The sequence below is a fragment of the Pseudomonas mohnii genome (assembly GCF_900105115.1).
Classification (GTDB): domain Bacteria; phylum Pseudomonadota; class Gammaproteobacteria; order Pseudomonadales; family Pseudomonadaceae; genus Aquipseudomonas; species Aquipseudomonas mohnii.
Genome location: NZ_FNRV01000001.1, coordinates 3,726,063 through 4,184,918, shown reverse-complemented (window position 1 = coordinate 4,184,918; position 458,856 = coordinate 3,726,063). Strand labels below are relative to the sequence as shown.

At 59.9% G+C, this 458,856-nt stretch carries 420 protein-coding genes, 7 tRNA genes, 3 rRNA genes, 4 pseudogenes and 1 riboswitch (2 of these 435 running past the window's edge); of the genes and pseudogenes, 196 read left to right on the top strand and 238 right to left on the bottom strand.

The window, feature by feature from the left end; translation table 11 throughout:
* The 3 genes from BLV61_RS19430 to BLV61_RS19420 all read left to right on the top strand — a co-directional run.
* Window positions 1–961: the 3' portion of a polyprenyl synthetase family protein gene (locus BLV61_RS19430; RefSeq protein ID WP_047533460.1), read on the top strand. 8 nt of this gene lie to the left of the window's left edge; the window shows 961 of its 969 coding nt (coding positions 9–969); its start codon lies off the left edge, out of view; the stop codon is at window positions 959–961.
* A 205-nt stretch (window positions 962–1,166) separates the two neighbouring features.
* Entirely contained in the window at window positions 1,167–1,508 is a 342-nt protein-coding gene (locus tag BLV61_RS19425; RefSeq protein WP_047533463.1) for a zinc ribbon domain-containing protein YjdM, read from the top strand.
* Window positions 1,509–1,708: 200 nt separating this feature from the next.
* Entirely contained in the window at window positions 1,709–1,966 is a 258-nt protein-coding gene (locus BLV61_RS19420) for a PA4570 family protein (RefSeq protein WP_047533465.1), read from the top strand.
* Between the two features lie 132 nt (window positions 1,967–2,098).
* Here BLV61_RS19420 and bamJ read toward each other — a convergent pair whose 3' ends face one another.
* From bamJ to BLV61_RS19405, 3 genes are all read right to left on the bottom strand, one after another.
* Complete coding sequence (gene bamJ / locus BLV61_RS19415) at window positions 2,099–2,716, bottom strand: BamJ family beta-barrel-assembly machinery protein (RefSeq protein WP_047533466.1); 618 nt, start codon at window positions 2,714–2,716, stop codon at window positions 2,099–2,101.
* A 120-nt stretch (window positions 2,717–2,836) separates the two neighbouring features.
* Window positions 2,837–3,145 (bottom strand): DUF6482 family protein, encoded by a 309-nt coding sequence (locus tag BLV61_RS19410; protein ID WP_090466964.1) that lies wholly within the window; start codon window positions 3,143–3,145, stop codon window positions 2,837–2,839.
* Window positions 3,146–3,294: 149 nt separating this feature from the next.
* On the bottom strand, window positions 3,295–3,783 hold the full coding sequence (locus BLV61_RS19405) for a TIGR00645 family protein (RefSeq protein WP_047533470.1): 489 nt from the start codon (window positions 3,781–3,783) through the stop codon (window positions 3,295–3,297).
* 169 nt (window positions 3,784–3,952) lie between these two features.
* On the opposite strand from BLV61_RS19405, the gene BLV61_RS19400 reads away from it, so the two are divergent.
* The gene (locus BLV61_RS19400; protein WP_090466962.1) at window positions 3,953–5,782 is read left to right on the top strand and encodes a hypothetical protein; all 1,830 of its coding nucleotides are present in this window, start codon (window positions 3,953–3,955) and stop codon (window positions 5,780–5,782) included.
* Window positions 5,783–5,785: 3 nt separating this feature from the next.
* On the opposite strand, the gene BLV61_RS19395 is transcribed toward BLV61_RS19400, so the two are convergent.
* Window positions 5,786–6,127 carry a PA4575 family protein gene (locus tag BLV61_RS19395; protein ID WP_047533476.1) on the bottom strand — a complete coding sequence of 114 codons (342 nt, stop codon included), beginning with the start codon at window positions 6,125–6,127 and terminating at the stop codon, window positions 5,786–5,788.
* Between the two features lie 319 nt (window positions 6,128–6,446).
* Window positions 6,447–8,885 carry a Lon protease family protein gene (locus BLV61_RS19390; RefSeq protein ID WP_090466960.1) on the bottom strand — a complete coding sequence of 813 codons (2,439 nt, stop codon included), beginning with the start codon at window positions 8,883–8,885 and terminating at the stop codon, window positions 6,447–6,449.
* Window positions 8,886–9,163: 278 nt separating this feature from the next.
* Here BLV61_RS19390 and BLV61_RS19385 point away from each other — a divergent pair, with 278 nt between their 5' ends.
* The 3 genes from BLV61_RS19385 (at window position 9,164) to BLV61_RS19375 (ending at window position 12,231) form a co-directional block, all read left to right on the top strand.
* A complete protein-coding gene (locus tag BLV61_RS19385; protein WP_047533482.1) occupies window positions 9,164–9,652 on the top strand; it encodes a DUF3015 domain-containing protein in 489 nt (162 codons plus the stop codon).
* A gap of 96 nt (window positions 9,653–9,748) precedes the next feature.
* Complete coding sequence (locus BLV61_RS19380; protein ID WP_090466958.1) at window positions 9,749–11,602, top strand: Lnb N-terminal periplasmic domain-containing protein; 1,854 nt, start codon at window positions 9,749–9,751, stop codon at window positions 11,600–11,602.
* A 134-nt stretch (window positions 11,603–11,736) separates the two neighbouring features.
* The gene (locus BLV61_RS19375; RefSeq protein ID WP_047533488.1) at window positions 11,737–12,231 is read left to right on the top strand and encodes a GreA/GreB family elongation factor; all 495 of its coding nucleotides are present in this window, start codon (window positions 11,737–11,739) and stop codon (window positions 12,229–12,231) included.
* Here BLV61_RS19375 and gdhA read toward each other — a convergent pair.
* Both gdhA and ettA read right to left on the bottom strand, forming a co-directional pair.
* Window positions 12,228–13,565 (bottom strand): NADP-specific glutamate dehydrogenase, encoded by a 1,338-nt coding sequence (gdhA, locus tag BLV61_RS19370; protein WP_047533496.1) that lies wholly within the window; start codon window positions 13,563–13,565, stop codon window positions 12,228–12,230. The two genes, BLV61_RS19375 and gdhA, sit on opposite strands and share 4 nt — an antisense overlap.
* Window positions 13,566–13,941: 376 nt before the next feature.
* Window positions 13,942–15,606 carry an energy-dependent translational throttle protein EttA gene (gene ettA / locus BLV61_RS19365; RefSeq protein WP_020798667.1) on the bottom strand — a complete coding sequence of 555 codons (1,665 nt, stop codon included), beginning with the start codon at window positions 15,604–15,606 and terminating at the stop codon, window positions 13,942–13,944.
* A gap of 281 nt (window positions 15,607–15,887) precedes the next feature.
* Between ettA and BLV61_RS19360 the strand changes: the two genes are divergently transcribed.
* The 6 genes and pseudogenes from BLV61_RS19360 to BLV61_RS19335 all read left to right on the top strand — a co-directional run bounded on the left by BLV61_RS19360 (window position 15,888) and on the right by BLV61_RS19335 (window position 25,112).
* Window positions 15,888–19,736: a sensor domain-containing protein gene (locus tag BLV61_RS19360; protein WP_047533502.1), complete on the top strand. Its 3,849-nt coding sequence runs from the start codon at window positions 15,888–15,890 to the stop codon at window positions 19,734–19,736.
* 184 nt (window positions 19,737–19,920) lie between these two features.
* A complete protein-coding gene (gene glyA, locus BLV61_RS19355) occupies window positions 19,921–21,174 on the top strand; it encodes a serine hydroxymethyltransferase (RefSeq protein WP_047533504.1) in 1,254 nt (417 codons plus the stop codon).
* A 234-nt stretch (window positions 21,175–21,408) separates the two neighbouring features.
* Complete coding sequence (locus BLV61_RS19350) at window positions 21,409–21,972, top strand: hypothetical protein (protein WP_090466956.1); 564 nt, start codon at window positions 21,409–21,411, stop codon at window positions 21,970–21,972.
* Window positions 21,973–22,294: 322 nt separating this feature from the next.
* Window positions 22,295–23,678, top strand: a pseudogene (locus BLV61_RS19345) (C4-dicarboxylate transporter DctA).
* The gene (locus BLV61_RS19340) at window positions 23,675–24,379 is read left to right on the top strand and encodes a FadR/GntR family transcriptional regulator (RefSeq protein WP_047533511.1); all 705 of its coding nucleotides are present in this window, start codon (window positions 23,675–23,677) and stop codon (window positions 24,377–24,379) included. Before BLV61_RS19345 ends, BLV61_RS19340 begins: the two are co-directional and overlap by 4 nt.
* A gap of 25 nt (window positions 24,380–24,404) precedes the next feature.
* Window positions 24,405–25,112 (top strand): GntR family transcriptional regulator, encoded by a 708-nt coding sequence (locus BLV61_RS19335; RefSeq protein WP_090466954.1) that lies wholly within the window; start codon window positions 24,405–24,407, stop codon window positions 25,110–25,112.
* Window positions 25,113–25,203: 91 nt separating this feature from the next.
* Here BLV61_RS19335 and yjiA read toward each other — a convergent pair.
* The 3 genes and pseudogenes from yjiA to BLV61_RS19320 all read right to left on the bottom strand — a co-directional run bounded on the left by yjiA (window position 25,204) and on the right by BLV61_RS19320 (window position 28,615).
* A pseudogene (gene yjiA / locus BLV61_RS19330) lies at window positions 25,204–26,174 on the bottom strand (GTPase).
* A 162-nt stretch (window positions 26,175–26,336) separates the two neighbouring features.
* Window positions 26,337–26,534 (bottom strand): YbdD/YjiX family protein, encoded by a 198-nt coding sequence (locus BLV61_RS19325; RefSeq protein ID WP_007937254.1) that lies wholly within the window; start codon window positions 26,532–26,534, stop codon window positions 26,337–26,339.
* Window positions 26,535–26,548: 14 nt separating this feature from the next.
* Complete coding sequence (locus BLV61_RS19320) at window positions 26,549–28,615, bottom strand: carbon starvation CstA family protein (protein ID WP_047533519.1); 2,067 nt, start codon at window positions 28,613–28,615, stop codon at window positions 26,549–26,551.
* 156 nt (window positions 28,616–28,771) lie between these two features.
* Here BLV61_RS19320 and BLV61_RS19315 point away from each other — a divergent pair, with 156 nt between their 5' ends.
* On the top strand, window positions 28,772–29,140 hold the full coding sequence (locus tag BLV61_RS19315; protein WP_047533521.1) for a PilZ domain-containing protein: 369 nt from the start codon (window positions 28,772–28,774) through the stop codon (window positions 29,138–29,140).
* Between the two features lie 43 nt (window positions 29,141–29,183).
* Here BLV61_RS19315 and radA read toward each other — a convergent pair whose 3' ends face one another.
* Entirely contained in the window at window positions 29,184–30,551 is a 1,368-nt protein-coding gene (gene radA, locus BLV61_RS19310) for a DNA repair protein RadA (RefSeq protein ID WP_007937264.1), read from the bottom strand.
* Window positions 30,552–31,147: 596 nt separating this feature from the next.
* On the opposite strand from radA, the gene mscL reads away from it, so the two are divergent.
* The gene (gene mscL / locus BLV61_RS19305; protein WP_047533523.1) at window positions 31,148–31,561 is read left to right on the top strand and encodes a large-conductance mechanosensitive channel protein MscL; all 414 of its coding nucleotides are present in this window, start codon (window positions 31,148–31,150) and stop codon (window positions 31,559–31,561) included.
* Window positions 31,562–31,605: 44 nt separating this feature from the next.
* Here the strand turns inward: mscL and BLV61_RS19300 are convergent, their stop codons facing one another.
* Window positions 31,606–32,382: a ferredoxin--NADP reductase gene (locus tag BLV61_RS19300; RefSeq protein ID WP_047533526.1), complete on the bottom strand. Its 777-nt coding sequence runs from the start codon at window positions 32,380–32,382 to the stop codon at window positions 31,606–31,608.
* A gap of 317 nt (window positions 32,383–32,699) precedes the next feature.
* Here BLV61_RS19300 and BLV61_RS19295 point away from each other — a divergent pair, with 317 nt between their 5' ends.
* A complete protein-coding gene (locus BLV61_RS19295; protein ID WP_047533528.1) occupies window positions 32,700–33,431 on the top strand; it encodes a helix-turn-helix transcriptional regulator in 732 nt (243 codons plus the stop codon).
* Between the two features lie 163 nt (window positions 33,432–33,594).
* On the top strand, window positions 33,595–34,719 hold the full coding sequence (locus BLV61_RS19290) for a methyltransferase (protein WP_090466952.1): 1,125 nt from the start codon (window positions 33,595–33,597) through the stop codon (window positions 34,717–34,719).
* 75 nt (window positions 34,720–34,794) lie between these two features.
* On the opposite strand, the gene BLV61_RS19285 is transcribed toward BLV61_RS19290, so the two are convergent.
* The 3 genes from BLV61_RS19285 to BLV61_RS19275 all read right to left on the bottom strand — a co-directional run bounded on the left by BLV61_RS19285 (window position 34,795) and on the right by BLV61_RS19275 (window position 37,496).
* Window positions 34,795–34,962, bottom strand: coding sequence for a DUF2474 domain-containing protein (locus BLV61_RS19285; protein ID WP_081997949.1), 168 nt, complete (start codon window positions 34,960–34,962; stop codon window positions 34,795–34,797).
* An 86-nt stretch (window positions 34,963–35,048) separates the two neighbouring features.
* Window positions 35,049–36,056, bottom strand: a complete 1,008-nt coding sequence (gene cydB / locus BLV61_RS19280) for a cytochrome d ubiquinol oxidase subunit II (RefSeq protein WP_047533534.1) — start codon at window positions 36,054–36,056, stop codon at window positions 35,049–35,051.
* A 3-nt stretch (window positions 36,057–36,059) separates the two neighbouring features.
* Window positions 36,060–37,496: a cytochrome ubiquinol oxidase subunit I gene (locus BLV61_RS19275; protein ID WP_090466950.1), complete on the bottom strand. Its 1,437-nt coding sequence runs from the start codon at window positions 37,494–37,496 to the stop codon at window positions 36,060–36,062.
* A gap of 359 nt (window positions 37,497–37,855) precedes the next feature.
* Between BLV61_RS19275 and BLV61_RS19270 the strand changes: the two genes are divergently transcribed.
* Window positions 37,856–39,094, top strand: a complete 1,239-nt coding sequence (locus BLV61_RS19270) for an MFS transporter (RefSeq protein ID WP_047533540.1) — start codon at window positions 37,856–37,858, stop codon at window positions 39,092–39,094.
* Window positions 39,095–39,096: 2 nt separating this feature from the next.
* On the opposite strand, the gene BLV61_RS19265 is transcribed toward BLV61_RS19270, so the two are convergent.
* Both BLV61_RS19265 and BLV61_RS19260 read right to left on the bottom strand, forming a co-directional pair.
* Window positions 39,097–39,648, bottom strand: a complete 552-nt coding sequence (locus tag BLV61_RS19265; RefSeq protein WP_090466948.1) for a DJ-1 family glyoxalase III — start codon at window positions 39,646–39,648, stop codon at window positions 39,097–39,099.
* A 66-nt stretch (window positions 39,649–39,714) separates the two neighbouring features.
* Window positions 39,715–40,131, bottom strand: a complete 417-nt coding sequence (locus BLV61_RS19260) for a DUF4879 domain-containing protein (RefSeq protein WP_090469928.1) — start codon at window positions 40,129–40,131, stop codon at window positions 39,715–39,717.
* Between the two features lie 249 nt (window positions 40,132–40,380).
* On the opposite strand from BLV61_RS19260, the gene BLV61_RS19255 reads away from it, so the two are divergent.
* Together BLV61_RS19255 and trmA are read left to right on the top strand one after the other, a co-directional pair.
* A complete protein-coding gene (locus tag BLV61_RS19255; protein WP_047533548.1) occupies window positions 40,381–41,676 on the top strand; it encodes an NCS2 family permease in 1,296 nt (431 codons plus the stop codon).
* Window positions 41,673–42,752: a tRNA (uridine(54)-C5)-methyltransferase TrmA gene (gene trmA / locus BLV61_RS19250; RefSeq protein ID WP_090466946.1), complete on the top strand. Its 1,080-nt coding sequence runs from the start codon at window positions 41,673–41,675 to the stop codon at window positions 42,750–42,752. Before BLV61_RS19255 ends, trmA begins: the two co-directional genes overlap by 4 nt.
* Before the next feature lie 51 nt (window positions 42,753–42,803).
* Here the strand turns inward: trmA and BLV61_RS19245 are convergent, their stop codons facing one another.
* The 3 genes from BLV61_RS19245 to BLV61_RS19235 all read right to left on the bottom strand — a co-directional run bounded on the left by BLV61_RS19245 (window position 42,804) and on the right by BLV61_RS19235 (window position 44,093).
* Window positions 42,804–43,250, bottom strand: a complete 447-nt coding sequence (locus BLV61_RS19245; RefSeq protein WP_047533553.1) for a DUF2442 domain-containing protein — start codon at window positions 43,248–43,250, stop codon at window positions 42,804–42,806.
* Window positions 43,247–43,675, bottom strand: coding sequence for a hypothetical protein (locus tag BLV61_RS19240; protein ID WP_047533556.1), 429 nt, complete (start codon window positions 43,673–43,675; stop codon window positions 43,247–43,249). The genes BLV61_RS19245 and BLV61_RS19240 overlap by 4 nt, the downstream gene beginning before the upstream one ends.
* 211 nt (window positions 43,676–43,886) lie before the next feature.
* Entirely contained in the window at window positions 43,887–44,093 is a 207-nt protein-coding gene (locus tag BLV61_RS19235) for a tautomerase family protein (RefSeq protein WP_047533558.1), read from the bottom strand.
* A 119-nt stretch (window positions 44,094–44,212) separates the two neighbouring features.
* Here BLV61_RS19235 and BLV61_RS19230 point away from each other — a divergent pair, with 119 nt between their 5' ends.
* The 3 genes from BLV61_RS19230 (at window position 44,213) to BLV61_RS19220 (ending at window position 46,563) form a co-directional block, all read left to right on the top strand.
* Window positions 44,213–45,124, top strand: coding sequence for a LysR family transcriptional regulator (locus BLV61_RS19230; protein ID WP_047533561.1), 912 nt, complete (start codon window positions 44,213–44,215; stop codon window positions 45,122–45,124).
* Window positions 45,125–45,262: 138 nt separating this feature from the next.
* Window positions 45,263–45,703 carry a type II 3-dehydroquinate dehydratase gene (gene aroQ / locus BLV61_RS19225; RefSeq protein ID WP_090466945.1) on the top strand — a complete coding sequence of 147 codons (441 nt, stop codon included), beginning with the start codon at window positions 45,263–45,265 and terminating at the stop codon, window positions 45,701–45,703.
* A gap of 5 nt (window positions 45,704–45,708) precedes the next feature.
* Entirely contained in the window at window positions 45,709–46,563 is an 855-nt protein-coding gene (locus tag BLV61_RS19220; protein ID WP_047539079.1) for a shikimate dehydrogenase, read from the top strand.
* Between the two features lie 36 nt (window positions 46,564–46,599).
* On the opposite strand, the gene BLV61_RS19215 is transcribed toward BLV61_RS19220, so the two are convergent.
* Window positions 46,600–47,277: a TetR/AcrR family transcriptional regulator gene (locus tag BLV61_RS19215; RefSeq protein ID WP_047533565.1), complete on the bottom strand. Its 678-nt coding sequence runs from the start codon at window positions 47,275–47,277 to the stop codon at window positions 46,600–46,602.
* Window positions 47,278–47,379: 102 nt separating this feature from the next.
* Window positions 47,380–49,281: a 3-dehydroshikimate dehydratase QuiC gene (gene quiC, locus BLV61_RS19210; protein ID WP_090466944.1), complete on the bottom strand. Its 1,902-nt coding sequence runs from the start codon at window positions 49,279–49,281 to the stop codon at window positions 47,380–47,382.
* 549 nt (window positions 49,282–49,830) lie between these two features.
* On the opposite strand from quiC, the gene BLV61_RS19205 reads away from it, so the two are divergent.
* The 3 genes and pseudogenes from BLV61_RS19205 (at window position 49,831) to BLV61_RS32280 (ending at window position 52,889) form a co-directional block, all read left to right on the top strand.
* A complete protein-coding gene (locus BLV61_RS19205) occupies window positions 49,831–51,168 on the top strand; it encodes an MFS transporter (RefSeq protein ID WP_047533572.1) in 1,338 nt (445 codons plus the stop codon).
* Between the two features lie 98 nt (window positions 51,169–51,266).
* A pseudogene (locus BLV61_RS32285) lies at window positions 51,267–52,034 on the top strand (MCP four helix bundle domain-containing protein); the annotation flags it as partial.
* Window positions 52,026–52,889: a methyl-accepting chemotaxis protein gene (locus BLV61_RS32280; protein WP_482822326.1), complete on the top strand. Its 864-nt coding sequence runs from the start codon at window positions 52,026–52,028 to the stop codon at window positions 52,887–52,889. The pseudogene BLV61_RS32285 and the gene BLV61_RS32280, both read left to right, overlap by 9 nt.
* Before the next feature lie 6 nt (window positions 52,890–52,895).
* On the opposite strand, the gene BLV61_RS19195 is transcribed toward BLV61_RS32280, so the two are convergent.
* From BLV61_RS19195 to BLV61_RS19180, 4 genes are all read right to left on the bottom strand, one after another.
* Window positions 52,896–53,774 (bottom strand): DMT family transporter, encoded by an 879-nt coding sequence (locus BLV61_RS19195; protein WP_047533578.1) that lies wholly within the window; start codon window positions 53,772–53,774, stop codon window positions 52,896–52,898.
* 116 nt (window positions 53,775–53,890) lie between these two features.
* Window positions 53,891–54,706, bottom strand: a complete 816-nt coding sequence (locus tag BLV61_RS19190) for a sugar phosphate isomerase/epimerase family protein (protein WP_047533581.1) — start codon at window positions 54,704–54,706, stop codon at window positions 53,891–53,893.
* 2 nt (window positions 54,707–54,708) lie between these two features.
* Entirely contained in the window at window positions 54,709–55,764 is a 1,056-nt protein-coding gene (locus BLV61_RS19185; protein ID WP_047533583.1) for a Gfo/Idh/MocA family protein, read from the bottom strand.
* A gap of 239 nt (window positions 55,765–56,003) precedes the next feature.
* Entirely contained in the window at window positions 56,004–56,780 is a 777-nt protein-coding gene (locus BLV61_RS19180; protein WP_047533586.1) for an IclR family transcriptional regulator, read from the bottom strand.
* A 175-nt stretch (window positions 56,781–56,955) separates the two neighbouring features.
* Here BLV61_RS19180 and BLV61_RS19175 point away from each other — a divergent pair, with 175 nt between their 5' ends.
* The 4 genes from BLV61_RS19175 to BLV61_RS19160 all read left to right on the top strand — a co-directional run bounded on the left by BLV61_RS19175 (window position 56,956) and on the right by BLV61_RS19160 (window position 61,613).
* Entirely contained in the window at window positions 56,956–58,704 is a 1,749-nt protein-coding gene (locus BLV61_RS19175) for an FAD-dependent oxidoreductase (RefSeq protein ID WP_090466942.1), read from the top strand.
* A complete protein-coding gene (locus tag BLV61_RS19170; protein WP_090466941.1) occupies window positions 58,688–59,521 on the top strand; it encodes an aldo/keto reductase in 834 nt (277 codons plus the stop codon). Before BLV61_RS19175 ends, BLV61_RS19170 begins: the two co-directional genes overlap by 17 nt.
* Window positions 59,522–59,765: 244 nt before the next feature.
* Complete coding sequence (gene ypfJ / locus BLV61_RS19165) at window positions 59,766–60,653, top strand: KPN_02809 family neutral zinc metallopeptidase (protein WP_090466940.1); 888 nt, start codon at window positions 59,766–59,768, stop codon at window positions 60,651–60,653.
* Window positions 60,654–61,613 (top strand): alpha/beta fold hydrolase, encoded by a 960-nt coding sequence (locus BLV61_RS19160; protein WP_090466937.1) that lies wholly within the window; start codon window positions 60,654–60,656, stop codon window positions 61,611–61,613.
* 128 nt (window positions 61,614–61,741) lie between these two features.
* Here the strand turns inward: BLV61_RS19160 and BLV61_RS19155 are convergent, their stop codons facing one another.
* The 3 genes from BLV61_RS19155 to BLV61_RS19145 all read right to left on the bottom strand — a co-directional run bounded on the left by BLV61_RS19155 (window position 61,742) and on the right by BLV61_RS19145 (window position 63,875).
* Window positions 61,742–62,335, bottom strand: a complete 594-nt coding sequence (locus BLV61_RS19155; RefSeq protein ID WP_047539082.1) for an HAD family hydrolase — start codon at window positions 62,333–62,335, stop codon at window positions 61,742–61,744.
* Complete coding sequence (tesB, locus tag BLV61_RS19150; protein WP_047533601.1) at window positions 62,332–63,201, bottom strand: acyl-CoA thioesterase II; 870 nt, start codon at window positions 63,199–63,201, stop codon at window positions 62,332–62,334. The genes BLV61_RS19155 and tesB overlap by 4 nt, the downstream gene beginning before the upstream one ends.
* Window positions 63,202–63,305: 104 nt before the next feature.
* On the bottom strand, window positions 63,306–63,875 hold the full coding sequence (locus tag BLV61_RS19145) for a GNAT family N-acetyltransferase (protein WP_090466933.1): 570 nt from the start codon (window positions 63,873–63,875) through the stop codon (window positions 63,306–63,308).
* A gap of 75 nt (window positions 63,876–63,950) precedes the next feature.
* Here BLV61_RS19145 and BLV61_RS19140 point away from each other — a divergent pair, with 75 nt between their 5' ends.
* Together BLV61_RS19140 and BLV61_RS19135 are read left to right on the top strand one after the other, a co-directional pair.
* Window positions 63,951–64,871: a histone deacetylase family protein gene (locus tag BLV61_RS19140; RefSeq protein WP_047533607.1), complete on the top strand. Its 921-nt coding sequence runs from the start codon at window positions 63,951–63,953 to the stop codon at window positions 64,869–64,871.
* A gap of 290 nt (window positions 64,872–65,161) precedes the next feature.
* Window positions 65,162–66,403 carry a TIGR03862 family flavoprotein gene (locus BLV61_RS19135; protein WP_090469925.1) on the top strand — a complete coding sequence of 414 codons (1,242 nt, stop codon included), beginning with the start codon at window positions 65,162–65,164 and terminating at the stop codon, window positions 66,401–66,403.
* Between the two features lie 116 nt (window positions 66,404–66,519).
* On the opposite strand, the gene rhlE1 is transcribed toward BLV61_RS19135, so the two are convergent.
* Both rhlE1 and yedA read right to left on the bottom strand, forming a co-directional pair.
* Window positions 66,520–67,857 carry an RNA helicase RhlE1 gene (rhlE1, locus tag BLV61_RS19130; protein WP_090466929.1) on the bottom strand — a complete coding sequence of 446 codons (1,338 nt, stop codon included), beginning with the start codon at window positions 67,855–67,857 and terminating at the stop codon, window positions 66,520–66,522.
* Between the two features lie 78 nt (window positions 67,858–67,935).
* The gene (gene yedA / locus BLV61_RS19125; protein WP_047533616.1) at window positions 67,936–68,865 is read right to left on the bottom strand and encodes a drug/metabolite exporter YedA; all 930 of its coding nucleotides are present in this window, start codon (window positions 68,863–68,865) and stop codon (window positions 67,936–67,938) included.
* A gap of 164 nt (window positions 68,866–69,029) precedes the next feature.
* On the opposite strand from yedA, the gene BLV61_RS19120 reads away from it, so the two are divergent.
* The gene (locus BLV61_RS19120; protein WP_047533619.1) at window positions 69,030–69,482 is read left to right on the top strand and encodes an Lrp/AsnC family transcriptional regulator; all 453 of its coding nucleotides are present in this window, start codon (window positions 69,030–69,032) and stop codon (window positions 69,480–69,482) included.
* A 47-nt stretch (window positions 69,483–69,529) separates the two neighbouring features.
* On the opposite strand, the gene BLV61_RS19115 is transcribed toward BLV61_RS19120, so the two are convergent.
* The 3 genes from BLV61_RS19115 to BLV61_RS19105 all read right to left on the bottom strand — a co-directional run bounded on the left by BLV61_RS19115 (window position 69,530) and on the right by BLV61_RS19105 (window position 71,643).
* On the bottom strand, window positions 69,530–70,141 hold the full coding sequence (locus BLV61_RS19115) for a 3'-5' exonuclease (protein WP_090466927.1): 612 nt from the start codon (window positions 70,139–70,141) through the stop codon (window positions 69,530–69,532).
* 22 nt (window positions 70,142–70,163) lie between these two features.
* A complete protein-coding gene (locus BLV61_RS19110) occupies window positions 70,164–70,643 on the bottom strand; it encodes an NYN domain-containing protein (RefSeq protein WP_047533625.1) in 480 nt (159 codons plus the stop codon).
* 214 nt (window positions 70,644–70,857) lie between these two features.
* Entirely contained in the window at window positions 70,858–71,643 is a 786-nt protein-coding gene (locus BLV61_RS19105) for a DUF2076 domain-containing protein (protein ID WP_090466925.1), read from the bottom strand.
* A gap of 178 nt (window positions 71,644–71,821) precedes the next feature.
* On the opposite strand from BLV61_RS19105, the gene BLV61_RS19100 reads away from it, so the two are divergent.
* Window positions 71,822–72,496: a YciC family protein gene (locus BLV61_RS19100; RefSeq protein WP_047533630.1), complete on the top strand. Its 675-nt coding sequence runs from the start codon at window positions 71,822–71,824 to the stop codon at window positions 72,494–72,496.
* Window positions 72,497–72,573: 77 nt separating this feature from the next.
* On the top strand, window positions 72,574–73,653 hold the full coding sequence (locus BLV61_RS19095) for an endonuclease/exonuclease/phosphatase family protein (protein ID WP_090466923.1): 1,080 nt from the start codon (window positions 72,574–72,576) through the stop codon (window positions 73,651–73,653).
* Window positions 73,654–73,715: 62 nt separating this feature from the next.
* Here the strand turns inward: BLV61_RS19095 and BLV61_RS19090 are convergent, their stop codons facing one another.
* From BLV61_RS19090 to BLV61_RS19070, 5 genes are all read right to left on the bottom strand, one after another.
* Entirely contained in the window at window positions 73,716–74,552 is an 837-nt protein-coding gene (locus BLV61_RS19090; protein ID WP_047533636.1) for an ABC transporter ATP-binding protein, read from the bottom strand.
* On the bottom strand, window positions 74,540–75,343 hold the full coding sequence (locus BLV61_RS19085) for an ABC transporter permease (RefSeq protein WP_047533639.1): 804 nt from the start codon (window positions 75,341–75,343) through the stop codon (window positions 74,540–74,542). The genes BLV61_RS19090 and BLV61_RS19085 overlap by 13 nt, the downstream gene beginning before the upstream one ends.
* A 9-nt stretch (window positions 75,344–75,352) precedes the next feature.
* The gene (locus tag BLV61_RS19080; RefSeq protein ID WP_047533642.1) at window positions 75,353–76,339 is read right to left on the bottom strand and encodes an ABC transporter substrate-binding protein; all 987 of its coding nucleotides are present in this window, start codon (window positions 76,337–76,339) and stop codon (window positions 75,353–75,355) included.
* Window positions 76,340–76,731: 392 nt separating this feature from the next.
* On the bottom strand, window positions 76,732–78,102 hold the full coding sequence (locus BLV61_RS19075) for an aspartate aminotransferase family protein (RefSeq protein WP_090466921.1): 1,371 nt from the start codon (window positions 78,100–78,102) through the stop codon (window positions 76,732–76,734).
* A gap of 21 nt (window positions 78,103–78,123) precedes the next feature.
* Window positions 78,124–79,614, bottom strand: a complete 1,491-nt coding sequence (locus tag BLV61_RS19070; RefSeq protein ID WP_047539085.1) for an aldehyde dehydrogenase — start codon at window positions 79,612–79,614, stop codon at window positions 78,124–78,126.
* 225 nt (window positions 79,615–79,839) lie between these two features.
* Between BLV61_RS19070 and BLV61_RS19065 the strand changes: the two genes are divergently transcribed.
* A complete protein-coding gene (locus tag BLV61_RS19065) occupies window positions 79,840–80,769 on the top strand; it encodes a LysR substrate-binding domain-containing protein (RefSeq protein ID WP_047533647.1) in 930 nt (309 codons plus the stop codon).
* Window positions 80,770–80,953: 184 nt separating this feature from the next.
* Here the strand turns inward: BLV61_RS19065 and hrpB are convergent, their stop codons facing one another.
* Entirely contained in the window at window positions 80,954–83,470 is a 2,517-nt protein-coding gene (gene hrpB / locus BLV61_RS19060) for an ATP-dependent helicase HrpB (RefSeq protein ID WP_090466918.1), read from the bottom strand.
* A gap of 109 nt (window positions 83,471–83,579) precedes the next feature.
* Here hrpB and BLV61_RS19055 point away from each other — a divergent pair, with 109 nt between their 5' ends.
* Both BLV61_RS19055 and BLV61_RS19050 read left to right on the top strand, forming a co-directional pair.
* Complete coding sequence (locus BLV61_RS19055; RefSeq protein WP_047533652.1) at window positions 83,580–83,999, top strand: hypothetical protein; 420 nt, start codon at window positions 83,580–83,582, stop codon at window positions 83,997–83,999.
* Window positions 84,000–84,028: 29 nt separating this feature from the next.
* Entirely contained in the window at window positions 84,029–84,922 is an 894-nt protein-coding gene (locus BLV61_RS19050) for a cation diffusion facilitator family transporter (protein ID WP_047533655.1), read from the top strand.
* Window positions 84,923–84,981: 59 nt separating this feature from the next.
* Here BLV61_RS19050 and BLV61_RS19045 read toward each other — a convergent pair whose 3' ends face one another.
* Window positions 84,982–86,016: a DUF6515 family protein gene (locus BLV61_RS19045; RefSeq protein WP_090466917.1), complete on the bottom strand. Its 1,035-nt coding sequence runs from the start codon at window positions 86,014–86,016 to the stop codon at window positions 84,982–84,984.
* Window positions 86,017–86,483: 467 nt separating this feature from the next.
* On the opposite strand from BLV61_RS19045, the gene BLV61_RS19040 reads away from it, so the two are divergent.
* Window positions 86,484–86,963 carry an Lrp/AsnC family transcriptional regulator gene (locus BLV61_RS19040; RefSeq protein ID WP_007937367.1) on the top strand — a complete coding sequence of 160 codons (480 nt, stop codon included), beginning with the start codon at window positions 86,484–86,486 and terminating at the stop codon, window positions 86,961–86,963.
* A gap of 199 nt (window positions 86,964–87,162) precedes the next feature.
* Complete coding sequence (locus BLV61_RS19035; protein ID WP_007937369.1) at window positions 87,163–87,372, top strand: DUF2788 domain-containing protein; 210 nt, start codon at window positions 87,163–87,165, stop codon at window positions 87,370–87,372.
* On the opposite strand, the gene BLV61_RS19030 is transcribed toward BLV61_RS19035, so the two are convergent.
* The 4 genes from BLV61_RS19030 to BLV61_RS19015 all read right to left on the bottom strand — a co-directional run bounded on the left by BLV61_RS19030 (window position 87,367) and on the right by BLV61_RS19015 (window position 93,893).
* Window positions 87,367–88,002, bottom strand: a complete 636-nt coding sequence (locus BLV61_RS19030) for a pseudouridine synthase (protein WP_047533669.1) — start codon at window positions 88,000–88,002, stop codon at window positions 87,367–87,369. The two genes, BLV61_RS19035 and BLV61_RS19030, sit on opposite strands and share 6 nt — an antisense overlap.
* Before the next feature lie 106 nt (window positions 88,003–88,108).
* The gene (amn, locus tag BLV61_RS19025) at window positions 88,109–89,608 is read right to left on the bottom strand and encodes an AMP nucleosidase (protein ID WP_177329334.1); all 1,500 of its coding nucleotides are present in this window, start codon (window positions 89,606–89,608) and stop codon (window positions 88,109–88,111) included.
* 176 nt (window positions 89,609–89,784) lie between these two features.
* The gene (locus BLV61_RS19020; protein WP_090466915.1) at window positions 89,785–91,434 is read right to left on the bottom strand and encodes an acyl-CoA dehydrogenase family protein; all 1,650 of its coding nucleotides are present in this window, start codon (window positions 91,432–91,434) and stop codon (window positions 89,785–89,787) included.
* A gap of 98 nt (window positions 91,435–91,532) precedes the next feature.
* The gene (locus BLV61_RS19015; protein ID WP_090466912.1) at window positions 91,533–93,893 is read right to left on the bottom strand and encodes a hybrid sensor histidine kinase/response regulator; all 2,361 of its coding nucleotides are present in this window, start codon (window positions 93,891–93,893) and stop codon (window positions 91,533–91,535) included.
* Between the two features lie 406 nt (window positions 93,894–94,299).
* Here BLV61_RS19015 and BLV61_RS19010 point away from each other — a divergent pair, with 406 nt between their 5' ends.
* The 4 genes from BLV61_RS19010 (at window position 94,300) to BLV61_RS18995 (ending at window position 97,818) form a co-directional block, all read left to right on the top strand.
* Entirely contained in the window at window positions 94,300–95,097 is a 798-nt protein-coding gene (locus BLV61_RS19010) for a hydroxymethylpyrimidine/phosphomethylpyrimidine kinase (protein WP_034148145.1), read from the top strand.
* An 18-nt stretch (window positions 95,098–95,115) separates the two neighbouring features.
* Window positions 95,116–95,739 (top strand): thiamine phosphate synthase, encoded by a 624-nt coding sequence (thiE, locus tag BLV61_RS19005; RefSeq protein ID WP_047533680.1) that lies wholly within the window; start codon window positions 95,116–95,118, stop codon window positions 95,737–95,739.
* Window positions 95,740–95,754: 15 nt separating this feature from the next.
* Window positions 95,755–97,038: a glutamate-1-semialdehyde 2,1-aminomutase gene (gene hemL / locus BLV61_RS19000; protein ID WP_047533682.1), complete on the top strand. Its 1,284-nt coding sequence runs from the start codon at window positions 95,755–95,757 to the stop codon at window positions 97,036–97,038.
* Window positions 97,039–97,263: 225 nt separating this feature from the next.
* Entirely contained in the window at window positions 97,264–97,818 is a 555-nt protein-coding gene (locus BLV61_RS18995; protein WP_090466909.1) for a tetratricopeptide repeat protein, read from the top strand.
* Between the two features lie 141 nt (window positions 97,819–97,959).
* On the opposite strand, the gene BLV61_RS18990 is transcribed toward BLV61_RS18995, so the two are convergent.
* Entirely contained in the window at window positions 97,960–98,289 is a 330-nt protein-coding gene (locus tag BLV61_RS18990; protein WP_003185742.1) for a DUF1820 family protein, read from the bottom strand.
* A 135-nt stretch (window positions 98,290–98,424) separates the two neighbouring features.
* On the opposite strand from BLV61_RS18990, the gene miaB reads away from it, so the two are divergent.
* The 5 genes from miaB to lnt all read left to right on the top strand — a co-directional run bounded on the left by miaB (window position 98,425) and on the right by lnt (window position 103,843).
* Entirely contained in the window at window positions 98,425–99,753 is a 1,329-nt protein-coding gene (gene miaB, locus BLV61_RS18985) for a tRNA (N6-isopentenyl adenosine(37)-C2)-methylthiotransferase MiaB (RefSeq protein ID WP_047533693.1), read from the top strand.
* A 213-nt stretch (window positions 99,754–99,966) separates the two neighbouring features.
* Window positions 99,967–100,971, top strand: coding sequence for a PhoH family protein (locus tag BLV61_RS18980; protein ID WP_047533695.1), 1,005 nt, complete (start codon window positions 99,967–99,969; stop codon window positions 100,969–100,971).
* Window positions 100,964–101,458 carry an rRNA maturation RNase YbeY gene (gene ybeY / locus BLV61_RS18975; RefSeq protein ID WP_047533696.1) on the top strand — a complete coding sequence of 165 codons (495 nt, stop codon included), beginning with the start codon at window positions 100,964–100,966 and terminating at the stop codon, window positions 101,456–101,458. Before BLV61_RS18980 ends, ybeY begins: the two co-directional genes overlap by 8 nt.
* 5 nt (window positions 101,459–101,463) lie before the next feature.
* On the top strand, window positions 101,464–102,303 hold the full coding sequence (locus tag BLV61_RS18970; RefSeq protein ID WP_046028710.1) for an HlyC/CorC family transporter: 840 nt from the start codon (window positions 101,464–101,466) through the stop codon (window positions 102,301–102,303).
* Window positions 102,304–102,319: 16 nt separating this feature from the next.
* Window positions 102,320–103,843, top strand: a complete 1,524-nt coding sequence (gene lnt, locus BLV61_RS18965; protein WP_047533698.1) for an apolipoprotein N-acyltransferase — start codon at window positions 102,320–102,322, stop codon at window positions 103,841–103,843.
* Window positions 103,844–103,919: 76 nt separating this feature from the next.
* Here the strand turns inward: lnt and BLV61_RS18960 are convergent, their stop codons facing one another.
* Window positions 103,920–104,681: a YdcF family protein gene (locus tag BLV61_RS18960; protein WP_090466907.1), complete on the bottom strand. Its 762-nt coding sequence runs from the start codon at window positions 104,679–104,681 to the stop codon at window positions 103,920–103,922.
* A gap of 105 nt (window positions 104,682–104,786) precedes the next feature.
* Window positions 104,787–105,107, bottom strand: coding sequence for a hypothetical protein (locus BLV61_RS18955; protein WP_047533701.1), 321 nt, complete (start codon window positions 105,105–105,107; stop codon window positions 104,787–104,789).
* Window positions 105,108–105,387: 280 nt separating this feature from the next.
* On the opposite strand from BLV61_RS18955, the gene leuS reads away from it, so the two are divergent.
* The 5 genes from leuS (at window position 105,388) to BLV61_RS18930 (ending at window position 111,511) form a co-directional block, all read left to right on the top strand.
* Window positions 105,388–107,994, top strand: coding sequence for a leucine--tRNA ligase (gene leuS / locus BLV61_RS18950; RefSeq protein WP_090466904.1), 2,607 nt, complete (start codon window positions 105,388–105,390; stop codon window positions 107,992–107,994).
* Between the two features lie 88 nt (window positions 107,995–108,082).
* Window positions 108,083–108,688, top strand: a complete 606-nt coding sequence (locus BLV61_RS18945; protein WP_090466903.1) for an LPS-assembly lipoprotein LptE — start codon at window positions 108,083–108,085, stop codon at window positions 108,686–108,688.
* A 39-nt stretch (window positions 108,689–108,727) separates the two neighbouring features.
* Window positions 108,728–109,765, top strand: coding sequence for a DNA polymerase III subunit delta (holA, locus tag BLV61_RS18940; protein WP_047533705.1), 1,038 nt, complete (start codon window positions 108,728–108,730; stop codon window positions 109,763–109,765).
* Window positions 109,766–109,961: 196 nt separating this feature from the next.
* Window positions 109,962–110,126, top strand: coding sequence for an alternative ribosome rescue factor ArfA (gene arfA, locus BLV61_RS18935; protein WP_047533707.1), 165 nt, complete (start codon window positions 109,962–109,964; stop codon window positions 110,124–110,126).
* Between the two features lie 62 nt (window positions 110,127–110,188).
* Window positions 110,189–111,511, top strand: coding sequence for a lytic murein transglycosylase (locus BLV61_RS18930; RefSeq protein WP_090466902.1), 1,323 nt, complete (start codon window positions 110,189–110,191; stop codon window positions 111,509–111,511).
* A 111-nt stretch (window positions 111,512–111,622) separates the two neighbouring features.
* Here BLV61_RS18930 and BLV61_RS18925 read toward each other — a convergent pair whose 3' ends face one another.
* From BLV61_RS18925 to BLV61_RS18865, 13 genes are all read right to left on the bottom strand, one after another.
* Window positions 111,623–112,573: a S66 peptidase family protein gene (locus BLV61_RS18925; protein WP_047533711.1), complete on the bottom strand. Its 951-nt coding sequence runs from the start codon at window positions 112,571–112,573 to the stop codon at window positions 111,623–111,625.
* A gap of 169 nt (window positions 112,574–112,742) precedes the next feature.
* Entirely contained in the window at window positions 112,743–113,765 is a 1,023-nt protein-coding gene (gene lipA, locus BLV61_RS18920) for a lipoyl synthase (protein ID WP_047533713.1), read from the bottom strand.
* 1 nt (window position 113,766) lies between these two features.
* Window positions 113,767–114,414: a lipoyl(octanoyl) transferase LipB gene (gene lipB, locus BLV61_RS18915; RefSeq protein ID WP_047533716.1), complete on the bottom strand. Its 648-nt coding sequence runs from the start codon at window positions 114,412–114,414 to the stop codon at window positions 113,767–113,769.
* Complete coding sequence (locus BLV61_RS18910; RefSeq protein WP_047533719.1) at window positions 114,414–114,689, bottom strand: DUF493 domain-containing protein; 276 nt, start codon at window positions 114,687–114,689, stop codon at window positions 114,414–114,416. The genes lipB and BLV61_RS18910 overlap by 1 nt, the downstream gene beginning before the upstream one ends.
* An 87-nt stretch (window positions 114,690–114,776) precedes the next feature.
* A complete protein-coding gene (locus BLV61_RS18905; RefSeq protein WP_047533722.1) occupies window positions 114,777–115,934 on the bottom strand; it encodes a D-alanyl-D-alanine carboxypeptidase family protein in 1,158 nt (385 codons plus the stop codon).
* 259 nt (window positions 115,935–116,193) lie between these two features.
* Window positions 116,194–117,201 carry a septal ring lytic transglycosylase RlpA family protein gene (locus tag BLV61_RS18900; RefSeq protein WP_047533725.1) on the bottom strand — a complete coding sequence of 336 codons (1,008 nt, stop codon included), beginning with the start codon at window positions 117,199–117,201 and terminating at the stop codon, window positions 116,194–116,196.
* Window positions 117,201–118,211: a lytic murein transglycosylase B gene (mltB, locus tag BLV61_RS18895; protein WP_090466901.1), complete on the bottom strand. Its 1,011-nt coding sequence runs from the start codon at window positions 118,209–118,211 to the stop codon at window positions 117,201–117,203. Before mltB ends, BLV61_RS18900 begins: the two co-directional genes overlap by 1 nt.
* A 17-nt stretch (window positions 118,212–118,228) precedes the next feature.
* Window positions 118,229–119,332 (bottom strand): rod shape-determining protein RodA, encoded by a 1,104-nt coding sequence (gene rodA / locus BLV61_RS18890; protein WP_090327560.1) that lies wholly within the window; start codon window positions 119,330–119,332, stop codon window positions 118,229–118,231.
* A gap of 31 nt (window positions 119,333–119,363) precedes the next feature.
* A complete protein-coding gene (gene mrdA / locus BLV61_RS18885) occupies window positions 119,364–121,259 on the bottom strand; it encodes a penicillin-binding protein 2 (protein ID WP_047533735.1) in 1,896 nt (631 codons plus the stop codon).
* Between the two features lie 10 nt (window positions 121,260–121,269).
* Complete coding sequence (gene rlmH / locus BLV61_RS18880) at window positions 121,270–121,737, bottom strand: 23S rRNA (pseudouridine(1915)-N(3))-methyltransferase RlmH (protein WP_007937439.1); 468 nt, start codon at window positions 121,735–121,737, stop codon at window positions 121,270–121,272.
* Between the two features lie 9 nt (window positions 121,738–121,746).
* Window positions 121,747–122,241, bottom strand: coding sequence for a ribosome silencing factor (gene rsfS / locus BLV61_RS18875; protein WP_047533738.1), 495 nt, complete (start codon window positions 122,239–122,241; stop codon window positions 121,747–121,749).
* Between the two features lie 73 nt (window positions 122,242–122,314).
* On the bottom strand, window positions 122,315–123,004 hold the full coding sequence (gene nadD / locus BLV61_RS18870) for a nicotinate-nucleotide adenylyltransferase (protein WP_161793943.1): 690 nt from the start codon (window positions 123,002–123,004) through the stop codon (window positions 122,315–122,317).
* Window position 123,005: 1 nt separating this feature from the next.
* The gene (locus tag BLV61_RS18865; protein ID WP_047533743.1) at window positions 123,006–124,277 is read right to left on the bottom strand and encodes a glutamate-5-semialdehyde dehydrogenase; all 1,272 of its coding nucleotides are present in this window, start codon (window positions 124,275–124,277) and stop codon (window positions 123,006–123,008) included.
* Window positions 124,278–124,466: 189 nt separating this feature from the next.
* On the opposite strand from BLV61_RS18865, the gene BLV61_RS18860 reads away from it, so the two are divergent.
* On the top strand, window positions 124,467–125,165 hold the full coding sequence (locus BLV61_RS18860) for a DNA-3-methyladenine glycosylase (RefSeq protein WP_090466900.1): 699 nt from the start codon (window positions 124,467–124,469) through the stop codon (window positions 125,163–125,165).
* A 195-nt stretch (window positions 125,166–125,360) separates the two neighbouring features.
* A complete protein-coding gene (locus BLV61_RS18855) occupies window positions 125,361–126,677 on the top strand; it encodes a bifunctional DedA family/phosphatase PAP2 family protein (protein ID WP_090466898.1) in 1,317 nt (438 codons plus the stop codon).
* 61 nt (window positions 126,678–126,738) lie between these two features.
* On the opposite strand, the gene BLV61_RS31330 is transcribed toward BLV61_RS18855, so the two are convergent.
* From BLV61_RS31330 to BLV61_RS18840, 4 genes are all read right to left on the bottom strand, one after another.
* Window positions 126,739–126,900, bottom strand: coding sequence for a hypothetical protein (locus BLV61_RS31330; protein WP_158249377.1), 162 nt, complete (start codon window positions 126,898–126,900; stop codon window positions 126,739–126,741).
* Between the two features lie 117 nt (window positions 126,901–127,017).
* Entirely contained in the window at window positions 127,018–127,608 is a 591-nt protein-coding gene (locus BLV61_RS18850; RefSeq protein WP_047533753.1) for an LON peptidase substrate-binding domain-containing protein, read from the bottom strand.
* Between the two features lie 11 nt (window positions 127,609–127,619).
* Window positions 127,620–128,336 carry an LrgB family protein gene (locus BLV61_RS18845; protein ID WP_047533755.1) on the bottom strand — a complete coding sequence of 239 codons (717 nt, stop codon included), beginning with the start codon at window positions 128,334–128,336 and terminating at the stop codon, window positions 127,620–127,622.
* The gene (locus tag BLV61_RS18840) at window positions 128,333–128,698 is read right to left on the bottom strand and encodes a CidA/LrgA family protein (protein WP_047533756.1); all 366 of its coding nucleotides are present in this window, start codon (window positions 128,696–128,698) and stop codon (window positions 128,333–128,335) included. The genes BLV61_RS18845 and BLV61_RS18840 overlap by 4 nt, the downstream gene beginning before the upstream one ends.
* 194 nt (window positions 128,699–128,892) lie before the next feature.
* On the opposite strand from BLV61_RS18840, the gene BLV61_RS18835 reads away from it, so the two are divergent.
* The 3 genes from BLV61_RS18835 (at window position 128,893) to BLV61_RS18825 (ending at window position 131,848) form a co-directional block, all read left to right on the top strand.
* On the top strand, window positions 128,893–129,348 hold the full coding sequence (locus BLV61_RS18835; protein WP_047533758.1) for a MaoC family dehydratase: 456 nt from the start codon (window positions 128,893–128,895) through the stop codon (window positions 129,346–129,348).
* Between the two features lie 113 nt (window positions 129,349–129,461).
* Window positions 129,462–131,180, top strand: coding sequence for a C13 family peptidase (locus BLV61_RS18830; protein WP_047533764.1), 1,719 nt, complete (start codon window positions 129,462–129,464; stop codon window positions 131,178–131,180).
* Window positions 131,181–131,206: 26 nt separating this feature from the next.
* Window positions 131,207–131,848: an oxidoreductase gene (locus tag BLV61_RS18825; protein WP_047533767.1), complete on the top strand. Its 642-nt coding sequence runs from the start codon at window positions 131,207–131,209 to the stop codon at window positions 131,846–131,848.
* Window positions 131,849–131,917: 69 nt separating this feature from the next.
* Here BLV61_RS18825 and BLV61_RS18820 read toward each other — a convergent pair whose 3' ends face one another.
* The 4 genes from BLV61_RS18820 to BLV61_RS18805 all read right to left on the bottom strand — a co-directional run bounded on the left by BLV61_RS18820 (window position 131,918) and on the right by BLV61_RS18805 (window position 136,215).
* Window positions 131,918–132,202 carry a YceK/YidQ family lipoprotein gene (locus BLV61_RS18820; protein ID WP_047533769.1) on the bottom strand — a complete coding sequence of 95 codons (285 nt, stop codon included), beginning with the start codon at window positions 132,200–132,202 and terminating at the stop codon, window positions 131,918–131,920.
* Window positions 132,195–132,827, bottom strand: coding sequence for a flavin prenyltransferase UbiX (gene ubiX, locus BLV61_RS18815; RefSeq protein WP_090466896.1), 633 nt, complete (start codon window positions 132,825–132,827; stop codon window positions 132,195–132,197). Before ubiX ends, BLV61_RS18820 begins: the two co-directional genes overlap by 8 nt.
* A complete protein-coding gene (gene mpl, locus BLV61_RS18810; RefSeq protein ID WP_090466893.1) occupies window positions 132,824–134,173 on the bottom strand; it encodes a UDP-N-acetylmuramate:L-alanyl-gamma-D-glutamyl-meso-diaminopimelate ligase in 1,350 nt (449 codons plus the stop codon). The genes ubiX and mpl overlap by 4 nt, the downstream gene beginning before the upstream one ends.
* 128 nt (window positions 134,174–134,301) lie before the next feature.
* Entirely contained in the window at window positions 134,302–136,215 is a 1,914-nt protein-coding gene (locus BLV61_RS18805) for a sigma-54-dependent Fis family transcriptional regulator (protein ID WP_090466891.1), read from the bottom strand.
* A 299-nt stretch (window positions 136,216–136,514) separates the two neighbouring features.
* Between BLV61_RS18805 and exaC the strand changes: the two genes are divergently transcribed.
* The 12 genes from exaC to BLV61_RS18750 all read left to right on the top strand — a co-directional run bounded on the left by exaC (window position 136,515) and on the right by BLV61_RS18750 (window position 148,384).
* Window positions 136,515–138,035: an acetaldehyde dehydrogenase ExaC gene (exaC, locus tag BLV61_RS18800; protein WP_047533778.1), complete on the top strand. Its 1,521-nt coding sequence runs from the start codon at window positions 136,515–136,517 to the stop codon at window positions 138,033–138,035.
* 194 nt (window positions 138,036–138,229) lie between these two features.
* Window positions 138,230–139,600 carry an ethanolamine permease gene (gene eat / locus BLV61_RS18795; RefSeq protein ID WP_090466889.1) on the top strand — a complete coding sequence of 457 codons (1,371 nt, stop codon included), beginning with the start codon at window positions 138,230–138,232 and terminating at the stop codon, window positions 139,598–139,600.
* 135 nt (window positions 139,601–139,735) lie between these two features.
* Window positions 139,736–141,130, top strand: a complete 1,395-nt coding sequence (locus BLV61_RS18790) for an ethanolamine ammonia-lyase subunit EutB (RefSeq protein WP_090466887.1) — start codon at window positions 139,736–139,738, stop codon at window positions 141,128–141,130.
* 8 nt (window positions 141,131–141,138) lie between these two features.
* Window positions 141,139–141,963 (top strand): ethanolamine ammonia-lyase subunit EutC, encoded by an 825-nt coding sequence (gene eutC / locus BLV61_RS18785; protein WP_090466886.1) that lies wholly within the window; start codon window positions 141,139–141,141, stop codon window positions 141,961–141,963.
* Window positions 141,964–142,079: 116 nt separating this feature from the next.
* The gene (locus BLV61_RS18780; RefSeq protein ID WP_047533786.1) at window positions 142,080–142,541 is read left to right on the top strand and encodes a GNAT family N-acetyltransferase; all 462 of its coding nucleotides are present in this window, start codon (window positions 142,080–142,082) and stop codon (window positions 142,539–142,541) included.
* Window positions 142,542–142,811: 270 nt separating this feature from the next.
* On the top strand, window positions 142,812–143,468 hold the full coding sequence (locus BLV61_RS18775) for a DedA family protein (RefSeq protein WP_090466883.1): 657 nt from the start codon (window positions 142,812–142,814) through the stop codon (window positions 143,466–143,468).
* A gap of 6 nt (window positions 143,469–143,474) precedes the next feature.
* Window positions 143,475–144,287: a M90 family metallopeptidase gene (locus BLV61_RS18770; RefSeq protein WP_090466881.1), complete on the top strand. Its 813-nt coding sequence runs from the start codon at window positions 143,475–143,477 to the stop codon at window positions 144,285–144,287.
* Between the two features lie 111 nt (window positions 144,288–144,398).
* Complete coding sequence (gene ppa / locus BLV61_RS18765; protein ID WP_003228599.1) at window positions 144,399–144,926, top strand: inorganic diphosphatase; 528 nt, start codon at window positions 144,399–144,401, stop codon at window positions 144,924–144,926.
* Window positions 144,927–145,141: 215 nt separating this feature from the next.
* Window positions 145,142–145,888: a S24 family peptidase gene (locus BLV61_RS18760; RefSeq protein WP_090466878.1), complete on the top strand. Its 747-nt coding sequence runs from the start codon at window positions 145,142–145,144 to the stop codon at window positions 145,886–145,888.
* Between the two features lie 555 nt (window positions 145,889–146,443).
* The gene (locus tag BLV61_RS31645; protein WP_341865089.1) at window positions 146,444–146,551 is read left to right on the top strand and encodes an Arm DNA-binding domain-containing protein; all 108 of its coding nucleotides are present in this window, start codon (window positions 146,444–146,446) and stop codon (window positions 146,549–146,551) included.
* A gap of 20 nt (window positions 146,552–146,571) precedes the next feature.
* A complete protein-coding gene (locus tag BLV61_RS18755; protein WP_047533794.1) occupies window positions 146,572–147,048 on the top strand; it encodes a GNAT family N-acetyltransferase in 477 nt (158 codons plus the stop codon).
* A 160-nt stretch (window positions 147,049–147,208) separates the two neighbouring features.
* Entirely contained in the window at window positions 147,209–148,384 is a 1,176-nt protein-coding gene (locus BLV61_RS18750; protein ID WP_090466876.1) for a GGDEF domain-containing protein, read from the top strand.
* Here BLV61_RS18750 and BLV61_RS18745 read toward each other — a convergent pair.
* Genes BLV61_RS18745 through BLV61_RS18720 form a run of 6 tightly spaced genes read right to left on the bottom strand, consistent with a single transcriptional unit; the run spans window position 148,371 to window position 158,538 of the window.
* Window positions 148,371–149,183, bottom strand: a complete 813-nt coding sequence (locus BLV61_RS18745) for a YfaP family protein (protein ID WP_047533798.1) — start codon at window positions 149,181–149,183, stop codon at window positions 148,371–148,373. The genes BLV61_RS18750 and BLV61_RS18745 overlap by 14 nt on opposite strands.
* Window positions 149,184–149,186: 3 nt before the next feature.
* Entirely contained in the window at window positions 149,187–150,806 is a 1,620-nt protein-coding gene (locus BLV61_RS18740) for a DUF2300 domain-containing protein (RefSeq protein WP_090466874.1), read from the bottom strand.
* 1 nt (window position 150,807) lies between these two features.
* The gene (locus tag BLV61_RS18735; RefSeq protein WP_090466872.1) at window positions 150,808–155,367 is read right to left on the bottom strand and encodes an alpha-2-macroglobulin family protein; all 4,560 of its coding nucleotides are present in this window, start codon (window positions 155,365–155,367) and stop codon (window positions 150,808–150,810) included.
* A complete protein-coding gene (locus BLV61_RS18730) occupies window positions 155,364–156,014 on the bottom strand; it encodes a DUF1175 domain-containing protein (protein ID WP_090466870.1) in 651 nt (216 codons plus the stop codon). The genes BLV61_RS18735 and BLV61_RS18730 overlap by 4 nt, the downstream gene beginning before the upstream one ends.
* Complete coding sequence (locus BLV61_RS18725) at window positions 155,999–157,711, bottom strand: DUF2138 domain-containing protein (protein WP_090466867.1); 1,713 nt, start codon at window positions 157,709–157,711, stop codon at window positions 155,999–156,001. The genes BLV61_RS18730 and BLV61_RS18725 overlap by 16 nt, the downstream gene beginning before the upstream one ends.
* 35 nt (window positions 157,712–157,746) lie before the next feature.
* The gene (locus tag BLV61_RS18720) at window positions 157,747–158,538 is read right to left on the bottom strand and encodes a YfaP family protein (protein WP_047533809.1); all 792 of its coding nucleotides are present in this window, start codon (window positions 158,536–158,538) and stop codon (window positions 157,747–157,749) included.
* Between the two features lie 504 nt (window positions 158,539–159,042).
* On the opposite strand from BLV61_RS18720, the gene BLV61_RS18715 reads away from it, so the two are divergent.
* From BLV61_RS18715 to BLV61_RS18700, 4 genes are all read left to right on the top strand, one after another.
* Window positions 159,043–159,285 (top strand): exodeoxyribonuclease VII small subunit, encoded by a 243-nt coding sequence (locus BLV61_RS18715; RefSeq protein ID WP_007894317.1) that lies wholly within the window; start codon window positions 159,043–159,045, stop codon window positions 159,283–159,285.
* Window positions 159,282–160,169, top strand: coding sequence for a (2E,6E)-farnesyl diphosphate synthase (gene ispA, locus BLV61_RS18710; protein WP_047533844.1), 888 nt, complete (start codon window positions 159,282–159,284; stop codon window positions 160,167–160,169). The genes BLV61_RS18715 and ispA overlap by 4 nt, the downstream gene beginning before the upstream one ends.
* 91 nt (window positions 160,170–160,260) lie before the next feature.
* Complete coding sequence (dxs, locus tag BLV61_RS18705; protein ID WP_090466865.1) at window positions 160,261–162,159, top strand: 1-deoxy-D-xylulose-5-phosphate synthase; 1,899 nt, start codon at window positions 160,261–160,263, stop codon at window positions 162,157–162,159.
* A gap of 156 nt (window positions 162,160–162,315) precedes the next feature.
* Window positions 162,316–164,199 carry a TonB-dependent receptor domain-containing protein gene (locus tag BLV61_RS18700; RefSeq protein WP_090466863.1) on the top strand — a complete coding sequence of 628 codons (1,884 nt, stop codon included), beginning with the start codon at window positions 162,316–162,318 and terminating at the stop codon, window positions 164,197–164,199.
* Between the two features lie 28 nt (window positions 164,200–164,227).
* On the opposite strand, the gene BLV61_RS18695 is transcribed toward BLV61_RS18700, so the two are convergent.
* From BLV61_RS18695 to nrdR, 12 genes are all read right to left on the bottom strand, one after another.
* The gene (locus tag BLV61_RS18695) at window positions 164,228–165,028 is read right to left on the bottom strand and encodes a cobalamin-binding protein (RefSeq protein ID WP_090466861.1); all 801 of its coding nucleotides are present in this window, start codon (window positions 165,026–165,028) and stop codon (window positions 164,228–164,230) included.
* Window positions 165,028–165,447 carry an MFS transporter gene (locus BLV61_RS18690; RefSeq protein ID WP_090466858.1) on the bottom strand — a complete coding sequence of 140 codons (420 nt, stop codon included), beginning with the start codon at window positions 165,445–165,447 and terminating at the stop codon, window positions 165,028–165,030. Before BLV61_RS18690 ends, BLV61_RS18695 begins: the two co-directional genes overlap by 1 nt.
* A complete protein-coding gene (gene ribA / locus BLV61_RS18685; protein ID WP_047533858.1) occupies window positions 165,444–166,061 on the bottom strand; it encodes a GTP cyclohydrolase II in 618 nt (205 codons plus the stop codon). Before ribA ends, BLV61_RS18690 begins: the two co-directional genes overlap by 4 nt.
* A 150-nt stretch (window positions 166,062–166,211) precedes the next feature.
* Window positions 166,212–166,949 (bottom strand): substrate-binding periplasmic protein, encoded by a 738-nt coding sequence (locus tag BLV61_RS18680; RefSeq protein WP_090466856.1) that lies wholly within the window; start codon window positions 166,947–166,949, stop codon window positions 166,212–166,214.
* Between the two features lie 43 nt (window positions 166,950–166,992).
* The gene (locus BLV61_RS18675; protein ID WP_047533863.1) at window positions 166,993–167,496 is read right to left on the bottom strand and encodes a phosphatidylglycerophosphatase A family protein; all 504 of its coding nucleotides are present in this window, start codon (window positions 167,494–167,496) and stop codon (window positions 166,993–166,995) included.
* The gene (thiL, locus tag BLV61_RS18670; protein ID WP_090466853.1) at window positions 167,493–168,458 is read right to left on the bottom strand and encodes a thiamine-phosphate kinase; all 966 of its coding nucleotides are present in this window, start codon (window positions 168,456–168,458) and stop codon (window positions 167,493–167,495) included. Before thiL ends, BLV61_RS18675 begins: the two co-directional genes overlap by 4 nt.
* A gap of 23 nt (window positions 168,459–168,481) precedes the next feature.
* Window positions 168,482–168,982, bottom strand: a complete 501-nt coding sequence (gene nusB / locus BLV61_RS18665; protein WP_090466851.1) for a transcription antitermination factor NusB — start codon at window positions 168,980–168,982, stop codon at window positions 168,482–168,484.
* A complete protein-coding gene (gene ribH / locus BLV61_RS18660; protein WP_090466848.1) occupies window positions 168,979–169,455 on the bottom strand; it encodes a 6,7-dimethyl-8-ribityllumazine synthase in 477 nt (158 codons plus the stop codon). The genes nusB and ribH overlap by 4 nt, the downstream gene beginning before the upstream one ends.
* Window positions 169,456–169,546: 91 nt before the next feature.
* Window positions 169,547–170,638, bottom strand: a complete 1,092-nt coding sequence (ribBA, locus tag BLV61_RS18655; protein WP_047533876.1) for a bifunctional 3,4-dihydroxy-2-butanone-4-phosphate synthase/GTP cyclohydrolase II — start codon at window positions 170,636–170,638, stop codon at window positions 169,547–169,549.
* A 16-nt stretch (window positions 170,639–170,654) separates the two neighbouring features.
* Window positions 170,655–171,320, bottom strand: a complete 666-nt coding sequence (locus BLV61_RS18650; RefSeq protein WP_008059524.1) for a riboflavin synthase — start codon at window positions 171,318–171,320, stop codon at window positions 170,655–170,657.
* Between the two features lie 47 nt (window positions 171,321–171,367).
* Window positions 171,368–172,501, bottom strand: a complete 1,134-nt coding sequence (ribD, locus tag BLV61_RS18645; protein WP_090466846.1) for a bifunctional diaminohydroxyphosphoribosylaminopyrimidine deaminase/5-amino-6-(5-phosphoribosylamino)uracil reductase RibD — start codon at window positions 172,499–172,501, stop codon at window positions 171,368–171,370.
* Window positions 172,498–172,962, bottom strand: coding sequence for a transcriptional regulator NrdR (gene nrdR, locus BLV61_RS18640; RefSeq protein WP_003228656.1), 465 nt, complete (start codon window positions 172,960–172,962; stop codon window positions 172,498–172,500). The genes ribD and nrdR overlap by 4 nt, the downstream gene beginning before the upstream one ends.
* Window positions 172,963–173,089: 127 nt before the next feature.
* Here nrdR and BLV61_RS18635 point away from each other — a divergent pair, with 127 nt between their 5' ends.
* From BLV61_RS18635 to trxA, 3 genes are read left to right on the top strand one after another with little or no spacing between them, the layout of a single operon-like run.
* A complete protein-coding gene (locus BLV61_RS18635; RefSeq protein WP_047533882.1) occupies window positions 173,090–173,554 on the top strand; it encodes a YbaY family lipoprotein in 465 nt (154 codons plus the stop codon).
* The gene (locus BLV61_RS18630) at window positions 173,551–174,207 is read left to right on the top strand and encodes a class I SAM-dependent methyltransferase (RefSeq protein WP_090466844.1); all 657 of its coding nucleotides are present in this window, start codon (window positions 173,551–173,553) and stop codon (window positions 174,205–174,207) included. The genes BLV61_RS18635 and BLV61_RS18630 overlap by 4 nt, the downstream gene beginning before the upstream one ends.
* A gap of 54 nt (window positions 174,208–174,261) precedes the next feature.
* Window positions 174,262–175,134: a thioredoxin gene (trxA, locus tag BLV61_RS18625; RefSeq protein WP_090466841.1), complete on the top strand. Its 873-nt coding sequence runs from the start codon at window positions 174,262–174,264 to the stop codon at window positions 175,132–175,134.
* 104 nt (window positions 175,135–175,238) lie between these two features.
* On the opposite strand, the gene BLV61_RS18620 is transcribed toward trxA, so the two are convergent.
* On the bottom strand, window positions 175,239–175,577 hold the full coding sequence (locus BLV61_RS18620; protein WP_047533888.1) for a hypothetical protein: 339 nt from the start codon (window positions 175,575–175,577) through the stop codon (window positions 175,239–175,241).
* 136 nt (window positions 175,578–175,713) lie between these two features.
* On the opposite strand from BLV61_RS18620, the gene BLV61_RS18615 reads away from it, so the two are divergent.
* From BLV61_RS18615 to BLV61_RS18595, 5 genes are all read left to right on the top strand, one after another.
* A complete protein-coding gene (locus BLV61_RS18615; protein WP_090466839.1) occupies window positions 175,714–176,298 on the top strand; it encodes a DUF2796 domain-containing protein in 585 nt (194 codons plus the stop codon).
* A gap of 129 nt (window positions 176,299–176,427) precedes the next feature.
* Window positions 176,428–177,138, top strand: coding sequence for an ABC transporter ATP-binding protein (locus BLV61_RS18610; protein ID WP_090466837.1), 711 nt, complete (start codon window positions 176,428–176,430; stop codon window positions 177,136–177,138).
* A gap of 1 nt (window position 177,139) precedes the next feature.
* Window positions 177,140–178,405, top strand: a complete 1,266-nt coding sequence (locus BLV61_RS18605; RefSeq protein WP_047533894.1) for an ABC transporter permease — start codon at window positions 177,140–177,142, stop codon at window positions 178,403–178,405.
* An 11-nt stretch (window positions 178,406–178,416) separates the two neighbouring features.
* The gene (locus BLV61_RS18600) at window positions 178,417–178,935 is read left to right on the top strand and encodes a DUF3299 domain-containing protein (RefSeq protein WP_090466835.1); all 519 of its coding nucleotides are present in this window, start codon (window positions 178,417–178,419) and stop codon (window positions 178,933–178,935) included.
* 221 nt (window positions 178,936–179,156) lie between these two features.
* Window positions 179,157–179,855: an OmpW/AlkL family protein gene (locus BLV61_RS18595; RefSeq protein WP_047533897.1), complete on the top strand. Its 699-nt coding sequence runs from the start codon at window positions 179,157–179,159 to the stop codon at window positions 179,853–179,855.
* Window positions 179,856–179,995: 140 nt separating this feature from the next.
* On the opposite strand, the gene BLV61_RS18590 is transcribed toward BLV61_RS18595, so the two are convergent.
* Together BLV61_RS18590 and BLV61_RS18585 are read right to left on the bottom strand one after the other, a co-directional pair.
* Window positions 179,996–180,925, bottom strand: coding sequence for an NAD-dependent epimerase/dehydratase family protein (locus BLV61_RS18590; RefSeq protein WP_090466833.1), 930 nt, complete (start codon window positions 180,923–180,925; stop codon window positions 179,996–179,998).
* On the bottom strand, window positions 180,918–181,802 hold the full coding sequence (locus BLV61_RS18585; RefSeq protein WP_090466829.1) for a sugar nucleotide-binding protein: 885 nt from the start codon (window positions 181,800–181,802) through the stop codon (window positions 180,918–180,920). The genes BLV61_RS18590 and BLV61_RS18585 overlap by 8 nt, the downstream gene beginning before the upstream one ends.
* Before the next feature lie 237 nt (window positions 181,803–182,039).
* On the opposite strand from BLV61_RS18585, the gene BLV61_RS18580 reads away from it, so the two are divergent.
* Window positions 182,040–186,344 (top strand): Lhr family helicase, encoded by a 4,305-nt coding sequence (locus tag BLV61_RS18580; protein WP_090466827.1) that lies wholly within the window; start codon window positions 182,040–182,042, stop codon window positions 186,342–186,344.
* Between the two features lie 183 nt (window positions 186,345–186,527).
* On the top strand, window positions 186,528–187,730 hold the full coding sequence (locus tag BLV61_RS18575; RefSeq protein WP_047533906.1) for an MFS transporter: 1,203 nt from the start codon (window positions 186,528–186,530) through the stop codon (window positions 187,728–187,730).
* 1,001 nt (window positions 187,731–188,731) lie between these two features.
* Here BLV61_RS18575 and BLV61_RS18570 read toward each other — a convergent pair.
* Window positions 188,732–188,950, bottom strand: a complete 219-nt coding sequence (locus BLV61_RS18570; RefSeq protein WP_090466824.1) for a hypothetical protein — start codon at window positions 188,948–188,950, stop codon at window positions 188,732–188,734.
* Between BLV61_RS18570 and BLV61_RS18565 the strand changes: the two are divergent.
* From BLV61_RS18565 to BLV61_RS18550, 4 genes and pseudogenes are all read left to right on the top strand, one after another.
* A pseudogene (locus BLV61_RS18565) lies at window positions 188,949–189,140 on the top strand (DUF72 domain-containing protein); the annotation flags it as partial. The gene BLV61_RS18570 and the pseudogene BLV61_RS18565 overlap by 2 nt on opposite strands.
* Before the next feature lie 20 nt (window positions 189,141–189,160).
* Window positions 189,161–189,958 carry an endonuclease/exonuclease/phosphatase family protein gene (locus BLV61_RS18560; RefSeq protein ID WP_090466822.1) on the top strand — a complete coding sequence of 266 codons (798 nt, stop codon included), beginning with the start codon at window positions 189,161–189,163 and terminating at the stop codon, window positions 189,956–189,958.
* Window positions 189,955–191,238: a cardiolipin synthase ClsB gene (gene clsB / locus BLV61_RS18555; protein ID WP_090466820.1), complete on the top strand. Its 1,284-nt coding sequence runs from the start codon at window positions 189,955–189,957 to the stop codon at window positions 191,236–191,238. Before BLV61_RS18560 ends, clsB begins: the two co-directional genes overlap by 4 nt.
* Window positions 191,235–192,221, top strand: coding sequence for a lysylphosphatidylglycerol synthase domain-containing protein (locus tag BLV61_RS18550; protein WP_047533916.1), 987 nt, complete (start codon window positions 191,235–191,237; stop codon window positions 192,219–192,221). Before clsB ends, BLV61_RS18550 begins: the two co-directional genes overlap by 4 nt.
* Window positions 192,222–192,358: 137 nt before the next feature.
* On the opposite strand, the gene BLV61_RS18545 is transcribed toward BLV61_RS18550, so the two are convergent.
* The 3 genes from BLV61_RS18545 to BLV61_RS18535 all read right to left on the bottom strand — a co-directional run bounded on the left by BLV61_RS18545 (window position 192,359) and on the right by BLV61_RS18535 (window position 195,505).
* Entirely contained in the window at window positions 192,359–193,117 is a 759-nt protein-coding gene (locus BLV61_RS18545; protein WP_047533918.1) for an alpha/beta hydrolase family protein, read from the bottom strand.
* Window positions 193,107–194,216 carry a DUF3182 family protein gene (locus BLV61_RS18540; protein WP_090466818.1) on the bottom strand — a complete coding sequence of 370 codons (1,110 nt, stop codon included), beginning with the start codon at window positions 194,214–194,216 and terminating at the stop codon, window positions 193,107–193,109. The genes BLV61_RS18545 and BLV61_RS18540 overlap by 11 nt, the downstream gene beginning before the upstream one ends.
* 296 nt (window positions 194,217–194,512) lie before the next feature.
* The gene (locus tag BLV61_RS18535; RefSeq protein WP_090466816.1) at window positions 194,513–195,505 is read right to left on the bottom strand and encodes a GlxA family transcriptional regulator; all 993 of its coding nucleotides are present in this window, start codon (window positions 195,503–195,505) and stop codon (window positions 194,513–194,515) included.
* A 102-nt stretch (window positions 195,506–195,607) separates the two neighbouring features.
* Here BLV61_RS18535 and BLV61_RS18530 point away from each other — a divergent pair, with 102 nt between their 5' ends.
* Window positions 195,608–196,165: a cysteine hydrolase family protein gene (locus BLV61_RS18530; protein WP_090466814.1), complete on the top strand. Its 558-nt coding sequence runs from the start codon at window positions 195,608–195,610 to the stop codon at window positions 196,163–196,165.
* A gap of 109 nt (window positions 196,166–196,274) precedes the next feature.
* Here the strand turns inward: BLV61_RS18530 and BLV61_RS18525 are convergent, their stop codons facing one another.
* Both BLV61_RS18525 and BLV61_RS18520 read right to left on the bottom strand, forming a co-directional pair.
* On the bottom strand, window positions 196,275–196,790 hold the full coding sequence (locus BLV61_RS18525) for a single-stranded DNA-binding protein (protein WP_007970128.1): 516 nt from the start codon (window positions 196,788–196,790) through the stop codon (window positions 196,275–196,277).
* 9 nt (window positions 196,791–196,799) lie between these two features.
* Window positions 196,800–198,197, bottom strand: coding sequence for an MFS transporter (locus BLV61_RS18520; RefSeq protein ID WP_090466811.1), 1,398 nt, complete (start codon window positions 198,195–198,197; stop codon window positions 196,800–196,802).
* A 191-nt stretch (window positions 198,198–198,388) separates the two neighbouring features.
* Here BLV61_RS18520 and uvrA point away from each other — a divergent pair, with 191 nt between their 5' ends.
* Complete coding sequence (gene uvrA / locus BLV61_RS18515; protein WP_047533932.1) at window positions 198,389–201,223, top strand: excinuclease ABC subunit UvrA; 2,835 nt, start codon at window positions 198,389–198,391, stop codon at window positions 201,221–201,223.
* Between the two features lie 65 nt (window positions 201,224–201,288).
* Here the strand turns inward: uvrA and bfr are convergent, their stop codons facing one another.
* The 55 genes from bfr to tyrS all read right to left on the bottom strand — a co-directional run bounded on the left by bfr (window position 201,289) and on the right by tyrS (window position 243,752).
* Complete coding sequence (gene bfr / locus BLV61_RS18510; protein WP_090466809.1) at window positions 201,289–201,753, bottom strand: bacterioferritin; 465 nt, start codon at window positions 201,751–201,753, stop codon at window positions 201,289–201,291.
* 149 nt (window positions 201,754–201,902) lie between these two features.
* Window positions 201,903–203,357, bottom strand: coding sequence for a catalase (locus BLV61_RS18505; RefSeq protein WP_090466806.1), 1,455 nt, complete (start codon window positions 203,355–203,357; stop codon window positions 201,903–201,905).
* A 236-nt stretch (window positions 203,358–203,593) separates the two neighbouring features.
* Entirely contained in the window at window positions 203,594–203,980 is a 387-nt protein-coding gene (gene rplQ / locus BLV61_RS18500; RefSeq protein WP_007924175.1) for a 50S ribosomal protein L17, read from the bottom strand.
* A 42-nt stretch (window positions 203,981–204,022) separates the two neighbouring features.
* A complete protein-coding gene (locus tag BLV61_RS18495) occupies window positions 204,023–205,024 on the bottom strand; it encodes a DNA-directed RNA polymerase subunit alpha (protein WP_007924176.1) in 1,002 nt (333 codons plus the stop codon).
* A 22-nt stretch (window positions 205,025–205,046) separates the two neighbouring features.
* The gene (gene rpsD, locus BLV61_RS18490; RefSeq protein WP_003176404.1) at window positions 205,047–205,667 is read right to left on the bottom strand and encodes a 30S ribosomal protein S4; all 621 of its coding nucleotides are present in this window, start codon (window positions 205,665–205,667) and stop codon (window positions 205,047–205,049) included.
* 18 nt (window positions 205,668–205,685) lie between these two features.
* On the bottom strand, window positions 205,686–206,075 hold the full coding sequence (rpsK, locus tag BLV61_RS18485) for a 30S ribosomal protein S11 (RefSeq protein ID WP_002555466.1): 390 nt from the start codon (window positions 206,073–206,075) through the stop codon (window positions 205,686–205,688).
* A 30-nt stretch (window positions 206,076–206,105) separates the two neighbouring features.
* A complete protein-coding gene (rpsM, locus tag BLV61_RS18480) occupies window positions 206,106–206,462 on the bottom strand; it encodes a 30S ribosomal protein S13 (RefSeq protein ID WP_008374135.1) in 357 nt (118 codons plus the stop codon).
* Between the two features lie 130 nt (window positions 206,463–206,592).
* The gene (gene rpmJ, locus BLV61_RS18475; protein WP_002555468.1) at window positions 206,593–206,709 is read right to left on the bottom strand and encodes a 50S ribosomal protein L36; all 117 of its coding nucleotides are present in this window, start codon (window positions 206,707–206,709) and stop codon (window positions 206,593–206,595) included.
* Between the two features lie 27 nt (window positions 206,710–206,736).
* The gene (gene secY, locus BLV61_RS18470) at window positions 206,737–208,065 is read right to left on the bottom strand and encodes a preprotein translocase subunit SecY (protein WP_003228718.1); all 1,329 of its coding nucleotides are present in this window, start codon (window positions 208,063–208,065) and stop codon (window positions 206,737–206,739) included.
* Entirely contained in the window at window positions 208,066–208,503 is a 438-nt protein-coding gene (gene rplO / locus BLV61_RS18465; protein ID WP_003228720.1) for a 50S ribosomal protein L15, read from the bottom strand. It lies immediately after the preceding gene.
* Window positions 208,504–208,506: 3 nt separating this feature from the next.
* Entirely contained in the window at window positions 208,507–208,683 is a 177-nt protein-coding gene (rpmD, locus tag BLV61_RS18460) for a 50S ribosomal protein L30 (RefSeq protein ID WP_003176408.1), read from the bottom strand.
* Window positions 208,684–208,685: 2 nt separating this feature from the next.
* Window positions 208,686–209,186, bottom strand: coding sequence for a 30S ribosomal protein S5 (gene rpsE, locus BLV61_RS18455; RefSeq protein WP_003186035.1), 501 nt, complete (start codon window positions 209,184–209,186; stop codon window positions 208,686–208,688).
* 3 nt (window positions 209,187–209,189) lie between these two features.
* The gene (rplR, locus tag BLV61_RS18450; protein WP_003186037.1) at window positions 209,190–209,540 is read right to left on the bottom strand and encodes a 50S ribosomal protein L18; all 351 of its coding nucleotides are present in this window, start codon (window positions 209,538–209,540) and stop codon (window positions 209,190–209,192) included.
* A 10-nt stretch (window positions 209,541–209,550) separates the two neighbouring features.
* Window positions 209,551–210,084, bottom strand: coding sequence for a 50S ribosomal protein L6 (rplF, locus tag BLV61_RS18445; RefSeq protein WP_003176412.1), 534 nt, complete (start codon window positions 210,082–210,084; stop codon window positions 209,551–209,553).
* 12 nt (window positions 210,085–210,096) lie between these two features.
* Window positions 210,097–210,489, bottom strand: a complete 393-nt coding sequence (gene rpsH / locus BLV61_RS18440) for a 30S ribosomal protein S8 (protein ID WP_008065722.1) — start codon at window positions 210,487–210,489, stop codon at window positions 210,097–210,099.
* A gap of 209 nt (window positions 210,490–210,698) precedes the next feature.
* Window positions 210,699–211,004: a 30S ribosomal protein S14 gene (gene rpsN / locus BLV61_RS18435; protein WP_003176414.1), complete on the bottom strand. Its 306-nt coding sequence runs from the start codon at window positions 211,002–211,004 to the stop codon at window positions 210,699–210,701.
* A gap of 13 nt (window positions 211,005–211,017) precedes the next feature.
* Window positions 211,018–211,557: a 50S ribosomal protein L5 gene (gene rplE, locus BLV61_RS18430; RefSeq protein ID WP_003210069.1), complete on the bottom strand. Its 540-nt coding sequence runs from the start codon at window positions 211,555–211,557 to the stop codon at window positions 211,018–211,020.
* Window positions 211,558–211,577: 20 nt separating this feature from the next.
* Window positions 211,578–211,892 (bottom strand): 50S ribosomal protein L24, encoded by a 315-nt coding sequence (gene rplX / locus BLV61_RS18425; RefSeq protein WP_003186046.1) that lies wholly within the window; start codon window positions 211,890–211,892, stop codon window positions 211,578–211,580.
* An 11-nt stretch (window positions 211,893–211,903) separates the two neighbouring features.
* On the bottom strand, window positions 211,904–212,272 hold the full coding sequence (gene rplN, locus BLV61_RS18420) for a 50S ribosomal protein L14 (RefSeq protein ID WP_002555479.1): 369 nt from the start codon (window positions 212,270–212,272) through the stop codon (window positions 211,904–211,906).
* A gap of 23 nt (window positions 212,273–212,295) precedes the next feature.
* Window positions 212,296–212,562, bottom strand: coding sequence for a 30S ribosomal protein S17 (gene rpsQ, locus BLV61_RS18415; RefSeq protein ID WP_003176419.1), 267 nt, complete (start codon window positions 212,560–212,562; stop codon window positions 212,296–212,298).
* Window positions 212,563–212,564: 2 nt separating this feature from the next.
* Window positions 212,565–212,756 (bottom strand): 50S ribosomal protein L29, encoded by a 192-nt coding sequence (gene rpmC, locus BLV61_RS18410; RefSeq protein ID WP_002555481.1) that lies wholly within the window; start codon window positions 212,754–212,756, stop codon window positions 212,565–212,567.
* Window positions 212,756–213,169: a 50S ribosomal protein L16 gene (rplP, locus tag BLV61_RS18405; protein ID WP_025215754.1), complete on the bottom strand. Its 414-nt coding sequence runs from the start codon at window positions 213,167–213,169 to the stop codon at window positions 212,756–212,758. The genes rpmC and rplP overlap by 1 nt, the downstream gene beginning before the upstream one ends.
* A gap of 12 nt (window positions 213,170–213,181) precedes the next feature.
* Window positions 213,182–213,868, bottom strand: a complete 687-nt coding sequence (gene rpsC / locus BLV61_RS18400; protein ID WP_003176422.1) for a 30S ribosomal protein S3 — start codon at window positions 213,866–213,868, stop codon at window positions 213,182–213,184.
* A 13-nt stretch (window positions 213,869–213,881) separates the two neighbouring features.
* A complete protein-coding gene (gene rplV, locus BLV61_RS18395) occupies window positions 213,882–214,214 on the bottom strand; it encodes a 50S ribosomal protein L22 (RefSeq protein ID WP_003103908.1) in 333 nt (110 codons plus the stop codon).
* An 11-nt stretch (window positions 214,215–214,225) separates the two neighbouring features.
* Complete coding sequence (gene rpsS / locus BLV61_RS18390; RefSeq protein ID WP_002555486.1) at window positions 214,226–214,501, bottom strand: 30S ribosomal protein S19; 276 nt, start codon at window positions 214,499–214,501, stop codon at window positions 214,226–214,228.
* A gap of 16 nt (window positions 214,502–214,517) precedes the next feature.
* On the bottom strand, window positions 214,518–215,342 hold the full coding sequence (gene rplB, locus BLV61_RS18385; RefSeq protein WP_003186055.1) for a 50S ribosomal protein L2: 825 nt from the start codon (window positions 215,340–215,342) through the stop codon (window positions 214,518–214,520).
* Between the two features lie 14 nt (window positions 215,343–215,356).
* On the bottom strand, window positions 215,357–215,656 hold the full coding sequence (rplW, locus tag BLV61_RS18380) for a 50S ribosomal protein L23 (protein ID WP_002555488.1): 300 nt from the start codon (window positions 215,654–215,656) through the stop codon (window positions 215,357–215,359).
* On the bottom strand, window positions 215,653–216,255 hold the full coding sequence (gene rplD, locus BLV61_RS18375; RefSeq protein ID WP_007924200.1) for a 50S ribosomal protein L4: 603 nt from the start codon (window positions 216,253–216,255) through the stop codon (window positions 215,653–215,655). The genes rplW and rplD overlap by 4 nt, the downstream gene beginning before the upstream one ends.
* Before the next feature lie 12 nt (window positions 216,256–216,267).
* The gene (rplC, locus tag BLV61_RS18370; protein ID WP_003186059.1) at window positions 216,268–216,903 is read right to left on the bottom strand and encodes a 50S ribosomal protein L3; all 636 of its coding nucleotides are present in this window, start codon (window positions 216,901–216,903) and stop codon (window positions 216,268–216,270) included.
* An 80-nt stretch (window positions 216,904–216,983) separates the two neighbouring features.
* On the bottom strand, window positions 216,984–217,295 hold the full coding sequence (gene rpsJ, locus BLV61_RS18365; protein ID WP_003186070.1) for a 30S ribosomal protein S10: 312 nt from the start codon (window positions 217,293–217,295) through the stop codon (window positions 216,984–216,986).
* 157 nt (window positions 217,296–217,452) lie between these two features.
* A complete protein-coding gene (gene tuf / locus BLV61_RS18360) occupies window positions 217,453–218,646 on the bottom strand; it encodes an elongation factor Tu (RefSeq protein ID WP_047534034.1) in 1,194 nt (397 codons plus the stop codon).
* Between the two features lie 30 nt (window positions 218,647–218,676).
* On the bottom strand, window positions 218,677–220,782 hold the full coding sequence (gene fusA / locus BLV61_RS18355) for an elongation factor G (RefSeq protein WP_090466804.1): 2,106 nt from the start codon (window positions 220,780–220,782) through the stop codon (window positions 218,677–218,679).
* 30 nt (window positions 220,783–220,812) lie between these two features.
* A complete protein-coding gene (rpsG, locus tag BLV61_RS18350; protein ID WP_002555493.1) occupies window positions 220,813–221,283 on the bottom strand; it encodes a 30S ribosomal protein S7 in 471 nt (156 codons plus the stop codon).
* Between the two features lie 117 nt (window positions 221,284–221,400).
* The gene (gene rpsL, locus BLV61_RS18345) at window positions 221,401–221,772 is read right to left on the bottom strand and encodes a 30S ribosomal protein S12 (RefSeq protein WP_002555494.1); all 372 of its coding nucleotides are present in this window, start codon (window positions 221,770–221,772) and stop codon (window positions 221,401–221,403) included.
* 216 nt (window positions 221,773–221,988) lie between these two features.
* Window positions 221,989–226,188 carry a DNA-directed RNA polymerase subunit beta' gene (gene rpoC, locus BLV61_RS18340; RefSeq protein WP_047534044.1) on the bottom strand — a complete coding sequence of 1,400 codons (4,200 nt, stop codon included), beginning with the start codon at window positions 226,186–226,188 and terminating at the stop codon, window positions 221,989–221,991.
* A 64-nt stretch (window positions 226,189–226,252) separates the two neighbouring features.
* Window positions 226,253–230,326, bottom strand: a complete 4,074-nt coding sequence (gene rpoB, locus BLV61_RS18335) for a DNA-directed RNA polymerase subunit beta (RefSeq protein ID WP_047534046.1) — start codon at window positions 230,324–230,326, stop codon at window positions 226,253–226,255.
* Between the two features lie 220 nt (window positions 230,327–230,546).
* The gene (rplL, locus tag BLV61_RS18330) at window positions 230,547–230,912 is read right to left on the bottom strand and encodes a 50S ribosomal protein L7/L12 (protein ID WP_007933723.1); all 366 of its coding nucleotides are present in this window, start codon (window positions 230,910–230,912) and stop codon (window positions 230,547–230,549) included.
* Window positions 230,913–230,992: 80 nt separating this feature from the next.
* Window positions 230,993–231,493, bottom strand: a complete 501-nt coding sequence (gene rplJ / locus BLV61_RS18325; protein ID WP_007933724.1) for a 50S ribosomal protein L10 — start codon at window positions 231,491–231,493, stop codon at window positions 230,993–230,995.
* A gap of 198 nt (window positions 231,494–231,691) precedes the next feature.
* The gene (rplA, locus tag BLV61_RS18320) at window positions 231,692–232,387 is read right to left on the bottom strand and encodes a 50S ribosomal protein L1 (RefSeq protein ID WP_003186095.1); all 696 of its coding nucleotides are present in this window, start codon (window positions 232,385–232,387) and stop codon (window positions 231,692–231,694) included.
* Window positions 232,387–232,818, bottom strand: coding sequence for a 50S ribosomal protein L11 (gene rplK / locus BLV61_RS18315; RefSeq protein ID WP_007933726.1), 432 nt, complete (start codon window positions 232,816–232,818; stop codon window positions 232,387–232,389). Before rplK ends, rplA begins: the two co-directional genes overlap by 1 nt.
* A gap of 117 nt (window positions 232,819–232,935) precedes the next feature.
* Window positions 232,936–233,469 carry a transcription termination/antitermination protein NusG gene (gene nusG, locus BLV61_RS18310; RefSeq protein WP_007933727.1) on the bottom strand — a complete coding sequence of 178 codons (534 nt, stop codon included), beginning with the start codon at window positions 233,467–233,469 and terminating at the stop codon, window positions 232,936–232,938.
* Between the two features lie 9 nt (window positions 233,470–233,478).
* A complete protein-coding gene (gene secE, locus BLV61_RS18305; RefSeq protein WP_047534052.1) occupies window positions 233,479–233,847 on the bottom strand; it encodes a preprotein translocase subunit SecE in 369 nt (122 codons plus the stop codon).
* 45 nt (window positions 233,848–233,892) lie between these two features.
* A tRNA-Trp gene (locus BLV61_RS18300) sits at window positions 233,893–233,968 on the bottom strand.
* A gap of 173 nt (window positions 233,969–234,141) precedes the next feature.
* A tRNA-Thr gene (locus BLV61_RS18295) sits at window positions 234,142–234,217 on the bottom strand.
* A gap of 26 nt (window positions 234,218–234,243) precedes the next feature.
* A tRNA-Gly gene (locus tag BLV61_RS18290) sits at window positions 234,244–234,317 on the bottom strand.
* A gap of 24 nt (window positions 234,318–234,341) precedes the next feature.
* Window positions 234,342–234,426, bottom strand: a tRNA-Tyr gene (locus BLV61_RS18285).
* A 143-nt stretch (window positions 234,427–234,569) separates the two neighbouring features.
* Window positions 234,570–235,010 (bottom strand): hypothetical protein, encoded by a 441-nt coding sequence (locus BLV61_RS18280; protein ID WP_090466802.1) that lies wholly within the window; start codon window positions 235,008–235,010, stop codon window positions 234,570–234,572.
* A 7-nt stretch (window positions 235,011–235,017) separates the two neighbouring features.
* Entirely contained in the window at window positions 235,018–235,767 is a 750-nt protein-coding gene (locus BLV61_RS18275) for a pantothenate kinase (RefSeq protein WP_090466801.1), read from the bottom strand.
* The gene (gene birA, locus BLV61_RS18270; protein ID WP_047534060.1) at window positions 235,757–236,716 is read right to left on the bottom strand and encodes a bifunctional biotin--[acetyl-CoA-carboxylase] ligase/biotin operon repressor BirA; all 960 of its coding nucleotides are present in this window, start codon (window positions 236,714–236,716) and stop codon (window positions 235,757–235,759) included. Before birA ends, BLV61_RS18275 begins: the two co-directional genes overlap by 11 nt.
* Before the next feature lie 137 nt (window positions 236,717–236,853).
* A 5S ribosomal RNA gene (gene rrf, locus BLV61_RS18265) occupies window positions 236,854–236,969 on the bottom strand.
* Window positions 236,970–237,124: 155 nt separating this feature from the next.
* Window positions 237,125–240,016: ribosomal RNA gene (locus tag BLV61_RS18260) — 23S ribosomal RNA — on the bottom strand.
* A 244-nt stretch (window positions 240,017–240,260) separates the two neighbouring features.
* Window positions 240,261–240,336, bottom strand: a tRNA-Ala gene (locus tag BLV61_RS18255).
* A gap of 28 nt (window positions 240,337–240,364) precedes the next feature.
* A tRNA-Ile gene (locus BLV61_RS18250) sits at window positions 240,365–240,441 on the bottom strand.
* Window positions 240,442–240,521: 80 nt separating this feature from the next.
* Window positions 240,522–242,058: ribosomal RNA gene (locus tag BLV61_RS18245) — 16S ribosomal RNA — on the bottom strand.
* The 16S, 23S and 5S rRNA genes sit together here with 2 tRNA genes alongside, the layout of an rRNA operon.
* A gap of 494 nt (window positions 242,059–242,552) precedes the next feature.
* Entirely contained in the window at window positions 242,553–243,752 is a 1,200-nt protein-coding gene (gene tyrS, locus BLV61_RS18235) for a tyrosine--tRNA ligase (protein WP_090466799.1), read from the bottom strand.
* A gap of 212 nt (window positions 243,753–243,964) precedes the next feature.
* On the opposite strand from tyrS, the gene BLV61_RS18230 reads away from it, so the two are divergent.
* Complete coding sequence (locus tag BLV61_RS18230; RefSeq protein WP_090466798.1) at window positions 243,965–245,383, top strand: peptidoglycan DD-metalloendopeptidase family protein; 1,419 nt, start codon at window positions 243,965–243,967, stop codon at window positions 245,381–245,383.
* Between the two features lie 3 nt (window positions 245,384–245,386).
* On the top strand, window positions 245,387–246,478 hold the full coding sequence (locus BLV61_RS18225) for an anhydro-N-acetylmuramic acid kinase (protein WP_090466796.1): 1,092 nt from the start codon (window positions 245,387–245,389) through the stop codon (window positions 246,476–246,478).
* A 66-nt stretch (window positions 246,479–246,544) separates the two neighbouring features.
* On the opposite strand, the gene erpA is transcribed toward BLV61_RS18225, so the two are convergent.
* A complete protein-coding gene (gene erpA, locus BLV61_RS18220; protein WP_007906865.1) occupies window positions 246,545–246,895 on the bottom strand; it encodes an iron-sulfur cluster insertion protein ErpA in 351 nt (116 codons plus the stop codon).
* A 168-nt stretch (window positions 246,896–247,063) separates the two neighbouring features.
* On the bottom strand, window positions 247,064–248,098 hold the full coding sequence (gene argC / locus BLV61_RS18215; protein ID WP_047534080.1) for an N-acetyl-gamma-glutamyl-phosphate reductase: 1,035 nt from the start codon (window positions 248,096–248,098) through the stop codon (window positions 247,064–247,066).
* Between the two features lie 134 nt (window positions 248,099–248,232).
* Here argC and hemJ point away from each other — a divergent pair, with 134 nt between their 5' ends.
* From hemJ to coq7, 6 genes are all read left to right on the top strand, one after another.
* On the top strand, window positions 248,233–248,664 hold the full coding sequence (gene hemJ / locus BLV61_RS18210) for a protoporphyrinogen oxidase HemJ (RefSeq protein WP_090466794.1): 432 nt from the start codon (window positions 248,233–248,235) through the stop codon (window positions 248,662–248,664).
* A 33-nt stretch (window positions 248,665–248,697) separates the two neighbouring features.
* Window positions 248,698–249,666, top strand: a complete 969-nt coding sequence (locus BLV61_RS18205; RefSeq protein WP_090466792.1) for an NAD(P)H-dependent flavin oxidoreductase — start codon at window positions 248,698–248,700, stop codon at window positions 249,664–249,666.
* 62 nt (window positions 249,667–249,728) lie between these two features.
* Entirely contained in the window at window positions 249,729–250,679 is a 951-nt protein-coding gene (locus BLV61_RS18200; protein WP_090466790.1) for a DUF805 domain-containing protein, read from the top strand.
* 61 nt (window positions 250,680–250,740) lie between these two features.
* On the top strand, window positions 250,741–251,529 hold the full coding sequence (locus BLV61_RS18195) for an SDR family NAD(P)-dependent oxidoreductase (protein ID WP_047534086.1): 789 nt from the start codon (window positions 250,741–250,743) through the stop codon (window positions 251,527–251,529).
* A gap of 81 nt (window positions 251,530–251,610) precedes the next feature.
* Entirely contained in the window at window positions 251,611–251,949 is a 339-nt protein-coding gene (locus BLV61_RS18190; protein WP_047534088.1) for a histidine triad nucleotide-binding protein, read from the top strand.
* A 176-nt stretch (window positions 251,950–252,125) separates the two neighbouring features.
* A complete protein-coding gene (gene coq7, locus BLV61_RS18185; protein ID WP_090466788.1) occupies window positions 252,126–252,773 on the top strand; it encodes a 2-polyprenyl-3-methyl-6-methoxy-1,4-benzoquinone monooxygenase in 648 nt (215 codons plus the stop codon).
* A gap of 81 nt (window positions 252,774–252,854) precedes the next feature.
* Here the strand turns inward: coq7 and speD are convergent, their stop codons facing one another.
* Complete coding sequence (gene speD, locus BLV61_RS18180; RefSeq protein ID WP_047534092.1) at window positions 252,855–253,649, bottom strand: adenosylmethionine decarboxylase; 795 nt, start codon at window positions 253,647–253,649, stop codon at window positions 252,855–252,857.
* A gap of 238 nt (window positions 253,650–253,887) precedes the next feature.
* Complete coding sequence (locus BLV61_RS18175; RefSeq protein ID WP_008061600.1) at window positions 253,888–254,310, bottom strand: OsmC family protein; 423 nt, start codon at window positions 254,308–254,310, stop codon at window positions 253,888–253,890.
* Window positions 254,311–254,537: 227 nt separating this feature from the next.
* On the opposite strand from BLV61_RS18175, the gene crp reads away from it, so the two are divergent.
* Window positions 254,538–255,182 (top strand): cAMP-activated global transcriptional regulator CRP, encoded by a 645-nt coding sequence (gene crp / locus BLV61_RS18170; RefSeq protein WP_047534096.1) that lies wholly within the window; start codon window positions 254,538–254,540, stop codon window positions 255,180–255,182.
* On the opposite strand, the gene BLV61_RS18165 is transcribed toward crp, so the two are convergent.
* The 14 genes from BLV61_RS18165 to BLV61_RS18100 all read right to left on the bottom strand — a co-directional run bounded on the left by BLV61_RS18165 (window position 255,179) and on the right by BLV61_RS18100 (window position 270,900).
* Window positions 255,179–255,880, bottom strand: a complete 702-nt coding sequence (locus tag BLV61_RS18165) for a lipoate--protein ligase family protein (protein ID WP_090466786.1) — start codon at window positions 255,878–255,880, stop codon at window positions 255,179–255,181. The two genes, crp and BLV61_RS18165, sit on opposite strands and share 4 nt — an antisense overlap.
* A 145-nt stretch (window positions 255,881–256,025) precedes the next feature.
* Window positions 256,026–256,862, bottom strand: a complete 837-nt coding sequence (gene trpC / locus BLV61_RS18160) for an indole-3-glycerol phosphate synthase TrpC (protein WP_090466784.1) — start codon at window positions 256,860–256,862, stop codon at window positions 256,026–256,028.
* Window positions 256,859–257,908 (bottom strand): anthranilate phosphoribosyltransferase, encoded by a 1,050-nt coding sequence (trpD, locus tag BLV61_RS18155; protein WP_047534102.1) that lies wholly within the window; start codon window positions 257,906–257,908, stop codon window positions 256,859–256,861. Before trpD ends, trpC begins: the two co-directional genes overlap by 4 nt.
* Before the next feature lie 9 nt (window positions 257,909–257,917).
* Window positions 257,918–258,511: an aminodeoxychorismate/anthranilate synthase component II gene (locus BLV61_RS18150; protein ID WP_090466783.1), complete on the bottom strand. Its 594-nt coding sequence runs from the start codon at window positions 258,509–258,511 to the stop codon at window positions 257,918–257,920.
* A 113-nt stretch (window positions 258,512–258,624) separates the two neighbouring features.
* Window positions 258,625–260,106, bottom strand: coding sequence for an anthranilate synthase component I (gene trpE / locus BLV61_RS18145; protein WP_090466780.1), 1,482 nt, complete (start codon window positions 260,104–260,106; stop codon window positions 258,625–258,627).
* Window positions 260,107–260,176: 70 nt separating this feature from the next.
* On the bottom strand, window positions 260,177–260,995 hold the full coding sequence (locus BLV61_RS18140) for a phosphoglycolate phosphatase (protein ID WP_047534109.1): 819 nt from the start codon (window positions 260,993–260,995) through the stop codon (window positions 260,177–260,179).
* Window positions 260,992–261,666 carry a ribulose-phosphate 3-epimerase gene (rpe, locus tag BLV61_RS18135; RefSeq protein WP_033044299.1) on the bottom strand — a complete coding sequence of 225 codons (675 nt, stop codon included), beginning with the start codon at window positions 261,664–261,666 and terminating at the stop codon, window positions 260,992–260,994. The genes BLV61_RS18140 and rpe overlap by 4 nt, the downstream gene beginning before the upstream one ends.
* Before the next feature lie 91 nt (window positions 261,667–261,757).
* Window positions 261,758–262,906 carry an iron-containing alcohol dehydrogenase gene (locus tag BLV61_RS18130; RefSeq protein WP_090466778.1) on the bottom strand — a complete coding sequence of 383 codons (1,149 nt, stop codon included), beginning with the start codon at window positions 262,904–262,906 and terminating at the stop codon, window positions 261,758–261,760.
* A 227-nt stretch (window positions 262,907–263,133) separates the two neighbouring features.
* Window positions 263,134–263,958 (bottom strand): ABC transporter permease, encoded by an 825-nt coding sequence (locus BLV61_RS18125; RefSeq protein WP_047534114.1) that lies wholly within the window; start codon window positions 263,956–263,958, stop codon window positions 263,134–263,136.
* A gap of 12 nt (window positions 263,959–263,970) precedes the next feature.
* The gene (locus BLV61_RS18120; protein WP_047534116.1) at window positions 263,971–265,218 is read right to left on the bottom strand and encodes an ABC transporter permease; all 1,248 of its coding nucleotides are present in this window, start codon (window positions 265,216–265,218) and stop codon (window positions 263,971–263,973) included.
* Between the two features lie 168 nt (window positions 265,219–265,386).
* Complete coding sequence (locus BLV61_RS18115; RefSeq protein ID WP_047534118.1) at window positions 265,387–266,430, bottom strand: ABC transporter substrate-binding protein; 1,044 nt, start codon at window positions 266,428–266,430, stop codon at window positions 265,387–265,389.
* A 48-nt stretch (window positions 266,431–266,478) separates the two neighbouring features.
* Window positions 266,479–267,603 carry an ABC transporter ATP-binding protein gene (locus BLV61_RS18110; protein ID WP_047534120.1) on the bottom strand — a complete coding sequence of 375 codons (1,125 nt, stop codon included), beginning with the start codon at window positions 267,601–267,603 and terminating at the stop codon, window positions 266,479–266,481.
* A gap of 267 nt (window positions 267,604–267,870) precedes the next feature.
* Window positions 267,871–268,500 (bottom strand): response regulator, encoded by a 630-nt coding sequence (locus BLV61_RS18105; RefSeq protein WP_020798801.1) that lies wholly within the window; start codon window positions 268,498–268,500, stop codon window positions 267,871–267,873.
* Window positions 268,501–270,900, bottom strand: coding sequence for a PAS domain-containing sensor histidine kinase (locus tag BLV61_RS18100; protein ID WP_090466776.1), 2,400 nt, complete (start codon window positions 270,898–270,900; stop codon window positions 268,501–268,503). It abuts the gene before it with no gap.
* Between the two features lie 73 nt (window positions 270,901–270,973).
* Here BLV61_RS18100 and BLV61_RS18095 point away from each other — a divergent pair, with 73 nt between their 5' ends.
* Window positions 270,974–271,966, top strand: coding sequence for an alpha/beta hydrolase family protein (locus BLV61_RS18095; RefSeq protein WP_090466774.1), 993 nt, complete (start codon window positions 270,974–270,976; stop codon window positions 271,964–271,966).
* 72 nt (window positions 271,967–272,038) lie between these two features.
* On the opposite strand, the gene BLV61_RS18090 is transcribed toward BLV61_RS18095, so the two are convergent.
* The 3 genes from BLV61_RS18090 to BLV61_RS18080 are packed head-to-tail and all read right to left on the bottom strand — an operon-like array spanning window position 272,039 to window position 274,492.
* Entirely contained in the window at window positions 272,039–272,803 is a 765-nt protein-coding gene (locus tag BLV61_RS18090) for a TerB family tellurite resistance protein (RefSeq protein WP_047534126.1), read from the bottom strand.
* Window position 272,804: 1 nt separating this feature from the next.
* Window positions 272,805–273,476, bottom strand: coding sequence for an N-acetylmuramate alpha-1-phosphate uridylyltransferase MurU (murU, locus tag BLV61_RS18085; RefSeq protein ID WP_047534128.1), 672 nt, complete (start codon window positions 273,474–273,476; stop codon window positions 272,805–272,807).
* On the bottom strand, window positions 273,473–274,492 hold the full coding sequence (locus BLV61_RS18080; RefSeq protein WP_047534130.1) for an aminoglycoside phosphotransferase family protein: 1,020 nt from the start codon (window positions 274,490–274,492) through the stop codon (window positions 273,473–273,475). Before BLV61_RS18080 ends, murU begins: the two co-directional genes overlap by 4 nt.
* Before the next feature lie 130 nt (window positions 274,493–274,622).
* Between BLV61_RS18080 and BLV61_RS18075 the strand changes: the two genes are divergently transcribed.
* From BLV61_RS18075 to BLV61_RS18025, 11 genes are all read left to right on the top strand, one after another.
* Window positions 274,623–277,421: an LPS-assembly protein LptD gene (locus BLV61_RS18075; RefSeq protein ID WP_090466772.1), complete on the top strand. Its 2,799-nt coding sequence runs from the start codon at window positions 274,623–274,625 to the stop codon at window positions 277,419–277,421.
* Window positions 277,396–278,718 (top strand): peptidylprolyl isomerase SurA, encoded by a 1,323-nt coding sequence (surA, locus tag BLV61_RS18070; protein WP_177329335.1) that lies wholly within the window; start codon window positions 277,396–277,398, stop codon window positions 278,716–278,718. Before BLV61_RS18075 ends, surA begins: the two co-directional genes overlap by 26 nt.
* Entirely contained in the window at window positions 278,715–279,704 is a 990-nt protein-coding gene (gene pdxA, locus BLV61_RS18065; protein ID WP_047534133.1) for a 4-hydroxythreonine-4-phosphate dehydrogenase PdxA, read from the top strand. The genes surA and pdxA overlap by 4 nt, the downstream gene beginning before the upstream one ends.
* A complete protein-coding gene (gene rsmA, locus BLV61_RS18060; RefSeq protein ID WP_047534137.1) occupies window positions 279,701–280,519 on the top strand; it encodes a 16S rRNA (adenine(1518)-N(6)/adenine(1519)-N(6))-dimethyltransferase RsmA in 819 nt (272 codons plus the stop codon). Before pdxA ends, rsmA begins: the two co-directional genes overlap by 4 nt.
* A 123-nt stretch (window positions 280,520–280,642) precedes the next feature.
* The gene (apaG, locus tag BLV61_RS18055; RefSeq protein WP_090466770.1) at window positions 280,643–281,023 is read left to right on the top strand and encodes a Co2+/Mg2+ efflux protein ApaG; all 381 of its coding nucleotides are present in this window, start codon (window positions 280,643–280,645) and stop codon (window positions 281,021–281,023) included.
* On the top strand, window positions 281,023–281,907 hold the full coding sequence (locus BLV61_RS18050) for a symmetrical bis(5'-nucleosyl)-tetraphosphatase (protein WP_047534143.1): 885 nt from the start codon (window positions 281,023–281,025) through the stop codon (window positions 281,905–281,907). Before apaG ends, BLV61_RS18050 begins: the two co-directional genes overlap by 1 nt.
* A gap of 33 nt (window positions 281,908–281,940) precedes the next feature.
* Entirely contained in the window at window positions 281,941–282,270 is a 330-nt protein-coding gene (gene glpE / locus BLV61_RS18045; protein WP_030130002.1) for a thiosulfate sulfurtransferase GlpE, read from the top strand.
* 296 nt (window positions 282,271–282,566) lie between these two features.
* Window positions 282,567–284,489 carry a PrkA family serine protein kinase gene (locus BLV61_RS18040; protein ID WP_047534149.1) on the top strand — a complete coding sequence of 641 codons (1,923 nt, stop codon included), beginning with the start codon at window positions 282,567–282,569 and terminating at the stop codon, window positions 284,487–284,489.
* 137 nt (window positions 284,490–284,626) lie between these two features.
* Window positions 284,627–285,898 (top strand): YeaH/YhbH family protein, encoded by a 1,272-nt coding sequence (locus BLV61_RS18035; protein ID WP_007947798.1) that lies wholly within the window; start codon window positions 284,627–284,629, stop codon window positions 285,896–285,898.
* A complete protein-coding gene (locus BLV61_RS18030) occupies window positions 285,895–287,457 on the top strand; it encodes a SpoVR family protein (RefSeq protein WP_090466768.1) in 1,563 nt (520 codons plus the stop codon). Before BLV61_RS18035 ends, BLV61_RS18030 begins: the two co-directional genes overlap by 4 nt.
* A 63-nt stretch (window positions 287,458–287,520) precedes the next feature.
* On the top strand, window positions 287,521–288,750 hold the full coding sequence (locus BLV61_RS18025) for a multifunctional CCA addition/repair protein (protein WP_090466766.1): 1,230 nt from the start codon (window positions 287,521–287,523) through the stop codon (window positions 288,748–288,750).
* 85 nt (window positions 288,751–288,835) lie between these two features.
* On the opposite strand, the gene folK is transcribed toward BLV61_RS18025, so the two are convergent.
* On the bottom strand, window positions 288,836–289,354 hold the full coding sequence (gene folK, locus BLV61_RS18020; protein WP_047534158.1) for a 2-amino-4-hydroxy-6-hydroxymethyldihydropteridine diphosphokinase: 519 nt from the start codon (window positions 289,352–289,354) through the stop codon (window positions 288,836–288,838).
* Entirely contained in the window at window positions 289,345–289,701 is a 357-nt protein-coding gene (folB, locus tag BLV61_RS18015; RefSeq protein WP_008051601.1) for a dihydroneopterin aldolase, read from the bottom strand. The genes folK and folB overlap by 10 nt, the downstream gene beginning before the upstream one ends.
* 74 nt (window positions 289,702–289,775) lie before the next feature.
* On the opposite strand from folB, the gene plsY reads away from it, so the two are divergent.
* The gene (gene plsY, locus BLV61_RS18010; RefSeq protein ID WP_047534163.1) at window positions 289,776–290,345 is read left to right on the top strand and encodes a glycerol-3-phosphate 1-O-acyltransferase PlsY; all 570 of its coding nucleotides are present in this window, start codon (window positions 289,776–289,778) and stop codon (window positions 290,343–290,345) included.
* A 23-nt stretch (window positions 290,346–290,368) separates the two neighbouring features.
* Here plsY and tsaD read toward each other — a convergent pair whose 3' ends face one another.
* The gene (tsaD, locus tag BLV61_RS18005) at window positions 290,369–291,394 is read right to left on the bottom strand and encodes a tRNA (adenosine(37)-N6)-threonylcarbamoyltransferase complex transferase subunit TsaD (protein WP_047534165.1); all 1,026 of its coding nucleotides are present in this window, start codon (window positions 291,392–291,394) and stop codon (window positions 290,369–290,371) included.
* 199 nt (window positions 291,395–291,593) lie between these two features.
* Between tsaD and rpsU the strand changes: the two genes are divergently transcribed.
* The 5 genes from rpsU (at window position 291,594) to BLV61_RS17980 (ending at window position 300,145) form a co-directional block, all read left to right on the top strand.
* Complete coding sequence (gene rpsU, locus BLV61_RS18000) at window positions 291,594–291,809, top strand: 30S ribosomal protein S21 (RefSeq protein WP_002551877.1); 216 nt, start codon at window positions 291,594–291,596, stop codon at window positions 291,807–291,809.
* A gap of 479 nt (window positions 291,810–292,288) precedes the next feature.
* A complete protein-coding gene (gene dnaG, locus BLV61_RS17995; RefSeq protein WP_047534172.1) occupies window positions 292,289–294,268 on the top strand; it encodes a DNA primase in 1,980 nt (659 codons plus the stop codon).
* A 67-nt stretch (window positions 294,269–294,335) separates the two neighbouring features.
* Window positions 294,336–296,183 (top strand): RNA polymerase sigma factor RpoD, encoded by a 1,848-nt coding sequence (gene rpoD / locus BLV61_RS17990; RefSeq protein ID WP_047534175.1) that lies wholly within the window; start codon window positions 294,336–294,338, stop codon window positions 296,181–296,183.
* Between the two features lie 123 nt (window positions 296,184–296,306).
* On the top strand, window positions 296,307–300,053 hold the full coding sequence (locus BLV61_RS17985; RefSeq protein WP_047534178.1) for a bifunctional diguanylate cyclase/phosphodiesterase: 3,747 nt from the start codon (window positions 296,307–296,309) through the stop codon (window positions 300,051–300,053).
* Window positions 300,054–300,068: 15 nt separating this feature from the next.
* A tRNA-Ile gene (locus BLV61_RS17980) sits at window positions 300,069–300,145 on the top strand.
* Between the two features lie 177 nt (window positions 300,146–300,322).
* Here the strand turns inward: BLV61_RS17980 and BLV61_RS17975 are convergent.
* Window positions 300,323–300,943, bottom strand: coding sequence for a peptidase M41 (locus BLV61_RS17975; RefSeq protein WP_090466764.1), 621 nt, complete (start codon window positions 300,941–300,943; stop codon window positions 300,323–300,325).
* Between the two features lie 113 nt (window positions 300,944–301,056).
* Complete coding sequence (locus BLV61_RS17970) at window positions 301,057–303,411, bottom strand: glucose/quinate/shikimate family membrane-bound PQQ-dependent dehydrogenase (RefSeq protein WP_090466762.1); 2,355 nt, start codon at window positions 303,409–303,411, stop codon at window positions 301,057–301,059.
* Window positions 303,412–303,586: 175 nt separating this feature from the next.
* Here BLV61_RS17970 and BLV61_RS17965 point away from each other — a divergent pair, with 175 nt between their 5' ends.
* The 10 genes from BLV61_RS17965 (at window position 303,587) to BLV61_RS17920 (ending at window position 314,528) form a co-directional block, all read left to right on the top strand.
* Window positions 303,587–304,048: an Lrp/AsnC family transcriptional regulator gene (locus BLV61_RS17965; protein WP_007980298.1), complete on the top strand. Its 462-nt coding sequence runs from the start codon at window positions 303,587–303,589 to the stop codon at window positions 304,046–304,048.
* A gap of 221 nt (window positions 304,049–304,269) precedes the next feature.
* The gene (locus tag BLV61_RS17960; RefSeq protein WP_047534184.1) at window positions 304,270–305,952 is read left to right on the top strand and encodes a flavin monoamine oxidase family protein; all 1,683 of its coding nucleotides are present in this window, start codon (window positions 304,270–304,272) and stop codon (window positions 305,950–305,952) included.
* A 12-nt stretch (window positions 305,953–305,964) separates the two neighbouring features.
* Window positions 305,965–306,759: a carbon-nitrogen hydrolase family protein gene (locus BLV61_RS17955; protein WP_047534186.1), complete on the top strand. Its 795-nt coding sequence runs from the start codon at window positions 305,965–305,967 to the stop codon at window positions 306,757–306,759.
* 38 nt (window positions 306,760–306,797) lie between these two features.
* On the top strand, window positions 306,798–309,215 hold the full coding sequence (gene pqqF, locus BLV61_RS17950) for a pyrroloquinoline quinone biosynthesis protein PqqF (protein WP_047534189.1): 2,418 nt from the start codon (window positions 306,798–306,800) through the stop codon (window positions 309,213–309,215).
* Window positions 309,216–309,370: 155 nt separating this feature from the next.
* Window positions 309,371–309,445 carry a pyrroloquinoline quinone precursor peptide PqqA gene (gene pqqA / locus BLV61_RS17945; protein ID WP_009045898.1) on the top strand — a complete coding sequence of 25 codons (75 nt, stop codon included), beginning with the start codon at window positions 309,371–309,373 and terminating at the stop codon, window positions 309,443–309,445.
* Between the two features lie 86 nt (window positions 309,446–309,531).
* On the top strand, window positions 309,532–310,443 hold the full coding sequence (gene pqqB / locus BLV61_RS17940; protein ID WP_047534191.1) for a pyrroloquinoline quinone biosynthesis protein PqqB: 912 nt from the start codon (window positions 309,532–309,534) through the stop codon (window positions 310,441–310,443).
* 139 nt (window positions 310,444–310,582) lie between these two features.
* A complete protein-coding gene (gene pqqC, locus BLV61_RS17935) occupies window positions 310,583–311,335 on the top strand; it encodes a pyrroloquinoline-quinone synthase PqqC (RefSeq protein ID WP_090466760.1) in 753 nt (250 codons plus the stop codon).
* Window positions 311,332–311,607, top strand: coding sequence for a pyrroloquinoline quinone biosynthesis peptide chaperone PqqD (gene pqqD / locus BLV61_RS17930; protein ID WP_090466758.1), 276 nt, complete (start codon window positions 311,332–311,334; stop codon window positions 311,605–311,607). The genes pqqC and pqqD overlap by 4 nt, the downstream gene beginning before the upstream one ends.
* Window positions 311,600–312,739, top strand: coding sequence for a pyrroloquinoline quinone biosynthesis protein PqqE (pqqE, locus tag BLV61_RS17925; protein WP_425272104.1), 1,140 nt, complete (start codon window positions 311,600–311,602; stop codon window positions 312,737–312,739). Before pqqD ends, pqqE begins: the two co-directional genes overlap by 8 nt.
* A complete protein-coding gene (locus tag BLV61_RS17920) occupies window positions 312,705–314,528 on the top strand; it encodes a S9 family peptidase (RefSeq protein WP_090466755.1) in 1,824 nt (607 codons plus the stop codon). Before pqqE ends, BLV61_RS17920 begins: the two co-directional genes overlap by 35 nt.
* Window positions 314,529–314,578: 50 nt before the next feature.
* On the opposite strand, the gene BLV61_RS17915 is transcribed toward BLV61_RS17920, so the two are convergent.
* The 4 genes from BLV61_RS17915 to BLV61_RS17900 form a co-directional block, all read right to left on the bottom strand.
* Entirely contained in the window at window positions 314,579–314,737 is a 159-nt protein-coding gene (locus BLV61_RS17915) for a YqaE/Pmp3 family membrane protein (protein WP_003228885.1), read from the bottom strand.
* Between the two features lie 85 nt (window positions 314,738–314,822).
* A complete protein-coding gene (locus BLV61_RS17910) occupies window positions 314,823–315,143 on the bottom strand; it encodes a helix-turn-helix domain-containing protein (RefSeq protein ID WP_090466753.1) in 321 nt (106 codons plus the stop codon).
* Window positions 315,136–315,492: a type II toxin-antitoxin system RelE/ParE family toxin gene (locus BLV61_RS17905; RefSeq protein ID WP_090466751.1), complete on the bottom strand. Its 357-nt coding sequence runs from the start codon at window positions 315,490–315,492 to the stop codon at window positions 315,136–315,138. Before BLV61_RS17905 ends, BLV61_RS17910 begins: the two co-directional genes overlap by 8 nt.
* Window positions 315,493–315,745: 253 nt before the next feature.
* Window positions 315,746–317,029 (bottom strand): aspartate aminotransferase family protein, encoded by a 1,284-nt coding sequence (locus BLV61_RS17900; RefSeq protein WP_090466749.1) that lies wholly within the window; start codon window positions 317,027–317,029, stop codon window positions 315,746–315,748.
* Between the two features lie 169 nt (window positions 317,030–317,198).
* On the opposite strand from BLV61_RS17900, the gene BLV61_RS17895 reads away from it, so the two are divergent.
* Window positions 317,199–318,128, top strand: coding sequence for a LysR family transcriptional regulator (locus BLV61_RS17895; RefSeq protein ID WP_047534216.1), 930 nt, complete (start codon window positions 317,199–317,201; stop codon window positions 318,126–318,128).
* A 227-nt stretch (window positions 318,129–318,355) separates the two neighbouring features.
* On the opposite strand, the gene BLV61_RS17890 is transcribed toward BLV61_RS17895, so the two are convergent.
* The 10 genes from BLV61_RS17890 to bioB form a co-directional block, all read right to left on the bottom strand.
* Window positions 318,356–320,134: an acyl-CoA dehydrogenase C-terminal domain-containing protein gene (locus BLV61_RS17890; protein ID WP_090466747.1), complete on the bottom strand. Its 1,779-nt coding sequence runs from the start codon at window positions 320,132–320,134 to the stop codon at window positions 318,356–318,358.
* Window positions 320,135–320,321: 187 nt separating this feature from the next.
* Window positions 320,322–322,118: an acyl-CoA dehydrogenase C-terminal domain-containing protein gene (locus BLV61_RS17885; RefSeq protein WP_090466745.1), complete on the bottom strand. Its 1,797-nt coding sequence runs from the start codon at window positions 322,116–322,118 to the stop codon at window positions 320,322–320,324.
* Between the two features lie 86 nt (window positions 322,119–322,204).
* Window positions 322,205–323,497: a GGDEF domain-containing protein gene (locus BLV61_RS17880; RefSeq protein WP_047534227.1), complete on the bottom strand. Its 1,293-nt coding sequence runs from the start codon at window positions 323,495–323,497 to the stop codon at window positions 322,205–322,207.
* 251 nt (window positions 323,498–323,748) lie between these two features.
* Complete coding sequence (locus BLV61_RS17875; RefSeq protein ID WP_047534229.1) at window positions 323,749–325,554, bottom strand: phenylacyl-CoA dehydrogenase; 1,806 nt, start codon at window positions 325,552–325,554, stop codon at window positions 323,749–323,751.
* Between the two features lie 278 nt (window positions 325,555–325,832).
* Complete coding sequence (locus BLV61_RS17870) at window positions 325,833–326,129, bottom strand: pyrroloquinoline quinone biosynthesis protein PqqE (RefSeq protein ID WP_090466743.1); 297 nt, start codon at window positions 326,127–326,129, stop codon at window positions 325,833–325,835.
* Between the two features lie 107 nt (window positions 326,130–326,236).
* A complete protein-coding gene (gene bioD / locus BLV61_RS17865; RefSeq protein WP_047534235.1) occupies window positions 326,237–326,917 on the bottom strand; it encodes a dethiobiotin synthase in 681 nt (226 codons plus the stop codon).
* Window positions 326,914–327,726 carry a malonyl-ACP O-methyltransferase BioC gene (gene bioC, locus BLV61_RS17860; protein WP_090466741.1) on the bottom strand — a complete coding sequence of 271 codons (813 nt, stop codon included), beginning with the start codon at window positions 327,724–327,726 and terminating at the stop codon, window positions 326,914–326,916. Before bioC ends, bioD begins: the two co-directional genes overlap by 4 nt.
* A complete protein-coding gene (locus BLV61_RS17855; protein WP_090466738.1) occupies window positions 327,719–328,450 on the bottom strand; it encodes an alpha/beta fold hydrolase in 732 nt (243 codons plus the stop codon). Before BLV61_RS17855 ends, bioC begins: the two co-directional genes overlap by 8 nt.
* On the bottom strand, window positions 328,443–329,621 hold the full coding sequence (gene bioF / locus BLV61_RS17850; RefSeq protein ID WP_047534244.1) for an 8-amino-7-oxononanoate synthase: 1,179 nt from the start codon (window positions 329,619–329,621) through the stop codon (window positions 328,443–328,445). The genes BLV61_RS17855 and bioF overlap by 8 nt, the downstream gene beginning before the upstream one ends.
* 185 nt (window positions 329,622–329,806) lie before the next feature.
* Window positions 329,807–330,862: a biotin synthase BioB gene (gene bioB, locus BLV61_RS17845; RefSeq protein WP_047534246.1), complete on the bottom strand. Its 1,056-nt coding sequence runs from the start codon at window positions 330,860–330,862 to the stop codon at window positions 329,807–329,809.
* Between the two features lie 90 nt (window positions 330,863–330,952).
* Between bioB and BLV61_RS17840 the strand changes: the two genes are divergently transcribed.
* The 5 genes from BLV61_RS17840 to rarD all read left to right on the top strand — a co-directional run bounded on the left by BLV61_RS17840 (window position 330,953) and on the right by rarD (window position 336,715).
* Window positions 330,953–331,693: a ComF family protein gene (locus tag BLV61_RS17840; RefSeq protein WP_047534249.1), complete on the top strand. Its 741-nt coding sequence runs from the start codon at window positions 330,953–330,955 to the stop codon at window positions 331,691–331,693.
* A gap of 63 nt (window positions 331,694–331,756) precedes the next feature.
* Window positions 331,757–332,521, top strand: a complete 765-nt coding sequence (locus tag BLV61_RS17835; protein ID WP_090466736.1) for a TOBE domain-containing protein — start codon at window positions 331,757–331,759, stop codon at window positions 332,519–332,521.
* 67 nt (window positions 332,522–332,588) lie between these two features.
* Window positions 332,589–334,490: a PhoX family protein gene (locus BLV61_RS17830; protein ID WP_090466734.1), complete on the top strand. Its 1,902-nt coding sequence runs from the start codon at window positions 332,589–332,591 to the stop codon at window positions 334,488–334,490.
* A 179-nt stretch (window positions 334,491–334,669) separates the two neighbouring features.
* Entirely contained in the window at window positions 334,670–335,644 is a 975-nt protein-coding gene (locus BLV61_RS17825; RefSeq protein WP_047534256.1) for a serine/threonine protein kinase, read from the top strand.
* A gap of 183 nt (window positions 335,645–335,827) precedes the next feature.
* Complete coding sequence (gene rarD / locus BLV61_RS17820; RefSeq protein WP_090466731.1) at window positions 335,828–336,715, top strand: EamA family transporter RarD; 888 nt, start codon at window positions 335,828–335,830, stop codon at window positions 336,713–336,715.
* 215 nt (window positions 336,716–336,930) lie between these two features.
* Here rarD and BLV61_RS17815 read toward each other — a convergent pair whose 3' ends face one another.
* Window positions 336,931–337,449 (bottom strand): glycine cleavage system transcriptional repressor, encoded by a 519-nt coding sequence (locus BLV61_RS17815; protein WP_090466728.1) that lies wholly within the window; start codon window positions 337,447–337,449, stop codon window positions 336,931–336,933.
* Window positions 337,450–337,961: 512 nt separating this feature from the next.
* Between BLV61_RS17815 and BLV61_RS17810 the strand changes: the two genes are divergently transcribed.
* Window positions 337,962–340,139 (top strand): malate synthase G, encoded by a 2,178-nt coding sequence (locus BLV61_RS17810; protein WP_090466727.1) that lies wholly within the window; start codon window positions 337,962–337,964, stop codon window positions 340,137–340,139.
* A 105-nt stretch (window positions 340,140–340,244) separates the two neighbouring features.
* On the opposite strand, the gene BLV61_RS17805 is transcribed toward BLV61_RS17810, so the two are convergent.
* Window positions 340,245–340,691 (bottom strand): response regulator, encoded by a 447-nt coding sequence (locus tag BLV61_RS17805; RefSeq protein WP_090466725.1) that lies wholly within the window; start codon window positions 340,689–340,691, stop codon window positions 340,245–340,247.
* Between the two features lie 253 nt (window positions 340,692–340,944).
* Here BLV61_RS17805 and BLV61_RS17800 point away from each other — a divergent pair, with 253 nt between their 5' ends.
* The 11 genes from BLV61_RS17800 to BLV61_RS17750 all read left to right on the top strand — a co-directional run bounded on the left by BLV61_RS17800 (window position 340,945) and on the right by BLV61_RS17750 (window position 354,266).
* Entirely contained in the window at window positions 340,945–342,885 is a 1,941-nt protein-coding gene (locus tag BLV61_RS17800) for a putative nucleotidyltransferase substrate binding domain-containing protein (protein ID WP_090469922.1), read from the top strand.
* Window positions 342,882–343,589, top strand: coding sequence for a 3'-5' exonuclease (locus BLV61_RS17795; RefSeq protein WP_047534268.1), 708 nt, complete (start codon window positions 342,882–342,884; stop codon window positions 343,587–343,589). The genes BLV61_RS17800 and BLV61_RS17795 overlap by 4 nt, the downstream gene beginning before the upstream one ends.
* A gap of 190 nt (window positions 343,590–343,779) precedes the next feature.
* Entirely contained in the window at window positions 343,780–344,298 is a 519-nt protein-coding gene (locus tag BLV61_RS17790) for an RNA polymerase sigma factor (protein ID WP_090466723.1), read from the top strand.
* Complete coding sequence (locus tag BLV61_RS17785) at window positions 344,295–345,278, top strand: FecR domain-containing protein (RefSeq protein WP_090466721.1); 984 nt, start codon at window positions 344,295–344,297, stop codon at window positions 345,276–345,278. Before BLV61_RS17790 ends, BLV61_RS17785 begins: the two co-directional genes overlap by 4 nt.
* Window positions 345,279–345,492: 214 nt before the next feature.
* On the top strand, window positions 345,493–347,928 hold the full coding sequence (locus BLV61_RS17780; protein ID WP_090466719.1) for a TonB-dependent siderophore receptor: 2,436 nt from the start codon (window positions 345,493–345,495) through the stop codon (window positions 347,926–347,928).
* A gap of 72 nt (window positions 347,929–348,000) precedes the next feature.
* Complete coding sequence (locus tag BLV61_RS17775) at window positions 348,001–349,131, top strand: PepSY-associated TM helix domain-containing protein (RefSeq protein WP_090469917.1); 1,131 nt, start codon at window positions 348,001–348,003, stop codon at window positions 349,129–349,131.
* The gene (locus tag BLV61_RS17770; RefSeq protein ID WP_047534276.1) at window positions 349,128–349,307 is read left to right on the top strand and encodes a hypothetical protein; all 180 of its coding nucleotides are present in this window, start codon (window positions 349,128–349,130) and stop codon (window positions 349,305–349,307) included. Before BLV61_RS17775 ends, BLV61_RS17770 begins: the two co-directional genes overlap by 4 nt.
* Before the next feature lie 466 nt (window positions 349,308–349,773).
* A complete protein-coding gene (locus BLV61_RS17765) occupies window positions 349,774–351,072 on the top strand; it encodes an MFS transporter (protein WP_090466717.1) in 1,299 nt (432 codons plus the stop codon).
* A 198-nt stretch (window positions 351,073–351,270) separates the two neighbouring features.
* Window positions 351,271–351,900: a glutathione S-transferase gene (locus BLV61_RS17760; RefSeq protein ID WP_090469914.1), complete on the top strand. Its 630-nt coding sequence runs from the start codon at window positions 351,271–351,273 to the stop codon at window positions 351,898–351,900.
* Between the two features lie 102 nt (window positions 351,901–352,002).
* The gene (locus tag BLV61_RS17755; protein ID WP_090466715.1) at window positions 352,003–353,037 is read left to right on the top strand and encodes an RHS repeat-associated core domain-containing protein; all 1,035 of its coding nucleotides are present in this window, start codon (window positions 352,003–352,005) and stop codon (window positions 353,035–353,037) included.
* 182 nt (window positions 353,038–353,219) lie between these two features.
* The gene (locus BLV61_RS17750) at window positions 353,220–354,266 is read left to right on the top strand and encodes an RHS repeat-associated core domain-containing protein (RefSeq protein ID WP_090466714.1); all 1,047 of its coding nucleotides are present in this window, start codon (window positions 353,220–353,222) and stop codon (window positions 354,264–354,266) included.
* 107 nt (window positions 354,267–354,373) lie between these two features.
* On the opposite strand, the gene rloA2 is transcribed toward BLV61_RS17750, so the two are convergent.
* Window positions 354,374–354,877 carry a retropepsin-like aspartic peptidase RloA2 gene (rloA2, locus tag BLV61_RS17745; protein WP_090466713.1) on the bottom strand — a complete coding sequence of 168 codons (504 nt, stop codon included), beginning with the start codon at window positions 354,875–354,877 and terminating at the stop codon, window positions 354,374–354,376.
* Between the two features lie 300 nt (window positions 354,878–355,177).
* Between rloA2 and BLV61_RS17740 the strand changes: the two genes are divergently transcribed.
* Window positions 355,178–356,065 (top strand): acyltransferase, encoded by an 888-nt coding sequence (locus BLV61_RS17740; RefSeq protein ID WP_090466711.1) that lies wholly within the window; start codon window positions 355,178–355,180, stop codon window positions 356,063–356,065.
* Here the strand turns inward: BLV61_RS17740 and BLV61_RS17735 are convergent, their stop codons facing one another.
* A complete protein-coding gene (locus BLV61_RS17735; RefSeq protein WP_047534291.1) occupies window positions 356,066–356,626 on the bottom strand; it encodes a DUF2780 domain-containing protein in 561 nt (186 codons plus the stop codon). It lies immediately after the preceding gene.
* Window positions 356,627–356,927: 301 nt separating this feature from the next.
* Here BLV61_RS17735 and BLV61_RS17730 point away from each other — a divergent pair, with 301 nt between their 5' ends.
* The 4 genes from BLV61_RS17730 to BLV61_RS17715 all read left to right on the top strand — a co-directional run bounded on the left by BLV61_RS17730 (window position 356,928) and on the right by BLV61_RS17715 (window position 360,059).
* Window positions 356,928–357,521: a fasciclin domain-containing protein gene (locus BLV61_RS17730; protein WP_090466709.1), complete on the top strand. Its 594-nt coding sequence runs from the start codon at window positions 356,928–356,930 to the stop codon at window positions 357,519–357,521.
* A gap of 55 nt (window positions 357,522–357,576) precedes the next feature.
* The gene (locus BLV61_RS17725) at window positions 357,577–358,212 is read left to right on the top strand and encodes an RNA polymerase sigma factor (protein ID WP_090466707.1); all 636 of its coding nucleotides are present in this window, start codon (window positions 357,577–357,579) and stop codon (window positions 358,210–358,212) included.
* Window positions 358,209–358,883: an anti-sigma factor gene (locus BLV61_RS17720; protein ID WP_090466705.1), complete on the top strand. Its 675-nt coding sequence runs from the start codon at window positions 358,209–358,211 to the stop codon at window positions 358,881–358,883. The genes BLV61_RS17725 and BLV61_RS17720 overlap by 4 nt, the downstream gene beginning before the upstream one ends.
* A 132-nt stretch (window positions 358,884–359,015) precedes the next feature.
* Entirely contained in the window at window positions 359,016–360,059 is a 1,044-nt protein-coding gene (locus BLV61_RS17715) for an RHS repeat-associated core domain-containing protein (protein WP_090466702.1), read from the top strand.
* 72 nt (window positions 360,060–360,131) lie between these two features.
* Here BLV61_RS17715 and fdhA read toward each other — a convergent pair whose 3' ends face one another.
* The 8 genes from fdhA to BLV61_RS17675 form a co-directional block, all read right to left on the bottom strand.
* Window positions 360,132–361,331, bottom strand: coding sequence for a formaldehyde dehydrogenase, glutathione-independent (fdhA, locus tag BLV61_RS17710; protein WP_047534302.1), 1,200 nt, complete (start codon window positions 361,329–361,331; stop codon window positions 360,132–360,134).
* A gap of 199 nt (window positions 361,332–361,530) precedes the next feature.
* Entirely contained in the window at window positions 361,531–362,388 is an 858-nt protein-coding gene (gene purU, locus BLV61_RS17705; protein ID WP_047534304.1) for a formyltetrahydrofolate deformylase, read from the bottom strand.
* A gap of 157 nt (window positions 362,389–362,545) precedes the next feature.
* Window positions 362,546–363,178: a sarcosine oxidase subunit gamma gene (locus tag BLV61_RS17700; RefSeq protein ID WP_090466699.1), complete on the bottom strand. Its 633-nt coding sequence runs from the start codon at window positions 363,176–363,178 to the stop codon at window positions 362,546–362,548.
* A gap of 150 nt (window positions 363,179–363,328) precedes the next feature.
* Window positions 363,329–366,346, bottom strand: a complete 3,018-nt coding sequence (locus BLV61_RS17695) for a sarcosine oxidase subunit alpha (protein WP_090466697.1) — start codon at window positions 366,344–366,346, stop codon at window positions 363,329–363,331.
* Complete coding sequence (locus BLV61_RS17690; protein WP_047534309.1) at window positions 366,343–366,672, bottom strand: sarcosine oxidase subunit delta; 330 nt, start codon at window positions 366,670–366,672, stop codon at window positions 366,343–366,345. The genes BLV61_RS17695 and BLV61_RS17690 overlap by 4 nt, the downstream gene beginning before the upstream one ends.
* A gap of 14 nt (window positions 366,673–366,686) precedes the next feature.
* On the bottom strand, window positions 366,687–367,937 hold the full coding sequence (locus tag BLV61_RS17685; RefSeq protein WP_007980419.1) for a sarcosine oxidase subunit beta: 1,251 nt from the start codon (window positions 367,935–367,937) through the stop codon (window positions 366,687–366,689).
* Between the two features lie 23 nt (window positions 367,938–367,960).
* Window positions 367,961–369,214 (bottom strand): serine hydroxymethyltransferase, encoded by a 1,254-nt coding sequence (gene glyA / locus BLV61_RS17680; protein ID WP_090466695.1) that lies wholly within the window; start codon window positions 369,212–369,214, stop codon window positions 367,961–367,963.
* Between the two features lie 283 nt (window positions 369,215–369,497).
* Complete coding sequence (locus BLV61_RS17675) at window positions 369,498–370,241, bottom strand: TraX family protein (protein ID WP_425272103.1); 744 nt, start codon at window positions 370,239–370,241, stop codon at window positions 369,498–369,500.
* 131 nt (window positions 370,242–370,372) lie between these two features.
* Here BLV61_RS17675 and BLV61_RS17670 point away from each other — a divergent pair, with 131 nt between their 5' ends.
* Together BLV61_RS17670 and BLV61_RS17665 are read left to right on the top strand one after the other, a co-directional pair.
* The gene (locus tag BLV61_RS17670; RefSeq protein WP_047534314.1) at window positions 370,373–371,413 is read left to right on the top strand and encodes a threonine aldolase family protein; all 1,041 of its coding nucleotides are present in this window, start codon (window positions 370,373–370,375) and stop codon (window positions 371,411–371,413) included.
* 214 nt (window positions 371,414–371,627) lie between these two features.
* Entirely contained in the window at window positions 371,628–372,452 is an 825-nt protein-coding gene (locus BLV61_RS17665; protein WP_090466691.1) for an SDR family oxidoreductase, read from the top strand.
* A gap of 116 nt (window positions 372,453–372,568) precedes the next feature.
* On the opposite strand, the gene gbcB is transcribed toward BLV61_RS17665, so the two are convergent.
* Complete coding sequence (gene gbcB / locus BLV61_RS17660; RefSeq protein ID WP_090466689.1) at window positions 372,569–373,669, bottom strand: glycine-betaine demethylase subunit GbcB; 1,101 nt, start codon at window positions 373,667–373,669, stop codon at window positions 372,569–372,571.
* A gap of 295 nt (window positions 373,670–373,964) precedes the next feature.
* On the opposite strand from gbcB, the gene gbcA reads away from it, so the two are divergent.
* On the top strand, window positions 373,965–375,260 hold the full coding sequence (gbcA, locus tag BLV61_RS17650; protein WP_047534317.1) for a glycine-betaine demethylase subunit GbcA: 1,296 nt from the start codon (window positions 373,965–373,967) through the stop codon (window positions 375,258–375,260).
* Between the two features lie 313 nt (window positions 375,261–375,573).
* Window positions 375,574–375,804 (top strand): hypothetical protein, encoded by a 231-nt coding sequence (locus BLV61_RS30970; protein ID WP_139213637.1) that lies wholly within the window; start codon window positions 375,574–375,576, stop codon window positions 375,802–375,804.
* 385 nt (window positions 375,805–376,189) lie between these two features.
* Here BLV61_RS30970 and BLV61_RS17640 read toward each other — a convergent pair whose 3' ends face one another.
* The 7 genes from BLV61_RS17640 to BLV61_RS17610 all read right to left on the bottom strand — a co-directional run bounded on the left by BLV61_RS17640 (window position 376,190) and on the right by BLV61_RS17610 (window position 384,610).
* On the bottom strand, window positions 376,190–376,756 hold the full coding sequence (locus BLV61_RS17640; RefSeq protein WP_090466687.1) for a GNAT family N-acetyltransferase: 567 nt from the start codon (window positions 376,754–376,756) through the stop codon (window positions 376,190–376,192).
* Window positions 376,757–376,819: 63 nt separating this feature from the next.
* Entirely contained in the window at window positions 376,820–377,590 is a 771-nt protein-coding gene (gene etfB / locus BLV61_RS17635) for an electron transfer flavoprotein subunit beta (protein WP_047534320.1), read from the bottom strand.
* A gap of 15 nt (window positions 377,591–377,605) precedes the next feature.
* Window positions 377,606–378,826, bottom strand: coding sequence for an electron transfer flavoprotein subunit alpha (gene etfA, locus BLV61_RS17630; RefSeq protein WP_090466685.1), 1,221 nt, complete (start codon window positions 378,824–378,826; stop codon window positions 377,606–377,608).
* The gene (gene dgcB / locus BLV61_RS17625) at window positions 378,826–380,775 is read right to left on the bottom strand and encodes a dimethylglycine demethylation protein DgcB (protein ID WP_090466683.1); all 1,950 of its coding nucleotides are present in this window, start codon (window positions 380,773–380,775) and stop codon (window positions 378,826–378,828) included. The genes etfA and dgcB overlap by 1 nt, the downstream gene beginning before the upstream one ends.
* A 172-nt stretch (window positions 380,776–380,947) precedes the next feature.
* Complete coding sequence (gene dgcA, locus BLV61_RS17620; protein WP_047534324.1) at window positions 380,948–383,008, bottom strand: dimethylglycine demethylation protein DgcA; 2,061 nt, start codon at window positions 383,006–383,008, stop codon at window positions 380,948–380,950.
* 15 nt (window positions 383,009–383,023) lie between these two features.
* A complete protein-coding gene (locus BLV61_RS17615) occupies window positions 383,024–383,554 on the bottom strand; it encodes a DUF5943 domain-containing protein (RefSeq protein ID WP_047534325.1) in 531 nt (176 codons plus the stop codon).
* Between the two features lie 78 nt (window positions 383,555–383,632).
* On the bottom strand, window positions 383,633–384,610 hold the full coding sequence (locus BLV61_RS17610; protein WP_008033250.1) for a dipeptidase: 978 nt from the start codon (window positions 384,608–384,610) through the stop codon (window positions 383,633–383,635).
* Between the two features lie 249 nt (window positions 384,611–384,859).
* Here BLV61_RS17610 and BLV61_RS17600 point away from each other — a divergent pair, with 249 nt between their 5' ends.
* From BLV61_RS17600 to BLV61_RS17585, 4 genes are all read left to right on the top strand, one after another.
* Window positions 384,860–385,261 (top strand): lysozyme inhibitor LprI family protein, encoded by a 402-nt coding sequence (locus BLV61_RS17600; RefSeq protein WP_047534326.1) that lies wholly within the window; start codon window positions 384,860–384,862, stop codon window positions 385,259–385,261.
* Window positions 385,262–385,473: 212 nt separating this feature from the next.
* Window positions 385,474–385,728, top strand: a complete 255-nt coding sequence (locus BLV61_RS17595; protein WP_090466679.1) for a type II toxin-antitoxin system RelE family toxin — start codon at window positions 385,474–385,476, stop codon at window positions 385,726–385,728.
* Complete coding sequence (locus BLV61_RS17590) at window positions 385,712–386,035, top strand: helix-turn-helix domain-containing protein (protein WP_090466677.1); 324 nt, start codon at window positions 385,712–385,714, stop codon at window positions 386,033–386,035. The genes BLV61_RS17595 and BLV61_RS17590 overlap by 17 nt, the downstream gene beginning before the upstream one ends.
* 33 nt (window positions 386,036–386,068) lie before the next feature.
* Window positions 386,069–386,485 (top strand): DUF3010 family protein, encoded by a 417-nt coding sequence (locus tag BLV61_RS17585; RefSeq protein WP_047534327.1) that lies wholly within the window; start codon window positions 386,069–386,071, stop codon window positions 386,483–386,485.
* 137 nt (window positions 386,486–386,622) lie between these two features.
* On the opposite strand, the gene BLV61_RS17580 is transcribed toward BLV61_RS17585, so the two are convergent.
* Window positions 386,623–387,567: a GlxA family transcriptional regulator gene (locus tag BLV61_RS17580; protein ID WP_090466675.1), complete on the bottom strand. Its 945-nt coding sequence runs from the start codon at window positions 387,565–387,567 to the stop codon at window positions 386,623–386,625.
* 208 nt (window positions 387,568–387,775) lie between these two features.
* Between BLV61_RS17580 and BLV61_RS17575 the strand changes: the two genes are divergently transcribed.
* The 6 genes from BLV61_RS17575 (at window position 387,776) to BLV61_RS17550 (ending at window position 393,185) form a co-directional block, all read left to right on the top strand.
* The gene (locus tag BLV61_RS17575) at window positions 387,776–388,720 is read left to right on the top strand and encodes a choline ABC transporter substrate-binding protein (protein WP_047534331.1); all 945 of its coding nucleotides are present in this window, start codon (window positions 387,776–387,778) and stop codon (window positions 388,718–388,720) included.
* A gap of 89 nt (window positions 388,721–388,809) precedes the next feature.
* The gene (gene cdhC / locus BLV61_RS17570) at window positions 388,810–389,697 is read left to right on the top strand and encodes a 3-dehydrocarnitine:acetyl-CoA trimethylamine transferase CdhC (protein ID WP_090466673.1); all 888 of its coding nucleotides are present in this window, start codon (window positions 388,810–388,812) and stop codon (window positions 389,695–389,697) included.
* Window positions 389,698–389,826: 129 nt separating this feature from the next.
* Window positions 389,827–390,792, top strand: coding sequence for an L-carnitine dehydrogenase (locus BLV61_RS17565; protein WP_090466671.1), 966 nt, complete (start codon window positions 389,827–389,829; stop codon window positions 390,790–390,792).
* A 123-nt stretch (window positions 390,793–390,915) separates the two neighbouring features.
* Window positions 390,916–391,392 carry a thioesterase family protein gene (locus tag BLV61_RS17560; protein WP_090466669.1) on the top strand — a complete coding sequence of 159 codons (477 nt, stop codon included), beginning with the start codon at window positions 390,916–390,918 and terminating at the stop codon, window positions 391,390–391,392.
* Window positions 391,393–391,405: 13 nt separating this feature from the next.
* Window positions 391,406–392,569, top strand: coding sequence for a gamma-butyrobetaine dioxygenase (locus tag BLV61_RS17555; protein ID WP_090466667.1), 1,164 nt, complete (start codon window positions 391,406–391,408; stop codon window positions 392,567–392,569).
* A 352-nt stretch (window positions 392,570–392,921) separates the two neighbouring features.
* On the top strand, window positions 392,922–393,185 hold the full coding sequence (locus tag BLV61_RS17550; RefSeq protein ID WP_090466665.1) for a hypothetical protein: 264 nt from the start codon (window positions 392,922–392,924) through the stop codon (window positions 393,183–393,185).
* Window positions 393,186–393,299: 114 nt separating this feature from the next.
* Here BLV61_RS17550 and gbdR read toward each other — a convergent pair whose 3' ends face one another.
* Together gbdR and BLV61_RS17540 are read right to left on the bottom strand one after the other, a co-directional pair.
* Window positions 393,300–394,403 (bottom strand): choline metabolism transcriptional regulator GbdR, encoded by a 1,104-nt coding sequence (gbdR, locus tag BLV61_RS17545; protein WP_047534337.1) that lies wholly within the window; start codon window positions 394,401–394,403, stop codon window positions 393,300–393,302.
* Between the two features lie 540 nt (window positions 394,404–394,943).
* Window positions 394,944–396,320 carry an L-serine ammonia-lyase gene (locus BLV61_RS17540; protein ID WP_090466662.1) on the bottom strand — a complete coding sequence of 459 codons (1,377 nt, stop codon included), beginning with the start codon at window positions 396,318–396,320 and terminating at the stop codon, window positions 394,944–394,946.
* A 436-nt stretch (window positions 396,321–396,756) separates the two neighbouring features.
* Here BLV61_RS17540 and BLV61_RS17535 point away from each other — a divergent pair, with 436 nt between their 5' ends.
* The 3 genes from BLV61_RS17535 (at window position 396,757) to choV (ending at window position 399,791) form a co-directional block, all read left to right on the top strand.
* On the top strand, window positions 396,757–397,704 hold the full coding sequence (locus BLV61_RS17535; protein WP_090466661.1) for a choline ABC transporter substrate-binding protein: 948 nt from the start codon (window positions 396,757–396,759) through the stop codon (window positions 397,702–397,704).
* 66 nt (window positions 397,705–397,770) lie between these two features.
* Window positions 397,771–398,616: a choline ABC transporter permease subunit gene (gene choW / locus BLV61_RS17530; protein ID WP_090466659.1), complete on the top strand. Its 846-nt coding sequence runs from the start codon at window positions 397,771–397,773 to the stop codon at window positions 398,614–398,616.
* Window positions 398,613–399,791, top strand: a complete 1,179-nt coding sequence (gene choV / locus BLV61_RS17525; protein ID WP_047534342.1) for a choline ABC transporter ATP-binding protein — start codon at window positions 398,613–398,615, stop codon at window positions 399,789–399,791. The genes choW and choV overlap by 4 nt, the downstream gene beginning before the upstream one ends.
* Before the next feature lie 197 nt (window positions 399,792–399,988).
* Here the strand turns inward: choV and BLV61_RS17520 are convergent, their stop codons facing one another.
* Window positions 399,989–401,929 carry a BCCT family transporter gene (locus BLV61_RS17520; protein ID WP_236693156.1) on the bottom strand — a complete coding sequence of 647 codons (1,941 nt, stop codon included), beginning with the start codon at window positions 401,927–401,929 and terminating at the stop codon, window positions 399,989–399,991.
* Between the two features lie 379 nt (window positions 401,930–402,308).
* Here BLV61_RS17520 and betI point away from each other — a divergent pair, with 379 nt between their 5' ends.
* The 11 genes from betI to yccS all read left to right on the top strand — a co-directional run bounded on the left by betI (window position 402,309) and on the right by yccS (window position 417,438).
* On the top strand, window positions 402,309–402,902 hold the full coding sequence (betI, locus tag BLV61_RS17515) for a transcriptional regulator BetI (RefSeq protein ID WP_047534344.1): 594 nt from the start codon (window positions 402,309–402,311) through the stop codon (window positions 402,900–402,902).
* A 107-nt stretch (window positions 402,903–403,009) separates the two neighbouring features.
* On the top strand, window positions 403,010–404,482 hold the full coding sequence (gene betB, locus BLV61_RS17510) for a betaine-aldehyde dehydrogenase (RefSeq protein WP_090466657.1): 1,473 nt from the start codon (window positions 403,010–403,012) through the stop codon (window positions 404,480–404,482).
* A gap of 133 nt (window positions 404,483–404,615) precedes the next feature.
* The gene (gene betA, locus BLV61_RS17505) at window positions 404,616–406,319 is read left to right on the top strand and encodes a choline dehydrogenase (RefSeq protein WP_090466655.1); all 1,704 of its coding nucleotides are present in this window, start codon (window positions 404,616–404,618) and stop codon (window positions 406,317–406,319) included.
* Window positions 406,320–406,627: 308 nt separating this feature from the next.
* Window positions 406,628–407,353, top strand: coding sequence for an AzlC family ABC transporter permease (locus tag BLV61_RS17500; RefSeq protein WP_090466653.1), 726 nt, complete (start codon window positions 406,628–406,630; stop codon window positions 407,351–407,353).
* Window positions 407,350–407,694 carry an AzlD domain-containing protein gene (locus BLV61_RS17495; RefSeq protein ID WP_090466651.1) on the top strand — a complete coding sequence of 115 codons (345 nt, stop codon included), beginning with the start codon at window positions 407,350–407,352 and terminating at the stop codon, window positions 407,692–407,694. The genes BLV61_RS17500 and BLV61_RS17495 overlap by 4 nt, the downstream gene beginning before the upstream one ends.
* A gap of 231 nt (window positions 407,695–407,925) precedes the next feature.
* Window positions 407,926–409,368 carry a TldD/PmbA family protein gene (locus tag BLV61_RS17490; RefSeq protein ID WP_047534359.1) on the top strand — a complete coding sequence of 481 codons (1,443 nt, stop codon included), beginning with the start codon at window positions 407,926–407,928 and terminating at the stop codon, window positions 409,366–409,368.
* Window positions 409,368–410,705, top strand: a complete 1,338-nt coding sequence (locus BLV61_RS17485) for a TldD/PmbA family protein (RefSeq protein WP_090466649.1) — start codon at window positions 409,368–409,370, stop codon at window positions 410,703–410,705. The genes BLV61_RS17490 and BLV61_RS17485 overlap by 1 nt, the downstream gene beginning before the upstream one ends.
* 162 nt (window positions 410,706–410,867) lie before the next feature.
* A complete protein-coding gene (mdtD, locus tag BLV61_RS17480) occupies window positions 410,868–412,295 on the top strand; it encodes a multidrug transporter subunit MdtD (protein WP_047534364.1) in 1,428 nt (475 codons plus the stop codon).
* Between the two features lie 105 nt (window positions 412,296–412,400).
* Window positions 412,401–413,738, top strand: coding sequence for an ATP-dependent RNA helicase DbpA (dbpA, locus tag BLV61_RS17475; protein ID WP_231977978.1), 1,338 nt, complete (start codon window positions 412,401–412,403; stop codon window positions 413,736–413,738).
* Between the two features lie 147 nt (window positions 413,739–413,885).
* Window positions 413,886–415,064, top strand: coding sequence for a BaiN/RdsA family NAD(P)/FAD-dependent oxidoreductase (locus tag BLV61_RS17470; RefSeq protein ID WP_090466647.1), 1,179 nt, complete (start codon window positions 413,886–413,888; stop codon window positions 415,062–415,064).
* 190 nt (window positions 415,065–415,254) lie between these two features.
* On the top strand, window positions 415,255–417,438 hold the full coding sequence (gene yccS / locus BLV61_RS17465; RefSeq protein ID WP_047534371.1) for a YccS family putative transporter: 2,184 nt from the start codon (window positions 415,255–415,257) through the stop codon (window positions 417,436–417,438).
* Window positions 417,439–417,638: 200 nt separating this feature from the next.
* Here the strand turns inward: yccS and BLV61_RS17460 are convergent, their stop codons facing one another.
* Window positions 417,639–418,376, bottom strand: a complete 738-nt coding sequence (locus BLV61_RS17460) for a substrate-binding periplasmic protein (RefSeq protein WP_047534374.1) — start codon at window positions 418,374–418,376, stop codon at window positions 417,639–417,641.
* A gap of 255 nt (window positions 418,377–418,631) precedes the next feature.
* Here BLV61_RS17460 and BLV61_RS17455 point away from each other — a divergent pair, with 255 nt between their 5' ends.
* Entirely contained in the window at window positions 418,632–419,084 is a 453-nt protein-coding gene (locus tag BLV61_RS17455; RefSeq protein WP_047534377.1) for a GNAT family N-acetyltransferase, read from the top strand.
* A 106-nt stretch (window positions 419,085–419,190) separates the two neighbouring features.
* On the opposite strand, the gene BLV61_RS17450 is transcribed toward BLV61_RS17455, so the two are convergent.
* Genes BLV61_RS17450 through BLV61_RS17440 form a run of 3 tightly spaced genes read right to left on the bottom strand, consistent with a single transcriptional unit; the run spans window position 419,191 to window position 422,165 of the window.
* Window positions 419,191–419,487: a winged helix-turn-helix domain-containing protein gene (locus tag BLV61_RS17450; RefSeq protein WP_007894945.1), complete on the bottom strand. Its 297-nt coding sequence runs from the start codon at window positions 419,485–419,487 to the stop codon at window positions 419,191–419,193.
* Window positions 419,488–419,504: 17 nt separating this feature from the next.
* Complete coding sequence (locus tag BLV61_RS17445) at window positions 419,505–419,996, bottom strand: M48 metallopeptidase family protein (protein WP_047534383.1); 492 nt, start codon at window positions 419,994–419,996, stop codon at window positions 419,505–419,507.
* A 45-nt stretch (window positions 419,997–420,041) separates the two neighbouring features.
* Window positions 420,042–422,165 carry a putative bifunctional diguanylate cyclase/phosphodiesterase gene (locus BLV61_RS17440; RefSeq protein WP_047534385.1) on the bottom strand — a complete coding sequence of 708 codons (2,124 nt, stop codon included), beginning with the start codon at window positions 422,163–422,165 and terminating at the stop codon, window positions 420,042–420,044.
* Between the two features lie 323 nt (window positions 422,166–422,488).
* Between BLV61_RS17440 and BLV61_RS17435 the strand changes: the two genes are divergently transcribed.
* On the top strand, window positions 422,489–423,157 hold the full coding sequence (locus tag BLV61_RS17435) for a polysaccharide lyase family 7 protein (protein ID WP_090466644.1): 669 nt from the start codon (window positions 422,489–422,491) through the stop codon (window positions 423,155–423,157).
* A gap of 95 nt (window positions 423,158–423,252) precedes the next feature.
* Here the strand turns inward: BLV61_RS17435 and BLV61_RS17430 are convergent, their stop codons facing one another.
* The 7 genes from BLV61_RS17430 to tkt all read right to left on the bottom strand — a co-directional run bounded on the left by BLV61_RS17430 (window position 423,253) and on the right by tkt (window position 430,305).
* Window positions 423,253–423,669, bottom strand: a complete 417-nt coding sequence (locus BLV61_RS17430) for a hypothetical protein (RefSeq protein WP_090466642.1) — start codon at window positions 423,667–423,669, stop codon at window positions 423,253–423,255.
* Window positions 423,670–423,906: 237 nt separating this feature from the next.
* Complete coding sequence (gene fba / locus BLV61_RS17425) at window positions 423,907–424,971, bottom strand: class II fructose-bisphosphate aldolase (protein ID WP_019694035.1); 1,065 nt, start codon at window positions 424,969–424,971, stop codon at window positions 423,907–423,909.
* A gap of 255 nt (window positions 424,972–425,226) precedes the next feature.
* The gene (locus tag BLV61_RS17420; RefSeq protein WP_047534398.1) at window positions 425,227–425,559 is read right to left on the bottom strand and encodes an MliC family protein; all 333 of its coding nucleotides are present in this window, start codon (window positions 425,557–425,559) and stop codon (window positions 425,227–425,229) included.
* 56 nt (window positions 425,560–425,615) lie between these two features.
* Complete coding sequence (locus BLV61_RS17415; RefSeq protein ID WP_047534401.1) at window positions 425,616–425,837, bottom strand: hypothetical protein; 222 nt, start codon at window positions 425,835–425,837, stop codon at window positions 425,616–425,618.
* Window positions 425,838–425,872: 35 nt separating this feature from the next.
* Window positions 425,873–427,036, bottom strand: coding sequence for a phosphoglycerate kinase (locus tag BLV61_RS17410; protein ID WP_090466640.1), 1,164 nt, complete (start codon window positions 427,034–427,036; stop codon window positions 425,873–425,875).
* Window positions 427,037–427,053: 17 nt separating this feature from the next.
* Window positions 427,054–428,118 (bottom strand): erythrose-4-phosphate dehydrogenase, encoded by a 1,065-nt coding sequence (gene epd / locus BLV61_RS17405; protein WP_090466638.1) that lies wholly within the window; start codon window positions 428,116–428,118, stop codon window positions 427,054–427,056.
* Between the two features lie 189 nt (window positions 428,119–428,307).
* The gene (tkt, locus tag BLV61_RS17400; protein WP_047534409.1) at window positions 428,308–430,305 is read right to left on the bottom strand and encodes a transketolase; all 1,998 of its coding nucleotides are present in this window, start codon (window positions 430,303–430,305) and stop codon (window positions 428,308–428,310) included.
* Window positions 430,306–430,344: 39 nt separating this feature from the next.
* Between tkt and BLV61_RS30955 the strand changes: the two genes are divergently transcribed.
* The 5 genes from BLV61_RS30955 (at window position 430,345) to BLV61_RS17380 (ending at window position 435,226) form a co-directional block, all read left to right on the top strand.
* The gene (locus tag BLV61_RS30955; RefSeq protein ID WP_139213636.1) at window positions 430,345–430,566 is read left to right on the top strand and encodes a hypothetical protein; all 222 of its coding nucleotides are present in this window, start codon (window positions 430,345–430,347) and stop codon (window positions 430,564–430,566) included.
* Window positions 430,567–430,578: 12 nt separating this feature from the next.
* Window positions 430,579–431,574 (top strand): ArsR/SmtB family transcription factor, encoded by a 996-nt coding sequence (locus BLV61_RS17395; protein ID WP_090466636.1) that lies wholly within the window; start codon window positions 430,579–430,581, stop codon window positions 431,572–431,574.
* A 19-nt stretch (window positions 431,575–431,593) separates the two neighbouring features.
* Window positions 431,594–432,784, top strand: coding sequence for a methionine adenosyltransferase (metK, locus tag BLV61_RS17390; protein WP_047534415.1), 1,191 nt, complete (start codon window positions 431,594–431,596; stop codon window positions 432,782–432,784).
* 267 nt (window positions 432,785–433,051) lie between these two features.
* Complete coding sequence (gene ligB / locus BLV61_RS17385; protein ID WP_090466634.1) at window positions 433,052–434,731, top strand: NAD-dependent DNA ligase LigB; 1,680 nt, start codon at window positions 433,052–433,054, stop codon at window positions 434,729–434,731.
* 99 nt (window positions 434,732–434,830) lie between these two features.
* Window positions 434,831–435,226: a DUF1090 domain-containing protein gene (locus BLV61_RS17380; protein WP_090466632.1), complete on the top strand. Its 396-nt coding sequence runs from the start codon at window positions 434,831–434,833 to the stop codon at window positions 435,224–435,226.
* Between the two features lie 86 nt (window positions 435,227–435,312).
* On the opposite strand, the gene BLV61_RS17375 is transcribed toward BLV61_RS17380, so the two are convergent.
* Window positions 435,313–435,762: a c-type cytochrome gene (locus tag BLV61_RS17375; RefSeq protein WP_047534422.1), complete on the bottom strand. Its 450-nt coding sequence runs from the start codon at window positions 435,760–435,762 to the stop codon at window positions 435,313–435,315.
* 129 nt (window positions 435,763–435,891) lie between these two features.
* Here BLV61_RS17375 and mltA point away from each other — a divergent pair, with 129 nt between their 5' ends.
* On the top strand, window positions 435,892–437,076 hold the full coding sequence (gene mltA / locus BLV61_RS17370; protein ID WP_090466630.1) for a murein transglycosylase A: 1,185 nt from the start codon (window positions 435,892–435,894) through the stop codon (window positions 437,074–437,076).
* A gap of 113 nt (window positions 437,077–437,189) precedes the next feature.
* Here the strand turns inward: mltA and BLV61_RS17365 are convergent, their stop codons facing one another.
* Complete coding sequence (locus BLV61_RS17365; RefSeq protein WP_047534427.1) at window positions 437,190–437,573, bottom strand: MAPEG family protein; 384 nt, start codon at window positions 437,571–437,573, stop codon at window positions 437,190–437,192.
* 51 nt (window positions 437,574–437,624) lie between these two features.
* On the bottom strand, window positions 437,625–438,458 hold the full coding sequence (locus BLV61_RS17360; RefSeq protein WP_090466628.1) for an EamA family transporter: 834 nt from the start codon (window positions 438,456–438,458) through the stop codon (window positions 437,625–437,627).
* Window positions 438,459–438,787: 329 nt separating this feature from the next.
* Here BLV61_RS17360 and BLV61_RS17355 point away from each other — a divergent pair, with 329 nt between their 5' ends.
* Window positions 438,788–439,957, top strand: a complete 1,170-nt coding sequence (locus BLV61_RS17355) for an MFS transporter (protein WP_090466626.1) — start codon at window positions 438,788–438,790, stop codon at window positions 439,955–439,957.
* A 21-nt stretch (window positions 439,958–439,978) separates the two neighbouring features.
* Here BLV61_RS17355 and BLV61_RS17350 read toward each other — a convergent pair whose 3' ends face one another.
* Together BLV61_RS17350 and BLV61_RS17345 are read right to left on the bottom strand one after the other, a co-directional pair.
* On the bottom strand, window positions 439,979–440,866 hold the full coding sequence (locus BLV61_RS17350) for a formate/nitrite transporter family protein (RefSeq protein ID WP_090466621.1): 888 nt from the start codon (window positions 440,864–440,866) through the stop codon (window positions 439,979–439,981).
* A 171-nt stretch (window positions 440,867–441,037) separates the two neighbouring features.
* Window positions 441,038–441,445: an acyl-CoA thioesterase gene (locus BLV61_RS17345; RefSeq protein WP_003229043.1), complete on the bottom strand. Its 408-nt coding sequence runs from the start codon at window positions 441,443–441,445 to the stop codon at window positions 441,038–441,040.
* 198 nt (window positions 441,446–441,643) lie between these two features.
* Window positions 441,644–441,746, top strand: a riboswitch (S-adenosyl-L-homocysteine riboswitch).
* A gap of 23 nt (window positions 441,747–441,769) precedes the next feature.
* On the opposite strand from BLV61_RS17345, the gene ahcY reads away from it, so the two are divergent.
* The 4 genes from ahcY to rhlE2 all read left to right on the top strand — a co-directional run bounded on the left by ahcY (window position 441,770) and on the right by rhlE2 (window position 447,310).
* Entirely contained in the window at window positions 441,770–443,179 is a 1,410-nt protein-coding gene (gene ahcY / locus BLV61_RS17340; protein ID WP_090466619.1) for an adenosylhomocysteinase, read from the top strand.
* A 184-nt stretch (window positions 443,180–443,363) separates the two neighbouring features.
* Entirely contained in the window at window positions 443,364–444,209 is an 846-nt protein-coding gene (metF, locus tag BLV61_RS17335; protein WP_047534440.1) for a methylenetetrahydrofolate reductase [NAD(P)H], read from the top strand.
* A 193-nt stretch (window positions 444,210–444,402) separates the two neighbouring features.
* A complete protein-coding gene (locus BLV61_RS17330; RefSeq protein ID WP_047534442.1) occupies window positions 444,403–445,218 on the top strand; it encodes a substrate-binding periplasmic protein in 816 nt (271 codons plus the stop codon).
* 223 nt (window positions 445,219–445,441) lie between these two features.
* The gene (gene rhlE2 / locus BLV61_RS17325) at window positions 445,442–447,310 is read left to right on the top strand and encodes an RNA helicase RhlE2 (RefSeq protein WP_047534444.1); all 1,869 of its coding nucleotides are present in this window, start codon (window positions 445,442–445,444) and stop codon (window positions 447,308–447,310) included.
* Between the two features lie 247 nt (window positions 447,311–447,557).
* Here rhlE2 and BLV61_RS17320 read toward each other — a convergent pair whose 3' ends face one another.
* The 3 genes from BLV61_RS17320 to BLV61_RS17310 all read right to left on the bottom strand — a co-directional run bounded on the left by BLV61_RS17320 (window position 447,558) and on the right by BLV61_RS17310 (window position 451,106).
* Window positions 447,558–448,151 (bottom strand): YceI family protein, encoded by a 594-nt coding sequence (locus BLV61_RS17320; RefSeq protein ID WP_047534446.1) that lies wholly within the window; start codon window positions 448,149–448,151, stop codon window positions 447,558–447,560.
* 32 nt (window positions 448,152–448,183) lie between these two features.
* Entirely contained in the window at window positions 448,184–448,735 is a 552-nt protein-coding gene (locus tag BLV61_RS17315; protein WP_047534448.1) for a cytochrome b, read from the bottom strand.
* Between the two features lie 598 nt (window positions 448,736–449,333).
* Entirely contained in the window at window positions 449,334–451,106 is a 1,773-nt protein-coding gene (locus BLV61_RS17310) for a flavin monoamine oxidase family protein (RefSeq protein ID WP_090466617.1), read from the bottom strand.
* Between the two features lie 223 nt (window positions 451,107–451,329).
* On the opposite strand from BLV61_RS17310, the gene BLV61_RS17305 reads away from it, so the two are divergent.
* The gene (locus BLV61_RS17305; RefSeq protein ID WP_090466615.1) at window positions 451,330–452,736 is read left to right on the top strand and encodes an adenosylmethionine--8-amino-7-oxononanoate transaminase; all 1,407 of its coding nucleotides are present in this window, start codon (window positions 451,330–451,332) and stop codon (window positions 452,734–452,736) included.
* Window positions 452,737–452,840: 104 nt separating this feature from the next.
* Window positions 452,841–453,560, top strand: a complete 720-nt coding sequence (locus BLV61_RS17300; protein ID WP_090466613.1) for a 16S rRNA (uracil(1498)-N(3))-methyltransferase — start codon at window positions 452,841–452,843, stop codon at window positions 453,558–453,560.
* Between the two features lie 102 nt (window positions 453,561–453,662).
* Here BLV61_RS17300 and BLV61_RS17295 read toward each other — a convergent pair whose 3' ends face one another.
* The 3 genes from BLV61_RS17295 to BLV61_RS17285 are packed head-to-tail and all read right to left on the bottom strand — an operon-like array spanning window position 453,663 to window position 456,220.
* Window positions 453,663–454,565, bottom strand: a complete 903-nt coding sequence (locus tag BLV61_RS17295) for a transporter substrate-binding domain-containing protein (RefSeq protein WP_090466611.1) — start codon at window positions 454,563–454,565, stop codon at window positions 453,663–453,665.
* A 32-nt stretch (window positions 454,566–454,597) separates the two neighbouring features.
* On the bottom strand, window positions 454,598–454,951 hold the full coding sequence (locus BLV61_RS17290) for a RidA family protein (protein WP_090466609.1): 354 nt from the start codon (window positions 454,949–454,951) through the stop codon (window positions 454,598–454,600).
* 27 nt (window positions 454,952–454,978) lie between these two features.
* A complete protein-coding gene (locus BLV61_RS17285) occupies window positions 454,979–456,220 on the bottom strand; it encodes a D-amino acid dehydrogenase (protein WP_047534458.1) in 1,242 nt (413 codons plus the stop codon).
* A 109-nt stretch (window positions 456,221–456,329) separates the two neighbouring features.
* Here BLV61_RS17285 and BLV61_RS17280 point away from each other — a divergent pair, with 109 nt between their 5' ends.
* Entirely contained in the window at window positions 456,330–457,253 is a 924-nt protein-coding gene (locus tag BLV61_RS17280; protein WP_047534460.1) for a LysR family transcriptional regulator, read from the top strand.
* A 6-nt stretch (window positions 457,254–457,259) separates the two neighbouring features.
* On the opposite strand, the gene trhA is transcribed toward BLV61_RS17280, so the two are convergent.
* On the bottom strand, window positions 457,260–457,877 hold the full coding sequence (gene trhA, locus BLV61_RS17275) for a PAQR family membrane homeostasis protein TrhA (protein ID WP_047534461.1): 618 nt from the start codon (window positions 457,875–457,877) through the stop codon (window positions 457,260–457,262).
* A 219-nt stretch (window positions 457,878–458,096) separates the two neighbouring features.
* Here trhA and BLV61_RS17270 point away from each other — a divergent pair, with 219 nt between their 5' ends.
* Window positions 458,097–458,856, top strand: the 5' portion of a protein-coding gene (locus tag BLV61_RS17270; protein WP_047534466.1) for a LysR family transcriptional regulator. The gene runs 155 nt beyond the window's last position; only the first 760 of its 915 coding nucleotides appear in the window; its start codon is at window positions 458,097–458,099; its stop codon lies beyond the right edge, outside the window.

Below are 458,856 nucleotides of genomic sequence, written 5' to 3'. Positions count from 1 at the left end.
CCAAGCTTTCTACCGCGCGGTGGCGGACGATTTTAGCGCCGTCGACGGCATCATCAAGAAGCAGCTGACTTCCCGAGTGCCGCTGGTATCGAAAATCGGCGATTACATCACCTCGGCCGGCGGCAAACGCCTGCGTCCTTTATTAGTCTTGTTGTGCGGCAAGGCACTGGGTCGCGAAGGCGATGACCTGCGCCTGCTGGCAGCCACCATCGAATTCCTGCATACAGCGACCCTGTTGCACGATGACGTGGTGGACATGTCCGGCATGCGCCGTGGTCGCTCGACCGCCAATGCGATGTGGGGCAACGCCCCCAGCGTGCTGGTGGGCGACTTCCTGTATTCGCGCTCCTTCGAAATGATGGTCGAGCTCGGCTCCATGCCGGTGATGAAGATCCTCTCGCAAGCCACGCGCATCATCGCCGAAGGCGAAGTGCTGCAGCTGTCGAAGGTCCGTGACGCCAGCACCACCGAAGAAACCTACATGGAAGTCATCCGCGGCAAGACCGCGATGCTCTTCGAGGCATCGACCCACAGTGCCGCAGCCCTGTGCGAAGCCACGCCGGAGCAGGCTGAAGCCATGCGCACGTTCGGCGATCATCTGGGCGTAGCCTTCCAGTTGGTCGACGACTTGCTGGACTACAAGGGCGACGCAGAAACCCTGGGCAAGAACGTCGGTGACGATCTGGCTGAAGGCAAGCCAACCCTGCCGCTGATCTACACCATGCGCGAGGGCACGCCGGAACAAGCTGCACTGGTGCGCAAGGCGATCCAGAAAGGGGGTATCGAAGACCTGGAAAGCATCCGCGAAGCCGTGGAAGCCTCGGGTTCCCTGGACTACACCGCGCAACTGGCCCGCGACTACGTGGCCCGCGCGATCAAATGCCTCGAGGCGCTGCCTGCCAGCGAATACCGCGATGCATTGGTCGAGCTGAGCGAGTTCGCGGTCGCCCGCACGCACTGACAAACACTGCAAAACACTGTCGGAGCGAGCTTGCTCGCGATTAGGGACTTACATTCAACATTCTTGTTGCCTGAAAGGACGCTATCGCGAGCAAGCTCGCTCCCACAGGCTTGATCCCCACAGGTTTTCCTGCGCTGTGCCCGCTCCCGCCTAAAACCCTATACAATGTGCGCTTTTTAGCGATCCTGAATCCAAAGGAGCCTTAGTGAGCACGTTGCCACCCTGCCCGAAATGCAATTCCGAATACACCTACGAAGATGGCGCCCAACTGATTTGCCCCGAGTGCGCCCACGAGTGGTCCGCCAACGGTGAAGCCGAAGCCGTGTCCGATGACACCGTTAAAAAGGATTCGGTCGGCAATGTCCTGCAGGACGGCGACACCATCACCGTGATCAAGGACCTAAAGGTCAAGGGCACATCCCTGGTGGTCAAGGTCGGCACCAAGGTCAAGAACATTCGCCTGTGCGATGGCGATCACGATATCGACTGCAAGATCGACGGTATCGGCCCGATGAAACTCAAATCCGAGTTCGTCAGAAAAGTCTGATTCCGCTGTATTCCATCCCGCGCCAAGCGTGGGATGGTGCTTCGCCCTCCCCCGTCCCGCCTCTCTCGCAGTAGCCAGCCGCCAGCCGTTTTGACCTTGCGCAGTCTTTACCCCGGAAAAGCCACAATCCGTCGATAGATGCTTGCTATTCTGATAATAAGAATTATTCTCATTGAAACCCTTTTCAATGGAGATGACGCATGACTTATTTGATCGATGCCTGGCTGGACCGCCCACACCCTTACCTGAGAATCCTGCATCGGGAAACCGGGGAAGTCTGTGCGGTACTTGAAGAGGAAGCCTTGAGCGAACTGCAGGATCAGGGTGATCTGGACGTCAATGGCCTGAGCTCCTGCGAGCCGATGGTACTCAAGGAACTGGTGCGCAATCTGTTTCTGTTCTGCTATGCCCGGGCCTTGCGCCCGCACACTGAACCGCACCATAAAATCGAATTATGAAAAACGCCGCAAGCCCCTGTAGGAGCGAGCCTGCTCGCGAAAAACTCAAAGACACCGCGTTCATTGAGAATGGCCGCGCTACCGTTGTCGCCCATCGCGAGCAGGCTCGCGCCTACAGGTAATCAGCAGGTCTTACAGAACGTCGAGCAGCTCGACGTCGAATACCAGCACGCTGTGCGGCGGAATGCTGCCAACGCCTTGCGCGCCGTAAGCCAGCTCGCTCGGCACGTACAGACGCCATTTGCTGCCGGCATTCATCAGTTGCAGGGCTTCGGTCCAGCCAGCGATCACGCCGCCGACCGGGAATTCTGCAGGCTGACCACGCTCATAGGAGCTGTCGAATACAGTGCCGTCGATCAGGGTGCCGTGGTAGTGGGTACGCACGGTGTCTTCACGGGATGGCTTGGCGCCTTCACCGGCAGTCAGCACTTCGAACTGCAGACCGGAAGCCAGGGTGGTGATGCCTTCACGCTTGGCGTTCTCGGCCAGGAAGGCCAGGCCTTCGCCAGCAGCCGCTTCAGCCTTGGCTGCCGCTTCGGCTTGCATGATTTCGCGGATGACCTTGAAGCTGGCGGACATTTCTTCCTGGCCCACACGGCTCGGCTTACCGGCGAATGCGTCGGTCAGACCGGCAAGGATCGCGTCCAGGCTAACGCCCGGTGGCGGGTTATCACGCAGCTGGTCGCCCAACTGACGGCCAATACCGTAGCTGACGCGGGTTTCGTCGGTGGACAGATTTACTTCGGACATGACACTGCTCCGCTGTGCGGACGGCCCTGGAACTTGCCGTGCGTGCACAGCGCGTCCCGGAGCGCCCGGAACCAAAAGGGCCAGCAGACTAGCACAGTTGCCACGGGTTGATGAGGGACGTCAGCCCTGTCGCGAATAACCAAGGTCGATCGGCACCTTCAGGTGTTCTTCGACGTCACCCAGCCCGCACATCTCGTCATGGACCAAGGTGTGCACGAGGTTGAAATTCAACTTGGGAAAGGAGTGCAGCACTTCACGCGCGTGCTCGACTGAACGCAGGTGAAACATCTGCCCGCGAGCATCGCTCAATGGATATGCCGCGCCATGCATCCGCGCTTCCAGCAGGTAGATACCGCCTTCCATGGAGATCAGGTTCAGCTCATCGACCTTCCCGGCGACAGCATAGGCATTCAACTCTTGCAGGTTCATGAACGCACCTCACGCATTGGCGAGCCAAGACATCTACAGGGATATGCCTCGGCGCGTCAAAGCACAAGCCACAAACGATGCCGCCCGTCTGTTTGGGCAAAATCCCCTGTGGCGAACGAGCTTGCTCGCCGCAGGGGGCATGCCTGGTGTCAGTGCTTGGTCAGCTTATCCAGATAACCCATGGCAAACGCCGACACCACGAACGTCATGTGAATGATCACGTACCACTTCAAATGCTCGGGATCGACGTTTTTGGCGTCCATGAAAATCCGCAGCAAATGGATGGAGGAAATGGCCACGATGGACGCCGCCACCTTCATCTTCAATGAAGACGAATCCATGGTGCCCAGCCAATTGAGCTTTTCCTTGTGTTCGTCGATATCCAGTTGGGAAACGAAGTTCTCGTAGCCGGAAATCATCACCATCACCAGCAAACCGCCCACCAGTGCCATGTCGATCAGCGACAGCAGCACCAGGATCAGGTCCGACTCGGCCATCGAAAAGACGTTGGGAATGACGTGGAAGACTTCCTGGAAGAATTTCAGTGCTAGCGCCAACAGTCCCAGGGACAGCCCGAAATAGATCGGAGCCAGCAGCCAGCGGGATGCATACATTGCATTTTCGATAAAGCGTTCCATTGAATCTCACACGTGGTCTGAAATGGCCGCGAGTATAACAGTCGCCTGTGTATGCCCAAAAGCAGCCAGAAACCGTTGAGAAATCCGCCACCTGCGCGTATGTGTCAAATTTTTTCTGCTAGTGTCCAAACTATTGACAGCCGCGTGATATCGGACAGGAAGAGTGGAAATGGATGTGCGACTAACGTTAACGAGTGCTGGAGTTTGCCTGGCCCTGTTGCTGGGCGCCTGCTCACCCGGCGAAGAGAAACGTCAGGTCAGCCTCGAGGAAAAGACCGCGCAGTTCGAAAAATCCCTGGACGCCATCACCGACCCTAAACTCAAGGATGCCGTGGCTGAACTGGGCGGCTCGCTGTTGCTGCTGGAACGCGCGCAGCTCAAGCTCGACAGCAAACCCGTGGAAACCGAGTACGGCGACGACGCCCTCGCCGTACTCAAGCACTACCCCACGCCACAGGCCCTGGTCGATACCTATATCAATGGCCTGTTCGTGCTGCGCAAAGACTCCAGTTCCGACTACCTGATCGACCTGCAACCGGTGTTCCCCTTCAATTTCAACATTCCCGCCGCGTTCCTGTTTCCCCATGGACTGGAATGGCAGTCGGTCACCCTGAACAACAAACGCGTCATCGCTTTCCAGCCGGAATGGTCGGAAACCGACCCGGGCATTCAATTGAGCCCGTCGAGCTCCAACCTGACCAGCCCCGATGACCTGACCGTGACCTACCCGTTCATCGAAGGCCTGGACATCGACCACAAGAACCAGCCACAACCGGTGAGTCTGCAAGGCAAGCTGGAAGTCATTGCACCGCGCCGGCTCTACAGCTTCGACTTGACGAAAAAGGACGTTGGCCAGACTCGCACCAACGACAACCTCAGCGTCACCTTGCTCAAGCTGACCCACAACTACGCCGAAATAGAGTTCAACAACAACGCACCGCTTGCACCCGAGATTGACGAAACCCCACTGAACCCGGTGATCGTCCAGGCCAGGGACGCCACCGGGCAATTTCTCACGCGCTCGGGGTCAATCAACGAAACCGCCTCGCAAATCGCCTTCTATCAACAACAGCTGGCAAAAATGCAGCAGCAGAAAACCTGGACCGACGCGTTCGGCAAACAACTCGACGAAGAACAACGCGCCTTTGAAAAGCAACAAACCCACCATTACTCGAAGGTGTACTTCAACGGGCCGATCGAAACCCTCGAAGTCAGCCTGCTGGATTTTTCCGGAGCCACCGTAACGCGCAAGGACCTGAACCTGCCGGTCCGACGCTTCGACCGTCACACCACGGAGAAAACCATCCAGCCACTGAGCTTTCCTGTGGTGGTGTATGACGACCAGGCGTCGACCTGGCTCAAGGGCGCCGCATTGACGGAGGAACAACTGAAGAAAGGGGTCAACATCAGTCAATCGGTCGATGACCCCAGCGCTGCAAGGGTCGAATTCAGTCACCTCAAGAGCTTCAATGACGAACTGCTCGGCTCGTCCTTCAACCCCGGCGACAGCCCCGTCAGTTTCTTCACCGAGGACAGTCGCGGCAAACGCGACGAGCCCATCGAACTACCCGCAGAGGCCTACCAGGTCGATCCACTGCGCGGCACCATCACCTATGACCTGAACCTGTTTCCGGAAACACCGGCTTACGTGGTGGGCTCCATGCCGCTGTTCCTGGCCACGGTCGAGAAAAAGCCCCTCGACGCCCATCAACTGCCCAAGGGGCTTGAGCTAAAGGGCAATGCACTGGTGGTGGATCTGAAAGTGTTTCCCGATCAGGACTGGCGTTTTTTCGCCAAGGATGACAGCGGCAACTACCTGAAGGAAATTCTGGCGGTCAACCATGATGCGAGTGCAGAAGGCCCGGGATTATTTGCCGTGCATTACTTCTACGGGCAACCCACGCAGCTGGAAACCTATCAGCGAACTGACCTCACCACCGTGCAATATGGTTTCGAGGTCAAGCTCGACAAGGCCGACACGTCCCATCTGGTCCAATAGCGCTTAATGCTCGGGCCGGAACTCGAAGCCACCGACGCTACGGCAACGACCACCGTTGATTTCCCGCAACTGGGCTTGCAGATGCAGGCACCAGATCTGCGGGTCATCGGCCAGTTCATAACCGTGCAAGGTCAGGCTTTCAACAATAGTGTCGAGTATCGACTCAGCGACAAAAGGTCCATGAAACGGGCCTTGAGCCTTGATGGCTGAAGGTTGTTCGCCCGCCATTCCGGCAGCGAAGAGTAAGGTCCACATGCCCGTATCGCCCGCCAACGGTTTGATGGCGCATTCGATACGGGTCACAAGACCCAGGCATTGACGGGTGAGGCAGAGGTTGCGCGACATGGCGGCGACCCTCGTTAGATCCGGTATTCAGCCCCCAAGCGAAGGCTGTCTCGATCCAGTGATTACTGTCGATATCCTTGAGCAGAGAATAGAAGAAAAGTCTGACTAGCACGTCAGGCAAGACCAGAAGGCGCCGAATGGTCATTGTGTGAATATTGACGTCAGAGTGATGGCACTTTGGGATACACACAAACAAATGTGGGAGCGAGCCTGCTCGCGATAACAGACTGACAGTCAACAAACATGCTGAATGTTAATCCGTCATCGCGAGCAGGCTCGCTCCCACAGTGGAACGGTTTAATCCCTGGATTGTTTTGTATCAGGCCGGTTTGGCTTCGACCAGTGCCTCCTGCGCCGCCTCTTTCTCGGCTTCCTTCAGATCGTCTTCGCTGATCATTTCCGCGATGACCCGCAAGCGCTCAACCACCCGCGCGTTGACACTGCCTTCAGGAAACTCGCCATTCTCATCCGGCTCACCCGCCGGCTCGCCTACCAGCAAGCTCAAGGCCTCGTCCGCCTGGCGCACCGCGTAGACATGGAACAGCCCTGCGCGCACCGCCGTCAGCACTTTTTCGTCGAGCATCAGCGTCGCGACGTTGGCATGGGGAATGATTGCCCCTTGCTCGCCGGTCAGCCCACGGGCTTCGCAGAGACGGAAGAACCCTTCGATCTTCTCGTTGACCCCACCCACCGCCTGCACTTCACCGAACTGGTTGATCGAACCGGTGATTGCAAAACACTGCTTGAGTGGGGTTTTCGACAGTGCCGAGATCAGCGTGCACGCCTCGCCCAGCGACGCACTGTCGCCATCGACATAACCGTAGGATTGTTCCAGCGCAATACTCGCGGAAATCGCCAACGGGAATTCCTGGGCATAACGACTGCCCAGGTACCCGGTGAGGATCATCACGCCTTTGGAGTGAATCGGCTGACCCAGGTTGACCTCACGTTCGATATCGACGATACCGCTGCCGCCCGGATACACCGTGGCAGAAATCCGCGCCGGCACACCGAAGGCCGAATCGCCGACTTCCAGCACCGTCAAGCCGTTGCACTTGCCGACGGCCGCGCCATCGGTGTCGATCAGGATGATCCCGGCGAGCATGTCGTCGAGAATCCGCGCCGACACACGCCCGGTACGGGTGGCCTTGGCCTTGAGCGCTCGTTCGATGTGGCCGGCATCGGTCATTTCATCACTCGCCAGATGACGAATGAAATCCGCCTCGCTGACCAGTTGGAACAGATCACCAATGCGTGCCGACAAACGCCCCTGGTGCTCAGCCAAACGTGCGCTGTAGGTAGCCAGTCGCGCCACCGCATCGGCGGTCAACGGCGCCATGCCTTCTTCCGAAGTACGGGTTTTGAGCAACTGGGCGAACTGCTCCAGGCTCTCGTCGACCATCGGGATATCTTCATCGAAATCCACCAGGACGCGGAACATTTCCTGGAAGTCCGGATCGAGGTCCTGCAGCGTGTAGTAGAGCGAACGGGCTCCGATGATCACGACTTTGACCTGCAACGGAATGTTTTGCGGGGTCAGGGTCACGGTGGCCAGGCGCCCCAGTTCACCCAGCGGTGATTCCATTTTCAGCTTGCGCGATTGCAGGGCGCGTTTCAGCGCATCCCATACAAACGGCTCGCTGAGCATTTTTTCCGCTTCAAGGATCAGGAAGCCGCCGTTGGCCCGATGCAACGCCCCCGGCCGCAGCTGGCGATAGGTGGTGTACAGCGCGCCTTGGTCAGTGCTGTATTCGATCCGGCCAAACAGGTTTTCATAAGTCGGGTGCGGCTCAAACACCACGGGCGCACCGCCACTGGAGGCATGACCGACCACCAGGCTCGGCGCGTACTGTTCTTCCAGCAGTTTGCGGGCGACGGCGTCAGTCTTGCTGTCGTCCACCAGTTGCTCGACCACGGTCTTGAGCAGGTACACCTGCATGGCTTGCAGGTAACCGCACACGGCGGCGTTCTCTGCGTACTTTTCCGACAACGGCGAAAGCAACGGCTGCAAGGCCAGGGTGATGGTTTCTTCGTTGAGATGGCGCAGCTGATTGCTCGACTCGCGCTTCCATTGCGGCAGGCTGGCCAGCTCTTCGTTCAGACGCTCTTCCAGCGCGGAAATGTCGTCATGGAAGCGTTCACGCTCGGCTTCCGGCAACTGGGCGAACTCCGCCTCGTCCAGCGCCTTGCCCTCGGCCATCGGGGTGAAGGCGATGTTGCTGCTGTCTCGGTAGAGCGCGACATCCTTCTCCAGAGCCAGACGCTCGATGATATCCAGCGCCTTGTCGTAGCGCTGGTTGAAGGCGCGGTCGATGGCACTTTTCTTTTGTTGATAGGACGGGTGCTCGAACACCGCTGGAAAGGTGGCCAGCAGGTTGTCGATCAAGCCGTTGATGTCGCCGATGAAGGCGCCGGCGGTGCCCGACGGCAATTCCAGTGCGCGGGGCTCGCGCGGCTCATCGAAATTATTGACGTAGACCCAGTCCGCCGGGGTCTGCTGGCGTTTGGCTTCGGCCTTCAGGTAGCGTTTGACGAACGAAAACCGGCCGGTGCCGGGTTCACCCATGACGAACACGTTGTAACCGGGGCGTGGCATGGCCACACCGAACTGCAAGGCTTCGACCGCACGTTCCTGGCCAAGCACACCGCGGAAGGGCTCCAGATCATTAGTGGTAGAGAAGCTGAACTGTTCAGCGGAAAACGGACGGGTCAGCGCTTCAGGCGCTAGACGCAAGCTGGCAGCAACAGGATCAGGCATCGGGCTTCCTTACATCAGGCGGGGCAGATAGCGGCATTCTGGCGCTGCCCATGCCCGACTGGCAAGGAGCGCCTTAACCAAAGCATAGAGAACTCGAAACCCCTGTACAGAGCCGCGCCAATTCACTGTTTTCAACGAATGTTTTGCAAAAAATCACGGAACCGCTTGATCGTGCCTAAACTCCAAACTGCGCGGCTGGACTAATAACCGGCCCAACTGGCGCCGGAACGGGCCAAACCCCCTTTTCCATTGGTACGCATCTAAAAGAGAACAAAGCTATGAAACGGATTCTTCTCGGTACTCTCTTCACCGTTGCATCCCTCAACGCCATGGCTCAAGCGCCAGGCGGTCCGGATTGCGGTTGGGGCAACATGCTGTTCGAAGGTCAGCGTGGTACTCCGGCTCACTTCCTGGCATCCACCACCAACGGCACTTCCGGTAACGCAACCTTCGGCATGACTTCCGGGACCAACGGTTGCGCAACCAACGCGTCGCTGACCTATGGCGGCAAATCCTGGTTCGCCATGAATGGCATGATGAACGAGCTGTCCGAAGACATGGCTAAAGGTCAGGGCGAAGCGCTGACCACTTACGCCGTGGTACTGGGCGTGGCGCCGGAAGACCGTGCGCACTTCGCCGCCGTCACTCACGAGCACTTCCAACAGATCTTCAGCAAAGCTGACGTGACCGCTGAAGATGTTCATACCAACACCCTGGCCGTTCTGAAAAACGACCCTCGTCTGGCCAAGTACGCCACTCAAGCTTAAGCTCGACTCGACCCCGCTTCTTCAGGGAAGCGGGTTTTGTTTTTTGGACCTGCCCCTCTTTGGGTCTTTGTTTTTTTTCGAATTAAGTTGCCACTTATGCTCAAACGCCTTGCCTGGCTGGCGCTCAGTATCTGCGCCCCGCTGTCCGCCGCGTCTCAAGTCGATCCACAACGTTTGCAGCAACTGGCCAACGACCCTTTCTGGATTTCCCTGGGTCATTACGAAACCGCCAAGCTCGGCGGCTGGCGCAGCTACGTCAGTGACAAAAAATTCTTCCTCGCCGCCGATGGCAATGAACACCCTGATCACGAACTGGCGGCCACCGTGCAAGCGCTGTATGCCCCGGCCAGTGCTGGCGAACAGCATGCCCAATGCGTTTACCCGGCCCGCACCCGCTGGCTGAAAGCGCAGCTCAACCTGACGGATCTGCCGACCGTGGACTGCGCTGAGTTCAAGCAGTGGTTCAAGGATGTTTCGCCCCACAGCGCGGTGATGATTTTTCCGGCTGCCTACCTGAACAGTCCATCTTCGATGTTCGGCCACACCCTGTTGCGCATCGATCAGGCCGATGTACAGAGCGACAAGACCTCACTGCTCAGTTACGCGATCAACTTCGGCGCCTACATCGAAGGCTCGGACAACAGCATCCTCTATGCCTGGAAAGGCCTGATGGGCGGGTATCCGGGCCTCTTTGCACTGGTGCCGTACCAGGAAAAACTCTCGGAATACCGCAGCCTGGAAAACCGTGACCTGTGGGAATACCGGCTGAACCTGACCCAGGCAGAAACGGCGCGCATGGTCGAGCACGTCTGGGAACTGAAACAGATCAAGTTCGACTATTTTTTCTTCGACGAAAACTGTTCCTATCGCCTGCTGGAGTTGCTGCAAGTGGCTCGCCCGAGCCTGCGCCTGACCGAACAATTCCCCCTGACGGCCATTCCCACCGACACCGTCAAAGCGGTGAAAGAGGCCGGGCTGGTGGAGTCCATCCAATATCGACCGTCGCGCGAGCGAGAACTTTTGAGCCGCGCCGCGCCCTTGACCGATGAAGAGCAACAGTGGGTGCTGAAGGTCAGCGCCGACCAGAAACAATTGCAGGCCCCGGCGTTCAAGGCACAGCCCCGCGACCGCCAGGCGTTGATCATCGACGCCGCTTATCGACTGGAGCGCTACCGGGCCAATGGACAGGAACGCGATCCCGCACGGGCCCAGCGCAGCTTCGAACTGCTGCGGGCGATCAATCAGAACCCGGCACCGGAGCTGGACATCCCGCAACCCGGCCTGCCGGAGGACGGTCACGAATCCCGCACCTGGCAGGCCGGTCTCGGCACCCGGGGCGACAAGGCGTTTGGTGAATACGGCCTGCGCATGGCCTATCACGACCTCAACGACAACGCCGAAAGTTTCCCCCTCGGCGCGCAGATCGAAATCCTCCAGCTCAAATTGCGCCAGTACGAAGGCAATGACTGGCAGTTACAGCAACTGGATCTGGCGACCATCCGCTCCCTGACACCGCGCAATGAGTTGCTGCAACCGCTGTCGTGGCAGGTCACAGGCGGTCTGGAGCGGGTCCCGGGCAAACATGACGACGAAACCCTGGTCAGCCACGTCAACGGCGGCGGCGGTGGCACCTGGCAACTGGGCGACGACCTGCTGGGTTTTGCCCTGGGCACCGTGCGGGTCGAGCACAACAATGACTTCGCCGGTTTTATCGCCCCGGCGGCGGGTTTCAACACGGGCCTGCTGTGGAAAAATCCGCTGGGCAACTTCAGTCTGGAGGCCAAGGGCGATTTCTTCACCAATGGCGAAGTGCGTCGTGGCCTGAGCCTGAACCAGCAGTGGGAACTGTCGCGCAACCTGGGCTTGCGCCTGAGCGCCCAGCGCGAATTCAGCCACCTGGCCACGCCCGAGAACGAAGTGATGCTTGAGGTGAAGTGGTATCACTACTAGCTCACAGGCAGCGCGCCACCCCGTTGTGGACGAGCGTGCGGCCCGGGCCCGTCAGTCGCCACAGGTCGCTCACAGACATTCATCGAAACTAAAAGCCTGCAACCATGGCCCAAACCCTATATCGGGAGAAAACCATGAGTCGTGCCTTCGTCAATGAAGATAATGCCGCCGCGCAAGCCGATCAGCCGGTCGAACGGCAGGTCAGTGTGCAACCCAATTACGTTACGCCCTCAGGCCTGACCCAGTTGCAGGCGAAGGTCGCGGAGCTGCAAACCCTGCTGGGAGAACTGAACGCCCTGGGTGAGCTGGCCGACAAGCAGCGCGAAGCTGATCTTCAGCGCGACTTGAGGTATTTCAACCAGCGCCTGCAAAGCGCTCAAGTGGCACCGCCTGCCAGCTCAACGAAGAAAGTGCAGATCGGCAGCCGGGTGACGTTCGCGGACGAACACAATCACGAGCAAACGGTGCAAATAGTGGGCGAGGACCAGGCCGATGCGACGGTCGGCCTGATCAACTGGGCTTCACCGCTGGGCCGGGCGTTGCTCGGGGCACAACTGGGCGATGAGGTGCTGTGGCAACGCCCGGCCGGCGATCAACTGATCGAGATCATCCGCATTCAACCGGCTTAAACCACACCTTGGGCGAGCATGGCGTCGGCGACTTTGACGAAGCCGGCGATGTTCGCGCCTTTGACGTAGTTGACCTGGCCGTTCTCTTCCCCGTAATGCACGCACGCATGGTGAATCGACTGCATGATCGCGTGAAGCTTGCTGTCCACTTCACCGCCGGTCCACAGCAGGCGCATGGCGTTCTGTGACATCTCCAGCCCGCTCACCGCCACACCGCCGGCGTTCGACGCCTTGCCCGGTGCAAACAAAATGCCCGCCTCGATAAACAGGTCCACAGCCTCCAGGGTGGTTGGCATGTTCGCCCCTTCCGCTACACAGGTGCAGCCATTGCGCAACAGCGCACGGGCCGCCTCGGCATCCAGTTCATTTTGCGTGGCGCATGGCAGCGCGATGTCGCAGCTCAGCCCCCAAGGGTGCTGGCCGGCGAGGAACTCCAGGCCAAAACGGCCGGCCAATTCGCTGATGCGTCCACGCTGGACGTTTTTCAGTTCAAGCACCGCTTGCCATTGCGCTTCGGTCAAACCGCTTTCGCAATACAGCGTGCCTTCGGAATCGGACAGCGAAATCACCTTGCCGCCCAGATCCATGACCTTGCGCGCAGCGTACTGCGCGACGTTGCCCGACCCCGAAATCGCCACGCGTTTGCCTTCAACGGTTTGACCGCGACGCTTGAGCATTTCTTCGGCGAAGTACACGCAACCGAAACCGGTGGCCTCGGGGCGAATCAGACTGCCGCCGTAGCTCGGCCCCTTGCCGGTCAGCACGCTGGTGAACTGGTTGCTCAGGCGTTTGTACTGGCCGAACAGGAAACCGATCTCGCGGGCACCGACGCCGATATCACCGGCCGGCACATCAACGTCGGCACCAATGTGGCGGTACAGCTCGCTCATGAAGGCCTGGCAGAAGCGCATGACCTCCGCGTCGCTCTTGCCTTTCGGGTCGAAGTCCGAGCCCCCCTTCCCGCCACCCATGGGCAACGACGTCAGCGAGTTCTTGAAGGTCTGCTCGAAGGCCAGGAACTTCAACACCCCGAGATTCACCGAAGGGTGGAAACGCAAGCCGCCCTTGTACGGGCCGATTGCGCTGTTCATCTGGATACGGAAACCGCGATTGACCTGGACCTTGCCCTGATCATCGACCCAGGAAACCCGAAAGACGATCGCCCGCTCCGGCTCGCACATGCGCTCCAGGATGCCGGAAGTCAGATAGTGCGGATTGGCTTCGAGAAAGGGCCACAAACTGCGCAGGACTTCTTCGACGGCCTGGTGGAATTCAGGCTGATCCGGGTCGCGTTTTTTCAGGCGGGCAAGGAAGGATTCGACGGATTCGATCATGGAAAAGTCTCGGCAAATTTTTTGTCGTAGGAAGCGTTTGGGCCGGACTTTAACAAACGACTCGTGCACAGGAACAGCGCAAAATGTCGCATTTGTGAAATTAAATGGTGCGCATGATATAAATAAGACTGATTTTTGAGCTTATTTTGCACCTGAATGGGGAGACAGGATCCAGATCATGCACCAACAGCTACACCGCTATCGCTGGCAGGCCAGCTCCCACAGAGGACGGCGGTGGAACACTGATCCCGGACATCCCAAAAAACCCTGTGGGAGCTAGCCTGCTAGCGATGAATTCGCCTCGGCACTCCTGAAAAAAGCCCAGGCAAAAAAAACGGAGCCCGAAGGCTCCGCTTTTTCATGCCACCGACCCGAATCAGGCCAGTTTCTTGTGGCGTACCCGATGCGGCTGGGCAGCGGCTTCGCCGAGGCGTTTTTTGCGATCGGCTTCGTACTCGGTGTAGTTGCCTTCGAAGAACACCGCTTGCGAGTCGTCTTCGTACGCCAGGATGTGAGTGGCGACGCGGTCAAGGAACCACCGATCGTGAGAGATCACAATGGCAGCGCCCGGGAAGTCCAGCAGGGCTTCTTCCAGGGAACGCAGGGTTTCAACGTCGAGGTCGTTGGACGGTTCGTCGAGCAGCAGGACGTTGCCGCCCTCTTTCAGGGTCAGGGCCAGGTGCAAGCGACCGCGCTCACCACCGGACAGGTCCTTGACGAACTTCTGCTGATCGCCGCCCTTGAAGTTGAAGCGACCGACGTAGGTACGCGACGGGATCTCGTAGTTGCCGATGCGGATCTGGTCGGAGCCATCGGAAATCTGCTGGAACACGGTCTTGCTGCCGTCCAGGTCTTCGCGGCTCTGATCGACGCACGCCAGTTGCACGGTTTCACCGACTTCGATGCTGCCCGAGTCCGGCGTTTCCTTGCCCATCAGCATGCGGAACAGGGTCGACTTACCGGCACCGTTACCGCCGATTACACCGACGATGGCGCCTTTAGGCATGGAGAACGACAGGTTGTCGATCAGCACGCGATCGCCGTAGCCCTTGGTGACGTTCTTGAACTCGATGACCTTGTCGCCCAGGCGCGGACCGGCCGGGATGTAGATCTCGTTGGTTTCGCTGCGCTTCTGGAATTCCTGCGATTGCATTTCCTCGAAGCGTTGCAGACGAGCCTTGGATTTCGACTGGCGGGCCTTGGCGCCTTTGCGCACCCACTCCAGTTCTTCCTTCATGGCCTTTTCATGGGCCGACTGCTGCTTGGATTCCTGGGCCAGACGATCGGACTTGGCTTCCAGCCAACCCGAATAGTTGCCCTCGTAAGGAATGCCCGCGCCACGGTCGAGCTCGAGGATCCAGCCGGCCACGTTGTCCAGGAAGTAACGGTCGTGCGTGATCGCTACCACGGTGCCCGGGAAGTCGTGCAGGAAGTGCTCCAGCCAGGCGACGGAATCGGCGTCCAGGTGGTTGGTCGGTTCGTCGAGCAACAGCATGTCGGGGGCGGACAGCAGCAGGCGGCACAGCGCCACACGGCGCTTTTCACCACCGGACAGGTGTTCGACTTTGGCATCCCAGGCCGGCAGGCGCAGTGCATCGGCGGCGACTTCCAGTTGGCGTTCCAGGTTATGACCGTCGCTGGCCTGCAGGATCGCTTCGAGCTTGGCCTGTTCGGCAGCCAGTTTGTCGAAGTCGGCATCCGGGTCGGCATAGGCGGCGTAGACCTCGTCCAGGCGCGCTTGCGCGTCCTTGATCACGCTGACGGCTTCCTCGACCACTTCACGCACGGTCTTGGTCGGATCCAGTTGCGGCTCTTGCGGCAGGTAGCCGATGTTGAGGTCCGGCATCGGACGGGCTTCGCCGTCGAACTCGGTGTCAACGCCCGCCATGATTTTCAGCAGCGTGGATTTACCCGAACCGTTGAGGCCGAGCACGCCGATCTTGGCGCCTGGGAAGAAGGACAATGAGATGTTTTTCAGGATTTCCCGCTTCGGCGGCACAACTTTGCCCAGCCGATGCATGGTGAATACGTATTGAGCCATGGAGAACCTAGGGTCAGTGACAGATGAATGATCAGGGCTCAGGCGATGCCTGGCCAGGCCGTGCGCGTCGCCCGATTGAAAGCGTTCAAGGTGGTGCGCGCTGAAAAAGCCCTGGGAGCTGGAACGCTCCCGCGTAACCGGCAAAGCTACCTGAATGACAGATGGCCGTCCAGCCGAGCGGGACTGGCACTTTGCCACAACTCAAGGCATGCTAGCCGCCCTTCGGGCGTCCGGCTTATAGTGCACGTCGCGCCAGTCAAGCCAAACCGCAGGATCAAAGTTTGTCCAACGTCCCTTCGCCCCTGACCACCAGCGCACCATTAACGGCGCCCGGCTCTCCCCTGCGCGGAACGCTCATAGGCGCGTTGGCGACGCTTGTACTATTGCTGCTCGCGTTGCTGTTCTGGCAGCTGCTGGATCAGTTGCGCGAAACACAGAAAAACCAGCGTCAGTACACCATCGACTACACCGCTGATCTGGCCGCACAAGTCAGCCTGAACATGGCGCTCAACGCGCAGATCGCCCTTAACCTGCTACCGATCGTCGAACAACCGCAAAGTCCCGACGAACAGCAGGAGCTGCTGCGCAAACTGCAAAAGTCCCTGCCCGACCTGGTCAGCCTGGCATTGCTCAGCCCGTCCGGAGTCATCCTCAATGACAGCGCCGACAACAGCGAAGACGCCGATTTCCTGAGCGAACTGGTCCGTCGCAGCGGTGCCCAGCGTCACTACTTCAGCAATGCCATCGACGGCTCGGCGGTGCATCTGCTGTTGCATCAGGCCAGCGGCAGTACCCGCGGCTACTGGGCCTTGCGCCTGAAGCCGACGTTTCTTTCGTCACTGACCAATCTGACTGACGTGACCGGCCGACCGCAGTGGCTGGTGGAAAACCGCTTCAACCACCAGATCATCAGTCGCGATGAAGCCCTTCCCCTGGTCAACCCGGGCACGCTGACCCAGGACGATGTGGCCAACAGCGTGCTGACCGTGCCCTTGAGCAGCAGCGACTGGCAACTACGTGGATTGTTCGATCGGCAACGTGTACTTGAAGAACTGCTGCCGGCCTTCATTGGCAAGTGCCTGCTGGGCCTGGCCTTTTCCATGCTGCCGTTTATCGTCCTGCTGAACATGCGCCGCCGCCAGCGCCAGTTGCATGAAGGGCGTCGACGTTATCAGGAGATCTTCGAAGGCACCGGCGTCGCACTGTGCGTGCTCAACATATCCGGCCTTAAAAACGCATTCGACAAGGCTCAATTGCAGAACACCGAACAACTGCAAGCGTGGCTGGCGGTCCCGCAGAGTCGCCGGCAATTGTTGCAGGAATTGCGCATAACCGAAGTCAATCAGGTTGCACTGCAACTGCTCAACGTCACGACCTCCGCTCAAGCCTGGAAGTTGCTGATCGACGGCAACCCGCTTGGGGACAGTGCCATCGGCAATCAGGTGCTCGAAGCGGTCCTCAACCAGCAAAAGCAGCTTGAACTGGAAATCAAACTGGAGAACGCCAGTGGTCGGGACCAGCATCTGTGGCTGGTGCTGCGCCTGCCGGAAGATCCCGAGGACTATAAAGCGGTGATCCTGAGCATCACCGACATCACCAGCCGTAAACTCATCGAGCTGTCTCTGCTGGAGCGCGAAGGATTCTGGTCCGACGTGGTGCGAACCGTGCCCGATCACTTGTACGTGCAGGACGTGATCAGCCAACGAATGATCTTCAGCAACCACCATCTGGGTCAGACGCTGGGATACAACCGCACCGAACTGCAACAGATGGGCGAGTATTTCTGGGAAATCCTCCTGCACCCCGAAGACGCCGACTTCTATCACCGTTCGCGCCAGGCCCAGAGGCAAGCCGGTTATCGGCAATTGATGCAGTGTCAGTTGCGCTTTCGCCACCACAACGGCGGATGGCGGCGCTTCGAGATTCGCGAGCAGGCTCTGGCAAGGGACAAGCACGACCAGGTCACGCGGATTATCGGCGTGGCCAAGGACATCACCGACCAGATCGAAGCCAGTGAATCCCTGCGCGACAGCGAACAGCGTTACCGGATGCTCGCTGAAAGCATCAGCGACGTGATTTTCTCCACCGATAGCCGAATGGCACTCAACTACGTCAGCCCGTCGGTGCAATCGGTGCTGGGCTACGAAGTCGAGTGGATTTTCCACAATGGCTGGCAATCGACCATCGCCAACCCACAGCAGTTGACCGGCATATTCCACCTCATGGACCGGGTCAGCAAAGCGCTGGATAAACCCGATCAACTGGCATTGTTGCGCAGCCAGGTGCAGACCCAATTGTTCCTGTTCGACTGCCTGCGGGCCGACGGGCGCAAGATTCCCATCGAGTTGCGGCTGGTACTGGTCTGGGATGAACACGGTGCGTTTGAAGGCGTGTTGGGGGTCGGTCGCGATATCAGCCAGCAACGCCGCGCCGAGAAAGACCTGCGCATGGCGGCTACGGTTTTTGAACACTCGACCTCGGCGATCCTGATCACCGACCCGGCCGGCTATATCGTCCAGGCCAACGAGGCGTTCAGCCGCGTCAGTGGTTATGCGGTGGAGCAAGTCCTCGACCAGTTGCCGAACATGCTGACCGTCGACGAGCAGCAGGAAGCCCATCTGCGTTATGTACTCAAGCAACTGAGCCAGCACAGCACCTGGGAAGGCGAAGTCTGGCTCAAGCGCCGCAATGGTGAGCACTATCCGGCCTGGGTCGGCATCACCGCCGTTCTGGATGATGAGGGCGATCTGGCCAGTTACGTGTGCTTCTTCACCGACATCAGCGAGCGCAAGGCCAGTGAACAGCGGATTCACCGCCTCGCCTATTACGACGCCCTGACGCACCTGCCCAACCGCACATTGTTCCAGGACCGTCTGCACACCGCATTGCAAGCGGCGGAACGGCAAAAGTCCTGGGTGGTGCTGATGTTCCTCGACCTGGACCGCTTCAAGCCGATCAACGACTCCCTGGGGCATGCCGCAGGCGATCGCATGCTCAAGGACATGGCCACGCGCCTGCTCGGCTGCGTCGACGATGACGACACCGTGGCGCGCATGGGTGGCGACGAGTTCACCTTGCTCCTGCAACCGCGAGCCAACCGCCAAATCGCCTTGAACCGGGCGATTCATGTGGCAGAGCAGATACTCGCCAGCCTGGTGAAACCCTTTGTGCTCGAAGGCCGCGAATTCTTCGTGACCGCCAGTATCGGCATCGCCCTCAGCCCGCAGGACGGTAACGAACTCAGCCAGTTGATGAAGAACGCCGACACCGCGATGTACCACGCCAAGGAACGAGGCAAGAACAACTTCCAGTTCTACCAGGCGGACATGAACGCCAGTGCCCTGGAGCGTCTGGAGCTGGAAAGCGACTTGCGCCACGCCCTGGAGCAAAACGAATTCGTGCTGTATTACCAGCCGCAATTCAGTGGCGACGGCAAACGCTTGACCGGCGCCGAAGCCCTGCTGCGCTGGCGCCATCCACGACGTGGCCTGGTGCCGCCGGGGGACTTCATTCCGGTGCTCGAAGAACTCGGCCTGGTGGTGGATGTCGGCGACTGGGTGATCAGCGAGGCTTGTCGCCAGCTGAAAAACTGGCACCAGACCAAGGTGCGCGTGCCGAAGGTCTCGGTGAACATTTCCGCCCGGCAGTTCTCGGATGGTCAGCTCGGTACGCGGATCGCCACCATTCTCAAGGAAACCGGCCTGCCGCCGGCCTGCCTGGAACTGGAGTTGACCGAGAGTATCCTGATGCGCGAAGTCTGCGAGGCGATGCAGATCCTCGATGGCCTGAAGAACCTCGGCCTGAGCATTGCGGTCGACGACTTCGGCACCGGGTATTCATCGCTCAACTACCTCAAGCAGTTCCCGATCGACGTACTGAAAATCGACCGAACCTTCGTCGACGGCCTGCCCTCGGGTGAACAGGATGCACAGATTGCCCGCGCGATCATCGCCATGGCCCACAGTCTCAACCTGGCAGTGATCGCCGAGGGCGTGGAAACCCAGGAACAACTGGACTTCCTGCGCGAACACGGTTGCGATGAGGTTCAAGGCTACCTGTTCGGCCGCCCGATGCCGGCCAACAAGTTTGCAGCGCAATTCAGCAATGATGCCCTCTTCATGTTTGATTGATTGGAGCCCAAAGCTCCAATCAATCAAACATGAAGACCAGCTGCAAGCTGCAAGCAAGGGCGAATCGGCTTTTACTTGCAGCTTGAAGCCCGCTTATCCACAACCTGACTGTGTTTCATATCCCTTCTAAAAGCGGTTGGGTTAGAATGCCCCCCTTTTCCGCCCCCGATCCTTGAGGACCGCCATGTTCAGCCGTGATTTGACTATTGCCAAGTACGACGCCGATCTCTTTGCCGCCATGGAGCAAGAAGCTCAGCGCCAGGAAGAGCACATTGAGCTGATCGCTTCGGAAAACTACACCAGCCCTGCGGTGATGGAAGCTCAAGGCTCGGTACTGACCAACAAGTACGCCGAAGGCTACCCGGGCAAGCGCTACTACGGTGGCTGCGAGTACGTCGATGTGGTCGAGCAACTGGCCATCGACCGTGCAAAAGAGCTGTTCGGCGCCGATTACGCCAACGTCCAGCCACACGCTGGCTCCCAGGCCAACAGCGCCGTTTACCTGGCCCTGCTCTCGGCTGGTGACACCATCCTGGGCATGAGCCTGGCCCACGGTGGTCACCTGACCCACGGTGCCAGCGTTTCGTCCTCCGGCAAGCTGTACAACGCCATCCAGTACGGCATCGATGCCAACGGCCTGATCGACTACGACGAAGTCGAGCGCCTGGCGGTTGAGCACAAGCCGAAAATGATCGTGGCCGGTTTCTCTGCCTACTCGCAGATCCTGGACTTCCCGCGTTTCCGCGCAATTGCCGACAAGGTGGGCGCCTACCTGTTCGTCGACATGGCCCACGTGGCCGGTCTGGTCGCCGCTGGCGTCTACCCGAACCCGGTTCCTTTCGCTGACGTCGTGACCACCACCACCCACAAGACCCTGCGCGGTCCACGTGGCGGCCTGATCCTGGCTCGCGCCAACGCCGACATCGAGAAAAAGCTGAACTCCGCCGTGTTCCCTGGCGCCCAGGGTGGCCCGCTGGAGCACGTGATCGCAGCCAAGGCGATCTGCTTCAAGGAAGCGCTGCAGCCTGAGTTCAAGGCTTACCAGCAACAAGTGGTGAAAAACGCCAAGGCCATGGCCGGTGTGTTCATCGAGCGTGGTTTCGACGTTGTATCGGGCGGTACCGAAAACCACCTGTTCCTGTTGTCGCTGATCAAGCAGGAAATCTCCGGTAAAGACGCTGACGCCGCGCTGGGCAAGGCGTTCATCACCGTGAACAAGAACTCCGTGCCAAACGATCCGCGCTCCCCGTTCGTCACCTCCGGCCTGCGCTTCGGCACTCCGGCCGTGACCACTCGCGGCTTCAAGGAAGCAGAGTGCAAGGAACTGGCCGGCTGGATCTGCGACATCCTGGCTGACCTGAACAACGAAGCGGTGATCGACGCCGTTCGTGAGAAAGTCAAAGCCATCTGCAAGAAGCTGCCGGTATACGGTGCTTGATAAGCCCCGCTAGACCGCAGTAAAAGAACCGGCCAGAGATGGCCGGTTTTTTATTGCCAGAATAAAGACGAGCAACGCACACATTTAATAAAGCAACCCACAAGTCACTCCGGCCACCCACTCCAATACCGCCCCCGATTTAAATCCTTGCAACATACGCAATCCCAAAAACCAATAAAAACTACCTACTCTAAAACCCGTTCTACCCAACAAACTTAATAAACGGGTTACATCATGAATAGCAATATAGAAAAGTCTTTCATCGCAACGTTGAGAATGTTTGACCATAAAGTAAACCTGCTTGAAGAGCTCCATGGCAAACCCGCGCTGGCCACCATCAGACACTTCAGCGGTGGTTTCTTCACTGGAAAGCCGCAGACCCACGACCACTCCCAGCGACTTGGCATCCGACCAAACGAGCAGATCGGTGAGGTAGCGCCACTCACACTGCACTTCCGGCATACGGCCGATGGCTACATACTCTCGATAAAAAACACCGGCGAATATTACAATCAGATCATCAGTGAACAAGCGTTGGATACTTTTGCCGTTATTGACTCGGACGCTGATGACCCGACAGTCTTTACCCTTGTCAACCAACAAGGTCAACCTGTCACACTGGATAATCTACGCAACACTCACTCTGCAGTTTCACTCAAGATCAAAGACAAACACTACTTGGGCGGACTCAAACTAAATGGCTCGCCCTATGTTTATCTTGGCAAAACCGAAGAGCGCTCAAAGATAACTTTCATTCTGAGTATTCTTCAAAGAAAAGTACCTCACACCCGCTCCTGAAATGCCCTTCAATATCAGAAAAAACACCCTCTGAAGCGACATCCCTGAAGGCGTCCGGACACTGATACACGATGTCACCTCGGCCGCACCCTGAAAAAATCGGCATCCACTGCCGATTTTTTCTGCCAACCGCTCAAAACCAAGGCATCGCGCTCAACTGGTAAGACCGGTAAAGCCAATCGCTCAATTTTTACTTGCGATCCCCCGCATTCAGTGCCTAGACTGGCTCCGCACTGGACATACCGGTAAGACCACAATAATTAAGTACTGACGTCGATCCGCTGAAGCGACGACTGCCAGGACACCGACCAGGATTCCTCCCATGCTCAGATGGTGCTCGCGTTCAATCTTCCTCCAAGTGGTTCTCGGACTGGTGCTCGGCATCGTCTGCGGGCTGGCCCTTCCTGAATACTCCGCTCAGCTCAAGCCCCTCGGTGACGGGTTTATCAAGCTGATCAAGATGCTCATTGGCCTGATCGTGTTTTGCGTGGTGGTCAGCGGCATCAGCGGTGCCGGCGACCTGAAGAAGGTCGGACGCATCGGCCTCAAATCAGTGATCTACTTTGAAGTGCTGACCACCATCGCCCTGGTGATCGGCCTGGTGTTCGCCTTCAGCACCGGCATCGGCAGCGGCGCGAACATCCATCTGGATCAGCTTTCCGCTGCCGACATGGGTGACATTGCCCAGCGCGGCCAGCACATGCATACCACCACGCAGTTTTTGATGGACCTGATTCCGACCTCGGTGATCGGTGCCTTTGCAGACAACAACATTCTGCAAGTCCTGCTGTTTTCGGTGCTGTTCGGCAGTGCATTGAATCTGGTGGGCGAAGCGGCATCGGGCATTTCGCGGCTGATCAATGAACTCAGCCACGTGATCTTTCGCATCATGGGCATGATCGTGCGCCTGGCGCCGATTGGCGTGTTCGGCGCCATTGCCTTCACCACCAGCAAATATGGCCTCGATTCGCTGCAGCACCTGGGCAGCCTGGTCGGTTTGTTCTACTTGACCTGCACCGCTTTCGTGGCGTTGATTCTTGGCCTGGTGATGCGCTTGTCCGGCCTGAGAATGTGGCCGCTGCTCAAATACCTGCGCGAGGAACTGCTGATCGTCATGGGCACCGCTTCGTCAGACGCCGTGCTCCCGCAAATCATGCGCAAGCTTGAGCACCTGGGCATTGGCAGTTCGACCGTCGGGCTGGTGATTCCTACCGGTTATTCATTCAACCTCGACGGTTTCTCGATCTACCTGACCCTGGCCATCGTGTTCATCGCCAACGCCACCGGCACACCGCTGGCCATGACCGACCTGCTGACCATTCTGCTGGTGTCGTTGATCACGTCCAAGGGCGCGCACGGCATCCCAGGTTCGGCACTGGTCATTCTGGCGGCCACCCTGACGGCTATTCCAGCCATACCGGTGGTGGGCCTGGTCCTGGTTCTGGCGGTGGACTGGTTCATGGGCATCGGCCGGGCGCTGACCAACCTGATTGGCAACTGCGTGGCGACCGTGGCCATTGCCCGCTGGGAAAAAGACATCGATGTGCAACGGGCGAACAAGGTACTTTCCGGTCAGGTGGGTTATACCTTCCAGCCGCGAAAACCGGCCGCTTCGGCGCATCAGCAGGAATTCTGAATCAACGGCGTGCCGCTCCAGCTGGCCGGCACGCCCCTACTACTTTCGATGCTCAGGGAGCGAACAGTGATTACCTCGTCGACCGTTGTAAATTCAGTCGTGGAAAAACTTCGGGCCGCGCTGGCCCGGGGTCAATGGCGCTCCGGCGAAATGCTGCCGGGGCAACGTGAGCTGGCCGAACAACTGGGTATCAGTCGTCCGAGCCTGCGTGAGGCGGTCATCGTCCTGGAAACCCTCGGCCTGGTGCGTTCCATGCCAGGCAAAGGCGTGGTGGTGCTGGAGGCCAACCCCGGCGACAGCCAGAGTTATGACAACGCGGTGTCGGCGGCAAGCCTGGAAGACGTGCTGCAACTGCGCTACACCCTTGAACCGTTCATCGTAGGCCTCGTGGCGCAATCGATCAGCAGCAAGGAAGTCGGGCAATTGCGCCTGACGCTGATGGACATGCGCGAAGCCCTGGAAGCCAACGACAGCGAGGCCGGGGTCAACGCCTACATCGCGTTCCATGAAGAGCTCTTCACGCTGACGTCCAACCCGATCTTCCAGAGCGTGGTGCAACAGACCAGCAATGCACTCAAGCAAAGCGCCGAAGTGCTACGCAATTCCCCGGAGCATCTGGCTGAACGCCTCGAAGAGAACGAAGCCGTGGTGCGCGCGATTCGCAGCAAGAACAGCGCCCAGGCCAGCGCCGAGATGCGTCGGCACATTCTTCGTGAGGGCCAGCGGATGGGCATCGAATTGAACATCCCGGAAGACAACTTCGGTAGCTGAAACCGCTTCGAACTGGAGACAGGCCATGAACAGCTTCGCTTCACCGCAAACACTCGTTGCCCTGCCCTTCCCTGGAAAAAATCTCGGGCAGCCGTCGGCGGAGGATCTTTACTCCCGGATCTTCGACGCCATTCTCGAACAGCGCCTCCTGCCCGGCAGCCGCTTTACCGAGGACAGCCTGGGCCAGATGTTCGGCGCTCGACGCAGTGAAGTTCGCAGCGTGCTGACGCGACTGTCCCACCAGCAGGTCATTATCCTGCGAGCCAACCATCGCCCCCGTGTCGCCGCACCCGATGTCGAACAGACCCGGCAAACGCTGCACGCACGGCGCCTGACCGAGCTGACGCTGGTCAGACTGGCCTGTCAGCGACCTCTGCCAGAACAGCTGAAACGTCTGCACGCGCTGGTCGATAGCGAGCGCCAATGCACCGCGCGCGGCCCGACGATTCGCTTGTCCGGGACGTTTTATTTGCAGTTGGCTGAAATGGCGGGTAATGCGCCACTGGCGCATTTTCTCGGTAGCCTGGTACCGCTCACCTCACTGGCAATTGCGCAATTTGATGCGCAGTTGGAAGGTTATTGCGGGTGGCAGGTGCATGAACACATCCTGGACGCCGTTGAGCGCGGGGACTCCCGGGAAGCCGAGTTTTTGCTGAGCCAGTATCTGGATCATTTGGAGGCGGCATTGCTGAACCCGCAACCGATTTCCCGCCAGAATCGTGTTGCCGGTTAGACCACCTTCGCGAGCAAGCTCGCTCCCAAATCTCCCGTGGGAACGCACCTGCTCGCGATAGCGACATCAGCCTCACTGCACATGGCAGCCCTTACTGCGCCGCCACCTTCGCAAACCCTTCACGGATTTTCTCTTCCGGCAAATCATCGGCAATAAACACGATCACGCTCTCGCGCGATTCGCCCTCGGCCCATTCGGTGTCCCAGTCGAAGCCGTAAATCTTCAGCACGCCCTGAAACACCATGCGCCGCGGTTCGCCAAGGATGTTCAACACGCCTTTGTAGCGCAGCAATTGCTTGCCATGGTCTTCCAGCAGTTCATTCATGAACTCGCTGAGCTTGTCGATATCCAGCGGTTTGTCGGTACGCAGCACCAGGCTGGAAATGCGGTCGATGGACGGCGCCTTGGTCACGGGCCGCAAACTCACCCCCCCCCGAGGTCGGCATTGAGATTGAAACCGCGCACGTCAAGCAATTCGGCCAGGTCGATCTTCCCGTGATCAACCACACGAATCGGAGCGCGACGATTGATCCGGGTCAGGCGCTCACTCAACGCGGTGAAGGTCGGCTCGTCCACCAGGTCGCGCTTGCTCACCAGCAAACGGTCGGCGAAACCGATCTGCGCCTGGGCAATGGTCTGGGTCAGGTGCAGCTCGGCATGCGCCGCGTCGACCAGGGTGATGATGCCATCAAGGATGTAGCGCTCGCGCAGCTCTTCGTCGATGAAGAAGGTTTGCGCCACCGGGGCCGGATCCGCCAGCCCCGTGCATTCGATCACCAGACGATCGAAGGTGATATCGCCGCTGTCCAGGCGTTCGAGCAGCAGATACAACGCTTTGGTCAGGTCAGTGTGAATCGTGCAGCAGACGCAGCCGTTGGACAGCGTCATCACTTGTACCGGCTCGTCGCCCAACAGCTGGGTATCGATGCCCGCATCGCTGAATTCGTTTTCGATCACCGCGATTTTCAGACCGTGCTCGGCTTTGAGCAGGTGGCGCAACAGCGTGGTCTTGCCGGCGCCGAGGAAGCCGCTGAGGATCGTGACGGGGATGGGAGAGGACAAAATTGATCTCCTGTTTCACAAAACTGATAAACAACACAAAACAAAAGTGAGAGCGAGCTTGCTCGCGATAGCGGCTTAACATTCAACATCACTGTTGATTGACAGTCCGCCATCGCGAGCAAGCTCGCTCCCACAGGTTTTGCCGTTAACCCGCCATCCGGATCAACAGCACTTCGGCCCACCCTTGCCACCGTAACGGGCTTCCTGGCGTTCGCGGAAGAACGCCTCGTAGCTCATCACCGGTTTGTCCGGGTGTTTGGTTTGCATGTGCTCGACGTAGTTGTCGTAGTCGGGCATGCCGACCATCAGGCGCGCGGCCTGACCGAGGTATTTACCGAGGCGACTCAGGTCATTGAACATGCTGCAATCCTCGATCAAGCATCCGGCAGCGCCTGGAATGGCGATTCTTTATCCGTACGTTCTTTTTTACCCCAGGCGGCAATGCCGACCTTGAGCGCATAGAACAGGATACTGAACACCACGAACAGGAACAGCGCGGTCAGCGTTGCGTTGGTGTAGGCGTTGAAGATCACGTGCTGCATCTGCGTGATGTCCTTGGCCGGGGCGAGGATCTGACCATTGGCCAGCGCATCGCTGTATTTTTTAGCCAGGGACAGGAAGCCGATCGCCGGGTTGGCGTCGAACAGCTTGATGAAGCCGGCGGTGGTAGTGCAGACCAGCAGCCAGGCCGCAGGCAACAAGGTCACCCAAATGTAGCGCTGGCGTTTCATCTTGATCAGCACGACGGTGCCGAGCATCAGCGCGATACCGGCCAGCATCTGGTTGGAGATACCGAACAGCGGCCACAAGGTGTTGATACCACCCAATGGATCGATCACGCCCTGGTACAACAGCCAGCCCCACATTGCCACGCAACCGGCGGTCGCGATCAGGTTGGCGGTCCAGGATTCGGTGCGGCGCAGCGCCGGCACGAAGGAGCCCAGCAGATCCTGCAGCATGAAGCGACCGGCGCGGGTGCCAGCGTCGACCGCCGTCAGGATGAACAGCGCTTCGAACAGGATCGCGAAGTGGTACCAGAATGCCATGGTGTTTTCACCCGGCAGCACGCTGTGCAGGATCTGTGCGATACCGACCGCCAGGGTCGGCGCACCGCCGGCACGGGCCAGGATGGTGGTTTCACCGATGTCCTTGGCCACTGCTTGCAGGGCGTCCGGAGTAATGGCAAAGCCCCAGCTGCTGACGGCTTGTGCAACGGCCACGACATCACCGCCGACCACGGCGGCCGGGCTGTTCATGGCGAAATACACGCCTGGCTCGATCACCGAGGCAGCGACCATGGCCATGATGGCCACGAAAGACTCCATCAGCATGCCGCCGTAACCGATATAGCGGGCGTTGGTTTCGTTATCCAGCAGCTTCGGCGTGGTGCCGGAGGAGATCAGCGCGTGGAAACCGGACACCGCGCCACAGGCGATGGTGATGAACAGGAACGGGAACAGCCCGCCCTTCCACACCGGCCCGGTGCCGTCGATGAACTGGGTCACTGCCGGCATTTTCAGCTCGGGCATGGTGATCAGGATGCCGATGGCCAGGGCGACGATGGTGCCGATTTTCAGGAAGGTCGACAGGTAATCGCGCGGCGCCAGGATCAGCCACACCGGCAAAACTGCCGCCACGAATCCATAGCCGATCAACATCCAGGTGATCTGGATACCGGTGAAGGAAAAGGCCTTGGCCCATACTGGATCGGCGGCAATCTGCCCGCCCAGCCAGATCGAACCCAGGAGCAATACCACGCCGATCACCGAAATTTCACCGATACGGCCCGGGCGGATGTAGCGCATGTAGATGCCCATGAACATCGCGATCGGGATGGTCGCCATCACCGTGAAAATGCCCCACGGACTTTCGGCCAGGGCCTTGACCACGATCAGCGCCAGCACCGCGAGGATGATGATCATGATCAGGAAGCAGCCGAACAGCGCAATCGTGCCGGGAATGCGACCCATTTCTTCACGGACCATGTCACCCAGGGAGCGGCCGTTGCGGCGGGTGGACATGAACAGGACCATGAAGTCCTGCACCGCACCGGCCAGCACCACACCGGCGATCAGCCATAGCGTGCCGGGCAGGTAGCCCATTTGCGCCGCCAGCACCGGTCCGACCAGCGGACCCGCGCCGGCAATGGCCGCGAAATGGTGACCGAAGAGGATATGTTTATTGGTGGGGACGTAATCCAGACCGTCGTTATTGAGCACGGCGGGAGTGGCCCGTCGCGCATCGAGTTGCATCACATTGTTAGCGATGAACAGACTGTAGTAGCGATACGCGACCAGATAAATGGCCACGGCAGCGACCACAATCCACAAGGCGTTGATCGCCTCGCCTCGACGCAATGCCACGACACCCAGGGCGCACGCACCTATGATTGCCAGCACCAGCCAGGGTAGATGGCGTAGCGGGCTATTATTATTTTTCATTTTATTATTCCAGCCAGAGTGGACAAGAAAGAAAGCCACCTCGAGTTTAGCGCCCCTGACGACAAAGGGCATACCCGATATTGGTCTGGCGCCTCTCTTGCTGGCAGTCTTGCGAAAGGCGGGTCTATAGTCAGCGAACCTATCGAGGATTGCGCCATGAGCGACCACCCTGCCGACCGCCGCCGTTTCAAACGTATTGCGTTCGATGCCCGAACCGAGCTCCGTCAGGGTGAACACACCTGGTCGGTGAAGCTGATCGACCTGTCACTCAAGGGCTTGCTGATTGAACGCCCTGTCCCGTGGCTGGGTAATCCGCAGCAGAACTTTTCCGTCGGCATTCACCTGTCCGATGACACCGACATTGCCATGGATGTCGAACTGACCCACGAGGACAAAGGCCAGCTCGGCTTTGTCTGCCGGCATCTCAGCCTGGAATCGATTGCGAGCCTGCGGCGGGTGATTGAGTTCAACCTGGGTGACGCCGCTGAACTTGAACGAGAGCTGGGTGCCCTGATCGAAATCTGACGGCCCGACACCATCCCACTGGGATCAAGTCCGGCCCGGAAACTTATTCGAACAAGGCGTCCAGCGCCTGCTCCAGACGGGTGACGGCAATGATCTGCAAACCCGGCGGGGCCTCTTTCGGTGCATTGCCCTTGGGCACGATGGCGCGCTTGAAACCGTGTTTGGCGGCCTCTTTCAAACGCTCCTGACCGCTCGGTACCGGACGCACTTCACCGGACAGCCCCACCTCACCAAACACCAGCAGATCATGAGGCAACGGCCGGTTGCGCAAGCTGGACATGACCGCCGCCATCAACGCCAGATCGGAAGCCGTTTCCAACACTTTCACGCCACCGACGACGTTGAGGAATACGTCCTGATCGTGGGTCGGAATGCCGCCATGACGATGTAACACCGCCAGCAACATCGCCAGGCGATTCTGATCCAGACCCAGGGTTACCCGGCGCGGATTGGCCAGATGGCTGTCGTCCACCAACGCCTGGACTTCCACCAGCATCGGTCGGGTACCCTCCCACGTCGCCATGACCACACTGCCCGGAACTTCTTCCTGAGCCCGGGTCAGAAAAATCGCCGAAGGATTGGAGACTTCTTTCAGCCCCTTGTCGGTCATGCCGAACACGCCCAGTTCGTTAACCGCACCGAAACGGTTTTTCACTGCCCGCAGCAGGCGCAGACGACCATCGGATTCGCCTTCGAAATACAGGACCGTATCGACCATGTGCTCCAACACACGGGGACCAGCCAGCGCCCCCTCCTTGGTGACATGGCCGACCAGGAAAATCGCCGTGCCGCTCTGCTTGGCATAACGCACCAGCAATGCCGCGCTTTCGCGGACCTGAGACACGCCGCCCGGTGCCGACTGCAGTTGCTCGGTGAAAATCGTCTGGATCGAGTCGATCACCATCACCTTGGGCTTTTCCTGCCGCGCCGTGGCGATGATGGTTTCGATACAGGTCTCGGTCATGACCCGCAACTGATCCTGAGGCAACCCGAGGCGTCGGGCACGCATGGCCACTTGCTGTTGGGACTCTTCGCCGGTGACGTACAGCGCCGGCATGCTCTTGGCGAGGTTGCACAAGGTTTGCAACAGAATGGTCGATTTGCCAATGCCGGGATCACCACCGATCAGCACCACCGAACCGTCCACCAGACCACCGCCCAGCACCCGGTCCAGTTCGCTGGACGCCGTGGAAAAACGCGGAATCTCCTCGACACTGACTTCGGCCAGGGTCTTGATCTGCGCCTGTTGACCGGTCCAGCCGGTGCGACCGCTGGGCGCTGCCGCCCCGCCGCTTTCCACCATGGTTTCAGTCAGCGTGTTCCAGGCGCCGCACTCGCCGCACTGGCCAGCCCACTTCGGAAAAGTCGAGCCGCACTCGGTGCAGCCATACATGCGCTTGGCCTTGGCCATCGGAACTCCCGGCAAAAATCGCGATGATACCCCAGGTGGAGCGAATCAGTGCGACGCGGGTGTCCGCCGAGTGACTGCCTACAACTTGTCATGATCGATTAACACGCGTAACGATATAGTTAATTAAAAACAATTACAATTTTTTACAACTAACAGCAAATACCCCCCACATATAACCCTGTACACATCCACTACAACTACCGCCTCAACGTACAGCAAGCGCAAACTCTGTCATCAATACAAATAGCAAATCTGACCAAGCACACTCTTAAATCTCGACCTCGCTCTCATCTCCCCACTGAAATCTCATAATCCAAACAACCAAAAGTGAAATTTTATTTATGTTGTCACTATCATTTCATTCCAGCTGACCTTCGCCACACGCCTGGTTTTCGACAGTAGAGCAGCACGACGACAGGATCGCGAAAATACCTCGAAACCCTTTCTCGCCCACCCTGCGAGGGTGGCATTGTCAAACTTTTTCCCGATACCCCGGTCGACAGCAGGCGGCGTTTGTAAGCAGGCGTTTCGAGCAAGATGCGTCTTGCTGATTTACACTGCGGTCACCAACCTCATCTGTAACAAGGAAATAACCTATGGGCGTGATAAGTGAGTTCAAGGCCTTCGCGGTCAAGGGCAATGTGGTCGACATGGCCGTGGGTATCATCATCGGCGCCGCCTTCGGCAAGATTGTCACGTCGTTTGTCGGCGATGTGATCATGCCGCCAATCGGGCTGTTGATCGGTGGGGTGGACTTCAGTGACCTGGCCATTACGCTCAAGGCCGCTGACGGTAACGTCCCGGCGGTGGTGCTGGCCTACGGTAAATTCATCCAGAGCCTGATCGACTTCCTCATCGTCGCCTTCGCGATCTTCATGGGTGTCAAAGCCATTAACCACCTGAAACGCGAAGAGGCAGTGGCGCCCACCGTGCCGCCGGTTCCGACCAAGGAAGAAGTGTTGCTGGGCGAGATCCGCGATCTGCTCAAGGCCCAGAACAACCGGCCTTGAAAGCTTGAAAGAAATACGGACGGCGCCCTTGCGGCGCCGTTTTATTACCAGAAGTTTTCCACCGCCACCTGACCGGGTCGTCGGCTGAGGCTCAAATGCATATCGCGCTGTTTGAGCAATTTGCGCGTGTCATCGATCATCTGCGGATTGCCGCATAGCATGACCCGTGAGTGCTCGGGCGTCAGGGCCACCCCGGCAACGCGCTCCAACTCGCCATTTTCGATCAGCGTGGTAATGCGCCCGTTCAAGGCGCCAGGATGTTGCTCGCGCGTCACCGTGTTGATGAGTTGCAGCTTGTGAGCGAATTCCGACAGATACTCACGCTGCGCCAGCCCCGCGATAAGGTCCTGATAAGCCAGCTCCCGGGTCTCACGGACGCTGTAGACCAGGATGATCCGCTCGAATTTCTCCCAGACCTCGAAGTCCTGCAGGATCGACAGAAATGGCGCCAGCCCCGTACCCGTGGATAACAACCACAGATCACGCCCGTCAACGAAGCGATCAAGCGTCAGGTAACCGAAGGCCTGGCGGTCGACGAGCAGCGTGTCGCCAACGCCCAGACGACTCAACTCGCTGGTGAACTCGCCCCCCGGAACCACGATGGAAAAGAACTCAAGAAACTCGTCAAAGGGTGACGACACCATGGAATAGGCACGCCAAACCGTACTGCCATCGGCGCGGGTGACGCCTAACCGGGCAAATTGCCCTGCGCGAAAACGAAAACCGGGGTCCCGAGTGGCACGTAGCGTGAACAGATTCGGTGTCAATGGCTGGACGTCGAGCAGTGTCTGGCGAGTAAATTTCTCTTCACTGGCGGTCATGGGGACGCTCCATTCAACAGATTGCCCAGTGTCTCGTAAAGCGCACACCATAAACACTCACTATTTGTAGTGTCTTTTAGGGCAAAAAGTACTCTTGCCGTAAATATTAAATAACACGCGATACAGGAGCCTTACAGGATTAAATTAAAGAATACATATAATACAAACGTTTAAATCTACCTCCATTAGAACCAAAATCTTAGCTTCCTAATGTCTAATAAAGCTAAATATTATCAATACCTGCGTAGGATTAATCCTACAATCCCAAACACATCAAAACAGTGGATCCAATTCACCAATACTACAGGAGCCACATCATGGAAAGATGGAAGGAATCCCAACTCAAACAACTGGCAGCCTCCGCAGAACTTGAAATCGCCTACGGTGTATCGCTCAGTTTTGCAAAAAACATGGGGTTCGAATTTTTTGCTTTTTCAACCAGTTACACTTCGAAAACCGACGATTTCAATACCGTGCGATTAAACAATTACCCCTCAGACTGGAACTCCGCCTATGAGAAAAAGAAGCTGGCTGCCATTGATCCAATAGTAGCTCATTGCCACCAATCAGCAATGCCTATCGTGTGGAGCGAAGAGCTGTTCAGCGGCGCGCGATGTCTATGGGATGGGCTTGAGCAGCAGGGATTGCAACACGGTTGGTCGCAAGCGATTCACGACGAGGAAAGCGGTCTGTGCAGCATATTGAGCCTGGTGCGCAGCCACTGCCCGATCAGCGCGTGGGAGCTGTACGAACATCTGGGTTTTTCCTCGTTCATCGGGCATCACCTGCACAAGCTGGCTGTACGATCGCTACCCACAAGGCCTGCCACACCGTCCAACCCGCAATTGTCGCTGCGGGAAATCGACGTATTGAAACTGGCCGCGGATGGCAAAACAGCCTACGAAAGCGCCGGAATTCTTAATCTCAGCCCGCGAACGATCAATTTCCATGTTCAGGAAGCCATCCGCAAATTCGGAGTAAGCAATAAGATTTCAGCTGTCATCGCGGCCGCCAAGGCTGGCTACCTCGACAGAAACGCAATAGGTTGACTGGAAAAACCTGCGAGTAATCCACTCCAAAAAAACGTACCATTCGCGGTCCCTCCTGAGTGATGACGTGTGATTTGTCCACGACGCAGTCCACTCGGACGGCCCCGCCGCCAAGACGCCCCAGGGCCGCGGGATACCCGTTGATTACCCAGAGCCCCGCCCCATGCCCTTGCTCGAAACACCCTTCGCCAGCCTCGACCTGATCCGCCAACCCGAACAGCAGAACGAACCCCTGCAAGCCTTTGACGCGGCAGACGAGTACCTGCTCAACCATCTGGCCGAACAGCGACCTTCGACCGAGACGCGGGTTCTGGTGCTCAACGACAGTTTCGGTGCACTGGCAGCCAGCCTGGCAGGCAAAGTCAACGTCACCAGCAGCGGCGACTCGTTCCTGGCTTTTCAGGGTCTGGAAAAAAACCTGGCGCGCAATGGCCTGCCGTTTGATGGCGTACCGCACATACCCGCCAGTGAAGCGCTCAAGGGGCCCTTTGACCGGGTACTGATCCGGGTGCCGAAAACCCTGGCGTTGCTGGAAGAACAACTGATCCGCCTGCAAGGGCAGTTGGCTCCAGGCACCCAGGTGATCGCGGGCGCAATGATCAAACACCTGCCACGTGCCGCAGGCGATCTGCTGGAGCGCTACATCGGCCCGGTGCAGGCGACCCTGGCGGTGAAGAAAGCACGGCTGCTGATCGCCACGACCGAAGCAAAAGCCCCCGTAGTCTCGCCCTATCCGACGCGCTATCGACTCGACACACCGGCCATCGAATTGCTCAACCACGCCAACGTGTTCTGCCGTGAAGGCCTGGACATCGGCACGCGGGCGTTTCTCCCACACCTGCCGAAGAACCTCGGCAGCGCACGGGTCGCCGACCTCGGTTGCGGTAACGGCGTTCTGGCGATCGCCAGCGCCCTGCAAAACCCCGAGGCCCATTACACGCTGGTCGATGAGTCGTTCATGGCCGTGCAATCGGCCGCCGAGAACTGGAGCGCCGCACTGGGCGAGCGCGATGTGATCGTGCGGGCGGGTGATGGTTTGGCCGGGCAGGAACCTCAATCGCTGGACGTAGTGCTGTGCAATCCACCGTTTCACCAGCAGCAGGTGGTTGGCGACTTCCTGGCCTGGCGGATGTTCCAGCAGGCCCGGGAAGCCCTAGTGACAGGCGGTGCGTTATACATCGTCGGCAACCGTCATCTGGGGTATCACAGCAAGCTCGCGCGGTTGTTCCGCGGGGTCGAGCAAGTCGCCGCCACGCCGAAATTCGTGATTCTCAAGGCCCGCAAATAATCAGGGCAAAAAAAACCCTCCATCAGGAGGGTTGTAAATCCGCGCCGCAAGGCTGCGGGATGGGATGTCAGGTCATTAGTGTGTGGTCAGGCCGGCGGCGTTCATGAACATCCGCATCAGGCTGGCGACGATGAACAATGCACCGACGCTTCCCGCCCAAATCATGGCCAACCAGCCGAGCCGCTGCCACAGCGGCTTTTTTTCGGCCTGTTCGATGTCGTGCAGGGAATGTTTGTTGCTCATAGCCTGAACCTCCAATGAAGGTGGGTGGCGCCCGTCATGGCGCCATCGCGAGCAAGCTCGCGCCCACAAATCCGCGCAGCAAAGGCCTAGTGGTAACCATCTTCATGGGTGACCTTGCCGCGGAACACGTAATAGCTCCAGAAGGTGTACCCAAGGATGAACGGGATGATGAACAGCGTGCCCACCAGCATGAAGCCCTGGCTCTGCGGCGGTGCCGCGGCGTCCCAGATCGAGATCGACGGCGGCACGATGTTCGGCCACAGGCTGATGCCCAGGCCGCTGTAACCGAGGAAGATCAACACCAGCGTCAGCAGGAAAGGCGTGTAGTGCGCATTGCGGGCCACCGCCCGGATCAGGCCGTACAAGGTCACCAGCACCAGAATCGGCACCGGCAGGAACCAGAACAGGTTCGGCAACGTGAACCAGCGCGCCGCAATCTCGGCATGGGCCAGTGGCGTCCAGATGCTGACGATGCCGATCACCGCCAGCAATACGAACGCCAGCGGTCGCGCCAGGTCATGCATTTGCTCCTGCAGCTTGCCTTCGGTCTTCATGATCAACCAGGTGCAACCGAGCAGCGCATAAGCCACTACCAATGCAGCTCCGCAGAACATCGTGAACGGTGTCAGCCAGTCCAGTGACCCTCCGGCGAACTGACGATTGACCACCGGCAAACCATCGATGAACGCCCCCAGCGCCACGCCCTGGAAGAAGGTGGCCGCCACCGAACCACCGATGAACGCCTTGTCCCACAGGTGGCGCTTGGCATCTTTGGCCTTGAAGCGGAACTCGAAGGCCACGCCACGGAAAATCAGGCCGATCAGCATGAAAATCAGCGGCAGGTACAACGCCGAGAGCACCACCGAGTAAGCCAGCGGGAACGCACCGAACAATGCTGCGCCCCCCAGTACCAACCAGGTTTCGTTACCGTCCCAGACCGGAGCGACGGTGTTCATCATCACATCGCGGTCACTTTTGCCGGGGATGAACGGAAAGAGAATCCCGATCCCCAGGTCGAATCCGTCCATGACCACGTACATCATGATGCCGAAGATAATGATCACGGCCCAGATCAGCGGAAGATCAATACCCATGATTCAAACCTCCTTGGTCAGGCTGTGGTCGGCATCGGCGTGTTCATCGCCGGCTGCGGACAGCGGACGTGCCGGTGTGCGTTTCTGGCCAGGACCACCTTCGTTGGTTTCCTTGCCCTCGTCGATCTTCGGCCCTTTGCGCACCAGGCGCATCATGTAGCCCAGGCCGGCACCGAACAGGGCGAAATACACCACGACGAACAGGATCAGGGTGATGCTCATCTGCATGAAGCTATGGTTGGAGGAGGCATCCGCCGTACGCATCAGCCCGTAGACCACCCACGGTTGACGACCGATTTCAGTGGTGAACCAGCCGGCGAGAATCGCGATCAGGCCGGACGGCCCCATCCACAACGCCAGATACAGGAACGGCCGCGAGGTATAGAGCGTGTCGCGCTTGCGCAGCCACAGGCTCCACAATCCGGTGAAGATCATCAGGAAGCCCAGGCCGACCATGATCCGGAACGACCAGAAGACGATGGTCGAATTCGGCCGGTCCTCAGGCGGGAACTCCTTGAGGGCGGGTACCTGTTTGTCCAGCGAGTGGGTCAGGATCAAGCTGCCGAGGTACGGAATCTCGACGGCGAATTTGGTTTTCTCTTCTTTCATGTCCGGCCAGCCGAACAGGATCAGCGGCGTCGCCTCGTTACCTTTGTTTTCCCAGTGGCCCTCGATCGCGGCGATTTTTGCCGGTTGATGCTCGAGTGTGTTGAGGCCGTGGAAGTCACCGATGACCGCCTGAATCGGCGCCACGATCAGCGCCATCCACATGGCCATCGAGAGCATGGTGCGAATCGCCGGGTTGTCTTTGCCGCGCAGCAAATGCCAGGCCGCCGAGGAACCGACGAAGAAAGCCGTTGCGACGAACGCCGCCGTTGCCATGTGCATCAGGCGATACGGGAACGACGGGTTGAAGATCACCGCCAGCCAGTCGGTCGGAATGACCTGGCCGTTGATGATCTCGAAGCCTTGCGGGGTCTGCATCCAGCTATTGGACGCGAGTATCCAGAAGGTCGAGATCAACGTGCCGATGGCGACCATCACCGTGGCGAAGAAGTGCAGACCGCGGCCCACCTTGTTCCAGCCAAACAGCATGACGCCGAGGAAACCGGCTTCGAGGAAGAATGCCGTCAGGACTTCGTACGTCAGCAACGGCCCCGTCACCGATCCGGCGAAGTCCGAGAAACGGCTCCAGTTGGTGCCGAACTGATACGCCATGACCAGCCCCGAAACCACACCCATGCCGAAGTTGACCGCAAAGATCTTTGACCAGAAGTGGTAGAGATCGCGGTAAGTGTCGTTGTGGGTCTTCAGCCACAGGCCTTCGAGAACCGCCAGGTAACTCGCCAGGCCAATGGTGATGGCGGGAAACAGGATGTGGAACGAGATAGTGAACGCGAACTGAATTCGGGCGAGATCAAGTGCCTCTAAACCGAACATAAGTCTTCCTCTGTCAGGTAGTACGGCTGCCGGCGCAAGCCTGCATCCACGGTTCCCACGGGTATGGAGTGCGGCGAATTCAAATTCGTTCTTTTTTTTACCAGCATCGCAACGCAGGGAGTCTGGCGCTCGGGTCACTGGATCAACGCCTGTCGAGGGTATTGATCTGGATCAAGCAACGTTGAAAGAGTAGTCCCATTTGCGAGGATGAACCGCGTGGTCTTTTGCCGCGTGACAAGTTGCCTCACCGAGGCGAGCCAGACGAATAGATGTCTAGCTACCTAAATCTTCCAGGATGGCAACTTCCTGTTACAGCTTAATGATAATCTCTCCCTTTCCCACACCCAGATCTGCTCCAGATGCCCAGCCAAGAGCCCTTGCTGTTACGTCATCACCGCCCTTTCATCGCGTTCTGGCTGGCCCGGATCTTTACGGCCAGCGGCTTTCAAATGCTCACGGTGGCCATTGGCTGGAACCTGTACCAACTGACCGGCAACGTGCTCGATCTGGGCCTGGTCGGGCTGGTGGAGTTCGCCCCGCGCGTGCTGTTCATGCTGCACACCGGGCATGTGGCAGACCGCTACGACCGGCGCAGGGTCGCGGCGATCTGCCAGTCCATTCAGGCACTGATCGCCCTGTCGCTGGCGATCGGCAGCGCAACTGACCATGTCACCCGGGAAATGATCTTCATCCTCGCGTTCGTGCTCGGTGCCGCTCGCTCCTTCGAAATGCCGACCACCCAGGCCCTGCTGCCGAGTATCGTGCCCAGCGCCCTGTTTCCCCGGGCCGTCGCCGCCGCACAGTCGGCCCAGCAGTCAGCGACCATCGTCGCCCCGGCCCTCGGTGGATTGCTCTACGCCTTCGGCAGTGTCTGGGTCTATGGCCCGACGGTGATCCTTTACCTCATTGCCTGCTCGCTGATGCTCAACCTGCCCGCCCGCCAAACGCCGCTGAACAAGGGCAAGGCCACCCTCGATTCACTGCTGGCCGGCATCCGCTTCATTCGCAGTCGCCCCGACATACTAGGGGCCATCTCCCTTGACCTGTTCGCCGTCCTGCTGGGTGGCGCGACGGCGTTGCTGCCGGTTTTCGCCAAGGACATCCTGCTGACCGGCCCGTGGGGCCTGGGCCTGCTGCGCTCGGCACCCGCAGTGGGCGCGCTGATGATGTCGCTGTGGCTGGCGCGATTTGCTGTCGACCGCAATGTCGGGCGAGTGATGTTCACCGCCGTGGGCATATTTGGTGTGGCAACCATCGCCTTCGGCCTGTCGACATCGTTCTGGTTCTCGCTGGCCGTACTGGTGATCCTGGGCGCGGCCGACATGATCAGCATGGTGATCCGCGCGTCCTTCGTGCAACTGGAAACCCCGGACGAAATGCGTGGCCGGGTCAGCGCCGTGAACGGATTGTTCATCGGTGCTTCGAATCAATTGGGAGAATTCGAATCCGGCCTGACCGCCCACTGGTTCGGAACCGTGCCGGCGGTGGTCATGGGCGGTATCGGCACACTGGTGGTGACCGGGGTGTGGATCAAACTGTTCCCGAGTCTGGCCAGCCGCGATCGCATGCATGTGCCGAAGGAAGAAGTGAAGGCCTGACGCTAAACCACCAACTCCGACGCCACCGCCGTTCGCGTGGCCTTGCCGCAGAGTTGTTCCACCAGCGCCAGGGCGAACGGCAGGGCAGCGCCCGAGCCCTGGGCCGTAATGCAGTTGCCATCAACCACCACCGGTTGATCGACGAAGTTGCAGCCTGACAGTTGATGGCTGACAGAAGGCAAGCAGGTCATGCGCCGCTGGCGCAACACGCCAAAAGCCTGCAGCGCCAGCGCGGGGGCCTCGGCAATGCCCGCGAACAAGCGACCGGCCGCCGCCTGATCCTTGATCAATTGTTGCAGGGGTTGATGGTTCGCCAGGTGCTGCGCCCCCACTGCACCGCCGGGCAGGGCGATCAGGTCGAATGGCTGGGCCAGCAGGTCCACCAGCATGGCATCGCAGGTCAGGCGGGTGCCGCGGGCGCAGGTGAGCATGCGTCGCCCCTCGATGCTGGCCACCACCACTTCCACTTTGGCGCGGCGCAGCACGTCGACCAGGGTCACGGCTTGCAGGTCATCGATGCCCTCGGCGAGGGTAATCAAGGCTCTAAAGGTCATAAGGGCAATCCAGGGAGTGATCCTTAAAGCGTAGTCAGCTTTCCCGCCCCTTGTTCGAACCCCGCCTTACTTGATGTAGAGCTGCGTCGACAAAGTGTTGCCCGGGGCGTTGATCGAGGTGTTGCTGAAGGTGAACGTGCCTTCCTGCTTGCCCGCCATATCGAAGACGTACAGATAACCAACGGTTTTCATGCCTACGGTGCAGTCCGTCAGGTTGCCGTTAGTGAACGCACAGACTGGAGCCCGGGTGCCATTCACATCAAAACCGTCCAGTCCGACATGCGCCTCGCGACCGTAACCGACTTCCAACACGTAGATCATGATGTGAGGGCCGGAGTGGTTGCAGCGTGTCTGCTCCTGTCCTTCAGCAATGTCTTCAAAGCCGCAGGCCGGCGATTCGACCTTGAGCACTTTCAACTGAGTCAAGGGTGGCGCCGAGGCCGCCGAGGCGGTTTGTGCCCCCAGGCACAAGGCCAGCAACATTCCGATGCCGATAAACAGACGCTTCTTCACGCGATACCCCTCCCCAAAAACAGCGCGCAGTATGGCTGACTTGGGCTAAACGCAAAACATCGACGACGATCACCGCCATAAGCAGCCATAACCCTACGCTGCTGGTATGATGCGCGGCTTTTTCCGACCCACAGAAAATTCCCAGGCGCCAACAGCGGTCTGTGCTTTGCTGTTGAGGTCGATACATTCACGGCGCCGGGCGCGCCACGGGGAGCAGACATGCTGGAAAGGCTGTTTCAACTCAAGGCACACAACACCAACGTACGCACCGAGATACTGGCGGGCGTCACGACCTTTTTAGCCATGGCCTACATCCTGTTCGTCAACCCGAGCATCCTCGGCGAGACCGGCATGGACAAGGGCGCGGTATTTGTCGCGACCTGTCTGGCCGCCGCCATCGGCTCCACGGTCATGGGGTTGATCGCCAACTACCCGATCGCCCTCGCGCCGGGCATGGGCCTGAACGCCTTCTTCACCTACACCGTGGTCCTGCACATGGGTCACACCTGGCAAGTGGCGCTGGGCGCGGTGTTCATTTCGGCGGTGTGCTTCTTCCTGCTGTCGATCTTCCGCATCCGTGAATGGATCATCAACAGCATCCCGTTGCCATTGCGCTCGGCGATTGCCGCCGGTATCGGCCTGTTCCTGGCCCTGATCGCCCTGCACAACGCCGGCATCGTGGTCAGCAACCCGGCGACCATGGTCGGCCTCGGCGACCTCAAACAACCGGCACCGATCCTCGCCACCCTCGGCTTTGCCCTGATCGTCGCCCTCGAAGCACTGGCCGTGCGTGGCGCCGTGCTGATCGGCATTCTGGTCGTGACCATTGCGTCGATCCTGCTGGGTTTCAGCCCGTTCGGCGGCGTGATGTCGATGCCGCCTTCGCTGGCGCCGACCTTCCTGCAACTGGACATCAAGGGTGCATTGGACATCGGTCTGGTCAGCGTGATTTTCGCTTTCCTGTTCGTCGACCTGTTCGACAACTCCGGCACCCTGATCGGCGTCGCCAAGCGCGCCGGCCTGATGGGCAAGGACGGTCACATGCCGAAAATGGGCCGTGCCCTGATCGCCGACAGTACCGCCGCCATGGCCGGTTCCCTGCTGGGCACCTCGACCACCACCAGCTACATCGAATCCGCCGCCGGCGTGAGTGCCGGTGGCCGCACGGGCCTGACGGCCGTCGTGGTGGCGATCCTGTTCCTGCTGGCGCTGTTCTTCTCGCCCCTGGCCTCCAGCGTTCCGGCGTTCGCCACTGCCCCGGCGCTGCTGTTCGTCGCCGTACTGATGACATCCGGCCTGGCCGAAATAGACTGGGACGACATCACTGTTGCCGCACCGGTCGTGATTACCGCCCTGGCGATGCCATTCACTTACTCCATCGCCAACGGCATCGCTTTCGGCTTCATCTCGTGGACCGCGATCAAACTGCTGTCCGGGCGTGGCCGCGAGCTGAACCCGGCGCTGGTGATTCTGTCGATTCTGTTCGTGATCAAGCTGGGTTGGTTCAACGCATGACTTTTGATTCCCAGGCCTACGCCACTCAGCTCGAAGAAAAGGTCACGCGCTTGCGTGACCTCCTGGCGCCTTTCGATGCGCCGCAGCCGACCGTCTTCGACTCGCCGCTGCAGAATTTCCGCCTGCGCGCCGAATTCCGCCTGTGGCGCGAAGCCGGCGAGCGCCACTACGCGATGTTTTCCCAGGAAGACAAACGCACGCCGATCCTGATCGAAGAATTCCCGATCGCCAGCCAGCGCATCAACCAGTTGATGCCGCAGCTCAAGGCCGCCTGGCAAGCCAGTTCAGCCCTGAGCCACAAGCTGTTTCAGGTGGAGTTCCTGACCACTCTGGCTGGCGACGCCATGATCACCCTGTGCTACCACCGCCCGCTGGACGAACACTGGCACGCGGCGGCCTCGAAGCTCGCGGCCGAATTGAATGTCAGCGTGATTGGCCGCTCCAAGGGCAAGCGCGAAGTCATCGGTCACGATTACGTGGTGGAGAAACTGGAAGTCGGCGGCCGTACCTTCAGCTATCGCCAGCCCGAAGGCGCGTTCACCCAGCCCAACGGCACCGTGAACCAGAAGATGCTCAACTGGGCGTACGACGCGCTGGGCGATCGCCCGGACGACTTGCTGGAACTGTATTGCGGCAACGGCAACTTCACCCTGCCGCTCGCCACTCGTGTGCGCAACGTACTGGCCACCGAAATCAGCAAGACCTCGGTCAACGCCGCGCTGAGCAACCTCAGCGAAAACGCGGTGGATAACGTCACCCTGGTGCGCTTGTCCGCCGAAGAACTGACCGAAGCCTTGAATGAAGTGCGGCCGTTCCGTCGCCTGCACGGCATCGACCTCAAGAGCTACGAGTTTGGCAGCGTATTCGTCGACCCGCCGCGCGCCGGCATGGACCCGGACACCTGCGAACTGACCCGGCGCTTCGACAACATCCTCTACATTTCCTGCAACCCGGAAACCCTGGCGGCCAACATCGCCCAACTGCACGACACCCATCGCATCACCCAATGCGCGATGTTCGACCAGTTCCCGTGGACTCACCACATGGAATCCGGCGTATTGCTGACCCGGCGCTGAGTGCAGGTGCCAGACATGAAAAAGCCGTCTCTGCGACGGCTTTTTTGTGGCTCAAGGGGCGACATCAACCTTTCGCGGACGCCCACCTTTTTTGCCATTGGCGCGTGCGGCCTCAGCCTTGGCCGAACTGCTTTGACGGCCATTGCGTGACGCGACGATCGAAGTCGCCATGGCCATCAATGGCGGACACGCCGATATCATCTCTGCAATGGATACATGCAGATCCTTACCTTCGTGGCAAAGCGCCGTACCGGAGTAACCGACTTTCAGCCGGGTGAAATCCTCGGCCTCAAAACCGTCGAATTCCGAATAATTCTTGACCGGCAGCAACACACCGCTGCCATCTTCGAAGCTGACGGCCAGACACGGGTCCAGAAAGGCTACCGCCGTGGCCTGTAAACCGCTGCGACGGCGTAACTCACCCCTTTCAATGGCTTCGTCCAGGCGACTTTCGGTGACTGGTAGATCAAACAGCGTCCTGGCTTTTATGGTTTTCATAACTCGATCTCCACACCTTCTTGTGCACCCTTCAGAAATAGCAGCGTCTTGTTCGCTTCGGGCTCATAACACGCAGAACCAATCATGTAAGTCGCACCAGCAATCCCTTTCACCAACACAACCTCATTGATTTGCCCGTCCCACAACTGGTTGTCGAGACAGACCGTTTGAATTTTGCGCCACCAGATACCACGAGCGCGCTGTAGATGGGCAGGCTGCATGAGCGATTGACGCAATCCCTCAAGCACCGCCAATGGCGGTCGTCTCGACAGCGGAACGACATCCCAGAGTTCAACACCGTTGTGCCAGAAGCAAAACTTGAACCTCGCACTCCATGTTCCGGCGTCCACATGCACATGCGGTGGACAGTGTTCATCGCGCAACATGATCACCACTGAGAGCCCTTTATAACGGCATACTTTCATGCTAACCCATCCGTTAGGTTAATGAATCCGAAGACCCGACATTCCCTGAAAATCCGACAATCGGCATGACGCACACAATCGTCAATGCGCTTCTGAGACTAGCGCTCAGCCCTATCTGCGGCCGATTCACAGCCTTGAAAAAACGTAACCAATCCTTTTCCGGCGCCCACAAAAAAAGCCGTCTCTGCGACGGCTTTTTTTCACCCGGTTTTCACCCTGGCAGATTCTTTCGATATTCAGTGGTGGTGATGCCTTTATACCCCCAGTTATCGGTATCAATTTCCTCGATCACGATGTGCGTCAGTTCTGGCGGTTTGCCGAGGACGCGCTGCAAGGTTTCGGTGATTTCCGCGATGACCTGGGCTTTTTGCTCCCGGGTAACGCCGTCACGGGTAATACGTACGCTGACGAAAGGCATGCTGTATCTCCTGCTCGTTGATCAAGAAAGGCCTGGGGCATCGAACTCACTGTATCGGTGTGCAGGCATCTGATAAATACTGATTCACACACTTCATTTGATCCCCGGTGTAATCAATCATGCAGCGACAATTCGACGATCTTCAGCTAGGCAGTATCGAGCTGTTTTGCCTGGCCGCCGAAGCCGGTAGCTTCACTTCTGCCGCGCTGGTGGCAGGCGTCACTCCGGCGGCCGTGAGTCGCTCGGTGTCACGTATGGAAGAGCGTCTGGGCGTACGGCTGTTCGCACGCACCACCCGCAGCGTCAAGCTGACCGACAGCGGTCGTCGCTACTACGAGGAATGCCGCCAGGCGCTGGCCCAACTGGTTGAAGCCCAGCGCGAAGTCATGGGCCAGCAGCAAGTACCGTCCGGGACCCTGCGCATCAGTATTCCCACCACCTACGCCCACCATCGCATCCTGCCGTTGCTCCCGGCCTTTCGCGCGCGTTTTCCGGCGGTGAAGGTTGAGTCGCACATCAGCAATCGCAACATCGATTTTGTCGGCGAAGGCTATGACATGGCCATTCGCGTGCGGGCGATTCCGGATTCCGGCCTGATCGCCAGGCCCCTCGAAGACGCCGAACTGGTGATGGTTGCCAGCCCCGACTACCTCCAGCGTGCCGGCACGCCGCAAACCCTCGACGACCTGCAGCACCACGAATGCATCCAGTACGAACTGCCCAGCAGCGGCCGGCGCATCGCCTGGTTGTTCAACGACAAGAGCGTGGAGCGGGAAATTCTGGCGGAAGGCAACTTCAGTTGTTCCGACGATGTATTGGGTGGCGTGACCCTGGCGAAACACGGCGCGGGGTTGTTTCAGACCTATCGTTTCATTGTCGAAAAGGAACTGGCTGATGGCTCATTGCTGGAAGTGCTCAAGCCCTACGGCGGACGCTCTCGGCCGTTTACCCTGCTCTATCCGCAAAGTCGCCACGTCCCCCTCAGATTGCGGGCGTTTATCGATTTTCTGCTTGAGCATCTGCCGCGCTGATACGAAACCGTCCGATCACCGCACACAAAAAGCCCGGTGACTGGCTCTTCAATTGACCGAATTAACCAGTTAGTACAATTTATCTCCACAGGCTGGAATCCTCGGCCAATGCCAAAAACAATAAGTGGAGAAACATCGATGCCCCCCATTATTCTGGTGCTCAACGGCCCGAATCTGAACCTGCTCGGCACCCGTGAGCCGGCAACCTACGGCCACGAAACCCTCGCTGACATTTCCGCCCTGTGCGGTCGTACCGCCGAAGAATTCGGCCTGGCGGTGGAGTTTCGCCAGACCAACCACGAAGGCGAACTGCTCGACTGGATTCACAACGCCCGCAACCGTTGCGCCGGTATCGTGATCAACCCGGCCGCGTGGACCCACACGTCGGTGGCGATCCGCGATGCGCTGGTTGCCAGTGAACTGCCGGTGATCGAAGTGCACCTGTCCAATGTCCACGCCCGTGAACCTTTCCGCCACCACTCCTTCGTCTCGGCGATCGCCACTGCGGTGATGGCCGGGTTCGGCAGCCACGGCTATCGCCTGGCGCTGGAGCATTTCAGTCTGCGTTTGAAGGGGTGAACATCGTGAATCCGAACCATACGGTATTGGCCGGACTGATCGGCGCCGGCATCCAGGCGTCCCGCACCCCGGCGCTGCACGAACATGAAGGCGATGCCCAGGGTTTGCGCTACCTCTATCGCCTGATCGACCTCGATCAACTGAAACTCGACAGCGATGCCCTGCCCGACCTGCTCAGTGCCGCCGAGCGCATGAACTTTACCGGGCTGAACATCACCTTCCCGTGCAAGCAGGCGATCATCCCGCTGCTCGACGAATTGTCGCCGGAAGCCCGCGGCATCGGCGCGGTGAACACCGTGGTGCTCAAGGATGGCAAGCGCATCGGCCACAACACCGATTGCCTGGGATTTGCCGAAGGCTTTCGCCGTGGCTTGACCGGCGTTGCCGTTGACCGCGTCGTACAGATGGGTGCCGGAGGCGCCGGTGCCGCCGTCGCCCACGCACTATTGAGCGAAGGCGTACGGCAACTGAGCATTTTCGATGTGGAAATCAGTCGTGCCCAGAGCCTGGCGGACAACCTCAATCAACATTTCGGCAGCGGCCGCGCTGTCGCGGGTCTCGATCTGGCGGGGAGCCTGGCCGAGGCCGACGGCCTGGTGAACACCACCCCCATGGGCATGAAAAAACTGCCGGGCATGCCGGTGCCGGTCGAGTGGCTGCGCGCGCAGCTGTGGGTCGCGGAGATTGTTTACTTCCCGCTGGAAACCGAACTGCTGCGCAACGCCCGCGCCCTGGGCTGCCGGACCCTGGATGGCGGCAACATGGCGGTGTTTCAAGCGGTGAAGGCGTTCGAATTGTTCAGCGGCGTGGTGCCCGATGCCCAGCGAATGCTGGCGCACTTTCAAAGCATGAATGGCTGAAGGCTTTCTGTGGCGAGCAAGCTTGCTCGCCACGGTTCAGGCCTGCAAATAGCGCAGAACAGACTCGCAAATCATCTCCCGATGACGCTGCTTGATGCCCTCGTCCGGCAAGTCGATCTGAAAAATCTCACCAAAGGTGTGACGGTTCGACACGCGATAGAAGCAGAACGAACTGATCAGCAAATGCACATCCAGCGGAACCAGCCCCTTACGAAACAGCCCTTCCTCGGCACCACGACGCAGAATCTCACCCAATGAGTCGAGGATGGTGTTGTTCATCGCCTTGATCGCATCGGAACGCTTCACGTACTCGGCGTTGTGGATGTTTTCAATGCTGACGATGCGCACGAAATCGACGTTGCGGTCATGGTGATCGAAGGTGAATTCCACCAGCCGCCGAATCGCCTCCACCGGGGCCAGTTCGGCCAGGTGCAGACGGTTCTCGGTGCTGCGGATATCGCCGTAAAGCTTTTCCAGCACTTCGACGTAGAGCTGTTCCTTACTGCCGAAGTAGTAATAGATCATGCGCTTGGACGTGTGGATGCGCTCGGCGATCGCATCCACACGAGCCCCGGAAAGCCCCTGCTGAACGAACTCGACAATGGCTTCTTGAAGAATGTTCTCGCGGGTTTTTTCCGGGTTGTTCTTGCGACTCTTACGCGGCTCGGCCATCGGTTCGTCGGACGCCAAGGAGAGTTCTGAAGTCATTGTCATTGCGGGCTCACGGCCATCACTGCACAAGCGGGCGATTATGGGCTGAGCCGCACACTGAGGGAAGCCGTGCGGCAATGGATTACTCCCGTCATTACGAATTTCCTACAACTTTGCCTGACGGACGGCACCACTTCGGGATTTGGCCATTGCCGCCAGTCGTACCGCGACGTTGGCCGCGCCGTAACCGGCATAGCCGTTCTTGCGCTGGATGATCTCGAAGAAAAACCGCCCTTCGAACGGCTCGGTGTACACATGGAACAGCTCGCCACCCTGGGCATCGCGGTCGTACAGCACGTTGTAGTAGGCCAGTTCGCTGAGGAACTCGTCGTCGAAGTCGAAGCGCGCCGCCAGGTCGTCGTAATAGTTGAGCGGGATGTCCAGCAACGGAACGCCCGCCGCTTTCGCACGACTGACTTCGGCAAAGATATCGTCGCAATCAAACGCGATGTGATGCACGCCGGAGCCGCGATAACTCGACAGCGCGTGTGAGACGGCGGTGTTGCGGTTCTCGGAAATGTTCAGCGGCAGACGAATCGAGCTGTCCCGACTGCGCAACGCGCGGCTCTTCACCAGACCATAAGGGTCGGGCAACACCACTTCGTCGTTGGCCTCGAAATCCAGCAGGCTCTTATAGAACAACACCCAACTGTCGAGGCTGTCGGCCGGCAGGGCCATCGCCATGTGATCGATGCGTTTGAGACCGCCGCTGGCCAGCGCGTTCGGCTGCAGGTTGAAGTCGGTACCGTAGACGTCGGCGTCCTGGTCCACCAGGTAAATCAGGCTGCCATCCGGCGCGCGCACGGCGGCGAGCTCCAGTTCATTGGGGCCGACCAGCCCGCGATAGGGCTGGCCTTTGTAAGCCACGGCGCGGGCCAGTGCACTGGCGCTGTCCTTGACCCGCACGGCGGTGGCGCACAGCGATGGACCGTGGGCCTCGAAAAAACTGTGGCCGAACGAGTAAGGCTCGGAGTTGAGGATCAGGTTGATATCGCCCTGGCGCAACAGGCTGACGCTCTTGGAGCGATGCTGGCCAGCCTTGACGAAACCCAGGCGTTCCAGCCAGTTCGAGAGCTTGGCCCCGAGGCTTTCATCCACGGCGAACTCGAGAAACTCGATGCCGTTGTACTCGCTGGCCTTGGGCGTCTCGAACAGGATGTCGAGATTGGCCGCGGGCCGGGACTCCTGCGCCAGACGCTGACGGGTTTTCTCTTCGAGGTACAGCAACGAACGCAAACCGTCGGCGGCATTGGCCCGTGGTGGCGCGGCGCGAAAGCCGTCGTTGAAAATCTCCAGCGACAGCGGCCCGGTGTAACCGCTCTTGATGATCGGTGCGAGGAAGCCCGGCAGATCGAACTCACCCTGGCCAGGGAAGCAGCGGAAATGCCGGCTCCACTCCAGCACATCCATGGCCAGGATGGGCGAGTCGGCCATTTGCACGAAGAAGATCTTGTCGCCCGGGATATCAGCGATGGCGCTTGGATCGCCCTTGAGCGACAGCGTATGAAAGCTGTCGAGCAACACGCCGAGGCTTGAATGATCGGCCTGACGCACGATGTTCCACACCTGTTGATAGGTGTTCACATGCCGGCCCCAGGCCAGTGCTTCGTAACCGATACGCAAACCCCGCGCGCCGGCGCGTTCGGCCAGCAGGCGCAAGTCGTCGACCAGAATCTGCTCATCGCCAATGGAATCGGCCGAGGCGTTGCTGCACACCAGCACCAGGTCGGTGCCCAGTTCCTGCATCAGGTCGAACTTGCGCTCGGCCCGCTCCAGATTGCGCGACAGGCGGTCACGGCGGCAGCCTTCGAAATCCCGGAACGGTTGAAACAAGGTGATGGCGATCCCGAGATCGGCGCACATCTGTTTGATTTCCCGGGGGCTGCCGTCGTAGTAGAGAAGGTCATTCTCGAAAATCTCGACGCCGTCAAAACCAGCGGCGGCAATGGCTTCGAGTTTTTCCGGCAGGGTACCGCTCAAGGAAACGGTGGCAATGGAACGCTGCATATCTTCGACTCCGGGTACTGGAGACCATTTTGTCAGGGGCACTGTGGCGAGGGGGCAGCCCCCTCGCCACACTTCGCCATCTGCTACAAGGATCACGTTTAGCTTTGAGTGAATTATTGGCTGCGTGATTGCGCACAGCAATTTAAAGTGTACTACCCAGTTAGTTTTGCGTGCGATTATCGAACAAAATGGCAATTGGCGAATTGACGATTTTTCGCCCACTGCGCAACATCAACACCACATTGGGCCCGGTCACCACTCATCGGTCCCAGTTAACAACGACCCAGAACACCACATAAAAATTTCAAAAAAACGGGTATACGCTCATGCGCTCCTTCACCGCTCTGCTCGCTCGAACCAACGCCATTACGCCTGGCCCGGCGTCCATCCGAACCCTGCGCACCGCTGGCACACACGTGCCGCTCGCTGAATAACCCGTCAGCCGACGAAACAGCCGATCAGTCCTCACGCGCTCGCCGCCAGCGATTGATCACGCGCCCTTGAAGTCCCGACGAGCCTGGCTTGTCAGTCATTGAACGGATGGCACACATGAATCCTACACAAAGCTCACGCATGGCCCCGGCCATGAGCGCTACCACCGGTGGCATCGGCGATAAAATCCGCGGCGCCATGGCCGTCGGCAAAACCCGTTGGGGCATGCTGGCGCTGGTGTTTTTCGCCACCACCCTGAACTACATCGACCGCGCCGCCCTCGGCGTCATGCAGCCCATCCTGGCCAAGGAAATGAGCTGGACGGCGATGGACTACGCCAACATCAACTTCTGGTTCCAGGTCGGCTACGCCATCGGCTTCGTGCTGCAAGGGCGCTTGATCGATCGGGTCGGTGTGAAGCGCGTGTTCTTCTGCGCCGTACTGCTCTGGAGCCTCGCTACCGGCGCTCATGGCCTGGCCACATCGGCGGCTGGCTTCATGGTTTGCCGCTTCATCCTCGGCCTGACCGAAGCCGCCAACTACCCGGCCTGCGTGAAGACCACGCGCCTGTGGTTCCCGGCCGGCGAGCGTGCCGTGGCCACCGGTATTTTCAACGCCGGGACCAACGTCGGTGCGATGTTCACGCCGATGTTGCTGCCATTGATCCTGCACGCCTGGGGCTGGCAAGCCGCGTTCCTGTGCATGTCGGCACTGGGCGGCATCTGGCTGGTGTGCTGGGGCCTGAAGTACTTCAACCCGGATGATCACCCGAGCGTCAAACAGTCGGAACTGGACTACATCCAGAAAGAAGACGAACCGGAACAAACTCGCGTACCGTTCTCGAAAATCCTGCGCATGCGTGGCACCTGGGCCTTCGCCCTCGCCTACTCGATCACCGCGCCGGTGTTCTGGTTCTACCTGTACTGGCTGCCACCGTTCCTCAATCAGCAATACAACCTGGGCATCAACGTCACCCAGATGGGCATCCCGCTGATCATCATCTACCTGACTGCCGACTTCGGTAGCGTGGGCGGCGGGATTCTGTCCTCGTTCCTGATCGGCCGCGGTATCAACCCGATCAAGGCGCGACTGATGTCCATGTTCCTGTTCGCCTGCTGCATCATCGGCGTGATCATGGCCGCCGGCTCCAGCAACCTGTGGGTCGCGGTGTTCGCCATTTCCCTGGCCATCGGCGCGCACCAGGCCTGGACCGCGAACATCTGGAGCCTGGTGATGGACTACACGCCCAAGCACATGATGAGTACGGTGTTCGGTTTCGGTGGCATGTGCGCCGCCATTGGCGGGATGTTCATGACGCAGTTGGTCGGCCATATCCTGACCGTCACCAACAACAACTACACCGTGCTGTTCACCCTGATTCCGGCGATGTACTTCATCGCGCTGATCTGGATGTACTTCATGGCCCCGCGCAAGATTCCGAAAGTAGAAGACTGATGCTGCCTCGGCGCAGGCCCGATTTCGGGCCTGCGCTTTTTTTGTGCCCGCATTTCATGAATCCATGATTTTTCGTTCATCGCCAAGGAGGTCTAACCATGTCGCCAGGTCGCCTGAGCATCGCCCAACGCGCGGTCATCAGCTTCGGTCTCATCGCCCTGCTGGTGCTGTTGCAGGGCTTGTTCGCCCTCAAGCAAGTCGCCGAAGTGCGTGCCACCGGCCAATACACCGAGAACATCTCCCTGCCCAGTACCCGCTACCTGGGGGAAATCCGCGACTATGCATTGAGCATTCGCGTACTCAGCCTGCGCATGGCACTCAACCGCGACCCCAAAGTGCTCGAGGCCACGGTGAGCCGCCTGCATCAGGTGCAGGGCTGGCTGGAACAGGCGCTGAACAAATTCACCCCCCTCGTAGGCGATTACAACAGAGAGCCGTACGAAAAATTCGTCGCGACCGTCACCCAATACCGTCAAGCGCTCGCGCAATACGAAACCCTGTCGCGGGAAAACCGCCAGGAAGAAATGACCGCGCTGCTCAACGGCAAGATCCAGGATTACTCGACACTGACCGGTGACCAGTTCGCAGAGCTGGTGGCCCTCACCACCCAGCAAGTCAGCCAATCGGCGCAACAGGCCGACGCGCTCTACAACCAGGTGAAAGTCACGGTGATCGGGGCCTTGATCGCCGTCTCGCTGCTGACCGTGCTCCTCGCCTGGATGTTGATTCGCAGCATCGTGGCGCCCATCCGTCAGGCCGTAGACGTGGCCGAGCAGGTCGCCGCCGGGGATCTCAGTACGCCGATCCGCAGCCACGGCATGGATGAAACCGGGCGTTTGCTGACCGCGTTGTCGATCATGCAAACCAGCCTGCGCGAGACCCTGCAACGGATCAGCGACGCCTCCACACAACTGGCCGCTGCCGCCAACCAGATGAAACAGAGCACCCACCAGGACTCTGGCCGCCTGCAACAGCAGCACAACGAAATCGAACAAGCCGCCACGGCGGTGAACGAGATGACCGTGGCCGTGGAAGAAGTCGCACGCAATGCCGTATCGACGTCTGACAGTACGCGCCAGTCGACACAACAGGCGAGTCAGGGTCAGGCGCGGGTGATTGAAACACTCGACTCGATCCAGGCCATGAGCGCCGATGCCGGCACAGCCCTGCAACAGGTGCAGACCCTGGCCGAGCAATCCCGGGAAATCGGCAAGGTGCTGGACGTGATTCGCGCCATCGCCGAACAGACCAACCTGCTGGCGCTCAACGCGGCCATCGAGGCCGCCAGGGCCGGGGAAGCCGGGCGCGGTTTTGCGGTCGTGGCCGATGAAGTTCGCGCACTGGCCCATCGCACTCAACAATCGACCCGGGAAATCGAACAGATGATCGGCCGGGTTCAGGGCGATACCGAAGGTGTGGTGCAGTCGATGCACGGCAACAGCCAGCGCGTTGCGCAAACCCTGTCGCTCGCGGAACAGGCTGGCATCGCACTGGCAGAAATTACCCGGGCCATGGAACAGATCCATGAGCGCAACCTGGTGATTGCCAGCGCGTCGGAAGAGCAAGCGGCGGTGGCGCGCGAGGTGGACAGGAATCTGCTGAACATTCGCGACCTGTCACTGCAAAGCGCCGACGCCTCGACCCGCACCAGTGCTACCAGCCAGGAGCTGTCGCAATTGGCGGCGGGCCTGCAAAACCTGGTGGTGCGCTTCAGGTTCTGAGCGGCCTCAACGGCGACTTTGCTGCCAGGCCGCCGCCAGGCCACTGCAGCAAATCACCGCGATCCCAAGCACCGTGGTCAAGGTTGGCGTGTGGGAAAAGAGCAACCAGCCCAGCAGGCCGGCAAACACGATCTGGCAGTAACTGAAGGGCGCCAGCAAAGCGGGCGCGGCATGGCGGAAAGCCTGGGTCAGAAACAGATGCGCCGTCATGCCGCAGGCGCCCAGCGCCAGCATCAGCACGCCATGGGGCAGGCTCGGCACCTGCCAGAAGAACGGCACCAACGCACTCATTACCAGGGTGTTGCACAGCCCGGCGAAGAAGTTGCTGGTGGTCGGGCTGTCGATCTCGCTGAGCTTGCGGGTCAGCAGTTGATAGAAGCAGAAAAACAACGCCGAACAGAACGGCAGCAACACCGCCGGGGTGAACAACTCGCCGCCGGGGTGAACAATGATCAGCACGCCGCTGAAGCCGAAAATCACCGCCAACCACTGCCCGCGCGTCACGCGCTCCTTGAGCAACGGCACCGACAACGCCGTGACCAGCACGGGCGCCAGGAAGTTGACCGAGGTCGCTTCCGCCAGCGGGATGTACATCAACCCCGTGGTGAAAAACAGACTGGTGCCCAGCAGGCATAACGCCCGGACCAATTGCAGCAACGGGCGCTTGGTACGCAACACCCGCAACCCGGATTGCGGCAGGAATATCCCGGCCATCAACAAGGTGTGCACCACATAACGCGCCCACACCACCATGACAATCGGGTAGAACCCCGAGAGGTATTTGGATATCGCGTCATGACTGGAAAACAGGAAGGTGGCAACGACGATCAGCAAGATGCCCTTGAAGGGCTGATTGACGCCGGAAAGCGGGGTGCTGACTGTCATTGGGTTTCCTTTTGTTTACATCAAAAATCAAAAGCTTCGCGGGCAAGCCACGCTCCTACAGGTCAGCATAAAACGTGTGGGAGCGTGGCTTGCCCGCGACAGGTGCGCAGCACCGCTTACAGCCGCGCCAACAATTCCCGGGTTTTATCCAACGCCATCTGCGCCCGGTCCAACCCGCTCACGCCCTGCTCCAGCAGTTGCAGGGTGGGAATTTCCAGACTCAATGGAATGTTAGCCGGCAAACAGCGCAACAGACCCGGCAGATCGCAATCGCCATCGCCGGGAAACCGCCGCTCATTACGGGCCTGACGCAAAATCTCGGCCATGTCGGCCGGACGCGGCCCCGCCACATCACATAACTGCGCATACCGTAGCCGCGAAGGGGCAACCCTGGCCAGATCTTCCAGCCGCGACCCGGAGCGATCGAAATGGAACGCATCCACCAGCACTGCACCGTTTTCGCGCCCGGCCGCCTCGACGATGCGCACGGCTTGCTCAAGGTTGCGCGCATCGGTCCAGGGCATGAACTCCAGGTGCGGATGCAGTCCATATGGGGCCGCCAGATCACAAAGCAGCGCAAAGTTATCGATCAGGCGTTGCTCATCCACATCATTACCGGCCACCAGTAATTCAGTCGCACCGAATTCGGCACCGACCGCCAGAACCTTCTCGAATTCGGCGACGACGGTATCCGGCTTCAAGCGCAGGATTTCAACATCCAGTACACGTATGCCGGTATCGCGCAGACGCGCCAGGGTCTGACGGCGCAAACCCGCATCCGCCACCAGGGCAAAATGGTGCTCCTCCGGCGTCGCCGGCACCAGACGCAAGCCGACGTGGCTGTACCCGGCCCGCGCCGCGACGTCGACCATCTCGGGCGGTGACAACTCCAGCACGGTCAGACTGGCCAGGGAAAAGATTCGTTCACTCATGGTCAAGCCTCAATCAGGGAAGGTGTGCAAGCGCGACCGGTTTCGGCGGCTTCGCGGATGGCTTCGATCAGCGCCAGGGTGCGGGCGGCATCGGCGGCGCTCACCAGCGGCTCGACTTCCCGGCGCGCGACGCGCACGAAATGCTGCAACTGCAAGCGCAACGCCTCATCGGCGCTGAAGCTTTCCTGCGTCTGCACCAGGGACTGATGCCACCCGCCATCGGCTTCGGTGTAATGCCAGCGCTTGAGTTGCGGAATGCTCAGCGCCCCGCCGGTTCCGGCGAGCAAGTAACACGGCTGGTCGGCCTGACGCGGATACACCGGGTTCTCCCCGGAATCCAGCTCCCAACTCCAGGGCGCCGCCACCGCGTCGGACCCGGTCAGGCTACCCAGGGCACCGTTGTCGAACTGCAGCAACACCGCCGCGCAATCTTCGTTGGCAAAACCGCGGATGGCGTTGCTGGTAATGGCCTGCACCTGACGTACTTCACCGCACAAGTGCCGCAGCAAATCGAGGTCGTGGATCAGGTTGGTCAACAACATCCCGGCACCCGCCTCGCGGCGCCAGGGCGTCTCGAAGTAACTGTCGGGTTTGCGCAACTGCCAGAGCGCCGTGACCGTGGTCAACCGGCCCAAGGCGCCGCTCTTGACCAGTTCATGGGCACGGACGATCAACGGATTGTGCCGCCGATGATGGCCCACCAGCACCGGTACACCCGTAGCCTTCGAAGCCTCCACCAACTGGCGAACCTCATCCAGATGCACGCCGACCGGTTTCTCCAGCAACACCGCTACACCGACGGCGAGGCAGTCGAGGGCGGTGCTGATGTGCAGGTTATTCGGATTCGCGACGATGACCGCGTCCGGCTTCATCTGCTCCAGCATCTGAGCGTGATCGGCGAAATACGCCACGCCCCATTCGGCGGCGAGGGTTGCTGCTTGCGGACCGGGATCGGCCACGGCGCACAGCGTCGCTTCAGTCAGGGTTTTCAGATGCTGGTAATGCTGCTGGCCCATGATGCCAGCGCCGATCAGGGCGATTCGAAGGGGCGAATTCAAGGCGCGGTCCTCTTGTGTTTATTGTTGGAAGGAAGGTTTCCAATAATTTAGAACCCAGTTCCAGATTCTTACACACACAAGGACTGAAAGTGTTCGAACAACGCACAGCTTCATTTGGCAAACGAAAATCCTTTGTGGGAGCGGGCTTGCCCGCGATAGCGGACCTCCAGCCAACAATGATGTCGGATATAAGTCCCTCATCGCGGGCAAGCCCGCTCCCACAGGAGAAACTTGCGCCCCTAGTTAAACAACTCCGACGCCAGGCTCGCCGCCGACAACTCCTCGGTAAACCTCAACAACAACGGCGCCAGTTCATGCAGTCGCGCGCCCGGCATCCGCGCGCTCGGCCCGGCAATGCTGAGTACGCCGATCACCCGGCCATCGCCGGGATGACGCACCACCGCGGCAATCGCCGACGTGCCTATCGCCGAACTTTCCTCGACACAGGCATAGCCTTGCTCCCGCGCCAGGCGCAGGCGCTCGAGCAATTCAATGTTCGAGCGCGGCGCATTCGGCCCCAGTTCCAGTGGTCGGTCCATGGCCTGGCGTTCGACCAGCGACAGGGCTTCGGCATCGCTCATGCACGCCAGCCACGCATGCCCGGAAGCCGTGTAAAACAGCGGGGCATCGCGGCCCATGTCCGGGTCGTAGCGCAAGCCGGAGCGGGCCCCCTGGGACTTGGCGATCCAGGTCTGCCGCTCGCCGTCTATGACGCCCAGGCGCACCAGTTCACCGGTTTCCTGAGCCAGGCGATCGAGCACCGGCTGCACGATATCGGCGCCACTGCTCGACAGATAACGGAACCCCATCGCCACCAGCTTGGTCGACAGGTGGTAGCGCAGGTTCTCCGGATTCTGTCGCACATAACCGAGGCGAATCAGCTCCGCCAGCATGCGATGGGTGGCGCTCTTGGGGATGTCCAGCTGCTCTGCCAGGGTCTGCATCGGCAGGCCACGGGGGTCGCTGGTGAGGCTTTCAAGCACACTGAAAACACGTTCGATCTGACTGCCGGCCATGGGAGCTTCCACGCAAAATTTGCTCGATTCTAGAAGACAACCGGCCGAATGCGAAATCTGGAACTCGCCGTCCGATTACCGCCCGCTTTGTGCGCCCCAGGCTTGCCCGACTCCGTCGACCTCTTATATTTTCTGGAATCAAATTCCAAAATAATAGACCGCTGGAGTGCTCAAAATGCCTGCCGAACCGCCCATTCTTCCCGACATCGACTGTGATGTGCTGATCGTCGGCTCCGGTGCGGCCGGTTTGTCGGCCGCTGTCACGGCGGCATGGCATGGCCTGAAAGTCATTGTGGTGGAAAAGGATGCGGTTTTCGGTGGCGCCACGGCATGGTCCGGCGGCTGGGCCTGGGTGCCCTGCAATCCCCTGGCCCGTCGCGCCGGCATCGTCGAAGACGTGGCACTGCCACGCACCTATTTAAAACACGAGTTGGGCGAGCACTTCGAGCCGGCAATGATTGATGCCTTCCTGGAGGCCGGCCCACAGATGGTTGCGTTTTTCGAACAGCACACCTCGCTGCAATTCGCCGACGGCAATGCCATTGCCGACATTCACGGCGACACGCCAGGCGCAGGCACCGGCGGGCGCTCGGTGATCGCCGCCCCTTATGACGCACGAAAAGTCGGCAAGCTGCTCAAGCGTCTGCGCAAAACCATGCGTGAAACGTCGTTCATGGGCATGCCGATCATGGCGGGCGCGGACCTTACGGCATTCCTCAACCTGACCCGCTCGCTGCCCGCCGCCTGGCACGTCACCCGACGCTTCACCCGCCACCTGCTCGACCTCGCCGTGCATGGCCGCGCGATGCAACTGGTCAACGGTGTGGCGCTGGTCGCACGCCTGGCAAAATCCGCCGAGGACCTCGGCGTATTGCTGTGGGAGTCGGTGCCCGTCACCGAGTTGCTGCGCGAGAACCATCAGGTCCGTGGTGCGGTGGTCAGCACCGCCAAGGGTTCGGTGCGCATCCAGGCGCGCAAGGCCGTCGTGCTCGCGGCCGGCGGTTTTGCCAATGACATCGAACGGCGCAAGGCATTGTTTGCGCGCACGCCAACCGGGCGTGAGCACCTGGCCTTGCCGCCGCTGGCGGTGTCCGGCGACGGGCTGCGACTGGGCGAAAGCGTCGGCGCTCGAGTGAATACCGATGTGGCGTCACCGGTCGCCTGGGCACCGGTCTCGCAGGTGCCGCACAGCGATGGCAGCGTTGGCCATTTCCCGCACATTATTGAACGCGGCAAGCCGGGGATCATCGGCGTGCTGAGCAATGGCCAGCGCTTCGTCAACGAAGCCAACGGCTACTACGACTACGTCAAGGCCATGGTCGCCGCTGCCCCGCCAGGCGAAGAGGTCGCTTCGTGGCTGATTTGCAGCCATGGTTTCCAGCGGCGCTACGGGCTGGGCATCTCTCGGCCGTTTCCGGTGCCGTTGTCATCCTTTATCCGCAGCGGCTATCTGAAAACCGGTAACACCCTTGAAGAATTGGCGTCGGCCTGCGGCATCGATCCGGCCGGTCTGCGCCGCACCGTGGAAGACTACAACCGCCATGCGCGCAACGGTGAAGACCCGCAGTTCGGTCGCGGCTCGACCCCATATAACCGCAAGCAGGGCGATGCGCGGCAGCAACCCAACCCCTGCGTCGCGCCGATCGAACAAGGCCCGTTCTACGCGGTGAAGGTCCAGCCCGGTTGCTTCGGCACCTTCGCCGGGCTCAAGGTCAACGCACACGCCCAGGTCCTCGACGACACAGGTCAGGCCATCGCCGGGCTGTATGCGGCGGGCGGCGACATGGCCAGCATCATGGGCGGGCACTACCCCGCCGGCGGCATCAATCTGGGTCCGGCGCTGACCTTCGGCTACATCGCCGCGCGGCATATCGCGGGTATCACCGCTTATGAAAAGGAGATCGACCATGCAGCACATCGTTAACGCCCAAGGTTTGAACATGCCAAAACTGGGCCTCGGCACCTGGCCGATGCTGGGCGAGGAATGCACCCGCGCCGTGGAACAGGCCCTGGCACTGGGTTATCGGCACATCGATACGGCGGCGGGCTACAACAACGAAGACGCTGTCGGTCAAGCACTGGCGAACAGTCCGACACCCCGCGAGCAGATCCACGTCACCACCAAGGTCTGGTGGGACCAACTGCAACCCGACGCCATGCGCCACTCCATGGACCGCAGCCTAAAGGCCCTGCGCAGCGATTACGTCGACCTGTTCATGATCCATTGGCCGAGCACCGACTGGGACTTGCCGAGCACGATCGAGACCCTGGTGTCGTTCAAGGAACAGGGCCTGGCGCGCAATATCGGCGTGGCGAATTTTCCGCTGCCGCTGTTACGCACAGTCGTCGAGGAACTGGGCGCCCCGCTGTCCGCCATTCAGGTCGAGTATCACGTACTGCTCGGCCAAAACGCCCTGCTGAACTACGCCCGTCAACTCGATCTGGCCCTCACGGCCTACACGCCCCTGGCTCGCAACAAGGTGTCGGACATCCCGCAGATCCGTCAGATCGCCGCCAAACACGGCGTGCTGCCAACCCAGGTCGCACTCAAATGGCTGCTGGATCAAGCGAACGTGGCCGCCATTCCCAAGGCCAGTAGCGAGGCCAATCAACGGGCCAACCTGGCGGCGCTGGAGGTGCAACTGGATGACACGGACCGCGCCTTGATCGCCAGCCTTTCCAAACGCGAGCGTCAGGTCAGCCCGCCCTTTGCCCCGGTATGGGACGCGTTCGACGAATAACCCCGCCGATCCGGGCGCTTTACGCAGCGCTCGATGTTCCCCCGATAAAAAAACCGTCGCCCTGCGGAATTCGTCGGGGTGTCCGTGTTCAATACAAGCCTGAAATGTACTCGGCAATCCGTCAGGGGTTGCCGGGCCTACGGGCGCGTGCGACAAAAACCCGGACGACTGGACTGGCGCCGCTCCCACTTGGCAGCAACACTCACCGCACGGGTCATTACCCGGAACAGAAGAGGATTCCCACATGCTATGGAAAAAAGGCCGACGCAGTGACAACGTGGTCGATGCCCGTGGCGATGATGCCGGCGGCGGCGGGATGCGCTTTGGCGGTGGCAAGGGCCTGAGCCTGACGGCCATCATTCTGATCGTCGGCATCGGTTGGATCACCGGCCAGGACCCGCTGCAGATCCTCGGCCAACTGACCGGGCAGATGGGCCAGCAAACGGCACCGGCGACCACTCAGACGCGCAAGGCGCCACCAGCCAGTGATGAAGGCGCCGAATTCGTCCGTTCGATTCTGGGTGATACCGAGGACACCTGGCAGCAGATTTTCCAGCAGGCCGGCAAGCAATACAAAGACCCGACCCTGGTGTTGTTCAGCAATCGCGTGAACTCGGCCTGCGGCCTGGCGACGTCGGCCACCGGTCCGTTCTATTGCCCGGCGGACCAGAAGGTCTATCTGGACATGGCGTTTTTCCAGGAAATGGCCCAACGTTTTTCCGCGGCGGGGGACTTTGCCCAGGCCTACGTGATCGCTCACGAAGTCGGACACCACGTGCAGACCTTGCTCGGTGTTTCCGCAAAAATCCAGGCCGCGCGCCAGCAAGGCCGGCAAATGGAAGGCGATGGTGGCTTGCTGGTGCGTCAAGAACTGCAAGCCGATTGCCTGGCCGGCGTCTGGGCCAACCATGCACAACGACGGCTGAACTGGCTGGAACCGGGCGATGTCGAAGAAGCGCTCAACGCTGCCAATGCCATCGGCGATGATCGTTTGCAGCAACAGGGTCGGGGCCGTGTGGTGCCCGACTCGTTTACCCATGGTACGTCGGCGCAACGGGTGCGCTGGTTCAAAACCGGATTCGCCCAAGGCCAGGTTGGCCAGTGCGACACCTTTGCGGCGAAAAATCTGTAAATGAAGACGTGGCTGTTGGCGTTATTGATCACTTGCACAAGCACTTGGGCTGCCGAGCATGCCGTCAAGGAGGTCAGCCCCGGACGCCTGTTGTTGAAATCAGGCGAGATCGCGGTGGGCATCAGCCCTGGCCCGGCCAAAATCGAACGTGTGCTGATCATCGTCCATGGTCGCTTGCGCAACGCTCAGACCTACCTGCACAGCGGCGAACACGCGGCGGAACTGGCCGGGCAAAGTGCGACAACACTGATCATCGCCCCACAATTCCTTAATGAAACCGACGTCGCGATGCATCCCGTCGCCGAGACCGTTCTGCGCTGGCAGGGCAATGAGTGGATGGCGGGGGGCGAATCCACTGCGCCGTTCCGTCTCAGCGCCTTTGCGGCGCTGGACGAAATCATCGCCCGCCTGGGTGATCGCGAACAGTTTCCCGATGTGAAGCAAATCGTCATCGCCGGCCACTCCGGTGGCGCTCAAGTGGTTCAGCGATACGCCCTGCTCGGACACGATCAGCCAGCCCTCGACGCCGCCGGTGTGCAGGTGCGCTATGTCATCGCCAATCCATCTTCCTATGCGTACTTCGACGAACGCCGGCCAGTGGCTTTCAGCCATGCCCGCTGCCCGGACTTCAATCGCTGGAAGTACGGGCTGACGGATCTACCCGCCTACGCCGAAGGGAAAACGCCGGCGCAACTGCTGGCAACCTACGTCAAGCGCAACATCGTTTATCTGCTGGGGCAACAGGACATCGACCCCAACCACCCGGCGCTGGACAAGGGTTGTGAAGCCCAGGCGCAAGGCCCCTATCGATTGGCCCGCGGGCGCAATTACTTTGAGTATCTGAAGCGGATGCAACCGAAAGGGCTCAATCAGCAACTGATCGAAGTGCCCGGCGTCGGGCATGACGGGGATGGGATGTTTACTTCGCCGGAGGGGCAAAAGGCGTTGTTCGGGCGGTAGGTTTTGCGCTGGCCGAGCCGGCGCCATCGCGAGCAAGCTCGCGCCCACAATCAATCGCACTCCACTGCGTGAGCGAGCCTGCTCCGGGCGGCGTTCCGACGATAGCGTCAGATCAGGCAACCAAGCGCTCAAGCCGAGAGCATCTGCCGCAACTCGATGCAATCGGCCGCATGCCAATCGGTCAATTCCGGCCACGGATTATCCGGCAGGTTCACCAGCACCGTCCGTGCCCCCGCCGCCCGCCCGCAATCCAGATCAAAGCGGTAATCACCGACCATCACCATTTCGCTCGCCGGTACGTTCCAGGCTTGCGCCAATTTCAGCAAACCACCGGGGTGCGGTTTTGGCGGCGCTTCATCTCGACCGAGCACGTCCTCCACCGCGAAGCAGTCAGCCAGGCCAATGGCCTCCAGCGTGACATGCGCCAATTCACGGGCATTGCGCGTGAGAATACCCAGGCGATAACCACGCCCGGCCAAGTCACGCACCAGCTCTACGGCACCCGGTGCCGGTTTCGACCCGAGCGCCAGGTCGCGCTCGTGCTCAAGCAGCCACGCATGCTTGGCAGCGGCTTCGTCGGCCGGTAGCGCGGCGAGGTGGGTCAGGATGTCGTCTTCGGCCGGGATCGCCAGCGCCACGCGAATCGCCGCGAAATCATGCACCGCCACCGTCAGGGTGCCGTCCATGTCGAACACCCAGTGACGCACGTCGGCCAGACTCATGACCAATCCTTGCGATGACGGATCAGGCCTTCCTGCGTGACCGAGGCCACCAGTTTCCCGGCGCGGTTGAACACGCTGCCACGGGAGAAACCACGGGAGTTGCCGGCCCAGGGACTGTCCATCGCGTACAACAACCAGTCATCGGCACGCAGATCAGCGTGGAACCACAGCGCATGATCGAGGCTGGCGACCTGCATGTCCTTGTGCCAGACCGATTTGCCATGGGGCTGCATCGAGGTGGTCAGCAGACCGAAATCCGAGGCGTAGGCCAGCAAGTACTTGTGCAACGCCGGGGAGTCGGCCAAGGCGCCGTCGGCGCGAAACCAGACGTACTTGATCGGGTCGGACGGCAGCGGGTTGTAGGGATCCTTTTCGGTGATCGGCCGGAACTCGATCGGCTTGGGGCACAGCAGTTTTTCGCGCATTTTCTCGGGAATCAGGTGCGCGCGCTGCTGGGTCAGCTCCAGCTCCGATGGCAGGTTTTCCGGACCGACCACTTGCGGCATTTCGCTTTGGTGCTGGAAACCCTCTTCGTCGTACTGGAACGAGGCGCTGCAGGTGAAGATCGGATGACCCTTCTGGATCGCGGTCACCCGGCGCGTGCTGAAACTGCCACCGTCGCGCACCCGGTCAACCTGATACACCACCGGCAACCCGGCGTCGCCCGGACGCAGGAAATAGCCATGCATCGAATGCACATGGCGCGCCTCATCGACGGTCTGACTGGCCGCCGACAGGGACTGGCCGAGTACCTGGCCGCCGAACAACTGCCGAAAACCCAGGTCCTGGCTACGGCCACGGAACAGGTTTTCCTCAATCGGCTCCAGGGTCAGCAGGTCGACCAGATCATCCAACACTTGGCTCATTCAGACTCTCCTCACACAAAGCAATGCCGCGCAGTCTTGGCTGCGGCGGTCGATTCAGTTTCTGGCCAGGGCCGATGGGAGCCATTGTAAACATCCGCGGCGGCTTATCCATGCAAGGTTTGCAGCCATTGTTCACGGCTGATGCGATACAGCACGTGATGGCGCAAGGGATGATCGACGGCAAGGTTGGGGTGTTCAAAGTCATCAGCGCAATCATGGTGCATGCCAATGGCCTGCATGACTTTCTGTGATGGCAGGTTGCTGTCGGCCGTGAAGGAGACGATTTCGTTCAGCGCCAAACGGTCAAACCCGCAGCGCAGAGCGGTCCACGCCGCCTCACTGGCATAACCCAGTCCCCAATGCTCCCGCGCCAGGCGCCAGGCGATTTCGATGGCGGGGGTGAACGGCGCGTCGAAACCCACCACCCCGAGCCCGGTAAATCCGATGAACTGCCCAGTGTCCTTGCGCTCCAGCGCCCACGGACCGAAACCATGCTCAGCGAAATGACCACGGATTCGCCCGATCAATGAAGCACTTTCCAGTCGGCTCAAGGGTGCCGGGAAATAACGCATGACCTGTGGATCGGCACACATCGCCGCAAACTCCGGCAAATCCTCATCCTGCCACTGCCGCAATAGCAGCCGCGCGCTCGCGAGTTCCAGTATCGGCTCCATCGTGCTCCCCCCATTTTCATGCCGCGAGTCTACAACGCTGGTAGGATCCTTCACTCATTCCTGTACGAAAGCATCATGCCGCTGCCGCTGATTTATCACGAAGACTACAGTCCCGAATTCCCGGCGGATCACCGCTTCCCCATGGACAAGTTCCGCTTGCTGCGCGATCACCTGGTGGACAGCGGCCTGACTCGCGACGCCGACCTGCTGCGTCCGCAACTCTGCCCGCCGGAGATTCTCGCCCTCGCCCATGACCCTTCGTACATCGAACGCTACATGGGCGGCGAGTTGTCCCGCGAGGATCAACGTCGCCTCGGCCTGCCCTGGAGCGAAGCCCTGGCCCGGCGCACGGTGCGGGCGGTCGGCGGCTCGTTGCTGGCGGCCGAGCAGGCGCTCGAGCATGGCCTGGCCTGTCACCTGGCCGGCGGCACTCACCACGCTCACTATGACCACCCGGCCGGCTTCTGCATTTTCAATGACCTGGCGGTGATCAGCCATTTCATGCTGGAAAGTGGCCGGGTCAACCGGGTGCTGATCTTCGATTGCGATGTGCACCAGGGTGACGGGACTGCACGCATCCTGCACGACACTCCGGAGGCTATTACCGTTTCCCTGCATTGCGAGAAGAATTTTCCTGCACGCAAGGCCGAAAGCGACTGGGACATTCCATTGCCCAATGGCATGGGCGATGCCGACTACCTGAAGGTGGTGGATGACGCGCTCAACTATTTGTTGCCGCTCTATCAACCGGATCTGGTGCTGTATGACGCCGGCGTCGATGTGCACAAGGACGATGCCCTCGGCTATCTGAAGCTGACCGACGAAGGCCTCGCCGCCCGCGATGAAGCCGTGATGCGCCACTGCCTGGGCCGCGACATCCCGGTGGTCGGGGTGATTGGCGGCGGTTACAGCAAGGACCGCAAAGCCCTGGCCCGCCGCCACGGCATTCTCCACCACAGCGCGCAGCGGGTCTGGCAGTCATCAGGTTGTCACTGAGTTGTGGGCGCTTTACCCACAATGCCTGTGGAGCTGCCTGTGGATAACCTGAGTGAAAGGGACCGCAGCCCATGCGGGGTGTGGGCTACAGACTAATGATCATTTTTTAACCACCCTAAAAAACACCGATAACCCCTGTAGGAGCGAGCCTGCTCGCGAGAAACATAACGTCACCGCTGGGCATCTGGTTGCACGCGTTATCGTTCAAGACCTTCGCGAGCAAGCTCGCTCCTACAGAAGGCGAGGCTGGTAGAATGCCCGCCCTATCCCGCCAGACCGCAGCGCAGCCCATGACCCGACCCTCGACACCCTCCGCCTTTCACGTCGCCATCATCGGTGGCGGCCCCGCCGGCCTGATGGCGGCTGAAGTGTTGAGTCAGGCCGGGATCAAGGTCGATCTGTACGACGGCATGCCTTCGGTCGGGCGCAAATTCCTCCTGGCCGGTGTCGGCGGCATGAACATCACCCACTCCGAAGCCTACCCGGCGTTCCTTTCGCGCTATGCCGAACGGGCACCGCAGATCGCCCCACTGCTGCGCGGCTTCGGCGCCGAAGCCCTGTGCCAGTGGATTCAGGACCTGGGCATCGACACCTTCGTCGGCAGCTCGGGCCGGGTCTTTCCGACCGACATGAAAGCCGCGCCGCTGCTCCGTGCCTGGCTCAAGCGTCTGCGTGACAGCGGCGTCGTTATCCACACCCGCCATCGCTGGCTGGGCTGGAATGGAAACGGCGGTTTGCGCATCGACAGCCCCGAAGGCGAAATAACCGTTCAGGCCGACGCCACCCTGCTGGCGCTCGGTGGCGGCAGTTGGGCGCGCCTGGGTTCGGACGGCGCCTGGATGCGGCCACTGGAGCAACGCGGTGTAGGACTGGCACCGCTGCAACCGAGTAATTGTGGCTTCGAGGTGCAGGCCTGGAGCGAATTGATGGTCAGCAAATTCGCCGGCAGCCCGCTGAAAAACATCGCCATCGGCCTCAACGACGACGTGCCGCGCCTCGGCGAATGCGTAATGACCGCCACCGGCATCGAAGGCAGCCTGATCTATGCCCTGTCGGCACCGATCCGCGAAGCGATCAACCGGCACGGCTCGGCGACGATTCATATCGACCTTCTGCCCGGCCGGCCTGTGGATAAAGTGCAGTCGGCATTGAGCAAGCCGCGCGGCTCACGCTCGATGGCCAAACACCTGCACAGTCAGTTGGGCATCGATGGGGTGAAAGCCGCGCTGCTGCGCGAACTGACCTCTGCCGAAACCTTCACGGACATGGCTTTGCTGGCCCAGGCGATCAAGGCATTGCCACTGACATTGGTGAAAACCCGGCCATTGGACGAAGCCATCAGCAGTGCAGGCGGTGTGTTGTTCGAAGCGATGGATGAACGCTTGATGCTCAAGCAACTGCCCGGGGTGTTCTGCGCGGGGGAAATGCTGGATTGGGAGGCGCCGACGGGCGGCTATCTGCTGACCGCGTGTTTCGCCAGTGGGCGGGCGGCGGGGTTGGGGATGATTGAGTGGTTGCAGCGCAAGGGCTGAAGACCGAGTAGCCCCCATCGCCAGCAGGCTGGCTCCCACAGCGGATTTGCGTCGTTCACAAAAACCTGTGGGAGCCAGCCTGCTGGCGATGGCGGCTTAGCAGACGCCGCCGTTAATCAAGGCTTACGCTTGCGCGGCCCGGTATTGAACACCGGCACCTTGCGCACAGGCTTGACCGAAGGTTCTGCTGGTGCGACTTCCCCGCTATCAACCCACTTGCCCAGGTTGCGCTTGCCGCCACCACCCGAAGTTTTCGGTTTCTTCGGCTTTTTCGGCTTCTTGATCACCTGGCCACTGGCATCGGTGTCCGGCACCCGGTGCTCAGGCTCGAAGTCCGGCTCGTTCTGACGCTTCAAGGTCTGACGGGTGAGCATCTCGATGGCCGAGAGCAGGTTCACTTCATCGGCACACACCAGGGAAATCGCCTCGCCGGTCGAGCCCGCGCGGCCAGTACGGCCGATGCGGTGGATGTAGTCCTCGGCGACGATCGGCAAGTCGAAATTGACCACCAGCGGCAAGTCTTCGATATCCAGACCACGGGCCGCGACGTCGGTGGCGACCAGGATCTGCACTTCACTGAGTTTGAAACGGTCCAGCGCTCGCTGACGGGTCGCCTGGGGTTTGTCGCCGTGAATGCCGTCGGCGTTGATGCCCAGGCCCTGCAGCTTCTCGACCAACGCATCCACACCATTACGGGTCTTGGCGAACACCAGCACTTGCTTCCACTTGCCCTTGCGCATCAAGTGCACGAACAGCTCGGGCTTGCGTTTCTTGTCCACCGTCACCACCCATTGCTTGACGGTGTTGGCGGCCACGTTGCGCGGGCTGACTTCAATGGTCAGCGGGTCGTTGAGCATTTGCCCGGCCAGCAGGCGGATGTCGTCGGAGAAGGTCGCGGAGAACAGCAGCGTCTGACGTTTCTTCGGCAATGCGCGGTAAATGTTCGCCAGTTCTTCGGAAAAGCCCAGGTCGAGCATCCGGTCGGCTTCGTCCAGCACCAGGGTTTGCAACTGGTTGAACTTCAGCGCGTTCTGGCGGAACAGGTCGAGCAAACGGCCCGGGGTCGCCACCAGCAGATCGACACCGCTGCGCAGCTTCATCATTTGCGGGTTGATGCTGACGCCGCCGTACACCGCGTAGGTGCGCAACGGCAGGTTCTCGGCGTACTGGCGCACGGCTTCGTGAACTTGCTCGGCCAGTTCGCGGGTTGGCACCAGGATCAACGCGCGGACCGAGTTGGCGGTGACTTTCGGCCCTTCCATGGCCAGCAATTGCAGGAGCGGCAGCGCAAAACCGGCGGTCTTGCCGGTGCCGGTCTGGGCGGCGGCCATCAGGTCGCGACCGGCCAGCACCGCCGGTATGGCTTGCGCCTGAACCGGCGTCGGAGTCTGGTAGCCAAGCTTCTCGAGGGAGCGCAGCAAGGGTTCGATCAGGCCAAGGGTGGCGAAAGTCATGGGAGTACCGTAGGAAAATTCAGCGCGGGTTGTGCAAAACAAGTGTGCAAACAAATGTGCAATGGCGCGCAGTTTACCCTAATTCACACGGGATTCTGTCGGCACTGCCTTCACCACCGGCTGCGGTGGCGAACGGCGCCACTGCGGCAGACCGATCAACACCACGGCACTGATGATCACCAGCATCGCCAGCCCTTCTTCGATACCGATGGTCTCGCCGACAAACACGATCCCCAGCAACACCGCCACCGCCGGGTTGACGTAGGCATAACTGGTGGCCGCCGCCGGGCGCACGTGTTTCAACAGATACATGTAGGCGTTGAAGGCGATGATCGAACCGAACACGGTCAGGTACGCCAGCGCGGCCCAGCCTTCGATCGGTGGCATCTTTTCCAGGTGTTCGCCGCTCACGGCACTGCCGATCAGCAACACCACCCCGCCCACCAGCATTTCCACGGCACTGGCCATGGCACCCTGAGGCAATGGCAAGTGTTTGCTCCACACCGAGCCGAAGGCCCAGGTGGCTGCTGCAAAGATCAACAACGCGGCGCCCAGCGGGCTCGATTGCAGGTTGGAACCGAGGTTGAGCATGGCGATACCGATCAGCCCGAGGACAATCCCGGCCCATTCGAGACGGGTATTGCGCGCGCCCCACAAGTAGCCACAGAGCAAGGTGAACAACGGCACCGTCGCCACCGCCAGGGCGGCGACACCTGAGGCCACGCCCGTGTGCTCAGCCACGCTGACCGCGCCGTTGCCGCACGCCAGCAACAACACACCGATGATGCCCGCGGCTTTCCATTGCGCCCAGGTCGGTGCCGGTGCCCCGCGCCAGCGCAGGAAGGCGTACATCAAGCTCCCGGCAATGACGAAGCGAATCCCGGCCAGCAGCAGCGGCGGCCAATACTCCACGCCGATGCGGATCACCAGGTAGGTCGAGCCCCAAATCACATACAAGGCGAAGAAGGCGGCGATCAGCGGTAAGGGAAAACGACGTAGGCCAGGCATGGGGGGCAGCTCACAGGCAAGACAAGTGAGCAGCTATTCTAGAAAGGCTGACAGCAGAAAATAAGTTACAAAACCTTTTTAAAGCGCCGGTACACTTTTCAAAACACGGAGTTCAGCGCTATATACCGTTGTTTCGAAAGTCAGCCCTTTTCAGGAGTCGCCCCGTGGATAAATACGACCGCATGCTGCTCAGCGCCCTGCTGGAAAACGGTCGCGCGTCCTACGCCGACCTGGCGCGCAAGGTCAACCTGTCCGCCCCCGCCGTGGCCGAACGCGTGGCCAAGCTCGAAGCCAGCGGCGTCATCACCGGTTACCAGGCGAAAGTTGACATGGCCAAGCTGGGCCTGCCGATCCAGTGCGTGATCGAACTGCGCCTGAACCAGCACGGCAACCAGAGAGCCTACGACGACCTGATCAAAATCCCACAGTTGACTGAATGCCACCGGGTGACGGGCGATCCCTGCGTGATCATGCAGGCGGCGGTGGGTTCGATGCCGGAGCTGGAAGAGTTGATCAACCGGATCGCCACGTTCGGCTTCAGCAAGACGTCAATTGTGTTGTCGAGCGCGATAGAGAAGCGCGTGCCGCTGGGGCACATCGAGGGCAATGGAAAGTGAACAACCTGTCGGAGCGAGCCGGCTCCTACAGGGAATCTGCGGTGTAGTCAGAAGCCGCGATAGCGCTTCAGATGTTCGCCCACTTTTGCCGCCGGCACTTTCTGCAACTTGCACAGCAGGTCGTGGGACAACTCGCGCACGCCGTGTTTCTGGCGCAGTTCTTCGGCCAGGTGCACCGTAAGGTTGGCGGCCATTTCCGCGTCCGCCATGGCCCGGTGGGCCTTGCCGGTGTGGGGCAGATTGGCAAAAGTGGTGAGGGTGCCAAGTTTGTGGTTGGGCGCCCCAGGCATCAGGCGCCGAGCCAACAGCAGCGAACAGGCGAAGCTCTGCAAACGCATGCGTTTGATCTGCCCGAGCTCGAAGTCCCAGAATTTCTGGTCGAACGCGGCGTTGTGCGCCAGTAACGGCGTGGTGCCGACGAATTCGTTGACCTCGTTCATCACCTGCTCGGCCGATGGCGCGGTGCGCAGCATGGCGTTGCTGATGCCGGTGAGTTGTTCGATGAAGGCCGGGACACGCACGCCGGCATTCATCAGGCTCTGGTAACGCTCGACGATGCGCCCTTGTTCAAGGATCACCACGGCAATTTCCGTGGCCCGGCAGCTGCTGCTCGGGGAGATCCCGGTGGTTTCAAAGTCGATGACTGCGATGCGTTCCAAACCTGTTTCAACTCCGTAAAAATCAATTCTTGAGCAGCAGCGCGCCTTCGATCGGCACGTAGCGGCTGGCCGCGCGGATCAGCGAATTGGCGGTCAGGCCCGGCACGCCGTAGGCCACCGCTTGCACGCCGTGCTTGCTGATGATGCGCTCGAGCAGCATGTCGAAATCACCGTCGCCGGAGGCCAGCACCACTTCGTCGACATGGTCGGCGGCGTCCATGATGTCGAGGGTGATGCCCACGTCCCAGTCGCCCTTGGCCGAGCCGTCGCTGCGCTGGATGAAGGGCTTGAGCTTCACGGTGAACCCGAGGTTGCGCAGGATCTGCTGGAACTGCTGCTGTTTGCTGTCGCCGCGATCGATGGCGTAGGCGTAGGCCTCGACAATCTGCCCCTGCTTGCTGATTTCAGCCCACAGCGCGGCGTAATTGAAGTGGCAACCGTAAGCCTGACGCACGGTGTAGTAGAGGTTCTGGACATCGGCGAACACTGCGATTTTTTTCACCGCACATCCCCTTGGGCGCAGGCAGGATCAGGCACCAGGCCCGAAAAGGCGCCCAGTATGCCAGCCTGAAGGCGTATTCCGCGAATAATCGGCCCGAGGCATCCGGACGCCTCGGACGAATGGCACCTGTGGAATGGGCAACGTTGGGGAGTGACACCTTTGGAATGACACCTGTGGCGAGCGAGCTCGCCACAGGTCAGGTGCAACAGAAGGGTCAGACGAAAGAGTCGTCGTCACCGCCGAAGAACGATGAGCTGTCATCGTTGTAGTCGGCGTCAGTAAAGCCGCCCTGGTCGTTGCTGTAGGAATCGTTGCCCGCCATACGCTGGTCATCGCCCCAGCCATTGTTGCTCTGGTCGCTGACCTGGGCCGGCTCTTCCTTGATGACTTCGACGATTTCCTGCGGTTGCTGATTGTTATGGAACAGGCTGCTGATGCCTTGCGCCAGCATTACGCCACCCGCGACGCCCGCGGCGGTTTTCAGCGCGCCACCGAGGAAACTGCTGCCGGCCGCTGCCGGAGCCTGCTGCTGCGGCGCATAGCCCTGCTGTGCAAAGCCCTGCTGCGGAGCACCGTAGTTTTGCTGCGGCGGTTGGCCACCGAACGACGACCGCCCTGGCTCACGCCAGCCGCCACCACTCGATACCGGTGCGCTTTGGCTGGGCGCCGGCTGCGGGTCGCGGGCGCTGCCACCAAAGATGCTCGACAGAAAGCCGCCACTGCTCGGGGCCGGCGCTGCTGTCTGCGCCTTGGCCTGCTGCAGTTCGGCCTGCAATTGCTGGATTTGTGCCGTCAGTTGCTTGTTCTGCTCGTCGAGGCTCTTGATCGCCGCCTCTTGCACCAGAATCGCCTGGGTCATGAAATAACCCGCTGCGGGCTGGCGAGTCAGGTGTTCCTTGATCCGCGCCTCGGCCTGGGCGTCGCGCGGGGCTGAGTTCGTTTCGGCCTGTTGCAGCCGGGAAAACAGTCCATCGATCAGGGTTTGTTCTTCGCTGTTCATGGCGACCTCTTAGATTGCCGGGAAAATCGTTGCCTGTATCCACCGAGGATAAGGTGCCTGACCTTAATGGAGGCTGAAACAAGTTGTTTCAATGACCTTTACCGAACGTTTACGTTTGTGCCCTTGTGCACATCATCGGTTAAAGTGGACCACTGCTTTCAACCTGCGATACCGACTGATGAATCCGTTCGACGTACTGCGTGACTCCCTGTACTTCTTCAAACGCAATCTGGGCCAGATTGTGCAACTGTGCCTGCCGCTGGTGATCATCGAGGCCCTGCTGCAACAAGTGGTCGACCATTCGACCGAGCCCGACAGTTTTCCAGGCATCAGCGTGATCGTCGGTTTGCTGATCTATCCGCTGTACACCGCCGCGCTGATTCTGTTTCTCGATGCCCGCAGCCGTGGGGAATCGCCCCGTAACCGCGATCTGCTGACAAGGTCCGCCTACCTGTGGCCGCGCTTTGCCTTGCTGACGGCCCTCAATACCGTGCTGATACTGCTCGGCCTGTCGCTGTATTTCCTGCCGGGCATCTGGCTGATGGTGACCCTGGCTTTCGGCGAATACCTGCTGGTGCTGCGTGGCCTGGCCCCGCTGGCGGCGATGAAGGAAAGCCTGCGCCTGACCCGCGGGCATTTCATGCGCATCCTGGTGTGCATTCTGTGCGTGATGGGGCCGTTGTGGGTGCTCAAGGGCGCGACGCTGGCGGTGTATCCCGACCCGCAGAACCCGATGATCTCGCTGTTGATCGACAGTGCCCACAGCTTCCTGCAACTGTTCACCAGCGTGGTGCTGTTCCGCCTGTTCATGCTGATCGGCGATACGCCGGAAAAAATCGATGGACCACGCTGACCGTGGGCGATGGCTTGTCAGTCGGGTATGCTCGGGGTCTATCCTCGTAACACAATAATAAGATAATAAGCCGAGCCATGATCCGACCATTGCGCTACACCCTGCTGGGATTGTTGATTGTGATCGCCCTGGCAGGCGCGATGGTCTACAGCCTGACCTGGCGTCCTGACGCCAGGGAGGTGCTGCCGGTCAGTTGCAGTACTCAGGCCCCGACCCTGGCGCCTGGCCAGGCGTTGAAGGTGATGACCTGGAACGTCCAGTACCTGGCGGGCAAGCGCTACGTGTTCTGGAATGACCTGGCGGCCGGCACCGATGAAGCCCCCACCGCCGACGACATGGCCTTCAGCCTCGATGAGGTGGCGCGGGTGATTCGTGACGAGCAACCGGACATCGTGCTGTTGCAGGAACTCGATGACGGCGCCAAGGCCAGCGACTACCAGAATCAGCTCAAGCTCTTGCAGGAGCGGGTCGCCGACCTTTATCCATGCAGTGCCCACGCGTTCGACTGGAAAGCCGACTTCATCCCTGATCCGCACATTTTCGGCAGCGTTGGCCGGCAACTGGCGACCTTGAGCCGCTACGAGCTCGAACACGCCGAGCGCCTGCAACTGCCCGTGTCGGAGGTCAACCTGATCAGCCGTCAGTTCAAGCCGAAAAACGCCTTGTTGCTGACCTACCTGCCGTTGAGCGACGGCGGCCAGATGGCGGTCCTCAACACCCATCTGGACCGTGCGACCCAACCCGACGAAACCCTGCAAGCGCAAGTCTCGGCCGAGGCCAAGGTCCTCGACAAATTCGAAAGCCGTGGCACGCCGTGGTTGATCGGCGGCGACTTCAACCTCCTGCCCCTGGGTCAATACCAGCGCCTGCCCAGCGAGCAACGCACGCCCTATTCCTCCGACAGCGCCTTGCATGTGCTGTGGGACAAATACCCGATGATCCCCACCAACAACGAAGCCAGTGGCATCGACCGCGCGCGCTGGCTGACGCACTACCCGAACGATACGAACGTCAGCGGCCCGGACCGGACTGTCGACTTCCTGTTTTACAGCCCGCGCATCAAACGGGTCGAAGCGAGGGTGCGACAGGACGATACATTACGCATCTCCGATCACTTGCCGGTGATCGCCCGGTTCCTGCTGCCGGCGGCGCCTTAGCGCCAGACTCCAGGCCAACACCGCCCCTGTGGGAGCCAGCTCGCTCCCACAAAGAACGTGCATCAATGCACCTCTTCCAGGTCGTCATGCAGCAAGCCGAAAATCTTGCGTTTCATGTCAATGAACGAGTGCTCCATGACCATGTCCAGCGTGCGCGGGCGCTCGATCGGCACGTCGAGAATCTGCTTGATCCGCCCGGGACGTGCGCCCATCACATAGACCCGGTCACCCAGCAGAATCGCTTCGTCGATGTCATGGGTGACGAACAACACGGTTTTCTTGCTGTGGCCCCAGACCCGCAACAGCAGCTGCTGCATTTGCAGGCGCGTCTGGCTGTCGAGGGCACCGAAGGGCTCGTCCATCAGCAGAATCTGCGGGTCGTTGGCCAGCGCGCGAGCGATCGCCACACGCTGCATCATGCCGCCGGACAACTGCTTGGCGTAGTTGTCGGCGAAGTTGCTCAGGCCGACTTCGTTGACGTAGTAGTCGACAATGTCCTTGCGTTGCGCCGCCGGCATGCCACGCCGCTTGAGTCCGAACTCGACGTTCTGGCGCACGGTCAGCCACGGGAACAGCGTGTAGCTCTGGAACACCATGCCGCGATCCGCACCGGGCCCCTGCACTTGCTGGCCCCCCACATAAATCTCGCCCGAAGTGGGCTCGTTCAGGCCGGCCGTGAGGTACAGCAGGCTCGACTTACCGCACCCCGAAGGGCCGACCAGCACGGCGAATTGCTGATCCGGCACGTCGAACGACACCTCTTCCAGCGCGGTAAACGTGCCGCCATCGGGTTTCTTGTAACGCAGGCTGACCTTGTCCACTTGCAGTCGTGGCGCGGCCTGCACCGCAGTGGCCTGGGGGGTGGCGAATCGATGATTGGCAGCGGTTACTGAGCCCATGCGGTGATCCTCAGACGTAGGAAGCGGAACAGTTGATCGGTCGCGAGGCCCAGCAGGCCGATGATCGCGATGGCCAGGAAAATCACATCCACTTGAAAGCCGCGCATGGCTTTGAGGCTCAGGTAACCCAGGCCACTGGAGGCCGCGACCAGTTCAGCGACGACCAGGTAAGTCCAGGCCCAGCCCATGGTCACGCGCAGGGTGTCGAGCACGCCCGGCAAGGACGCCGGGGCAATTACGTGCAGCACGGCGTCACGACGGTTAGAGCCAAGGGTGTAGGAGGCGTTGATCAAGTCCTTGGAGATGCCCTTGGACACATCCGCGATCATCACCAGTTGCTGGAAGAACACGCCGAAGATAATCACCGACACCCGCTGCTCCAGACCGATGCCGATCCACAGAATGAACAGCGGCACGAAGGACGTGACCGGCAGGTAGCGGATGAAGTTGACCATCGGCTCGAGAAACGCCTGGACGATGCGAAAGCTGCCCATCAGCAACCCCAGCGGCACGGCGACCAGGGACGAGACAATAAAACCGACCATCACCACTTCGACGCTGGCCCAGACATGCTGGCCGAGCGTGCCGTCGCGACCCAGGCGCACGGCGGCCTCGACCACGGCGCCCGGTGTCGGCAGGAACATGCCCGGCACCACGCCGCCGTAGGACAAGCCGGCCCAGAGGCCGACCAACAAGACCCAGGCCAGGCCGCTCGCACTCCAGATCACCGACACCGGCAGGCCGGTCTTGGGCGTGATGCAGCGGCTCAGCCATGAATTGCGCTTGAACATGCAGACCTCCTAGAGCGGACTGACGAAACGGTTGTCGATCAGGTCGTCATTGCTGACGTTGTAAGGCTTGCCCTGCAACTCGCTGGCGGTCTCGTTGGCCAGCTTGATCAGCGGTTCGCTGTCACCCGGCTTGCCCGGCGAGCCGAGCAGTTTTTCGCTCATGGCCTGATCGTAGAAGCGCACGCCTTTTGCGGCCGCCGCCAGCTCCTTCGGATCGGCGAGGTAGCCGCCGACGCCCTTGGCCATGATGGTGTAGGCCTGCTCCGGGTGGTCCTTGGTGTACTGCACCGCTTTGTACAGACCGGCCACCAGGGCCTTGACGTCTTCCGGTTGTTTTTCGATGACGGTGCAGTTGAGTGCCACCACGTCGACGATCACGCCCGGCGTGCTGCTGCTGTCGATCAGCACCTTGCCCTGTTGCTTGTCGCGGACCATCGACAGGTGCGGTTCCCAGGTCACGGCGGCGGGCACGCGACCGGCGATGAAGGCGGTGGCGGCGTCGTCAGCCGTCATGTTCTGCACAGTGATGTCGCTCATGGTCATGCCATGTTTTTTCAGCAGGTAAGACAACCAGAACTGCGAGGTCGAGCCTTCATTGACCGCCACGGACTTGCCCTTGAGCTCCTGCAGGCTCTTGACGTCCTTGCCCACCAGCACGCCGTCGCCACCATGGCTGTCATCCAGCGCGGCCACCGCCTTGAAGCAGAATTGCGGACGGTATTTCAGCACTTCGTCGATGGTCGAAGCCGAGCCCGACAACTCGCCCGACGCTTGCGCAGCCATGTACATCGAAGCCTCTTCGACGACGGGCAGTTCCACGGTCAAACCGTTTTCCTTGAAGTAGCCCAGGTCCTGGGCCAGGTAGAGGGTGCCGTAACCGACCCAGGTGGTGTGACCGATGGACAGGGTGCCGGCCTGGGCGCTGGTGGCGACCGTCGCGGCGATGGCGGTGACCGCCAGTGGATAAGTAACGCGGGTAAGCAAGGACTTGATCATAGGGCACTCCCAAAGCTGTTGATTTAGTTTTGATGGGCAGTACGGCCAGCGGCCCTGAACATCAGCTGCCACCGGCGATCTCTGACGGACCTTTGGTTGGGCAGCATGGGCTGACTGGCGAAGTCGATGTTGGCCCAAGGCAGGGCTCAGGAAAATGAGGAAATATGTCGATGGGAATGATGAAAAAACTGGGTAGCGTGCGCGGAAAAAGGGCAGCGTTGGAGGGGGTGCACGGGGTGGGTGCAAAAATGAAAGGGGTGTTGAATGGGCAAAAGCAATCGCGGGCAAGCCCGCTCCCACAGGTCATGTGTCGGTCGCACGTTTAAGCACGACACATAACCTGTGGGAGCGTGGCTTGCCCGCGATAAGGTCCGCAGGACCTTCAGGCGGTGTCAGAGCCGGCCGTATTCCTGCGCCGTACGATCGACCGCTTTCAGGGTCTTGCCCACCAGCTCATCGATCTCTTCACGGCTGGCAATCAACGCTGGCGCCATGATCATCCGCCCCAGCGTCGAACGAATGATCACCCCTTCTTCAAAGCCAATCGTGCGGCAGCGCCAGGCGATGTCGTTCTCGTTGGCAAAGCGTTTGCGGCTGGTCTTGTCTTCGGCCAGTTGCAGTGCCGCCACCATGCCCGTGCCCTGGATATCGCCCACCAGCGGGTGATTGCCGAACACCTCGCGCAGGCACTGTTGCAGGTACGGACCGATGTCATCCTTGACCCGCGTCACCACCCCTTCATCGCGCAATGCCTTGAGGTTGGCAATCGCCACCGCCGCCGCCACCGGGTGCCCGGAATAGGTCAGGCCGTGGGCGAACACCCCGCCCTGCTCCACCAGCACCCGGGCCATTTTTTTCGACAGCACCAGGCCTCCCATCGGGATGTAGCCCGAGGTCAGGCCCTTGGCGATGGACAGGGTGTCCGGCTCGAAACCGAAGTACTCGTGGGCGAACCATTCGCCAGTACGACCGAAGCCGCCGATCACTTCGTCGGCGCACAACAGCACGTCGTACTTGCGGCAGATGCGCTGGATTTCCGGCCAGTAGCTTTCCGGCGGGAAGATCATGCCGCCCGCGCCCTGGAACGGCTCGGCGATGAAGCCGGCGACCTTGTCCGCGCCGAGTTCGAGAATCTTCGCTTCCAGTTGCTGCGCCGCGCGCAGACCGAATTCGGCCGGCGTCAGGTTACCTTCGTGGGCGAAGAAGTACGGCTCGTCGATGTGCTCGATGTCGGGGATCATGCCGCCCATTTCGTGCATGAACTTCATGCCCCCGAGCGCCGTCGCGGCCAGGGTCGAACCGTGGTAGCCGTTCCAGCGGCCGATCATGATTTTCTTCTCGGGCTTGCCGAGCACCTGCCAATAACGCCGCACCGTGCGGATCAACACTTCGTTGGCTTCAGAGCCGGAGTTGGTGTAGATCGCGTGGCTGTAGTGACCCGGCAACAGGCTGAACAACAGCTCGGAAAGCTCGATCACCTGCGGGTGAGTGGTGTGGAAAAACATGTTGTAGTACGGCAACTGTTCCAACTGCTGGCTCGCCGCCAACGCCAGGTCCTTGCGCCCGTAGCCGAGGTTGGTGCACCACAGCCCGGACATGCCGTCGAGATAACGCCGACCGTCGTTGTCCCACAGGTGCAGGCGCTCGCCACGGACCATCACCCGGGGCCCTTCCTCGTTGAGTGCCTTTTGATCGACAAATGCGTGGATGTGGTGCGCGGCGTCGGCGGCCTGGTAGTCGCGGGTTTCACGTGGGGTGGTCATCGCCAGTTCTCCATTTTGTTATCAGCGCAATTGAAACCAGGTGGTCTTCAACTGGGTGTATTTATCGAATGAGTGCAGCGACAGGTCACGGCCAAAACCGGACTGTTTGCCACCGCCGAAAGGCACGGTCACGTCCAGCGCATCAACGCTGTTGACCGACACGGTACCGGCTCGCAATTGTCGCGCCACGCGGTGGGCGCGATTGAGGTCGTCGGTCCACAGCGACGCCGCCAGACCGTAGACGCTGTCGTTGGCCAGTTGCAAGGCGTGGGCCTCGTCATCGAACGCCGTGACCGCCAGCACCGGGCCGAACACCTCATCGCGAAACAGCGGCATGTCCGGGCTCACGCCGGTAAAAATGGTCGGCTGGATAAAGTTGTCGGAGCCATTGAAGATCGACTGCCGGCCACCACAGACGCGGGTCGCGCCCTGCTGCCCGGCTTGCTGGATGAACGTCATGATGCGTGCCGTCTGGCGGCTGTCGACGATGGCGCCGGCAGTGCTCGACGGGTCCAGAGGATCGCCCGGCTGCCAGCACTCGGCCTGGGCTTTGAGGCGCTCGACAAACTCATCGTGAATCGAGCGCTGCACCAATAACCGCGAGTTGGCGGAACAGACTTCACCCTGATTGAAGAAGATGCCGAACGCCGCCTTCTGCGCCGCCAGATCCAGGTCCTGACAGTCGGCGAACACCAGGTTCGCACTCTTGCCGCCGCACTCCAGCCATACCTGTTTCAGGTTCGATTGCGCCGAGTACTGCATGAAGTATTTGCCGACTTCGGTGGAGCCGGTGAACACCAGGCAATCGACATCCGGGTGCAGGCCGAGGGCTTTACCGGTCTGTTCGCCAAGCCCCGGCAACACGTTGAGCACACCGGCCGGCAGTCCGGCTTCCAGCGCCAGCTCGGCCAGACGCAGCGCGGAAAACGGCGATTGCTCGGCCGGCTTGAGGATTACCGAGTTGCCCGCCGCCAGGGCTGGCGCGAGTTTCCACGCGGCCATATCCAGCGGAAAGTTCCAGGGCACCACGGCCGCGACCACGCCCAACGCTTCGCGGGTGATGGTCGCCAGCACGTTCTGTGCGCTGGGGGCGACCTGATCGTAGAGTTTGTCGAGGCTCTCGGCGTACCAGCGAAACACCCCGGCGGCGCCCGGCACGTCAATGTTGTAGGCGTCCATGACGGGTTTGCCCATGTTCAGCGAATCGAGCAGCGCCAGTTCTTCGCGATGGGCCAGAATCAGATCCGCCAGGCGCAATAGCACCTGCTTGCGCTCGCTCGGCGAACGCGCCGCCCAAGTGCCGGCTTCGAACACCTGCCGCGCGTTGCGCACCGCTGCGTCGACGTCCTCCTCACCGCAAGCCGCCACGTTGGCCAGGCACTGGCCGGTGGCGGGGTTGATGGCCGCGAATGTCTGTCCCGACTGCGCCGCACGGGATTTACCGTCGATCACGGCCTGGTCGGGTAGCCGCAGCGCAGCGGCCTTGTTTTGCCAATATGCAAGCTCGAACACGTTCAGATGCTCCAAGGGCTTTTCTTGTGCATGGATGGTGGCCCAGGCCCGTGTCGAGGAAAAATAGTAAAAATGTCTTCGCAGACGATGAAAAAACTGGGTAGCCAATCTCCCTGGTTGCGCCGCTTGTGGTTATTGTTCAAACGCGAGAAAAACTTCGCCTGAAGGGATACGGGCGGTGCGTAAATTGCTTGGATGCCTTACCCGTCCGTCCCGAGGTTTGTCGTGGCCGCCTACAACCTGCGTCAATTGAAGTACTTCATTACCACCGTCGATTGCGGCAGCGTCGCCGAGGCTTCGCGCAAGTTGTATATCGCCCAACCGGCGATCTCCACGGCGATCAAAGGCCTGGAAGACAGCTTCGGCGTGCAACTGCTGATCCGCCATCACGCCCAGGGCGTCTCCCTGACGCCCAGCGGGGCACGTTTCTACCGCAAGGCCCAGGAACTGCTGCGCATGGCCAAGGAGTTCGAACAGAACGCTCTGGCCGATAACGACGTGGTGGCCGGGCAAATCGATATCGGCTGCTTCGAAACCGTCGCACCGCTGTATCTGCCAAAGCTGATTGCGGGGTTTTCGGCACTGTACCCGGGGGTAAAAATCCGGATCCGCGACGGTGAGCAGCAAGAGTTGGTGCAAGGCCTGACCTCGGGCACCTTCGATCTGGCGATTCTCTATGAGCACGACCTGGACGCCACCATCCAGACCGAACCCCTGATGCCGGCGCAGCGCCCTTATGCCTTGCTGCCGGCGGATCATCGCTTTGCCCAGTTGAAGCAAGTGTCGCTGCGCGACCTGTGCCTGGAGCCGATGATTCTGCTGGATGTACAGCCGAGCCGGACCTACTTCGTCAGCCTGTTCGAGGAACTGGGCCTGACGCCGCACATTGCCTTCAGCTCACCGTCGATCGAGATGGTGCGCGGAATGGTCGGGCAAGGGTTTGGCTTCTCGATCCTGGTCACGCGGCCGCATTCGGAGTGCACCTATGACGGGCAAAAAGTGGTGTGCGTGGACATTGTCGAAGACGTCACGGGGTCAGGACTGGTGGCAGCGTGGTTGAAACGCGGCCAATTGACCAAACCGGCGCAGCTGTTCGCCGATTACTGCCGCGAGCAGCTCACCGAAAAATCCGAAAAAACACACCCGACCCTGTAGGCACCAGCTTGCTGGCGAAGGGTTTGGAATCTGTGGTGTTTTGCAGGACGCCTTCGCTGGCAAGCCAGCTCCCACAAGTTCCATGGTGGTTCGGCGGACGCCATCTGTAGCAGCCGGCTTGCCGGCGAAAGGGCCGTGGAGACTTGCACCGACCTTGATGCCGCCTTCGCTGGCAAGCCAGCGCCTACTTACGCGGCTTGATCCGTGCGGTCGCTTCGGCCACCAACGGATCATCTGGCCAGTAGTGTTTCGGGTAGCGCCCCTTCAAGTCCTTCTTCACTTCGGCGTAGGTGCTGCGCCAGAAGTTCGCCAGGTCTTGCGTCACCTGCACCGGCCGCCGCGCCGGGGACAACAGATGCAGCTTGACCACCTGCCGGCCACCGGCGATGCGCGGGGTCTCGGCCAGGCCAAACAGCTCTTGCAGGCGCACCGCCAGAATCGGCGGTTGTTCGCTGTAATCCAGACGGATCGACGAGCCCGACGGCACGCTCAAATGATGCGGTGCCAGCTCGTCGAGCCGTTGCGGAAGCGGCCATGGCAGCAGGTTATGGACGATGCTCGACAGGTCCAGGTTAGCGAAGTGACTGAGCCGTGAGACCTTGCCCAGATACGGCATCAACCAGTGCTCCAGGCTTTTGAGCAACGCGGCGTCGCTGACATCCGGCCACTCGCTCTCGCCCTTGCCCGCCAGATCCAACTGGCGCAACAAGGCGACCCGCGCCTGCCACTGACGCAGCTCCGGCGTCCACGGCAACAATTCCAGACCCTTGCGCCGGACCAGATTGACCAGCGCCTGACTGCGGGCGGTTTCATCGAGGCCGGTCAGCGGTTCGCGGCTGAGGATCAGTTCCCCGACCTTGCGCTGACGCTCGGCCCGTAACACGCCTTCGCGCTCATCCCAATCCAGTTGATCGACCACACGCACCTGCTCGGCCAGTACCGAGTCGAACAGTGCCGGATCGAAATCCGTCGCCAGATAAATCCGCTCTTCACGCTGGCCCTGACGACTGCCGAGGTCGGCGATTACCAGCCAGGGTTGCTTCATCAGGCTGTCTGCTTCGGCGAACAGGGCTGCACGGCCGTTGGCCAGGCGATACTCGGCACCGCTCGCGCGTCGTTGTTGGGCGACGCGATCGGGATAGGCCAGTGCCAGCAGCGCGCCGAGCCAGCGCGGGTGATCGGGATCGCTGACCGGCTGCGTTGCCTTGCCGCGCAGATAGCCTCGATATTGCCGCGCCAGTTGCCGCGCCCGCTGCACCCCGCCCTGGGCACCGCGAGCGGCGCGCGCCTCGCCGGACAACAGCACCAGTCGGCTGTGCAGATCCGCGCCGGCACCGCGCAAGATGTCGCGCTCGCCAAGCAGCGCCGCGACATCGCAGGCCATGTTTGCCAAACCCAGGGCCTGGCCGCGCAACAGCAAATGGGCGATGCGCGGATGCGCCGGCAACTCGGCCATGGCCTGACCGTGACGGGTCAGCGTTTGGCCATCCAGTGCGCCCAAACGTTCGAGCAGGTCCTGCGCCTGGGCGTACGCGGCGGCGGGGGGTACATCGAGCCAGACCAATTGCCCGGGCGTCACGCCCCAGCGGCCGAGTTGCAAGGCCAGACCGGCGAGGTCCGCCGAAAGGATCTCCGCACTGCCGTAGGCCGCCAGCTGTTCGTGCTGATCCTGTGACCACAGGCGATAACACACGCCGGGCTCCAGTCGCCCGGCGCGGCCCGCACGCTGGGTAGCGCTGGCCTTGGAGATACGCTGAGTGTCGAGGCGGGTCATGCCGCTGCCAGGGTCGAAACGCGGCACCCGCGCCAACCCGGCATCAATCACCACGCGCACGCCGTCGATGGTCAGGCTGGTCTCGGCGATGTTGGTGGCCAGCACCACTTTGCGTTGGCCCACCGGCGCCGGGTCGATCGCCGCACGTTGCGCGGCCAGGTCCAGTTCGCCATGCAACGGACAGAGCAACACCTGAGGGTTGTCGCCCAGCACATCGGCCAGTTGTTGATGCACGCGTCGAATTTCCGCTTGTCCGGGCAGGAACACCAGCACGCTGCCGGTCTCATCGTTCAAGGCTTCGAGAATGGTCTGCACCAGCCGTGGCTCGATGAATTCACCCGCCTGGAATGGCCGCCCCCAACGCATCGCCACCGGGTACATGCGCCCTTCGCTGCGCAGGATCGGCGCATCGTCCAGTAGCCCGGCCAGGCGTTCGCCCTCCAGGGTTGCGGACATCAGCAGGATTTTCAGCGGTTGATCGTCGCGAAACAGCTCCCGGCCATTGAGGCTCAGGGCCAACGCGAGGTCGGCGTCGAGGCTGCGTTCGTGAAATTCGTCGAAGATCAGCAGGCCCACGCCTTCCAGTGCCGGGTCGTCCTGCAAGCGCCGGGTGAGGATGCCTTCGGTGACCACTTCGATGCGGGTGTTGGGGCCGACCTTGCTGTCGAGCCGAATGCGATAACCCACGGTTTCGCCGACTTTCTCGCCCAGTTCACTGGCCAGGCGCTCCGCTGCCGCACGCGCCGCCAACCGGCGCGGCTCGAGCATCAGGATGGTTTGCCCGGCCAGCCACGGCTCGTTGAGCAAGGCCAAGGGCACGCGGGTGGTTTTACCGGCGCCGGGCGGTGCTTCGAGCACGGCTTCGTGGCGTGTCGCCAAGGCTTCACGCAGGGCGGGTAAAACTTCATCAATCGGCAAAGAAATCATGCTGGCTCCCAAACAGAGCGGCGAGTATAACGGCGAACTGCCCAGTGTTCGTTGCGGTCCTAATTCATACCGATGACGCTTCGTTTTGAAATGACCCAGGAGATTTCATATGCGTATTCCCTTTCGCCTGATTGGCGGTGTTCTGGTCGCCACCCTGCTGACCCAAGTGACGGCCTGCGGTTCGATCTTCTACCCGGATCGCCGCGGCCAGATCGACGGCAAGATCGACCCGGCCATTGCCGTGCTCGACGCCGTGGGCCTTCTGTTCTATATCATTCCCGGCCTGATCGCGTTTGCCGTGGACTTCGCCACCGGCGCGATTTACTTCGAACCGGGCAAGACAGCCCAGGTTGATCCGGAAAAGCTCAAGGACGCCATCGGCGCCGACGGCAAGGTCGATAACCTCAAATTGCAGACTATTCTGCAGCGTGAACTGGGCCGCAGCTTCCCGCTGGATGATCCACGCCTGATCCAGCACAAGGGCAGCACCCAGCAACTGGCCATGTTCGGCCTGCAACCCGCCGCGTAATCGATGCGTTTCAAGGAAAGGCCGCACTTATGATCTCCAGCTCCGAACACGCCCGCCTGCTGCGGCTGGCGACCCGTGCCTCGGTGGCGGTGGCTTGCACGCTGGTCGTCGCCAAGGCCATCGCCTGGTGGCTGAGTGGATCGGTGAGCATGCTCGCCGGGTTGACCGACTCGGCACTCGACGGCATCACTTCGATGCTCAACTTGCTGGCTGTGCACTACGCCCTGCGCCCCGCCGACGACGATCATCGCTACGGGCATGGCAAGGCCGAATCGCTGGCCGGCATGGCGCAGGCGCTGTTCATCGGGGGCAGTGCGGTGCTGATTGCGATGCAGGCGTTCGAGCGGATCAAGCATCCGGAGCCGGTGGGCGCGCCGTGGATCAGCATCGGGGTGATTGTGTTCTCGCTGGTCCTGACCCTGGCGCTGCTGATGTTGCAGCATCGTGTGGTCAAGGCCACGGGGTCCAACGCGGTGCGCGCCGACTCCTTGCATTACCGTTCGGACATGATGCTCAACGGCAGCATTCTGGTGGCGCTGGTACTGGCCGGGTTTGGCTGGCATCAGGTCGACGCCTGGTTCGGCCTGGGCATCGCCGCGTACATCCTCTGGAGCGCGGTGCAGATCGCCCGGGAAAGTTTCACGGTGCTGATGGATGAAGAGCTGCCACCGGATGTCAGCCAGCACATGCTCGAACTGGCGTGCAGCGTTCCGGGCGTGCTGGGCGCCCATGACCTGCGCACGCGGGTTTCCGGCAACCAGTGGTTCGTGCAACTCCACCTGGAATTGCCGGGGGATCTGACGCTATCCGTTGCCCACGGCATCAGCGATCAAGCCGCCGATGCGATTCACGCCGCCTACCCGCGAGCCGAGGTGCTGGTGCACGCCGACCCGATGAAAATAGCGGCAAGCTCCAAGCTTTAAGCTGCAAGCTTGAGGCTAATGCCCACAGCTTGCGGCTTGAAGCTTGAAGCTTGAAGCTGCTACTGAACCTGATACCCACGACTGCTCAGGCAATTGCCCTGAGCCTGGCGATAGGCTTGCACCACCGAAGGGTCTGGCTGGTAGGTCGCGGTTCGCGGATCGAAGCCACTCTGCTGCACCGCGTATTGATAACACTCGTAGCCATCCCGATTGACCTGGTCCTGGGACTGGCCGTTGGCCGGGTAAGCCACCACGTCATAACTGTTGTTGACGGGTGGTGGTGGCTGTTGCGGCTGCGGCTGAAGGCTGCCAACAGGTGGTTCGACCACGACGTAATCCTGGGTACTCTCCTGATAGGCGTAGTACGCGCCCGCCGCCAGAAATAGCACCGCGCCGCCGATCAACACCTGTTCGGCGTAATCCGGCAAGTAGCTGACGCGAATCCCGCGCGGTGGCTCAACCACCACATAACGCGGGCCTAGCGGGCGATACCAGTAACCGCCGGAATAGAAATAATCCATGCCACGGTAAGGCACGCGGTACTCGCGGTCCGGGAAGCGATCGATCACATGACCCGGGCGATACTGCGGCCCTGGGCCCCAACCGTTGCCGTGCCCGTTCGGACGGCCCTGCCACTGATTATTACTCGACGGCGCACCGGCATAGCCGCCCCAGTGCTGGTTGTTGTCGTTACGCCGCGGCACGTCCTGGTAATACCCGCGTTGCGGCGGCTGAGTCTGACGCACAGCGTCGGGCCTTGGCTGGATCGGCAAGTCATTGGCCGGCAATTGCGGTGGCGGCGGAGGGGAGCGAACCGGATTGTTGAAATCGGGCTGTTGACGGTTTTGCCATTGGCCATCGTTCCGGTTCTGCCCGTTGTGCTCGAACTGGCGACTGTTGTCGCCACGAATGACGTCATTGTTTTGCGGGCGCGGTTGATTGTTGCCATGGCCCTGATTATTTCCCTGATGACCGCCCTCCCCCTGTCGACCACCCTCGGGCCCCCGGTTCTGCGGCTCATCGGCCAACGATTGCGCAGTGACACTGACACACAGCAAACCAACTCCGGCCAAACGCCAGATGCGCGACTTCATGCTTTTCCTCACTGTGGGGACTGCTGGGGTACGGATTCCGTAGGAGCGAACAGCGCTTGTACGTAAGACTGGAAATGCACAGGCTGGTTCTGCCACAGGTTATCAGTCGCGAAACTTATTTATTGAGGGGCAGCACTATATTCCAGGCATAGAAAAAGGGGAGACCTGTCGGCCTCCCCTTGAGAACTTCGTCCGTGCTCGACGCTTTTGACGTCGGCTCACCTCACGCCGTCTTCTGGACAGTGTGTAGCTCGGGGGCCGGCACATCCCCTGTGGGGGTGGCGACCGCAGCAGGCCTGATTGGGCGAGCCGCACTGGACTGTTTGTCCGAGCAGTGATTCTGGTGATAAGAATAGGCTCGGAGAGCCAGCAGAGGATTGCGAAGATTGCTCAAATAAACACTACTTGCGCAATTTTTAACCCTGGATAGATAATCTGCCGCAATAGTTATGACAAAGGCCTGATTGATGAGCAAACTCGACCGATACGACCTGAGCATTTTGGCTGAATTGCAGCGTGATGCACGCATCTCCAATCAGGAGCTGGCCGAACGCATCGGCCTGTCACCGTCGCCCTGCTCACGGCGGGTCAAGCAACTGGAGGACGACGGCTACATTTCCCGCCAGGTCGCCCTGCTCGACCGCAAGATGCTCGGCCTGAGCCTGACGGCGTATGTGCTGATCGGCATGGACCGTCATACGCCAGAGCGCTTCGAGAACTTCGAAGCGGCTATCCGTACCTTGCCGCAAGTCCTGGAATGCAGCCTGGTGACCGGGATGGATGCCGATTATCAGCTCAAGGTCGTGGTGCCGGACATGGACCACTATCAGAAACTGCTGCTGGGGCACCTGACGCGAATTGAAGGCGTGACCAGCGTGCGCTCCAGTTTTGTGTTGAATCAGGTTTTGAACAGCACTGAGCTGCCGCTGACTCATCTTCGTAGCTAAGGGCGCCTTCGCTGGCAAGCCAGTTCCTACAGGGGATCTTCAGCGCACCAGGATCAACTGTAGGAGCGAGCTTGCTCGCGATGGGGCCGCAACAGCCGACGAATGACTGCGACACACCGCCGCAGGTCAATACTGCCCTCCCCCAGCGAGGCGTATACTCCCCGCGCCCTATTAGCCTCGCCCGCGCTGGAGATGTTCAATGGATCCTGCAGTTTTCGAAGAGTGGATGATGACCGGCCTGGTCTCCATCCTGATCATTTTCATGGGTTTCATCGTCTGGGATCTGGCGAAGAAGTCCAAGGCCGGGCGTTTCGGCTCGTTCATTCTGTTCTTCGTGCTGGGCCTTGGCGTGGCGGCGTTCGTGATCAAGAGCGTGGTGATCGGATTGATCGAGTCCGGCACCTTATAAGCGTGCCGGCACTTCCTTCCACTGGCCCTGATCAAGCCCTTCGATGGTCCAGTCGCCGATTCTGACCCGCACCAGGCGCAACGTCGGCAGTCCGACCGCCGCCGTCATGCGGCGCACCTGACGGTTTCGCCCCTCGCGAATCACCAGTTCCAGCCAACGGGTTGGCACACTCTTGCGAAAGCGCACCGGCGGATTGCGCGGCCACAACTCGGGTTCATCCAGTTGCCGCGCCTCGGCGGGCAAGGTCATGCCGTCGTTCAACTCGACACCGTCACGCAAGCGCTGCAACTGCTCGGCGCTCGGCTCACCTTCCACCTGCACCCAATAGGTCTTGGCCAGTTTGTGTTTCGGGTCGGCGATCCGCGCCTGTAGCTGGCCGTCGTTGGTCAGCAGGAGCAAGCCTTCGCTGTCACGGTCCAGCCGTCCGGCGGGGTAAATTCCCGGAATATCGATAAAGTCCTTGAGCGTCGCCCGACCTTCGCCATCGCTGAATTGCGTCAGCACATCGAACGGCTTGTTGAACAGGATCAGTTTGGGCTCGGCCGGTGGCGCCTTGGCGACACGGCGCGGGGCCGAAGGGGATGGCTTCGCGCCAGGACGGCGGGAAACAGGACGTTGAGGACGGGACATGGCAAAAGAGACATCTAACGGTCAGGGCTGCTAATGCTAGGGCGCGCCATCAATAATTACCACTGCCACGCCCTTGCCCCGACCGCTAAATGACCATGACAAACCGTTAGCGGAACGGCGGCTCGTCGAAGCTGCGCAGTTTGCGCGAGTGCAGCGAGTTGAGTTCGGTGCGCAGCAAGTCCACCGCCTCGATGCCGATCTTCAAATGCTGGCTGACCGCGCGCTCATAGAAGGCGTTGGCCGAGCCCGGCAGCTTGATTTCACTGTGCAGCGGCTTGTCCGACACGCAGAGCAACGTGCCGTAAGGCACACGCAGGCGATAGCCCTGGGCAGCAATGGTGCCGCTTTCCATGTCCACCGCGACGGCGCGAGACAGGTTGATCAGCGGACGCTCCTGGGCCCAGCGCAGTTCCCAGTTACGGTCGTCGTAGGTCAATACGGTGCCGGTGCGCAGGCGTTTCTTCAATTGGTCGCCTTGCTCGCCGGTGATGTTGGCCGCCGCTTGCTGCAAGGCCATCTGCACTTCGGCCAGGGCCGGGATCGGAATGTTCGGTGGTACCACCCGGTCGAGAATCCCGTCGCGGCGCATGTAGGCGTGCGCCAACACGTAGTCGCCAATGGTCTGCGACTGACGCAAGCCGCCGCAGTGACCAATCATCAGCCAGCAGTGCGGACGCAGCACCGCCAGGTGATCGGTGATGTTCTTGGCATTGGACGGGCCGACGCCGATGTTCACCAGGGTCACCCCGTGACCGTCGCTGGCGATCAGGTGATAGGCCGGCATCTGGTAGCGGTGCCAAACCACGCCGGCGGCAATCGCCGAGGCTTCGCCGTGGTCCATGCTCTTTTCGATGATCACGTTGCCCGGCAGTACCATGCGCACGAAACGCGGGTCTTTGCGCAATTGTTCAAGGCCATGGACGATGAACTGGTCGACGTAACGGTGGTAGTTGGTCAGCAGAATCCACGGCTGTACATGACGCCAGTCGCTGCCGGTGTAATGCACCAGTCGGCGCAGGGAGAAATCCACCCGTGCGGCATCGAACAGCGCCAGTGGCAGCGGATCGGTGTTTTCCCAGTCGTACAAACCATCGGCAATGCCGTCGGTCGCCGCCGACAGGTCGGTGCTCGGGAACACCCGAGCCAGCACGGCAGCGGTGACGCCAGAGCCGGCCAGCTCATCGCCCTGTTCGACGACATACGGATACGGGATGTTTTGCTGACTGACACCGACCTCTACAGTCACGGTGAAGTCGTGCATCAAAGGCACAAGTTGTTCCAGCAGGTATTTACGGAACGCCGAAGGGTGGGTGACGGTGACGCTGTAGGTGCCTGGCAACTGGACCTTGGCGTAGGCGCGGGTGGTCTGCGGGACTTCGCCCTGGCAAAGGTAGGTCAGACGCAGTTCGGGATAACGGAACAATGCCCGCTGCTCGGCATCGGGCTCGACGCGATCCTTGAGGTAACGCTTGAGCGCCTGGCTCAGTGCGGTGGTTGCACGATTGTGCAAGAGCGCAAGCCGGTCAACGGCTTGCTCGGCGGTTTGAACGACAATAAAAGCTTCGGTCACGATCAGCATCCTGTGTTCTGACTTGCAGGCCTTCATCTTGCCTGCATCGTCGCTTCACGGGAACAGTGGCATGCAGCTACAAAAAATATTGCACACACCAAAAACCCTGTGGGAGCGGGCTTGCCCGCGATGAGGGTATATCAATCGACAGATGGGTTGACTGAGATACCGCTATCGCGAGCAAGCTCGCGCCTACAGGGGGTCAGTCGTGATCAGACCCCCTGTGCAGACGAGCGAGTGACAAGGGCTTCCACATCCAGTCCACGGGGCAACGCACCGTATACCCGGCCACCTCCATCCAGTCGACTGGCGATGAAGGCATCGCTGACCGCCGCATTGCCCGCCTCCAGCAGCAACTTGGCCTGCAGCCCCAGGGCGATGTCTTCGGTCAATTGCCGGGCACGATACTGAATGTCGCTGGTGTCCTTGAAGGCCGTCTGCAACCGATTGATGTGCGCGGCCAGGCGCTTGTCGCCATGGCCGTCGCCCAGCTCGTTGAACAATACGTCCAGCACGCCAGGTTCTTTGGACAGCGCACGCAGCACATCGAGGCATTGCACGTTGCCGGAGCCTTCCCACGTCGAGTTGACCGGTGCCTCGCGGTACAGCCGCGGCAGGATGCTGTCTTCGACATATCCGGCCCCTCCCATGCATTCAGCGGCTTCGTTGATCATGGCTGGCGCGCGCTTGCAGATCCAGTACTTGCCCACCGCCGTCACCAGTCGGGCGAACTTCGCTTCCTGCTCACTCTCCAGATGATCCAGCGCCCGGCCCATGCGCAAGCTCAAGGCCAGCGCCGCTTCGCTTTCCAGTGCCAGGTCCGCCAGCACGTTTTGCATCAATGGCTGTTCGCCGAGCAATTTGCCGCCGACCGAGCGGTGCGCACAGTGATGGCTGGCTTGGGTCAGGGCCTGGCGCATCAGCGAACTGGAACCGACCATGCAATCGAAGCGGGTCATGGCCACCATTTCGATGATGGTGGGAACGCCACGACCCTCTTCGCCGACCATCCACGCCAGCGCACCACGAAACTCCACTTCGCTGGAGGCGTTGGAGCAGTTGCCGAGTTTGTTTTTCAGGCGCTGGATGTAGAACTGATTGCGCGTGTCATCCGGGCGATGGCGCGGCAGCAGGAAACAGGTCAAGCCCTTGTCCGTCTGCGCAAGCGTCAGAAAGGCATCACACATCGGCGCCGAACAGAACCACTTGTGCCCCACCAGTTCGTAAGCCTGGCCAGGACCGCTGGCACCGACCGGATAAGCCTTGGTGGTGTTGGCACGAACGTCGGTGCCACCCTGTTTCTCGGTCATGGCCATGCCAATGGTGACCCCGGCCTTATGGACCATGCCGACGTTGCGCGGGTCGTATTCGGTGGCCAGAATTTTCGGCAGCCATTGTCTGGCCAGATCCGGCTGCAGACGCAGTGCCGGCACGCTGGCGAACGTCATGGTCAGCGGGCAGCCACTGCCGGCTTCGGCCTGGCTGTGCAAATACGTCATGCAAGCACGGGCAACATGGGCACCGTCCTGGGGGTGTGCCCAGGGCAGCGAGGTCAGGCCATGCTCGATCGCCGTGCGCATCAGTTGATGATAGGCCGGGTGAAACTCCACCAGGTCGATACGATGGCCAAAGCGGTCGTGACTGTTGAACACCGGTTTGTTCTGATTGGCCAGGAATCCCGCTTCCATCAGCGGCCCGCCCGCCAGCGCACCGTACGCATCGATCCGCGATTCGGCCCAACCGGCCCCGAAGCGCCGCGACCACTCCTGCAACGGCAAGTCGATGCGATACAGGTTGATGCCGTCCAGAGACGGTGGCTGGTTGGTGACTTCGTGGGTTTCGGCAAACTGATGCAGGTTCATGACGGGGCTCCTTTGGTCAGCCAAGGGACCTCAGTTAAGCACCGCCATTGGGCCGATCAAAGTGTCATATCTGCCTAACTGCCGGCGCTTTCGCCCTGTTACGCGCAAAGCACCCGTCGATAGAGCGCAGCCTGCAAATCTTCGAATTTCACCGGTTTGTTCAGGTAGTCGATCAACGCGCCGGTCGGGCAGCGCTCCCGTTCAACGCCCAGTGCGATGATGAATATCGGCACCTCGGCGCAGCCCGGCAAGGCGCGAATCTGGCAGCACAACGACACACCATCCAGGGCCGGCAACTGACAATCGAGCAGCACGGCGTCGAAGGTTTCACACTGCAACAATTCGAGTGCGGTTTGGCCGCTGTCAGCCGTGCGGACCCGGAAACCGAGCTTGAGCAACATGCCGCGCATCACCAACTGATTGATGCTGTTTTCGTCCACCAGCAACACCGAGCAATCCTGCGGCAGGCGCAGGAGCGGGAAATCCCGGGCCATAAAGGGCACCGTCGAACGCTCCGGCGCCGGCACTTCGAACTCGACATCGAGCTGGAAGCGACTCCCACGCCCAGGCTCGGAGCGATGGGTCAGGCGTCCGCCAAGCAACTCCACCAACTGCCGGCAGATGGCCAAACCCACGCCCAAACCACCGTATTCACGGGTCATCGAACCGTCGAGCTGAAAGAAGCGTTGATACATGGTCGCCTCCCCCAGATCGGTAAAGCCGATGCCGGTGTCGATCACCGCGAAGGACAGCGCGAGTCGGTCAGGCTCGACGGTTTTACCCGTTACCCGCAACGCCAACCCTCCGACCTTGGTGAATTTGATCGCATTATCCAGCAGGCATTCCAGGCATTGCGCCAACTTGGTGCTATCGCCATGCAATCGGTCCAGCACGCCGGGTGCCACGTCGACCTTGAAGTCCAGCGATTTGCTCGACGCACTGCCTTCGAATTGCACACGCAACGCCTCGACCACACCGCGCAAACTGAATGTCGTCGGATAAGCCTTGAGCTTGCCGGCCTGCAACTCGGTCAGGGTCAGGATGCCGTTGACCATACGCATCATCTCCCGCGCCGATCCCGCGGCTGTTTGCTGGTATTGCTCCAGCTCGGGGTCCATCTCGACGGTCTGCATCAGCTCCAGCGAGCCGATCACCCCGTTCATGGGCGTGCGCAGTTCATGGGTCAAGGTGGCAAGGAACTCGTCCTTTAGCTTGTTACTGTGGGCCAGTTGCTGGTTGAGCACTTCAAGTTTTTGCCCGGCGTCGAACAACGTTTGCGCCTGCTGTTCGCGCATCGCATTGATGCGGTCGGCCAGGGCCAGGGACAGCAGTGCCACTTCGATGGCCGAACCGATCTGGCTGGAGTACATGGTCAGGAACACGTTCGGCAGATAACCCAGCACCATCAGCGTGTTGATGATGCCGCCCAGCAAAAAAGCCGACCAGGCAATGATGAAATACCGCGCCACTCGAAGACCACGTAGCCAGGCGAAAATCCCCGCAGAAAAAATCACCACGGTAAAGGTCAGCGCCAGCGCCGTGGCCAGGCGCAGGGCCAGGGCGTAACTGGTCATCAAGGACAATCCGACCACCAGCGCGCTGAACGCCACCAATGCCAGCAACAGGCGATCGAGCCAGCGACTGTGGGTGGCCGTCTGCAAGAAGCTGCGAGCGAACTGACTGCCGAACAGCCCGGCGCAACCGATGAAAAACGGTGTCGCGGCGTTGGTCCACCAGGGATTGTCCGGCCAGAAATACTCTACGGCAGCGCCGTTCACAGAGAGTTGATACAGCCCGAACGAGGCAATGTAGACAATGTAATAGAGATAACTGGTGTCGCGCACGCTGAGGTAGATGAACAGGTTGTAGACCAGCATCCCCAGCAACACGCCATAGATCAGGCCCAACACATAGAGTCGGACCGGCTGCTCTTCGAGGTAGGCGGTGCTTGACCACAATGTCACCGGCGCCTGGATCGAGCCCTCACTTTGCAAGCGCAGGTACAGGGTTTGGGTCTGGCCGGGGGTGAAGTTCAGACTGAACAGGTAGTTGTTCTGACGGATCTCGCGACTGGAAAAGGGTAATGCATCGCCCGTCTGACGGACCACTTGATAGTTACCGGTTGCATCAGGCAGATAGAGATCAAGGTGATCGAGGGGCGGGTAGGCCAGTTCCAGCAGCCAGGTCCGTTGCGCCGCAGGGTTGGTCGGGCGGTACTGCAAGTCGATTTTCAGCCAGAACACCGAACGCGAGTACCCGGCATTGAGGGTGGCTTTGTCGTGGGATTTGAAGTTGCCGGCCGCCGCTTGTGCGCGCACGTCCGCAATGGTCGCCTGACCACTTGCGTCTTCAAACACCTGCAGGGATCGGCCCAGGGGGAGGCTTTGAGTGAACTCATCGAATTCGACGGCGTTCGCCAAAAAGGGCAAACACAACATCAACATTAGCAAATAGCGCATTGGTGCCCCAGCGTGGCCTATCCGGTTCTGTCAGGAAGCCCCCCATTCCTTTTGAGCAGACGTAAAACCGGTATTACCTGTTATTGATTTGGATCCACTCTAGCATAGCCGTTGATGGCCATTGAGCACTACTGAAATTTTTACTGAAAAGGCTCTAGAACGGGCTTTTCAGCGGAGATTATTGAGCTAGAGCTGTTTGATTGATCAGGTTGTAAAAATACCTGAGCGAACACTTGTGGCGAGGGAGCTTACTCCCGCCAGGTTGCGAAGCGGCCCCAACGTTTTGTCAGTTGCGCCGAGCCATTGGACTTGACGACTGCTTCGCACTCGAGCGGGAGCAAGCTCCCCTCGCCACAAGCATGTCGCTGCATCCGAAAAAAGATGTTTGGTGGTAAGCTCGCGCACCATGAATATCTACAGCTCTCGCCCCGTTGTCCTCTGTCTCTCCGGCCACGACCCAAGTGGTGGCGCCGGCTTGCAGGCAGATATCGAAGCCCTGCTCGCTCAGGGTTGCCATGCGGCTCCGGCCGTCACTGCCCTGACCGTGCAAGATACGGTCAATGTCACTGACTTCCGCGTCCTCGACCGTGAGTGGGTGTTGGCCCAGGCCAATGCCGTGCTCAACGATTCCGAGGTTGCGGCCGTCAAACTGGGCATGCTCGGTTCGCTGGAAATGGTCGACACCGTGGTCGAACTGCTCTCGGCGCACCCGCACCTGCCAGTGGTCTGCGACCCGGTGCTGCGCGCTGGCGGCGGCGGACGCCTGGGCAAGGACGAAGTCGGCTACGCCATGCGCGAACGCTTGCTGCCGCTCTCGATCATCGCCACCCCTAACCTTCCCGAAGCCCGCATCCTCGCCGAACTGCCCGAAGGCACCGCGGACGAGTGCGCTGAAAAACTCCTGCCGTTCGTCAAACACCTGCTGATCACCGGCGGCCATGGCGACGAAACCGAAATCCATAATCGCCTCTACAGCCGCGACGGCCATCGCGACACTTTTACCTGTCAGCGCCTGCCGGGCAGTTATCACGGTTCCGGCTGCACATTAGCCAGTGCCCTCGCCGGCCGTCTGGCCCAGGGTGAAAACCTCGCCAGCGCCGTACAGACTGCACTTAACTACACGTGGCGCACCCTGCGTGACGCGGAACAACTGGGCAAAGGGCAATTCGTGCCACGCCGCCTGCCACTGGACTTCTGTTCGTAACGCCATGAGGCCTGTCCGATGAAACTACGTGGCCTGTACGCCATTACCGACAGCCAATTGCTGGCCGGTAAATTTCTCTCGTACGTGGAGGCGGCGCTGGAAGGCGGCGTCACCCTGCTGCAGTACCGCGACAAGAGCAGCGATGAGGCCCGTCGACTGCGCGAGGCGCAAGCCCTGCGCAATTTGTGCGAGCGCTACAAGACGCAGTTGATCATCAATGACGACGCCGAACTGGCCGCACGCCTGAACGTAGGCGTACACCTGGGCCAAACCGACGGCCCGTTGTCGCCGACCCGCGCCCTGCTCGGCTCCAAAGCCATCATCGGTTCGACCTGCCATGCACAGCTCGAACTGGCCGAGCAAGCTGTCAAGGAAGGCGCCAGTTATGTCGCGTTCGGACGCTTCTTCAATTCCAACACCAAGCCCGGCGCCCCGACCTGCAGCCTCGATCTGCTGGACCAGGCGCGCCAGAAATTGCACCTGCCGATCTGCGCGATCGGCGGCATCACCCTGGACAACGCCGCCCCACTGGTGGCCCATGGCGTCGATCTGCTGGCCGTGGTGCATGGTTTGTTTGGCGCCGAGAGCACGACCGAAGTGACCCGCCGCGCCCGCGCATTCAATGAATTACTAAAAATCTGATTTGAGAGTCCGCACATGTCTCGTTCCGAAACCCTGTTTGCCAATGCCCAGAAACACATTCCCGGTGGCGTGAACTCGCCAGTGCGCGCGTTCAAGAGCGTTGGCGGCACGCCGTTGTTCTTCAAACACGCTGAAGGCGCCTACGTCACCGACGAAGACAACAAGCGTTATGTGGATTACGTCGGCTCCTGGGGCCCGATGATTCTCGGCCACAGCCACCCGGATGTGCTGGACGCCGTGCGTAAACAGCTGGAGCACGGCCTGTCCTACGGCGCGCCGACCGAGATGGAAACCCAGATGGCCGACCTGGTCTGCTCGCTGGTGCCTTCGATGGACATGGTGCGCATGGTCAGCTCCGGCACCGAAGCGACCATGAGTGCCATTCGTCTGGCCCGCGGTTTCACTGGCCGCGACAGCATCATCAAGTTTGAAGGCTGCTACCACGGTCACTCCGACAGCCTGCTGGTCAAGGCCGGTTCCGGGGCCCTGACCCAAGGCGTACCGAGTTCGGCCGGCGTGCCGGCGGCGTTCGCCAAACACACCCTGACCCTGCCATTCAACGACATCGACGCGGTTGAAGCGATGCTCGCCGAAGTCGGGCAGGACGTGGCCTGCATCATCGTTGAACCGGTAGCTGGCAACATGAACTGCGTACCACCGGCGCCAGGTTTCCTCGAAGGCCTGCGGACCCTGTGCGACAAGCACGGCGTGGTCCTGATTTTCGACGAAGTGATGACCGGCTTCCGTGTCGCCCTGGGCGGCGCCCAGGCTCACTACGGCGTAACGCCGGACCTGACCACGTTCGGCAAGATCATCGGGGGCGGCATGCCGGTCGGCTGCTTCGGTGGCAAGCGCGAAATCATGTCGCGCATCGCCCCGCTGGGCCCGGTCTACCAGGCCGGTACGTTGTCGGGTAACCCGCTGGCGATGGCTGCCGGCCTGACCACCCTGCGCCTGATCAGCCGTCCGGGTTTCCACGCGGAGCTGACCGACTACACCACGCGCCTGCTCGATGGCTTGCAACAACGTGCCGATGCGGCAGGCATCCCGTTCGTGACCACTCAGGCCGGCGGCATGTTCGGCCTGTACTTCAGCGGCGCCGACGACATCGTGACTTTCGATGACGTGATGGCCAGCGATGCGGCGCTGTTCGGTCGCTTCTTCCACCTGATGCTCGAAGGTGGTGTGTACCTGGCGCCAAGCGCGTTCGAAGCCGGCTTCACCTCGATCGCCCACGGCGAAACCGAGCTGAAACTGACCCTGGATGCCGCTGAGCGCGCGTTCGCTGCACTGAAGTAACGTGATCGAGCCGACGCTGGCCATCGCCAGCGTCGGCTTTCACCTGCATTCCCGCTTTTTTTCCGACTCATCTGCCAACAATCCCCAGCAAAGTGGGCGATATATTTCCCGCGCAGCAGAAAAACGAGTAAAGACTTTGTAAGGTTGGCCCTGCTTATTTCATAATGCGCGCTTATTGGATCCCCTCGATGGGTCCGCGCGCCCTTCAGAGGTAAGTCGATTCCCATGAACCGCACCGGCCGCGCCCTTTCACTGGGCTGCCTGTTGCTCCTTCAGCCCCTGCTCGCGCTCGCACAAGCAGGCGGTAACTCGTTGTTAATCCCAGCGATGGGTCGCTGCACCCTCAATACCCAGCCGCAAGACCTGGCACAGGCACTCGCCGCCTGCCAGAAAGCGTCGGATGAAGGGGATGCCCAAGCGCAATACGAGTTGGGTGAGTTCTACTACGAAGGCAAAAACGCCCCGCGCGACCTCAATCAAGCCCTGAGCTATTTCGAAAAGGCCTCGCTGCAAGGCCACGCCCAGGCGCAGTTCAAACTCGGCACCATGTTTTTCCACGGTGAAGGCGTGCCGGCCAATAACGTTCAGGCGTATATCCTGCTGAAAATGGCTTCGGTCAATGGCGACGAAGATGCGCTGGACACTGCCGACGAAGTCACCGAAAAGATGCCTCGCGAAGAACTGGAAGTCGCCACTCAGGTGCTGGGGCAAATTTTCCGTAAGTATTTGATGGAATTGCAGAGCGCCGATGGGCGTACGCCGTTCGCGCCGTTGCCTTAAGTTCTGTACCGATTTTTCTGGCCCCATCGCGAGCAAGCTCGCTCCCACACGTGATTTCTGGCGTTCACAACTATTGTGTTCGCAGACGATTCATTGTGGGAGCGAGCTTGTTCGCGGTGGAGACGACTCGGTCTTGAAACCTTACTTCTCAGGCATCGGCATCGGAAACGGCATGACATTGCCGACCGCGCCACGGGCTTCGCTGATTTTCGGCGTGCCCAGGCGCTCGACTTCGTCGATGCGCACGATCGAATGCATCGGCACAAAACTGCGCACCACGCCTTCGAACTGAGCCTTGAGTTTCTCTTCGCTCGGATCGACGACCACTTGCGTGCGCTCGCCAAAGACGAACTCTTCCACTTCCAGAAAGCCCCACAGATCACTTTGATAGATCTGCTTGGCGTACATTTCGAACACCTGGCCCTGGTTGAGGAAAATCACCTTGTAGATTGGAGCTTCACGTTTGGTCATGGTGGGCGGGTAACACATCGAGGGATAAAAAAGAGGGCACGAACTATAGCATAGCCGTCGGACGCGCAGCGGTAGGAACCTGGGTGCATGTTCCCTATAATGCGCGGTTCTTTGAATCACGTGATGACTCTTTCCATGGCCAAGAAGCTTTACATCGAAACCCACGGTTGCCAGATGAACGAGTACGACAGCTCGCGCATGGTCGATCTGCTGGGCGCACACCAGGCCCTGGAAGTCACCGCGCGTGCTGAAGACGCCGACGTGATCCTGCTCAACACCTGCTCGATCCGCGAACGCGCTCAGGATCGTGTCTACTCTCAGCTCGGCCGCTGGCGCGAACTGAAACTCGCCAACCCGGACATGGTGATCGCCGTCGGCGGTTGCGTGGCCAGCCAGGAAGGCGCCGCCATCCGAGATCGCGCGCCCTACGTGGACGTCGTCTTCGGCCCGCAGACCTTGCACCGCCTGCCGGAAATGATCGACGCCGCACGCATCAGCAAGCTGCCGCAGGTCGACGTTTCTTTCCCGGAAATCGAAAAATTCGACCACTTGCCCGAGCCGCGCATCGATGGCCCCAGCGCTTACGTGTCGGTGATGGAAGGCTGCAGCAAGTACTGCACCTTCTGCGTGGTGCCGTACACCCGCGGCGAAGAAGTGAGCCGGCCATTCGACGACGTGATCGCCGAGATCATTCACCTGGCTGAAAACGGCGTGCGCGAAGTGACCTTGTTGGGGCAGAACGTCAACGGTTATCGCGGCACCACGCACGACGGTCGCCTGGCCGATCTGGCCGAGCTGATCCGCGTGGTCGCCGCCATCGATGGCATCGACCGCATCCGCTACACCACCTCACACCCGCTGGAATTCTCCGACAGCCTGATCCAGGCCCACGCCGAGGTGCCGGAACTGGTGAAACACCTGCATTTGCCGGTGCAGTCAGGCTCGGACCGCATCCTCGCGGCGATGAAGCGCAACCACACCGCGCTGGAATACAAATCCAAACTGCGCAAGCTGCGCGCGGCCGTACCGGGCATCTGCATCAGTTCGGACTTCATCGTCGGCTTCCCCGGCGAGACGGAAAAAGACTTCGAACAGACCATGAAACTGATCCAGGACGTCGGCTTCGACTTTTCCTATTCGTTCGTCTACAGCCAGCGTCCAGGTACTCCGGCCGCCGATCTGGCAGACGACACCCCCGAAGAGCTGAAAAAAGAGCGCTTGAACGCCTTGCAACATCGCCTGAACCAACAAGGCTTCGAAATCAGCCGACAAATGGTCGGGTCGATCCAGCGGATTCTGGTCACCGATTATTCGAAAAAAGACCCCGGTGAGCTGCAAGGCCGTACCGAAAATAATCGTATCGTCAACTTCAAGTGTGACAATCCGACCCTGATCGGTCAGTTTGCCGACGTGCACATCGATGCCGCACAGCCGCACTCGCTGCGAGGCTCGCTGATTCAATAACACCGATCCCTGTGGGAGCTGGCTTGCCAGCGATAGGGCCAGCAAGCCCGACAACGATGTCGCCAGTTACATCGCCATCGCTGGCAAGCCACCTCCCACAGTGAAATGCATTGTTCTTGAGAATGGGTTGATCCATTTAAGAGCTTTCGCACCCACGCCACTGGCGCTATCCTTGAACTCATCACTATTGCCCCAGGGCGGCTAAATACGACCTTGAACGCACCCATCGAACCACATCGTTTCATCCTCGAGCCTTTTGAAGCTCGCCGCTTCGCCAATCTGTGCGGGCAATTCGACGAGCATCTGCGCTTGATCGAACAGCGCCTGACCATCGAGATCCGCAACCGCGGCAATCAGTTCGAGCTGATCGGCGAACCCAAGCACACCACCTCTGCGGAAAACCTGCTGCGCCGCCTGTACCGGGAAACCAAGGGTACGGAGCTGTCGCCGGACATGGTTCACCTGTTCCTGCAGGAATCGGCCGTTGAAGAGCTGGACAATCACGCCCCTGCCGAAGCCTCCGTCGCCCTGCGCACCAAGAAAGGCATGATTCGCCCCCGCGGCTTGAATCAGTTGCGCTACGTGAAGGAAATCCTCGGCAACGACATCAACTTCGGCATTGGTCCGGCCGGTACCGGCAAGACCTATCTGGCGGTTGCCTGCGCGGTCGATGCACTGGAACGCGAGCAGATCCGCCGCATTCTGCTGGTACGTCCAGCGGTCGAAGCGGGTGAGAAACTCGGCTTCCTGCCTGGGGATCTGTCCCAGAAGATCGACCCGTATTTGCGCCCGCTTTACGACGCGCTCTACGAGATGCTCGGCTTCGAATACGTCGCCAAACTGATCGAACGCCAGGTGATCGAAGTCGCCCCCTTGGCTTATATGCGCGGGCGCACGCTGAACAACAGCTTCATCATCCTCGACGAAAGCCAGAACACCACGGTCGAGCAAATGAAAATGTTCCTGACCCGGATCGGCTTCGGCTCTACCGCCGTCATCACCGGTGACATCACCCAGGTCGACCTGCCCAAAGGCACCAAATCCGGGCTGCACCATGTGATCGAAGTGCTCAAAGACGTGCCAGGTATCAGCTTTACCCATTTCATGCCCAAGGACGTTGTGCGTCATCCGTTGGTGCAGCGCATTGTCGAAGCCTATGAGCGCTTCGAGAACCGCGTGACCGATGAAGCGCCAAAGGACAGCCGCCGCGATGCTTGAGCTTGATCTGCAACTGGCTACCCAGGCGCCCGCCCCCGGCGAGGCCGAGTTCCGCCAATGGTGCGAACTGGCCCTGCGCCAGCGCAGCGCCGACTCCGAGATGACCATTCGTCTGGTCGACGAAGCCGAAGGCCGCGAACTGAATCACACCTGGCGTCAGAAGGATTACGCCACTAACGTCCTGTCATTCCCTGCCGACGTACCCGACGAGTTTCTCGACATCCCGTTGCTGGGCGATCTGGTGATCTGCGTGGCCGTGGTCGAGCGCGAAGCCGCCGAACAGGGCAAGGAACTCAAGGCCCACTGGGCTCATCTGGTGATTCACGGCTGCTTGCATCTACTGGGTTACGACCATATAGATGATGACGAAGCCGAGGAAATGGAAGCACTGGAACGAACGTTGCTTGCAGAATTGGGCTATCCCGATCCGTACGCGGACGACGAAACCGAAACATCCCCAACCGTTACAACAAAGGATTCAGAGTAATCGCTATGAGCGAAGATCGATCGAGCAACGGGCAAAAGTCCTGGCTGGGTAAGCTCACCCAGGCTTTTGCCCATGAGCCGAAAAACCGCCAGGAGCTGCTGGAGCTGCTGCGCGACGCACACCAAAACAAACTGCTGGACAGCGAAGCGCTGGCCATCGTCGAAGGCGCCATCCAGGTCGCTGACCTGCAAGTACGGGACATCATGGTCCCGCGCTCGCAGATGGTCAGCATCAAGGCGACCCAGACACCCCGCGAGTTCCTGCCCGCCGTGGTCGACTCGGCCCACTCCCGCTACCCGGTGATCGGCGAGAGCCACGATGACGTGATGGGCGTGTTGCTGGCCAAGGACCTGCTGCCGTTGATCCTTCGGGAGAACGGCGACAGCTTCAATATCAAGGATCTGCTGCGCCCGGCCACGTTCGTGCCGGAGTCCAAGCGCTTGAACGTGCTGCTGCGCGAGTTCCGCGCCAACCATAACCACATGGCCATCGTCATTGACGAATACGGCGGCGTGGCGGGCCTGGTGACCATCGAAGACGTGCTCGAACAGATTGTCGGCGACATCGAAGACGAACACGATGTCGAAGAAGACAGCTACATCAAGCCGCTGCCAAGCGGTGATTTCCTGATCAAGGCCCTGACGCCGATCGAGAACTTCAACGAGTTCTTCGACAGTGAATTCTCCGATGACGAGTTCGACACCGTCGGCGGCCTGGTGATGAGTGCATTCGGGCATCTGCCCAAACGCAACGAAATCACCGAAATCGGCCCGTACCGCTTCCGCATCCTGAATGCCGACAGTCGCCGGATTCACCTGCTGCGCCTGACGCCAATCGCCCGGTAAAACATTAAGGATTGAAATGCGCTGGACAACCCGCCCCGGCTGGCCCGGTAACCTGCTGGCCGTGGCGGCCGGTGCAATCACCACCCTGGCCCTGGCGCCATTCGATATCTGGCCTCTGGCCCTGCTTGCCGTCGGCCTGTTCTATGCCGGTCTGCGCGAACTGAGCCCTCGCCAGGCACTCGGCCGTGGCTGGTGTTTCGGTTTTGGCCTGTTCGGTGCCGGTACCAGCTGGATCTACTACAGCATTCACAACTTCGGTGGCGCTTCGGTGTTGCTGGCCGGGTTCCTGATGCTGCTGTTCACAGCGGCGATTGCTTGGTTCTTTGCGCTGCCCGCCTGGCTCTGGGCGCGCTGGCTACGACGCAACGAAGCGCCACTGGCCGACGCCCTTGCATTCGCCGCGCTGTGGGTAGGCCAGGAGGCCTTCCGCGGCTGGTTCCTGACCGGCTTCCCGTGGCTGTATTCCGGCTACAGCCAGCTCGATGGCCCACTGACGGGGCTCGCCCCCGTTGGCGGTATGTGGCTGATTTCCTTCACCCTGGCCCTGACCGCTGCGCTGATCTACAACGGTATGCGCCTGGTGCGCACGGGTCGTAAAGGCTTCATCGTGGCTGGCGCCGTGCTGCTGGTCGGCCCTTGGGTCGCCGGCATGGCACTCAAGCACCACGCCTGGACCAGCCCGGCGGGCGCACCACTGAGTGTCGCGGCGATCCAGGGTAATATCGAACAGAGCATGAAGTGGGACCCGGCGCAGCTCAATGCACAACTGGCGCTATATCGCGACATGAGCTTCAGCTCCAAACGCGTCGACCTGCTGATCTGGCCGGAAACCGCGGTCCCGGTACTCAAGGAGTCCGCCGAGGGCTACCTGAACATGATGGGGAATTTTGCCGCAGAACGTCACTCGGCGTTGATTACCGGCGTGCCGATTCGCCAGATGGTCCATCACGAAAAACGCTTCTACAACGGCATCACCGTGGTCGGTGAAGGCGATGGCACATACCTCAAGCAGAAATTGGTGCCGTTTGGCGAATACGTTCCACTGCAAGATGTGCTGCGCGGCTTGATCGCCTTCTTCGACCTGCCGATGTCGGACTTTGCCCGAGGCCCGGCCGACCAGGCCATGTTGCAGGCCAAGGGTTACCAGATTGCGCCGTTCATCTGCTACGAAGTGGTGTATCCGGAGTTCGCTGCCGGCCTCGCGGCACAAAGCGATTTGCTGCTGACCATCAGCAACGACACCTGGTTCGGCACCTCGATCGGTCCGCTGCAACACTTGCAGATGGCGCAGATGCGCGCGCTGGAGGCCGGACGCTGGATGATCCGCGCCACCAACAACGGCGTGACCGGTCTGATCAACCCGTTCGGCCAGATCACCGCGCAGATCCCGCAGTTCGAGCGCGGCATCCTGTATGGCGAAGTGGTGCCGATGCACAACCTGACGCCTTATCTTCAATGGCGTTCGTGGCCGTTGATCATTGTTTGCGTGCTGTTGTTTGGCTGGGCACTGATTGCCAGCCGGATGGCCAAAACGGTCTGACTTGCGGGCCCTGGACAGAGGGCTTTTTGTGGTGAGGGAGCACACTCCCTCACCACAGGGTGTTGGCCAGCCCTCGCTATCGGTAGAACAACGAATACCCCACCTGCCCCACCGCTTCATTCAGCAACTGCCCGCTCTGCCAGATCGACTTGAATTCCGGCATCCAGCCACCCAGCGGCCGGGCATTGTCCACGCCTAAAAACCCCACGGGCGCAGACACCACTTCAAACCCTGCCTTCTGGAAGCTCCAGACAGCTCGCGGCATGTGCCAGGCCTGAGTCACCACCACCACGCGCTTGATGCCTTCTGGCAACAATACTTCGGCGCTGAATTGCGCGTTTTCCCAGGTCGTACGGCTGCGCCCTTCCTGCCATCGAACAGTGACGCCGAAATCATCGTGCAGCGAGTCGGCCATCAATCGGGCCTCGGTCGGCGGCGTGCCGTAATGCAGGCCGCCACTGGTCAGCACCGGCAAGCCCGAGGCCTTGGCCAGACGCGCCGCATAGCGTTCGCGCTCCAGGCCCACGCCCGTTGGCTGATCCGCGCCCCATGCCGGATCGCCGCGCTCGCGCCCCGAACCCAATACCACGATCGCATCGGCATGCCGAGCCAAAGTGGCCCACTCCTCGCGCGCCAACGGCGGCTCGCGCTCCAACAGCTCGGCGCCCCATTGCACCACGATGGGCAAGCTCATCAGCCAGAAGCCGCCCAAGCCCAGGGTAAAGCACACAGCGGCGAGCCTCGGCCTTGAACGGCGCCACCACCAGGCAAGCGCCAGCAGTAGCAACAGAATGCCCGGCGGCAACAGAAGTTGTTTTAAGAAATAACGAAAAGGCATCGAGCATCTCCATGAAGATGCCCGAAGCCTAAGTGGATTGACGTAATGCGACAATCAATATGGAAGGGCTATGCTTCGAAAAACCCGGGAGCATGGCGCCGTGCCTTATTTGCAATGCAGAGACCGGACCTTTACCGCGTCTCTGCCGGGTGTTTTGTCCTTGAGCCAGATGATCTTGGCTGTATGCGGCGCATCAAGTTGCTTCACTGCCTCGGACAAGCATCCGTGCGTTTCACGCTCACAACGATCCAGATACGCCTTGACCAGAGCAAACTCTGCGAGGCTCAGACCACGCAATTCCAGCTCCAGCGGACGCTCATCACGCAACCGGCCTGCGGTTTTTGCCGCTTCCAGGGCCATTCCAAGACGATCTATCAGTCTTTCATATAACTCCGGTTTTGTAGCTTTTTGCTGTGAATCAACCATCCCTCACCTCATTGGAAGATAAAACCTACTCCCCAGTTAGAGCTTAGCTTCCATGAACAAACCGACTGAACGCCGCGACCAACGGCCCTCGTAGCGTTTTTTGCGAGACGCGCGGCCGTAATCAGGGTTTCCCTCGATAGAGTGCGGTCATGTATGCTACGGCGCTTCCTGTAACTCCACTTCCAGCTCGCCTGGGCACCGAAACGCCGAATTGGCGCATTCACCGTCCAGCGTCGCATTGAAGAGGATTAGGCCACCCCTATTCAGTTCAAAAGTAGCCATGCACGAACAATATCAGCCCCGTGAAATCGAAGCCGCCGCCCAATCGTTCTGGGACGAGCAAAAGTCCTTTGAAGTCAGTGAACAGCCAGGCAAGGAGACTTACTACTGCCTGTCGATGTTCCCTTACCCCAGCGGCAAGCTACACATGGGGCACGTGCGCAACTACACCATCGGCGACGTGATCTCCCGCTATCAGCGCATGCAAGGCAAGAACGTCCTGCAACCCATGGGTTGGGACGCCTTCGGCATGCCGGCGGAAAACGCCGCGATGAAGAACAACGTGGCACCGGCCAAGTGGACCTACGAAAACATCGCCTACATGAAATCCCAGTTGCGCAGCCTGGGCCTGGCGGTGGACTGGTCGCGCGAAGTGACCACCTGCAAGCCTGACTACTACCGCTGGGAACAATGGCTGTTCACCCGCCTGTTCGAAAAAGGCGTGATCTACCGCAAGAACGGCACCGTGAACTGGGACCCGGTCGACCAGACCGTTCTGGCCAACGAGCAGGTCATCGACGGTCGCGGCTGGCGTTCCGGCGCGCTGATCGAGAAGCGCGAAATCCCGATGTACTACTTCAAGATCACCGCCTACGCGGATGAACTGCTGGAGAGTCTCGACGAGCTGACTGGCTGGCCTGAACAGGTCAAGACCATGCAGCGCAACTGGATCGGCAAATCCCGCGGCATGGAAGTGCAGTTCCCCTACAACGTCGATTCCATCGGCGAAGCTGGCGCACTGAAAGTCTTCACCACCCGTCCGGACACCCTGATGGGCGCGACCTACGTCGCCGTGGCCGCCGAACACCACCTGGCCACCCTGGCCGCGCAGAACAATCCTGAGTTGCAGGCGTTCATCGCTGAATGCAAGGGCGGCAGCGTCGCCGAAGCCGATGTCGCCACCCAGGAGAAGAAAGGCATTCCAACCGGCCTGTTCGTCGAACACCCGCTGACCGGTGAAAAGCTGCCGGTCTGGGTCGCCAACTACGTGCTGATGCATTACGGCGATGGCGCGGTGATGGCCGTTCCAGCCCACGACGAGCGCGATTTCGAATTCGCCCACAAGTACAACCTGCCGGTCAAATCCGTGGTGCGCACCAGTTCTGGTGACGTCAACCCGGCACCGTGGCAGGACGCCTATGGCGAACACGGCACGCTGATCAACTCCGGCGAATTCGACGGCCTCGACTTCGCCGGCGCCTTCGACGCCATCGAAGTGGCACTGATCAAGAAAAACCTCGGCGCCTCGCGCACCCAGTTCCGTCTGCGCGACTGGGGCATCAGCCGTCAACGCTACTGGGGCTGCCCGATCCCGATCATTCACTGCGATACCTGCGGTGACGTGCCGGTACCGGAAGATCAACTGCCGGTCGTGCTGCCGGAAGACGTCGTACCCGACGGCGCCGGCTCGCCACTGGCGCGCATGCCCGAGTTCTACGAGTGCAACTGCCCGAAATGCGGCCAGCCTGCCAAGCGTGAAACCGACACCATGGACACCTTCGTCGAGTCCTCGTGGTACTACGCCCGCTACGCCTCGCCGCACTTTGAAGGTGGCCTGGTGGAAAAATCCGCGGCTGACCACTGGCTGCCGGTGGATCAGTACATTGGCGGTATCGAACACGCGATTCTTCACCTGCTCTATGCGCGCTTCTTCCACAAGCTGATGCGCGACGAAGGCCTGGTGAGCTCCAACGAACCGTTCAAGAACCTGCTGACCCAGGGCATGGTGATCGCCGAGACTTACTATCGTCGCGAAGCCAACGGTGCCTACACCTGGTTCAACCCGGCGGACGTGGAACTCGAACGCGACAGCAAGGCCAAGGTCATCAGCGCCAAATTGAAATCCGACGGCCTGCCGGTGGAAATCGGTGGCACCGAGAAGATGGCCAAGTCCAAGAACAACGGCGTTGACCCACAGTCGATGATTGACCAGTTCGGCGCAGACACTTGCCGCCTGTTCATGATGTTCGCCTCGCCACCTGACATGAGCGCGGAATGGTCCGACTCCGGGGTGGAAGGTTCGCACCGCTTCCTCAAGCGCGTCTGGCGCCTGGCTCAAGCGCACGTCACTCAGGGCCTGCCGGGCAAGCTCGACGTGGCCAGCCTGAACGACGAGCAGAAAGCCATTCGCCGCTCGATCCACCAGGCCATCAAGCAGGCCAGCCACGACGTCGGCCAGAACCACAAATTCAACACCGCCATCGCCCAGGTGATGACGCTGATGAACGTGCTGGAAAAAGCCCCGCAAGGCACCGGACAGGATCGCGCACTGGTTCAGGAAGGCCTGGAAACCGTGACCCTGCTGCTGGCCCCGATCACCCCGCACATCAGTCACGAGCTGTGGAGTCAACTGGGTCACGCCGAACCGGTGATCGACGCCGCCTGGCCACAGCTGGACGAGAGCGCGCTGGTACAGGACAGCCTGCAACTGGTGATCCAGGTCAACGGCAAACTGCGCGGCCATATCGACATGCCGGCCAGCGCCAGCCGTGAAGAAGTCGAAGCCGCCGCACGCGCCAACGAGAACGTGCTGCGTTTCGTCGACGGTCTGACCATTCGGAAAGTGATCGTGGTGCCCGGGAAACTGGTCAACATCGTCGCCAGCTAATTGGATCAGGCGCCAGGTCCTGCCTGGCGCCGCGTAAAACCTTTCGGGCCGCATGATCGGCCCACATGGTTTCAAGGGGAGCAACACAATGATCAAACGCAATTTGCTGGTGATGGGCCTTGCGGTCCTGCTGAGCGCCTGCGGTTTCCAGCTGCGTGGCACCGGCACTACAGAACTGGCGATCAAGGAGCTCGACCTGAGCGCGCGCAACGCCTACGGCGAAACCGTGACGCAAATGCGCCAGATGCTGGAAAGCAGCGGCGTCAAGGTCTACACCGGTGCACCTTACAAACTGGTGCTGACCGATGAGCAGGAAAACCAGCGCATCCTCAGTTACGCCGGCGCCGGTCGTACTGGCGAGTACCAGGTCACCACCGTCCTCAACTACGACATCCGTGGTCAGAACAACCTGGATCTGCTGAGCGACAAACTTGAAGTTCAGAAGATCTTCATGCACGACGGCAACAACCTGGTAGGTTCCGACCAGGAAGCTGCAACAGCCCGGGGCGAAACCCGCCGCGAGCTGATTCAGCGCATGATGCTGCGCCTGCAACAACTGACCCCGGCCCAGCTCGATCAGTTGCAGCAGACTGCCGATGCCAGGGCCAAGGCTGAAGCCGCGGCGCTGGAAGCGGCGCAGAAGACTGAAGCGGAAACGCCGCGTCAGTCGCCTCTCGAACTGCCGAAGCAGTAAGACTTGCGGGGCGCTCAGGCGCCCCGTTCGCCCTCGCCTATGAAACTCGCCCCCGCCCAACTCGCAAAGCACCTGCAAGGTGCCCTCGCGCCGGTCTACGTCATCAGTGGCGACGACCCCTTGCTGTGTCAGGAAGCGGCCGACGCCATCCGCGCTGCCGCTCGCCAGCAAGGTTTTGATGAACGCCAGGTCTTTGCCGCCGATGCCAGTTTCGACTGGGGTACGCTGCTGCAAGCCGGTGCCAGCATGTCGCTGTTCGCCGAAAAACGCCTGCTGGAACTGCGTCTGCCCTCCGGCAAGCCCGGTGACAAGGGCGCCGCCGCTCTCATCGAGTACTGCTCGCGACCGGCCGAAGACACGGTGCTGTTGATCAGCCTGCCAAAGCTCGATGGCAGCGCGCAGAAAACCAAGTGGGGCAAGGCGTTGGTCGAAGGCCAGCAAACCCAGTTCGTGCAGATCTGGCCGGTGGATGTCAGCCAGTTGCCGAGCTGGATCCGACAGCGACTGTCCCAGGCCGGGCTTTCCGCCAGTCAGGATGCGGTCGAGCTGATCGCCGCGCGGGTCGAAGGCAACCTGCTGGCCGCCGCCCAGGAAATCGAAAAACTCAAGCTGATGGCCGAAGGTGGTCAGATCACGATCGAAACCGTGCAGGCCGCGGTGGCCGACAGTGCGCGCTTCGATGTCTTCGGGCTGACCGATGCGATTCTCAACGGCGAAGCCGCCCATGCCCTGCGCATGCTCGAAGGGCTGCGCGGGGAAGGCGTCGAACCGCCGGTCATTCTCTGGGCGCTGGCCCGGGAACTGCGCCTACTGGCCAATATCTCGTTGCAATACAGCCAGGGAACGCCCTTGGACAAAGCCTTCAGCCAGGCCAAACCACCTGTCTGGGACAAGCGCAAGCCGCTGATGAGCAAAGCCCTGCAACGTTATTCGGCGCAACGCTGGGCGCAGTTGCTACTCGAAGCGCAGCGCATCGATGCACAGATCAAGGGCCAGGCCGCCGGCTCGCCCTGGATGAGCCTGAGTCGGTTAACGTTGTTGATGGCGGGCCAGCGCCTTACCTTGCCTGCCGAGTAACCCCGCCCAGCCTGCTCGCGATGGTCGCTAACGATAACGCGGGGAGTCTGGCTCACCGCAGTGTTCCTGATTCCATCGCGAACAGGCTCGCTCCTACAGGGTACGGCGTATTTACTGACAACCTGCCCTATAGACAGAACCCCAACTTCAGCCGATGATTTGCTCCGCAAAAACCACTCACTTGCGAGCATCCATCATGAGCAAAAAGCCGTCCAAACGCGGCCCCAACAAGGCCAAATCCATCATCGCCCAGCCACTGTTCCGCAGCCGTCAGGAACGAGCCGGCAAGGGCAAAGGCAGCTACCGCCGCGAAGCCTTCCAGTCTAATAGCTGGGAGGCTTCTTACTTTCTGGCAGCCTGAAAGGCATGCATCCGCTCAACATGTTAAGGTCTGCACCTGATCCGTTTTCCCTGGACCCGTGCATGCCCCTTTGTCTTTCCCGTCGTTGGCACCTACGCCAATTGATAGCTGCCTCCAGCCTCATTTTGCTAGTCGCCTGCGCGGAAAAACCCACCGCCGCCGACGCCCAGCCGCTTCAGACCCTTCCTGTCACCACCGCACCTGCAGTGGTAGCGCCAGTGGTACCAAGCGACGACAATCTCGACATCCAGCCGACCCAGACCTTCGCCGAATGGCAGGCCGGTTTCCGCAAGGACGCCATGGCCGCCGGCATCCGCGCCGACCTCTTCGACCGCGCCTTCGCTAACGTCAGCTTCGACCCCAGCGTGATTCGTGCCGACCGCAGCCAGCCGGAGTTCACCCGGCCGGTATGGGAATACCTGGACGGCGCCCTGTCGCCACTGCGGGTGCGCAAGGGGCAGTCACTGGTCAGCCAATACGACGGCATTCTTCAAAGCATCGAGCAGCGATACGGCGTCGATCGCCAGGCCCTGGTCGCCGTGTGGGGCATGGAAAGTAACTTCGGCCAGTTCCAGGGCAACAAGTCGGTGATCAACTCACTGGCGTCCCTGGCCTACGAAGGCCGACGCCCCGGCTTCGCCCATGCGCAATTAATCGCAGCCCTGCAGATTCTGCAACAAGGCGACATCGAACCGGAGAAAATGCTCGGTTCCTGGGCCGGCGCCATGGGCCAGACCCAGTTCATCCCGACCACCTACAACACCCACGCCGTGGACTTCGATGGCGACGGTCGACGAGATATCTGGGGCAGTGCCAGCGACGCCCTCGCGTCGACCGCGCATTACCTGCAAAGCTCCGGATGGCAGAAAGGCCAGCCATGGGGCTTCGAAGTGCAACTGCCGGGCAACTTCAATTACATGCTGGCTGACGGCACAATTCGTAAAAGTGTCGCCGAATGGCGCCAACTGGGCATCACACTGCCCAATGGCGGGCAGGTCCCGGCGGGCACAGAGCAACTGTCTGCGGCCTTGCTGCTGCCAGCCGGCTATCGCGGCCCGGCATTCCTCGTGCTCGATAACTTCCGGGCGATCCTCAAGTACAACAACTCTTCGTCCTACGCCCTGGCGGTGAGCCTGTTGTCCGAGCGTTTCAACGGTGCGGGCCTGATCAACGGCTCCTGGCCGAAAGATGATTTGCCATTGAGCCGTTCCGAGCGCATTGAACTGCAAAACCTGCTGAGCGCGCAAAACTACGATGCGGGCACTGCCGACGGCATCATCGGCGCCAACACGCGCAAGGCGATCCGCAGCGCCCAGCAGTCATTCGGCTGGCCAGCCGATGGTTACCCGACGCACAAGTTGCTGGAAGGTCTTCGCAGCCGCTGAAAGCGTCGCGGGCAAGCCCCCCACTGACATCAAGTTGCGTGCAAATACTGCATTCACCTTGATGCCACTGGGGGACTTGCCCGCGATGACGACTTGTCAGGCCGTGACGTTCTAGCGCCTGATCACCACATCCTGTTCCAGCACCAGCTCTTGCCTGCCCGCATTCAGCCTGACCAGCGCGCCCATGGGCAACGTCAAATTCGGGTCACAATGCCCGCTGCGCCACCCGGATAGCACCGGAATCCGAAATGGCTCGAACGCCTGCTTGAGCAATCGATCCAGGGAGGACACATCGACCCCCGCCACGTCCCCGACCAGAACGCCACGCAGCTTGCGCAGCGTCCCGGCGAGTCGCAGATGAGTCAGCAATCGATCGATGCGATACAGCGGTTCGTTGATGTCTTCGATAAACAGGATGACACCCTCGGCGTCGATCTCGTAAGGCGTGCCCATGGTCGCGGCAATCATCGACAGGTTCCCACCCAGCAAACGCCCGTGAGCGATGCCAGGCGCGATCGTGGTCAATGGGTAGGCCTCGGGATGCGCGAGCACGCTGCCCGCCTTCAAATGGCCGCGCAGCATGTTGAGGAACGAAGACTCGGTGGGTTGTTGTCGTTTGCCGAGCAGGTCGGCGTTGAGCAGTGGACCATGGAACGTCACAAACCCTGCATGGCGACTGATCGCCAGATGCAACGCAGTAATGTCGCTATAACCGATGAATGGCTTGGCGTTATTGCGCAGCAGCTCGAAATCGATACGGTCAAGCAAGCGTGGCGTGCCATAACCACCTCGCAGGCAGATGATGGCGTCGACTTCAGGATCGGCAAATGCCGCATGCAAATCGTTCAGCCGCACCTCATCGCTACCGGCCAGGTAGCCTTCCTTTTCGTAGACGCCGGGAAACACTTTGAGCGAATAACCTCGGGCGCGCATCCACTGTACGGCCTTGTGGGTGTCCAGCGCAGCGGGACCGGCAGGCGCAATGACGCCAATCAGCCCTTCCATCGGCAATGCCGGAACGGGAGCATTTGGACAAAGAGTGTGGGTCGGTGGAACTGTCATCCATATCTCCCTGCGTGAAATCCTCAACACACAGTAGTCAGGAATGGGCACAAACAGAAGAGGCTTCTTTGCCCGCAGGTTGCAGGAGAAATCGGTGATGGGCGTGGGCAGGACAAAAAAATGCCCGCCTGGCTCAATGCCTGGCGGGCGTTTTCCTGTCTTCAGCGCATCAGGACGACATCAACTCGGCCTTGACCAGCTTCGCCTGCTCGTCGGCGTGGTACGAGGAGCGAACCAGCGGACCGGAAGCGACGTTCTTGAAGCCCATCTTGTAACCTTCCTCGGCGAACCAGGCGAAGGTGTCCGGGTGCACAAAGCGCTGCACCGGCAAGTGGCTGCGGGACGGTTGCAGATACTGGCCCAGGGTCAACATGTCGATGTCGTGTTCGCGCATGCGCTTCATGACTTCGATGACTTCTTCATCGGTCTCGCCCAGGCCCAGCATCAGGCCTGACTTGGTCGGAATGTGCGGCATCATCTGCTTGAAGCGTTGCAGCAGGGTCAGCGACCACTGGTAGTCCGACCCCGGACGCGCAGCCTTGTAGAGGCGCGGCACGGTTTCCAGGTTGTGGTTGAACACATCCGGCGGCTCGGCCGCGGTGATTTCCAGCGCGATGTCCATGCGGCCACGGTAGTCCGGCACCAGGGTTTCGAGCTGAACGTTTGGCGACAGTTTGCGGATTTCGCGGATGCAGTCGGCAAAGTGCTGGGCACCACCGTCACGCAGGTCGTCACGGTCTACCGAGGTGATCACCACGTATTTGAGACGCAAGTCAGCGATGGCGATGGCCAGGCTTTCCGGCTCATTGACGTCCAGTGGCTTCGGACGACCATGACCCACATCGCAGAACGGGCAGCGACGGGTGCAGATGTCACCCATGATCATGAAGGTCGCGGTACCACCGGAGAAGCACTCGCCCAGGTTCGGGCAGGAGGCCTCTTCGCACACGCTGTGCAGTTTGTGTTTACGCAACAGGGCCTTGATGCGGTCGACCTCCGGGGATACCGGGATACGAACGCGAATCCAGTCAGGCTTTTTCGGCAGCTCGGTGGTCGGAATGATCTTTACCGGAATGCGTGCAACCTTCTCGGCGCCGCGCAGCTTAACGCCGGCTTCAACCTTGGCACGCGGGGCCGGACGATCAGTGACATCCTGCGTCGGGATCATGGTTTGCACTGCATCAGTAGTCATATCAGTCGATTCCGCCCGTTAGGGTCGTCTGCTCAGCATAGTCGAGGTGTTTGACGAGCTGCGCGCGCAGCCGGGCACTTACCTCGGCAAATTCAATCGATCCTGCGTGATCGCTCAGCTGGGTCATCGCCAGCCCGGCGTAGCCGCAGGGATTAATCCGTCGAAACGGTTCCAGGTTCATGTCCACGTTCAAGGCCAGGCCATGAAAGGAACAACCGTGGCGGATCCGCAGACCCAGGGATGCGATTTTCGCTCCGTCGACGTAGACACCCGGCGCATCCGGCTTGGCCGCAGCCGTCACGCCATAACTGGCGAGCAGCTCGATCAGGCACGTCTCCATGCGGGTCACCAGGTCACGGACACCGAAACCCAGCTTGCGCACGTCCAGCAGCAGGTAGGCCACCAATTGCCCGGGGCCGTGATACGTCACCTGGCCACCGCGGTCAACCTGCACCACCGGAATATCTCCCGGCAGCAACAGGTGTTCGGCCTTGCCGGCCTGGCCCTGGGTGAACACCGGCGGGTGCTCTACCAGCCAGATTTCGTCGGCGGCATCGCTGCCGCGTTCGTTGGTGAAGCGTTGCATCGCATGCCAGACCGGTTCGTAAGCCATCTGGCCGAGTTCGCGAAAGCCCAGCGTGCCAGGCATCACAGCACCATGTGCACGAAGCCGGTGGCCCGCAGTTCGCTGTTGATGTTGTACAGCTGATCCTGGTCGGTGGCGACGATGTGCAACTGAATCGTGGTGTATTTACCGTTGGTGCTTTGACGCTCATCCACACGTTCATCGTTGATCGTCGCGTGTTTCCTGACGATCTCGATGATCCTGTCTTTGTTGCCCACGCCAGTATCGCTGATCACCTTAACCGGGTAATCAACGTTGGGGAATTCGATCTTTGGCGCCTTTACTTCGGTATCGGTCATGGCGTAACGGCCTCGTAAGCGTAAGCCGTGGCGACGGGCAAGGCTCCGGGCTGGATCAGCACGGAGCCTTGCAGGTGCACACTAAATTCAGTTGAACAGGCTGTAGAAGAATAGACGGATGCTATCCCACATGCGGCGGAAGATACCACCTTCCTCGACGGCGTCCAGAGCGATCAGATCTGCGCTGTGCACGACCTTGTCGTCCAGTTTCACTTCGACCTTACCGATCACGTCGCCCTTGGCGATGGGCGCAACCAGTTGCGGGTTCATGGTCATGCTGGCAGCGAGCTTTTTCAGCTGGCCTTTCGGCAGGGTCATGGTCAGGTCTTCAGCCAGACCGGCCTTGACCTGGTTGGTCGAGCCTTTCCAGACAGGAGCCTGAGCCAGCTCGGCGCCTTTCTGATAGAAGGTCTGGGTTTCGAAGAAACGGAAACCGTAAGTCAGCAGTTTCTGAGTCTCGGCGGCGCGAGCCACTTCACTGTTGGTGCCGAACACCACGGCGATCAGACGCATGCCATCACGCACGGCCGAAGACACCATGCAGTAGCCTGCTTCATCGGTGTGGCCGGTTTTCAGACCGTCAACGGTCTTGTCGCGCCACAGCAGCAGGTTGCGGTTCGGTTGCTTGATGCCGTTCCAGAAGAACTCTTTCTGCGAGTAGATCGCGTAGTGGGCCGGGTCTTCGTGGATGATCGCGCGAGCCAGCACCGCCATGTCGTGAGCCGACGAGTAGTGCTCAGGGTTCGGCAGCCCGGTCGGGTTCATGAAGTGGGTGTTGCTCATGCCCAGATCGGCTACGGTTTTGTTCATCAGGTCGGCGAACGCGTCTTCGCTGCCGGCGATGTGCTCGGAGAGCGCAACGCTGGCGTCGTTGCCCGACTGAATGATGATGCCGTGCAGCAGGTCGCTGACAGTGACTTGCGAGCCGACCTTGATGAACATCCGGGAACCGCCGGTGCGCCAGGCGTTTTCACTGACGGTCACCGGATCGTTTTCGCCAATCTGGCCACGACGGATTTCCAGGGTCGCGATGTAGGCGGTCATCAGCTTGGTCAGGCTGGCTGGCGGCAGGCGCTGGTCACCATTGTTCTCGACCAGCACGTTGCCGCTGCTGGCGTCCATGAGCACGTAGGCCTTGGCGGCCAGTTGCGGTGGCGACGGCATCATCTCGGCCGCGAACGCGGCAGGCGAGAGGAGCAGCGGGACTAGAAGGCACAGGCGTTTGGCAAAGGTGGTGATGTTCATCCGTCTCTCGAAATCGCTAATGGAAACTTGCCCAAGGGCAAAACTAATCAAATAACCTTCAGGCTTTGCTCTTGAACGGCCTGCGCGGCGATCACGCTGCTTGCGTGACCGCCGCTCGGCGAGTTTTCGAACAAACCCTACGAGTCATCGCGTATTCAGTTGCTCACTCCAGTCACCCTTTGCCGGGCTTTTGTTCTCGACGAGCCAACAACCTGGTTCACTCCCGACTGCAAGTGAACCGTCAATCAAGTCCTACGTATTACTCCGTGACCACACTCGGCGAACCAAGATTGGCCAGACGCACGCTGTTCTGCACTTGCTGGATTTCACCCGGCGTACCGATTGGCCCCAGTCGAACCCGATGTAGCGTCTGTTGATTGCGTACGATCGAGCTGATGAACACCGGGGTGCTCACCATCCCGCTGAGTTTCGACCTCAGGAGCTCCGCAGCGTCCGGGTTGGCGAACGCGCCCACCTGCAGATACTGGCCAGAGGCTGGTGCAGAAGCGTTTTTTTTAGTATCGATCTGGACAGGCACAACGGCGGCAGCGTGCTGCTGTGGTGGCGGTGTCCATTGCTCGACGGTACCGGCCGAAGCCGTAATGACCGGGGCACTATTCTGTGCAACTTGCGGCTCGTTGAGCATCAAGGGCGCCGGTCGGCCCTTGGCGGCCCACCATTGTTGCGGGTCGATCCCTTCCACCTTGACTCGCGCGGTGCCGATTTCGGCATAGCCCAGTTTTTTGGCAGCGGCGTAGGACAAGTCGATGATCCGGTCCGAGTAGAACGGCCCGCGGTCATTGACCCGCAGGATCACGCTCTTGTTATTGTCCAGGTTGGTCACCCGAACGTAACTTGGCAGTGGCAAAGTCTTGTGCGCGGCACTCATGCCATACAGGTCATAGACTTCGCCGTTGGCGGTGTTCTGACCATGGAACTTGGTGCCGTACCAGGACGCCGTGCCCGAAGCGACGTAAGTCTTGGAATCCTGCAGCGGGAAATAGGTTTTTCCGAGCACCGTGTACGGATTGGCCTTGTAGGGGCCGGTGTGCAGGGTCGGCGTGGCATCGGGGATGCGCGACACATCGACATCCCACCACGGCGCGCCATCCTTGTGGGCGCGGTTGATGTCCAGTCCCGGTGCCGAACGCACGGCGGTGGAGGACTTCTGGCCGGGCGAGCGACTGGTCGAACAACTGGCGACCAGCACTGCCAACGCGACGAATGCCATCAGCTTCAGGGGTTTATTCATAGGCAATGCCCGCATTACTTGACGCCCCGTGCTTGGACCAGCTGTTCTGACAGTTGATGTACGGCCATGGCGTACATCACGCTGCGGTTATAACGCGTGATTGCGTAAAAATTCTTCAGGCCCATCCAGTATTCCGGGCCATTGTCGCCTTCCAGGCGGAACGCGGTAACCGGCATATCATCGCGCAGCGCATCATGACTTGACCAGCCCAAGGCCCGCAACTCTCCGACGGTTTTCGTCGGTTCGATGCCAGTGGTCAAACCATCGTCCACCTGATCACCCCGGACATCGGCGCGACTGACCACAGGCTCCCCGGCCACCCAGCCATGACGCTTGAAGTAACTGGCGACGCTACCGATGGCGTCGTCCGGGTTGGTCCAGATATTAATGTGCCCGTCACCGTCGAAGTCCACCGCATAGGCGCGAAAGCTGCTCGGCATGAACTGCGGCAAGCCCATGGCACCGGCGTAGGAGCCTTTGAGGGTCAATGGATCGACCTGCTCTTCCCGGGCCAGCAGCAGGAACTCACGCAATTCCTTGCGGAAAAATTCGGCACGGGGAGGATAGTCGAAACCCAGGGTCGACAAGGCATCGATTACCCGGAAATTACCGGTATTGCGTCCGAAAAAGGTCTCAACGCCGATGATCGACACAATCACCTGAGCCGGCACGCCATATTCCTGCTCGGCACGGGCCAGCACCGCCTCGTGCTGACGCCAGAAGTCGACACCGCGGGCAATGCGCGCATCGGTGATGAACATCGGGCGATATTCGCTCCACTGCTTGACCCGCTCGGCGGGTTTCGAAATCGCGTCCAGAATTGACTGCTTGCGCTCGGCTTCACGGAACACGCCCATCAGCTGCTCGCCGGCGAAGCCGTAATCGCGGGTCATCTCACCGACGAATTCGGCCACCTGGGGTGAACCTTCGTAATCGCCGGCCAACGCTTCCTGCGCAGTGCCAAGGATGCTTACCAGGCCAACCCACGACGCGTATCGAGTCGCCCAGCCATGCATTACTTGCATTGAAATCTTCACCTTATTCAAACCTGCGCGATCCACTTGCGATGGGTATGGATCGACATCAAAACCCCAAACGCTGACAGCAACGTCACCAGCGAAGTTCCTCCGTAGCTAATGAACGGCAACGGCACCCCCACCACCGGCAACAGGCCACTGACCATACCGATGTTGACGAAAACATATACAAAAAACGTCATGGTCAGGCTGCCGGCCAGCAATTTGCCGAACAATGTCTGGGCCTGGGCGGTAATCACCAGCCCTCGACCGATCAACAGCAGGTAGATCAGCAGCAGCGCGCAGATGCCCACCAGGCCGAACTCCTCACCCATGACCGCGATGATGAAGTCGGTGTGGCTCTCCGGCAGGAAGTCCAGGTGCGACTGGGTGCCCAGCAACCAGCCCTTGCCGAACACACCGCCGGAACCGATGGCGGCCTTGGACTGAATGATGTTCCAGCCGGTGCCCAGCGGATCGCTTTCCGGGTCGAGGAAGGTCAGGATCCGCTGCTTCTGGTAGTCGTGCATGATGAAGAACCACATTGCCACGGCCACCGGCACGGCGGCGGCCAGCACGCTGAGAATCCAGCGCCAGCGCAGCCCGCCCATGAACAGCACGAAGGCGCCACCGGCCAGAATCAACAGCGAGGTGCCCAGGTCCGGCTGCCGCACGATAAGAATGAAGGGCAAGCCGATCAGAAACAGACTGACGCCCACATGCTTGAGCTGCGGCGGCAAAGTGCGCTTGGACAGGTACCAGGCGATGGTCGCCGGCATCAGGATTTTCATGAACTCCGAAGGCTGGAAGCGAATCACCCCCGGGATGTTGATCCAGCGCGTGGCGCCCATGGCGTTGTGGCCCATCACGTCCACCACCACCAGCAAAAGCACGCCGAGCACATAACCGACCGGCACCCAGCGGGCCATGAAGCGCGGCTCAAACTGGGCAATGACGATCATCGACACCAGACCGATGCCAAACGAGGTCGCCTGTTTGGCCAGCAGATCCCAACTCTTGCCACTGGCCGAATACAGCACGAACAGGCTGCCGGCGGCGAGGGTCAGCAGCAAAATCAGCAGCGGGCCATCAATGTGCAGGCGCTGCAGCAGCGTCGCACGACGACGCATCACATCCTCGCTAGAGAGCATGCGATCAAAATTATTCATCACGGGCGGTAGCCTCCGCGCTGTTAGGGCTGGCGTATTCGGCTTTGAGACGACCATCCTTATCCAGCAGCCAGGCGTCCATGACCTGACGCACCACCGGCGCGGCGACACCGGAACCGGATTCGCCGTTCTCGACCATCACCGACACCACGATTTTCGGATCATCGGCCGGCGCGAAGCCAACGAACAAGGCGTGGTCGCGATGGCGTTCCTGAACCTTGGAGCGGTCATACTTTTCACCCTGTTTGATCGCGACCACCTGGGCCGTACCACTCTTGCCGGCGATCCGGTACTGCGCACCGATCGAGGCTTTGCGCGCCGTGCCACGGGCGCCGTGCATCACTTGCTGCATGCCGTGGTTGACCTTGTTCCAGTCGGACGGGTCACGCAGGACGATGTCCGGCATCGGGTTGGGATCCAACGGTTTCTGGCCTTCAATGGTCTTGGCCAGGTGCGGACGGTTCCAGACGCCTTTGTTGGCCACCAGCGCGGTGGCCTGGGCCAGTTGCAACGGGGTCGACTGCATATAGCCCTGGCCGATCCCGAGAATCAGTGTTTCGCCCGGGAACCATGCCTGGCGGCGCGTTGCACGCTTCCACTCGCGCGTAGGCATCAATCCCGGAGACTCTTCGAACATGTCCAGCGAGACCTTCTGACCGATGCCGAACTTGCTCAAATACGAGGACAATCGATCGATCCCCAGCTTGTGGGCCAAGTCATAGAAGTAGGTGTCGTTGGAGCGCATGATCGCCGTATCGAGGTCGACAAAGCCGTCGCCCGTACGGTTCCAGTTACGGTATTTGTGGTCGTAGTTGGGCAACATGTAGTAGCCGGGGTCGAATACCCGCGTCGAGGCCGTGACCACACCCGAATCCAGGCCGGCAATCGCCACCGCCGGCTTGATGGTCGAACCCGGTGGATACAGACCGCGCAGCACGCGGTTGAACAGCGGCCGGTCGATGGAGTCGCGCAACTCGGAATAAGCCTTGAAGCTGATGCCGGTGACGAACAGGTTCGGGTCGAAGCTCGGCTGACTGACCATCGCCAGCACTTCACCGGTTTTCGGGTCCAGTGCCACCACCGCGCCACGACGACCGCCGAGCGCGGCTTCGGCGGCTTCCTGCAATTTGATGTCCAGGCTCAGGACGATGTCCTTGCCCGGAATCGGATCGGTGCGCTTGAGTACCCGCAATACGCGGCCCCGAGCGTTGGTCTCGACTTCCTCATACCCGACCTGACCGTGCAGTTCGGGCTCATAGAAGCGCTCGATGCCGGTTTTGCCGATTTGATGGGTGCCGCTGTAACTCACCGGATCCAGAGATTTGAGCTCCTTCTCGTTGATCCGCCCCATGTAGCCCACCGAGTGCGCAAAGTGCGCGCCTTGGGGATAGTGACGAACCAGTTGCGCGACCACTTCCACCCCGGGCAGGCGGAACTGGTTGACGGCGATTCGAGCGATTTGCTCCTCGGTCAATTCGAACATGATCGGCACGGGCTCGAACGGCCGACGCCCCTGGCGCATGCGCTTTTCGAAAATCACCCGGTCCTCGGGCGTCAGTTCCAGCACCTGAACGATCACATCGAGCACTTGCTGCCAATCGCCAGAGCGCTCGCGGGTCATGCTCAGACTGAAGCTGGGCCGGTTGTCGGCAATGACCACACCGTTGCGGTCGTAAATCAACCCACGGGGTGGCGGAATCGGCTGGACGTGGACGCGGTTGTTTTCCGACAGGGTCGAGTGGTACTCGTACTGGATCACCTGGAGGAAATACAGCCGCGCGATCAGCACGCCGATCAGCGTCACGACCGCAATGGCCCCGAACACGACACGGCCACGCACCAGACGGGCGTCTTTTTCGTGGTCCTTGATGCGGATCGGCTGAGACATGAGGGCAGAACTACTTGTGGTAAGGGTGGCCGGACAACACGGTCCAGGCACGATACAGCTGTTCGCCGATCAGAATTCGCACCAGCGGGTGCGGCAACGTCAACGGCGATAGCGACCAGCGCTGATCGGCACGGGCACAGACTTCAGGCGCCAGCCCCTCGGGGCCACCGACCATGAAGTTCACTGTGCGCGAGTCCAGCCGCCAGCGATCGAGTTCGACCGCCAGCTGCTCGGTACTCCAGGGCTTGCCGTGGACTTCGAGGGTGACAACACGTTCGTTCGGCCCGACCTTGGCCAGCATGGCTTCGCCTTCCTGACGGATGAAGCGGGCCACGTCGGCGTTCTTGCCACGGGTGTTGAGCGGAATTTCCACCAGTTCAAGCGCCAGCTCGGACGGAAGACGCTTGGCATATTCATGCCAGCCCTCTTCCACCCATTTGGGCATGCGTGAACCGACGGCGATCAGTCGCAGTCGCACAGCGGGCCCTTATTCCTGGTCTTTGTTGAGCTTGGTGAAGTGCTCGTGGGTATTTTCAGGGCTGTGGTGAGCCGCGCTGGCCGAACGGCTCTGCTCGGCACCGGCCCACAAGCGTTCCAGGTCGTAGAACTGGCGAGCGGAGGCCGTCATCATGTGCACAATGACATCGTCCATATCCAGCAGTACCCAGTCGCTGTCGCCCTTGCCTTCCTCACCCAGTGGCTTGACGCCCTGGGCCTTGACCGCTTCGCGGACCTTGTCGAGCATCGCGCCGATCTGGCGATTGGACGTACCGGTAGCGATGATCATGAAGTCAGTGATGCTCTGCTTTTCACGAACGTCGATCACCTGGATGTCCTGGGCCTTCACATCTTCCAGGGCCGCCACGGCAACCTTGACCAGCTCTTCGCCGGCGAGAACCACGCCGGTTGCTGCCGGTACTGGCAGCGGAGCGCTCTTGAACGTGCCTTTGCGCTTTACTTTGGTTTGGTCTTTGTCAGTCATATAAAACTCGTTTTGCTCGTATGTTCGGGCGCTTCAATACACGTTGTTGCTACGTGCCTTGAGGCACTCCTATTCAGTTCGACGCACGGTAAAGTCCGTGCGCATCGATGTAGGCCAGGACCGCGTCGGGCACCAGGAAACGTACCGACTTACCGCTGGCCAGCAGTTGACGGATCTGGGTGGCGGATACCGCGAGCGGTGTCTGCCAGACGAATGCAATCTGTCCGCTCGGCCCTTTGAGGGCCAGCGGGTCGCTCACCGAACGCGCTGCCAGCAGGTTGCGCAAGGCATCCGGCGGTTCGCTGTCGGCATCCGGGCGTTGCAACACCAGGATATGGCAATGCTGGAGCAACTCTTCCCAGCGGTGCCAAGTGGGCAGGCCGCAAAAAGCGTCCCAGCCCAAAAGCAGAAAAACCTGGTCATCCGCGGCCAGTTCGGCACGCATCAGTTCCAGGGTATCAATGGTGTAGGACGGTTTGTCCCGCTGCAATTCGCGGGCGTCCACCACCAACGGCGCCACACCGGCCACCGCGCACTCGACCATCGCCAGACGGTCTTTCGCCGATACCTGCGGCGTATCCCGATGGGGAGGCCTGGCACTGGGTGTCAGACGCAGCTCATCGAGCGCCAATGATTCGGCGACTTCCAGTGCACCGCGCAAGTGGCCGATGTGCACCGGGTCGAAAGTTCCGCCCAGTATGCCGATACGGCGAGGTGCGGGCTCGCTGCCAGTGACCGGAGCTGACGGGTCGAGGTCGCCCAAGTCAGACCGACTCCTGTCCGCGCAGCTGTCCATCACCGACCACGACGTACTTCTCGCAGGTCAAACCTTCGAGGCCGACCGGGCCGCGGGCGTGCAGCTTATCAGTAGAAATGCCGATCTCGGCACCCAATCCGTATTCGAAGCCATCGGCGAAGCATGTCGGGGTGTTGATCATCACCGACGACGAGTCGACTTCAGCCACGAAACGCCGGGTGTCGCCCAGGTGTTCGCTGACAATCGAATCGGTGTGGTGAGAGCCGTAATGGTTGATGTGCTCGATGGCCTGCTCCAGCCCGTCGACCACGCGGATCGACAGGATCGGCGCCAGGTACTCGGTGCCCCAGTCTTCTTCAGTGGCCGGCAGCGCTTCGATGATTGCCCGCGTACGATCGCAACCGCGCAGCTCGACGCCTTTTTCGCGGAACTGGGCAGCCATCGGCGGCAGGAAATCCTGGGCAACGGTTTGGTCGACCAGCAGCGTCTCCATCGCACCGCAAATGCCGTAGCGGTAAGTCTTGGCGTTGAAGGCGATACGCTGGGCTTTCGGCAGGTCGGCGTGGGCACTGACATAAACGTGGCAGATGCCGTCCAGATGCTTGATCACCGGCACGCGGGCATCGCGGCTGACCCGTTCGATCAGGCCACGGCCGCCACGGGGCACGATGACATCAACGTATTCCGGCATGGTGATCAATGCACCAACGGCTGCACGATCGGTGGTTTCGACCACTTGTACCACCGCCGCCGGCAAATCGGCTTCGGCCAGACCGCGCTGGATACAGGCGGCGATGGCACGATTGGAATGAATGGCCTCGGAGCCGCCACGCAGGATGGTCGCGTTGCCAGACTTCAGGCACAGGCTGGCGGCGTCGATGGTCACGTTCGGTCGCGATTCGTAAATAATCCCGATGACGCCCAAAGGCACGCGCATTTTGCCGACCTGGATACCCGAAGGCCGATAGCTCATGTCGCGGATCGCACCGACCGGGTCCGGCAACGCCGCGACCTGGCGCAGACCGACGATCATGCCGTCGATACGCGCAGGGGTCAGCGCCAGGCGTTCAAGCAGCGCCGGCTCCAGACCAGTGGCGCGGCCGGCTGCCAAGTCCAGCTCATTGGCGGCCGTCAGCTCGGCGCGGGCAGCATCCAGCGCATTGGCAGCCGCCTGCAAGGCGCGGTTTTTCTGCGCGGTGCTGGCACGGCCGATAACGCGGGAAGCCTCGCGGGCAGCGATCCCCAAGCGGGTCATGTAGTCAAGAACGGACTCAGTCATGGTCTGGCGTGGTCTTTTCCAAGGTCGTGGTAAAGAGTAAAGCGGCAGATTATAGCTGTCGCGTCCACCGACTAACAGCGGTGACGGGCGGATGGTCGAAATGGAGGGCAATTTGCCGACGTTCAGCCGGGATTAAGCTGCAAATTGTTATCATCACGACTCAATCAGCCCTGATAAACGCCGTTCATCATGACTAATCTGACTGTTCGTGAGTCCGCCGCGAGCCTGCCCAAGGGCCTCCCGGACGCTTTTTTCGACCGTGACGCCCAAACGCTGGCCCGGGATCTACTGGGCAAAGTCATCCGCCATCGGGTCGGCGACCTGTGGCTCAGCGCCCGGATTATCGAAACAGAAGCCTATTACTGCGAAGAAAAAGGCAGTCACGCCTCCCTCGGTTACACAGAAAAGCGTAAGGCTTTGTTTCTGGATGGCGGCCACATTTATATGTATTACGCCCGTGGCGGCGATTCCCTCAACTTCAGCGCTCAAGGCCCTGGCAACGCGGTGCTGATCAAATCCGCCTACCCTTGGGTCGATGAGGTCAGCGGACCGGCGAGCCTGGCGCAGATGCTCTTGAACAACCCCGACGCCCAAGGCCGCCCTCGCCCCTCGCAGAAGCTGTGCGCGGGGCAAACATTGCTTTGCAAGTCCTTGGGACTGAAGGTGCCCGTCTGGGATGCAAAGCGCTTTGATCATGATGTACTACTGGTGGAAGACGTCGGCCAGTCCCCTCCCCATATCATCCAGGCCACGCGCCTGGGCATTCCTCAAGGGCGTGACGAACACTTGATGTACCGCTTCGTGGATGGGGCCTATGCCGCCCATTGCACGCGGAACCCGCTGCGACGGGGGCAGGTCGAAGGTCGCGATTATTTTGTGCTGTCCTGAAATTGACTCAGACTTGATGCAAACAGAAATCCCCTGTGGGAGCGGGCTTGCCCGCGATGAGGCCATACCCGTCTATCGATGTCGACTGGCCTACCGCTATCGCGGGCAAGCCCGCTCCCACAGGGTTCGGTGACGTCTTTACCAGAGCTGTGTGGATTCAGCAGGATCAATTGAACATTCAATGGAGTTGTCTTTATGGGCCCATGGCTCGATAGCGTGACGGCCTGGTTGACGGTCAACCCGCAATGGCTGGCAGCGGCAGTATTCATCGTGGCCTTCGTGGAGTGCCTGGCGATTGCCGGGCTGATCGTCCCCGGCACGGTTTTGTTATTCGCCGTGGCAGTGCTGGCCGGCAGCGGTGCGCTGTCGTTGAGCGAAACATTATTGCTGGGCTTCCTCGCCGGCGTACTGGGCGACGTCGTGTCCTATTTCCTGGGACGGCATTTCCATCAGAACATCCGTCGCCTGCCCGGATTGCGCCATCACCCGGAGTGGATCGCCGGGGCCGAGTCATACTTCCAGCGCTACGGCATTGCCAGCCTGCTGGTCGGGCGTTTCATTGGCCCCTTGCGGCCCATGCTGCCGATGGTCGCCGGGATGTTCGACATGCCATTCCCACGCTTCTTCGCTGTCAGCCTGCTGGCGGCGGCGGGATGGTCGGTAGCGTATCTACTGCCGGGTTGGGCCACCGGCGCGGCGATTCGCTTGCCGTTGCCCGAAGGCTTCTGGCTGCAGGCGGGCATCGTCGCCGGCAGTATTGCAGTCATGGTGGGACTGAGCGCGACCAGCAGCCTGCGTCGCCACCGCAAGGCCACGATGTTCATTGCAGGCATGAGTGCTCTGATTCTGGCAGGGTTGTTTATCGGCTATCCGCACCTGACGGCCCTCGACCAGGGGGTTATGGCCCTGGTACAGGAGCACCGCAGCCCGATGCTCGATGAAGTGGCCGTTGTCTTCACGCTGATTGGCGAATTCCGCAACATGCTGCTGTTCAGTGCCTTGCTGGTCGGGCTACTGCTGATCACCCGCCAATGGCGTCCGGCGATCTTCGCCGGCAGCACGCTGATGTGCACCGCACTGGCCAACACCTTGACCAAGCATTTTTTCGCCCGTGTGCGCCCGGAAGTGCTCAGCGACCCACTGACCAGCTACAGCATGCCCAGCGGCCACGCGTCAGGCTCTTTCGCGCTGTTCCTGACCCTCGCCGTACTGGCCGGCCGCGGGCAGCCACCACGGATGCGCCTGACCTGGCTGCTGGTGGGATGCCTGCCGGCGCTGGCGATTTCCCTTTCCCGCGTCTACCTCGGCGCGCATTGGCCGACGGATATTTTGGCCGGGGCGATGCTGGCGGCATGCGTCTGCGCGACGAGCCTGTGGTTGATCCAGCGTCAGACTTCGCTCAACGCCCTGCCGCCCAGGGTATGGTGGCTGGTATTGCCGGCGCTGGTGGCGCTGTTCGCATTCTTCGTGATCCGGCATTTGCCGCACACCATGCTGCGGTATGCCTATTAAAAAAGAACCCCGGCCTGACAGGCCGGGGTTCTTTTTTGAACCGTATTCAGTTCATCAACGATCAAGCACTTTGACGCTTGCGCATCTCAAGAATCAGAGCATCAGCAAGCCGACCTGCCGTGGCTGCGGTGTCCTCAAAAGATTGCCCGAGGCTGGCATGTTTAAGCATGTAGCCCACAGCAGCAGCTTCCCAAGCGGCGCGTTCGGTTGTGTAGATAGTCATGATTTTAATTCCTTTTAGTAATGAAATTGGCCACTTCGTGTGGACCAACCGCAAACTAAATAAATCCTTGGCGCCCTTCAATGCTGGCAACCTGACCGAATCGTTGCCAATTGCTGCTCAGGCAAACAATTCCCCTTGCAACTCGTCCAGCAACGCCTGAATCGCGTCAAGTCGTTGCTGCGGATCATCGAGTTGCAGCAGGTCGATCTTGTCCACTTCGGCGAACGGCAAGAGGTAAGCCAACTGATTGGCCAACGACTGTTGGCCGGTCGCTTCCGTGCCCATGTTCAGCGCTTCGACCATCGGGTGTTCGGCCAGCGCCTTGAGCAAGGCCATCAGATCGGCGTCCTCATCCTGTAGTGGTTGCTCGGGCTCATCTTCCAGCCACTCGACCTCGGCGACGGTCAACTGATCGCGCTGAACCTCGGTGCGCAACACATGGAATCGCCGACCGCCCTGGACTCGAATCCCGAGCAGGCCGTTGTCCTGCTGCTTGAAGTCGGTGATCAGCGCCTCGCATCCGACCAGCGCGTAACCCGCCGGAGCGATGCCGACTTCTTCGCCGTCTAGAATGCACACCACACCGAAGCCGCCGCCCTGCTTCATGCAGCGACCGATCATGTCCAGGTAGCGCGCCTCGAAAATCTGCAAGTCGAGGACGCAGCCAGGAAACAGCACCGTATTCAGCGGAAAAAGCGGCAGACTCATAGACATTTCCTTCAAACCACTATCGACACCGCCAACGGCAGGAACACCGCCGTGGCCACGCCCATCAAACTCATCGCCAGCGCCGCGAACGCGCCGCACTCTTCACTTTCCTGCAAGGCCACCGACGTGCCAACCGCGTGAGCGGTCATGCCCAGCGCCATGCCGCGTGCCTCGGGGCTGTGGACACCGAGCCGGGTCAGCAGGCTCGGGCCGAATATCGCCCCGATCACACCCGTGATCAACACGAACACCGCCGCCAGCGCCGCGACACCGCCGATTTGCTCGGCCACCAACATGGCAATCGGCGAAGTCACCGACTTCGGCGCCATGGTCATCAGGATCATGTGTTCGGCACCGAACCACCAGCCCAACAGCACGCCCATGCCCGTAGCCACCACGCCGCCTATCACCAGCGTAGTAAAAATCGGCCAGAACAACTGCCGAATCCGCCGCAGGTTGAGATAAAGCGGGACGGCCAGCGCGACTGTCGCCGGGCCGAGCAAAATGCTGAGAATCTCGGTGCTCTTGCGGTACTCGGCGTAGGTCAGCCCGCAGCCCACCAGCACACCGATCACCAGCAACATGGAGACCAGCACCGGCTGCAAAAAAATCCAGCGGGTTTTCTCGAATGCGGCCAGTACCAGCTGATAGGCGCCGAGGGTAATGCCGATACCGAACAATGGATGGTGAATCACCGACGTCCAGGCGCCGTACCAGTCAAGGATCATTGGTTGTCCTCGGGATGGTGAGCATGACGCTTGATCAAGCGCTGCATCAGCACGCCCGCGAAGGCCATGGACAGCAGCAGCGACAACACCAAGGCTCCCGTGATGGCCCAGAAATCAGCGGCAATGTCTTTGGCGTAAACCATCACGCCCACCGCCGGCGGCACCAGCAGCAAGGGCAAATATCGCAACAGGCTGCTGGCCGCCAGGTTCAGCGGTTCACCCACCTGACCACGACTGATCAGAAACACCAGCAACAGCAGCAGACCGACAATCGGCCCCGGCAGCACTGGCAAAAACAAATGGTTTATCGCGGTGCCGAGCAATTGGAACAGCACCAGCCAGGTCAGGCCACGTAACAACATTCTTCATCTCCCGCAAATCCGTCACCCGCATTGGCCCGGGCATTATAAGCACGCCGGCGCTATAGACCGGCATTCGCCAAAAGCATGGTCGGTTGACCGGAGCAATTTGCCATGTTGATCTAAAGTGGTAAGCCGGGAGGCCAAAAATCCCCCCATTCAAAACTATAAAACCGATGAACCCAAGGAGAGTCTCAATGCCCTATGTTCCAGTTGCAGAGCTCAATGATTATGTCGGCAAGGAACTTGGACGTTCCGAATGGCTCACCATCGATCAGGAACGCATCAACCTGTTCGCCGAAGCCACAGGGGACTATCAGTTCATCCATGTCGATCCGGTCAAAGCCGCGCAAACGCCCTTTGGCAGCACCATAGCCCACGGTTTCCTGTCCCTGTCACTGATTCCAAAACTGATGGAAGACATCCTCGTCATGCCCGAGGGCTTGAAGATGGTGGTCAACTACGGCCTCGATAGCGTGCGCTTCATTCAGCCGGTCAAGGTCAATTCGAACGTGCGCCTCAAAGTCGACCTGACCGAAGTCACCGAGAAGAAACCCGGCCAATGGCTGCTCAAAGCCACCGCGACCCTTGAAATCGAAGGCTCGGACAAGCCGGCGTACATCGCTGAGCCCCTGTCGCTCTGCTTCGTGTAAACCATCCCGGATGCGAAGCAGGCCGCACTGTTTCGCATCACCTCCTTTTATACCGACTGTATAAGGTCACATAGCTGCGGCATACTCCGTCGCCTAATTGCCCGGATCCTGCTATGCGCTCACTCGCACTCCTTGCCTTGACCCTGATGCTCACCGCTTGCGGCGACGGCGAATCGCCGCTGCCCCCTGACGCCCGCCTGCCGGATGGCGGACGCTATCGTGGAGATCTGGTCAATGGGCTGCTGCAAGGCCAGGGTCGCATCGATTACCCGAACGGCAGTTGGTATGCCGGTGAGTTCGACCAAGGCCAATGGCATGGCCAGGGCGAATGGCACGGCAGCAACGGCGAGGTTTATCGCGGGCAATTCAAGCAAGGGCTGTTCGACGGCCAGGGCAGCCTGACCACCAATGGCAGCAGCTTCACCGGTAGCTTCAAACTCGGACGCCGCGACGGCGAAGGCACCCTCAAAGAAAACGGCATGACCTACCGCGGCGAATTCAAAGCCGATCAGTATTCAGGGCTTGGCCGTCTCGAACTCGATGATGGCAGCGCCTATCAGGGCCAGTTCGCCCACGGCAAGCCCAACGGCGAAGGCCAGCGCGGGGACGGCAACGGCAATCAGTTCACCGGGCACTTCGTCGATGGACAGCTGCAAGGCAACGGGACGTTCAACAGTGCCGACGGCGACATTTATGTCGGCGGTTTCAAGAACAATCAACTGCACGGCAAGGGCCGCTACGAAAACGCCGACGGCGACGTCTGGCTGGGCCAATTCGAGGAAGGCTCGCTGAACGGCAAGGGCGAGTTGATCGGCGCCGATGGCAGCCATTACATTGGTCAATTCAGCGACTGGCGCTTTGCCGGCCAAGGTCGCCTGAACCTGCCTGATGGCAGTTTCTATATCGGCCAGTTCGACAACGACAGCTATTCCGGTCGCGGCACCCTGGTGCTGACGGACGGCACGGTACAAAGCGGTACCTGGATCAACGGCCAGCGCGTGCGCGATGCAAATGGCAAATTACTCCCCGACAGCCTCGAACTCGGCCTACTGGCCCAGGGCCGCCTGCTGGAGGACGCACTCAGCAATGTGCCGGCCTCGACTCCGGCCGTCGAGCTGTACACCTTGACCCTCGGCGGCGATGGCAAGCAGAGCGTGTTCCTGCGCGAATCCGACTACGTCGCCAACATGCTCACCAGCCGCTTCGGCGCCTTTGGCCAGATCCGCCTGGTGAACCATCGCGACCACCTCGTCGATCGCCCGATGGCCACCCGGGAAAACATGCGCCGCGCCGCCGTGACCCTGGCCGAACGCAGCGGGCCGGAAGACCTGATTTTCATCTACCTGACCAGCCACGGCACCAGTGATCACGAACTGGTGCTCGACCAGCCGCGCATGGAACTGGCCGATCTGCCGGCCGACGAACTGGCCGCCGTCCTGGCACCACTGAAAAACCGCGACAAGGTCATCGTGATTTCGGCCTGCTACTCCGGCGGCTTCATCCCTGCCCTCAAGGATGAACGAACCCTGATCATGACCGCCTCGCGGGCTGACCGCGTGTCCTTTGGCTGTTCGGAAGAAGCCAACTTCACTTACTTCGGCGATGCCCTGTTCGCCCAGGCCCTGAACCAGACCGATGATCTGGAACAGGCCTTCAAGCTGGCCAGGGCGACTGTCGCCGAGCGCGAGCTGGCCGATGGCTTCGAAGCCTCCGAACCGCAGATCTGGGCACCGAAAACCGTGCTCTCCCACTGGCAGCTGTTACGTAAACAACAGGCACGCAAAGCCCTGCAAAGTGCCGCCATTGAAAGCAAGGATACAAAGAACAACTAAGCTGATGGTATCAAGGGAGAAACACTATGTACTTGACGCCTCAGCACGTACTGCTTGCCGGAGCCACCGGGTTGACCGGTGAACATCTACTCGATCGCTTGCTCAATGAGCCGACCATTACGCGGGTTCTGGCGCCCTCACGCCGGGCGCTGGCCAAACATCCCCACCTTGAAAACCCGGTCGGCGACCCGGCCGTGTTCCTCCCGCAATTGAACGGTCGCGTCGACATCGCCTATTGCTGCCTGGGCACCACCATCAAGCAGGCAGGCTCGGAACAGGCGTTTCGCGCGGTGGACCTGGACATGGTGGTGGCCTTCTCCAAACGGGCGCGGGAAATGGGCGCCCGTCATCTGATCGTGATCAGCGCCTTGGGCGCCGATCCGAAGTCTCCGATTTTCTACAACCGGGTAAAAGGAGAGATGGAGCAGGCATTGCGCGCGCAGGACTGGCCGCAACTGACCATCTGCCGTCCATCACTGCTGTTGGGTGAGCGCACCGAACCGCGCCTGGCAGAGAAACTCGCCGGCCCACTGTCTCGCCTGATACCGGGCAAGTACCACGGCATCGAGGCCTGCCAAATGGCCCGCGCCATGTGGCGACTGGCGCTGGAAGAACAGGATGGAGTGCGGATTGTCGAGTCGGATGAGCTGCGCAAGCTCGGCAAATAGACTGACCAACTTGTGGCGAGGGGGCTTGTCGGAACGCCGCACCGCCCCTCGCCGCAGAAGCCGGCTTTCCTACAATCCGCCTGTCGCCTGAAAACTGACCCCGATCACAGTCAGCAACGACAAAGGCAGCAGCAGGGTGTCGAGCAGTGCGCTGGCCGGCAGGTCGACGCCGGGATAGCTCGGCGCTTCGGCACCGAAGCGGTCCATCGCGCAACAACCACCGTTCATCGCATACAGATCCAGCCGAGTCCCTGAGTACACCACCGGCGCACCCGGCTTCGCGGCATCCAGCGTGCGCGCGGTGGCGCACCCGGCCAACTGCAAGGCGAGAACAATCGTCAGAAACTTATTCATCGCTGGTCAGATGGTGTTCGCCCCAGCGCGGCAGCATGTCTTGCGGAATATTCAACAGGTTGAGAATGCGCGCCACGACGAAATCGATCAGGTCGTCGATGGTTTGCGGCTGATGATAGAAGCCCGGCGATGCTGGCAGAATAGTCACGCCCATGTTCGACAACTTGAGCATGTTTTCCAGGTGAATGCTCGAATACGGCGCTTCACGGGGCACCACGATCAGCTGGCGACGCTCCTTCAGCGTCACATCGGCGGCACGTTCGATCAGGTTGTTGCAGGCGCCGGTCGCGATGGCTGACAACGTCCCGGTAGAGCACGGCACCACCACCATCGCCGCCGGTGCGCCGGAGCCCGAGGCCACCGGCGACATCCAGTCTTCCTTCCCATACACCCGAATCTGCCCCGCCGCAGCGCCGGTGTATTCGGTGAGGAAGGCCTGCATCATCTGCGGTTTGGCCGGCAGCGTGACGTCGGTTTCGGTGGCCATCACCAATTGCGCGGCCTTGGAAATCAGAAAGTGCACTTCCCGCTCTTCGCGCACCAGGCAGTCGAGCAGGCGCAAGCCATACTGGGCGCCGGAAGCGCCTGTCATCGCCAGGGTGATGCGGTCCGGGCCGTTGTTCATTTGAGCGCCTCGGCGAGTTTGCCGTGCAGGCCGCCAAAGCCACCGTTGCTCATGATCACCACGTGAGTGCCGGGCTGGGACTGACTCTTAACGCGCTCAATGATGCCTTCGAGCGAATCACTGACGATCGACGGCACCGTACACAGCGCGGCGGTGCCCGCCAGATCCCAACCGAGGTTGGCCGGTGCGTACCAGATCACCTGGTCGGCATCGACCACGCTTTCCGGCAAACCATCACGGTGCGCCCCGAGCTTCATGGAATTGGAGCGCGGCTCGATGATAGCGATCAACGGTGCATCGCCAATGCGTTTACGCAAGCCGTCGAGCGTGGTGGCGATGGCGGTCGGATGGTGAGCGAAGTCGTCATAAATAGTGATGCCGCGCACCTCCGCGACTTTTTCCATGCGACGCTTCACGCTTTTGAAAGCGCTCAAGGCGGCGATGCCCATGGACGGCACCACACCGACGTGACGTGCAGCCGCCAGTGTGGCCAGTGCGTTGGCAACGTTGTGCTGGCCGGTCATGTCCCACTCGACCACGCCCTGGGAAGCACCTTCGAACATCACTTCGAACTTCGAGCCGTCTTCGCTGAGCAGCTTGACCTGCCACTGGCCGCCGGCACCCGTGGTTTGCACCGGGGTCCAGCAGCCCATCTCGATGACGCGTTGCAAGGCGGGCTCGGTGGTCGGATGAATGATCAGGCCTTCACTCGGGATGGTCCGCACCAAGTGATGAAATTGCCGCTCGATGGCCGGCAGATCAGGGAAGATGTCCGCGTGATCGAACTCCAGATTGTTCAGGATCGCCGTGCGCGGACGGTAGTGCACGAATTTGGAACGCTTGTCGAAGAACGCACTGTCGTACTCATCGGCTTCGATGACGAAGAACGGCGTATCACCCAAACGCGCCGACACCGAGAAATTCTGCGGCACACCGCCGATCAGGAAGCCCGGGCTCATGCCCGCATGCTCCAGCACCCAGGCGAGCATGCTACTGGTGGTGGTTTTGCCATGAGTACCGGCAACGGCCAGCACCCAGCGACCTTGCAGCACGTGGTCCGCCAGCCATTGCGGACCGGAAACATAGGGCAGGCCTTTGTTCAGTACATATTCCACGGCGGGGTTGCCACGCGACATGGCGTTGCCGATCACCACCAGGTCGGGGGCCGGGTCCAGTTGCGACGGGTCATAACCCTGGGTCAATTCAATGCCCTGAGCCTCGAGCTGGGTGCTCATCGGCGGATAGACGTTGGCATCGGAGCCCGTCACGTGATGGCCCAGCTCTTTGGCCAGAACCGCCATCGAACCCATGAAAGTGCCGCAGATACCAAGAATATGAATGTGCATAGTCGACCTCGTAAAACATGGCCGCAGGTTAGCTTAGGGAGGGGAAAATCGCACCTTGTGTTTCAGCCCACGCTGATGGCTGGACCGGTGGAAGCACGACTTTCCGTGCTCCCACCGATTGGCTGGCCCTAGCGGGCGATACCGTGTTTGCGCAGTTTTCTGTAAAGCGTGTTACGGCTGACTCCCAGTTGCTCAGCCGTGTGGGTCATGTGCCAACGCGTTTGCTCCAGCGCATTCAACAGCGCCAAGCGTTCGGCATCTTCCAGCGGATGTTCGGCAGGCTCTTCAATGACCGGTCGAACCGCCGGTCGGGTCTGGCGAATCATCGCCGGCAAATCGTCCAGCACAATCCGCCCGCCCTCGCACAACGCGGCCAATGTCCGCAGCACGTTGCGCAACTGCCGCACATTGCCCGGCCAGGCGAAATCCAGCAGGGCCTGGCGGGCCGGCCCGTCGATCACGACCGGTTCTGCGCCCGCCTCTTCGGCCAGCAAAAAGTCCAGCAGTTGCGATTTGTCACTGCGATCGCGCAATGCCGGCAGCGCGACCTCCAGCCCGTTGAGTCGATAGAACAGGTCCTCACGGAAACTGCCTTCCTGCACCCGGTCCAGCAGATTGCGGTGCGTGGCGCTAATGATCCGCACGTTGACCGCCTCCGGCTCGCCACCGATCGGCACCACCTGACGATCCTCCAGCACCCTCAACAGGCGCGTCTGCATCGCCAGAGGCATGTCGCCGATCTCGTCGAGGAACAAGGTGCCTCCATCGGCCTGTTGCAACTTGCCGCGCATGCCTTCCTTGCGCGCCCCGGTGAAACTGCCGCCGCGATAGCCGAACAGCTCGCTCTCGATCAGGCTTTCCGGGATGGCGGCGCAGTTGAGGGCGACAAACGCCTTGTCCGCCCGTTGACTGGCGCGATGGACGGCTTTGGCAAACGCCTCTTTACCCGAGCCGGTTTCACCGTTGATCAGCAATGGCACGTCCCGTTCGTACACCCGCAGGGCCTTGCGGAAATCCGCCTGCAAACCGGCATCGCCCAGGCAAATACCCGATGACGGCGCACGCTCCTCAACCACCGGACTGGGCGCCAGTGGCACTGGCACGCGGCGCGGCTGCCCGCGCAATACGGCGAACAGCTTGCGCCCGTCACGGGTGCGCAGCGGCCAACTGGCGCTGGCATTGGCGCTCGCACGGCCAAGCAACTCATCCAGCGAACAATCGAAAAATGCCTCAACCGGCTTGCCCAGCAATCCACCGCGCACATGGCCCAGCAGGTTCAGTGCGCTCTGATTGACCGCGCAGATTCGCCCCTCCCCATCGAACGCCAGCAACCCTTCGCTGAACAGCCCGACGGACTCGGCCTGCAAATGAAAACGCAGCAGCCATTGGTTATCGAAGTAACGCAGGAAATAGCAGCTCTCGATCATCTTCGCCGAAAGATTGACCAGGGCCATCGTATGGAACTGACTCTGACGCGACACCTCATGCCGCGCCGACGAGACGTCGAGCACCGCCAGCAGCTCGCCGTGGGGGTCGAACACCGGGCTTGCCGAGCAGGTCAGGCCGGTATGACGGCCGCGGAAGTGCTCGTCCTGGTGGATGGTCAGCGACTGGCGCTCCACCAGGCAGGTACCGATGCCATTGGTGCCCTCGCAGGCCTCGCTCCAGTCGGCGCCGAGCCAGAGCCCGGCGCGCTCGAAAATCTTCCGTTCGGCGGGCGCCGTCACACAGTTGAGGATCACACCACGCGCATCGGTCAGCAGCACTGCATGGCCGGCGCCGGAAAGCTGTTGATGCAGGCTGGTCATTTCACTGCCGGCGATGTGCAGCACTTGCTGCAGGCGTTCACGGCTTTCGAGGACGCGTCCATGTTCCAGCACTGTCGGCGCCATGCTCAGGGCCGGATCAAGGTGATAGTCCTCGAGGCAGCGCAGCCAGGAGCGGGCGATGGACGGATCGCTGCCAGGACCGTGCAGATGGGCTTTACCCTGCGTCACGGTCAGCACTTGCTGGGCATGGCGACTCAAATGGTTGTCGTGCATTTCTTATTATTCTCCCCGGGGCTCGGCGACCCGTGTTGAGGTGATGCCGAGCATCCTCCAGCCTAGCCTGCATTGCAATGTCGGCAAGACCGGCCAGTCACAGGCTGTGCCACAAACGGTACAAAGTGTCACAGGCACTGTACCGAAAGCGTCACAGACACCGCCCGCCCGTCCGACAAAAATCGCCCAAGGCCTTGATTTGCCTGACCTGCAAGGCACTGGCCCGACCCTTGCTCTACGCTTATAGCAAGCGCACATGCGCGTCTCTCTTATAAGTACAAAAGCCAAGGAGAACTATCATGCGTTACGCTCACCCCGGTACTGAAGGCGCTATCGTTTCGTTCAAGAGCAAATACGGTAACTACATCGGCGGCGAGTTCGTCGCGCCTGTCAAAGGTCAGTACTTCACCAATACCTCGCCAGTCAATGGCCAACCGATTGCCGAATTCCCGCGTTCCACCGCCGAAGACATCGACAAGGCCCTGGACGCCGCCCACGCGGCCGCCGATGCCTGGGGCGCCACGTCCGCCCAGGCACGCTCGCTGGTGCTGCTGAAAATTGCCGACCGCATCGAACAGAACCTCGAACTGCTGGCAATCACCGAATCCTGGGACAACGGCAAAGCCGTGCGCGAAACCCTCAACGCCGACATTCCGCTGGCCGCCGACCACTTCCGCTACTTCGCCGGTTGCATCCGCGCCCAGGAAGGCAGCGCTGCCGAAATAGACGGCAACACCGTGGCCTATCACATCCATGAACCGCTGGGCGTGGTCGGGCAGATCATCCCTTGGAACTTCCCGATCCTGATGGCCGCCTGGAAACTCGCCCCGGCCCTCGCCGCCGGCAACTGCGTGGTGCTCAAGCCTGCCGAACAAACCCCGCTGGGCATTACCGTGCTGGTCGAGCTGATTGGCGACCTGCTGCCACCGGGCGTACTGAACATTGTGCAAGGTTTCGGTAAAGAAGCCGGCGAAGCCCTGGCGACCAGCAAACGCATCGCCAAAATCGCCTTTACCGGCTCGACGCCAGTCGGCTCGCACATCATGAAATGCGCCGCCGAAAACATCATTCCGTCCACCGTGGAACTGGGCGGCAAGTCGCCGAACATCTTCTTCGAAGACATCATGAAGGCGGAGCCAAGCTTCATCGAAAAAGCCGCCGAAGGCCTGGTGCTGGCGTTCTTCAACCAGGGTGAAGTCTGCACCTGCCCGTCCCGCGCGCTGGTGCAAGAGTCGATCTACGACGAATTCATGCAAGTGGTGATGAAGAAGGTCCTGCAGATCAAACGTGGCGACCCACTGGACACCGACACCATGGTCGGCGCCCAGGCGTCCGAGCAGCAATTCGATAAAATCCTTTCGTACCTGGAAATTGCCAAGGGCGAAGGTGCTGAACTGCTGACCGGCGGCAAAGTGGAAAAACTCGAGGGCACCCTCGCGACCGGGTATTACATCCAGCCGACGCTGCTCAAGGGCACCAACAAAATGCGGGTGTTCCAGGAAGAAATCTTCGGCCCGGTCGTGAGCATCACCACCTTCAAGGACGAAGCAGAAGCCCTGGCCATCGCCAACGACACCGAGTTCGGCCTGGGCGCCGGCCTCTGGACTCGCGACATCAACCGCGCCTACCGCATGGGCCGTGCCATCAAGGCCGGTCGTGTGTGGACCAACTGCTACCACCTGTACCCGGCGCACGCCGCGTTTGGCGGTTACAAGAAGTCCGGCGTCGGCCGTGAAACCCACAAAATGATGCTCGATCACTATCAGCAGACCAAAAACCTGCTGGTGAGCTACGACATCAATCCGCTGGGCTTCTTCTAAAAACCGCGGCGACACAGGGATTCTGTGTCGCCTTTCCAGCAGCCATCGCGAGCAAGCTCGCTCGCGATGGCGCCTTCAATGGCACAACACAAAAGGCTGGCCGCTCTGGCACGGGCCTTGCCTGCCCGCATTACACGCAAAAGCCTCTTCCGAAAGTCCAAAAGATCAAACAATAAAAAAGACAGCGAGGACTTATGACTTCTACCACACAGCTCAAACCCACACTCGGCACCCTGCATTTATGGGGCATCGCCGTCGGCCTGGTGATTTCCGGCGAATACTTCGGCTGGAGTTACGGCTGGGGCACCGCAGGCACCCTGGGTTTCCTCGTCACCGCCCTGATGGTGGCGACGATGTACACCTGCTTCATCTTCAGTTTCACCGAATTGACCACCGCCATTCCCCACGCGGGCGGGCCGTTTGCCTACAGCCGGCGAGCCTTTGGCGAGAAAGGTGGCTTGATCGCCGGCATCGCCACCCTGATCGAATTCGTCTTTGCGCCCCCGGCGATCGCCATGGCCATCGGCGCCTACCTCAATGTGCAATACCCGGAACTGGACCCGAAAATCGCGGCGGTAGGCGCCTATTTCGTGTTCATGACCCTGAATATCCTCGGCGTCAGCATCGCGGCCACCTTCGAACTGGTGGTCACCGTACTGGCGGTCGCCGAATTACTGGTGTTCATGGGCGTCGTTGCACCAGGGTTCAGCTTCAGTAACTTTGTGCTCAATGGCTGGTCCGGCTCCAATGAGTTCACGATGGCCTCGATTCCGGGCATTTTCGCCGCCATTCCTTTCGCGATCTGGTTTTTTCTCGCCATCGAAGGCGCAGCCATGGCTGCCGAAGAAGCCAAGGACCCGAAACGCACGATCCCCAAGGCCTACGTCAGCGGCATTCTGACCCTGGTGTTCCTGGCCATCGGCGTAATGGTCATGGCCGGCGGCGTTGGCGACTGGCGTCAACTGTCGAACATCAACGATCCGCTGCCCCAAGCCATGAAGGCCGTGGTGGGCAACAATTCAAGCTGGATGCATATGCTGGTGTGGATAGGCCTGTTCGGTCTGGTGGCAAGTTTCCACGGCATCATCCTGGGCTATTCGCGGCAGTTCTTTGCGCTGGCCCGCGCCGGCTACCTGCCTCGCGGCCTGGCCAAGCTTTCGCGCTTCCAGACGCCGCACCGAGCGATCCTTGCCGGCGGCGTCATCGGCATCGCGGCAATTTACAGCGACGGCCTGGTCAACCTGCAAGGCATGACCCTGACGGCAGCGATGATCACCATGTCGGTTTTCGGCGCCATCGTGATGTACATCATCAGTATGCTGAGCCTGTTCAAACTGCGTAAAACCGAGCCGAACCTGGAGCGCACCTTCCGTGCGCCAGGCTATCCGATCGTGCCGGGTATCGCGCTGTTTCTCGCCGTGGTGTGCCTGGTGGCGATGGCCTGGTTCAACACCTTGATCGGCCTGGTTTTCGTCGGATTCATGGCCGCCGGTTACCTGTATTTCCAGTTGACCGCCAAGCAACGCTCCGAAGCTCCGGCGGACGCCATGCTCGAAGGCGTCTGAGTTGCACCGGCGCCGGGCTCCTGGCCTGGCGCCTGCATGATTGAAGTGCATGCAAATTCCCTGATGGGAGCACACTACCTCCCACAGGGACTGTTTGTGTTATCAAGACTTGTACAGACCAGAGGACACCGCCCCATGGCCGCATTTGCCCATTCCGTCGGCGCTCAGACCTATCGCTTCGAAAACCTCAAAGACGTGATGGCCAAGGCCAGTCCGGCGCGCTCAGGGGATTTTCTGGCCGGCGTCGCCGCGCTCAATGACGGCGAACGTGTGGCCGCACAAATGGCTTTGGCCGACATTCCGCTAAGCCATTTCCTACAGGAAGTACTGATTCCTTATGAAGCCGATGAAGTCACCCGGCTGATTATCGACACCCACGACAAGCACGCCTTCAGCGTCGTCAGCCACCTCACCGTGGGCGGTTTTCGTGACTGGCTGCTCAGCGATGCCGCCGACGAACATGTCCTGCGCGCCCTTGCACCCGGCCTGACGCCGGAAATGGTCGCCGCTGTGTCGAAGATCATGCGCGTGCAGGATCTGGTGCTGGTGGCACAGAAAATCCGTGTGGTCACGCAGTTCCGCGGCACCCTGGGCCTGCGCGGCCGGCTCTCCACGCGACTGCAACCGAATCACCCCACGGATGAACCGGCCGGTATCGCCGCGAGCATCCTTGACGGTTTGCTGCATGGCAACGGCGACGCCATGATCGGGATCAACCCGGCCACCGACAGCATCGCCTCGATCTGCGCGATGCTGGAAATGCTCGACGCCATCATTCAACGCTACGAAATCCCGACACAGGCCTGCGTTCTGACGCATGTCACGACGTCGATCGAAGCCGTGAATCGCGGGGTGCCGCTGGACCTGGTGTTCCAGTCGATCGCCGGCACCGAGGCGGCCAACGCCAGTTTCGGCATCAATCTGAATGTATTGAAGGAAGGTTACGACGCCGGATTGAGCCTCAATCGCGGCACCCTCGGGCAAAACCTGATGTATTTCGAAACCGGCCAGGGCAGCGCCCTGTCGGCCAACGCCCACCATGGCGTCGATCAACAGACGTGCGAAACCCGGGCGTACGCCGTGGCACGACATTTCAATCCGTTTCTGGTGAACACCGTCGTAGGGTTTATCGGCCCGGAGTACCTCTACAACGGCAAACAGATCATTCGCGCCGGCCTTGAAGATCACTTCTGCGGCAAGCTGCTGGGCGTACCGATGGGCTGTGACATCTGCTACACCAACCACGCCGAAGCCGACCAGGACGACATGGACACCCTGTTGACCCTGCTGGGCGTGGCCGGGATCAACTTCATCATGGGCATCCCCGGCTCCGACGACATCATGCTCAACTACCAGACCACTTCGTTCCACGACGCGCTCTATGCCCGTCAGACCCTGGGCCTGAAGCCCGCGCCGGAGTTCGAACAATGGCTGGCGAAAATGGGCATCTTCACTCAAGCGGACGGCAAGATTCTCTTCGGCAACAGCCTGCCTCCGGCGTTCCGCCAGGCCTTGGCGCAATTGGGATGAGTGTTTCCATGGATAAACCACCCTTCGATCCGCACAACCCATGGCTGGAACTGCGACGCCTGACACCGGCGCGGATCGCCCTGGGCCGCACGGGCACCAGCATGCCCACGCGCGCGCAGCTGGACTTCCAGTATGCCCATGCCCAGGCCCGGGACGCCGTGCATTTGCCGTTTGACCACAAGGCACTGAGCTCGCAATTGGCAGAACGTGGGCGCGAAAGCATCTTGCTGCACAGCGCGGCGATCGATCGCAACAGCTACCTGCAGCGCCCCGATTTGGGGCGAAAGTTGAGCGATGAGTCCGCTCAGATCCTGCGCGATTACGCATCAGCCCATCCCGGCGGGGTCGATCTGGCGATCATAGTCGCCGATGGTTTGTCGGCCCTGGCCGTTCATCGCCACACGTTGCCGTTTCTGGCGCGCCTGGAAGAACAGATTGGCGCCGAAAACTGGTCCCTGGCCCCGGTAATTCTGGTGGAGCAAGGTCGCGTTGCGGTGGCCGATGAGGTCGGTGAACTGCTGGGCGCCAAAATGACAGTGATTCTGATCGGCGAGCGCCCCGGCCTCAGCTCACCAGACAGCCTGGGATTGTATTTCACCTACAGTCCCAAGGTCGGCCTGACGGACGCGTACCGCAACTGCATTTCCAATATTCGCCTTGAAGGCCTGAGTTATGGCATGGCGGCACACCGTTTGCTGTATCTGATGCGCGAGGCCTGCCGACGGCAGCTTTCGGGCGTCAATTTAAAGGATGAAGCGCAGGTTCAGACGCTGGAGTCGGACGTTGACGCGGACATGAAAGGTAATTTCCTACTGAGTCCGCCGGATGCCTGAACCGCTTCCGCATTGCACTTTCGGGATGATTTCAGGCAGGATCGACGCACGGCTGCCAGTGAGTACCTTTTGCCGTCAGAGCACGTGAAGACAGCCACTTGAAGACGAGACCTACCATGCGGATTATTCAAGCGACCCTCGAACACCTGGACCTGCTGACCCCGTTGTTCGTCAAATATCGCGAATTTTATGGCTCCCTGCCGTATCCGGACTCGTCCCGGGCGTTCCTCGAGAAACGCCTGCGTCGCAAGGAGTCAGTGATTTACCTGGCACTGGCCGATGACGACAACAACAAGCTGATGGGTTTCTGTCAGTTATATCCAAGCTTTTCCTCGCTCTCGCTCAAACGCGTGTGGATCCTCAACGACATCTATGTCGCCGAAGACGCCCGCCGCCAACTGGTGGCCGACAACCTGATCCGTACCGCGAAGAAAATGGCCAAGGAAACCAATGCCGTGCGCATGCGTGTTTCCACCAGCAGCAACAACCAGGCCGCACAGAAAACCTATGAATCCATCGGGTTCAAGGAAGACACCGAGTTCAAGAACTACGTGTTGCCGATCAGCGAAGAGCTTTGACCCGCGTCAAACCTGCAGGCGCAAGCTTGCTCTCGATTGCGGTGTGTCATTTGTCACCTTCATCGCGAGCAGGTGTGCGCCCGCAAAACAGAGCGCACCCAGCGTCGGCCCGAGTGAAATCCCCCGCTACAATCTCGACGCTCTTTTCACTTCTCACTCCGTATAATCCCGATCTTTCCGGCTTGTAAGAAAAACTACACCCATCGGTAGTCTTACGCGAAGTCATATGCACAGGCCTGCCGAGTCGGGCCGTTATCACAGGTGCCCACCATGGATTTCAACCCGATCGATATCGTTCTGCATCTCGACGTCTACCTCGACATGCTCGTAACCAACTACGGGGCCTGGATTTACGCCATTCTTTTTCTGGTGATCTTTTGTGAAACCGGCCTGGTGGTGATGCCTTTCCTGCCAGGCGACTCGCTGCTGTTTATCGCCGGCGCCGTTGCCGCCGGTGGCGGTATGGATCCGGTGTTGCTGGGCGGGCTGCTGATGCTGGCGGCGATAATGGGCGACAGCACCAACTACATCATCGGCCGAACGGTCGGCGAACGTTTGTTCAGCAACCCGAACTCGAAAATCTTCCGCCGCGACTACCTGCAACAAACCCATGACTTTTATGACAAGCACGGTGGCAAAACCGTGACCCTGGCGCGCTTCCTGCCCATCATCCGCACCTTTGCGCCGTTCGTCGCCGGCGTGGGCAAGATGCCTTACCCGCGCTTTTTCGGATTCAGCGTACTGGGCACGGTTTTTTGGGTTGGCGGCCTGGTCACCCTCGGTTACTTCTTCGGCAACGTACCGTTCATCAAGAAAAACCTGTCGCTGCTGGTGGTCGGGATCATCCTGCTGTCACTGCTACCGATGATCATCGGCGTGATTCGCAGCCGCTTCGGCAACTCGAACTCCAAAGCCGAAACACGCTGATTCACGATGTGGTCCCTAAGCGCCTGGCGACGCCAGCGCACCTTGGCCAAACACCCGATTGCCGACGACATGTGGCAACGGGTGCGCCATCAACTGAGTTTTCTGGATGGCATCAGCGCCGCCGAAGACCAGTGGCTGCGTGAAGCCAGCGTGCTGTTCCTGCAAGACAAACACCTGACCGCCCTGCCGGGCGTTGAACTCCATCAGGAGCAACGCCTGCTGCTCGCGGCCCAGGCGCAACTGCCATTGCTGAACCTGGGCGACCTGAACTGGTACCAGGGTTTTCACGAAATCATCCTCTACCCCGACGATTTCCTCAGTCCGCAACGGCATCGCGACGCCAGCGGTGTCGAGCACGAATGGGATGGCGAGCACAGCGGCGAAGCCTGGCAGCAGGGCCCGATCATCCTCGCCTGGCCCGGCGTCATGGCCAGCGGTGGCTGGGAAGGCTACAACCTGGTGATCCACGAGCTGGCGCACAAACTCGACATGCTCAACGGCGATGCCAATGGCCTGCCACCGTTGCATGCCGACATGCGGGTCAGCGACTGGGCGAAAGTCATGCAAGAAGCCTATGACGATCTCGACCGACAACTTGATCGCCATCCTGACGCCGAGACCGCGATAGATCCCTACGCCGCCGAGAACCCGGCCGAATTTTTCGCCGTGACCAGCGAGTACTTCTTCAGTGCTCCGGATTTGCTGCACGAGGCTTATCCACAGGTCTATGAGCAGCTGAAACTGTTCTATCGCCAGGACCCGCTGAGGAGGCTCCAGCAACTTCTCGCCGAGGACCCGGTCTATCAGGCACATGACTAAGGTCTACGACCTCTGGTACATGGCGTCGACGTAGGAATATGCCTATAATCGCCGCCACTTTTTGGTCAATCCGGCCAAGTGTTTTTGGTCAACTAACGGGGGCAACGCCCAATGAGCTACAGCAAGATTCCGGCTGGCAAAGACCTGCCGAACGACATCTACGTCGCGATCGAGATCCCGGCCAACCACGCGCCGATCAAGTACGAAATCGACAAAGACAGCGATTGCCTCTTCGTTGACCGTTTCATGGCCACCCCAATGTTCTACCCGGCCAACTACGGTTACATCCCGAACACCCTGGCTGACGACGGTGATCCCCTCGACGTACTGGTCGTGACCCCTTACCCGGTTGCGCCAGGCTCCGTGATCCGCGCTCGTCCGGTCGGCATCCTGAACATGACCGACGACGGCGGCGGCGATGCCAAAGTCATCGCGGTTCCACACGACAAGCTGTCCCAGCTGTACGTGGACGTGAAGGAATACACCGACCTGCCACCGCTGCTGATTCAGCAGATCGAGCACTTCTTCGCGAACTACAAAGATCTCGAAAAAGGCAAATGGGTGAAAATCGAAGGCTGGGACGGCGCAGACGCCGCCCGTGCCGCGATCACCAAGTCGGTTGCTGCCTATAAAGGCTAAGCGCCGCTGCAAGCTTCAAGAAAAGCCCCGGTGATCCGGGGTTTTTTTTGGGCGCTCGAAAAGCACCACTTAAACGGATCGTTTAACAGGCTCCGAATTGGTTTTTTCTTGTTTAATTTCACCCAAGAACGTCTTACATCCAGTCTTAAATCTCCCTCGAAATTTGAACGGTTCGTTTATTCAAAGCCTTATGCGCCGCCAGTAGACTCGCGTTTATGAAAAAGAACACTAGCGGCCCGCGCTTTAAAGCGCTCCTTGAAGAAGCGAACATCACGACAACGGGATTTGCCGAGTTTCTGGACGCAGTCCCGCAGAAAGTCCACAACTGGTACACCCGTGGCGTGCCTGCGCACTGCATGGAAGAAGTGGCCAGAAAACTCTCCGTGAACAGTGAATGGCTGAAAACGGGCGAAGGCCCGAAAGACGCCAGACACCTGCGCCTGCTCGACGAAACCGGCCACACATTCGATGCCCAGGCCATCCGCGGCATTTACACCGTCGTCGAGCCCCTTGACGTCGAACTGCCCTTCTACAAAGAAACCGCCACCGCACCTGGCTCTAACAAAACCCACGTCGTCGAAGACCCCGGCCAATCCATCCGATTGCCCCGCAGCCACCTCGATTCCCTGGAAATCAAACATACCGATGCCATCTGTGCCCGCATGATCGGCAACAGCATGGGCGAAAGAATTGAAGACGGCTCCTTCCTGGGCATTGACCGTGGGCTCAAGGACATCATCGATGGCGAGATCTACGCGATCGAACATGACGGCATGCTGCGGATCAAATACCTGCACCGAGTGCCCGGCAACGCCATTCGCATGCGCAGCCACAACAGGATCGAATACCCGGACGAAATCTTCCGGGCCGCGCAGATCGAAGAGCAAAACATTCGGGTATTAGGTTGGGTGTTCTGGTGGTCGACACTGAACAAGCGCCGGCCGGAAGTGCCATTTCTGTGATACCGAGGCGAATTCATCACGCGCAAGCCATGCGCCCGCAGGGACAGGCGAGACCTGTGGGAACGGACTTGCCCGCAAAGACGTCGAGAGAATCACCCTGAGAACCAACCCAGAGCTCTATCTCGCACACCAAGCTGGGAATTTCCTCAAAAAATCAGTATGCTGCGCCCCACATTTGCGCATCCCCCGCTCCGCGGCGGAGAATCGCACCGACAAGGCAGATGATTTTCTCGCCGAGTCCCACAGCCGGACGCAAGATCCGGGTGTACGTTTTGAAGGCTGGCGCGGTTTACCAAAAATGAACCAAGCCAGTCCCCGAGAAGCCGGCCACAAGCCGGCTTTTTAATTGCCCTAAATAATCCTGTCCCATCCGAGAATCCTGCCGATAGCCTGGCTATCACGGGCGTTTCAGGCGCGTCCCTGCCTGATGGTGTTCAACGCCATTTGATCTCGTCCGACGAAGTAATGGGACGACAGGGAAAAATCAATGGGTAAGCTGAATCCTTCGAAAACCTGACCGAACCCGGCACCAATGACGAGAGTCATGGGCTACGCTTGCTCGTCAAACCTGCCGGGCGTAAATCCTGGCTTCTTCGCTTTCAATTGGCGGGCCGTCGTAGAGAAATGGGCATGGGCTCATTCCCGGCAAGTGGCTGGCCGTAAAAGAAACTGGAGTTCACCTGATGAGTCATGTGCAGATCCGCCCGGCGACCCTGGAGGACGCCGAGAACATTTTTCAGACCCACAAAGATTCGGTTGAGAGCCTGTGCACGGCTGACTACAGCGCCGAACAGATCGCCATGTGGCTGGACGGGCGTTCGCCACAGACGTACCGGGAGGCGATCGTGGGCGGCAACGTGTGGCTGGCGCAAAACGACGGGATCCAGGGGTTTGTCGAGGTTGACGGGCATGAAGTCAGCAAACTGTTCATACGCGGCAGCGGGGCGCGTCAAGGTATCGGCAGGCTGCTGTTGGAGAAGGCGTTGCAACAGATCCGTGATGCTGGCCACTCCAGGGCCTACCTGGAGGCGACCTTGACCGCGGAAAAGTTCTACCAGCAACTCGGTTTTCGCAAGATCGGCGAAGGCACGTTTTCCCGAGGCAACAGCCCGGTCTCCATCGAGATCATCAAGATGGAACGGCCTCTCCAGGCTACTTAATCGCTGTCCTTTGTCACTCGGTGTCGACGACTCGGATAAATGCCCCCCTTGCCAATACTGGTACCTCAAGTGCTAAATCCACCCTTTCGACCACAACCTCGTTGACCCGACACCCCTTCTGCGGGACCACTCCGGTTTGAGCTTCGCGGGAACTAAAGACATGGCGCTTCACATCCCGACCTTGCTGGTCGCGTCAGTCTTCGTCTTCGCGTTGATGGGGCTGTTGACCTGTCACGCCTGGTGGCGCGAACCCCGTGAGCGGACCCTGGCTTATCTGGGTGCCATGATGCTGCTGGCTGCGCTGGGTGTGGTGCTGGTCAGTTGGCGGGGTCGGGGGGTCGATTTTGTGCCGATCATCTTCGGTAACGTCGCCCTGTTGTTGAGCGCGGCGATGAACTGGACAGCCATACGCGTGTTCGTCGGACGCACACCATCAATGCAGGGGATTCTGGCCGGGGCCGGCCTCTGGCTGACGCTGTGTCTGAGTCCCGCCTTCTATGACGCCATGCCTGTTCGAGTCGTGGTGTATTCCCTGTTGGTCGCTGGGTATGGCGTGCTGACGGCACTGGAGTTCTGGCGCAGCCGTCGCAGCCTTGAAGTCGCGTACATGCCCGCGCTGCTGCTGACGCTGCTGCACACCACTTTTTATGTTGTCCGTAGTGTGATCGACAAAAGCCTGCCGCTGGATCAGGCCTTGTCGGGCGTCGGCGATGGCGTGCGCTTTTTCTCCTTCATGCTGTTCGAGTCCATGCTCTACGTCATTGGCATTGCCTATGTGGCGTTGGCCATGGTCAAGGAGCGCGCCGAACTCAAGTTCAAGGCCGCCGCTTTCTGTGATCCGCTGACCGGAATCGGCAACCGTCGCGCGTTCATGGCTAACGGGGAACGCTTGCTGGCGGACAGCAATCGCCACAAGGAACCCGCCGCTCTGCTGCTATGCGACCTGGATCATTTCAAGCGCCTGAACGACAGCTTTGGTCACCCGATGGGGGACCAGGCCTCGATCGCATTCAGTCGGATTCTGGCGGAGAACCTGCGCAAGCAGGATGTGTTCGGTCGTATCGGTGGCGAAGAGTTTGCCTGCCTGCTCAAGGAGGCAGGTGAGCAGGAAGCGGTTCAGGTGGCCGAGCGCATTCGCCTGTCCTTTTCACAGCTGTCGATGCTGGAACCGGGGATGCTCAGTGTCAGCATTGGTGTCGTCACCACGCGTGAGTCGGGCTACGATCTTTTCGGCCTGCTTTCACAAGCGGATGAAGCGCTATACGGGGCAAAGGATCGGGGACGTAACCGCGTTCAGACCCTGCGCAAGATGTACTTGAGCCTCACGGATAACTGAACCCCTTCACCAGCGTCAACTCCCCCACCGCCCGCATCGGCACCAGAAACGTCTCGATCTTCTCGCTCGGCGTCCCCTCCTCGGTAATCACTGTGACCTGCGCGGTGGTCAGCGCTTGAACCGCCTCTTCCTGCCCCTCTTCGTCACTGCGATAGCCACCGCCGAAGTAATTCACATACACCAGATACTGCCCCTTGATCGGCGCAGGCATGGCGAAGATTTCCGGACCGTAGCCGGTGGTGACGTCGACATCGAGTGCTGCGCCATTGGGGGCGACGCGGTCGCCGTACCAGATGTGCGCACCGTCGGGGGTGATCAGGTGCAGGTCGAGGTCGGTGTTGTCGCTGTCCCATGACAGCAGAACGCGCAATTTGGCCGGTGTTGCTCCACCGCTGGCATTCAAGAACTGAACACGACGGCGTTGCTGGCCGTCAGGGCTACGGACCTCGACACTGTTGCTGCCGTTGGGAAACGAGAACGGGCGATCAAAGCGGCCCGCCGGATCGATTTTCAGCGGCATGCTGACACCGTTCACAATCAACCGGCCGGGCTCCGCCGACTTGGGCGTGGCTTTGATCTGTCCGGCGATGCGCGCGGTGTTGGCCTGGCCTGCCGGTGTGTTCACCGAGGAGGCCGGGTAGTTGACGGTCTGACGGAAGTTCTCCCCCTCGCCTTCCGCCGCACCGGTGCGCCAACCGCCTGCGGGAGTGTCGAGCTTGACGCTATCGGCAGCCTGGGTCGGCGATAACACGGCCGACGCGAAGAGCAACAGCAAGACCTGTGGATAACGGAGTGTCATGGTCTATTCCAGCAAAAGATGACGGGCGAGCCCTTCGATGTAGGTTTCATCCTGGCCGTTGGGGTGTGCCTCAAAGGCCAGGTGCAGGTATTCATGAGTCAGGTCGAGACGGTCTTGCAGCGAGAGCACGCCGCGCACGTAGATGCGCTGGCGTTCGCGGTCGACATAGGGGCGGCCAAAAGTCAGGCGGCAGACGGCGAACGTGCTGACTTCGTTGTAGCCGGTTTCGCTTTCCAGCTGTGGGCGCCAGCCGCGACGCTGCTTTTGCAGCCAGTCTTGCGCGGCGGGCAGCGCTTCGCAGGAGGCGACGGGATTGTCCCAACGGCTGAGGCTGGCGCGTGGGTAAGCGTGCAGCAGGATGGCGTCGTAGCGTTGGCCGGCATTGGCTTGTTCGACGGCGTGCTGCCAGGACAGTTTGTCCGGGCCGGGTTGATCGGAATGGTAGGTCACGGTGCTGCCGGCCAGTACCAGATCACGGGTCCAGGCGGCGATGTCGCGCGCTTCGGCGCTGGCCGGACGCGGTGCGACCCGTTGGCGCTGGCTGCTGTCGTCGATGCTCAGGCACTCGCCGTGGCGCGTGGCGTTTTGCAGCAGGTAGGTGCGAATGGCCACGGCCAGGGCTTTGGCCGCTTCGGCGGGTTCAGCGGTGGCTTCGCGCTGCAGCACGCGCGCGACGTATTCTTCGCGGTCCAGCCGAGCTACCAGTGTGTCGTTCAGTAAAAACAGTTCGCCATCGCTGTGGATATCGAGCTGATTGCCGCTGGCGAACTCGACGCGGTAGTCGCCCTGTAAAGGTCCGGACGCTGCCACGCGACCTCCCGACAGTAGGCGTTTCAGTGGATAACGAGAGAACAGACTGACCTCCACGCACGTTCCGCTCTCAGCCGCGCCTGATGGCGGGAGCACCGTCGCCAACGCCGGACCATACTCACGCAAGACTCGCTGACTGGTCCCGCGCCCACCGGCCCAGATCGGCGTACCGTCCACCGTCCAACCAGCAAAACCGCCCTGGCGCGACGCCGGATCCCGATCCCCCAGCCAGCTCCAGGTTTTCACCCGCAACCGGCCGCCGAGCTCGCCGACCACATTGCCGTCTGCGGCATTGAGCACCACATCGAGCAACACCCGGCGGGCCTGATCCTGGGCCGGCAGCAGCGCCAACGAGCGCAACAACTCAGCCACCGGGACCCGAGTGGCGGGCTGCAACGACGGCAAGCTCCGCAACCATTCCGGCGCCTGTCGCGTCTGCCAATAGGCTCGCCAATCGGCGCTGGAAATGCCCAGACGCGCCGGCTCGAAATACAGTCCGCAGGATTTGACCAGCGCCTGATCACGCTCGATCTTGCCGCCCGCCGTGCAGCAATAGACTTCCTCCTTCGACTGCCCGCGACATTCATAAGCCGGTTCGCGCGCACCGGTGTCCACCAGCCAGGCGTAGACAAACAACTTCCACACACTGCCCAGCGGGGTCTGCAAGGTGTCGGGCAACGGCTCACGCGACAGCAACCGGGTCCGGCTCAAGGACAGCAAATCGCCCTTGAGCGCCAGATGCAACGGTTCGTCCTGCGCCGTGGCCAGTGCAGGAAGCAAACACAACAGCCAGCAGACCAGAAGCCGTGGCATGTCAGTGGACCGTGACCTGACCGAGCGCCGGTTTCTGCTCTTGAGCCTGATGCTGTGGCGCATACACCTGAGTGAAGCGCGCCGGCGGCAGGTTGAATTGGCCTTTCTGCGAGAAACGCACCAGATGACGCAGGCGCAGCTCACCGCTCAGCGCATCCACCGGCACGGCATAAGCCAGTTGTCCCGGTTCGAAACGGGCCTTTTCCAGAGCCGTTGGTTCGGTGCCGGCCTTGCCCATCAGCTTGATGCCCCAAGTGGTGCGCTCAACGTCGGCGCCCGGTGGCAACGGCACTTCAAGCAAGCCGTAGCGCAGCGGTTTGGCAGCTTTGCTGGTGAGGATCACTTCGTCCAGGTACAGGTTGTCACTGGACAACGGCGCGTTGCCGACCGCTTCCAGTTTGAACGTGAACGCTTCATCCCCCGGCACCAATCGCGACAGACGACGGGTGATGGTCACGGCCATCGGATCGACGGTCGGTTGCTGGCTCTGGAAGCTCAATGCGGCCCGCAATGGGCGCTCCTGCACCCCGATCAGGGACAACACCGTCGGTACGGGCGTAGCCCCCTGCCACGTCCAATACACCTCACCGGTGTCACCGTATTTTTTCTTCCAGCCCTCACCCGGCGCCAAGGCGATGGTGGGTGACGCCTGTTCGATACTGCGCTGCAGCCAGGTCAGCGCCAAGGCACGTTCCAGCGTCGACTGCTGTGGCAGCAAACGCTGCAGCAACGCTTGCGCGCGGGCCTGATCGAAGGCTTGCAGTGACAGGTTCAGGGCTTCGGCAAACGGCTGGGAACTGACGGCCAGGCGCTGCTGTGCATCGGCCAGTTGCCGGTTGAAAGCGTCGGGCACGGTGACCTTCGATTGCTTGGCCAAAGACGCCGTCAACGCCCGGGCCGCGGCCAGACCCAGCGCCGAATCCGGATCGCTCATGACGATGCTGTCTTCGCCATCGTCCATCAGGTTCGCGGCATTGCCCTCGCCCGCTTTTGCCAGATCCTCCATCAATCCACTGAGCAAGGTGTTCACTGGCAATTGCATCTGTTTGGCGAACGACAGAATCAGCGCTCGCTGCAACAGTGGCGTGTTCTTCGCCTGCTTCGAATAGACCTCCAATACCCGCTGCCAGTGCTCTGGCGGCAGGCTCAGCTCCAGCACTTTGCTGGCGTGCCAGTCGGCGTAATAGGCGTATGCGGTCAGGAACGCGTCCGGCTCGCCGTCCATGCCCCACCAGGTGAAACTCGCCGACGGCCCGGCCATTTGCACCAGACGCAAGCGGCTGTTCTGCATGATCAGGCGCAAGCGGTCGCGGACCTGCGGGTTCGACGACAGGCTCGGATAGGCAATGCTCAGCGGCAGCAAGCGACTGGCGGTTTGTTCGACGCCGCCATAGGGGTAGCTCAGCAGATCGTCCAGCGCCGAGCGGAACAGCGCTTGCGGGCTGTCGTCCAGGCGCAGGCGTATATCCGTGGCGTCCGCCGGCAGTGTCAGCGGCGTATCGCCGACAGTCACGTCCAGGCTTTGGCTCTGCGTGACCTGCCAACCTTCGCCGGTGGCGGCCAGGCGCACGGCCAAGGCATCAGCGGTTTTGCCATCCTGCACCAGCTCGGCGGTCCACTCGCCACTGGCCAACGAGAACGCCGGCAACGCGATGTAGTTGATGCCGTTGCTCAGCGTCACGGGCACACGCTGCTCGTTGCCCGCGTAATGAATCACCAGTTCGGCCTTGACCGGTTTTTCTGCCTGGCTGAACGCGAACACACCGAGATCCGGCTTATCGCCCGTGCGGAATGTGTTTGGCCCGCTCCACTTCAGGTACAGCGGTTTCTCCGAGCGCACGAACTGCTTCTTCTGCCCGACCTGACCGTCATCGGCGATGGCCCGGGCGGTGATGCGCCAGCGGGTCAGCGAGTCCGGCATCTTGAAGGTGAAGCGGGTCTTGCCACTGGCGTCGGTCACCAGCTCCGGTTGCCACGCGGCAGTGTCGACGTCTTCGCGACGCGGCCGCTCCAGCACCTTCACGCCACGTTCGCTGCGGTTGGCCTTGCCCGGCGCGCCTGGGTTGCCGGGCAGCGCCACGTCGTAGCTGATGAACGACAGGCTGGCGCTGGTGCGCACGTTGTTACGCCGCGGGTGGTAGAAGAACTGGTCGATGCTCGGCGCCACCTCCGGCTGCAGCGCGTAGACCATTTCGTCGACCACGCTGACCGTCAAGTGCGCCGGGATCGGCTTGCCGGCGAACTGGGTGGTCAGGTCCACCGACACGGTATCGCCGGGTTGATAGGTGTCTTTATCGGTGGCGATGGCCACGTCTATCTGCGGCGCAATCACCTTGATGCCGGCGTTCTGGAAACTGTACTGGCCGCCCTTGGTGTACAGCACCGAGAAGGTCAGGTTCGGTGCGAAGCTGTCCTTCACCGCAATGCGCGCGCGGTATTGGGTGTCGCTGAGTTTTTCCATCTTCAGCCAGTCACCGCCCCTGGACAGCAACGCCGTGGCCTCGACCTTGTCGCGTTCCAGCGACAGCAATGCGTCGCTGATCGGCTCGGGGAAGGTGATCAGTGCCAGCGCTTCGTCGCCGGCCTTGTACTCCGGTTTGTCGAGGACGATTTCAACGGTGCCCGGCACCGCTTTGACACCCTCGCCGGTGACCGAATGACCCGTAGCGCCGAGGGTGCGACCGTGGTCATCCCTGAGCGTCAGGTTGTAGGTGCCAGGACGCTCGAAAGCCAGGGTGAACCCCTTGTCGGTGGCCGCCAGTTTGCCTTCGCCGGTGCTCTGATCCTCCAGGCGCACCCAGCCATAACTGCTCGGCGTGACCGACTGGCGCTGCTCGCTTTCATTGGCGTAGCTGAATGCCACCTTGTCGCCCACCGCACTGAACCGTTGCGGCGCGCTCAAGCGGAAATTTGCCGCACCGCGATCAATGAGAATTTCCTTGGTGGTCTTGACCCGGTACGCCGCGCCATCACTGGCAAACACGGTGAGCATGTAGCGGCTCGGTTTCTCCGCGGCCGGCAGCTCGAGGGTGGCGTTGCCTTTGGCGTCGGTGGTCAGTTCGGTGCTGGTCAGCTCCACCGGGAATTGCCCGAGGTACTGCAGCTCGTTGTCGACCATCGACAGCTGTTGAGCGCGCAGGCTCAGGCTCAATTTGGCATTGGCCACCGGTTTGCCGTCGGGATACAGCAGCACCAGGCTGCCCTTGACCGCTTCGCCGGTGCGGTAGTCCTGTTTGGCCAGGTTCAGTGAAATCTCGAAGTGCGGCTTGATGTACTCGGCAACCCGGAAGGCGCTGCTGTAGGCCTGATCCTTGTAGCTGAAACGCAGCTCATAGCCACCGGCCACGGCATTGTCGGGCAACTGGAAACGGCCTTGGGTGCCGGCCTTGGAATCGAGTTTCAAATCCAGGGTTTGCAACGCCGTTCCCGTCGCATCCAACACCGTCACATTGACGTCAGCGGCACTGGGTTGCACCGAATCCCGGGCATTCTTGAACTCGCGCCCGACGATCTTCAGCGACACCCAGTCCCCTGGCCGGTACAGCGGCCGGTCGGTGAAGGCATAGAGTTTGGTGTCGTAGATTTCACTGTCGTAGTAGAAGTTTTCCGAGACAAAAACGCCGCCCTCTTCGTCTTCGCCTATCACGAACGAACGCTCGGGGCTGACGTGCTTCAAGCGCAGCAGGCCATCGGCATCGGTGGTACCGCTGCTCATCACGCCGAGGCCGTCGGTCCACAACACATTGACCTTGGGCACCGAACTGCCTTCGTGTTTGCGCGCAGCCCACACCAGCAACTCATCGCCAGCGATCTTGCTCACGGCCACGGTATTGGAAACGAAGACCATGGTGGTCGCCCGGTACTTGCCGATCAGCGCTTCCACCAGATAAAGGCCCGGTTTCAGGTTGCCCAACGGGATATAGACGTTGCCCGGCGCGACGCTGACGAATTCACTGGAGGAGCCAGCGAGGTTCACCCCTTCCGGTGGCTGGATCGGCTTGGCCTGCCACAGCGGGTAGCGAAACTGGCTGACCACTGGCAGCCCCGGAATCAACGCGAATTGCGGCTGAGCGTCGTAGGGCGTGGGCGCGGCCATGGCGTTGCCCATCTTCAGTTCCGGCACTTCTTCGGTGACTTGTTTACGCGACTCGTAGGAAAACGCTCGCTGCATCACCCGGCGGGACTTGCGGTACCAGCTATCCCACAGGTACGCCAAGGTGTTGGACAGGCCTTCGCCCTTGAACTGGCCGTCGCTGACCACCCGGTGCAGGTTCTTCTGGCGCTTGAGGAAATCCAGCGGCTTGTCGATGCGATACACACGAATGTCGGCGCCGCCGTAGGGTTCCATGCGGAACCGGCGATAGTCGCGGCCCGGTGCTTCGAGACGCACCATCGCCTGTTCGTCGCTGGCGAAACTGCTGTCCGCCAGCAGAAAGAAACTCTCACCGGCCACCGGCGTATAGCCACTCGGCTCGACGGTGTCTTCGGCATTCACCCGCGAAAAAGGCAGCATCAAGACCAACAGCAGGGGCAGAAAACGCAACATGCGGGCACCGATCATTGGGAGAGAAAATTCAGTCGATAAACGCCGATGAAGTTGGGGTTGGCTGCATCGGGTATCCATCGGGTGTCCTTCCATGTCATGAGTTGTTGCAGGCTTGCGGAGCGCATGCCGTTGTCAGTGGGTGTGGTGGTGCCGGTGTGGTAAGCGATGTAGCGGCCCATCCAGATCATCAGGTGCTGGTCGTCACCCTGATCGAAAAACATCAGGTCGCCGGGACGCGCCTGGGCCACATCACGGCCGACCAGATGGCTGTTGAACTGAATCAGCTTGATCGCATTGACGTACGGCCCGACCTTGCCGCCGCCCTGCTGCCACTGCTGGGCGAGGCCGCGCTGGGCGTCGCTCAGTTGCAGTTCCGGCGGCAGGTAGCGGTTGGACAGGCCATTGCTGCGCAGCCATTTGTCGTCATGCACCTTCAGCGCTTCGTTGGCGGCGAAGCGCACCAGCCCGGCGCAATCCTGCTGATACCAGCGCGGGCTCGGACCCTGGCTCAGTTGCTCTTGGGCGATGCGCACGAACCAGGCGCGGAACACCTGGGATTGCTGCGGGTCGAGCGCCGGGGTTTCGACGGCCCGGGCACCCGCGCTCAGCAGCAGCAAAAGCAGGCCAAGGCTTCGGATCAGTCCGGTCACAGCGCTTTCCATTCCAGTGGCAGCCATTGCCAGTGGCCGTCGGGTTCGCTGCCTTCAGGCAAGGTCAGGGCGTACTTGCCGTAACCGCCGAGCTTGCGCAGTTTCGGGATCAGGTAGGTTTGCGCGGCGTTGTAGAACACCGGCTCCATGTCTTGGGGCAGGCTGTCGAGGGTTTCCTGCTGCATCAGCTGGGCCATCGCATCCGGACCGAAATAGACCGGCATCAGCAGGTCTTTCGGCACTACGTCGGCCATCGGCGGGAAGCGTTTGTCGAGGGTGCCGAGCGCCTTGTCCACCAGTTTGTCGTCGAGGGAGAACAGCAGCGTCGAACCGTGACGCGCCAGGCTGACGCGCATGAACGCCTTGCCGGTGATCGCGTCCGGGTCCTCGGCGTCCTTGGCCGCGTACGGCCCGAAGTTTGAGCTGACCTGGCGCTGCCATTGATGGCTCTGGCCCTCCTGCTTTTCGACCACCGGGAACGCGTGATCATCGACCTTGCCTTCGTAGGCACCGACCATCGAGCCGAACAGTTTGCCCAGATCACCGTCGAGTCGGGCGCTGTCCTTATCGCTCAGGCCGGCCACCAGCAGCGGCGTGTACAGGCGCGAATCGGCGTACCAGCACAGGCCCGCGGCACCGGCCATGTGTTCGGTCAAGGCCTGTGCCACCTTCTCCTCGGCACCGAGCTTAACCAACAGCGGTTTCTGTTGTGCGGCGGCGAGTGGCAAGGCCACACAGGCGCTGGCGCCCAAGGGCATGGCTTGCCAGATCGGCTTGAAATCGAAGCCCGGCTGGTCGTCCAGTTCATCCATGGCGAGGAAGCTGTGCCAGCCCTTGTCGTCCATGTCGAAGCGCAACCCGGCGAAGTTGGGGATGAAGCGCTGGTAACCCATCGCCAGCACACTGGCGTTGACCGACAGGCGCTGCTTCACTTCAGGCGCGCGCGGCGGCAGACCGAATGCTTCGGGGAACAGTTTGTCACCGTTGAGCAACGCGGCGATGGCGGCTGTCGAGACACTGCCGGGCTCCTCGGCCTGGCCACTTTGCGGGTCGTAGAGTTTCGACGGATTGGACAGCACCACCAGTTTGTCGCCATGGGAGGCAAACAGCAGCGCCTTGCTGGCGTTGTAGGTGAGCTGATAGAGCGCCACATCGTCGTTGCCGACTTTCACATCGGCGATTTTGCTCAGCTGTGAATCATCCAGCGCGACCTTCGCCAGCGGCTCGAGCACCTTGGCCAGTCCGCCGCGATCCATCACCAGCAGGAAATCCTTGAGCCGACCATCCGCCCCACGCCACAGCGCCACGTCGGCGGGTTGATCGAAGAGCTGCTCGATCAGGCTGTCCTGCAACTTCAGGTCATGCTCGTAAATGATCCGCCGCAGACTGCCGATCAGTCCGAGACGATCCGCGTGAGTTTCGTAATAGAAGACGAAATCTTCGGTGAGGGTTTCCTTGAGGAACGGCACCGCCAACAGATCCTTGGGCAATTGGCTCAAGGAATGGGTTTCCAGCAGGCCATCCGGCCGGCTCATGCCCAGTTTATCGCTGGCCAATACGGGCGCGGGGGTCTTGGGTTTGTGCAGGAACCACCCCACCCCGCCCGCCACAACGGCTACCAGGCCCAACCCAAGCAGTAGCGCCGGCCAGCGCCGGGAAGGTTTGGCGGCCGCTGAATCGGCGGCAGGGGACACGATGTTTTCACTCATTTCACAAAACCCAATTCATCCGTGGTGCGGGATGCTTAATAGTTGAAAGTCTTGACCAGCAGCAGGTCGCCGATCGCACGCAAGGGCACGATGAAGGTCTCGCGTTTTTCGTCGACGGTGTTTTCGTTGAGCACCAGATTGATCTGCGAGGTGATCACCTCGTTCTGGTTGCTGGCCTCATCGAAGTTATAGCCGCCACTGCCGAAGTTGCCCCAATAGTTCACGTAAACCAGATAGGTGCCATGCAGCGGCGCCGTCATGGTGAACATTTCCGGGCCGGGACCGTCGACGCCGTCCGGGTCGAGGCCGCCGCCGTTGGTCAGCGCCGAATGAGCCCAGAACGCGTGCTGGCCATCGGGAGTAATGATGTGCAGGTCGAGCTCGGCCTTCGGGTCGTCCCAACCGAGCACCACCCGAATCCGCGCCGGGGTGCGCAGGTTGTTGGCTTCATAGAATTGAACGCGCTTGAGCGACTGGCCTTCGGCACTGCGCACTTCGACACTGTTGGAGCCCGCGCCGAACGCATAGGGCCGGGCGAAACGCCCCTGATCGTCGGTGTACAGGTTCAACGGATTGCCGTTGACCGCCAGGGTGTGAGGACCACGTTGCGTGCCGATGGCCTTGAGCTGGCCCTCGATCATCGTGCGATTGCGCTGCACACCCCGGTCGATGGGCGGCGTGGGATAGGCCACTTGAGGATTTTCCGTACGGTCGAGCAAACCGTTGTAGCGCCAGCCGCCCACGGGTTCCGACACCTCGGCACTCGGCGCGGCCAGGAGGCCCGACGCACAGAGCCATCCAACAAGCAGCAAAAGAATCGAACGCATGTGATGCCTCCTGCCATGCATGACGAAACCTTGCGCCCGATCCTCGGCGCGTTACAGAGGTTGATACTGCGTTTCGTCTGAAAGACCCGTGACTGTCGGGTCGTATAGGGCGCGAAGGTTAACCGCCGTGGCCGCTTCTAACAATGAGATCGCCGTGAAAATGCGGCGCAAATCACGCGGGTGAGTGGACGGTGAGCCGAATAATGCTTCTATTCGGCTCATTTCGTGAGCCGAATAATCCCCAGGTCTGCTCCACCACTCATCTTGTGGCGAGGGAGCTCGCCGGAACGCCGCACCGTCCCGTTCGGCTGCGAAGCAGTCGCAACATGGGTAAATGCGCGATACCTGAAGCAATGGCAGCGCCTGTTTTGGGGGCGCTGCGCGAACCAGCGGGAGCAAGCTCCCTCGCCATAGGGTTCAGTCGCCAGATGCCCCGCTCATTTGCCCATAAACCCCATGTCTGCTAGTGTCGCGCCGGTTTAACGTCAACCGGAAATCGCCGCCATGGCCCGCAAAAAAGCTGCACTGGATTTCGAACAATCCCTCGCTGACCTGCAAACGCTGGTCGAGCGTCTGGAGAATGGTGAATTGTCGCTGGAAGACTCGCTGACCGCTTTCGAGCAGGGCATCGGTCTGACCCGCGATTGCCAGGCGGCGCTGGCCCAGGCCGAGCAAAAGGTGCAGGTGCTGCTCGAGCGTGATGGCGAGTTGGCCGAGGAACCCTTCGACGCGGATCAACCAGAATGATTGCAGCGTATTCGGCGACCAGCCAGGCCCGGGTCAATGCGGCCCTGGAAACCCTGTTCATCGCGCCCGGCCCTGAGCTGGCGCGTCTCTACGAAGCCATGCGCTACAGCGTGATGAACGGCGGCAAGCGTGTGCGCCCGCTGCTGGCCTACGCCGCGTGTGAAGCACTGGGTGGCAAGGCCGAGCAAGCCAACGGCGCGGCCTGCGCGGTGGAGCTGATCCACGCCTACTCGCTGGTGCACGACGATTTGCCGGCCATGGACGACGACGACCTGCGCCGCGGCCAGCCCACCACTCACAAGAAATTCGATGAAGCCTGCGCGATCCTCGCCGGCGACGGCTTGCAGAGCCTGGCTTTCAGCGCCCTGCTCGACCCGCGCCTGAACAGCGCAGACGCGGAAATCCGCCTGCAGATGGTCAGCGCCCTGGCATTGGCGGCAGGCCCGGCGGGCATGGTCGGCGGGCAGGCCATCGACCTGGGTTCGGTCGGCCTCAAGCTCGATCAGAAGGCCCTCGAATACATGCACCGGCACAAGACCGGTGCGCTGATCGAAGTCAGCGTCAAGCTCGGTGCCCTGGCCAGTGGGCACGCGCAGAAGGACGAACTGAAATCCCTGCAGACTTATGCACAGGCCGTTGGTCTGGCATTTCAGGTCCAGGACGACATTCTCGACGTCGAAAGCGATACCGAAACCCTCGGCAAACGCCAGGGCGCCGACATTGCCCGCGACAAGCCGACCTACCCGGCCCTGCTCGGCCTCGACGCCGCCAAGGCCTACGCCCTGGAATTGCGCGATCAGGCCCTGCACGCGATGCGACCGTTTGACGCGGCGGCAGAGCCTCTGCGCGATCTGGCCCGTTACATCGTCGAGCGCCGCAACTAAAGGCGTATCCGCCAAAAAGGACCTATGCGTGGGCAGGGTGCGATCCATCAGGTAAACTGCCGCATCTTTTATACCTATAACGATTCGCCTGATGCCCACGACGTTTCATGAGATTCCCCGCAAGCGCCCAACCACGCCCCTGCTCGACCGCGCGAATACGCCGGACGGCCTGCGCCGGTTAGGCGAAGCCGAGCTGGAAACCCTGGCCGATGAGTTGCGCCTGGAATTGCTCTACACGGTCGGTCAGACCGGTGGGCATTTCGGCGCCGGCCTGGGCGTGATCGAGCTGACCATCGCGTTGCATTACGTCTTCGACACCCCGGACGACCGGCTGGTGTGGGACGTGGGTCATCAGGCTTATCCGCACAAGATCCTCACCGGTCGTCGCGAGCGCATGGGCACCCTGCGCCAGAAGGACGGCATCGCCGCCTTCCCGCGCCGTTCCGAGAGCGAATACGACACCTTTGGCGTCGGCCACTCCAGCACCTCGATCAGCGCAGCGCTGGGCATGGCCATTGCCTCCCGCCTGCAAAACAATGATCGCAAGGCCATCGCGGTGATCGGCGACGGCGCCTTGACCGCCGGCATGGCGTTCGAAGCGCTGAACCACGCGCCGGAAGTGAACGCCGACATGCTGGTGATCCTCAACGACAACGACATGTCGATCTCGCGCAACGTCGGTGGCTTGTCCAACTATCTGGCGAAGATCCTTTCCAGCCGCACCTACGCCAGCATGCGCGAAGGCAGCAAGAAAGTGCTGTCGCGCCTGCCCGGGGCCTGGGAAATCGCCCGTCGCACCGAAGAATACGCAAAAGGCATGCTGGTCCCCGGCACCCTGTTCGAAGAGCTGGGCTGGAACTACATCGGCCCGATCGATGGCCACGACCTGCCGACCCTGATCGCCACCCTGCGCAACATGCGCGATCTGAAAGGCCCGCAGTTCCTGCACATCGTCACCAAGAAGGGCAAGGGCTTCGCGCCTGCTGAAGTCGATCCGATCGGCTACCACGCGATCACCAAGCTCGAGCCACTGGACGCCCCTGCCGCTGCGCCGAAAAAAACCAGCGGGCCGAAGTATTCCGGTGTGTTCGGTGAATGGCTGTGCGATATGGCCGCCGCCGACCCACGCCTGGTGGGCATTACCCCGGCAATGAAGGAAGGCTCCGACCTGGTGGCCTTCAGCGAGCGCTTCCCGTTGCGTTACTTCGACGTGGCGATCGCCGAGCAACACGCCGTGACCCTTGCCGCCGGCATGGCCTGCGAAGGCGCGAAACCGGTGGTGGCGATTTACTCGACCTTCCTGCAGCGCGGCTACGACCAACTGATCCATGACGTGGCAGTGCAGAACCTCGACGTATTGTTCGCCATTGACCGTGCAGGTCTGGTGGGCGAAGACGGCCCGACGCACGCCGGCAGCTTCGACCTGTCGTTCCTGCGCTGCATCCCCGGCATGCTGGTGATGACCCCGAGCGACGAAAACGAGCTGCGCAAAATGCTCACCACCGGCCATCTGTACGAAGGCCCGGCGGCGGTGCGCTACCCGCGTGGCACCGGCCCGAATGCGACCATCGAGAAGAACCTCGAACCGATCGAAATCGGCAAGGGCGTGGTTCGCCGTCAAGGCAGCAAAGTCGCCCTGCTGGTGTTTGGCGTACAACTGGCCGAGGCGCTGAAAGTCGCCGAGACGCTGGACGCCACCGTGGTCGACATGCGCTTCGTCAAACCACTGGACGAAGCACTGGTCCGTGAAATCGCCGCCAGCCATGAGCTGCTGGTGACCGTCGAAGAAAACGCGATCATGGGCGGCGCCGGCAGCGCGGTCAGCGAGTTCCTTGCCCGGGAAAACATCCTCAAGTCGATGCTGCACCTGGGCTTGCCGGACAGCTACGTCGAGCATGCCAAGCCTGCGCAAATGCTGGCGGAGTGTGGATTGGACGAGGCAGGCATCGAAGCCAGGATCCGCGAACGGCTGCAGCTGCTTAACCGCTAAACACACTTTCCCTGTGGGAGCGGGCTTGCCCGCGAAGAGGCCGGCTTATCCAGCATCAATGTTGGCTGTACCGACGCCTTCGCGGGCAAGCCCGCTCCCACAGTGTTTTGTGGGCTCTCAAAACTGTATTTGCCTCAAAGCACCATCGGACTATCAATGAAGTTTGCCCGCATCGCCCTGCCCCTGATTCTGCTACCCACCGCCAATACCCTCGCTGACACTTTCGAACGCGATCAAGCCCTGAAGCTGCCCGACGTGCTGATCAGCGCCAACCGCCAGGTCGAAGCGCGCAACGACAGCAGCGCCGCCAATACCGTGTTCACCCGCGAAGACATCGACCGCCTGCAACCGAACAGCATCGCCGATTTGCTGCGTCGAGTGCCGGGCGTACAAGTGGCGCAAACCGGTGGTCGTGGCAGTTTGCCGGGGGTGTACATTCGCGGCACTCAATCGGCCCAGAGCCTGGTGCTGGTGGACGGCCAACGGATCGGCAACTCGACCTCCGGTGACAGCAACCTGCAACACATCAACATCGAGCAGGTCGAGCGCGTAGAAGTGCTGCGCGGCTCCCGCTCGGCGATTTACGGCAGCGATGCGATTGGCGGCGTCATCCAGATCTTCACCCGTCGCGGCGGCGAGCAAGGCTTGCAACCGCGCCTGCACATGGGCTTTGGCAGCAACCAGACCTGGGAGCGCAGCCTCGGCCTGTCCGGTGGCGATGAACGCACCCGCTTCAACCTTGGCACCAGCCTTGATGAAACCGCCGGGATCAACCGCACCCGCCAGTCGTATCCCAGCGATGGCGATCACGATGAATACCGCAACAAGTCGCTGAGCCTGAGCCTGAGCCACGCACTCACCGACGACATTGAAATCGGCGCCAACGTGCTGGATAACCGCGGCAAAAACGCGTTCGACAACCCGTTCGGCCGCTTTGACCCGGCCACCTTCGAGTCGTTGCAGCAGCAGCCCTACAGCGAATTCGACGTGAGCAGTGTCAGCAGCTACCTCGACGCGCGAGTGAATGACCTCTGGAAAACCCGCCTCGAATTCGGCCACAGCGAAAACCGCGAGAAGACCCTCGACAAACTCAGTGACGAGCGCAGCGTGTTCAACACCTATCGCGACTCGCTGACCTGGCAGAACGACCTGACGCTCAACGAGCACAACAGCCTGATCCTCGGCGGCGACTGGTACGAAGACCGGATAAACAGCAGCACGGACTTCAACGAAGACAGTCGCTGGAACCGCGCGGCGTTCATCCAGCACCGCTATCAGACAGACCGCTTCTCCACCGAGCTGGGCTTGCGTCACGATGACAATCAGCAGTTCGGCGGCCAGAACAGCTGGAGCGGCACCTTCACGCTGCCGCTGAACCCGGACAACGACATCCTGCTGAGCTACAGCGAAGGCTTCCGCGCACCGACCTTCAACGACCTGTATTACCCGGACTTCAGCAACCCGGACCTGAAACCCGAAACGTCAAAGAGCTATGAGCTGCAATGGCGCAGTCAGTTGACGCAGGACAGTCGCCTGGAAGCCTCGCTGTACCGCACGGATTTGGAAGACGCGATCATCTTCGGCAGCAACTCGCGCCCGCAGAACGTGGCTTCGGCACGGATCAACGGCTTTGAAGCGGCGTTGAAACAAGAGCTGTTCGGCTGGCAGAGCAACCTCGGCGTAGCGATCATTGACCCCCGCGATCGCGACACGGGCCATACCCTGGCGCGGCGTGCCCGGCGCACCTTGAGCCTGGACCTGGACCGGCAGTTCGACCGCCTGGGCCTCGGCGCCAGCTGGCAAGCGGTGAGCGGCAGCTATGACGACCTGAACAATCAACAACCCTTGGGCGGCTATGCCTTGTTGGGGTTGCGTAGCAGCTGGGAGCTCAATCGCGAGATCAAGCTGGAGTTGAAGGTCGATAACCTGCTGGACAAGGACTACAGCCGGGTGCTGTACAGCCATGAAGGCAGTCAGTATGGGTATCGTGAGGAAGGTCGAACGTGGATGTTTGGGGTGACGTGGACGCCGCAGATCTGATCTGAAAAGAGCGGTGTTCGGACAGGCCTCAACGGTCAGGTGCGATCAACTGGCAAAGCTTGGCGGTCGCTTCGATCATTTGCCCGCTGGGCCGCTCCAGGCCTTTATCCGCCACCAACAGCAACTGCCCCTTCGCCACCGCTTCCACCTGGCCCCAGGTTTTCCACGCATCGAGCTGCGCCTGATCGCCGGCCAGAATCACCTGCGGATTGCGCTGTAACACCGCCTCCACACTGACCTGTGGCGCGGCCAGCGCCTGGTCGCCGAATACATTTCGTGCCCCGCAAACTTCGAGCGCATTACTGATGATCTGCTCGCCACCAATGGTGTACAGCGGCCGATCCCAGACCTGATAAAACACCCGCAACGGTTGATCGCGGCGATAACGTTGACGCAACTCCGTCAGGCGCTGCCTTAACCCCGTCGCCAGTGAGACACCGCGCTCCGGCCGCCCCAGTTGCGTGGCAATCGCCTCGATTTGCGCGGCGAGTTGGTCCAGGTCATGGGGTTCGGCGACGTAGGTCGGGATGTTCAGGTTTTTGAGTTGTTCACGCTGAGCCGGACCGACGCTGCCGGGCCAGAGCAGCAGCAAGTCGGGCTTGAGGCTGAGCAGCCGCTCCATGTCCAACTGACCGTAGCGGCCAACGGAAGGCAGGTCCTGGATTTCAGCGGGACGCTCACCGGCATCCAGCACCCCCACCAGCAGGTCGGCTGAACCCAGTTCGACAACGATTTCAGAGAGCGATGGCGCCAGGCTGACGACCCGTTCGACCGCCGCCACCGAGCCGCTGACGGCCAGCAGCAGAACCGCCAGCCAGGCCGCATGCATCAGCCGAGTTGACGCGGAATGCGGTAGAGGTAGAACAGCACCGTGGTCGAGAGCGCCAGCAGCACCAGCGGCACGGCTTCGAGACCAACGAACACGGCCAGGGCACCGATCCATGCCGGCAGGCCGGCGACAAGAAATGCCGTACGCCGTTTGGTCGCCAGACTGACCCACGCGGCAGGCTCTTCAGGGGTATCAAGGGCTTTCTGGGTGGCGATCAAGGCGTGCTTGTAAGCACCGAAAAACTTCAGGCTGACAAACATCGAAGCCACACCGGCGATGAACAACGGCATTGCCAGCACCGGCAAGATCGCTTCGCTCTGGCCGAACACGCCGTTGATCACGAACAGCGGCAACAAGGCCAGCGCCAGGTATTGCCACCAGTTGACGGACAGTCGCCGCCGCACCTGACCGCGGGTCACGCCCGGTCTACCTCGCCCTGATGTTCATTGCCCATCATGTGGTCAAGCTTGCTCGCCTTGGTCGCCAGGTAGAGTTTGTTGTGCGGATTGTGACCGGTGTGCAATGGCACGCGCTCGGCGACCACGATGCCCATCTCGGTCAAGGCTTTGACCTTGCGCGGGTTGTTGGTCATCAAACGCAGGGATTTCACGCCCAAGTGCTCCAGCATCGGCAGGCACATGGCGTAGTCGCGCTGGTCGGCGGCAAAGCCCAGGCGCTCGTTGGCTTCAACGGTGTCGGCACCGCCATCCTGCAGCTCATAGGCGCGGATCTTGTTCAGCAGGCCAATGCCACGGCCTTCCTGACGCAAGTACAGCAATACGCCACGGCCTTCGCGGGCAATCGCCTGCAACGCGGCTTCGAGTTGCGAGCCGCAGTCGCAACGCTGGCTGAACAAGGCATCGCCCGTCAGGCATTCGGAGTGCAACCGGCCGAGTACCGGGGCACCGTCGGCAATCTCGCCCAGGCTCAGCACAACGTGCTCACGGCCGGTGGCTTCATCGAGAAAGCCATGCATGGTGAATTGCGCAAAAGGCGTTGGCAGCTTGCAAGCGGCGACAAAAACGACAGGCACCTGTGTGCTCCTGATCTAAAAGTCTGAAGATTCGCAGGCGGGCATTGTAACAGCAGGTTCCGGATGACGCTTAGGCTGAATTATCGGGGATAACGATCAAAAAGTTTGATATGCCCCCTGACAACACCGCTCCTGTGAGGTGTCAGCCCTTCAGTTTTCATCAAACGGATAAGGCTGTTTCCAGCGTTCGAAAATGGGTTTGAGCTCGCCGCTTTTCACCAGTTGTTCCATGCGCTGGTCAAACAACACCATCAGCGTACGGGCCTGCGGGGTCTTGGCAAAGCACAGATACAGCGGCAGTTCTGCGATATGGGTGCGGCGCAACTGCGATGGATCCTTGGCGCGGCTGACGACGTAATCGACCTCGGTCAACGCGTCTATATAGAAGTCGGCACGGCTGTGGGTCAGCATCGAAACGATACCGGTACGCCGGATGACTTCGGCGTAATGACGCACATTGGGCAAGTAATCCTGGTAGTCGTAGCCACGAACCCACGCCAGCCGATAATTGCCCAGGGTTTCCGGGGTCGGCACCGGGCTGCTGGCCAGCCCCAAGGCGTAGATGTGATCGGTATCGAAGTTCCAGCGGGGATAGAGCAGTTCGCTGGATTCGTCGCGATAGGAACCGACACAGGCGTCGACCTCGCCACGCTTGGCCAGGCCTACGGAGCGCAGATAGGGTTCAGTGCGGATATCGAGCTTGACGCCTGCCGGTTCGAAAACTTGTCGCAGCACGTCCCAGCCCAGCCCATGGCCATCGGCGGCGGTATAGTCCTCCCAGTCTTCGCTGGCCAGGTGAATGACCGACGGCGGCGCCACGACCTCCTGCGCTTGCGCGAGGGAGCAAAACACCGCAAGCACCATTACTATCAACCTGTGTAGAGCCATCCTTAGTTCTCCCACTTGGCGCCTCAAGACCTTTACGGTCAGGTCAGGCGAAAATCCATACCAACCCCTGCATTGCCAGCCACGCAAACACACCCGCCAAAACATCATCGAGCATGATCCCGACGCCACCGTGTACATGCCGGTCGATCCAGCGAATCGGCCACGGCTTGAGAATATCGAAGAAACGGAACATCAGGAAACCCGCCAGCAACCACTGCCAGCCTTCCGGCACCAGCCACAGGGTGATCCACATCCCGACCATCTCGTCCCAGACGATGCCTTCATGGTCGTGCACCCGCAAGTCGTCCGCGACTTTGCCGCACAGCCAGAAGCCGAACAGCATGGTGATGCCGAGCATCAGCCAGTAACCCCAGTCCGGCAGCATCTGCCACAACGGGATAAAAGGTAGCGCAACCAATGAACCCCAGGTGCCGGGGGCCTTTGGCAAGGTGCCCGAGCCGAAGCCGAACGCCAGGAAATGCCACGGGTTGCGCCAGACCGACGGCGGTACGACTTCCGCCGGGACCTGTTTGGGATGATCTGTCACGGTGACTCCCGAAAATGTTGATAACCCTGGGTTTGCGGGGTGATGTCTTGCCCATCGCTATCGAGCAGTGTCACGCCCTGCCCCGCCACAATCCGCCCGATCACATGAATCGGCCAGCCCTCGGACAGTAATGGCGATAACTCGACGGACGGCAGCGTGAAAGCCAATACGTAATCATCACCACCGCTGAGGGCCGCGTTCTGCGCGCCCGCCTGCCCGAGGAAAGCGACCAGGGCCCCGGACAACGGCAAGCGATCGCGCTCGACTTGAACGGAGACCTTCGAGGCCTGGGCAATATGCCCACAGTCAGCGAGCAAGCCGTCGGAGATGTCCAGCGCCGCCGTTGCCTTGCCACGCAATGCCTGGCCCAGCGCCAACTGCGGTTGCGGCGACCAATAGTGCGCCAGCAGCGGATCGGCGATGGCAGGTTCGGCAGTGCGCTCGCCGAGCACCAGCGGCAAGGCGCCAGCGGCATTGCCCAGTTCACCGCCGACGCACAACAAGTCGCCCGGTTGCGCGCCGCTGCGGCAAAGGGCCAGCCCGTTGGGTACGCGCCCGAACACGGTCATGGTCATGCTCAACGGCCCGCGGGTGGTGTCACCGCCCACCAATGCAACGCCGCAGCTTTGCGCCATCCGGTTCAAACCGCGGGCATAGGCCTGCAACCAATCGGCAGTCACCGTTGGCAAGGTCAGGGCAAGGGTAAAGGCAATGGGGGTGGCGCCCATGGCGGCCAGGTCACTGACGGCCACGGCCAGCGAGCGCTGACCGAGCAGAAAGGGATCGCAAGGGTCGGCGAAATGCACACCGGCCACCAGCGTATCGGTAGAAATCGCCAACTGCTCCCCGGGGGGAACAGCCAGCAAGGCGCAATCGTCACCGATCCCGAGGTCAACGCCTTCGCCGCCCTGCGCACAAGGCGCGGCGGCGAAGAAATTGCGGATCAGCTCAAACTCACCCATGGTAATGGCAGCTCAAGCGCAGGTTAGCGCTTGAACGCCTTTACTTCAGCTTCACGCAGGCGCGGGGCCAGTTTGTCGAGCACACCGTTGACGAACTTGTGACCGTCGGTGGAACCGAAGACCTTGGCCAGTTCGATACCTTCGTTGATCACAACGCGGTACGGCACGTCGACGCGCTTGAGCAGTTCCCAGGTGGACAGGCGCAGAACCGCCAGTTCAACCGGGTCGAGCTCTTCGATGGTCAGGTCCAGGCAAGGCTTGAGTGCGATGTCGATTTCGGTCATGAACTGCGGAACCCCGTGGAGGATCTCGCGGAAGTACGCGCCGTCGACATCGCTGAAATCGTTATCGACCCGGAACTGCGCTTCGATCTCGTTCAGCGACTGTTTGGCCATGTGCCATTGGTACAGCGCCTGGGTCGCGAGCTGACGGGCTTCACGACGCTTGACGCTTTTCGATGGCTTGCCGGCATCCGCAGGCTTTGGATCGCGCGGGTTGAAACGATCGCTTTCGTCGCTAATCACTTGGCCTCCAACTGCGCCAGCAGGCTGACCATTTCCAGAGCGGACAGGGCAGCTTCAGCACCTTTGTTACCGGCCTTGGTGCCGGAACGTTCGATGGCTTGCTCGATGGAATCAACGGTTAGGACGCCGAAAGCGACCGGAATGCCGAACTCCATGGACACCTGGGCCAGGCCCTTGGTGCATTCGCCTGCCACGTATTCGAAATGCGGAGTACCGCCACGAATGACCGCGCCCAGGGCGATGATTGCCGCGAACTCACCCTTCTGAGCGACTTTCTGCGCAACCAGCGGGATTTCGAAGGCGCCAGGCGCACGGATGATGGTGATGTCGCTTTCGCTCACGCCATGGCGAACCAGGGCATCAACTGCACCGCTGACCAGGCTTTCAACGACGAAGCTGTTGAAACGGCCCACTACCAGAGCGTAGCGGCCTTTAGGGGCGATGAAGGTACCTTCGATGGTCTTCAGGGTCATTCGTTAGATCTCTTAAAGAGCCGGGACGCGTCTTCTACGCGCCCCTCAGTGATATTTGAACCGCGAATTCAAGGCCGGAAACAACCGGTCATTATTCGGAGGGCACGTATTCTACAACTTCCAGATCGAAACCGGATATCGCATTAAATTTCATCGGTGCGGACATCAGGCGCATTTTGCGCACACCGAGGTCACGCAGGATCTGCGAACCGGCACCGACAATGCTGTAGGTGGTCGGTTTTTTCACGGCCGCGTGGTCTGCGGTTTCGCGGATGTGCGCCAGCAACACGTCGCCATCGAGCGGGTGGCCGAGCAACAGCACCACGCCGCTGCCGGCCTCGGCAACCGCGGCCATGGCGGCGCGCAGGCTCCAGCGGCCCGGTTGCTTGACCATCAGCAGGTCGCGCAGCGGGTCCATGTTGTGCACGCGAACCAGGGTCGGTTCATCAGCGCAGACATTGCCCAGGGTCAGTGCCATGTGCACGTCGCCTTCCACGGAGTCACGATAGGTCACCAGGTTGAATTGGCCCAGTTCGCTGTCCAGCGGCTGCTCGGCAATCCGCTGAACGGTACGTTCGTGGATCATCCGGTAGTGAATCAGGTCGGCGATGGTGCCGATCTTGATGTTGTGTTCGGCAGCGAAAGCTTCGAGTTCCGCGCGACGGGACATGGTGCCGTCGTCGTTCATCACTTCGCAGATCACGCCGCTCGGCTCGAAACCGGCCATGCGCGCCAGGTCGCAGGCGGCTTCGGTGTGGCCAGCGCGAGCCAGCGTACCGCCGGCCTGGGCCATCAGCGGGAAGATGTGGCCAGGGCTGACGATGTCTTCAGCCTTGGCGTCTTTCGCGGCCGCCGCCTGCACGGTGCGGGCACGGTCGGCGGCGGAGATGCCGGTGGTCACGCCGGTGGCCGCTTCGATCGAAACGGTGAACTTGGTGCCGAAACCGGAACCGTTGCGCGGCGCCATCAGCGGCAGCTTCAACAGCTCGCAGCGCTCGCGGCTCATCGGCATGCAGATCAGGCCGCGGGCGTGCTTGGCCATGAAGTTGATGTGCTCGGGTTTGCAGCACTCGGCGGCCATGATCAGGTCGCCTTCGTTCTCGCGGTCTTCGTCATCCATGAGGATGACCATCTTGCCTTGGCGGATGTCTTCAACCAGTTCTTCGATGCTATTGAGCGCCACAAGGCACCCCCTTGAGTCAGGATTTGAGGTAGCCGTTGGCGGCCAGAAAGCTTTCAGTAATGGTGCTGCCAGCCGTAGGCTCTGCGGCCTTGTCGCCCAGCAACAGGCGCTCCAGGTAACGCGCCAGCAAGTCCACTTCCAGATTCACCCGGCGACCCGGCTGGTACGACGCCATGATCGTTTCGCTCAGGGTGTGCGGAATGATTGTCAGCAGGAACTCGGCGCCATCGACCGCGTTCACGGTCAGGCTGGTGCCGTCGACGGTGATCGAGCCTTTATGGGCGATGTACTTGGCCAGTTCTTTCGGTGCGCGGATTCGGAACTCCACGGCACGGGCATTCTCGGTGCGGGCAACCACTTCACCCACGCCATCGACGTGCCCGCTGACCAGATGCCCGCCAAGGCGAGTCGTCGGAGTCAGGGCTTTTTCCAGATTGACCGGACTGCCGCTTTTCAGATCGTTCATGGCGGTGCAGTCGAGGGTTTCGCGGCTGACGTCGGCCGCAAAGCCGTTGCCCGGCAATTCAACCGCGGTCAGGCACACGCCGTTGACCGCAATGCTGTCGCCCAGTTTGACGTCGCTCAGGTCGAGCTTGCCGGTTTCTACATGGACCCGCACATCTCCGCCTTTTGGGGTCAATGCGCGAATACTGCCGATGGATTCGATAATGCCGGTGAACATGGGGTTCTCCTCGAGAACAGAGCCAGCGCAATAGCGATGGCCGGAAATTATACGCTCGCTGCTGGCAAAGGAATGGCAGTGACTCGCCAGTCATCGCCAACCGCACGAATTTCGATAATTTTGAGCACTGGCGCGTCTTTCATTTGCGCGAGCGGCCAGTCCAGCAGTGGGCGCGCCGAGGAGCCCAGGAACTTGCCGGCCATGAAGATCTGAAACTCATCGACCAGACCTTGCTGAGCAAAAGCCCCGGCAAGACGCGGCCCCGCCTCGACCAACACCTCGTTGACGCCGCGAGCGGCCAGTTCGATCAGTAACTGGCGCAGATCGACCTGGCCATCGTAGCCGGGCACGATCAGGCATTCAGGTCCGTTGGCGTATTGCTCTTCCACTGCCATGCACGTCGCAACCAGCGCCGGGCCGGCCCTGAAGAATGGCGCATCCAGCGGCACGCGCAGACGACCGTCCACCAGCACACGCAGCGGCGGGCGACTCATGGCCAGGGCGGTCTGCTCGGCGTCCAGCCCCAGCTCATCGGCGCGCACGGTCAGGCGGGCGTTATCCGCCAGCACCGTGTCGGCACCGGTCAACACCACACTGGCCTGGGCCCGCAGGCGTTGCACCGCCGAACGCGCCGCCGGGCCGGTGATCCATTGGCTTTCACCGCTTTCCATCGCTGTGCGGCCATCGAGGCTCATGGCCAACTTGACCCGCACGAACGGCAAGCCGTGTTCCATGCGTTTCAAGAAGCCTTGATTGAGCTGGCGCGCCTCGCCTTCCAGCACACCGCTTTGGGTAACGATGCCGGCCTGCTCCAGGCGTTGCAGGCCGCGACCGGCGACTTCCGGGTTCGGGTCCTGCATCGCCGCGACCACCCGCGCCACACCGGCATTGACCAGTGCGTCGGCACAGGGCGGTGTCCGGCCATGATGGCTGCAGGGTTCGAGGGTTACGTAAGCGGTGGCGCCACGGGCGAGTTCACCGGCGGCTCGCAAGGCGTGGACCTCGGCGTGGGGTTCGCCGGCGCGTTCGTGCCAGCCTTCGCCGACGATCTGCCCGTCACGCACGATCACACAACCGACCCGGGGATTGGGGTGCGTCGTGTAATGACCTTTGCGCGCCAGTTCCAGGGCACGGGCCATGAAATGGGCGTCGAGGATGGCTTGTTCGGCTGGCATGCTCATTCTTTCACCGGCTCACGGGCCAGGCGATCGATCTCTTCACGGAACTCATTGAGGTCCTGGAAGCGTCGATACACCGAGGCGAAACGGATGTAGGCGACTTCGTCGAGCTTCTGCAGCTCGGCCATCACCAGTTCGCCGACGACGAGGGATTTGACCTCGCGCTCGCCGGTGGCACGCAGTTTGTGTTTGATGTGCACCAGCGACGATTCCAGGCGTTCTACACTCACAGGACGCTTTTCCAGCGCGCGCTGCATGCCGGCGCGGAGTTTTTCTTCGTCGAACGGCTGACGACTGCCGTCGGTTTTGATCAGGCGCGGCAACACCAGTTCGGCGGTCTCGAACGTCGTGAATCGCTCGCCGCAGGCCAGGCATTCACGCCGGCGGCGCACCTGTTCGCCCTCGGCGACCAGACGCGAGTCGATGACCTTGGTGTCGTTGGCACCGCAGAAGGGACAGTGCATGGTGGCAGGCAACAAAAAAAGGGAGGGCCATGGTAGCGCATCCCCGTGGCAAGACAAGCCATAGGGTTTGCGGTATACAGACGCCATGATCTATCGATCCATGGAATTTACCTTTACGGAGCTGCCAATGTCGTTACGACCGCTCGTTTTGCTCAGTGTTTTCAGCCTGCTGGTGGCTTGCGGCAGCGATGCACCCAAACCCCAGTCACCGACGCCAGGCCCCGCACCGGCACAGGCGCAGAAGATAGCCAGGGAGTCGGCCAACCTCGGCCCGTTGCCCGCCTATCAACGCGAACTGAGCGGGACCCTGCAAGGCGTGCCCGAAGGCGCCGAAGTCGAACTGGCGCTGCTGGTGATCGACGAAAAAGGTCGTCCGCAACAATTACTCGCCAGTTCGAACCTGATCGGCAACAACCAGCAGCTGCCGTTTCACTTGCGCTTCAATCCGGAATCCTTCCCGGCCGGTGCCCGGGTTGAACTGCGCGGTCGCGCCAGCCAGTCCGGCCAGCTGATCCTGCATCTGCCGGCGCAGCCGATCACGCAACCGAATACCCAGGTGCTGGGCCAACTGCAATTCGTCAAAGCCCCATGAGTGCACCGCTCGACCTGCAACGGGCCTTGGGGGAATTGCTTGGCGATGCGCGATTGGTCGACTGCCAGCTGCCGGGCACCGAGCTGAAGCTGTGGCTGATCGATGGCGACAACATGGACCGCGCCTTCACCCCGGAAGAAACCCGACGGATTCTGCATGAACCCCCTTACTGGTGTTTCTGTTGGGCCAGTGGCTTGGCGGTAGCCCGCTATCTCGCGCAATTCCCTGAATGGGTCAAAGGCAAACGAATCCTGGATTTCGGCGCAGGCTCCGGCGTGGCCGCGATTGCGGCGGTGAAGGCCGGAGCGCTGGAAGTAGTGGCTTGCGACCTCGACCCGCTGGCGATTGCCGCCTGCCGGGCGAATGCCGAACTCAATGACGTGCAGCTCCACTACTCGACGGATTTTTTCGCCGAAGCCGATCGCTTTGATCTGATCCTGGTCGCCGATGTGCTGTACGACCGGGCGAACCTGCCGCTACTCGATGAGTTCCTGAGTCGTGGCCAGGAGGCGCTGGTGGCCGATTCGCGAGTCCGGGATTTTCGCCATCCGTTGTATCGCCGAATCGAAATGCTTGAAGCGATGACCCTGCCGGATCTGGCCGAGCCGGAAGAGTTTCGGCATGTGAGCCTTTACCATGCGCGGCGCGCTTGAAAGCGTCGCGACAGGCCGTATAGTTGCCCCATTCACGCTTCTACGAGATCCCCCATGAGCCAGGAAACGCCGTACATCTTCGACGCCACGACTGCCGACTTCGACCAGTCGGTGATCGAGAATTCTTTCCACAAACCGGTGCTGGTGGATTTCTGGGCCGAATGGTGTGCGCCGTGCAAAGTGCTGATGCCGATGCTGCAGACCATTGCCGAGAGTTATCAGGGTGAGTTGCTGCTGGCCAAGGTCAACTGCGACATCGAACAGGACATCGTCGCCCGTTTCGGCATTCGCAGCTTGCCGACCGTGGTGCTGTTCAAGGATGGTCAGCCCGTCGACGGGTTTGCCGGGGCGCAGCCGGAATCAGCCGTGCGGGCGATGCTCGAGCCTCACGTGCAAATGCCGCCGCCCGCGGCGGCCGATCCGTTCGACCAGGCCCAGGCGCTGTTCGACGACAGCCGCTTCGCCGACGCCGAAGCCATCCTCAAAGTGCTGCTGGGCGAAGACAACACCAACGCCAAGGCGCTGATCCTCTATGCCCGCTGCCTCACCGAACGCGGTGAACTGAGCGAGGCGCAAGCGGTGCTCGACGCGGTCAAGAGTGATGAACACAAGGCTGCATTGGCCGGCGCCAAGGCGCAGATCAAGTTTCTCGGCCAGGCCAAGGACTTGCCGGATGCCGCCGAACTGAAGGCACGACTGGCAAAAAATCCGCAGGACGATGAGGCGGTCTATCAACTGGCGGTGCAGCAACTGGCCCGCCAGCAATACGACGCGGCGCTGGATGGCCTGCTCAAGCTGTTCATTCGCAACCGCAGCTACAGCGAAGGCTTGCCACACAAGACTTTGCTGCAGGTGTTCGAACTGCTCGGCAACGATCACCCGCTGGTGACCACCTACCGTCGCAAGTTGTTTGCAGCCCTTTACTAAGCACGACCTTGTAGGAGCGAGCCTGCTCGCGATGGACGTCAACCATAACGCGGGCTAACTGTATAACCAGGGCTCCCGTATATCCTTCGCGAGCCAGCTCGCTCCTACAACCAGCGATAGATCGGCGTATCCGCGCCACTTTCCACCTTCACGTCCGGGCTATGGCGCAAACGCACCAACAGGCGTTTGCCCGCCGACGCATTGCCGGTCAGCCCTTCCAGTTGCTCCAGCAGATCCGGCCCACTCAACTGCCCTGCCTTGCGCAGCAGGTCCCTGGCGATCTGCCACAGCGCATCATCCTGATTCTGCGGTTTGGCCGGCGCGGCAGTGACCCCGGTTTTTTCCACGGTCAACTGCGCCCCCAGCCGCGCCCAGTCGGCGTCATCCATCTCCAACGTCAAATCCACCGGCCAATCGCCGATGCTCCCGCGAATTCGCAACATGAGTCTGCTCCCGCCTATTTCTAAGCGGCATGCTCCCATGGGACTTGTGCAACGCCAAGCAGCCAGTCAAACTCTCCGCACTTACGTTATAAGATTACATAACATATTTTTCATTTTACTTTCCGGAGTGTCACCCATGCGTCGTCTGCTGCTCGCTTTGCCGTTTGCCCTGCTGCCGCTGGCTGTCGCCCACGCGGCTGACGAACATGACCACGACCATGAGCACGGTAGCCTCGGCGCCCACGAACACGGTGTCGGTCGCTTGAACGCGGTGCTGGAGGCTCAGACCCTGGAGCTGGAACTGGAAAGCCCGGCGATGAACCTGGTGGGCTTCGAACACACCGCCACCACCGATGCCGACAAGGCCAAGGTGGCTGCCGTCCGCGCCCAACTGGAGAAGCCCGTGGCGCTGTTCTCCCTGGCGAAAGCCGCCGGTTGCGAAGTGGCGAGTCAGAAACTGGAAAGCCCGCTGTTCGGCGACAAACCAGAGGCTGATGACGATCACGACGAAGACGCCAAGGACGAACATCACCACGACCACAGCGAAATTCACGCCCATTACAGCTTCACTTGCGCCACTCCCGGTGCGCTGAAGACTCTGGATCTGGCGAATATCTTCAACACGTTCCCGGCCACCCAGAAAATTCAGGTACAACTGATCGGCCCGAGCGGGCAACAAGGGGTTGAGGTGACGGCGAAGGCGGCTGCCCTGAAATTCTGAATTAGCTGAAGATCACCTGTAGGAGCGAGCCTGCTCGCGAAGGAGTGTCAGCCACGTTGATGTTGACTGACACACCATCGCGAGCAGGCTCGCTCCTACAGGGTTTACCACCAACCAGACCGGTTTCACATGACCCAAGCACTCATCGAACTGTCCGACCTGGGCTTCAGTTGGCCCGGTCACCCACCGTTGCTGGATATTCCGGCGTTTCGCCTGGAGCCGGGGGAAACCCTGTTCCTCAAAGGCCCGAGCGGCAGTGGCAAGACCACCCTGCTCGGCCTGCTCGGCGGTGTGCAGAAACCGAATCGTGGCAGTATCCGCCTGCTCGGCCAGGAACTGACCGAACTCTCGGCCGGTGCCCGCGATCACTTTCGCGTCGATCACACCGGCTACATCTTCCAGCAGTTCAACCTGCTGCCGTTTCTCTCGGTACGCGAAAACGTCGAGCTGCCTTGCCGCTTCTCCAAGTTGCGCGCCCGACGGGCGATCCAGCGTCATGGCAGCATCGATCAAGCAGCTGCCACGTTGCTTGCACATTTGGGTTTGAAAGATGAAAGCCTCCTCAGTCGCCGCGCCGACTCCCTGTCCATCGGCCAACAGCAAAGAGTGGCGGCCGCACGGGCGTTGATCGGCCAGCCGGAACTGGTGATCGCCGACGAACCGACCTCTGCCCTGGATTACGACGCCCGCGAAAACTTCATTCGCCTGCTGTTCGCCGAATGCCGCGAAGCCGGATCGAGCCTGCTATTCGTCAGCCATGATCAAAGCCTCGCGCCGCTGTTCGATCGCCACCTGTCGCTGGCCGATCTCAATCGCGCCGCCACCCCGTCCGAGGTCTGAGATGTATTTGTTTCGTCTAGCCATGGCCAGCCTGGCTAACCGCCGCTTCACCGCGATCCTCACTGCGTTCGCCATTGCCCTGTCGGTCTGCCTGTTGTTGGCGGTTGAGCGGGTGCGCACCGAGGCCAAGGCCAGTTTCGCCAGCACCATCAGCGGCACCGACCTGATCGTCGGCGCACGCTCCGGCTCGGTCAATTTGCTGTTGTACTCGGTGTTCCGCATCGGCAACGCCACCAACAACATTCGTTGGGACAGCTTCGAACACTTCGCCAGCAACCCGAAAGTGAAGTGGGCGATCCCGATGTCCCTCGGTGACTCGCACCGCGGTTATCGGGTGATGGGCACCACCGAAGCGTACTTCGAGCATTATCAGTACGGCCGCCAGCAACACCTGGAATTGGCCGACGGTCGCGCCTTCGCCACCGATCCGTTCGAAGTGGTGCTCGGAGCCGAAGTGGCCGATGCACTGCACTACAAACTGGGCGACAAACTGGTCTTGGCCCACGGTGTCGCGGCGATCAGCCTGGTCAAGCACGACGACAAGCCCTTCACCGTGGTCGGCATTCTCAAGCGCACGGGTACCCCGGTGGACCGCACGCTGCACATCAGTCTTGGCGGCATGGAAGCCATTCACATCGACTGGCACAACGGCGTGCCGGCCAGGGGCGAAGGTCGGGTCAGCGCCGATCAGGCGCGCAACATGGACCTGACGCCGCAAGCGATCACCGCGTTCATGCTTGGCCTCAACAACAAGATTTCGACCTTTGCCCTGCAGCGTGAAATCAATGAATTCCGCGGCGAACCAATGCTGGCGATCCTGCCGGGAGTGGCCCTGCAAGAATTGTGGAGCTTGATGGGCACGGCGGAAAAAGCCTTGTTCGTGGTGTCGCTGTTCGTCGTGCTGACCGGACTGATCGGCATGCTCACGGCTATTCTCACCAGCCTCAACGAGCGGCGCCGCGAGATGGCGATCCTGCGTTCGGTGGGCGCGCGGCCATGGCACATCGCAACGCTGCTGGTGCTGGAGGCGTTTGCCCTGGCATTGTCCGGCGTGGTCGCCGGCGTGGCGCTACTGTATGTGTGCATCGCCGCCGCCCAGGGTTACGTGCAAGCCAATTACGGTCTGTTTCTGCCGCTGACCTGGCCAAGCGAATATGAATGGACACTGCTCGGTGGCATTCTGATCGCCGCGCTGCTGATGGGCAGCGTGCCGGCCTGGCGCGCTTATCGCCAATCCTTGGCCGATGGCCTGTCGATCCGTTTATGAGGACGTTGAAAATGCCCCGCGCTCTGCTTGCGCTGTTGATGCTGGTCGCCCTGCCCCTATGGGCGGCCGAGCCGAAAGAGCTGACCTGGTCGGAAATGATCCCGCCGGACGCCCCGGCGGAAGTGCCGAACATGACGCCACTGCACGACATGTCGCAGATGAGCAGCGCGCTGTCCGCCGAATCCGCGCCCGCCGCCAGGCAGGACATGCCCAACGCGCCGGTGGTCAAGGCCCTTGACGGGCAAAACGTTCGCCTGCCGGGTTACATCGTGCCGCTGGAAGTGAGTGAAGAAGGACGTACGACGGAGTTTCTGCTGGTGCCATATTTCGGCGCCTGCATCCACGTTCCGCCGCCGCCCTCGAACCAGATCGTGCATGTCAAAAGCGAAGTCGGCGTGAAGCTCGACGAACTGTATCAGCCGTATTGGATCGAAGGTGCGATGCAGGTCAAACCCTCCACCAGCGAACTGGCCGATGCCGGGTATCAGATGGAGGCGGACAAGATTTACATCTATGAATTGCCGGAGTGAACCCGTTTTTTTTGCGTTGTCAGATCATCCGCCATCGCGAGCAAGCTCGCTGCCACAGGGAAACGCGCAACCCTGTGGCAGCGAGCTTGCTCGCGAAGAGGCCCGCAAAATCGCCAACAAAATTCCCCTCACCCTACTTTCATTGAGCTGAGTCAAAAGACCGAATCAAACGGCTGTTTACCATTGGACATCAAATATTTCTAACGTCCTCTGGAGCCCCCATGAACAAGTCCTTGCTCAGCGTCGCGCTGGTCTCCCTCGCGCTCGCCGCCCCGCTCGCACACGCTCACGAAGCCGGTGACATCATCCTTCGTGCCGGTGCAATCACCGTGAACCCGAAAGACGACAGCTCGAGCGTCAAAGTCGATCAGGGTCCGTTGGCGGGTGCCAATCTGGGGGGCAAGGCGACCCTGAACAGCGACACACAGTTGGGTCTCAACTTTGCCTACATGATCACCAACAACTGGGGGATCGAGCTGCTCGCAGCCACGCCGTTCGAGCATGACGTCAAACTCAAGGGCACCGCCCTGGGTGCAGCGAACGGCAAACTCGGTTCGCTGAAACACCTGCCACCGACCCTGAGCGTCGTGTACTACCCGCTGGACGCGAAGTCCGCATTCCAGCCTTACGTCGGCGCCGGTATCAACTACACCTGGATCTACGACGAACACGTCAGCAGCCAGGCCCAGGCCAATGGCTTCAGCAACTTCAAGGCGAGTAACTCTTGGGGCATGGCGTTCCAGGTCGGTGCCGATTACATGATCACCGACAACATCATGCTCAACGCCCAGTTGCGCTACATCGACATCGATACCCGCGCGACCGTGGAAAACGACGCCGTGGCACCGGGCACCCGTGCCCGCGTCAACGTCGATGTGGACCCGTTCATCTACATGGTGGGTCTGGGTTACAAGTTCTAACGGATGTTCACGTGGTGGTGAACCTGGCTTTTGTGGTGAAGGGGCTTGCCCCCTCACCACAGGAATTACCTCGCCTTAGAAGCGAAATCCGGCCACAAAAAAGGCGCCCTCAGGGGCGCCTTTTTTGTGCTCGCTGAATCTCAGCGTCCCAACAATCGCGCCAGTCCGACACTCAACGGCGTCTGTTGCGGGCGGGTAAAGCGCTCCAGCAGGCGCCGGTTGTTCGCCCGAGAATGACGGATGTCGCCGGAGCGTGCCGGGCCGTAGCTCACCGGCGGCAACTCACCGATCACTTCCTTGAGCGCCGTCAGCATCTGCTTGAGGCTCGTCGCCTCGTTCCAGCCAACGTTGACCGCGCCGACGTCCACCTGCGGTTTCTCGATGGCTTGCACCAGCAGGCTGACCAGATCCTCGACGTAGACAAAATCGCGTGTCTGCTCGCCGTCGCCAAACACCGTGATCGGCAGGCCGTTCTGCGCACGCTCGCTGAAAATGCTGATCACTCCGGAATACGGCGAGGACGGGTCCTGACGTGGGCCGAAGATGTTGAAGAAGCGGAAAATCACCGGTTCCAGCCCATGCTGGCGCCCATAGAAATCGAAGTAATGTTCGCTGGACAATTTGTCCGATGCATAAGGGGTCAACGGCGCCTTGGGCGTGTCTTCATCGATCGGCTCACCTTCGCCATTGTTGCCATACACCGCCGCGCTGGAGGCAAACAACACGCGTTTGACGCCCGTCTGACGCATGGCTTCGCAGACATTCAGCGAGCCGATGAAATTGCTCTGGTGCGTTTTCACCGGATCGTCCACCGAGGCTTGCACCGACGCCACCGCCGCCAGGTGTGCCACGGCGCTGCAACCAGCCATCGCCCGCGCGACCAGTGCGGCATCGGCGACGTCACCGACGATCAACTCGACCTTGGGATTGTCCAGCGGCAGGTTGCTGCGCTTGCCGGTCGACAGGTCATCGAGTACCCGCACCGAATGGCCCTTGGCGAGCAAGGCATCGGTGAGATGCGAACCAATGAAACCGGCACCGCCGGTGATTAAAACGGGGCCGTCAGCCATGGCGATAGTACCTGTCGAGTAAGCCCGGAAGGGCCGCACGCCAAGCGCGTGGCTTGATCCCGAACGTGTGCAGAATTTTTTTGCAGGCCAATACCGCGTGTTGCGGTTCTTCAGCGGCGTCCGGGCGCGCGGCGTGAGCCTGGGCGGTCGGCGCTTCGATGGCCAGCGGATGCAGGGCGCGTGCCTCGGTGAGGATCGCCTGGCCCAGGGCCAGCGGCGTGGTCGCTTCATGCCCGGCGTAGTGGTAAGTGCCCCACAGCGGCGCTGCGCAGTCCAGTTGCTTGAGTACGGAGATGATCACGCGGGCAGCGTCATCCACCGGGGTCGGATTGCCCCGGCGATCGTCGGCCATCAGCAACTCTTCCGGCAGTTCGGCGCGACTGAGAAAACGCCCCAGCGTGCCCTCGGGACTGTCGTCGAGCAGCCAGCCGAAACGCAACAGCACATGTTGCGGGCACGTGGCGCGCACACTTTGCTCGATGCGCCACAACGCCTGACCACGCAGGCCCAGTGGCACCGGTTCGTCTTTTTCGCTGTAGGCAGTCGCCCGGGAGCCATCGAACACGCGATAGCTGGAAGGTTGCAGCAGGACGATGTTGTGGTGCTGGCACAGTTCAGCCAGGCGCTCGATCGCCCGCTCCTGCCCGGCCAGGCGCTGTTCGCTGACCGTCTCCGCCTGGAACCAGTCGAAGTAGTAGGCGAGGTTGATCAACGCGTCCGGGCGGGTGTCGTCGAGCAGTTGCGTCAGGCTCGCGGCATCCCAGCCGTCTTGCGGTGGGCGGGGGGCGAGGAAACCGATGTCTTCTTCCGCACCGAGGCGAATCAGCGCCTGCCCAAGGGCATTTCCGCCGCCCAGTAACATAAGGCGCATTCGCATAGAGTCAGCAGGCCCAGTCTGATTGGAACGAGGGTTTGTCGACAGCGCTCGCGAGCGCTGTCGTTGAAAGTAGTCAGAATCCTTGCATTTTGCGGGTTTAGTGCGCAACCGTCATCCGTAAAGTGTAGATGTGCGGGATTTGTGCGACCTGAGCCTGCTCGCGATGGAGCCCTCAGACTCAGCGAAGATCTTGAGCGGTACTTGCATCTTCTCGCCCCCACCCGCATAAATTGTTGCATGAACCTGCCCATCCCCGCAGACAGTGCTCTGAACGGCTTCCACCCCGCCGTCAGCGCCTGGTTCAGCAAGACCTTCGCGACGGTGACCGCCGCCCAGGCCCGGGCGTGGCCGTTGATCCGCCAGCGTCGCTCGACCCTGATCGCCGCCCCCACGGGCTCCGGCAAGACCCTCACCGCGTTTCTCGCCGTGATCGACGACCTGGTGCACCGTGGCCTGGAGCAGCCCGAAGGCCTGCCGGACGAAACCCTGGTGGTCTACGTCTCGCCGCTCAAGGCGCTGTCCAACGACATCCGCATCAACCTGCAAAACCCGCTGGCCGGGATCACCGAACAATTGCGCCTGCTGGGCCTGCCTGAATTGCAGATCACGACGGCCGTGCGCACCGGCGACACCCCGCAAAAAGAACGCTCGGCGATGCGCAAGACGGCGCCGCACATTCTGGTCACCACCCCGGAATCGCTCTACGTGCTGCTCGGCTCCGATTCGGGCCGGCAAATGCTCGGTACCACGCGCACGGTGATCGTCGATGAAATCCATGCCATCGCCGCCAGCAAACGCGGCAGCCACCTCGCCCTGAGCCTCGAGCGCCTGCAAGCGCTCTGCGCCGAGCCACTGGTGCGCATCGGTCTGTCCGCCACGCAAAAACCCATCGACGCGGTGTCACGTTTTCTGGTGGGCCGCGACCGTCCGTGCGAAATCATCGACATCGGCCACGCCCGCCCACGGGACCTGGACATTGAAGTACCACCGGTGCCGTTGTCAGCGGTGATGGCCAACGATGTCTGGGAATTGGTGTATGACCGACTCGCCGCCCTCGCCCGCGAACACCGGACCACGCTGATTTTCGTCAACACCCGGCGCCTGGCCGAACGCCTGAGCCGCCACTTGAGCGAACGCCTGGGTAAGGACGCCGTGGCCGCCCACCACGGCAGCCTGGCCAAGGAGTTTCGCCTGGATGCCGAGCAACGGCTCAAGCGCGGCGAACTGCAAGTGCTGATCGCCACGGCGTCGCTGGAGTTGGGCATCGATATTGGCGACGTCGACCTGGTCTGCCAGATCGCCTCGCCGCGCTCGATTTCGGCTTTTTTGCAACGGGTCGGTCGCTCCGGACACCAGGTCGGCGGTACCCCCAAGGGCCGTTTGTTCGCCACCACCCGCGACGACCTGATCGAATGCGCCGCCCTGCTCGACTGCGCGCGCCGGGGCGAACTCGATACCCTGCAAATCCCCGAGGCCCCGCTGGACGTGCTGGCCCAGCAGATCATCGCCGAAGTCAGTTGTCAGGAATGGCAGGAAGACGCGCTATTGGCGCTGTTCCGCCAAGCTTCGCCCTATGCCGGGCTCGACGAAAAACATTACCAGGCGCTGCTGCGCATGCTCGCCGAGGGCTACAACGGTCGCCAGGGCATCCGCAGCGCTTACCTGCACCGCGATGCGGTGACCCGCAGCCTGCGCGGTCGCCGGGGCGCCAAGCTGACGGCCGTGACCAGCGGCGGGACCATTCCGGACAACGCCGACTACAGCGTGTTGCTGGAGCCACAAGGGTTGAACATCGGCAGCGTCAACGAAGACTTCGCGGTGGAAAGCATCGCTGGCGACGTTTTTCAACTGGGCAACACGTCGTACCGGATCCTGCGGGTCGAGACCGGCAAGGTCCGGGTCGAGGATGCCCAGGGTCAGCCGCCGACCATACCGTTCTGGCTCGGTGAAGCACCGGGGCGCAGCGCGGAACTGTCGTTCGCCGTCGCGCGCCTGCAAGCGCAACTCGATGAATGGCTCGGCGCTACGCCGGGCAACTTGCAGCCCGGCCTCGACTGGCTGACGCAAACCCTCGGCCTGAACCTGGCCAGCGCCGAACAACTGGTGGAATACCTGGCCCGCGCGCGCCAGGCCTTCGGCGCCCTGCCCTCGCAAGACACACTGTTGATGGAACGGTTTTTCGACGAGTCCGGTGGAACGCAACTGATCATCCACACACCGTTCGGCAGCCGCATCAACCGTGCCTGGGGCCTGGCCCTGCGCAAGCGTTTCTGCCGCACCTTCAACTTCGAATTGCAGGCTGCCGCCAGTGAAGACGCCATCGTACTGTCGCTGTCCACCAGCCACAGCTTTGAACTGGATGACGTGTGGCGTTACCTGCACAGCAACAGCGCCGAACACACGCTGATTCAAGCCGTCCTCGATGCGCCGCTGTTCGGCGTGCGCTGGCGCTGGAATGCCGGGGTGGCGCTGGCGTTGCCACGCTATTCCGGCGGGCGAAAAGTCCCGCCGCAAATCCAGCGGATGAAGAGCGAAGACCTGATCGCCAGCGTGTTTCCCGATCAGATCGCCTGCGTGGAGAACCTCGTCGGCGAGCGGGACATTCCCGACCATCCGCTGGTGGAACAAACCCTCGACGATTGCCTGCACGAAGCCATGGACAGCGAAGGCTGGCTCGCGCTGTTGCGGCGCATGGAGCGCGGCGAGGTCCGGCTAATCAGTCGCGACCTGCCGGCGCCCTCGCCATTGGCGGCGGAGATTCTCAGCGCCCGCCCCTACACCTTTCTCGACGATGCGCCGCTGGAAGAACGCCGCACGCAAGCGGTGCTCAACCGCCGCTGGAGCGACCCGGAATCGACCGACGACCTCGGCGCGCTGGACGCCGAAGCGATTGCCGCCGTGCGCGAAGAAGCCTGGCCTGCCCCCAATGGCATCGATGAAATGCATGAGGCGTTGATGAGCCTGGCGTGCATCACCGAAGCCGAAGCCCAGGCCAACCCGAACTGGCTCGACTGGCTCAACACCCTGGCCGACAGCGGCCGCGCCTGCCGCCTCGACTCGTCGCTGTGGCTGGCACGGGAACGGCTGACCTGTCTGCGGACGATTTACCCACAGGCTGATGTACTGCCGGCACGGGAGGCGCTGCCGGGATTCGATGAAGCCTGGAACGCGGACGATGCGGTGCTTGAAGTCATCCGCGCCCGGCTCAGTGCTTTTGGCCCGTTACCGTTGAAGGCGATTGCCGATCCGCTCGGCTTGCCCGCGACTCAGGTCGCCCAGGCACTGGCGCAACTGGAACGCGAAGGTTATGTGCTGCGCGGCCGCTTCACGCCGGGTGCGACCGAAGAACAATGGTGCGAGCGTCATTTGCTGGCACGGATTCATCGCTACACGGTCAAGCGCCTGCGCCGGGAAATCGAGCCGGTGGCGTTGCAGGATTTCATGCGGTTTCTGTTCGACTGGCAGCACGTGTCCAGCGCCACTCAGGGCCAGGGCAGTGCGGTGTTGCCGACGATCATCGCGCAGTTCGAGGGCTACCCCGGCGCCGCATCGGCCTGGGACAGCGACCTGCTGCCAGCACGCCTCAAGGACTATGCGCCAGGTTGGCTGGATGACCTGTGCCGCAGTGGCAAACTGGTCTGGACCCGACTCACCGCGCGCAACAAAAGTGCCGGCACGGCGCTGCGCAGTACGCCGATTCTGTTACTGCCGCGCAATCGGGTCGGGCTCTGGAGCGACTTGACCGAGCAAACGCCGATCAGCGAACTGTCGCCGAAAACGCAAAAGGTCCATGCCGCACTCAGCCAGCACGGCGCGCTGTTTTTCGATGAGTTGATTCACGAGGCCCACCTGCTGCGCTCAGAGCTGGAAATTGCCTTGCAGGAACTGGTGGGCGCCGGACGGGTAAACGCCGACAGCTTCGCCGGACTGCGGGCGCTGATCACTCCGGCCAGCAAACGTCTGAATCGCAGCAGCCGTCGCGGGCGCGGCGCGTTTGTCGGGGGTATGGACGATGCCGGACGTTGGGCACTGTTACGGCGCGGGGCTGTCGCGCCGGTTGTCGATAACAAACAGCCGTCGGCCACGCCTGCCGAGCCCCTGGAACACATCGCCATGACCCTGCTGCGTCGCTATGGCGTAGTGTTCTGGCGTTTGCTGGAGCGCGAGGCCGATTGGTTGCCGAGCTGGCGAGAATTGCTGCGCACCTTCCATCGACTGGAGGCGCGGGGCGAGATTCGCGGTGGACGCTTTGTCAGTGGCCTGGCGGGCGAGCAATTCGCCCTGCCCGAGGCGATTGCGCTGTTGCGCGAAGTTCGGCGCCGGCCCCATGACGGCAGCTTGATCGCGGTGTGCGGCGTCGATCCCTTGAACCTCGCCGGCACCCTGCTGCCCGGCCCCAAAGTACCGGCACTGGCAAGCAATCGGCTGGTGTACCGCGACGGTTTGCCGGCCGCTGCCGAGATCGCCGGCCAACCGCATTTCTGGCTAGAGCTGGATCAACAGGCCATGGCTGAAGTGCACGGCAAGCTGATCCGGCATTAGTGCTGCCTGGGCTGGCCTCATCGTCGGAACGCCGCCCGGTGCAAGCTCCCTCGCCGCAGGTTTTCGATTGTCGCGGCAATATTTGATCTGCACGCAAATATCAAATGCTCATCCCTGTATTTTTCAGCACACCCCAAACCTCGACACTGCGCTCCATCGAATCAACCCACCGGAGTTGCAGCCATGCCCATTGCCTTGCTCGCGCTGACCCTCAGCGCATTCGCCATCGGGACGACCGAATTCGTCATCGTTGGCCTGTTACCCACCATCGGCGCCGACTTGGGTGTCAGCCTGCCGTCCGCCGGCCTTCTGGTCAGCCTGTATGCGCTGGGCGTCGCGGTCGGCGCCCCCGTGCTGACCGCCCTCACCGGCAAAGTCCCCCGCAAAATGCTGCTGTTGTCGCTGATGGTGCTGTTCACCCTCGGTAACCTGCTGGCCTGGAAGGCGCCGAGCTATGAATCGCTGATCATTGCGCGGATCGTCACCGGTCTGGCCCACGGTGTGTTCTTTTCGATTGGTTCGACCATCGCGACCAGCCTGGTGCCCAAGGAAAAAGCCGCCAGCGCGATTGCCATCATGTTCACCGGACTGACCGTGGCGCTGGTCACTGGCGTGCCGTTGGGCACCTTCATCGGCCAGCATTTCGGCTGGCGTGAAACCTTTCTCGCCGTGTCGGCGCTGGGTGTGATCGCTTTCATCGGCAGCCTGCTGTACGTGCCGAAAAACATCGCCCACAGCAAACCCGCGTCGCTGTTACAGCAATTGCAGGTGCTCAAGCAGCCACGGTTGCTACTGGTGTACGCCATGACGGCGGTTGGCTACGGCGGTTCGTTCATTGCGTTCACCTTCCTGGCACCGATCCTTCAGGACATTTCCGGCTTCAGCGCCAGCACCGTCAGCCTGGTGCTGCTGGTCTACGGCATCTCGGTGGCCGTGGGCAACATCTGGGGCGGCAAACTGGCGGACAAACGCGGCCCGATCAGCGCCCTGAAAATCATCTTCAGCCTGCTCGCCGCCGTGCTATTCGTGCTGACCTTCACGGCCGGCAATCCATGGCTGGCGCTGGCCACCGTGCTGGTCTGGGGGGCCGTGGCGTTCGGTAATGTGCCGGGGTTGCAGGTGTACGTGGTGCGCCAGGCCGAACATCACACGCCACATGCGGTGGACGTGGCTTCCGGCCTGAACATTGCCGCGTTCAACCTCGGCATCGCCGGCGGTGCCTGGGGTGGTGGCCTAATTGTCGCGCATATGGGGCTGATTCATACGGCGTGGATTGGCGGCCTGGTGGTGTTGGTGGCACTGGCGCTGACCGCGTGGAGCGGCCGTCTCGATCGCCTCGGCCCTGCGTACGCCGAAGGTTCAACCCGTATCGTCGTTGGTCACTGATCCCCTGTAGGAGCCAGCCTGCTGGCGATGGTCTCCAGTACGCCGCATTCATCCAGACCACACGCGTTATCGTTGACGACCATCGCTGGCAAGCCAGCTCCCACAGAGGACCGCGCCGGTCACGCAATACCTGTAGGAGCCAGCCTGCTGGCGATGGTCTCCAGTGCGCCGCGTCTATCCAGAACACACGCGTTATCGTTGACGATCATCGCTGGCAAGCCAGCTCCCACAGAGGAGCGCGCCGGTCACGCAATACCTGTAGGAGCCAGCCTGCTGGCGATGGTCTCCAGTACGCCGCATTCATCCAGACCACACGCGTTATCGTTGACGACCATCGCTGGCAAGCCAGCTCCCACAGAGGACCGCGCCGGTCACGTAATACCTGTAGGAGCCAGCCTGCTGGCGATTGTCTCCAGTACGCCGCATTCATCCAGAACACACGCGTTATCGTTGACGACCATCGCTGGCAAGCCAGCTCCCACAGAGGACCGCGCCGGTCACGTAATACCTGTAGGAGCCAGCCTGCTGGCGATGGTCTCGAGAGCGCCGCGTCTATCTAGAACACACGCGTTATCGTTGACGACCATCGCCGACAAGCCGGCTCCTACAGAGGACCGCGCCGGTCACGCAATACCTGTAGGAGCCAGCCTGCTGGCGATGGTCACCAGTACGCCGCGTCTATCCAGAACACACGCGTTATCGTTGACGACCATCGCTGGCAAGCCAGCTCCCACAGAGGACCGCGCCGGTCACGTAATACCTGTAGGAGCCAGCCTGCTGGCGATGGTCTCCAGTGCGCCGCGTCTATCCAGAACACACGCGTTATCGTTGACGATCATCGCTGGCAAGCCAGCTCCCACAGAGGACCGCGCCGGTCACGCAATACCTGTAGGAGCCAGCCTGCTGGCGATGGTCTCCAGTGCGCCGCGTCTATCCAGAACACACGCGTTATCGTTGACGACCATCGCTGGCAAGCCAGCTCCCACAGAGGACCGCGCCGGTCACGCAATACCTGTAGGAGCCAGCCTGCTGGCGATGGTTTCCAGTACGCCGCGTCTATCCAGAACACGCGCGTTATCGTTGACGACCATCGCCGACAAGCCGGCTCCTACAGGTTTTGCGGTGACCTGTGAAATATCGGCCACCCGTAGTCCCATCGAAACTTTCGCCACTGCCCCGCAGTCATCAAAAAACAGGGGCACACGGACCGGAGGCGACATGGCGGCGATTCATATCGGTATTTCAGGTTGGCGGTACACGCCTTGGCGGGGGGATTTCTACCCGCAGGGCCTGGCCCAGAAGCGCGAATTGCAATTCGCCTCGCGGGCGGTCAACAGCATCGAAATCAATGGATCGTTTTATGCCCTGCAACGGCCAGACCGCTACCCAGAGTGGTACGCCGACACGCCGGCTGCCGAAGGAGTGCTGGCATGAGCATTCCCGAGCCGGTTGGCGTCACCGACGAGCAAGCAACCATCGAGCCCCTGGTGCATCGCTTCACCGTACTGACGATCAATACCCACAAAGGCTTCACCGCACTGAACCGGCGTTTCATCTTGCCGCAATTGCGCGAAGCGGTGCGCAGTGTGTCCGCCGATGTAGTGTTTTTGCAGGAAGTCCACGGCACCCACGAACACCACCCCAAGCGCTATGACAATTGGCCGGCGATGCCGCAATACGAATTCCTCGCCGATAGCCTCTGGCCGCAGTTCGCCTATGGGCGCAACGCGGTCTATCCGGCGGGCGATCACGGTAATGCGCTGCTGTCGAAATTCCAGATCGTGCGCCATGACAATCTCGACGTATCGATCAGCGGCCACGAGAATCGCGGCGTGCTGCATTGTGTGTTGCGCTTGCCCGGCGAAGGCCCGGAGGTGCATGCCATATGCGTTCACCTGGGCCTGCGTGAAAGCCACCGCACTGAACAGCTCAAGCTGTTGGCCCGTCGCCTGGAAGAACTGCCCGGTGACGCACCAGTGATCATCGCCGGTGATTTCAACGACTGGCGCCAGCGCGCCGATGCCTTGCTCAAGCCTTGTGGCTTGCGCGAAGTCTTCGCCGAACACCATGGCCAACCGGCGCGCAGTTTTCCCGCACGATGGCCGGCGCTGCGTCTGGACCGCATCTATGTACGCAATCTGAAGGCCAGTCGCCCGCAAGTACTGACGAACCGACCCTGGTCACACCTTTCCGACCACGCACCGCTATCAGTGGAGATCGAGCTATGAGCGCTTCGCCGATGGATAAAACCACGGTGGACCCGGTTTCCGCGCCCCCGGTCAGCGAACCGGCTGTCGTCGATGTCGAGTACCGCTGGCAGGGCAACAACCGGGTCGAGTTGCTGGAAAACGGCGAAGCCTATTTCCCCCGGGTGTTCGAGGCCATGCGTCAGGCCAAAAGCGAAATCCTCCTGGAAACCTTCATCGTCTTCGAGGACAAGGTCGGCGCAGAACTGCAGGCCGTACTGATCGACGCGGCCCGGCGCGGCGTGCGCGTCACCGCCAGCTTCGATGGTTTTGGTTGCGGAGAACTGAGCAGCGGTTACCTCGCTGCCCTCAGTGACGCCGGTGTGCATCTGCAAATGTTCGACCCGGCGCCAAAACGCCTGGGCATCCGCACCAACTGGTTTCGGCGCCTGCATCGCAAGATCGTGGTCGTCGACGGGACCTTCGCGTTCCTCGGCGGGATCAATTTTTCCGCCGACCATTTGGCCGACTTCGGCCCGGAGGCCAAGCAGGATTACTCGGTGGAAGTACAAGGCCCGGCGGTGACCGACATCCATCACTTTGCCTTGCTGCAATGCGGGCGCCCGGTACGCGCCAAGTACTGGTGGCAACGCCGTCGACAACGCCGCTCGGAGTTGGCGTTCAGCGATCACGATGGACAAGTGCGCCTGGTGTATCGCGACAACGGCGAGCATCGGACCGACATCGAGGAGGTTTACCGCCAGGTACTGCGTACCGCGCAACGGCGCGTGGTGATTGCCAATGCTTACTTCTTTCCCGGCTATCGCCTGCTGCGCGAGATTCGCAACGCAGCCCGCCGGGGTGTCGAGGTGCGGCTGATTCTGCAGGGGCAACCGGACATGCTGGTGGCCAAACTCGCGGCGCGCATGACCTACGACTACCTGCTCAAGTCCGGTGTGAGGATTTACGAATATTGCGACCGTCCGCTGCACGGCAAAGTCGCGCTGGTGGATGAGGACTGGAGCACGGTCGGCTCCAGCAACCTCGACCCATTGAGCCTGTCGATGAACCTGGAGGCCAACGTGTTGATCCGCGACCGCGAGTTCAACCGGCATCTGTTCGAGCGCCTCGAAGATCTCAGCGACAACCATTGCAAAGTCATGTCGGTCGACAACGCCCCGCGCGGCCGAATCTGGCACATGACCGTGGGTTTTCTGGTCTTCCACTTCCTGCGGCATTTCCCGGCCTGGGCCGGTTGGTTGCCGGCGCATAAACCCCGCCTCAAGGCCTTCACCGCGCCGACCGGGAGCGAGCCATCATGAGCCGCACTGAAGCACCCGCGATGCGTAACGCCGAACACCCGGCCAAGTCGCGCTGGAGCCACTGGAAGCGACCGCTGACGCTGCTGTTTTTTCTGGCGCTGATCGTGCTGTTGACGATGTTCGCCCAGCGCATCGAATGGAACGAAGTGTTCGACACCCTGGCCGACTTCAAGGTGCGCACGCTGATCATCGCGTCTGGGCTGACCCTCACGAGTTTCCTGGTATATGCCTGCTTCGACCTGATCGGCCGCACTTACATCCGCCAGGACCTCACGTGGAAACAGATCCTGCCCGTCGGGATCATCAGTTACGCCTTCAACCTCAACCTGAGTGCCTGGGTCGGCGGTATTGCCATGCGTTATCGGCTGTACTCACGACTCGGTGTAAGCAAAGCCAACATTGCGAAAATCCTCGGCCTGAGCCTGGCCACCAATTGGTTTGGCTACATGGTGATTGCAGGCGCGGTGTTCAGCAGCGGTCTGGTGCGCATGCCGACCGGCTGGACACTCAGCAGCGGCGCGCTGCAAGGGGTGGGCGTGTTGCTGCTGCTGGCGAGTGCGGGCTATCTGGCCGCGTGCCGGTATTCCACCCGCCGGGAATGGGTCATTCGCGGTGTGGAAATCAACTTGCCGTCACTGCGCATGGCGATCCTGCAACTGGCCCTCGGGGCCTTGAACTGGTCGTTGATGGCGGCGGTGATTTTCACCCTGCTGCCGAGCAAACTGGACTATCCGCTGGTGCTTGGCGTGCTACTGATCAGCGCCATCGCCGGGGTAATCACCCACATCCCGGCCGGCCTCGGTGTGCTGGAGGCCGTGTTCGTGGCGCTGCTGCAACATGAGGTGTCGCGGGGCAGCCTGGTGGCGGGGCTGCTGGCTTATCGGGCGATCTACTTCTTGCTGCCGTTGTTGATCACATTGGTCATGTATCTGGTGGTGGAGGCCAAGGCCAAGGCGTTGCGGATCTCGAAGAAGCCCAAGTGACTGTTGCTGCCTGAAAGGCCGCCTTCGCGGGCAAGCCCGCTCCCACAGGGTCCCTGGTGTTCACAAATAATGTGTTCAACCAGGATCCATTGTGGGAGCGGGCTTGCCCGCGATGGCGTTCTTCGAGACACCCACTATCACCGGGACTGAATGATGCTCAGCCGCTCGCCCACCACCATTTCCGTGATCCAGTCCACGAGGATCGAGGTGTAGGCCTGCTGTGAAACCGGATCACTCAGGGCATGGTCGGCACCGTCGATGATGCGGTGCGTCAGCGAATGGGTCTGCTGACAGGCCGCGCGATAACTCATGATGGTTGCGTGGGGCACGTAGTCATCGGTCTCGGACTGCACCAGCAGCACATCCCCGGTAAATTGCGAACAGGCATGCAGCGCCCGGTTGCCATCGGCGCGCACCAGGGTGCTGCGATAATCGCGCAGATCGAGTTTGTCCAGATCGCGCTTGGGCGTGTGCCATTGATCGTCGCGGTACAGCGCCGGCACCCGCAGCGCCAGCCAGCGCACGGGGCGCAACGAAGTCAGGATCGCAGCCAGGTAACCGCCATAGCTGGTGCCCACCACGGCAATCGCCGAGGTATCGAGCGCCGGGTGCGCGAGCAGGCGATCGTAAGCCGCCAGCAGGTCGCGCAGATTGTCTTCACGGGTCACCCGGGACAACGGAATGCCGGTGCCGCCGGTATGCCCGCGCAGGTCGAAGGTCAGGCACACACAACCCAGGCCAGCGATGCCTTTCGCCCGTTCCAGGTCGCGTTCCTGACTACCGCCCCAACCGTGCACGAATAACACGCCGGGGACTTTCGATTTAGGACTGAGAAACGTCCCGCTCATCTGTTCGTCGTCGATGTCGATTTGAATGCTTTCGCTTCTAGCCGTCATAGGATTTGACCGTTACGTACTTGAGGAGAAAATCACTGTCTTGCGCCGGTCCGCGATACACCTCAATGGCGTGCGCCGGTAATGGCTGTTCGATGTAGGTTTCCACCGAAGACACACGGATCCCACGCATCCCAGGGTCGTTGACGAAGCTCTGCAAGGCCGCCATTTCGGCACTGCTGGCACCGCCCATGCGCCAGGATTGTTCGAGCACGCCGCTGCGTGGCTTGCCGTCGCTGGCCACGCCCTGGGCGATGTCGTAGTTGCGCCGTGATGCATAAAAACCGGGGTAGGCTTCGTCCGCGGCGCTGTCGAACACTTGTGCCTGCTGGATGGCCAGCCGCACGTCATCGGGCAGGTCCAGTTTCAGCAATTCGTCGTAGCCCCCCTGCACCACCAGCAGGTTGGAACCACCATAGACCTCTTCACCGTGGGCGTCCTTGGTCAAATATTGATCACCGCAGTAACTCAGTACCTTGTCGCCGATGAAACTCTGACCAACGCTGTGGGTAATCACCTGGTCCAGGTCCTGCTCCAGCACCACGCCTTCAGTGAATAGCGTTTTGGCCTCGGGCCGGGCAAGGATCTCATCGAACTGGTCGAGGCTCTTGATGACTTCCTGGCCCCGCCCGGCGCACGCATGAATCGGCTTGAGGCGGATCGGGCCGGTGCAAAGCAGGTGCTCCGCCGCCGGCCGCGCATCGTCGAAGGAAAATACGCTGAGGCCATCCAGCACCACAGGGCGCACCCGTTGGGAAAACAACGGCGACCAGCCATGGGGAGCTCGGGCTAGTTGGTTGCACAAACCGTGACTGATGGCCTTGGTGCAGATGAAGTCATGCTCGACGTAACCGCCCCACAAATCCTCCGGCCCCTTGACGCCCAGTTGCCGGGCGGCGGCAGCACCCACCAGCGTCTGGGTCGGGAGCAGGTAATGTTCAAGGCCGTGATGCTGCGCAGGGTCGTAATTGCCGCCGTACTTGAGCCCGAGGATGTGCGCCAGCCAGCGGGCCAGCGCGCGATTGGTTTCGACTTCGTGCAATGGCGCGTCGGAACGCACCGAATGGGCGACCACTGTTTTCTTGCGGCTTGTTGGGGTCATGCGTCCCCCTTCAATTGTCGCTGAATGAATGTAGCTGATGAGGTGCAGGGTTCAGGCCAACCGCTTCTTGAGAAAAACGGTTTTCGAATCAGCCATTTGCGAAATGGGTAGTGGCACCACGCCTGCTCTATTCTGCACGACGACCTTTAATATTCCGGCATTTTGCACGGCTCCAACCTTCCTCCCCCCTGTGGAAGCGAACTTGCTCGCGATGGCGGCAGACTATTCAACATCGATTTGACTGGCACATTGCATTCGCGGGCAAGCTCGCTCCCACGGGTTAAGTAGTGCAGCTTTTATCGGGTAACAACACTCGGCATCACCCCAAACCGCGTCCGGTAATCACTCGGCGCCAGCCCGGTGATTTTCTTGAATGTCGAGCGAAAGGCGCCTGGGTCCTGATACCCCACGGTCCAGGCAATATGGTCGATGGTGCTGTTGGTGAATTCGAGCATTTCCCGCGCCTTGCCGACCCGCAAGTGCTGGCAGTACTCGGTGGGCTTGAGCCCGGTGGCGGCACGGAACCGGCGCAGGAACGTGCGCTCCTCCAATCCTGCCCGCTCGGCCATGGACGTCAACGACACGTCGGTGGCCCCGGTGCTTTGCAGCCAGTGTTGAACCTTGAGGATCGATGCATCGCCATGACTGAGAATCGGCGCGAAATTGCTGCCGCACTCGCTGGCGCTGTCACTGTGTTCAACCACCAGAAAACGCGCGGTACCGGTGGCGATGCTCGGTCCCAGCAAGCGATCCACCAGGCGCAGACCCAGCTCCGACCAGGCCATCAGCCCGGCGGTGGTGATCAGGTCGCCGTCATCGACGATGGGGGTATCGGCCTTGAGCTTGATTGCCGGGTAACGTTCGGCGAATGCCTTGGCCGAGGTCCAGTGGGTGGTGGCACTCCGGCCGTCGAGCAGGCCGCTTTCGGCCAGCAGAATCGAGCCCACGCAGATACCACCGAGGGTTGCGCCGCTGGCATGTTGCTGACGCATCCAGCGAATCAACGCCTGCGATGCCTGGCCTTCGCGGAACCCGGCAATCGACGGCGGAATCAATACCGCCACCAAGGCGCCGTCCTCCCCGGGATGGCTGTCGTACACCCGTGCTGGCGCCTGCTCGCCGTCCACTTGCCAATGACTGACCCGAAGCAACGGTAACTGCGCCGCCTGATGTTCGGCAGCGATCCGATTGGCCACCCCGAACAGGTCCGTCAACCCATGCACCGCCGCCATTTGCGCGCCGGGATAGATCAATACGCCCAGTTCGGCGATTGCCCTTTGTGCATCCATTGTCAGTTTTCCCCCTTCTATTGTCGGTGCGGCCAATCCCCGGATGACGTGCCTGGACCAATACTTGATTCCACATTCAACCCGCACTTCAAGGAAACAGTCATGGCCAAGCAAGCACTCATCCTAGTCGATATCCAAAACGACTACTTCCCCCAAGGCAAGTGGCCGCTGGTCGGCGCCGATGCCGCGGCAGACAACGCGGTCCGCCTGCTCAAAGCCTTCCGCGACGCTGGTGATTCAGTGGTGCATATCCGCCACGAATTCACGTCCGAAGAAGCACCGTTTTTCACCCCTGGCTCCGAAGGCGCGAAGTTGCACCCCAACGTTCTCAACCGTGCCGATGAGCCGGTGGTACTCAAGCACTTCGTCAACTCGTTCCGCGAAACTGAACTGCAGTCGATCCTCGACGAACAAGGCATCAAGGAACTGGTGGTCGTCGGCAGCATGAGCCACATGTGCATCGACGGTATCACCCGTGCCGCCAACGACCTTGGCTATAGCGTCACGGTGATCCACGACGCCTGCGCTTCCCGTGATCTGGAGTTCAACGGCCTGACCGTTCCGGCGGCCCAGGTGCATGCGGCCTTTATGTCAGCCTTGGGTTTTGCCTACGCCAAGGTGATTTCCACTGACGAGTTCCTGTCTGCCAGCCAGGGCTAGGACCGGAGCTTGCCACGCCTGGTGACGGATTGATCAATCCGACGCCCACAAAAAAGGCCCGACGCTGTGAGCGCCGGGCCTTTGTATTTAGAGCGGGTGAAGCGGCTTGTCAGAACGGAATATCGTCATCAAAGCTGTCGAAATCCGGTGCCGGTTGCGGCGCGGCTTGTTGCGGTGCCGGACGCTGTGGCTGCTGTTGCGGTGCAGGACGTGGAGCCTGCTGGCGCGGAGCGGATTGCTGGTAGTTGTTACCGCCGCCCTGGCCTTGCTGGTCGCCCTGTGGACGGCCGCCCAGCAGTTGCATGGTGCCTTGCATGTCGACGACGATTTCGGTGGTGTAACGCTTGATGCCGTCTTTTTCCCACTCGCGGGTCTGCAGCTTGCCTTCGATGTACACCTGCGAACCTTTACGCAGGTACTCGCCAGCGATCTCTGCAACTTTGCCGAACATCGACACACGGTGCCATTCGGTCTTTTCGACTTTCTGACCGGTTTGCTTGTCAGTCCACTGCTCGCTGGTCGCCAGACTCAGGTTGGTCACGGCGTTACCGTTTGGCAGGTAGCGAACTTCAGGATCCTGGCCGCAAGTGCCGACCAATATGACTTTGTTAACCCCACGGGCCATTACGTTCTCCTAGGCTACGCACGCTGCCTCGGCCGGGCTATTCACCAGGCGCTCAAGGGTGGTGCGATCCAATAGTTCGGTGTCCAATTTGATGTAAATGGCCGCTTCATCAGCGACGATCACTGCATCTGTTACCCCTACGACCGCCTTCAGGCGCTCAACCAGACCCGCTTCGCGGATCGCCTCGGGCGACAACGGCAAGCGCAGGCTCGTGACGTAGGGAGGTTCGCGCATGGTAACAGCAAAGGCCAGCCAGAGGGCAGCCAGACCGGCGCATCCCAGGAACACAACCGACAAACCGCCATGCTGGAACAACCAGCCGCCGAGTATGCCGCCCAGTGCCGAACCGAGGAACTGGCTGGTGGAATACACCCCCATGGCCGTGCCCTTGCCGCCAGCCGGTGAAACCTTGCTGATCAGCGACGGCAACGAAGCTTCCAGCAGATTGAACGCAGTGAAGAACACCACCGTCCCGATCACCAGAGCCCGCAAGCTGTCGCCGAACTGCCAGAAGAATAGCTCAGTGAGCATCAGCGTCAGTACCGCGCCCAACAAAACTCGTTTCATTTTGCGTTTTTTCTCGCCGTAGATAATGAACGGAATCATGGCGAAGAAGGAAATCAGCAGCGCGGTCAGATAGACCCACCAGTGCTGCTCTTTAGGCAGCCCGGCTTTTTCGACCAGGGCCAGGGGCAACGCAACGAAACTCGACATCAACATCGCGTGCAACACAAAGATGCCCAGGTCCAGACGCAGCAGGTCCGGGTGCTTGAGCGTCGGAATCAGCGCCTGGCGTGCGACACCGGATTCACGATGCTGCAATGGCCCGGTGGCACGCGGCACCATGAACATCACGATCACAATGCCGAACAGCGCCATGCCACCGGTGGCGAGGAACAATCCGGTCAGGCCGAAAGCGCGCGTCAGCAAAGGTCCGACCACCATGGCGACGGCAAACGACAGGCCAATCGTCATGCCAATCATGGCCATGGCCTTGGTCCGATGCTGCTCGCGGGTCAGATCTGACAACAATGCCATGACTGCGGCGGAAATCGCTCCGGCCCCCTGGAGGATACGTCCGGCGATCACGCCCCAGATCGAATCGGCGTTGGCGGCCAGCAGACTGCCCAGCGCAAAGATAATCAAACCGAGATAAATGACCGGGCGGCGACCGATGCGGTCGGAAATGAAACCGAAAGGAATCTGGAAAATCGCCTGGGTCAGGCCGTAAGCGCCAATCGCCAGCCCGATAAGGGCCGGGGTCGCTCCCGCCAGGTCCATCCCATAGGTCGCCAATACCGGCAACACCATGAACATGCCAAGCATACGGAAGGCGAACACCAGGGCCAGACCACTCGCCGCGCGGGTCTCGCTGCCACTCATGCGTTCGCTGTGGGGATCGTGCATGGAAAAACCTCATGTGAACCGGCGGCGATTCTACCAGTCCCATCGATTGGCGGGGTATATCGCGACGCTTTGACGCGCTCATCTGACAGACTCTTCATGTAAGCCAATACTCCCGTCATTTGATAGTGTGCATCCATCCAGTATTTGGCCGTATACTCTTACGTTTTCGACGCCCGCCAAGCGAGGCCACTTTGGACAAGATCCTGATTCGTGGGGCTCGAACCCACAACCTGAAGAATATCGACCTGACCCTGCCAAGGGACAAGCTGATCGTCATCACCGGCCTGTCCGGCTCCGGCAAGTCATCCCTGGCTTTCGATACGCTCTACGCCGAAGGCCAGCGCCGCTACGTCGAATCATTGTCGGCCTACGCCCGCCAGTTCCTGTCGATGATGGAAAAGCCCGATGTCGACACCATCGAAGGCCTTTCGCCGGCCATCTCCATCGAACAGAAGTCGACCTCGCACAACCCGCGCTCGACGGTCGGCACCATCACCGAAATCTACGACTACCTGCGCCTGCTTTATGCACGCGTGGGCATTCCGCGCTGTCCGGATCACGACATCCCGCTTGAGGCACAGACCGTCAGCCAGATGGTCGACCTGGTTCTGGCGCAACCGGAGGGCAGCAAGCTCATGCTGCTGGCCCCGGTCATTCGCGAGCGCAAAGGCGAGCACCTTTCGGTGTTCGAAGAGCTGCGCGCCCAGGGCTTCGTGCGTGCCCGGATCAACGGCAAGCTGTATGAGCTGGACGAAGCGCCCAAGCTCGACAAACAAAAGAAGCATTCCATCGATGTGGTGGTCGACCGCTTCAAGGTCCGCGCCGATCTGCAGCAACGCCTGGCCGAATCCTTCGAGACTGCGCTGAAGCTGGCGGATGGCATCGCTCTGGTCGCACCGATGGACGATGAGCCGGGTGAAGAGATGATCTTCTCCGCGCGCTTCGCCTGCCCGATTTGCGGCCACGCCATCAGCGAGCTCGAACCCAAGCTGTTCTCCTTCAACAACCCGGCCGGCGCCTGCCCGACGTGTGATGGCCTGGGTGTGAAGCAGTTTTTCGACATCAAGCGACTGGTCAATGGCGAGTTGACCCTGGCCGAAGGCGCAATTCGCGGCTGGGATCGACGCAACGTCTATTACTTCCAGATGCTCGGCTCGCTGGCCTCGCACTACAAGTTCAGCCTCGAAGTGCCGTTCAACGAACTGCCTGGCGACCAGCAGAAGTTCATCCTGCACGGTAGCGGCTCGCAAAACGTCGACTTCAAATACCTGAACGACCGTGGCGACATCGTCAAGCGTTCGCACCCGTTCGAAGGCATCGTGCCGAACCTGGAACGCCGCTACCGCGAAACCGAATCGGCTTCAGTGCGCGAAGAGCTGGCCAAGTTCTTAAGCACCCAGGCCTGCCCGGACTGCCGCGGCACCCGTCTGCGGCGTGAGGCGCGGCATGTATGGGTCGGCGAGAAAACCCTGCCGGCGGTGACCAACCTGCCCATCGGCGATGCCTGCGACTACTTCGGCGAGCTCAAGCTCACCGGACGTCGTGGGGAAATCGCCGACAAGATCCTCAAGGAAATCCGCGAGCGTCTGCAGTTCCTCGTCAACGTTGGTCTTGATTACCTGTCGCTGGATCGCAGCGCCGACACCTTGTCCGGTGGTGAGGCCCAGCGTATTCGCCTGGCCAGCCAGATCGGTGCCGGCCTGGTGGGTGTCCTGTACATCCTCGACGAGCCGTCGATTGGCTTGCACCAACGCGACAACGACCGACTGCTCGGCACCCTCAAGCACCTGCGGGACATCGGTAACACGGTGATCGTGGTCGAGCACGACGAAGATGCGATTCGCCTGGCTGACTACGTGGTGGATATCGGCCCGGGCGCCGGGGTTCATGGCGGGCATATCGTTGCCGAAGGCACGCCGGCCGAAGTCATGGCTCACCCAGACTCGCTGACGGGCAAGTACCTGTCGGGTCGGGTGAAGATCGAGGTGCCGGCCAAACGTACGCCGCGCAACAAGAAGCTGTCGCTATCGCTCAAGGGCGCTCGCGGCAACAATTTGCGCAACGTCGACCTCGAGATTCCGATCGGGCTGCTGACCTGTGTGACCGGTGTATCCGGCTCAGGCAAATCGACCCTGATCAACAACACGCTGTTTCCCCTGAGCGCCACGGCACTTAACGGCGCGACCACACTGGAAGCCGCCGCACACGACAGCATCAAGGGTCTGGAACACCTGGACAAGGTCGTCGATATCGACCAGAGCCCGATTGGTCGTACGCCGCGTTCCAACCCGGCGACCTACACCGGGTTGTTCACGCCGATTCGCGAGCTGTTCGCCGGCGTGCCGGAGTCCCGCTCCCGTGGTTATGGGCCAGGGCGCTTCTCCTTCAACGTGAAGGGCGGACGCTGCGAGGCCTGCCAGGGCGATGGCCTGATCAAGGTGGAAATGCACTTCCTGCCGGACATCTACGTTCCTTGTGACGTGTGCAAGAGCAAGCGCTACAACCGCGAAACCCTGGAGATCAAGTACAAGGGCAAGAGCATCCACGAAACCCTCGAGATGACCATCGAGGAAGCGCGGGAGTTCTTCGACGCCGTGCCGGCACTGGCGCGCAAGCTGCAGACGCTGATGGATGTCGGCCTGTCTTACATCAAGCTGGGGCAATCGGCGACCACGCTGTCCGGTGGCGAAGCACAGCGGGTGAAACTGTCCCGCGAACTGTCCAAGCGCGACACGGGCAAGACCCTGTACATCCTGGACGAGCCGACCACGGGCCTGCACTTCGCAGATATCCAGCAATTGCTCGACGTGTTGCATAGACTGCGCGACCACGGCAACACGGTCGTAGTGATCGAGCACAACCTGGACGTGATCAAGACCGCTGACTGGTTGGTGGACCTGGGGCCTGAAGGCGGGTCCAAGGGCGGCCAAATCATTGCCGTCGGCACACCGGAGGAAGTTGCAGAGATGAAACAGTCTCACACCGGCTTCTACCTGAAACCGCTGCTGGAACGCGATCGGGCCTGAGCCCGCAAAAAGAAAAAGCCCCTGTCACTTCATCAGTGACAGGGGCTTTTTGATATCCGCTGCAATCAGGTGTGCGAATGCAGGTAGTTCTCGAGACCGATCAACTTGATCAGACCCAACTGCTTTTCCAGCCAGTACGTGTGATCTTCTTCGGTGTCATTGAGCTGAATACGCAAGATTTCGCGACTGACGTAATCCTTGTGCTGCTCGCAAAGCTCGATACCTTTGCACAGTGCTGCGCGGACCTTGTACTCAAGACGCAGATCAGCCTCGAGCATCTCAGGCACTGTAGTGCCCACATCGAGATCGTCCGGACGCATGCGTGGCGTGCCTTCCAGCATCAGGATCCGCCGCATCAACGCATCGGCGTGACCGGCTTCTTCTTCCATTTCGTGATTGATTCGTTCGTAGAGCTTGGTGAATCCCCAGTCCTCATACATCCGCGAATGGACGAAATATTGATCACGCGCGGCCAATTCGCCGGTCAGCAACGTGTTGAGGTAATCGATAACGTCTGGGTGGCCTTGCATCGCCCTACATCTCCCTGCTTGAAAGTCTGTAGTTTGAACCAAGCTGAACATAACGTCACTCGCCGGGCGCAACAAAGTAGAAGATATTCTGAGAAAAGTGGTTTAAATGACGCAAAAACCGCCCAATCAAGGGCGGTTCTGCTTCTCATTTAGACTTCGTTAAGCTGTACGTCGAGCAGCTTCGCGATTGCTTCTCCATACGCCGGATCGGCCTTGTAGAAATGCTGCAATTGACGATCAACCACATCACTGGATACACCTCCCATCGCACCGGCGATGTTACCGACCAACAATGCTTTCTGCTGATCGCTCATCAAGCGAAACAGCGCACCGGCATGACTGTAGTAATCGGTATCTTTGCGGTGATCGTAGCGATCGGCCGAACCGCTTAACGCTAGCGCAGGCTCAGCGTAACGAGGTGCTTGTTTAGGCGATTCGACATAACTGTTCGGTTCGTAGTTGGGTGCTGCACCGCCATTGGTGCCAAACGCCATCGATCCATCGCGCTGATAGCTGTTAACCGGGCTACGTGGAGCGTTAACCGGCAATTGTTGGTGATTGGTGCCGACACGGTAGCGGTGAGCATCGGCATAAGCGAAAACGCGCCCCTGTAGCATCCGGTCTGGCGACAGGCCAACCCCCGGTACCATATTGCTTGGGCCGAATGCCGCTTGCTCGACTTCCGCGAAATAGTTGAGCGGGTTGCGATTGAGCTCCAACTCGCCGACTTCAATCAGCGGAAACTCTTTCTGCGACCAAGTCTTGGTCACGTCGAACGGGTTCTCATAATGCGCGGCAGCTTGTGCCTCGGTCATGATCTGGATACACACACGCCATTTCGGGAAGTCGCCACGCTCGATGGCGCTGAACAGATCACGCTGAGCGTAATCCGGATCAGTACCCGCGAGGCGCGCAGCTTCTGCCGGCGCCAGGTTCTTGATCCCTTGTCGAGTCTTGTAGTGCCACTTGACCCAGTGGCGCTCGCCACTGGCATTGATCAAGCTGTACGTGTGACTGCCGAAGCCGTGCATATGACGATAGCCGTCAGGAATGCCTCGATCGGAAAACAGGATCGTGACCTGGTGCAGCGCTTCAGGAGAGTGGGACCAGAAGTCCCACATCGCCTGCGCGCTTTTGAGATTGCTTTGCGGCAGCCGCTTTTGCGTATGGATAAAGTCCGGGAATTTGAGCGGATCGCGGATGAAGAACACTGGTGTGTTGTTGCCAACAATGTCCCAGTTTCCTTCCTCGGTGTAGAACTTCAACGCGAAACCGCGTGGATCGCGCTCGGTGTCCGCCGAACCGCGCTCACCGCCAACGGTGGAAAACCGCAAAAAGGTCGGCGTTTGTTTACCCACTGTTTCAAACAGCTTGGCGCTGGTGAACTGAGTAATGTCGCGAGTCACGGTAAACGTACCGTACGCACCCGAACCTTTGGCGTGCACACGTCGTTCAGGGATGTTTTCTCGGTTGAAGTGGGCGAGTTTCTCGATCAGGTGAAAATCGTCGAGCAGCAGCGGGCCCCGCGGGCCGGCTGAACGGGAATTCTGATTATCGGCGACAGGAGCGCCACTGGCGGTAGTCAGTGTTTTATTTTGGCTCATGCGAACTCTTCCTTTTTCAGTCTTGAACTGCCGGGTAATCGGCTTGGCGGGAAGTATTGATCATCATCATGACAGCCACAAATTCATTAACTTGTGGACATCGATAGAAAATTACTAATGATCAACCCACACTTATAGTGCCGACCGGAAAGGATTGAAGCTTGTACGCAGAGCGCATTTCTTACAGGCACAAAAAACCGGGCACTGGGCCCGGTTCCTTGTTTCAGACTGACGTCTTACTCAGCGGATACAGCTTCACCGCCGACAGCACGATCAACCAACTCGACGTACGCCATAGGCGCGTTGTCGCCAGCGCGGAAACCGCACTTGAGGATGCGCAGGTAGCCACCCTCACGGGTAGCGTAACGCTTGCCCAGGTCGTTGAAGAGCTTACCAACGATAGCTTTCGAACGAGTACGGTCGAAAGCCAGACGGCGGTTAGCCAGGCTGTCTGTCTTGGCCAGAGTGATCAGCGGCTCAGCAACGCGACGCAGTTCTTTGGCTTTTGGCAGAGTAGTTTTGATCAGCTCGTGCTCGAACAGCGACACCGCCATGTTCTGGAACATGGCCTTGCGGTGCGAGCTGGTGCGGCTGAGGTGACGACCACTTTTACGATGACGCATGGTTCATTCCTTACCAAACACTACGTTCGGTGATTACGACGATCAGGCAGTCGCCTTGTCGTCCTTCTTAAGACTTGCAGGCGGCCAGTTGTCGAGGCGCATGCCGAGGGACAGACCGCGGGAGGCCAGAACGTCCTTGATTTCAGTCAAGGATTTCTTGCCCAGGTTCGGAGTCTTCAACAGCTCTACTTCGGTACGCTGAATCAGGTCACCGATGTAGTAGATGTTTTCCGCCTTAAGGCAGTTAGCCGAACGTACAGTCAGTTCCAGATCGTCAACCGGGCGAAGCAGGATCGGATCGATCTCGTCTTCTTGCTCGATTACCACTGGTTCGCTGTCACCTTTGAGGTCGACGAACGCAGCCAACTGCTGTTGCAGGATGGTTGCAGCGCGGCGGATAGCCTCTTCAGGATCCAGAGTACCGTTGGTTTCCAGATCAATAACCAGCTTGTCCAGGTTAGTACGCTGTTCGACACGGGCGTTTTCCACCACGTATGCGATACGGCGAACCGGGCTGAACGAAGAGTCAAGCTGCAAGCGACCAATGCTGCGGCTTTCGTCTTCATCGCTCTGACGCGAGTCTGCCGGTTCATAACCACGACCACGAGCTACGACGAGCTTCATGTTCAGGGCGCCGTTAGACGCCAGGTTAGCGATTACGTGATCGGGGTTAACGATCTCGACATCATGATCCAGCTGAATATCGGCAGCGGTAACCACCCCCGAACCCTTCTTCGACAAGGTCAGCGTAACTTCGTCACGGCCGTGCAGCTTGATAGCCAGACCTTTAAGGTTCAACAGGATTTCAATTACGTCTTCCTGTACACCTTCGATGGCGCTGTACTCGTGGAGCACACCGTCAATCTCGGCCTCGACTACTGCACAGCCGGGCATTGAGGACAACAGGATGCGGCGCAGCGCGTTGCCCAGGGTGTGGCCAAAGCCACGCTCGAGAGGCTCGAGAGTGATCTTGGCGCGGGTTGGACTGACAACCTGCACATCAATGTGGCGGGGTGTCAGGAACTCATTTACCGAAATCTGCATGGATGCACCTATTTTCTAGCCCTTACTTGGAGTAGAGCTCGACAATCAGGCTTTCGTTGATGTCGGCGGACAGATCACTGCGAGCTGGAACGTTCTTGAAAACGCCCGACTTCTTCTCAGTGTCTACTTCTACCCATTCTACGCGGCCACGTTGGGCACACAGATCGAGAGCTTGGACAATGCGAAGTTGATTTTTTGCTTTCTCGCGAACAGCGACCACGTCACCAGCACGAACCTGGTAGGACGGTACGTTAACGGTCTGACCGTTTACGCTGATCGACTTGTGCGATACCAGTTGGCGGGATTCGGCACGAGTCGAACCAAAGCCCATACGGTATACAACGTTGTCCAGACGGCATTCGAGCAGTTGCAACAGGTTTTCGCCAGTTGCGCCTTTCTTGCCAGCAGCTTCTTTGTAGTAGCCGCTGAATTGACGCTCGAGAACGCCGTAGATACGACGGACCTTCTGCTTTTCACGCAGTTGGGTGCCGTAATCGGACTGGCGACCGCGGCGCTGACCGTGGATACCAGGTGCTGCTTCAATGTTGCACTTCGATTCGATCGCGCGCACGCCGCTCTTCAGGAAGAGATCGGTGCCTTCGCGACGAGCGAGTTTGCATTTTGGACCAATGTAACGAGCCATTCTTTACAATCTCCTGGATTACACGCGGCGCTTCTTCGGCGGACGGCACCCGTTGTGCGGGATTGGCGTCACGTCGGTGATGCTGGCGATCTTGTAGCCACAGCCGTTCAAAGCGCGGACTGCGGATTCACGACCTGGACCTGGACCTTTGACGTTTACGTCGAGGTTTTTCAGGCCGTATTCCAGCGCAGCTTGACCAGCACGTTCAGCAGCTACTTGAGCAGCAAACGGGGTGGACTTGCGGGAACCGCGGAAACCCGAACCACCGGAGGTAGCCCAGGAAAGAGCGTTACCTTGACGGTCGGTAATGGTCACGATGGTGTTGTTAAAAGATGCATGGATGTGGGCGATGCCATCAACCACTGTCTTTTTAACTTTTTTACGAGGACGAGCAGCAGGTTTTGCCATGATTAATTTCCTGTCGATTCGCTGGGGCGATTACTTGCGGATCGGCTTACGCGGACCTTTACGGGTACGCGCGTTGGTCTTGGTACGCTGACCGCGTACTGGAAGACCACGACGATGACGCAGACCGCGATAGCAACCGAGGTCCATCAAGCGCTTGATTTTCATGTTGATTTCGCGACGCAGGTCACCTTCAGTGGTGAACTTCGCCACTTCGCCACGCAGCTGTTCAATTTGCTCGTCGCTCAGATCCTTGATCTTTGCTGCTGGGTTTACCCCAGTATCTGCACAAATTTTCTGTGCAGTAGTGCGACCAACACCATAGATGTAGGTCAGCGAGATAACAGTATGCTTGTTATCTGGAATGTTAACGCCTGCAATACGGGCCATTCAGTGGGACTCCAATTGACAGCTACCTACGCCCCGGAAGCCAAGAAATAGGGCGCGAGATAATATCGCTGTAATAACAAATAATCAACCCGGCAGCGCACTAGCTGCCGGGCTTGAAGCACAATCACACTCAGCCTTGGCGCTGTTTGTGACGCGGTTCCGCGCTGCAAATTACTCGAACAACACCTTCGCGGCGAATAATCTTGCAGTTACGGCACAGCTTTTTCACCGATGCACGAACTTTCATCACCAACTCCTCGAACCTTATGGGTACTCAGCGCAACATGCCGCTGCCGTAACCCTTCAGGTTGGCTTTCTTCATCAGGGATTCGTACTGGTGCGAAACGAGGTGCGATTGTACTTGGGACATGAAGTCCATCACAACCACGACCACGATCAGCAACGAGGTCCCGCCAAGGTAGAACGGAACGTTGGCTGCAACCACCAGGAACTGGGGCAACAGGCAGACGGCCGTCATGTAAAGAGCACCGAACATGGTCAAGCGAGTCAGAACGCCATCAATGTAGCGCGCAGACTGCTCACCTGGACGGATGCCCGGAATAAAGGCACCGGACTTCTTCAGGTTTTCCGCTACGTCTTTCGGATTGAACATCAACGCCGTATAGAAGAAGCAGAAGAAAATAATCCCTGCACTAAACAGCAGAATATTCAACGGCTGACCAGGAGCGATCGACTGCGAGATGTCCTGCAACCAGCCCATACCTTCAGACTGACCGAACCAGGCACCCAACGAAGCCGGGAACAGCAATATGCTGCTCGCGAAAATAGCCGGAATAACACCGGCCATGTTCACCTTCAGCGGCAAGTGGCTGGTCTGCGCAGCAAAGACCTTGCGACCCTGCTGACGCTTGGCGTAGTGAACAGCAATACGACGCTGGCCACGCTCAATGAACACCACGAAACCGATAATCGCTACTGCCAGCAAACCGATGGCAACCAGGGCGAAGATGTTGATATCACCCTGACGTGCAGACTCGAAAGACTGCCCGATCGCTCTCGGAAGACCGGCGACGATACCCGAAAAAATCAACATCGAGATACCGTTGCCAACACCACGCTCAGTAATCTGCTCACCCAGCCACATCATGAACATCGCACCAGCCACAAAAGTGGATACCGCGACGAAATGGAAGCCAAAGTCACCAGTGAACGCTACGCCCTGCCCCGCCAGACCAATGGACATGCCAATGGCTTGAACGAGAGCGAGGACGACAGTGCCGTAGCGGGTGTACTGGCTGATCTTGCGACGGCCAGCTTCACCTTCCTTCTTCAACTGCTCCAGCTGCGGGCTGACGGCGGTCATCAGCTGCATGATGATCGATGCCGAAATGTACGGCATGATCCCCAGTGCAAAGATGCTCATCCGCTCCAGCGCGCCGCCGGAAAACATGTTGAACAAGCTAAGAATGGTCCCCTCATTCTGTCGAAACAGGTCCGCGAGTCGGTCCGGGTTGATACCTGGAACCGGGATGTGTGCGCCTATTCGGTAGACGATAATCGCCAAGAACAGAAAACGCAGACGAGCCCAGAGTTCAGACATACCGCCTTTGCCGAGCGCAGAGAGAGCACCTTGCTTAGCCATTTATTCCTCGAACTTGCCGCCAGCTGCTTCGATAGCCGCACGCGCACCTTTGGTGGCGCCGATTCCCTTGCCGATAGTGACAGCGCGAGTCACTTCACCGGACAGCATGATTTTCACACGCTGTACGTTGACGTTGATCACGTTGGCATCTTTCAGGGACTGCACGGTGACGATGTCGCCTTCCACTTTAGCCAGCTCGGACAGACGCACTTCTGCGCGATCCATAGCTTTCAGGGAAACGAAACCGAACTTCGGCAGGCGACGATGCAGCGGCTGTTGACCGCCTTCAAAGCCTGGAGCAATGGTGCCACCGGAGCGGGAAGTCTGACCTTTGTGGCCACGGCCACCAGTCTTACCCAAACCACTACCGATACCACGGCCCGGACGATGCTTTTCGCGACGGGAACCCGGCGCTGGACTCAGATCATTGAGTTTCATCGATTAACCCTCGACACGCAGCATGTAGTAAGCCTTGTTGATCATCCCGCGATTCTCGGGAGTATCCTGGACTTCTACAGTGTGACCGATGCGACGCAGACCCAGACCCTTAACGCACAGTTTGTGGTTAGGGATGCGGCCGGTCATGCTTTTGATCAGCGTAACTTTAACGGTAGCCATGATCAGAAGATCTCCTTGACGCTTTTGCCACGCTTGGCGGCAATGGATTCAGGAGACTGCATAGCCTTCAAACCTTTGAAAGTGGCGTGAACCACGTTTACCGGGTTAGTCGAGCCGTAGCACTTGGCCAGAACGTTCTGAACGCCAGCAACTTCGAGAACGGCACGCATAGCGCCGCCAGCGATGATACCGGTACCTTCAGAAGCAGGCTGCATGTACACCTTCGAAGCGCCGTGAGCGGACTTCATTGCGTACTGCAGAGTGGTGCCGTTCAGATCAACCTGGATCATGTTGCGGCGAGCAGCTTCCATTGCCTTCTGGATCGCAGCAGGCACTTCACGCGACTTGCCACGGCCGAAGCCAACGCGCCCTTTACCATCACCAACCACGGTCAACGCGGTGAAAGTGAAGATACGGCCGCCTTTAACGGTTTTGGCTACGCGGTTAACTTGAACCAGCTTCTCAATGTAGCCTTCGTCGCGCTTTTGGTCGTTATTTGACATAACTTAGAACTCCAGCCCAGCTTCACGAGCAGCATCAGCCAACGCTTTAACGCGGCCATGGTACTTGAAGCCAGAGCGGTCGAAAGCCACCTGCGAGACGCCAGCGGCCTTAGCACGCGTAGCGACCAGCTGGCCAACCTTAGTGGCCGCGTCGATGTTGCCAGTGGCGCCATCACGCAGTTCTTTATCCAAAGTCGAGGCGCTCGCCAGGACTTTGTTGCCGTCGGCCGAAATGACCTGGGCGTAAATGTGCTGCGAAGAGCGGAACACGCAGAGACGCACGACTTCGAGTTCGTGCATTTTCAGGCGTGCTTTGCGAGCGCGACGCAGTCGAGTAACTTTTTTGTCGGTCATTTGCTATGCCCTACTTCTTCTTGGCTTCTTTACGACGGACGACTTCGTCCGCGTAGCGCACACCTTTGCCTTTGTACGGCTCTGGTGGACGGAAGTCGCGGATCTCGGCGGCCACTTGACCTACCAGCTGCTTGTCGATGCCCTTGATCAGGATATCGGTCTGGCTAGGAGTCTCAGCGGTGATGCCTTCCGGCAGTTCGTAATCCACTGGATGCGAGAAGCCAAGAGCCAGGTTCAGCACTGTGCCTTTTGCTTGCGCTTTGTAACCAACACCGACCAGCTGGAGCTTGCGCTCGAAGCCTTGGCTTACGCCTTGGACCATGTTGTTTACCAACGCACGAGTGGTACCAGCCATTGCGCGAGTTTGTTGATCGCCATTGCGAGCAGCGAAACGCAGCTCACCAGCTTCTTCAACAATCTCAACGGACGAATGGATGTTCAGTTCGAGAGTGCCCTTGGCACCCTTCACCGAAAGCTGTTGGCCTGCGAATTTTACTTCGACACCGGCTGGCAGCTTAACGGGGTTCTTAGCGACGCGAGACATGCTTATCCCCCCTTAGAACACAGTGCAAAGAACTTCGCCGCCGACACCGGCAGCGCGCGCAGCACGATCAGTCATCACACCCTTGTTGGTGGAGACGATAGACACACCGAGACCGCCACGAACTTTTGGCAGATCATCGACGGACTTGTACTGACGCAGGCCTGGACGGCTAACGCGCTTCACTTCTTCGATAACCGGACGGCCTTCGAAGTATTTCAGCTCGATGGACAGCAGTGGCTTTGTTTCGCTGCTGATCTGATAACCCGCAATGTAACCTTCGTCCTTCAGGACTTTGGCAACAGCTACCTTCAACGTGGAAGATGGCATGCTTACGACGGACTTTTCAGCCATCTGGGCATTACGGATACGAGTTAGCATGTCCGCTAACGGGTCCTGCATACTCATGGGCTAGACGCTCCTAATACAAAAAAATTAGCCTTGCGGCTATTACGTGTCGCCGAGAATCTCCGAGCATAGAAAACACGGGCTCAGGCGAGCCGGGTATTCTAGACACACCCCAGAAATGAATCAAGCCCCAAAAGGGGCTTGATTCAGATTCAAGGCCACCGGTGGTCAGGATCTTGCGATTCCGACCACCGAGACTTTGACAGTACTTACCAGCTAGCTTTAACCAGACCTGGTACGTCACCACGCATTGCCGCTTCACGCAGTTTGTTACGGCCGAGGCCGAACTTGCGGTAAACGCCGTGTGGACGACCGGTCAGGCGGCAGCGGTTACGCATGCGCGAAGCGCTTGCGTCACGTGGCTGCTTCTGCAGGGCTACTGTAGCTTCCCAACGCGCTTCTGGACTTGCGTTCAGATCAACGATGATAGCTTTCAGTGCTGCACGCTTCTTGGCGTACTTGGCAACCGTGAGCTGACGCTTCAGCTCGCGGTTTTTCATGCTCATCTTGGCCATGGTCCTACTCCAATCAGTTGCGGAACGGGAATTTGAACGCACGCAGCAGAGCGCGGCCTTCATCATCGTTCTTGGCAGTGGTGGTCAGGGTGATGTCCAGACCGCGGAGAGCATCGATCTTGTCGTAGTCGATTTCCGGGAAGATGATCTGCTCTTTCACGCCCATGCTGTAGTTGCCACGACCATCGAAGGACTTGGCATTCAGGCCGCGGAAGTCGCGAACCCGAGGCAGGGAGATCGACAGCAGACGATCCAGGAACTCGTACATACGCTCACGGCGCAGGGTCACTTTGACGCCGATCGGCCAACCTTCACGGACTTTAAAGCCAGCGATGGATTTGCGAGCGTAGGTCACAACGACTTTCTGGCCGGTGATCTTTTCCAGGTCAGCAACAGCGTGCTCGATGACTTTTTTGTCGCCGATCGCTTCGCCCAGACCCATGTTCAGGGTGATTTTGGTAACGCGCGGAACTTCCATCACGTTCGAAAGCTTAAGTTCTTCCTTAAGTTTCGGAGCGATTTCCTTCCGGTAAATCTCTTTTAGTCGTGCCATGGTCTTCTACCTAGCAGTGTTCAAGCATCAACCGCTTTTTGGGTCGACTTGAAGACACGAATTTTCTTACCGTCTTCTACTTTGAAACCAACGCGGTCAGCCTTGTTGGTTTCGCCGTTGAAGATGGCGACGTTGGAAGCGTGCAGTGGCGCTTCTTTCTCGACGATACCGCCCTGTACGCCCGACATCGGGTTAGGCTTGGTATGACGCTTGACCAGGTTCAGACCACCAACAACCAGACGGTTGTCAGCAAGAACCTTCAGCACCTTACCGCGCTTACCTTTGTCTTTGCCGGCGATCACGATGATCTCGTCGTCACGACGAATCTTTTGCATGTCGGATCTCCTTACAGCACTTCTGGGGCGAGCGAGACGATCTTCATGAACTTCTCAGTACGAAGTTCACGGGTCACTGGCCCAAAGATACGGGTGCCGATTGGCTCTTGCTTGTTGTTCAGAAGAACAGCAGCGTTGCCATCAAAGCGGATAATGGAGCCATCAGCACGACGTACGCCGTGACGAGTGCGGACTACAACAGCAGTCATCACTTGGCCTTTTTTCACCTTACCGCGAGGAATTGCTTCCTTCACGGTAACTTTGATGATGTCACCGATACCAGCGTAACGACGATGGGAGCCACCCAGCACCTTGATGCACATAACGCGGCGAGCGCCGCTGTTATCGGCCACATCGAGCATGGATTGAGTCTGAATCATATAATTTCTCCGACCCCTAGTCCTTAGACTTCCACAGCGCGTTCGAGAACATCAACCAGCGCCCAAGACTTGGTCTTGGCCAAAGGACGAGTTTCACGAATAGTGACTTTGTCGCCGATGTGGCACTGATTGGTTTCGTCGTGCGCGTGCAGCTTAGTCGAACGCTTAACGTATTTACCGTAGATCGGGTGCTTTACGCGACGCTCGATCAGAACGGTGATGGTTTTGTCCATCTTGTCGCTGACAACACGGCCAGTCAGCGTACGGACAGTTTTTTCGGCTTCAGCCATGATTACTTACCTGCCTGCTGGTTGAGCACAGTCTTCACGCGAGCGATGTCACGCTTAACTTGCGAGAGCAGATGAGACTGCCCCAACTGGCCAGTTGCTTTCTGCATACGCAGATTGAACTGGTCGCGCAGCAAGCCGAGCAGTTGCTCGTTCAGCTGCTGTGCGGATTTTTCACGAAGTTCATTCGCTTTCATCACATCACCGTCCGTTTAACAAAGGCGGTGGCGAGCGGCAGCTTTGCAGCAGCCAGGGCAAAAGCCTCACGCGCCAGCTCTTCAGTTACACCCTCGATTTCATACAGGACTTTGCCTGGCTGAATCTGGGCTACCCAGTATTCGACGTTACCCTTACCTTTACCCATCCGAACCTCGAGAGGTTTTTTGGAGATCGGCTTGTCCGGGAATACACGGATCCAGATCTTGCCGCCACGTTTTACGTGACGGGTCAGAGCACGACGCGCTGACTCGATCTGACGAGCGGTGAGACGACCACGAGCAACAGACTTCAGCGCGAACTCGCCGAAGCTGACTTTGCTACCGCGCAATGCCAGGCCACGGTTGTGACCAGTCATTTGCTTGCGGAACTTCGTACGCTTTGGTTGCAACATTTGGCGTACCCCTTACTTAGCAGCTTTTTTACGAGGCGCTGGTGCTTGTGGTTTCAGTTCTTCTTGGCGACCACCAATTACTTCGCCTTTGAAGATCCAAACCTTTACACCGATCACACCGTAGGTGGTGTGAGCTTCGTAGTTGGCATAGTCGATGTCGGCACGCAGGGTGTGCAGTGGCACACGACCTTCGCGATACCATTCAGTACGTGCGATTTCAGCACCGCCGAGACGACCGCTCACTTGGATTTTGATGCCTTTGGCACCAATGCGCATTGCGTTCTGTACAGCGCGCTTCATAGCGCGACGGAACATAACGCGACGCTCCAGCTGCTGAGCTACGCTCTGCGCAACCAGCATACCGTCGAGCTCCGGCTTGCGGATCTCTTCGATATTGATGTGCACAGGCACACCCATTTGCTTGGTCAGGTCCTGACGCAGTTTCTCAACATCTTCACCTTTCTTCCCGATAACGATACCTGGGCGAGCGGTGTGAATGGTGATACGTGCAGTTTGGGCCGGACGATGGATATCGATACGGCTTACGGACGCGCTTTTTAGTTTGTCTTGGAGATACTCACGCACCTTCAGATCAGCGAACAAGTAGTCCGCATAAGTCCGACCGTCTGCGTACCAGACGGAGGTGTGCTCCTTGACGATTCCCAGGCGAATGCCAATGGGATGTACTTTCTGACCCATCTCTTCGACTCCGTTACTTGTCAGCAACCTTGACAGTGATATGGCAAGACCGCTTGACGATGCGATCAGCACGGCCTTTGGCACGCGGCATGATGCGCTTCAGCGAACGCCCTTCGTTAACGAAAACGGTGCTGACTTTCAGGTCATCAACGTCTGCGCCTTCGTTATGCTCGGCGTTGGCTACGGCCGACTCCAGCACTTTCTTCATGATCTCGGCGGCTTTCTTACTGCTGAAAGCCAACAGGTTGAGCGCTTCGCCCACCTTCTTCCCGCGGATCTGGTCGGCGACCAAGCGGGCTTTCTGGGCGGAGATTCGAGCGCCCGACAACTTAGCGGCTACTTCCATTTCCTAACCCCTTAACGCTTGGCTTTCTTGTCTGCCACGTGCCCACGATAAGTGCGGGTACCGGCGAACTCGCCCAGTTTGTGGCCGACCATGTCTTCGTTAACGAGAACTGGGACGTGTTGACGACCGTTGTGTACTGCGATGGTCAGACCGACCATTTGTGGCAGGATCATCGAGCGACGCGACCAGGTTTTAACTGGTTTGCGATCGTTCTTTTCCGCCGCCACTTCGATCTTCTTCAGTAGGTGAAGATCGATAAAAGGACCTTTTTTCAGAGAACGTGGCACTGTCGTATCCCTCTATTTACTTGCGACGACGGACGATCATTTTGTCGGTACGCTTATTACCACGAGTCTTCGCGCCCTTAGTCGGGAAGCCCCATGGCGATACCGGATGACGACCACCAGAGGTACGACCTTCACCACCACCATGTGGGTGGTCAACCGGGTTCATGGCAACACCACGAACGGTTGGGCGAACGCCACGCCAGCGTTTGGCACCAGCTTTACCCAGCGAACGCAGGCTGTGCTCGGAGTTCGAGACTTCACCCAGGGTCGCGCGGCATTCAGCCAGCACTTTACGCATCTCACCAGAACGCAGACGCAGGGTCACGTAGACACCTTCACGAGCGATCAGCTGAGCCGAAGCACCAGCGGAACGAGCGATCTGTGCGCCTTTACCTGGCTTCAATTCGATGCCGTGTACGGTGCTACCAACTGGAATGTTACGCAGTTGCAGAGCGTTGCCCGGCTTGATCGGTGCCAGAGCACCTGCGATCAGCTGGTCGCCAGCACTCACGCCCTTAGGGGCGATGATGTAGCGACGCTCGCCATCTGCGTACAGCAGCAGAGCGATGTGAGCAGTACGGTTTGGATCGTATTCGATACGCTCGACAGTGGCAGCGATGCCATCTTTGTCGTTGCGACGGAAGTCGACCAGACGATAATGCTGCTTATGACCACCACCGATGTGACGAGTGGTAATACGGCCATTGTTGTTACGACCACCAGACTTCGACTTCTTCTCGAGCAGCGGTGCGTGAGGAGCGCCTTTATGCAGCTCCTGGTTGACCACCTTGACCACAAAACGGCGGCCAGGGGAAGTCGGTTTGCATTTAACGATTGCCATGATGCACCCCTTCCTTACTCAGCACTGCTGCTGAAATCGAGATCTTGGCCTGGCTGAAGGGAGATAACTGCCTTCTTCCAGTCATTACGCTTGCCCAGACCGCGAGCAGTGCGCTTGCTCTTACCCAGAACATTCAGGGTAGTAACACGCTCTACTTTCACGCTGAACAGGCTTTCGACGGCCTTCTTGATTTCCAGCTTGGTTGCATCAGTAGCAACCTTGAAAACGAACTGGCCTTTCTTGTCTGCCAGAACCGTAGCCTTCTCGGAAACGTGCGGGCCAAGCAGAACTTTAAATACGCGTTCCTGGTTCATCCCAGCAGCTCCTCGAATTTCTTCACGGCCGACACGGTGATCAACACCTTGTCGTATGCGATCAGACTAACTGGATCGGAACCTTGCACGTCACGTACATCTACGTGTGGCAGGTTACGAGCAGCCAGGTACAGGTTCTGATCAACAGCGTCCGACACGATCAAAACATCGGTCAGGCTCATGTTGTTCAGCTTGCCCAGCAGGTCTTTGGTTTTCGGCGTTTCAACAGCGAAATCCTGAACCACGACCAGACGATCAGTACGCACCAGCTCAGCAAGGATGGAACGCATTGCTGCGCGATACATCTTCTTGTTCAGCTTCTGGGAGTGATCCTGAGGACGAGCTGCGAAAGTGGTACCGCCGCCACGCCAGATTGGGCTACGGATAGTACCGGCACGAGCACGGCCAGTACCTTTCTGACGCCATGGGCGCTTACCGCCACCAGAAACGTCGGAACGGGTCTTTTGCTGCTTGCTACCTTGACGGCCGCCAGCCATGTAGGCCACGACTGCTTGGTGAACCAGCGTCTCGTTGAATTCGCCGCCAAATGTCAGTTCGGAAACTTCGATCGCTTGAGCGTCATTTACATTTAATTGCATGTCAGCTTCCCCTTAACCGCGAGCCTTGGCTGCTGGACGTACAACCAAGTTGCCGCCAGTAGCGCCAGGAACAGCGCCCTTGACCAACAACAGATTGCGTTCAGCGTCCACGCGCACTACTTCGAGGGACTGCACGGTCACGCGCTCAGCGCCCATATGACCGGACATTTTTTTGCCCTTGAATACACGACCAGGAGTCTGGCACTGGCCGATAGAGCCTGGAACGCGGTGGGATACGGAGTTACCGTGGGTGTTATCTTGCCCGCGGAAGTTCCAACGCTTGATCGTACCCTGGAAGCCTTTACCCTTGGACTGACCGGTTACATCAACCAGTTGACCAGCGGCGAAGATTTCAGCGTTGATCAGATCGCCGGCCTGGTACTCGCCTTCTTCAAGACGGAATTCCATTACGGTACGACCAGCGGCAACGTTCGCTTTAGCGAAGTGGCCAGCCTGAGCTGCTGTTACACGCGAAGCACGACGCTCGCCGACAGTGACTTGCACTGCACGATAGCCATCGGTCTCTTCAGTTTTGAACTGGGTGACGCGATTCGGTTCGATCTCAATGACCGTGACCGGAATGGAGACACCTTCTTCGGTGAAAATACGGGTCATACCGCATTTACGACCGACTACACCAATAGTCATGTTGTAAACCTCATGAGTGTACGGGGCTTTCACCCGCTATGGCCGCCCATTTCAGAGCGTTACACGACTAAGACCGAGTCTTAGCCGAGGCTGATCTGCACTTCCACACCGGCCGCAAGATCAAGCTTCATAAGTGCATCAACGGTTTTATCCGTTGGCTGGACGATGTCCAGAACGCGCTTATGAGTACGGATCTCGTACTGGTCACGCGCGTCTTTGTTGACGTGCGGGGAGACCAGAACGGTGAACCGCTCTTTACGGGTAGGCAGTGGAATTGGACCACGCACTTGAGCACCAGTACGTTTCGCGGTTTCCACGATTTCCTGGGTGGATTGGTCGATCAGGCGATGGTCGAAAGCCTTCAACCTGATACGGATTTGCTGATTTTGCATTGGATTTCAGACTCCGGCTGCTATTCCCACCGGGCGCAATACGCCCGTTAAAAGGAGGCGCAATTCTATAGACGCCCCCGATAGGTGTCAACCCAATAAAAAAAGCCCCCGCTGAGCGGGGGCCTTTTCAAAGCATCAAAGCTAACTCAAAAAGAGCTTACTCGATGATTTTAGCTACAACGCCAGCACCAACGGTACGGCCGCCTTCACGGATAGCGAAGCGCAGACCGTCTTCCATCGCGATGGTTTTGATCAGGGTAACAGTCATTTGAATGTTATCGCCTGGCATTACCATTTCAACGCCTTCTGGCAGCTCGCAGTTACCGGTCACGTCAGTAGTACGGAAGTAGAACTGTGGACGGTAGCCTTTGAAGAACGGAGTGTGACGACCGCCTTCTTCCTTGCTCAGAACGTAAACTTCTGCAGTGAACTTGGTGTGCGGCTTAACCGAACCTGGCTTAACCAGAACCTGGCCACGCTCAACGTCGTCACGCTTGGTACCACGCAGCAGAACGCCGCAGTTCTCGCCAGCACGACCTTCGTCGAGCAGTTTGCGGAACATTTCAACACCGGTGCAGGTGGTGGTGGTGGTGTCACGCAGACCAACGATTTCCAGTGCATCTTGAACGCGAACGATACCGCGCTCGATACGACCAGTCACAACAGTACCACGACCCGAGATCGAGAATACGTCTTCGATTGGCATCAGGAATGGCTTGTCGATAGCACGCTCTGGCTCTGGGATGTAGCTGTCCAGAGTTTCAACCAGCTTCTTGACAGCAGTGGTGCCCATCTCGTTTTCATCGTTACCTTCCAGCGCCATACGCGCGGAACCGATGATGATTGGAGTGTCGTCACCTGGGAAGTCGTAAGTGCTCAGCAGATCGCGCACTTCCATCTCAACCAGTTCCAGCAGCTCTGCGTCGTCTACCAGGTCAGCCTTGTTCAGGAAAACCACGATGTACGGAACGCCTACCTGACGGGACAGCAGGATGTGCTCACGGGTTTGTGGCATCGGACCATCAGCGGCCGAGCAAACCAGGATAGCGCCGTCCATCTGGGCAGCACCGGTGATCATGTTCTTCACGTAGTCAGCGTGACCTGGGCAGTCAACGTGAGCGTAGTGACGAATGCTCGAGTTGTACTCAACGTGCGCGGTGTTGATGGTGATACCGCGAGCTTTCTCTTCTGGTGCGCTGTCGATCTTGTCGAAGTCAACACGAGCCGAACCGAAAACTTCGGAGCAGACGCGAGTCAGAGCAGCGGTCAGAGTGGTTTTACCGTGGTCAACGTGACCGATAGTGCCAACGTTGACGTGCGGTAGGGAACGATCAAATTTTTCTTTAGCCACGACAATTAACTCCTTGCCTAAAGGACTGAATCAGCCTTGTTTTTTGGTAACGGTTTCGACGATGTGCGACGGAGCCGTATTGTATTTTTTGAATTCCATAGAGTAGCTTGCGCGACCCTGGGACATCGAACGAACGTCGGTCGCATAACCGAACATCTCGCCCAACGGAACTTCAGCACGGATAACCTTACCGGAAACCGTATCTTCCATACCCAGAATCATGCCGCGACGACGGTTAAGGTCGCCCATCACGTCACCCATATAGTCTTCAGGCGTAACAACCTCTACCGCCATGATCGGCTCGAGCAACTCACCACCGCCCTTCTGGGCCAGTTGCTTGGTCGCCATGGAAGCAGCCACCTTAAACGCCATCTCGTTCGAGTCGACGTCGTGGTAAGAACCATCAAACACGGTAGCCTTCAGGCCGATCAGCGGATAGCCGGCAACAACACCGTTCTTCATCTGCTCTTCGATACCCTTCTGGATAGCCGGGATGTATTCCTTAGGAACCACACCACCCACTACTTCGTTCAGGAATTGCAGACCTTCCTGACCTTCGTCAGCAGGTGCAAAACGGATCCAGCAATGACCGAACTGGCCACGACCGCCGGACTGACGAACGAACTTGCCTTCGATTTCACAGCTCTTCGTGATGCGCTCACGATAGGAAACCTGAGGCTTACCGATGTTGGCTTCGACGTTGAACTCACGGCGCATCCGGTCAACCAGGATGTCCAGGTGCAGCTCGCCCATGCCAGAGATGATCGTTTGACCAGTCTCTTCATCAGTTTTGACGCGGAAAGACGGGTCTTCCTGAGCAAGCTTGCCCAGAGCGATACCCATTTTTTCCTGGTCATCCTTGGTCTTAGGCTCAACGGCAACCGAAATAACCGGCTCCGGGAAGTCCATACGAACCAGGATGATTGGCTTGTCAGCGTTGCAGAGGGTTTCACCGGTGGTGACATCCTTCATGCCGATCAGGGCCGCGATGTCGCCAGCGCGTACTTCCTTGATCTCTTCACGGGCGTTTGCGTGCATTTGCACCATACGACCCACGCGCTCTTTCTTGCCTTTAACCGAGTTGATCACGCCGTCGCCGGAGGCCAACACGCCCGAGTAAACGCGGACGAAGGTCAAGGTACCCACGAATGGGTCGGTAGCGATCTTGAACGCCAGAGCCGAGAACGGCTCGTTGTCGTCTGCATGACGCTCCATTTGCTTTTCCTCATCATCCGGGTCAGTACCCTTGATGGCAGGAATGTCGGTTGGAGCCGGCAGGTAGTCGATAACGGCGTCGAGAACCAGGGGAACACCCTTGTTCTTGAAGGAAGAACCGCAAACAGCCAGGACGATTTCGCCAGCGATAGTACGCTGACGCAGAGCGGCCTTGATTTCCTCGATGGTGAGCTCTTCGCCCTCGAGGTACTTGTTCATCAGCTCTTCGCTGGCTTCGGCCGCAGCCTCAACCATGTTACTACGCCACTCTTCAGCCAGCTGCTGCAGTTCAGCAGGGATAGCTTCGCGACGTGGAGTCATGCCCTTGTCAGCATCGTTCCAGTAAACCGCTTCCATGGTCATCAGATCGATCTGACCCTGGAAGTTGTCTTCGGAACCGATAGCCAACTGGATCGGCACCGGAGTGTGACCCAGACGCTGCTTGATCTGAGCGATCACGCGCAGGAAGTTCGCACCGGCACGGTCCATCTTGTTCACGTAAACGATACGTGGAACACCGTACTTGTTGGCTTGACGCCATACGGTTTCGGACTGAGGCTCAACGCCGGACGTACCGCAGAACACAACGACCGCGCCGTCGAGTACACGCAGGGAACGCTCAACTTCAATGGTGAAGTCTACGTGACCCGGGGTGTCAATGACGTTGAAGCGGTATTGGTCTTTGTGCTGCTTAGCAGAACCCTGCCAGAAGGCGGTAATAGCAGCAGAAGTAATGGTAATACCACGCTCCTGCTCCTGAACCATCCAGTCTGTGGTCGCGGCGCCGTCATGCACCTCGCCCATCTTGTGACTTTTGCCAGTGTAAAAAAGGACGCGCTCGGTGGTGGTGGTTTTACCAGCATCCACGTGAGCAACGATACCAATGTTACGGTAGCGATTAATCGGTGTAGTACGAGCCATAAAGCCCTCGCAAAATTAGTGACGCTAAAATTAGAAGCGGTAGTGCGAGAAAGCTTTGTTAGCTTCAGCCATACGGTGCACGTCTTCACGCTTCTTAACTGCAGCACCTTTACCTTCGGCGGCGTCCAACAGTTCGCCAGCCAAACGCAGAGCCATAGACTTCTCGCCGCGCTTACGGGCGAAGTCTACCAACCAGCGCATTGCCAGAGCGTTACGACGGGACGGACGAACTTCAACCGGAACCTGGTAAGTAGCACCGCCTACACGGCGCGACTTTACTTCGACCAGCGGAGCGATGGCGTCGAGAGCTTTCTCGAAGATTTCCAGGGGGTCGCTGTTCTTGCGTTCTTTAACCTTTTCCAGCGCGCCATAAACGATACGCTCGGCAACGGCTTTCTTGCCGCTTTCCATCACGTGGTTCATGAACTTGGCCAGGATCTGGCTTCCGTATTTTGGATCGTCAAGCACTTCGCGCTTGGCTGCTACGCGTCTTCTTGGCATGGATAAGCCCTCAAACGGTCTTCAGGTTCGCTCGGAATCGGTGCCCTTGCGGGACGCCTCCGACCTTACTCTTATCGACTCAGAAAAATAGATGATTCAGTTTACAAAAAGCCGCTACTACTTAGGCTTCTTGGTACCGTACTTCGAACGACCCTGGTTACGACCTTTAACGCCGGAAGTATCCAAAGAACCGCGTACGGTGTGGTAACGAACACCTGGCAAGTCTTTTACACGACCGCCGCGGATCAGTACCACGCTGTGCTCTTGCAGGTTGTGGCCTTCACCGCCGATGTACGAGGAAACCTCGAAACCGTTGGTCAGACGCACACGGCATACTTTACGCAGTGCCGAGTTAGGTTTTTTCGGCGTAGTGGTGTACACACGGGTGCACACGCCACGACGTTGCGGGCAGTTCTGCAGCGCAGGCACGTCGGATTTCTCGACGATACGCTTACGCGGCTGACGTACCAGCTGGTTGATAGTTGCCATCTACTAGCTCCACTGTTGTCTTGCGACGCTATTGTCTTGCAAGAAAAGCAAAATGGCAGGAACGAGTTCCCGCCAAATTTAGGGGTACAAGAGTCTAAAGAGGATCTTGCCCCCAGTCAAGGCAAGGCCCCGACCTCCCCACTCATCCAACCTCGACAAATTGTCTTGATTCGATGAACGGAGTGACCAGGGCCTTACGCTCATTTACCGCAGAACTCAGTTACCGCTCGAGTTCAGCGCTTCGGTCAGTGCAGCTTCCACTTCACTGGCGCTCACGCGCAACGGTTTGTCTGCATCACGGCGACGCTTGCGCTCGCTGTGATAAGCCAGACCGGTACCAGCCGGGATCAGACGACCCACGACCACGTTTTCTTTCAGGCCGCGCAGGTAATCGCGCTTGCCGGTTACCGCCGCTTCGGTCAGTACGCGAGTGGTTTCCTGGAAGGAAGCCGCCGAGATGAACGATTCGGTGGACAACGACGCCTTGGTGATACCCAGCAGAACGCGAGTGAACTTGGAGACAAACTTGTCTTCCGCGCTCAGGCGCTCGTTCTCTACCAGTACGTGAGTCAGTTCCATCTGGTCGCCCTTGATGAAACTGGAATCGCCGGATTCAGCGATCTCAACTTTACGCAGCATCTGACGCAGGATGGTCTCGATGTGCTTGTCGTTGATCTTCACGCCTTGCAGACGGTAAACGTCCTGGATCTCGTTAACGATGTACTTGGCGAGCGCACTTACACCCAACAGACGCAGGATGTCGTGTGGATCGCTCGGGCCGTCGGAGATAACTTCGCCGCGGTTCACTTGTTCGCCCTCGAAGACGTTCAGGTGACGCCACTTCGGAATCAGCTCTTCATACGGATCGCTACCGTCGTTCGGGGTGATAACCAGACGGCGCTTGCCTTTGGTCTCTTTACCGAACGCGATGGTGCCGCTGACTTCAGCCAGAATCGACGCTTCTTTCGGACGACGAGCTTCGAACAAGTCGGCAACACGCGGCAGACCACCGGTGATGTCACGGGTTTTCGAAGTTTCTTGCGGAATACGAGCGATAACATCACCGATCGCAATCTTCGCACCATCCGCCACACCGACCAGGGCGTTGGCTGGCAGGAAGTACTGAGCAATAACGTCAGTACCTGGCAGCAACAGATCCTTGCCGTTGTCGTCGACCATCTTCACGGCGGGACGGATGTCCTTACCGGCAGCTGGACGGTCTTTGGCGTCGAGCACTTCAATGTTGGTCATACCGGTCAATTCGTCAGTCTGACGCTTGATCGTGATGCCTTCTTCCATGCCCACGTAGGTCACGGTACCTTTCATCTCGGTGACGATTGGGTGAGTGTGCGGATCCCACTTGGCCACGATTGCGCCAGCGTCGACCTTGTCACCTTCTTTAACCGAAATCACGGCACCGTACGGCAGCTTGTAACGCTCGCGCTCACGACCGAAGTCATCAGCGATAGCCAGCTCGCCAGAACGGGACACGGCAACCAGGTGGCCATCCACTCGCTCAACGTGTTTCAGGTTGTGCAGACGGACGGTACCGCCATTCTTCACCTGAACGCTGTCGGCTGCGGAGGTCCGGCTTGCCGCACCACCGATGTGGAACGTACGCATCGTCAGCTGGGTACCCGGCTCACCGATGGACTGGGCAGCGATAACGCCGACCGCTTCACCGATGTTCACCTGGTGACCACGAGCCAGGTCACGGCCGTAGCACTTGGCGCAAATGCCATAGCGGGTTTCGCAGCTGATCGGCGAACGCACGATCACTTCGTCGATGCTGTTCAGCTCGATGAACTCGACCCACTTCTCGTCTACCAGAGTGCCGGCAGGAACGATGACGTCCTCGGTACCCGGCTTGAATACGTCACGGGCGATAACACGACCCAATACGCGTTCACCCAACGGCTCTACAACGTCACCGCCTTCAATGTGCGGAGTCATTACCAGGCCGTGTTCGGTGCCGCAATCGATCTCGGTTACAACCAGATCTTGTGCTACGTCTACCAGACGACGAGTCAGGTAACCGGAGTTAGCTGTTTTCAACGCGGTATCCGCAAGACCCTTACGAGCACCGTGAGTGGAGATGAAGTACTGGAGTACGCTCAAACCTTCACGGAAGTTCGCAGTAATCGGCGTTTCGATGATGGAGCCGTCCGGCTTGGCCATCAGGCCACGCATACCGGCGAGCTGACGGATCTGCGCAGCAGAACCCCGTGCGCCCGAGTCGGCCATCATGTACATCGAGTTGAAGGATTCCTGGTCGACTTCGACACCATGACGGTCGATGACTTTCTCTTTCGAGAGGTTGGCCATCATCGCCTTGGAAACTTCGTCGTTCGCCTTGGACCAGAGGTCGATCACTTTGTTGTACTTCTCGCCCTGGGTTACCAGGCCGGAGGCGTACTGACTTTCGATCTCTTTCACTTCGTCGGTGGCTGCACCGATGATGCGGGCTTTTTCATCCGGGATAACGAAGTCGTTAACACCGATGGAAACGCCGGAAATGGTCGAATAGGCAAAACCGGTGTACATCAACTGGTCAGCGAAGATCACGGTCTCTTTCAGACCAACCACGCGGTAGCACTGGTTGATCAGCTTGGAGATCGCCTTTTTCTTCATCGGCAGGTTGACGACGTCGTACGACAGACCTTTTGGCACAACCTGGAACAACAGCGCACGGCCGACAGTGGTGTCGACGATACGGGTGTTGGTCACGCTGCCGCCATCACGGTCGTTGACGGTTTCGTTGATCCGCACTTTGACCTTGGCGTGCAGAGCGGCTTCGCCGGCACGGAACACACGGTCAACTTCCTGCAGATCCGCGAACACACGACCTTCGCCCTTGGCGTTGATCGCTTCACGAGTCATGTAGTACAGACCCAATACAACGTCCTGCGACGGAACGATGATTGGCTCACCGTTGGCTGGCGACAGAATGTTGTTGGTCGACATCATCAACGCACGCGCTTCCAACTGGGCTTCCAGTGTCAGCGGTACGTGCACGGCCATTTGGTCGCCGTCGAAGTCGGCGTTGTACGCGGCGCAGACCAGAGGGTGCAGCTGGATAGCCTTACCTTCGATCAGTACCGGTTCAAACGCCTGGATACCCAGACGGTGAAGGGTCGGTGCACGGTTGAGAAGCACTGGGTGTTCGCGAATCACTTCAGCGAGAACGTCCCAAACCTCTGGCAGCTCGCGCTCGACCATCTTCTTGGCAGCTTTGATGGTAGTCGCGAGACCACGCATTTCCAGCTTGCCGAAAATGAACGGCTTGAACAGCTCGAGAGCCATCTTCTTCGGCAGACCGCACTGGTGCAGACGCAGGGTCGGGCCTACGGTAATTACCGAACGACCCGAGTAGTCAACACGCTTACCGAGCAAGTTCTGACGGAAACGACCCTGCTTACCCTTGATCATGTCAGCCAGGGATTTCAGAGGACGCTTGTTGGAACCAGTAATGGCGCGACCACGACGACCGTTGTCGAGCAATGCGTCGACAGCTTCCTGCAACATACGCTTTTCGTTGCGCACGATGATGTCCGGAGCGGACAGATCCAGCAGGCGCTTCAAACGGTTGTTACGGTTGATCACCCGACGATACAGATCGTTGAGGTCGGAAGTCGCGAAACGACCGCCATCCAGCGGGACCAGTGGACGCAGATCTGGCGGCAGAACCGGCAGAACGGTCAGCACCATCCACTCTGGCAGGTTGCCGGAACCCTGGAAGGCTTCCATCAACTTCAGACGCTTGGACAGCTTCTTGATCTTGGTTTCGGAGTTGGTTTGCGGAATCTCTTCACGCAGGCGACCAATCTCGTGCTCCAGGTCGATAGCGTGCAGCAGTTCACGGACAGCTTCGGCACCCATGCGGGCATCGAAATCGTCGCCGAACTCTTCCAGCGCTTCAAAGTACTGCTCGTCGTTGAGCAGCTGACCTTTTTCAAGGGTGGTCATGCCTGGATCGATAACGACGTAGCTCTCGAAGTAGAGAACGCGCTCGATATCACGCAGGGTCATGTCCATCAGCAAGCCGATACGGGACGGCAGCGACTTCAGGAACCAGATGTGGGCGACCGGCGAAGCCAGTTCGATGTGCGCCATGCGCTCACGACGAACTTTTGCCAGCGCGACTTCAACGCCGCACTTCTCGCAGATCACACCGCGGTGCTTCAAGCGCTTGTACTTACCGCACAGGCACTCGTAATCCTTTACCGGGCCAAAGATTTTGGCGCAGAACAGGCCGTCACGCTCAGGTTTGAACGTACGGTAGTTGATGGTTTCCGGTTTTTTAACTTCACCGAACGACCACGAACGGATCATCTCAGGTGATGCCAATCCGATACGGATGGCGTCGAACTCTTCGACTTGACCCTGGTTTTTCAGCAAATTCAGTAGGTCTTTCAAGGCCTTTCCTCCTGGCGGAGCAGAGAGCGGGCAATCCAGCCCCGCTCTCGATTCGCGTCACGTGTTATTCGGTTTCCAGATCGATATCGATGCCGAGGGAACGAATTTCCTTGATCAACACGTTGAAGGACTCGGGCATGCCCGGCTCCATACGGTGATCGCCGTCCACGATGTTTTTGTACATCTTGGTCCGGCCGTTCACATCGTCCGACTTCACTGTGAGCATTTCTTGCAGAGTGTATGCAGCACCGTATGCTTCCAGTGCCCAGACCTCCATCTCCCCGAAACGCTGACCACCGAACTGCGCCTTACCACCCAACGGTTGCTGGGTAACCAGGCTGTACGAACCGGTAGAACGAGCGTGCATCTTGTCGTCTACCAAGTGGTTCAGCTTCAGCATGTACATGTAGCCAACGGTAACCGGGCGCTCGAACTTGTTGCCGGTACGGCCATCGGTCAGCTGCATCTGGCCGCTTTCTGGCAGGTCTGCCAGTTTCAGCATGGCCTTGATTTCGCTTTCCTTGGCACCGTCGAACACCGGAGTGGCCATCGGTACGCCGCCGCGCAGGTTTTGAGCCAGATCCAGAATTTCCTGGTCCGAGAAGTCATCGAGGCTTTCCTGACGACCGCCGATCTCGTTGTAGATCTCGTGCAGGAATTTACGCAGCTCGGCAACTTTACGCTGCTCTTCAATCATGCGGTTGATCTTCTCGCCCAGACCTTTGGCCGCGAGGCCCAGGTGGGTTTCAAGGATCTGACCAACGTTCATACGCGAAGGTACGCCCAACGGGTTGAGGACGACGTCGACCGGGGTGCCATTGGCATCGTGCGGCATGTCTTCAACCGGCATGATCACGGAGACCACACCCTTGTTACCGTGACGACCGGCCATCTTGTCGCCCGGTTGGATGCGACGACGGATTGCCAGGTAAACCTTGACGATCTTCAGCACGCCTGGAGCCAGGTCATCGCCTTGCTGCAGTTTGCGCTTCTTGTCTTCGAATTTGTCATCCAGCAGACGACGACGATCAACGATGTAGGCCTGAGCCTTCTCGAGCTGCTCGTTCAGAGCATCTTCAGCCATGCGCAGTTTGAACCACTGGCCGTGCTCAAGACCGTCGAGTACTTCGTCGGTGATGTCCTGGCCTTTCTTCAGACCGGCGCCGCCTTCGGCTTTGTGGCCGACCAGAGCGGAACGCAGACGTTCGAAAGTAGCGCCTTCGACGATACGGAACTCTTCGTTGAGGTCCTTGCGGATCTCGTCCAGCTGGGACTTCTCGATCGACAGGGCACGAGCATCACGCTCAACGCCGTCGCGGGTGAAGACCTGTACGTCGATGACAGTACCCTTGGTACCGGTAGGTACACGCAGGGAGGTGTCTTTAACGTCGCTGGCTTTTTCACCGAAGATCGCGCGCAACAGCTTCTCTTCCGGAGTCAGCTGAGTCTCGCCTTTCGGAGTGACCTTACCAACCAGGATGTCGCCTGCGCCTACTTCAGCACCTACGTAAACGATACCGGCTTCGTCCAGCTTGTTCAGTGCAGCTTCACCCACGTTCGGGATGTCCGCAGTGATTTCCTCTGGGCCAAGCTTGGTGTCACGGGCCACACAGGTCAGTTCCTGGATGTGGATCGTGGTGAAACGGTCTTCCTGAACAACACGCTCGGACAGGCAGATGGAGTCTTCGAAGTTGAAGCCGTTCCATGCCATGAACGCGATGCGCATGTTCTGACCCAGTGCCAATTCACCCATATCGGTGGACGGACCATCGGCCATGATGTCGCTACGCTGAACCCGATCACCTTTACGCACCAGCGGACGCTGGTTGATGCAGGTGTTCTGGTTGGAGCGGGTGTATTTGGTCAGGTTGTAGATGTCGACACCGGCTTCACCGGTTTCAACTTCGTCATCGGCAACACGAACCACGATACGGCTGGCATCGACGGAATCGATCACGCCACCACGACGAGCCACGACGCAAACGCCGGAGTCACGGGCTACGTTACGCTCCATACCGGTACCGACCAGCGGCTTGTCAGCACGCAGGGTTGGTACAGCTTGACGCTGCATGTTCGAACCCATCAACGCACGGTTGGCGTCGTCGTGCTCGAGGAACGGGATCAGCGACGCTGCAACCGAAACTACCTGCTTCGGCGATACGTCCATCAAGGTGACGTCTTCAGGCGCCTTGACGGTGAACTCGTTCAGGTGACGAACAGCTACCAGCTCGTCGATCAGGACTTTCTTGTCGTTCATCGTGGCCGAAGCCTGAGCGATCACGTGATCAGCTTCTTCGATGGCGGACAGGAACACGATCTCGTCGGTGACCAGAGCGTCTTTCACCACGCGGTACGGGCTTTCGAGGAAGCCGTACTGGTTGGTGCGCGCATAGGCAGCCAGGGAGTTGATCAGACCAATGTTCGGACCTTCCGGCGTTTCGATCGGGCAAACACGACCGTAGTGCGTCGGGTGTACGTCACGCACTTCAAAGCCGGCACGTTCACGAGTCAGACCGCCAGGGCCGAGTGCAGAAACACGGCGCTTGTGGGTGATCTCGGACAGCGGGTTGTTCTGGTCCATGAACTGGGACAGCTGGCTCGAACCGAAGAACTCTTTCACCGCTGCCGCTACCGGCTTGGCGTTGATCAGGTCTTGCGGCATCAGGCCTTCGCTTTCAGCCATCGACAGACGCTCTTTGACCGCACGCTCAACACGCACCAGGCCAACGCGGAACTGGTTCTCGGCCATTTCGCCTACGCAGCGAACACGACGGTTACCCAGGTGGTCGATGTCATCGACGATGCCTTTACCGTTACGGATGTCGACCAGAGTCTTCAGTACCGCAACGATGTCTTCCTTGCACAACACGCCCGAACCTTCGATTTCGGTACGACCGATACGACGGTTGAACTTCATCCGGCCGACCGCAGACAGGTCATAGCGCTCAGGGCTGAAGAACAGGTTGTTGAACAGGGTTTCGGCAGCGTCCTTGGTCGGCGGCTCGCCAGGGCGCATCATGCGATAGATCTCGACCAGCGCTTCCAGTTGGTTGCTGGTGGAGTCGATCTTCAGCGTGTCGGAGACGAACGGACCGCAGTCGATATCGTTGGTGTACAGAGTTTCGATGCGAACAACGCCGGCCTTGGCGATTTTCGCCAGGATCTCGGTGTTCAGCTCGGTGTTGCACTCTGCCAGGATTTCGCCAGTTGCCGGATGCACGATGACCTTGGCGGTGGTGCGACCCAGGACGTAGTCCAGAGGCACTTCCAGCTCTTTGATCGCTGCTTTTTCCAGCTGGTTGATGTGACGAGCGGTGATACGACGACCTTGCTCGACAATAACCTTGCCTTTGTCATCCAGGATATCCAGGACCGCAATTTCACCACGCAGGCGCTGAGGCACCAGCTCCAGGCTCAGGCTCTCGCCTTTCACGTGGAATACGTTGGTGGTGTAGAACGCGTCCAGCACTTCTTCGGTGGTATAGCCGAGCGCGCGCAGCAGTACCGATGCAGGCAGCTTGCGACGACGGTCGATACGCACGAATACGCAGTCTTTCGGGTCGAACTCGAAGTCCAGCCACGAACCGCGGTAAGGAATGATGCGCGCGGAGTACAGCAGTTTACCGGAGCTGTGCGTCTTGCCACGGTCGTGGTCGAAGAACACGCCCGGGGAACGGTGCAGCTGGGAAACGATTACACGCTCAGTACCGTTGATTACGAAGGTACCGTTCTCAGTCATCAAGGGGATTTCACCCATGTAGACTTCTTGCTCTTTGATGTCCTTGATCGCTTTGTTCGACGACTCTTTGTCGAAAATGATCAGGCGCACTTTTACCCGCAAAGGTACGGCGTAAGTTACACCGCGCAATACGCATTCTTTGACATCAAATGCCGGTTCGCCCAGGCGATAACCGACGTACTCCAGCGCAGCATTGCCGGAGTAGCTGATGATCGGGAAAACGGATTTGAAGGCCGCATGCAGGCCCACGTCGCGGAACTGATCTTTAGTCGCTCCCGCTTGCAAGAATTCACGATACGAATCCAGCTGGATGGCCAGGAGGTACGGCACATCCATGACGTCCGGCAACTTGCTAAAGTCCTTGCGGATACGTTTTTTCTCAGTATATGAGTAAGCCATCAGCGTTCCCCAGCTTGGTCACCTGCTTGTTTGGCCCCTCCCGACGGGAGCAGCCAGAAAATCGTGCAAACCCCATGGTTTGCGCCACCGCATCGGGTGGTTACAGCTCGCTATCAGCGCCGACCGAGCCGGCTGCCAATAACGGAAAAAGGCCGGTGGCAAGAGCCACCAGCCATCAGCCTGTCGCTTAACGCTCGGGCTGGAAACGCAAAGTCGATGCTTACTTCAGCTCGACTTTAGCGCCTGCTTCTTCCAGAGCTGCTTTGGCTTTGTCAGCTGCGTCTTTGGCAACAGCTTCCAGAACCATGGCAGGAGCGCCGTCAACTACAGCCTTGGCTTCTTTCAGGCCCAGACCGGTCAGTTCACGTACAGCCTTGATCACGTTAACTTTCTTCTCGCCAGCTTCGGTCAGCATGACGTTGAATTCAGTTTGTTCTTCAACAACGGCAGCAGCAACAGCTGGGCCAGCGGAAGCAGCAGCAGCGGAAACGCCGAACTTCTCTTCCATTGCCTTGATCAGCTCAACGATTTCCATTACGGATTTTTCGCCGATTGCTTCGATGATTTGCTCGTTAGTCAGAGACATGACTATTAATTCCTGTATTGGGGTGACGGCCTACGCGGCCATCGAAATAAACAATAAACGCTGAAAGGAGTCGCTCAGCCTTAGGCTGCAGCAGCTTCTTTCTGGTCGCGAAGTGCCGCCAGAGTACGAGCCAATTTGCTGGTTGCGCCTTGAATCACGCTCATCAGCTGAGAAATTGCTTCGTCACGGGTCGGCAGAGTTGCCAGCACGTCGATTTGGTTAGCTGCGAGGAACTTGCCCTCGAACGCAGCTGCCTTGATCTCGAACTTATCCTGACCTTTTGCGAACTCTTTGAAGATACGGGCAGCAGCGCCCGGATGCTCTTTCGAGAATGCAATCAAGGTAGGGCCGGTGAACACGTCGTTGAGAACACTGTATTCAGTGTCAGCAACAGCGCGCTTGAGCAGGGTGTTACGTACAACACGTACGTAAACGCCAGCTTCACGAGCCTCTTTACGGAGTCCGGTCATCGCGCCTACTGTTACGCCACGGGCATCAGCCACGACAGCGGACAGAGCGACTTTGGCAGCCTCGTTGACTTCAGCGACGATGGCCTTCTTGTCTTCGAGTTTAATTGCCACGGGTTTAACTCCTGCTTGTTACCGTTTCATCCAGTCGAAACCAGATGTCGTTTTGGTGTCTGATTCGGTAAGGAACCGGGAGCACCATCTGCGTAGGCTTGAGGTTTAAGACTTGCGTCGCCTACGGTCTTGGACAGCCCCCGCCAGGCAGGGACCCCAATTTTTCAATTGACGCAATCGCTTGCGTCAATCCGAGTCTTACGCGTCCAGCGAGCTCTGGTCGATGACCAGACCTGGGCCCATAGTGGTGCTCAGGGTAACGCGCTTGACGTAAATACCTTTCGAGGAAGCCGGCTTGATACGCTTCAGATCAGCGATCAGGGCTTCAACGTTTTCCTTCAGCTTGACGGCGTCGAAGCCAATCTTGCCAACGGAAGTGTGGATGATGCCGTTTTTGTCGGTGCGATAACGAACCTGACCAGCCTTGGCGTTTTTAACCGCGGTAGCTACGTCTGGAGTTACGGTGCCGACTTTAGGGTTAGGCATCAGACCACGTGGACCGAGGATCTGACCCAGCTGACCCACGACGCGCATGGCATCCGGGGATGCGATCACTACGTCGTAGTTCAGGTCGCCGCCTTTCATTTCGGCAGCCAGATCGTCCATACCTACGCGGTCAGCGCCGGCAGCCAGAGCGGCTTCAGCAGCTGGACCCTGGGTGAACACGGCAACGCGAACGGTCTTGCCAGTGCCGTGTGGCAGCACAGTAGCGCTACGAACGACCTGATCGGATTTACGTGGGTCAACGCCCAGGTTTACAGCAACGTCGAACGACTCGCTGAACTTGACAGTCGACAGCTCGGCCAGCAGTGCAGCGGCGTCTACAAAGTTGTAGGCCTTGCCTGCTTCGATTTTGCCGGCGATAGCCTTTTGACGCTTGGTCAGCTTAGCCATTACACACCCTCCACGTTAAGGCCCATGCTACGAGCAGAACCGGCGATAGTACGCACGGCTGCTTCCATATCAGCTGCAGTCAGATCCGCGTTTTTGGTTTTCGCGATTTCTTCCAGCTGAGCACGGGTAACGGTGCCAACCTTAACGGTGTTCGGACGAGCGGAACCGCTGGTCAGACCGGCCGCCTTCTTCAGCAGAACCGAAGCAGGGGTGGATTTGGTTTCGAACGTGAAGCTACGGTCGCTGTAGACAGTGATGATCACTGGAGTCGGCAGACCTGGCTCAAGACCCTGAGTACGGGCGTTGAAAGCCTTGCAGAATTCCATGATGTTCACGCCGTGCTGACCCAGAGCAGGACCAACAGGTGGGCTTGGGTTAGCCTGAGCGGCCTTCACTTGCAGCTTGATGTAAGCGGTAATCTTCTTGGCCATGAGGCACTCCAATTACGGGTTCAAACGCCTCGAAAGGCTCCCCGGTTACTTGCGCGTTTATCCCAGTGACGACAAAACCCCACAGCCTAAGGCTGCGGGGTTGGGATGCTTGCTCAGTTAGACCTTTTCGACCTGACTGAACTCCAACTCTACCGGAGTAGAGCGACCGAAAATGAGTACAGCCACCTGGATGCGACTCTTTTCGTAGTTAACTTCTTCAACAGTGCCGGTAAAATCGGCAAAAGGACCGTCATTGACGCGCACCGACTCACCAGGCTCGAACAGCGTCTTCGGCTTCGGCTTGTCGCTACCATCAGCGACGCGGCGCAGAATTGCTTCCGCTTCCTTATCAGTGATTGGAGCCGGCTTATCAGCGGTACCGCCAATGAAACCCATAACTCGAGGAGTATCCTTGACCAAGTGCCAAGTACCCTCATTCATGTCCATCTGGACCAGCACGTAACCAGGGAAGAATTTACGCTCGCTTTTACGCTTCTGGCCATTACGCATTTCAACCACTTCTTCAGTGGGAACCAGAATCTCGCCGAAGCCATCTTCCATGCCAGCCAGCTTTACGCGCTCAATCAACGAGCGCATGACATGCTTCTCGTAACCGGAGTAAGCATGCACAACATACCAACGCTTAGCCACGGGACACCCTTAGCCGACAATCAAGGAAACAAGCCAGCCGAGCAGGGAATCAAGCCCCCACAACAGCAACGCCATAACCAGAACAACAGCCACAACAATCAACGTGGTCTGCGTGGTTTCTTGGCGAGTTGGCCAAACGACTTTACGAATCTCGGTGCGCGCTTCCTTGACAAGAACAAAGAAAGACTTGCCCTTGACCGTCTGCAAGCCTACAAAGGCAGCTACAGCAGCAATCACAAGCAAAGCGAGCACACGGTACAGGATCGGCGAAGCAGAGAAATACTGATTGCCAACAACGCCAATAACCACCAAAGCGACTACCACTAGCCACTTGAGCAGATCGAAGCGAGAACCTTGAGCTTCAGCTTTAGGAGTCATCTATGAAGATCCTGTGAAAAGAAAGCCAGACACACCTGGTGAATCTGGCAGGTCAGGAGGGAATCGAACCCCCAACCTACGGTTTTGGAGACCGTCGCTCTGCCAATTGAGCTACTGACCTAAAACAAAATCAGGCCGACCATTATGCCGGCCTGAAAAAGACTTTACAACAACTTACTCAATGACCCAGATCGCTCGCCCGCACCAGGAGGCCAAAACCACCCTTGCAAACAATGACAAACAACCTCTAGCCATTAAAACAAAGGCAGATATTTTCATATCTGCCTTGTTATATGGAGCTCTTGAGCGGATTTGAACCGCTGACCTCACCCTTACCAAGGGTGTGCTCTACCAACTGAGCTACAAGAGCGAAACACCGTGCAAAACCTGCAAACTTGGAGCGGGTAGCGGGAATCGAACCCGCATCATCAGCTTGGAAGGCTGAGGTTCTACCACTAAACTATACCCGCGAGGCTTGCAGCTCTCGCTAAAAATGGTGGAGGGGGAAGGATTCGAACCTTCGAAGTCGTAGACGTCAGATTTACAGTCTGATCCCTTTGGCCGCTCGGGAACCCCTCCTAAGCGAGCCGGCATTCTACATCATGCCAGCCTTCTGTCAAGCATTTTTCTCATTAAAAACCTGAGGTTAGCTGCGTTGACCTTGCTTCACATCGCTGACCGCTTTAGGTCTTCGCTGTGGAGCGGGCGCCATTCTATGCAAACTATTCGATGGGCGCAACCCCCTCGCAAGGCATTATTTTATGTTTTAACTCATTGAATTCTCTAGAAAGGTTTAGCAACTGCAAATCGTCGAGCCAACGCCTGCTCTCGGGGGCCACACGCACCCAGTAACCGGCTGATTCGGCGCTCCCCTTCGGCAACGACTGATATTTCACCTCCATGCCGCTCAATCGGCGCTCAAGCCCCTGAGCGACATCCTGCCGCGTAAATCCGCCTATATAGAGGCAGCCAGCATCTACTTGAGCAGCCTTTTCTTTTTCCTTGGTCGAATCAGGCGTTTCACTCAACAGGCGAATATCCTGCTGCCCCCCCCGATACAAACTTAAAGGCGTCACATCTTTCGCACGCAGAGGAGCCTCTTGCTGATGCCAGATGTAATAGAAGACGTTGAGAACCAGCAGAAGCAGAAACAACCAACGCATAAGGACCTCAGGACAAAGGACACGCCATAGCCAAGCCAACGAATACCAGGTCCGGAACCACCCTCGCCTCCGGCACGATGCCTGAAACCAAGGCAGCATCGCCCCCCGTCAGGAACACTACGAATTCTTTACCCCAGTAACTGCGCGCCAGTTCCAGCTGAGTAAGCACAAACCCTTGAAGCATCAACAGACACCCCCGCTCGACAGCTTCGACCGTCGTACGACCCGGAATGAGACTCTCCAACGCGCGCTCGGCCGCGCGATCACCGTAACGAATTTTGCGGGTATGTGTGCGAAGCTGATTACGCATCAATGGCATACCTGGACAGATGAATCCACCCAAGTGCCCTCCATCCCTGGCAACGAAGTCAGCTGTCACAGCAGTACCGAAATCAAGGACAAGGCACGCGCCCGCAGCCAGATGAAAACCGCCCAGCATTGCGAGCCAGCGATCCAGCCCGAGCCGTTCGAAATCCTCATAACCATTGCGCACCCCGGACATTTCCCGCGCGGGAACCGCGCAGACCGCCGAGACATTGAAGGATGCCTTCAACAAAGCAGTCAACTCACTGGTTTCATCCGCGGTCCTGACACTCACCAGCCGACAAAACTTCAGAGCAAGGCCTTTCAGTGTTTTCAAGTCGTCAAGCAGCGCCAGATCCGAATCGACAACGCCCTCACCCACCACTGACCGCGCATTCGCCTCAAGCACGCGCCACTTGATGAAACTATTTCCGCAATCGAGCTCAAGAATCATCGCGCAACCTCAGACTCAGCTCGCCACCACTGAAAACTTTTTCCACGCCATCCACCTTCAAGCGCAAGGCGCCTTGGCTATCGATCCCCAGCACTTCACCGTCTATATGGGTTACACCAGCTATCAACGACACCGCTCGCCCCTGCCACAGATGATTTTGCTCCCACTCAGCCTGAATAGCTGAAAATCCGCCCGCCTGGTGACGCGACAGATACTTCTGAAGCATCAATCCAAGCTCGGCGACAAGAAGATTGCGATCGAACACCTTGCCGGACTGAAGCCGCATGGAAGTCCACTGCTGATCGACCTCCTCAGTTACCTGCATGTTTACATTGATCCCAACACCCAGCACCACATGGCAGACATCGGCGGGATCCCCCACCAGCTCAAGCAGAATTCCGGCAATCTTCTTCTGACCCACAAGAACATCGTTGGGCCACTTCAATCCAGCCGCCGAAATGCCAAGCTCTCGCAGCGTATGCATGACAGCGAGCCCCACAACAAGGCTCAAACCTTCCAGCTGACGCATCCCACCTTCAATACGTAGCACCAGGCTGTAATAGATATTCTCTGCAAATGGACTCGCCCACCGCCTTCCGCGCCTTCCACGACCCGCCGTCTGACGCTCGGCGAGTACGATAAAGGGAGACGCCTGGCCTTGATCTATGGCGCGTAGCGCCTCGGCATTGGTGGAGTCAATCGAGTCAAAAGCCAAAACCGGCCAATTACAGGAAGACGCAAGCCGGCCAATTTCCTGTGGATCAAGCAGCGTCAATGGCGCGGCCAACTGATAACCTCGCCCTCGGACCTTATGAATGGACAAACCCAGCTCAGCCTCCAGGTGCTGGAGCTGCTTCCAGACAGCACTGCGACTGATGCCCAAGGCAGCACCTAGCGCTTCACCCGAATGGAATCGGCCATCTTTAAGAAGCTTTAACAACGTCAGCATGCAAGTCTCGCCTCACAATGAGGCCCGCATGATAGCCACGCCCCGAGCAGTTGCATAGAAACCCGGAGAGTCAGATTTTCCTGCGGACAAAAACAAAACCCCTACCTGCGTACGCAGATAGGGGTTTTGGAATTTAATCTTGACGATGACCTACTCTCACATGGGGAAACCCCACACTACCATCGGCGATGCATCGTTTCACTGCTGAGTTCGGGATGGGATCAGGTGGTTCCAATGCTCTATGGTCGTCAAGAAATTCGGGTACCGAACCGTCTTTCGACGCTTCAGCAAATTGGGTATGCGATAGTTTGTGCGGCTTTTGTGAATCGTTGCGAACTTTCGGTTCATTGCGTCTTCACACACCGCAATCTGGTGCCTTTTCAGGTCAGCAAATTGCTTGGGTGTTATATGGTCAAGCCTCACGGGCAATTAGTATTGGTTAGCTCAACGCCTCACAGCGCTTACACACCCAACCTATCAACGTCGTAGTCTTCGACGGCCCTTCAGGGGACTCAAGGTCCCAGTGAGATCTCATCTTGAGGCTAGTTTCCCGCTTAGATGCTTTCAGCGGTTATCTATTCCGAACATAGCTACCCGGCAATGCCACTGGCGTGACAACCGGAACACCAGAGGTTCGTCCACTCCGGTCCTCTCGTACTAGGAGCAGCCCCTCTCAAATCTCAAACGTCCACGGCAGATAGGGACCGAACTGTCTCACGACGTTCTAAACCCAGCTCGCGTACCACTTTAAATGGCGAACAGCCATACCCTTGGGACCGGCTTCAGCCCCAGGATGTGATGAGCCGACATCGAGGTGCCAAACACCGCCGTCGATATGAACTCTTGGGCGGTATCAGCCTGTTATCCCCGGAGTACCTTTTATCCGTTGAGCGATGGCCCTTCCATACAGAACCACCGGATCACTAAGACCTACTTTCGTACCTGCTCGACGTGTCTGTCTCGCAGTCAAGCGCGCTTTTGCCTTTATACTCTACGACCGATTTCCGACCGGTCTGAGCGCACCTTCGTACTCCTCCGTTACTCTTTAGGAGGAGACCGCCCCAGTCAAACTACCCACCATACACTGTCCTCGATCCGGATAACGGACCTGAGTTAGAACCTCAAAGTTGCCAGGGTGGTATTTCAAGGATGGCTCCACGCGAACTGGCGTCCACGCTTCAAAGCCTCCCACCTATCCTACACAAGCAAATTCAAAGTCCAGTGCAAAGCTATAGTAAAGGTTCACGGGGTCTTTCCGTCTAGCCGCGGATACACTGCATCTTCACAGCGATTTCAATTTCACTGAGTCTCGGGTGGAGACAGCGCCGCCATCGTTACGCCATTCGTGCAGGTCGGAACTTACCCGACAAGGAATTTCGCTACCTTAGGACCGTTATAGTTACGGCCGCCGTTTACCGGGGCTTCGATCAAGAGCTTCGCGTTAGCTAACCCCATCAATTAACCTTCCGGCACCGGGCAGGCGTCACACCCTATACGTCCACTTTCGTGTTTGCAGAGTGCTGTGTTTTTAATAAACAGTCGCAGCGGCCTGGTATCTTCGACCGGCGTGGGCTTACGCAGCAAGTGCTTCACCCTCACCGGCGCACCTTCTCCCGAAGTTACGGTGCCATTTTGCCTAGTTCCTTCACCCGAGTTCTCTCAAGCGCCTTGGTATTCTCTACCCAACCACCTGTGTCGGTTTGGGGTACGGTTCCTGGTTACCTGAAGCTTAGAAGCTTTTCTTGGAAGCATGGCATCAACCACTTCGTGTTCTAAAAGAACACTCGTCATCAGCTCTCGGCCTTAGAATCCCGGATTTACCTAAGATTCCAGCCTACCACCTTAAACTTGGACAACCAACGCCAAGCTGGCCTAGCCTTCTCCGTCCCTCCATCGCAATAACCAGAAGTACAGGAATATTAACCTGTTTTCCATCGACTACGCTTTTCAGCCTCGCCTTAGGGACCGACTAACCCTGCGTCGATTAACGTTGCGCAGGAAACCTTGGTCTTTCGGCGTGGGTGTTTTTCACACCCATTGTCGTTACTCATGTCAGCATTCGCACTTCTGATACCTCCAGCAAGCTTCTCAACTCACCTTCACAGGCTTACAGAACGCTCCTCTACCGCATCACCTAAGTGATACCCGTAGCTTCGGTGTATGGTTTGAGCCCCGTTACATCTTCCGCGCAGGCCGACTCGACTAGTGAGCTATTACGCTTTCTTTAAAGGGTGGCTGCTTCTAAGCCAACCTCCTAGCTGTCTAAGCCTTCCCACATCGTTTCCCACTTAACCATAACTTTGGGACCTTAGCTGACGGTCTGGGTTGTTTCCCTTTTCACGACGGACGTTAGCACCCGCCGTGTGTCTCCCATGCTCGGCACTTGTAGGTATTCGGAGTTTGCATCGGTTTGGTAAGTCGGGATGACCCCCTAGCCGAAACAGTGCTCTACCCCCTACAGTGATACATGAGGCGCTACCTAAATAGCTTTCGAGGAGAACCAGCTATCTCCGAGCTTGATTAGCCTTTCACTCCGATCCACAGGTCATCCGCTAACTTTTCAACGGTAGTCGGTTCGGTCCTCCAGTCAGTGTTACCTAACCTTCAACCTGCCCATGGATAGATCGCCCGGTTTCGGGTCTATTCCCAGCGACTAGACGCCCTATTAAGACTCGCTTTCGCTACGCCTCCCCTATTCGGTTAAGCTCGCCACTGAAAATAAGTCGCTGACCCATTATACAAAAGGTACGCAGTCACAGAACAAAGTCTGCTCCCACTGCTTGTACGCATACGGTTTCAGGATCTATTTCACTCCCCTCTCCGGGGTTCTTTTCGCCTTTCCCTCACGGTACTAGTTCACTATCGGTCAGTCAGTAGTATTTAGCCTTGGAGGATGGTCCCCCCATATTCAGACAAAGTTTCTCGTGCTCCGTCCTACTCGATTTCATGACCAAGAGATTTTCGCGTACAGGGCTATCACCCACTATGGCCGCACTTTCCAGAGCGTTCCGCTAATCTCAAAGCCACTTAAGGGCTAGTCCCCGTTCGCTCGCCACTACTAAGGGAATCTCGGTTGATTTCTTTTCCTCAGGGTACTTAGATGTTTCAGTTCCCCTGGTTCGCCTCTTAAGCCTATGTATTCAGCTTAAGATAACCATCTTATGATGGCTGGGTTCCCCCATTCAGACATCTCCGGATCAAAGTCTGTTTGCCGACTCCCCGAAGCTTTTCGCAGGCTACCACGTCTTTCATCGCCTCTGACTGCCAAGGCATCCACCGTATGCGCTTCTTCACTTGACCATATAACCCCAAGCAATCTGGTTATACTGTGAAGACGACATTCGCCGAAAATTCGCATTGCTCAAAGAGCAACTCACAAATTTTACCTTAGCCTGATCCGTTACCAGTGAAAGTAACGTTCAGTCTATCTTTCTATCACATACCCAAATTTTTAAAGAACGATCTAGCCAAAGACTAGAAATCAACATTCACCATCCATCGATGGAATGCTCATTTCTAAGCTTTCAAACTTCAGAAGCAGTAGTGGTGGAGCCAAACGGGATCGAACCGTTGACCTCCTGCGTGCAAGGCAGGCGCTCTCCCAGCTGAGCTATGGCCCCGTATCTCTACAGGTGTCCCACACAAAATTGGTGGGTCTGGGCAGATTCGAACTGCCGACCTCACCCTTATCAGGGGTGCGCTCTAACCAACTGAGCTACAGACCCAATTTCGGGCTGCTTCTATCGTCTTCTTCAATGAATCAAGCAATTCGTGTGGGAACTTATGGAGTAGCTGAGTCGTCGATTAAGGAGGTGATCCAGCCGCAGGTTCCCCTACGGCTACCTTGTTACGACTTCACCCCAGTCATGAATCACACCGTGGTAACCGTCCTCCCGAAGGTTAGACTAGCTACTTCTGGTGCAACCCACTCCCATGGTGTGACGGGCGGTGTGTACAAGGCCCGGGAACGTATTCACCGCGACATTCTGATTCGCGATTACTAGCGATTCCGACTTCACGCAGTCGAGTTGCAGACTGCGATCCGGACTACGATCGGTTTTGTGGGATTAGCTCCACCTCGCGGCTTGGCAACCCTCTGTACCGACCATTGTAGCACGTGTGTAGCCCAGGCCGTAAGGGCCATGATGACTTGACGTCATCCCCACCTTCCTCCGGTTTGTCACCGGCAGTCTCCTTAGAGTGCCCACCATTACGTGCTGGTAACTAAGGACAAGGGTTGCGCTCGTTACGGGACTTAACCCAACATCTCACGACACGAGCTGACGACAGCCATGCAGCACCTGTCTCAATGTTCCCGAAGGCACCAATCCATCTCTGGAAAGTTCATTGGATGTCAAGGCCTGGTAAGGTTCTTCGCGTTGCTTCGAATTAAACCACATGCTCCACCGCTTGTGCGGGCCCCCGTCAATTCATTTGAGTTTTAACCTTGCGGCCGTACTCCCCAGGCGGTCAACTTAATGCGTTAGCTGCGCCACTAAGAGCTCAAGGCTCCCAACGGCTAGTTGACATCGTTTACGGCGTGGACTACCAGGGTATCTAATCCTGTTTGCTCCCCACGCTTTCGCACCTCAGTGTCAGTATCAGTCCAGGTGGTCGCCTTCGCCACTGGTGTTCCTTCCTATATCTACGCATTTCACCGCTACACAGGAAATTCCACCACCCTCTACCATACTCTAGCTTGTCAGTTTTGAATGCAGTTCCCAGGTTGAGCCCGGGGCTTTCACATCCAACTTAACAAACCACCTACGCGCGCTTTACGCCCAGTAATTCCGATTAACGCTTGCACCCTCTGTATTACCGCGGCTGCTGGCACAGAGTTAGCCGGTGCTTATTCTGTCGGTAACGTCAAAATTGCAGAGTATTAATCTACAACCCTTCCTCCCAACTTAAAGTGCTTTACAATCCGAAGACCTTCTTCACACACGCGGCATGGCTGGATCAGGCTTTCGCCCATTGTCCAATATTCCCCACTGCTGCCTCCCGTAGGAGTCTGGACCGTGTCTCAGTTCCAGTGTGACTGATCATCCTCTCAGACCAGTTACGGATCGTCGCCTTGGTGAGCCATTACCTCACCAACTAGCTAATCCGACCTAGGCTCATCTGATAGCGCAAGGCCCGAAGGTCCCCTGCTTTCTCCCGTAGGACGTATGCGGTATTAGCGTCCCTTTCGAGACGTTGTCCCCCACTACCAGGCAGATTCCTAGGCATTACTCACCCGTCCGCCGCTGAATCAGAGAGCAAGCTCTCTTCATCCGCTCGACTTGCATGTGTTAGGCCTGCCGCCAGCGTTCAATCTGAGCCATGATCAAACTCTTCAGTTCAAACATCTTTGGGTTTTGAGAAAACCCTAAACTTGGCTCAGCAATCGTTGGTTACATCTTTGATTTCTCGCGGAGTAACTTGTGATGCTGATAATCTGTTGACTAGCAGTCTGACTCCACAAGCACCCACACGAATTGCTTGATTCAGTTGTTAAAGAGCGGTTGGTTAAGATCTTTCGTCTCAACCGAGGCGCGCATTCTACAGCAGCCTCATTTGCTGTCAAGTGATTATTTTCAGAAGTTTTCAAGGATTCCTTAACAACTTCAACCACTTGCGCTTTCGATCTCTCGTCAGCGGGAGGCGAATTCTACAGCGTTACTCGCTGCTGTCAACACCTCTTTTTCAACTTCCTTTCGACTTCGATGACCTGAAGCAACCTGCTGCCGAAAACTGCGTAACTCATTGTTTATCAAGGAGTTTTCAGTTTCGACTGCGCCGGAAGTGGGGCGAATTATAGGCTTCTATAATTCGCCGTCAACCCTTTATTTCAGGTTCATTCTGATTTGAGCGTAATTCGCGCAAATGCTTTCTTTCCCGCCTGACAAACATGGGTTGCACCCAGCGCGTATATAAAGGTGCGATCAACAACCTCACCATCGATACGCACGCCGCCGGAGCCGAGCAGATCCCGAGCGACGGCCGAGTTCTTCACCAGGCCTGCTTTATTGAGGACAGCAGCGATCGGCATATCCTCCGTTGCACTCAACTCAATCTCCGGCAAATCATCAGGCAGCTCGCCATCCTTCATACGGTTGCCAGCTGCTCGATGAGCATTGGCCGCAGCCTCCTCACCATGGAAGCGCGCAACAATCTCTTCCGCCAGCTTGATCTTGATATCACGCGGGTTGGCGCCAGCCTCTACATCAGCACGGAAGGCATTGATCTCATCCATGGAACGGAAGCTAAGCAGCTCGAAGTAACGCCACATCAGCGCATCCGGAATGGAGACCAGTTTGCCGTACATGACACCCGGCGCCTCCTGAATGCCAACGTAGTTGCCCAGCGACTTGGACATTTTCTTCACGCCATCCAGCCCTTCGAGCAATGGCATGGTCAGAATGCACTGAGCCTCCTGACCATAACCACGCTGCAGCTCACGCCCCATCAACAGGTTGAACTTCTGATCGGTACCGCCCAGCTCGACGTCCGCGCGCAAGGCAACAGAATCGTAGCCCTGAACCAATGGATAGAGGAACTCGTGAATGGCGATCGGCTGATTGGTCGTGTATCGCTTATCGAAGTCATCGCGCTCAAGCATGCGAGCTACGGTGTACTGCGAAGTCAGCCGAATGAAGTCGGCCGGCCCCATCTGATCCATCCAGGTGGAGTTGAATGCCACCTCGGTTTTAGCCGGATCAAGAATCTTGAAGACTTGAGTCTTGTACGTCTCGGCGTTCTCCAGCACCTGCTCTCGGGTCAGCGGTGGGCGCGTAGCACTCTTGCCACTGGGATCACCGATCATCCCGGTGAAATCGCCAATCAGGAAGATCACCTGGTGACCCAACTCCTGAAACTGGCGCAGCTTATTGATAAGCACGGTATGACCCAGGTGCAAATCCGGCGCAGTCGGATCGAAGCCTGCTTTAATGCGCAGCGGCTGGCCGCGCTTGAGCTTCTCAATCAGCTCGGACTCGACCAACAGTTCTTCCGCACCACGTTTGATCAGCGCTAGCTGCTCTTCAACCGACTTCATAACAGACCCGCAAGGCTCAGATTCAAAGGGACCCAACCATACAAGATCGTGCGTCAAATACAAAGTTTGCCCGGCGCACGGACGCCAATCCACGGACAGAGCGTCCGCAGACTTGCTTCAGAGATGATTTGGTTATATTTTATACAGTTATTTCATCTTCATCATGTCATTCATCTTTTCCAATTCATCTTTATTCAAAGTCAAAATTACTTATGACCAAAGAATCGTCTAAAGCGCCACCGCTTTACCCGAAGACCCACCTGCTCGCCGCGAGCGGCATCGCCGCCCTTCTGAGCCTGGCCCTTCTGGTATTTCCCTCCAGTGATGTAGAAGCCAAAAAGACGACCCTGAGTCTTGAACTGGAAAGTCCTGCTGAACAACTGACACAAGATCAAGACGCTGCTGACGCCGTTCAAGCCACAAATGAGCCAGTAGCTTCACCTTTCGCGCAGATCGACAACAGCGCTGAAGACACCCAGGAAACCGCTCAATCCGCGCCTGCTCCGGCTGTCGAAGAAAAGAAGGCTCCCAACCACAGGGAAGTGATCGTCGCCAAAGGCGACACTCTTTCCACGCTGTTCGAGAAAGTTGGCCTTCCAGCCACCTCGGTACATGACGTGCTGGCCAGCGACAAGCAGGCCAAGCAGTTCAGTCAGCTCAAGCACGGGCAGAAACTCGAATTCGAACTGAGCCCCGACGGCCAGCTGACCAACCTGCACAGCAAGGTCAGCGACCTCGAAACCATCACCCTCACCAAGAACAACAAGGGCTATACGTTCAATCGCATTACCGCCAAGCCGACCGTCCGCTCCGCCTACGTTCATGGCGTGATCAACAGCTCGCTGTCGCAGTCCGCTGCACGTGCCGGCCTGTCCCACAGCCTGACCATGGACATGGCCAGCGTGTTTGGTTATGACGTCGATTTCGCCCAGGACATTCGCCAGGGCGACGAATTCGATGTGATTTACGAGCAGAAAGTCGTCAATGGCAAAGCCGTCGGCAACGGTCCGATCCTGTCCGCACGCTTCACAAACCGTGGCAAAACCTACACCGCTGTGCGTTACACCAATAAACAAGGCAACAGCAGCTACTACACCGCTGAAGGCAACAGCATGCGCAAGGCATTCATCCGCACCCCAGTGGACTTTGCCCGCATCAGCTCGAAGTTTTCCATGGGGCGCAAGCACCCGATCCTGAACAAAATCCGCGCACATAAAGGTGTCGACTACGCAGCACCACGTGGCACTCCGATCAAGGCTGCCGGTGATGGCAAGGTATTGCTGGCAGGACGCCGCGGCGGCTACGGCAATACCATTATCCTCCAGCATGGCAACACCTACACCACGCTGTATGGCCACATGCAAGGCTTTGCCAAGGGTGTGAAGACCGGTGGCACCGTCAAACAGGGCCAGGTCATCGGCTACATCGGCACCACCGGACTTTCGACCGGACCGCATTTGCACTACGAGTTCCAGGTCAATGGCGTGCACGTGGATCCACTGGGCCAGAAATTGCCAATGGCTGATCCAATCGCCAAGGCCGAACGCGCCCGCTTCCTCGCACAGAGCCAGCCTCTGATGGCGCGCATGGAGCAGGAAAAGGCCACCATGCTGGCTTCGAGCAAGCGCTAAGCCATGCCGCTCTATATAGGCGTAATGTCCGGGACCAGCCTTGATGGACTGGATATTGCGCTGATCGAGCAAAACCAGGCGATCAGGCTGATCGCCACACACTACATACCCATGCCCGAAACGCTGCGCACCGAGCTACTTGGCCTGTGCGCCAGCGGACCCGACGAGATAGCACGCTCCGCCATCGCCCAGCAGAACTGGGTAACGCTCGCAGCGCAGGGCATTCACGGCCTCCTCGCACAAGAACAACTCAAACCTGAAGACATTCGAGCGATTGGCAGCCATGGCCAGACCATTCGCCACGAGCCGGCGCGAGGCTTTACGGTACAGATCGGTAATCCGGCGCTATTGACGGAGCTGACCCATATCACCGTGGTCAGTGATTTCCGCAGCCGCGATGTGGCCGCAGGCGGGCAAGGCGCCCCCCTGGTGCCTGCCTTCCACGAAGCCTTGTTTGAAGAGCGGGCCGGCAACCGAGCCGTGCTCAACGTCGGCGGCTTCAGCAACCTCAGCCTGATCGAGCCGGGCAAGCCTGTCGCCGGTTTCGACTGCGGCCCGGGGAATGTACTACTGGACGCCTGGATTCATCAGCAGCGTGGCGACAACTTTGATCGCAACGGTCAATGGGCTGCCAGCGGAAAAGTCGAGCCAGTGCTGTTAAAAGCGCTGCTTAGCGACCCATTCTTCTTGACCAAGGGACCAAAGAGCACCGGCCGGGAGGTTTTCAACCTGCCATGGCTGATGCATCACCTGGCGCAGTTACCGACCTTCGCTCCCGAGGACGTGCAGGCAACACTACTTGAGTTGACTGCGCTGACCATCGTCGAATCCCTGCAAAGCGCCCAATCGAACACCCAGGAACTGCTGGTCTGTGGCGGTGGCGCGCATAACACCTCGCTGATGAACCGACTGGCCAGCCTGCTGCCGGGCGCAACCGTCAGCAGCACTGCGGCTTACGGTGTCGACCCTGACTGGGTCGAAGCCATGGCCTTCGCCTGGCTGGCCCACTGCTGTCTCGAAGGCATCGCCGCCAATCGCCCGAGCGTCACCGGCGCCCGCGGCTTGCGTGTATTGGGCGCGATCTACCCCGCATAAACGCCAGACAGCAAAACGCCGCAGAGCCCAGAGGCCATGCGGCGCTTAGTGATGCAGGCGTGCTGATCAGATCGAGAACGAAGAGCCGCAGCCACAGGTTGTGGTTGCATTCGGGTTCTTGATGACGAAGCGCGAACCTTCCAGACCTTCCTGATAATCCACCTCGGCCCCGGCCAGGTACTGGAAGCTCATCGGATCGACCACCAGACTCACACCTTCGCGCTCGACGATGGTGTCGTCATCGGCCACTTCTTCATCGAAGGTGAAGCCGTACTGAAAACCTGAACAACCGCCGCCCGTAACGAATACGCGCAGCTTCAAGCGATCATTCCCCTCTTCATCGACCAGGCTCTTCACCTTGTGCGCGGCACCGTGGGTAAATTGCAAAGCCGTGGGGGTGAAGGATTCGACGCTCATGCTGACTATCTCCCGGCGCTACGCCGCCATAATGCGTGATGACGCGCATTATCCGCTTCTCCTAGAAAAGCGGTCAACTATTGTTAGGGTATATCAACCAATCAAATCGCCGACCCAGAATGAAAAAAGGCCCGTTTAACGGGCCTTTTTACTGGGCGCTACAGAGCCTTACGGCAACATGCCAGCGTGAGACAGACCAAGGCGTTCATCCAGTCCGAACAGGATGTTCATGTTCTGCACCGCCTGACCCGATGCGCCTTTGACCAGGTTGTCGATCACCGACAGCACAACCACCAGATCACCGTCCTGTGGCCGATGTACCGCAATCCGGCAGACGTTGGCACCACGCACGCTGCGGGTTTCCGGGTGGCTTCCGGCGGGCATGACGTCGACAAACGGTTCGTTGGCATAACGCTTTTCGAACAGCGCCTGCAGATCCACCGAGCGATCCACGACAGTCGCGTACAGCGTGGAATGAATGCCACGGATCATCGGCGTCAGATGCGGAACAAAGGTCAGGCCGACATCCTTGCCTGCGGCACGACGCAGACCCTGGCGGATTTCCGGCAAGTGACGGTGGCCTTTGACGGCATAGGCCTTCATGCTCTCCGATGTCTCGGAGTACAACGAACCGACAGCAGCGCCACGACCGGCACCGCTGACACCGGACTTGCAGTCGGCGATCAGGCGCGATGCATCGGCAAGGCCAGCTTCAAGCAACGGCAGGAAACCCAATTGCGTAGCAGTCGGGTAGCAACCCGGCACTGCGATCAGTCGCGCCTTCTTGATCTGCTCGCGATTAACTTCCGGCAGGCCATACACCGCCTCATCCAGCAACTCTGGTGCGCCGTGCGGCTGGCCGTACCACTTGGCCCATTCATCAGCATCCTGCAGACGGAAGTCAGCCGACAGGTCGATGACCTTGGTCCCCGCCGCCAGCAACTCACCCGCCAGAGCGTGGGCAACGCCGTGTGGCGTGGCGAAGAACACCACGTCGCAGGCGCCCAGGGTCTTGATGTCCGGAACCGTGAACGCCAGGCCGTCGTAATGGCCTCGCAGGTTCGGGTACAGGTCGGCCACGGCCAGGCCGGCCTCGGATCGGGAAGTGATGACTACCACTTCAGCTTGCGGATGCTGTGCCAACAGACGCAGCAGTTCGACACCGGTGTAACCCGTGCCGCCGACGATACCGACCTTGACCATAAACCTGCCCTCAACGAACCCACTGGAAAGCCGTCGATGATAGGGGGCTGGCGCGCCTGCGACAACCGGCAAGGTGACGTATGGAGCCTCAAGCCTCTACTATCCCGACTACCGTGAATCTGGGAATAACCAAAATGCTTTATCTGTGGCTCAAAGCTTTTCACATCATCAGCATCGTGTGCTGGTTTGCCGGCCTGTTTTACCTGCCGCGCCTGTTCGTCTATCACGCTCAAAGCGAGGACACCGTCAGCAAGGAACGCTTCAGCCTCATGGAGCGCAAGCTGTACCGCGGCATCATGGGCCCGGCAATGATCGCGACGCTTATTTTCGGCGGCTGGCTGATCAGCCTCAACCCTGGCGCCTACTTCAGCCAAGGCGGCTGGATGCACGCGAAACTGACCCTGGTGGTCCTGCTGATCGGCTACCACCACATGTGCGGCGCCCAAGTGAAGCGATTTGCCCGTGGCGAAAACACCCGTAGCCATGTCTTTTATCGCTGGTTCAATGAAGTGCCGGTTCTGATATTGCTGGCTATCGTGATTCTGGTCGTTGTACGGCCGTTCTAAACTCAACAGGCACATCTCACCGGGGTACATCCCATGTCGCTGCCCGCTCTGCTCGAACAATGCTTGCGCCTACCCGTGGTGGTGGCGCCGATGTTCCTGATTTCCAATCCGCAACTGGTGCTCGCCTGCTGCCGCAACGGGCTGGTGGGCAGCTTTCCTGCGCTCAATCAGCGCGAGAGCAGCGGCTTCAAGAGCTGGCTGGAAGAGATCGAAGCCGGGCTCGCTTCGCTGGACAATCCCGCGCCGTACGCTGTGAACCTCATCGTCCACAACAGCAACCCGCGATTACAGGCGGATCTGGCGATCTGCATTGAGCACAAAGTGCCGATCGTGATCACCAGCCTTGGTGCTGCGAAAGAAGTGGTCGACGCCGTGCACAGTTACGGCGGCCTGGTGTTCCATGACGTGACGACCCGCCGCCATGCCGAAAAAGCTGCCGAGGCCGGCGTGGATGGGTTGATCGCCGTGGCCGCCGGTGCCGGTGGGCATGCCGGGACCTGGAGCCCGTTCTCGCTGATCGCCGAGATCCGACAATTCTTCGACAAAACGTTGCTGCTGGCTGGATGCCTGAACCACGGGCACGAAATCCTCGCCGCTCAATTGCTCGGTGCGGACCTGGCCTACTTCGGCACACGCTTTATCGGCACGGCCGAAAGTCATGCGCCTGACGCCTACAAGGAGATGCTGCTGACATCCAGGGCGGCAGACATCATTCATACTCCAGCGGTGTCGGGTGTACCGGCGAGTTTCATGCGCCAGAGCCTGGAAGCCGCCGGGTTTGACATGGCAGCGCTGCAAAGCAAGGGCGAAGTCAACTTCGGCGCCAAGCTCAAGCCGATCAGCGATGAAGCCAAAGCCTGGAAAACCGTGTGGTCCGCAGGCCAGGGCGTTGGGGGAATCGATGATTTACCCAGCGTTGACCAGTTGGTGGCGCGGCTCGACGCGGAGTATCGCAAGGCACTGGAACATGCCGCACAACTGCCCAAACGCTGGCCTCGCTGACAGAAAAATCAGGCCATCCGGCATTTCACCCTTAAAACACTCGCGACAAGGATGCCTCGGCAATGAGCGAACACCGCTTCAAAATCGTCTTCGACGGCACGCTACTGCCGGGTGTTGATATCAATACCGCCAAACTCAATCTCGCCGCGCTATACAAAAGCGAGGTCGCCGCCGTCGAACGCTTGTTCAGCGGTCAACCCGTCACACTCAAACGTGACCTGTCGCAGATTGACGCACAGACCTACCTGCAAGCCCTGAAAAACACCGGTATAGATGCCCGCCTCGAGCCGGAACCCGTGATTGAACTGAGTCTCTCCGATGTCCGTGATCACGCGCCCGCCGTAACAGAGCCCGACTCCCCTTACGCGCCACCGCAGGCTGACGTCGCTGAGCGCGTGCCTGAGTACGCGCTGCTCAAGCCGTTCAGCATCGAAGGACGCATCGGACGCTTGCGGTTTCTGGCATGGTCAATGGTGCTGAGCCTGGTGACGATCGCGGTGGTCGGCGTATTTGCCCTGATCGCCCTGGCCCTCGTCAGCACCGACTCGACCGCTGGCCTGATCGCCGGGGGCATTCTGGCGTTCGTCCTGTGTGTGGTATTCCTCATCGCCACCATCCTCATCAGCGTTCAGCGCCTGCATGATGTCGGCTGGTCGGGCTGGCTATGGTTGCTGAACCTTGTACCGTTCGTAGGCAGTTTCTTTCCGCTGCTGCTAGTCGTCTTACCGGGATCCGTCGTGGCCAACCGCTACGGCGCACCTCCGCCGCCCAACAGCACGGCGGTCAAGGTACTGTCTTCGTTATGGCTGGTGTTGATCGCCCTGATGATCGTCGGAGCAATGGCAGGCGGTATCTCAGCCATTCAGGACACATACGAAAACACCCTCGAAAACAGCTACCAAAGCGGCTCGGTCACCACCGACGAGATCGAGGTCGAGGTCGAACCGACACCAAATTCCACCGACGATGCAGCCGAACAAGCCCAGCCCCCTGTAGACTCTGCGCAAGAATGAACAGCGCTCCCCGCCCATGACACCTGCGTCGCGGCGCGGAGCTGTTGCGATGGAGAACTGCATGACCCGTTACGCTCTGATCACTGGCGCTTCCAGCGGCATCGGCCTGGCGATGGCCGAAGCGCTGGCCCGGCGTGGCCGCAGCCTGATTCTGGTGGCCCGCCAGCGTGATCAGCTGGAAAGTATTGCGATTGAACTGACCCAACGTTTTGGCGTGGAAGTGTTGTTCCGTGCCTGTGACCTGGGTGAGCCGCTGCGGCTCTCCGGGTTCCTGCTGGAACTGGAGGAAGGTGACCGGCAAATCGACTTGCTGGTCAATTGTGCCGGCATTGGCACTTGCGGCCCATTCCTGGCCCAGGACTGGATGACTGAACAAGATCTGATCGAAGTGAACATCCTGGCCCTGACTCGCCTGTGCCATGCCATCGGCAACAGCATGGCGCTACAGGGCGGTGGACAGATTCTGAATGTGGCCTCGCTTGCGGCGTTCCAGCCCGGCCCGTGGATGAGTACGTATTACGCCAGCAAGGCTTACGTGCTGCATTTTTCCGAAGGCCTGCGCGTCGAGCTGAAAAAATGCGCGGTCAACGTATCAGTGCTCTGCCCTGGCCCGACGCGCACAGGCTTTTTCCGCACCGCACAACTGAACACCGACAAACTGGCCGACAGCAAACTGCTGATGAGTCCGGAAGAAGTTGCACTCTATACGGTGCGGGCCCTGGAAAAAAATCGCGCAATCATCATCCCGGGACGACGCAACCGCTGGCTCGCTGCCCTGCCCCGCTTCGGCTCGCGGTGGCTGACCCGGACAATCGCTGGCATGGTCATCAAGGCTCACTGCCCGCGCTGATCGACCTGCAAGGTAAAACGCTGGGCTCGGGCAAAACCCATGAGTACACTCAGGCCAGCCCAAACAACGGAGAAAACAGCTGTGGATACTCTGTTCACCAAGATCATCAACCGGGAAATCCCGGCGAAGATCATTTACGAGGACGACCAGGTACTGGCCTTCCACGACATCGCCCCACAGGCGCCCGTGCATTTTCTGGTGATTCCGAAAAAACCGGTGCGCACCCTGAACGACCTGACCGAGGACGACAAGGCATTAGCCGGGCATATCCTGTTCACGGCCCAGCGCCTGGCCAAGGAACTGGGTTGCGAAGACGGCTTCCGCGTCGTCATGAACTGCAATGAACTGGGTGGCCAGACCGTCTACCACATTCACATGCACGTGCTGGGTCAGCGTCAGATGCACTGGCCGCCGGGCTGATTGATAACCCGACTTAGTGGGAGCCCGACTTACCGACGATGGCATCAGTGAGGTCGCTATCGCCGGCAAGCCGAGCTTCTACAGGTTTGCTATCGCCCCACCGGAAATGACCCAGCGCAAACCTTCCACGGCCGATTGAGTTAAACTGGCCGCCGAGATTCCCCCCGGAGGTCAGCATGACTACCCAGCGTCACTACTCGCCAATTGACCGCCTTCTGCTGCAAGCCGATGCCGCAATGCGTACTTTGCTGCCCTTCAGTGGTCAGCCGTACCGTCCGTCGCCTGCCATCGTGCAGCCGGATGTGAAGATGAGCGATGAAGACACTCGGCACGTTGCCGGCCTGATGCGCATCAACCACACCGGTGAAGTCTGCGCCCAGGCGCTGTACCAGGGTCAGGCCCTGACCGCCAAGCTGCCGAAGGTGCGTGCCGCCATGGAGCATGCCGCCGAAGAAGAAATCGACCATCTGGTCTGGTGCGAGCAGCGCATTCATCAGCTGGGTAGCCATACCAGCATTCTCAATCCGCTGTTTTACGGCATGTCCTTCGGGATTGGTGCGGTCGCCGGGTTGATCAGCGACAAAGTCAGCCTGGGGTTCGTTGCAGCGACCGAAGATCAGGTATGCAAGCATTTGAACGAACACCTTGAGCAACTGCCAGCCGAAGATGAAAAGTCCCGGGCGATTCTTGAGCAGATGCGCCTTGATGAAGAACAACATGCCGAGAGCGCGCGCGAGGCGGGTGGTTTCCGCTTTCCGGCGCCGGTGAAGTTCGGCATGAGCTTGTTGGCCAAGGTCATGACCAAGAGTACTTATCGGATCTGACTCCGTTTTTGACAGGCGCCCGCGCCAGCAATAAAAAAGGCGACTGCCGCAAGGTAGTCGCCTTTTTTGTGCTCGGTGGTCTTAGCTCGACATATTGCGCGCGTAGAAAATTTCGAGCATTTCGTGTTTCACACGGTCGGTCACCTGGGCACGCTGCTCAGAGGACAGATTGCTGGTGGCGTCACCGAACAGGTAGTTATCCAGTTCGAAGTTCTTCAGCAACATTTTGGTGTGGAACAGGTTTTCCTGATACACGTTCACGTCGGTCATCTGGTACGCGTCGCGGGTGTCGTCGGAAAGATAGTTCTGAATCGAATTGATCTCGTGGTCGATGAAGTGCTTTTTGCCTTCAACGTCGCGGGTGAAACCACGCACACGGTAATCCACTGTCACGATGTCCGAATCGAACTGATGAATCAGGAAGTTGAGCGCTTTAAGCGGTGAAATGACCCCGCATGTCGATACATCGATATCCACACGGAAGGTTGCAATGCCGTCGACCGGATGGATTTCCGGGTAGGTGTGCACCGTGATGTGGCTCTTGTCGAGGTGGGCCAGAATAATTTCGGGCAACGGGCCCGGAGATTCTTCGATCTGGCTGTCAGTCGGGGTCACCGGTTCTTCAGAGATCAGAATCGTGACGCTGGCGCCCTGCGGCTCATAGTCCTGACTGGCGATGTTCAGGATGTTGGCACCAATGATATCGACAACCTCTGTGAGGATCTGCGTCAGGCGCTTGGCGTTGTACTCTTTATTGATGTACTCAACGTAAGCCTGTTGGTCTTGCGGGGTTTCCGCGTAGCAGATGTCATAGATGTTGAAGCTCAAGGTCTTTGTCAGGTTATTGAACCCGTGGAGCTTGAGTTTGCTTTTCACCGTTAAAAACTCTCTATGTATTGCGGCCCGGCCGCGTGATCAAGCATGCCCGTCAGATGCGAAGGACGCACCTGCGTAGGACGGTTAACACCTCTTCGCGATGGCGATTTTGGTTGTCTGTTCGGGTGCGCGGCCTGTCGGAGGACTGGCCACTACCCTGAAAAAAGTGGCGCATTATGCAGACGTCGGCTTGGGATCGCCAGAGTCTGCACTGCTTTTATGATAGTTGAATGTCGATTCAACCGAGTTCGATGATTTCGTAGTCGTGGGTAATCTCGACACCGGCCGCACCGAGCATGATCGAGGCCGAGCAATACTTCTCGGCAGACAGTTCGATGGCACGCTTGACCTGGGCTTCTTTCAGGCCGCGGCCCTTGACCACAAAGTGCATGTGGATCTTGGTGAAGACCTTTGGATCTTCGGTCGCACGCTCAGCTTCGAGGAAGGCTTCGCAACTCTCGACGGCCTGACGGGACTTCTTGAGGATACTGACCACGTCGAAATTGCTGCAACCGCCAACGCCCAGCAGGAGCATCTCCATCGGCCGAACACCCAGGTTACGACCGCCAGCATCGGGCGGACCGTCCATGACCACGACATGACCACTACCGGATTCGCCGAGAAACATGGCTTCGCCAGCCCATTGGATGCGTGCCTTCATCGCCAAGACTCCACTGTATAAAAAAGGGTCGCCAGCTTAGCACAGGCCCCGTGATTGACAGCGCTCGCCTTCCTAGGACATAACCTCCTGAGCTGTAGGTAAATTCTCGAATATTGCAGGAAGCGTCTGTTAAGCTGGCGCCAATTCGCTGGCGCACAGCCAGGTTGCCGCGGCTTCGCGATGCATAAAAAACCAACTACACCGTGCAGTTTTTTCGGAATACAACCATGGTTGCGATTGCCCTACCCCCCAAGATCAAAAACCTCGACAAATTGTTGATGCATTGCCAGCGTCGTCGCTATCAGGCCAAGAGCAATATCATTTGTGCCGGTGACCGCTCGGAAACCCTGTTTTTCATTATTAAAGGCTCGGTCACCATCCTGATCGAGGATGACGACGGCCGGGAAATGATCATCGCCTACCTAAACGGCGGGGACTTTTTCGGTGAGCTGGGTCTGTTTGAACAAGCAGGCCTGGAACAGCAGCGCAGCGCCTGGGTACGCGCCAAGGTCGAATGCGAAGTCGCGGAAATCAGCTACGCGAAATTCCGCGAATTGTCCCAGCAAGATCCAGACATTCTTTACGTGTTAAGCGGACAAATCGCACAACGTTTGCGTAACACGACTCGAAAGGTCGGCGACCTGGCGTTCTTCGACGTCACCGGGCGTGTCGCCCGCTGCCTGCTGGAGTTGTGCAAACAGCCCGATGCGATGACCCACCCCGACGGCATGCAGATCAAAGTAACCCGTCAGGAAATCGGAAGGATTGTCGGGTGTTCCCGTGAGATGGTCGGCCGCGTGCTCAAGGACCTGGAAGAACGCAATCTCGTGGACGTCAAAGGCAAGACCATGGTGGTCTTCGGTACACGCTAAGCGCTGAACATCTGCGTCAGCATTTGTTGATAGAGTTCATCGAGACGCTTCAGCGCGTCTGGTGCCGTAAACTTTTCATGCAAAGCGATATGACTTTCGGCGCGTACTCGCTGCTCCAGACCGCAGGCCTCGTTGAAGCGGTTGACTGCGGCAACCATCGATTCACGCTCGTTATCCAGCAGCATGGCTCCGTGCACCAGCCCCACCGGGCGCTGGCCACCCTGGCTCTGGCGCCACCGCTGGGCCGTGCCGACCATCTTGCGGCCGTCGAGGTTGACGTTGAAACGGCCGTCGCAGAATGCGCCTTCGATTTCCCCAAGCGACGACGTACCGCCCTGTTCATCCAGCAACTGACAGATCGGGTCGCACAGCCGACGGTAACCGGACTCGATGCGGTTCAGATCCCCCTCGCCGCGCGGTGGTGCGTAGACCAGTGCGATGTTGATCGTCGATGCCGATTGCGGCACAGGTTCACCGCCGGTTTCGCGCAACAGCACTGGCCAGCCGGCGGTGGCAGAAACTTCGCAGGCGTGCTGGAAACCGGGCAGACGATTCAAGCGGCGCGGCATGACCAATGCGCGATCACTCGGTTGCCAGAACAGCAGGCCGAACTCCGAGGCGCCGGCGCAGACCGACGCCAACAAATCCTGTTCGGCTTGCAGGCCGGCTTCGATGGTCAGGGAAACAAGTGAGGTCATAAGGTATTCCGTAGGACTTATCGTCTGTGGTGTTTCTTATGCCGCCATCGCGAGCAGGCTCGCTCCCACATTGAATCCCTGGTGTTGGCAGAATCTTTGTGGGAGCGAGCCTGCTCGCGATAGGGTCGACTCGATCTGCGGGTGATCAGTCGAGTGTAGAACCACTGACAGGAGTGCCACGCTCCGGAAAGAACAGGCGCTGCAGTTCAGTGCCCGGGCTTTCGGCACGCATGAATGCTTCGCCGACCAGGAACGCGTAAACGTCGCTGATTTCCATCAATTCGACGTCGGCACGGTTGAGGATGCCGCTCTCGGTGATCACCAGACGATCGCGCGGGATCCGCGGCAACAGGTCGAGGGTGGTTTCCAGACTGACATCAAAAGTGTGCAGGTTGCGGTTGTTCACGCCAACCAGCGGCGTGTCGAGGGTTTTCAAGGCCCGCTCCAGCTCGTCGCCATCGTGAACTTCCACCAGAACATCAAGGCCGACGCTTTTCGCCACCGACGCCAGCTCGGCCATTTTCACATCGTCCAAAGCGGAGACGATCAACAGCACGCAGTCCGCGCCCAGCGCACGAGCCTCGACGATCTGGTAGGGATCGATCATGAAATCCTTGCGAATCACCGGCAGTTTGCACGCGGCACGTGCCTGCTGCAGGTACTCATCAGCGCCCTGGAAATAGTCGATATCGGTGAGCACTGACAGGCAGGTGGCGCCGCCTTTCTCGTAGCTCCTGGCGATAGCGGCGGGAACGAAGTTCTCCCGAATCACACCTTTGCTCGGCGATGCTTTTTTGATTTCAGCAATGACCGCCGGCTGTTTCAGCTTGGCCTGAGCCAGCAAAGCCTTGGCAAAACCACGGGGTGCATCGGCCGCCTTGGCCAGGCTTTCCAGCTCGGCGAGGCTCACGCGAGCACTGCGCTCGGCAACTTCCTCGACTTTGCGCGCCAGAATGTTTTCCAGAACCGTCGGTACACTCATCCCTCATTCTCCACTTTGAATACCGCGGTAAATGCACCCAGCTCCTCGAGTTTTTCCCGAGCGAGACCGGTGTGCAGCGCATCGTGCGCCAGGGCAACCCCCTCTTTCAAACTGCTGGCATGGTCGGCGGCGTACAAGGCGGCACCGGCATTGAGCATGATCATCTCAGCCGCTTTCTGACCGTTTTCGGTCTTGCGCTTGCCCAGCGCATCGCGGATCAGCTCAAGGGACGCCGCCGGGCTGTCCACCGCCAGGCCATGCAGGCTCTGGCTCTTCATGCCCAAATCTTCCGGTTCGACCCAATATTCGGTGATCTGGTCATTCTTGAGTTCGGCAACAAAGGTTGGCGCAGCCAGGCTGAACTCGTCCAGACCGTCCTTCGAATGCACCACCAGCACATGCTTGCTGCCCAGACGCTGCAACACTTCAGCCAAAGGCCGGCACAACGCCTGAGTGAATACGCCGACCACTTGATGCTTCACACCGGCCGGATTCGTAAGCGGGCCGAGCATATTGAACAGCGTACGCAGGCCCAGGTCACGACGCGGACTCGCGGCGTATTTCATCGCAGAGTGATGAGTCTGGGCAAACATGAAACCAATACCAACGTTGTCGATACAACGCGCCACCTGGACCGGCGTCAGGTTCAGGTAGATACCGGCGGCTTCCAGCAAATCGGCACTGCCGCTCTTGCCCGAAACCGCACGGTTACCGTGCTTGGCCACGGTGCAGCCGGCCGCCGAAACCACGAAGGCGGCGGCGGTCGACACGTTGAAGATATTGGCGCCGTCGCCGCCGGTACCGACCACATCGACGACACCGTCGAGTGTCTTGAGCTCGACCTTGTCCGCCAGCTCACGCATGACCGACACGGCACCAACGATTTCATCGATGCTTTCACTCTTCATGCGCATGGCCATCATGAACGCGCCGATCTGCGCGTCCGTGCATTGTCCGGTCATGATTTCGCGCATCACATCGCGCATCTCATCGGTGCTGAGGTCGAGTTGCTCGACGATACGGCTCAGGGCAGTCTTGATATTCATGAAAAGTCCTTAGCGCGTGCCGCCGGTTTGTTTGAGGAAATTCGCGAACAGCTCGTGACCCTGTTCGGTGAGGATAGACTCCGGGTGAAACTGCACACCCTCAATGTTCAGGGTCTTGTGGCGCAGCCCCATGATCTCGTCCACCGAACCGTCTTCGAGCTGAGTCCAGGCGGTGAGCTCCAGGCAATCGGGCAGCGTTTCACGCTTAACGATCAAGGAATGATAGCGGGTGACCGTCAGCGGATGATTCAGCCCCTCGAACACGCCTTTGTCTTCGTGAAATACCGCGCTGGTCTTGCCGTGCATGACCTGGCGGGCACGGACCACATCGCCGCCAAAGGCCTGGCCGATGGACTGATGGCCCAGGCACACGCCGAGGATCGGCAGTTTGCCGGCGAAGTGCTTGATCGCCTCAATCGAAATACCGGCTTCGGTCGGTGTACAAGGACCGGGAGACACCACGATGCGCTCAGGGTTGAGGGCTTCGATTTCAACAATGGTGAGTTCATCGTTGCGCACGACTTTGACCTCGGCGCCCAGCTCACCCAGGTATTGCACAACGTTGTAGGTAAAAGAGTCGTAGTTATCGATCATCAGCAACATGGCGTTAAGAACCTCTTGAATTCACTGACTTCTAATGCAGCCTTCGGATGAACCACCCGCTGCGGCCTGCGCTCGATCGGTCGAGGCGGCCGGCATACGGGTCAGTCCATGGGTCAGCTTTCTGGAGTTTGTTCAGCCAGGGCAACGGCGCGGAACATCGCGCGGCGCTTGTTCAGGGTTTCTTCCCATTCCAGCGCCGGCACCGAGTCGGCGACGATGCCGCCACCGGCCTGCACATGCAGCTCGCCGTTCTTGATCACCGCCGTGCGGATTGCAATGGCGGTGTCCATGTTGCCGTTCCAGGCGAAGTAGCCGACGGCACCGCCGTAGACACCACGCTTGACCGGTTCCAGCTCGTCGATGATTTCCATCGCGCGAATCTTCGGTGCGCCCGACAAAGTGCCCGCCGGCAGGATTGCCCGCAGGGCGTCCATCGCCGTCAGCCCGGCCTTCAATTGCCCGGTGACGTTGGACACGATGTGCATCACGTTGGAGTAACGCTCGATGACCATCTTCTCGGTGAGCTTCACCGAACCGATTTCCGAGACCCGACCGGTGTCGTTACGGCCCAGGTCGATCAACATCAAGTGCTCGGCGATTTCCTTATCGTCGGACAGCAGGTCTTTTTCCAGAGCCAGATCGGCTTCTTCGGTGGCCCCGCGCGGGCGGGTACCGGCAATCGGGCGCACCGTGATCAGGTTGTCTTCGACCCGTACCAGCACTTCCGGCGAACTGCCTACGACGTGGAAGTCGCCGAAATTGAAGAAGTACATGTAAGGCGTCGGGTTGAAGCAACGCAGCGCGCGGTACAGGTCGATGGGTGCAGCCTTGAAGTCAATCGACATGCGCTGGGACGGTACAACCTGCATGCAGTCGCCAGCCAGGATGTATTCCTTGATGGTGTCGACGGCTTTTTCGTAATCATCCTGGGTAAAACTGGAGCGGAACACCGGATCGGCCGATTGCTGCTTGCTGAAGTCCAGACCACGGCGCGGGGTGATCGGCTGACGCAGTTTTTCCAGCAGTTCTTCCAGGCGTGCACGACCTTGTTCGAAGGCGTCTTCCTGTGCCGGGTCGGCCAGGACGATAGCGTGCATCTTGCCGGCGAGGTTGTCGAACACCACCACCGCGTCGGAAACCATCAGCAGGATGTCCGGCACGCCCAGCGGATCCGGGTTCGGGCATTTGCCCAGACGCTTCTCCACATAACGCACGCAGTCGTAGCCGAAGTAACCCACCAGGCCGCCGTTGAAGCGCGGCAGACCGGCGATGGTCGGTACGTTATAGCGGGCCTTGAAGGTTTCGACGAAGGCCAGCGGGTCTTCCACGTCGTGACTTTCAGTCTCGACGCCATCGACGGTCACACTGACGTGATGGTCGTGAACCCGCAGCACGGTGCGGCATGGCAGGCCGATGATCGAGTAACGGCCCCACTTCTCCCCGCCCTGGACTGACTCCAGCAGGTAGGAATTGGGCTCATCGGCCAGTTTCAGGTAGATCGACAGCGGCGTGTCGAAGTCGGCCAGGGTTTCGCAGGCAAGCGGGATGCGGTTGTAGCCGGCAGCGGCCAAACGCAGGAATTCTTCGCGGATCATGAGGTGCCTCGTGGCTTGAGGGTCTAACAGTCAGGTATGCAAACGCGCCGGATATCCGGCCAGGAACAAGTCAGGCGCGCCAACGCCAGCGGGCCAGGGCCTTGATGACTTTCATCCAGAGTTTGCGAGTGACCACCACGATGGAATTTCCAGGAGGGGATTGAACAGCGTCGGGCAACGTTATCTCAGCCGCCGGATCCAGGCAACCGGGAATTAGCTTGCGCAGATCGTCGATCACCAGTGCCGGCGATTCCTCGGCGATCGGACGACCATGGTTATAGCCGTAGCTCAGGGCGACGCACTTGACCCCCGCCGCTTTCGCCGCCAGCACATCACTGCGCGAATCGCCGACGAACAAGGACTGCGAAGCCGGGATATTGGTCATTTTCATCACGAAAAACAGGGCGGCCGGGTCCGGCTTTTTCTGCGGCAGGGTGTCGCCGCCGATGATCAGGCGGAAATACCGACCAATCTTCATCCGATCAAGCAGCGGCGCGACGAAGCGTTCCGGCTTGTTGGTGATCAGCGCCATCTCGACACCCTGTTTGTGCAGCCACTTCAGGGTATCGCGTACGCCGGGGTAAACCATGGTCAGCTCGTGACCATCTTCATAGAAGCCGTTGAACAGCTCCAGGGCATGTTCGGCTTCGGCCTCATCGACACCTTCGGCGTCGATGTTGTTGGCCAGGGCCCGGCGCACCAGCATCTGGACACCGTTACCCACCCACTCGCGCACCGATTCGATACCCGCGGGTTGACGGCCGAGTTTGAGCAGCATGTTATCCACAGCCGCTGCGAGGTCAGGGACCGAATCGATCAGCGTGCCGTCCAGATCGAACATCACTAACCTTGGCAGGCTTCCCGGGAACAGCTGCTCAAAACCGCTCATGGACGAGCCAGCGCCAGTTCGGAACGCATCTTCTCGATCACTTCCTGATAGTTCGGCGCGTTGAAAATGGCCGAACCGGCGACGAAAGTGTCGGCGCCGGCCGCAGCGATTTCACGAATGTTGTTCACGTTCACGCCACCGTCGATTTCCAGGCGGATGTCGCGACCGGAAGCATCGATCAGCGCCCGCGCTTCGCGCAGCTTGTCGAGGGTGCCGGGGATGAACTTCTGCCCGCCGAAACCCGGGTTGACGCTCATCAGCAGGATCATGTCGACTTTGTCCATCACGTACTTGAGCACGTCCAGCGGGGTCGCCGGGTTGAACACCAGGCCCGATTTGCAACCGCCTTCGCGGATCAGTTGCAAGGAACGGTCGATGTGCTGCGTGGCTTCCGGGTGGAAGGTGATGTAGGTTGCGCCCGCTTCGATGAAGTCACCGACGATGCGGTCCACCGGACTGACCATCAGATGCGCGTCGATCGGCGCGGTGACGCCGTACTTGCGCAGTGCCGAGCACACCATCGGGCCGATGGTCAGGTTGGGCACGTAATGGTTGTCCATGACATCGAAGTGCACGAAGTCGGCCCCAGCGGCCAGGACATTGTCTACTTCTTCACCCAGGCGGGCGAAGTCGGCGGAGAGAATCGACGGAGCAATTACGAAGGGCTGCATGACGCACCTTTTCTGAGCAGAATCACGATGGCGCGCATTGTATACCTCATGCTTTGACGCGCGCACCGTGACCGCGATGATTGGGTTGTGCCTAGTACGCCGCGCGGTAGATCTTCTCGATATCGACCGCACTCAGTTTGCGCGGATTATTGCGCATCAGGCGCTCAATCCCCGCCGCTTCCAAGGCCATGGTCGCAATGGCCTCCTCGGGAACCCCGAAGCTGCGCAGGCCTGAGGGGATTTCCACCGCCGCGCACAGCTCGGTCATGACTTCCACGGCTTTATCGGCCGCTTGCGTGACGCTCAGATGAGCGGTCTTCACCCCCATGGCCTCGGCAATGTCCTGCATGCGCTCGAAGCAGGCCATCTTGTTCCAGTGCATGACATGGGGCAGCAGCAAGGCGTTGCTGACGCCGTGGGCAATGTTGTAACGCGCGCCCAGCGGATACGCCAGCGCATGGACCGCACCGACACCGGCATTACCAAAGGCCATGCCGGCCATCAGGCTGGCGGTAGCCATGTCTTCGCGGGCCTGCAGATTGGAAGGATTGGCATAGGCCTTGGGCAGCGCCCTGACGATCAGTTTGATGGCCCCGATGGCCAGGGAATCGGTTATCGCCGACGCATTCAGTGACAAATAAGACTCGATGGCATGCACCAGCGCATCGACACCACTGGCCGCTGTGACACTGCGGGGACACGTCAGGGTCATCTGCGGGCTGACCAGCGCAACATCCGGCAACAGGTAGTCACTGACGATGCCTTTCTTCAACTGCGCGACCTTGTCGGAGAGGATCGCCACGTTGGTGACTTCCGAGCCGGTACCGGCGGTGGTCGGGATGGCGATCAGCGGCGGGCCTTTGCGCGGCACCTGGTCGATGCCGAACAAATCCTCCAGCGCGCCGTGATAACCGGCATACGCCGCTACGCTCTTGGCGATGTCGATGGCGCTGCCGCCGCCCAGACCGATCAAGCCGTCATGCCCGCCATCGCGGTAGACCCGCATGCAGTCTTCAACGATGGCGATTTCCGGGTCCGGCAGAACCCGGTCGAAGATTTCGTAAGTACGCTCCCCCAACTGCGCCAGCGCCAGTTGCACCGTGCCGGATTTGACCAGGGCGGCGTCGGTGACGATCAGCGGGTTGTCGATGTCCAGACGCGTCAACTCAGCCGCCAGTTGCTCGATGGCTCCGGCGCCGGTGATCAGTTTGTGAGCGATTTTGAAAGAGGAAAGACTCATGTGCGCAGCCTCTTATAGATAGGGGAGCTGGGCACAAGAGTAGCTGGGGATTTGGGGTTGTCTGGTATTCAGGTCGTGAATGACCGACGAGCCCGAGAACCACCAATAACACCTGTAGGAGCGAGCCTGCTCGCGATGAACCTGAGAGCGCCGCGGGATGTCAGGTTTCCCGCGTTATCGTTGAGTTCATCGCGAGCAGGCTAGCTCCTACAGTGGGTCGAGTGGCGTCAGACCTGCGCAGTACGCAGTTTCTCGCTACGCCCACGCAACCATTCCAGGGTCAGCAGCAGGATCACCGAGAAAGCGATCAGCAAGGTCGCCGCAGCGGCAATCGTCGGGCTGAGGTTTTCGCGGATCCCGCTGAACATCTGCCGTGGCAAGGTCGCTTGCTCTGGACCGGCGAGGAACAGCGTCACCACGACTTCGTCGAACGAGGTGGCGAAGGCGAACAATGCACCGGAAATCACACCGGGAGCGATCAGCGGCAAGGTTACCCGCCGAAACGCCGTCAGCGGCGAAGCACCGAGGCTGGCAGCGGCGCGCACCAGGTTTTGGTTAAACCCCTGCAACGTCGCCGACACGGTGATGATCACGAACGGCACGCCCAGTACCGCGTGCACCACGATCAACGAGAAGAAGCTGTTACCCAGGCCCAGCGGCGCAAAGAACAGGTAGCTGGCCACACCGATGATCACCACCGGCACCACCATCGGCGAAATCACCAGCGCCATGACCAGCGCCTTGCCGGGGAAGTCGCCACGGGTCAGGCCAATGGCCGCCAGTGTACCGAAGACCATCGCCAGCACCGTGGCCGCCGGGGCGACGATGATGCTGTTTTTCAGCGCACGCATCCACTCCGCCGAAGCGAAGAAATCGTGGTACCACTGCAGCGAGAAGCCCTGCAGCGGGTAGACCAGGAAACTGCCGGAGTTGAACGACAGCGGAATGATCACCAGTACCGGCAGGATCAGGAACAACAGAATCAGGCCGCAGAGAATCCGCAAACTGTAGAACCACACCCGCTCAATGGGCGACATATAAGGACTCAGCATTTCGTTCTCCCCTTAGCTCAGGCGCAGGCGACTGGCGCCTACCAGCCAGCTGTAAATCAGATAAAGCACGACCGTTGCCAGCAGAAGCAGCCCGCCCAGTGCGGTCGCCATGCCCCAGTTGATGCTGGTGTTGGTGTAGAAGGCGACGAAGTAGCTGACCATCTGATCGTTCGGGCTGCCCAGCAACGCCGGGGTGATGTAGTAGCCGATGGCGAGGATGAACACCAACAGGCAACCGGCGCCGACACCGGCATAGGTCTGCGGGAAGTACACCCGCCAGAAGCTTGCGAACGGATGGCAACCGAGGGAAATCGCCGCACGCATGTAGGTCGGCGAGATGCCTTTCATCACGCTGTAGATCGGCAGAATCATGAACGGCAGCAGGATGTGCACCATCGAGATGTAGACACCGGTGCGGTTGAACACCAGCTCCAGCGGCTTATCGATGATGCCCAAGGCCATCAGGCCGCTGTTGATCAGCCCCCCCGACTGCAGCAGCACGATCCACGCCGCGACCCGCACCAGGATCGAGGTCCAGAACGGCAGCAGCACCAGAATCATCAGCAGGTTGCTTTGACGCGATGGCAGGTTCGCCAGCAGGTAGGCCAATGGATAGGCCAGTACCAGACAGATCACGGTGATGACCAGGCCCATCCAGAAAGTCCGGGCGAAGATGTCGAGGTAGATGGCCTGATCCGGAGTGGCCGGGGCCAGTTCGCCGAGGTCATCGATACGGTGATCGACGGCAGCCAGCAAGTAGTAAGGCGTAATGCTGCTGGTGTTACGGCGTACGGCTTGCCAATAGGCCGGGTCACCCCAACGCTCGTCGAGACCTTCCAGCGCTTCTTTATAAGAGGTCGGCTCGGTGGCGAACGGCAAGGCACGTGCGGTTTTGGTCAACAGGCTGCGATAGCCGGCCAATTCCATGTTCAAGCGCTTGGACAGGTCGCCCAAGGTCTGATTCTTGCGGGCTTCGGCGAGGTCTTCGCTGGCGGCCTTGTAGACCGGCTCAGCGGGCAGGCCACGGCCGTCCCAACTGGCGATAGCCGTCACGGTGCGCGGCATGCCGCCGACCACTTCCGGGTTACCGACACTTTTGTAGAGCAGCGCCACGATTGGCACCAGGAACACCAGCAACAGAAACAGCACCAGCGGCGCGATCAAGGCCTGGGCCTTCCAGCGGTTGACCCGCTCGGCGTGCTTGAGCCGTTGCTTCAAGGTGGGATCAGTGCCCGCGTTCAGGGGAACGGCGATAGCCATGGCGTACTCCGGAAATCTTTGATCGTTACAGAGGCATACAAACAACCTGTGGGAGCGAGCTTGCTCGCGATGGGGGCATAACATTCAACATCAATGTTGACTGACCCACTGCTATCGCGAGCAAGCTCGCTCCCACAAGGATTGCGGCGTTCAAACCACGGGGTTTGCTTACTTCGCGGCCCAGGAATTGAAGCGCTGTTCCAGTTGCTCGCCGTTGTCAGCCCAGAAGCTGACGTCGATCTGCACCTGGTTGGCGATGTTTTCCGGGGTGGTCGGCATGTCTTTCAGGACATCCTTGGCCAGCAACGGTACGGCTTGGGTGTTGGCCGGGCCGTAGGCGATGTTTTCCGAGTAGGTCTTCTGCTGCTGTGGCTGTACGGAGAAGGCGATGAATTTCTTCGCCGCTTCCGCCCGCGCCTTGTCCAGACCTTTTGGAATGGCCCATGCGTCAAAGTCGTAGATACCGCCGTTCCACACGACTTTCAGGTTGCTTTCTTTCTGCACGGCAGCGATACGACCGTTGTAGGCCGAGCTCATGACCACGTCGCCGGAAGCGAGGTATTGCGGCGGTTGAGCGCCGGCTTCCCACCATTGAATGCTTGGCTTGAGCTCATCGAGTTTCTTGAACGCACGGTCCTGGCCGTCTTTGCTGGCCAGCACTTTGTAGACGTCTTTCGGCGCAACGCCGTCGGCCATCAGAGCAAATTCCAGGGTGTACTTGGCGCCTTTACGCAGGCCACGCTTGCCCGGGAATTGCTTGGTGTCCCAGAAGTCCTTCCAGCTGGTCGGTGCGGTTTTCAGCTTGTCGGCGTTGTAGGCCAGCACGGTCGACCATACGAAGAAACCCACGCCGCACGGCTGGATCGCGCCTTTGACGTAGTCTTCGGTCTTGCCGAACAACTTCGGATCAAGCGGCTCGAACATGTCTTCGTCACAACCACGGGACAGCTCTGGCGACTCTACTTCCACCAGATCCCAGGACACGCTCTTGGTGTCGACCATGGCCTTGACCTTGGCCATTTCACCGTTGTACTCGCCTGCCACGATCTTGCCGTTGCCTGCCGCTTCCCACGGTGCATAGAAAGCTTTGACCTGCGCTGCCTTGTTCGCGCCGCCGAAGGACACCACGGTCAGGTCAGGGCCAGCGGCCATTGCGCTCGCTGCCCCCATCATGCCCAGTGCCAGAGCGGTGAATTTCAGGGATCTCAACATTTATTGTTCTCTCCACGTGCAGGGTTGGTGTTGGTATTGCCGGGGCGATCAGTTCGCCTCTAGAAGGGGATCGAGCGCGCGAACGTGTTCGACCTGCCAGCCAAGCGGTACCACATCGCCGACCGCCAGCCCGGGATCGAGCTCGGCAATCGGTTGTTTCACGAAGAAGTCGGTCTTGCCACAGACTTCAAGGCGAACCCGGACGTGGTCGCCCAGATAGATGAATTCCGCCACCCGTCCCGAGAAGCGGTTGGTGCAGGACTCGCTGGAGCCGTTGAGGCTCACGCGCTCCGGACGAATCGACAGGGTGACGGGTTCGCCGGTCCTGCCGACATTCACCGCCAGCGCTTCAACTTTTTCACCACGTCCCAGTTCCACCACGCAGCGGTCGCCGGTCTGGCTGTGCAAACGGCCATTGAGACGGTTGTTCTCGCCGATGAAGTTGGCGACGAAGGTGTTTTTCGGCTCTTCGTAGAGCGTGCGCGGTGGCGCGATCTGCTGGATTTCACCCTGATGGAACACCGCCACGCGGTCAGACATGGTCAGGGCTTCGCCCTGGTCGTGGGTCACGTAGACCACGGTCACGCCCAGACGCTGGTGCAGGTGTTTGATTTCCATCTGCATGTGTTCACGCAACTGCTTGTCGAGCGCGCCGAGGGGTTCGTCCATCAGCACCAGTTGCGGCTCGAACACCAGTGCGCGGGCCAATGCCACACGTTGCTGCTGACCACCGGAAAGTTGTGCCGGATAACGCTGAGCGAAGGCATCGAGTTGCACCATGCTCAGTACACGCTTGACCTTGTCGCCCACATCGCTCTTGTTCATGCCACGCACCGTGAGCGGGAACGCCAGGTTCTCGGCGACCGTCATGTGCGGGAACAACGCGTAGTTCTGGAACACCATGCCAATGTCGCGTTTGTGCGGCGGCACGTTATTGATGGCGCGACCAGCCAAGAGGATCTCGCCGGCGGTCGGTGTTTCGAAACCGGCAAGCATCATCAGGCTGGTTGTCTTGCCGGAACCGGATGGCCCGAGCAAGGTGAGGAATTCGCCTTTGCGAATATCCAGGTTGAGGTCTTTGACGATCAGGTTCTCGCCGTCGTAGCTCTTCTGCACTCCACGAAAGCTGACCAGAACATCATTGGCCCCTGCACTTGAATCGACCTGGCTCATACCCACACCTTTGTTGTTGATGACTGCTGTGGACTAAGCCTAGTGGACGCTGAGGACCACGCAAATCGGGGTGCAGGAGAGAATCGCCTCAGACGGATGGAAGGTTGGGGGTAGGGATTGCCCTACAAGAATGGCGCGTTTTGGCATACGCAGCGGCAAGCTGTCAGCCAGAAGCAGCAAGCAAAGGCAAAAGCGCTGAAACCATGTGTCGCAAATGGGTATGTGAACACTAAACCTGTGGGAGCGAACTTGCTCGCTCCCACAGCTTCAGAGGAGTTTGTGTTCCATCGCGTACTTCACCAGTTCCGCCAGCGAAGTGATGTTGAGTTTCTGCATCAACCGCGCCTTGTGGGTGCTGATGGTCTTGCTACTCAACGCCAATTGCTGGGCGATGTCGTTGACGTTCGCCCCCTGGGCCAGGCGTTCGAAAACCGAAAACTCACGTTCCGACAGCAGCGAGTGCAAGGGGCGCGAATCGGTCAGGCCGACTTCGAAGACCATGCGGTCGGCCAGGTCCGGATCGATATAGCGCCCACCCGCCGCAACCCGGCGGATAGCGGTCAACAGCAAGGCCGGGTCGCTGTCCTTGGTGGCATAACCTGCGGCACCGACCTTCAACGCCCGCGCCGCCATTTGCGCTTCGTCGTGCATCGACAGCACCAGAATCACCGGCGGATTGTTCAGCGCACGTATCCGTGGAATCGCTTCGAGGCCGTTGACGCCCGGCATGGAGATGTCCAGCAGCACCACTTCACAGGGCACATGTCTCAAGGTCTCGAGCAACTGTTCGCCATTACTCGCCTCCCCCACCACCAGCAGATCCTTGGCCAGGCCAATCAATTGCTTGATGCCTTCGCGGACGATGGTGTGGTCTTCGGCTACCAGTACACGGATCACTTACTTCTCCTCATCCAACGGCACTCGCACGATCAGGGTCGTGCCCTCGCCCGGCTCACTCTCAAGCGACAATTGGCCGCCCATGATCAACACTCGCTCGCGCATGCCGACCACCCCAAAGGAGGTCGGCCTGCCCGCGGCTGCAACAAATCCTACGCCATCATCGCTGATGGTCAGACACAACTCATTGCCATCAAGGGCCAGTGTCAGTTCTACAGTATGCGCCTGGGCATGGCGCATGACATTGGTCAGTGCTTCCTGAAGGATACGGAACAGGCCAATCGCCTTGGCATCACTGAGCACCGGCAAATTGTCCGGCACCTGCACCAGACAAGGAATCTGCGTGCGCGCCTCGAAGCGACGGGCCTGCCATTCAATGGCCGAGGCAATCCCGGCATCAAGAATCGGTGGCCGCAACGCTGTCGCCACATCACGCACCAGCTGGAACAACTGCGCGATCAGGCGCTTCATGCTGTTCAGGCGTTCGTTCAGGCCGGGGTCGAGCTGGGCGTAGGCCAGTTCGCACATGGACGTTTCCAGCTTGAGCACGGTCAACATCTGCCCCAGCTCGTCGTGGACTTCCCGCGCGATGTGGGCCTTTTCCTCTTCACGCACGCTCTCCAAGTGCGCGGACAGTTCCCGCAGTTGCTCCCGGGAACTGGCCAGCTCCAGTTCGATGCGCTTGCTCTCGCTGATGTCCCAGACGATGCCATCCCATACGTACGCGCCGTCCTCGAGTCGCCGGGTAATCGCCTTGATTTCCGCCCAGCGTTGCTCGCCCTGACGGGTCAGGATTCGCCCTTGCCATGACCAGTCGCTGTCGGTGTCCAGGGCGTGGTCCTGGGTCTGGTGATAGCTGGCTTTGTCGTCCGGGTGCACCAGGCTGCGCAGGCCTTTGTCGCGATGGGCCAGGGTGGCCGGCGAGTACCCCACCAGACTCTCGCTGCCTTCACTGATATAGGCAAAGTCGATCTGCCCGGTCACCGGCGCCCGCTCGAGGCGAAAGACCAGTCCAGGCACATTCGCCGCGATCCCTTGCAGCCGCGCTTCGCTTTCCTGCAGCGCGGCCAGGGCACGGCGGCGCTCGGTGACATCGGTGAGGTAAACCACCAGGTATTCGCCATCGCGAAAACGCAGGAAACTCAGCGAGACGTCGGCCGGCAGGATGCTGCCGTCGGCCCGCAGGCAATTGGTTTCGAAACTTTGCGGGGCGTCGTCGCTGGCCCTGGCGAGTTTCCACAGGTTCAACCAGCGATCCATGTTCAGACCGGGCTCGAAGTCGATCAGGGGGCGATCGATGATTCCCCCCGATGAATAGCCCAACATGCTTTCGGCCGCTCGGTTGGCGTAGCGCACATGACTGTCCCAATTGACCCAGAGGATGCCGACGGTGCTCTGATCGATGGAAAACTGCGTCAGCCGCAAGGCTTCTTCACTGGCGGCACGCAAGGCAATGTCTTGCTGCGCCGCCGCCAGTCGTTGCTCCAGGCTGAGCTGCTGACGGCGCTGCCAAAACACGATGGCCATGCTGCTCAATGCCAACACCAGCAACAGCAGGCAAAGGTTTTGCCAAAAGCCCGGTGTTTCGGTGAGCCGCGGGTACTTGGGCTGCAGCCATTGGTTGTGCAGGGTCTCCAGATCCTTGGCCGGGATTGCCCGTAATGCGCTTTCGACGATGCCTGCCAACTCCGGCAGGTCGCGCCGCGTCGCGATTCGCAGCAGTTGGGGCAAGCCGATGTCGCCCACGACGACCAGCCCGGCGAACTCCGGCTCGACAGACAGACGCCCCAATTGCGCCTCATCGACGACGGCGTAGGCCGCTTGCTGACTCAACAACAATTGCAACGCCTGACGCTCGACCGGAACGCCTTGCAGGTTTAAATGCGGGTAGTTGCTGCGCAGGTAATCGGCAGTGACGCTGGGCATGCGTATGGCGACGCGGCTCTGGCTGTCGAGTTTTTCCAGCTCAACCGCGCCGGTGCTTTTCTGGTCGCTGACCACCAATTGAGGCACGCGCATGTATGGGTCGGAAAACTGCCAGAGGCGCAGACCAACAGGCGTCTGGGTCAACCCGGGCGCGATGTCGATTTCGCCCTGGCGCGCAGCGGCTTCCAACTGCTCAAGGTCGGGAAAGTTACGCCAGGTCAGTTCGACCTTGAGCGACTTGGCCAGCCATTTCATCAGCTCGACGTTAACCCCGGACAGCCGCTGCAAGCGGCGATCGTATTGCGCATAGGGCGCTTGCAACACCAGCCCGACCCGCAATTCTCCTTGCCGGGCCAGCCACTGTTGCTGCTTGGGCGACAAGATTGCAACGTGCGCCGGGGGCATGACTGCCGCCCAGCCCATCAAGGGAAACCACAAACAGCCGATAACCCACAGGCAGCGAAAACGCATCATCGAACTCTCACACACTGACAAATACTGACCAACCCATTAGGCTGCCGGAATTACTTCTGGCCTGGAATATCCGATGCCCCCTGTCTACCGCCTGGCACTGCCAGCATTGTGCCTGTCGCTGATCCTGCCTTGCGCTTTTTCGGTCGAAGCTGCCGACCCGGCACCCGACGCCGCGCAAAAGCCCGCCGAAGAAAAACCGGTCGAACGCCAGCCCTTGCCTGAGCGTAGTCAGGAAGAAGCGACAGCACTCGAGCGAAAAATCCCGGCTCAGGAACAGCAGCAACTGCAAGCGGGCGGCGATACTTTCCTGGCCTTGTGGAAACCGGCCAATACGGCCGAACCCAAAGGTGCGGTGATTATCATCCCGGGCGCGGGCGAAACCGTTGACTGGCCTCAAGCGATCGGCCCTTTACGGCGCAACTTGCCGAACGCCGCGTGGAGCAGCCTGAGTATCACCTTGCCGGACCTGCAAAGCGATGCCATTGCGCCGCGCATCGTTGAAGTGGCGCCAGCCCCCAAGGCGGCGGACACCGGCAGCAAGGATTCGACAACCGCGCCCCCTATCGAACAGGCGGCTGGTGGCGAAGCGGACGTGGCCGACAAGGCTATCGCCGAAACCACGGAAGAGCAGGCCAAGGCCGATGCCGAGCGAATCTTCGCCCGTATCGACGCCGCGATTGCGTTCGCTGAACAGCAAAGCGCGCGCAGCATCGTCGTATTGGGACACGGCACTGGCGCTTACTGGGCGGCACGCTACCTGAGCGAAAAACAGACATCGCAGGTCGAGCGGTTCGTCATGGTTGCCGCGCAGACGCCGGTTCAAGCAAAACCCGAACTGGACGAGCTCACGCCAACCCTGAAACTGCCTACCGCCGACATTTACTATAAGGACAAACCCCTGGACCGCGATGCGGCGCTCGCCCGTTTGCAGGCCAGCAAACGCTTGAAGTCTTCGGCGTTTAGCCAGGTGTCGCTCAAGGCATTACCGGGCAATGCCAAGGCGGAGCAGGAACAATTGGTGCGCCGGGTTCGGGGTTGGTTAAGTCCACAAACCGCAGCAGACTGAGTGACCGGGTCGCCTGTATCGCGGGCTTGCCAGCGATACAGGCATCACGAGCCATACACACCGTTGCCGCTATCAAAAATCCCGCCGCTGACGAATCAGCATATAAGCACCCTGCAATTCACGAGTTTTCTCGGTCGCTTCGCGGACCTGAAGTTCCGTCGCCCCCCTTCCGGCGACTTTGTCCGGATGATGACGACTGAGCAGGCGGCGATAGGCACGCTTGATCTGCGCCGGCTCAGTGGTGGCTGACACGCCCAACAGCCGCATGGCGTCTTGATAGGTGGCTGCTTTGTTCGCCACTGATCGCTTTTGCGGCTCATAGTCCGCCGCCAACGCCTGCACCTGATGCGACCGCCAGCCCAGCCACCGCCCCCATTGAGCAATCAACTCCCGCTCACGGGTGCCGGCCCGGCCGTCCGCCCAGATCATCCGCCAACAGGCGCGCAATACCCCTTCTGCCGCATGGGGTTGCGCACTCAAGCGGCGCAGATAACCACGCAACCGATCATTGCCCGACTTGCCGCGATTGAACGCTGCTATCGCCCGACGCTGAGCCGATTCGTTCATCTCCAGCGCCCGCATTTCCTGCCGCGCCTGCTGAATATGGCCATCCACAACCTGCCCGTCGCTCTTGGCCAATCGCCCCAATAAAACAAACAACAGTTCATCGTTGCGCAGCGCCGGGCGGCCACCAAGCTTTTCAAGCAAGTGCCCCCAGCTCTGCAAGTGCAGGCGCCGGTCCAGCGCCTGCCCCAACAACGCACCCAGCATGGCCCCAGGAATGCTGGCGATGGCAAAACCCGCTCCGGCTCCAATCAGAGTCCCTGGCCACAGCATGTCAGCGTCTCGCTTCAATCAGAGTTTCGACTTGCGCCAATCGCTCGTGAGTGCCGACATCGACCCACTGCCCGTTCAGCCGTTCGCCGGACACTTGCCCGCTCGCCATAGCCGAGCGCAGTAATGGTGCCAGTTTGAACGCCCCGGCAGAGCAGCCTTCGAACAACTGCGGATGCAGCACCGCGATACCGCTGTAGGTCAGCGTGGGCGCATCCGCTTGACTGTCGCGCACCTGCCCGTCGATCAATTGAAAATCCCCGGCCGGATGATGGGCCGGGTTGTTCGCCAGTACCAGGTGAGCCAGACCGACAATTGGCTGATGCAACACGCTGAAGTCGTAATCGGTCCAGATATCCCCATTGACCACCACAAAAGCCTCATCACCCAACAACGGTAAAGCGCGGAAAATCCCGCCTCCTGTTTCCAGCGGTTCTCCTTCCGGCGAGTACTGGATGTGCACACCGTATCGCGAGCCATCGCCCAGATAGTCTTCGATCTGCTGGCCCAGCCAGGCATGATTGATCACGATATCGTCAAACCCTGCCGCCGCCAGGGCCCGCAGGTGATACTCGATCAGGGGCACCCCGCCTGCACGAACCAGCGGCTTTGGCGTGGTCAGCGTCAGGGGGCGCATGCGCTCGCCCTTGCCCGCTGCCAGAATCATTGCCTTCATGCCTTGACTCCAGCACGCAGACTGGCCAGCAAAACGTCCAGCTCAGCCAACTCCGGACGACGCGCGATCACGGCGTCTATATAAGCAAAGAATCGCGGCACATCAGACAGGTAACGCGGCTTGCCGTCGCGGTGACAGATGCGGGCGAAGATGCCGATCACTTTCAGATGTCGTTGCACGCCCATCAAATCACTGGCGCGCAGGAAATCTTCGAAATCGGGCTGAACCGGAATATCCAACGCCCGGGCCTGCTGCCAGTAACTTTCCAGCCAACCATGCACACGCTCCTCGGGCCAACTGAGAAAGGCATCCTTGAACAGGCAAGTCACGTCATAAGTCACCGGACCATAAACAGCATCCTGGAAGTCCAGCACGCCGGGATTCGGTTCGCTGAGCATCAGATTGCGTGGCATATAGTCACGATGTACGAGGACTTTCGGCTGGGCCAGTGCGCTGTCGATCAACAGATCGCTGACCTGCTGCCAAAGCACTTGCTGCGCGGCGTCGAACTCGATGCCCAGCTCGCGCTTCACGTACCACTCCGGGAACAGTTCCAGTTCGCGACGCAGCAGCGCCACGTCATAACTCGGTAGTGGCGCAACCATCGGCAACTGCTGAAACGCCAGCAGTGCTTGCAGCGCATCGGTGAACAAATCGTCGGCGTTTTCGCTGTCGATGACATCCAGATACGTCTTGTTGCCCAAGTCATTGAGCAAAAGAAAACCACGCTCGAGGTCCTCGGCATAAATTTTCGGCACATTTATTCCGGATTTCGCCAGTAAAAAAGCGATATCCACGAAGGGTTTGCAGTTTTCCTGAGGCGGCGGGGCATCCATCACGATGAAACTTTTACCTGCACCTTCCCAACGAAAATAACGCCGGAAACTCGCGTCGCTACTGGCCGCGGTCAACGTGGCCGGGGGTACGGCACCCCAACCCTGTTCTGTATAAAGGTTTGCCAATTGCTCATCGAGCCAAACTTTCAGGTGTTGCAAACGTACATCTTGGTCAGGCATTGCAAGGGTCTCCGACGGCGCTAGCCGTCAAGCGGGTCATGCTTTATTATCCAGCATCTTTTTCAGACCATCGAGAGGCGTGCGGCCCACACCGCGGGCAGATGGCACGCAGGAAGCCCGGACTAATAAGATGGCATTGAAATCCCCCGCGTTTCGTAAAAAATTTCCGTTGTTGGTAACCGGCAGTATGCTGGCCTTGCAACCTCTAGCCACTTCCTTCGTGGTCGCTGCGGAACAGTATGACTGCTCAGTCTCTGCTTCGGGTGCCTGGGCATGTGCGCCAAAGGCGCCGGCGGCAGCCTTGCCACCGCGTCCCGTGCATGAAGGCAGCGCAGTCAGCGCCACTGGCGAGACCCCGTCACAGGAAGGCACCAGTGAAGACACCGGCGCCAAGCCTGTGCTCGTGACCGAGTCCAAGGGGCGCGGCCTGAAGTCGCGTAGCGAAGACTATAGCCACCTCGACTGGGTTCCACGCGATCAGCTCACAGCGGCGCAATTGGCAGAAACCGGTCCTTATTGCTCTGGTTCCTATATCGAACCGATTCGTCCTGGCATGAATGACAAGACGAATAAAAGTGACGCGCCAACCTTTATCGGCGCGAAAGCCTCTCGCTACAAGCAAGATGAACAAGTCGCCACCCTGGCCGGTGACGTGGTCATGCGCCAGGGCAGCATGCAGGTCGAAGCCGACGAGGCCAACCTGTACCAGGCCGAGAGCCGTGGCGAACTCAGCGGCAATGTCCGTATCCGCGACAACGGCGCACTGATCGTAGGCGATCACGCCGATGTGCAGCTCGACACCGGTGAAGCCAAGGTCGATAACGCCGAATACGTAATGCACAAGTCCCGTATTCGCGGTAACGCGCTGTACGCCAAACGTGCCGAGAACGCGATCATCCGCCTCAAGGATGGTACGTACACCACGTGCGAACCGAACAGCAACGCCTGGCAGCTCAAGGGCAACAACATCACCCTGAACCCGGCCACCGGCTTCGGTACTGCGACCAACGTGACACTGCGGGTCAAGGACATTCCAGTCCTGTACACGCCGTACATCTATTTCCCGATCGACGACCGCCGCCAGTCCGGCTTCCTGCCGCCGACCATCGGCACCGGCAGCGATACCGGCTTCATGCTGGTGACACCGTACTACTTCAACCTGGCACCGAACTACGACGCCACGTTGTACCCGCGCTACATGGAAAAGCATGGCTTGTTGATGGAAGGCGAGTTCCGCTACCTCACCAAGTCCAGCGAAGGCCAGTTCGGTGCTGCGTACCTCAACGACGAGGATACCGAGCGCAGCAAGCAGACCGATTACGAGAAAAACCGCTACATGTACAACTGGCAACACAAGGGCGGCCTCGATTCGCGAGTCTTCACGCAAGTCGATTACACCAAGATCAGCGATCCTTATTACTTCCAGGATCTGCAGACCGACCAGATTGGTGTGAAAAGCGCAGACTATGTGAACCAACAAGGCTCCGTCACCTATCGTGGCGACAGCTACACCGCCCGCGTGAACGCCCAGGCTTACGAGCTTGCAACCGTTTCGAACATCACGCCGTATGACCGTCTGCCGCAGATCACCTTCGACGGTGCACTGCCGTATCATCCAAACGGCCTGAATTTCACCTATAACACTGAAGTCGTACGGTTCGATCGCGACCTGAAAAATGGCACATTCACCGATGAAGACGGCAATGTGTCGCCGCGACTGGACACCAACGTTCAAGGTCTGGCACGCGCCAACGGCGATCGCCTCAATCTTGCACCGGCCGTAAGCCTGCCGCTCGACTGGACTTATGGTTTCCTGAAGCCAACGCTCAAGTACCAATACACCCAGTATCAACTGGACCTGGACAGCATCGGCAAAAGCCAGATTGCTGCGCAGACACCGGAACAGGATCAGCTCAATGGCACCTTCGGCAGCAACCAGAATCGTGGCGTGCCGATTGCCAGCATCGACAGCGGCCTGTACTTCGATCGCAACACCCAATGGTTCGGCAAGAACTATCGTCAGACCCTTGAGCCGCGCTTGTTCTACTTGTACGTGCCGGAAAAGGACCAGGAAAACATTCCGGTGTTCGACACCAGCGAATACACCTTCAACTATGCGTCGCTGTTCCGTGACAACCGATTCTCGGGTTCCGACCGCGTCGGTGACGAGAACAAGCTGTCCCTGGGCGTGACCAGCCGCTGGATTGAAGATAACGGCTTCGAGCGTCAACGCGTCAGCGTCGGTCAGGCCCTGTACTTCAAGGATCGCGAAGTCCAGTTGCCGGGCATCGATGCGAAAACCCGTCAGGATGCACATTCGAACGTTTCGCCTTACGCACTGGATTACGAATATCGCTGGAACCGCGATTGGCGCACGACGGCCGATTACAACTGGGACCCGGACAGCCGCAGCCCTCGCTCGGGCAGCGCGATGTTCCACTACCAGCCTGAAGACAACCCGAACAAGGTCATCAACGCCGGCTATCGCTATCGTAATGACCAGGTCCGTTATGACCAGAACACCGGTAAATGGCAGGTGGGCGGCGGTGACTATGGCACCCCGGGTCAGCCTGGCTACGTGAAGGATTACTACAAAATCCAACAGCACGACTTCTCGGTAATCTGGCCAGTCGTGCCGCAATGGAACGCCATCAGCCGCTGGCAGTATGACTACAACCGTAACCGTACCCTGGAAGCCTTCGGTGGTTTCGAGTACGACAACTGCTGCTGGAAACTGCGCCTGATCAACCGTTACTGGGTTTCCTACGACGAATTCAGTCAGGAAGCACCGCAAAACGAAAAAGGCGACCACGGCGTATTCCTACAAATCGTTCTGAAGGGACTCGGCGGCCTCACCGGCGCCAAAGTAGAGAGCTTCCTCGACAAAGGCATCCAAGGTTATCGTGAACGTGAAGACCAAGCTTTCTGATTGTCTGCGCCCGCTGCTGCTGGGCGCGCTGTTCCTGGGTACCGCGGCCAACGCCGCGGTACAGTCCATCGATAAAGTGGTGGCCATTGTCGATAACGATGTGGTCATGCAGAGCCAACTGGACCAGCGAGTCCATGAAGTTCAGCAAACCATCGCCAAGCGCGGCACCGCCGTGCCACCGGCCAGCGTGCTGGAGCAACAGGTGCTCGAGCGCCTGATCGTCGAAAACCTGCAACTGCAGATCGGCGAACGTTCCGGCATCCGCATCACCGATGAAGAACTGAACCAGGCTGTCGGCACCATTGCCCAGCGAAACAACATGTCGGTCGATCAATTCCGCGCCGCGCTGACTCGCGACGGCGTGTCATATGACGATGCACGTGAACAGATTCGTCGCGAGATGGTGATCAGCCGCGTGCGTCAGCGTCGTGTGGCTGAGCGCATCCAGGTCTCCGAGCAGGAAGTGAAGAACTTCCTGGCGTCGGACCTCGGCAAAATGCAGCTGTCCGAAGAGTTCCGCCTGGCCAACATCCTGATTCCTACGCCAGAAAGCGCCAACTCTGACGCGATTCAGAATGCTGCCAAACAGGCTGATGCGATTTATCAACAACTCAAGCAAGGCGCCGACTTCGGTCAATTGGCCATCGCCAAATCCGCCAGCGAAACCGCACTGGAAGGCGGCGACATGGGCTGGCGTAAAGCCGCTCAACTGCCACCGCCGTTCGACCGCCTGCTGAGCACCATGGCGGTCGGCGATGTGACCCAGCCGATGCGTACGCCGGGCGGTTTCATCATCCTGAAGATCACCGACAAGCGTGGCGGCGAGACCCAGGTACGTGACGAAGTGCATGTGCGCCATATCCTGGTCAAACCAAGCCCGATTCGCGACGAGGAAAAAACCAAGGCCCTGGTTCAGTCGCTCTATACCCGCATCGAGGCGGGCGAAGACTTCGGCGAACTGGCGAAAAGCTACTCGGAAGACCCGGGTTCCGCCCTCAACGGTGGCGACCTGAACTGGATCGACCCGAGCGTTCTGGTCCCGGAATTCCGCGAAGTGATGTCCAAGACCCCGCAAGGTCAACTGTCCAAGCCGTTCAAGACTCAATACGGCTGGCACGTCCTGGAAGTCCTTGGCCGCCGCGCCACCGACAACACCACCCAGGCTCGCGAGCAACAAGCGATGACCGTACTGCGTAACCGCAAATACGACGAAGAGCTGCAAACCTGGCTGCGTCAGATCCGTGACGAAGCGTATGTTGAAATCAAACTCCCTGGCGCGAACCAGGCAGCGCAGTGAAACCCAAACGTTTTGCGCTGACACCCGGTGAACCAGCCGGCATAGGTCCCGACCTGTGCCTGCTGCTCGCCTCGCAAGCCCAGCCGCACCCCCTGATTGCCATTACCAGCCGCGACCTGCTCCTCGAGCGGGCCGCGCAACTGGGCGTGGCTGTCGACTTGCTGCCGGTCACTCCAGACGCCTGGCCAGATGCGCCCGCACCCGCCAACAGCCTGTATGTCTGGGATACCCCACTCAACGCCAAGGTCGTCGCCGGGCAACTGGACAAGGCCAATGCCGCTTTCGTCCTGGAGACCCTGACCCGCGCAGGCCAAGGCTGCCTGGACGGGCACTTTGCCGGAATGATCACGGCCCCCGTGCACAAGGGCGTGATCAACGAATCCGGGATCGCCTTTTCCGGACACACCGAATTCCTCGCCGACCTGACCCATACTGCGCAAGTGGTCATGATGCTCGCCACTCGCGGATTGCGCGTGGCCCTGGTCACCACCCACCTGCCCCTTCGCGAGATTGCCGATGCAATCACACCGGAGCGTCTGGAGCGGGTCACGCGCATTCTGCATGCCGATCTGCAACACAAGTTCGGCATTGCCCAACCACGGATCCTGGTATGCGGGTTAAACCCCCACGCCGGTGAAGGTGGACACCTGGGCCATGAAGAAATCGACATTATCGAACCCACATTAGAGCGCCTGCGCGGCGAAGGCATGGACCTGCGAGGTCCGCTGCCCGCCGACACTCTGTTTACCCCCAAATATCTGGAGCACTGCGACGCAGTGCTGGCGATGTACCACGACCAGGGCCTGCCTGTGCTGAAATACAAAGGCTTTGGCGCTGCAGTCAACGTGACCCTGGGCTTGCCGATCATCCGCACATCAGTCGATCACGGCACTGCGCTGGATCTGGCCGGTAGCGGCAAAATCGATACCGGCAGCCTGCAAGTCGCCCTGGAAACCGCCTATCAGATGGCCGAGACCCGTTTATGACCGAGCAATACCAACACCGGGCGCGCAAGCGCTTCGGCCAGAACTTTCTGCACGATGCCGGCGTTATCGACCGCATCCTGCGCTCCATCCACGCCAAACCCGATGACCGCATGCTGGAAATCGGCCCTGGTCAGGGCGCGTTGACCGAAGGCCTGCTCAACAGCGGCGCACAACTTGACGTGGTAGAGCTGGACAAGGATCTGATCCCGATCCTCAACCAGCAATTCGCCGGCAAGAGCAACTTCAACCTGCACCAGGGTGACGCGCTGAAGTTCGACTTCAACAGCCTGAACGCCGCGCCGGGTAGCCTGCGAGTGGTTGGTAACCTGCCGTATAACATCTCCACCCCGCTGATTTTCCACCTGCTAAACAACTCTCACTTGATTCGCGACATGCACTTCATGCTGCAGAAAGAAGTGGTCGAGCGTCTGGCGGCAGGGCCTGGCGGTGGTGATTGGGGCCGACTGTCGATCATGGTTCAGTATCACTGCCGTGTTGAGCACCTGTTCAACGTTGGCCCGGGCGCGTTCAATCCCCCGCCGAAGGTCGATTCGGCCATCGTGCGACTGGTGCCCCACGCCGTTCTGCCCCACCCCGCCAAAGACCACCGACTGCTCGAACGCGTCGTACGCGAAGCCTTCAACCAGCGCCGCAAAACCTTGCGCAATACCCTCAAGCTACTGCTGAGCAATGCCGAGATCGAAGCCGCTGGCGTCGATGGCAGCCTGCGTCCCGAGCAGCTCGATCTGGCCGCCTTCGTGCGCCTGGCCGACAAGCTCAGCGAACAAGCCCTACAGAAGCCTGCCGATATCTGACAGACCTGACGCGTCATCGGATAGGACACCAGCGCCCATGTCTGGTTTACTATCCGATACTTGGCCTAGACTGAACTCCATCAGCTACGCCCCGCGTTCCGCTTCGTTTTTAAGGCCTCTTGCATGTCCGATCCTCGTTATCAGGTCGACGTCAGCGTCGTCACCCGCTATCTGGCAGAACAATCGCAACCCGAACAAAACCGCTTTGCCTTCGCCTACACCATTACCGTGCAAAACAATGGCGAGTTACCCGCCAAACTGTTGTCACGGCATTGGGTGATCACCGACGGCGACGGGCATGTCGAAGAGGTTCGCGGTGCCGGTGTGGTTGGTCAGCAACCGTTGATCGCGGCAGGCAAAAGCCACACCTACAGCAGCGGCACGGTCATGACGACTAAAGTCGGGACCATGCAAGGCAGCTATCAGATGATTGCCGACGACGGTAAGCAATTCGACGCCATCATCGCCCCGTTCCGTCTAGCGGTCCCTGGAGCGTTGCACTGATGGCGACATATGCTGTCGGTGATTTGCAAGGCTGCCTTGAGGCGTTGCAATGCCTGCTCAAAAAAGTCGCCTTCGACCCGGAAAAGGATCGCCTGTGGCTGGTGGGCGATCTGGTCAATCGCGGCCCGCAATCACTGGAAACGTTGCGCTTCCTCTATAGCATCCGCGAATCGCTGGTATGCGTACTCGGCAACCACGACCTTCATTTGCTGGCCGCCGGCCAGAACATCGAACGCCTGAAGAAAGCCGACACCCTGCGCGAAATCATTGAAGCGCCCGATAGCGCCGATTTGCTGGACTGGCTGCGCCAACAAAAACTCATGCACTACGATGAGCAACGCAACGTAGCGCTGGTGCATGCCGGCATTCCGCCGCAATGGTCGCTGCGCAAGGCCCTCAAATGCGCTGCCGAGGTCGAAACGGCCCTGCGCGACGACAACCTGTTCGCGCCCTATCTCGATGGCATGTACGGCAACGATCCGGCGAAATGGGACAGCGACCTCAAAGGCGTGACTCGCCTGCGGGTGATCACCAACTATTTCACGCGCATGCGCTTCTGCACCGCCGACGGCAAGCTTGACCTCAAGAGCAAGGAAGGCCTGGACACCGCACCACCGGGCTACAAACCCTGGTTCCAGCACAAGGACCGCAAGACCAAGGACCTGAAGATTATCTTCGGTCACTGGGCCGCGCTGGAAGGCAAGGTTCAGGAGCGAGGCATCTCGGCCCTCGACACCGGTTGCGTCTGGGGCGGCGCCCTGACCCTGATGAATGTCGACACTGGCGAACGCCTGTCCTGCAAGTGCGACGAGCATGGCCATGCCGCCCTGCCGCCAGTCGCTTCACCCATTCCCGACACATCGCCAGCCAGCGCCCCGCGCTAGACTGCCTATTCAGCCGAGCCACAGGAGCCCGACATGAGCGAATTCAAACGTATCCCCCCTGAACAGGCCCAAGCCCTGCGCGAACAAGGCGCAGTGGTGGTCGACGTCCGTGATCCTGCAACTTTCGCGGCGCTGCACATCGCCGGCTCGAAGCATCTGGACAACCACTCCTTGCACGCTTTCATCCAGGGCGCCGACCTTGATGCCCCCACCGTGGTGGTTTGCTACCACGGCAATTCCAGCCAAGGCGCAGCCGCCTACCTGATCAGCCAGGGCTTCTCCGACGTCTACAGCATGGATGGCGGTTTTGAGCTGTGGCGTACGACGTATCCTTCAGAAACGGCGCAAGGCACCTCCGAATAATTTTTTTGTAACACGCAAGCCCCGGCTCCCGCGGGCTAGCGCGGTGGCAGACGAACGGTCTGCCACACATAATTACGCATCTCCCCTTTACCTCCCGAATAAGCAACTATCCTTAAGCGCAGGCCATCCAAAACAGGGGAGAGCCGGTACACCGGCGCGCGGGTCATCGGGAGTAGCTTTCGGAGTCGTCAGCTTCGAGAGAGTTCTGGGGGGTAAACAGCGACTGCCTGTGCGGTTGCTGCCAGCATCGACTGAGTGATCCGGCGTCGGCTCCACGTATCGAGCGAGGTGACGTCATGAGTATCTTTAGCCACTTCCAACAACGTTTCGAGTCCACACGCCAGGAAGAACTCACGCTGCAAGAGTATCTTGAGCTGTGCAAAAAGGACCGCAGCGCCTACGCTTCCGCCGCCGAGCGTCTGCTCCTGGCCATCGGTGAACCGGAACTGCTCGACACTTCGACCAATTCGAGGCTGTCGCGAATCTTCTCCAACAAGGTGATCCGTCGCTATCCGGCCTTTGAAGACTTCCACGGGATGGAAGAATGCATCGACCAGATCGTGTCGTATTTCCGCCATGCCGCTCAGGGCCTGGAAGAGAAGAAGCAAATCCTCTATCTGCTCGGCCCTGTTGGTGGCGGTAAATCATCCCTGGCCGAGAAGCTGAAACAACTGATCGAGAAAGTGCCCTTCTACGCCATCAAGGGCTCGCCGGTTTTCGAATCACCCCTGGGTCTGTTCAACGCCACTGAAGATGGCGCGATCCTCGAGGAAGACTTCGGCATTCCACGGCGCTACCTCAATACCATCATGTCGCCGTGGGCCACCAAACGCCTGGCCGAATTCGGCGGCGATATCAGCCAGTTCCGCGTGGTGAAACTCTACCCGTCGATCCTCAACCAGATCGCCGTGGCCAAAACCGAACCGGGAGATGAGAACAACCAGGACATCTCGGCACTGGTGGGCAAGGTCGATATCCGCAAACTGGAAGAGTTCCCGCAAAACGACGCCGACGCCTACAGCTACTCCGGCGCACTGTGCCGGGCCAACCAGGGCCTGATGGAGTTCGTCGAAATGTTCAAGGCACCGATCAAGGTGCTGCACCCATTGCTGACGGCGACTCAGGAAGGTAACTACAACAGTACCGAAGGTCTTGGCGCGATTCCGTTTACCGGGATCCTGCTGGCCCACTCCAACGAATCGGAATGGCACACCTTCCGCAACAACAAGAACAACGAAGCGTTCATCGACCGGATCTACATCGTCAAAGTGCCGTACTGCCTGCGGGTCAGCGACGAAGTGAAGATCTACGACAAACTGCTGTTCAACAGCTCGCTGGCCAAGGCCCATTGCGCACCCGATACCTTGAAGATGCTCGCCCAGTTCACTGTGCTTTCTCGGCTCAAGGAGCCGGAGAACTCTAACATCTACTCCAAAATGCGCGTGTACGACGGCGAAAACCTCAAGGACACCGATCCGAAGGCCAAGTCGATCCAGGAATACCGCGACAACGCCGGCGTCGATGAAGGCATGAACGGCCTGTCGACCCGTTTCGCGTTCAAGATCCTGTCGAAGGTCTTCAACTTCGACCCGCACGAAATCGCCGCCAACCCGGTTCACTTGCTCTACGTACTGGAACAACAGATCGAACAGGAACAATTCCAGGCGGAAACCCGCGAACGCTACCTGCGCTTCCTCAAGGAGTACCTGGCGCCGCGCTACATCGAATTCATCGGCAAGGAGATCCAGACCGCTTACCTCGAGTCTTACAGCGAGTACGGCCAGAACATCTTCGACCGCTACGTGCTGTACGCCGACTTCTGGATTCAGGATCAGGAATACCGCGATCCGGAAACCGGCGAAATCCTCAACCGCGTGGCACTCAACGAGGAGCTGGAAAAAATCGAAAAACCGGCCGGCATCAGCAATCCGAAGGATTTCCGCAACGAAATCGTCAACTTCGTACTGCGTGCCCGAGCCAACAATAACGGCAAGAACCCAACCTGGCTCAGCTACGAAAAACTGCGGGTGGTCATCGAGAAGAAAATGTTCTCCAACACCGAGGACCTGCTGCCGGTCATCAGCTTCAATGCCAAGGCCAGCAAAGAGGACCAGCAGAAGCACAACGACTTCGTCACACGGATGGTCGAGCGGGGCTACACCGACAAACAGGTACGACTGCTGTCCGAGTGGTATCTGCGGGTCAGAAAATCGCAGTAAGGCAGCCGCAAGCGGCAAGCTACAAGCCTCAAGCACACCGAACGGGGCGCTTGAGGCTGTTGGTGGCTCTGTTTGCCTTGAAAGCTTCAAGCTTGCCGCTTGAAGCTGGTTACTTGTAGCTGCCCGGAGGGCTCCCTATGAGCTATGTGATCGACCGACGTCTCAATGGCAAGAACAAGAGCACGGTGAACCGTCAGCGGTTTCTGCGGCGTTACCGTGACCACATCAAGAAGGCTGTCGAAGAGGCGGTCAGCCGGCGCTCCATTACCGATATGGAACACGGCGAGCAAATCAGCATCCCCGGCCGCGACATCGATGAGCCGGTGCTTCACCATGGTCGAGGTGGCAAACAGACGGTCGTGCACCCCGGCAACAAGGAATTCACCAGCGGCGAACACATTGCGCGCCCACCGGGAGGTGGCGGCGGTCGAGGCCCTGGCAAGGCCGGCAACTCGGGTGAAGGGATGGACGAGTTCGTCTTCCAGATCACCCAGGAGGAATTCCTCGAATTCATGTTCGAGGATCTTGAGCTACCGAACCTGGTCAAGCGCAACCTGACCGGCACCGACACGTTCAAAACCGTTCGCGCGGGCATCAGTAACGAGGGCAACCCATCGCGGATCAACATCATCCGCACCCTGCGCTCGGCTCATGCGCGACGAATTGCGCTGTCCGGCAGCAGCCGGGCGAAACTGCGCGAAGCGAAAGAGGAACTTCTGCGACTCAAGCAAGAAGAACCGGACAATTTCGGCGATATTCAGAAAATCGAAGCAGAAATTGAAAAACTCAGCGCGCGCATCCATCGCGTTCCCTTTCTCGACACCTTCGACCTCAAATACAACCTGCTGATCAAGCAGCCCAATCCCAGTTCGAAGGCCGTGATGTTTTGCCTGATGGACGTGTCTGGGTCCATGACTCAGGCGACCAAGGACATCGCCAAGCGCTTCTTCATCCTGCTGTACCTGTTCCTCAAGCGTAATTACGACAAGATTGACGTCGTATTCATCCGTCACCACACCAGCGCCCGCGAAGTGGACGAAGAAGAGTTTTTCTACTCCCGCGAAACCGGCGGGACCATCGTGTCCAGCGCCTTGAAACTGATGCAGGAGATCATGGCCGAGCGCTATCCGAGCAACGAGTGGAACATCTACGCCGCCCAAGCCTCCGACGGTGACAACTGGAACGACGACTCGCCGATTTGCCGCGACATCCTGATCAACCAGATCATGCCGTTCGTGCAGTACTACACTTACGTTGAGATCACCCCACGCGAACATCAGGCCCTGTGGTTCGAATATGAGCGCATCGCCGAAGCGTTCTCCGACACTTTTGCCCAGCAACAACTGGTCTCGGCCGGGGATATCTATCCGGTCTTCCGTGAACTCTTCCAGCGCAGGTTAGTGACATGACCGCCAAAGAGCAAAAGCGCCAACCCATTTCCACCGGCTCGGAATGGACGTTCGAGCTGATCCAGGCCTACGACAAAGAAATCAGTCGTCTTGCGGCTCGCTATGCGCTCGACACTTACCCCAACCAAATCGAAGTGATCACCGCAGAACAGATGATGGATGCCTACGCCTCCGTCGGCATGCCCCTGGGCTATCACCACTGGTCCTACGGCAAACACTTCCTCAGTACTGAAAAATCCTACAGCCGCGGCCAGATGGGACTGGCCTACGAGATCGTGATCAACTCGGACCCGTGCATCGCCTACCTGATGGAAGAAAACACCATCTGCATGCAGGCACTGGTCGTTGCGCACGCCTGTTATGGGCACAACAGCTTTTTCAAGGGCAATTACCTGTTTCGCACCTGGACAGACGCCAGTTCGATCATCGATTACCTGGTGTTCGCCAAGCAATACATCATGCAATGCGAAGAGCGCCACGGCATCGACGCGGTCGAGGACCTGCTCGATTCCTGCCACGCCCTGATGAACTATGGCGTCGACCGCTACAAACGGCCTTATCCGATCTCCGCCGAAGAAGAGCGTCGCCGGCAAAAGGACCGGGAAGAACATATGCAGAAACAGATCAATGATCTGTGGCGTACCATTCCCAAAGGCGCGGACAAATACAGCGACAAGGACAACGCACGCTTCCCCGCCGAACCTCAGGAAAACATCCTGTACTTCATCGAAAAACACGCACCACTGCTGGAGCCGTGGCAGCGGGAAATCGTACGGATCGTGCGAAAAATCGCCCAGTACTTCTACCCACAGCGTCAGACTCAGGTGATGAACGAGGGCTGGGCCACGTTCTGGCACTACACCTTGATGAACGACCTGTACGACGAAGGCTTGGTCACTGATGGTTTCATGATGGAGTTCCTGACGTCCCATACCAGCGTAATCTATCAACCGGGCTTCGATAGCCCGTATTACAGCGGGATCAACCCCTATACCCTGGGATTCGCCATGTACCGCGATATCCGGCGCATGTGCGAAGAACCAACGGAAGAGGATTACCGCTGGTTCCCGGACATTGCCGGCACTGACTGGCTGGCAGCCATCAAGTTCGCCATGAGCAGCTTCAAGGACGAGAGTTTCATCCTGCAGTACCTGTCACCCAAGGTAATCCGCGACCTGAAACTGTTCAGCATTCTCGACGACGACCAGAAGGACGCCCTGCTGGTCCCGGCCATCCATGATGAAGGTGGCTATCGAATCATCCGTGAAACACTGGCCGCTCAATACAACCTGGGCAACCGCGAACCCAACGTACAGATCTACAGCATCGACCGGCGCGGCGACCGCTCGCTGACCCTGCGTCACCAGCAACATGATCGCAAACCGCTGGGAGATTCCACTGAGGAAGTGCTAAAGCACTTGCACCGCCTCTGGGGCTTCGACATTCACCTCGAAACCTTGCAAGGCGATCAGGTGATGAAAACCCATCACGTTCCACCCAGAAACGAACATGGGGAGGGTGATTACGGCCGACTGGACTTGGCCGTCGTTCATCTTTGATCCAGTTTCGACCTCCGAAGGCCCGACGCAAAGGTTATCCTGTCGAGCTAACGGAGGTTTTTTATGCGTATTTATAAAGTCGGCGGCGCCGTTCGTGATCGCCTGCTGGGCAGACCCGTCACCGATATCGACTGGGTCGTGGTGGGCGCCACCACCGAAGACATGCTCGCCAAGGGTTTTCGCCCGGTAGGTGCGGATTTCCCGGTGTTTCTACACCCCAAAAGCGGAGAGGAATACGCCCTCGCCCGCACCGAACGCAAAAGCGGACGCGGCTATGGCGGCTTCACCTTTCACGCCAGCCCCGAAGTGACCCTCGAAGAAGACCTGATCCGTCGCGACCTGACCATCAACGCCATGGCCGAAGACGATCAACAAAACCTGACCGATCCCTACCATGGCCAACGCGACCTGGAAGCGCGCCTGCTTCGGCACGTTTCCCCCGCGTTTGCCGAAGATCCGCTCAGGGTTCTGCGCGTTGCGCGCTTCGCAGCCCGTTATGCCGCGCTTGGCTTCACCGTCGCTCCGGAGACGCTGGATCTGATGCGTCAACTCAGCGAATCAGGTGAACTGCAAGCGCTGACAGCGGAACGCATCTGGAAAGAAATCTCCCGCGCCCTGATGGAAGATCAGCCACAGGTGTTCATTGAAGTACTGCGGGCCTGCGGTGCGCTCAACGTGTTGATGCCTGAGGTTGACGCATTGTTTGGCGTACCTCAACCGCAAGCCCATCATCCGGAAATCGATACGGGCGCGCATACCCTGAGCGTGCTGGAACAAGCCGCGCGCCACAAGCAACCACTCACCGTGCGCTGGGCGTGCCTGCTGCATGACTTGGGCAAAGGCCTGACGCCGGAGGAAGAATGGCCTCGACACATTGCCCACGAGTTCAAGGGACTGAAGCTGATCAAAGCGGTCAACGAACGCTTCAAGGCACCGAGGGACTGCCAGGAATTGGCGTTGCTGGTGGGCGAATATCACACCCACGGCCATCGTGCCCTGGAGCTGAAGCCATCGACGCTGTTGGAGTTGCTGCAAAGCTTCGACGTTTACCGTCGACCACAGCGGTTCGAGGAGTTCATCGCGGCATGTGAGATGGATGCACGCGGACGCAAAGGACTGGAAGAGCGAAGTTACCCACAGGCGGATTACCTTCGCGGTGCGGCAACCGCCGCCCGTAGCGTGGCGGTGCAGCCATTGCTGGAGAAAGGGTTCAAAGGGCCAGAACTGGGCGAGGCGATCAAGCGCGAGCGGCTAAAGGCCCTGAAAGCATACAAAGAGACTGCGTCGTCCTGACTGCCGCCATCGCGGGCAAGCCCGCTCCCACAGGGATTGCATCGTACCTGTGGGAGCGGGCTTGCCCGCGATGGCGTCATGAATGTCACAACAAATCTGAAGGCGTCAGTTGAATGCCGCGCCACTCAAAAGCCACGGGAGCCAGCACCTGATCAATCTGCGATTCAGCCCACAACGTGGCGAAACTCTTGCCTACGCCCGGGTGAACTCGATCCGGCGCAATCAACGACAACGGCCACAGCACGAAGGCGTTTTTCAGAATCTCTGCTCGCGGCAACACCAAACCATCGAAGTTGCCCACCAGATCACCGAACAGCAACACATCGATGTCCAGCGGCAAACCCTTGCGGTCCGGCGCGTAACGGCCATTGTCCGCCTCAATGAATTTAAGCCGGCGATCCAGTTCAATCAGTGGCAGATCGGTAAAGGCCGACACCACAAAATTGAAAAACGGCCCGCTCTTGATCCCCACCGGCTGGCTTTCGAAAACCGCCGAGCAACGAATATCCACCAGAAAACCGGCCAACGCTTCCAGGCCGGCCTGCAAATGGGCTTCACGCTCGATATTGCTACCGAGCCCGAGATACACCTGAGTCAGCGACATCCGCGCTCGATCTCCACACCCACACCACCGGTAGCGGCAGGGACTGCACCAGGCTTGGTCAGTTTCAGACGCATCCAGGTGATCTTGAATTCGCTCATCAGCACTTCAACCAGACGCTCGGCGAAGGTTTCCACCAACTGGAATTGCGCCTGCTCGGCAAAGGCCTGGATGCGCGACGAAACACTCGCATAATCGAGCGCGAGGGTCAGGTCATCACCAGCGGCTGCCGGACGATTATCCCAGGCGAAACTCAGATCAAGACGCAAGCACTGTCGGATGCCTCGCTCCCAGTCGTAAGCACCGATTACGGTGTCGACTTCCAGGCCCTCGATAAACACTCTGTCCAAGCACTTTTCTCCGCTACACGACAAGGGCGCAATGCGCCGTTAGAATCAGGGCGTCCTCGCCCGGAATAGTTAGCATGTTTTGGTTATTGGCGATCCTCGCCTACCTGCTCGGCTCTCTGTCCTTCGCCATTTTGCTCAGCCGCCTGACCGGAAACCCCGATCCGCGAATGAGTGGCTCGGGCAATGCCGGCGCCACCAACATGTTGCGCCTGGCCGGCAAAAAACTCGCCGTCCTGACGTTGCTCGGCGACCTCTGTAAAGGCCTGCTGCCTGTGCTGATCGCCGGTTTTGCCGGACTTTCCCTGCATGATCAGGCCTGGATCGGCGTTTGTGCCGTCATCGGCCACCTGTTCCCGCTGTACTTTCGCTTTCGCGGTGGCAAGGGTGTCGCCACCGCTGCCGGCATGTTGCTGGGCCTGTACCCGCCTGCGGCCTTACTGGCGGTCTGTGCCTGGCTGCTGACGTTCTACCTGACCCGCACCAGCTCGTTGGCCGCCTTGATCGCCACCCCACTGACCCTGCCATTGCTGGCCTGGCAAGAGCCGGCGGCGCTGCTGCCCATGAGCGCGCTCACGGGGATGATCGTCTGGCGTCATCGCGGCAATCTACGCGACCTGTTTGCCGGGCGCGAACGGCATTTTTAAATGCCGCCCGGCAGCGCCACTCATCACAGCGCGGACAACTGCTCCATCGGCCAACGCGCCTGGACACTGATCGCCAGGCTTTCCTGCTGACCAGCCTGCAAACGCTGACAACCGGCAAAAGCGATCATCGCACCGTTATCGGTACAGAACTGTGGACGGGCATAAAAAACATCGCCCTTCATGTCGCCGAGCATTTTTTCCAGGGACGTGCGCAACGCCTTGTTGGCGCTGACTCCGCCAGCGATCACCAGACGCTTCATGCCTGCCGCCTTCAGGGCACGCTTGCACTTGATGGTCAAAGTCTCCACCACGGCCTGCTGGAACGCCAGCGAGATGTCGCAACGGGCTTGCTCGCTGTCGTCCCCGGCGCTCACACACTGCTGCCAGGTGTTCAGGGCAAAGGTTTTCAGGCCACTGAAGCTGAAATCGAGGCCAGGTCGGTCACACATCGGACGCGGGAAGACGAAACGTCCTGCAAGCCCCTGCTCCGCCAGTCGAGCGATTTCCGGGCCGCCTGGATAGTTGAGGCCCATCATCTTCGCGGTCTTGTCGAACGCTTCGCCGGCGGCGTCATCCAGGGTTTCGCCCAAAAGCGTGTATTGACCGATCCCGTCGACTTGAACCAGTTGCGTATGACCACCTGAAACCAACAAAGCGACGAACGGAAATTCCGGCGGTTGCGACTCCAGCATCGGCGCCAGCAAATGACCTTCCATGTGATGTACACCAAGGGCCGGAATGCCCCAGGCGAAAGCCAGTGCCTGAGCACAGGAAGCGCCGACCAGCAGCGCACCTACCAGGCCAGGACCGGCGGTGTAGGCGATCGCATCGATCTCGGTCGGCACGCAGTCGGCTTCGGCCAACACCTGACGAATCAAGGGCAGCATGCGTTTGACGTGGTCACGCGAGGCCAGCTCCGGCACCACGCCACCATAGGCACGATGCAGGTCGATCTGACTGAACAGCGCATCGGCCAGCAGGCCACGCTCACTGTCATACAATGCGACACCGGTTTCGTCGCAGGAGGTTTCTAATCCCAGTACTAGCATGGGTTTGCGCCTTGTTTAGGCTGAATTCGAAGGCGCGCATAATAGTCGTCGCGTGATGCCCCGACCAGCGGTTTTCGATCAGAGGCTTTGCATTCCGTGCGATGAGGGGTTAACATCCGCAACCCTTAAAAACCGACGTCTTCAAGTGCTCTTTTGCCGCGAGGATGTTGACCCCGGTAATGAATGAAGGTAGCTCTGGATGCCAGCCGTCAAAGTAAAAGAGAACGAACCCTTCGACGTAGCTCTGCGTCGTTTCAAGCGCTCCTGCGAAAAAGCCGGTGTACTGGCTGAAGTTCGTAGCCGCGAATTTTACGAGAAGCCAACTTCTGAGCGTAAGCGCAAAGCAGCAGCCGCTGTTAAGCGTCACGCCAAGAAAGTTCAGCGCGAACAGCGCCGCGCCGTTCGTCTGTACTAATACACAGACGATCGTAGCAAGCTTCTGCCAAGCCCGGCTCTCCGCCGGGCTAATGGCATTTGCGTAAAACGCTTGATGCTTCACCGTCGAAGCCGCAGACGCGACTGAGACAAATCTGCTTCATCGCGTCAGACCTGGCTCTTTTGCCAGCGGTGCACGTCTTTTCTGACGAGCCTTTCAAGGCTACTGACGAGCACACCCACTGATTCCTCTCACGACGATCAGCCCAAGGCACCTCACGCGTGCAAATGATGAGCTATCCGAGGCCCATGACTGGCCGCAGCCGGATTCAGCGCAACACTTTCAAAAAGTCGAATACTGATTGGCATTAACGTCAGGGGATTTTCGGCAGATACATTTCCCGATAGCGATTACGCAGACGACACCGGTCGAGCCGCCCATCTTGTGCGCCTCAAACAATGACCTTCGTTCGACTACCCTTCGTTTCGGACCCAATCAGCGCAGATGACGAGAACGCCATGGCCGGGCTAATTCCCCAGAGCTTCATTGACGACCTTCTGAACCGCACCGACATCGTCGATGTGGTCAGCTCGCGCCTGCAAATGAAAAAAGCCGGCAAGAACTACACCGCCTGCTGCCCGTTCCACAAAGAAAAAACTCCGTCATTCAGCGTCAGCCCCGACAAGCAGTTCTATTACTGCTTCGGCTGCGGCGCCGGCGGCAATGCCCTGGGCTTCATCATGGACCACGACAACCTGGATTTCGTCCAGGCTGTCGAAGATCTGGCCAAGGCGGCCGGCATGGAAGTTCCACGGGAAGAAAGCGGCCGCGCGCACAAGCCGCGCCAGCCGACCGATTCGCCGCTGTATCCACTGCTCACCGCCGCGGCCGACTTTTACCGTCAGGCCCTGAAGAGCCACCCATCGCGCAAAGCCGCAGTGGACTACCTGAAAGGTCGCGGCCTGACCGGCGAAATCGCCCGCGACTTCGGCCTCGGCTTCGCGCCGCCTGGCTGGGACAACCTGTTCAAGCACTTGAGCAGCGATACCCTGCAGCAGAAAGCCATGATCGATGCCGGTCTGTTGATCGAGAACGCCGAAACCGGCAAACGCTATGATCGCTTCCGCGACCGCGTGATGTTCCCGATCCGCGACAGTCGCGGGCGCGTCATTGCCTTCGGCGGCCGGGTACTGGGCGACGACAAACCGAAATACCTGAACTCGCCGGAAACCCCGGTATTCCATAAAGGCCAGGAACTCTACGGCCTGTATGAAGCCCGCAAGAACAACCGCAACCTCGACGAAATCATCGTCGTCGAAGGCTACATGGACGTCATCGCCCTCGCCCAGCAAGGCCTGCGCAATGCTGTCGCCACCCTGGGTACCGCGACCAGCGAAGAACACCTCAAGCGACTGTTCCGTGTCGTGCCCAGCGTGCTGTTTTGCTTCGACGGCGACCAGGCGGGTCGCAACGCCGCGTGGCGCGCACTGGAAGCCACCCTGCCAAGCCTGCAGGATGGGCGACGGGCCCGCTTCCTGTTCCTGCCCGAAGGCGAAGACCCGGATACCCTGGTGCGTTCCGAAGGCACTGATGCCTTCCGCGCACGGATCAACCAGCACGCCCAGCCATTGGCAGATTATTTCTTTCAACAACTGACGGAAGAGTCGGACCCGCGCTCCCTCGAAGGCAAGGCCCACATGGCCACCCTCGCAGCGCCGCTGATCGACAAAGTGCCGGGAGCCAACCTGCGCATTCTGATGCGCCAGCGCCTGACCGAAATTACCGGCCTGAGCAGCGAAACGGTCAGCCAACTGGCGCAAAGCGCGCCACACGAGGCGCCGCCCGCCTATGACCCTGGCATCGATTACGACGCGATGCCTGATTACAGCGACTATCATCAGCCGCAATCGCAAGAAATGTATGTGCCGCAACAGGAATGGACACCGAAGAAGCCCGGTGCCGGCGGCAAGAAATGGGACAAAAAACCCTGGGACAAGAACGGCAAGCGTGGCGGCGATCGCGATCAACAGAGTGCCCCGCGCAAACCCATTGCCGTCGAAGCACCTACACTCATTGCGTTGCGTACGCTCATTCACCATCCGCAACTGGCTGGCAAAGTCGAAACCGCCAACCACTTCGCCAATGAAAGCAGCACTTATGGGCAATTGCTGGTAGCCCTCATCGAGGCTGTGCAAAAAAACCCTAAGCTAAACTCTATTCAGTTAATGGCTCGCTGGCACGGCACTGAACAGGGACGCTTGCTGAAGGCCCTGGCCGAAAAGGAATGGCTGATTGACGGCGACAACCTTGAACAACAGTTTTTAGACACCATTACTAGGTTATCAGCAGGTCAACACACCGATAGCCTGGAAGAACTCATCAGAAAAGCGAAGCAGCCAGGATTGACTGCCGAGGAAGCAAATCAGATCGCAAATCAGATGCGCGACCTATTAAAACGCAATATGGCTGTACCAAACCCGACCTCAACTGGCGCGTGAGGTCATAGCTCAGGTATAATCCTCGGCTTGTTTTTTGCCCGCCAAGACCTTCAGTGGATAGGGTGTTATGTCCGGAAAAGCGCAACAGCAGTCTCGTATCAAAGAGTTGATCACACTTGGTCGTGAGCAGGGCTACCTGACTTACGCGGAGGTCAACGACCACCTGCCGGAGGATATTTCAGATCCGGAACAGGTGGAAGACATCATCCGCATGATCAACGACATGGGGATCAACGTATTCGAGGTTGCGCCAGATAAGGATTCCCTTATGCTGGCCGACGCCGATACCGACGAAGCCGCGGCCGAAGAGGCAGCAGCAGCGCTGGCAGCGGTCGAGACCGACATTGGTCGCACTACCGACCCGGTGCGTATGTACATGCGCGAAATGGGTACTGTAGAGCTCCTCACACGTGAAGGCGAAATCGAAATCGCCAAACGTATTGAAGAGGGCATCCGTGAAGTGATGGGCGCAATCGCGCACTTCCCTGGCACGGTTGATCATATTCTCTCCGAGTACACCCGCGTCACCTCCGAAGGTGGTCGCCTGTCCGACGTCCTGAGCGGTTATATCGACCCGGACGACGGCATTGCGCCGCCTGCAGCCGAAGTGCCACCACCGATCGATCCGAAAGCCGTGAAAGCGGACGACGATTCCGACGATGATGACGCCGAAGCTTCGGACGACGAGGAAGAAGCCGAAAGCGGTCCGGATCCGATCATCGCTGCACAGCGCTTTGGCGCTGTGGCCGATCAGATGGAAATCACCCGCAAGGCCCTGAAAAAGCACGGTCGCCACAACAAGGCGGCGATCGCCGAACTGTTGGCCCTGGCCGACCTGTTCATGCCGATCAAATTGGTGCCGAAGCAATTCGAAGGCCTGGTCGAGCGTGTTCGCAGTGCTCTGGATCGTCTGCGTCAGCAAGAGCGTGCAATCATGCAGCTCTGCGTTCGTGATGCGCGCATGCCGCGTGCTGATTTCCTGCGCCAGTTCCCGGGCAATGAAGTCGACGAAAGCTGGTCCGACGCGCTGGCCAAAGGCAAAAGCAAATACGCTGAAGCCATCGGTCGCCTGCAGCCGGACATCATTCGCTGCCAGCAAAAGCTGACCGCGCTGGAAACCGAAACCGGTTTGACGATCGCCGAGATCAAGGACATCAACCGTCGCATGTCGATCGGTGAGGCCAAGGCCCGCCGCGCGAAGAAAGAGATGGTTGAAGCGAACTTGCGTCTGGTGATCTCCATCGCCAAGAAGTACACCAACCGTGGCCTGCAATTCCTCGACCTGATCCAGGAAGGCAACATCGGCTTGATGAAAGCGGTAGACAAGTTTGAATACCGCCGCGGCTACAAATTCTCGACTTATGCCACCTGGTGGATCCGTCAGGCGATCACTCGCTCGATCGCCGACCAGGCCCGCACCATCCGTATTCCGGTGCACATGATCGAGACGATCAACAAGCTCAACCGCATTTCCCGTCAGATGCTGCAGGAAATGGGTCGTGAACCGACCCCGGAAGAGCTGGGCGAACGCATGGAGATGCCTGAGGATAAGATCCGCAAGGTATTGAAGATCGCTAAAGAGCCGATCTCCATGGAAACCCCGATCGGTGATGACGAAGACTCCCATCTGGGTGACTTCATCGAAGACTCGACCATGCAGTCGCCAATCGATGTTGCCACCGTTGAGAGCCTTAAAGAAGCGACTCGCGAAGTACTCTCCGGCCTCACTGCACGTGAAGCCAAGGTTCTGCGCATGCGCTTCGGTATCGATATGAATACCGACCACACCCTCGAGGAGGTTGGTAAACAGTTCGACGTGACCCGTGAACGGATTCGTCAGATCGAAGCCAAGGCGTTGCGCAAGCTGCGCCACCCGACGAGAAGCGAGCATCTGCGCTCCTTCCTCGACGAGTGATCACAGAACCCCCGGCCCAGGCCGGGGGTTTTGCTTTCTACAGATTAAATCCCCCGCGCTACCCCTACCGCCGATTTGCCCGTCTACACTCGAAGCATTCCCCCGAGCCATAACGAGACCGTTATGCCCAGACTGCCGACCGTGTTTTTTTTGCTGTCGCTGATGACCTGGACCGCAACGGCTGGCGCGCTGACTCTGACCGACGAAGAACGTAGCTGGCTTGCGGCCCACCCGGACCTGCGCCTGGGTGTCGATGCATCATGGCCGCCCTTTGAGTTTCGCGACGAACAGGGCCGCTATCAGGGCCTTGCGGCAGACTACATCGACCTGATCCGCCGGCGCCTGGCGGTTGAACTGACGCCAATCGAGCCGGTCAGCTGGACAGTCGTGCTGGAGCAAGCCAAACAAGGCAAGCTGGATCTCTTGCCAGGCATCATGTCGACCCCGGAACGCCAGAGTTACCTGTCATTCACCCGCCCCTACCTGGATTTCCCGATTGTCATCCTGGCCCATGTCGGAGGGCCCCAGCCACGTAAAATCGAGGACTTGTACGGGCTGAAAATTGCCGTGGTGGAAAACTACGCGCCCCACGAATTGTTACGCACCCACAACCCCGATTTGAATCTGGTGGCGATGCCCAACGTCAGCTCGGCCTTGCAGGCGCTGGCCACCGACGAAGTGGACGCCGTGGTCGGCGACCTTGCCTCCAGCGTCTGGAGCCTGCGCCAGCTCAAGCTGGACGGCCTCTACGTCAGCGGCGAAACCCCCTATCGCTATCAATTGGCCATGGGCGTGCCCCGCAACAACAAAATGCTGGTCGGCATCCTGGATAAAGTTCTGGCAGACATGAGCCCGGCCGAAATCAGTTCCATTCAGGAACATTGGGTAGGCAACGTCCTCGATCATCGAACTTTCTGGTCCGATCTGCTGGTCTATGGCCTGCCGGGTTTACTGCTGTTGATGATCGTGCTGGCCGTAGTGATCCGGATCAACCGCCGACTGAGCTCGGAGATCGCCCGCCGCGTCGATCTGGAACAGGAACTGCGCAGCAGTGAATACCACTACCGCGGTCTGGTGGAGAGCCTGTCGGCTATTGCCTGGGAAGCGCGGATGAGCGACTTCACCTACAGCTATGTGTCGCCCCACGCGGAGGCCTTACTCGGCTACCCGCTGTCGCATTGGCTGATTCCGGGCTTCTGGCGCAACATCATTCACCCCGCCGACCTGACCCGCGCGCAGAACTTCTGTGATCACGAAGTGCTGGCCGGACGCGACCACAGCCTCGATTACCGGGTCATCACCGCCGATGGGCGCTGCCTGTGGGTGCGCGATATCGTCAGCCTGATTGAACATGGCCACGAACCGGTGATGCGCGGATTGATGATCGACATCAGCGAAGCCAAGCGCACCGAAGAAGCCCTGCGCCTGTCGGAGCAGAAGTTTGCCTCGGTGTTCCAGCAATGCCCGGACATCTTGGTGATCGCACGCCTTTCCGACGGCTGCCTGCTGGAGGTCAACGAAGCGTTCGAAGAACAGATCGGCCTGCGGGCCGAGGACGTCATCGGCCAGACCGCCACCAACCTCAATATCTGGGGCATACCCGGCGTCGGGCCGGGATTGTTGCAGCGCTTGCAGGCCGGCAGCATCCGCAACCTGGAGATGCCCTTTCGTCGCAGCAATGGCCAGGTGTTTACCGGCCTGATCTCCGCCGAGCCCTTTGACCTCGATACGACCCCGGCGCTGGTGGTGGTCGTGCGTGATATCACCCAGCTCAAGGAAACCCAGCAACAACTGCAAACCTCCGAAGAGAAATTCGCCAAGGCGTTCCACGCCTCGCCGGACGGCTTGTTGCTGTCCCGGCAAAGCGACGGCCTGCTGATCGAGGTCAACGAGGGGTTCAGCCGCATTACCGGGTTCAACAGCGCGATGTCGGTGGACCGTTCGGCGCTGGATCTGGGAATCTGGGTCAACCTCAACGAGCGCAAGCAGATGCTCGACCTGCTGCACCGCGACGGCTTTGTCCGCGACTTCAGTTGCCATATTCGCCGCAGCGACGGCCAGATCCGCCTCTGCGAAGTGTCCAGCCGTCCGCTACCGATTGGTGACGAAGACTGCATGCTTACCATCGCTCGGGACATTACCGAGCGCCACCTGATGCAGGAAAAACTGCAACAAGCGGCGACGGTATTCGAGAGCACTGCCGAAGGCGTACTGATCACCGATACCCAGCAGCACATCAGCGCCGTCAACCGCGCGTTTACCGAAATCACCGGTTACAGCGAAAGCGAAGCCTTGGGCCATACCCCGCGCCTGCTCGCTTCCGGCCTGCATGACAGCGCGTTCTACGCCGCCATGTGGCATCAATTGACTGCCGAAGGTCACTGGCAAGGCGAGATTTCCAACCGGCGCAAAAACGGCGAGCTCTACCCGAGCTGGCTGACCATCAGCGCCGTGCGCAACCGGGACAGGTTCATCACCCACTTCGTGGCCGTGTTCGCTGACATCTCCAGCCTCAAACACGCCCAGGCCAGACTCGATTACCAGGCCCACCACGACCCGCTCACCGGCCTGCCCAACCGCACGCTATTCGAAAGCCGCCTGCTGACTGCCCTCAATACCCAGAAGGAGAACGGCGGCCAGGGCGCGGTGCTGTTCCTGGATCTGGACCGTTTCAAACACATCAACGACAGCCTCGGTCACCCGGTCGGCGACCTGCTGCTCAAAGGCATTGCCGTACGGCTCAAAGAGCAGCTGCGAGATATCGACACCGTGGCGCGCCTGGGCGGCGACGAGTTCATCATCCTGTTACCCGGCCTGCAGCAAGCCAGCGACGCCGACAACATCGCGACCAAACTGCTTAACTGCTTCACCGCTCCGTTTCAGGCCGGCGAGCATGAGTTTTTCATCAGCTCCAGTATCGGCACCAGCCTTTATCCACAGGACGGCGGCGACGTCGCCACGCTGATCAAGAACGCCGACGCGGCGATGTACCGCTCCAAAGCCAAGGGCCGCAACCGGGTCGAAAGCTACACCCGCGACCTCACCGCGCAGGCCAGTGAGCGAGTGGCACTGGAACATGAACTGCGTCGCGCCATCGAGCGCAACGAGCTGCAGCTCTACTACCAACCGAAAATCAGCCTCGACGACTATCGCCTGGTGGGCGCCGAAGCGCTGATTCGCTGGCGCCATCCGACCTTCGGCGACGTACCGCCGGAGCACTTCATCTCCCTGGCCGAAGAGAACGGCATGATCCTGCAGATCGGCGATTGGGTGCTCGAAACCGCCTGCCGGCAAATGCACGAATGGAACCTGACCTACGACGGCCTCGGCCCGCTGTCCGTCAACCTGGCGGGCGCTCAGTTGCGCCAACCCAACCTGCTCGGCCGCATCGAACAACTGCTCAAGGACAACCACCTCAAACCGGGTTTCCTGCAGCTGGAAATCACCGAAAACTTCATCATGAGCCAGGCCGAGGAAGCGCTGGCGGTGCTGCACCAACTCAAGCATCTGGGCGTGCAACTGGCGATCGACGACTTCGGTACCGGCTACTCGTCACTGAGTTACCTCAAGCGCCTGCCCCTGGACATACTCAAAATCGACCAATCCTTCGTTCGCGGCCTGCCCGATGACCCGCACGACGCCGCCATCGTGCGCGCCATCATCGCCCTCGGCCGCAGCATGCAGTTCACCGTGATTGCCGAAGGCGTGGAGACTCACGCGCAGCAGCAATTCCTGGCCGACGAAGGCTGCGAGCAGATCCAGGGCTACATTGTCAGCCTGCCCCTGCCCCCCGACGAATTTGCCGCGACGTTTCTTCGTTCAACCGTTTCAGACTTTTCGGATAGCACAGCCGCGAAACCGTCGCTATAATCCGCGGCCTACTGAGGGCCTATAGCTCAGTTGGTTAGAGCAGAGGACTCATAATCCTTTGGTCCACGGTTCAAGTCCGTGTGGGCCCACCAAACAAGAAAGCCGCGCAATGCGCGGCTTTTTCGTGTCTGGGCGTATTCATCGCTCAACTGACAAGGGTCTCGAGCTTTACCGCCTACCGTTTTTAGTTTCGTTCACTGGCGGGGCTTTCGCGTAATCGTTCATGACTCTCGCGAGCAAGCTTGCTCCTACCATGGATTCGGCGCGTTTCAGCACACCGGCCAGATCTGCTCAAGACTCACACCCGTCAACACCACTTCATACGTATCCGCCGGCCTGCCCCATTGCTCCACTAAAACCATGCGATCCACCAGCGCAGCGCCCAGCCCTGTGATGGTCTCTGCCCAGGCCTCAACCATTTCTTGAGCCCGCAGCCACAGGCAATCATTGATCGCTTTCAGTTCGGTCGCGATGCGGTCGGATGAAGCAAGACCGGTATCGGGATAGGTGATGTTGCGTAGCAGGTGCCGCAGCTCCCTGATTTTTGCTTCGTCCCGCTCAGCACCGAGCGCCCCGTTGAGGATGGCTGCAGCTTCCGATAGGTCGACGCGTTTTGCGCCGACAGGTGCTGAAGGTAACGTCTGGGCCATCGCGCCCGCGAAAAGCATGATGATCCGGGCTTCCAGATAGGCCCTCATGGCGTCCATCGACGAGATGGGCCGCACCAGATTGATGGTTGCGCCTCCTTTGTGCCGCAAGTCCATGGTCACAGTCAGGGTGACGTCACCTGTTTCAAAGCCCAACGCACGGGCCACGACGTAGTGGCCCATTTCGTGATGGGCGATCTGCAATGCACGGTCCCTTACTGCAGCAGGCAGTTTTGTCGTCATGTCCTTCGCCTCGCACTCTCGACTGCATCAATCCTAGCCGATCTCCACAGACGTTCTTTCGCCCAGAAAAAAGCCGCGCCATGGCGCGGCTTTTCCGAGTCAAACGTCAGCCCTTATTTGGGCAACGCATACGCAATCACATAGTCCCCACGGTCCGTCGACTGACGTGCACCGCCTACGGTGAGCAGGATGTACTGCTTACCCGTCTTCGGCGAAACGTAGGTCATCGGCCCGGACTGACTGCCCACTGGCAGGCGCGACTTCCAGATCTCATTGCCGTTGCCGGTATCGAAAGCACGCAGGTAGAAGTCCTGGGTGCCGGCGAAGAACAGCAGGCCGGACTGGGTCGCGAGCGAAGCGCCGAGGGTCGGCATGCCGATCGGGATCGGCAGGTGCATGCGAATGCCCAGCGGGCCGGTGTCTTGCACGGTGCCGACCGGGACTTGCCACATCAGTTTGTGGGTCTTGAGGTCGATGGCGGACATCGTGCCGAATGGTGGTTTCTGGCACGGAATGCCGACCGCCGAGAGGAAGCGTTCGCGCATGGCACCGAATGGCGTGCCTTCTTGCGGCACCACACCCATTTCGATGCCGCTGGCCCCGGCGCCGATCTTGTCGCGCAGGATCATGTAGTTGGCCAGGCCCAGGCGCATGTCGTTGACGAACATGTAGTTCGTGTGCGGATCCACCGAGACGCTGCCCCAGTTCATGCCACCCAACGAGCCCGGGAATTGCAGTGCGCGGTCCATACCCGGCGGGGTGTAGACGCCTTCGTGGCGCATGCCCTTGAACTGGATGCGGCACATCAACTGGTCGAACGGCGTGGCACCCCACATGTCGGATTCGGTCAGGGTCTTGTTGCCGATCGAAGGCATGTCCACCGAGAACGGCTGGGTCGGCGAGTAGCGTTCGCCAGGCACATGGCCCTGGGGTACCGGGCGTTCTTCAACGCGCGCGATCGGCACGCCGGTTGCGCGGTTGAGCAGGAAGATCTCGCCCTGTTTGGTGACTTGGGCCAGCGCCGGCTGCATGACACCCTTATCGTCCGGCACGTCGTACAGCAGCGGTTGTGCCGGCAGGTCGAAGTCCCACAGATCGTGGTGAGTGGTCTGGAAGTGCCAGCGCACCTGACCGGTCTTCACGTCGACGGCGACGATGGAGGAGTTCCACTTGTCGTCGAACTCGGTACGCTGGCCGCCGAAGAAGTCCGGGGTGGCGTTGCCGGTTGGCAAGTAGACCAGACCGAGCTTGGCGTCGTAGGACATGGCCGACCACACGTTCGGCGTGCCACGGGTATACGTCTCACCCGCTGGCGGACGTTTGGTGGTGTTCGGATTGCCCGGATCCCACGCCCACACCAGTTCGCCGCTGCGCACGTCGTAGGCACGAACCACGCCTGGCGGTTCGCCGGTGGAATAGTTGTCGGCCACACGACCACCGACGATCACCACGTCTCCGGCGACCAATGGCGTTGAAGTCTGCTGGTAGTAACCGGGCTTCACTTCACCCATGTCGGTTTTCAGGTCGACCGTGCCTTGATTGCCGAACGCTTCGCAAGGCTTGCCGGTTTCGGCATTGATGGCGATCAAACGCGCATCGCCGGTCGGCAGGAACAGACGTTTCGTACAGGCCGTTGGCTGTGCACCTGCAGGTGCCGGGGCTTCGGAATAGCCCAGGCCACGGCAACGCTGCCAGTTCGGCGCGGAGCCTTGCGGGTCGAACTTCCAGCGCTGGGCGCCGGTGTCGGCATCCAGGGCGAAGACTTTGCCATAGGCGGTGCAGGTGTAGACCGTGTCACCGATTTGCAGCGGTGTGTTCTGGTCTTCGGCACCGGCGCCGGTGCTTTGCGGGATGTCGCCGGTACGGAAGGTCCAGGCCACCTGCAATTTGTCGATGTTGCCCTTGTTGATCTGGTCCAGCGCGGCAAAGCGGTTGCCGGCGGTGGTGTTGCCCCAGTGCGCCCAGTCTTTCTGCTCGCTGCCCGGCGCGACCGGCGTGACGGCAGGTTCGGTGGTGGCCTTGACCACGTGGGTCGGCACAAACATGTAGGCCAGGGTGGCGACGACACCGACAGCCAGAATACCGGCCAGCCCATAGGCGCCACGCCCTGCGGACGCGCCCGAGGCCCGTACCAGCGTCGGATAGATCAGCGCCACGACCAGGCCGATCACGGCAAACGTCAGCACGCGCGAGACCAGCGGCCAATACTCGAGGCCGGCATCCCACACGGCCCAGATCGCGGTCAGGATCAGCGCCAGACCATACAGCCAGGCGCCAGCCGGTTTACGGCGGGCAATCATCAGGCCGGAGACCAGCATCGCCAGGCCCATCAGCAGGAAATACCCGCTGCCACCGAGTGAAATCAGGTAGCCACCACCACCCGCCAGGCCGAGCCCGATCAGTGCAATCAGAACACCCAGCCCCGCCAGCAACCATTGGCTGCCGGCGGCAGCCCCAGAATTATTCATGTCGGAATTATCCCCATTTGTGACAAGCGCGGAATAATGTACTACCTAGTTACTTATGGCAAATTGTCGCAGGTGAAAATGGCATGAACGGTAGTGAGCCTAGATCAAACATCCGCTCGATGAGATGTGGCGGTAACATGCGTGCCCATTGATCCGTGCCGCTGGAGATGATGCTTTGCCTGACACTCGCCCGCCCGTTCTTGATGAAATCGACCGCCAGCTGATCGCGGCCCTGCAGATCAACGCCCGCGAAAGCGTGGCCATGCTTGCCCGGCAACTGGGCATCGCGCGCACCACCGTCACTTCGCGATTGGCGCGCCTGGAAAAAGCCAAAGTGATTACCGGTTATGGCGTTCGCCTGGGTCAGCGTGTGGTCGACGGCGGATTGCAGGCGTACGTGGGGATCACCGTGCAACCGCGCTCAGGCAAGGAAGTGCTGCGACGCCTGAGCGCCATGGCACAGGTGCAGCAGTTGTGTGCCGTAAGTGGCGAATTTGATTATGTGGCGTGGCTGCGGACCGATTCGCCGGAGCAACTGGACCAGTTGCTGGATCAGATCGGCAGTGTCGATGGGGTGGAGAAGACCACGACCTCGATCATCTTGAGCAGCAAGATCGATCGGGGGCAGCCGGTTTGAGGTTCCACCCGTAGATAGCCGTTGTCTGATCGGGCCTCTTCGCGGGCAAGCCCGCTCCCACAGTGGACAGTGTGCACAGCACCATCGTCATATTGATCACTAATCTGGCAAAACGACGACACTTTGCGTCTTATTAACGTGTTCTACGCTCTCTAGAATGGCCGGCATCTTTTCCTATACTCAGACGCGCACCCTGCGTCCGGTCGCCAGTAAGGTCAGCCATGAACAAGAACAATCGCCACCCTGCAGACGGTAAAAAGCCAGTCACCATTTTTGGCCCGGATTTTCCTTTCGCCTTCGACGACTGGATCGAACACCCGGCCGGGCTGGGCAGTATTCCCGAGCATAACCATGGTGCCGAAGTGGCAATCGTTGGCGCCGGCATCGCCGGGCTGGTGGCGGCTTACGAACTGATGAAACTCGGCCTCAAGCCGGTGGTTTACGAAGCGTCGAAGATGGGCGGCCGCCTGCGCTCACAGACCTTCAACGGGACCGATGGCATCGTCGCCGAACTCGGCGGTATGCGCTTCCCGGTGTCGTCCACCGCGTTCTACCACTATGTCGACAAGCTCGGTCTTGAGACCAAACCCTTCCCCAACCCGTTGACGCCCGCCTCGGGCAGCACCGTGATCGACCTGGAAGGCCAAACCCATTACGCACAGAAACTGGCGGATCTTCCTGCACTGTTCCAGGAAGTCGCTGACGCCTGGGCCGATGCCTTGGAAGACGGCTCGCGCTTCGGCGAAATCCAGCAGGCCATTCGCGACCGCGATGTGCCACGCCTCAAGGAACTGTGGAATACCCTGGTGCCACTGTGGGACGACCGCACGTTCTACGACTTCGTCGCCACGTCCAAGGCATTCGCCAAGTTGTCGTTCCATCACCGTGAAGTGTTCGGCCAGGTCGGTTTCGGCACCGGCGGCTGGGACTCGGACTTCCCGAACTCGATGCTGGAAATCTTCCGCGTAGTCATGACCAACTGCGACGACCACCAGCACCTGGTGGTCGGTGGTGTCGAGCAAGTACCGCAAGGGATCTGGCGTCATGTGCCGGAACGTTGCGTGCACTGGCCTGAAGGCACCAGCCTTAAATCGTTGCACCGGGGCGCCCCGCGCTCCGGCGTGAAAAAAATCGCCCACGCCCCCGGTGGCCGTTTTGCGGTGACCGACAACAACGGCGACACCCGCGAATATGCCGCGGTGCTGACCACCTGCCAGAGCTGGCTGCTGACCACCCAGATCGAATGCGACGAAACCCTGTTCTCGCAAAAGATGTGGATGGCCCTGGACCGTACCCGCTACATGCAATCGTCGAAAACCTTCGTGATGGTCGACCGTCCGTTCTGGAAGGACAAGGACCCGGAAACCGGCCGCGACCTGATGAGCATGACCCTCACCGATCGCCTGACCCGTGGCACCTACCTGTTCGACAACGGCGACGACAAGCCGGGGGTGATTTGCCTGTCGTACTCGTGGATGAGCGATGCGCTGAAAATGCTCCCGCACCCGGTGGAAAAACGCGTGAAGCTGGCGCTGGATGCACTGAAAAAGATCTACCCGAAAGTCGACATCGCCGCGCGCATCATCGGCGATCCAATCACCGTGTCCTGGGAAGCCGACCCGCATTTCCTCGGTGCCTTCAAAGGCGCCCTGCCCGGCCACTACCGCTACAACCAGCGCATGTACGCGCACTTCATGCAGGAAGACATGCCAGCAGAACAGCGCGGGATCTTCATTGCCGGTGACGATGTTTCGTGGACGCCTGCCTGGGTCGAAGGCGCGGTGCAGACGTCGCTCAACGCGGTATGGGGGATCATGAAACACTTCGGCGGTGCAACTCACGCCGAGAATCCGGGTCCAGGTGATGTGTTCAACGAGATCGGACCGATCGCCCTGCCCGAGTAAGAGGAATCCGAAATGCGCGTAGCCCTTTACCAATGTCCACCGTTGCCCCTGGAGGTTGCCGGCAACCTGCAACGCTTGCACCAGCTTGCGCTGGAGGCTAAAGGCGCCGATTTGCTGGTGCTGCCGGAGATGTTCCTGACTGGCTACAACATTGGCGTCGATGCCGTCAGCGTGCTGGCGGAGGTGTACAACGGTGAGTCGGCGCAACAGGTCGCGCGCATCGCCAAGGCGGCCGGGATCGCCATCTTGTATGGCTATCCCGAACGCACCGAGGACGGGCAGATCTACAACGCCGTGCAGTTGATCGACGCCAATGGCGAACGCCTGTGCAACTACCGCAAGACGCACCTGTTCGGCGACCTCGACCGCTCGATGTTCAGCCCCGGCACCAACGATTTTCCGGTCGTTGAACTGAACGGCTGGAAGATCGGCTTCCTGATCTGCTACGACCTGGAGTTTCCGGAAAATGCCCGACGCCTGGCCCTCGAAGGCGCCGAGCTGATCCTGGTGCCGACGGCGAACATGATCCCCTTCGATTTCATCGCGGATGTCACCGTCCGCGCCCGCGCCTTTGAAAACCAGTGTTACGTGGCCTACGCCAACTACTGCGGGCACGAAGGCGACATCCACTACTGCGGCCAGAGCAGCATCGCCGCACCGGACGGCAGCCGCATCGCTCAGGCCGGCCTTGATGAGACATTGATCGTCGGTGAGCTGGATCGTCAGTTGATGGTCGATTCCCGCGCCGCCAATCGCTACCTCCTCGATCGCCGCCCCGAGCTTTACGGCGCGCTGAACAAGCACTAATCCGCTAGCATTGGCACTTCACTGTTCTGGAAGTGCCCATGCCTGCGCTGAATCACCCTCGCCCCCCTTCTGAAACCCTGGCCAACGGTCTGCGGGTGACGCTGCGTCATGCGCCGGATTTGAAGCGCTGCGCAGCGGCGTTGCGAGTCGCCGCGGGCAGCCACGATGTGCCGCTGGCCTGGCCCGGCCTGGCGCACTTTCTCGAGCATCTGCTGTTTCTGCACACCGATCGGTTTCCTGCGGACCAGGGGTTGATGGCCTACGTCCAGGGTCATGGTGGGCAGGTCAACGCGCGCACCAATGAGCGCACCACCGACTACTTCTTCGAATTGCCAACGCAGGCATTGGCCGGTGGGCTGGAGCGTCTGTCAGACATGCTCGCTCACCCGCGCATGAATCCGGACGATCAGCAGCGCGAAAGAGAAGTGCTGCAGGCCGAGTTTATCGCCTGGTCCAAGGACGCCACGGCCCAACAGCAACTGGCGCTGTTCAACGGGCTGAGTGAAACGCATCCATTGCGCGGCTTTCACGCCGGCAACCGCGACAGCCTTCCGGTATCGCAGCCGGAGTTTCAGCACGCCTTGCAGGATTTTTATCAGCGCTTCTATCAAGCCGGACAGATGACGCTGAGCCTGGCGGGTCCGCAAAGTCTGGAAGAGTTGAAAGCGCTGGCCCAGGCTTTCGCTGATGCCATACCCGCAGGCGAAACGATCACCCAACAAGCGCCTGCGCCGCTGATGGGCACTGCCGACAACCGTTATCAACAGGTGGACGCCCATCGCCTGCATCAGTTGTTCGCCCTCGAAGCACTGCCCGACTCATCGGCTGACGCGTTGGCGTTCCTGTGCCACTGGCTGAACAGCGCCAAGCCCGGCGGGCTGCTGGCCGGTTTACGCGACCGGGGCTGGGCCACCCACCTGAAAGCGGCGCCGCTGTATCAATTTGCCGGGCAAGCCTTGTTGCATATTGAATTCACGCTGAGTGCCAGTGCACCTTCAACGGCGATTCGCGAGCAGTTGCTGGATTGGCTGGGCTTTTTCGCCCGGCAAGACTGGAGCGCGTTGAGCACCGAATACGCCGCCCTGCTGCAATGCCAGCAGCACGTCGCCACAGCCCTGCAACTGGCCCGACTGGACAGCGAACAACTCGAAGCCGGGTTATCCGAACAGGGTGCGACGGCCCTCAGGCACGTGCTGAATCAAATCGGCGCTGTGGATAACTTCAGCGGCCAATGGCAACTGCCGACTCCCAATCCCTTCCTGCGCTCCGATGCGCCTGCCCCCAACGCCGGCTTGATTCGTGGCCAGACCAGCGCCCACCGTGGCCTGCGCACCTTTGCCCAGGATCGCTCGCGCACTCGTCGCGAACGCTCGCCCATGCAGTTCAGCCAGGCGTTGTCGGACAGCGGTGCACAAGGGGCCGTGTATCTGCGTTGGCGTCTTGATGCGGCACCGGGCACTCTCCTGCAATCGGGTCTGGACAATTATCTGCAGCCATTGCGCGAGGAGGCGCGGCAAGCGGGTGTGGATGTCTCGTTCAACGCCTCGGGCAATGAATGGTTGCTTAAGATGACCGGACTGCAGGAGCCGATGCCCGTTGTACTGGAGCATGTGCTGAAAGCGCTGGCGAAACCTGAAATCGACGGTTCGCAGGATGAATCAGCCTTGATGCCCATTCGGCAGCTGCTCAAGGCGCTGCCCGGTTGCTGCCTCGAGCCCTGCGCACTCTCGGATGATCTGCAACAACTCTGGTCAAGCGCCCGCTGGGATGGCCTGGCGATAGGCCTGTCGGTACAGACCCAAGCGGCCATGGGCGTGGCATTGAGCCGCATCCCCGGCACGCCGGACAGTCAGCTGACACCGCCGCCATCGAGCCAGCCGCAACCTCTGTGGAGCACCATCGATACCGGCACCAGCGAACACGCGTTGCTGCTGTTCTGCCCATCCGCGAACGCGATCGCTGACGAAGCCGCGTGGCGCCTGCTGGCACACGTCTGCCAGACGCCGTTCTACCAGCGCCTGCGGGTGGAGTTGCAACTCGGCTATGCGGTGTTCAGTGCCTTGCGCCAGATGCACGGGCAGACTGGACTGCTATTCGGTGTGCAATCGCCAAGTGTCGAGCCGGTCGACCTGCTGCAACACATCGAGCAGTTCCTGGACGGGTTACCGCCGATGATCCGGGACATCGATGACGAGAGTTTCATCGCCCTGCGCCAGACCCTGGCCGACCAATTCGCCAGTACCGTGTTGCCCGACGCCCAAGCGGCCGAACTGCTGTGGCAGGGCAAACTGGCGGGCCGCTCGTCGGATTATCTGAGTCAACTGCCCCAGGCAATTCTGCTGGTTGATCGACCGACACTCATCGCCGCTGCCCAACGCCTGAAACAGGCCGAAGGCGGCTGGCGCTGCCTGTCCAACGGGAGTTGCCCCGGTTCGCCCTGGCAAGTGACAAAATGATCGTTACTGAGGCCGCAATTAACTTTTTCGAACATTTGCGGCCAATTATTGTGAAATTTTAAGTAACATAGCTGCCTAACTATCTGAACATCTCCTGCTGGAGGTGGACTATATGTATAGATCTCAACTGTCCCATCACCTGAAGGAGCGCTCCCATGTCCTGGTCCAAACCTGCTTACACCGACCTGCGTATCGGCTTTGAAGTCACCATGTACTTCGCCAGCCGTTGAGTCCTGCCGCCAGGCAGAACATGCGGTCCAACGCCTCGGTTTGCCGAGGCGTTTTTATTTTCAGCTGTTGAATGATGGGAGCCTCCATGTTTGTCCAGATCCTGGGATCCGCCGCTGGCGGCGGTTTCCCCCAATGGAACTGCAACTGCGCGAACTGCGCAGGTTTTCGCGACGGTAGCCTGAATGCCAGGGCGCGCACTCAATCGTCGATCGCGATTTCCGATGACGGGGTCAATTGGGTGCTGTGCAACACCTCGCCGGACATCCGCGCCCAGCTCCAGAGCTTCGCCCCGATGCAACCCGGCCGCGCCCTGCGTGATACCGGGATCGGCGCGATCATTCTGATGGACAGCCAGATCGACCACACCACCGGCCTGCTCATGCTGCGTGAAGGGTGTCCGCATCAGGTCTGGTGCACGGACATGGTCCACGAAGACCTGAGCAGCGGTTTCCCGCTGTTCAACATGCTGACCCACTGGAATGGCGGCCTGACCTGGAACCGCATCGAACTCGATCAGAGCTTCAGCGTCCCCGCCTGCCCCAACCTGCGCTTCACCCCGCTGCCGCTGCGTAGCGCCGCGCCGCCCTACTCACCCCATCGCTTCGACCCGCACCCTGGGGACAACATCGGCCTGATCGTTGAAGACATCAACACGGGCGGCAAACTGTTCTACGCACCGGGCCTGGGCAAGGTCGATGCGCCGTTGCTGGAGATCATGGCCGGCAGCGATTGCCTGCTGGTGGACGGCACGCTGTGGGACGACGACGAAATGCAGCGCCGTGGCGTCGGCACCCGCACCGGGCGGGAAATGGGTCACCTGGCGCAGAATGGCCCCGGCGGCATGCTCGAAGTACTGGAGCAACTGCCCACGCAGCGCAAAGTCCTTATCCACATCAACAACACCAACCCGATTCTCGATGAAGATTCGCCGCAACGCGCGGAACTGGATCGGCGCCAGGTTGAAGTGGCGTATGACGGCATGAGTATTGTTTTGTAAGTAACCGAGACCGCTGCGCGGTCCATCGCCAGCAGGCTGGCTCCCACAGAGGGAACGCGATCACTGTGGGAGCCAGCCTGCTGGCGATGAGGCCGGTGCAGACACCACAGAATCCATCGGTTGCCCCCGGAGAACCGCAATGACCGACACCCCGATGTCCCCCGCCGAATTCGAAGCCGCCCTGCGCGCCAAGGGTGCCTATTACCACATCCAGCACCCGTACCACGTGGCGATGTATGAAGGCCGGGCGACCCGCGAGCAGATTCAGGGCTGGGTCGCCAATCGCTTTTACTATCAGGTGAACATCCCGCTCAAGGACGCCGCCATTCTGGCCAACTGCCCGGACCGCGAAATCCGTCGCGAGTGGATTCAACGCCTGCTCGACCATGACGGTGCACCCGGCGAGGACGGCGGCATCGAAGCCTGGCTGCGCCTCGGTCAGGCCGTCGGCCTCGACCCGGATCAACTGCGCTCCCAGGAACTGGTACTGCCCGGCGTGCGTTTCGCCGTGGACGCCTACGTCAACTTCGCCCGCCGCGCCCGTTGGCAGGAAGCCGCCAGCAGCTCGCTGACCGAACTGTTCGCGCCGCAGATCCACCAGTCGCGCCTGGACAGCTGGCCGCAGCATTACCCGTGGATCGACCCGGCCGGCTACGAATATTTCCGCACGCGCCTGGGTCAGGCTCGCCGCGATGTCGAACACGGCCTGGCCATCACCTTGCAGCACTACACAACGCGCGAAGGCCAGGAGCGCATGCTGGAAATTCTCCAGTTCAAACTGGACATTCTTTGGAGCATGCTCGATGCCATGAGCATGGCTTACGAACTCAAGCGCCCGCCGTATCACAGCGTGACCGAACAACGGGTCTGGCATAAAGGAATCACCTTATGAGTTTCGATCGCAGCAAGACCCCGACCTGGCGACCCGGCTACCGCTTCCAGTACGAACCGGCGCAGAAAGGCCACGTACTGCTGTACCCCGAAGGCATGATCAAACTCAATGAAAGCGCCGCGCTGATCGGTGGCTTGATCGATGGCCAGCGCGATGTCGCGGCGATCATCAATGAGCTCGACAACCAGTTCCCCGGCGTGCCCGAGCTCGCGGACGACATCGAGCAATTCATGGAGGTTGCCCGTGCGCAGCACTGGATCACCCTTGACTGATCTGCCGCCCAAGCCTGAGGTTGGTCTGCCACTGTGGCTGCTCGCCGAGCTGACCTACCGCTGCCCGCTGCAATGCCCGTACTGTTCCAATCCTCTGGATTTCGCTAAGCAGGGCGAGGAGCTGAGCACCGAGCAGTGGATCAAGGTATTTCGCGAGGCCCGGGAGATGGGCGCGGCACAACTGGGTTTCTCCGGCGGCGAACCGCTGGTGCGCCAGGACCTCGCCGAGCTCATTGCCGAGGCGCGCAAGCTGGGCTTCTACACCAACCTGATCACCTCCGGCATCGGTCTGACCGAGCAGAAAATCACCGATTTCAAAAAGGCCGGCCTCGATCACATCCAGATCAGCTTCCAGGCCAGCGACGAGCAGGTGAACAACCTGCTGGCCGGGTCGAAAAAGGCCTTCGCGCAGAAGCTCGAAATGGCCCGCGCGGTGAAGGCCCACGGCTATCCGATGGTGCTCAACTTCGTGACCCATCGGCACAACATCGACCAGATCGACCGCATCATCGAGCTGTGCATTGCGCTGGAAGCGGACTTCGTCGAACTCGCCACTTGCCAGTTCTACGGCTGGGCGCAGCTCAACCGCGTCGGCCTGTTGCCGACCAAAGAGCAACTGGTGCGCGCCGAACGCATCACCAACGAATACCGGGCAAAACTCGAAGCCGAAGGTCATCCGTGCAAGCTGATTTTCGTCACCCCGGACTATTACGAAGAACGCCCGAAAGCCTGCATGAACGGCTGGGGCAGTATTTTTCTGACGGTCACCCCGGACGGAACCGCACTGCCCTGTCACGGCGCCCGACAACTGCCGGTTCAGTTTCCCAACGTGCGCGACCACAGCATGCAGCACATCTGGTACGACTCGTTCGGCTTCAATCGCTTTCGCGGCTACGACTGGATGCCTGAGCCCTGCCGCTCCTGTGACGAGAAAGAAAAGGACTTCGGCGGCTGTCGCTGCCAGGCGTTCATGCTCACCGGTGATGCGAGCAACGCCGACCCGGTGTGCAGCAAATCGCACCATCACGGCGTGATCCTCCAGGCCCGCGAAGAAGCCGAGCACGCCACTCAGACCATCGACCAACTGGCCTTTCGCAATGAACGAAACTCACGCCTCATCGCCAAAAGCTGAACCCTTCAGCGCGGCCAACGCCGTCGCCGCCGGTGTCGACTTTGCCGAGTTGCAGGCCGGCGCCAACGGCCTGTTCTGGAACGAATACCGCCCGCAAGATGGTGCCTGCCGAATCTGGCACTGGCGCAATGGCACGGCGAAATGTCTGACGCCACCAGGGTTCAGTGTTCGCAGTCGGGTGTACGAATATGGCGGTGGCGCGTTTTGTCTGACTGACGACGGCGTCGTTTTCGTCAACGAGGCCGACCAGCAACTGTATCGGCAATCGTTGCAGGGCGAACCCGAAGTGCTGACATCAGGGGTGTGCCGTTATGGCGATCTTCAGTTCGCCCATGGTCAAGTGCTGGCGGTAGAAGAGAACCGCGACCGACATCGCCTGGTGGCGATTGATCTGATGGACGGCGGACGGCATTTGCTGGCCGAGGGGGCGGATTTTTACGCGGCACCCACGCTGAGCCCGGATGCCCGTCGCCTGGCCTGGGTCGAGTGGAATCGCCCGCATCAGCCCTGGACGGCGACGCACTTGATGGTCGCCGAACGCCAGCGCGATGGCGGGTTTTCACCACCCCGTTGCGTCGCCGGTGACGACGCTCAAGAGTCCCTGCAACAACCACGATTTGACGACAGCGGGCGCTTGTATTGCCTGACCGATCGCGGCGGTTTCTGGCAACCCTGGGTGGAATCCAGCGAGGGATTGAGCCCTTTACCCAGTGCCGCTGCCGATCATGGTCCCGCGCCCTGGCAACTCGGTGGCTGCACCTGGCTGGCGCTGGGCGGGGCCGGCTATCTGGCCACTTGGACGGAAGGTGGTTTTGGCCGATTGGCGGTGTGTGGCGACAACAACGAGGACTTCACGGGCGAATACAGCCGCTTCCGTCATCTCGCTGTGGATAACCAGTTCATCTACTGCATCGCGGCATCGCCGATCAGTTCGTCAGCGGTGATCGCCATCGACCGCCAGACCCGTGAGGTGAACACACTCGCCGGCGGTATCACACCACTACCTGCCGAGCAGATCAGCCTTCCACAAACCCTGCGTTACCCGAGTGGTTCGGGCGAAGCTCACGGCTTCTTCTACCCGGCGATGACGGGCGAGGCCAAACCGCCGCTGGTGGTGTTCATCCACGGCGGCCCGACATCGGCGTGCTATCCGATGCTCGATCCGCGCATTCAGTACTGGGCGCAACGGGGTTTCGCCGTGGCCGATCTCAACTACCGCGGTAGCAGCGGCTATGGGCGAGCCTATCGCCAGGCCCTGCATTTGAGCTGGGGCGACGTCGATGTCGAAGACGCTTGTGCAGTGGCCAGTCACCTCGCCGAACGCGGATTGATCGACGGCGACAGAGCGTTCATTCGTGGCGGCAGTGCTGGCGGTTACACCACGCTGTGCGCACTGGCGTTCCACAAGGTCTTCCGCGCCGGCGCCAGCCTCTACGGGGTCAGCGATCCTGTCGCCCTGGGCCGGGCGACCCACAAGTTCGAGGGGGATTATCTGGACTGGCTGATCGGTGATCCGGTGCAAGACGCCGAGCGCTATACCGCACGGACGCCATTACTGCATGCGAGCAACATCAGCGTGCCCGTGATCTTCTTTCAGGGCGAACTGGATGCAGTGGTGGTGCCGGAGCAAACAAGGGAGATGGTCACAGCGCTACAGAACAACGGCATTGCCGTCGAAGCCCATTACTACGCTGACGAACGCCATGGCTTTCGCAAGGCGGGCAATCAGGCCCATGCGCTGGAACAGGAATGGTTGTTTTATCGACGGGTGATGGAGCACGCCGGCTGAAATCCGCGGTGCTCCAGTCGCTGATCGCGATGGCTAATACGCCGCGAAACTCAACGCTTGGCGATGATGTACACCGCATGCACGATGCCTGGAATGTAACCGCACAACGTCAGCAGAATGTTCAGCCAGAACGCCCCGCCAAACCCGACTTGCAGAAACACGCCCAGCGGCGGCAACAGAATGGCGATGATGATACGAATGAAATCCATGGGGTCAGCTCCTGATTGAAGTCGGCTCATGCGAGCCTCACACACAATCGACCTGCGCCGCTGGGTCAGGGTTCAGCCCCGTTTCTCAAGCCAGGATCTCCAGGCCATGCTTCTGCACGATACTCAGCAACTTCAACGCCATGCCGCTGGGGTGTTTGGCCCCCGCTTCCCATTGCTTGACCGTTGAAGCGCTGGTGTTCAAGTACCGTGCGAATACCGGCTGACTGACATTGTTGCGTTCGCGCAGCGCTTTGATCTGCTCCGCGGGAATTGCGTCCGGTACGGTAGCGAGGCATGACTCATCGAATTCACGCATGGTCGCCTTGCTGATTGCACCGATGGTGTACAAGGCGCTGGCCGATTCGTGGATTGATTCCGCTATTTCACTTTTGAATTTTTTACTCATGAGGTATCTCCACAAACTCCTGCATATCCAGCAAACGCTGGACTTCCAACTCGGTCAGCCCTCCGTAAGTCTTGGCTAACTCGCGTAAATCGACCAATTGCCGGGGGCCAATATTACTGAGGTCTTTCTTGGCATAAAGAAACTGATAAACCCAATTACGGCCACCTTTAGCCAGGATAATCGAGCGATGGCGATTGGCGTTCAAGCGCTTTTTCCAGACCCCGCCGCCGAGATTGTCCGCCTGCCCATTGAGCGTTTCGACGAATGCCTCCCGAAGCTCCTCATCGCTGATCCACGCCTTCCCGGCAAGCATCGCGAACCGTTTTGTCTTGAATAACCTTACTGACATCGGCATCCCTTCCGCAAAACATACCACCCAGTGGTATAGAACTCAAAACCAGCTTCCCAACACATAGTTTCGCTGGCATCGACACTCCTTGCCGACGCCCGACTAAAAAACCATTAACCCAAGCATCCCTCAAGCGCCGGAACACGCCTGGCAAAACCCAGCCACAAAAAAAACGCCCCACGCCAAAAAAATCCAGCGTGGGGCGTGCGTTATACCGCGAGACGGTTCGGGGATTCGTGCAGGGTGTGTCTGATCAGACGGCGATTCCTTTGCGGCACTGCAACTGGGCGGTGCGTACACGGGAGAAGGCACGGGCCAGTCGCAGGAGCATTTCGTCGATGTTGGCTTTGCTGACATTCAGCGCCGGTGTGAAGCGCAGGCAGTCGGGTTGCGGGGCGTTGAGCAACAGGCCTTCGTAAAGCGCAGCCTTGACCACGGCGTCGGCGGAATCATCGGACAAGGTCAGACCCCAGAGCAGGCCTTGTCCGCGTAACTCGCCGTGGCCATAACGGCGCGCCAGACGCTGCAGTCCTTCACACAGATGCTGGGCACTTTGCCCGACATGCTCGAGAAATCCCTTGTCGTGCACGCTGTCGAGCACGGAGAGCCCCGCCGCTGTCATCAAGGCATTGCCGTGATGAGTGCCGGTGATTTCACCGGTTTCAAAACAACAGGCCTTGCCCCGCGCCAGCAACGCCGCCACGGGCACGCCACCGCCCAGCCCTTTGCCGAGCACAACGATATCCGCCCGCACGCTGTAGGACTGTTCGGCAAGCAAGGTGCCGCAGCGCCCGATGCCGGTTTGCACTTCGTCGAGGATCAACAGGATGCCGAGTTCACGACACAGGCGCTCGACGCCTTTGAGGTAATGCGCGGTCGCCGGTATCACGCCGGCTTCGCTCTGGATCGGCTCGAGCATGATGGCGACGGTGCGCTCATCCACGGCCGCATGCAGCGCTGGAAGATCGTTGAACGGAACGTGGCTGAAGCCCGGCAGCTGCGGCTCGAACCGGTTAACCTGCGTCGAACTGTCTGACGCGGAGATCGTCGCCAGACTGCGACCATGACAGCCGTTATTAGCGACGATGATCCGCGAAGCGCCGCCGCGATGCTGTTGGCCCCATTTGCGCGCCAGCTTGATCGCCGCCTCACAGGCTTCGCTGCCACTGTTGAGCAGGTAGGCCTGGTCGCTGCCGGTGCTGACACACAGTCGCTCGGCGAGATTCAGCATGCCGCGGTTATGCAAACCGAAACCGGGGTTGATCAGTGTTTGTGCCTGCGTCGCGATGGCATTGACCAGTGCCTTGGGGCTGTGTCCAAGGCTGTTGGCGCCACCACCTTGGGAGAAATCCAGATAAGCCCGGTCATCGTTGTCCCACAACCAAGAACCCTGGCCGCGGACAAAAACCTGTTTCGGTCGTTCGACACTGGGCATCAGGCACTCACTGGAAAGGTTGTCGCCCCTGGACTGAAAGGAAGCGTGCGCCACTAGATCATCAAGGCTTGGTGAGTGACGACGCAGATTGAACAAATTCATCCGTTCAATCTCCGTTTTGGATTTTTTGCCTTACCTATGTCAACACCATCGAAGCAAACGGTAATCATCGCGCTTTGTGGCCCTGTAAGCCTTGTGAATACGGTTAGACTAGGCTCAGGCAAGGCCTTTGGCCATTTCGATTTCTCACCATTTTCGATAAGTATTACTTATGGATTTTAAACAACTGCGTTATTTCGTCGCGGTCTACGAAGAGGGCCATGTGGGCCGTGCCGCGGAGCGGCTGTCCATCTCTCAACCGGCGCTGTCCCAGCAGATCCGGCAACTCGAACAATCGCTGGACGTGACCCTGTTCGAACGCAGCAGCAAACGACTGTTGCCGACGCTGGCGGCACATACCCTGTACAACCACGCCTTGCCCCTGCTTGATGGCTTGCAACGGGCGCGCGAGGCGCTGGGCAATTTCAAGGGGCAAGCGCTGCGCACACTGGCGATTGGCGTTTTGCAGACCGTGCATACCAGCTTGGTGCCGCAGATGCTCGAACGGGTGCGCAAGGCGCAACCGCATCTGGTGGTGCAGATCTATGAGTTGACCGGCCTGGAAGTCGAGCGACGCCTGCTCAATGGCTCGCTGGACATCGGCATCAGCTACCTGCCGCCCCGGCAGCCTGGCTTGCACGGCGTGATGCTGTACGAAGATGAGCTGACGCTGGTCATCCCGGCGGACCATCCGCTGCGGGAATTCAAGAAAGTATCCATGAGCCAGGCCGCCGAGCTGCCCATGTTGCTGCTGGGCGAGGAGTTTCAAGTGCGGCAGATCTGGCAAACGCAACTGGCCAGCATGGGGAGACGCCCGCAGGTACAAGCCGAGCTGAACAACATGGCGGGGATTCTCGACAGCCTGCCGCACACGCGATTGGCGACGGTATTGCCTGGGCGCTCGCAAAAAGCCCACGGCAGCAAGGACCTATTGTGGAAACCCCTGAGTGAACCCCGGGTACCGCTGAAAATAGGACTGGTGTGTCGGGATGTGCAACGGCAACAGGCCTCGATGGCATTGTTGCGAACATTGCTGGAGGAGGTGATAAATCGACCGGATGAGCGCTTGAACACCCCATCGGCACTGGATGGACTGAGCTGAGTACTTTTTTGCGGGCATAAGAAAACCCCGCCGAAGCGGGGCTTTGCAGACTGTTTCCCTGACATCCATTTCACTCCGCCGTCCTGGCAGAATCCTACGTGTCCGTGTTGTAGCTTTGCGCTTCCTGCGCTACGTCCATGTGAAGTAGATTAGCTGTGGATCCAATCTGCTTCTATGGGAGAAGTGCAGCACGTCGTGTAAGAGAATGCTTACATGACGTCACACCTTCAGAATTGCGCTGCATCCAGCAGGAACAGCGACTCGCTGCCAGCCCTCACCGACGCACTCAACGAATGAATTCGCGGCAGCAGCCGGGCGAAGTAGAAACGTGCCGTGCCCAGCTTGCTGGCGTAGAAATCGTCCTGCGCTTCTTTGCCGAAAGCAGCCTTGGCCATCAGTGCCCACATGTAGGCATAGGCGGTGTAGCCAAACACTTGCAGGTATTCGACCGACGCGGCGCCGATTTCATTCGGGTTGTTTTTTGCCCGATCCAGCAACCACGCCGTCAGCTCATCGAGGGTCGTCACGGCGTCGTTCAGCGGCTTGGTGAACTCCGCCAGGTCGGCGCTGGCCGTGGCGGTGAAATGACGAATCTCGTCAGCGAACAGTTTGTAGAACGCCCCGCCGCTGCCGACGATCTTGCGCCCGACCAGGTCCAGCGCCTGAATGCCGTTGGTGCCTTCGTAGATCTGGGTGATGCGCACGTCGCGCACCAGCTGCTCCTGGCCCCATTCGCGGATGTAGCCGTGGCCGCCGAAAATCTGCTGACCATGTACGGTGGTTTCCAGACCCAGATCGGTCAGGAATGCCTTGGCCACCGGCGTCAGCAACGCCACCAGGTCCTCCGCACGCTTGCGGGTCGTGGCGTCTTCACTGAACTTGGCAGTGTCCAGTTGCATGGCCACGTAAGTCGAGAAAGCGCGGCCGCCTTCGTTCGATGCTTTCATGGTCAACAGCATGCGACGCACGTCCGGGTGGACGATGATCGGGTCGGCCACTTTGTCCTTATTCTGCGCGCCGGTCGGCGAACGGCTTTGCAGGCGGTCACGGGCGTATTCGATGGCGTTCTGGTAGGAACGCTCGCCCGTCGCCAGGCCTTGAATGCCGACACCCAGACGCTCGTAGTTCATCATGGTGAACATGGCTGCCAGGCCTTTGTTCGGCTCGCCAACCAGATAACCCACGGCTTCGTCGAAGTTCATCACACAGGTCGCGGACGCCTGGATGCCCATCTTGTGTTCGATCGAACCGCAGTTGGCCGGGTTGCGCGCGCCCAGGCTGCCATCGGCATTGACCATGAACTTCGGTACCAGGAACAGCGAGATGCCTTTCGGCCCGGCCGGGGCATCCGGCAGTTTGGCCAGCACCAGGTGAATGATGTTCTCGGTCAGGTCGTGTTCGCCGCCGGTGATGAAGATCTTGGTGCCGCTGACCTTGTAGGAACCGTCGGCCTGAGGTTCGGCCTTGGTGCGGATGATCCCCAGATCGGTACCGGCATGCGGCTCGGTCAGGCACATGGAACCGGCCCAGACACCGGCGTACATGTTCGGCAGGTAGGCGGCTTTCAGTTCTTCGCTGGCGTGGGCGTTGATCGACAGACAGGCACCGGCCGTCAGCATCGGGTACAAACCGAACGCCAGGCTGGCAGAGTTGACCATTTCTTCGACCTGGGCCGAAACGGCCTTGGGCATGCCCATGCCGCCGTAGGCCGGATCACCGCCCACGCCGACCCAGCCGCCCTCGGCGTAAGTCTGATAAGCCTGCGGGAAACCGGCCGGCGTGGTAACGGCACCGTCCGCCCAGTGGCAACCTTCTTCATCCGCGGCACGGCTCAGGGGCGCGATGCTTTTGCTGGTGACCTTGCCGGCTTCTTCCAGGATGGCCTCGACCGTTTCCGCGTCGACGGTTTCGGCCAACGCAGGCAGCTCGGCCCAGAGTTTGGCGACCTCGAAAACTTCATTGAGGACGAAACGCATATCGCGCAGGGGCGCTTTGTAGTCAGCCATGGCAAACCTCGCAAGATCTAAACGGGTGAATCGTAGGGGGAGTATTTTCGTTGTGTCCGAGTGTAACCCAACAACTTTTGTGACACATAGGGTCAGGCGGTGACCATTTTGTAATGTTTGGTCATCGACCGCGCAGTCATAAAAAAACCCGCAATTACGCGGGCTCCTTTGTCACTGGTTTTAAAGATTAAAGCGCAAACAACTCCGCCGGCAGCTGCATCAGGCAGTCGCTGCCCGCCTCGATCGCCGACCGATGAGCGGCTATACGGGGCAGCAGGCGCTTGAAGTAAAACTCGCTGGTCGCCAGTTTGGCCTTGCAGAAATCCGCATCGCCACCGCCCGCTTCCAGCCGTGCCTGGGCCACCAGTGCCATGCGCAACCACAAATAGCCAAGGATGATGTAGCCGCTGTACATCAGGTAATCCACCGAAGCGGCACCCACTTCATCCGGATTCTTCATCGCCGCCATGCCGACCCTGGTCGTCAATTCGCCCCACTGCTGGTTCAGGCCATTGAGTTGCGCCACATAGCTGGCCAACTGCGGATGTTCGGCGTTCGCCGCGCAAAACCGGTGAACGATTTTGGTGAAGCCGCGCAACAACTTGCCCTGGCTGCCCAGGACCTTGCGCCCAAGCAGGTCCAGTGCCTGAATGCCATTGGTGCCCTCGTAGATCGGCGCGATGCGGCAATCGCGCACCAGTTGCTCCATGCCCCATTCACGAATGAAGCCATGACCACCGAACACCTGCATGCCGAGGTTGGTCACCTCCAGGCCGGTGTCGGTCATGAAGGCCTTGCAGATCGGCGTCAGGAACGCCAGCAAGTCTTCAGCGTCCTGGCGTGCGGTTTGGTCTGCGCTCAGGTGTGCAACATCCAGCAATTGCGCCGTGAAGTACGTCAGTGCGCGATTGCCTTCGTTGAAGGCCTTCATGGTCAGCAGCATCCGGCGCACGTCCGGATGGACGATGATCGGGTCGGCCGCTTTGTCCGGTGCTTTGGGGCCGGTGAGCGCGCGCATCTGCAAACGCTCGTTGGCGTACTTGATCGCGCCCTGGAAACTCGCCTCCCCCAGGCACAAGCCCTGCATCCCGGTGCCCAGGCGCGCATGGTTCATCATGGTGAACATGCAGTTCAGGCCCTTGTTCGGCTCGCCGATCAGGAAACCTTTGGCGCCGTCGAAGTTAAGCACACAGGTGGCCGACGCCTTGATGCCCATTTTTTGTTCGATGGAGCCGCAGGAAACACCGTTGCGCTCGCCAGCCTCACCGACGGCATCGGGCAGGAATTTGGGCACGATGAACAGCGAAATGCCCTTGGTGCCGGCCGGTGCGTCCGGCAGCTTCGCCAGCACCAGGTGAACGATGTTGTCGCTCATGTCGTGTTCACCGGCGGAGATAAAAATCTTGCTGCCGGAGATCGCGTAACTGCCATCGGCCTGGGGCACGGCGCGGGTCTTGATGATGCCCAGGTCCGTGCCGCAATGGGCTTCGGTCAGGCACATGGTGCCGGTCCATTGGCCAGCGGTGAGTTTGCGCAGGTAGGTCTGTTTCTGTTCGTCGGTGCCATGGGCGTGGATCGCTGACATGGCGCCGTGAGTCAGGCCGGGGTACATGCCCCAGGACGTGTTGCTCGACGCCACCATTTCGCTGATTACCAGCCCCAGAGAGCTCGGCAGACCCTGGCCACCGTAGGCCGGATCAGCCGCCAAGCCATGCCAGCCGCCTTCCACATACTGTGCGAAAGCCTGCTTGAAGCCTGCGGGCGTCGTGACCACGCCATTGTCGAAATGGCAGCCCTCTTCGTCGCCGCTGCGGTTGAGTGGCGACAGCACGTTCTCGCAGAACTTCGCGCCCTCTTCAAGAATCGCACTGACCATGTCCGCACTGGCGTCAGTGGCCCCCAGTGCGGCGTAGTTGCTGTGAAAGTCGAAGACGTGGTCGATCAGAAAGCGCATGTCGCGCAGGGGAGCTTTATACTCGGGCATGGTCATTTCTCCGGCAGCAGATGACTCAAACCTACTGCTGCCGACCACGCCTCACAATCACAGTCCAGACGCTGAATGCGCCATCATCACTCAACCGCAGCGGCGTCCATGCGCACCGCGCCACGACGAGTCTGACCGAATGCCATGACACAGTTACGGCCGGCGCCCTTGGCGCTGTAGAGCGCCTGATCGGCGGATTTGAGCACTTCTTCAGGGGTGCGTTGTTCAATGCGCTCGGCGACGCCGATGCTCACCGTGACCGACACGCTCGAAACATTGGAGCCCGAACGGCGCTGGCGTCCCTGACTATCGTCCTGCGGACGGCTGTCCTGGTTACGCAGATGAATGTTATAGGTGGCAATGGATTCGCGGATGACCTCCAGGTGCGGCATGCACTCTTCGAGCGTCTTGCCGGCGAACACCAGGGCAAACTCCTCACCGCCATAGCGATACGCCTTGCCACCCCCACCGATTTTCGACAGTTTGCTGGCGACGAGTCGCAGCACTTGGTCACCGACATCATGGCCGTGGGTATCGTTGAATTTCTTGAAGTGGTCGACATCGCTCATGGCCAGCACGTAGTTGCGCCCCAGTCGCTGCATGCGCTCGTTCAAGGCACGACGCCCCGGCAGACCGGTGAGTTCATCGCGGAACGCCATTTGATAGGCCTCGTGCGCAACGGCGGCGGCGATCATCAGCATCACCTGGCTGCACATGATGTTCAGGGTGAATGGCAGGATGAAGGTTTTCGGCAACATCCAGAACAGTCCGAGCAAGCCCACCAGTTGCGCGGCGTGCAGCGGTCGCGGATTGCGCCAGTACTGATACACCAGCAGCAGGAACGAACCGATGAACACCGGGTAGGACAACTGGATCAGGCTCATCCAGGCACCGTGCAACGCCGGCCAGCGGATCTCCGAAAGCCAGATCAACAGCGCATGCGGGTAACTTTGCTCCAGCCCCAACGCCACGCTGCCCACGGCCAGCAACACGGCGAAGCGCGCCACCATGTCCTGGAACAGATGAGTACGCTCCTGCCAGGCGGCGAATACGCCGAATAACAACGGCAATAGCAAGCAACACAAGTGGAAGACCACAGCCGCGTCATCGCGCACCTTGCCGTTATCGCGGTAGTAGTCGGTCTGGGTGTCGAGCAGGTAGTAGGCGATGTACACCGTGACCATCAGAAACAGTTCACGCTGACGTCGGTAAACCGCGCAGTAAGAACCGCCGAGCAACAGCACCAGGGTTGGCAGCACGTTGAACAGCGAAGTGAAGAAGACGTTCAGATCCTTGACGTAAGCAGCCGCAAGTCCCGCGAACAACAGCAGTAATGACGGCAGGAAATGACTGAAACGTACAGCGGAAGAACGCGGCAAGGGTAAAGCTCCGACCGTCAAATCAAAAAAGATGGCAATGTGCCCACCACTTTAACGGCAAAATCTTCGGATTGCTGAGTGAATTACTGAGGTATTTTTGTAAAAAAGAGCATCACTGGCGACGAACGGTCTGCCAGTGACGCAAGGGAAGCCCCGACACGCTGGACGAGACCCGCTGTCGCTTGAGCATTGCCGAAAAAAAACCGCCAGTCCCGAAGGAATGGCGGCTCTTTGCTCGACAGCGTTAAGGCTTAGTAGCCCAGCGCGAAGTCTTCTTCTTTCATGTCCATCAGGTTATTGGCGCCCGACAGCATGGTTGCCACGTGAGTGCGGGTACGCGGCAGGATGCGCTGGAAGTAGAAACGCGCAGTCTGCAACTTGGCGGTGTAGAACGCCTGTTCGGTGGTGCCGGCAGCCAGTTTTTCCGCAGCCAGACGCGCCATGTCGGCCCAGAAGTAGGCCAGGCAGGCGTAACCGGAGTACATCAGGTAGTCCACGGAGGCTGCGCCGACTTCTTCGCGATCCTTCATGGCGGCCATACCGACCTTCATGGTCAGCTCGCCCCATTCCTTGTTCAGTGCAGCCAGCGGTGCGACGAATTCCTTGACCGCTTCGTTGCCCTCGTTGTTCTGGCAGAACTTGTGGACGATTTTGGTGAAGCCTTTCAGAGCCTCGCCTTGAGTCATCAGCACTTTACGGCCCAGCAGGTCGAGTGCCTGGATACCGGTGGTGCCTTCGTACAACATCGAAATGCGGCTGTCGCGAACGTTCTGCTCCATGCCCCACTCGGCGATGAAACCGTGGCCGCCGTAGATTTGCACGCCGTGGTTGGCCGATTCGAAACCGACTTCGGTCATGAAGGCTTTGGCGATTGGCGTCATGAAGGCCAGCAGAGCGTCGGCTTTCTTCTTCTCTTCTTCGTCCACACCGTACTTGACGATGTCGACCTGTTTGGCGGTGAAGTACACCATCGCACGGTTGCCTTCGGCGAAGGCCTTCATGGTCAACAGCATGCGACGTACATCCGGGTGCACGATGATCGGGTCAGCGGCTTTGTCCGGCGCTTTCGGGCCAGTCAGCGAGCGCATTTGCAGGCGATCGCGAGCGTATTTCAGGCCGCCCTGGAAACCGATTTCGGCGTGGGCCAGACCTTGCAGCGCGGTACCCAGGCGTGCGGTGTTCATGAAGGTGAACATGCAGTTCAGGCCTTTGTTCGCCGGGCCGATCAGGAAACCGGTGGCCGCGTCGAAGTTCATCACGCACGTGGCGTTGCCGTGGATACCCATCTTGTGTTCCAGGGAACCACAGGACACCGCGTTACGTGCGCCGATCGAACCGTCTTCGTTCGGCAGGAATTTCGGCACGATGAACAGCGAGATGCCTTTGGTGCCAGCCGGTGCGTCCGGCAGGCGGGCCAGCACGATGTGGACGATGTTGTCGGCCATGTCGTGTTCACCGGCCGAGATGAAGATCTTGGTGCCGGACACTTTGTAGGTACCGTCGGCCTGAGGCTCGGCCTTGGTGCGCAGCATGCCCAGGTCGGTGCCGCAGTGCGGTTCGGTCAGGCACATGGTGCCCGTCCATTCGCCGGACACCAGTTTGGTCAGGTAGGCGTGTTGTTGCTCTGGGGTGCCGTGCTCGGAGATGGTGTTCATCGCGCCATGGGACAGGCCTGGGTACATGCCCCACGACCAGTTGGCTTCGCCGACCATTTCGCTCACCGCCAGACCCAGGGACTCCGGCAGGCCCTGGCCGCCGTGTTCCACGTCGTGGGCCAGGCTTGGCCAGCCGCCTTCGACGAATTGCTTGTAGGCTTCTTTGAAACCGGTCGGGGTTTTAACGCCGGACTCGCTCCAGGTGCAGCCTTCGAGGTCACCCACGCGGTTCAGCGGAGCCAGCACCTGCTCACAAAACTTGGCGCCTTCTTCGAGAATGGCGTCAACCATGTCCGGAGTTGCGTCTGCGCAAGCCGGAAGGCTCTGATAGTGCGCTTCGTAGCCGAGCAGTTCGTCACGAACGAAGCGAATATCACGCAAGGGGGCCTTGTAGTCAGGCATAGCGATAAACCTCTGCTGATGTAACCGGGAATGAGCGACCGTGTCGATTTGTTGTGACGGTCAAACAGTTGTTTGAAACATACGTTTACGCCCAAATCTTGTCAAGCGCCGATCTTTTGCCGTTCGTCATCACTGTTCGGGAATGGCGGACGCACCGATGCGCAACGCCGTTGACCGAGCAACACGCCGTATCGGAAAGATTATTTTTGGCAAGAAGGACTTACACAGCAAAACGCCGCGAATGTTCGCGGCGTCGCAGGTGCAGATTCAGCGAGGAATCAGGCGAACGTATCGATCAGCGTACCGAGCATTTCATCGGATGCCTTGGCCACCCTGACCCCCAGCTCAACCTGAAATTTGCCTTGGGACAGCTCGACCACGTTGCTGGCCAGGTCCGATTGCTGACTACGATCGACCGAACGCAACCGATCGACTTGAGCTTCTGAAGACTGGCTGGTCACCGAGCGCTCGATCGTCGAGTTGGCGATCTGACTGGCGGCCTGGTCGACACGGTTCTGCCCTGTCTGAATAGTGCTCAGACCGGCATAAAAAGCGGTGCTTCCTGAGATTTCCATGGGAGAACCCGTCTTTGCAAAGGATCAATAGTGCGCATTGAACCAGAGCCGGCGGTAAAACACCCGACAAAAACACTAATGGCACAGTGCCTTGTCATAGGCAAAGCCTAGTCAAGCAGATCCAGTTGAAGATGCTCCGCCACCGCTTCAGCCGTCACCACCTTGAGTTTCGGCACACGTCCCAGGCACGGCGCCGGGATTCGTTCGGCGAGGGTCGCCAGGTTTTCTTCCAGCCGCGAGGTTTTCGGATCGATGATGTTGGCCACCCAGCCTGCCAGTTGCAAACCGTCCCGGGCAATCGCCTCGGCCGTCAGCAACGCATGGCTGATGCAGCCCAGGCGCACGCCAACCACCAGAATCACCGGCAGGTCCAGCGCTATCGCCAGGTCGGACAGATTGGCCTGATCCGCCAATGGCACGCGCCAGCCACCGGCCCCTTCGATCAGGGTGAAATCGGCCTGCCTGTCGAGAATCTGCCGCATCGGTGCCAACAGGGACTGCACCGTCAACGCCACGCCCGCCTCACGCGCGGCCAGGTGCGGGGCGATGGCCGGTTCGAACGCCACCGGGTTGACCTGTGCATAAGTCAACGGCAATGAACACTCCGCCAGCAGCGCCAATGCATCGGCATTGCGCAAGCCCTTGGGGGTGACCTCGCAACCGGAAGCGACCGGCTTGCCCGCGGCGGTGCTCAGGCCCGCCGAACGCGCCGCATGCAGCAACCCGGCGGCCACCGTGGTCTTGCCGACATCGGTGTCGGTGCCGGTGATGAAATAGGCTGCACTCATAAGGGTTTCTCCAAAACGGCATACACCACTTGATAAGTCGCCGGCAGTCCCTGGGCCTGACGAAACTGCTCATAAGCCTCAATCAAACCCAGGATCCGCGCCCGGCCGGTCAAACCGCCCGGCCGACCAGGATTCAGATTATGCGCCCCCAGCGCCTTGAGCTCATGGGTCAGGCTGCGCACATCGGGGTAATGCAGCACATGGGGCCGGGTTTCCAGGCTGATCGCCTGCAGACCACTGGCCGCGCACAAGCGTTGATAAACCGCGAACTCGCGGAAGCGGTTGACGTGAACCATGCCGTCCACCTGCCGCCAGCTGTCACGCAGTTCAAACAACGTGCCCACGCACAGACTAGCAAATGCGAAAACACCGCCCGGCTTCAGCACGCGCCTGGCCTCGCCGAGCACCGACGCGAAGTCCTCGCACCACTGCACTGCCAGGCTGGAGTAGATCAGATCGCAGGTCGAATCCTGTAGCGGCAAACGCTCGGCATCGCCCGCGATGAAATGCGTGGCGCCGCCCAGCGGCCGGGCATGCTTGAGCATGCCTTCGGCGATATCCAGCGCCACGCCGTGACTGGTGGGAAACCGCTCGCCCAGCGCACGACTGAAATGCCCGGTGCCACACCCGAGATCCAGCCAACGCCCCGGAACGAAATCATCCGGCAAACGACGCAGCAACTGGCTGCCAACGTCACGCTGCAACTCGGCCACACTGTCGTAGCTCGCCGCCGCACGGGAAAAGGACGCCGCTACCTGGCGCTTGTCGGGCAAACCGCCGGGTGGAACGGGTAGGGATAAATCAGTCATCACCGGACTCATGCAAAAAGGCCTGGATCGCCCCCGCCACACCGTGGGGGTCTTCCAGAAGAAACGCGTGGCTGGCCTGTTCAATCAGACCGATTTCGATATCCGGCAGCAACGCCAGCAAGTCGCCCGCCGCTTCGGCCGGCACCAGCCCGTCGAGCCCGGCGAACAAATGCAATTGCGGGCCGCGAAACGCCTGCAACGCTGGCCGGGTGTCCAGTTGTGCGAGCAACTCCAGGCCACTCATCAACACCGGCACCGACGTATGGGGCGCGCCACCGAGCAACAAACGCGACAAGCCGCGCGGGTCTTCGGCACCTTGCGCGCAGAGCAGTGAAAAGCGTTTCAACGTCATCCGTGGGTCGGCGGAACAGCCTGCCAGAAACGCATCAAAGGTTTCGCCGGGCATCGCACTCGGCCACTGTTCATGGGCGACAAAGGACGGGTTGCTCGCCAGGGTCAGCAAGCCGCAGCAACGATCACCGCGACGCGCCGCCAATTCGCAAGCGAGCATGCCACCCAGGGACCAACCGCCGAGCCAGGCGTCCTGCGGCAGCGTCGAGTCGAGTTCGTCGAGCCATTCTTCAAGATCGCTCGACTCCAGCTCCGGCAGCGGCTCGATCTCCACACGCAGGTGCTCGTCCAGGCCCTGCAACGCCGCTGCCAAGGGTTCCAGCGGTGAAACGCCGAGCCCCCAGCCGGGTAGCAGAATCAGTCGATCACGCATGGCTTGGCTCCGGTCCCAGTTGCTGAAAACAATCGGCCAGTCCCTCTAGCAATAGCTGCACCTGCGCCTCGCTATGGGCGGCGGTCAGGGTCACGCGCAACCGGGCGCTGCCGGCGGGCACGGTCGGTGGGCGGATCGCGGTCACCATCAGGCCGCGCTCGCGCAACATCTGCGACAGGCGCACCGCGCGCCCGGCGTCGCCAACCATGATCGGCTGGATCGGCGTGAAGCTGTCCATCAACTCCAGGCCGATCTGCTCGGCACCTCGGCGGAATTGGCTGATCAGCGTTTTCAGATGCTCACGCCGCCAGTGCTCGCTACGCAGCAGCTCCAGGCTTTTCAGGGTGGCGCAGGCCAGGGCCGGAGGCTGGCTGGTGGTGTAGATGTATGGGCGGGCGAACTGGATCAGGCTTTCGATCAGTTCCTCACTGCCAGCGACAAAGGCGCCTGCGGTGCCAAACGCCTTGCCAAGGGTGCCGACCAGCACCGGCACCTCGTCCTGGCTCAGGCCGAAATGTTCGACGATGCCGCCGCCGTTGGCCCCCAGCGGACCGAAACCATGGGCGTCATCGACCATCAGCCAGGCGCCTTTGGCCTTGGCTTCCCGGGCCAGCGCCGGCAAGTCGGCGATGTCGCCGTCCATGCTGAACACGCCGTCGGTGACCACCAGCGTATTGCCGGTCGCCTTCTCAAGGCGCTTGGCCAGGCTCACCGCATCGTTATGCAGATAACGGTTGAAGCGCGCGCCGGACAACAGCCCGGCATCCAGCAACGACGCGTGATTGAGCCGGTCTTCGAGCACTGTATCGCCCTGCCCCACCAACGCGGTCACTGCGCCGAGGTTGGCCATGTAGCCAGTGGTGAACAGCAAGGCGCGTGGACGACCGGTCAGGTCGGCCAGCGCTTCTTCCAGCGCGTGATGGGGACCGCTGTGACCGATCACCAGATGCGAGGCCCCGCCGCCGACGCCCCACTTCGACGCGCCAGCGCGCCAGGCCTCGATCACTTGCGGGTGATTAGCCAGGCCCAGGTAATCGTTGTTACAGAACGCCAGCAATGGCTGACCATCGACCACCACTTGCGGGCCTTGCGGGCTCTCGAGCAGCGGACGTTGGCGGTAGAGGTTTTCGGCACGACGGGCAGCAAGGCGTGCGGCGAGATCGAAAGACATGCAGGCCTCGATGGTCAGGTTTCAGAAGCAATCGCGGTTCCGTGTGGGAGCGAGCTTGCTCGCGATGGGCTTGAGGACGCCGCGGGGTATCAGATTTTCCGCGTCATCGTTGACGACCATCGCGACGGTGCGACAGGCTCGCTCCCACAGTGTTTTGCATTCCAACAATGGAACAGGTGCAGTCATCAAACCGCCGCGTTATAGAACTGCTCGCTGCTCTTCTGCTCCACCAGCGCCTGCTCGATGGCGGCCTGATGAACTTCGTCCGAGTGCTCTTCGCGGGCTTCGGGCAGGATGCCCAGACGCGAGAACAACTGCATGTCCTTGTCGGCCTGCGGGTTGGCGGTGGTCAGCAATTTCTCGCCGTAGAAAATCGAGTTGGCGCCGGCAAAGAACGCCAGGGCCTGCATCTGCTCGTTCATGGCTTCGCGGCCGGCGGACAGGCGCACGTGGGATTTCGGCATCAGGATCCGCGCAACGGCGAGCATGCGGATGAAGTCGAACGGGTCGACGTCGTCGGCATTTTCCAGCGGCGTTCCGGCGACTTTCACCAGCATGTTGATCGGCACCGACTCCGGATGCTCCGGCAGGTTGGCCAGCTGGATCAGCAGGTTGGCGCGGTCATCAAGGGACTCGCCCATGCCGAGAATGCCGCCGGAGCAGATTTTCATCCCCGAATCACGTACGTACGCCAAGGTTTGCAGGCGCTCACTATAGGTGCGGGTGGTGATGATGCTGCCGTAGAACTCAGGCGACGTATCGAGGTTGTGGTTGTAATAGTCGAGGCCAGCCTTGGCCAGGGCTTCGGTCTGTTCCTGATCCAGGCGACCGAGGGTCATGCAGGTTTCCAGGCCCAGGGCTTTTACGCCTTCGACCATCTTCAGCACGTAAGGCATGTCTTTGGCCGACGGATGTTTCCACGCCGCGCCCATGCAGAAACGGGTCGAACCGATGGCCTTGGCGCGAGCGGCCTCTTCGAGGACCTTCTGCACTTCCATCAGTTTTTCTTTTTCCAGGCCGGTGTTGTAGTGACCGGACTGCGGACAATATTTGCAATCTTCCGGGCAGGCGCCGGTCTTGATCGACAGCAGGGTCGATACCTGCACGCGGTTGGCGTCGAAATGCGCGCGGTGCACCGTCTGAGCCTGGAACAACAGGTCATTGAATGGCTGAACGAAGAGTGCTTTGACTTCGGCCAAAGACCAGTCATGACGCAGGGTTGCAGAGGTGCTGGCGCTCATGGGTGTTTCCTTTGTTTTATGCTTGGCAAGCGCCGGGAACGGAACCCCGCAGGCGCATCACAGATGTTTCGGCATATTTAAGGAAGAGCGATGCGCTGTCAACCACGATACAAAGGACCGGTTTACAACTGGTTAAAAAACAAACAATCCTGTTTGCTGTGTGATGAGCGGACTGATGGCGTCACGCCGATCTGCATGGCCTGCGAAACCGAGCTGCCCTGGCTCGGCGATCATTGCCAGACCTGCGCCCTGCCCTTGCCCGCTGCCGGCCTGACATGCGGCCAATGCCTGAACCAGCCGCCGGCCTTCGAACAGGTGATCGCGCCCTGGACTTACAGCTTCCCGATCGACAGCCTGATTACCCGTTTCAAGCACAGCGCCAAATGGCCATTTGGCCACCTGCTCGGCGAACTTCTCGCCCAATCGCTGCAACATCGCTTCGACAATGACCTGCCGCGACCCGACACGCTGGTAGCGGTGCCCCTGGCCGTCCGGCGCCTGCGCCAACGGGGGTTCAATCAGGCCGCCATGCTGGCGCGCTGGCTCGCTGCCCATCTCGATATACCTTCCGATGAGCAGTTGCTGTTGAGGACTCAAGACACCAGCGCCCAACAAGACTTGAATGCCCAGGCGCGCAAGAAGAACCTGCGCCACGCCTTTGCCCTGGCACCCGACGCGTCACCGAAGGGACGCCATCTGGCGCTGGTGGATGACGTACTGACCACCGGCGCCACGGCGCACGCACTGGCCCGCCTGCTGATGGATGCCGGGGCCACCCGCGTCGACGTTTATTGCCTGGCGCGCACGCCCAAGCCTGGCGAGTCGCCGTGACTTGACTCCCGGGCCCCGAGCCGCCAACGTCCTCACCCTCGTCACAGCCCAAAGCGTCTTGCCATGTCCTTGCCTACGTTGTTGTCCCAGCACATTGTCCGCCGCCCGCAACGCATCGCCTTGCTGCAACACATCGCCGAGCAAGGTTCGATCACTCGCGCGGCGAAGAGCGCGGGGCTGAGCTACAAAGCCGCTTGGGATGCCATCGACGAGCTGAACAACCTCGCGCAGAAACCGTTGGTGGAACGCAGTGTCGGCGGCAAGGGGGGTGGCGGCGCCAAACTGTCCGCCGAAGGCGAGCGCGTGTTGCGCCTCTATCAGAAGCTGCAGGCGCTGCAGGCGCAGGTACTGGAGGCCGCCGAGGACGCCAGCGACCTCGACCTGCTTGGCCGGCTGATGCTCCGGACCAGCGCACGCAATCAGTTGCACGGTAAGGTCGCGGCCATTGAAACCCAGGGCTACAACGACCGGATTCGCCTCGAATTGGCCGCTGGCTTGAGCCTCGATGCGCAAATCACCCACGACAGCACCCTGCGCCTGGACCTGCAAACCGGGACCGAAGTCGTGGCCCTGATCAAGGCCGGTTGGCTCGAGGTGCTGGGCGGCGACGACGAGGCAACAGCCGGAAACAATTGCCTGGAAGGCGTTATCGAGGAAATTCTCGACGCCGAGGACGGCCCTTGCGAAGTGCGCATCGGTCTGCCCAACGGCCTGACACTCTGCGCACTGGCCGGGTCCCGGCATTTGCAATCACGCCAATTGAGCACCGGAAAACCGGTACGCGTGCAGTTCTCGCCATCCAACGTCCTGCTCGGCACACCGCTGTAAGGACAACTGCAACAAAAGCTTCATCGCCCATCATTAAGGTGACTGCAAAATTCGCAGGGAGCCTGATGTGAGCCTATTAAAAGACAACCAACCCACCGACCTCGAACAAATGGTCGGCCTCAGCCGTCGCGGTTTCATCAGCGCAGGCGCCCTGTGCGGTGCTGCGATGTTTCTGGGTGGCAACCTGCTGAGCCGCAGCGTACTGGCCGCCAGCGTCAGCGCCGGCACCAGCCAGTTATTGGGTTTCGACAGCATCCCCGCCGCCACCAGCGACGCGATCACCCTGCCGCCAGGCTACAAATCATCGGTACTGATCAGCTGGGGCCAACCGCTGCAGAAAAACGGCCCGGCCTTCGACCCGAGCGGCAATGGCACGGCCGAACATCAGGAAGTGCAGTTCGGCGACAACAACGACGGCATGAGCCTGTTCGAATTCCCCGGTGAAAAAGACCGGGCGCTGATGGCGATCAACAACGAATACACCAACTACCGCTACCTCTATCCCCACGGCGGCATGCCGCAGTCGGCGCAAGACGTGCGCAAGGCGCTGGCCTGCGAAGGCGTGTCGGTGATCGAAGTGCAGCGCAAGAACGGTCACTGGCAGTTCGTCCAGGGCTCGCACTACAACCGACGCATCCACGGCAATTCGCCGATCAGCCTGAGCGGCCCGGCCGCTGGCCACGACCTGTTGAAAACCAGCGCCGATCCACACGGCAAAAACGTCCTCGGGACATTCCAGAACTGCGCCAACGGCAAGACGCCGTGGGGCACGTACCTGACCTGCGAAGAGAACTTCACCGACTGCTTCGGCAGCAGCAATGCCGAACAGACATTCGATGCTGCACAGAAACGCTACGGCGCGGTGGCGACCAGTAAAGAAATCAACTGGCACCCGCACAACGAGCGCTTCGACCTGGCCAAGAACCCCAACGAACTCAACCGTCACGGCTGGGTGGTGGAGATCGACCCGTTCGACCCGAAATCGACCCCGGTCAAACGCACCGCGCTGGGCCGTTTCAAACATGAAAACGCGGCCCTGGCGGAAACCGGTGACGGTCGCGCCGTGGTGTACATGGGCGACGACGAACGCGGCGAGTTCATCTACAAATTCGTCAGCCGCGACAAAATCAACCACAAGAACCCCAAGGCCAACCGCGATCTGCTGGACCACGGCACCTTGTACGTGGCGCGTTTCGACGCCGGCGACGGTCATGCTGATCACCCCAAGGGCCAGGGTGAATGGATCGAACTGACCCACGGCAAGAACGGCATCGACGCCAGCAGCGGTTTTGCCGATCAGGCTGAGGTGCTGATTCATGCGCGCCTGGCCGCCAGCGTGGTCAAAGCCACGCGCATGGATCGCCCGGAATGGATCGTCGTCAGCCCCATGGATGGCCAGGTTTACTGCACGTTGACCAACAACGCCAAACGCGGTGAAGACGGCCAGCCGGTAGGCGGTCCGAACCCGCGAGAGAAGAACGTCTACGGGCAAATCCTGCGCTGGCGCACCGACCACGACGACCATGGCGCGAACACGTTCGCCTGGGACTTGTTCGTGGTCGCGGGCAACCCGCAGGTGCACGCCGGGACGCCAAAAGGCGGATCGTCGAACATCACCGCCCAGAACATGTTCAACAGCCCGGACGGATTGGGTTTCGACAAGGCCGGGCGCTTGTGGATTCTGACCGACGGCGACATGAGCAATGCCGGCGACTTTGCCGGCATGGGCAACAACCAGATGCTCTGCGCCGACCCGAAGACGGGTGAGATTCGCCGCTTCATGGTCGGGCCGATTGGGTGCGAGGTAACAGGGATCAGCTTCTCGCCGGATCAGAAGACGCTGTTCGTCGGGATTCAGCATCCTGGCGAAAACGGTGGATCGACCTTCCCCGAGCATTTGCCGAACGGCAAGCCGCGCTCTTCGGTGATGGCGATTACCCGCGAGGATGGCGGAATCGTCGGCGCCTGATCCGGCGTCATCGCGAGCAGGCTCGCTCCCACATGGCCAACATCGAACCTGTGGGAGAGAACCTGCTCGCGATGACGTCAGCCCAAACCACACACATCTCAAGCCCAGTCACTAAAGAAGCCCCGTCTGCGCTACCATGCTTGGCCGGACGCGGCAGCCTGCTGCGCGCAGGAGTCAGCATGGCCCATCCGTTTGAAACCCTCACCCCAGACCTCGTGCTCGATGCCGTCGAAAGCATCGGCTTTCTCAGCGACGCGCGCATTCTGGCGCTCAACAGCTATGAGAACCGCGTCTATCAAGTCGGCATCGAAGACTCCGAGCCGCTGATCGCCAAGTTCTACCGTCCGCAGCGCTGGACCAACGAAGCGATTCTCGAAGAACACCAGTTCACTTTCGAACTCGCTGACGTCGAGGTGCCGGTCGTCGCGCCGTTGATCCACAACGGTGAAACCCTGCACGAACACAAAGGCTTTCGTTTCACCCTGTTCCCCCGCCGGGGTGGCCGTGCGCCGGAGCCGGGCAACCTCGATCAGTTGTATCGCCTGGGGCAATTGCTCGGGCGCCTGCACGCGGTGGGCGCGACCAAACCGTTCCAGCACCGTGAAGCCCTGGGTGTGAAGAACTTCGGTTACGACTCGCTGACAACCTTGCTCGAAGGCAACTTCGTCCCCCGCAGCCTGTTGCCCGCTTACGAGTCAGTGGCCCGCGATCTGCTCAAGCGCGTGGAAGAGGTCTACGACGCCACCCCGCACCAGAACATCCGTATGCACGGCGACTGCCACCCCGGCAACATGATGTGCCGCGACGAGATGTTCCACATCGTCGACCTCGATGACTGCCGCATGGGCCCTGCGGTGCAGGACATCTGGATGATGCTGGCGGGTGATCGCCAGGATTGCCTGGGGCAGTTGTCGGAATTGATGGACGGTTACAACGAGTTCCACGATTTCAACCCGCGCGAACTGGCCTTGATCGAACCGCTGCGCGCCTTGCGCCTGATGCACTACAGCGCCTGGCTCGCCCGCCGCTGGGACGACCCGGCCTTCCCGCGCAGCTTTCCGTGGTTCGGGACGGAAAGGTATTGGGGCGATCAGGTGTTGGCGTTGCGTGAACAATTGGCGGCCCTCAACGAAGAGCCGCTGAAACTCTTCTAAACAGCAGCGCCTCCTGTAGGAGCGAGCCTGCTCGCGATGGTCGTGAACGATAACGCGGGGAACCTGATACCCCGCGGCGACTTTGAGTTCATCGCGAGCAGGCTCGCGCCTACAAGGATCAGCACACCAGGAAAAATCTCCTTACAATCCCCTTTTTGTTAGCTGCCTAAGCAAGGACTCTGCATGCAAGCTGCCAACCTCCGTCGGGGGTACATCCTGGGCCTGAGCGCCTACATCATCTGGGGAATTTTCCCGCTCTATTTCAAAGCTATCGCCAACGTGCCAGCCGCGGAGATCATCATCCACCGCGTGTTGTGGTCGGCGCTGTTCGGCTCTTTGCTGCTGATGGTCTGGAAACATCCGGGCTGGTGGCGCGAGCTGCGGGAGAACCCGAAACGACTGGCTATCCTGGCCCTGAGCGGCACGCTGATCGCCGCCAACTGGCTGACCTACGTCTGGTCGGTGAACAACGGACGCATGCTTGAAGCCAGCCTGGGTTACTACATCAACCCACTGGTGAACGTGCTGCTGGGCATGCTGATCCTCGGCGAACGATTGCGGCGCATGCAGTGGATCGCCGTGGGTCTGGCGGCGGTCGGCGTGGCGCAGCAGGTGTGGCAGGTCGGGAGCCTGCCGTGGGTGTCGCTGGTGCTGGCCCTGACCTTCGGTTGCTACGGGTTGATCCGCAAACAGGCACCGGTCAAGGCCTTGCCGGGGCTGGTGGTGGAAACCTGGATGCTGGTGCCGATTGCCGTCGCCTGGTTGCTGTTCAATCCGACGGCTGTGAGTGCTCAACCTGAGTTCTGGACGACGTCCGAAGCCTGGTGGCTGGTCGCTGCCGGCCCGGTGACGCTGGTGCCGCTGGTCTGCTTCAACGCCGCTGCAAGGCATTTGCCCTACACCACGTTGGGATTCCTCCAGTACCTGGCGCCGACATTGGTGTTGTTGCAAGCCGTGCTGCTGTTTGGCGAACACCTGTCGTCGAGCACCTTACTGGCATTCATCTTTATCTGGGCCGGCCTGGCCGTTTACAGCGTCGATGCCTGGGTCAGCCTGCGCCGCCGAAGCTGATCAAAAAACGCACAAGTCTCTGCAGGCCACGTCTACCGTGGCCTGCATCGTTTCTTCCCAAGGTTATCCACAACCTGATCCCCGGCGAATGTGCGCAAGTCGCTGAAACTGCTGGTTTTTTGATCAATTCCTGAAGAGCCCCGGCCAGCATGGCCTGGCGGGCTGTCTCTACAGGTTATCCACAGGCAGGTGCACGTTTAACTTGGATAACCCGATCAAGGGTCACTGCGCAGCACCAATTCCACCATCAGATCGTCGGCCAGGGTTTCCAGGCGCGATTGCAGTACATCCAGGGACAAGGTCAAGGGGACCGCGAGAATCGCTTCGGCGTGGAACAGCGGCTCACTGCTCATCGGCGCCGGCCGCACTTCAGTCACCAGCCGTTCCAGGTTCACGCCCTGCTCACTCAACAGTCGAGTGATATCACGCACGATTCCCGGCCGGTCATTGCCGACCAACTCCATGGCGATGGGTTTCCAGGTGCACGATTGCTCAATGCCGCTTTCGGCGATCAAGACGCGAATGCCTTGGGTGGACAAACCTTGCAGGGCATCGACCAGTTCATCGTAGGCCTCTGCCGGTACGCCGACCCGAAGGATCCCGGCAAATTGCCCGGCCATGCGCGACATGCGGCTTTCCAGCCAGTTGCCGCCGTGCTCGGCAATGCATTGGGCGATGCGCTCGACCTGCCCTGGCTTGTCTGGAGCGAAAACAGTGAGTACGAGGTGGTCCATGGCGCAGCCCTCTGGTCATGACTTTTGTTATAGAAAACCAAGTATAGGCAAGGCGCCGGAATCGGCTTGGCACTGCTGTTCTGTGGCGAGGGAGCAAGCTCTCTCGCCACAAAAAACAAAGCCCCATCGCGGGGCCACCAAAGATTATGTGTACAACTTTTTATATTTAACTGGAACAATCTCATGCTTTTTTGAGAACATCACGATCCTCGACGTGACTGCAATGCGTCATGGGGTCGCAGAACGACGTAATTAGTCTAATTTTCACAACCGCAATTCATCATGTAGTATGCCGCAGCGCGCACTACATAACGTTGGATCGATGTCTGCCTCAGGCGCAGTCGCATCCCTGAAAGTCCCGTCGACAAGGCCTCCACGCCGTTGATGGGTCCCCCACCCAGCCGTCAGAAATGGCATGTACTGGTACCAGGGTTTGTGGTTTAAATGCCAAAGGCTTCATTGTTAATTTGAAGAGCTGAAAAGCGAAATAGCTGAGCAGAGTGAGGCAAGCAATGACTGAACACGTTCAAGTCGGTGGCCTGCAGGTCGCCAAAGTCCTGTTCGACTTCGTGAACAACGAAGCCATTCCCGGTTCCGGCCTCACCGCCGACACGTTCTGGGCCGGTGCCGACAAGGTCATTCATGACCTGGCGCCGAAGAACAAAGCCCTACTCGCCAAACGCGATGATTTCCAGGCTCGTATCGATGGCTGGCACCAATCCCGTGCCGGTCAACCACACGATGCCGTGGCCTATAAAGCCTTCCTGCAAGACATCGGTTATCTGCTGCCAGAAGCGGCCGATTTCCAGGCAACGACGCAAAACGTCGATGATGAAATCGCCCGTATGGCCGGCCCGCAACTCGTGGTGCCGGTCATGAACGCCCGTTTCGCACTCAATGCTTCGAACGCCCGCTGGGGTTCGCTGTATGACGCGCTCTACGGCACCGACGCGATCAGCGAAGCTGACGGCGCGGAAAAAGGTAAAGGCTACAACAAGGTTCGCGGCGACAAGGTCATCGCCTTCGCCCGCGCCTTCCTCGACGAAGCGGCGCCATTGGCGGCCGGCTCCCATGTCGACTCCACCCGCTACACCATTGTTGACGGCAAACTGGTGGTCGCCCTCAAAGGCGGCAGCAACACCGGCCTGCGCAACGATGCCCAACTGATCGGCTTCCAGGGCGCTGCCTCGGCACCCACCGCGATCCTGCTGAAAAACAACGGCCTGCATTTCGAAATCCAGGTCGATGCCAGCACCCCGGTCGGCCAGACCGATGCCGCCGGTGTCAAAGACATCCTGATGGAAGCGGCGCTGACCACCATCATGGACTGCGAAGACTCGGTCGCTGCAGTCGATGCCGATGACAAAGTGGTGATCTACCGCAACTGGCTCGGCCTGATGAAGGGCGATCTGTCGGAAGAAGTCGCCAAGGGCGGTCAGACGTTTACCCGCACCATGAACGCCGACCGCACCTACACCGCCGTCGATGGCAGTGAACTGAGCCTGCATGGCCGTTCGTTGCTGTTCGTGCGCAACGTCGGTCACCTGATGACCATCGACGCGATCCTCGATAAAGACGGCAACGAAGTGCCGGAAGGCATCCTCGATGGCCTGGTCACTTGCCTGGCCGCACTGCACAACCTGAACGGCAACACGTCGCGTAAAAACACCCGCACCGGTTCGATCTACATTGTCAAACCGAAAATGCACGGCCCGGAAGAAGCGGCGTTCACCAACGAGCTGTTCGGTCGCATCGAAGACGTGCTGGCCCTGCCACGCAACACCCTCAAAGTCGGGATCATGGACGAGGAGCGTCGTACCACGATCAACCTCAAGGCCTGCATCAAGGCTGCCAGTGAGCGCGTGGTGTTCATCAACACCGGCTTCCTCGACCGTACCGGCGACGAAATCCACACCTCCATGGAAGCCGGCCCGATGGTGCGCAAGGCCGACATGAAGGCGGAAAAATGGATTGGCGCCTACGAGAACTCCAACGTCGATATCGGCTTGAGCACCGGCCTGCAAGGTCGCGCACAAATCGGTAAAGGCATGTGGGCCATGCCGGACCTGATGGCCGCGATGCTCGAACAGAAAATCGCTCATCCACTGGCCGGCGCCAACACCGCCTGGGTCCCTTCGCCGACCGCCGCTGCCTTGCACGCGCTGCACTACCACAAGGTTGACGTGTTCGCGCGTCAGGCCGAACTGGCCAAACGTGCTCACGCCTCGGTGGACGACATCCTGACCATCCCGCTGGCGGTCAATCCGCAGTGGACCGCCGAGCAGATCAAGAACGAACTGGACAACAACGCCCAGGGCATTCTCGGTTACGTGGTGCGCTGGATCGACCAGGGCGTCGGCTGTTCGAAAGTGCCGGACATCAACGACATCGGCCTGATGGAAGACCGTGCGACGCTGCGTATTTCCAGCCAGCACATCGCCAACTGGCTGCGTCACGATATCGTCACTCAAGAGCAAGTGATGGAAAGCCTCAAGCGCATGGCGCCAGTGGTGGACCGTCAGAACGCGGGTGATGCGCTGTACCGTCCGCTGGCACCGAACTTCGACAGCAACATCGCCTTCCAGGCAGCCGTCGAACTGGTGATCGAAGGTACCCAGCAGCCAAACGGCTACACCGAGCCGGTCCTGCACCGTCGTCGTCGCGAGTTCAAGGCTGCCAATGGCCTGTAACTGAGCGTTTGCGCCGGACATGAAAAAGCCCTGATCGAACGATCAGGGCTTTTTCTTTTGCAAATGCGATTCCCTGTGGGAGCGAGCGGCGCTGACAGGTCTGGCCTAAGACTCCATCCCCAACTCATGCTTCACCAGCGCCAGCAACTGACCGCTATCAATCGGCTTGAGCAGGAAATCCACCACACTCAAATGCATCGCCGCAATGGCGTCTTTCACGTCGGCATCCCCCGAGACGATGATGATCGGCATCGCCGCCCGCTCCGACTCACGCACCCGGCGGATCAGATCCAGGCCGTCTATGTGGCCCATTCGCAGATCGGTGATCACCAGGCCAATCGCCGGTTTCTCTGCCAGCATTTTGAGTGCGGTCTCGCCACTGGCGGCGGTCAGGCAGCGAATCCCGTCCAGCGCCAGAATCTCTGACAACAATTCCCGGGCGTCTTTATCGTCATCGACGATCAGCACGCGCTGCGGCGGCAAGTCAGGTTCCAGCATGATGGCACTGAGCGCCTCGCGCTCGGCGTCACTCAAAATATCGTGGTCGGACATGGCTTTCTCTACATATTCAGTTCAATTCCCTAGCACAGTGGTCAGACATCGCTAAGCAGACCTTCAATGTGCACTTCGTCGGATATTTTTCCAATAGGGAGGCTGCGAGGTTTTTCGCACAATTGCGTAAGGCTATTCCGACATTCCCTCACACACATCACCTACCTAGACTTACGTCCAATGGGCACCCGGACCGCAGGGGCCGACCATGGCCGAGTCATCCGACGACAAAAAATCCAACAAGACTGCGGTTATGGTTATGAGTAAAGCGGACGCCTTCACACAGGCAGGGAAAACCGCGGTGTTGCAGAACATCCAGGGCACCTTGCAATTCCTTCAGCGCTTCCCGCCCTTCAATCAAATGGAACACGCGCACCTGGCGTACCTGGTTGAGCAGTGTCAGCTGCGTTTTTATGCGCCCGGCGAAAGCATCATCAAGCCTGCCGATGGCCCGGTTGAACACTTTTACATCGTCAAGCAGGGCCGGGTCGTGGGCGAACGTCCGCACACGGCCAAGGGCGGCACTGAAACGACCTTCGAAATCACCACCGGCGAGTGTTTTCCCCTCGCCGCGTTGCTGGGCGAGCGGGCGACCCGCACCGAGCATCTCGCCGCCGAAGACACTTTTTGCCTACAGCTGAACAAGCTCGCGTTCATCAAACTGTTCGCCATTTCCAGCACCTTCCGCGACTTTGCCCTACGCGGCGTCAGTAGTCTGTTGGATCAGGTCAACCAGCAGGTCCAGCAAAAGGCCGTGGAAACCCTCGGCACCCAATACTCGCTCAACACCCGCCTCGGCGAATTGGCCATGCGCCATCCGGTGACCTGCAGCCCGGAGACACCCCTGCGCGAAGCCGTGACCCTGATGCATGAACAGCAGGTGGGCAGCATTGTGGTGGTCGATGCGCAAAAGGCGCCGCTGGGGATTTTCACCCTGCGTGACTTGCGTCAGGTCGTGGCCAACGGCACGAATGACTTCAACGAAACCATCGAACGGCACATGACCCATGCGCCGTTTTTCCTGTCGCCGGATCACAGCGCCTTTGACGCCGCCATTGCCATGACCGAGCGCCACATCGCCCACGTCTGCCTGGTCAAGAACCAGCGCCTGTGCGGTGTGGTCTCGGAACGTGACCTGTTTTCCCTGCAACGGGTCGACCTGGTGCACCTGGCGCGCACCATTCGCAGCGCCCAGCGTGTGGAAAACCTGGTCACCCTGCGCGGCGAGATCGGTCAACTGGTGGAACGCATGCTGGCCCACGGCGCGTCTTCGACCCAAATCACCCACATCATCACCCTGCTCAACGACCACACCGTGTGCCGGGTGATCGAGTTGACCCTGGCCGAGAAAGGCGACCCCGGCGTGCCGTTCAGTTGGCTGTGTTTCGGCAGCGAAGGCCGCCGCGAGCAAACCCTGCACACGGATCAGGACAACGGCATCATCTTTGAAGCGCGGGACGCCGCCCACGCCGCTGAAATTCGCGGCAAGTTGCTGCCCATCGCCCAGCAGATCAACCAGAGCCTGGCCCTGTGCGGCTTCACCCTGTGCAAGGGCAACATCATGGCCGGCAACCCCGAGCTGTGTTTGTCCCGAAGCGAATGGGCTCGGCGTTTTGCAGCATTTATCCGCGAGGCAACGCCGGAGAACCTGCTCGGTTCGAGTATCTATTTCGATTTGCGCGTGGTCTGGGGCAGCGAGCAAGGCTGCGAACAGTTGCGGCGCGGAATTCTCGATCAAGTCGGCGACAACCGCTTGTTCCAGCGCATGATGGCCGAGAACGCCTTACGCAATCGTCCACCCGTGGGCCGTTTCCGTGAGTTTGTGCTGGCCCGGAAAAATGGCGAGAAGGCCACCCTCGACCTGAAGGTCCAGGGCCTGACCCCGTTCGTCGATGCTGCACGTTTACTGGCCCTGGCCAACGGCGTCGAAGCGAACAATACGCTGGAGCGGTTTCGCCAGTTGGTCGACAAGGAGGTCATCGACGCCCTGGACGGTGCAGCGTATGAAGAGGCGTATCACTTCATTCAGCAAACCCGCATGCAGCAACATCAACGCCAGACCCGGGAAAACCTGCCCTACTCCAACCGCGTGGACCCGGACAGCCTCAATCATCTGGACCGACGCATCCTGCGTGAATCGCTGCGCCAGGCCCAACGCCTGCAAAGCAGCCTGACCCTGCGGTATCAGCTATGAGCCTGTTTTCATGGCTGCGCCCGGCCGGCCCGATACTGTCCGGGGAGCTGCAACTTCGCCTGCAACGCTTGCCAACACCGACTGGGCTGAGTGAATGCAGCCTGCGCGAACAGCGCTGGGTCGTACTGGACCTGGAAACCACCGGGCTGAACCTGAACAAGGACCGCGTGCTGTCCATCGGCGCAGTGGTGATCGAGGACGGCGCGATTGATTTCAGCCAGCAATTCGAACGCACCCTGCAGTGCACCGAAGTCAAACTCGGTCCCAGCGTATTGATCCACGGCATCGGCCCCAGCGCGATTGCCGCCGGCAGTGACCCGGCGCTGGCATTGGTCGAATTCATGGAGTACGTCGGTGACAGCCCGATCCTGGCCTTCCATGCGCCTTTCGATCAACACATGCTCGGCCGCGCCTTGAAAGATCATCTGGGCTACAAGTTGCAGCATCCCTTTCTGGATGTGGCGGACATCGCCCCGCTGCTGTGCCCGCAAGCCAACATCCGCGAAGCCGGGCTGGACGAGTGGATCGACTGGTTCAAGCTCGAAGTCTTCGAGCGCCACAACGCCAGCGCCGATGCCCTGGCGACCGCCGAATTGGCGCTGATCCTGTTCAGCCGGGCACGGCAGCAGCAGATTCATAGCCCGTTGAATTTGCAGCAGCGCTTGAATCAGTGGAAGCGACGGCAGCGCACACCGTCCTTCTGATCTTCAACCTCTGTTCCGGCCTCATCGCGGGCAAGCCGCACTCCCACAGGAATTGTGCATAACCTTGTGGCTTGCCCGCGATAAACGATGACGCGGTCTCCCGACCAACGCCAATTGCTTTACCTCCCCCGCCTCTGACACAATCGCGAACTATTCTCGTTAGTTAACGCTTCCCAATCGGTAATGCTACGTGACGTCAGTCCCAAGCCCCCAGAATGAGCTCGTCGGTGCGTTATATCGCGACCATCGCGGTTGGCTGTTGGCCTGGCTTCGGCGCAACGTTGCCTGCCCGCAACGGGCCGAAGACCTGAGTCAGGACACGTTCGTGCGTTTGCTCGGCCGTGAGCAATTGAAGGAACCGCGCGAGCCTCGGGCCTTTCTGGTGGCCATTGCCAAAGGCCTGCTGTTTGACCACTTCCGTAGAGCCGCACTGGAACAGGCTTACCTGACCGAACTGATGCTGATACCCGAAGCCGAGCAACCGTCGGTGGAAGAACAGCAAATGATCCTTGAAGACCTGAAAAACATCGATCGCCTGCTCGGCAAACTGTCGAGCAAGGCGCGGGCGGCGTTTCTCTACAACCGTCTCGACGGCCTCAATCACGCGCAAATCGCCGAACGCCTGGGCGTATCGGTACCACGGGTGCGTCAGTACCTGGCCCAGGGCATTCGGCAGTGCTACATCGCGCTGTACGGTGAGCCGACATGAACCCGATCAGTTCCAGGCCGGTGTCGGCACAGGTGCTGGACGCGGCGATTGCCTGGCAGCTGTCGCTGGATTCCGGCAACCCGGTCGAGCGCGAAGCGTTCTCCAAATGGCATGCCGCCCACGAAGAACACGCTCGCGCCTGGCGCCAGTTGGGCATGCTCGACCAGCGTTTCAGCGTCGCCAGCGGCCCGGCCCGCACCGCCCTGCTGCAATCGCGCGAAAGCCTTCGCCGACGCATGCGCAAGCTTGGCAGCGGCATGGCCAGCGTCGTCGCCGTGATGGGCCTGGCGCTGTTCACCGCAGATCGTTACCTGCCGCTCGACTATTGGCTGGCGGACCAGCGCACCGCCACTGGCGAACAACGCACCCTGCGCCTGGCCGACGGCACGCTGATCAACCTCAACACCCACAGCGCCGTGGACGTTCGCTTCGACGAGAAGCAGCGCCGGGTCATTCTTCAGGAAGGCGAGATCCTGGTCGAAACCGCCCATGGCGATGCCCGACCGTTTATCGTCGAAACCCGCGAAGGCAGCATGCGCGCCCTGGGCACGCGTTTTCTGGTCAAGCGCGAAGCAGAAGGGACGCGCCTGAGCGTGCTGCAGTCGGCGGTGGCCGCACACCCTGAATCGAGCCCGCAAGAGCAAATCCTGCGCGAAGGCCAGCAAGTGCTGATACGCAACGACGGCCTGGGCCCGGTGGCTGCGCTCGGCCTCGGCGCCGATGCCTGGACCCGCGGCATGCTGGTGGTGGACAACGCGCGGCTGGGAGACCTGGTGCACGAACTCGGCCGCTATCGCCGTGGGCATCTGGGTGTGGCGCCGGAGGTGGCCGACCTGCGGATCACCGGCAGCTTCCCGCTCAAGGACACCAATCTGGCGCTGGACGCCCTGCTGCCAACCCTGCCGGTGCAGATTGAGCAGCACACACAGTGGTGGGTGACGGTGGCGGCGAAGACTGAGGCCAAGCGCAATCCCCTGTAGGAGCTGGCCTGCCAGCGATGGTCGTTAACGATAACGCCATGCTCATTGGATAAACGCGGAGCCTTAAAGGGCATAGCTGGGCAAACCGGCTCCTGCTGGTCCGCGATGACCTCGAAATAACTGAATCGAAATTATTTTCATCCCGCCCTATCACTTTTTACTTTTCGCTCGGCACCTAGGCAATTGAGAAGTATTCCCTTTCAGGAGCCGCCGTATGTCCCGTTCACCAGACACCTTGTTGCGCCCCCGTTTGCTGGCGGTTGCCATTGCGCTTTACGCCCCCCTGGCCAGTAGCCAACTGATTGCCGCTGAACTAGCCTCCAGCGTTCGCGCCTACAACCTGCCGGCCGCCCCCCTGGCCAGCACGTTGAACCAGATCGCCAGCCAGGCCGGTCTGGCCTTGTCACTCAATCCGTCACTGGCGGCGGGCAAGACCTCGGCACCGGTCAAAGGCCAGTTCGACGCCCCTGGCGCCCTGCGTGAAGCCTTGCGCGGCAGCGGCCTGCAACTGGAGCAGAGCGGCAGCGGCACCTACAGCCTGGCGGCCGTGCCCGAGGGTGCGTTGGCCCTGCCGGCGACCAGCGTGATCGGCGTGCAAGACACTGAAAGCGCCTGGGGACCGGTGCAAGGCTACCTGGCCAAGCGCACGGCCGCCGGGACCAAGACCGACACCGCTCTGGCCGAAGTGCCGCGCTCGATTTCGGTTGCCACTCGCGAGCAGATGCAAGATCGCGCCGTGCAGAATCTGGATGACGCCGTGCGTTACATGCCGGGCGTCGTCGCGAGCAGCTACGGCAGCGACAGCCGCGCCGAGTGGCTGAAGGTGCGCGGATTTGAACCGACCCAGTTTCTCGATGGCTTGCCGCTCCCCAAGGGCGCCTACACCATGCCGAAAATGGAAACCTGGGATCTTGAACGCGTGGCCCTGCTGCGCGGCCCGGCTTCCTCGGTGTACGGCCAGACGCCGCCCGGCGGGTTGATCGATATGGTCAGCCGCCGCCCCGACGCCTTTACCAGTCACGAAGTGCAACTGCAGATCGGCAGCTATCAGCGCAAGCAGATCAGCTTCGACAGCACCGGCCCCGTCGACGATGAAGGGCGTTTGCTTTACCGCGTCAGCGGCGTGGTACGGGACAGCAACACCACCATCGAGCACGACGACGATAAACGCTACAACATCGCTCCCAGCCTTACCTGGAACATTGATCCCGATACCCGACTGACCTTCCTCAGCCAGTTCAACCGTGACGATACCGGCAACACCAGTCAGTTCCTGCCGTTGCAAGGCACCAAGCTTTCATCGCCTGCCGGCGAGGTGAAATTCCACAAGAACCTCGGCGATCCGCAATGGGAGTTCTACGACAAGACTTACTACGCCCTGGGTTATGCCTTTGAGCACCGGATGGACGACGTTTGGCAGTTCCGTCAGAACCTGCGCTATACCAAGAGCGACCTGTCCTTCCAGGGCATCACCGCAGGCGGGTTTTATGGTTCGGTCAGTGACGACGGCACCGTGGCCCGGGGCGCCAACATCGTCAATGAAGACATCAGCCAGTTCGCCGTGGATAACAACTTCCAGGCCGATTTTGAAACGGGCCCGCTCAAGCACACCGTGTTGCTGGGACTTGACCATCAGCGTGTCAACACCAACTACCAATGGCTGTATGGCAGCGCACCGACCAGCAACATCATCAACCCGATTTACGGCAAGGACTTCAGCAACGTCAGCTACACCGCGTTCAATGATTACAACCAGAAGACCCATGACACAGGCCTCTATGTTCAGGACCAGATGGCCCTCGATAACTGGCGCCTGACTCTGGGCGGTCGGCAGGACTGGCTGCACACCGACTCGACCTTCTACAACCTGAACGACGCCAGGGACACCCGTAACGACACCGCCTTTACCGGCAATGCCGCCCTCAGCTATGTGTTCGATTCCGGCTTCACACCTTACGTCTCCTACGCCGAGTCCTTTCAGGCCGAAGCGGGTGGGGCCAATGGCCAGGCGTTTCGCCCGGGGACCGGCCAGCAATACGAAGTGGGGCTCAAGTACCAACCGCCAGGCAGCGACATGCTGTTCACCGCAGCCGCCTATGACCTGACGCGAAAAGACATCGTGCTCAGTGACACCCTTGGCGTATCGCGCCCGCTGGGTGAAGCCAAGGTGCGCGGCTTCGAGCTGGAAGCAACCGGTGACGTCAACGAAAACCTCAAATTGACCGCAGCCTATACCTACGCCAACACCAAGATGACCAAAGTCACCAGCCCCCTGGACCAAAATCGCCCACTGCCACTGACGCCGGAAAACCAGGTCTCTGCCTGGGCTGACTACACCTGGCATACGGGTGTGCTGGATGGTTTTGGACTTGGATTCGGCGTGCGCTACATCGGCGAGACCGACAACATTGCCATCGGCAGCATGGACTTCGTGCGCGATAAATCAGACGGCCATACCGATTCCTACACCGTCTATGACGCCGCTGTTCATTACGACCTGGGCCGTCTGAACAATACGCTCAAGGGCGTCAGTGTGGCCGTCAATGCGAACAACGTATTCGACAAGGAATACATCTCTACCTGTGACGGTTTCTATTGCTACTACGGCGACCGTCGCAACGTCATGGCCAGCATTAACTACAAGTGGTAAGGGCGTGACCTGACATGCCCCACAACCAGGCCGTCCTCCATGGACGGCCTGGGTATTCCTGAAGGCCATGAAATGAAAAGCAAAACAATTCGCCGCTGGTCCGCCGTGCACACCTGGTCCAGCCTGATCTGCACGGTGTTCCTGCTGATGCTGGCCCTGACCGGCCTGCCGCTGATTTTCCATCACGAGATCGACCATTGGCTGGGCGATGCCGCCGAACTGAAGCCAATGCCTGCGGACACCCCGCACCTGAATTTGCAGCAGCTGGTGCAGGCCGCCGAGCAGCATCGCCCCGGCGACGTCATGCAGTACTTCGGTTTCGAGGACGATGAGCCCAACGCCGTGGTCGCGATCATGGCACCCACCGCCGGAACCGAACCGAACTCGTCTCACACCTTCATGCTCGACGCCCGCACCGGCGAGGCGCTGGAGATGCCGTCGGCCAATGGAGGTTTGATGATGGTCATGCTGCGCCTGCATGTGGACCTGTTCGCCGGGCTGCCGGGCAAGTTGCTGCTGGCATCCATGGGCATCCTGTTCGTGGTGGCGATCATTTCCGGCACCGTGCTGTATCTGCCGTTCATGCGGCGCTTGAAATTCGCCACCGTGCGCCAGGACAAATCCACCCGCCTGCGCTGGCTCGACCTGCACAACCTGATCGGTGTCGTGACCCTGACCTGGGCCCTGGTGGTGGGCGTGACCGGGGTCATCAGTGCCTGCGCCGACTTGCTGATCGCCGCCTGGCGCAACGACAGCCTCAGCGCGATGATCGCACCGTACCGTGACGCACCGCCGCTGACACAACGGGCGCCCGCGACCCGATTGCTGGACATCGCCAACGAAGTCGCGCCAGACATGCAGCCAGACTTCATCGCCTTCCCCGGCACCCGCTTCTCCAGCGAGCACCATTACGCGGTGTTCATGAAAGGCAGCACGCACCTGACCTCGCACCTGCTGACGCCGGTACTGATCGACGCCAGCACCCTGCTGGTCACAGCCGTGGCCGAACGCCCGTGGTACATGGACGCCATGGGCATGTCGCAGCCACTGCACTTCGGTGACTACGGCGGCATGCCGATGAAAATCCTCTGGGCGACCCTGGATGTGCTGACGATCATCGTGCTCGGCAGCGGGGTTTACCTTTGGGTCGTACGGCGCAAAGCCGCGAAACCGCTGCTGGAAAAAGCGGAGAGCGTGGCATGAGGCCCCGCCAGTCGAACTTCTGGAAGGTCTTCGCCACCCCCACCGTCATCGCCCTGTTCAGTGCCGCCGGGTTGTTTGCCGCACTCCTGGGCGATGGCATTTGGGATGCCTTGAGCTGGCTGGGCTTGGGGATTCCCGCTGTGCTTGGCCTGCGAGGATTGATGCAACGCAATTGACGCGACATACCCTGCAGGAGCGAGCCCTGCTCGCGATGCATTCGAATACGGCGCGGGGCATCAGGCGTACCGCGTCATCGTTGACGACCATCGCGACGGTGCGACGATTCGACAGGCTCGCTCCTACAGGTTTCGCCCTGCGCGGTCTGCTGCAACGGCGCTAATGTCCAGGCTTACCTCCCGCCCCCTGTAGGAGCGAGCTTGCTCGCGATGTATCTGAGACCGCCGCGGGGCATCAGGCTCCCCTCGTCATCGTTGACAACCATCGCGACGGTGCGACGATTCGACAGGCTCGCTCCTACAGGTCATACGACAACCACTCTTCCCCGCCCGTCGCCTTCTTCCGCAAATCCCCTGACATATTTGTTGACACTTTAACCTGTGTGCTTCTATAAAGACGCATGTTGTACGACAACCTACAACAACTGCAGCACCAAAAAATCCAAAAATAAAGAATGGTGAAGTGATGAAAGTCAAAGGCATCCGTTGGTGGATGGTCGGTCTGGTGACTGCCGGCCTGATGGTCAACTACCTGGCTCGCAATACCCTCTCAGTGGCCGCTCCGACCCTGATGAGCGAAATGAACATCTCCACCGAGCAGTACTCGCACATCGTTGTCGCCTGGCAGGTGTGCTATGCGCTGATGCAACCGGTTGCCGGCTACATCATCGATGCCATCGGTACCAAAATGGGCTTCGCCATTTTTGCTTTCGCCTGGTCGATCGCCTGTGCGCTGGCGGCACTGGCGACGGGTTGGCAGGGACTGGCGTTTGTCCGCGGCCTGCTCGGCCTGACCGAAGCGGCCGGTTTGCCGGCGGCGGTCAAGACCTCCACCGAATGGTTCCCGGCCAAAGAGCGCTCGGTGGCCATCGGCTGGTTCAACATCGGCTCGTCGATCGGTGCCGTGCTGGCGCCGCCTCTGGTGGTCTGGGCAATCCTGCACAGCGGTTGGGAGCTGGCGTTCCTGATCGTCGGTGGCCTGGGCGTCGCCTGGACGTTCCTGTGGATGATTCTCTACAAGCATCCGCGCGATCAAAAACGCCTGAGCGATGAAGAACGCGATTACATCCTCAGCGGTCAGGAAGATCACTTCAAAGACCCATCCAACAAAAAGGGCAGCTGGAAGAAGATCATCGGCAGCCGCAACTTCTACGCCATCGCCAGTGCCCGGATGCTCTCCGAGCCGGCCTGGCAGACCTTCAACGCGTGGATCCCGCTGTACCTGATGACCGAGCGGCACATGAACATCAAGGAAATCGCGATGTTCGCCTGGCTGCCGTTCCTCGCCGCTGACCTGGGCTGCGTGCTCGGTGGTTACCTGAGCCCGTTCTTCCACAAGTACTGCAACGTGTCGTTGTTCACCTCGCGCAAAATGGTCCTGCTGTTCGGTGCTTCGTGCATGATCGGCCCGGCGTGCATCGGCCTGGTCGCCAGCCCCTACACCGCCATTGCGTTGCTGTGCATCGGTGGCTTTGCCCACCAGACCTTGTCCGGTGCGTTGTATGCGATTACCTCCGACTCGTTCGGCAAAAACGAAGTGGCCACCGCCACCGGCATGGGCGGCATGTTCGGCTATCTGGGTGCGGCCGCCTTCACCCTGGTGTTTGGCGTGATGGTGACCAAAATCGGCTACAGCCCGCTGTTCGTGGTGCTGGCAATTTTCGACATCGTCGCGGCGTTCATCGTCTGGACCGTGGCTCGTGAACTCAAGCCCCGGGCGACTACAGGCCCTGAAGCCGGGCAGACGCTGCAACCCGCCCGTTAATACGCAAACCCTGTAGGAGCGAGCCTGTCGAATCGTCGCACCGTCGCGAGGGGCGTTAACGATGACGCCGCGCACCTGACACCGCGCGGCGCTCTCAGGTTTTTCGCGAGCAGGCTCGCTCCTAAAGGTGACGGTGATCTTGAGCTATCGCATCCACACGTTATGCTGCGTGACACCGCCACCGACCGAGTCACTGCCATGTCCGCCCCGAGCATGACCCTGTACCACAACCCTCTTTCGCCCTTCGTCCGCAAAGTCATGGTGCTGCTGCACGAAACCGGTCAACAGGACCGCGTGGCCCTGCAAAACTGCGTGCTCACACCCGTCGCCCCGGACCAGGTCCTGATCGACGACAACCCACTGAGCAAAATCCCCGCCTTGCGCCTGCCCGACGGCAACGTCATCCACGACAGCCGGGTGATCCTCGACTATCTCGACCACCAGCACGTCGGCAACCCGCTGATTCCCCGCGACGGCTCCGCACGCTGGCGGCGCCTGACCCTGGCCTCCATGGCGGACGGCATCATGGACGCCGCCGTGCTGGTCCGTTACGAAGTGGCCCTGCGTGCCCCGGAAAAACACTGGGACGAATGGCTCGACGGCCAACGCGACAAGATCCGCCGCGCCCTGGCGCTGCTGGAAAAGGATGCGATTGCCGAACTGACCAGCCATTTCGACGTGGCGGCGATCAGCGTGGCTTGTGCGCTGGGTTACCTGGACTTGCGCCATCCGGACCTGGCCTGGCGTGATTCGAACCCGCAGTTGGCAGCGTGGTATTTCGAGGTGAGCCAGCGGCCTTCGATGATTGCGACCATGCCGAAGGGCTGACCTGGCGACGCCAACGCACTAGCAGTTCTGATAGTGGGCAAAAACTACAAAAACTCCGATGCTCAAGGTTCGGCCAACCGGACCTTGCACGGAGCTCAAGCCATGCCCAATTCACCCCATGAAACCCTGCTGTGCCGCTACCACTACGATCCGCTGGACCGTCAAAGTGGCTGCACGCTACCTCAACAACCGGCCATCCAGCGTTTTCATTGTGACGGCCGATTGACCACTGAAATCCAGGGCGGTACGCGCTGGAGCATCCTTCAGCACGGCGACCAGTTGCTGGCGCAACGAAATCATCGCGAAGCAAGCGTGACCGCCACGTTACTGGCAACCGATCAGCAACGTTCGGTGCTCAACACCCTCGACGCCACGGGACCTCATCCCCTCGCATATTCCCCTTATGGCCATCATCCGGCGGTCGATAGACTGCTGAGCGTGCGCGGCTTCAATGGCGAACAGCCTGACCCGTTGACCGGGCACTATCATTTGGGCAATGGGTATCGGCAGTTCAACCCGGTGTTGATGCGGTTTAACAGCCCGGACAGTTGGAGTCCGTTTGGCAAGGGAGGAATTAATGCTTATGCATACTGCGGGGGAGACCCGGCAAATAGAGTTGATCCAAATGGGCACTGGTATAAGAGCTTCATCAAGAAACTGAGTAAAAACATCAGCAGCAACCCACTCCACCCGACGAAAAAAATCTCAAAAGAGACCACCGATTCGTTTTTACATTCAATTGAACTATTGGGCGGACCAAAAGAATTTAAAAAAATTGCATACCAAAACTACAAAAAGCCAAAACACTACCTAATCAACAATACGCCTGAAGTTAAACCCCTCCCCCCTTCAGACATCGACATGACTATCAACTTTATAGTTGACACGGAGCACGCACAAAACGTAATAACCAGATTTGAGCTTCTAACCACTCACGAAAGAGTCAGTGCCGATATACTTTATGGACTGCCCACGCTTAATCGCCACGACAGCGCGAACTTGTTCAGGCGACTGGAAGATATGGCAAGAGAGAGAGCAGCTCTATCACCACTCTACGACTTGGCCAAACAACCTCCACCCTCTTATGAAGCGGCTACTCTCCCAACCTATGCCGAGGTAATCAGGCAGGGTGTGTAGCAACCGACCGAGGCGCAGCACAGCAAGTCCGCGACACAGCGTCGGGTTTCTTCGAAGCTCACATCTTCTCAATGGACCCAGGATGAGCGACGCCCCCCCTATCAGATCTGCTAGTAGGCAACCGCTGTAAAAACTCCGATGCTAAAGGTCCGGCCAACCGGACCTTGCACGGAGCTCAAGCCATGCCCAATTCACCCCATGAAACCCTGCTGTGCCGCTACCACTACGATCCGCTGGACCGCCAGAGTGGCTGCACGGTGCCTCAACAACCGGTCATCCAGCGTTTTCATTGTGACGGCCGATTGACCACTGAAATCCAGGGCGGTACGCGCTGGAGCATCCTCCAGCACGGCGACCAGTTGCTGGCGCAACGAAATCATCGCGAAGCAAGCGTGACCGCCACGTTACTGGCAACCGATCAGCAACGTTCCGTGCTCAACACCCTCGACGCCACGGGACCTCATCCCCTTGCTTATTCCCCTTATGGCCATCATCCGGCGGTCGATAGACTGCTGAGCCTGCGCGGCTTCAATGGCGAACAGCCTGACCCGTTGACCGGGCACTATCATTTGGGCAATGGGTATCGGCAGTTCAACCCGGTGTTGATGCGGTTTAACAGTCCGGACAGCTGGAGTCCGTTTGGGGAGGGGGGGTTGAATGCGTATGGGTATTGTGAGGGGGATCCGATAAATCTGGTGGATCGAAACGGACATGCGCCTTTTTGGGTCCGTTTTTTTACAAGACTCAATCAGGACAATAAGACCTTTCATATACCCAGACCACAGCTAGCTCACAATAGTAAAAAGCTCATATCCACAATCAATCAACCTGCTGGCGCCCAAAGTTTAACAGACCCCAAACACAGCGCTTCCACCAAAGGCGCAGAAGCTAATGCAGGCATTGAAAAAAAACCAAATATATCAACTAACAATCCAGCATCAGGCTTTAATATAAAAATTAAAAAAAAGCTGAACGACTTGATTCAATCACGCATCGAGACTTTAGATAGATCAATAAGCAAGCTGGAATACAAGCGCACTAAAGAAATAAAAAATGCGCGACATTCACACAATGAAAACGACGTTGCGCGCATCTCAGAAAAAATAAGAAGCAGAGAAGAAGAAAAACAGCATTATCATTATTGGTCCGAAAACCTAGACCAATTAACAAACAACGAATTGATAGAATTTAAACATGAACTAATGTTCAAAAGGTCCAACTTACCTTAAACAAATACAAAAGTTCGCAGCCTACTGCAGCTCTTGCATCAAACATGCGCTTCTGGAGCTGCCGCAGGCTGCGACCCTTTGATCAAGGACAAAATCGAGAGGTTCAATCAACAATCCGGCTTGTCCGCCGTAAACCGTCGAGCCGGATTTACCGCCGCGCCAAACTCGCGCAAGGCCTTGGCGCCAATCAGCAGCGGATAGTTAAAGCTGCTGCGGTCCGTCAGGTTGACCTCGACCGTGCGCTTGACGTTGCCCAGGCACAATTCCAGATCGACCACCGGGCGCTTGGAAGGCGCGGCGGTTTCTTCGTCATCGTCCTCTTCTGAGCGGGTCTTGATCTTGCTGATCCGCGCGACCTTGTGTTCGTAGACTTTGTCGCTCGCCCCCTTGGTGGCGAGGCGGAAACGCACCCAGTTCTCGCCATCACGGGTAAAGGTTTCGATGTCCTTGGCCGACAGCGATGCCGTCAGGGCGCCGGTGTCCATTTTCGCCTTGAGCACTTCACCGCCGATTTCCGGCAGGGCGATGTATTCGTAACGCCCGTACAGGGTGGGCTCGGCGGCCAGCACCGGCAGGGCTAACAGGGACAGCAGTGCGAGAAGGGATTTCACGTGATGGGCATCCTGGGTGAATGGGCAGCGAAATTTTAGACCGTCAGCGGGCAATTCGTTCTTGAAATCGCTTCGCGGGCAAGCCGCGTTCCCACCGGGTTTTGTCTGACTCAAAAACACCGTAATCCACCGTGGGAACGGGCTCACCCGCGAAGGGGCCGGTGCAATCAACATCGTGATGTGACCTGATTTTCCTGCCCAGCCTACCCATCCAATGGTGAAACATTCGTCATCAGCCGATTTGGCCTGCCGACCGAAGCTGCTTATCATGGCGCGCCCAAAGGCTTTCAAGAGTTACTTATGCGCCGCCTGCTCACCGGCTGTTTCGTCACCCTGCTGCTGTTGCTCAACACCTTGACCCTGATCGGGCCCTTGATGGTGTTTGCCCTGCTCAAACTGGTCCTGCCCGGTCGCTTTCGCGATTACGCCTCCTGGTCGGTGATGTGGATCGCCGAAACCTGGTCGGAAATCGACAAGCTGATCTTCCGTCTGTGCATCCCTACCCAATGGGATATACGCGGCGGTGATGACCTGCGTCGCGACACCTCCTACCTGGTCATCAGCAATCACCAATCCTGGGTCGATATTCCGGCGCTGATCCAGACGCTGAACCGACGCACGCCATTTTTCAAATTCTTCCTCAAGAAAGAGCTGATCTGGGTGCCGTTCCTGGGCTTGGCCTGGTGGGCGCTGGATTACCCGTTCATGAAACGCTACACCAAGGCGTTTCTGGCCAGGCACCCGGAACTGGCCGGCAAGGATCTGGAGATCACCCGGCAGGCCTGCGAATTGTTCAAGCGCCAGCCGGTGACGGTGGTCAATTATCTGGAAGGCACTCGCTACACCGCAGCCAAAAGCGCCCAGCAACAATCTCCGTTCACTCACCTGCTCAAACCCAAGGCCGGTGGCGTGGCGTTTGTGCTGGCGGCAATGGGCGAACAGCTGGATGCGATTCTCGACGTGACGGTGGTGTATCCGCAGCAGGGGATTCCGGGGTTCTGGGATCTGATCAGCGGCAACGTGCCAAGGGTCATCATCGACATCAAGACCCGGGAACTCGACCCTGCGCTGTGGCAGGGTGATTACGAAAACGATCCGCTGTTTCGCGAGAAAATCCAGAACTGGGTCAACCAGCTCTGGATCGAGAAGGACCGGCGCATCGACGCGTTGCGCGGCGAAAGCGGCTGATCAACTGCCGGTGCCGATACCGGTGCCCCAGATGCCGCCCAGACTTTGCAACAGCGAACCGGCAACGCCCTGTTGACCGAGGTATTGCAGGATCACCGGGGCAAACATGCCAACCATGCCGCTGTCCATGCCCAGGGCGCTGAAGGCGTTGTTCAAGTCGTTGGTGTCCTTGACGTTGCCCAAGGCGTTATCCAGCCCTGCCGCCTTGCCGCTTGAACCGAGCAAACCGGCGAGCGCGCCCAATTCGCCGCCACCCGAAAGTATGTCGATGCCCGGTACGTTTTTGGCCAGCTCCGAATAGTCGGCCGAACTCAATTGATTCTTCGCCAGCCCCAGCATTGCCCCGGCACCACCGACGGCCTGTTGCGGAGTTACGTTCAATTGGCTGAGTGCGCCCAGCAGATCTGCCGTCTGCGGGGTTGGGGCGGCATTGGTGGCCGCGTTACCGCCCTGCATCCCCGAAATGGCGTTGGCCGCATCGCCCAGGCTGAACTGGGCGAAGACCGGGCTGGCCGCCAGGGTCATCAGCGAAGCCAGTGCAATACCGCGTGAAATCTTCATCCAGACATCCTCTATGAAAAACCGCCCGACAGTGGGCGGTGAACAGCTGCGCGTTGGACTGGTTTCCCCCGACATTGTTCCCGCCCCTGTAGGAGCGAGCCTGCTCGCGAAAAACGCAGGGACAACGCGGTCATTCAGATAGCACGCGTTATCGTTGGCGTCCATCGCGAGCAGGCTCGCTCCTACAGGGATCAGGTTCATCACAATATTTTCCCGATGCTGCATCCAGTCCCGCCCTACGCCCGTATATCAAGGCACGGACAGACATTCCTGGCCGATTCTCCCCAAAAGGATCATCACCATGATACGCACCTCGCTCAAAACACCCTTGATTGCCAGCCTGCTGACCCTGGCCCTTGGCGGCGTCGCCCTGAACACCACCGTGCAAGCCGCTACCATGAGTCACGACAGCGTGATGGTCGGCGGCCAAAGCATGCTGCCGAGCAAAGACATCGTCGATAACGCGGTCAACTCCTCCGACCACACCACCCTGGTCGCCGCCGTGAAGGCCGCAGGCCTGGTCGACACCCTCAAGGGCAAAGGCCCGTTCACCGTTTTCGCCCCGGTCAATTCGGCGTTTACCGCCCTGCCCGCCGGCACCGTCGACACCCTGCTGAAACCGGAAAACAAAGCCACCCTGACCAAGATCCTCACTTACCACGTGGTCGCCGGCAAACTCGACATGATGACCCTGGCCGAGAAGATCAAGGCCGGCGGCGGCAAGACCGAACTCACCACAGTCGCCGGCGGCAAGCTATGGGCAATGATGAACGGCCCGCACAACATCACGATCAAGGATGAAAAAGGCGACATCGCCGACATCACCACCTATGACGTGTACCAGTCCAATGGCGTGATTCAGGTCATCGACAAAGTCCTGATGCCGAAAAGTTGAGCACAGTCGCCGGCCCTGCGCAGTGGGGCTGGCGGTTTTTCCGAGGTGTCCACCCGTGAATGGAACAACCGCGCGCCGTGAACTAACCTCTGCCTGCAATCGACACCCTACGCTGCGCACCTCGTCTATTTGGAGCACCGCTATTTCCATCGCCGACGCCGATCAGCTCAGGCACTTGCTGGCCCAGTGCTCACTGGGTGACCGCCGTGCGTTCGAGACGCTTTACCGCAGCGTCGGCCCGCGCTTGCATGGCGTGGCCTTGCGGTTCATGGGGCGCCCCGACCTGGCCGAAGAAGTGCTGCAGGAAAGCTTCGTGCGGATCTGGAACAACGCCTCGCGCTACGAACCGCATCTGTCGGCACCGCTGACCTGGATGATCAACATCACCCGCAACCAGGCGATCGACCAGTTGCGCAAACACCGCGACCGGCCGTTGAGCGATCTCGAAGAACAATCACTGGTGGACGAAACCCCATCCGCCCACGAACAGCTGAACAGTGCCCGCGAGGCCAGCGCCCTGAACCGTTGCCTGGACAGCCTCGAGGGCATGCAGCGTCAATCGATCACCATTGCTTACTTTCAGGGAATGTCCGGCGCCGAGCTGGCCGAACACCTGGCCGCGCCGCTGGGATCGGTGAAATCCTGGATCCGCCGTGGCATGGAACGCCTGCGCAGGTGCCTTGAATCATGAACTATCAAACGCCGTCCCTGCGCCGCGCCCTCGCCGCCGACTACGCCATTGGCTTGATGCCCTTGGCCGCGCGTCGACGTTTCGAACAACTGCTGCTGGAAGACGCGGCGCTTCGTGTGGAGTTGGCGCTATGGCAGGAAAGCCTCGCCAGCCTCACCGATACCCTGCCAGAACAACCGGTGCCAGACCGCGTGTGGAAAGGCATTACCGCGCGCATCGAACCGCAGGTCCTGCACATGCCGCAGAAGCGCCCGTTCTGGAACTGGCTACGGGCAACGGCGGCGATTGCCACCCTCGTGATCGCCGTGACCATTGGCGTGATCTACACCCGCGACGACGTACGCTACAGCGCAACCCTGGCCAGCGCCGACGCACAGCCGGCATTGCGCGTCCAGGCGCACGCCGATTACCTGCAAGTCGAACCGCTGGCATTGGCGGCGATCACACCGCAGCAAAGCCTGGAACTGTGGGCGATACCGGCCGACGGCAAACCGGTTTCCCTCGGGGTAATCCCGGCGGGCGGCAAAGGCAAGGTAGTACTGAGCGACGCGCAGAAAGCACTGATCGGCAAGCCGATTGCGCTGGCGGTCACCCTGGAACCGAAGGGCGGTTCGCCGACCGGGCAACCGACCGGGCCGGCGTTGTATCAAGGGGCATTGGCGGCGTTGTAATTGCCCTTGTGGCGAGGGGGCTGTGAACACTGCGCAAATACGGCGCCACTATCAGTTCTGTTAGTAGGCAGTTCAGTTCGATTGCGCCACAGTGAAATCCTGAATGACCGGATATTTCAGGGAGCCCTCACCATGCCGTCCAATCGCGCTACCGTGCTGTGCCGCTACCACTACGATGCACTGAATCGAGTGACCGCCAGCGCGCCCTCGGCGCAGGCAAGCGTTCAGCGCTTCTATCTGAAAGATCGCCTGAGCACCGAGATCCAGGGCGCCGTGCAGCGTTCGATCATGCAGCACGAAGATCAACTGCTGGCGCAGCGAGAACGCCAAACCACCGCCGTGCAAACCCACCTCCTGGCCACGGATCAACAGCGCTCGGTGTTGAACCTGCTCGACGCCAGTGTGCGGCATCCACTCGCCTACACGCCTTACGGCCATCGGCAGAACGGCTTGCTCAGCCTGCTCGGGTTCAATGGCGAACGGCGGGATCCGGTGTCGGGGTCTTATTTGTTAGGCAATGGTTATCGGGCGTTTAACCCGGTGTTGATGCGGTTTAACAGTCCGGACAGTTGGAGTCCGTTTGGGGAGGGTGGGTTGAATGCGTATGGGTATTGTGTGGGGGATCCGGTGAATCAGGTAGACCCGACAGGACATAGTTTCTTTACGGCGCTCAAGGCAACATTAAAATTTATGCGACCAATATTTAAAAATCGCATGGCCAAGCAAATAGAAAACAACACATCCTCAACAGCCAAAATTGCTTCGATGACTAACAAAGCACCCGCCGGCATTCCCCTTTTCCAAGCAAACGGTGCTCCTGCTGGACCACCTCCTCGTTATAAAGCCTTAACCTCTGCAAACCCTTTTAGATTACAACGAGACTTACGCGCGCGCCCCCCAACCTATAACTCCCTGGATGCAGATACTCACTTCACGGGAGAGTTTGTTACTAACTATCCACCAGAGTTTTCCCCGGCTACTGCCCGAGTACCACCAGCATCTAGAATTCAGAACAGAGCCAATAACCTTACACGTGAATTTCAATCCATTTTGGACTCGATTCAAGACACTCCATCACCGTCTCAACGGCTTAGAATGGACGAGTTAGAAACCTTTATAAGGCAACTACGCAGCGACCCTGACGCCCCGATAGCCTTGCCCAGATACCAAAAATAGTAAGACGACGTCAGAACCGGACAAACTCATATCAAAAAGGGCGACATCAAGTCGCCCTTTCTTTTACCAACCTTACGCCGCACTAAACATCTTATGCGGATCAATCACAAACTTCTTCGGCACGCCGGCATCGAACTCGCCATAACCCTGCGGCGCCTGATCCAGGCTGATCACCTGCACGCCCACCACTTCGGCGATGTTGATGCGGTCCCACATGATCGCCTGCATCAACTGGCGGTTGTACTTCATCACCGGGGTCTGGCCGGTGTGGAAGCTGTGGGATTTGGCCCAGCCCAGGCCGAAGCGAATGCTCAGGCTGCCCATTTTCGCGGCGGCGTCGACGGCACCCGGATCTTCGGTGACGTAAAGGCCGGGGATACCGATCTTGCCAGCCACACGCACCACGCCCATCAGCGAGTTGAGTACGGTGGCCGGGGCTTCGTGTTTCACGCCGTCATGGCCGTGGCCGCGGGCTTCGAAGCCGACGGCGTCAATGGCGCAATCCACTTCCGGCTCGCCCAGCAGCGCGGCGATTTGTTCGTGCAGTGGGGTGTCCAGGGACAGGTCGGCGATTTCGAAACCCTGGGCCTTGGCGTGGGCCAGGCGCACGGTGTTGACGTCACCGATGATCACCACCGCCGCACCCAGCAGGCGAGCCGAAGCGGCAGCCGCCAGCCCGACCGGACCGGCACCGGCGATGTACACCGTGCTGCCCGGGCCAACGCCCGCCGTCACGGCGCCGTGGTAACCGGTTGGCAGGATGTCGGAGAGGCAGGTCAGGTCACGGATTTTCTCCATGGCCCGGTCGCGGTCCGGCAGTTTCAGCAAGTTGAAGTCGGCGTACGGCACCATCGCGTACTCGGCCTGGCCACCGGTCCAGTCGCCCATGTCGACGTAGCCATAAGCACCGCCCGGACGCGCCGGATTGACGCTCAGGCACACGCCGGTGTGCATTTCCTTACAGGAACGGCAGCGCCCGCAAGCCACGTTGAACGGCACGGACACCAAGTCGCCGATTTGCAGGTTCTCGACGTCGCTGCCCTTCTCGATCACTTCACCGGTGATCTCGTGGCCCAGCACCAGGCCGGTTTGTGCCGTGGTGCGACCGCGCACCATGTGCTGGTCGGAACCACAAATGTTGGTGGAAACCACACGCAGGATGACGGCGTGATTAATCTTCCTGCCGCGCGGGTCCTGCATTTTCGGATAGTCGATTTTCTGTACTTCGACCTTGCCAGCGCCGAGATACACCACACCACGATTGCCAGACATGCTTTCACCTCGCTGTTGTTTTTATGGAACCGCGTTGCCCAGGCAGGCAGCGCGTTAAGTGCTCGGGTACAGATGCTGTTTCTTGTGTTGCTTGTAAGGGCCTCATCGCTGGCAAGCCAGCTCCCACAGTGGACGGGGTGTACACAAATCTGCGAACGACATAAAACCCTGTGGGAGCTGGCTTGCCAGCGATAGCAATCTAAAGAACGACGGTGCGATTGGCGTTTAGGAACACCCGTCGCTCAATGTGATAACCCACGGCCCGCGCCAGGGTCAGGCCTTCGATATCCCGTCCCTTGGCGATCAAGTCTTCGGGGTAATGACTGTGATCCACCACCTCGACGCCCTGGGCGATGATCGGCCCTTCGTCGAGGTCGTTGTTGATGTAGTGCGCCGTGGCGCCAACCAGTTTCACGCCCTTGTTGTAGGCCTGGTGGTACGGCTTGGCGCCCTTGAAACCCGGCAGCAGCGAGTGATGAATGTTGATCGCCTTGCCGTCGAGTTTGCGGCACAGCTCCGGTGACAGTACTTGCATGTAGCGGGCAAGGATCACCAGTTCGGCGCCGGATTCTTCGATCACCTGCCAGACCTGACGCTCCTGGGACGGCTTGTCGTTCGGGTCCAGCGGGAAGTGGTAGTACGGAATCTGGTGCCAGTCCGCCAACGGTTTGAGGTCCGGGTGGTTCGAGACCACGGCAACCACGTCCATCGACAACTGGCCGATGCGCTGGCGGTAGAGCAAGTCGTTGAGGCAGTGATCGGCCTTGGACACCATGATCACCACTTTCGGCCGGTAGTGCGGCGGGGTCAGCTCGAAGGCCATGCCGAAGGCTTCACCGCGCGCCTGCAAACCCGCGCGAAACGACTGTTCGTCGAAACCGTCGGGCTGACGGAATTCCACGCGAATGAAGAAACGGCCCGAAAGCCGGTCATCGAAGGAATGGTGTTCGGTGACATAGCAGCCCTGCTCGAACAGAAAGCGCGTCACCGCGTCCACCGTGCCGAGGACGCTGGGGCAGTCGGCGGTCAGAATCCATGTGTCTGGGGCGCGGCTCATAGTGCGGTGACTCCTGAGAAATCGGCAAACAAATCACCCTACCTGTAGGAGCGAGCCTGCTCGCGATGGACGTCAACGATGACGCGTATTTCCTGATTTATCGCGTCGCTCTCAAGTCCATCGCGAGCAGGCTCGCTCCTACAGGGTCAGGTGCTGATCAGGCCTGGACGCTGAGGCCGTATTCGGCAGACGCATCCTGCAACCACAACCACCAGTAATCCGAGAAGCTGCGACGAATCAGCAGTTCCCAGGTGTCTTCAGCGGTGTGACGGATCACTAGTTGCGACTTGGCGAACACCGTGCCAACCGCCTTGCCCACCGGGAAGTTGTTGGGGTGCACGTCGTAGCTGGTGGATTTCATCAGCACCTGGCGCACGTTCGGGCCGCTCAGTTCGAGGATCTGCTGCCCGCCGCTGACGTTGACGATCTGGATGTGCAGGTCACCCAGCACTTCACGCAGTTTTTTCTCGGCGGCGAATTCTTCACCGGTCGGCACGATCAGCAGCCATTCATCCGGCCCCATCCATTGCAGGCTGGTTTCACCTTTGACGATGACGGTCAGCGCGGACGGCAATTCGATGCCCAGGGCCTTGTGCACGCCGGCAGCGAACGCTGCGTCATGGCCATCGCCACGAATGGTCAGGTGACCGAGGAGTTTTTTCTCGCGCACGGTCACGCCGGCGTTCTTGCGACCCTTGCCCACCAGGCTGGCGAGGTCGGCGTGATGCAGCGACGACTCGGCCTTGGCCCCGGAGGTTGGGCGTTGTTGGTAAACATTGGCTGCGGTCATAAAGCACCTTTCCTGAATTCTGTTGGTTCTTGTGGTGGCTGCACTGCCGTCATCGCCAGCAGGGCTAGCTCCCACATTCGGCCGCGTTCCCCTGTGGGAGCGAGCCTGCTCGCGATAGCGGCGGCACACTCACCACAGGGCCCGAGGCCGTTAAACGTTCTGGCGCTCGCCTTTCGGATCGAAGAACACCGAAGAAACGATTTCCGCTTCGATCACGCTGCCGTCCGCCAGTGGCGCGAACACACGCTCACCCATGCGGTTCAGGCCGCCCTTGACCACGCCCATGGCAAACGAATAGCCCAGGGAGTTGTGCGCGTAGCTGGAGGTCACGTGACCGACCATGGTCATCGGGATCGCCTGCTTGGTGTTGAACACCAGTTGCGCACCTTCCGGCAGCCATTTGGTCGGATCGATCGGTTTGAGGCCAACCAGTTGCTTGCGTTGATCACGCACGCAGTCTTCGCGGTTCATGCCACGCCAGCCGATCCACGAGAACGGTTTGGTGCGACCCACGCACCAGCCCATGTTCAGGTCGTCCGGAGTCATCGAGCCGTCAGTGTCCTGGCCGACGATGATGAAGCCCTTCTCGGCCCGCAGCACGTGCATGGTTTCGGTGCCATATGGCGTCAGGTTGTACTTCTTGCCGGCATCGACAATCTTTTCCAGCACACCCATCGCATAGTCGGCCTGCACGTTGACTTCGTACGACAGCTCACCGGTAAACGAAATCCGGAACACCCGCGCTGGCACGCCGCCGACCAGACCTTCTTTCCAGGTCATGAACGGGAAGGCTTCGTTGCTCAGGTCGATGTCGGTGACTTCGCTGAGCAGCTTGCGGCTGTTCGGCCCGGACAGGGTCATGGTCGCCCAGTGGTCGGTCACGGACGTGAAGTACACCTTCAGGTCTGGCCATTCGGTCTGCTGATAGATCTCCAGCCATTGCAGCACGCGAGCGGCGCCGCCCGTGGTGGTGGTCATGACGAAATGGTTGTCGGCCAGGCAGGCAGTCACGCCGTCGTCGAACACCATGCCGTCTTCTTTGCACATCAGGCCGTAACGCGCCTTGCCCACGTCGAGCTTGGTCCAGGCGTTGGTGTAGATGCGGTTGAGGAACTCACGCGCGTCCGGGCCCTGGATGTCGATCTTGCCCAGGGTCGACGCGTCCAGCAGGCCGACGCTGTCGCGCACGGCTTTGCATTCACGCTTGACCGCGGCGTGCATGTCTTCGCCGGATTTCGGGAAGTACCAAGGACGTTTCCACTGACCGACGTCTTCGAACTCGGCGCCGTTTTTCAGGTGCCAGTGATGCAGCGCGGTGAAACGCACCGGCTCGAAGATGTGCCCACAGTGACGACCGGCCACGGCGCCGAAGGTCACCGGCGTGTAGTTCGGGCGGAACATGGTGGTGCCCATCTGCGGGATGGTCACGTTCAGCGAACGGGCGGCAATCGCCAGGCCGTTGACGTTACCGAGTTTGCCCTGATCGGTGCCGAAGCCCAGCGCGGTGTAGCGCTTGACGTGCTCGACCGACTCGAAGCCTTCGCGGGTCGCCAGTTCGATGGCGGCCGCAGTGACGTCGTTTTGCAGGTCGACGAATTGCTTCGGCGCCCGTGCGGTGTTCTTTTCATGGGGCACCTGGAACAGCGCCAGGGTCGGCTCTTCCAGACGTGTCAGGGCTTTGGGCAGCGTCGCTTCGACCGGACCGAAACCGGCTTCGCTGGCCGCGCGCACGCCGCCTTCAAAACCATCGGCCAGGGAATCACCCAGGCCGTAGACGCCGTTGATACCACCGACGCACACGCGTTTCTGCGGTGCTTCACCCGGCACGAAACCGAGGATGTCTTCACGCCAGATCGGTTTGCCGCCCAGGTGCGAAGCCAGGTGAACCACCGGGCTGTAGCCGCCGGAACTGGCGACCAGGTCGCACTCGAGCCATTCGCCAGGGCTGGTGACCTTGTGTCCTTTGACATCGATCGCGGCCACGCGGGCAGCGGTCACGTGCTTGCTGCCACGGGCCTCGATCACGGCGCTGCCGGTGAGGATGCGAATGCCTTTGGCGCGAGCTTCTTCCACCAGCGCCCCACGCGGGTTGCTGCGAGCATCGGCGACGGCCACGACTTGCAGGCCGGCGTCGAGCCAATCCAGGGCCACGCGATAGGCATGGTCGTTGTTGGTGCTCAGGACAAGCTTCTTGCCCGGTGCCACGCCGTAACGGCGCACATAAGTCGAGACAGCACCGGCCAGCATGTTGCCCGGCACATCGTTGTTGCCATAAACCAGCGGACGCTCGTGAGCACCGGTGGCCAGCACGACACGCTTGGCACGAACGCGGTGGATGCGCTGACGCACCTGGCCAATCGGGGCGCGGTCGCCGAGGTGATCGGTGAGGCGCTCGTGAATGGTCAGGAAGTTGTGGTCGTGGTAGCCGTTGACCGTGGCGCGTGGCAACAGCAGCACGTCCGGGGTGTCCTTCAGCTCGGCGATGACGCTGGCGACCCATTCCACGGCAGGCTTGCCGTCGAGGCTTTCGCGGGAGTCGAGCAGGCTGCCGCCGAACTCTTCCTGCTCGTCGGCGAGGATTACCCGGGCGCCACTGCGTGCAGCCGCCAGTGCAGCGGCCAGACCCGCAGGGCCGGCGCCGACGATCAGCACGTCGCAGTGCTGGTTCATATAGTCGTAGGTGTCCGGATCGTTCTCGGTCGGCGAACGGCCAAGACCGGCGGCCTTACGAATGTACTTCTCGTAAGTCATCCAGAACGATTGCGGGTACATGAAGGTTTTGTAGTAGAAACCCGGTGGCATCAGCTTGCCGCCGACCTTGCCGAGAATCCCCATCATGTCGTTATTCACGCTTGGCCAGCCGTTGGTGCTGGTGGCGACCAGGCCTTGATACAGCGCTTGTTGCGTGGCGCGTACGTTCGGGATCTGCGTGGCTTCGGTGGCACCGATCTGCAGCACCGCGTTCGGCTCTTCGGCACCGGCGGCGAAGATGCCGCGCGGACGGGAATATTTGAAGCTGCGACCGATGATGTCGACGCCGTTGGCCAGCAGTGCAGCGGCCAGGGAGTCGCCTTCGTAGCCTTTGTAGCTCTGGCCGTTGAAGGTGAACGTCAGGACTTTGTTGCGGTCGATCCGTCCGCCGTTGGACAGGCGATTGGTCTGGCTCATACCTTCTCTCCCAGAGCCGTGCTGGCCGCTTTCGGGCTATCGGTCTTGTCGGTGAATTGTGGCTTGGTGCCGATCTTGTAGGTTTCGAGAATCTCGTAGGTCACGGTGTCGCGGGTGGCGTTGAAGTACTGACGGCAACCGGCGGCGTGAATCCACAGTTCATGGTGCAGGCCGCGAGGGTTATCGCGGAAGAACATGTAGTCGCCCCACTCCTCGTCGGTGCAGCTGTTCGGATCCAGTGGACGCGGGATGTGCGCCTGGCCGGATGCGTGGAATTCCTCTTCGGAGCGCAGTTCGCCGCAGTGAGGACAGAAGATATGCAACATGGGGATTTCTCCTGTTAGTGGGCAACCGCAGCAGCGCCGTGTTCATCGATCAACGCACCGTTGTGGAAACGGTCGATGGAGAAAGGTGCGGCCAACGGGTGCATTTCACCCTTGGCCAGACTCGCGGCAAACACGTTGCCTGAGCCAGGTGTTGCCTTGAAGCCACCGGTGCCCCAACCGCAGTTGAAGAACATGTTCGGTACCGGGGTTTTCGAGATGATCGGGCAGGCATCCGGCGTGGTGTCGACGATGCCGCCCCACTGACGGTTCATGCGTACGCGCGACAGCACCGGGAACATTTCCACGATGGCCTGGATGGTGTGCTCGATCACCGGGTACGAACCACGCTGGCCGTAGCCGTTGTAGCCGTCGATACCGGCGCCGATCACCAGGTCGCCCTTGTCGGACTGGCTGATGTAACCGTGTACGGCGTTGGACATGATCACGCTGTCGATAATCGGCTTGATCGGCTCGGACACCAGCGCTTGCAACGGGTGGGATTCGATCGGCAGGCGGAAACCGGCCAGCTTGGCCATGTGCCCGGAGTTACCGGCGGTGACCACGCCGACGCGCTTGGCGCCGATGAAGCCCTTGTTGGTTTCGACACCGATGCACACGCCGTTTTCCTTGCGGAAACCGATCACTTCGGTCTGCTGGATCAGGTCCACGCCCAGTGCATCGGCGGCACGGGCAAAGCCCCAGGCCACGGCATCATGACGGGCCACGCCGCCGCGACGCTGGACGGTAGCGCCCATCACCGGGTAGCGGGTGTTCTTCGAGCAGTCGAGGTACGGAATCTCGTCGGCCACTTGCTTGGCATCGAGCAGTTCGCCGTCAACGCCGTTGAGGCGGTTGGCGCTGACCCGACGCTCGGAATCACGGATGTCCTGCAGGGTGTGGCACAGGTTGTAGACGCCGCGCTGGGAGAACATCACGTTGTAGTTCAGGTCCTGGGACAGGCCTTCCCACAGTTTCATCGCGTGTTCGTACAGGTGCGCCGACTCGTCCCACAGGTAGTTGGAGCGAACGATGGTGGTGTTGCGCGCGGTGTTACCGCCGCCCAGCCAGCCTTTTTCGACCACGGCCACGTTGGTGATGCCGTGCTCCTTGGCCAGGTAGTAGGCGGTCGCCAGACCGTGCCCGCCACCGCCGACGATGACCACGTCGTAGACCTTTTTAGGGGTCGGCGTGCGCCACATCCGCTGCCAGTTTTCGTGGTGGCTGAGAGAGTGTTTGAAGAGGCCGAAGCCCGAGTAGCGTTGCATAGTCATTTACTCCAAAACCGCACTCAGCGATAAACCGGGAAGTCCGCGCACAGGGCTGCCACATGCTTGGCGACGTTGGCCTCGACATCGGCATCGCCGAGGTTGTCGAGGATGTCGCAGATCCAGCCGGCCAGTTCGGTGCATTGAGCGACCTTGAAGCCACGGGTCGTTACCGCCGGGGTGCCGATGCGCAGGCCGGAGGTCACGAACGGCGACTGCGGGTCGTTCGGGACAGCGTTCTTGTTCACGGTGATGTGGGCGCGACCGAGTGCTGCATCCGCGTCCTTGCCGGTGAGGCCCTGACGGATCAGGCTGACCAGGAACAGGTGGTTATCGGTGCCGCCGGACACTACATCGTAGCCGCGTTTGATAAATACGCCGGCCATGGCCTGGGCGTTGTCGATGACTTGTTGCTGGTAGGCCTTGAAGCCTGGCTCCAGCGCTTCCTTGAAGCACACCGCCTTACCGGCGATCACGTGCATCAGCGGGCCGCCCTGGGCGCCGGGGAATACGGCGGCGTTGAGCTTCTTCTCGATCTCTTCGTTGGCCTTGGCCAGGATCAGGCCGCCACGTGGACCGCGCAGGGTCTTGTGGGTGGTGGTGGTGACCACATCAGCGTACGGCAGCGGGTTCGGGTACAGACCGGCGGCGACCAGACCGGCCACGTGCGCCATGTCGACGAACAGGAGCGCACCGACCTTGTCGGCGATCTGACGGAAACGCGGGAAGTCCAGGGTCTTGGAGTAGGCGGAGAAGCCGGCGACGATCATCTTCGGCTTGCACTCGACGGCCAGACGCTCCACTTCGTCGTAATCGATCAGCCCGGTCTTGGTGTCGATGCCGTACTGCACGGCGTTGTACAGCTTGCCCGAGGACGACACTTTGGCGCCGTGGGTCAGGTGACCGCCGTGGGCCAGGCTCATGCCGAGAATGGTATCGCCTGGCTGAATCAGCGCCAGGTAAACGGCGCTGTTGGCCGAAGAGCCGGAGTGCGGCTGGACGTTGGCATAGTCCGCGCCGAACAGTTGCTTGGCGCGCTCGATGGCCAGGGCTTCAACCTTGTCCACGTGCTCGCAGCCACCGTAGTAGCGCTTGCCCGGATAACCTTCGGCGTATTTGTTGGTCAGGCCGCTGCCCTGGGCTTGCATGACGCGTTTGCTGGTGTAGTTCTCTGACGCGATCAGCTCGATGTGATCTTCCTGACGTTGCTCCTCGGCATTCATCGCCGCCAGCAGTGCATCGTCGTAACCCTGGATCTGGTCTTGCTTGCTGAACATCGCGTCTCTCCCAGCGGCATCTATGCGCCATTCGTCTCGGTAAGGCACTGGTGTTTCGGCAGTGCCCTTTGATAGCGATGGTATGACCGGCGCAGACAGGCCAAATGCCTACGGACGCCACGTAAAGGTGCGTTTACGACATGGCGGGAAATGACTGGTCGGGCACTCTTCTCAAATCCGTGAGAAACCCTGTGGGAGCTGGCTTGCCAGCGATGATGGCGTCACATCCAGCATTGACGGCGACTGGTCCACCGCTATCGCTGGCAAGCCAGCTCCCACCGGGTTATACGGCGATCTGGCGGACGAGTAGCAGCACAAGGAAATGCACCGGATACAGCGCATAAGCCCAACGCCGCATGGGGGGTGGTTTTACGCCCTTGGCATGTCGCAACAAGAACAGTCCCAGCCAGGGCGCAATCAGGCATTTGGCGATGGCCGGAATGGCCGCCGGGTTGCCCAGCCGCGCGGCGTGGTACAGCACTTGCCATTGATTGGCCGCCAGACAAACTAACCCCGGTAACAACGCGAAATACCAGGGACGACGGATCACCAGCAACAGCGCCAGCGGCAACAGCACGCCAAAGAAACCGAACATCAGTCGCGACCAGAAAACCGCCGCCAGCACCAGGGCGACGAGCGCCAACAGTCGCGCCTGACGCCCCTGCGCTTGCCAGCCCCGTGCCACCAGCAGGCCCAAGGCCAGGGTCGGCAAGACGTTCAAGGTGTCGGGATCCGGAATGTACATCCGGTAAGGCACTTCGCTCACCGCACTGAACAGCAACAACCAGCCCAGATAGCGCCATTGCCCCTCTGACTTCACGGCGGGCGCGCGCGCCAGGTTGGCCGCCATCGCCAGACAAAACCACGGAAACGCCAGACGCCCCGGTACATACAGCAGATCGACGGAATAACCGACATAGCGCAGGTGATCGAGCACCATGCTCAAAAGCGCCAGCCACTTGAGCAGATCCAGTGCACCGTCGCGCGGCTTTAAGTGCTGCTGTGTCAAGTGCATCGCCGCGTGCATAATTGGCCGGCATCCTTGTATTTTTCTGACAGTGACATCCCGTGTGCTCCCCGGACGATCTTCGGTAAAGTGCGCACCCTCATTGACCACGAGACACTTCACCATAGGCGTCTCGACCACGGAAGCAGGCCATGACCGACAAGAGCCAACAATTCGCCAGCGACAACTACTCCGGCATTTGCCCTGAAGCCTGGGCTGCCATGGAGCAGGCCAACCATGGCCACCAGCGCGCATACGGCGACGACGAATGGACCGCCCGCGCGTCCGACGATTTCCGTAAATTGTTCGAAACCGACTGCGAAGTGTTCTTCGCCTTCAACGGCACCGCGGCCAACTCCCTGGCCTTGTCGTCGCTGTGCCAGAGTTACCACAGCGTGATCTGCTCGGAAACCGCCCACGTCGAAACCGACGAATGCGGCGCGCCGGAATTCTTTTCCAACGGCTCCAAACTGCTGATCGCCCGCACCGAAAACGGCAAGCTGACCCCGGAATCGATCCGCGAAGTCGCCCTCAAGCGCCAGGACATCCACTACCCGAAACCCCGCGTCGTGACCCTCACCCAGGCCACCGAAGTCGGCAGCGTCTACACCCCGGACGAAATCCGCGCCATCAGCGCCACCTGCAAGGAACTGGGCCTGAACCTGCACATGGACGGCGCGCGGTTCTCAAATGCCTGCGCATTCCTTGGCTGCTCGCCAGCGGACCTGACCTGGAAGGCCGGTGTCGACGTGCTGTGCTTCGGCGGCACGAAAAACGGCATGGCCGTGGGCGAAGCGATTCTGTTCTTCAATCACAAGTTGGCCGAAGACTTCGACTACCGCTGCAAACAGGCCGGGCAACTGGCGTCGAAGATGCGCTTCCTCTCCGCCCCCTGGGTCGGGATCCTGGAAAACGACGCCTGGCTCAAATACGCCAACCACGCCAACCGCTGCGCGCAATTGCTGGCCGAGCTGGTCAGCGACATTCCAGGCGTGGAACTGATGTTCCCGGTGCAGGCCAACGGCGTGTTCCTGCAACTCTCGGAACCGGCCATCGCCGCGTTGACCGCCAAGGGCTGGCGCTTCTACACCTTCATCGGCAACGGCGGCGCACGCTTCATGTGCTCGTGGGACACCGAAGAAGAACGCGTGCGGGAATTGGCCAGGGACATCCGTGAAGTGATGTCGCACTAAAAACCTTGGTTTGCACTGCCCCCCTGTGGGAGCGAGCTCGCTCGCGATGAGGCCAGCCCATCCAACAATGATGTCAGCTGACCCACCGCCATCTTGAGCAAGCTCGCTCCCACAAAAGCCGCACCCGATCGCCCTCCTCATTCGCACCTGAAGACTTCGTCTACATTGTTTGTCGAGCCCATCCGCTCTCATAACAATAATCAGGAGCGTACGCATGTCCCTTCAAGGCAAAACCCTGTTCATTACCGGTGCCAGTCGCGGGATTGGCCGGGAGATCGCACTTCGGGCCGCACGCGATGGCGCAAACATTGTGATTGCCGCCAAAAGCGCCGAACCGCACCCCAAGCTGCCCGGCACCATCTACAGCGTGGCCGAGGAAGTCGAAGCCGCGGGTGGCAAGGCACTGGCCTTGCAAGTGGATGTGCGCGATGAAGTCGCCGTGCATCAAGCCCTGGCCCAGGCCAACCAACATTTTGGCGGCATCGATGCATTGGTCAACAACGCCGGGGCGATCAAGTTGACCGGGGTGCAGCACATCGAACTCAAGCGCTTCGACCTCATGCATCAGATCAACACCCGCGCCGTGCTGCTGTGCAGCCAGGCCGCCCTGCCCTACCTGAAGAAATCCGCCGGGCACATCCTCAACCTGTCGCCACCCCTGAACCTGGCGACCCAATGGTTCGCCCAATACAGCCCGTATACCTTGACCAAGTACGGCATGAGCATGCTGACGCTGGGCATGAGCGAGGAATTCAAGAACTACGGCATCAGCGTCAACTCGCTGTGGCCACAGACGATGATTGCCACCGCCGCCATCGAGTTTCAACTGGGCTCACGGGAGTCGTTCAAGCACGCCAGGACGCCGGCGATCATGGCCGATGCCGCCCACGTGATTCTGAGCAGCGCGAATCGCAGCCTGACCGGGCGCTTGTTGATTGATGAGGAAATACTGCGGGAGAACGGCGTGACCGAGTTCGAACACTATCGGTTCGCACCCGACAGCAACGACAAGCTGATGCCGGACCTCTTTATCGACTGAAAACCTGTAGGAGCGAGCCTGCTCGCGATGAACCTGAGAATGCCGCGGGGTGTCAGGTCGCCAGCGTTATCGTTGACATCCATCGCGAGCAGGCTCGCTCCTACAGGGATAACGGCTTAGAACTCGATGCGCACGTCGCCCTTCGGCACGCTGCAGCAAGACAAAATGAACCCCTCGGCTTCGTCTTCCTCGGTGATCCCGCCGTTGTGCTCCATCTCCACTTCACCGCCCAGCTTCAGCACTTTGCATGTCCCGCAGATGCCCATGCCGCAGGCTTTCGGGATCATCAGGCCGACTTTCGCGGCAGCAGCGTGAACGGTCTCGCCTGGTGCCACGCGAATGCTTTTGCCGGAAGCCGTGAACTCAACCTGATGCAGGTCTGCCGCATCGACTTCTGGTGCCTCGGCCGCTTGTTCGGCGTGTTCCACGGCGTCAGCGCGCGCCTCTGGCGGTGTCGCTCCGAAGGACTCTTCGTGATAACGCGACATGTCGAAGCCAGCGGCTTCCAGCAAGCGTTTGACCGCGTTCATGTACGGTGTCGGGCCGCAGCAGAACACTTCGCGCTCGAGGAAGTCAGGCGCCATCAATTCAAGCATTCGGTGGTTCAGGTAACCGCGATAACCGGCCCAGGGCTCACCCATACCGTGCTTCTCGCAGATCAGGTGCAGGCTGAAGTTGTCGATCCGCGACGCCATGTGTTCCAGCTCACGGTGGTAAATGATGTCTTTAGGCGAACGGGCGCTGTGGATAAACACCATGTCGACATTGCCGTTAGTGTCATAGAACCAGCGCGCCATGGACATGACCGGCGTGATACCCACGCCGCCGCTAAGGTAGAGTACCTTCGGCGCGGTGAAGTCCATGGCGTTGAACAGCCCGACCGGCCCGTGCACCGCCAGTTCCTGGCCTTCGTGCAGGGTGTCGTGCAGCCAGTTCGAGACCTTGCCGCCCGGCACGCGCTTGATGGTCACCGAAAAGCTGTAAGGCACCGAAGGCGAGCTGGAAATGGTGTACGAACGCATGATCGGCTGGCCTTCGATTTCCAGCTCCAGGGTGACAAATTGCCCCGGTTTGAAGAAGAACAGGATCGGCTGGTCGGCCATGAAGCAAAAGGTGCGCACATCCCAGGTTTCCTGGATGACTTTGACGCAACGGACGATGTGCCGACCATTGGCCCAGGTCTGGGTGGTTACCGGGTTCAGGAAGTTGTTGGACATGCTGATCTCCACGGCCGACTGTCGGCCTTCATGTTGGCGATTCTGCGTATAGCGCGAACCACCCATTTACCTATCTGCGACATTCACATGCTTATCGCGACCAGCCCCCAACTACCGGGGCTTGCGCGTCGGGAACAGATTGCACCATGTCGCCCATGGATAAGGTTCTGGCCAGCGCCGGCCCCACACTCGCCCCATACCAAGACACAACCTTTACACCTTGCGTAGCAACCCTGAGCAGCACACCTGATTAGCCACTTTCGCCGGCCACGCAGATGGCCTTGAGGATTAAACGATGGACGTCACTACTACCCTGAGCCTGGGCGATCCGCTGGAACCCGCACGCAAGGCCACTGCCCAGATGCTGCAAGAGCGTGAGCGCACGTTCTCGCTGCCGCAGCCGTTTTACTCTGACGATCGCCTGTTTGATATCGACATGCAGGAAATCTTTCAGAAAGAGTGGCTGATCGCCGGCATGACCTGCGAGATCCCCACCAAGGGCAACTACCTGACGCTGCAAGTCGGCAAGAATCCGATCATCGTGATCCGTGGCGCAGAAGGCGTCGTGCACGCGTTCCATAACGTCTGCCGTCACCGTGGCTCGCGCCTGTGCACCAGCGACAAGGGCAAGGTCGCCAAACTGGTTTGCCATTACCACCAGTGGACCTACGAACTCGACGGTCGCCTGCTGTTCGCCGGCACCGAGATGGGCGCCGATTTCGACATGAATCAGTACGGCCTCAAGCCGGTGAACGTGAAAACCGCGGGCGGCTACATCTTCATCAGCCTGTCGGATAACCCGCCGGCCATCGATGACTTCCTGTCGACGCTCAGCCATTACATGGAACCGTACGACATGGAAAACACCAAGGTGGCGGTGCAAACCACCTTGATGGAAAAAGCCAACTGGAAACTGGTGCTGGAAAACAACCGCGAGTGCTACCACTGCAATGCGTCGCACCCGGAACTGCTGAAAACCCTGCTGGAATGGGACGACGTCACCGACCCGCGCGCCGACCAGGCCTTCAAGGACCACGTCGCCGCCTCCGCCGCCGCTTGGGAAGCCGAGAAGATCCCTTACGCCCACGCCAGCTTCGGCCTGCGTAACCGCATCGTACGCATGCCGCTGCTCAAGGGCACCGTGTCGATGACCATGGACGGCAAGCAAGGCTGCGCCAAGCTCATGGGCCGCATCAAGAACCCGGACCTGGGCTCGATGCGCATCCTGCACCTGCCGCACTCGTGGAACCACTGCATGGGCGACCACATCATCGTGTTCACCGTGTGGCCGATCAGCGCCCAGGAAACCATGGTCACCACCAAGTGGATCGTGCACAAGGATGCCGTCGAAGGCGTGGACTACGACGTGGAGCGCATGCGCAAGGTCTGGGACGCCACCAATGACCAGGACCGTCGCCTGGCCGAAGAGAACCAGCGCGGCATCAACTCCACCGCTTATCAGCCTGGGCCGTACTCCAAGACTTATGAGTTTGGCGTGGTGAACTTCGTGGATTGGTACAGCGAGCGGATGCTGAACAATCTGGGGGCCGAGCCTGCGCCGTACCTCAAAGGCGTCCCTGTCCAAGGCTAACGCCATCGCCCACTGTAGGAGCGAGCCTGCTCGCGAAGAACCCGAGCACGCCGCGGGGCATCTGGCTTAACGCATTACCGTTCACGACCATCGCGAGCAGGCTCGCTCCTACAGGGGCCTGTTCGCGACGTTTTACGACCGCCATTACCCTCTTCTATATAGAACTGTACGAAATATGATCTATTTCGTTCGGCGCTATACGGTGCGCGCCTCTCAGCCTTTCGCGAACAAGTTATCCACATCTCCACCCACAGCAAATGGGGACAACTGTGGACAGGCGCATAACTTTCTCCACAGAAACCAAAGAAAATCCGTGACTTATCCGGAATCACGGTTTCCCGATGAGCTTGATCACTTTTTAACCAAACCCTTGAAAGCCACGTACTACATGGCCTTCAGCGGATGGCAAACACCTTATCCACAGAAGCGCCAACAGACTTTGGGGGCAACTTCCGAGCCTCTGTGGAAAACCGCTGAAAGCCTTGTAGTTTCTGCATTTGAGGGAGGCGGAATGGATAAAAACGGCAATTCGATCAATTTTTGATCAGACACCTGAAAGGCTCGTTTTATAAGGCCTGTAGCGCTAAGCGAACATCTTATCCACAGAAGCGCCAACAGAGATCGGGGACAAGTATTGCTTCGCGCTCACACTTATCCTCAGAAAACTCTCGAGAAAACCATGGCTTAGGCTGATTGTTTTTTGATCTACGGGCTGAACGGCTTTATTTTCAGGGGCTGCAGCGAGGGGCGAACATGTTATCCACAGAAGCGCTAACAGAGTTTGTGGAGAACCAGGCAGGTTTTATCCACACAAGTGCCCTGATCATGTTCGGTGGTGTCTTCCGGGCGGGGTATTCTTTTCAGGTAATGACCACTTCGTGCCGCCCCTGGCAGCTCTCCCAGGGGCGGTGCGAAGTCGCGATGGCCCGCTAAGGCCGGTACATCAAATAGGCTTCGCCCGTGACCCGGATCATCGGATGCGGCGTGATCTGGCAGGTATCGACGATGCGGAAGCCGTGGCGCTCATAGAAGCGCCGGGCGCCGGTGTTCGCGGCGTAGTCGATCAGGCTCAGGCCGTTAAGCCCGAGACGATTGGCACGGTCGTAGGCGTAAGCGAGAAATTGCTTGCCCAAGCCCTGGTTTCGCCAGCCCTCGTGCAGCGCCAGGCTGGAAATGTAAAGGGTGTCGGGGATTTCCATCGTGGCATACGGCGCCAGCACCGGATCGGTCACTGGCGCCGCGAACGGGTCGTAACGCATCACGTAGCTGTGCAGCATGCCGATGATCTTCCCGCCGGCCTCGGCGATCAGGCAATTCTGGTAGGAAAAATCTACATCTTCACGGGCATAACGGATGGCTCCAACGTCCAACAGATCCTGCCCGGGCTCTGCTATCTGGCTCCAGATGTAATCCGAAGCACCTTCCGAGGAAATCTGGAACAGACGCGCAATCTCGCGCGCATCCGCGCGTACTGCCGAACGAAATTCAACGGTCATGATGTTTCCCCCTGTGGGAGCGAGCAGGCTCGCTCCCACCTTTAAATCTGTGCGGGTGATCGGTCAGCGCACCACGCCCTCTTCGATCAGCAGCTTGAGAATCGCTTCAGCCCCCGCCTGCGCCGTGACGCCCTTGAGCACTTGCCCACCGCCGCCGCTGGCCTTGGCCGTTGCGGCTTTCATGCGGTCGGCACCGCTTTTGGCCTTGATGACTTTCAGGCGCTTGGGTCGTGGCTTGGCCGGTTGCAGGGTCGCCACCGCCAACAGTTCATCGTCGACGACTTCCACTTCATCGGCCTGCAACACCCCACGCCGGGCCGGGCCGTAGGCGCTTTGCCGTGGCTTGGGCGCAGCGTTATCCACAGTGGCCAGGAACGGCAGGCGAACCTTCAGGCGACGGCGCTGGCCACGAGGCAAGGCTTGCAGCACCAGCGCCGAGCTGCCATCGATGGACTCGACCTGCGCCAGCCCTACCACCAGCGGCCAGCCCAGGCTTTCAGCCAGCAGGAACGGCAACATGCCCGAGCCTTCGCCGGTTTCAGCCTGACTGCCAGTCAGCACCACCTGAGCGCCGGCATCGCGCAAATACGCGGTCAGCGCCGGTAGCGCATCCGCGCCCTCGGGTTGTTCCAGGACATGCAATTGCTCCAGCCCCATGCCCAGATAAGCGCGCAACGCAGGCTCGGCGACATCGCCGGCATGCAGCACCTGCAAGTTATCCCCAGCCAACTGCAGGCCCAGTTCCACGGCACGCGCATCCTGTTCGGCGCGACGTGGGCGGCCGGACGTCGGGTGGGCTCCGATGGACACCAGGCTGATGATTTTCGTGCTCATAACCCTTTCCTTCCCTTAAGCCGCATCGCGCTTGGCGTCGTTGCGGTAGGCCTCTACCGCCGCGATCAAGGCTTGAAGAATCTCGGCACTTTCGCCGATCACCGACAGATCGGCCCGTTTGATCATGTCGCAGCCAGGATCGAGGTTGATCGCCACCACCTTGTCGCAGGCACCAATACCCTGCAGGTGCTGGATCGCCCCGGAAATCCCCACCGCCACATAGACCCGTGCAGTGACCCAGGTACCCGACGCGCCGACCTGACGGTCGCGGGCCATGAAACCGTCGTCCACGGCAACCCGGGACGCGCCTTCGGTGGCACCCAATGCTTCGGCGGTCCTGTGGAAAAGGCCCCAATCCTTGACGCCGTTGCCGCCGGAGAAAATGAACTCCGCTTCGGCCATCGGAATCGCCGCCGGATCTACCGCCACCGCACCCAGATCCTCGATCCGCGACAAGCTGCGCGCAACCGCTGTGGATAACTCCACCGGCAGGGCTTCGTGGCGGGTTTCGCTGACCGGTTCGGCGCATTCGGCAGCGGCCAGAATCAGCCGTGCGAGCGGACGCGCAAGGTCTTGCAACCCCGCACCGGCGCGGCCGATGCACGCCTGATCCTTGACCTGCCAGACCCGCGTGGCCGGGCGTTCGCCCAATGCCGCGGCAAAACGGCGACCGAGCTCGCCACCACCGGTACGACTGTCCGGCAGTAACCAGTGACGCGGACTGAACTGGTTATCCACAGCCCGCAGGCCCTGTACCCGTTGTTCCGGTGCATAACCGCTGAATTCCTCGCCCTCGAGCACCAGCAGGCGATCGACGCCGGCACTGGCAAAGGCGCTCTCTTTATGTTCGCCAAAGACCACGGCCAACACCGCGCCATCCTTGCCCGCCAGTTGATGGGCCAGTCCCAGGAGATCGCGGTCGTGACTGCTCAAGCGGCCCCCGACCATGTCCGGAACGACGCTGATGTAGAACGCCGGGGCAGGCACTTGATGCAGCGGCAATTGCACTTCAACGGCGGCCGAGCGCTTGGTCGCGCCGCCCTGTTGCGCGCCACTGCGGTCGATACGCTTGATGCCGTTCGGGCCGATAAAACCAATGCCATGGGGGTTCTTGCGGATGACGCCATTGGGCCCCATCCAGCTGTGTTGCGCCGGCTGCATGGCGGCGTGCAGCGGATGCAGACGGTTACGGGCGATCCATTCGGCCCGAGGGTCGCGGCGGATAATGTCGCTCATCAGTGGGCCTCCGCAGGTTCACGTTTGGCTGGCGTGGACGGCTTGCTCGGTGCCTGGTCTTCGAGCAGCGCATCGGCCACCAGTTCGGCAATGTCCTTGATCAACGGCCGGGGTTCGACCACGCCTTCGAGCATCGCCGTGCACTGTGGACAACCCACGGCCACCAGTTCGGCGCCGGTCTCGCGGATGTCTTCCATGCGCATGTCGGGAATTCGTTGCTTGCCCGGAATGTCGGTGATCGGTGCCCCGCCGCCACCGCCGCAGCAGCGCGAGCGGAAACCGGAACGTTGCATTTCCTTGACTTCGATCCCGAGCGCACGCAGTACCTCGCGCGGCGCCTCGTACTCGCCGTTGTAGCGGCCGAGGTAGCACGGGTCGTGATAGGTCACGCTGTCGCCCTTGTGCTGACCGAGGTTCAGCGCACCGGCCTGGATGATTTCCGCCATGTAGGTGCTGTGGTGCTGCACCAGGTAATTGCCGTCGAAGGCGCCGTACTCGTTTTTCAACACATGGAAGCTGTGCGGGTCGCAGGTGACGATGCGGTTGAAGCGGTATTTGGCCAGGGTCTGGATGTTGCGTTTGGCCAGCAACTGGAAGGTCGCTTCATCGCCCAGGCGTCGGGCCACGTCGCCGCTGTCGCGTTCTTCGAGGCCCAGCACGGCGAAGTCGACCTTGGCCGCTTTCAGCACTTTGACGAACGCGCGCAGGGTGCGCTGGTTGCGCATGTCGAAGGCACCGTCGCCAACCCAGAACAGCACGTCGGTGGAGTTCTTTTCGCTGAGCAGAGTGAGGTTCAAGTCCGCCGCCCAGTTCATCCGTCCGCCCGGTGCAAAGCCGCCGGGGTTGTCGGTGGCGATCAGGTTTTCCAGGACTTCGGCGCCCTTGTTCGGGGTCGCGCCTTTTTCCAGGGTCAGGTGACGGCGCATGTCGACGATGGCATCGACGTGCTCGATCATCATCGGGCACTCCTCGACGCAGGCGCGGCAAGTGGTGCATGACCAAAGGGTCTCGGCATCCACCAGACCATTGACGATCGGCTGATGGGGATTGCCGGCGTGTTCGCCGATGGCTTTGCCCGGATAAGGGCTGCCGGCGAAGTTGGCATCGGTGCCGCCCGCCAGGCCGACGACCATGTCCTGAATCAGTTTTTTCGGGTTCAACGGCTGACCGGCGGCGAACGCCGGGCATGCTGCTTCGCATTTACCACACTGCACGCAGGCGTCGAAACCGAGCAATTGGTTCCAGGTGAAATCCTTGGGTTTTTCCACGCCCAGCGGTGCCGACAGGTCGGTCAGGTCCAGCGGTTTCAAGCCCGTGGAGCGACCGCCACCAAAGCGCTCGGCGCGACGGTGCCAGGCCAGGTGCAGGGCACCGGCGAAAGCGTGCTTCATCGGCCCGCCCCAGGTCATGCCGAAGAACAGCTCCGATACGCCCCACAGCACGCCGATGCCGAGAATCGTCGCCAACAGCCAGCCGCCGAAGTGCTCCGGAAGAATGCCCGCCACGGGCAGGGTCACCAGGAAAAACGACGCCGAGAACGCCAGCAGGCTTTTCGGCAGGCGCATCCACGGGCCTTTGGACAAACGGCTCGGCGGGTTGCGTCGACGCAGGTAAACGAAGATCGCACCGACGAACATCACCGCCGACATCAGCAGCAGTGCGTACCCGAGGATGCGGTTATGCAGGCCGAAACCGTGCACCAGAATCGCCAGCACGATGGACGCCACCGCACCGCCGGCCGTGGCCACGTGGGTGTTGGCAATGTATTTGTCCCGCGCCACCACGTGGTGCAGGTCGACCATGTAACGCTTGGGCATGGCGAACAGGCCGCCGATCAGGTCGACCTTCGAGGCCCGGCCCCGGCGCCACATGGACACCCGCCGCAGCGCGCCCAGAACCGCAAGGCCCAGGGCAGCGAACAACAGGATTGGAAGAAGGGTGTTCAACATGGTGAAGCTCCCAAAGACCTCGGGCTTAACTACCTGGATGCTTTGCTCGACCCCCTGTAGGAGCGAGCTTGCTCGCGATGGTCGTTAACGATGACGCGCGCGGTCTGAAAGAACGCGGCGCCTTCAAATTCATCGCGAGCAGGCTCGCTCCTACAAGGTTATCCACAAGCCGTTAGAAATCCTTGCACAACCGCAACGCGTCGTAGATCGCCGCGTGCACGTTACGCTGGGCCACGCAGTCGCCGATGCGGAACAGCAAATAGCCGTCGCCACTCTGCTCCAGGCAAGGTTGTGGCTTGATCGCGAACAAGGCTTCGACGTCGATCTGGCCTTTGTTGCGCGAGCCTTCCTTCAGCGCGTAGTAGATTTCTTCGTCCGGGCGCACGCCGTTTTCCACGACCACCTGGTCCACCACCCGCTCCTCTTTGGCGCCGGTGTATTCGTTTTCCAGTACCGCCACCAGCTTGTCGCCTTCGCGGTAGACCTTCTCGAGCATCATGTCGCCGGTCATGATCACTTCTTTCGGGTACATGCTGCGGTAGTAAGTCGGGAACGACGTACCGCCAATTGCCACGCCCGGCTTGATGTCGTCGGTGACGATCTCGACCTGGCTGCCCTTGTCGGCGAGGAAGTCCGCCGTGGACATGCCGGTGAATTCACAGATGGTGTCGTAGACCAGCACGTTCTTGCCCGGTGCCACCTTGCCATCGAGGACGTCCCAGCTGCTGACCACCAGGCCTTCGGCCGCGCCCCAATGCTCGTTCTGCTCCAGGAACGGATGACCGCCGACCGCCAGCACCACCACGTCCGGACGCAAGTCCATGATGGTCGGCGCATCCGCCGCCGTGCCCAGGCGCAGGTCGACTTTCAGGCGTGCAAGTTCCAGTTGATACCAGCGGGTGATACCGGCGATCTGGTCCCGTTGCGGCGCTTTCGAGGCCGTGGTGATTTGCCCGCCGATGAATTCTTTCTTCTCGAACAAGGTCACGTCGTGGCCACGTTCAGCGGCCACACGTGCCGCTTCCATCCCCGCAGGACCGGCACCGACCACCACCACTTTGCGTTTCACGCCGGTGGTTTTCTCGATGATGTGCGGCACGCCCATGTATTCACGGGAAGTGGCCGCGTTCTGGATGCACAGCACATCCAGGCCTTGGTACTGACGGTCGATGCAGTAGTTGGCGCCGACGCATTGTTTGATCTGGTCGATCTGGCCCATCTTGATCTTGGCGATCAGGTGCGGGTCAGCGATGTGGGCGCGGGTCATGCCGACCATGTCCACGTAACCGCCTTCCAGAATGCGGGTGGCCTGGTTCGGGTCCTTGATGTTCTGCGCGTGCAGCACCGGAACCTTGACCACTTCCTTGATGCCGGCGGCCAGGTGCAGGAACGGCTCCGGTGGATAACTCATGTTCGGAATCACGTTGGCCAGGGTGTTGTGAGTGTCACAACCCGAACCCACGACACCGATGAAATCCAGCATGCCGGTGTCGTCGTAGTATTTGGCGATCTGCTTCATGTCCTCGTGGGACAGGCCGTCCGGGTGGAACTCGTCACCGCAGATACGCATGCCCACGCAGAAATCGTCGCCAACCTCGGCACGCACCGCTTTCAACACTTCAAGGCCGAACTTCATGCGGCCTTCGAAGGTGCCGCCCCATTCGTCGGTACGCTTGTTGACCCGTGGGCTCCAGAACTGGTCGATCATGTGCTGGTGCACCGCCGACAGCTCGACACCGTCCAGGCCACCGGCCTTGGCGCGGCGCGCGGCTTGAGCGTAGTTACCGATTACCCGCCAGATCTCTTCCGGCTCGATGGTTTTGCAGGTGGCACGGTGTACCGGCTCGCGTATGCCCGACGGCGACATCAGCGTCGGCCAGTTGAAGCCGTCCCAACGGGAACGACGGCCCATGTGGGTAATCTGGATCATGATCTTGGCGCCGTGCTTGTGCATGGCGTCGGCCAGATTCTGGAAGTGCGGAATGATGCGGTCGGTGGACAGGTTCACCGAGCTCCACCATTCCTGCGGGCTGTCGATGGCCACCACGGACGAACCGCCGCAGATCGCCAGGCCGATCCCGCCCTTGGCCTTCTCTTCGTAATACTTGACGTACCGGTCGGTGGTCATGCCGCCGTCGGTGGCATAGACCTCGGCGTGCGCGGTGCTGAGCACGCGGTTGCGGATGGTCAGTTTGCCGATCTGGATCGGCTGGAACATTGCTTCGAAAGCCATGGCGGGTTCCTCGACTTACAACGGCTTGACGATGAACAAGCCGTCTTCGTGGCCCTCTTCGGAGCCACCGTAGACTTGCTCGGCCACGGTGCGGATCTGGCTGCCGCGAGCGGCGAGGATCTGATCCATCGCACCGGCAAACCAGCCGGTGAACATGTAGTCGACCTTGCGCCCGACCTTGCCGTAGACGTAGACGAACGCCGAGTGTTCGAGCTTGACGCTGGCGGTGCCTTTGTCGAGGTCAATGTCCTGGATCTTGAACAGGCCCCAGCCGCGCTGCGACAGACGCTTCATGTAGTGCTCGAACACCGCGACGCCTTCCAGGCCGTGGCATTCAGCTTCTTTCTCGCACCAGTGCCAGGCGGACTTGTAGCCGGCCTTGTAGAGGATCTCGGCGTAGGCTTCGGCGCCCAGCACTTCCTCGATGCCCATGTGGTTGTTGACGAAGAAATGGCGCGGCACGTACAGCATCGGCAGGGCGTCGGACGTCCAGACACCGGTCTCGCTGTCGACTTCGATAGGCAATTGCGGGGCGATCTTGGCCATGGAAACTTAACTCCAGAAGAATTTTGGTGTTGCCTGCGGCGCGGATGGCCGCAGGTAAGGATTCAGAAGTGCGGCGGCTTATTCGCCCCAAACATCTTTCAGGACGTTCACCCAGTTCTCGCCCATGATCTTGCGCACCACACGCTCGGAGTGGCCGCGCTTGAGCAGGGTCTCGGTCAGGTTCGGGAACTCGCCCACGGTACGGATGCCTAGCGGGTTGATGATCTTGCCGAAGCTGGTCAGGCGGCGGGCGTAGCCCTTGTCGTGGGTCAGGTACTCGAAGAAGTCCTGGCCATGGCCCTGGGTAAAGTCGGTGCCGATGCCGATGGCGTCTTCGCCGACGATGTTCATGGTGTATTCGATGGCTTCGGCGTAGTCGTCGATGGTCGAATCGATGCCCTTGGCCAGGAACGGCGCGAACATGGTCACGCCGACGAAACCACCGTGATCGGCGATGAACTTCAGTTCTTCATCGGACTTGTTGCGCGGGTGAATCTTCAGGCCCGACGGCAGGCAGTGGGAATAGCAGACCGGTTTCTTCGATTCGAGGATGACTTCTTCGGAAGTCTTGGAGCCGACGTGGGACAGGTCGCACATGACGCCAACGCGGTTCATCTCGGCGACGATTTCACGACCGAAGCCCGACAGGCCGCCGTCACGCTCGTAGCAACCGGTGCCCACCAGATTCTGGGTGTTGTAGCACATCTGCACGATACCGACGCCGAGCTGCTTGAACACCTCGACATAGCCGATCTGGTCTTCAAAGGCGTGGGCGTTCTGGAAACCGAAGAGGATGCCGGTCTTGCCCTGCTCCTTGGCCTTGCGGATATCGGCGGTGGTACGCACCGGAATCACCAGGTCGCTGTTCTCGCGGATCAGTTTCTGGCTGGCGGCAATGTTGTTGACGGTGGCCTGGAAGCCCTCCCACACCGAAACGGTGCAGTTGGCCGCGGTCAGGCCGCCCTTGCGCATGTCTTCGAACAGCTCACGGTTCCACTTGGCAATAATCAGCCCGTCGATAACGATACTGTCGGCGTGCAATTCGGCTGGGCTCATCAGGCTGTCCCCTTGTTGGCGATTCATGCGCCGAATCGTCTGCCGGCGCTTTGGGGCCAGCATATGCCTCGGTGCCTTGGCAGCCGGGTGCAAAAACGACAGGGGAATTGCCGAAAGCGTCAATCCGCGACAAAGGGTCGTCGACGGGCGCAATCTGCTACCTGTTCAAGGCCTTCCGCTTGGGCCAGAATTCGCCGCATCTCTTGAGGCTTTACTGGAAGCTTTACTGGAATAAGGGGCGGCAACGTAATGAAATCCATCATCCTGGCTTTGGCGCTGATTGCGACCGGCGTACACGCGGCGGAGGAATCCGACGACAACCCTTGCGACAAAGTCGAAAACGACGTCCAGACCCTGGAATGCTCGGCTTACAGCAAATCCACCGCCGAAGAGCTATTGAGCGAAAACCTCAAAAGCCTGAACGAGCGCATGCAGTCGCTCTACGGCAAGAACCCGTCGCAACTGACCGACATCACCGCCAGGATCAAGGCCGCCCAGCAGCAGTGGACGAAGACCCGCGACGCCGACTGCGCCGTCGAAGCCTTCCCGGCCACCGCCGGCAGCAAGGCCTTCACCATTGCGCAAAATGATTGCGTGGCGCGGATGAGTGACGAGCGGTCGGAGTTTTTGGAGTCGATTGGGCAGGAGTAATCCCTGGTTAGCCGTCGAAAGCTGGAACCAACTCCAGCTTTCAGCCCCAAAAATCCCTCTTCCTACAAACCATTCTGACTCTCCCGACTCTTCCTGGCGGAACGAGCATTTTTGGCATTCGTTTCCAGCAATATCTCGATAAGTTTCGCTTGTTGGCCATCTGAAAAATATAAGCAAAGATTCGCAAATCTTATAAAAGACTTATATTCTTCATGAACAGCATTCACTGGACTCGAAAGGCCGTTAAGCAACTCTTGAGATTGCATTCCGTTCACCAGATTCAGGTTCGTGATGCCATCACGGCGCTGGCTGACATGCCCAATGTGGGTCAAGTCAAAGCACTGGTTGGTCATAACCACTCTTACCGGCTACGCGTCGGTAATTATCGGGTCATGTTCGACTGGGATGGCGCGATCAAAGTGGTCAGTATTCAAGAGGTCAAAAAACGCGATGAACGCACCTACTGATGTTCAAATCATCAACGATGAATACGGCAACCCCGCATTCGTGGTCATCCCCTATGCGCAGTATCTGGCGCAAAAAATCGAGCCCAACCTGATCCCCCACGATGTAGTCAGTCGCGTGGTCGATGGCGCCACACCCATCCGCGCCTGGCGCGAACACTTGAACCTTACTCAGGATGAAGTGGCCAAACGGATGGGGATTTCCCAACCGGCTTTCGCCCAGCAAGAAACAGTCGCCAAGCCGCGCAAGGCCACCCGCGAAAAAATCGCTGCGGCTTTTGGCATCAACGCCAGTCAACTAGAGCTGTAAGCTGCACGCCTTCAGCCAGTAAAGGGATTCAACATGAAAGTCTGCGGCATCGAAATCAAGGGCAGCGAAGCGATTATCGCCGTGGCCATGCTGGAGGGTCAGGCGCTGGGCCATGTTGCCCTCGCCACCAAGAAAATCGCCCTCGACGATGACGACGAAGCCGCCAACGTCAAGGTGTTTGCGGCTCAGGTGGCGTCCTTTGTTCGCGAAAATGCCATTGATCGCATCGCGATCAAGAAGCGCAGCAAGAAAGGCGAGTTCGCCGGTGGACCGACCACGTTCAAGATCGAGGGTGTGTTCCAGTTGCTGGAAAGTTGCGAGGTGACGCTGCTGTCGCCGCAGACCATCAATGCGCAGAGCAAGAAACACGACTTTGAACTGCCGGGGACGCTGAACAAGTATCAGCATGAGGCCTACAAGGCGGCGTGTTCGGCGCTGATGAAGAAGTAACCGGTATTCCTGACAGAACAAATTAACGGTGGGAGCCAGCCTGCTGGCGATGGCGGTGCATCAGTCGATATTTGAGTGTCTGACAGACCGCTATCGCCAGCAGGCTGGCTCCCACAGTTTTTTCGGTGTTTTCAGGATCACGCTTTGGCAGTACGCCGGTCCTCCCGCGGACACCGCTCAAACCTCGCCCGATAACTGCGAGTGAAATACGACGGCGACTCAAATCCGCAGGCAATGCTGACTTCCAGCACGCTCATGTCGGTCTGACGCAGCAATTGCCGGGCCTTCTCCAGCCTCAGTCGCAGATAGAAATTGCTCGGCGTGTCGTTCAGGTGCAGGCGAAACAGGCGCTCCAGCTGACGCCGGGTGACCTTGATCGATTCCGCCAGTTCCAGCGTGCTCAGCGGTGGCTCGCTGTGCTGCTCCATTTCACCGATCACCTGCACCAGTTTCTTGTTGCTGATGCCATAACGCGTGGCGACTTCCATGCGCTGGTGGTCTTTGCGCGGGCGGATGCGGCCGAGTACGAACTGTTCGCTGACCTGGATCGCCAGCTCCGGGCCGTGGGCTTGAGCGATCAGATCGAGCATCAGGTCGATGGAGGCCGTGCCGCCCGCCGACGTGATGCGCCGACGGTCGATTTCGAACAACTCCTGGGTGACGCTGAGCTGCGGGTAGGACTCCTTGAAGGCATCGATGGCTTCCCAGTGCAGGGTCAGGCGATGACCGTCGAGCAGGCCCGCTTCCGCGAGGATGAAACTGCCGGTGTCGATGGCGCCGAGGGTCACGCCTTCGTTGTCCAGCCGTCGTAGCCAGTGCTCCAGCGTCGGGGTGGCGAACTTCAGCGGTTCGAAACCGGCGACCACTAACAAAGTCGCGCCTTTTTTCAGCGGCTCCAGCGCCGCGTCGGCGTTAACCGACATGCCGTTGCTGGCCAGCACTGCCCCGCCATCGGCGCTCAATACATGCCAGCGATACAGCTCGCCGCGAAAGCGATTGGCGACCCGCAAGGGCTCGATGGCCGAGATAAATCCAATGGCCGAGAAACCCGGCATCAACAAGAAATAGAAATCCTGGGACATGGAGCGCACTCGGCTGGCGGTAACGAGAGGGCGGGTAGCGTGTTGATGTTGATACGCCACTTACCAGCGGCATTCAAGAGCACAGGTCGCCGCAGTGCAAGAGCTGGTCGCCGCAGTGCGCTTTCATGGCGCCTTAGCTGCGTAACTTGGCATCACCGGCGCGCCAGACGCCGGAACTCACAATAACGAACTGCCGAGGAAACCTGAGATGAAACGACTGATCAGCAGCTGTGTTCTTGCACTCAGCGGTACCGCTTTCCTGAGCGCCAGTGTCATGGCCGCCGAACCCGCCGCGTGCCAGAACGTGCGCATGGGTGTAGTGAACTGGACCGACGTGATCGCCACCAGCGCCATGACCCAGGTATTGCTCGATGGCCTCGGCTACAACACCAAACAAACCAGCGCCTCCCAGCAGATCATTTTCGCCGGGATCCGTGATCAGCGCCTCGACCTGTTCCTGGGTTACTGGAACCCGCTGATGACCCAGACCATCACCCCGTTCGTCGACGCCAACCAGGTCAAGGTGCTGCAAGCGCCGAGCCTCAAGGATGCACGCGCCACCCTCGCCGTGCCGACTTACCTGGCGGACAAGGGCCTGAAAACCTTCGCCGACATCGCCAAGTTCGAAAAAGAACTGGGCGGCAAAATCTACGGCATCGAACCGGGCTCGGGCGCCAACACCCAGATCAAGGCGATGATCGCCAAGAACCAGTTTGGCCTCGGCAAGTTCCAGTTGGTCGAGTCCAGCGAGGCCGGCATGCTCGCCGCGGTGGATCGCGCCGTGCGCCGCAACGAAGCCGTGGTGTTCTTCGGCTGGGCGCCGCACCCGATGAACGTCAACGTCAAGATGACCTACCTCACCGGCAGCGACGACGCCCTCGGCCCGAACGAAGGCAGCGCCACCGTGTGGACCGTGACCGCGCCGAAATACGCCGAGCAATGCCCGAACATCGGCCGCCTGCTGAGCAACCTGACGTTCACCGCCGAAGACGAGAGCCGGATGATGCAGCCGCTGCTCGATCACAAGGACGCCTTCGAATCCGCCAGGCAATGGCTCAAGGATCACCCGCAGGACAAACAACGCTGGCTCGAAGGCGTCACCACCTTCGATGGCAAACCGGCTGCTCAAAACCTGCAACTGACCAGCAAATGACGCACCCGTAACACGACCCGGATCGAACCACCGATTCGCAGCCCGAAAGGGCTGCGAACAGACTACTCACGCCTGCAAGGAACCACCTCATGAACCACGACGTCATCATCACCTGCGCACTCACCGGTGCTGGCGACACGACCGCCAAGAGCCCACATGTGCCGGTCACCCCGAAACAAATCGCCGCTGCCGCCGTGGAAGCCGCGAAGGCCGGCGCCACTGTGGTTCACTGCCACGTTCGCGACCCTGAAACCGGCAAGTTCAGCCGAGATGTCGCGCTGTACCGTGAGGTGATGGAGCGCATTCGCGAAGCCGACGTCGACATCATCGTCAACCTGACCGCCGGCATGGGCGGCGACCTGGAAATCGGCGCTGGCGAGAACCCGATGGAGTTCGGCCCGAACACTGACCTGGTCGGCCCGCTGACCCGCCTGGCTCACGTAGAAGAACTGCTGCCGGAAATCTGCACCCTCGATTGCGGCACCCTGAACTTCGGCGACGGCGACACCATTTACGTCTCCACCCCGGCGCAACTGCGCGCTGGCGCCAAACGCATTCAAGAGCTGGGCGTGAAGGCCGAGCTGGAAATTTTCGACACCGGCCACCTGTGGTTCGCCAAACAGATGATCAAGGAAGGCCTGCTCGACAACCCGCTGTTCCAGCTGTGCCTGGGCATCCCATGGGGCGCGCCGGCTGACACCACCACCATGAAAGCCATGGTCGACAATCTGCCGGCCGACGCGGTCTGGGCCGGTTTCGGCATCGGTCGCATGCAAATGCCGATGGCTGCGCAAGCGGTGCTGCTCGGCGGCAACGTGCGAGTCGGCCTGGAAGACAACCTGTGGCTGGACAAAGGCGTGCTGGCGACCAACGGCCAACTGGTCGAACGGGCCTCGGAAATCCTCAGCCGCCTCGGTGCCCGCGTGCTCACCCCGGCTGAAGGCCGCAAGAAAATGGGCCTGACCCAGCGCGGTTAACCCCTCCTTTTCCCCTGTAGGAGCGAGCTTGCTCGCGAAAAAGGTACAGCCGACGCCACTCAGCGCCTGGAATACAATCGCGAGCAGGCTCGCTCCTACAAGGATCACCGAACTATTCAGGAAGTTGCCATGAGCTTTATCACCGAAATCAAAACCTTCGCCGCCCTGGGCAGTGGAGTCATCGGCAGCGGTTGGGTGTCCCGCGCCCTCGCCCACGGTCTCGACGTTGTGGCCTGGGACCCGGCGCCCGGTGCCGAGGCAGCCTTGCGCAAACGCGTTGCCAACGCCTGGGGAGCCCTGGAAAAACAAGGCCTGGCCCCTGGCGCCTCACAGGATCGCCTGCGCTTTGTCGCGACCATCGAAGAATGCGTTCGCGACGCCGATTTCATCCAGGAAAGTGCCCCGGAACGCCTGGAACTGAAACTGGAACTGCACAGCAAAATCAGCGCCGCCGCCAAGCCCGACGCGTTGATCGGCTCCAGCACTTCCGGCCTGTTGCCGAGCGAATTCTACGAGAGCGCCACACACCCGGAACGCTGCGTGGTCGGCCATCCGTTCAACCCGGTTTACCTGCTGCCATTGGTCGAAGTGGTCGGTGGCAAAAACACCGCACCTGAAGCGGTACAAGCGGCGATGAACGTCTATGAATCCCTCGGCATGCGCCCGTTGCATGTACGCAAGGAAGTACCGGGCTTCATCGCCGACCGCTTGCTCGAAGCGTTGTGGCGCGAGGCGCTGCACCTGGTCAACGACGGCGTGGCGACCACCGGTGAAATCGACGACGCGATTCGTTTCGGCGCGGGCCTGCGCTGGTCGTTCATGGGCACCTTCCTGACCTACACCCTGGCCGGCGGCGATGCCGGCATGCGCCACTTCATGGCACAGTTCGGCCCGGCGCTGCAGTTGCCGTGGACCTACCTGCCGGCGCCGGAGCTGACCGACAAGTTGATCGATGACGTGGTCGATGGCACCCGCGAGCAATTGGGCAAACACAGCATTTCGGCGCTGGAGCGCTATCGTGATGACTGCCTGCTGGCGGTGCTGGAGGCGGTGAAGACCACCAAAGAGAAGCATGGGATGAGCTTTAGCGAATAACAGGTCTGGCCCCATCGCGGGCAAGCCCGCTCCCACAGGTTTTGTGAACAGCGCAAGAACTGTGGGAGCGGGCTTGCCCGCGATGAGGGCGGCGCAGTCACTACACCTATTGGATAAGTCCTCATGCCCACCCTCACCACTTACAGCACCACAATCATCCCCGATTGGGTCGACTACAACGGCCACCTGCGCGACGCGTTTTATCTGCTGATTTTCAGCTATGCCACCGATGCGCTGATGGACCGGCTAGGCATGGACAGCAACAACCGCGAAGCCAGCGGCCACTCGTTGTTTACCCTGGAGTTGCACCTCAACTACCTGCATGAAGTGAAACTCGACGCTGACGTTGAAGTGCACACGCAGATCATCGGTCACGACAGCAAACGCCTGTACCTCTATCACAGCCTGCATCTTGTGGGCGATGACAAGGCGCTGGCGGGCAACGAGCAAATGCTGCTGCATGTCGACCTCGCCGGGCCGCGTTCCGCGCCCTTCAGCGAAGACACCCTGGGCCGACTGCAAGCCATGGTCGCCGAACAAACCGACCTGCCAACCCCCGAGTACATTGGCCGAGTGATCGCGTTACCCCCAAAAAAATAACAAGGAGATCGCCATGAACACCGCCGCCGCTTTTGCCGACTTCCGTACTTACCCGTTGATCAGCGCGCTGAAGGGCGTGCAGGTCATGGACGATCATGTTCTGGTGGAGTGGGCCGACAACCGCGTCAGCCCGTTTCATCATCAGTGGCTACGGGACAACTGCCCATGCCCGCAATGCGTCTACACCGTCACCCGCGAGCAGGTCCTGGAGATCGTCGACGTTCCGGAACACCTGATGCCCGCAGAGGCCAGCGTCGATGCTGAAGGTTGCCTGCGCGTCCAGTGGCAGGACGGCCACCTCAGCCGCTTCGATCCGGGCTGGCTGCGCGCCCACGCGTATGACGACGAATCCCGTGCCGAGCGCCAGGCTGGCAAACCGAAGGCCAGGCTCTGGCACAGCGATCTGCAACTGCCGGTTTTCGACTACGCGGCGCTGATGCAGGACAACGACGCTTTGCTGCAATGGCTGCTGGCGGTTCGCGATGTCGGCCTGACCCAGGTCCGTGGCGTGCCCACCGAGCCCGGCTCATTGAAGTTGATCGCGCAGCGGATTTCGTTCATTCGCGAAAGCAATTTCGGCGTGCTGTTCAACGTGCAATCCAAGGCCGATGCCGACAGCAACGCCTACACCGCTTTCAACCTGCCGTTGCACAGCGATTTGCCGACCCGTGAGCTGCAACCGGGGCAGCAGTTCCTGCATTGCCTGGTCAACGACGCCGAGGGTGGCGAGAGCATTTTTGTCGACGGCTTTGCCATCGCCGAGGCGTTGCGCCAGGAAGATCCGCAAGCCTTTCAAAGCCTCTGCGAAATCCCGGTGGAGTTCCGCAACAAGGACCGTCACAGCGACTACCGCTGCCTCGCGCCGATCATCGCCCTGAACGCTTCAGGACAGGTGTCGGAAATCCGCATGGCCAACTTTCTGCGCGGCCCGTTCGATGCGTCGGTGGAGCAGATGCCCCGGCTGTATCGTGCCTATCGGCGCTTTATCGCGATGACGCGCGAACCCCGGTTCCGCTTGATGCAACGACTCAATCCTGGCGAACTCTGGTGCTTCGACAACCGCCGTACGCTGCACGCCCGCAACGCCTTCGACCCTGCCACCGGTGCCCGACATTTCCAGGGTTGCTATGTGGACCGCGATGAGTTGTTGTCGCGCATCCTGGTATTGCAACGCTAGACCGCGTCACACCTCCCCTGTGGGAGCTGGCTTGCCAGCGATGGCGGTGCACCTGTCACACCGCGTCGCCCCATTCGCCAGCAAGCCGGCTCCTACAGACAGGCCAAAAAAAGCCCCGATCAAGCCGTGACAAGATCGAGGCAGAAGGTACTGTTGAGGAGCTGCGCGCGAGGGTGACCAAACCTTCGTGAAGCCAGCTGAATCCAGTGTGCCCACTCCCTTGACCGGGAAGTTAGCCGAAAACGACCTGTTCATAGCCAATGCGGCCATTGCGACAATTCGCCCTTGCCCCCACTTCGCACCCCTACCAGAATCGAGCCACGACACCGTTCCCAGAAGAAGGATTTGCGTCATGATGCACGCCGATTTGATTGACCAGGAAGACCTGTTGGGCCAGCTCAAGGCATTGGGTTTTCAAGTACCGAACGGCTCCACGGCCGAGCAGGCTTGCGAATGTGCGGTACGAGGTTTGAACAACGAACGGGCGATCGTGCTGCGCACGATGGTCAAGCAGATGTACACCAGCAGCGCGACCATCCTGCCCGCCGTGCGCCAGGCCATCGACAGGCAATTGCTGCCGGCGTTGGCGGAGTATCAGCAGAGCCACCGCGCCTGATAGATCCCATCGCGAGCCAGCTCGCTCCCACATGGGATTGGCGTTGAACACACCCTCTGTGAACAACCCAAAAACCTGTGGAAGCGAGCTGGCTCGCGATGAAGTCCCCTCGGTTTAGAGCCTTACACTGGCAAATGTCGACTCGTTGCGCGCCTGACTCAACGCTGACAACGGTCCGGACAACGGCGACAGCACCAGCGCTTGCGGCAGCGGCATCATCGCCACCTGCTGGGTGGTATTGGAGCCTACGCGCTCGTCACGCGGCGGAATGCCGAAGTATTCGCGGTAGCACTTGGAGAAGTGCGGCGTGGACACGAAGCCACAGACCGACGCCACTTCGATGATCGACATCGGCGTTTGCTTGAGCAATTGCCGTGCGCGGATCAGGCGCAGTTTCAGGTAGTAACGCGACGGCGAGCAGTGCAGGTACTTCTGGAACAGCCGCTCCAGCTGACGACGGGACACGGCGACATACACCGCCAGTTCGTCGAGGTCGATCGGCTCTTCGAGGTTGGCCTCCATCAGCGCGACGATTTCCTGCAATTTCGGCTGGTTGGTGCCGAGCATGTGCTTGAGCGGCACGCGCTGGTGATCCTGTTCGTTGCGGATACGCTCGTAGACGAACATCTCGGAAATCGCGGCCGACAGTTCACGACCGTGATCGCGGCTGATCAGGTGCAGCATCATGTCCAGGGGCGCGGTGCCACCGGAACTGGTGAAGCGGTTACGGTCGAGGGTGAACAGACGCGTACTCATGGCTACACGCGGGAAGGCTTCCTGCATCGCGGCCAGGCATTCCCAGTGCACGCTGCAGTCGAAACCGTCCAGCAGGCCGGCGCACGCCAGCGCCCAGCTGCCGGTGCAGACCGCGCCAAGGCGACGGGACTGACGCGCCTGGCTCTGCAGCCATGACACGTGTTCGCGGGTAACAGTGCGTTGAATACCGATACCGCCGCAGACAATCACGGTGTCCAGGGGTGGTGCTTTGTGCATGGAGGCGTCGGGGGTGATCTGCAGACCGTCACTGGCCCAGACCTGACCGCCATCGACTGTGAGGGTGGTCCAGCGATACAGCTCGCGACCGGACAATTGGTTGGCCATTCGCAGAGGCTCCACAGCGGAAGCCAGGGAAATCAGCGTGAAATTGTCCAGCAGCAAAAAGCCGATGGATTGAGGCGCACGGTTCTGGGGTTGGGCCCCTGAGTTGAACGACGTCATCGCGGTATCTCCTCACACAAAGCGGGTGATGGCCTCAGGCGGAGGCTCTTGTTATTGCCATCGTTCTCGCGTGGGAGACGGGCTTTGTAATGACAGAGCAAATGCCATGCCTAAATTTGAATGCGCGTTCAATAACTCCTAAAAACGACGTCGGAATGAGTCTGCATATGACGCGCGGCGAGTAGGGTTAAGGCGGCCATCAGGCGGGACTGGTGCGCTGCCCCGTTGCGTGTGAGCAAATCGGTAGCACTTGTGGGAACAGGGCTGAAACGATGCGGAAAAGAGTGTCACCGCAGGCACAGGTGACAGGCGGTCAGGGTCCCTGGCGATCCCTGACCTCGGGGTCATGATTTACCTGTTTGCGACGCGCCAAAAGGTGGCGCGTTTGAGATCGGATGTTCACTTAGCGCGCAGTTTTGACTGGTCTGACGCTATCGCTGGCCAGCCAGCTCCCACAGTGATGTGTGGTGTGATCCAGATATCAGACACACCGAAGAACCTGTGGGAGCTGGCTTGCCAGCGATTGGGGCCACCTCGGTCTCAGCACTCTACAGCGCTGACCGCCAACCCACCCCGCGACGTCTCCTTATATTTGTCATGCATGTCGGCACCCGTATCGCGCATGGTGCGGATCACCCGATCCAGGGAGATGAAATGCTGACCATCGCCGCGCAAGGCCATCTGTGCCGCGTTGATCGCTTTGACGGCGGCAATCGCGTTGCGCTCGATGCACGGCACCTGCACCAGCCCGCCCACCGGGTCGCAGGTCAGGCCGAGGTTATGTTCGAGGCCGATTTCCGCTGCGTTGCACAGTTGCTCCGGCGTGGCGCCGAGGATTTGCGCCAGCCCGGCCGCGGCCATGGCGCAGGCCGAACCGACCTCCCCCTGGCAACCGACTTCGGCACCGGAGATCGAAGCGTTTTTCTTGCACAGAATCCCGACGGCCGCCGCGCTGAGGAAGTAGTCGACGACGTTGGCGTCGGTCACGTCTTCGCTGAACTTCATAAAGTAGTGCAACACCGCCGGAATGATCCCCGCCGCGCCATTGGTCGGTGCCGTGACCATGCGCCCGCCGGCCGCGTTTTCTTCGTTGACCGCCAGGGCGAACAGGTTGACCCACTCCATGGCGCTGAGCGTCGAGCCGATCACGTTGGGTTTGTTCAACTCCTGCAGGCTGCGATGCAGCTTGGCCGCGCGCCGGCGCACATTCAGGCCGCCGGGCAGAATGCCTTCGTGCTTGAGGCCATGATCCACGCAATCCTGCATGGCGCGCCAGAGCGTCATCAGGCCGCTGCGTATTTCGTCTTCGCTGCGCCAGACCTTCTCGTTGGCCATCATTAATTCAGCCACACGCAAGTCGTGCTTTTTGCACAGTTCCAACAGCTCGGCGGCGCTGGAGAAATCGTAAGGTAATACGGTGCTGTCGAGGTCGACGACACCGCTGGATGCCTGGGCTTCATCGACGACAAAACCACCGCCGACTGAATAGTAGGTGTCGCGATGCAACTCACCCTGATCGTCTTCGACAATCAGGGTCATGGCGTTGGGATGGAACGGCAGGTTCTCGTCGATCAGGCGCATGTCGCGGCCCCAGATGAATGGCACCGACAAACGACCGTCGAGCAACAGCGTATGGGTTTCGCGCAGGGTGGCGATGCGAATGCCGATTTGCGACGGATCGATCGCATCCGGCCATTCGCCCATCAGGCCCATGATCACCGCATTGTCGCTGCCGTGGCCGATGCCCGTGGCCGACAACGAACCGAAAAGCCGGACTTCGACGCGCCGTACTTGCTCCAGCAACCCGCGTTCACGCAAGCCTTGCACGAACAGCGCCGCCGCCCGCATAGGCCCCACGGTGTGCGAACTGGAAGGGCCGATGCCGATTTTGAACAGGTCGAAAACACTGATAGCCATTACTGCCGGACTCCTGGATGTGCCAATTCCAGGCGCAAAAGCGCCCGGTGACGGAGCTGCTACGCTCAAGCTGCAATCCGTCAGGATGGCCGCATCATCAGGCTTTTAATGTGTCGCTCGGCGTCTCACACCGACGCACTCATGCCCACTAACGCCGCGTGTCTTTTACGTCGCGTTTTCGCCGTTTTTTCGCGAGGCGCAGAGGGAAATCGGGCTGAAAAAAGCTGTAAACGACGTCACTGACACTGGATGCGACCATCCCTGTACTGGTTACGACGCACCCTGTAGGCGTCAGATTTTCACTGGTACATGATCGTATCGACTCGATTGCAAGGCGCCGTGGTAGAGCTGTCTCCAAAACGCCATCCAACCGCAACCCATAAGTGCGGTGGTCCCAGTCGGAACACTGCCAAAAAAAACACCAAGGAGTCCATCCATGAAAGGTTCCCCGTCGTTGTTGTTGGCCGCCATGCTTAGTCTGCCGCTCCTGGCGCAAGCCGCCGAGCCGGCACAATGCAGTACCGTAAACTTCTCCGATGTCGGCTGGACCGACATCACCGCGACAACCGCAACCACCAGCGTCGTACTCGATGCCCTCGGCTACAAGACCAAGACCACAATGATTTCCGTGCCGGTGACCTACAAGTCGCTGGCCGATGGCAAGAACATGGATGTCTTCCTGGGGAACTGGATGCCGACCATGGAAAACGACATCAAGGCCTACCGCGATGCCGGCACCGTGGACACCGTGCGCACCAACCTCAAAGGCGCCAAATACACCCTGGCGGTCCCACAGGCCCTGTATGACAAAGGCCTGCACGATTTCGCCGACATCGCCAAGTTCAAGAAAGAGCTCGATGGCAAGATCTACGGGATCGAACCGGGCAATGACGGTAACCGCCTGATCCAGAGTATGATCGACAAGAACGCCTTCGGCCTCAAAGACGCCGGTTTCAAAGTGGTTGAATCCAGTGAAGCCGGCATGCTCTCCCAGGTCGACCGCGCGCAGAAACGCGACACCGCCGTGGTGTTCCTCGGCTGGGCCCCCCACCCGATGAACAAGCGTTTCAAAATCCAATACCTCACCGGCGGCGACGATTATTTCGGCCCGGATTTCGGTGCAGCAACCGTCCTGACCAATACCCGCAAGGGGTACGCCCAGGAATGCAGCAACGTGGGTCAGTTGCTGAAGAATCTGGAGTTCACTGTCGACATGGAAAGCACCCTCATGGGCAACATCCTGGACGACAAGATGAAGCCTGACGCGGCCGCCAAGGCCTGGCTGAAAAAGAATCCACAGGTGCTCGATACCTGGCTCGCTGGCGTGACCACCATTGACGGTAAACCAGGCCTGGAGGCCGTGAAAGCCAAGCTCGCGCAGTAATCGCTTACGCCGGGCGGGCTAGCCCGCCCGGGCTGTTTATTTCCTTGCATGCGGACGTTCACTACCATGCTGATTGATCAGAAAATCCCCCTAGGCCAGTACATCGCGGGCTTCGTTGAATGGTTGACGCAACACGGCGCCAGCACCTTCGACGCAATCGCCGTGACACTGGAAACGATGATCCACGGCGTGACTTTTGCGCTGACCTGGTTCAACCCGCTGGCATTGATCGGCCTCATCGCGCTACTGGCACACTTCATCCAACGCAAATGGGGCCTGACCGTATTCGTCATTGCCTCCTTTCTGCTGATCCTCAATCTGGGTTACTGGCAGGAAACCATGGAAACCCTCGCCCAGGTGATGTTCGCCACCCTGGTCTGCGTAGTCATCGGTGTCCCCCTGGGCATCGTCGCCGCGCACAAACCGATGTTCTACACGCTGATGCGTCCGGTACTCGATCTGATGCAGACCGTACCGACGTTCGTGTACCTCATTCCTACCCTGACCCTTTTCGGTCTGGGTGTGGTCCCGGGCCTGATTTCGACGGTGGTGTTCGCGATTGCCGCGCCCATCCGCCTGACCTACCTGGGTATCCGCGATGTTCCGGAAGAATTGATGGACGCCGGCAAGGCCTTTGGCTGCTCGCGCCGTCAGTTGCTCTCGCGAATCGAACTGCCCCACGCCATGCCAAGCATCGCGGCCGGCATCACCCAGTGCATCATGCTGTCGTTGTCGATGGTGGTGATCGCGGCACTGGTGGGCGCCGATGGCCTGGGCAAACCGGTGGTCAACGCACTGAATACCGCTGATATCGCCCTGGGCTTCGAAGCCGGCCTGGCGATCGTACTGCTGGCGATCATGCTCGACCGTATCTGCAAACAACCCGACGCCAAAGTAGGGGGTGACGCATGAGCATTATTCGCTTCGATAACGTCGACGTTATCTTCTCCAAGGATCCACGCGAGGCACTCAAGCTGCTGGATCAAGGCATGACCCGTAACGAGATCCTGAAAAAGACCGGGCAGATCGTGGGGGTCGAAAAGGCCAGCCTGGATATCGAAAAAGGTGAAATCTGCGTACTGATGGGCTTGTCCGGTTCCGGCAAATCCAGCCTGTTGCGCTGCATCAACGGCCTCAACACCGTCAGCCGCGGCAAGCTGTTCGTCGAGCACGAAGGCAAGCAGATCGACATTGCGTCCTGTACCCCCGCAGAACTGAAAATGATGCGCACCAAGCGCATTGCGATGGTGTTCCAGAAGTTCGCCCTGATGCCCTGGCTGACAGTGCGCGAGAACATCAGCTTCGGCCTCGAAATGCAGGGCCGTCCCGAGAAAGAACGGCGCAAACTGGTGGACGACAAGCTTGAGCTGGTGGGCCTGACCCAGTGGCGCAACAAGAAACCCAACGAGCTGTCCGGTGGTATGCAACAACGCGTGGGCCTGGCCCGCGCCCTGGCGATGGACGCCGACATTCTGCTGATGGACGAACCGTTCTCGGCGCTCGACCCGCTGATCCGCCAGGGCCTGCAGGACGAACTGCTGGAACTGCAACGCAAGCTGAGCAAAACCATTGTGTTCGTGAGCCACGACCTCGATGAAGCCCTGAAGCTCGGCAGCCGTATCGCGATCATGAAAGACGGCCGGATCATCCAGTACAGCGTGCCGGAAGAGATCGTGCTGAACCCGGCGGACGACTACGTGCGAACCTTCGTGGCCCACACCAACCCGCTGAACGTCCTGTGCGGTCGCAGCCTGATGCGCACCCTGGACAACTGCAAGCGCATCAACGGTTCGGTATGCCTCGATCCTGGCGGCGATTCCTGGCTGGACCTGGCGGAAGGCAACACCATCAAGGGCGCACGCCAGAACGGCTCGGCACTGGACCTGCAGAACTGGGTACCGGGTCAGGCGGTGGAAGGTTTGGGTCGTCGGCCAACGCTGGTGGATTCGAACATCGGCATGCGCGATGCACTGCAGATTCGTTATCAGACCGGCAACAAACTGGTGCTGCACGACAACAACCACGTGGTCGGGATCCTCGGCGACAGCGAGCTGTACCACGCGCTGCTCGGCAAGAACCTGGGGTAAGGCAACACACACAAAAACGCCGCGAGAGGATCGCGGCGTTTTTGTTTATCGGGATATAGGGCAATCCAGAGTTGAATCTGATGCCCCCATCGCCAGCAGGCTGGCTCCCACAGGGGCATGTATTCCAATGTGGGAGCCAGCCTGCTGGCGATGAAGCGGACGCGGTGCTTCAGACCCAAACACCGCGCACTTGCTGTTTAGCTGTACACCCGGCCAAGGAGCTGCCGATGGCTTTCAAACTGATCGAGCACGTCACGGGTGATCTGATCCTGGGTGAAGCCCATCAAGTCGTAGTCCTGGCTGCCGTTGTGCAGGTACACCTCGGCGCGGTAGTAACGCTGGCGCGTTTCATCCGACTGAGCCGATTCGGTTGGCGTGGCCAGGTAGCCGTCCAGGCTCACTTCGTAGACAAACGGGTTGCCCTCTTCCATCTCGACCCGCACGCCCATGCAACGCTTGGACTTGCCCAGCAGCGTCTGAACTTCCAGGCCTTGAGCACGCATTTGCGCCGTCGCATCCTGCAACGCCGGACTCACATGCTTGTCCATGAAACGCTGAACGATCGACTGGCTCGGTTGCAGGTCCAGTTGCGTCAAGCGCTCGCTGAAACCACGACGACCGCGCGCCGCCAACTCGGCTTGTTCCTGTTCGATCTGCACGTCCTGGCGCATGGCCTTGTGCAAGCCGAACATGAAGAACACCAGCACCACCGAGAACGGCAAACCAGCCAGCACGACCATGGTTTGCATCGCTTCGAAGTTACCGGCGAACAGCAGGCCAATGGTCACCAGGGTGATCACCACCGACCAGAAGATCCGCAGCCAGTGCGGGGCGTCTTCATCGACGTTGCCGCCCTTGCACGAAAGGTTGGCCATCATCACCGCGCCGGAATCCGCCGGGGTCAGGAACAGCACGAAACCGACAAAGATCGACACGCCGATCACAACCTTCGACGCCGGGTAATGCTCCAGCAATTGGTAGATCGCCATGGACGGCTGCTCCAGCGCCGTCTTGCCGAGCTCCACCGCACCGTGGTTCATCACCAGGTCCAGCGCCGAGTTACCGAAGATCGACAGCCACGCCAGGGTGAAACCCAGCGGAATCAGCAGCACGCCGGCCACCATCTCACGCACCGTGCGACCACGGGAGATACGCGCGACGAACATGCCCACGAATGGCGCCCAGGAAATCCACCAGGCCCAGTAGAACAGGGTCCACAGGCCCAACCAGCGGTCGGACTTCTCACTGTCGCCTTCGTACACATAGAGGTCGAAGGTTTTCAGCACCACGCCGTTCAGGTAATCACCGACGTTCTGCACAAAGCCGTTGAGCAGGTGCAGGGTCGGGCCGAACAGCAGCACGAAAATCAGCAGGCCGCTGAACAGCACGATGTTCAGGTTGGACAGACGACGGATGCCGTTTTCCACACCCGACACCGCAGCGATGGTCGCCACGGTGCTCATCACGATGATGACGATCAGCAGGTTGGTGTTGCTGTGCTGCATGCCGAACAGGTTTTCAAGGCCCGACGACACTTGCAGCGAACCAATCCCCAGGTTGGTCACCAGACCCAACAGGGTCACGAACATGCCGAAGCCGTCCACCGCATGACCCGCCGCGCCCTTGACCCACCGTTCGCCCACCAGCGGGTACAACGCCGAACGCAACGCCAGCGGCTGGTTATGCCGATAGGCAAAGTACGCCACGGCCAGGCCGACCAGCGCATAGATCGCCCAGCCGTGCAGGCCCCAGTGCAGGAATGTCAGCTGAACCGCCTGACGCGCGGCGAGGTTGCTGCCCGCCACGCCTTCCGGCGGGTTGAAATAGTGGTCCAGCGGCTCGGACGCACCGAAGTACAACAGCGAGATGCCGATACCCGACGAGAACAGCATCCCCGCCCAGGCGCCGTAGCTGAAGTCCGGCGTGTCGTCCTTGCTGCCGAGCTTGAGCTTGCCGTAGGACGAAAACGCCAGGCCGACGACGAAAATCAGATAGGCGGCGATCACCACCATGTAGTACCAGCCGAAGCTGCGGGACAACCAGGCCTGAGCGGTGCCGAGCATTCTGCCGGCCTCTTGCGGGGCGATGATCAGAATGGCGGTCAACAACAGAATCAACGCGGTAGAGGTGTAGAACACCCAACCGTTGACCGTCACCTTTTCTGGTGGGGTCTTTATTAGCGAGGCAGAACTCATGGCACAGATGCTCCAGGCAGTGCGAGAGAAGAACGCAAGGCAGTGTGGTACCCGACCAATCGGTTAGTGGGCAGCCGACCGGTGGGTGATATAAAGACACGCCGAAAAAAGCCCGAAGCCCCGCAGACGCCAGCGCGTACAGGGTTCGAGCGTTTTCGGATGCCGGTTTTTCGCCATTTACATGTAGGAAAAATCTGTAAGCAGCGACGATTTGTCGCAGATCTTATTCTTTGTTGATTGAACGTTCAATCAAAACAAAATAGACTGGCCTCAGTCCGGTGGTCGTTCTTCGTCCGCCGGAAGGCCTAAGGAGATGTGCAAGATGCCCAAGGTCGGTATGCAACCCATCCGTCGCCAGCAATTGATCGAAGCCACTTTGCAGGCCGTCGATCAGGTCGGAATGGGGGACGCCAGCATTGCGCTGATCGCCCGTTTGGCCGGTGTCTCGAATGGCATCATCAGTCACTATTTTCAGGACAAGAACGGCCTGATCGCCGCCACGATGCGGTATCTGATGAGCGTCCTGAGCGAGAGCGTCACCCTGCGCCGACAGGCGCTGGCGGATGACAGCCCCCGGGCGCATCTGCGGGTGATCATCGAAGGCAACTTCGACGCCAGCCAGGTCAATGGCCCGGCAATGAAAACCTGGCTGGCCTTCTGGGCCACCAGCATGCACCAGCCGTCTTTGCACAGGTTGCAGCGGATCAACGATCACCGTCTGTATTCCAACCTGTGCTGCCAGTTCCGCCGCGTGTTGCCGCTCGATCAAGCGCGCAGCGCCGCCCGTGGACTGGCAGCCCTCATTGACGGGTTGTGGTTGCGCGGCGCGTTGTCGGGAGACGCTTTCGACACCGGGCAGGCGCAGCAGATCGCTTACGAATACATGGATATCCAATTGGCCAAGCAGGTGAGTTAGAGCACACATAACCGCTCGACCCCTGAACCGCCACCGACCCGCGACGCCAAGGCTGCACGGCACGCCCGGTGGTTAACGCCAACCACTTATGCTCTTGCGAGGACAATATGGCCCGTTTCGAACTGCAAAAACTCTACATCGATGGCGCGTACTCCGACGCCAGCAGCGACGCCACTTTCGAAGCCATCAACCCGGCTAACGGTGAAGTCCTCGCAAAGGTACAGCGTGCAACCAAGGACGACGTCGAGCGCGCGGTGGTCAGCGCTGAAAAGGGTCAGAAAATCTGGGCGGCAATGACCGCGATGGAGCGTTCGCGCATCCTGCGTCGCGCCGTGGACATCCTGCGTGAGCGCAACGATGAGCTGGCCGCCCTGGAAACCCTGGACACCGGCAAGGCATATTCCGAAACCCGCTACGTCGACATCGTCACCGGCGCTGACGTGCTGGAGTACTACGCAGGTCTGGTGCCCGCCATCGAAGGCGAACAGATCCCGCTGCGGACCACCTCGTTCGTCTACACCCGTCGCGAGCCGCTGGGCGTCGTGGCCGGTATCGGCGCGTGGAACTACCCGATTCAGATCGCCCTGTGGAAATCCGCGCCAGCCCTGGCGGCCGGTAACGCGATGATCTTCAAGCCAAGCGAAGTCACTTCCCTGACGACCCTGAAACTGGCCGAGATCTACACCGAGGCTGGCCTGCCAGCTGGCGTGTTCAACGTTCTGACCGGCAGCGGCCGCGAAGTCGGCACCTGGCTGACCGAGCACCCGCGCATCGAAAAAGTTTCGTTCACCGGCGGCACCGACACCGGCAAGAAAGTCATGGCCAGCGCTTCGAGCTCTTCGCTCAAGGACGTGACCATGGAACTGGGCGGCAAATCCCCGCTGATCATCTGCGACGACGCCGACCTCGATCGCGCTGCCGACACCGCAATGATGGCCAACTTCTACAGCTCCGGTCAGGTCTGCACCAACGGCACTCGCGTATTCGTGCCGAAGCACCTCAAAGCTGCTTTCGAAGCCAAGATCGTTGAACGCGTTGCGCGCATCCGAGTCGGCAATCCGCAAGACGAAAACACCAACTTCGGCCCGCTGGTCAGCTTCGCCCACATGGAAAGCGTGCTGGGCTACATCGCCAAGGGCAAGGAAGAAGGTGCCCGCCTGCTGTGCGGCGGCGAACGTCTTACCGACGGTGAATTCGCCAAGGGCGCGTTCGTGGCCCCGACCGTGTTCACTGACTGCACTGACGACATGACCATCGTCCGTGAAGAAATCTTTGGCCCGGTGATGGCGATCCTCACCTACGAAACCGAAGAAGAAGTGATCCGTCGCGCCAACGACACCGACTTCGGCCTGGCCGCCGGTATCGTCACCCGCGACCTGAACCGCGCTCACCGCGTGATTCATCAACTGGAAGCCGGTATCTGCTGGATCAACGCCTGGGGCGAATCCGACGCCAAGATGCCGGTTGGCGGTTACAAGCAGTCGGGTGTGGGTCGTGAGAATGGCATCAGCTCGCTGAACAACTTCACCCGCATCAAATCGGTACAGGTCGAGCTGGGTGAGTACGTCTCGGTATTTTGATTAGCTGATCCAGCTACAAGCGGCAAGCTTCAAGCTGCAAGTAAAAGCAGTTTGGTTTGCCGCTCAATCTCAGCACCGCTCGCTGCTCTCTCTTGCAGCTTGAAGCTTGCAGCTTGAAACTCCCGGAGGGCCTATGTCCCAAGAATTCGATTACATCATCATCGGTGCCGGCTCGGCCGGTAACACCCTGGCGACCCGTCTGACTGAAGACGAAGGCGTCACCGTCCTGCTGCTCGAAGCGGGCGGCCCGGACTACCGTTCCGACTTCCGCACGCAGATGCCGGCCGCCCTGGCGTTCCCGCTGCAAGGGCGTCGCTACAACTGGGCCTACGAAACCGATCCGGAACCCCACATGGACGGTCGTCGCATGGAGTGCGGGCGCGGCAAGGGCCTGGGCGGTTCTTCGCTGATCAACGGCATGTGCTACATCCGCGGCAACGCCATGGACTACGACGGCTGGGCCAAACTGCCAGGCCTGGAAGACTGGTCGTATCTGGACTGCCTGCCGTATTTCCGCAAAGCGGAAACACGCGACATCGGCCCCAACGACTACCATGGTGGCGAAGGCCCGGTCAGCGTGACCACGCCCAAGGCCGGCAACAACCCGCTGTTCCACGCCATGGTCGAGGCCGGCGTGCAGGCCGGTTACCCGCGTACCGAAGACTTGAACGGCTACCAGCAAGAAGGCTTCGGCCCGATGGACCGTACCGTGACGCCCAAGGGCCGTCGCTCCAGTACCGCGCGCGGCTACCTGGACATCGCCAAGAAGCGTTCGACCCTGACCATCGTTACCCACGCCCTGACCGACAAGATCCTGTTCGAAGGCAAGCGTGCGGTCGGCGTGCGTTACCTGGTCGGCGCCGCCGAAGAGCGTGTCGAGGTCAAGGCACGCAAGGAAGTGCTGTTGTGCTCCGGCGCCATCGCTTCGCCGCAGATCCTGCAACGCTCCGGTGTCGGCCCGGCCGAACTGTTGAAAAAGCTCGATATTCCGGTGGTCCACGACCTGCCGGGCGTCGGTGAAAACCTGCAGGACCACCTTGAGCTGTACCTGCAATACGCGTGCACCCAACCGGTCTCGCTGTACCCATCGCTGTTGTGGTGGAACCAGCCGGCCATCGGTGCCGAATGGCTGTTCAACGGCACCGGCATCGGCGCCAGCAACCAGTTCGAAGCCGGCGGTTTCATCCGCACCCGTCCGGAATTCGAGTGGCCGAACATCCAATACCACTTCCTGCCGGTAGCGATTAACTACAACGGCAGCAACGGTGTGAAAGAGCACGGCTTCCAGGCGCACATGGGGTCCATGCGTTCGCCGAGCCGCGGGCGTATCCAGGCCAAGTCCAAGGACCCGCGCCAGCACCCGAGCATCCTGTTCAACTACATGGCCACCGAGCAGGACTGGCAGGAGTTCCGCGACGGCATCCGCCTGACCCGCGAAATCATGCAACAGCCGGCACTGGACGCCTTCCGTGGCCGCGAAATCAGCCCCGGCATCGACGTGCAAACCGACGAGCAACTGGACAAGTTCATCCGCGAGCACGCTGAAACCGCGTTCCACCCGTCCTGCTCGTGCAAGATGGGCACCGACGAGATGGCCGTGGTCGATGGCGAAGGTCGCGTGCATGGCATGCAGGGTCTGCGCGTGGTCGACGCCTCGATCATGCCGATCATCACCACCGGCAACCTCAACGCGCCCACGATCATGATCGCCGAGAAAATCGCCGACAAGATCCGTGGTCGCAAGCCACTGCCACGCAGCAAGGCTGCCTACTACGTGGCCGGAGATGCGCCGGTGAAGGGCAAGCCGGTGCGGGAAGTGAGCCAGGCAACTCAGTAACAGTTCACAAACGGCCTCAATCAAAACCGCCAACCTTTCCGGGTTGGCGGTTTTTTTTGGCTAACACGATCTACTTACACAAAAATCCTCACATCAAGTAACTAAAAATAAACTAAAGCCACCGAACAAAAAACTCGTAACACTTGCGTTCAGACCCACTTAAAAACTTCCATTACTATCCGCGCCCCGCTCCACGGGACAGGAGAAATTTCAATGGAAATCAATAGTATGCCTAGCTTCTACCGAACCAAAGAACCCAGTTATTTTAAGGGTCGAATATCGACAGCCTATACAGCGGAGGCCCATTGATGGCGACTACGGATTCGCTCGTTCGATCCTCGGCTGCCAGCGTTTTTATTGAAGGAGCACGCGACGCAATCACCTTTGGTGTCGCGTTCATTTTCCTCTACTTATCCATAGGCATTTTAAGCGCGACGCAATCGCTATCGTTAAGCCAGGCGCTGGCAACGACTCTGTTGATATTTTCCACGCCACTGCAGTTTCTGCTGATACAAAGCTATAACGACGGGTGGATATTGCTTCCTATCATCGTGGCACTCAACGCTCGCTTTGTATTACTTTCCGCGACACTTGCCCCCTATATCAAAAACACTTCCACCCTGAAAACCATGGCTTCCTTGATTCTGATCACACCTTCGATATTCACGGGGTGCGTCACTCGATTCAAACGCAAAGCCGATCATCCCTTTACCTACATGATCGGCCTGGGCCTTCCCATATTCGGCATATCCATCATCTGTACCTACATCGGTTTCATCGCCGGCGCAGAGTTTACCTCCCCGGTCATCTATGCTGCGATGACACTGCTATTGCCGCTGCAATTCACCGCCTTGGCCGGTAAGCATTGGCCTCATTATTCGGAAGTATCGAGCTACTGGCTTGGTTTTATCGGTGCACCATTATTGGTCTATTTATTCAAGGACTACAGTTTGCTCTGCACGCCTTTTATTATCGGCGGATTGATCGTGCTGATTGAAAACAACTACAAAAAGCGCGAAGGCGTAACCCCATGACAATCTGGCTTCTTATTGCATTTTCCGCCCTGACCGCCTTTGCATTTCGTGCGCTGCCTTTTGCCTTCAAAAACAGCGCCGCGCTCACCCATACCCAAGGTTCCTTTTATCGATTCATCAGCTACAGCGCACAAGCAATGTTGGGCGTCATCATTTACGACACGGCATTCAACAAAAAGGATGCGCTGACCCTGTTCCAGCAATTTGAACCGCTGGATGCACTGAAGCTGGCCTTGCTGGTCGGCACCTTCATCGCAGTCGCGAAAACAAGGAAAATCCTGCCTGCTTTTTTTGCAAGCCTGTTCATATATGTCGCAGCTTTCGTCTATCTGAACGGCTGAAAGCAGGTCTGAGCCTGACAGTGGGGTTGATCGCGAGCAAGCTGCCATGCCTGTTCGCGAACACCATCAATAGCCAACTCGTCTCACGTCCTGCGTACTTCGCAATCCTTTCCTCCACTGCTCCACCCTTGATCCTCCCCCCTTCACAGGCCTAATCTAGCGCCACGCAATCGTTTCACCCCTCCCCTCGCAATGCCGCTTCGCCGTCACTCCATACAAGGAGGTTCCCGAATGTTCGATTTCCATCCCCAGCTCAAGCAGCGTTTTGCTGCCTTGCGCACGGGCGCTGAATTCTTTTCCCTGCGTTATGTGCGTGAGTCCGGCCAGTACCTGTCGGTGCGCAAGAACGTCGCCGAACCGCCGAGCCTGAGCCGTGACGAAGGGGCGATGCTGACGGTGCGGGTCAACGGTGTCGAAGCCTATGCCGCCACCAACGACCTGTCGCAACAGGGCCTGCAAGCCGCCCTCGAACGCGCCGAACAGCAAGCTCGCCGACTCAAGCCCCACGCCTTGCTGGACTTGAGCGAACAGGCGGTGTCGACTGCTCGTGCCGATTACTTTTCGCCGAACCTCGACCAGCCCTTTCCGTCCCTGAGTGACTGTTACCAGTTGCTCGGCGCCGAATCCGCCGCCGTGCCCAAGGACGAGCGCCTGGTGAACTGGCAGGTGAGCATCGGCATCACCCACGTCGAGCAGATCTACCTCAACAGCGCCGGCGCCGAATTGCGTCAGGCTCAACGTTTCGTCTACCCCGGCCTCGACGTCACGGCCTACGACGGCAACGACAGTCAGACCCGCAGCCTCGGTCGCGAGAACTTCGGCCAACAGGGCGGCGCCGACGTCATCAGCCGTTGCGGCCTGATCGGTGCCGGACCGACCGTCGCCGACCAGGCGCTGCAATTGCTGCTGGCGCCGAACACTCCCCAAGGCCCGCGCGACCTGTTGCTGATGCCTGACCAAATGATGCTGCAGATCCACGAATCCATCGGCCACCCGCTGGAGCTGGATCGCATCCTCGGTGACGAACGCAATTACGCGGGCACCAGCTTCGTCAAAGCCGAAGACTTCGGCCGCCTGCAATACGGCTCGAAGCTGCTCAACGTGACCTTCGACCCGGACATCCCCGAACAGCTCGCCAGTTACGGCCATGACGACGACGGCAGCGCCGCCAGCAAACAGTTCCTGATCCGCGAAGGCCTGCTGCTGCGGCCATTGGGTGGTGCGTTGTCGCAATTCCGTGCCGGCCTGGAAGGCGTCGCCAACAGCCGCGCCTGCGGCTGGAACCGCCCGCCGATCGACCGCATGGCCAACCTCAATATCGAGCCTGGCGATCAGCCGCTTGCGCAACTGATCGGCAACATCGAGCACGGCATCTTGATGAGCACCAACCGCTCGTGGTCCATCGACGACGCGCGCAACAAGTTCCAGTTCGGCTGCGAATGGGGCCAGTTGATTGAAAACGGCGAACTCAAGGGCGTGGTGAAAAACCCGAATTACCGGGCGATTTCCGCGCAGTTCTGGAAGAGCCTCAGCGCTGTCGGCGATGCCAGCACCTTCAAAGTGCTCGGCACGCCTAACTGTGGCAAGGGCGAACCGAATCAGGTGATCCGCGTCGGCCATGCCTCGCCGGCCTGTGTGTTCAGCCATGTGGATGTGTTCGGAGGAGACGCCTGATGAGTCCATCGAAAACCCAGGCCGAGTCGTTCAAGGCATTGGTCGCCGGTTTGCGTGAGGCCCTGCGCGAACCGGAACAGTTCACCCTCAGCTATGCCGCCGAGTCGTCGGCCTTCGTGCGCTTCAACCACGCCCGGGTGCGCCAGTCCGGTCAGGTGCAGCAGGCGAGCATCGGTTTGAAATTGATCAACGAGGGTCGCCACGCGGATTTGCACATCACCCTGGCTGGCGACCCGGAAGTCGACTTGCAGCGTCTGTCCGAAGGCCTGCAACAGCTGCGCGAAACCTTGCCGCTGCTGCCACAGGATCCGTATCTGTTGCTGAACTACAACGGCTGGCAGAGCAAGAACCTGCAGGAGCATCCGCTGCCGAATACCGAGCAAGTGGTCGCTGAAATCGCGCAAGCGGCCGAAGGCCTGGATCTGGTCGGTTTCTATGCCGCCGGTCCTATCAGCCGTGGTTTTGCCAGCTCTGCCGGCGCCTTCGGCTGGCATCAGGCCAACAGTTTCAACTTCGATTTCAGCCTGTTCCATGAAAACGGCCAGGCGGTGAAAGCCAGCTACGCCGGGCACGACTGGAGCAGCGAAGGCTTCGCCAGGCGCTTCCGGCAGGCCCGCGAGCAGCTTGAGTTTCTGGGCCGACCGTTACGCACCTTGGCGCCCGGTCAGTACCGCGCCTACCTCGCGCCAGCGGCATTGGAAGAGATCATGAGCATGCTGTCCTGGGGCGGTTTTTCGGCGCAGTCGATTGCCAGCAAAAGCAGCCCGTTGCAGAAACTCTACGGGGGCGACCACGCGTTCAGTCCGCTGGTCTCGCTGGACGAAAAAGTCAGCGGCTCATTGAGTCCGGCGTTCTCCGACGAAGGCTATCCGCGCAGTGACCTCAAACTGATTGTCGAGGGCAAGGCGGGCGCGCAATTGGTGGGATCGCGCAGTGCCGCCGAATACGGCTTGACCGCCAACGGCGCAAGCGGCGGTGAATCGCCCAATGCCTTGAACATGAAGGGCGGTTCGTTGCCCGAAGCTGAAATCCTCAAGCAACTGGGCACTGGCTTGTACATCAGCAACCTGTGGTACCTGAACTACTCGGACCAACCGGCGGCGCGCCTGACCGGCATGACCCGGTTTGCGACGTTCTGGGTCGAGAACGGCGAGATTCAGGCGCCGGTCAGCACCATGCGTTTCGACGACAGCGCCTTCAGCCTGCTCGGCTCGCAGTTGGAGGCGTTGACTCAGGAACGCGAGATGCTGTTATCGGCCAGTACCTACAGCCAGCGGGCCACGGCGTCGGCGTTGTTGCCGGGGGCGTTGGTCAGCCGACTGACACTGACCCTGTAAATACCCAAACCCCTGTAGGAGCGAGACTGCTCGCGATGGTGGTGAACGATAGCGCGGGGAACCTGATACCCCGCGGCGTCCTTGAGTTCATCGTCGGAGCGCCGCCCGGAGCAGGCTCGCGCCTACAGGAACGGTGTAAAGCTCACATTGACAAGAGGTCCCATGCCTAACCGCCCTCCTCTCGACGCTGTCACCGCCCGCTGGGTGCCGTGGGTCGTCGCCATTGCCTTCTTCATGCAGTCCCTCGACGGGACGATCCTCAACACCGCCCTGCCGGCCATGGCCGCAGACCTTGCGGAAGACCCATTGCGCATGCAGGGTGTGATCATCGCCTACATGCTCACGGTCGCCTTGCTGATCCCGGCTTCGGGCTGGATCGCCGATCGCTTCGGCACCCGGAAAATCTTCTTCGGCGCGATCCTGCTGTTCAGCATCGGCTCATTGCTGTGCGCGCTGTCGACCAGCCTGACCCTGTTGATCGGCGCCCGGGTCATCCAGGGCCTGGGCGGTGCCCTGATGCTGCCGGTCGGGCGGCTGGTGGTGCTGCGGGCCTATCCGCGTTCGGAGCTGGTGCGCATCATGGGTTTCATCACCATTCCCGGACTGCTCGGCCCGTTGATCGGCCCGACCATGGGCGGCTGGATGGTGGAATACCTGACGTGGCACTGGATCTTCCTGATCAACCTGCCGGTGGGGCTGATCGGTTGTTATGCCGTGTGGAAATTCATCCCGGACCTGCGCGGCACCGAGCGCACCCGTTTCGATAGTCTGGGTTTCCTGCTGTTCGGCGCGGCGATGATTTTGATCACCATCGCCATGGAAGGTCTGGGAGAACTGCACCTGCCGCACCTGCGGGTGATGTTGCTGCTGTTCGGCGGCATGGCCTGTCTGGCGGCCTACTGGCTACGCGCCGGACACACCGAAAACCCGCTGTTCGCGCCTTCGCTGTTCAAGACCCGCACCTTCGCGGTCGGCATTCTCGGCAACCTGTTCGCCCGCTTGGGCAGCGGCGCCCTGCCGTTTCTGGTGCCGTTGCTGCTGCAGGTGGCGCTGGGCTATTCACCGTCCCTGGCCGGGATGAGCATGCTGCCGCTGGCGGCGGCCGCGATGATCGCCAAGTGGGTGGCGCGGCCGCTGATCGAGCGCCTGGGCTACCGCATCGTGCTGACCGGCAACACCTTGGCACTGGGCATCATGCTGGCGAGCATGGGTCTGGTCAGCGAACAGACGCCGTACTGGCTGCTGCTGTGCCTGCTGGCGATCCTGGGGGCGATCAACTCCTTGCAGTTCACTGCCATGAACACCGTGACCCTGATCGACCTCGATGACGCCAGCGCCAGCAGCGGCAACAGCCTGCTGTCGGTGGTCGCGCAATTGTCCCTGAGCCTGGGCGTGGCCTGCGCCGGTGCGTTGCTTGGCGGGTTCACGGCGAAGGTTGGAAATGATGGCGTGGAAACCGTGCTCGGCGCGTTCCAACTGACGTTTGTGACCGTCGGCATCATGGCGATGCTGGCTGCGACGATCTTCTCGCAGCTCTCAAAGGAAGACGGACGGCGCGTCAAACGTCCGGAACAACACATAGAGCCTTAGGGCGAATGGCCACAGGGCTGGTACACTGCGCGACATTTTGTTTTGCAGGCCAGTCCCGTGACCACCATCGCCACCGCTTTTAATACTTTGCCGCTGTCCGCCGCCATGCTGGCTAACCTCGACTCCCTCGGTTATGCCCAGATGACGCCGATCCAGGCGCAAAGCTTGCCGGTGATCCTCAAGGGGATGGACCTGATCGCCCAGGCCAAGACCGGCAGCGGCAAGACCGCAGCCTTCGGTATCGGCTTGTTGAACCCGATCAATCCGCGCTACTTCGGTTGCCAGGCACTGATCCTGTGCCCGACCCGCGAGCTGGCTGACCAGGTCGCCAAGGAAATCCGTCGCCTGGCCCGTGCCGAAGACAACATCAAGGTCCTGACCCTGTGCGGCGGCGTGTCCCTCGGCCCGCAGATCGCTTCGCTGGAACACGGCGCGCACATCATCGTCGGCACCCCGGGGCGCATTCAGCAGCACCTGCGCAAAGGTTCGCTGGTGCTTCATGGCCTGAACACCCTGATCCTCGACGAAGCCGACCGCATGCTCGACATGGGTTTCTACGATTCCATCGAAGAAATCATCATGCAGGCCCCGGAACGTCGCCAGACCCTGCTGTTCTCCGCCACCTATCCGGTGGGCATCAAGCAGTTGGCCTCCAAGTTCATGCGCAACCCGCAGCAAGTGAAGGCCGAGGCGTTCCACGACGACACGCAGATCGAGCAGCGCTTCTACGAAATCTCCCCGGAAGAGCGCATGAGCGCGGTGACCAAGGTGCTGGGCCACTTCCGCCCGGCGTCCTGCGTGGCCTTCTGCTTCACCAAGCAGCAGGTTCAGGAAACCGTCGATCACCTGACCGCCAAAGGCATTTCCGCCGTCGGCCTGCACGGCGATCTGGAACAGCGTGATCGCGACCAGGTTCTGGCGATGTTCGCCAACCGCAGTACTTCGGTACTGGTCGCCACCGATGTCGCCGCGCGCGGCCTGGACATCGACTCGCTGGACATGGTGATCAACGTCGAGCTGGCCCGTGACTCGGAAATCCACATCCACCGCGTTGGCCGTACCGGTCGCGCTGGTGAGAAAGGTCTGGCGATCAGCCTGGTTGCACCGTCCGAAGCGCAACGCGCCCAAGCCATCGAGCAGTTGCAGAAATCGCCGTTGACCTGGGACCAGGTGGACAACCTGACTTCGCAGGGCGGTGGTCCGCTGCTGCCGCAGATGAGCACGCTGTGCATCGGCGCCGGCCGCAAGGACAAGGTCCGTCCGGGCGACATTCTCGGTGCACTGACCGGCGATGCCGGCATCCCGGGCGCACAGGTGGGCAAGATCGCAATCTTCGATTTCCAGGCCTATGTAGCGGTTGAACGCGGCATCGCCAAGCAAGCCCTGCAGCGCCTGAACGACGGCAAGATCAAGGGCCGTTCGCTGCGCGTGCGCATCCTGTAAAAAACGCCACCGACCCTGTGGGAGCGGGCTTGCCCGCGATGAGGTCAGTACATTCAACATTCATGTTGCCTGTCAGTCCGCCATCGCGGGCAAGCCCGCTCCCACAATGGTTTCTGGTGAACATGAAATTTGTGTGAGGACACCGTTTTGCGCTCTACCGAAGTCGTGATCATTGGCGCTGGCGCCGCAGGGTTGATGTGCGCGCTGACGGCCGCCGGGCGCGGGCGCAAGGTGTTGTTGCTCGACCACGCGAACAAGGCCGGCAAGAAAATCCTGATGTCGGGCGGTGGCCGCTGTAATTTCACCAACATGTACACGGAACCCGGCAATTTCCTTTCGCAGAACGCGCATTTCTGTAAATCCGCCCTGGCCCGCTACACCCAGTGGGATTTCATCGGCATGGTCGCCAAGCACGGTGTGCCGTACCACGAGAAAAAGCTCGGCCAGTTGTTCTGCGATAACAAATCCAGCGACATCCTCGACATGCTGCTCAACGAGTGCGACCAGGTCGGCGTCAGCCTGCACCTGGACACCTCGATCCAGACCATCGAGAAGCTCGAAAAGGGCTACCTGCTGGACACTACGCTGGGCCAGGTGACGTGCGAATCCCTGGTAATCGCCACTGGCGGCCTGTCGATTCCGACCCTGGGTGCCACCGGTTTCGGCTATCAGGTGGCCAGGCAGTTCGGCCACGAACTGCTGCCGACCCGCGCCGGGCTGGTGCCGTTCACCATTACCGATCAGCTCAAGGAATTGTGCACCGAGCTGTCTGGCACCTCGGTCGATTGCCTGGTGAGCTGCAATGACCAGAGCTTCCGCGAGAACATCCTGTTCACTCACCGCGGCCTGAGTGGCCCGGCGATTCTGCAGATTTCCTCGTTCTGGGAATCCGGCGACACGGTCGAGATCAACCTGATGCCCGACCATGACGTGCCGTCCTGGCTGCAACAGCAACAAGCTGAACGCCCCAACAGCGAGCTGAAAACCCTGCTAGGTGAAATCTTCACCAAGAAGATGGCCAACCTGTTGGCGGACAATTGGTTCGTCTCCAAACCGATGAAGCAGTACACCCACGGGGAAATCGCCGCCATCGCCGAGAAACTGGCGAGCTGGAAAGTCGTGCCGGCCGGCACCGAAGGCTATCGCACCGCTGAAGTGACACTGGGTGGCGTCGATACCAACGAGGTGTCCTCCAAGACCATGGAATCGCTGAAAAGCCCTGGCCTGTACTTCATCGGCGAAGTGCTCGACGTGACCGGGCACCTGGGCGGTTTCAACTTCCAGTGGGCGTGGGCGTCGGGCTATGCGGCTGCGCAGTACGTCTGACCAATGTCAATACAATCCCTGTGGGAGCTGGGAAGCCAGCTCCCACAGGGTTCTATATCAATCTCAAAGATCGTGGTCGGCACAGGATCTCAAAGGAACAGATTTTGCTATCAGATGTGATCGCCGCCATTGCATCGGCGTCATTACTGGCTCAATTTAGCGTCATCGCCTCGGAAGGCCCTCGCACTTCATGTCATCGACCTCGTTTCGTCAGTCTTTGCGTCGCCTTTGGGCGCTGGATAAATTCAGTTACAGCGTGCGGGTGTTCATCGCCCTGACCGGCACCATGGCGCTGTGTTGGTATCAGGATGAAATGGGGCTGCTGATCCCGATGTTCCTGGGGATTATCGCCAGCGCCCTGGCCGAGACCGACGACAGTTGGCAAGGCCGCCTCAATGCGCTGGCGGTGACGCTGGTGTGTTTCATGGTCGCCGCGCTGTCGGTCGAACTGCTCTTCCCCTACCCCATCCTGTTCAGCATAGCCTTCGCCCTGGCGGCCTTCTGCCTGACCATGCTCGGCGCCCTCGGCGAACGCTATGGCGCCATTGCTTCGGCGACGTTGATTCTGTCGGTCTACACCATGATCGGCGTCGACCAGCGCGGCGGTGCGGTGACCGATTTCTGGCACGAGCCCGTGCTGCTGGTGGCCGGTGCGGCCTGGTACGGTTTTCTGTCGGTGTTGTGGCAGGCGATGTTTTCCAACCAGCCGGTGCAGCAAAGCCTGGCGCGGCTGTTCCGGGAATTGGGTTTTTACCTGAAGTTGAAATCGTCGTTGTTCGAGCCGATCCGCCAGTTGGATGTGGAAGCACGACGACTGGAACTGGCCCAGCAGAACGGTCGCGTAGTCGCCGCGCTGAATACCGCCAAGGAAATCATCCTGCACCGGGTCGGCAACGGCCGGCCGGGCTCGAAAGTCAGCCGTTACCTGAAGCTGTACTTTCTCGCCCAGGACATCCACGAACGCGCCAGCTCCTCGCACTACCCGTATAACGCGCTGGCCGAGGCGTTCTTCCACAGCGACGTGCTGTTCCGCTGCCAACGCCTGCTGCGCCAGCAAGGCAAGGCCTGCCGGGCGCTGGCCGAGTCGATCCAGATGCGCCAGCCGTTCATCTATGACGCGAGCTTCGCCGAAGCCCTGAGCGACCTGCATGCCTCCCTCGAACATCTGCGCATCCAGAGCAATCCGGCCTGGCGCGGTTTGTTGCGCTCGTTGCGGGCACTGGCAGCCAACCTCGGCACCCTCGACCGCTTGCTCAGCGATGCGAGCAACCCCGACGCCCTGGCCGACGCCACCGACAGCAGCCTGCTCGACCGCTCGCCACGTAACCTCAAGGATGTCTGGGTACGCCTGCGCACGCAGTTGACCCCAACGTCCCTGCTGTTCCGCCACGCCCTGCGCTTGCCTCTGGCCTTGAGCATCGGCTACGCGATGGTGCATTTGATTCACCCGTCCCAGGGCTACTGGATCATCCTGACGACGCTCTTTGTCTGCCAACCGAGCTACGGCGCAACCCGGCGCAAACTCGGTCAACGGATCATCGGCACCGCCATCGGCCTGACCCTGGCCTGGGCGTTGTTCGACCTGTTCCCCAATCCGTTGATCCAGTCCTGCTTCGCGATTGCCGCCGGAGTGGTGTTCTTTATCAACCGCACCACCCGCTACACCCTGGCGACAGCGGCGATTACCTTGATGGTGCTGTTCTGCTTCAACCAGGTGGGCGATGGCTATGGATTGTTTTTGCCACGGCTGTTCGACACCTTGCTCGGCGGCCTGATCGCCGGCCTCGCGGTGTTCCTGTTCCTCCCGGACTGGCAGGGTCGGCGCCTGAACAAAGTGCTGGCCAACACCCTGTCCTGCAACAGCATTTACCTGCGCCAGATCATGCAGCAATACGCCGCCGGCAAAAGCGACGACCTGGCGTATCGCCTGGCCCGGCGAAACGCGCACAACGCCGACGCTGCGCTGTCGACCACGCTGGCGAACATGCTGATGGAACCGGGGTATTTCCGTAAAGAAGCGGATGTGGGTTTCCGTTTTCTGGTGCTGTCGCACACCTTGCTCAGCTATCTGTCAGGCCTGGGGGCGCACCGGGAAACGCAGTTGCCAGCAGATGTGCGCGAGCACTTGATCGAAGGGGCCGGCGTGAAACTGGCCTCCAGCATCGACGAAATCGCCCAGGGCCTTGCCAGTAAATCGGCGATTGCCATTCAGAGCGATGAGGAAGAAGCGCTGGCCAATGAGCTTGAGCAAATGCCCGATGAAATCGATGAAGGCCAGCGGCTGGTGCAAACTCAACTGGCATTGATCTGCCGGCAACTGGGACCACTACGGACGCTGGCGGCCCATTTGCTCAAGGATACGAGCGAGAATTGAGGGCCGCGGTGTCCTGACGGGCGTCATCGCTGGCAAGCCAGCTCCCACAGGGAATCGGGTTGGACACAAATGCTATGTAACCCACCGGACACTGTGGGAGCTGGCTTGCTCCCACAGGGAATCGGGTTGGACACAAATCCTGTGTAACCCACCGGACACTGTGGGAGCTGGCTTGCCAGCGATGAGGCCATCAGCCCCATCTACATCCCATGCTGCTTCATCAACCGCTCATAACTCCCATCCGCCTTCATCGCCGCGATCTCGCGGTCGAAACCGGCAACGATCTGTTCATGCTGCGGGTTCTTCAGGCTGACCAGAATATGCAGGCTGTTCTCGCTCAGGGACTTGGGCAGAAACTCCACGGCGTTGCGCACCTTGGGCGACTCACGGGCCAGGTAATACCGGGCGACGTACTCGTCCTCCAGGGTCAGCTTGACCCTGTCGGCGGCGACCATGCGCACGGCCATGGCAAAGCCGTGTACCGGGATCTTCTGCAGTGATTCGTCTTCATCGAACGCCGCCGAATAGGCGTAGCCACGCACGACCGCGATCGGATAACTGTGCAGTTGCTGCAGATCGTTGAATTCGATTGGCGCGTCCTTGCGCTTGAGAAAGCGTATGCGATTGATCAGGTACCCAGCGGAGAACTGGCCGACCCGTGTGCGTTCGTCGTTGTACCAGGCGTTGACCAGCACGTCGTAGCGGCCCTCGCCCACGCCCAGCAGTGCGCGTGCCCAAGGCACCTGCTCGAAATCACTGGCATACCCGGCACGCGCCAGGGCGGTGCTGACAATATCGGTAGCCAACCCACCATTAACCAGCGTGGCGTCGGTAAACGGTGGCCAGACATCTGCCACCAAGCGCAGCTTTTCGGCTGCTGCACTTTGAATCAGCAACAACAATCCAATCAAGGCAAAGGCTCGATGCAATCGCGGCATGCTAGAAAATCCTTAGCGGGCGGGCCGCCCGACGTGTTTTTCAGCCAAACTCCAAGCCCCGTACCGGCACACCCAGGCACTAAACATTAGCTCATTGAAGCCACTGCACATCGCTTGAACCCAGATTACACAAAGATGACAGTGGCGCGAAAAATGAATGATGGCATTTTGGTCTTTATCACAGTTTTCTCCGCCATAAAGACATCCAGCGTCAGGACGCTTAGTATCCCGAGGACGTTTTCAGGGAATCAGGACATGACAATCGATTGGGTCTGCAAACACCACAGCGATCTGGGCAAGGAACAGCTGTACGCCATTCTGCAACTGCGTGACGAGGTGTTTGTCGTCGAACAGAAATGCGTCTATCAGGATATCGATGGCCAGGACCTGGAAGGTGACACCTGCCATTTGATGGCGTGGGACGGCGATCGCCTGGTGGCCTATCTGCGACTGCTGGACCCCGAGCAACAGGGCGGCGACGTGGTGATCGGGCGAGTGGTCATTGCCCCCGCCGCACGAGGCACCGGGCTGGGTCATGAGCTGATGGCCCAGGCGCTGAAACAGGCCGAAAAGTACTGGCCCGACGTCCCGATCTACCTCTCGGCCCAGGCGCATTTGCAGGGGTATTACGGGCGGTACGGGTTTGTGGTGGCCGGTGAGGAATACGTCGAGGATGGCATTCCACATATCGGCATGCGTCGTCAGTAAGGGCCCCATCGCTGGCAAGCCAGCTCCCACAGGTTTTTAGCAAACGACACAAACCTTGTGGGAGCGTGGCTTGCCCGCGATGGCGTCATCACCGGCGTCACATATCTCAGGGATACTCCAGCACTGCCTTGATCTGCCGCAAATTGCGCTCGATCCATCCCCGATCAATCGCTCCCCACTCGCGAATCCGATAGCGCCCGGCGTGGTTGCGTGCACCTTCTTCCTGCTCGAACTCGCAAACGATATCCAGATCCGCCAATGCGGCGATGGTGTCCTGGGCCGTACGCCGAGGCATGCCGGTCACCTCGGTCAACGCAGGAACGCTGCTGGCCAACCCGCTGTCGATCAAGTACGCCACGTACAGGCGACGGTAGAAGCTGCTTTTGGTCTTGCTGACATCCATCTGACGATCCTTTTCTTTTATTGCATATCCCGCCAGGTCAGGTAGACCCGCACATCGAACTCCACCTGGTGATAGCCCGGCAGCATGTGTTCGCACAGTTTGTAGAACGCCTTGTTGTGATCGGACTCTTTGAAGTGCGCCAACTCATGCACCACGATCATTTTCAGAAATTCGGAAGGCGCTTCCTTGAACAGCGAGGCGATGCGAATTTCTTTCTTGGCCTTGAGCTTGCCACCCTGCACCCGGGAAATCGTGGTGTGCAGACCGAGCGCGCGGTGCGTCAGGTCCAGACGGTTGTCGAACAACACCTTGTCGATGGCCGGGGCGTTTCGCAGGTATTCCTGCTTGAGGTCGAGCGCGTAGGTGTACAGCGCCTTATCGCTCTGCACGTCATGCTTTTGCGGGTAACGCTGGCTCAGGTAGTCGCCCAGTCGACCGTCAGCGATCAACTGGCGTACCTGGTCCTGCAGCGTGGCGGGGTAAGCCTGGAGGTATTTCAACGCGGTCATCGGTGCGGCAACACAAGTGACGAAAAGATCGCCAGTGTAGCGAATTCAATGAGTCAGCGCGCTCCAGTCAAACGGCTGCACAAAGTGGCCGGTGTCTTCGGCCATCATCGGACGCGACACCAGAAAACCCTGCACATACTCGCAACCATTGGCTTGCAGCCAGTTGTACTGCGCAATGGTTTCCACCCCTTCGGCAATCACCAGCATCCCGTACTGCTTGCACAGCTCGATGACACTGCGCACCAGCGCCGCATCCCGCGAAGAGTCCGGTAGCCGCGCGATCAAATGGCGGTCAAGTTTGAGCGTATCCAGTTCCAGATCGCGCAAATGAGCCAGCGAACACGGGCCGGAACCGAAATCATCCAGCGCGACCCGGACGCCAAGATTGCGCAGCAACCGCAGCTGTTTGCGGGTCTCATCGGGATGATGCATCAAGGCCGCTTCCGTCACCTCGACTTCCAGATGACGCGCCTGCAAGCCATGACGATCCAGCACTTGGCGCAGCTCGGTGACCAGGTTAGGCATGGCGAATTGCGTGCTGCTCAAACTGACGCCCAGCACCAGATCCTCGGCAAACAGCGCTTCCCAGGCTTTGCGCTGCCCGGCACCGCGATGGTAAATCCAGCTGCCCAGGCGGCTGATCAATCGCGCCTCTTCCAGCAACGGCAAAAACAGTCCAGGCGGCACATCGCCCACGCTGGGGTGCTGCCAGCGCAGCAACGCCTCGAAGCCACGAATCTGCCCGTCGGCGATGGACACTTGGGGTTGATACACCAGGTTGAAATCGCGATTCTCGATGGCCGTGCGCACACTTTCTTCGAGCATCAACCGCGAGCGTGCCCGGCCGTTCATTTCATGATCGTAAAAACGATACTGCTGACGCCCGGCGCGCTTGGCTTCGTACATGGCGATGTCGGAAGCCCGCAACAAACCGTCGAGATTGGCGCCGCAATCCGGGAACGTCGCGATACCAATGCTCGCGCCCAGGGCGATATCCAGGCCATCGATTTGCTGGCAAATCGAAACCCGCTCAATCAGTTTTTCCGCAATCTTGGCCGCTTGCTCCGGGAACTCCAGGTCCAGAAAGGCGGTGAATTCGTCGCCGCCCATGCGCGCCAGGATATCGAAGGGCCGCAGACAGGCCTTCAGTTGCTCGGACACCCAGCGCAGCACCCGGTCGCCGGCATCGTGACCGAGGAAATCGTTGACCCGCTTGAAGCCATCGAGGTCCAGGTACAACAGCACCCAGGCACTGTCGGAGCGTTCGCCGCGCAACAGCAGGGTTTCCACGGTCTGGTAAAAACCGCGCCGATTGAGCAGCCCGGTCAACGGGTCGGTGACCGCCTGGGATTCCAGTTGCTGATGCAGGTGACGCACCACCGACATATCCTGAATCGTCACCACCATCGCCCGCTGTTCGGCGGGCAACGGCGCACAGGACAGCGCCACTGACACCTGCTGTCCCGGCGCGGTACGCAACAGCGCATCGTGCAGGCGTACCGTGTCGCCGCGCTTGTACCCGGCCAACAGATCCGAATCGGCCCAGACCGGGACATGCGGTTTTTGCAGGAAATCCAGGAACTCCCTGCCTTGCAGCTCTCGCACCGGTGCATTGAGCAGCCGCGAGATCGCCGGGTTGGCAAAGCCGATCCGGCCGTCGTCGCCGACCACCAGAATGCCCTCGGCGGCGTTATCCAATATCGAGGCATTGAAGGCGCGAGCGACCTCCAGGTCATGGCTCAGGCGCTGCAACTCCCGGCGATTGCGCTGGTGCTCCAGCAACGCCTGAACCTTGGGCTTGAGAATCTGCGGATCGAATGGCTTGAACAGGTAATCCACCGCGCCACTGGCATAGCCCTTGATCACAGCATCCTGGGACTGCTCGTTGGCGGTGAGAAAAATAATCGGTGTCAGTCGGGTTCGTTGGCTGCCGCGCATCAGGCGCGCGACTTCAAATCCATCCATGCCCGGCATCTGCACATCCAGCAGTACCAGGTCGACTTCGTGTTCAAGCAACAGGCCGAGGGCCTCGAAACCCGATGCAGCTGTGATGACTTGCCAGTCCTGGCGCTGCAACAACGCGCGCATGCTGATCAGGTTTTCAGGGTAATCGTCGACGATTAATAAGGTTGAGCTGCCTTCGGCTGGCTTGAGGTGGGCGCATTCCATGCTGCTTCTCTATATTCGGGACGTCAGGCCGGGTTCTTGTGAAAACCGGACAAATACTGAAGCTTCACTCTAGACCCGGATCCGGGAAACCAGAAGGTATCAGAGCGCCATCATTTAACTGAAGCGTCCATTTACCGACTAACGGTCGGCGCTGCAGCCCGCTAAAACCGGCATAGATGGCATTTCGACAGGTTGTTGACGCCAGCAAAGCGCCGGACGGGCATTAACAAAAAAGCCCTCTGCGCTTATAAAGGCCGCCCAGAATGGGCGTGCTAGAGCGATTAGTACGTGCGTGCAGTAAAAATTCGTGGAAGCTTTTGACTATGATCGACCTCGCAACCTGGAACCTCAGCGTTCCCGTCGGCAGCCCGCCGTACACCGTAGAAACCTCCAAACTGGTGAACGGCTTCAAGGATCAATACTTCCATTCCAACACCGGCACACTGTTCTTCTGGTCCCCGGTGACCGGCTCGCGTACTGAAAACGCCATCTACCCGCGCACCGAGCTGCGGGAAACCTACAGTAATGGCACGCTGAAAAACTGGTGCTACCCGGACGCCGACAACTCCCTGCGCGCCACCCTGGCGGTGAACCAGGTACCCAGTTCGGGCAAGATCGTGATTGGCCAGATCCATGCCTATGAAAGCCAGAAACCCTTGGTGAAGGTCGAGTACCAGTACAAGACCAAGACCTTGAGCGGCAACATCGTCGCCAAAGTGCGCATGCACCCTGACGACGACGAAGGCCGGGTGATCACCATCGCCACCGGGGTGAAACTTAATCAGCAGTTCTCCTACCTCATCCACCTCAGTCCCGGCGGCGCACTGGGCATCAGCGCGGCGGGTTACCAGTGGGATAGCAATATCAGCGCGACGTGGCGCAACAAACCGCTGTACTTCAAGGCCGGGGTGTATGTGCAGGACAACACCGGATACACCAGCGAGGGCGGCATGGTGACGTTCAGCAAGCTGGATATCGATCACGATAAATAACTATTTTTCTTTCAAGTCCCGAAGCACCTGACGGGCTGTCAAAGAGTGATCCGGCGCGACCGAAGTCTCACCGGATCACTTGCTCGTCCTGAATCCTAACGAACGCACATCAGCATGAAACTCTTGGACGTCCCCACATCCTTTTCTGAACTGCCTGATACTTGGGTGATCACTTTCAACTTACGTGTCGTCGGCGTTCCGGCCAGTTTGGCTTGAGCGAATAACAAATCGTCGTATGACTCAACATCCGTTACAGATACAGAGCAGAACCCTGATGCTCGCTCAAATATGCCAGCCTTGAGGGATATTTCATATTCAGAAAAATACCCCGGCCGCGGATAATGTTTCACGCTACTGATCCATTCGGGCGACTGCCTTATCACTGCACCCTTGCTATCAATAGAGGCCGTAAAATAGTGGTCGGCTGCATGGGCGCTGGCCGAGCTGGCCCCCAGGAACAACATCGATAAAACATAAAGACCTGGTTGCTTGATATTTTTTCCAGAAAACATGCTCAAGTTCCTCTTCCATGAATGAAAAAATCGATGGCGATCCAGCCATCGATAAACTCATTTAGCTCACCCCTTGCACCCTGTCAAAGGCAACCAAAACAAATGGAAAAATGCCTGTTCATCGAGTAACTCTTCCTACAACTAATAAAATAAATAGATTCAAGTTTTGACTTTTAACCTGCCCATAAAAAAACCCGCCTTTCGGCGGGTTTTTCATGCAACTCAAACGCTGAAGGCTTAGTTGACCTTGGCGTTCAACTCACCTTTCAGGTAACGCTGGAACATCGCTTCCAGAGAGATCGGCTTGATCTTCGAAGCGTTGCCCGCGGTGCCGAAGGCTTCGTAGCGAGCGATGCACACGTCGCGCATGGCCGTCACGGTGGCGCCGAAGAATTTACGCGGGTCGAATTCGCTCGGGTTGGTGGCCATCAGGCGACGCATTGCGCCAGTGGATGCCAGACGCAGGTCGGTGTCGATGTTGACCTTGCGCACGCCGTGCTTGATGCCTTCGACGATTTCTTCAACCGGTACGCCGTAGGTTTCTTTAATGTCGCCGCCGTACTGGTTGATGATCGCCAGCCACTCTTGCGGTACCGAAGACGAACCGTGCATCACCAGGTGAGTGTTCGGGATGCGCTTGTGGATTTCCTTGATACGGTCGATCGCCAGCACGTCGCCGGTAGGTGGCTTGGTGAACTTGTAGGCGCCGTGGCTGGTGCCGATGGCGATGGCCAGGGCATCGACCTGGGTGCGCTTGACGAAGTCAGCGGCTTCTTCCGGGTCGGTCAGCATCTGGCTGTGATCCAGAACGCCTTCGGCGCCGATGCCGTCTTCTTCACCGGCCATGCCGGTTTCCAGCGAACCCAGGCAGCCCAGCTCGCCTTCTACCGAAACGCCGCAGGCGTGAGCCATGGCCACGGTTTGTTGGGTCACACGGACGTTGTAGTCGTAGTCAGTCGGGGTCTTGCCGTCTTCGCCCAGGGAACCGTCCATCATCACCGAGCTGAAGCCCAGCTGGATGGAACGCTGGCAGACGTCAGGGCTGGTGCCGTGGTCCTGGTGCATGCACACCGGGATGTGCGGGAATTCTTCGATTGCCGCCAGGATCAGGTGACGCAGGAACGGCGCGCCGGCGTATTTGCGTGCACCGGCCGAGGCCTGGACGATCACCGGGGAGTCAGTCTTGTCAGCGGCTTCCATGATGGCGCGCATCTGCTCAAGGTTGTTGACGTTGAAGGCTGGAACGCCGTAGCCGAACTCGGCTGCGTGGTCCAGCATCTGGCGCATGCTGATAAGTGCCATTGTGTGTGTCTCTCCCGGATTGGGTCGTTAATCGTGCCAGCCTGCCGTAGCGGCGGCGGCTATTCAAGTTATTGCAGATCGGGGGTTAATTCCGGGCTGCGAATTCGGTGTTGCATCAATCCCAGAACATCGGCCCTCTGTGGGAGCGAGCTTGCTCGCGATGGTGGCCCAGACAACGCGGGCATTCAGGCGCCCAGCGTCATCGTTAACGACCATCGCGAGCAGGCTCGCTCCTACAGGTACGGCGTAGTCCGTTTATTGCGCCTTACAGCCACGGCCAATCAAATCATTGGTGGCGACCCAGTAAACCAGGCCTTCCTCACCTTTTATGTGAAACGCCAGCATGTTGTCGCTATACAGCGAACCCGACGCGCCCGGCTCCTGCTTCAAGCGGTAAACCTGATCGGCACCGCCCAGGCGCACGTCGACTTCCTTGCGGCTGTCGTCGGTGTAGCGCCAAAGCACTTTGGCCTGGCTGTCGCAGGTCCAGGTGGTCCAGTTATCCACAGGAGCGGAGGACTGGAACAGGTTCAACTGAGCGCAACCCGCCAACAACGCCAACGCCGCAACGGCGATAAAACCTTTCATCCGTGCTCCTCGACTGACAGCACACGCCGCCAGCCCTGAGTAATCAGTCAGACCCGTCAAGGGCAACCACGTTCCTTGGCGGGCGTCTGTGTCTCGTACTTGTCCAGGCCATCAGGCCCGGAACGCTTGTTGATCACCGGATTGGTCTCCGCCTGCCACTCGGCCTGGTAGCAGCCGTTCTGGGGTGCAACCGGCGCAGGGTCCGGCGTGGCTTTCGGGTTACTCCCGCAAGCCGCCAGTGAGCCCGCGACGATCAACAGCGCTAGCGTCTTGACCATGTGAACACTCCCTTGCCGGGTCAAACGGGCGACCCTCAGGCCTTGGCCCGGCTTTCCAGGACTTCAACGGCTGGCAGCACTTTGCCTTCGACGAATTCGAGGAACGCGCCGCCACCGGTAGAAATGTAGGAGATTTGGTCGGCAACGCCATACTTATCGATAGCCGCCAGGGTGTCGCCGCCGCCAGCGATCGAGAACGCCGCACTGTCCGCGATGGCCTGGGCCAGCACTTTGGTGCCGTTACCGAACTGATCGAACTCGAACACGCCGACCGGGCCGTTCCACAGGATGGTTTTCGATGACTTCAGCAGTTCGGCGAAATTCGCTGCGGTCTGTGGGCCGATGTCCAGGATCATGTCGTCGGCAACGACGTCGGCGATCAGCTTGACGGTAGCTTCGGCGCTTTCGGCGAACTCCTTGGCCACCACCACGTCCACCGGCAGCGGTACGCTGACCTTGGCGGCGATGGCGCGGGCGGTGTCGAGCAGGTCCGGCTCATACAGGGATTTGCCGACCGGGTGACCGGCAGCCGCGAGGAAGGTGTTGGCGATGCCGCCGCCGACGATCAACTGGTCGCAGATCTGGCTCAAGCTGTTCAGTACGTCGAGTTTGGTCGACACCTTGGAGCCAGCGACGATGGCGGCCATTGGCTTGGCCGGAGCGCCGAGGGCTTTGCCCAGTGCATCCAGCTCGGCGGCCAGCAGGGGACCTGCCGCAGCGACTTTGGCGAACTTGGCCACGCCGTGGGTCGAACCCTCGGCACGGTGAGCGGTGCCGAAGGCGTCCATCACGAACACGTCGCACAGGGCGGCGTATTGCTGGGCCAGTTCGTCAGCGTTCTTTTTCTCGCCCTTGTTGAAGCGCACGTTTTCGAACAGCACGATGTCGCCGGCCTTGACGTCGACGCCGCCCAGGTAGTCAGCCACCAGCGGCACTTCACGGCCCAGGGCCTTGCTCAGGTAGTCGGCGACTGGCTTGAGGCTGTTCTCGGCCGAGAACTCGCCTTCGGTCGGACGGCCAAGGTGCGAACAAACCATCACGGCCGCGCCTTTTTCCAGGGCCAGCTTGATGGTCGGCAGCGAAGCCAGGATTCGCGCGTCGCTGGTGACAACTCCGTCCTTGACTGGGACGTTGAGGTCTTCGCGGATCAATACGCGCTTACCTTGCAGATCGAGGTCGGACATCTTCAACACGGTCATGGGTCGCATTTCCTGAGTTACTGTTTTGTAGAGACAGAAAGTGAAGTAGCTGTTTGCAGATAATGCTCGGCTACATCCAGCATTCGGTTGGCAAAACCCCATTCGTTGTCGAACCAGGCCAGGATGTTGACCAGCCGGGGGCCGGAAACACGGGTCTGACTGGCATCGACGATGGCCGAATGTGGGTCATGATTGAAATCACAGCTTGCATGTGGGAGCTCGGTGTAGGCCAACAGCCCCTTGAGCGGGCCACTGGTGGCCGCCTCACGCAAGATCCGGTTGACCTCCACGGCGTCGGTATCGCTGACGGTCTGCATCGTAATGTCGAGGCAAGACACGTTAACCGTTGGCACACGTACGGCTTTGGCCTGAATTCGCCCGGCAAGTTCCGGCAACAGGCGTTCGATGCCGCGCGCCAGACCAGTGGACACCGGAATCACCGACTGAAACGCCGAACGGGTGCGGCGCAGGTCTTCATGGTGATACGCATCGATCACCGGCTGATCGTTCATCGCCGAGTGAATGGTGGTGATCGACACATACTCCAGACCAATGGCCTGATCCAGCAGGCGCAACAACGGCACGCCGCAGTTGGTGGTGCAGGACGCGTTGGACACCAGCAGTTCATCGCCGGTCAGGCAATCCTGGTTCACGCCGTAGACGATGGTGGCGTCGACATCCGACTCGCTGGCCATCGGCTGGGAAAACAGCACCCGGGGGGCGCCGGCGTCGAGGAAACGCTGGCCGTCTGCACGGGTGTGGTAGGCGCCGGAGCATTCCAGCACCAGATCGACGCCCAGGGACGCCCAATCGATGCCTTCGGGGGTGGCACTGCGCAGGACCTTCACGCAGTCGCCATTGATATGCAGACAATCGCCGTCGACCTTCACCTCGCCGGGAAAGCGCCCGTGGGTGGAGTCGAAGCGTGTCAGGTATTCGATGCTGGCCATGTCGGCCAGATCGTTGATCGCGACAATTTCAAACCCGGCCTTCTCGCCTCGCTCGAACAACGCACGCAAGACGCAACGACCAATCCGGCCGTAGCCGTTGAGTGCAACTTTGTAGGGACGCGGTTGAGGCATGGGGTTCTCGATAGACGCAGTCAGACGAAATTCTTGTGTGCAACACGCCCCATGTAGGAGCGAGCCTGCTCGCGATGGTGGCCCAGACAACGCGGGCATTCAGACACCCAGCGTTATCGTTAACGACCATCGCGAGCGGGCTCGCTCCTACAGGGGAATCGCGGTGGTCTTGAAACCACCGCGACGTGTTCAGTCTTCCAGCAGCTCTTCAGCCTGACCCAGGATGTTTTCCAGGGTGAAACCGAACTCTTCGAACAAGGCAGGCGCAGGCGCCGACTCGCCGTAGGTGGTCATGCCGATCACGCGACCTTCCAGGCCGACGTATTTGTACCAGTAGTCCGCGTGAGCGGCCTCGATGGCGATACGGGCGCTGACTTGCAATGGCAGAACCGACTGCTTGTAACCGGCATCCTGGGCATCGAACACGCTGGTGCACGGCATGGAAACCACACGCACCTTGCGGCCTTGCTCGGTCAGTTTGTCGAAGGCCTGAACGGCCAGGCCGACTTCCGAACCGGTGGCGATCAGGATCAGCTCAGGCTCGCCCGCGCAATCTTTCAACACGTAGCCACCGCGGCTGATGTCGGCGATCTGCAGGGCAGAACGGGTTTGGTGTTGCAGGTTCTGACGCGAGAAGATCAGGGCCGAAGGACCGTCTTTACGCTCCAGTGCATACTTCCAGCTCACGGCCGATTCAACGGCATCGGCTGGACGCCAGGTGTCGAGGTTCGGCGTGCAGCGCAGGCTGGCCAGTTGCTCGATTGGCTGGTGAGTCGGACCGTCTTCGCCCAGACCGATGGAGTCGTGGGTGTAGACATGGATCACGCGCTGCTTCATCAGGGCCGACATGCGCACGGCATTGCGGGCATATTCCATGAACATCAGGAAAGTCGCGCCGTAAGGCACCAGGCCGCCATGCAGGGCAACGCCGTTCATGATGGCGGTCATGCCGAATTCGCGCACACCGTAGTACATGTAGTTGCCGCTGGCGTCGTCAGCCGTGACGCCCTTGCAGCCTTTCCACAGGGTCAGGTTGGAACCGGCCAGGTCAGCCGAACCGCCGAGGAACTCAGGCAGCAGCGGACCGAAAGCGTTCAGCGCGTTCTGGCTGGCCTTGCGGCTGGCGATGGTTTCGCCTTTGGCGGCCACTTCGGCGATGTAGGCATCGGCCTTTTCGCTGAAGTCTGCCGGCAGTTCGCCGCTGAGGCGACGGATCAGTTCGTTGGCTTCAGTCGGGAAAGCGACGGAATAGGCCGCGAAACGCTGGTCCCACTCGGCTTCGACGGCGCGGCCGGCTTCCTTGGCGTCCCACTCGGCGTAGATGTCGGCCGGGATTTCGAACGGGCCGTGGTTCCACTTCAGCGCCGCACGGGTCAGGGCGATTTCCGCGTCACCCAGCGGGGCGCCGTGGCAGTCTTCCTTGCCTTGCTTGTTCGGCGAACCGAAGCCGATGGTGGTCTTGCAGCAGATCAGGGTCGGCAGCGGGCTCTTGCGTGCCGTCTCGATCGCGGTCTTGATTTCTTCCGGGTCGTGACCGTCGACATTGCGGATCACTTGCCAGTTGTAGGCTTCGAAACGCTTCGGCGTGTCGTCGGTGAACCAGCCTTCGACTTCGCCGTCGATGGAAATGCCGTTGTCATCGTAGAAGGCAATCAGTTTGCCCAGGCCCAGGGTACCGGCCAGGGAAGCGACTTCGTGGGAAATGCCTTCCATCATGCAGCCATCACCCAGGAACACGTAGGTGTGGTGGTCGACGATGTTGTGCCCTGGACGGTTGAACTGGGCCGCCATGACTTTTTCAGCCAGGGCAAAACCCACGGCGTTGGCCAGGCCCTGGCCCAGTGGACCGGTGGTGGTCTCGACGCCCGGGGTGTAACCGAATTCCGGGTGGCCCGGGGTGCGGCTGTGCAGTTGACGGAACTGCTTCAGGTCGTCGATAGACAGGTCGTAGCCGGTCAGGTGCAGCAGCGAATAGATCAACATCGAACCATGACCGTTGGACAGCACGAAGCGGTCACGGTCGGCGAACGATGGATTGGTCGGGTTGTGCTTGAGGTAGTCGCGCCAAAGCACTTCGGCGATATCTGCCATACCCATAGGGGCACCGGGATGGCCGCTGTTGGCTTTTTGCACGGCATCCATGCTGAGTGCACGAATGGCGTTGGCACGCTCACGACGGCTGGGCATCGCTGTTCTCCTGCGGGTTCTGAATCGAGAGTGATAAAAATGAAACGGAAAAAAGGCGAGCATTTTCCCTCACACGGACGCCTCGGGGCAATGACAGATAGTCATCTGGAGGCGTTTTTCCCATGGATTGCGACGCTTTCGCCTGATGAAACCTTTCCGCTGTTCGTTTGTAGAGTTAACCACCTCGTAAGAAGTGCCATCCATCGAGCAATATCAAAACTTTTTGATATTGCCCTTGCGGTGTTTTCGACGCGTGTCTAGACTGCCGGCCTTATGAATTTACGCGTGCCTTCCATTCAACATGACGATTGCGATGAGCTGGCAGCCCTGTGCAAGGCTGGCGGCGATCCTCTGCGGTTGAATGTATTGCGCGCCCTGGCCAACGACTCGTTTGGCGTACTGGAACTGGCGCAGATCTTCGGCATCGGCCAGTCAGGCATGAGTCATCACCTCAAGGTCTTGGCCCAGGCCGACCTGGTGGCGACCCGCCGTGAAGGCAATGCGATTTTCTACCGTCGCGCCCTGCCCCACACCGAACTGCTGGGTGGCAAGCTGCACGCAGCCTTGCTCGAAGAAGTGGACAACCTGTCCTTGCCCGACGATGTGCAGTCACGGATCACTCTGGTCCACGGGCAACGGGCGGCGGCCAGCCAGGATTTTTTTTCACGGGTCGCGGAGAAATTTCGCGCCCAGCAAGATTTGATCGCCGGCCTGCCGCAGTACCGCGAAAGCGTGGTGGCCTTGCTCGACAAACTGAGCTTCGGCGCTGGCGCCTCGGCGATTGAAGTCGGCCCCGGCGACGGCGCGTTTCTGCCGGAACTGGCGCGCCGCTTCACACAGGTCACCGCGCTGGACAACAGCCCGGCGATGCTTGAACTGGCCCGCCAGGTTTGCGAACGCGATACGCTGGCTAACGTTACCTTGCAACTGGCCGATGCATTGAACGGCGTCAGCCTGACGGCAAATTGCGTTGTATTGAACATGGTGTTGCACCATTTCGCCGCGCCGGCCGAAGCGCTCAAGCGCATGGCCGACTTGCTGAAACCAGGCGGTAGCCTGTTAGTGACAGAGTTATGTAGCCATAACCAGAGTTGGGCCAAGGAGGCCTGCGGTGATCTCTGGTTGGGGTTTGAACAGGACGATCTGGCCCGTTGGGCCACCGCTGCGGGACTCGTTCCCGGGGAAAGCCTCTATGTAGGCTTACGTAATGGTTTCCAGATCCAGGTCCGCCATTTTCAGCGACCGGCTGGCAACACTCACCATCGGTAAATATCAGGAAAACATCGAGATGAGCGAATACTCCCTTTTCACCTCCGAGTCCGTGTCTGAAGGGCATCCGGACAAAATCGCCGACCAGATTTCTGATGCGGTGCTGGACGCCATCATTGCTGAAGACAAGTTCGCCCGTGTGGCGTGCGAGACTCTGGTGAAAACGGGCGTGGCGATCATCGCCGGCGAAGTCACCACTTCGGCCTGGGTTGACCTGGAGCAGATCGTCCGTGACGTGATCATCGACATCGGCTACACCAGCTCCAACGTCGGCTTCGACGGCGCGACCTGCGGCGTGATGAACATCATCGGCAAGCAGTCCCCTGACATCAACCAGGGCGTTGACCGTGCCAAGCCTGAAGATCAAGGCGCCGGCGACCAGGGCCTGATGTTCGGCTACGCCAGCAACGAAACCGACGTGCTGATGCCTGCACCGATCACCTTCTCGCACCAACTCGTGCAGCGTCAGGCTGAAGCCCGTAAATCCGGCCTGCTGCCTTGGCTGCGTCCGGACGCCAAGTCGCAAGTGACCTGCCGTTACGAAAACGGCAAGGTGGTCGGCATCGACGCCGTTGTTCTGTCGACCCAGCACAACCCGGAAGTGTCTTACAACGACCTGCGCGAAGGCGTGATGGAGCTGATCGTCAAGCACGTGCTGCCTGCCGAACTGCTGTCCAAGGACACCCAGTTCCACATCAACCCGACTGGCCAGTTCATCATCGGTGGCCCGGTGGGCGACTGCGGCCTGACCGGTCGCAAGATCATCGTTGACAGCTACGGCGGCATGGCCCGTCACGGCGGTGGCGCGTTCTCCGGCAAGGATCCATCGAAGGTTGACCGTTCGGCAGCCTACGCCGGCCGTTATGTCGCCAAGAATATCGTCGCTGCCGGCCTGGCCGAGCGCTGCGAGATCCAGGTTTCCTACGCCATCGGCGTCGCTCAGCCGACTTCGATCTCGTTGAACACCTTCGGCACCGGCAAGATCAGCGACGAAAAAATCGTCAAACTGGTCCGCGAAGTCTTCGACCTGCGCCCATACGCCATCACCAAGATGCTCGACCTGCTGCACCCGATGTACCAGGAAACCGCTGCTTACGGCCACTTCGGTCGTACCCCGACGACCAAGACTGTGGGCGACGACACCTTCACCACATTCACCTGGGAAAAAACCGACCGCGCCGACGCACTGCGTTCTGCTGCCGGCCTGTAAGCCTTCCCCCGCGGTACCCAAAAGCCCTGCACGGTTCGCCGTGCGGGGCTTTTTTATGCGTTCTCACCGTATTGCCGCCTTCGCGAGCAAGCTCGCTCCCACAAGGATCGGGGGCATATTCTGCGTACACCATCGAACCCTGTGGGAGCGGGCTTGCCCGCGAAGAGGCCGGCACTGCCAGCAGAAATACCCGGAAAAACTCCCGCTCCTCGCACCCACCATTAATGACCTAGCGTTCAAACACCCCCATGAGCAAGGACGCTCACGATGTTCCGCAACCTGCGCCTGTCTTTCACCTGCCTGCTCATTTTCTCCTGCCTGAGCGCCCATGCAGAGCAATGCCCCGACTGGCCTGCTGAACGGGCCTTGATCGAAGTCACCGCCCTGCAAAAGCAAATCGATCGCTGGGACGATCACTATCACCGCCAGGGTCGCTCGCTGGTCGCCGATGAGTTGTATGACCAGTCCCTGGCACGCCTCACCGAATGGCGCCACTGCTTCAAGCTCGGTTCATCCACAGAACCACTGCGCACCGCGCGGGGCACGGCTCCCCACCCCGTCGTCCACACTGGCCTGGAAAAACTGCGCGACGCCCGCGCCGTCGAGCATTGGCTGCGCGGCCGCTCCGATGTTTGGGTTCAACCCAAAGTCGACGGCGTGGCGATCTCCCTGGTGTATCGCAACGGCCTGCTGGTACAGGCCATCAGTCGCGGCGACGGCGTAAGCGGACAGGACTGGACGAACGCAGCGCGCCAGATCCCGGCCATTCCCGGACAACTGTCGCAACCACGGGATTTGCTGGTGCAAGGCGAACTCTACTGGGGCCTGACCGACCACGTACAAGCTCAAGCCGGTAGCCTCAACGCCCGCACCACGGTGGCCGGCCTGATGGCCCGCAAGGTGCTGGATGCCGGACAGGCGGCGGGTATCGGCCTGTTTGTCTGGGACTGGCCACAGGGGCCCGCGACATTGCTCGCCCGCCATGCGGCCCTGAATGCGCTGGGTTTCCCGGATACCACCGCCTACAGCCAGCCGATTGGTGGTTTTGCCGACGTCGAACGCTGGCGTGATCACTGGCATCGCTCGCCCCTGCCCTTTGCCAGTGATGGCATCGTCCTGCGTCAGGAGCAGCGCCCGCCCGCAGAACGCTGGCAGGCCAAACCGCCGTATTGGATCGCCGCCTGGAAATACCCCTTCGCCCAGGCGCTGGCTGAAGTGCGCAAGGTTCACTTCAAGATTGGCCGGACCGGGCGCATCACTCCCCTGCTGGAACTGACACCGGTGACACTCGATGACCGGCAAATCAAACGCGTCAGCGTGGGCTCCCTGCAACGCTGGCAAAGCCTGGATATTCGCCCGGGCGACCAGGTTGCGATCAGCCTGGCGGGCCTGACTATTCCAAGGCTGGATGGCGTTGTGTTGCGCAGCACCGTGCGCCCGGAATTGAGGGTGCCAGCGCCAGAAGACTTTCATCCGCTCAGTTGCTGGCAACCGACGCCGGGCTGCGAAAGTCAGTTTCTCGCGCGCCTGTCCTGGCTCAGTGGCAAGCAGGGCCTGGCCTTGCCCCAAGTCGGCCCCGGCACCTGGGAAAGACTGCTTGCAACAGGCCGTCTGAACAACCTGTTGGATTGGTTGACCCTCGATGCTCAAGAGCTTGCTAACATTGACGGTTTCGGCGAGCGCAGTGCCACTCGACTCGCGGAAAGTTTCAACAGTGCCCGGCAGCGTCCTTTTGTACGCTGGCTGAAAGCACTGGGCTTGCCGCCGACAGGCCAGGCAAACCTTGCCGATTCATGGCAGGAACTGGCTCAACGAGACACCGAGCAATGGCAGGCCGAGGCCGGGATCGGCCCCGGACGCGCGGCGCAATTGAGCGCATTTTTCCGCGACCCGCAGGTGCTGGCCTTGAGTGAAACTTTACGTGGGGTGGGGATCGACGGGTTTTAACGATCCAGAATGCCTGCCCGCGCGGGAACCCTGTGGTACCGATGAGCTCAAACAAGCCATCGCTGCGTCGACCCGATTGCCTTTTCACCTGGAGCTTTTATGAAATTTCTTTCACCGCTCGCCCTGTTGACCCTCTGCAGCGTGTTGGCCGCCCCGCTGATGGCCGCCGAAGAGGCACCGGAGCTGACCGGTTGCGCCGCCAAGAAGCAAGGCATCATCAATCAGATCGAACTGGCCAAATCCCACGGCAATGCGGACCAGCAGGCCGGCCTGGAAAAAGCCTTGAGCGAAGTCACCGAACATTGCACCGATGCCTCATTGAAAAAGGAACGGGAAAACAGGGTCCTCGACGCCAAGCATGAAGTCAGCAAGCGTCAGGCCGACCTCGACAAGGCCATGAAGAAAGGCGATGCCGACAAGATCAACAAGCGCAAGGACAAACTCGCCGAGTCCCGAAAGGAATTGCAGGACGCACTGGATGAGCTGGATAAGTAAGAACGGATAACGATCAAGAATCTCTGGTGTTGCCAAATCGGCCTTCGCGAGCCTGCTCGCGAAGACGTCAGCCCGGGTAACGCCGATCAATGATCCCGAAACGCTTTATGACACGCGCTACAGGCGTCTTCGACCTTCTGCACCGCCGGCCCCAGGTTGCCGGCCTTGTAAGGCTGAACCTGACTGGCGATCACCAGTTCACCGGTCGCCGTTTCAAGGTCGCGGGCCATGGCCTGAAAGCGTGCCTGCTGCTCCCAGACATCGCTTTTGGCGCTGGTGTGATCTTCTTCGCGCACTTGAGGAAAATGCTTCCACGGCTCATGGGACAACGCGTCGAGCTTCACCGCACCGTCAGCGAATTTCTGGCCATCGAACGGAATCCGGCCACGCAACATGCCGCCCAGGTCTTCGCCGGTCTTGAGCATCTGCTTGAAAATAGCCTTGCGCTGACCGAGCGGCGAGTTGGGATCGACACCGCCGCAAGCGGTCAACGTCAGGCAGGCCAGCAATACAACAGAAAGTCTTTTAAGAGTCATGGTGGCTTCAAGTCACTGGAAACGGCGGCCAGTATCCTCGCGTCAACAGCAAACACCAATAGCCCTATTATCAATAAGGGTTGCATGAGCGCATGGAGCACTCAGGCAACCGGCAAAGGAAATTACTCCATGAACAGCCGTTTCAAGGCGTGGCGTCACAGCCTGGCCTGGACCCTGCCGATGGTGGCCCTGCTCGCAGGCTGCACCGGTGGTGACAACAACAAACCGAAAACCCACGCCTTGGCCACTTACTCCAGTGCCACGTGGGAAGCGCTGCCGGCAGTGTCGGATAACGACCTTGTCGCCGGTTTCGGCTCGTGGCGCAGCGCTTGCAACCGACTCAAGGCTGACCCGGTCTGGGGCACGACCTGCACAGCGGCGGCCAACGTCCCGCAGACCGCCAACGAGATTCGTGGTTTTCTCAAGCAGAACCTTGATGTCTACGGCCTGCGCGCCGCCAACAATAATCCCAACGGCCTGATCACCGGCTACTACGAACCGGTGTACCCCGGCAGCCTGACCCAGACCGCAACGGCGAACATCCCGGTGTATGGCGTGCCTGAAGACATGATCATCGTCTCTCTGGACAGCCTCTATCCGGAACTCAAAGGCAAACGCCTGCGGGGCCGGCTCGAAGGTCGCGTGCTCAAACCCTATGACGATGCAGCCACCATCGAGAGCAAGGGCGTCAAGGCGCCGGTGGTGGCCTGGCTGACCGACCCGATGAACCTGCAATTCCTGCAAATCCAGGGATCGGGTCGCATCCAGCTCGACAGTGGCCGTCAGTTGCGCATCGCCTATGCCGATCAGAACGGCCACCCGTATCGGCCAATCGGTCGCTGGCTGGTCGAGCAAGGCGAGCTGAAGAAAGAAGACGTGACCATGGGTGCGATCAGTACTTGGGCCAAGGCGAATCCGACGCGCATTCCGGAACTGCTCGGCAGCAACCCCAGCTACGTGTTTTTCACCCGTAACCCCGACAGCAACGAAGGGCCTCGCGGCTCGCTGAACGTTCCGCTGACGGCGGGCTACAGCGCGGCGGTGGATCGCAAAGTGATACCGCTGGGCAGCCTGCTGTGGTTGTCCACCACCAAACCGGACGGCACGGCGCTGGTACGCCCCGTGGCGGCACAGGACACCGGCGGCGCGATTGCCGGCGAAGTGCGTGCGGATTTGTTCTGGGGCACGGGCGACGCAGCCGGGCAATTGGCCGGGGACATGAAGCAGCAGGGGCAGATCTGGATGCTGTGGCCCAAAGGGGCGGCATTGCCCCAGGTACCGCAGGTGGCCGACGCGGAAACGACTAAACCCTGAGACCAGCGCTGGCCGCTGGATAGCTTTCGCGAGCAGGCTCACTCCCACATTGGAATGCATACCCCTGTGGGAGCGAGCCTGCTCGCGAAGCGGCAGTTATCGGCCGTGGAGATTCAAACAGATACAACAAAAAACGACACAATCAGGCCCATTCCCACCAGCCAGACCAGCGACCGCAAGATCGCCCAGTCCGCCAGATAGCAAATGATGTAAAGCAGCCGACTGGTGATGAACAACACCGACAGCACATTGATCGTCACCAGTTCGGCATTGCCGACCAGGTGCGCCACGATCACGGCTGCCACAAACGCCGGGGTCACTTCGAAACTGTTCAATTGCGCGGCGTGCGCGCGACGACCAAAACCATTGAGCGACTCGAGAAAGTCCCGGGGGTCATGGTTGTCTTTCAGGTTGAACCTGCCACTGGCCTTGGCGATACCCGTGCACAGATAGGGCAGGAAAATCGCAATCAAAATGCACCATAGAGCAACCGTCATAAAGCAGTCCTTTCTTCACGTTATAGACAATCGGGCTCCCTCGGGGGCCGGTCAGAACTTCATGACCAGCATGCCAACAAACACCAGCCCACAAGCTAAGAGCCGAGGTCTGCCGAAAGGTTCTTTCAGATAGCGCATGCCGAACAGCACCACCAGAATCACACTGATCTCGCGCAACGCCGCCGCTTCGGCAATAGAGCCCAACTGCATGGCCCACAGCACCAGAGCGTAGCTGAACAATACGCAGAACCCGACCGCCAGTCCCAATCGCCACTGCTCACGCCAAAACAGCTTGAACGCCGGCCGCTTGCTCACCCAGGCCAGCAACGGAAATGGCCAGGCACTGAGCAACGTCACCCAGACCAGGTAATCCAGCGGATGCGACCAGCGCCGCAGCGCCTGGCCGTCAATGTAGGTGTAGCAACCGATGCACAAGCCAATCAGCGCCACCACCGGCAACATCGACCACGGCAAACGCGCACCGCCGCCGCCCTGCCAAAGCAGGCACAACATGCCGAGCGGGATCAACAGAATCCCGAAAATCTGCTGATCCGTCAGCGACTCGCCGGCAAAGATCAGGGTCAGCGCCAGCACCACCAGCGGCGACAAGCCTCGCATCAGGGGATAGACCAACCCCAGGTCGCCGACCCGATAGGCCTGGATCAGCAAGTAGCGATAGAGCAACTCGAACGCCGCCGATGCCAGGATCCACGGCCAGATGTCCAGCGGCGGTAACGCCACGAATGGCAGCATGATGGCGACAAAGAGCAACGCCACGCTGTCCATGCAGGCCACCACCAGCAGCCGTTCGGCGCTGAATTTGATCAGGGTATTCCACGCCGCGTGCAACAGCGCCGCTACCAACACCAGTGCTGTTGCAAGCACGGCACACTCCTTTTGTTGAACCCTAACCTGTAGGAGCGAGCCTGCTCGCGAAAAGCGTGAAGGCAACGCAGCCAGCCAGTGACTACGCGTCTTCGTTCACGTCCATCGCGACGGTGCGACGATTCGACAGGCTCGCTCCTACAGTATTCGGGGCAGATAATTGATTCGCCATATATCAGCGGCTGTTTATACTGCAAGCGACCACGCCGCACTCAGTTGCGCACAGACCAATTCCAATAAAATCTGCCCCTGCCCGCTCTCGTCGAGAACGGACGTTGGCACGCGTATGCCTGATCACAGCGTCAAGACTACCGACAGAGACCTTGCGCATGCCACTCGCTTTGCTTGCCCTCGCTGTTGCCGCGTTCGGCATCGGCACCACCGAATTCGTCATCATGGGCCTGTTGCCCGACGTCGCCCGCGATCTGGCCGTGAGCATTCCTCATGCCGGATTGCTGATCACCGGCTATGCACTGGGCGTAGTGTTCGGTGCGCCAATCCTCGCCGTCGGCACGGCGAACATGCCGCGCAAGGCCACGTTGCTGGGCATGACGCTGATGTTCATTCTGGGCAACATGCTTTGCGCGTTGGCGCCGAACTACGCCACGCTGATGGCCGCGCGAGTGATTACGGCGCTTTGTCACGGTGCATTCTTCGGCATCGGCTCAGTGGTGGCCGCCGGACTGGTGGCGCCGAACAAACGGGCCCAGGCGATTGCCATGATGTTCACCGGCCTGACCCTGGCCAACGTGCTCGGCGTGCCACTGGGCACGGCGCTCGGTCAATATGCCGGCTGGCGATCGACCTTCTGGGCGGTGTCGGTGATCGGCGTGATCGCCGCGATTGCTCAGTGGGTGTGGCTGCCAAAGAACATCGCCATGGACAAAGCCAACCTGGCCAGCGAATTCAAGGTATTGGGCAAAACCAACGTGCTGCTGGCGCTGGGCATGAGCGTGTTGGCATCGACCAGTCTGTTCAGCGTGTTCACCTACATTGCGCCGATCCTGCAGGACATCACCGGCGTCAGCCCCCACGGCGTGACCATCATGCTGCTGTTGTTCGGCGTAGGATTGACCGCCGGTAGCATGCTCGGCGGGCGCCTGGCCGACAGCCGCCTGCTGCCGTCACTGGTCGGCATGGCGCTGGCCGTGGTGGTGGTATTGGCTGCATTCAGCCAGACCAGCCACTCGGTGATCCCGGCCGCCATCACGCTGGTGCTGTGGGGGATCTTTGCCTTTGCCCTGTGCCCGATCCTGCAATTGCTGATCATCGACCAGGCCCATGAGGCACCAAACCTGGGCTCGACCCTGAATCAGAGCGCATTCAATCTCGGCAACGCAGCGGGCGCCTGGATCGGCGGCCTGGTGGTGGCCAGCGGTGCCGACCTGGCCGACCTGCCCTGGACGGGCGCGCTGGTCAGCGGCTTGACCGTACTGACAGCGCTGTATTTCATCTATCTGCAACGGCGCAATGCCGCCGTGGTCAATGTGCCCGGCTGAGCCTTGGCCTTGGTGGCCTGATCACTTTTCGAGCTTCTGCGGATCGGACTCCCGGTCTTGGTCCGCGGCTTCCTTTGGTGCATCGCCTTCGCTACGAATTTGCGCATGACTGATCAGCGCGAAGATGAAGCTGCCACCGATGATATTCCCCGCCAGCGTCGGCCCGGCGAACACCAGCCAGAAATCCTTCCACGGCAGCTCGCCGGCGAACACCAGGTAGGAAACCTCGGCCGAACCGACCACGATGTGGGTGAAATCCCCCAGTGCCATGAGGTAGGTGATGAGGATGATGATCCACATCTTGGCGCTCTCCATGGATGGAATCATCCAGACCATGGTGGCGATCATCCAGCCGGAGACGATGCCCTTCGCGAACATCTGGCCGGCATCGTTCTCCATGACCTTGCGCCCGATGTCGAGAAAGGCCAAATCGGTTTTGCTGTCGAAGATCGGCAGTTTCAGCATGACGTAGGCCACCAGCAAGGTGCCGCACAGATTGCCGACCAGCACCACCGTCCACAGCCTGAACAAGCGACCGAAGTTGGCCAGCGTGGGCTTGCTCATGATCGGCAATACGGCGGTCAGGGTGTTTTCCGTGAACAATTGCTGACGGGCGAGGATCACCGCGAGAAAACCCGCGCAGTAACCGAAACTGGCAATCACCTTGAAGCCTTCACCCTCGGGCAGCCGGGAATTGAGCAAGCCCATGCCCATCAGGGAAAGGCCCATGGTCAGGCCGGCGGCCAGCGCCGACCACCACAGCGCGGCGATGCTGCGCTCAAGCTCCTGATCGCCCTGGGTGCGGATGATTTCGTGCAGCACCGCCGCGCGCGGTGGCTGGCTTTTTTCGACTTCGTGCTGTTCTTTCGTCGAGAGGTCGGGGGTCTTGCCGTCTGTTGGCGTGATCATGACGTGGTCACCGTGGGGGCTTTTAGCTACGACCCCCGTGGCTCACGGCTGTTCAGTAGGCGGGTAAATCTTCGGTGACGGCACAACCGCTTTCGCGAGCAAGCTCGCTCCCAAAGGTGCAACGCGCGCCTTGTGGGAGCGAGCCTGCTCGCGATGAAGCCAACGCCGATGTCACTTCGTAACCAATTCATCTTCCTTGAACTGGTCTTTGACGTACTTGATCTCGGTGCGGCCGTGGGGCGCCGGCAGACCGTCTTCACCGAGGTTCACAAACACCATTTTTTCAACGGTGAGGATGCTTTTGCGGGTGATCTTGTTGCGCACTTCACAGGTCAGGGTAATCGAGGTGCGACCGAATTCGGTGGCCGTGATGCCCAGCTCAATGATGTCGCCCTGCCGCGAGGCGCTGACGAAGTTGATTTCCGAAATGTACTTGGTGACGACGCGCTGGTTACCCAACTGGACGATGGCGTAAATCGCCGCCTCTTCGTCGATCCAGCGCAACAGGCTACCGCCGAACAGGGTGCCATTGGGGTTGAGGTCTTCTGGTTTAACCCATTTGCGGGTGTGGAAATTCATATTCACTCCTGAGCGTCTTGCCGAATGATGGCCGCTATCTTGGCAGACCCCGGGCTAGAGCTCTATTAACCATCGACTATGGTCTCGATTACCGTTCGGACATTGACCAACAGAAAGACTTTGGAAGATCAGCATAGCCCGCTATAATCGCCCCCGTTTCAAAACGGTAACCTCAACCTGGTACCGTTTTCCCGCCACCTGTCCGAGGGGCGCTGCAGCAGGTTCAACCTGTCAGGCTCGGATGGGGCGTTGCTTGGCTGTCATCGGCCAGACACTAAACGCACAACGGCGCCCATTCGCATACATTACGAATGGAGGCTCTTCATGAGCGCTGTTATCACGCCTGCAGATTTTACCGATTACAAAGTGGCCGACATGTCCCTGGCAGCCTGGGGCCGTCGCGAAACCATCATCGCCGAATCCGAAATGCCAGCCCTGATGGGTCTGCGCCGCAAGTACTCCGAAGAGCAACCGCTCAAGGGCGCGAAGATCCTCGGCTGCATCCACATGACCATTCAGACTGCCGTGCTGATCGAAACCCTGGTTGCCCTGGGTGCCGAAGTACGCTGGTCGTCCTGCAACATTTTCTCGACTCAAGACCAGGCCGCTGCGTCCATCGCCGCTGCCGGCATTCCGGTTTTCGCCTGGAAAGGCGAAACCGAAGAAGAGTACGAGTGGTGCCTGGAGCAAACCATCCTCAAGGATGGCGCGCCTTGGGATGCCAACATGATCCTCGACGACGGCGGCGACCTGACCGAGCTGCTGCACAAGAAATACCCGCAGGTTCTGGATCGCGTCCACGGCGTGACCGAAGAAACCACCACCGGCGTACACCGCCTGCTGGACATGCTGGCCAAGGGCGAGCTGAAAATCCCGGCCATCAACGTCAACGACTCGGTCACCAAGAGCAAGAACGACAACAAGTACGGCTGCCGTCACAGCCTGAACGATGCGATCAAGCGCGGTACCGACCACCTGCTGTCCGGCAAGCAAGCGCTGGTCATCGGTTACGGTGACGTGGGCAAGGGCTCGGCTCAGTCCCTGCGTCAGGAAGGCATGATCGTTAAAGTGTCCGAAGTCGACCCGATCTGCGCCATGCAAGCCTGCATGGACGGTTTCGAAGTGGTTTCGCCGTTCATCGACGGGATCAACAACGGCACCGAAGCCAGCATCGACAAGGCACTGCTGGGCAAGATCGACCTGATCGTGACCACCACCGGCAACGTTAATGTTTGCGACTCGAACATGCTCAGAGCCCTGAAGAAGCGCGCTGTTGTCTGCAACATCGGCCACTTCGACAATGAAATCGACACTGCTTTCATGCGCAAGAACTGGGCATGGGAAGAAGTGAAGCCACAGGTTCACAAGATCCACCGTACCGGTGCCGGCAGCTTCGATCCGCAGAACGATGACTACCTGATCCTGCTGGCCGAAGGCCGCCTGGTTAACCTGGGCAACGCCACCGGCCACCCAAGCCGCATCATGGACGGTTCGTTCGCCAACCAGGTTCTGGCTCAGATCTTCCTGTTCGGTCAAAAGTACGCCGACCTGTCGCCAGCCCAGAAAGCCGAGCGCCTGACCGTTGAAGTACTGCCGAAGAAACTCGACGAAGAAGTGGCCCTGGAAATGGTCCGTGGCTTCGGCGGCGTGGTGACTCAACTGACCAAGACCCAGGCCGACTACATCGGCGTGACCGTCGAAGGTCCGTTCAAGCCACACGCTTATCGCTACTGACAGCAGCTGCAAGTGGCAAGCTTCAAGCGGCAAGTAAAAGCGGTTCGTTTACTTGAGGTTTGAGGCTTGTTGCTCGCTTCTTCATCGCTATTACGCAGCCGTTAGTTGCGGGTTTCAACGACGAGAGTCGGCGCTACGCCCTCTTGTAGCTTGCAACTTGCAGCTTGCAGCTGGAGGCCCCTCCATGTCCCAAGACCGTCGCTACAGCTTCGAGTTCTTCCCTACGAAGACCGACGCTGGGCATGAAAAGCTGCTCGCCACTGCCCGCCAGTTGGCAACCTATAACCCCGATTTCTTCTCCTGCACCTACGGCGCTGGCGGTTCGACCCGTGATCGCACCCTCAACACCGTGTTGCAGCTCGAAAGCGAAGTCAAAGTACCTGCCGCGCCGCACCTGTCTTGCGTGGGCGACAGCAAGGATGACTTGCGCGGCCTGTTGAGCCAGTACAAGGCTGCCGGCATCAAGCGTATCGTTGCCCTGCGTGGTGACCTGCCTTCGGGCATGGGCATGGCCAGCGGCGAATTGCGCCATGCCAATGACCTGGTTGAATTCATTCGTGAAGAGACCGGTGATCATTTCCACATTGAAGTGGCCGCTTACCCGGAGATGCACCCGCAAGCGCGCAATTTCGAAGACGATATCGCCAACTTCGTCCGCAAGGCCAAAGCCGGCGCCGACAGCGCAATCACCCAGTACTTCTTCAATGCCGACAGCTACTTCTATTTTGTCGAGCGTGTACGGGCACTGGGCGTGAACATCCCGATCGTGCCGGGGATCATGCCGATCACCAACTACAGCAAACTCGCACGCTTCTCCGACGCCTGCGGTGCGGAAATTCCGCGCTGGATCCGCAAGCAACTGGAAGCCTACGGCGATGACACCCAGAGCATTCAACGCTTTGGTGAACAAGTCATCACCGAGATGTGCGAACGCCTGCTGCAAGGTGGTGCGCCAGGGCTGCACTTCTACACACTGAATCAGGCCGAAGCGAGCCTGGCGGTGTGGAACAATCTGAAGTTGCCGCGCTAAAAGCGATCAAAGCAAGACCAAAAGATCGCCGCCCGCAAAGGCGCCTGCATGGAAACCGACGTTTCTGCAGGCACCTTCGCAGGCGGCGATTTTTTGCTTTTCACAGCACATTTGTTGATGCGCAACACATGGAGATAGAGCTTCTGGATCCAGTTTCTGGCTCTTTCCCGTTTCTCGTCGTAATCTCAAACCTATGCCTTTGATCACACAGTTATTCGCCGTGCTTGTTTTCACTTGCCTGAGCTTTGCCGCCCGGGGCGAGAAATTGCGCATTGTCACGGAACCCTGGGCTCCTTACGTATATGAGGAGAATGGTAAATCCCTGGGGCTGGACTACGAAACCACGGCAATCGTCTTCAAGCGCCTGGGTATCGAAGTCGAGTGGCAATTCCTGCCGTGGAAACGCTGCCTGTCGATGCTTGAAACCGGCCAGGCCGATGGCGCGCTGGACATTTTCCACAGCGATGAACGCGACGCGACCCTGCTCTACCCCAGCGAACCGCTCTCCGAAGTGCAGTTCGTGATGTTCTACGCCAACGAACGACCGCACCCCTTTCGCACGCTCGACGAACTGCGCGGCCTGACCATCGGCACCTCACCGGGCTACCTGTACAGCCAGGACTTCAGGGAATCGACACTGTTCACCCGTGAACCGGCGCCGAGTCATGAAGCCAACTTCGGCAAACTGGTGCGCGGGCGCATCGACCTGCTGATCACCGATCGCCGGGTCGGCCAGCACCTGCTAGACGAACTGCACATCCGCGACCAAATCACCGAAAACCCGACCGTCATCAGCCAGCAGAGCCAATTCCTGGCGGTGCGACGCAATGCCGGCATGGACTTGCTGGTGCAACGCTTCGGCGCTGAACTCAAGCGCTTCAAGCGTGAGCCGGCCTACGCAGAGCTAAGCGCCCGATACGGTGCCGACCCGGCCACCGTGGTGAACCCGCCGGGCCCCACCGCCACTACGGCAAAAACCGTTGAGCAGCAGGAAAGCGGCGCGCAGTGATTGCTCTGTTATACTCCGGCCTTCCCGCCAGGCTCACGCCCGGACGCTCGGAATCGTTCAAGGCATCTCGACCCCGCTACAGCGCAGCTTTCCGGCCCGCGCGAGCGCTCCAGACGAGCTTTCGAAACCCAGTAGGACCGGACGGGATTGCGTTCCTCTTAAACGCTATTCGCGCCAGGCAAGACTCCCATTGGGCCAAGCCCTAACTAAAACAGGATTACTCATGTCCTTTGCTTCCCTCGGTCTCTCCGAGGCTTTAGTCCGCGCCATCGAGGCAGCGGGCTATACCGAGCCTACTCCGGTGCAACAGCGGGCCATTCCCGCCGTGTTGCAAGGTCGCGACCTGATGGTCGCGGCACAGACAGGTACTGGTAAAACCGGCGGTTTCGCCCTTCCGATCCTGGAGCGGTTGTTCCCCAACGGTCATCCGGACAAATCCCAGCGTCATGGCCCGCGTCAACCGCGCGTACTGGTCCTGACCCCTACTCGCGAGCTCGCCGCGCAAGTGCACGAAAGTTTCAAGGTCTACGCACGTGACCTGAAATTCGTCAGCGCCTGCATCTTCGGCGGCGTCGGCATGAACCCGCAGGTTCAGGCCATGTCCCGCGGTGTAGACGTGCTGGTGGCCTGCCCTGGCCGCCTGCTCGACCTCGCCGGCCAAGGCAGCGTCGATCTGTCCCACGTGGAAATCCTCGTGCTGGACGAAGCCGACCGCATGCTCGACATGGGCTTCGTCCATGACGTGAAAAAGGTCCTGGCCCGCCTGCCGGCCAAGCGGCAGAACCTGCTGTTCTCGGCAACCTTCTCCAAGGACATCACCGACCTCGCCGGCAAGTTGCTGCATAACCCGGAACGCATCGAAGTCACGCCGCCGAACACCACGGTCGAGCGTATCGAACAGCGAGTCTTCCGCCTGCCGGCCAACCACAAACGCTCGCTGCTGGCGCATTTGATCACCGCAGGCGCCTGGGAACAGGTGCTGGTGTTCACCCGCACCAAGCACGGCGCCAACCGCTTGGCCGAGTACCTGGACAAACACGGCCTGAGCGCCGTCGCGATCCACGGCAACAAGAGCCAGAACGCCCGCACCAAAGCCCTGGCCGACTTCAAGGCCGGTGACGTACGCATCCTGGTCGCCACCGACATCGCCGCCCGCGGCCTGGACATCGACCAATTGCCACACGTGGTCAACTTCGAACTGCCGAACGTCGACGAAGACTACGTGCACCGTATCGGCCGGACTGGCCGTGCCGGTCGTTCGGGTGAAGCGATCTCGCTGGTGGCACCGGACGAAGAGAAGCTGCTCAAAAGCATCGAACGCATGACCAAGCAGAAAATCGCCGACGGCGATCTGATGGGCTTCGATTCGAGCGCCGTGGAAGCCGAGAAGCCTGAAGTTCGCGAGCGTCCGGATGTGCGTAACCCGCGCAATCCACGTGGCCCGCGCGGCGATGGCCCGAACGGCGGCGGTGGCGGCCGCAAGGACAAGGGCAAGGACAAAGGCAAGGAAAAACCAGCGGCCTCCGGTCGCGGCGAGCGCCCGGCCCGTGAGCAAAAGCCACGCGAAGGCACGCCGGCCCGCGAACAGCGCCAGCCAAGCCAGCCGCCACGTGCCGCTGCTGATCGGGCCCCGGACGAGTTCCTGGACGACGATGTCGATAACTTCGGTAACCGCGTCGACTACGTGCCACAGCAGAAGCCGGCCCAGGGCCGTGGCCGCCGTCCGGGTGCTCCGGCACAAGGCACGACAGCCGGTTCGGGCGCACCACGTGGCGGCAAGCCACAAGGTCGCCAGAACGGTCCGCGCAGCAGCGATGGCGCCAGCACCGGCACGCCACCGGCCAAACGCAGCGGCCCACGCAATGGTGCACCTCGTGACGGCCAGGCCCGTCGCGAAGACTCGCGCAACCGCCGTCCGGCCCGCGACGACCAGCCTCGTTCGGAACCGGCCGTGCAGAACCCGCGTGGCCCGGCGCCGAAGATCATGCACAAGGAGTCGAAGGCTGATCGCTTCCCGACACCTGAGCAACTGGATCAACTGCCAAGCCGTCCTCGCGGAGAAAAACCGGCATTGCTGACCCGCAATCGCTGATTTATCGCCGAAATAAAAATGCCCCGACTCGAAAGAGCCGGGGCATTTTTTATGGGCCAAAAACAATCCCTGTGGGAGCGGGCTTGCCCGCGATGGTCGTGAACGATAACGCGTCAAACCAGATGCCCAGCGGCGCCTATGGTTTTTTCGCGAGCAAGCTCGCTCCCACAGGGATGTGTGCTCGGCAATAAAAAACGCCCGTGCTCGGGAAAGCAGCGGGCGTTTTTTTTGTGTCAGGGGCGAAAAATTATTTCGCTTTCACACCTTCAAAGGTGACGTACAGCTCAACGGCGTCGGACTGTGGACCCAGGTCCATCATCTTGCCGAAATCAGTACGTTTGATGCTGGTAGTGCCTTCGAAGCCGGCACGGTAGCCGCCCCATGGATCCTTGCCTTCACCCAGGAAAGTGGCCTTGACCACGACTGGCTTGGTCACGCCAGCAATCGTCAGGTCGCCGGTCACGTCAGCAGTGGCTTTACCGTCGGCATTTTTGCCGGTGGTTTTAACGCTGGTGGACTTGAACGTAGCCTTGGGGAAATCAGCCACTTTCAGGAAGTCTTTGCTGGAGATGTGCTTGTCGCGCTCAGCGTTGTTGGTGAAGACGCTGGCGGTGTTCACGTTGAACTCGATCTTGCTGTCTTCAGGCTTGGCAGCGTCAAAGCTGAACGTACCGTCGATGTCCTTGAAAGTACCGGTGATGTAGCTGTAACCCAGGTGGCTGATTTTGAAGTCAACGAAGGCGTGCTGGCCTTGTTTATCGACAACGTAGTCAGCTGCCATGACGTTGGCGGACAGCAGGGCGGAACCGATTGCCAGAGCGGCGAAAGTCTTTTTCAACATGCTTGGTTTTCCTTGGGAGTCGAGGTTGAACTTCAGGCTTTGCGACCCAGCATTCGCTTGAGGGTCACATCACGATCGATAAAGTGGTGTTTCAAAGCTGCCAACGCATGGAGGCCGGAAAAAATGACCAGCGCCCATGCCAGGTAGAGGTGAATCGCACCGGCGTTATCTGCCTGGTCCGGTAGTCCGGAAACCAGTGCAGGCACTTCAAACCAGTCAAACACCGGAATCCCGACACCTTCTGCGGTGGAAATCAGGTAACCGGCAATCATCACGGCAAACAAACAGAGATACAGAAAGGCATGGCCCAACTTGGCGCCCAGACGCGTCATGGGGCTGTAGCTGCTCAACGTCGGCGGTGGCGGGCTGATGAAACGCCACAACACGCGCAACACCATGAACGCCAGGAGTATCAGCCCGATGCTCTTGTGGATGTCCGGCCCGGCTTTACGCCAGGGGTCGTAGTAACCCAGATCGACCATCCACAGACCCAGGGCGAACAAACCGAACACCGCCAGCGCTACCCCCCAGTGCAGGAAGATGCTGACCCAGCCATAGCGAGAAGTGGAGTTACGTAGCTGCATTGCCTAGATCCCTGTAAGTGCTGGCCCAAGACTATCGAGTTATCTATCGAATTAAAGCGGAAAATTTTGCTTTGAAATATCGAGAAATACGATCAAGAGTGTGAAATCGCTGAGTTAAGAAAAGATTAAAGGCCAAATTGTCAGAAAAAGTGAATACAAATCTGAGAACACCTGTACTGAACGATTTATTCGATCTCTGCTCACGGTTTCTCCTCAAGCAAAGAACGGGGCGCTGGGCTCGCTCTGGCTGTCTCCCTTAATTGTGGTAGACCTTACGTATCTCTAGGCATACAGGATCGTAAGGGTTCATCTGACATTTGAAGTCCGATTCGTAACCATGTCCTTTGGGAAAAAAATGGCCGTTTGCACAGCCAGAAAGGGCCATCAATAAAACGGTCAGTGCGAGTGCTTTCATAGGACCTCCAGGTTTTGAAGATCCTGGGGTTCAAGAGCAGCCGCCATCTATCATTTCTCTCTGATTCGATTGTGGGACGCATCTGATACATCGTTGAGGCGTGTAGGACCGCGCAGTTGAAACCGGAATTTATGGCAAAAAAAAAGCGCGACCCATGGGCCGCGCTTTTTTTACACCTGAAGGTTACTGAGCCTTCGCCTCCGTTGCCGGAGCCGGGGTGGCTGCCGGTTTGGCCGCCGGCTTCTTAGCCGGTTCGGCATTCTTGGCAGGCGCCTTGGCCGGGGCTTTTTTCGCCTCGGTCTTGGCCGCCGGCTTCTTCGCCGGAGCCTTCTTGGCCGGCTCGGCTTTCACCGGTGTTGCAGGCTTCGCTGCTTCGACCGGGGCTGGCGCAGCGGCCGGCGCTGGTGCAGGAGCAGGAGCCGGCGCTGGTGGCGCGACAGGCTCAGGGGCCTTGACCGGTGCCGGTTTCTTCTCGTCATCCGAGCCACCAAACAGATTGGTGAAGAAGTTGCCCTTCTTCGCCGCCACCGCGCCAGCACCTGCTGCCGCAGCCGCCACCGGAAGCACTTTCTCCGGCTCAAACGATTTGCCCGCCGCCAGGTCTTCTACCTGACTGGCCGCACGCTGACCGGTGCGCAATGCGCCCTCCAGGGTGCCAGGGTACAAGGTGTCGGTGTGTTCGCCGGCAAAGGCTACGCGCTGGACCGGACGTTCCCACAGGCGCCAGAACTTGCTGATCTGGCCGGGACCGAACGCCAGGTAAGCGCCGCCCATCGATGGGTCGGTGCTGTAGCGACGGATTTCATAACCGGTAAACGCACCACGGGCCTGTGGGTAAAACGCATGCAGGCGAATCAGCACCTGATCGACCATTTGCTTGTCGCCGAACGCCTGCATCACCCGGGCGTTGTCGCCGGACAGATTGATCACCACGTTGGCACCGCCCTTCAACGCCGGCTCGACCCACAACATGCCCAGACCGGTGTTGCTGTAGATCTCGCCGGACATGCGCGCCTTGCTTTCCCACACAGGCGTCTTGAACTTGAGCATGATCTGGTCGCGCCAACCGTAGTTAGTGCCTTTGATTGCTGCCTGATGCTGGGCGTCCAGCGCCGGGGTCATCTGAATCTTGTTCAGGGCGCGCAACGGCACGGCCAGCACGACGTAGTCAGCTTGATAGCCGACACTGCCGACCTTGACGGTGACGCTGTCCTTGTCCTGGGTGATGGCCGAGACCGGGGAGTTGGTCTTGATGATTTTCAGCTGCTTGACCAAGGCTTGGGCCAGCACCGGGCTGCCCCCGACCAGACTCGAAGCGCGCAGGTCACGGTCCGACACGCCACGATAAACACGGCTCTGCTGCGCGTAGTACAGCAGCGACAGGCGCGAAGGTTCGTCGTAGCGAGTACGAATTTGCTGGTTGATCAACTGGCGCGCGGTGGCCGGCAGGTTTTGCTTGTCGAGCCAGCTGGACACGTTGATCTGATCCAGGGCGTGCAACGTGTTGGTGGCGGCCGGGTTCTGCGGGTCGTCGATCGAACGCGCCAGGTCGTCCACGGTCTTTTCGTAGCGCTTGAGTGCGTCGGCGGTGGCCGGCTCCTTGGTCGCCAGGTCGGCAGCGCTGTAATACACGCCGTCGATCAGATAGCCCGGGGTACGCACGAACTCAGGCGCAGGCGTGGTGCTCAGCTTGAAGGTCGAGACGTACTTGTTCAAAACCGGCTGGGTCTTGTCGTTGCCGATCCACTCGCTGGTGGCCATGCCGGAGCGACCGCCCAGGCTCGGTTTGGCTTCCAGCAGCGTGACCTGCCAGCCCTTGTTCTGCAGCTCGTAAGCCGCCGTGAGGCCCGAAACCCCACCGCCGATCACGATCGCGGTTTTATCCTTGGCCAGCGCAGACACGCTGAACAGCCCCAACATCACCAGCGCACAGGCGCGCAGCCAACCGACAGACATTCAGCGAACTCCGGAAATACACGAAAAAATAGCGGTTTTTGCGAGCCAGTCGGCTCAAGAACCGCGAAGGATACGTCAGCCGCCAGACGCCTGCCAGCAGCGTCTGATTGCCCTATACAAAGTAGCTCAATCGACACAATGGGTTGTCCCCACGCGATGCATTGCATAGGCTTGCGCGATTGTAGGTCCGCGCTTGTCACGGACCGCCTCCAGGAGAGTGAAAATGGGCCTGAATAAACAGTGGATGGAACGCGATCTCGCGGTGTTGTGGCATCCCTGCACCCAGATGAAAGATCACGAACAACTGCCACTGATCCCGATCAAGCGCGGCGAAGGCGTCTGGCTGGAAGACTTCGAAGGCAAGCGCTACCTCGATGCCGTCAGCTCCTGGTGGGTCAATGTGTTCGGCCATGCCAACCCGCGCATCAACCAGCGCATCAAGGATCAGGTCGATCAACTCGAACACGTGATCCTCGCCGGTTTCAGCCATCAGCCCGTGATCGAGCTGTCCGAGCGCCTGGTGAAGATGACGCCGGAAGGCCTGACGCGGTGCTTCTACGCCGATAACGGGTCGTCCTGCATCGAAGTGGCGCTGAAGATGAGCTTTCATTACTGGCTCAACCGCGGTCAGCCGAACAAGAAGCGCTTCGTGACCCTGACCAACAGCTACCACGGCGAAACCATGGCGGCGATGTCGGTGGGCGACGTGCCGCTGTTCACCGAAACCTACAAAGCCCTGCTGCTCGACACCATCAAGGTGCCAAGCCCGGATTGCTACCTGCGCCCCGAAGGCATGAGCTGGGAAGAACACTCGCGCACGATGTTCGCCGCCATGGAACAGACCCTGGCCGAGAACCACGACACGGTCGCGGCAGTGATTGTCGAGCCGCTGATCCAGGGTGCCGGCGGCATGCGCATGTACCACCCGGTGTACCTCAAGCTGCTGCGCGAAGCCTGCGACCGTTATGGCGTGCACTTGATCCACGACGAAATCGCCGTCGGCTTCGGCCGCACCGGCACCATGTTCGCCTGCGAACAGGCCGGCATCCGTCCGGATTTCCTCTGCCTGTCCAAGGCCCTGACCGGTGGTTATCTGCCGCTGGCCGCCTGCCTGACCACCGAAGACGTCTATAGCGCCTTCTACGACGACTACCCTACCCTGCGCGCCTTCCTGCACTCGCACAGCTACACCGGCAACCCGCTGGCCTGTGCGGCGGCGCTGGCAACGCTGGATATCTTCGAAGAAGACAACGTCATCGAGAACAACAAGGCCCTGGCGCGGCGCATGGCCTCCTCCACGGCGCACCTGGTGGATCACCCGAACGTCAGCGAAGTGCGCCAGACCGGCATGGTCCTGGCCATCGAAATGGTCAAGGACAAGGCCAGCAAAGAGGCCTATCCGTGGCAGGAGCGCCGTGGCCTGAAGGTGTTCCAGCATGCGCTGGAGCGAGGTGCTTTACTTCGACCGCTGGGCAGCGTGGTGTATTTCCTGCCGCCGTATGTGATCACGCCGGAGCAGATCGACTTTCTGGCCGAAGTGGCCAGCGAAGGCATCGACATCGCGACTCGCGACAGCGTCAGTGTTTCGGTACCGAAGGACTTCCATCCGGGGTTCCGTGATCCGGGCTGACCGTCACTGCACGACCCTGTGGCGTGGGAACTTGCTCCCGCTGGGCTGCGAAGCGGCCCCCTCGCCACAAAAGCGACTCCGATCGAATTTAGTAGAGAACTCAAATGAGACTGTCCCGTTTCTTTATCGACGCCCCCCTGAGTACCGGCGAACACGAATTGCCCGAAGCCCAGGCCCATTACATCAGCCGCGTGTTGCGCATGGCCGAGGGCGATCTGCTGCAACTGTTCGATGGCTCGGGCCAGGAGTTCCGTGCCACTCTGGTTGAGGTCGGCAAGAAGCGTGTCGTGGTGCAGATCGACGAGCAGTTCGCCGGCCAGGTCGAATCGCCACTGCAGATCCATCTCGGTCAGGGCCTGTCCCGTGGCGAGCGCATGGACTGGGCGATCCAGAAAGCCACTGAATTGGGTGTCAGCGAAATCACCCCGATCTTCAGCGAGCGCTGCGAAGTCCGGCTCAAGGACGAGCGCGCCGACAAACGCCTGCTGCACTGGCGCCAGGTCGCGGTCAGCGCCTGCGAGCAATGCGGGCGCTCACGGGTGCCGGTGATTCATCCGCCGGTGCTGCTGGCCGATTGGTTGAAGCAGACTCAGGCTGAATTGAAGCTGGTGCTGCACCCGGTGGCCGAACCACTGGTCAGTCATGCCAAGCCTGCGACGCTGGCCTTTCTGATCGGCCCAGAAGGCGGGTTATCGGATGCGGAAGTGGATCAGGCCAAGGGCGCAGGTTTTCATGCGGCCCGGCTGGGGCCACGAGTGTTACGCACAGAGACCGCGCCGGTGGTTGCCTTGGCGGTGGCCCAGCAGCTTTGGGGCGATTTCTAGGTCCCTGTCGCGAGCAGGCTCCCACATTTCAAATGCGTTCCACTGTGGGAGCGAGCCTGCTCGCGATGGCCGCGACGCGGTCTACGGGAAGAGCACAGATAACTATTGCACAGGATCGCTCACCGGCTTGGCAATGATCGCCTTGAGTTCGCTGGTCATCGGAAACTCAAGGTTCAAACCCTTCGGCGGAATCGGCTGTTCGAACCAGCGCTGGTAGATGCCGTTGATTTCCCCCGAACTGTACAGATCCCCCAGTGCGCCGTTGACCAGGGCCAGGAACTGCGGGTCGTCCTTGCGCACCATGCAGCTGTAGATTTCCCGCGATTGTTCCTCTCCCACCACCACCCACTTGTGTGGGTCATGGGCCTTGGCGCGCTCGCCGTAGAGAAGCGCATCGTCCATGTAGAAAGCGGCGGCACGACCCGATTGCAGCATCTGAAAGGCTTCGCCGTGGTCCTTGGCACTGATCACGAACATGTCGATCTTGTGGTCGACGTTGTAGCTCTTCAGGAAGCGCTCGTTGGTCGTACCGGCAGTCGTCACCACGTTCTTGCCACGCAAGTCGGCGAAGCTTTTGATACCGCTGTCCCTGGCGGTCAGCAATTGGCCTTTTACATAGATGAAGCCATAGGAAAACGCCACTTGCTTCTGCCGCTCGGCGGTCACGCCCGTGGAGCCACACTCCAGGTCCACGGTACCGTTCTGCACCAGAGGAATGCGTGTTTGCGAGGTCACCAGGTTGTACTTCACCTTCAGGTCCGGCAACGCCAATTGTTGCTGGATACGCTCGACAATCTTGCCCGCCAGATCCACCGAATAACCCATCGGTTTGCCGGTTTGATCACCCACGTAAGAAAACGGCACTGACGCATCGCGATAGCCCAGGGTAATGCTCTTGGCGTTGGCGATCTTGCTCAGGGTGCCGGTCAGTGGGGCCTCGTTGGCCTGGACCTGACTCGCGAGCAACAGTCCGAGGGTGCAGCCGAGCAACGTGATTTTTTGCATTGTTATTCTCCGTTGTGGGTTTTAGATGACGGTCATTTCAAACGAGCGGCGACGACAGTGATTTCCACCAGCACCTGCGGTCTCGCCAGCTCGGCCTGCACGGTCGTGCGGCTCGGGGCCTGCCCTGGCGATAGCCAGGTCGACCAGACCTCATTCATGGCGGCAAAATCGTCGGTGATATTTTTCAGGTAAATGGTCGCGCTGAGCATTTGATCCTTGTGGCTGCCGGCTTCGGCCAGCAACGCATCAATCCTGGCCAGCACTTCGCGGGTCTGACCGCCCACGTCCGAGGCTTCACCCGGCACTTGGCCAGAGAGAAATACCAGATCGCCAAACGTCACGGCGCCAGACAACCTCGGGTTGCTGTGGAGTCGGGTAATGGTCATTGCAGTGTCCTCTTGGCAAATAAAAGATCAGGCGGCCCGGTGGTTGAAACCGTGCATATCGATGGAGGGCCGGCGCTGGCCGATCAGTTCGCTGAGCAACCGCCCACTGCCACAGGCCAGGGTGAAACCCAACGCGCCATGACCGATGTTGAGCCACAGGTTGCGGTAGGCCGTGGCGCCCAGCAGCGGCACGCCGCTCGGCGTGGCCGGGCGCATCCCGGCCCATTCGGTGGCCGCGTCATAGGCCCCGGCATTGGGGAAGGTGTCACGGGCCTGACGCTTGATCAGCGCCAGTCGCTTGGGGTCTATAGCAGGATCAAAGCCAACGATGTCGACCATCGCGGCCACCCGCAACTGCTCGCCGATCCGAGCGTATACGATCTTGCGGTCATAGTCGGTGATGCTCACATCCGGGGCCTGGTGTTCGGGGCCGATGGGCACCGTCAGGCTGTAGCCCTTGAGCGGATACAACGGCAATTGCAGACCGGGCAATGCCAACAGCGGACTGCGGTGGCCGGCGGCGATCACCAATTGATCGACCGGCAACACTTGCTCGCCCAGATCGATGGCGCTGACGCTGCCGTTGGCGTGGCGAATACCGGTCACCGCTTGCCCCAGGCGTAATTCGCAACGCCCGGACGCTAGCAACCGTGTAGCCAATAGCCGGCAGAAAGCATGGCAATCGCCCACTTCTTCGTCCGGCGTATAAATCGCACCGACAAAGGGTGCATCGGCCAGGGCCGGCTCAAGTTGAGCGCACTCGGCCGCCGACAGCACCTGTTGCTGCTGATGGTCGGCCAGCCGCTGGCATGCATGCTCGAAGCTGGCGCGCTCCCGGAAGGTCACCAGTTTGCCGTTGCGCCGCCATTGGAAGCCTGCAAGCCCATCGTCTTCGCGCCATGCCTTCAATGTGCCTTGACTGAACAGCGCCAGCCGCAGCAAGTGTGCGGCGTTCTCACGGTTGACCGAGCGGCGGCAAGCGCCGAGAAAAGACGCCATCCAGCGCCACTGCGCAGCATCGAACCGCGGGCGCAGCTTCAAGGGTGAATCGCCGCGCAGCATCCACCCGATGGCCTGCAACGGCACACCGGCGTCAGCCAAAGGTGCGACGTAGCGATAGGAGAGTTGCCCACCATTGGCGAAACTGGTTTCGCTGCCCAACGCGTCCCGCGCCTCGATGACGGTCACCTCAAAGCCGTCGCGCACCAGCGCATAGGCCGTTGCCAGACCAATCACACCGCCGCCGATGATGCACACACGCTGAGCCATGTCCGTCCTTAAAACCGTTGTGATGACGAAGCCGAGGTTAGGGCCAGGTGACAGGCGGCGAACAATGAATAAAGATGCTTAACCCATAAACAAAGGTTATGGATTCGCCATGCGCCTCCGTCACATCGAGATTTTCCAGGCCATCCGCCAAACCGGATCGATCAGCGCCGCCGCACAATTGCTGCACGTCTCGCAACCGGCGGTGACCAAGGTGCTGCAGCACGCCGAGCAGCAGTTGGGGTTCCCGTTGTTCTTGCGGGTTCGCGGCAAGTTGCAGGCGACGCCCGAAGCGCTGGAGCTGGAGCGCGAGGTCGACAAGGTCAGCGAAAGCTTGCAAGGCGTGCGGCGCCTGGCCCAGAGCCTGCGTCGCGAACCGGGCCACAGCCTGCGGATCGGCGCCACGCCGGCGCTGGCCCTGTCGTTGTTGCCGCCGGCCATTCACGAGTGGACCGCACGCTACCCGGACATCGCCTGCGAACTGTCCAGCGCCCATAGCCGTGAGCTGGTGCAGAACCTGCTGATGCGTGAAGTGGATGTCGCCCTGACGCTGCAAAGACCGGATCATCCGGGGCTCAAGGCCCAAGCCTTGGCGGGCGGTGTATTGGTGGTGCTGGCACCGGCGGGTTACTGGCCATCGGCGCAGGCCGGCATGCCATTGTCATTGATGGCCCTGGCCGATGCGCCGCTGATTGGCTTGTCCAGTGCCGACCCGCTGGCCGCCCGGCTCGACAGCTACCTCGAAGCGGTCGAACCGCCGCCCCGGGTGCGCATCGCGGTGCAGACCTATTCGCTGGCCCGGGCGATGGTGGAGTCCGGTGCCGGGCTGGCGGTGATCGATCCATTCACGGCCCTGGGCGCCTCCCCCGCCACAACGACTATTCGCCCTCTCGCGCCACCGCTGCCCATCACCCTGTACGCGGTGACCCGCGCCACGGAACCGCCGCCCCACACTTTGAGCGACCTGTTGCAGGTGTTCAGTCGACAGGCCCAGGCACAACTCGATCGCATTGCTGGTCTTGCGCCGGATCTGTAGGAGCGATCACAGGACATAAAAGAAAATCGCCACGAAGTGCAGCAGGCTCCCGGCAATCACGAACAGATGCCAGATCCCGTGGGCATGGCGCAGGCGATGATCGAGGGCAAAAAAGATAATGCCCACGGTGTACAACACCCCGCCCGAGGCCAACCACGCAAACCCGGCGCCACCCAGCGCCGCCAGTAATGGCTTGACCGCCACCAGTACGATCCAGCCCATCACCGCGTAGATCACGATCGACAGAATCCGCGCTTCCGAGCGCGGCTTGATCTCCTGCAAAATGCCGATCAGCGCCAGCCCCCAGACAATCCCGAACAACGTCCAGCCCCAGGGCCCGCGCAAGGTCACCAGGCAAAACGGCGTATAGCTGCCGGCGATCAGCAGGTAGATCGAAAAGTGATCGACCTTCTGCATGATCACTTTCTTGCGCCCGCGCACGCTGTGGTACACGGTCGACGCGCTGTACAGCACCAGCAAGGTGAAGGCGTAGATCGCCATGCTGACAATCTTCCACGGACTGCCGTCCAGACTGGCGACGACGATCAGCCAGACACCCCCGACAAACGCCGCCACCGCCCCGATCAAATGCGTCCAGGCATTGAGTCTTTCCCCGTGATACATCGGTCATCCACCTCGAAAATCATTAGCCCAACGTACAAGGCTTAGGCCTGAAGCTTAAAAGCGCAATGTTTCAGAACGCAATGGCCGGCTTTCTGCTGTCGGGCCTCAAGTTTTACGTTGATCTTCCTGGCGCCATCGCTGGCAAGCCAGCTCCCACAAAGGTCTGCGTAACCCAATGCAATTAGGCACAATCGGGGCATTCCAAAAAGAGTCCGCGCCATGCTGATTGACGAAGAGTTGACCCTGAAAAAACTCGAGGTGTTCCTGGCCTTCATGCGCACCGGCAATCTGGCCCGGGCCGCGGCCGAGTTACAGACCAGCAACGTCAGCGTGCACCGGGCGATCCACTCCCTGGAAAGCGCCTTGCGCTGCCCGTTGTTCAAACACGAAGGCCGTAACCTGACCCCGCTGGAAAGCGCCTACGTGCTGGAAGAACGGGCGCAGAAGCTGATTCAGGACGTGGTCGAGAGCGTACGCCTGACGCGCGAGGCCGCCGGATTTTCCGCTGAACGCTTCAAACTGGGCTCGCTGTATTCGCTGACTGTGAAAACCGTGCCGCAGTTGATCATGGGTCTGAAAATCCGCCGCAGCGAACTCAACATCGACCTGATCCTTGGTTCGAATTTCGACCTGCTCTACAAGCTCAAGAACATGGAAGTGGATGCGATCCTGGTGTCCCTGGACGACAGCATCAACGACCCGGATTGCGAGCAGATCCAACTGTTTTCCGACGATATCTTCCTCGCCACGCCGGCCGATTCGAAGTTCGCCCAACGCACCGAAGTCGACCTCGCCGAAGTGCGCGACGAAACCTTCATCACCCTGAGCCAGGGTTTCGCCACCCATCAGGACGGCAAGCGGGTATTCGAGCAGGCGGGGTTCGAGCCGAAGGTGGCGATGCAGGTCAACGACATCTTCACCTTGCTGAGCATGGTCAGTTCGGGGGTGGGTTATGCGTTGCTGCCGGGCAGGATTGCGG

Excerpts from the sequence above, each read along its gene's own strand:
- BLV61_RS19420 (WP_047533465.1), top strand. The coding sequence starts at position 1,709 with ATGACTTATTTGATCGATGCCTGGCTGGACCGCCCACACCCTTACCTG.
- bamJ (WP_047533466.1), bottom strand. The coding sequence starts at position 2,716 with ATGTCCGAAGTAAATCTGTCCACCGACGAAACCCGCGTCAGCTACGGT.
- BLV61_RS19410 (WP_090466964.1), bottom strand. The coding sequence starts at position 3,145 with ATGAACCTGCAAGAGTTGAATGCCTATGCTGTCGCCGGGAAGGTCGAT.
- BLV61_RS19405 (WP_047533470.1), bottom strand. The coding sequence starts at position 3,783 with ATGGAACGCTTTATCGAAAATGCAATGTATGCATCCCGCTGGCTGCTG.
- BLV61_RS19400 (WP_090466962.1), top strand. The coding sequence starts at position 3,953 with ATGGATGTGCGACTAACGTTAACGAGTGCTGGAGTTTGCCTGGCCCTG.
- BLV61_RS19395 (WP_047533476.1), bottom strand. The coding sequence starts at position 6,127 with ATGTCGCGCAACCTCTGCCTCACCCGTCAATGCCTGGGTCTTGTGACC.
- BLV61_RS19390 (WP_090466960.1), bottom strand. The coding sequence starts at position 8,885 with ATGCCTGATCCTGTTGCTGCCAGCTTGCGTCTAGCGCCTGAAGCGCTG.
- BLV61_RS19385 (WP_047533482.1), top strand. The coding sequence starts at position 9,164 with ATGAAACGGATTCTTCTCGGTACTCTCTTCACCGTTGCATCCCTCAAC.
- BLV61_RS19380 (WP_090466958.1), top strand. The coding sequence starts at position 9,749 with ATGCTCAAACGCCTTGCCTGGCTGGCGCTCAGTATCTGCGCCCCGCTG.
- BLV61_RS19375 (WP_047533488.1), top strand. The coding sequence starts at position 11,737 with ATGAGTCGTGCCTTCGTCAATGAAGATAATGCCGCCGCGCAAGCCGAT.
- gdhA (WP_047533496.1), bottom strand. The coding sequence starts at position 13,565 with ATGATCGAATCCGTCGAATCCTTCCTTGCCCGCCTGAAAAAACGCGAC.
- ettA (WP_020798667.1), bottom strand. The coding sequence starts at position 15,606 with ATGGCTCAATACGTATTCACCATGCATCGGCTGGGCAAAGTTGTGCCG.
- glyA (WP_047533504.1), top strand. The coding sequence starts at position 19,921 with ATGTTCAGCCGTGATTTGACTATTGCCAAGTACGACGCCGATCTCTTT.
- BLV61_RS19350 (WP_090466956.1), top strand. The coding sequence starts at position 21,409 with ATGAATAGCAATATAGAAAAGTCTTTCATCGCAACGTTGAGAATGTTT.
- BLV61_RS19335 (WP_090466954.1), top strand. The coding sequence starts at position 24,405 with ATGAACAGCTTCGCTTCACCGCAAACACTCGTTGCCCTGCCCTTCCCT.
- BLV61_RS19325 (WP_007937254.1), bottom strand. The coding sequence starts at position 26,534 with ATGTTCAATGACCTGAGTCGCCTCGGTAAATACCTCGGTCAGGCCGCG.
- BLV61_RS19320 (WP_047533519.1), bottom strand. The coding sequence starts at position 28,615 with ATGAAAAATAATAATAGCCCGCTACGCCATCTACCCTGGCTGGTGCTG.
- BLV61_RS19315 (WP_047533521.1), top strand. The coding sequence starts at position 28,772 with ATGAGCGACCACCCTGCCGACCGCCGCCGTTTCAAACGTATTGCGTTC.
- radA (WP_007937264.1), bottom strand. The coding sequence starts at position 30,551 with ATGGCCAAGGCCAAGCGCATGTATGGCTGCACCGAGTGCGGCTCGACT.
- mscL (WP_047533523.1), top strand. The coding sequence starts at position 31,148 with ATGGGCGTGATAAGTGAGTTCAAGGCCTTCGCGGTCAAGGGCAATGTG.
- BLV61_RS19300 (WP_047533526.1), bottom strand. The coding sequence starts at position 32,382 with ATGACCGCCAGTGAAGAGAAATTTACTCGCCAGACACTGCTCGACGTC.
- BLV61_RS19295 (WP_047533528.1), top strand. The coding sequence starts at position 32,700 with ATGGAAAGATGGAAGGAATCCCAACTCAAACAACTGGCAGCCTCCGCA.
- BLV61_RS19290 (WP_090466952.1), top strand. The coding sequence starts at position 33,595 with ATGCCCTTGCTCGAAACACCCTTCGCCAGCCTCGACCTGATCCGCCAA.
- BLV61_RS19285 (WP_081997949.1), bottom strand. The coding sequence starts at position 34,962 with ATGAGCAACAAACATTCCCTGCACGACATCGAACAGGCCGAAAAAAAG.
- cydB (WP_047533534.1), bottom strand. The coding sequence starts at position 36,056 with ATGGGTATTGATCTTCCGCTGATCTGGGCCGTGATCATTATCTTCGGC.
- BLV61_RS19275 (WP_090466950.1), bottom strand. The coding sequence starts at position 37,496 with ATGTTCGGTTTAGAGGCACTTGATCTCGCCCGAATTCAGTTCGCGTTC.
- BLV61_RS19270 (WP_047533540.1), top strand. The coding sequence starts at position 37,856 with ATGCCCAGCCAAGAGCCCTTGCTGTTACGTCATCACCGCCCTTTCATC.
- BLV61_RS19265 (WP_090466948.1), bottom strand. The coding sequence starts at position 39,648 with ATGACCTTTAGAGCCTTGATTACCCTCGCCGAGGGCATCGATGACCTG.
- BLV61_RS19260 (WP_090469928.1), bottom strand. The coding sequence starts at position 40,131 with ATGTTGCTGGCCTTGTGCCTGGGGGCACAAACCGCCTCGGCGGCCTCG.
- BLV61_RS19255 (WP_047533548.1), top strand. The coding sequence starts at position 40,381 with ATGCTGGAAAGGCTGTTTCAACTCAAGGCACACAACACCAACGTACGC.
- trmA (WP_090466946.1), top strand. The coding sequence starts at position 41,673 with ATGACTTTTGATTCCCAGGCCTACGCCACTCAGCTCGAAGAAAAGGTC.
- BLV61_RS19245 (WP_047533553.1), bottom strand. The coding sequence starts at position 43,250 with ATGAAAACCATAAAAGCCAGGACGCTGTTTGATCTACCAGTCACCGAA.
- BLV61_RS19240 (WP_047533556.1), bottom strand. The coding sequence starts at position 43,675 with ATGAAAGTATGCCGTTATAAAGGGCTCTCAGTGGTGATCATGTTGCGC.
- BLV61_RS19235 (WP_047533558.1), bottom strand. The coding sequence starts at position 44,093 with ATGCCTTTCGTCAGCGTACGTATTACCCGTGACGGCGTTACCCGGGAG.
- BLV61_RS19230 (WP_047533561.1), top strand. The coding sequence starts at position 44,213 with ATGCAGCGACAATTCGACGATCTTCAGCTAGGCAGTATCGAGCTGTTT.
- aroQ (WP_090466945.1), top strand. The coding sequence starts at position 45,263 with ATGCCCCCCATTATTCTGGTGCTCAACGGCCCGAATCTGAACCTGCTC.
- BLV61_RS19215 (WP_047533565.1), bottom strand. The coding sequence starts at position 47,277 with ATGACAATGACTTCAGAACTCTCCTTGGCGTCCGACGAACCGATGGCC.
- quiC (WP_090466944.1), bottom strand. The coding sequence starts at position 49,281 with ATGCAGCGTTCCATTGCCACCGTTTCCTTGAGCGGTACCCTGCCGGAA.
- BLV61_RS19205 (WP_047533572.1), top strand. The coding sequence starts at position 49,831 with ATGAATCCTACACAAAGCTCACGCATGGCCCCGGCCATGAGCGCTACC.
- BLV61_RS32280 (WP_482822326.1), top strand. The coding sequence starts at position 52,026 with ATGCAAACCAGCCTGCGCGAGACCCTGCAACGGATCAGCGACGCCTCC.
- BLV61_RS19195 (WP_047533578.1), bottom strand. The coding sequence starts at position 53,774 with ATGACAGTCAGCACCCCGCTTTCCGGCGTCAATCAGCCCTTCAAGGGC.
- BLV61_RS19190 (WP_047533581.1), bottom strand. The coding sequence starts at position 54,706 with ATGAGTGAACGAATCTTTTCCCTGGCCAGTCTGACCGTGCTGGAGTTG.
- BLV61_RS19180 (WP_047533586.1), bottom strand. The coding sequence starts at position 56,780 with ATGGCCGGCAGTCAGATCGAACGTGTTTTCAGTGTGCTTGAAAGCCTC.
- BLV61_RS19175 (WP_090466942.1), top strand. The coding sequence starts at position 56,956 with ATGCCTGCCGAACCGCCCATTCTTCCCGACATCGACTGTGATGTGCTG.
- BLV61_RS19170 (WP_090466941.1), top strand. The coding sequence starts at position 58,688 with ATGCAGCACATCGTTAACGCCCAAGGTTTGAACATGCCAAAACTGGGC.
- ypfJ (WP_090466940.1), top strand. The coding sequence starts at position 59,766 with ATGCTATGGAAAAAAGGCCGACGCAGTGACAACGTGGTCGATGCCCGT.
- BLV61_RS19160 (WP_090466937.1), top strand. The coding sequence starts at position 60,654 with ATGAAGACGTGGCTGTTGGCGTTATTGATCACTTGCACAAGCACTTGG.
- BLV61_RS19155 (WP_047539082.1), bottom strand. The coding sequence starts at position 62,335 with ATGAGTCTGGCCGACGTGCGTCACTGGGTGTTCGACATGGACGGCACC.
- tesB (WP_047533601.1), bottom strand. The coding sequence starts at position 63,201 with ATGAGCCAAGTGTTGGATGATCTGGTCGACCTGCTGACCCTGGAGCCG.
- BLV61_RS19145 (WP_090466933.1), bottom strand. The coding sequence starts at position 63,875 with ATGGAGCCGATACTGGAACTCGCGAGCGCGCGGCTGCTATTGCGGCAG.
- BLV61_RS19140 (WP_047533607.1), top strand. The coding sequence starts at position 63,951 with ATGCCGCTGCCGCTGATTTATCACGAAGACTACAGTCCCGAATTCCCG.
- BLV61_RS19135 (WP_090469925.1), top strand. The coding sequence starts at position 65,162 with ATGACCCGACCCTCGACACCCTCCGCCTTTCACGTCGCCATCATCGGT.
- rhlE1 (WP_090466929.1), bottom strand. The coding sequence starts at position 67,857 with ATGACTTTCGCCACCCTTGGCCTGATCGAACCCTTGCTGCGCTCCCTC.
- yedA (WP_047533616.1), bottom strand. The coding sequence starts at position 68,865 with ATGCCTGGCCTACGTCGTTTTCCCTTACCGCTGATCGCCGCCTTCTTC.
- BLV61_RS19105 (WP_090466925.1), bottom strand. The coding sequence starts at position 71,643 with ATGAACAGCGAAGAACAAACCCTGATCGATGGACTGTTTTCCCGGCTG.
- BLV61_RS19100 (WP_047533630.1), top strand. The coding sequence starts at position 71,822 with ATGAATCCGTTCGACGTACTGCGTGACTCCCTGTACTTCTTCAAACGC.
- BLV61_RS19095 (WP_090466923.1), top strand. The coding sequence starts at position 72,574 with ATGATCCGACCATTGCGCTACACCCTGCTGGGATTGTTGATTGTGATC.
- BLV61_RS19090 (WP_047533636.1), bottom strand. The coding sequence starts at position 74,552 with ATGGGCTCAGTAACCGCTGCCAATCATCGATTCGCCACCCCCCAGGCC.
- BLV61_RS19085 (WP_047533639.1), bottom strand. The coding sequence starts at position 75,343 with ATGTTCAAGCGCAATTCATGGCTGAGCCGCTGCATCACGCCCAAGACC.
- BLV61_RS19080 (WP_047533642.1), bottom strand. The coding sequence starts at position 76,339 with ATGATCAAGTCCTTGCTTACCCGCGTTACTTATCCACTGGCGGTCACC.
- BLV61_RS19075 (WP_090466921.1), bottom strand. The coding sequence starts at position 78,102 with ATGACCACCCCACGTGAAACCCGCGACTACCAGGCCGCCGACGCCGCG.
- hrpB (WP_090466918.1), bottom strand. The coding sequence starts at position 83,470 with ATGATTTCTTTGCCGATTGATGAAGTTTTACCCGCCCTGCGTGAAGCC.
- BLV61_RS19055 (WP_047533652.1), top strand. The coding sequence starts at position 83,580 with ATGCGTATTCCCTTTCGCCTGATTGGCGGTGTTCTGGTCGCCACCCTG.
- BLV61_RS19050 (WP_047533655.1), top strand. The coding sequence starts at position 84,029 with ATGATCTCCAGCTCCGAACACGCCCGCCTGCTGCGGCTGGCGACCCGT.
- BLV61_RS19045 (WP_090466917.1), bottom strand. The coding sequence starts at position 86,016 with ATGAAGTCGCGCATCTGGCGTTTGGCCGGAGTTGGTTTGCTGTGTGTC.
- BLV61_RS19040 (WP_007937367.1), top strand. The coding sequence starts at position 86,484 with ATGAGCAAACTCGACCGATACGACCTGAGCATTTTGGCTGAATTGCAG.
- BLV61_RS19035 (WP_007937369.1), top strand. The coding sequence starts at position 87,163 with ATGGATCCTGCAGTTTTCGAAGAGTGGATGATGACCGGCCTGGTCTCC.
- BLV61_RS19030 (WP_047533669.1), bottom strand. The coding sequence starts at position 88,002 with ATGTCCCGTCCTCAACGTCCTGTTTCCCGCCGTCCTGGCGCGAAGCCA.
- amn (WP_177329334.1), bottom strand. The coding sequence starts at position 89,608 with ATGAAGGCCTGCAAGTCAGAACACAGGATGCTGATCGTGACCGAAGCT.
- BLV61_RS19020 (WP_090466915.1), bottom strand. The coding sequence starts at position 91,434 with ATGAACCTGCATCAGTTTGCCGAAACCCACGAAGTCACCAACCAGCCA.
- BLV61_RS19015 (WP_090466912.1), bottom strand. The coding sequence starts at position 93,893 with ATGCGCTATTTGCTAATGTTGATGTTGTGTTTGCCCTTTTTGGCGAAC.
- BLV61_RS19010 (WP_034148145.1), top strand. The coding sequence starts at position 94,300 with ATGAATATCTACAGCTCTCGCCCCGTTGTCCTCTGTCTCTCCGGCCAC.
- thiE (WP_047533680.1), top strand. The coding sequence starts at position 95,116 with ATGAAACTACGTGGCCTGTACGCCATTACCGACAGCCAATTGCTGGCC.
- hemL (WP_047533682.1), top strand. The coding sequence starts at position 95,755 with ATGTCTCGTTCCGAAACCCTGTTTGCCAATGCCCAGAAACACATTCCC.
- BLV61_RS18995 (WP_090466909.1), top strand. The coding sequence starts at position 97,264 with ATGAACCGCACCGGCCGCGCCCTTTCACTGGGCTGCCTGTTGCTCCTT.
- BLV61_RS18990 (WP_003185742.1), bottom strand. The coding sequence starts at position 98,289 with ATGACCAAACGTGAAGCTCCAATCTACAAGGTGATTTTCCTCAACCAG.
- miaB (WP_047533693.1), top strand. The coding sequence starts at position 98,425 with ATGGCCAAGAAGCTTTACATCGAAACCCACGGTTGCCAGATGAACGAG.
- ybeY (WP_047533696.1), top strand. The coding sequence starts at position 100,964 with ATGCTTGAGCTTGATCTGCAACTGGCTACCCAGGCGCCCGCCCCCGGC.
- BLV61_RS18970 (WP_046028710.1), top strand. The coding sequence starts at position 101,464 with ATGAGCGAAGATCGATCGAGCAACGGGCAAAAGTCCTGGCTGGGTAAG.
- lnt (WP_047533698.1), top strand. The coding sequence starts at position 102,320 with ATGCGCTGGACAACCCGCCCCGGCTGGCCCGGTAACCTGCTGGCCGTG.
- BLV61_RS18960 (WP_090466907.1), bottom strand. The coding sequence starts at position 104,681 with ATGCCTTTTCGTTATTTCTTAAAACAACTTCTGTTGCCGCCGGGCATT.
- BLV61_RS18955 (WP_047533701.1), bottom strand. The coding sequence starts at position 105,107 with ATGGTTGATTCACAGCAAAAAGCTACAAAACCGGAGTTATATGAAAGA.
- leuS (WP_090466904.1), top strand. The coding sequence starts at position 105,388 with ATGCACGAACAATATCAGCCCCGTGAAATCGAAGCCGCCGCCCAATCG.
- BLV61_RS18945 (WP_090466903.1), top strand. The coding sequence starts at position 108,083 with ATGATCAAACGCAATTTGCTGGTGATGGGCCTTGCGGTCCTGCTGAGC.
- holA (WP_047533705.1), top strand. The coding sequence starts at position 108,728 with ATGAAACTCGCCCCCGCCCAACTCGCAAAGCACCTGCAAGGTGCCCTC.
- arfA (WP_047533707.1), top strand. The coding sequence starts at position 109,962 with ATGAGCAAAAAGCCGTCCAAACGCGGCCCCAACAAGGCCAAATCCATC.
- BLV61_RS18930 (WP_090466902.1), top strand. The coding sequence starts at position 110,189 with ATGCCCCTTTGTCTTTCCCGTCGTTGGCACCTACGCCAATTGATAGCT.
- BLV61_RS18925 (WP_047533711.1), bottom strand. The coding sequence starts at position 112,573 with ATGACAGTTCCACCGACCCACACTCTTTGTCCAAATGCTCCCGTTCCG.
- lipA (WP_047533713.1), bottom strand. The coding sequence starts at position 113,765 with ATGACTACTGATGCAGTGCAAACCATGATCCCGACGCAGGATGTCACT.
- lipB (WP_047533716.1), bottom strand. The coding sequence starts at position 114,414 with ATGCCTGGCACGCTGGGCTTTCGCGAACTCGGCCAGATGGCTTACGAA.
- BLV61_RS18910 (WP_047533719.1), bottom strand. The coding sequence starts at position 114,689 with ATGACCGATACCGAAGTAAAGGCGCCAAAGATCGAATTCCCCAACGTT.
- BLV61_RS18905 (WP_047533722.1), bottom strand. The coding sequence starts at position 115,934 with ATGAACATCACCACCTTTGCCAAACGCCTGTGCCTTCTAGTCCCGCTG.
- BLV61_RS18900 (WP_047533725.1), bottom strand. The coding sequence starts at position 117,201 with ATGCGGGCATTGCCTATGAATAAACCCCTGAAGCTGATGGCATTCGTC.
- mltB (WP_090466901.1), bottom strand. The coding sequence starts at position 118,211 with ATGCAAGTAATGCATGGCTGGGCGACTCGATACGCGTCGTGGGTTGGC.
- rodA (WP_090327560.1), bottom strand. The coding sequence starts at position 119,332 with ATGCGTCGTCGTGCGACGCTGCTGCAGCGCCTGCACATTGATGGCCCG.
- mrdA (WP_047533735.1), bottom strand. The coding sequence starts at position 121,259 with ATGTCTCAGCCGATCCGCATCAAGGACCACGAAAAAGACGCCCGTCTG.
- rsfS (WP_047533738.1), bottom strand. The coding sequence starts at position 122,241 with ATGACTGACAAAGACCAAACCAAAGTAAAGCGCAAAGGCACGTTCAAG.
- BLV61_RS18865 (WP_047533743.1), bottom strand. The coding sequence starts at position 124,277 with ATGACTGAGTCCGTTCTTGACTACATGACCCGCTTGGGGATCGCTGCC.
- BLV61_RS18860 (WP_090466900.1), top strand. The coding sequence starts at position 124,467 with ATGACTAATCTGACTGTTCGTGAGTCCGCCGCGAGCCTGCCCAAGGGC.
- BLV61_RS18855 (WP_090466898.1), top strand. The coding sequence starts at position 125,361 with ATGGGCCCATGGCTCGATAGCGTGACGGCCTGGTTGACGGTCAACCCG.
- BLV61_RS31330 (WP_158249377.1), bottom strand. The coding sequence starts at position 126,900 with ATGACTATCTACACAACCGAACGCGCCGCTTGGGAAGCTGCTGCTGTG.
- BLV61_RS18850 (WP_047533753.1), bottom strand. The coding sequence starts at position 127,608 with ATGAGTCTGCCGCTTTTTCCGCTGAATACGGTGCTGTTTCCTGGCTGC.
- BLV61_RS18845 (WP_047533755.1), bottom strand. The coding sequence starts at position 128,336 with ATGATCCTTGACTGGTACGGCGCCTGGACGTCGGTGATTCACCATCCA.
- BLV61_RS18840 (WP_047533756.1), bottom strand. The coding sequence starts at position 128,698 with ATGTTGTTACGTGGCCTGACCTGGCTGGTGCTGTTCCAATTGCTCGGC.
- BLV61_RS18835 (WP_047533758.1), top strand. The coding sequence starts at position 128,893 with ATGCCCTATGTTCCAGTTGCAGAGCTCAATGATTATGTCGGCAAGGAA.
- BLV61_RS18830 (WP_047533764.1), top strand. The coding sequence starts at position 129,462 with ATGCGCTCACTCGCACTCCTTGCCTTGACCCTGATGCTCACCGCTTGC.
- BLV61_RS18825 (WP_047533767.1), top strand. The coding sequence starts at position 131,207 with ATGTACTTGACGCCTCAGCACGTACTGCTTGCCGGAGCCACCGGGTTG.
- BLV61_RS18820 (WP_047533769.1), bottom strand. The coding sequence starts at position 132,202 with ATGAATAAGTTTCTGACGATTGTTCTCGCCTTGCAGTTGGCCGGGTGC.
- ubiX (WP_090466896.1), bottom strand. The coding sequence starts at position 132,827 with ATGAACAACGGCCCGGACCGCATCACCCTGGCGATGACAGGCGCTTCC.
- mpl (WP_090466893.1), bottom strand. The coding sequence starts at position 134,173 with ATGCACATTCATATTCTTGGTATCTGCGGCACTTTCATGGGTTCGATG.
- BLV61_RS18805 (WP_090466891.1), bottom strand. The coding sequence starts at position 136,215 with ATGCACGACAACCATTTGAGTCGCCATGCCCAGCAAGTGCTGACCGTG.
- exaC (WP_047533778.1), top strand. The coding sequence starts at position 136,515 with ATGCGTTACGCTCACCCCGGTACTGAAGGCGCTATCGTTTCGTTCAAG.
- eat (WP_090466889.1), top strand. The coding sequence starts at position 138,230 with ATGACTTCTACCACACAGCTCAAACCCACACTCGGCACCCTGCATTTA.
- BLV61_RS18790 (WP_090466887.1), top strand. The coding sequence starts at position 139,736 with ATGGCCGCATTTGCCCATTCCGTCGGCGCTCAGACCTATCGCTTCGAA.
- eutC (WP_090466886.1), top strand. The coding sequence starts at position 141,139 with ATGGATAAACCACCCTTCGATCCGCACAACCCATGGCTGGAACTGCGA.
- BLV61_RS18780 (WP_047533786.1), top strand. The coding sequence starts at position 142,080 with ATGCGGATTATTCAAGCGACCCTCGAACACCTGGACCTGCTGACCCCG.
- BLV61_RS18775 (WP_090466883.1), top strand. The coding sequence starts at position 142,812 with ATGGATTTCAACCCGATCGATATCGTTCTGCATCTCGACGTCTACCTC.
- BLV61_RS18770 (WP_090466881.1), top strand. The coding sequence starts at position 143,475 with ATGTGGTCCCTAAGCGCCTGGCGACGCCAGCGCACCTTGGCCAAACAC.
- ppa (WP_003228599.1), top strand. The coding sequence starts at position 144,399 with ATGAGCTACAGCAAGATTCCGGCTGGCAAAGACCTGCCGAACGACATC.
- BLV61_RS18760 (WP_090466878.1), top strand. The coding sequence starts at position 145,142 with ATGAAAAAGAACACTAGCGGCCCGCGCTTTAAAGCGCTCCTTGAAGAA.
- BLV61_RS18755 (WP_047533794.1), top strand. The coding sequence starts at position 146,572 with ATGAGTCATGTGCAGATCCGCCCGGCGACCCTGGAGGACGCCGAGAAC.
- BLV61_RS18750 (WP_090466876.1), top strand. The coding sequence starts at position 147,209 with ATGGCGCTTCACATCCCGACCTTGCTGGTCGCGTCAGTCTTCGTCTTC.
- BLV61_RS18745 (WP_047533798.1), bottom strand. The coding sequence starts at position 149,183 with ATGACACTCCGTTATCCACAGGTCTTGCTGTTGCTCTTCGCGTCGGCC.
- BLV61_RS18740 (WP_090466874.1), bottom strand. The coding sequence starts at position 150,806 with ATGCCACGGCTTCTGGTCTGCTGGCTGTTGTGTTTGCTTCCTGCACTG.
- BLV61_RS18735 (WP_090466872.1), bottom strand. The coding sequence starts at position 155,367 with ATGATCGGTGCCCGCATGTTGCGTTTTCTGCCCCTGCTGTTGGTCTTG.
- BLV61_RS18730 (WP_090466870.1), bottom strand. The coding sequence starts at position 156,014 with ATGGAAAGCGCTGTGACCGGACTGATCCGAAGCCTTGGCCTGCTTTTG.
- BLV61_RS18725 (WP_090466867.1), bottom strand. The coding sequence starts at position 157,711 with ATGAGTGAAAACATCGTGTCCCCTGCCGCCGATTCAGCGGCCGCCAAA.
- BLV61_RS18720 (WP_047533809.1), bottom strand. The coding sequence starts at position 158,538 with ATGCGTTCGATTCTTTTGCTGCTTGTTGGATGGCTCTGTGCGTCGGGC.
- BLV61_RS18715 (WP_007894317.1), top strand. The coding sequence starts at position 159,043 with ATGGCCCGCAAAAAAGCTGCACTGGATTTCGAACAATCCCTCGCTGAC.
- ispA (WP_047533844.1), top strand. The coding sequence starts at position 159,282 with ATGATTGCAGCGTATTCGGCGACCAGCCAGGCCCGGGTCAATGCGGCC.
- dxs (WP_090466865.1), top strand. The coding sequence starts at position 160,261 with ATGCCCACGACGTTTCATGAGATTCCCCGCAAGCGCCCAACCACGCCC.
- BLV61_RS18700 (WP_090466863.1), top strand. The coding sequence starts at position 162,316 with ATGAAGTTTGCCCGCATCGCCCTGCCCCTGATTCTGCTACCCACCGCC.
- BLV61_RS18695 (WP_090466861.1), bottom strand. The coding sequence starts at position 165,028 with ATGCATGCGGCCTGGCTGGCGGTTCTGCTGCTGGCCGTCAGCGGCTCG.
- BLV61_RS18680 (WP_090466856.1), bottom strand. The coding sequence starts at position 166,949 with ATGGCTCTACACAGGTTGATAGTAATGGTGCTTGCGGTGTTTTGCTCC.
- thiL (WP_090466853.1), bottom strand. The coding sequence starts at position 168,458 with ATGGGTGAGTTTGAGCTGATCCGCAATTTCTTCGCCGCCGCGCCTTGT.
- ribH (WP_090466848.1), bottom strand. The coding sequence starts at position 169,455 with ATGACCCTGAAGACCATCGAAGGTACCTTCATCGCCCCTAAAGGCCGC.
- BLV61_RS18650 (WP_008059524.1), bottom strand. The coding sequence starts at position 171,320 with ATGTTCACCGGCATTATCGAATCCATCGGCAGTATTCGCGCATTGACC.
- ribD (WP_090466846.1), bottom strand. The coding sequence starts at position 172,501 with ATGAGCATGCCAGCCGAACAAGCCATCCTCGACGCCCATTTCATGGCC.
- nrdR (WP_003228656.1), bottom strand. The coding sequence starts at position 172,962 with ATGCACTGTCCCTTCTGCGGTGCCAACGACACCAAGGTCATCGACTCG.
- BLV61_RS18635 (WP_047533882.1), top strand. The coding sequence starts at position 173,090 with ATGTCGTTACGACCGCTCGTTTTGCTCAGTGTTTTCAGCCTGCTGGTG.
- BLV61_RS18630 (WP_090466844.1), top strand. The coding sequence starts at position 173,551 with ATGAGTGCACCGCTCGACCTGCAACGGGCCTTGGGGGAATTGCTTGGC.
- trxA (WP_090466841.1), top strand. The coding sequence starts at position 174,262 with ATGAGCCAGGAAACGCCGTACATCTTCGACGCCACGACTGCCGACTTC.
- BLV61_RS18620 (WP_047533888.1), bottom strand. The coding sequence starts at position 175,577 with ATGTTGCGAATTCGCGGGAGCATCGGCGATTGGCCGGTGGATTTGACG.
- BLV61_RS18615 (WP_090466839.1), top strand. The coding sequence starts at position 175,714 with ATGCGTCGTCTGCTGCTCGCTTTGCCGTTTGCCCTGCTGCCGCTGGCT.
- BLV61_RS18610 (WP_090466837.1), top strand. The coding sequence starts at position 176,428 with ATGACCCAAGCACTCATCGAACTGTCCGACCTGGGCTTCAGTTGGCCC.
- BLV61_RS18605 (WP_047533894.1), top strand. The coding sequence starts at position 177,140 with ATGTATTTGTTTCGTCTAGCCATGGCCAGCCTGGCTAACCGCCGCTTC.
- BLV61_RS18600 (WP_090466835.1), top strand. The coding sequence starts at position 178,417 with ATGCCCCGCGCTCTGCTTGCGCTGTTGATGCTGGTCGCCCTGCCCCTA.
- BLV61_RS18595 (WP_047533897.1), top strand. The coding sequence starts at position 179,157 with ATGAACAAGTCCTTGCTCAGCGTCGCGCTGGTCTCCCTCGCGCTCGCC.
- BLV61_RS18590 (WP_090466833.1), bottom strand. The coding sequence starts at position 180,925 with ATGGCTGACGGCCCCGTTTTAATCACCGGCGGTGCCGGTTTCATTGGT.
- BLV61_RS18585 (WP_090466829.1), bottom strand. The coding sequence starts at position 181,802 with ATGCGAATGCGCCTTATGTTACTGGGCGGCGGAAATGCCCTTGGGCAG.
- BLV61_RS18580 (WP_090466827.1), top strand. The coding sequence starts at position 182,040 with ATGAACCTGCCCATCCCCGCAGACAGTGCTCTGAACGGCTTCCACCCC.
- BLV61_RS18575 (WP_047533906.1), top strand. The coding sequence starts at position 186,528 with ATGCCCATTGCCTTGCTCGCGCTGACCCTCAGCGCATTCGCCATCGGG.
- BLV61_RS18570 (WP_090466824.1), bottom strand. The coding sequence starts at position 188,950 with ATGTCGCCTCCGGTCCGTGTGCCCCTGTTTTTTGATGACTGCGGGGCA.
- BLV61_RS18560 (WP_090466822.1), top strand. The coding sequence starts at position 189,161 with ATGAGCATTCCCGAGCCGGTTGGCGTCACCGACGAGCAAGCAACCATC.
- clsB (WP_090466820.1), top strand. The coding sequence starts at position 189,955 with ATGAGCGCTTCGCCGATGGATAAAACCACGGTGGACCCGGTTTCCGCG.
- BLV61_RS18550 (WP_047533916.1), top strand. The coding sequence starts at position 191,235 with ATGAGCCGCACTGAAGCACCCGCGATGCGTAACGCCGAACACCCGGCC.
- BLV61_RS18545 (WP_047533918.1), bottom strand. The coding sequence starts at position 193,117 with ATGACGGCTAGAAGCGAAAGCATTCAAATCGACATCGACGACGAACAG.
- BLV61_RS18540 (WP_090466818.1), bottom strand. The coding sequence starts at position 194,216 with ATGACCCCAACAAGCCGCAAGAAAACAGTGGTCGCCCATTCGGTGCGT.
- BLV61_RS18535 (WP_090466816.1), bottom strand. The coding sequence starts at position 195,505 with ATGGATGCACAAAGGGCAATCGCCGAACTGGGCGTATTGATCTATCCC.
- BLV61_RS18530 (WP_090466814.1), top strand. The coding sequence starts at position 195,608 with ATGGCCAAGCAAGCACTCATCCTAGTCGATATCCAAAACGACTACTTC.
- BLV61_RS18525 (WP_007970128.1), bottom strand. The coding sequence starts at position 196,790 with ATGGCCCGTGGGGTTAACAAAGTCATATTGGTCGGCACTTGCGGCCAG.
- BLV61_RS18520 (WP_090466811.1), bottom strand. The coding sequence starts at position 198,197 with ATGCACGATCCCCACAGCGAACGCATGAGTGGCAGCGAGACCCGCGCG.
- bfr (WP_090466809.1), bottom strand. The coding sequence starts at position 201,753 with ATGCAAGGCCACCCAGACGTTATCGATTACCTCAACACGTTGCTGACC.
- BLV61_RS18505 (WP_090466806.1), bottom strand. The coding sequence starts at position 203,357 with ATGAGCCAAAATAAAACACTGACTACCGCCAGTGGCGCTCCTGTCGCC.
- rplQ (WP_007924175.1), bottom strand. The coding sequence starts at position 203,980 with ATGCGTCATCGTAAAAGTGGTCGTCACCTCAGCCGCACCAGCTCGCAC.
- BLV61_RS18495 (WP_007924176.1), bottom strand. The coding sequence starts at position 205,024 with ATGCAGATTTCGGTAAATGAGTTCCTGACACCCCGCCACATTGATGTG.
- rpsD (WP_003176404.1), bottom strand. The coding sequence starts at position 205,667 with ATGGCTCGTTACATTGGTCCAAAATGCAAACTCGCTCGTCGCGAAGGC.
- rpsK (WP_002555466.1), bottom strand. The coding sequence starts at position 206,075 with ATGGCAAAACCTGCTGCTCGTCCTCGTAAAAAAGTTAAAAAGACAGTG.
- rpsM (WP_008374135.1), bottom strand. The coding sequence starts at position 206,462 with ATGGCCCGTATTGCAGGCGTTAACATTCCAGATAACAAGCATACTGTT.
- rpmJ (WP_002555468.1), bottom strand. The coding sequence starts at position 206,709 with ATGAAAGTTCGTGCATCGGTGAAAAAGCTGTGCCGTAACTGCAAGATT.
- secY (WP_003228718.1), bottom strand. The coding sequence starts at position 208,065 with ATGGCTAAGCAAGGTGCTCTCTCTGCGCTCGGCAAAGGCGGTATGTCT.
- rplO (WP_003228720.1), bottom strand. The coding sequence starts at position 208,503 with ATGAAACTCAATGATCTGAGTCCAGCGCCGGGTTCCCGTCGCGAAAAG.
- rpmD (WP_003176408.1), bottom strand. The coding sequence starts at position 208,683 with ATGGCTACCGTTAAAGTTACGCTGATCAAAAGCATGACCGGCCGCATC.
- rpsE (WP_003186035.1), bottom strand. The coding sequence starts at position 209,186 with ATGTCAAATAACGACCAAAAGCGCGACGAAGGCTACATTGAGAAGCTG.
- rplR (WP_003186037.1), bottom strand. The coding sequence starts at position 209,540 with ATGACCGACAAAAAAGTTACTCGACTGCGTCGCGCTCGCAAAGCACGC.
- rplF (WP_003176412.1), bottom strand. The coding sequence starts at position 210,084 with ATGTCTCGCGTCGCTAAGAACCCCGTTAAGCTGCCAGCCGGTGTCGAA.
- rpsH (WP_008065722.1), bottom strand. The coding sequence starts at position 210,489 with ATGAGTATGCAGGACCCGTTAGCGGACATGCTAACTCGTATCCGTAAT.
- rpsN (WP_003176414.1), bottom strand. The coding sequence starts at position 211,004 with ATGGCCAAGATGAGCATGAAAAACCGCGAGCTGAAGCGTCAGCTCACG.
- rplE (WP_003210069.1), bottom strand. The coding sequence starts at position 211,557 with ATGGCACGACTAAAAGAGATTTACCGGAAGGAAATCGCTCCGAAACTT.
- rplX (WP_003186046.1), bottom strand. The coding sequence starts at position 211,892 with ATGCAAAAGATTCGTCGTGACGACGAGATCATCGTGATCGCCGGCAAA.
- rplN (WP_002555479.1), bottom strand. The coding sequence starts at position 212,272 with ATGATTCAGACTCAATCCATGCTCGATGTGGCCGATAACAGCGGCGCT.
- rpsQ (WP_003176419.1), bottom strand. The coding sequence starts at position 212,562 with ATGGCTGAAGCCGAAAAAACTGTCCGTACGCTGACTGGCCGTGTTGTC.
- rpmC (WP_002555481.1), bottom strand. The coding sequence starts at position 212,756 with ATGAAAGCGAATGAACTTCGTGAAAAATCCGCACAGCAGCTGAACGAG.
- rplP (WP_025215754.1), bottom strand. The coding sequence starts at position 213,169 with ATGTTGCAACCAAAGCGTACGAAGTTCCGCAAGCAAATGACTGGTCAC.
- rpsC (WP_003176422.1), bottom strand. The coding sequence starts at position 213,868 with ATGGGTCAGAAAGTACATCCCATTGGCATTCGCCTGGGAATCGTCAAG.
- rplV (WP_003103908.1), bottom strand. The coding sequence starts at position 214,214 with ATGGAAGTAGCCGCTAAGTTGTCGGGCGCTCGAATCTCCGCCCAGAAA.
- rplB (WP_003186055.1), bottom strand. The coding sequence starts at position 215,342 with ATGGCAATCGTTAAATGCAAACCGACTTCCCCTGGCCGCCGTTTTGTG.
- rplW (WP_002555488.1), bottom strand. The coding sequence starts at position 215,656 with ATGAACCAGGAACGCGTATTTAAAGTTCTGCTTGGCCCGCACGTTTCC.
- rplD (WP_007924200.1), bottom strand. The coding sequence starts at position 216,255 with ATGCAATTAAATGTAAATGACGCTCAAGCGATCGAAGTTTCCGAACTG.
- rplC (WP_003186059.1), bottom strand. The coding sequence starts at position 216,903 with ATGACTATTGGTGTAGTCGGTCGTAAATGCGGTATGACCCGTATTTTC.
- rpsJ (WP_003186070.1), bottom strand. The coding sequence starts at position 217,295 with ATGCAAAATCAGCAAATCCGTATCAGGTTGAAGGCTTTCGACCATCGC.
- fusA (WP_090466804.1), bottom strand. The coding sequence starts at position 220,782 with ATGGCTCGTACTACACCGATTAATCGCTACCGTAACATTGGTATCGTT.
- rpsG (WP_002555493.1), bottom strand. The coding sequence starts at position 221,283 with ATGCCAAGAAGACGCGTAGCAGCCAAGCGCGAAGTGCTTGACGATCCA.
- rpsL (WP_002555494.1), bottom strand. The coding sequence starts at position 221,772 with ATGGCAACTATCAACCAGCTGGTACGTCAGCCGCGTAAGCGTATCGTC.
- rpoB (WP_047534046.1), bottom strand. The coding sequence starts at position 230,326 with ATGGCTTACTCATATACTGAGAAAAAACGTATCCGCAAGGACTTTAGC.
- rplL (WP_007933723.1), bottom strand. The coding sequence starts at position 230,912 with ATGTCTCTGACTAACGAGCAAATCATCGAAGCAATCGGCGAAAAATCC.
- rplA (WP_003186095.1), bottom strand. The coding sequence starts at position 232,387 with ATGGCTAAGCTGACCAAGCGTCAAAAGGCTATCGCCGGCAAAATCGAA.
- rplK (WP_007933726.1), bottom strand. The coding sequence starts at position 232,818 with ATGGCCAAGAAGATTACCGCTTACATCAAGCTGCAAGTGAAGGCCGCT.
- secE (WP_047534052.1), bottom strand. The coding sequence starts at position 233,847 with ATGACTCCTAAAGCTGAAGCTCAAGGTTCTCGCTTCGATCTGCTCAAG.
- BLV61_RS18280 (WP_090466802.1), bottom strand. The coding sequence starts at position 235,010 with ATGCGTTGGTTGTTTCTGCTTCTGCTGGTTCTCAACGTCTTCTATTAC.
- BLV61_RS18275 (WP_090466801.1), bottom strand. The coding sequence starts at position 235,767 with ATGATTCTTGAGCTCGATTGCGGAAATAGTTTCATCAAGTGGCGCGTG.
- birA (WP_047534060.1), bottom strand. The coding sequence starts at position 236,716 with ATGCTGACGTTGTTAAAGCTTCTTAAAGATGGCCGATTCCATTCGGGT.
- tyrS (WP_090466799.1), bottom strand. The coding sequence starts at position 243,752 with ATGAAGTCGGTTGAAGAGCAGCTAGCGCTGATCAAACGTGGTGCGGAA.
- BLV61_RS18230 (WP_090466798.1), top strand. The coding sequence starts at position 243,965 with ATGACCAAAGAATCGTCTAAAGCGCCACCGCTTTACCCGAAGACCCAC.
- BLV61_RS18225 (WP_090466796.1), top strand. The coding sequence starts at position 245,387 with ATGCCGCTCTATATAGGCGTAATGTCCGGGACCAGCCTTGATGGACTG.
- erpA (WP_007906865.1), bottom strand. The coding sequence starts at position 246,895 with ATGAGCGTCGAATCCTTCACCCCCACGGCTTTGCAATTTACCCACGGT.
- argC (WP_047534080.1), bottom strand. The coding sequence starts at position 248,098 with ATGGTCAAGGTCGGTATCGTCGGCGGCACGGGTTACACCGGTGTCGAA.
- hemJ (WP_090466794.1), top strand. The coding sequence starts at position 248,233 with ATGCTTTATCTGTGGCTCAAAGCTTTTCACATCATCAGCATCGTGTGC.
- BLV61_RS18205 (WP_090466792.1), top strand. The coding sequence starts at position 248,698 with ATGTCGCTGCCCGCTCTGCTCGAACAATGCTTGCGCCTACCCGTGGTG.
- BLV61_RS18200 (WP_090466790.1), top strand. The coding sequence starts at position 249,729 with ATGAGCGAACACCGCTTCAAAATCGTCTTCGACGGCACGCTACTGCCG.
- BLV61_RS18195 (WP_047534086.1), top strand. The coding sequence starts at position 250,741 with ATGACCCGTTACGCTCTGATCACTGGCGCTTCCAGCGGCATCGGCCTG.
- coq7 (WP_090466788.1), top strand. The coding sequence starts at position 252,126 with ATGACTACCCAGCGTCACTACTCGCCAATTGACCGCCTTCTGCTGCAA.
- BLV61_RS18175 (WP_008061600.1), bottom strand. The coding sequence starts at position 254,310 with ATGAAGGCACGCATCCAATGGGCTGGCGAAGCCATGTTTCTCGGCGAA.
- crp (WP_047534096.1), top strand. The coding sequence starts at position 254,538 with ATGGTTGCGATTGCCCTACCCCCCAAGATCAAAAACCTCGACAAATTG.
- BLV61_RS18165 (WP_090466786.1), bottom strand. The coding sequence starts at position 255,880 with ATGACCTCACTTGTTTCCCTGACCATCGAAGCCGGCCTGCAAGCCGAA.
- trpC (WP_090466784.1), bottom strand. The coding sequence starts at position 256,862 with ATGAGTGTACCGACGGTTCTGGAAAACATTCTGGCGCGCAAAGTCGAG.
- trpD (WP_047534102.1), bottom strand. The coding sequence starts at position 257,908 with ATGAATATCAAGACTGCCCTGAGCCGTATCGTCGAGCAACTCGACCTC.
- BLV61_RS18150 (WP_090466783.1), bottom strand. The coding sequence starts at position 258,511 with ATGTTGCTGATGATCGATAACTACGACTCTTTTACCTACAACGTTGTG.
- trpE (WP_090466780.1), bottom strand. The coding sequence starts at position 260,106 with ATGATCCGCGAAGAATTCCTGCGTTTGGCCGCTGCCGGCTACAACCGC.
- BLV61_RS18140 (WP_047534109.1), bottom strand. The coding sequence starts at position 260,995 with ATGAGCGGTTTTGAGCAGCTGTTCCCGGGAAGCCTGCCAAGGTTAGTG.
- rpe (WP_033044299.1), bottom strand. The coding sequence starts at position 261,666 with ATGCAGCCCTTCGTAATTGCTCCGTCGATTCTCTCCGCCGACTTCGCC.
- BLV61_RS18130 (WP_090466778.1), bottom strand. The coding sequence starts at position 262,906 with ATGAGTCTTTCCTCTTTCAAAATCGCTCACAAACTGATCACCGGCGCC.
- BLV61_RS18125 (WP_047534114.1), bottom strand. The coding sequence starts at position 263,958 with ATGCTGAGTCCTTATATGTCGCCCATTGAGCGGGTGTGGTTCTACAGT.
- BLV61_RS18120 (WP_047534116.1), bottom strand. The coding sequence starts at position 265,218 with ATGGCTATCGCCGTTCCCCTGAACGCGGGCACTGATCCCACCTTGAAG.
- BLV61_RS18115 (WP_047534118.1), bottom strand. The coding sequence starts at position 266,430 with ATGTTGAGATCCCTGAAATTCACCGCTCTGGCACTGGGCATGATGGGG.
- BLV61_RS18110 (WP_047534120.1), bottom strand. The coding sequence starts at position 267,603 with ATGAGCCAGGTCGATTCAAGTGCAGGGGCCAATGATGTTCTGGTCAGC.
- BLV61_RS18100 (WP_090466776.1), bottom strand. The coding sequence starts at position 270,900 with ATGATGCGTTTTCGCTGCCTGTGGGTTATCGGCTGTTTGTGGTTTCCC.
- BLV61_RS18095 (WP_090466774.1), top strand. The coding sequence starts at position 270,974 with ATGCCCCCTGTCTACCGCCTGGCACTGCCAGCATTGTGCCTGTCGCTG.
- BLV61_RS18090 (WP_047534126.1), bottom strand. The coding sequence starts at position 272,803 with ATGCTGTGGCCAGGGACTCTGATTGGAGCCGGAGCGGGTTTTGCCATC.
- murU (WP_047534128.1), bottom strand. The coding sequence starts at position 273,476 with ATGAAGGCAATGATTCTGGCAGCGGGCAAGGGCGAGCGCATGCGCCCC.
- BLV61_RS18080 (WP_047534130.1), bottom strand. The coding sequence starts at position 274,492 with ATGCCTGACCAAGATGTACGTTTGCAACACCTGAAAGTTTGGCTCGAT.
- BLV61_RS18075 (WP_090466772.1), top strand. The coding sequence starts at position 274,623 with ATGGCATTGAAATCCCCCGCGTTTCGTAAAAAATTTCCGTTGTTGGTA.
- rsmA (WP_047534137.1), top strand. The coding sequence starts at position 279,701 with ATGACCGAGCAATACCAACACCGGGCGCGCAAGCGCTTCGGCCAGAAC.
- apaG (WP_090466770.1), top strand. The coding sequence starts at position 280,643 with ATGTCCGATCCTCGTTATCAGGTCGACGTCAGCGTCGTCACCCGCTAT.
- BLV61_RS18050 (WP_047534143.1), top strand. The coding sequence starts at position 281,023 with ATGGCGACATATGCTGTCGGTGATTTGCAAGGCTGCCTTGAGGCGTTG.
- glpE (WP_030130002.1), top strand. The coding sequence starts at position 281,941 with ATGAGCGAATTCAAACGTATCCCCCCTGAACAGGCCCAAGCCCTGCGC.
- BLV61_RS18040 (WP_047534149.1), top strand. The coding sequence starts at position 282,567 with ATGAGTATCTTTAGCCACTTCCAACAACGTTTCGAGTCCACACGCCAG.
- BLV61_RS18035 (WP_007947798.1), top strand. The coding sequence starts at position 284,627 with ATGAGCTATGTGATCGACCGACGTCTCAATGGCAAGAACAAGAGCACG.
- BLV61_RS18030 (WP_090466768.1), top strand. The coding sequence starts at position 285,895 with ATGACCGCCAAAGAGCAAAAGCGCCAACCCATTTCCACCGGCTCGGAA.
- BLV61_RS18025 (WP_090466766.1), top strand. The coding sequence starts at position 287,521 with ATGCGTATTTATAAAGTCGGCGGCGCCGTTCGTGATCGCCTGCTGGGC.
- folK (WP_047534158.1), bottom strand. The coding sequence starts at position 289,354 with ATGTCGCTGACTCAGGTGTATCTCGGGCTCGGTAGCAATATCGAGCGT.
- plsY (WP_047534163.1), top strand. The coding sequence starts at position 289,776 with ATGTTTTGGTTATTGGCGATCCTCGCCTACCTGCTCGGCTCTCTGTCC.
- tsaD (WP_047534165.1), bottom strand. The coding sequence starts at position 291,394 with ATGCTAGTACTGGGATTAGAAACCTCCTGCGACGAAACCGGTGTCGCA.
- rpsU (WP_002551877.1), top strand. The coding sequence starts at position 291,594 with ATGCCAGCCGTCAAAGTAAAAGAGAACGAACCCTTCGACGTAGCTCTG.
- dnaG (WP_047534172.1), top strand. The coding sequence starts at position 292,289 with ATGGCCGGGCTAATTCCCCAGAGCTTCATTGACGACCTTCTGAACCGC.
- rpoD (WP_047534175.1), top strand. The coding sequence starts at position 294,336 with ATGTCCGGAAAAGCGCAACAGCAGTCTCGTATCAAAGAGTTGATCACA.
- BLV61_RS17985 (WP_047534178.1), top strand. The coding sequence starts at position 296,307 with ATGCCCAGACTGCCGACCGTGTTTTTTTTGCTGTCGCTGATGACCTGG.
- BLV61_RS17975 (WP_090466764.1), bottom strand. The coding sequence starts at position 300,943 with ATGACGACAAAACTGCCTGCTGCAGTAAGGGACCGTGCATTGCAGATC.
- BLV61_RS17970 (WP_090466762.1), bottom strand. The coding sequence starts at position 303,411 with ATGAATAATTCTGGGGCTGCCGCCGGCAGCCAATGGTTGCTGGCGGGG.
- BLV61_RS17960 (WP_047534184.1), top strand. The coding sequence starts at position 304,270 with ATGAACAAGAACAATCGCCACCCTGCAGACGGTAAAAAGCCAGTCACC.
- BLV61_RS17955 (WP_047534186.1), top strand. The coding sequence starts at position 305,965 with ATGCGCGTAGCCCTTTACCAATGTCCACCGTTGCCCCTGGAGGTTGCC.
- pqqF (WP_047534189.1), top strand. The coding sequence starts at position 306,798 with ATGCCTGCGCTGAATCACCCTCGCCCCCCTTCTGAAACCCTGGCCAAC.
- pqqB (WP_047534191.1), top strand. The coding sequence starts at position 309,532 with ATGTTTGTCCAGATCCTGGGATCCGCCGCTGGCGGCGGTTTCCCCCAA.
- pqqC (WP_090466760.1), top strand. The coding sequence starts at position 310,583 with ATGACCGACACCCCGATGTCCCCCGCCGAATTCGAAGCCGCCCTGCGC.
- pqqD (WP_090466758.1), top strand. The coding sequence starts at position 311,332 with ATGAGTTTCGATCGCAGCAAGACCCCGACCTGGCGACCCGGCTACCGC.
- BLV61_RS17920 (WP_090466755.1), top strand. The coding sequence starts at position 312,705 with ATGAACGAAACTCACGCCTCATCGCCAAAAGCTGAACCCTTCAGCGCG.
- BLV61_RS17915 (WP_003228885.1), bottom strand. The coding sequence starts at position 314,737 with ATGGATTTCATTCGTATCATCATCGCCATTCTGTTGCCGCCGCTGGGC.
- BLV61_RS17910 (WP_090466753.1), bottom strand. The coding sequence starts at position 315,143 with ATGAGTAAAAAATTCAAAAGTGAAATAGCGGAATCAATCCACGAATCG.
- BLV61_RS17905 (WP_090466751.1), bottom strand. The coding sequence starts at position 315,492 with ATGTCAGTAAGGTTATTCAAGACAAAACGGTTCGCGATGCTTGCCGGG.
- BLV61_RS17900 (WP_090466749.1), bottom strand. The coding sequence starts at position 317,029 with ATGAATTTGTTCAATCTGCGTCGTCACTCACCAAGCCTTGATGATCTA.
- BLV61_RS17895 (WP_047534216.1), top strand. The coding sequence starts at position 317,199 with ATGGATTTTAAACAACTGCGTTATTTCGTCGCGGTCTACGAAGAGGGC.
- BLV61_RS17890 (WP_090466747.1), bottom strand. The coding sequence starts at position 320,134 with ATGGCTGACTACAAAGCGCCCCTGCGCGATATGCGTTTCGTCCTCAAT.
- BLV61_RS17885 (WP_090466745.1), bottom strand. The coding sequence starts at position 322,118 with ATGCCCGAGTATAAAGCTCCCCTGCGCGACATGCGCTTTCTGATCGAC.
- BLV61_RS17875 (WP_047534229.1), bottom strand. The coding sequence starts at position 325,554 with ATGCCTGACTACAAGGCCCCCTTGCGTGATATTCGCTTCGTTCGTGAC.
- BLV61_RS17870 (WP_090466743.1), bottom strand. The coding sequence starts at position 326,129 with ATGGAAATCTCAGGAAGCACCGCTTTTTATGCCGGTCTGAGCACTATT.
- bioD (WP_047534235.1), bottom strand. The coding sequence starts at position 326,917 with ATGAGTGCAGCCTATTTCATCACCGGCACCGACACCGATGTCGGCAAG.
- bioC (WP_090466741.1), bottom strand. The coding sequence starts at position 327,726 with ATGACTGATTTATCCCTACCCGTTCCACCCGGCGGTTTGCCCGACAAG.
- BLV61_RS17855 (WP_090466738.1), bottom strand. The coding sequence starts at position 328,450 with ATGCGTGATCGACTGATTCTGCTACCCGGCTGGGGGCTCGGCGTTTCA.
- bioF (WP_047534244.1), bottom strand. The coding sequence starts at position 329,621 with ATGTCTTTCGATCTCGCCGCACGCCTTGCTGCCCGTCGTGCCGAAAAC.
- bioB (WP_047534246.1), bottom strand. The coding sequence starts at position 330,862 with ATGAGCGCCAGCACCTCTGCAACCCTGCGTCATGACTGGTCTTTGGCC.
- BLV61_RS17840 (WP_047534249.1), top strand. The coding sequence starts at position 330,953 with ATGCGCTGTCAACCACGATACAAAGGACCGGTTTACAACTGGTTAAAA.
- BLV61_RS17835 (WP_090466736.1), top strand. The coding sequence starts at position 331,757 with ATGTCCTTGCCTACGTTGTTGTCCCAGCACATTGTCCGCCGCCCGCAA.
- BLV61_RS17825 (WP_047534256.1), top strand. The coding sequence starts at position 334,670 with ATGGCCCATCCGTTTGAAACCCTCACCCCAGACCTCGTGCTCGATGCC.
- rarD (WP_090466731.1), top strand. The coding sequence starts at position 335,828 with ATGCAAGCTGCCAACCTCCGTCGGGGGTACATCCTGGGCCTGAGCGCC.
- BLV61_RS17815 (WP_090466728.1), bottom strand. The coding sequence starts at position 337,449 with ATGGACCACCTCGTACTCACTGTTTTCGCTCCAGACAAGCCAGGGCAG.
- BLV61_RS17810 (WP_090466727.1), top strand. The coding sequence starts at position 337,962 with ATGACTGAACACGTTCAAGTCGGTGGCCTGCAGGTCGCCAAAGTCCTG.
- BLV61_RS17805 (WP_090466725.1), bottom strand. The coding sequence starts at position 340,691 with ATGTCCGACCACGATATTTTGAGTGACGCCGAGCGCGAGGCGCTCAGT.
- BLV61_RS17800 (WP_090469922.1), top strand. The coding sequence starts at position 340,945 with ATGGTTATGAGTAAAGCGGACGCCTTCACACAGGCAGGGAAAACCGCG.
- BLV61_RS17795 (WP_047534268.1), top strand. The coding sequence starts at position 342,882 with ATGAGCCTGTTTTCATGGCTGCGCCCGGCCGGCCCGATACTGTCCGGG.
- BLV61_RS17785 (WP_090466721.1), top strand. The coding sequence starts at position 344,295 with ATGAACCCGATCAGTTCCAGGCCGGTGTCGGCACAGGTGCTGGACGCG.
- BLV61_RS17780 (WP_090466719.1), top strand. The coding sequence starts at position 345,493 with ATGTCCCGTTCACCAGACACCTTGTTGCGCCCCCGTTTGCTGGCGGTT.
- BLV61_RS17775 (WP_090469917.1), top strand. The coding sequence starts at position 348,001 with ATGAAAAGCAAAACAATTCGCCGCTGGTCCGCCGTGCACACCTGGTCC.
- BLV61_RS17770 (WP_047534276.1), top strand. The coding sequence starts at position 349,128 with ATGAGGCCCCGCCAGTCGAACTTCTGGAAGGTCTTCGCCACCCCCACC.
- BLV61_RS17765 (WP_090466717.1), top strand. The coding sequence starts at position 349,774 with ATGAAAGTCAAAGGCATCCGTTGGTGGATGGTCGGTCTGGTGACTGCC.
- BLV61_RS17760 (WP_090469914.1), top strand. The coding sequence starts at position 351,271 with ATGTCCGCCCCGAGCATGACCCTGTACCACAACCCTCTTTCGCCCTTC.
- BLV61_RS17755 (WP_090466715.1), top strand. The coding sequence starts at position 352,003 with ATGCCCAATTCACCCCATGAAACCCTGCTGTGCCGCTACCACTACGAT.
- BLV61_RS17750 (WP_090466714.1), top strand. The coding sequence starts at position 353,220 with ATGCCCAATTCACCCCATGAAACCCTGCTGTGCCGCTACCACTACGAT.
- BLV61_RS17740 (WP_090466711.1), top strand. The coding sequence starts at position 355,178 with ATGCGCCGCCTGCTCACCGGCTGTTTCGTCACCCTGCTGCTGTTGCTC.
- BLV61_RS17735 (WP_047534291.1), bottom strand. The coding sequence starts at position 356,626 with ATGAAGATTTCACGCGGTATTGCACTGGCTTCGCTGATGACCCTGGCG.
- BLV61_RS17730 (WP_090466709.1), top strand. The coding sequence starts at position 356,928 with ATGATACGCACCTCGCTCAAAACACCCTTGATTGCCAGCCTGCTGACC.
- BLV61_RS17720 (WP_090466705.1), top strand. The coding sequence starts at position 358,209 with ATGAACTATCAAACGCCGTCCCTGCGCCGCGCCCTCGCCGCCGACTAC.
- BLV61_RS17715 (WP_090466702.1), top strand. The coding sequence starts at position 359,016 with ATGCCGTCCAATCGCGCTACCGTGCTGTGCCGCTACCACTACGATGCA.
- fdhA (WP_047534302.1), bottom strand. The coding sequence starts at position 361,331 with ATGTCTGGCAATCGTGGTGTGGTGTATCTCGGCGCTGGCAAGGTCGAA.
- purU (WP_047534304.1), bottom strand. The coding sequence starts at position 362,388 with ATGAGCCGCGCCCCAGACACATGGATTCTGACCGCCGACTGCCCCAGC.
- BLV61_RS17700 (WP_090466699.1), bottom strand. The coding sequence starts at position 363,178 with ATGACCGCAGCCAATGTTTACCAACAACGCCCAACCTCCGGGGCCAAG.
- BLV61_RS17695 (WP_090466697.1), bottom strand. The coding sequence starts at position 366,346 with ATGAGCCAGACCAATCGCCTGTCCAACGGCGGACGGATCGACCGCAAC.
- BLV61_RS17690 (WP_047534309.1), bottom strand. The coding sequence starts at position 366,672 with ATGTTGCATATCTTCTGTCCTCACTGCGGCGAACTGCGCTCCGAAGAG.
- BLV61_RS17685 (WP_007980419.1), bottom strand. The coding sequence starts at position 367,937 with ATGCAACGCTACTCGGGCTTCGGCCTCTTCAAACACTCTCTCAGCCAC.
- glyA (WP_090466695.1), bottom strand. The coding sequence starts at position 369,214 with ATGTTCAGCAAGCAAGACCAGATCCAGGGTTACGACGATGCACTGCTG.
- BLV61_RS17675 (WP_425272103.1), bottom strand. The coding sequence starts at position 370,241 with ATGCACGCGGCGATGCACTTGACACAGCAGCACTTAAAGCCGCGCGAC.
- BLV61_RS17670 (WP_047534314.1), top strand. The coding sequence starts at position 370,373 with ATGACCGACAAGAGCCAACAATTCGCCAGCGACAACTACTCCGGCATT.
- BLV61_RS17665 (WP_090466691.1), top strand. The coding sequence starts at position 371,628 with ATGTCCCTTCAAGGCAAAACCCTGTTCATTACCGGTGCCAGTCGCGGG.
- gbcB (WP_090466689.1), bottom strand. The coding sequence starts at position 373,669 with ATGTCCAACAACTTCCTGAACCCGGTAACCACCCAGACCTGGGCCAAT.
- gbcA (WP_047534317.1), top strand. The coding sequence starts at position 373,965 with ATGGACGTCACTACTACCCTGAGCCTGGGCGATCCGCTGGAACCCGCA.
- BLV61_RS17640 (WP_090466687.1), bottom strand. The coding sequence starts at position 376,756 with ATGACCGTTGAATTTCGTTCGGCAGTACGCGCGGATGCGCGCGAGATT.
- etfB (WP_047534320.1), bottom strand. The coding sequence starts at position 377,590 with ATGAGCACGAAAATCATCAGCCTGGTGTCCATCGGAGCCCACCCGACG.
- etfA (WP_090466685.1), bottom strand. The coding sequence starts at position 378,826 with ATGAGCGACATTATCCGCCGCGACCCTCGGGCCGAATGGATCGCCCGT.
- dgcB (WP_090466683.1), bottom strand. The coding sequence starts at position 380,775 with ATGTTGAACACCCTTCTTCCAATCCTGTTGTTCGCTGCCCTGGGCCTT.
- dgcA (WP_047534324.1), bottom strand. The coding sequence starts at position 383,008 with ATGGCTTTCGAAGCAATGTTCCAGCCGATCCAGATCGGCAAACTGACC.
- BLV61_RS17615 (WP_047534325.1), bottom strand. The coding sequence starts at position 383,554 with ATGGCCAAGATCGCCCCGCAATTGCCTATCGAAGTCGACAGCGAGACC.
- BLV61_RS17610 (WP_008033250.1), bottom strand. The coding sequence starts at position 384,610 with ATGAGCCCAGCCGAATTGCACGCCGACAGTATCGTTATCGACGGGCTG.
- BLV61_RS17600 (WP_047534326.1), top strand. The coding sequence starts at position 384,860 with ATGAAATCCATCATCCTGGCTTTGGCGCTGATTGCGACCGGCGTACAC.
- BLV61_RS17595 (WP_090466679.1), top strand. The coding sequence starts at position 385,474 with ATGAACAGCATTCACTGGACTCGAAAGGCCGTTAAGCAACTCTTGAGA.
- BLV61_RS17590 (WP_090466677.1), top strand. The coding sequence starts at position 385,712 with ATGAACGCACCTACTGATGTTCAAATCATCAACGATGAATACGGCAAC.
- BLV61_RS17585 (WP_047534327.1), top strand. The coding sequence starts at position 386,069 with ATGAAAGTCTGCGGCATCGAAATCAAGGGCAGCGAAGCGATTATCGCC.
- BLV61_RS17580 (WP_090466675.1), bottom strand. The coding sequence starts at position 387,567 with ATGTCCCAGGATTTCTATTTCTTGTTGATGCCGGGTTTCTCGGCCATT.
- BLV61_RS17575 (WP_047534331.1), top strand. The coding sequence starts at position 387,776 with ATGAAACGACTGATCAGCAGCTGTGTTCTTGCACTCAGCGGTACCGCT.
- cdhC (WP_090466673.1), top strand. The coding sequence starts at position 388,810 with ATGAACCACGACGTCATCATCACCTGCGCACTCACCGGTGCTGGCGAC.
- BLV61_RS17565 (WP_090466671.1), top strand. The coding sequence starts at position 389,827 with ATGAGCTTTATCACCGAAATCAAAACCTTCGCCGCCCTGGGCAGTGGA.
- BLV61_RS17560 (WP_090466669.1), top strand. The coding sequence starts at position 390,916 with ATGCCCACCCTCACCACTTACAGCACCACAATCATCCCCGATTGGGTC.
- BLV61_RS17555 (WP_090466667.1), top strand. The coding sequence starts at position 391,406 with ATGAACACCGCCGCCGCTTTTGCCGACTTCCGTACTTACCCGTTGATC.
- BLV61_RS17550 (WP_090466665.1), top strand. The coding sequence starts at position 392,922 with ATGATGCACGCCGATTTGATTGACCAGGAAGACCTGTTGGGCCAGCTC.
- gbdR (WP_047534337.1), bottom strand. The coding sequence starts at position 394,403 with ATGACGTCGTTCAACTCAGGGGCCCAACCCCAGAACCGTGCGCCTCAA.
- BLV61_RS17540 (WP_090466662.1), bottom strand. The coding sequence starts at position 396,320 with ATGGCTATCAGTGTTTTCGACCTGTTCAAAATCGGCATCGGCCCTTCC.
- BLV61_RS17535 (WP_090466661.1), top strand. The coding sequence starts at position 396,757 with ATGAAAGGTTCCCCGTCGTTGTTGTTGGCCGCCATGCTTAGTCTGCCG.
- choW (WP_090466659.1), top strand. The coding sequence starts at position 397,771 with ATGCTGATTGATCAGAAAATCCCCCTAGGCCAGTACATCGCGGGCTTC.
- choV (WP_047534342.1), top strand. The coding sequence starts at position 398,613 with ATGAGCATTATTCGCTTCGATAACGTCGACGTTATCTTCTCCAAGGAT.
- betI (WP_047534344.1), top strand. The coding sequence starts at position 402,309 with ATGCCCAAGGTCGGTATGCAACCCATCCGTCGCCAGCAATTGATCGAA.
- betB (WP_090466657.1), top strand. The coding sequence starts at position 403,010 with ATGGCCCGTTTCGAACTGCAAAAACTCTACATCGATGGCGCGTACTCC.
- betA (WP_090466655.1), top strand. The coding sequence starts at position 404,616 with ATGTCCCAAGAATTCGATTACATCATCATCGGTGCCGGCTCGGCCGGT.
- BLV61_RS17500 (WP_090466653.1), top strand. The coding sequence starts at position 406,628 with ATGGCGACTACGGATTCGCTCGTTCGATCCTCGGCTGCCAGCGTTTTT.
- BLV61_RS17495 (WP_090466651.1), top strand. The coding sequence starts at position 407,350 with ATGACAATCTGGCTTCTTATTGCATTTTCCGCCCTGACCGCCTTTGCA.
- BLV61_RS17490 (WP_047534359.1), top strand. The coding sequence starts at position 407,926 with ATGTTCGATTTCCATCCCCAGCTCAAGCAGCGTTTTGCTGCCTTGCGC.
- BLV61_RS17485 (WP_090466649.1), top strand. The coding sequence starts at position 409,368 with ATGAGTCCATCGAAAACCCAGGCCGAGTCGTTCAAGGCATTGGTCGCC.
- mdtD (WP_047534364.1), top strand. The coding sequence starts at position 410,868 with ATGCCTAACCGCCCTCCTCTCGACGCTGTCACCGCCCGCTGGGTGCCG.
- dbpA (WP_231977978.1), top strand. The coding sequence starts at position 412,401 with ATGCTGGCTAACCTCGACTCCCTCGGTTATGCCCAGATGACGCCGATC.
- yccS (WP_047534371.1), top strand. The coding sequence starts at position 415,255 with ATGTCATCGACCTCGTTTCGTCAGTCTTTGCGTCGCCTTTGGGCGCTG.
- BLV61_RS17460 (WP_047534374.1), bottom strand. The coding sequence starts at position 418,376 with ATGCCGCGATTGCATCGAGCCTTTGCCTTGATTGGATTGTTGTTGCTG.
- BLV61_RS17455 (WP_047534377.1), top strand. The coding sequence starts at position 418,632 with ATGACAATCGATTGGGTCTGCAAACACCACAGCGATCTGGGCAAGGAA.
- BLV61_RS17450 (WP_007894945.1), bottom strand. The coding sequence starts at position 419,487 with ATGGATGTCAGCAAGACCAAAAGCAGCTTCTACCGTCGCCTGTACGTG.
- BLV61_RS17445 (WP_047534383.1), bottom strand. The coding sequence starts at position 419,996 with ATGACCGCGTTGAAATACCTCCAGGCTTACCCCGCCACGCTGCAGGAC.
- BLV61_RS17440 (WP_047534385.1), bottom strand. The coding sequence starts at position 422,165 with ATGGAATGCGCCCACCTCAAGCCAGCCGAAGGCAGCTCAACCTTATTA.
- BLV61_RS17435 (WP_090466644.1), top strand. The coding sequence starts at position 422,489 with ATGATCGACCTCGCAACCTGGAACCTCAGCGTTCCCGTCGGCAGCCCG.
- BLV61_RS17430 (WP_090466642.1), bottom strand. The coding sequence starts at position 423,669 with ATGTTTTCTGGAAAAAATATCAAGCAACCAGGTCTTTATGTTTTATCG.
- fba (WP_019694035.1), bottom strand. The coding sequence starts at position 424,971 with ATGGCACTTATCAGCATGCGCCAGATGCTGGACCACGCAGCCGAGTTC.
- BLV61_RS17420 (WP_047534398.1), bottom strand. The coding sequence starts at position 425,559 with ATGAAAGGTTTTATCGCCGTTGCGGCGTTGGCGTTGTTGGCGGGTTGC.
- BLV61_RS17415 (WP_047534401.1), bottom strand. The coding sequence starts at position 425,837 with ATGGTCAAGACGCTAGCGCTGTTGATCGTCGCGGGCTCACTGGCGGCT.
- BLV61_RS17410 (WP_090466640.1), bottom strand. The coding sequence starts at position 427,036 with ATGACCGTGTTGAAGATGTCCGACCTCGATCTGCAAGGTAAGCGCGTA.
- epd (WP_090466638.1), bottom strand. The coding sequence starts at position 428,118 with ATGCCTCAACCGCGTCCCTACAAAGTTGCACTCAACGGCTACGGCCGG.
- tkt (WP_047534409.1), bottom strand. The coding sequence starts at position 430,305 with ATGCCCAGCCGTCGTGAGCGTGCCAACGCCATTCGTGCACTCAGCATG.
- BLV61_RS30955 (WP_139213636.1), top strand. The coding sequence starts at position 430,345 with ATGAAACGGAAAAAAGGCGAGCATTTTCCCTCACACGGACGCCTCGGG.
- BLV61_RS17395 (WP_090466636.1), top strand. The coding sequence starts at position 430,579 with ATGAATTTACGCGTGCCTTCCATTCAACATGACGATTGCGATGAGCTG.
- metK (WP_047534415.1), top strand. The coding sequence starts at position 431,594 with ATGAGCGAATACTCCCTTTTCACCTCCGAGTCCGTGTCTGAAGGGCAT.
- ligB (WP_090466634.1), top strand. The coding sequence starts at position 433,052 with ATGTTCCGCAACCTGCGCCTGTCTTTCACCTGCCTGCTCATTTTCTCC.
- BLV61_RS17380 (WP_090466632.1), top strand. The coding sequence starts at position 434,831 with ATGAAATTTCTTTCACCGCTCGCCCTGTTGACCCTCTGCAGCGTGTTG.
- BLV61_RS17375 (WP_047534422.1), bottom strand. The coding sequence starts at position 435,762 with ATGACTCTTAAAAGACTTTCTGTTGTATTGCTGGCCTGCCTGACGTTG.
- mltA (WP_090466630.1), top strand. The coding sequence starts at position 435,892 with ATGAACAGCCGTTTCAAGGCGTGGCGTCACAGCCTGGCCTGGACCCTG.
- BLV61_RS17365 (WP_047534427.1), bottom strand. The coding sequence starts at position 437,573 with ATGACGGTTGCTCTATGGTGCATTTTGATTGCGATTTTCCTGCCCTAT.
- BLV61_RS17355 (WP_090466626.1), top strand. The coding sequence starts at position 438,788 with ATGCCACTCGCTTTGCTTGCCCTCGCTGTTGCCGCGTTCGGCATCGGC.
- BLV61_RS17350 (WP_090466621.1), bottom strand. The coding sequence starts at position 440,866 with ATGATCACGCCAACAGACGGCAAGACCCCCGACCTCTCGACGAAAGAA.
- BLV61_RS17345 (WP_003229043.1), bottom strand. The coding sequence starts at position 441,445 with ATGAATTTCCACACCCGCAAATGGGTTAAACCAGAAGACCTCAACCCC.
- ahcY (WP_090466619.1), top strand. The coding sequence starts at position 441,770 with ATGAGCGCTGTTATCACGCCTGCAGATTTTACCGATTACAAAGTGGCC.
- metF (WP_047534440.1), top strand. The coding sequence starts at position 443,364 with ATGTCCCAAGACCGTCGCTACAGCTTCGAGTTCTTCCCTACGAAGACC.
- BLV61_RS17330 (WP_047534442.1), top strand. The coding sequence starts at position 444,403 with ATGCCTTTGATCACACAGTTATTCGCCGTGCTTGTTTTCACTTGCCTG.
- rhlE2 (WP_047534444.1), top strand. The coding sequence starts at position 445,442 with ATGTCCTTTGCTTCCCTCGGTCTCTCCGAGGCTTTAGTCCGCGCCATC.
- BLV61_RS17320 (WP_047534446.1), bottom strand. The coding sequence starts at position 448,151 with ATGTTGAAAAAGACTTTCGCCGCTCTGGCAATCGGTTCCGCCCTGCTG.
- BLV61_RS17315 (WP_047534448.1), bottom strand. The coding sequence starts at position 448,735 with ATGCAGCTACGTAACTCCACTTCTCGCTATGGCTGGGTCAGCATCTTC.
- BLV61_RS17310 (WP_090466617.1), bottom strand. The coding sequence starts at position 451,106 with ATGTCTGTCGGTTGGCTGCGCGCCTGTGCGCTGGTGATGTTGGGGCTG.
- BLV61_RS17305 (WP_090466615.1), top strand. The coding sequence starts at position 451,330 with ATGGGCCTGAATAAACAGTGGATGGAACGCGATCTCGCGGTGTTGTGG.
- BLV61_RS17300 (WP_090466613.1), top strand. The coding sequence starts at position 452,841 with ATGAGACTGTCCCGTTTCTTTATCGACGCCCCCCTGAGTACCGGCGAA.
- BLV61_RS17295 (WP_090466611.1), bottom strand. The coding sequence starts at position 454,565 with ATGCAAAAAATCACGTTGCTCGGCTGCACCCTCGGACTGTTGCTCGCG.
- BLV61_RS17290 (WP_090466609.1), bottom strand. The coding sequence starts at position 454,951 with ATGACCATTACCCGACTCCACAGCAACCCGAGGTTGTCTGGCGCCGTG.
- BLV61_RS17285 (WP_047534458.1), bottom strand. The coding sequence starts at position 456,220 with ATGGCTCAGCGTGTGTGCATCATCGGCGGCGGTGTGATTGGTCTGGCA.
- BLV61_RS17280 (WP_047534460.1), top strand. The coding sequence starts at position 456,330 with ATGCGCCTCCGTCACATCGAGATTTTCCAGGCCATCCGCCAAACCGGA.
- trhA (WP_047534461.1), bottom strand. The coding sequence starts at position 457,877 with ATGTATCACGGGGAAAGACTCAATGCCTGGACGCATTTGATCGGGGCG.